The organism is Streptomyces smaragdinus (assembly GCF_009604385.1).
In the GTDB taxonomy this organism is placed as follows: domain Bacteria; phylum Actinomycetota; class Actinomycetes; order Streptomycetales; family Streptomycetaceae; genus Streptomyces; species Streptomyces smaragdinus.
In genome coordinates this window covers 55,821-506,398 of the sequence record NZ_WEGJ01000001.1, presented here as the reverse complement: position 1 = coordinate 506,398, position 450,578 = coordinate 55,821, and the positions used below count along the sequence as shown (strand labels likewise).

General features: G+C 71.5%; 430 protein-coding genes, 3 tRNA genes and 15 pseudogenes (2 of these 448 cut by a window edge). 213 read left to right on the top strand and 235 right to left on the bottom strand.

Features of this window, described 5'->3' with window-relative positions:
* Positions 1-6,689, bottom strand: partial view of a non-ribosomal peptide synthetase gene (locus SRB5_RS02460; RefSeq protein ID WP_153449675.1) — the 5' portion only. The gene continues 2,098 nt to the left of window position 1, outside the view; only the first 6,689 of its 8,787 coding nucleotides appear in the window; its start codon is at positions 6,687-6,689; its stop codon lies beyond the left edge, outside the window.
* A gap of 309 nt (positions 6,690-6,998) precedes the next feature.
* On the opposite strand from SRB5_RS02460, the gene SRB5_RS02455 reads away from it, so the two are divergent.
* Both SRB5_RS02455 and SRB5_RS02450 read left to right on the top strand, forming a co-directional pair.
* Positions 6,999-8,270 carry a KamA family radical SAM protein gene (locus SRB5_RS02455; RefSeq protein WP_323376851.1) on the top strand — a complete coding sequence of 424 codons (1,272 nt, stop codon included), beginning with the start codon at positions 6,999-7,001 and terminating at the stop codon, positions 8,268-8,270.
* Between the two features lie 35 nt (positions 8,271-8,305).
* On the top strand, positions 8,306-9,763 hold the full coding sequence (locus SRB5_RS02450; RefSeq protein ID WP_153449673.1) for an AMP-binding protein: 1,458 nt from the start codon (positions 8,306-8,308) through the stop codon (positions 9,761-9,763).
* Here SRB5_RS02450 and SRB5_RS02445 read toward each other — a convergent pair.
* The 4 genes from SRB5_RS02445 to SRB5_RS02430 form a co-directional block, all read right to left on the bottom strand.
* Positions 9,760-11,007 carry a serpin family protein gene (locus SRB5_RS02445; RefSeq protein WP_153449672.1) on the bottom strand — a complete coding sequence of 416 codons (1,248 nt, stop codon included), beginning with the start codon at positions 11,005-11,007 and terminating at the stop codon, positions 9,760-9,762. The genes SRB5_RS02450 and SRB5_RS02445 overlap by 4 nt on opposite strands.
* Positions 11,008-11,066: 59 nt before the next feature.
* Positions 11,067-13,112, bottom strand: a complete 2,046-nt coding sequence (locus tag SRB5_RS02440) for an ATP-binding SpoIIE family protein phosphatase (RefSeq protein ID WP_153449671.1) — start codon at positions 13,110-13,112, stop codon at positions 11,067-11,069.
* 72 nt (positions 13,113-13,184) lie between these two features.
* Positions 13,185-13,727, bottom strand: a complete 543-nt coding sequence (locus SRB5_RS02435) for a hypothetical protein (RefSeq protein ID WP_323376848.1) — start codon at positions 13,725-13,727, stop codon at positions 13,185-13,187.
* Positions 13,728-13,795: 68 nt separating this feature from the next.
* Positions 13,796-15,079 (bottom strand): hypothetical protein, encoded by a 1,284-nt coding sequence (locus SRB5_RS02430; protein ID WP_323376846.1) that lies wholly within the window; start codon positions 15,077-15,079, stop codon positions 13,796-13,798.
* 158 nt (positions 15,080-15,237) lie between these two features.
* On the opposite strand from SRB5_RS02430, the gene SRB5_RS02425 reads away from it, so the two are divergent.
* Entirely contained in the window at positions 15,238-16,224 is a 987-nt protein-coding gene (locus SRB5_RS02425; protein ID WP_153449669.1) for an aldo/keto reductase, read from the top strand.
* A gap of 9 nt (positions 16,225-16,233) precedes the next feature.
* Here the strand turns inward: SRB5_RS02425 and SRB5_RS02420 are convergent, their stop codons facing one another.
* The 6 genes from SRB5_RS02420 to SRB5_RS02395 form a co-directional block, all read right to left on the bottom strand.
* On the bottom strand, positions 16,234-17,400 hold the full coding sequence (locus SRB5_RS02420; protein WP_153449668.1) for a hypothetical protein: 1,167 nt from the start codon (positions 17,398-17,400) through the stop codon (positions 16,234-16,236).
* Positions 17,397-18,176 carry a PP2C family serine/threonine-protein phosphatase gene (locus SRB5_RS02415; RefSeq protein ID WP_323376843.1) on the bottom strand — a complete coding sequence of 260 codons (780 nt, stop codon included), beginning with the start codon at positions 18,174-18,176 and terminating at the stop codon, positions 17,397-17,399. Before SRB5_RS02415 ends, SRB5_RS02420 begins: the two co-directional genes overlap by 4 nt.
* Complete coding sequence (locus SRB5_RS02410; RefSeq protein ID WP_153449667.1) at positions 18,164-18,925, bottom strand: vWA domain-containing protein; 762 nt, start codon at positions 18,923-18,925, stop codon at positions 18,164-18,166. Before SRB5_RS02410 ends, SRB5_RS02415 begins: the two co-directional genes overlap by 13 nt.
* A gap of 34 nt (positions 18,926-18,959) precedes the next feature.
* Entirely contained in the window at positions 18,960-19,859 is a 900-nt protein-coding gene (locus SRB5_RS02405) for a hypothetical protein (RefSeq protein WP_153449666.1), read from the bottom strand.
* A 98-nt stretch (positions 19,860-19,957) separates the two neighbouring features.
* Positions 19,958-20,392: a hypothetical protein gene (locus SRB5_RS02400; protein WP_323376840.1), complete on the bottom strand. Its 435-nt coding sequence runs from the start codon at positions 20,390-20,392 to the stop codon at positions 19,958-19,960.
* Entirely contained in the window at positions 20,376-21,362 is a 987-nt protein-coding gene (locus SRB5_RS02395; RefSeq protein ID WP_153449665.1) for a serine/threonine-protein kinase, read from the bottom strand. The genes SRB5_RS02400 and SRB5_RS02395 overlap by 17 nt, the downstream gene beginning before the upstream one ends.
* Positions 21,363-21,461: 99 nt before the next feature.
* On the opposite strand from SRB5_RS02395, the gene SRB5_RS02390 reads away from it, so the two are divergent.
* Positions 21,462-21,998 (top strand): NUDIX hydrolase family protein, encoded by a 537-nt coding sequence (locus SRB5_RS02390; protein ID WP_153449664.1) that lies wholly within the window; start codon positions 21,462-21,464, stop codon positions 21,996-21,998.
* A 108-nt stretch (positions 21,999-22,106) separates the two neighbouring features.
* Positions 22,107-24,326, top strand: coding sequence for an NADP-dependent isocitrate dehydrogenase (locus SRB5_RS02385; RefSeq protein WP_323376839.1), 2,220 nt, complete (start codon positions 22,107-22,109; stop codon positions 24,324-24,326).
* 48 nt (positions 24,327-24,374) lie between these two features.
* Here the strand turns inward: SRB5_RS02385 and SRB5_RS02380 are convergent, their stop codons facing one another.
* The gene (locus SRB5_RS02380; protein WP_194292808.1) at positions 24,375-29,039 is read right to left on the bottom strand and encodes a HAMP domain-containing protein; all 4,665 of its coding nucleotides are present in this window, start codon (positions 29,037-29,039) and stop codon (positions 24,375-24,377) included.
* A gap of 195 nt (positions 29,040-29,234) precedes the next feature.
* On the opposite strand from SRB5_RS02380, the gene SRB5_RS02375 reads away from it, so the two are divergent.
* The 6 genes from SRB5_RS02375 to SRB5_RS02350 all read left to right on the top strand — a co-directional run bounded on the left by SRB5_RS02375 (position 29,235) and on the right by SRB5_RS02350 (position 34,960).
* Positions 29,235-31,751, top strand: coding sequence for a SpoIIE family protein phosphatase (locus SRB5_RS02375; RefSeq protein ID WP_153449663.1), 2,517 nt, complete (start codon positions 29,235-29,237; stop codon positions 31,749-31,751).
* Positions 31,748-32,311, top strand: a complete 564-nt coding sequence (locus tag SRB5_RS02370; RefSeq protein ID WP_153449662.1) for a GNAT family N-acetyltransferase — start codon at positions 31,748-31,750, stop codon at positions 32,309-32,311. Before SRB5_RS02375 ends, SRB5_RS02370 begins: the two co-directional genes overlap by 4 nt.
* A gap of 50 nt (positions 32,312-32,361) precedes the next feature.
* Positions 32,362-32,436 (top strand) — tRNA-Trp (locus SRB5_RS02365).
* Positions 32,437-32,716: 280 nt separating this feature from the next.
* Complete coding sequence (locus SRB5_RS02360) at positions 32,717-33,073, top strand: hypothetical protein (RefSeq protein WP_153449661.1); 357 nt, start codon at positions 32,717-32,719, stop codon at positions 33,071-33,073.
* Entirely contained in the window at positions 33,070-33,321 is a 252-nt protein-coding gene (locus SRB5_RS02355) for a hypothetical protein (protein WP_323376838.1), read from the top strand. The genes SRB5_RS02360 and SRB5_RS02355 overlap by 4 nt, the downstream gene beginning before the upstream one ends.
* A 379-nt stretch (positions 33,322-33,700) precedes the next feature.
* Positions 33,701-34,960: a hypothetical protein gene (locus tag SRB5_RS02350; protein WP_153449660.1), complete on the top strand. Its 1,260-nt coding sequence runs from the start codon at positions 33,701-33,703 to the stop codon at positions 34,958-34,960.
* Positions 34,961-35,020: 60 nt separating this feature from the next.
* Here the strand turns inward: SRB5_RS02350 and SRB5_RS02345 are convergent, their stop codons facing one another.
* Positions 35,021-35,623 carry a TetR/AcrR family transcriptional regulator gene (locus tag SRB5_RS02345; protein WP_323376836.1) on the bottom strand — a complete coding sequence of 201 codons (603 nt, stop codon included), beginning with the start codon at positions 35,621-35,623 and terminating at the stop codon, positions 35,021-35,023.
* 80 nt (positions 35,624-35,703) lie between these two features.
* On the opposite strand from SRB5_RS02345, the gene SRB5_RS02340 reads away from it, so the two are divergent.
* Positions 35,704-36,549, top strand: a complete 846-nt coding sequence (locus SRB5_RS02340) for an SDR family oxidoreductase (RefSeq protein ID WP_153449658.1) — start codon at positions 35,704-35,706, stop codon at positions 36,547-36,549.
* Between the two features lie 187 nt (positions 36,550-36,736).
* Positions 36,737-37,567 carry a hypothetical protein gene (locus tag SRB5_RS02335; protein WP_153449657.1) on the top strand — a complete coding sequence of 277 codons (831 nt, stop codon included), beginning with the start codon at positions 36,737-36,739 and terminating at the stop codon, positions 37,565-37,567.
* Between the two features lie 120 nt (positions 37,568-37,687).
* On the opposite strand, the gene SRB5_RS02330 is transcribed toward SRB5_RS02335, so the two are convergent.
* A complete protein-coding gene (locus SRB5_RS02330; protein WP_153449656.1) occupies positions 37,688-38,053 on the bottom strand; it encodes a hypothetical protein in 366 nt (121 codons plus the stop codon).
* Positions 38,050-38,334: a hypothetical protein gene (locus SRB5_RS02325; RefSeq protein ID WP_153449655.1), complete on the bottom strand. Its 285-nt coding sequence runs from the start codon at positions 38,332-38,334 to the stop codon at positions 38,050-38,052. Before SRB5_RS02325 ends, SRB5_RS02330 begins: the two co-directional genes overlap by 4 nt.
* A 17-nt stretch (positions 38,335-38,351) precedes the next feature.
* Between SRB5_RS02325 and SRB5_RS02320 the strand changes: the two genes are divergently transcribed.
* Positions 38,352-38,567: a GntR family transcriptional regulator gene (locus tag SRB5_RS02320; RefSeq protein ID WP_228389686.1), complete on the top strand. Its 216-nt coding sequence runs from the start codon at positions 38,352-38,354 to the stop codon at positions 38,565-38,567.
* Positions 38,568-38,703: 136 nt separating this feature from the next.
* Here SRB5_RS02320 and SRB5_RS02315 read toward each other — a convergent pair whose 3' ends face one another.
* From SRB5_RS02315 to SRB5_RS02300, 4 genes are read right to left on the bottom strand one after another with little or no spacing between them, the layout of a single operon-like run.
* Positions 38,704-40,065 (bottom strand): GH1 family beta-glucosidase, encoded by a 1,362-nt coding sequence (locus SRB5_RS02315; protein WP_323376832.1) that lies wholly within the window; start codon positions 40,063-40,065, stop codon positions 38,704-38,706.
* A gap of 32 nt (positions 40,066-40,097) precedes the next feature.
* A complete protein-coding gene (locus SRB5_RS02310) occupies positions 40,098-40,937 on the bottom strand; it encodes a carbohydrate ABC transporter permease (RefSeq protein ID WP_153449654.1) in 840 nt (279 codons plus the stop codon).
* Positions 40,938-40,950: 13 nt separating this feature from the next.
* Positions 40,951-41,946, bottom strand: coding sequence for a carbohydrate ABC transporter permease (locus SRB5_RS02305; RefSeq protein WP_153449653.1), 996 nt, complete (start codon positions 41,944-41,946; stop codon positions 40,951-40,953).
* A 5-nt stretch (positions 41,947-41,951) separates the two neighbouring features.
* Complete coding sequence (locus SRB5_RS02300; protein ID WP_153449652.1) at positions 41,952-43,271, bottom strand: ABC transporter substrate-binding protein; 1,320 nt, start codon at positions 43,269-43,271, stop codon at positions 41,952-41,954.
* A gap of 165 nt (positions 43,272-43,436) precedes the next feature.
* Between SRB5_RS02300 and SRB5_RS02295 the strand changes: the two genes are divergently transcribed.
* On the top strand, positions 43,437-44,753 hold the full coding sequence (locus SRB5_RS02295; protein WP_323376826.1) for an ROK family transcriptional regulator: 1,317 nt from the start codon (positions 43,437-43,439) through the stop codon (positions 44,751-44,753).
* A gap of 6 nt (positions 44,754-44,759) precedes the next feature.
* On the opposite strand, the gene SRB5_RS02290 is transcribed toward SRB5_RS02295, so the two are convergent.
* Positions 44,760-46,148 (bottom strand): NADP-dependent succinic semialdehyde dehydrogenase, encoded by a 1,389-nt coding sequence (locus SRB5_RS02290; RefSeq protein WP_153449651.1) that lies wholly within the window; start codon positions 46,146-46,148, stop codon positions 44,760-44,762.
* Positions 46,149-46,340: 192 nt separating this feature from the next.
* On the opposite strand from SRB5_RS02290, the gene SRB5_RS02285 reads away from it, so the two are divergent.
* Both SRB5_RS02285 and SRB5_RS02280 read left to right on the top strand, forming a co-directional pair.
* Positions 46,341-48,719 carry a penicillin acylase family protein gene (locus tag SRB5_RS02285; RefSeq protein WP_153449650.1) on the top strand — a complete coding sequence of 793 codons (2,379 nt, stop codon included), beginning with the start codon at positions 46,341-46,343 and terminating at the stop codon, positions 48,717-48,719.
* Positions 48,720-48,917: 198 nt separating this feature from the next.
* Entirely contained in the window at positions 48,918-50,294 is a 1,377-nt protein-coding gene (locus SRB5_RS02280; protein WP_153449649.1) for a uracil-xanthine permease family protein, read from the top strand.
* 79 nt (positions 50,295-50,373) lie between these two features.
* Here SRB5_RS02280 and SRB5_RS02275 read toward each other — a convergent pair whose 3' ends face one another.
* The 3 genes from SRB5_RS02275 to SRB5_RS02265 form a co-directional block, all read right to left on the bottom strand.
* The gene (locus tag SRB5_RS02275) at positions 50,374-53,151 is read right to left on the bottom strand and encodes a DUF7825 domain-containing protein (protein WP_153449648.1); all 2,778 of its coding nucleotides are present in this window, start codon (positions 53,149-53,151) and stop codon (positions 50,374-50,376) included.
* The gene (locus SRB5_RS02270; protein WP_153449647.1) at positions 53,148-54,536 is read right to left on the bottom strand and encodes an SWIM zinc finger family protein; all 1,389 of its coding nucleotides are present in this window, start codon (positions 54,534-54,536) and stop codon (positions 53,148-53,150) included. Before SRB5_RS02270 ends, SRB5_RS02275 begins: the two co-directional genes overlap by 4 nt.
* Positions 54,537-54,672: 136 nt before the next feature.
* Positions 54,673-55,299 carry a hypothetical protein gene (locus SRB5_RS02265; protein ID WP_153449646.1) on the bottom strand — a complete coding sequence of 209 codons (627 nt, stop codon included), beginning with the start codon at positions 55,297-55,299 and terminating at the stop codon, positions 54,673-54,675.
* Positions 55,300-55,425: 126 nt separating this feature from the next.
* On the opposite strand from SRB5_RS02265, the gene SRB5_RS02260 reads away from it, so the two are divergent.
* On the top strand, positions 55,426-56,103 hold the full coding sequence (locus tag SRB5_RS02260; RefSeq protein WP_323376821.1) for a class I SAM-dependent methyltransferase: 678 nt from the start codon (positions 55,426-55,428) through the stop codon (positions 56,101-56,103).
* Here the strand turns inward: SRB5_RS02260 and SRB5_RS02255 are convergent.
* Positions 56,088-56,786 carry a DUF5984 family protein gene (locus tag SRB5_RS02255; protein ID WP_153449645.1) on the bottom strand — a complete coding sequence of 233 codons (699 nt, stop codon included), beginning with the start codon at positions 56,784-56,786 and terminating at the stop codon, positions 56,088-56,090. The two genes, SRB5_RS02260 and SRB5_RS02255, sit on opposite strands and share 16 nt — an antisense overlap.
* A complete protein-coding gene (locus SRB5_RS02250; protein WP_323376819.1) occupies positions 56,783-57,811 on the bottom strand; it encodes a LacI family DNA-binding transcriptional regulator in 1,029 nt (342 codons plus the stop codon). The genes SRB5_RS02255 and SRB5_RS02250 overlap by 4 nt, the downstream gene beginning before the upstream one ends.
* Positions 57,812-58,060: 249 nt before the next feature.
* Here SRB5_RS02250 and SRB5_RS02245 point away from each other — a divergent pair, with 249 nt between their 5' ends.
* On the top strand, positions 58,061-59,458 hold the full coding sequence (locus tag SRB5_RS02245; RefSeq protein ID WP_153449644.1) for a glycoside hydrolase family 16 protein: 1,398 nt from the start codon (positions 58,061-58,063) through the stop codon (positions 59,456-59,458).
* 92 nt (positions 59,459-59,550) lie between these two features.
* On the opposite strand, the gene SRB5_RS02240 is transcribed toward SRB5_RS02245, so the two are convergent.
* From SRB5_RS02240 to SRB5_RS02230, 3 genes are all read right to left on the bottom strand, one after another.
* A complete protein-coding gene (locus tag SRB5_RS02240) occupies positions 59,551-61,383 on the bottom strand; it encodes a chitinase (protein ID WP_323376817.1) in 1,833 nt (610 codons plus the stop codon).
* Positions 61,384-61,497: 114 nt separating this feature from the next.
* A complete protein-coding gene (locus tag SRB5_RS02235; protein ID WP_153449643.1) occupies positions 61,498-62,964 on the bottom strand; it encodes a M28 family metallopeptidase in 1,467 nt (488 codons plus the stop codon).
* Between the two features lie 89 nt (positions 62,965-63,053).
* Positions 63,054-65,066: a glycosyl hydrolase family 28-related protein gene (locus SRB5_RS02230; RefSeq protein WP_153449642.1), complete on the bottom strand. Its 2,013-nt coding sequence runs from the start codon at positions 65,064-65,066 to the stop codon at positions 63,054-63,056.
* A 488-nt stretch (positions 65,067-65,554) separates the two neighbouring features.
* Between SRB5_RS02230 and fusA the strand changes: the two genes are divergently transcribed.
* Positions 65,555-67,561, top strand: coding sequence for an elongation factor G (gene fusA / locus SRB5_RS02225; RefSeq protein WP_323376814.1), 2,007 nt, complete (start codon positions 65,555-65,557; stop codon positions 67,559-67,561).
* 58 nt (positions 67,562-67,619) lie between these two features.
* Here fusA and SRB5_RS36200 read toward each other — a convergent pair whose 3' ends face one another.
* The gene (locus SRB5_RS36200) at positions 67,620-68,267 is read right to left on the bottom strand and encodes a DUF4232 domain-containing protein (RefSeq protein ID WP_153449640.1); all 648 of its coding nucleotides are present in this window, start codon (positions 68,265-68,267) and stop codon (positions 67,620-67,622) included.
* Positions 68,268-68,569: 302 nt separating this feature from the next.
* Between SRB5_RS36200 and SRB5_RS02215 the strand changes: the two genes are divergently transcribed.
* From SRB5_RS02215 to SRB5_RS02165, 11 genes are all read left to right on the top strand, one after another.
* A complete protein-coding gene (locus SRB5_RS02215; protein ID WP_323376812.1) occupies positions 68,570-69,118 on the top strand; it encodes a SigE family RNA polymerase sigma factor in 549 nt (182 codons plus the stop codon).
* Complete coding sequence (locus SRB5_RS02210) at positions 69,118-69,870, top strand: hypothetical protein (protein WP_153449639.1); 753 nt, start codon at positions 69,118-69,120, stop codon at positions 69,868-69,870. Before SRB5_RS02215 ends, SRB5_RS02210 begins: the two co-directional genes overlap by 1 nt.
* A 292-nt stretch (positions 69,871-70,162) precedes the next feature.
* On the top strand, positions 70,163-70,813 hold the full coding sequence (locus SRB5_RS02205; protein WP_153449638.1) for a GntR family transcriptional regulator: 651 nt from the start codon (positions 70,163-70,165) through the stop codon (positions 70,811-70,813).
* The gene (locus tag SRB5_RS02200) at positions 70,810-71,715 is read left to right on the top strand and encodes a dihydrodipicolinate synthase family protein (RefSeq protein ID WP_323376810.1); all 906 of its coding nucleotides are present in this window, start codon (positions 70,810-70,812) and stop codon (positions 71,713-71,715) included. The genes SRB5_RS02205 and SRB5_RS02200 overlap by 4 nt, the downstream gene beginning before the upstream one ends.
* Positions 71,712-73,445, top strand: a complete 1,734-nt coding sequence (gene araD / locus SRB5_RS02195; protein WP_153449637.1) for an L-arabinonate dehydratase — start codon at positions 71,712-71,714, stop codon at positions 73,443-73,445. The genes SRB5_RS02200 and araD overlap by 4 nt, the downstream gene beginning before the upstream one ends.
* Positions 73,446-73,530: 85 nt before the next feature.
* Complete coding sequence (locus tag SRB5_RS02190) at positions 73,531-74,469, top strand: carbohydrate ABC transporter permease (RefSeq protein ID WP_153449636.1); 939 nt, start codon at positions 73,531-73,533, stop codon at positions 74,467-74,469.
* A gap of 20 nt (positions 74,470-74,489) precedes the next feature.
* Entirely contained in the window at positions 74,490-75,359 is an 870-nt protein-coding gene (locus tag SRB5_RS02185; protein WP_323376958.1) for a carbohydrate ABC transporter permease, read from the top strand.
* Positions 75,356-76,504: a Gfo/Idh/MocA family protein gene (locus SRB5_RS02180; protein ID WP_153449635.1), complete on the top strand. Its 1,149-nt coding sequence runs from the start codon at positions 75,356-75,358 to the stop codon at positions 76,502-76,504. The genes SRB5_RS02185 and SRB5_RS02180 overlap by 4 nt, the downstream gene beginning before the upstream one ends.
* The gene (locus SRB5_RS02175) at positions 76,501-77,316 is read left to right on the top strand and encodes a DUF6807 domain-containing protein (protein ID WP_407703860.1); all 816 of its coding nucleotides are present in this window, start codon (positions 76,501-76,503) and stop codon (positions 77,314-77,316) included. Before SRB5_RS02180 ends, SRB5_RS02175 begins: the two co-directional genes overlap by 4 nt.
* 48 nt (positions 77,317-77,364) lie before the next feature.
* Positions 77,365-78,690, top strand: coding sequence for an ABC transporter substrate-binding protein (locus tag SRB5_RS02170; RefSeq protein WP_153449634.1), 1,326 nt, complete (start codon positions 77,365-77,367; stop codon positions 78,688-78,690).
* 109 nt (positions 78,691-78,799) lie between these two features.
* Positions 78,800-80,092 (top strand): pectate lyase family protein, encoded by a 1,293-nt coding sequence (locus tag SRB5_RS02165; protein WP_407703859.1) that lies wholly within the window; start codon positions 78,800-78,802, stop codon positions 80,090-80,092.
* 61 nt (positions 80,093-80,153) lie between these two features.
* On the opposite strand, the gene SRB5_RS02160 is transcribed toward SRB5_RS02165, so the two are convergent.
* A complete protein-coding gene (locus SRB5_RS02160) occupies positions 80,154-81,545 on the bottom strand; it encodes an MFS transporter (protein WP_153449893.1) in 1,392 nt (463 codons plus the stop codon).
* A gap of 219 nt (positions 81,546-81,764) precedes the next feature.
* Between SRB5_RS02160 and SRB5_RS02155 the strand changes: the two genes are divergently transcribed.
* On the top strand, positions 81,765-82,262 hold the full coding sequence (locus SRB5_RS02155; protein ID WP_153449633.1) for a MarR family winged helix-turn-helix transcriptional regulator: 498 nt from the start codon (positions 81,765-81,767) through the stop codon (positions 82,260-82,262).
* A gap of 1 nt (position 82,263) precedes the next feature.
* Here the strand turns inward: SRB5_RS02155 and SRB5_RS02150 are convergent, their stop codons facing one another.
* Positions 82,264-83,259, bottom strand: coding sequence for a Ppx/GppA phosphatase family protein (locus SRB5_RS02150; protein WP_153449632.1), 996 nt, complete (start codon positions 83,257-83,259; stop codon positions 82,264-82,266).
* A gap of 84 nt (positions 83,260-83,343) precedes the next feature.
* The gene (locus SRB5_RS02145; protein WP_323376808.1) at positions 83,344-83,754 is read right to left on the bottom strand and encodes an arsenate reductase ArsC; all 411 of its coding nucleotides are present in this window, start codon (positions 83,752-83,754) and stop codon (positions 83,344-83,346) included.
* Positions 83,755-83,818: 64 nt separating this feature from the next.
* On the opposite strand from SRB5_RS02145, the gene SRB5_RS02140 reads away from it, so the two are divergent.
* Positions 83,819-84,133, top strand: a complete 315-nt coding sequence (locus SRB5_RS02140) for an ArsR/SmtB family transcription factor (protein ID WP_153449631.1) — start codon at positions 83,819-83,821, stop codon at positions 84,131-84,133.
* On the top strand, positions 84,130-85,224 hold the full coding sequence (arsB, locus tag SRB5_RS02135) for an ACR3 family arsenite efflux transporter (RefSeq protein ID WP_407703858.1): 1,095 nt from the start codon (positions 84,130-84,132) through the stop codon (positions 85,222-85,224). The genes SRB5_RS02140 and arsB overlap by 4 nt, the downstream gene beginning before the upstream one ends.
* 5 nt (positions 85,225-85,229) lie before the next feature.
* Here arsB and SRB5_RS02130 read toward each other — a convergent pair whose 3' ends face one another.
* Positions 85,230-85,589: an ArsR/SmtB family transcription factor gene (locus SRB5_RS02130; protein WP_153449630.1), complete on the bottom strand. Its 360-nt coding sequence runs from the start codon at positions 85,587-85,589 to the stop codon at positions 85,230-85,232.
* Between the two features lie 107 nt (positions 85,590-85,696).
* Between SRB5_RS02130 and SRB5_RS02125 the strand changes: the two are divergent.
* The 7 genes and pseudogenes from SRB5_RS02125 to SRB5_RS02095 form a co-directional block, all read left to right on the top strand.
* A pseudogene (locus SRB5_RS02125) lies at positions 85,697-85,914 on the top strand (peptide-methionine (R)-S-oxide reductase); the annotation flags it as partial.
* Positions 85,915-86,003: 89 nt separating this feature from the next.
* Entirely contained in the window at positions 86,004-86,399 is a 396-nt protein-coding gene (locus tag SRB5_RS02120) for a type II toxin-antitoxin system RelE/ParE family toxin (RefSeq protein ID WP_153449629.1), read from the top strand.
* Positions 86,396-86,728, top strand: coding sequence for a helix-turn-helix domain-containing protein (locus tag SRB5_RS02115; RefSeq protein ID WP_323376807.1), 333 nt, complete (start codon positions 86,396-86,398; stop codon positions 86,726-86,728). Before SRB5_RS02120 ends, SRB5_RS02115 begins: the two co-directional genes overlap by 4 nt.
* Positions 86,729-86,835: 107 nt before the next feature.
* Positions 86,836-86,979: a hypothetical protein gene (locus SRB5_RS02110; protein WP_153449627.1), complete on the top strand. Its 144-nt coding sequence runs from the start codon at positions 86,836-86,838 to the stop codon at positions 86,977-86,979.
* A gap of 228 nt (positions 86,980-87,207) precedes the next feature.
* On the top strand, positions 87,208-88,575 hold the full coding sequence (locus SRB5_RS02105; protein WP_153449626.1) for an NAD(P)-binding domain-containing protein: 1,368 nt from the start codon (positions 87,208-87,210) through the stop codon (positions 88,573-88,575).
* Between the two features lie 168 nt (positions 88,576-88,743).
* Positions 88,744-89,523, top strand: a complete 780-nt coding sequence (locus tag SRB5_RS02100; RefSeq protein ID WP_153449625.1) for an IclR family transcriptional regulator — start codon at positions 88,744-88,746, stop codon at positions 89,521-89,523.
* Positions 89,520-90,359 carry an SMP-30/gluconolactonase/LRE family protein gene (locus SRB5_RS02095; RefSeq protein WP_323376806.1) on the top strand — a complete coding sequence of 280 codons (840 nt, stop codon included), beginning with the start codon at positions 89,520-89,522 and terminating at the stop codon, positions 90,357-90,359. The genes SRB5_RS02100 and SRB5_RS02095 overlap by 4 nt, the downstream gene beginning before the upstream one ends.
* A gap of 90 nt (positions 90,360-90,449) precedes the next feature.
* Here the strand turns inward: SRB5_RS02095 and SRB5_RS02090 are convergent, their stop codons facing one another.
* The 9 genes from SRB5_RS02090 to SRB5_RS02050 all read right to left on the bottom strand — a co-directional run bounded on the left by SRB5_RS02090 (position 90,450) and on the right by SRB5_RS02050 (position 100,715).
* On the bottom strand, positions 90,450-91,595 hold the full coding sequence (locus tag SRB5_RS02090) for an aldose epimerase family protein (protein ID WP_153449624.1): 1,146 nt from the start codon (positions 91,593-91,595) through the stop codon (positions 90,450-90,452).
* Positions 91,596-91,654: 59 nt separating this feature from the next.
* Positions 91,655-92,890: a multiple monosaccharide ABC transporter permease gene (gene mmsB / locus SRB5_RS02085; RefSeq protein ID WP_153449623.1), complete on the bottom strand. Its 1,236-nt coding sequence runs from the start codon at positions 92,888-92,890 to the stop codon at positions 91,655-91,657.
* Positions 92,887-94,428: a multiple monosaccharide ABC transporter ATP-binding protein gene (gene mmsA, locus SRB5_RS02080; protein WP_323376804.1), complete on the bottom strand. Its 1,542-nt coding sequence runs from the start codon at positions 94,426-94,428 to the stop codon at positions 92,887-92,889. Before mmsA ends, mmsB begins: the two co-directional genes overlap by 4 nt.
* Complete coding sequence (chvE, locus tag SRB5_RS02075; RefSeq protein WP_153449622.1) at positions 94,425-95,546, bottom strand: multiple monosaccharide ABC transporter substrate-binding protein; 1,122 nt, start codon at positions 95,544-95,546, stop codon at positions 94,425-94,427. The genes mmsA and chvE overlap by 4 nt, the downstream gene beginning before the upstream one ends.
* 4 nt (positions 95,547-95,550) lie before the next feature.
* A complete protein-coding gene (locus SRB5_RS02070; RefSeq protein WP_323376802.1) occupies positions 95,551-96,519 on the bottom strand; it encodes a hypothetical protein in 969 nt (322 codons plus the stop codon).
* A 64-nt stretch (positions 96,520-96,583) separates the two neighbouring features.
* Positions 96,584-97,603: a zinc-dependent alcohol dehydrogenase gene (locus tag SRB5_RS02065; protein WP_323376800.1), complete on the bottom strand. Its 1,020-nt coding sequence runs from the start codon at positions 97,601-97,603 to the stop codon at positions 96,584-96,586.
* Positions 97,600-98,763 carry a mandelate racemase/muconate lactonizing enzyme family protein gene (locus SRB5_RS02060; protein ID WP_323376798.1) on the bottom strand — a complete coding sequence of 388 codons (1,164 nt, stop codon included), beginning with the start codon at positions 98,761-98,763 and terminating at the stop codon, positions 97,600-97,602. The genes SRB5_RS02065 and SRB5_RS02060 overlap by 4 nt, the downstream gene beginning before the upstream one ends.
* 165 nt (positions 98,764-98,928) lie before the next feature.
* On the bottom strand, positions 98,929-99,993 hold the full coding sequence (locus SRB5_RS02055) for an ABC transporter permease (RefSeq protein WP_153449620.1): 1,065 nt from the start codon (positions 99,991-99,993) through the stop codon (positions 98,929-98,931).
* Positions 99,990-100,715 (bottom strand): ABC transporter ATP-binding protein, encoded by a 726-nt coding sequence (locus SRB5_RS02050; protein ID WP_323376796.1) that lies wholly within the window; start codon positions 100,713-100,715, stop codon positions 99,990-99,992. The genes SRB5_RS02055 and SRB5_RS02050 overlap by 4 nt, the downstream gene beginning before the upstream one ends.
* Positions 100,716-100,904: 189 nt before the next feature.
* Here SRB5_RS02050 and SRB5_RS02045 point away from each other — a divergent pair, with 189 nt between their 5' ends.
* Complete coding sequence (locus SRB5_RS02045) at positions 100,905-102,053, top strand: hypothetical protein (protein ID WP_194292806.1); 1,149 nt, start codon at positions 100,905-100,907, stop codon at positions 102,051-102,053.
* A 43-nt stretch (positions 102,054-102,096) separates the two neighbouring features.
* Here SRB5_RS02045 and dnaK read toward each other — a convergent pair whose 3' ends face one another.
* Positions 102,097-103,992 carry a molecular chaperone DnaK gene (gene dnaK, locus SRB5_RS02040; protein ID WP_153449618.1) on the bottom strand — a complete coding sequence of 632 codons (1,896 nt, stop codon included), beginning with the start codon at positions 103,990-103,992 and terminating at the stop codon, positions 102,097-102,099.
* Between the two features lie 358 nt (positions 103,993-104,350).
* On the opposite strand from dnaK, the gene SRB5_RS02035 reads away from it, so the two are divergent.
* Positions 104,351-104,764, top strand: coding sequence for a hypothetical protein (locus SRB5_RS02035; RefSeq protein ID WP_153449617.1), 414 nt, complete (start codon positions 104,351-104,353; stop codon positions 104,762-104,764).
* 9 nt (positions 104,765-104,773) lie between these two features.
* On the opposite strand, the gene SRB5_RS02030 is transcribed toward SRB5_RS02035, so the two are convergent.
* The 3 genes from SRB5_RS02030 to SRB5_RS37370 form a co-directional block, all read right to left on the bottom strand.
* A complete protein-coding gene (locus tag SRB5_RS02030) occupies positions 104,774-105,001 on the bottom strand; it encodes a hypothetical protein (protein WP_153449616.1) in 228 nt (75 codons plus the stop codon).
* Between the two features lie 63 nt (positions 105,002-105,064).
* On the bottom strand, positions 105,065-106,306 hold the full coding sequence (locus SRB5_RS02025) for an extracellular catalytic domain type 1 short-chain-length polyhydroxyalkanoate depolymerase (protein WP_153449615.1): 1,242 nt from the start codon (positions 106,304-106,306) through the stop codon (positions 105,065-105,067).
* Between the two features lie 272 nt (positions 106,307-106,578).
* Positions 106,579-107,526, bottom strand: coding sequence for a LysR family transcriptional regulator (locus SRB5_RS37370; protein ID WP_153449614.1), 948 nt, complete (start codon positions 107,524-107,526; stop codon positions 106,579-106,581).
* A gap of 146 nt (positions 107,527-107,672) precedes the next feature.
* On the opposite strand from SRB5_RS37370, the gene SRB5_RS02015 reads away from it, so the two are divergent.
* Positions 107,673-108,608, top strand: coding sequence for an NAD-dependent epimerase/dehydratase family protein (locus tag SRB5_RS02015; RefSeq protein ID WP_153449613.1), 936 nt, complete (start codon positions 107,673-107,675; stop codon positions 108,606-108,608).
* A 4-nt stretch (positions 108,609-108,612) separates the two neighbouring features.
* Here the strand turns inward: SRB5_RS02015 and SRB5_RS02010 are convergent, their stop codons facing one another.
* Positions 108,613-109,968: a tannase/feruloyl esterase family alpha/beta hydrolase gene (locus SRB5_RS02010; RefSeq protein ID WP_153449612.1), complete on the bottom strand. Its 1,356-nt coding sequence runs from the start codon at positions 109,966-109,968 to the stop codon at positions 108,613-108,615.
* 354 nt (positions 109,969-110,322) lie between these two features.
* Between SRB5_RS02010 and SRB5_RS02005 the strand changes: the two genes are divergently transcribed.
* From SRB5_RS02005 to SRB5_RS01980, 6 genes are read left to right on the top strand one after another with little or no spacing between them, the layout of a single operon-like run.
* Entirely contained in the window at positions 110,323-111,081 is a 759-nt protein-coding gene (locus SRB5_RS02005) for an ABC transporter ATP-binding protein (RefSeq protein ID WP_153449611.1), read from the top strand.
* Entirely contained in the window at positions 111,074-111,772 is a 699-nt protein-coding gene (locus tag SRB5_RS02000) for an ABC transporter ATP-binding protein (RefSeq protein WP_194292805.1), read from the top strand. Before SRB5_RS02005 ends, SRB5_RS02000 begins: the two co-directional genes overlap by 8 nt.
* Positions 111,773-111,821: 49 nt before the next feature.
* A complete protein-coding gene (locus SRB5_RS01995; protein WP_153449610.1) occupies positions 111,822-113,069 on the top strand; it encodes an ABC transporter substrate-binding protein in 1,248 nt (415 codons plus the stop codon).
* Positions 113,070-113,083: 14 nt separating this feature from the next.
* Positions 113,084-113,950 (top strand): branched-chain amino acid ABC transporter permease, encoded by an 867-nt coding sequence (locus tag SRB5_RS01990; RefSeq protein ID WP_153449609.1) that lies wholly within the window; start codon positions 113,084-113,086, stop codon positions 113,948-113,950.
* Positions 113,947-114,993 (top strand): branched-chain amino acid ABC transporter permease, encoded by a 1,047-nt coding sequence (locus tag SRB5_RS01985; RefSeq protein ID WP_153449608.1) that lies wholly within the window; start codon positions 113,947-113,949, stop codon positions 114,991-114,993. Before SRB5_RS01990 ends, SRB5_RS01985 begins: the two co-directional genes overlap by 4 nt.
* A gap of 26 nt (positions 114,994-115,019) precedes the next feature.
* Positions 115,020-116,948: a helix-turn-helix domain-containing protein gene (locus tag SRB5_RS01980; protein ID WP_323376787.1), complete on the top strand. Its 1,929-nt coding sequence runs from the start codon at positions 115,020-115,022 to the stop codon at positions 116,946-116,948.
* Here SRB5_RS01980 and SRB5_RS01975 read toward each other — a convergent pair.
* Positions 116,854-118,326: an MFS transporter gene (locus SRB5_RS01975; protein ID WP_153449885.1), complete on the bottom strand. Its 1,473-nt coding sequence runs from the start codon at positions 118,324-118,326 to the stop codon at positions 116,854-116,856. The genes SRB5_RS01980 and SRB5_RS01975 overlap by 95 nt on opposite strands.
* Before the next feature lie 188 nt (positions 118,327-118,514).
* On the opposite strand from SRB5_RS01975, the gene SRB5_RS01970 reads away from it, so the two are divergent.
* A complete protein-coding gene (locus tag SRB5_RS01970; protein WP_153449607.1) occupies positions 118,515-119,135 on the top strand; it encodes an L-threonylcarbamoyladenylate synthase in 621 nt (206 codons plus the stop codon).
* A gap of 9 nt (positions 119,136-119,144) precedes the next feature.
* On the opposite strand, the gene SRB5_RS01965 is transcribed toward SRB5_RS01970, so the two are convergent.
* The gene (locus tag SRB5_RS01965) at positions 119,145-119,699 is read right to left on the bottom strand and encodes an ATP-binding protein (RefSeq protein WP_153449606.1); all 555 of its coding nucleotides are present in this window, start codon (positions 119,697-119,699) and stop codon (positions 119,145-119,147) included.
* 168 nt (positions 119,700-119,867) lie between these two features.
* Between SRB5_RS01965 and SRB5_RS01960 the strand changes: the two genes are divergently transcribed.
* The gene (locus tag SRB5_RS01960) at positions 119,868-120,104 is read left to right on the top strand and encodes a DUF397 domain-containing protein (RefSeq protein WP_153449605.1); all 237 of its coding nucleotides are present in this window, start codon (positions 119,868-119,870) and stop codon (positions 120,102-120,104) included.
* 203 nt (positions 120,105-120,307) lie between these two features.
* A complete protein-coding gene (locus SRB5_RS01955; protein WP_228389741.1) occupies positions 120,308-121,168 on the top strand; it encodes a helix-turn-helix domain-containing protein in 861 nt (286 codons plus the stop codon).
* Positions 121,169-121,178: 10 nt separating this feature from the next.
* On the opposite strand, the gene SRB5_RS36185 is transcribed toward SRB5_RS01955, so the two are convergent.
* The 5 genes from SRB5_RS36185 to SRB5_RS01930 form a co-directional block, all read right to left on the bottom strand.
* Positions 121,179-122,009 (bottom strand): ABC transporter permease, encoded by an 831-nt coding sequence (locus SRB5_RS36185; protein ID WP_323376783.1) that lies wholly within the window; start codon positions 122,007-122,009, stop codon positions 121,179-121,181.
* Positions 121,982-122,668, bottom strand: a complete 687-nt coding sequence (locus SRB5_RS01945; RefSeq protein ID WP_194292804.1) for a class I SAM-dependent methyltransferase — start codon at positions 122,666-122,668, stop codon at positions 121,982-121,984. Before SRB5_RS01945 ends, SRB5_RS36185 begins: the two co-directional genes overlap by 28 nt.
* A 107-nt stretch (positions 122,669-122,775) precedes the next feature.
* Entirely contained in the window at positions 122,776-123,588 is an 813-nt protein-coding gene (locus SRB5_RS01940; protein ID WP_323376781.1) for an SAM-dependent methyltransferase, read from the bottom strand.
* A 9-nt stretch (positions 123,589-123,597) separates the two neighbouring features.
* Entirely contained in the window at positions 123,598-124,791 is a 1,194-nt protein-coding gene (locus SRB5_RS01935) for a hypothetical protein (RefSeq protein ID WP_323376779.1), read from the bottom strand.
* Positions 124,792-124,822: 31 nt separating this feature from the next.
* Entirely contained in the window at positions 124,823-125,602 is a 780-nt protein-coding gene (locus SRB5_RS01930) for an ABC transporter ATP-binding protein (protein ID WP_153449602.1), read from the bottom strand.
* Positions 125,603-125,759: 157 nt separating this feature from the next.
* Here SRB5_RS01930 and SRB5_RS01925 point away from each other — a divergent pair, with 157 nt between their 5' ends.
* On the top strand, positions 125,760-126,152 hold the full coding sequence (locus SRB5_RS01925) for a nuclear transport factor 2 family protein (protein ID WP_323376778.1): 393 nt from the start codon (positions 125,760-125,762) through the stop codon (positions 126,150-126,152).
* 220 nt (positions 126,153-126,372) lie between these two features.
* Here the strand turns inward: SRB5_RS01925 and SRB5_RS01920 are convergent, their stop codons facing one another.
* Positions 126,373-126,615 carry a hypothetical protein gene (locus tag SRB5_RS01920; RefSeq protein WP_153449601.1) on the bottom strand — a complete coding sequence of 81 codons (243 nt, stop codon included), beginning with the start codon at positions 126,613-126,615 and terminating at the stop codon, positions 126,373-126,375.
* A 476-nt stretch (positions 126,616-127,091) separates the two neighbouring features.
* On the opposite strand from SRB5_RS01920, the gene SRB5_RS01915 reads away from it, so the two are divergent.
* The 3 genes and pseudogenes from SRB5_RS01915 (at position 127,092) to SRB5_RS01905 (ending at position 129,884) form a co-directional block, all read left to right on the top strand.
* Positions 127,092-127,886 (top strand): hypothetical protein, encoded by a 795-nt coding sequence (locus SRB5_RS01915; RefSeq protein ID WP_153449600.1) that lies wholly within the window; start codon positions 127,092-127,094, stop codon positions 127,884-127,886.
* Positions 127,887-128,035: 149 nt separating this feature from the next.
* Positions 128,036-128,564, top strand: a pseudogene (locus tag SRB5_RS01910) (DUF6879 family protein).
* A gap of 288 nt (positions 128,565-128,852) precedes the next feature.
* On the top strand, positions 128,853-129,884 hold the full coding sequence (locus SRB5_RS01905) for a WD40 repeat domain-containing protein (protein ID WP_194292803.1): 1,032 nt from the start codon (positions 128,853-128,855) through the stop codon (positions 129,882-129,884).
* A 154-nt stretch (positions 129,885-130,038) separates the two neighbouring features.
* On the opposite strand, the pseudogene SRB5_RS01900 reads toward SRB5_RS01905, so the two are convergent.
* The 3 genes and pseudogenes from SRB5_RS01900 to SRB5_RS37005 form a co-directional block, all read right to left on the bottom strand.
* A pseudogene (locus SRB5_RS01900) lies at positions 130,039-130,497 on the bottom strand (Tn3 family transposase); the annotation flags it as partial.
* A gap of 49 nt (positions 130,498-130,546) precedes the next feature.
* Complete coding sequence (locus SRB5_RS01895; RefSeq protein ID WP_153449879.1) at positions 130,547-131,584, bottom strand: hypothetical protein; 1,038 nt, start codon at positions 131,582-131,584, stop codon at positions 130,547-130,549.
* A gap of 209 nt (positions 131,585-131,793) precedes the next feature.
* Complete coding sequence (locus SRB5_RS37005) at positions 131,794-131,922, bottom strand: hypothetical protein (protein WP_267132563.1); 129 nt, start codon at positions 131,920-131,922, stop codon at positions 131,794-131,796.
* 262 nt (positions 131,923-132,184) lie between these two features.
* Here SRB5_RS37005 and SRB5_RS01890 point away from each other — a divergent pair, with 262 nt between their 5' ends.
* Both SRB5_RS01890 and SRB5_RS01885 read left to right on the top strand, forming a co-directional pair.
* Positions 132,185-132,484: a hypothetical protein gene (locus SRB5_RS01890; RefSeq protein WP_153449598.1), complete on the top strand. Its 300-nt coding sequence runs from the start codon at positions 132,185-132,187 to the stop codon at positions 132,482-132,484.
* A gap of 42 nt (positions 132,485-132,526) precedes the next feature.
* Entirely contained in the window at positions 132,527-133,507 is a 981-nt protein-coding gene (locus tag SRB5_RS01885; protein ID WP_153449597.1) for a radical SAM/SPASM domain-containing protein, read from the top strand.
* A 98-nt stretch (positions 133,508-133,605) separates the two neighbouring features.
* Here the strand turns inward: SRB5_RS01885 and SRB5_RS01880 are convergent, their stop codons facing one another.
* From SRB5_RS01880 to SRB5_RS01860, 5 genes are all read right to left on the bottom strand, one after another.
* Positions 133,606-134,133 carry a hypothetical protein gene (locus SRB5_RS01880; RefSeq protein ID WP_153449596.1) on the bottom strand — a complete coding sequence of 176 codons (528 nt, stop codon included), beginning with the start codon at positions 134,131-134,133 and terminating at the stop codon, positions 133,606-133,608.
* Positions 134,134-134,392: 259 nt separating this feature from the next.
* Positions 134,393-135,481, bottom strand: coding sequence for a HEAT repeat domain-containing protein (locus SRB5_RS01875; RefSeq protein WP_323376777.1), 1,089 nt, complete (start codon positions 135,479-135,481; stop codon positions 134,393-134,395).
* Between the two features lie 88 nt (positions 135,482-135,569).
* Positions 135,570-135,815 (bottom strand): hypothetical protein, encoded by a 246-nt coding sequence (locus tag SRB5_RS01870; protein WP_153449878.1) that lies wholly within the window; start codon positions 135,813-135,815, stop codon positions 135,570-135,572.
* A 19-nt stretch (positions 135,816-135,834) separates the two neighbouring features.
* Positions 135,835-136,101 carry a hypothetical protein gene (locus tag SRB5_RS01865; RefSeq protein WP_153449594.1) on the bottom strand — a complete coding sequence of 89 codons (267 nt, stop codon included), beginning with the start codon at positions 136,099-136,101 and terminating at the stop codon, positions 135,835-135,837.
* Entirely contained in the window at positions 136,098-136,388 is a 291-nt protein-coding gene (locus SRB5_RS01860; RefSeq protein ID WP_323376776.1) for a hypothetical protein, read from the bottom strand. The genes SRB5_RS01865 and SRB5_RS01860 overlap by 4 nt, the downstream gene beginning before the upstream one ends.
* A gap of 199 nt (positions 136,389-136,587) precedes the next feature.
* On the opposite strand from SRB5_RS01860, the gene SRB5_RS01855 reads away from it, so the two are divergent.
* Positions 136,588-137,106, top strand: a complete 519-nt coding sequence (locus SRB5_RS01855; protein ID WP_153449593.1) for a DUF1877 family protein — start codon at positions 136,588-136,590, stop codon at positions 137,104-137,106.
* A 35-nt stretch (positions 137,107-137,141) separates the two neighbouring features.
* The gene (locus tag SRB5_RS01850; RefSeq protein ID WP_153449592.1) at positions 137,142-137,618 is read left to right on the top strand and encodes a hypothetical protein; all 477 of its coding nucleotides are present in this window, start codon (positions 137,142-137,144) and stop codon (positions 137,616-137,618) included.
* Positions 137,619-137,873: 255 nt separating this feature from the next.
* Here the strand turns inward: SRB5_RS01850 and SRB5_RS37700 are convergent, their stop codons facing one another.
* Positions 137,874-138,365, bottom strand: coding sequence for an RICIN domain-containing protein (locus tag SRB5_RS37700; RefSeq protein WP_407703869.1), 492 nt, complete (start codon positions 138,363-138,365; stop codon positions 137,874-137,876).
* A 628-nt stretch (positions 138,366-138,993) separates the two neighbouring features.
* On the opposite strand from SRB5_RS37700, the gene SRB5_RS01840 reads away from it, so the two are divergent.
* Positions 138,994-140,127 (top strand): tyrosine-type recombinase/integrase, encoded by a 1,134-nt coding sequence (locus tag SRB5_RS01840; protein ID WP_323376774.1) that lies wholly within the window; start codon positions 138,994-138,996, stop codon positions 140,125-140,127.
* Between the two features lie 237 nt (positions 140,128-140,364).
* Here SRB5_RS01840 and SRB5_RS01835 read toward each other — a convergent pair whose 3' ends face one another.
* Together SRB5_RS01835 and SRB5_RS01830 are read right to left on the bottom strand one after the other, a co-directional pair.
* Complete coding sequence (locus tag SRB5_RS01835) at positions 140,365-140,808, bottom strand: hypothetical protein (protein ID WP_153449590.1); 444 nt, start codon at positions 140,806-140,808, stop codon at positions 140,365-140,367.
* A 315-nt stretch (positions 140,809-141,123) separates the two neighbouring features.
* Entirely contained in the window at positions 141,124-141,537 is a 414-nt protein-coding gene (locus tag SRB5_RS01830) for an SMI1/KNR4 family protein (RefSeq protein WP_228389685.1), read from the bottom strand.
* 1,065 nt (positions 141,538-142,602) lie between these two features.
* On the opposite strand from SRB5_RS01830, the pseudogene SRB5_RS37835 reads away from it, so the two are divergent.
* Positions 142,603-142,725, top strand: a pseudogene (locus tag SRB5_RS37835) (L,D-transpeptidase family protein); the annotation flags it as partial.
* A 218-nt stretch (positions 142,726-142,943) separates the two neighbouring features.
* Here the strand turns inward: SRB5_RS37835 and SRB5_RS01825 are convergent.
* From SRB5_RS01825 to SRB5_RS01815, 3 genes are all read right to left on the bottom strand, one after another.
* A complete protein-coding gene (locus tag SRB5_RS01825) occupies positions 142,944-143,408 on the bottom strand; it encodes a hypothetical protein (RefSeq protein ID WP_153449588.1) in 465 nt (154 codons plus the stop codon).
* Between the two features lie 137 nt (positions 143,409-143,545).
* On the bottom strand, positions 143,546-144,433 hold the full coding sequence (locus tag SRB5_RS01820; RefSeq protein ID WP_153449587.1) for a DUF6891 domain-containing protein: 888 nt from the start codon (positions 144,431-144,433) through the stop codon (positions 143,546-143,548).
* A 370-nt stretch (positions 144,434-144,803) separates the two neighbouring features.
* On the bottom strand, positions 144,804-145,652 hold the full coding sequence (locus SRB5_RS01815; RefSeq protein WP_153449586.1) for a helix-turn-helix transcriptional regulator: 849 nt from the start codon (positions 145,650-145,652) through the stop codon (positions 144,804-144,806).
* 140 nt (positions 145,653-145,792) lie between these two features.
* On the opposite strand from SRB5_RS01815, the gene SRB5_RS01810 reads away from it, so the two are divergent.
* The 4 genes from SRB5_RS01810 (at position 145,793) to SRB5_RS01795 (ending at position 148,508) form a co-directional block, all read left to right on the top strand.
* Positions 145,793-146,572, top strand: a complete 780-nt coding sequence (locus SRB5_RS01810) for an NAD(P)H-dependent oxidoreductase (protein WP_323376772.1) — start codon at positions 145,793-145,795, stop codon at positions 146,570-146,572.
* 248 nt (positions 146,573-146,820) lie between these two features.
* Entirely contained in the window at positions 146,821-147,171 is a 351-nt protein-coding gene (locus SRB5_RS01805) for a hypothetical protein (protein ID WP_228389684.1), read from the top strand.
* A gap of 245 nt (positions 147,172-147,416) precedes the next feature.
* Positions 147,417-147,554: a hypothetical protein gene (locus SRB5_RS01800; protein WP_153449584.1), complete on the top strand. Its 138-nt coding sequence runs from the start codon at positions 147,417-147,419 to the stop codon at positions 147,552-147,554.
* Positions 147,555-148,004: 450 nt separating this feature from the next.
* Entirely contained in the window at positions 148,005-148,508 is a 504-nt protein-coding gene (locus tag SRB5_RS01795; protein ID WP_228389683.1) for a GNAT family N-acetyltransferase, read from the top strand.
* Between the two features lie 234 nt (positions 148,509-148,742).
* Here SRB5_RS01795 and SRB5_RS01790 read toward each other — a convergent pair whose 3' ends face one another.
* From SRB5_RS01790 to SRB5_RS01760, 7 genes are all read right to left on the bottom strand, one after another.
* Complete coding sequence (locus SRB5_RS01790; RefSeq protein ID WP_153449582.1) at positions 148,743-149,552, bottom strand: DUF4253 domain-containing protein; 810 nt, start codon at positions 149,550-149,552, stop codon at positions 148,743-148,745.
* A 332-nt stretch (positions 149,553-149,884) separates the two neighbouring features.
* The gene (locus SRB5_RS01785) at positions 149,885-150,751 is read right to left on the bottom strand and encodes a hypothetical protein (RefSeq protein ID WP_323376770.1); all 867 of its coding nucleotides are present in this window, start codon (positions 150,749-150,751) and stop codon (positions 149,885-149,887) included.
* Positions 150,752-150,966: 215 nt separating this feature from the next.
* A complete protein-coding gene (locus SRB5_RS01780) occupies positions 150,967-151,314 on the bottom strand; it encodes a MauE/DoxX family redox-associated membrane protein (protein WP_153449581.1) in 348 nt (115 codons plus the stop codon).
* Positions 151,311-151,805, bottom strand: a complete 495-nt coding sequence (locus SRB5_RS01775; RefSeq protein ID WP_153449580.1) for a hypothetical protein — start codon at positions 151,803-151,805, stop codon at positions 151,311-151,313. Before SRB5_RS01775 ends, SRB5_RS01780 begins: the two co-directional genes overlap by 4 nt.
* A 145-nt stretch (positions 151,806-151,950) precedes the next feature.
* Positions 151,951-152,364, bottom strand: a complete 414-nt coding sequence (locus SRB5_RS01770; RefSeq protein WP_323376768.1) for a VOC family protein — start codon at positions 152,362-152,364, stop codon at positions 151,951-151,953.
* On the bottom strand, positions 152,361-152,948 hold the full coding sequence (locus SRB5_RS01765) for a dihydrofolate reductase family protein (RefSeq protein ID WP_153449579.1): 588 nt from the start codon (positions 152,946-152,948) through the stop codon (positions 152,361-152,363). The genes SRB5_RS01770 and SRB5_RS01765 overlap by 4 nt, the downstream gene beginning before the upstream one ends.
* Positions 152,949-153,252: 304 nt before the next feature.
* Positions 153,253-153,660, bottom strand: a complete 408-nt coding sequence (locus tag SRB5_RS01760) for an SgcJ/EcaC family oxidoreductase (RefSeq protein ID WP_153449578.1) — start codon at positions 153,658-153,660, stop codon at positions 153,253-153,255.
* Between the two features lie 183 nt (positions 153,661-153,843).
* On the opposite strand from SRB5_RS01760, the gene SRB5_RS01755 reads away from it, so the two are divergent.
* On the top strand, positions 153,844-154,839 hold the full coding sequence (locus tag SRB5_RS01755; RefSeq protein WP_194292802.1) for a DUF4240 domain-containing protein: 996 nt from the start codon (positions 153,844-153,846) through the stop codon (positions 154,837-154,839).
* Here the strand turns inward: SRB5_RS01755 and SRB5_RS36180 are convergent.
* From SRB5_RS36180 to SRB5_RS37365, 3 genes are all read right to left on the bottom strand, one after another.
* A complete protein-coding gene (locus SRB5_RS36180) occupies positions 154,823-155,320 on the bottom strand; it encodes a ParB/RepB/Spo0J family partition protein (RefSeq protein WP_228389682.1) in 498 nt (165 codons plus the stop codon). The genes SRB5_RS01755 and SRB5_RS36180 overlap by 17 nt on opposite strands.
* Positions 155,321-155,329: 9 nt before the next feature.
* Positions 155,330-155,665: a ParB N-terminal domain-containing protein gene (locus SRB5_RS36175; RefSeq protein ID WP_323376766.1), complete on the bottom strand. Its 336-nt coding sequence runs from the start codon at positions 155,663-155,665 to the stop codon at positions 155,330-155,332.
* A gap of 406 nt (positions 155,666-156,071) precedes the next feature.
* Positions 156,072-158,864, bottom strand: a complete 2,793-nt coding sequence (locus SRB5_RS37365) for a CHAT domain-containing protein (protein ID WP_153449576.1) — start codon at positions 158,862-158,864, stop codon at positions 156,072-156,074.
* Positions 158,865-158,934: 70 nt separating this feature from the next.
* Here SRB5_RS37365 and SRB5_RS01740 point away from each other — a divergent pair, with 70 nt between their 5' ends.
* The 4 genes from SRB5_RS01740 (at position 158,935) to SRB5_RS01725 (ending at position 161,628) form a co-directional block, all read left to right on the top strand.
* Complete coding sequence (locus SRB5_RS01740; protein WP_153449575.1) at positions 158,935-159,336, top strand: hypothetical protein; 402 nt, start codon at positions 158,935-158,937, stop codon at positions 159,334-159,336.
* Positions 159,333-160,235 carry a hypothetical protein gene (locus SRB5_RS01735; RefSeq protein ID WP_153449574.1) on the top strand — a complete coding sequence of 301 codons (903 nt, stop codon included), beginning with the start codon at positions 159,333-159,335 and terminating at the stop codon, positions 160,233-160,235. The genes SRB5_RS01740 and SRB5_RS01735 overlap by 4 nt, the downstream gene beginning before the upstream one ends.
* 81 nt (positions 160,236-160,316) lie before the next feature.
* Complete coding sequence (locus SRB5_RS01730; protein WP_153449573.1) at positions 160,317-161,006, top strand: SMI1/KNR4 family protein; 690 nt, start codon at positions 160,317-160,319, stop codon at positions 161,004-161,006.
* Positions 161,007-161,196: 190 nt separating this feature from the next.
* Positions 161,197-161,628 (top strand): DUF5958 family protein, encoded by a 432-nt coding sequence (locus tag SRB5_RS01725; protein WP_153449572.1) that lies wholly within the window; start codon positions 161,197-161,199, stop codon positions 161,626-161,628.
* 304 nt (positions 161,629-161,932) lie between these two features.
* Here SRB5_RS01725 and SRB5_RS01720 read toward each other — a convergent pair whose 3' ends face one another.
* Complete coding sequence (locus SRB5_RS01720) at positions 161,933-163,099, bottom strand: ATP-binding protein (RefSeq protein WP_153449571.1); 1,167 nt, start codon at positions 163,097-163,099, stop codon at positions 161,933-161,935.
* A 485-nt stretch (positions 163,100-163,584) separates the two neighbouring features.
* Positions 163,585-164,118 carry a type IV secretory system conjugative DNA transfer family protein gene (locus SRB5_RS01715; protein ID WP_153449570.1) on the bottom strand — a complete coding sequence of 178 codons (534 nt, stop codon included), beginning with the start codon at positions 164,116-164,118 and terminating at the stop codon, positions 163,585-163,587.
* A gap of 227 nt (positions 164,119-164,345) precedes the next feature.
* On the opposite strand from SRB5_RS01715, the gene SRB5_RS01710 reads away from it, so the two are divergent.
* Positions 164,346-166,841: an ATP-binding protein gene (locus SRB5_RS01710; RefSeq protein WP_153449569.1), complete on the top strand. Its 2,496-nt coding sequence runs from the start codon at positions 164,346-164,348 to the stop codon at positions 166,839-166,841.
* 261 nt (positions 166,842-167,102) lie between these two features.
* On the opposite strand, the gene SRB5_RS01705 is transcribed toward SRB5_RS01710, so the two are convergent.
* On the bottom strand, positions 167,103-167,702 hold the full coding sequence (locus tag SRB5_RS01705) for an NADPH-dependent F420 reductase (protein WP_153449568.1): 600 nt from the start codon (positions 167,700-167,702) through the stop codon (positions 167,103-167,105).
* 100 nt (positions 167,703-167,802) lie between these two features.
* Here SRB5_RS01705 and SRB5_RS01700 point away from each other — a divergent pair, with 100 nt between their 5' ends.
* Positions 167,803-168,189 carry a winged helix-turn-helix transcriptional regulator gene (locus SRB5_RS01700; RefSeq protein WP_323376763.1) on the top strand — a complete coding sequence of 129 codons (387 nt, stop codon included), beginning with the start codon at positions 167,803-167,805 and terminating at the stop codon, positions 168,187-168,189.
* 287 nt (positions 168,190-168,476) lie between these two features.
* Here the strand turns inward: SRB5_RS01700 and SRB5_RS37360 are convergent, their stop codons facing one another.
* Positions 168,477-171,173, bottom strand: coding sequence for an ATP-binding protein (locus SRB5_RS37360; protein WP_153449566.1), 2,697 nt, complete (start codon positions 171,171-171,173; stop codon positions 168,477-168,479).
* Between the two features lie 104 nt (positions 171,174-171,277).
* On the opposite strand from SRB5_RS37360, the gene SRB5_RS01690 reads away from it, so the two are divergent.
* Both SRB5_RS01690 and SRB5_RS01685 read left to right on the top strand, forming a co-directional pair.
* Complete coding sequence (locus SRB5_RS01690) at positions 171,278-171,727, top strand: SAM-dependent methyltransferase (RefSeq protein ID WP_153449565.1); 450 nt, start codon at positions 171,278-171,280, stop codon at positions 171,725-171,727.
* Positions 171,728-171,800: 73 nt separating this feature from the next.
* Positions 171,801-173,273, top strand: a complete 1,473-nt coding sequence (locus SRB5_RS01685) for an MFS transporter (protein WP_323376761.1) — start codon at positions 171,801-171,803, stop codon at positions 173,271-173,273.
* Between the two features lie 8 nt (positions 173,274-173,281).
* On the opposite strand, the gene SRB5_RS01680 is transcribed toward SRB5_RS01685, so the two are convergent.
* Positions 173,282-173,857: a GNAT family N-acetyltransferase gene (locus SRB5_RS01680; RefSeq protein ID WP_153449563.1), complete on the bottom strand. Its 576-nt coding sequence runs from the start codon at positions 173,855-173,857 to the stop codon at positions 173,282-173,284.
* A 103-nt stretch (positions 173,858-173,960) separates the two neighbouring features.
* Here SRB5_RS01680 and SRB5_RS01675 point away from each other — a divergent pair.
* From SRB5_RS01675 to SRB5_RS01665, 3 genes and pseudogenes are all read left to right on the top strand, one after another.
* Positions 173,961-174,377 (top strand): annotated as a pseudogene (locus SRB5_RS01675) (IS200/IS605 family accessory protein TnpB-related protein); the annotation flags it as partial.
* A 172-nt stretch (positions 174,378-174,549) separates the two neighbouring features.
* A complete protein-coding gene (locus tag SRB5_RS01670) occupies positions 174,550-174,960 on the top strand; it encodes a VOC family protein (RefSeq protein ID WP_153449562.1) in 411 nt (136 codons plus the stop codon).
* Between the two features lie 163 nt (positions 174,961-175,123).
* Positions 175,124-175,906, top strand: coding sequence for a class I SAM-dependent methyltransferase (locus SRB5_RS01665; RefSeq protein ID WP_153449561.1), 783 nt, complete (start codon positions 175,124-175,126; stop codon positions 175,904-175,906).
* Between the two features lie 414 nt (positions 175,907-176,320).
* On the opposite strand, the gene SRB5_RS01660 is transcribed toward SRB5_RS01665, so the two are convergent.
* Both SRB5_RS01660 and SRB5_RS01655 read right to left on the bottom strand, forming a co-directional pair.
* A complete protein-coding gene (locus SRB5_RS01660) occupies positions 176,321-177,763 on the bottom strand; it encodes an MFS transporter (protein WP_153449560.1) in 1,443 nt (480 codons plus the stop codon).
* Between the two features lie 111 nt (positions 177,764-177,874).
* Positions 177,875-178,420, bottom strand: a complete 546-nt coding sequence (locus SRB5_RS01655; protein WP_153449559.1) for a TetR/AcrR family transcriptional regulator — start codon at positions 178,418-178,420, stop codon at positions 177,875-177,877.
* A gap of 346 nt (positions 178,421-178,766) precedes the next feature.
* On the opposite strand from SRB5_RS01655, the pseudogene SRB5_RS36160 reads away from it, so the two are divergent.
* The 10 genes and pseudogenes from SRB5_RS36160 to SRB5_RS01615 all read left to right on the top strand — a co-directional run.
* Positions 178,767-179,153 (top strand): annotated as a pseudogene (locus SRB5_RS36160) (HAD family hydrolase); the annotation flags it as partial.
* A gap of 315 nt (positions 179,154-179,468) precedes the next feature.
* A complete protein-coding gene (locus SRB5_RS01650) occupies positions 179,469-180,473 on the top strand; it encodes a DUF4241 domain-containing protein (protein ID WP_153449558.1) in 1,005 nt (334 codons plus the stop codon).
* Positions 180,474-180,514: 41 nt separating this feature from the next.
* Positions 180,515-181,468 (top strand): DUF6891 domain-containing protein, encoded by a 954-nt coding sequence (locus SRB5_RS01645; RefSeq protein WP_153449557.1) that lies wholly within the window; start codon positions 180,515-180,517, stop codon positions 181,466-181,468.
* 288 nt (positions 181,469-181,756) lie between these two features.
* A pseudogene (locus tag SRB5_RS37355) lies at positions 181,757-181,879 on the top strand (HAD family hydrolase); the annotation flags it as partial.
* 103 nt (positions 181,880-181,982) lie between these two features.
* On the top strand, positions 181,983-182,072 hold the full coding sequence (locus SRB5_RS36155) for a hypothetical protein (RefSeq protein ID WP_323376758.1): 90 nt from the start codon (positions 181,983-181,985) through the stop codon (positions 182,070-182,072).
* Positions 182,073-182,157: 85 nt separating this feature from the next.
* Positions 182,158-182,589 (top strand): MvdC/MvdD family ATP grasp protein, encoded by a 432-nt coding sequence (locus SRB5_RS36150; RefSeq protein WP_228389681.1) that lies wholly within the window; start codon positions 182,158-182,160, stop codon positions 182,587-182,589.
* A gap of 511 nt (positions 182,590-183,100) precedes the next feature.
* A complete protein-coding gene (locus SRB5_RS01630; RefSeq protein ID WP_323376756.1) occupies positions 183,101-184,687 on the top strand; it encodes a methyltransferase domain-containing protein in 1,587 nt (528 codons plus the stop codon).
* Between the two features lie 47 nt (positions 184,688-184,734).
* The gene (locus tag SRB5_RS01625; RefSeq protein ID WP_323376754.1) at positions 184,735-187,026 is read left to right on the top strand and encodes an ATP-binding protein; all 2,292 of its coding nucleotides are present in this window, start codon (positions 184,735-184,737) and stop codon (positions 187,024-187,026) included.
* A gap of 21 nt (positions 187,027-187,047) precedes the next feature.
* Positions 187,048-187,206 (top strand): annotated as a pseudogene (locus SRB5_RS01620) (sulfatase-like hydrolase/transferase); the annotation flags it as partial.
* Positions 187,207-187,258: 52 nt separating this feature from the next.
* Complete coding sequence (locus tag SRB5_RS01615; RefSeq protein ID WP_153449556.1) at positions 187,259-187,696, top strand: NUDIX hydrolase; 438 nt, start codon at positions 187,259-187,261, stop codon at positions 187,694-187,696.
* Between the two features lie 113 nt (positions 187,697-187,809).
* Here the strand turns inward: SRB5_RS01615 and SRB5_RS01610 are convergent, their stop codons facing one another.
* From SRB5_RS01610 to SRB5_RS01600, 3 genes are all read right to left on the bottom strand, one after another.
* Positions 187,810-188,310: a nucleoside deaminase gene (locus SRB5_RS01610; RefSeq protein WP_153449555.1), complete on the bottom strand. Its 501-nt coding sequence runs from the start codon at positions 188,308-188,310 to the stop codon at positions 187,810-187,812.
* Between the two features lie 351 nt (positions 188,311-188,661).
* The gene (locus SRB5_RS01605) at positions 188,662-188,862 is read right to left on the bottom strand and encodes a hypothetical protein (RefSeq protein ID WP_153449554.1); all 201 of its coding nucleotides are present in this window, start codon (positions 188,860-188,862) and stop codon (positions 188,662-188,664) included.
* On the bottom strand, positions 188,859-189,071 hold the full coding sequence (locus SRB5_RS01600; RefSeq protein ID WP_153449553.1) for a type II toxin-antitoxin system CcdA family antitoxin: 213 nt from the start codon (positions 189,069-189,071) through the stop codon (positions 188,859-188,861). The genes SRB5_RS01605 and SRB5_RS01600 overlap by 4 nt, the downstream gene beginning before the upstream one ends.
* A 333-nt stretch (positions 189,072-189,404) precedes the next feature.
* On the opposite strand from SRB5_RS01600, the gene SRB5_RS01595 reads away from it, so the two are divergent.
* Positions 189,405-191,015, top strand: coding sequence for an RCC1 domain-containing protein (locus tag SRB5_RS01595; protein ID WP_153449552.1), 1,611 nt, complete (start codon positions 189,405-189,407; stop codon positions 191,013-191,015).
* Positions 191,016-191,333: 318 nt separating this feature from the next.
* On the opposite strand, the gene SRB5_RS01585 is transcribed toward SRB5_RS01595, so the two are convergent.
* Positions 191,334-191,942: a hypothetical protein gene (locus SRB5_RS01585; RefSeq protein WP_153449550.1), complete on the bottom strand. Its 609-nt coding sequence runs from the start codon at positions 191,940-191,942 to the stop codon at positions 191,334-191,336.
* Positions 191,943-192,653: 711 nt separating this feature from the next.
* On the opposite strand from SRB5_RS01585, the gene SRB5_RS01580 reads away from it, so the two are divergent.
* Both SRB5_RS01580 and SRB5_RS01575 read left to right on the top strand, forming a co-directional pair.
* Entirely contained in the window at positions 192,654-193,505 is an 852-nt protein-coding gene (locus SRB5_RS01580; RefSeq protein WP_153449549.1) for an arylamine N-acetyltransferase family protein, read from the top strand.
* 178 nt (positions 193,506-193,683) lie between these two features.
* Positions 193,684-194,280 (top strand): hypothetical protein, encoded by a 597-nt coding sequence (locus SRB5_RS01575; protein ID WP_228389680.1) that lies wholly within the window; start codon positions 193,684-193,686, stop codon positions 194,278-194,280.
* Between the two features lie 246 nt (positions 194,281-194,526).
* Here SRB5_RS01575 and SRB5_RS01570 read toward each other — a convergent pair whose 3' ends face one another.
* Complete coding sequence (locus SRB5_RS01570) at positions 194,527-195,177, bottom strand: TetR family transcriptional regulator (protein WP_153449548.1); 651 nt, start codon at positions 195,175-195,177, stop codon at positions 194,527-194,529.
* Positions 195,178-195,309: 132 nt separating this feature from the next.
* Here SRB5_RS01570 and SRB5_RS01565 point away from each other — a divergent pair, with 132 nt between their 5' ends.
* The 3 genes from SRB5_RS01565 to SRB5_RS35790 all read left to right on the top strand — a co-directional run bounded on the left by SRB5_RS01565 (position 195,310) and on the right by SRB5_RS35790 (position 196,851).
* Complete coding sequence (locus SRB5_RS01565; RefSeq protein WP_153449547.1) at positions 195,310-196,173, top strand: oxidoreductase; 864 nt, start codon at positions 195,310-195,312, stop codon at positions 196,171-196,173.
* Positions 196,174-196,255: 82 nt separating this feature from the next.
* Positions 196,256-196,528, top strand: a complete 273-nt coding sequence (locus SRB5_RS01560; protein ID WP_194292801.1) for a hypothetical protein — start codon at positions 196,256-196,258, stop codon at positions 196,526-196,528.
* Positions 196,525-196,851, top strand: a complete 327-nt coding sequence (locus SRB5_RS35790) for a hypothetical protein (protein WP_194292800.1) — start codon at positions 196,525-196,527, stop codon at positions 196,849-196,851. Before SRB5_RS01560 ends, SRB5_RS35790 begins: the two co-directional genes overlap by 4 nt.
* 561 nt (positions 196,852-197,412) lie before the next feature.
* Here the strand turns inward: SRB5_RS35790 and SRB5_RS01555 are convergent.
* From SRB5_RS01555 to SRB5_RS01545, 3 genes are all read right to left on the bottom strand, one after another.
* On the bottom strand, positions 197,413-198,912 hold the full coding sequence (locus SRB5_RS01555) for a S1 RNA-binding domain-containing protein (RefSeq protein ID WP_323376750.1): 1,500 nt from the start codon (positions 198,910-198,912) through the stop codon (positions 197,413-197,415).
* Between the two features lies 1 nt (position 198,913).
* On the bottom strand, positions 198,914-199,084 hold the full coding sequence (locus SRB5_RS01550) for a hypothetical protein (RefSeq protein ID WP_153449546.1): 171 nt from the start codon (positions 199,082-199,084) through the stop codon (positions 198,914-198,916).
* 274 nt (positions 199,085-199,358) lie between these two features.
* Positions 199,359-199,931 (bottom strand): hypothetical protein, encoded by a 573-nt coding sequence (locus SRB5_RS01545; protein ID WP_153449545.1) that lies wholly within the window; start codon positions 199,929-199,931, stop codon positions 199,359-199,361.
* A 378-nt stretch (positions 199,932-200,309) separates the two neighbouring features.
* Between SRB5_RS01545 and SRB5_RS01540 the strand changes: the two genes are divergently transcribed.
* Complete coding sequence (locus SRB5_RS01540) at positions 200,310-201,716, top strand: WXG100 family type VII secretion target (protein WP_153449544.1); 1,407 nt, start codon at positions 200,310-200,312, stop codon at positions 201,714-201,716.
* 19 nt (positions 201,717-201,735) lie between these two features.
* On the opposite strand, the gene SRB5_RS01535 is transcribed toward SRB5_RS01540, so the two are convergent.
* Complete coding sequence (locus SRB5_RS01535; protein WP_153449543.1) at positions 201,736-202,629, bottom strand: RNA polymerase sigma-70 factor; 894 nt, start codon at positions 202,627-202,629, stop codon at positions 201,736-201,738.
* Positions 202,630-202,814: 185 nt separating this feature from the next.
* On the opposite strand from SRB5_RS01535, the gene SRB5_RS01530 reads away from it, so the two are divergent.
* Positions 202,815-203,300 (top strand): carboxymuconolactone decarboxylase family protein, encoded by a 486-nt coding sequence (locus tag SRB5_RS01530; protein WP_153449542.1) that lies wholly within the window; start codon positions 202,815-202,817, stop codon positions 203,298-203,300.
* A 241-nt stretch (positions 203,301-203,541) separates the two neighbouring features.
* On the opposite strand, the gene SRB5_RS01525 is transcribed toward SRB5_RS01530, so the two are convergent.
* The 3 genes from SRB5_RS01525 to SRB5_RS01510 all read right to left on the bottom strand — a co-directional run bounded on the left by SRB5_RS01525 (position 203,542) and on the right by SRB5_RS01510 (position 205,499).
* The gene (locus SRB5_RS01525; protein WP_153449541.1) at positions 203,542-203,880 is read right to left on the bottom strand and encodes a hypothetical protein; all 339 of its coding nucleotides are present in this window, start codon (positions 203,878-203,880) and stop codon (positions 203,542-203,544) included.
* Positions 203,881-203,945: 65 nt separating this feature from the next.
* The gene (locus SRB5_RS01520) at positions 203,946-204,506 is read right to left on the bottom strand and encodes a hypothetical protein (RefSeq protein WP_153449540.1); all 561 of its coding nucleotides are present in this window, start codon (positions 204,504-204,506) and stop codon (positions 203,946-203,948) included.
* A gap of 624 nt (positions 204,507-205,130) precedes the next feature.
* Positions 205,131-205,499, bottom strand: a complete 369-nt coding sequence (locus SRB5_RS01510; RefSeq protein ID WP_153449538.1) for a MerR family transcriptional regulator — start codon at positions 205,497-205,499, stop codon at positions 205,131-205,133.
* An 80-nt stretch (positions 205,500-205,579) separates the two neighbouring features.
* Here SRB5_RS01510 and SRB5_RS01505 point away from each other — a divergent pair, with 80 nt between their 5' ends.
* From SRB5_RS01505 to SRB5_RS01490, 4 genes are all read left to right on the top strand, one after another.
* On the top strand, positions 205,580-206,389 hold the full coding sequence (locus SRB5_RS01505; RefSeq protein WP_153449537.1) for an alpha/beta fold hydrolase: 810 nt from the start codon (positions 205,580-205,582) through the stop codon (positions 206,387-206,389).
* A gap of 458 nt (positions 206,390-206,847) precedes the next feature.
* The gene (locus tag SRB5_RS01500) at positions 206,848-207,555 is read left to right on the top strand and encodes a HEAT repeat domain-containing protein (protein ID WP_153449536.1); all 708 of its coding nucleotides are present in this window, start codon (positions 206,848-206,850) and stop codon (positions 207,553-207,555) included.
* Positions 207,545-208,156: a hypothetical protein gene (locus SRB5_RS01495; RefSeq protein WP_153449535.1), complete on the top strand. Its 612-nt coding sequence runs from the start codon at positions 207,545-207,547 to the stop codon at positions 208,154-208,156. Before SRB5_RS01500 ends, SRB5_RS01495 begins: the two co-directional genes overlap by 11 nt.
* A 178-nt stretch (positions 208,157-208,334) precedes the next feature.
* A complete protein-coding gene (locus SRB5_RS01490) occupies positions 208,335-209,468 on the top strand; it encodes an FAD-dependent monooxygenase (RefSeq protein ID WP_153449534.1) in 1,134 nt (377 codons plus the stop codon).
* A 29-nt stretch (positions 209,469-209,497) separates the two neighbouring features.
* Here the strand turns inward: SRB5_RS01490 and SRB5_RS01485 are convergent, their stop codons facing one another.
* The gene (locus SRB5_RS01485) at positions 209,498-209,869 is read right to left on the bottom strand and encodes a winged helix-turn-helix transcriptional regulator (RefSeq protein ID WP_153449533.1); all 372 of its coding nucleotides are present in this window, start codon (positions 209,867-209,869) and stop codon (positions 209,498-209,500) included.
* 84 nt (positions 209,870-209,953) lie between these two features.
* On the opposite strand from SRB5_RS01485, the gene SRB5_RS01480 reads away from it, so the two are divergent.
* On the top strand, positions 209,954-210,868 hold the full coding sequence (locus tag SRB5_RS01480; protein ID WP_323376956.1) for an NAD(P)-dependent oxidoreductase: 915 nt from the start codon (positions 209,954-209,956) through the stop codon (positions 210,866-210,868).
* Between the two features lie 116 nt (positions 210,869-210,984).
* On the opposite strand, the gene SRB5_RS01475 is transcribed toward SRB5_RS01480, so the two are convergent.
* Positions 210,985-211,434, bottom strand: a complete 450-nt coding sequence (locus SRB5_RS01475; RefSeq protein WP_323376746.1) for a large conductance mechanosensitive channel protein MscL — start codon at positions 211,432-211,434, stop codon at positions 210,985-210,987.
* A gap of 405 nt (positions 211,435-211,839) precedes the next feature.
* On the opposite strand from SRB5_RS01475, the gene SRB5_RS01470 reads away from it, so the two are divergent.
* Entirely contained in the window at positions 211,840-212,511 is a 672-nt protein-coding gene (locus SRB5_RS01470; RefSeq protein ID WP_153449532.1) for a maleylpyruvate isomerase family mycothiol-dependent enzyme, read from the top strand.
* A 383-nt stretch (positions 212,512-212,894) separates the two neighbouring features.
* On the opposite strand, the gene SRB5_RS01465 is transcribed toward SRB5_RS01470, so the two are convergent.
* Both SRB5_RS01465 and SRB5_RS01460 read right to left on the bottom strand, forming a co-directional pair.
* Entirely contained in the window at positions 212,895-213,413 is a 519-nt protein-coding gene (locus SRB5_RS01465; protein WP_153449531.1) for a pyridoxamine 5'-phosphate oxidase family protein, read from the bottom strand.
* 445 nt (positions 213,414-213,858) lie between these two features.
* Complete coding sequence (locus tag SRB5_RS01460) at positions 213,859-215,460, bottom strand: hypothetical protein (protein ID WP_153449530.1); 1,602 nt, start codon at positions 215,458-215,460, stop codon at positions 213,859-213,861.
* A gap of 680 nt (positions 215,461-216,140) precedes the next feature.
* On the opposite strand from SRB5_RS01460, the gene SRB5_RS01455 reads away from it, so the two are divergent.
* Both SRB5_RS01455 and SRB5_RS01450 read left to right on the top strand, forming a co-directional pair.
* Complete coding sequence (locus tag SRB5_RS01455) at positions 216,141-216,362, top strand: hypothetical protein (protein ID WP_153449529.1); 222 nt, start codon at positions 216,141-216,143, stop codon at positions 216,360-216,362.
* A 163-nt stretch (positions 216,363-216,525) separates the two neighbouring features.
* Positions 216,526-216,849: a hypothetical protein gene (locus SRB5_RS01450; protein ID WP_228389679.1), complete on the top strand. Its 324-nt coding sequence runs from the start codon at positions 216,526-216,528 to the stop codon at positions 216,847-216,849.
* A gap of 75 nt (positions 216,850-216,924) precedes the next feature.
* Here SRB5_RS01450 and SRB5_RS01445 read toward each other — a convergent pair whose 3' ends face one another.
* The 3 genes from SRB5_RS01445 to SRB5_RS01435 form a co-directional block, all read right to left on the bottom strand.
* Complete coding sequence (locus tag SRB5_RS01445; RefSeq protein ID WP_153449527.1) at positions 216,925-218,427, bottom strand: DUF4246 domain-containing protein; 1,503 nt, start codon at positions 218,425-218,427, stop codon at positions 216,925-216,927.
* Between the two features lie 73 nt (positions 218,428-218,500).
* Complete coding sequence (locus SRB5_RS01440) at positions 218,501-219,694, bottom strand: DUF4241 domain-containing protein (RefSeq protein WP_228389678.1); 1,194 nt, start codon at positions 219,692-219,694, stop codon at positions 218,501-218,503.
* A gap of 131 nt (positions 219,695-219,825) precedes the next feature.
* Positions 219,826-220,632, bottom strand: a complete 807-nt coding sequence (locus SRB5_RS01435) for a M23 family metallopeptidase (RefSeq protein ID WP_153449525.1) — start codon at positions 220,630-220,632, stop codon at positions 219,826-219,828.
* A 169-nt stretch (positions 220,633-220,801) separates the two neighbouring features.
* On the opposite strand from SRB5_RS01435, the gene SRB5_RS01430 reads away from it, so the two are divergent.
* Together SRB5_RS01430 and SRB5_RS01425 are read left to right on the top strand one after the other, a co-directional pair.
* Complete coding sequence (locus SRB5_RS01430; RefSeq protein WP_153449524.1) at positions 220,802-221,701, top strand: aminoglycoside phosphotransferase family protein; 900 nt, start codon at positions 220,802-220,804, stop codon at positions 221,699-221,701.
* 339 nt (positions 221,702-222,040) lie between these two features.
* Positions 222,041-222,544, top strand: a complete 504-nt coding sequence (locus SRB5_RS01425; RefSeq protein WP_153449523.1) for a hypothetical protein — start codon at positions 222,041-222,043, stop codon at positions 222,542-222,544.
* Between the two features lie 108 nt (positions 222,545-222,652).
* On the opposite strand, the gene SRB5_RS01420 is transcribed toward SRB5_RS01425, so the two are convergent.
* A complete protein-coding gene (locus SRB5_RS01420) occupies positions 222,653-222,808 on the bottom strand; it encodes a hypothetical protein (protein ID WP_153449522.1) in 156 nt (51 codons plus the stop codon).
* A gap of 123 nt (positions 222,809-222,931) precedes the next feature.
* Here SRB5_RS01420 and SRB5_RS01415 point away from each other — a divergent pair, with 123 nt between their 5' ends.
* The 4 genes from SRB5_RS01415 (at position 222,932) to SRB5_RS01400 (ending at position 228,286) form a co-directional block, all read left to right on the top strand.
* Positions 222,932-223,705, top strand: coding sequence for a cyclase family protein (locus SRB5_RS01415; protein ID WP_153449521.1), 774 nt, complete (start codon positions 222,932-222,934; stop codon positions 223,703-223,705).
* A complete protein-coding gene (locus SRB5_RS01410) occupies positions 223,702-225,363 on the top strand; it encodes a thiamine pyrophosphate-binding protein (protein ID WP_323376745.1) in 1,662 nt (553 codons plus the stop codon). The genes SRB5_RS01415 and SRB5_RS01410 overlap by 4 nt, the downstream gene beginning before the upstream one ends.
* 182 nt (positions 225,364-225,545) lie before the next feature.
* The gene (locus tag SRB5_RS01405) at positions 225,546-227,792 is read left to right on the top strand and encodes a tetratricopeptide repeat protein (RefSeq protein ID WP_323376744.1); all 2,247 of its coding nucleotides are present in this window, start codon (positions 225,546-225,548) and stop codon (positions 227,790-227,792) included.
* Positions 227,793-227,980: 188 nt separating this feature from the next.
* Positions 227,981-228,286: a hypothetical protein gene (locus tag SRB5_RS01400; RefSeq protein ID WP_153449520.1), complete on the top strand. Its 306-nt coding sequence runs from the start codon at positions 227,981-227,983 to the stop codon at positions 228,284-228,286.
* Here SRB5_RS01400 and SRB5_RS01395 read toward each other — a convergent pair.
* Positions 228,265-229,710: a glyceraldehyde-3-phosphate dehydrogenase gene (locus tag SRB5_RS01395; protein WP_323376743.1), complete on the bottom strand. Its 1,446-nt coding sequence runs from the start codon at positions 229,708-229,710 to the stop codon at positions 228,265-228,267. The genes SRB5_RS01400 and SRB5_RS01395 overlap by 22 nt on opposite strands.
* 173 nt (positions 229,711-229,883) lie before the next feature.
* Between SRB5_RS01395 and SRB5_RS01390 the strand changes: the two genes are divergently transcribed.
* Positions 229,884-231,080, top strand: a complete 1,197-nt coding sequence (locus tag SRB5_RS01390; protein ID WP_323376742.1) for a cysteine desulfurase-like protein — start codon at positions 229,884-229,886, stop codon at positions 231,078-231,080.
* Here SRB5_RS01390 and SRB5_RS37350 read toward each other — a convergent pair.
* The 4 genes from SRB5_RS37350 to SRB5_RS01370 form a co-directional block, all read right to left on the bottom strand.
* Positions 231,077-232,204 (bottom strand): vWA domain-containing protein, encoded by a 1,128-nt coding sequence (locus SRB5_RS37350; protein ID WP_323376741.1) that lies wholly within the window; start codon positions 232,202-232,204, stop codon positions 231,077-231,079. The two genes, SRB5_RS01390 and SRB5_RS37350, sit on opposite strands and share 4 nt — an antisense overlap.
* A 12-nt stretch (positions 232,205-232,216) precedes the next feature.
* Positions 232,217-233,098 carry an AAA family ATPase gene (locus tag SRB5_RS01380; RefSeq protein WP_153449518.1) on the bottom strand — a complete coding sequence of 294 codons (882 nt, stop codon included), beginning with the start codon at positions 233,096-233,098 and terminating at the stop codon, positions 232,217-232,219.
* A gap of 133 nt (positions 233,099-233,231) precedes the next feature.
* Complete coding sequence (locus tag SRB5_RS01375; protein WP_153449517.1) at positions 233,232-233,534, bottom strand: transcriptional regulator; 303 nt, start codon at positions 233,532-233,534, stop codon at positions 233,232-233,234.
* Positions 233,531-233,998 carry a hypothetical protein gene (locus SRB5_RS01370; protein WP_153449516.1) on the bottom strand — a complete coding sequence of 156 codons (468 nt, stop codon included), beginning with the start codon at positions 233,996-233,998 and terminating at the stop codon, positions 233,531-233,533. Before SRB5_RS01370 ends, SRB5_RS01375 begins: the two co-directional genes overlap by 4 nt.
* A 267-nt stretch (positions 233,999-234,265) precedes the next feature.
* On the opposite strand from SRB5_RS01370, the gene SRB5_RS01365 reads away from it, so the two are divergent.
* The 3 genes from SRB5_RS01365 (at position 234,266) to SRB5_RS01355 (ending at position 238,299) form a co-directional block, all read left to right on the top strand.
* Positions 234,266-234,793 carry a DUF1062 domain-containing protein gene (locus SRB5_RS01365; protein WP_407703868.1) on the top strand — a complete coding sequence of 176 codons (528 nt, stop codon included), beginning with the start codon at positions 234,266-234,268 and terminating at the stop codon, positions 234,791-234,793.
* Positions 234,794-234,904: 111 nt separating this feature from the next.
* Positions 234,905-236,494 carry a GMC family oxidoreductase gene (locus SRB5_RS01360; RefSeq protein ID WP_153449515.1) on the top strand — a complete coding sequence of 530 codons (1,590 nt, stop codon included), beginning with the start codon at positions 234,905-234,907 and terminating at the stop codon, positions 236,492-236,494.
* 92 nt (positions 236,495-236,586) lie between these two features.
* Entirely contained in the window at positions 236,587-238,299 is a 1,713-nt protein-coding gene (locus tag SRB5_RS01355; protein ID WP_153449514.1) for a GAF domain-containing sensor histidine kinase, read from the top strand.
* A 4-nt stretch (positions 238,300-238,303) separates the two neighbouring features.
* On the opposite strand, the gene SRB5_RS01350 is transcribed toward SRB5_RS01355, so the two are convergent.
* The 4 genes from SRB5_RS01350 to SRB5_RS01335 form a co-directional block, all read right to left on the bottom strand.
* On the bottom strand, positions 238,304-239,281 hold the full coding sequence (locus SRB5_RS01350; protein ID WP_153449513.1) for an Acg family FMN-binding oxidoreductase: 978 nt from the start codon (positions 239,279-239,281) through the stop codon (positions 238,304-238,306).
* Between the two features lie 92 nt (positions 239,282-239,373).
* The gene (locus tag SRB5_RS01345) at positions 239,374-240,072 is read right to left on the bottom strand and encodes a response regulator (protein ID WP_153449512.1); all 699 of its coding nucleotides are present in this window, start codon (positions 240,070-240,072) and stop codon (positions 239,374-239,376) included.
* 145 nt (positions 240,073-240,217) lie between these two features.
* Positions 240,218-241,039 (bottom strand): polyphosphate kinase 2, encoded by an 822-nt coding sequence (gene ppk2 / locus SRB5_RS01340; RefSeq protein ID WP_153449511.1) that lies wholly within the window; start codon positions 241,037-241,039, stop codon positions 240,218-240,220.
* Positions 241,040-241,137: 98 nt separating this feature from the next.
* Complete coding sequence (locus SRB5_RS01335) at positions 241,138-242,874, bottom strand: discoidin domain-containing protein (RefSeq protein WP_407703856.1); 1,737 nt, start codon at positions 242,872-242,874, stop codon at positions 241,138-241,140.
* Positions 242,875-243,072: 198 nt separating this feature from the next.
* On the opposite strand from SRB5_RS01335, the gene SRB5_RS01330 reads away from it, so the two are divergent.
* Entirely contained in the window at positions 243,073-244,065 is a 993-nt protein-coding gene (locus SRB5_RS01330) for a LacI family DNA-binding transcriptional regulator (RefSeq protein ID WP_153449510.1), read from the top strand.
* Positions 244,066-244,108: 43 nt separating this feature from the next.
* Positions 244,109-244,264 (top strand): annotated as a pseudogene (locus SRB5_RS37695) (sortase); the annotation flags it as partial.
* A gap of 124 nt (positions 244,265-244,388) precedes the next feature.
* Here the strand turns inward: SRB5_RS37695 and SRB5_RS01320 are convergent.
* Positions 244,389-245,375 (bottom strand): phosphotransferase family protein, encoded by a 987-nt coding sequence (locus SRB5_RS01320; protein ID WP_323376739.1) that lies wholly within the window; start codon positions 245,373-245,375, stop codon positions 244,389-244,391.
* A 74-nt stretch (positions 245,376-245,449) separates the two neighbouring features.
* Between SRB5_RS01320 and SRB5_RS01315 the strand changes: the two genes are divergently transcribed.
* The 11 genes from SRB5_RS01315 to SRB5_RS01265 all read left to right on the top strand — a co-directional run bounded on the left by SRB5_RS01315 (position 245,450) and on the right by SRB5_RS01265 (position 256,695).
* Positions 245,450-246,019 (top strand): LLM class oxidoreductase, encoded by a 570-nt coding sequence (locus tag SRB5_RS01315; RefSeq protein WP_153449509.1) that lies wholly within the window; start codon positions 245,450-245,452, stop codon positions 246,017-246,019.
* 128 nt (positions 246,020-246,147) lie between these two features.
* On the top strand, positions 246,148-246,729 hold the full coding sequence (locus tag SRB5_RS01310; RefSeq protein WP_194292799.1) for a hypothetical protein: 582 nt from the start codon (positions 246,148-246,150) through the stop codon (positions 246,727-246,729).
* A gap of 12 nt (positions 246,730-246,741) precedes the next feature.
* Positions 246,742-249,171: a formate dehydrogenase-N subunit alpha gene (gene fdnG, locus SRB5_RS01305; protein WP_323376736.1), complete on the top strand. Its 2,430-nt coding sequence runs from the start codon at positions 246,742-246,744 to the stop codon at positions 249,169-249,171.
* Entirely contained in the window at positions 249,168-249,971 is an 804-nt protein-coding gene (locus SRB5_RS01300; protein ID WP_194292798.1) for a formate dehydrogenase accessory protein FdhE domain-containing protein, read from the top strand. The genes fdnG and SRB5_RS01300 overlap by 4 nt, the downstream gene beginning before the upstream one ends.
* Before the next feature lie 2 nt (positions 249,972-249,973).
* Positions 249,974-250,801 (top strand): 4Fe-4S dicluster domain-containing protein, encoded by an 828-nt coding sequence (locus SRB5_RS01295; protein WP_153449506.1) that lies wholly within the window; start codon positions 249,974-249,976, stop codon positions 250,799-250,801.
* Complete coding sequence (nrfD, locus tag SRB5_RS01290; RefSeq protein ID WP_153449505.1) at positions 250,798-251,736, top strand: NrfD/PsrC family molybdoenzyme membrane anchor subunit; 939 nt, start codon at positions 250,798-250,800, stop codon at positions 251,734-251,736. Before SRB5_RS01295 ends, nrfD begins: the two co-directional genes overlap by 4 nt.
* Positions 251,737-251,880: 144 nt before the next feature.
* Positions 251,881-251,976, top strand: a tRNA-Sec gene (locus tag SRB5_RS01285).
* 112 nt (positions 251,977-252,088) lie between these two features.
* Positions 252,089-253,405 (top strand): L-seryl-tRNA(Sec) selenium transferase, encoded by a 1,317-nt coding sequence (selA, locus tag SRB5_RS01280; protein WP_323376733.1) that lies wholly within the window; start codon positions 252,089-252,091, stop codon positions 253,403-253,405.
* Position 253,406: 1 nt separating this feature from the next.
* Positions 253,407-255,173, top strand: coding sequence for a selenocysteine-specific translation elongation factor (gene selB, locus SRB5_RS01275; RefSeq protein WP_153449504.1), 1,767 nt, complete (start codon positions 253,407-253,409; stop codon positions 255,171-255,173).
* The gene (gene selD / locus SRB5_RS01270; protein ID WP_153449503.1) at positions 255,170-256,177 is read left to right on the top strand and encodes a selenide, water dikinase SelD; all 1,008 of its coding nucleotides are present in this window, start codon (positions 255,170-255,172) and stop codon (positions 256,175-256,177) included. The genes selB and selD overlap by 4 nt, the downstream gene beginning before the upstream one ends.
* Positions 256,174-256,695 (top strand): GNAT family N-acetyltransferase, encoded by a 522-nt coding sequence (locus SRB5_RS01265; RefSeq protein ID WP_153449502.1) that lies wholly within the window; start codon positions 256,174-256,176, stop codon positions 256,693-256,695. The genes selD and SRB5_RS01265 overlap by 4 nt, the downstream gene beginning before the upstream one ends.
* Here SRB5_RS01265 and SRB5_RS01260 read toward each other — a convergent pair.
* Entirely contained in the window at positions 256,624-257,112 is a 489-nt protein-coding gene (locus SRB5_RS01260) for an ATP-binding protein (protein ID WP_153449860.1), read from the bottom strand. The genes SRB5_RS01265 and SRB5_RS01260 overlap by 72 nt on opposite strands.
* A gap of 324 nt (positions 257,113-257,436) precedes the next feature.
* Between SRB5_RS01260 and hypF the strand changes: the two genes are divergently transcribed.
* A complete protein-coding gene (gene hypF, locus SRB5_RS01255) occupies positions 257,437-259,725 on the top strand; it encodes a carbamoyltransferase HypF (protein WP_153449501.1) in 2,289 nt (762 codons plus the stop codon).
* Positions 259,726-259,733: 8 nt separating this feature from the next.
* On the opposite strand, the gene hypE is transcribed toward hypF, so the two are convergent.
* From hypE to SRB5_RS01155, 20 genes are all read right to left on the bottom strand, one after another.
* The gene (hypE, locus tag SRB5_RS01250) at positions 259,734-260,816 is read right to left on the bottom strand and encodes a hydrogenase expression/formation protein HypE (protein ID WP_323376731.1); all 1,083 of its coding nucleotides are present in this window, start codon (positions 260,814-260,816) and stop codon (positions 259,734-259,736) included.
* Complete coding sequence (gene hypD, locus SRB5_RS01245; protein ID WP_153449500.1) at positions 260,813-261,940, bottom strand: hydrogenase formation protein HypD; 1,128 nt, start codon at positions 261,938-261,940, stop codon at positions 260,813-260,815. The genes hypE and hypD overlap by 4 nt, the downstream gene beginning before the upstream one ends.
* Complete coding sequence (locus tag SRB5_RS01240; RefSeq protein ID WP_153449499.1) at positions 261,940-262,212, bottom strand: HypC/HybG/HupF family hydrogenase formation chaperone; 273 nt, start codon at positions 262,210-262,212, stop codon at positions 261,940-261,942. The genes hypD and SRB5_RS01240 overlap by 1 nt, the downstream gene beginning before the upstream one ends.
* On the bottom strand, positions 262,190-262,462 hold the full coding sequence (locus tag SRB5_RS01235; RefSeq protein WP_153449498.1) for a hydrogenase/urease maturation nickel metallochaperone HypA: 273 nt from the start codon (positions 262,460-262,462) through the stop codon (positions 262,190-262,192). The genes SRB5_RS01240 and SRB5_RS01235 overlap by 23 nt, the downstream gene beginning before the upstream one ends.
* On the bottom strand, positions 262,455-262,937 hold the full coding sequence (locus tag SRB5_RS01230; protein WP_323376728.1) for a hydrogenase maturation protease: 483 nt from the start codon (positions 262,935-262,937) through the stop codon (positions 262,455-262,457). Before SRB5_RS01230 ends, SRB5_RS01235 begins: the two co-directional genes overlap by 8 nt.
* Positions 262,934-264,064 (bottom strand): hypothetical protein, encoded by a 1,131-nt coding sequence (locus SRB5_RS01225; protein WP_323376726.1) that lies wholly within the window; start codon positions 264,062-264,064, stop codon positions 262,934-262,936. The genes SRB5_RS01230 and SRB5_RS01225 overlap by 4 nt, the downstream gene beginning before the upstream one ends.
* The gene (locus tag SRB5_RS01220; protein ID WP_323376724.1) at positions 264,061-264,663 is read right to left on the bottom strand and encodes a DUF5947 family protein; all 603 of its coding nucleotides are present in this window, start codon (positions 264,661-264,663) and stop codon (positions 264,061-264,063) included. Before SRB5_RS01220 ends, SRB5_RS01225 begins: the two co-directional genes overlap by 4 nt.
* Positions 264,660-265,151 carry a NifU family protein gene (locus SRB5_RS01215; RefSeq protein WP_153449497.1) on the bottom strand — a complete coding sequence of 164 codons (492 nt, stop codon included), beginning with the start codon at positions 265,149-265,151 and terminating at the stop codon, positions 264,660-264,662. The genes SRB5_RS01220 and SRB5_RS01215 overlap by 4 nt, the downstream gene beginning before the upstream one ends.
* A gap of 3 nt (positions 265,152-265,154) precedes the next feature.
* Positions 265,155-266,927: a nickel-dependent hydrogenase large subunit gene (locus SRB5_RS01210; RefSeq protein ID WP_153449496.1), complete on the bottom strand. Its 1,773-nt coding sequence runs from the start codon at positions 266,925-266,927 to the stop codon at positions 265,155-265,157.
* Positions 266,920-267,969 (bottom strand): NADH-quinone oxidoreductase subunit B family protein, encoded by a 1,050-nt coding sequence (locus SRB5_RS01205; protein ID WP_153449495.1) that lies wholly within the window; start codon positions 267,967-267,969, stop codon positions 266,920-266,922. The genes SRB5_RS01210 and SRB5_RS01205 overlap by 8 nt, the downstream gene beginning before the upstream one ends.
* The gene (locus SRB5_RS01200; protein ID WP_228389677.1) at positions 267,966-268,634 is read right to left on the bottom strand and encodes a D-sedoheptulose-7-phosphate isomerase; all 669 of its coding nucleotides are present in this window, start codon (positions 268,632-268,634) and stop codon (positions 267,966-267,968) included. The genes SRB5_RS01205 and SRB5_RS01200 overlap by 4 nt, the downstream gene beginning before the upstream one ends.
* The gene (locus tag SRB5_RS01195; RefSeq protein WP_153449494.1) at positions 268,627-268,854 is read right to left on the bottom strand and encodes a HypC/HybG/HupF family hydrogenase formation chaperone; all 228 of its coding nucleotides are present in this window, start codon (positions 268,852-268,854) and stop codon (positions 268,627-268,629) included. The genes SRB5_RS01200 and SRB5_RS01195 overlap by 8 nt, the downstream gene beginning before the upstream one ends.
* Complete coding sequence (locus SRB5_RS01190) at positions 268,851-269,444, bottom strand: D-sedoheptulose-7-phosphate isomerase (protein WP_153449493.1); 594 nt, start codon at positions 269,442-269,444, stop codon at positions 268,851-268,853. Before SRB5_RS01190 ends, SRB5_RS01195 begins: the two co-directional genes overlap by 4 nt.
* 4 nt (positions 269,445-269,448) lie before the next feature.
* Complete coding sequence (locus SRB5_RS01185; protein ID WP_153449492.1) at positions 269,449-271,359, bottom strand: PP2C family protein-serine/threonine phosphatase; 1,911 nt, start codon at positions 271,357-271,359, stop codon at positions 269,449-269,451.
* Between the two features lie 545 nt (positions 271,360-271,904).
* Positions 271,905-271,978: transfer RNA gene (locus tag SRB5_RS01180), tRNA-Pro, on the bottom strand.
* A gap of 148 nt (positions 271,979-272,126) precedes the next feature.
* Positions 272,127-273,251 (bottom strand): serine hydrolase domain-containing protein, encoded by a 1,125-nt coding sequence (locus SRB5_RS01175; RefSeq protein ID WP_228389676.1) that lies wholly within the window; start codon positions 273,249-273,251, stop codon positions 272,127-272,129.
* Positions 273,252-273,303: 52 nt separating this feature from the next.
* Positions 273,304-276,315: an alpha-mannosidase gene (locus tag SRB5_RS01170; protein ID WP_153449491.1), complete on the bottom strand. Its 3,012-nt coding sequence runs from the start codon at positions 276,313-276,315 to the stop codon at positions 273,304-273,306.
* 214 nt (positions 276,316-276,529) lie between these two features.
* Complete coding sequence (locus SRB5_RS01165) at positions 276,530-277,381, bottom strand: alpha/beta hydrolase family protein (RefSeq protein WP_407703855.1); 852 nt, start codon at positions 277,379-277,381, stop codon at positions 276,530-276,532.
* Positions 277,382-277,517: 136 nt separating this feature from the next.
* Entirely contained in the window at positions 277,518-278,729 is a 1,212-nt protein-coding gene (locus SRB5_RS01160; protein ID WP_153449490.1) for a cytochrome P450, read from the bottom strand.
* Between the two features lie 83 nt (positions 278,730-278,812).
* Entirely contained in the window at positions 278,813-281,260 is a 2,448-nt protein-coding gene (locus SRB5_RS01155; RefSeq protein WP_153449489.1) for a beta-glucosidase family protein, read from the bottom strand.
* A gap of 344 nt (positions 281,261-281,604) precedes the next feature.
* Here SRB5_RS01155 and SRB5_RS01150 point away from each other — a divergent pair, with 344 nt between their 5' ends.
* The 4 genes from SRB5_RS01150 to SRB5_RS01135 all read left to right on the top strand — a co-directional run bounded on the left by SRB5_RS01150 (position 281,605) and on the right by SRB5_RS01135 (position 284,289).
* Positions 281,605-282,609 (top strand): LacI family DNA-binding transcriptional regulator, encoded by a 1,005-nt coding sequence (locus SRB5_RS01150; protein ID WP_153449488.1) that lies wholly within the window; start codon positions 281,605-281,607, stop codon positions 282,607-282,609.
* Positions 282,610-282,668: 59 nt separating this feature from the next.
* Complete coding sequence (locus SRB5_RS01145) at positions 282,669-282,959, top strand: YiaA/YiaB family inner membrane protein (RefSeq protein WP_153449487.1); 291 nt, start codon at positions 282,669-282,671, stop codon at positions 282,957-282,959.
* Between the two features lie 99 nt (positions 282,960-283,058).
* Complete coding sequence (locus SRB5_RS01140; RefSeq protein WP_153449486.1) at positions 283,059-283,817, top strand: ankyrin repeat domain-containing protein; 759 nt, start codon at positions 283,059-283,061, stop codon at positions 283,815-283,817.
* 298 nt (positions 283,818-284,115) lie between these two features.
* A complete protein-coding gene (locus tag SRB5_RS01135; RefSeq protein ID WP_153449485.1) occupies positions 284,116-284,289 on the top strand; it encodes a hypothetical protein in 174 nt (57 codons plus the stop codon).
* 58 nt (positions 284,290-284,347) lie between these two features.
* Here the strand turns inward: SRB5_RS01135 and SRB5_RS01130 are convergent, their stop codons facing one another.
* From SRB5_RS01130 to SRB5_RS01120, 3 genes are read right to left on the bottom strand one after another with little or no spacing between them, the layout of a single operon-like run.
* A complete protein-coding gene (locus tag SRB5_RS01130) occupies positions 284,348-285,760 on the bottom strand; it encodes an NAD(P)(+) transhydrogenase (Re/Si-specific) subunit beta (RefSeq protein WP_153449484.1) in 1,413 nt (470 codons plus the stop codon).
* A complete protein-coding gene (locus SRB5_RS01125; protein ID WP_323376721.1) occupies positions 285,757-286,068 on the bottom strand; it encodes an NAD(P) transhydrogenase subunit alpha in 312 nt (103 codons plus the stop codon). The genes SRB5_RS01130 and SRB5_RS01125 overlap by 4 nt, the downstream gene beginning before the upstream one ends.
* Complete coding sequence (locus SRB5_RS01120) at positions 286,065-287,204, bottom strand: Re/Si-specific NAD(P)(+) transhydrogenase subunit alpha (RefSeq protein WP_153449483.1); 1,140 nt, start codon at positions 287,202-287,204, stop codon at positions 286,065-286,067. Before SRB5_RS01120 ends, SRB5_RS01125 begins: the two co-directional genes overlap by 4 nt.
* 218 nt (positions 287,205-287,422) lie before the next feature.
* On the opposite strand from SRB5_RS01120, the gene SRB5_RS01115 reads away from it, so the two are divergent.
* The gene (locus SRB5_RS01115) at positions 287,423-287,818 is read left to right on the top strand and encodes a VOC family protein (protein WP_153449482.1); all 396 of its coding nucleotides are present in this window, start codon (positions 287,423-287,425) and stop codon (positions 287,816-287,818) included.
* On the opposite strand, the gene SRB5_RS01110 is transcribed toward SRB5_RS01115, so the two are convergent.
* Positions 287,797-288,516 carry a helix-turn-helix domain-containing protein gene (locus SRB5_RS01110; protein ID WP_153449481.1) on the bottom strand — a complete coding sequence of 240 codons (720 nt, stop codon included), beginning with the start codon at positions 288,514-288,516 and terminating at the stop codon, positions 287,797-287,799. The genes SRB5_RS01115 and SRB5_RS01110 overlap by 22 nt on opposite strands.
* Before the next feature lie 41 nt (positions 288,517-288,557).
* Between SRB5_RS01110 and SRB5_RS01105 the strand changes: the two genes are divergently transcribed.
* Positions 288,558-289,421 carry an Fpg/Nei family DNA glycosylase gene (locus tag SRB5_RS01105; protein WP_153449480.1) on the top strand — a complete coding sequence of 288 codons (864 nt, stop codon included), beginning with the start codon at positions 288,558-288,560 and terminating at the stop codon, positions 289,419-289,421.
* 6 nt (positions 289,422-289,427) lie between these two features.
* Here SRB5_RS01105 and SRB5_RS01100 read toward each other — a convergent pair whose 3' ends face one another.
* The 8 genes from SRB5_RS01100 to SRB5_RS01065 all read right to left on the bottom strand — a co-directional run bounded on the left by SRB5_RS01100 (position 289,428) and on the right by SRB5_RS01065 (position 296,685).
* Positions 289,428-290,306, bottom strand: coding sequence for an ABC transporter permease (locus SRB5_RS01100; protein ID WP_153449479.1), 879 nt, complete (start codon positions 290,304-290,306; stop codon positions 289,428-289,430).
* Positions 290,306-291,205, bottom strand: a complete 900-nt coding sequence (locus SRB5_RS01095) for an ABC transporter permease (protein WP_323376718.1) — start codon at positions 291,203-291,205, stop codon at positions 290,306-290,308. The genes SRB5_RS01100 and SRB5_RS01095 overlap by 1 nt, the downstream gene beginning before the upstream one ends.
* Positions 291,202-292,263 carry an ABC transporter ATP-binding protein gene (locus SRB5_RS01090; RefSeq protein ID WP_153449478.1) on the bottom strand — a complete coding sequence of 354 codons (1,062 nt, stop codon included), beginning with the start codon at positions 292,261-292,263 and terminating at the stop codon, positions 291,202-291,204. The genes SRB5_RS01095 and SRB5_RS01090 overlap by 4 nt, the downstream gene beginning before the upstream one ends.
* Positions 292,264-292,267: 4 nt before the next feature.
* Positions 292,268-293,491, bottom strand: coding sequence for an ABC transporter substrate-binding protein (locus tag SRB5_RS01085; protein WP_153449477.1), 1,224 nt, complete (start codon positions 293,489-293,491; stop codon positions 292,268-292,270).
* Between the two features lie 154 nt (positions 293,492-293,645).
* A complete protein-coding gene (locus SRB5_RS01080; RefSeq protein WP_153449476.1) occupies positions 293,646-293,864 on the bottom strand; it encodes a dodecin in 219 nt (72 codons plus the stop codon).
* Positions 293,865-293,913: 49 nt separating this feature from the next.
* Entirely contained in the window at positions 293,914-294,375 is a 462-nt protein-coding gene (locus tag SRB5_RS01075) for a universal stress protein (protein WP_323376716.1), read from the bottom strand.
* Between the two features lie 64 nt (positions 294,376-294,439).
* Positions 294,440-295,978, bottom strand: coding sequence for an aldehyde dehydrogenase family protein (locus SRB5_RS01070; RefSeq protein ID WP_153449474.1), 1,539 nt, complete (start codon positions 295,976-295,978; stop codon positions 294,440-294,442).
* Positions 295,979-296,289: 311 nt separating this feature from the next.
* The gene (locus tag SRB5_RS01065; protein WP_153449473.1) at positions 296,290-296,685 is read right to left on the bottom strand and encodes a GNAT family N-acetyltransferase; all 396 of its coding nucleotides are present in this window, start codon (positions 296,683-296,685) and stop codon (positions 296,290-296,292) included.
* A gap of 42 nt (positions 296,686-296,727) precedes the next feature.
* Here SRB5_RS01065 and SRB5_RS01060 point away from each other — a divergent pair, with 42 nt between their 5' ends.
* Positions 296,728-297,897: an alpha/beta fold hydrolase gene (locus SRB5_RS01060; protein WP_153449472.1), complete on the top strand. Its 1,170-nt coding sequence runs from the start codon at positions 296,728-296,730 to the stop codon at positions 297,895-297,897.
* A gap of 117 nt (positions 297,898-298,014) precedes the next feature.
* The gene (locus tag SRB5_RS01055) at positions 298,015-298,359 is read left to right on the top strand and encodes a VOC family protein (protein WP_153449471.1); all 345 of its coding nucleotides are present in this window, start codon (positions 298,015-298,017) and stop codon (positions 298,357-298,359) included.
* A 41-nt stretch (positions 298,360-298,400) separates the two neighbouring features.
* Here the strand turns inward: SRB5_RS01055 and SRB5_RS01050 are convergent, their stop codons facing one another.
* From SRB5_RS01050 to SRB5_RS01040, 3 genes are all read right to left on the bottom strand, one after another.
* Positions 298,401-299,243, bottom strand: coding sequence for a pentapeptide repeat-containing protein (locus SRB5_RS01050; RefSeq protein ID WP_153449470.1), 843 nt, complete (start codon positions 299,241-299,243; stop codon positions 298,401-298,403).
* Positions 299,244-299,270: 27 nt separating this feature from the next.
* A complete protein-coding gene (locus SRB5_RS01045; protein ID WP_153449469.1) occupies positions 299,271-299,420 on the bottom strand; it encodes a DUF1214 domain-containing protein in 150 nt (49 codons plus the stop codon).
* Positions 299,421-299,484: 64 nt separating this feature from the next.
* The gene (locus SRB5_RS01040; RefSeq protein ID WP_153449468.1) at positions 299,485-300,420 is read right to left on the bottom strand and encodes a GNAT family N-acetyltransferase; all 936 of its coding nucleotides are present in this window, start codon (positions 300,418-300,420) and stop codon (positions 299,485-299,487) included.
* A gap of 178 nt (positions 300,421-300,598) precedes the next feature.
* On the opposite strand from SRB5_RS01040, the gene SRB5_RS01035 reads away from it, so the two are divergent.
* Both SRB5_RS01035 and SRB5_RS01030 read left to right on the top strand, forming a co-directional pair.
* Positions 300,599-301,915, top strand: a complete 1,317-nt coding sequence (locus tag SRB5_RS01035; protein WP_153449467.1) for a DUF6777 domain-containing protein — start codon at positions 300,599-300,601, stop codon at positions 301,913-301,915.
* Between the two features lie 181 nt (positions 301,916-302,096).
* Complete coding sequence (locus tag SRB5_RS01030; RefSeq protein ID WP_153449466.1) at positions 302,097-302,645, top strand: tellurite resistance TerB family protein; 549 nt, start codon at positions 302,097-302,099, stop codon at positions 302,643-302,645.
* A 6-nt stretch (positions 302,646-302,651) separates the two neighbouring features.
* Here the strand turns inward: SRB5_RS01030 and SRB5_RS01025 are convergent, their stop codons facing one another.
* Both SRB5_RS01025 and SRB5_RS01020 read right to left on the bottom strand, forming a co-directional pair.
* Positions 302,652-303,038 carry a GatB/YqeY domain-containing protein gene (locus tag SRB5_RS01025; protein ID WP_153449465.1) on the bottom strand — a complete coding sequence of 129 codons (387 nt, stop codon included), beginning with the start codon at positions 303,036-303,038 and terminating at the stop codon, positions 302,652-302,654.
* 63 nt (positions 303,039-303,101) lie between these two features.
* Complete coding sequence (locus tag SRB5_RS01020) at positions 303,102-304,379, bottom strand: TerD family protein (protein WP_228389675.1); 1,278 nt, start codon at positions 304,377-304,379, stop codon at positions 303,102-303,104.
* Between the two features lie 223 nt (positions 304,380-304,602).
* Here SRB5_RS01020 and argG point away from each other — a divergent pair, with 223 nt between their 5' ends.
* On the top strand, positions 304,603-306,051 hold the full coding sequence (argG, locus tag SRB5_RS01015) for an argininosuccinate synthase (protein ID WP_153449464.1): 1,449 nt from the start codon (positions 304,603-304,605) through the stop codon (positions 306,049-306,051).
* A gap of 57 nt (positions 306,052-306,108) precedes the next feature.
* Here the strand turns inward: argG and SRB5_RS01010 are convergent.
* From SRB5_RS01010 to SRB5_RS00995, 4 genes and pseudogenes are all read right to left on the bottom strand, one after another.
* Positions 306,109-307,402: pseudogene (locus SRB5_RS01010) on the bottom strand (aspartate aminotransferase family protein).
* Between the two features lie 73 nt (positions 307,403-307,475).
* On the bottom strand, positions 307,476-308,081 hold the full coding sequence (locus SRB5_RS01005; RefSeq protein ID WP_153449463.1) for a TOPRIM nucleotidyl transferase/hydrolase domain-containing protein: 606 nt from the start codon (positions 308,079-308,081) through the stop codon (positions 307,476-307,478).
* Between the two features lie 56 nt (positions 308,082-308,137).
* Entirely contained in the window at positions 308,138-309,232 is a 1,095-nt protein-coding gene (locus SRB5_RS01000) for a baeRF3 domain-containing protein (RefSeq protein WP_153449462.1), read from the bottom strand.
* Positions 309,233-309,326: 94 nt separating this feature from the next.
* Positions 309,327-309,890 (bottom strand): TetR/AcrR family transcriptional regulator, encoded by a 564-nt coding sequence (locus SRB5_RS00995; protein WP_153449461.1) that lies wholly within the window; start codon positions 309,888-309,890, stop codon positions 309,327-309,329.
* 140 nt (positions 309,891-310,030) lie between these two features.
* Between SRB5_RS00995 and SRB5_RS00990 the strand changes: the two genes are divergently transcribed.
* Positions 310,031-311,308 (top strand): oxygenase MpaB family protein, encoded by a 1,278-nt coding sequence (locus SRB5_RS00990; protein ID WP_153449460.1) that lies wholly within the window; start codon positions 310,031-310,033, stop codon positions 311,306-311,308.
* Positions 311,309-311,331: 23 nt separating this feature from the next.
* Here the strand turns inward: SRB5_RS00990 and SRB5_RS00985 are convergent, their stop codons facing one another.
* Positions 311,332-312,504 (bottom strand): acyl-CoA dehydrogenase family protein, encoded by a 1,173-nt coding sequence (locus SRB5_RS00985; protein WP_153449459.1) that lies wholly within the window; start codon positions 312,502-312,504, stop codon positions 311,332-311,334.
* 146 nt (positions 312,505-312,650) lie between these two features.
* Here SRB5_RS00985 and SRB5_RS00980 point away from each other — a divergent pair, with 146 nt between their 5' ends.
* Both SRB5_RS00980 and SRB5_RS00975 read left to right on the top strand, forming a co-directional pair.
* Complete coding sequence (locus SRB5_RS00980; protein WP_153449458.1) at positions 312,651-313,841, top strand: CaiB/BaiF CoA transferase family protein; 1,191 nt, start codon at positions 312,651-312,653, stop codon at positions 313,839-313,841.
* Between the two features lie 101 nt (positions 313,842-313,942).
* Positions 313,943-314,599, top strand: a complete 657-nt coding sequence (locus SRB5_RS00975; protein ID WP_153449457.1) for a GntR family transcriptional regulator — start codon at positions 313,943-313,945, stop codon at positions 314,597-314,599.
* Between the two features lie 5 nt (positions 314,600-314,604).
* Here the strand turns inward: SRB5_RS00975 and SRB5_RS00970 are convergent, their stop codons facing one another.
* Positions 314,605-316,068 (bottom strand): PucR family transcriptional regulator ligand-binding domain-containing protein, encoded by a 1,464-nt coding sequence (locus tag SRB5_RS00970; protein ID WP_194292797.1) that lies wholly within the window; start codon positions 316,066-316,068, stop codon positions 314,605-314,607.
* 194 nt (positions 316,069-316,262) lie between these two features.
* On the opposite strand from SRB5_RS00970, the gene SRB5_RS00965 reads away from it, so the two are divergent.
* Positions 316,263-317,756, top strand: coding sequence for an aldehyde dehydrogenase family protein (locus SRB5_RS00965; RefSeq protein ID WP_153449455.1), 1,494 nt, complete (start codon positions 316,263-316,265; stop codon positions 317,754-317,756).
* Positions 317,757-317,952: 196 nt separating this feature from the next.
* Here SRB5_RS00965 and SRB5_RS00960 read toward each other — a convergent pair whose 3' ends face one another.
* Entirely contained in the window at positions 317,953-318,423 is a 471-nt protein-coding gene (locus SRB5_RS00960; RefSeq protein WP_323376709.1) for a hypothetical protein, read from the bottom strand.
* Between the two features lie 34 nt (positions 318,424-318,457).
* A complete protein-coding gene (locus tag SRB5_RS00955) occupies positions 318,458-319,213 on the bottom strand; it encodes an aminoglycoside adenylyltransferase family protein (protein ID WP_323376707.1) in 756 nt (251 codons plus the stop codon).
* 119 nt (positions 319,214-319,332) lie between these two features.
* On the opposite strand from SRB5_RS00955, the gene SRB5_RS00950 reads away from it, so the two are divergent.
* Positions 319,333-320,178, top strand: a complete 846-nt coding sequence (locus SRB5_RS00950; protein WP_153449453.1) for a hypothetical protein — start codon at positions 319,333-319,335, stop codon at positions 320,176-320,178.
* A gap of 45 nt (positions 320,179-320,223) precedes the next feature.
* Positions 320,224-320,799 carry a restriction endonuclease gene (locus SRB5_RS00945; RefSeq protein WP_153449452.1) on the top strand — a complete coding sequence of 192 codons (576 nt, stop codon included), beginning with the start codon at positions 320,224-320,226 and terminating at the stop codon, positions 320,797-320,799.
* 104 nt (positions 320,800-320,903) lie between these two features.
* On the opposite strand, the pseudogene SRB5_RS00940 reads toward SRB5_RS00945, so the two are convergent.
* The 6 genes and pseudogenes from SRB5_RS00940 to bagL all read right to left on the bottom strand — a co-directional run.
* Positions 320,904-322,373 (bottom strand): annotated as a pseudogene (locus SRB5_RS00940) (carboxylesterase/lipase family protein); the annotation flags it as partial.
* Between the two features lie 81 nt (positions 322,374-322,454).
* Positions 322,455-323,504, bottom strand: coding sequence for a prephenate dehydrogenase (locus SRB5_RS00935; protein WP_407703867.1), 1,050 nt, complete (start codon positions 323,502-323,504; stop codon positions 322,455-322,457).
* Positions 323,505-323,564: 60 nt separating this feature from the next.
* Positions 323,565-323,909, bottom strand: a pseudogene (locus tag SRB5_RS37690) (IS110 family transposase); the annotation flags it as partial.
* A gap of 102 nt (positions 323,910-324,011) precedes the next feature.
* Positions 324,012-325,370: a bagremycin/ferroverdin transporter BagJ/FevB gene (bagJ, locus tag SRB5_RS00930; protein ID WP_153449450.1), complete on the bottom strand. Its 1,359-nt coding sequence runs from the start codon at positions 325,368-325,370 to the stop codon at positions 324,012-324,014.
* A 66-nt stretch (positions 325,371-325,436) separates the two neighbouring features.
* Complete coding sequence (gene bagK, locus SRB5_RS00925) at positions 325,437-326,801, bottom strand: bagremycin/ferroverdin biosynthesis FAD-dependent oxygenase BagK/FevA1 (protein WP_153449449.1); 1,365 nt, start codon at positions 326,799-326,801, stop codon at positions 325,437-325,439.
* A 94-nt stretch (positions 326,802-326,895) separates the two neighbouring features.
* On the bottom strand, positions 326,896-327,354 hold the full coding sequence (gene bagL, locus SRB5_RS00920) for a MarR family transcriptional regulator BagL/FevM (protein ID WP_153449448.1): 459 nt from the start codon (positions 327,352-327,354) through the stop codon (positions 326,896-326,898).
* A 53-nt stretch (positions 327,355-327,407) separates the two neighbouring features.
* On the opposite strand from bagL, the gene SRB5_RS00915 reads away from it, so the two are divergent.
* Positions 327,408-328,010: a non-oxidative hydroxyarylic acid decarboxylases subunit B gene (locus SRB5_RS00915; RefSeq protein WP_153449447.1), complete on the top strand. Its 603-nt coding sequence runs from the start codon at positions 327,408-327,410 to the stop codon at positions 328,008-328,010.
* Positions 328,007-329,476 (top strand): bagremycin/ferroverdin biosynthesis UbiD family decarboxylase BagN/FevL, encoded by a 1,470-nt coding sequence (gene bagN, locus SRB5_RS00910; protein WP_153449446.1) that lies wholly within the window; start codon positions 328,007-328,009, stop codon positions 329,474-329,476. Before SRB5_RS00915 ends, bagN begins: the two co-directional genes overlap by 4 nt.
* A gap of 83 nt (positions 329,477-329,559) precedes the next feature.
* Here bagN and bagI read toward each other — a convergent pair whose 3' ends face one another.
* The 6 genes from bagI to bagA all read right to left on the bottom strand — a co-directional run bounded on the left by bagI (position 329,560) and on the right by bagA (position 336,567).
* Entirely contained in the window at positions 329,560-330,546 is a 987-nt protein-coding gene (gene bagI, locus SRB5_RS00905) for an AfsR/SARP family transcriptional regulator BagI/FevR (protein ID WP_153449445.1), read from the bottom strand.
* A gap of 161 nt (positions 330,547-330,707) precedes the next feature.
* On the bottom strand, positions 330,708-331,625 hold the full coding sequence (bagH, locus tag SRB5_RS00900) for a bagremycin/ferroverdin biosynthesis o-aminophenol oxidase BagH/FevF (RefSeq protein ID WP_323376704.1): 918 nt from the start codon (positions 331,623-331,625) through the stop codon (positions 330,708-330,710).
* 28 nt (positions 331,626-331,653) lie between these two features.
* Positions 331,654-332,016, bottom strand: coding sequence for a bagremycin/ferroverdin biosynthesis copper chaperon BagZ/FevE (gene bagZ, locus SRB5_RS00895; protein ID WP_153449443.1), 363 nt, complete (start codon positions 332,014-332,016; stop codon positions 331,654-331,656).
* 163 nt (positions 332,017-332,179) lie between these two features.
* Positions 332,180-333,553, bottom strand: a complete 1,374-nt coding sequence (gene bagG / locus SRB5_RS00890; RefSeq protein WP_153449442.1) for a bagremycin/ferroverdin biosynthesis FAD-dependent oxygenase BagG/FevA2 — start codon at positions 333,551-333,553, stop codon at positions 332,180-332,182.
* A gap of 141 nt (positions 333,554-333,694) precedes the next feature.
* On the bottom strand, positions 333,695-334,987 hold the full coding sequence (bagE, locus tag SRB5_RS00885; protein ID WP_153449441.1) for a bagremycin/ferroverdin synthetase BagE/FevW: 1,293 nt from the start codon (positions 334,985-334,987) through the stop codon (positions 333,695-333,697).
* A complete protein-coding gene (gene bagA, locus SRB5_RS00880) occupies positions 334,984-336,567 on the bottom strand; it encodes a bagremycin/ferroverdin biosynthesis tyrosine ammonia-lyase BagA/FevW (RefSeq protein ID WP_323376702.1) in 1,584 nt (527 codons plus the stop codon). The genes bagE and bagA overlap by 4 nt, the downstream gene beginning before the upstream one ends.
* A 159-nt stretch (positions 336,568-336,726) precedes the next feature.
* Between bagA and bagB the strand changes: the two genes are divergently transcribed.
* From bagB to bagY, 4 genes are all read left to right on the top strand, one after another.
* Positions 336,727-337,500: a bagremycin/ferroverdin biosynthesis DhnA-type aldolase BagB/FevI gene (gene bagB, locus SRB5_RS00875; RefSeq protein ID WP_153449440.1), complete on the top strand. Its 774-nt coding sequence runs from the start codon at positions 336,727-336,729 to the stop codon at positions 337,498-337,500.
* Between the two features lie 59 nt (positions 337,501-337,559).
* On the top strand, positions 337,560-338,666 hold the full coding sequence (gene bagC / locus SRB5_RS00870; protein WP_153449439.1) for a bagremycin/ferroverdin biosynthesis 3,4-AHBA synthase BagC/FevH: 1,107 nt from the start codon (positions 337,560-337,562) through the stop codon (positions 338,664-338,666).
* Positions 338,666-338,977 carry an SAV_915 family protein gene (locus tag SRB5_RS00865; RefSeq protein ID WP_153449438.1) on the top strand — a complete coding sequence of 104 codons (312 nt, stop codon included), beginning with the start codon at positions 338,666-338,668 and terminating at the stop codon, positions 338,975-338,977. Before bagC ends, SRB5_RS00865 begins: the two co-directional genes overlap by 1 nt.
* A 98-nt stretch (positions 338,978-339,075) precedes the next feature.
* Complete coding sequence (gene bagY, locus SRB5_RS00860) at positions 339,076-340,170, top strand: LuxR family transcriptional regulator BagY/FevT (RefSeq protein WP_153449437.1); 1,095 nt, start codon at positions 339,076-339,078, stop codon at positions 340,168-340,170.
* Between the two features lie 269 nt (positions 340,171-340,439).
* On the opposite strand, the gene SRB5_RS00855 is transcribed toward bagY, so the two are convergent.
* The 6 genes from SRB5_RS00855 to SRB5_RS00830 all read right to left on the bottom strand — a co-directional run bounded on the left by SRB5_RS00855 (position 340,440) and on the right by SRB5_RS00830 (position 344,757).
* The gene (locus SRB5_RS00855; RefSeq protein WP_323376698.1) at positions 340,440-340,826 is read right to left on the bottom strand and encodes a hypothetical protein; all 387 of its coding nucleotides are present in this window, start codon (positions 340,824-340,826) and stop codon (positions 340,440-340,442) included.
* A gap of 24 nt (positions 340,827-340,850) precedes the next feature.
* Positions 340,851-341,297 (bottom strand): protease inhibitor I42 family protein, encoded by a 447-nt coding sequence (locus SRB5_RS36135; protein ID WP_228389674.1) that lies wholly within the window; start codon positions 341,295-341,297, stop codon positions 340,851-340,853.
* Positions 341,269-342,849: a peptidoglycan-binding protein gene (locus SRB5_RS00845; protein WP_228389673.1), complete on the bottom strand. Its 1,581-nt coding sequence runs from the start codon at positions 342,847-342,849 to the stop codon at positions 341,269-341,271. The genes SRB5_RS36135 and SRB5_RS00845 overlap by 29 nt, the downstream gene beginning before the upstream one ends.
* 11 nt (positions 342,850-342,860) lie before the next feature.
* Positions 342,861-343,241 (bottom strand): hypothetical protein, encoded by a 381-nt coding sequence (locus tag SRB5_RS00840; protein WP_194292796.1) that lies wholly within the window; start codon positions 343,239-343,241, stop codon positions 342,861-342,863.
* A 122-nt stretch (positions 343,242-343,363) separates the two neighbouring features.
* Complete coding sequence (locus SRB5_RS00835) at positions 343,364-343,768, bottom strand: cytidine/deoxycytidylate deaminase family protein (protein WP_153449436.1); 405 nt, start codon at positions 343,766-343,768, stop codon at positions 343,364-343,366.
* The gene (locus SRB5_RS00830; RefSeq protein WP_153449435.1) at positions 343,765-344,757 is read right to left on the bottom strand and encodes a GlxA family transcriptional regulator; all 993 of its coding nucleotides are present in this window, start codon (positions 344,755-344,757) and stop codon (positions 343,765-343,767) included. The genes SRB5_RS00835 and SRB5_RS00830 overlap by 4 nt, the downstream gene beginning before the upstream one ends.
* 94 nt (positions 344,758-344,851) lie before the next feature.
* On the opposite strand from SRB5_RS00830, the gene SRB5_RS00825 reads away from it, so the two are divergent.
* A complete protein-coding gene (locus tag SRB5_RS00825; protein WP_153449434.1) occupies positions 344,852-345,490 on the top strand; it encodes an HD domain-containing protein in 639 nt (212 codons plus the stop codon).
* A 9-nt stretch (positions 345,491-345,499) separates the two neighbouring features.
* On the opposite strand, the gene SRB5_RS00820 is transcribed toward SRB5_RS00825, so the two are convergent.
* From SRB5_RS00820 to SRB5_RS00810, 3 genes are all read right to left on the bottom strand, one after another.
* On the bottom strand, positions 345,500-346,756 hold the full coding sequence (locus SRB5_RS00820) for an MFS transporter (RefSeq protein ID WP_153449433.1): 1,257 nt from the start codon (positions 346,754-346,756) through the stop codon (positions 345,500-345,502).
* Positions 346,756-347,940: a radical SAM protein gene (locus SRB5_RS00815; RefSeq protein ID WP_153449432.1), complete on the bottom strand. Its 1,185-nt coding sequence runs from the start codon at positions 347,938-347,940 to the stop codon at positions 346,756-346,758. Before SRB5_RS00815 ends, SRB5_RS00820 begins: the two co-directional genes overlap by 1 nt.
* A gap of 268 nt (positions 347,941-348,208) precedes the next feature.
* Positions 348,209-348,646: a VOC family protein gene (locus SRB5_RS00810; RefSeq protein WP_153449431.1), complete on the bottom strand. Its 438-nt coding sequence runs from the start codon at positions 348,644-348,646 to the stop codon at positions 348,209-348,211.
* Positions 348,647-348,817: 171 nt separating this feature from the next.
* On the opposite strand from SRB5_RS00810, the gene SRB5_RS00805 reads away from it, so the two are divergent.
* A complete protein-coding gene (locus SRB5_RS00805; protein WP_153449430.1) occupies positions 348,818-349,552 on the top strand; it encodes a phosphotransferase family protein in 735 nt (244 codons plus the stop codon).
* A gap of 271 nt (positions 349,553-349,823) precedes the next feature.
* Here SRB5_RS00805 and SRB5_RS00800 read toward each other — a convergent pair whose 3' ends face one another.
* On the bottom strand, positions 349,824-350,273 hold the full coding sequence (locus tag SRB5_RS00800) for a hypothetical protein (RefSeq protein ID WP_153449429.1): 450 nt from the start codon (positions 350,271-350,273) through the stop codon (positions 349,824-349,826).
* A gap of 169 nt (positions 350,274-350,442) precedes the next feature.
* On the opposite strand from SRB5_RS00800, the gene SRB5_RS00795 reads away from it, so the two are divergent.
* The 4 genes from SRB5_RS00795 to SRB5_RS00780 are packed head-to-tail and all read left to right on the top strand — an operon-like array spanning position 350,443 to position 352,554.
* On the top strand, positions 350,443-350,889 hold the full coding sequence (locus SRB5_RS00795; RefSeq protein WP_153449428.1) for a hypothetical protein: 447 nt from the start codon (positions 350,443-350,445) through the stop codon (positions 350,887-350,889).
* 21 nt (positions 350,890-350,910) lie between these two features.
* Positions 350,911-351,474, top strand: a complete 564-nt coding sequence (locus SRB5_RS00790) for a hypothetical protein (RefSeq protein WP_153449427.1) — start codon at positions 350,911-350,913, stop codon at positions 351,472-351,474.
* A 58-nt stretch (positions 351,475-351,532) separates the two neighbouring features.
* Positions 351,533-352,039, top strand: coding sequence for a GNAT family N-acetyltransferase (locus tag SRB5_RS00785; protein WP_153449426.1), 507 nt, complete (start codon positions 351,533-351,535; stop codon positions 352,037-352,039).
* Between the two features lie 56 nt (positions 352,040-352,095).
* Entirely contained in the window at positions 352,096-352,554 is a 459-nt protein-coding gene (locus tag SRB5_RS00780) for a hypothetical protein (protein ID WP_228389672.1), read from the top strand.
* A gap of 58 nt (positions 352,555-352,612) precedes the next feature.
* Here the strand turns inward: SRB5_RS00780 and SRB5_RS00775 are convergent, their stop codons facing one another.
* The gene (locus tag SRB5_RS00775) at positions 352,613-353,278 is read right to left on the bottom strand and encodes a DUF981 family protein (protein WP_153449846.1); all 666 of its coding nucleotides are present in this window, start codon (positions 353,276-353,278) and stop codon (positions 352,613-352,615) included.
* Positions 353,279-353,708: 430 nt separating this feature from the next.
* Between SRB5_RS00775 and SRB5_RS00770 the strand changes: the two genes are divergently transcribed.
* Complete coding sequence (locus tag SRB5_RS00770; RefSeq protein WP_153449425.1) at positions 353,709-354,941, top strand: M48 family metalloprotease; 1,233 nt, start codon at positions 353,709-353,711, stop codon at positions 354,939-354,941.
* A 3-nt stretch (positions 354,942-354,944) separates the two neighbouring features.
* On the opposite strand, the gene SRB5_RS00765 is transcribed toward SRB5_RS00770, so the two are convergent.
* Both SRB5_RS00765 and SRB5_RS00760 read right to left on the bottom strand, forming a co-directional pair.
* Entirely contained in the window at positions 354,945-356,165 is a 1,221-nt protein-coding gene (locus tag SRB5_RS00765) for a cytochrome P450 family protein (protein WP_323376696.1), read from the bottom strand.
* Between the two features lie 138 nt (positions 356,166-356,303).
* Entirely contained in the window at positions 356,304-356,831 is a 528-nt protein-coding gene (locus SRB5_RS00760; RefSeq protein WP_323376693.1) for an orotate phosphoribosyltransferase, read from the bottom strand.
* A 228-nt stretch (positions 356,832-357,059) separates the two neighbouring features.
* Here SRB5_RS00760 and SRB5_RS00755 point away from each other — a divergent pair, with 228 nt between their 5' ends.
* Together SRB5_RS00755 and SRB5_RS00750 are read left to right on the top strand one after the other, a co-directional pair.
* On the top strand, positions 357,060-357,782 hold the full coding sequence (locus SRB5_RS00755; RefSeq protein WP_153449423.1) for a dienelactone hydrolase family protein: 723 nt from the start codon (positions 357,060-357,062) through the stop codon (positions 357,780-357,782).
* 90 nt (positions 357,783-357,872) lie between these two features.
* Positions 357,873-359,135 (top strand): hypothetical protein, encoded by a 1,263-nt coding sequence (locus tag SRB5_RS00750; protein ID WP_153449422.1) that lies wholly within the window; start codon positions 357,873-357,875, stop codon positions 359,133-359,135.
* Between the two features lie 6 nt (positions 359,136-359,141).
* Here the strand turns inward: SRB5_RS00750 and SRB5_RS00745 are convergent, their stop codons facing one another.
* The gene (locus tag SRB5_RS00745) at positions 359,142-359,759 is read right to left on the bottom strand and encodes a hypothetical protein (protein ID WP_153449421.1); all 618 of its coding nucleotides are present in this window, start codon (positions 359,757-359,759) and stop codon (positions 359,142-359,144) included.
* Between the two features lie 248 nt (positions 359,760-360,007).
* Here SRB5_RS00745 and SRB5_RS00740 point away from each other — a divergent pair, with 248 nt between their 5' ends.
* Positions 360,008-360,547, top strand: a complete 540-nt coding sequence (locus SRB5_RS00740) for a hypothetical protein (protein ID WP_153449420.1) — start codon at positions 360,008-360,010, stop codon at positions 360,545-360,547.
* Between the two features lie 18 nt (positions 360,548-360,565).
* Here the strand turns inward: SRB5_RS00740 and SRB5_RS00735 are convergent, their stop codons facing one another.
* Both SRB5_RS00735 and SRB5_RS00730 read right to left on the bottom strand, forming a co-directional pair.
* Positions 360,566-362,077, bottom strand: a complete 1,512-nt coding sequence (locus SRB5_RS00735) for an MDR family MFS transporter (protein WP_153449419.1) — start codon at positions 362,075-362,077, stop codon at positions 360,566-360,568.
* A gap of 84 nt (positions 362,078-362,161) precedes the next feature.
* Positions 362,162-362,653 (bottom strand): MarR family winged helix-turn-helix transcriptional regulator, encoded by a 492-nt coding sequence (locus SRB5_RS00730; protein ID WP_153449418.1) that lies wholly within the window; start codon positions 362,651-362,653, stop codon positions 362,162-362,164.
* A 272-nt stretch (positions 362,654-362,925) separates the two neighbouring features.
* Here SRB5_RS00730 and SRB5_RS00725 point away from each other — a divergent pair, with 272 nt between their 5' ends.
* Positions 362,926-363,657 (top strand): alpha/beta fold hydrolase, encoded by a 732-nt coding sequence (locus SRB5_RS00725; RefSeq protein ID WP_323376691.1) that lies wholly within the window; start codon positions 362,926-362,928, stop codon positions 363,655-363,657.
* A gap of 116 nt (positions 363,658-363,773) precedes the next feature.
* Here SRB5_RS00725 and SRB5_RS00720 read toward each other — a convergent pair whose 3' ends face one another.
* Together SRB5_RS00720 and SRB5_RS00715 are read right to left on the bottom strand one after the other, a co-directional pair.
* Positions 363,774-364,181 carry an SsgA family sporulation/cell division regulator gene (locus SRB5_RS00720; RefSeq protein ID WP_153449416.1) on the bottom strand — a complete coding sequence of 136 codons (408 nt, stop codon included), beginning with the start codon at positions 364,179-364,181 and terminating at the stop codon, positions 363,774-363,776.
* Positions 364,182-364,404: 223 nt separating this feature from the next.
* Positions 364,405-364,908 (bottom strand): TetR family transcriptional regulator, encoded by a 504-nt coding sequence (locus tag SRB5_RS00715; protein WP_228389671.1) that lies wholly within the window; start codon positions 364,906-364,908, stop codon positions 364,405-364,407.
* Between the two features lie 195 nt (positions 364,909-365,103).
* Here SRB5_RS00715 and SRB5_RS00710 point away from each other — a divergent pair, with 195 nt between their 5' ends.
* Positions 365,104-365,943, top strand: a complete 840-nt coding sequence (locus tag SRB5_RS00710; RefSeq protein ID WP_323376953.1) for an alpha/beta hydrolase — start codon at positions 365,104-365,106, stop codon at positions 365,941-365,943.
* A 7-nt stretch (positions 365,944-365,950) separates the two neighbouring features.
* On the opposite strand, the gene SRB5_RS00705 is transcribed toward SRB5_RS00710, so the two are convergent.
* From SRB5_RS00705 to SRB5_RS00690, 4 genes are all read right to left on the bottom strand, one after another.
* Positions 365,951-368,683, bottom strand: coding sequence for a helix-turn-helix transcriptional regulator (locus SRB5_RS00705; RefSeq protein ID WP_407703853.1), 2,733 nt, complete (start codon positions 368,681-368,683; stop codon positions 365,951-365,953).
* A gap of 84 nt (positions 368,684-368,767) precedes the next feature.
* Complete coding sequence (locus tag SRB5_RS00700; RefSeq protein WP_153449414.1) at positions 368,768-369,382, bottom strand: TetR/AcrR family transcriptional regulator; 615 nt, start codon at positions 369,380-369,382, stop codon at positions 368,768-368,770.
* Positions 369,382-370,230 (bottom strand): oxidoreductase, encoded by an 849-nt coding sequence (locus tag SRB5_RS00695; RefSeq protein ID WP_323376689.1) that lies wholly within the window; start codon positions 370,228-370,230, stop codon positions 369,382-369,384. The genes SRB5_RS00700 and SRB5_RS00695 overlap by 1 nt, the downstream gene beginning before the upstream one ends.
* 240 nt (positions 370,231-370,470) lie before the next feature.
* The gene (locus SRB5_RS00690; RefSeq protein ID WP_323376687.1) at positions 370,471-371,319 is read right to left on the bottom strand and encodes a helix-turn-helix domain-containing protein; all 849 of its coding nucleotides are present in this window, start codon (positions 371,317-371,319) and stop codon (positions 370,471-370,473) included.
* Between the two features lie 130 nt (positions 371,320-371,449).
* Here SRB5_RS00690 and SRB5_RS00685 point away from each other — a divergent pair, with 130 nt between their 5' ends.
* From SRB5_RS00685 to SRB5_RS00670, 4 genes are all read left to right on the top strand, one after another.
* Positions 371,450-372,229, top strand: a complete 780-nt coding sequence (locus SRB5_RS00685; protein WP_153449413.1) for an SDR family NAD(P)-dependent oxidoreductase — start codon at positions 371,450-371,452, stop codon at positions 372,227-372,229.
* A gap of 291 nt (positions 372,230-372,520) precedes the next feature.
* Positions 372,521-372,934 (top strand): organic hydroperoxide resistance protein, encoded by a 414-nt coding sequence (locus tag SRB5_RS00680; protein WP_153449412.1) that lies wholly within the window; start codon positions 372,521-372,523, stop codon positions 372,932-372,934.
* 137 nt (positions 372,935-373,071) lie between these two features.
* On the top strand, positions 373,072-373,797 hold the full coding sequence (locus SRB5_RS00675) for a molybdopterin-dependent oxidoreductase (RefSeq protein ID WP_153449411.1): 726 nt from the start codon (positions 373,072-373,074) through the stop codon (positions 373,795-373,797).
* Positions 373,781-374,410 carry a cytochrome b/b6 domain-containing protein gene (locus SRB5_RS00670; RefSeq protein ID WP_153449410.1) on the top strand — a complete coding sequence of 210 codons (630 nt, stop codon included), beginning with the start codon at positions 373,781-373,783 and terminating at the stop codon, positions 374,408-374,410. Before SRB5_RS00675 ends, SRB5_RS00670 begins: the two co-directional genes overlap by 17 nt.
* Before the next feature lie 19 nt (positions 374,411-374,429).
* On the opposite strand, the gene SRB5_RS00665 is transcribed toward SRB5_RS00670, so the two are convergent.
* Positions 374,430-375,026, bottom strand: coding sequence for a TetR/AcrR family transcriptional regulator (locus SRB5_RS00665; RefSeq protein ID WP_153449409.1), 597 nt, complete (start codon positions 375,024-375,026; stop codon positions 374,430-374,432).
* Positions 375,027-375,201: 175 nt separating this feature from the next.
* Between SRB5_RS00665 and SRB5_RS00660 the strand changes: the two genes are divergently transcribed.
* The 6 genes from SRB5_RS00660 (at position 375,202) to SRB5_RS00635 (ending at position 381,167) form a co-directional block, all read left to right on the top strand.
* A complete protein-coding gene (locus SRB5_RS00660; RefSeq protein WP_323376685.1) occupies positions 375,202-375,762 on the top strand; it encodes a hypothetical protein in 561 nt (186 codons plus the stop codon).
* Position 375,763: 1 nt separating this feature from the next.
* Positions 375,764-377,188, top strand: coding sequence for a dihydrolipoyl dehydrogenase family protein (locus tag SRB5_RS00655; protein ID WP_153449408.1), 1,425 nt, complete (start codon positions 375,764-375,766; stop codon positions 377,186-377,188).
* Positions 377,189-377,274: 86 nt separating this feature from the next.
* Positions 377,275-378,234 carry a LysR family transcriptional regulator gene (locus tag SRB5_RS00650; RefSeq protein WP_153449407.1) on the top strand — a complete coding sequence of 320 codons (960 nt, stop codon included), beginning with the start codon at positions 377,275-377,277 and terminating at the stop codon, positions 378,232-378,234.
* A gap of 139 nt (positions 378,235-378,373) precedes the next feature.
* Positions 378,374-379,018, top strand: coding sequence for a hypothetical protein (locus SRB5_RS00645; RefSeq protein WP_228389670.1), 645 nt, complete (start codon positions 378,374-378,376; stop codon positions 379,016-379,018).
* A 283-nt stretch (positions 379,019-379,301) separates the two neighbouring features.
* Positions 379,302-380,153, top strand: a complete 852-nt coding sequence (locus tag SRB5_RS00640) for an alpha/beta fold hydrolase (protein ID WP_153449405.1) — start codon at positions 379,302-379,304, stop codon at positions 380,151-380,153.
* A 291-nt stretch (positions 380,154-380,444) separates the two neighbouring features.
* The gene (locus SRB5_RS00635; protein WP_153449404.1) at positions 380,445-381,167 is read left to right on the top strand and encodes an SDR family NAD(P)-dependent oxidoreductase; all 723 of its coding nucleotides are present in this window, start codon (positions 380,445-380,447) and stop codon (positions 381,165-381,167) included.
* A 78-nt stretch (positions 381,168-381,245) separates the two neighbouring features.
* Here SRB5_RS00635 and SRB5_RS00630 read toward each other — a convergent pair whose 3' ends face one another.
* The 4 genes from SRB5_RS00630 to SRB5_RS00615 form a co-directional block, all read right to left on the bottom strand.
* The gene (locus SRB5_RS00630) at positions 381,246-381,785 is read right to left on the bottom strand and encodes a GNAT family N-acetyltransferase (protein WP_153449403.1); all 540 of its coding nucleotides are present in this window, start codon (positions 381,783-381,785) and stop codon (positions 381,246-381,248) included.
* Positions 381,786-381,885: 100 nt separating this feature from the next.
* A complete protein-coding gene (locus SRB5_RS00625) occupies positions 381,886-382,317 on the bottom strand; it encodes a DUF6069 family protein (RefSeq protein WP_153449402.1) in 432 nt (143 codons plus the stop codon).
* Between the two features lie 33 nt (positions 382,318-382,350).
* The gene (locus SRB5_RS00620; protein ID WP_194292794.1) at positions 382,351-382,803 is read right to left on the bottom strand and encodes an SRPBCC domain-containing protein; all 453 of its coding nucleotides are present in this window, start codon (positions 382,801-382,803) and stop codon (positions 382,351-382,353) included.
* Positions 382,800-383,105, bottom strand: a complete 306-nt coding sequence (locus SRB5_RS00615) for an ArsR/SmtB family transcription factor (RefSeq protein WP_228389669.1) — start codon at positions 383,103-383,105, stop codon at positions 382,800-382,802. The genes SRB5_RS00620 and SRB5_RS00615 overlap by 4 nt, the downstream gene beginning before the upstream one ends.
* A 441-nt stretch (positions 383,106-383,546) precedes the next feature.
* Between SRB5_RS00615 and SRB5_RS00610 the strand changes: the two genes are divergently transcribed.
* Positions 383,547-385,034, top strand: coding sequence for a sialidase family protein (locus SRB5_RS00610; protein WP_153449399.1), 1,488 nt, complete (start codon positions 383,547-383,549; stop codon positions 385,032-385,034).
* Between the two features lie 53 nt (positions 385,035-385,087).
* On the opposite strand, the gene SRB5_RS00605 is transcribed toward SRB5_RS00610, so the two are convergent.
* Both SRB5_RS00605 and SRB5_RS00600 read right to left on the bottom strand, forming a co-directional pair.
* Positions 385,088-386,908, bottom strand: a complete 1,821-nt coding sequence (locus SRB5_RS00605; RefSeq protein WP_228389713.1) for an RCC1 domain-containing protein — start codon at positions 386,906-386,908, stop codon at positions 385,088-385,090.
* Between the two features lie 131 nt (positions 386,909-387,039).
* On the bottom strand, positions 387,040-387,759 hold the full coding sequence (locus tag SRB5_RS00600) for an ArsR/SmtB family transcription factor (protein ID WP_153449397.1): 720 nt from the start codon (positions 387,757-387,759) through the stop codon (positions 387,040-387,042).
* 65 nt (positions 387,760-387,824) lie between these two features.
* On the opposite strand from SRB5_RS00600, the gene SRB5_RS00595 reads away from it, so the two are divergent.
* From SRB5_RS00595 to SRB5_RS00585, 4 genes are all read left to right on the top strand, one after another.
* Entirely contained in the window at positions 387,825-388,508 is a 684-nt protein-coding gene (locus tag SRB5_RS00595) for a flavin reductase family protein (protein WP_153449396.1), read from the top strand.
* Entirely contained in the window at positions 388,505-388,999 is a 495-nt protein-coding gene (locus tag SRB5_RS00590; protein ID WP_228389712.1) for an MmyB family transcriptional regulator, read from the top strand. The genes SRB5_RS00595 and SRB5_RS00590 overlap by 4 nt, the downstream gene beginning before the upstream one ends.
* Before the next feature lie 61 nt (positions 389,000-389,060).
* On the top strand, positions 389,061-389,351 hold the full coding sequence (locus tag SRB5_RS36130; RefSeq protein ID WP_228389771.1) for a hypothetical protein: 291 nt from the start codon (positions 389,061-389,063) through the stop codon (positions 389,349-389,351).
* Positions 389,279-389,935, top strand: coding sequence for a phosphotransferase family protein (locus SRB5_RS00585; RefSeq protein ID WP_228389711.1), 657 nt, complete (start codon positions 389,279-389,281; stop codon positions 389,933-389,935). The genes SRB5_RS36130 and SRB5_RS00585 overlap by 73 nt, the downstream gene beginning before the upstream one ends.
* A gap of 595 nt (positions 389,936-390,530) precedes the next feature.
* Here the strand turns inward: SRB5_RS00585 and SRB5_RS00580 are convergent.
* The 3 genes from SRB5_RS00580 to SRB5_RS00570 form a co-directional block, all read right to left on the bottom strand.
* The gene (locus SRB5_RS00580) at positions 390,531-391,181 is read right to left on the bottom strand and encodes a maleylpyruvate isomerase N-terminal domain-containing protein (RefSeq protein ID WP_153449395.1); all 651 of its coding nucleotides are present in this window, start codon (positions 391,179-391,181) and stop codon (positions 390,531-390,533) included.
* A 271-nt stretch (positions 391,182-391,452) separates the two neighbouring features.
* A complete protein-coding gene (locus SRB5_RS00575; RefSeq protein WP_153449394.1) occupies positions 391,453-391,962 on the bottom strand; it encodes a hypothetical protein in 510 nt (169 codons plus the stop codon).
* A 424-nt stretch (positions 391,963-392,386) separates the two neighbouring features.
* Positions 392,387-392,665: an aldo/keto reductase gene (locus tag SRB5_RS00570; protein ID WP_323376683.1), complete on the bottom strand. Its 279-nt coding sequence runs from the start codon at positions 392,663-392,665 to the stop codon at positions 392,387-392,389.
* A gap of 185 nt (positions 392,666-392,850) precedes the next feature.
* Between SRB5_RS00570 and SRB5_RS00565 the strand changes: the two genes are divergently transcribed.
* From SRB5_RS00565 to SRB5_RS00550, 4 genes and pseudogenes are all read left to right on the top strand, one after another.
* Positions 392,851-393,252, top strand: a complete 402-nt coding sequence (locus SRB5_RS00565; RefSeq protein WP_228389668.1) for an SbtR family transcriptional regulator — start codon at positions 392,851-392,853, stop codon at positions 393,250-393,252.
* 38 nt (positions 393,253-393,290) lie between these two features.
* The gene (locus SRB5_RS00560; RefSeq protein WP_323376681.1) at positions 393,291-393,680 is read left to right on the top strand and encodes a hypothetical protein; all 390 of its coding nucleotides are present in this window, start codon (positions 393,291-393,293) and stop codon (positions 393,678-393,680) included.
* 57 nt (positions 393,681-393,737) lie between these two features.
* A pseudogene (locus tag SRB5_RS00555) lies at positions 393,738-394,325 on the top strand (YdcF family protein); the annotation flags it as partial.
* Positions 394,326-394,452: 127 nt separating this feature from the next.
* A complete protein-coding gene (locus tag SRB5_RS00550) occupies positions 394,453-395,274 on the top strand; it encodes a phosphotransferase family protein (RefSeq protein ID WP_194292791.1) in 822 nt (273 codons plus the stop codon).
* A gap of 49 nt (positions 395,275-395,323) precedes the next feature.
* On the opposite strand, the gene SRB5_RS00545 is transcribed toward SRB5_RS00550, so the two are convergent.
* Positions 395,324-396,493, bottom strand: coding sequence for a serine hydrolase domain-containing protein (locus SRB5_RS00545; protein WP_228389667.1), 1,170 nt, complete (start codon positions 396,491-396,493; stop codon positions 395,324-395,326).
* A 271-nt stretch (positions 396,494-396,764) separates the two neighbouring features.
* Between SRB5_RS00545 and atpE the strand changes: the two genes are divergently transcribed.
* The gene (gene atpE / locus SRB5_RS00540) at positions 396,765-397,019 is read left to right on the top strand and encodes an ATP synthase F0 subunit C (protein ID WP_153449390.1); all 255 of its coding nucleotides are present in this window, start codon (positions 396,765-396,767) and stop codon (positions 397,017-397,019) included.
* An 87-nt stretch (positions 397,020-397,106) separates the two neighbouring features.
* On the opposite strand, the gene SRB5_RS00535 is transcribed toward atpE, so the two are convergent.
* Positions 397,107-397,694 carry a M15 family metallopeptidase gene (locus SRB5_RS00535; RefSeq protein WP_323376679.1) on the bottom strand — a complete coding sequence of 196 codons (588 nt, stop codon included), beginning with the start codon at positions 397,692-397,694 and terminating at the stop codon, positions 397,107-397,109.
* Positions 397,695-398,095: 401 nt separating this feature from the next.
* Here SRB5_RS00535 and SRB5_RS00530 point away from each other — a divergent pair, with 401 nt between their 5' ends.
* A complete protein-coding gene (locus SRB5_RS00530; protein WP_153449389.1) occupies positions 398,096-398,248 on the top strand; it encodes a hypothetical protein in 153 nt (50 codons plus the stop codon).
* Between the two features lie 302 nt (positions 398,249-398,550).
* The gene (locus SRB5_RS00525; RefSeq protein ID WP_153449388.1) at positions 398,551-398,898 is read left to right on the top strand and encodes a hypothetical protein; all 348 of its coding nucleotides are present in this window, start codon (positions 398,551-398,553) and stop codon (positions 398,896-398,898) included.
* Positions 398,899-398,980: 82 nt separating this feature from the next.
* Here the strand turns inward: SRB5_RS00525 and SRB5_RS00520 are convergent, their stop codons facing one another.
* Entirely contained in the window at positions 398,981-399,619 is a 639-nt protein-coding gene (locus SRB5_RS00520; RefSeq protein ID WP_153449387.1) for a TetR/AcrR family transcriptional regulator, read from the bottom strand.
* Positions 399,620-399,679: 60 nt separating this feature from the next.
* Here SRB5_RS00520 and SRB5_RS00515 point away from each other — a divergent pair, with 60 nt between their 5' ends.
* The 3 genes from SRB5_RS00515 to SRB5_RS00505 all read left to right on the top strand — a co-directional run bounded on the left by SRB5_RS00515 (position 399,680) and on the right by SRB5_RS00505 (position 401,728).
* Positions 399,680-400,342 carry a class I SAM-dependent methyltransferase gene (locus tag SRB5_RS00515; RefSeq protein WP_153449386.1) on the top strand — a complete coding sequence of 221 codons (663 nt, stop codon included), beginning with the start codon at positions 399,680-399,682 and terminating at the stop codon, positions 400,340-400,342.
* 183 nt (positions 400,343-400,525) lie between these two features.
* Entirely contained in the window at positions 400,526-400,816 is a 291-nt protein-coding gene (locus tag SRB5_RS00510) for a DUF1876 domain-containing protein (RefSeq protein WP_153449385.1), read from the top strand.
* A 195-nt stretch (positions 400,817-401,011) separates the two neighbouring features.
* Positions 401,012-401,728 carry a hypothetical protein gene (locus SRB5_RS00505; RefSeq protein WP_153449384.1) on the top strand — a complete coding sequence of 239 codons (717 nt, stop codon included), beginning with the start codon at positions 401,012-401,014 and terminating at the stop codon, positions 401,726-401,728.
* Positions 401,729-401,870: 142 nt separating this feature from the next.
* Here SRB5_RS00505 and SRB5_RS00500 read toward each other — a convergent pair whose 3' ends face one another.
* The 5 genes from SRB5_RS00500 to SRB5_RS00480 all read right to left on the bottom strand — a co-directional run bounded on the left by SRB5_RS00500 (position 401,871) and on the right by SRB5_RS00480 (position 408,390).
* Positions 401,871-403,481, bottom strand: coding sequence for an IS200/IS605 family accessory protein TnpB-related protein (locus SRB5_RS00500; RefSeq protein WP_407703866.1), 1,611 nt, complete (start codon positions 403,479-403,481; stop codon positions 401,871-401,873).
* A 235-nt stretch (positions 403,482-403,716) separates the two neighbouring features.
* Entirely contained in the window at positions 403,717-404,910 is a 1,194-nt protein-coding gene (locus SRB5_RS00495) for an alpha/beta hydrolase family protein (protein ID WP_153449383.1), read from the bottom strand.
* A 38-nt stretch (positions 404,911-404,948) separates the two neighbouring features.
* Positions 404,949-407,186 (bottom strand): FtsX-like permease family protein, encoded by a 2,238-nt coding sequence (locus SRB5_RS36985; protein WP_267132562.1) that lies wholly within the window; start codon positions 407,184-407,186, stop codon positions 404,949-404,951.
* Positions 407,183-407,869, bottom strand: a complete 687-nt coding sequence (locus SRB5_RS00485) for an ABC transporter ATP-binding protein (RefSeq protein ID WP_323376677.1) — start codon at positions 407,867-407,869, stop codon at positions 407,183-407,185. Before SRB5_RS00485 ends, SRB5_RS36985 begins: the two co-directional genes overlap by 4 nt.
* On the bottom strand, positions 407,866-408,390 hold the full coding sequence (locus SRB5_RS00480; protein ID WP_153449382.1) for a PadR family transcriptional regulator: 525 nt from the start codon (positions 408,388-408,390) through the stop codon (positions 407,866-407,868). The genes SRB5_RS00485 and SRB5_RS00480 overlap by 4 nt, the downstream gene beginning before the upstream one ends.
* A 280-nt stretch (positions 408,391-408,670) precedes the next feature.
* On the opposite strand from SRB5_RS00480, the pseudogene SRB5_RS37345 reads away from it, so the two are divergent.
* Positions 408,671-408,757: pseudogene (locus SRB5_RS37345) on the top strand (dihydrofolate reductase); the annotation flags it as partial.
* Positions 408,758-408,834: 77 nt separating this feature from the next.
* Positions 408,835-409,572 carry a VOC family protein gene (locus SRB5_RS00470; protein WP_153449381.1) on the top strand — a complete coding sequence of 246 codons (738 nt, stop codon included), beginning with the start codon at positions 408,835-408,837 and terminating at the stop codon, positions 409,570-409,572.
* A gap of 21 nt (positions 409,573-409,593) precedes the next feature.
* On the opposite strand, the gene SRB5_RS00465 is transcribed toward SRB5_RS00470, so the two are convergent.
* Positions 409,594-410,214 carry a GNAT family N-acetyltransferase gene (locus tag SRB5_RS00465; protein ID WP_323376676.1) on the bottom strand — a complete coding sequence of 207 codons (621 nt, stop codon included), beginning with the start codon at positions 410,212-410,214 and terminating at the stop codon, positions 409,594-409,596.
* Between the two features lie 400 nt (positions 410,215-410,614).
* On the opposite strand from SRB5_RS00465, the gene SRB5_RS00460 reads away from it, so the two are divergent.
* Entirely contained in the window at positions 410,615-413,161 is a 2,547-nt protein-coding gene (locus SRB5_RS00460; protein ID WP_153449380.1) for a discoidin domain-containing protein, read from the top strand.
* Positions 413,162-413,199: 38 nt separating this feature from the next.
* On the opposite strand, the gene SRB5_RS00455 is transcribed toward SRB5_RS00460, so the two are convergent.
* From SRB5_RS00455 to SRB5_RS37340, 6 genes are all read right to left on the bottom strand, one after another.
* Positions 413,200-413,724 (bottom strand): GNAT family N-acetyltransferase, encoded by a 525-nt coding sequence (locus SRB5_RS00455; RefSeq protein WP_153449379.1) that lies wholly within the window; start codon positions 413,722-413,724, stop codon positions 413,200-413,202.
* On the bottom strand, positions 413,721-414,227 hold the full coding sequence (locus SRB5_RS00450) for a phage tail protein (protein ID WP_323376674.1): 507 nt from the start codon (positions 414,225-414,227) through the stop codon (positions 413,721-413,723). Before SRB5_RS00450 ends, SRB5_RS00455 begins: the two co-directional genes overlap by 4 nt.
* Positions 414,208-414,666, bottom strand: coding sequence for a DUF6916 family protein (locus SRB5_RS00445; RefSeq protein WP_153449378.1), 459 nt, complete (start codon positions 414,664-414,666; stop codon positions 414,208-414,210). The genes SRB5_RS00450 and SRB5_RS00445 overlap by 20 nt, the downstream gene beginning before the upstream one ends.
* Before the next feature lies 1 nt (position 414,667).
* Positions 414,668-415,564: an SH3 domain-containing protein gene (locus SRB5_RS36980; RefSeq protein WP_323376673.1), complete on the bottom strand. Its 897-nt coding sequence runs from the start codon at positions 415,562-415,564 to the stop codon at positions 414,668-414,670.
* 193 nt (positions 415,565-415,757) lie between these two features.
* On the bottom strand, positions 415,758-416,768 hold the full coding sequence (locus SRB5_RS00435) for a GDSL-type esterase/lipase family protein (protein ID WP_153449832.1): 1,011 nt from the start codon (positions 416,766-416,768) through the stop codon (positions 415,758-415,760).
* Positions 416,714-417,676, bottom strand: a complete 963-nt coding sequence (locus SRB5_RS37340) for an ArsR/SmtB family transcription factor (RefSeq protein WP_153449376.1) — start codon at positions 417,674-417,676, stop codon at positions 416,714-416,716. The genes SRB5_RS00435 and SRB5_RS37340 overlap by 55 nt, the downstream gene beginning before the upstream one ends.
* A gap of 432 nt (positions 417,677-418,108) precedes the next feature.
* On the opposite strand from SRB5_RS37340, the gene SRB5_RS00425 reads away from it, so the two are divergent.
* Genes SRB5_RS00425 through SRB5_RS00395 form a run of 7 tightly spaced genes read left to right on the top strand, consistent with a single transcriptional unit; the run spans position 418,109 to position 426,268 of the window.
* Complete coding sequence (locus SRB5_RS00425; protein WP_153449375.1) at positions 418,109-419,536, top strand: aspartate aminotransferase family protein; 1,428 nt, start codon at positions 418,109-418,111, stop codon at positions 419,534-419,536.
* Entirely contained in the window at positions 419,530-420,603 is a 1,074-nt protein-coding gene (locus SRB5_RS00420; protein ID WP_153449374.1) for an NAD-dependent epimerase/dehydratase family protein, read from the top strand. The genes SRB5_RS00425 and SRB5_RS00420 overlap by 7 nt, the downstream gene beginning before the upstream one ends.
* Positions 420,603-421,775: an endonuclease/exonuclease/phosphatase family protein gene (locus SRB5_RS00415; protein WP_153449373.1), complete on the top strand. Its 1,173-nt coding sequence runs from the start codon at positions 420,603-420,605 to the stop codon at positions 421,773-421,775. Before SRB5_RS00420 ends, SRB5_RS00415 begins: the two co-directional genes overlap by 1 nt.
* A gap of 49 nt (positions 421,776-421,824) precedes the next feature.
* Positions 421,825-422,961, top strand: a complete 1,137-nt coding sequence (locus tag SRB5_RS00410) for a glycosyltransferase family 4 protein (protein ID WP_323376671.1) — start codon at positions 421,825-421,827, stop codon at positions 422,959-422,961.
* The gene (locus SRB5_RS00405; RefSeq protein ID WP_153449372.1) at positions 422,958-423,926 is read left to right on the top strand and encodes a UbiA prenyltransferase family protein; all 969 of its coding nucleotides are present in this window, start codon (positions 422,958-422,960) and stop codon (positions 423,924-423,926) included. The genes SRB5_RS00410 and SRB5_RS00405 overlap by 4 nt, the downstream gene beginning before the upstream one ends.
* 55 nt (positions 423,927-423,981) lie before the next feature.
* Entirely contained in the window at positions 423,982-425,313 is a 1,332-nt protein-coding gene (locus SRB5_RS00400; protein WP_194292789.1) for a glycosyltransferase family 4 protein, read from the top strand.
* On the top strand, positions 425,306-426,268 hold the full coding sequence (locus SRB5_RS00395; protein WP_153449370.1) for a lysylphosphatidylglycerol synthase domain-containing protein: 963 nt from the start codon (positions 425,306-425,308) through the stop codon (positions 426,266-426,268). Before SRB5_RS00400 ends, SRB5_RS00395 begins: the two co-directional genes overlap by 8 nt.
* A 329-nt stretch (positions 426,269-426,597) precedes the next feature.
* Here SRB5_RS00395 and SRB5_RS00390 read toward each other — a convergent pair whose 3' ends face one another.
* The 3 genes from SRB5_RS00390 to SRB5_RS00385 all read right to left on the bottom strand — a co-directional run bounded on the left by SRB5_RS00390 (position 426,598) and on the right by SRB5_RS00385 (position 427,657).
* Positions 426,598-427,023, bottom strand: coding sequence for a contact-dependent growth inhibition system immunity protein (locus tag SRB5_RS00390; protein WP_153449369.1), 426 nt, complete (start codon positions 427,021-427,023; stop codon positions 426,598-426,600).
* Positions 427,024-427,049: 26 nt separating this feature from the next.
* Positions 427,050-427,184, bottom strand: a complete 135-nt coding sequence (locus SRB5_RS36975) for a hypothetical protein (protein WP_267132561.1) — start codon at positions 427,182-427,184, stop codon at positions 427,050-427,052.
* An 80-nt stretch (positions 427,185-427,264) separates the two neighbouring features.
* Complete coding sequence (locus SRB5_RS00385; RefSeq protein ID WP_194292788.1) at positions 427,265-427,657, bottom strand: VOC family protein; 393 nt, start codon at positions 427,655-427,657, stop codon at positions 427,265-427,267.
* Positions 427,658-427,771: 114 nt separating this feature from the next.
* On the opposite strand from SRB5_RS00385, the gene SRB5_RS00380 reads away from it, so the two are divergent.
* Positions 427,772-428,500, top strand: coding sequence for a cytidylate kinase family protein (locus SRB5_RS00380; RefSeq protein WP_323376669.1), 729 nt, complete (start codon positions 427,772-427,774; stop codon positions 428,498-428,500).
* Positions 428,501-428,616: 116 nt separating this feature from the next.
* Here SRB5_RS00380 and SRB5_RS00375 read toward each other — a convergent pair whose 3' ends face one another.
* Positions 428,617-429,252 (bottom strand): helix-turn-helix domain-containing protein, encoded by a 636-nt coding sequence (locus SRB5_RS00375; RefSeq protein ID WP_153449366.1) that lies wholly within the window; start codon positions 429,250-429,252, stop codon positions 428,617-428,619.
* A gap of 59 nt (positions 429,253-429,311) precedes the next feature.
* Here SRB5_RS00375 and SRB5_RS00370 point away from each other — a divergent pair, with 59 nt between their 5' ends.
* Positions 429,312-430,295 (top strand): alpha/beta hydrolase family protein, encoded by a 984-nt coding sequence (locus SRB5_RS00370; protein ID WP_153449365.1) that lies wholly within the window; start codon positions 429,312-429,314, stop codon positions 430,293-430,295.
* 254 nt (positions 430,296-430,549) lie between these two features.
* Here SRB5_RS00370 and SRB5_RS00365 read toward each other — a convergent pair whose 3' ends face one another.
* The gene (locus tag SRB5_RS00365) at positions 430,550-431,161 is read right to left on the bottom strand and encodes a TetR/AcrR family transcriptional regulator (RefSeq protein WP_153449364.1); all 612 of its coding nucleotides are present in this window, start codon (positions 431,159-431,161) and stop codon (positions 430,550-430,552) included.
* 137 nt (positions 431,162-431,298) lie between these two features.
* Between SRB5_RS00365 and SRB5_RS00360 the strand changes: the two genes are divergently transcribed.
* The 3 genes from SRB5_RS00360 (at position 431,299) to SRB5_RS00350 (ending at position 433,532) form a co-directional block, all read left to right on the top strand.
* The gene (locus SRB5_RS00360) at positions 431,299-432,222 is read left to right on the top strand and encodes an SDR family oxidoreductase (protein ID WP_153449363.1); all 924 of its coding nucleotides are present in this window, start codon (positions 431,299-431,301) and stop codon (positions 432,220-432,222) included.
* Between the two features lie 66 nt (positions 432,223-432,288).
* Entirely contained in the window at positions 432,289-433,272 is a 984-nt protein-coding gene (locus SRB5_RS00355; protein WP_153449362.1) for an alpha/beta hydrolase fold domain-containing protein, read from the top strand.
* A gap of 74 nt (positions 433,273-433,346) precedes the next feature.
* A complete protein-coding gene (locus tag SRB5_RS00350; protein ID WP_153449361.1) occupies positions 433,347-433,532 on the top strand; it encodes a hypothetical protein in 186 nt (61 codons plus the stop codon).
* Positions 433,533-433,737: 205 nt separating this feature from the next.
* On the opposite strand, the gene SRB5_RS00345 is transcribed toward SRB5_RS00350, so the two are convergent.
* The 9 genes and pseudogenes from SRB5_RS00345 to SRB5_RS00305 all read right to left on the bottom strand — a co-directional run bounded on the left by SRB5_RS00345 (position 433,738) and on the right by SRB5_RS00305 (position 442,624).
* Positions 433,738-434,883 carry an LLM class flavin-dependent oxidoreductase gene (locus SRB5_RS00345; RefSeq protein WP_323376667.1) on the bottom strand — a complete coding sequence of 382 codons (1,146 nt, stop codon included), beginning with the start codon at positions 434,881-434,883 and terminating at the stop codon, positions 433,738-433,740.
* A gap of 67 nt (positions 434,884-434,950) precedes the next feature.
* A pseudogene (locus tag SRB5_RS00340) lies at positions 434,951-435,215 on the bottom strand (ATP-binding cassette domain-containing protein); the annotation flags it as partial.
* A gap of 57 nt (positions 435,216-435,272) precedes the next feature.
* Positions 435,273-436,382: an aliphatic sulfonate ABC transporter substrate-binding protein gene (locus SRB5_RS00335; RefSeq protein ID WP_323376665.1), complete on the bottom strand. Its 1,110-nt coding sequence runs from the start codon at positions 436,380-436,382 to the stop codon at positions 435,273-435,275.
* Between the two features lie 425 nt (positions 436,383-436,807).
* Positions 436,808-437,266, bottom strand: a complete 459-nt coding sequence (locus SRB5_RS00330) for an RrF2 family transcriptional regulator (RefSeq protein WP_153449360.1) — start codon at positions 437,264-437,266, stop codon at positions 436,808-436,810.
* 42 nt (positions 437,267-437,308) lie between these two features.
* Positions 437,309-438,508: an acyl-CoA dehydrogenase family protein gene (locus SRB5_RS00325; RefSeq protein WP_153449359.1), complete on the bottom strand. Its 1,200-nt coding sequence runs from the start codon at positions 438,506-438,508 to the stop codon at positions 437,309-437,311.
* A 13-nt stretch (positions 438,509-438,521) separates the two neighbouring features.
* Positions 438,522-439,079 carry a winged helix-turn-helix domain-containing protein gene (locus tag SRB5_RS00320; protein ID WP_153449358.1) on the bottom strand — a complete coding sequence of 186 codons (558 nt, stop codon included), beginning with the start codon at positions 439,077-439,079 and terminating at the stop codon, positions 438,522-438,524.
* 322 nt (positions 439,080-439,401) lie between these two features.
* On the bottom strand, positions 439,402-440,643 hold the full coding sequence (locus SRB5_RS00315; RefSeq protein ID WP_153449357.1) for a YncE family protein: 1,242 nt from the start codon (positions 440,641-440,643) through the stop codon (positions 439,402-439,404).
* A 192-nt stretch (positions 440,644-440,835) separates the two neighbouring features.
* A complete protein-coding gene (locus SRB5_RS00310; protein ID WP_194292787.1) occupies positions 440,836-441,270 on the bottom strand; it encodes a MarR family winged helix-turn-helix transcriptional regulator in 435 nt (144 codons plus the stop codon).
* A gap of 10 nt (positions 441,271-441,280) precedes the next feature.
* The gene (locus tag SRB5_RS00305; protein ID WP_153449355.1) at positions 441,281-442,624 is read right to left on the bottom strand and encodes a D-arabinono-1,4-lactone oxidase; all 1,344 of its coding nucleotides are present in this window, start codon (positions 442,622-442,624) and stop codon (positions 441,281-441,283) included.
* A 92-nt stretch (positions 442,625-442,716) separates the two neighbouring features.
* Here SRB5_RS00305 and SRB5_RS00300 point away from each other — a divergent pair, with 92 nt between their 5' ends.
* The 9 genes from SRB5_RS00300 to SRB5_RS00260 all read left to right on the top strand — a co-directional run.
* Complete coding sequence (locus tag SRB5_RS00300) at positions 442,717-443,265, top strand: UGSC family (seleno)protein (protein ID WP_153449354.1); 549 nt, start codon at positions 442,717-442,719, stop codon at positions 443,263-443,265.
* Positions 443,262-444,413 carry a hypothetical protein gene (locus tag SRB5_RS37335; protein ID WP_194292786.1) on the top strand — a complete coding sequence of 384 codons (1,152 nt, stop codon included), beginning with the start codon at positions 443,262-443,264 and terminating at the stop codon, positions 444,411-444,413. Before SRB5_RS00300 ends, SRB5_RS37335 begins: the two co-directional genes overlap by 4 nt.
* Before the next feature lie 7 nt (positions 444,414-444,420).
* Positions 444,421-445,401 (top strand): NAD(P)/FAD-dependent oxidoreductase, encoded by a 981-nt coding sequence (locus SRB5_RS00290; protein ID WP_153449353.1) that lies wholly within the window; start codon positions 444,421-444,423, stop codon positions 445,399-445,401.
* Complete coding sequence (locus SRB5_RS00285) at positions 445,394-446,560, top strand: CaiB/BaiF CoA transferase family protein (RefSeq protein ID WP_153449352.1); 1,167 nt, start codon at positions 445,394-445,396, stop codon at positions 446,558-446,560. Before SRB5_RS00290 ends, SRB5_RS00285 begins: the two co-directional genes overlap by 8 nt.
* On the top strand, positions 446,557-447,681 hold the full coding sequence (locus tag SRB5_RS00280) for an acyl-CoA dehydrogenase family protein (RefSeq protein ID WP_153449351.1): 1,125 nt from the start codon (positions 446,557-446,559) through the stop codon (positions 447,679-447,681). Before SRB5_RS00285 ends, SRB5_RS00280 begins: the two co-directional genes overlap by 4 nt.
* Positions 447,678-448,697 carry an acyl-CoA dehydrogenase family protein gene (locus SRB5_RS00275; protein ID WP_194292785.1) on the top strand — a complete coding sequence of 340 codons (1,020 nt, stop codon included), beginning with the start codon at positions 447,678-447,680 and terminating at the stop codon, positions 448,695-448,697. Before SRB5_RS00280 ends, SRB5_RS00275 begins: the two co-directional genes overlap by 4 nt.
* Complete coding sequence (locus SRB5_RS00270) at positions 448,694-449,455, top strand: enoyl-CoA hydratase/isomerase family protein (RefSeq protein WP_153449349.1); 762 nt, start codon at positions 448,694-448,696, stop codon at positions 449,453-449,455. Before SRB5_RS00275 ends, SRB5_RS00270 begins: the two co-directional genes overlap by 4 nt.
* A 19-nt stretch (positions 449,456-449,474) precedes the next feature.
* On the top strand, positions 449,475-450,308 hold the full coding sequence (locus tag SRB5_RS00265; RefSeq protein WP_153449348.1) for an SDR family NAD(P)-dependent oxidoreductase: 834 nt from the start codon (positions 449,475-449,477) through the stop codon (positions 450,306-450,308).
* Between the two features lie 79 nt (positions 450,309-450,387).
* A protein-coding gene (locus SRB5_RS00260; protein ID WP_153449347.1) for a peptidase associated/transthyretin-like domain-containing protein crosses the window boundary here: on the top strand, positions 450,388-450,578 show its 5' portion. It continues 544 nt past the right edge of the window; 191 of the gene's 735 nt are visible here — the first part of the coding sequence; the start codon lies at positions 450,388-450,390; the stop codon falls past the right edge of the window.

Sequence of the window (450,578 nt, the reverse complement as noted above, 5' to 3'; positions counted from 1 at the left end):
GGGTCGAGGTACGGCGACGGGTCCTCGTCCGGCATCCGCGCGAGCTCCCGTACCACCCCGGGGTCGTCGAGGAGCACCGTCGGCCCGGGGGCGCCGGCCGCCCGTACGGCGACGTCCGAGGTGGTGAGCAGCAGCGACGGTCCGGCGTCGCGGAGCATGAACGCGACGCGCTCGGCCGGGTATCCGGGATCCACCGGCAGGTAGGCGGCGCCCGCCTTGAGTACGGCGAGCAGCGCCACCACCAGGTCCGCGGACCGCGGCAGCGACACCGCGACCAGGCGTTCGGGTCCGGCGCCGCGGGCGCACAGCAGCCGGGCGAGCCGGTTGGCCCGGGCGTCGAGCTCGCGGTAGCTGATCGTCACGCCGCCGTGGGTGAGGGCCGGCGCGTCCGGGGTGCGCGCGGCCTGGGCTCCGAAGAGCGCGGGGACGGTCGTGGGCGGCGCCGACGGGCCGGTGCCGGAGTCCGGGGGGAGGACGCGGCGGCGTTCGTCGGCGTCGAGGATGTCGATGTGGTGCAGCGGTGCCTCGGGACGGGTGACGGCCTCGGCGATGAACCGCTCCAGGCGGCGGGCGAGCGCCTCGGCGGTCGACGGGTCGTACAGGTCCAGCGCGTACTCGAGCGAACCGAAGGCGCCCGCCGGGGAGCCGTCCGCGTCGAAGGTCTCGCGGATGTCCACCAGCAGATCGAACTTCGCGGTGTCGGTGCCGGCTCCCTCGACCTCCACCCGCAGTCCGGGCAGCCGGGCCGCGGTCGCGAAGTCGTTCTGCAGCGCCAGCATCACCTGGAACAGCGGATGCCTGCCCGGCGACCGCTCCGGGTTCAGCGCCTCGACCAGCCGGTCGAACGGCAGGTCCTGGTTCGCGTACGCGGCGAGGTCGGTGTTGCGGACCCGCCGCAGCAGCTCGGCGAACGTCGGCGCCCCCGACACATCGGTGCGCAGGACCAGCGTGTTGACGAAGAAGCCGACGAGATCGTCCAGCGCCACGTCCGTACGCCCCGCGACCGGCGTGCCGACGGGGATGTCGTCCCCTGCCCCGAGGCGCGCCAGCAGCCCGGCGACGGCGGCGTGCAGCACCATGAAGGCGCTGGCGCCCGACCGCTGCGCGAGCTCGTGGATCCGGCGGTGGACGGCGGCGTCGATACGGAACGGGGTCGCCGCACCGCGATGGGAGGCGACGGCGGGCCGCGGCCGGTCGCCCGGCAGGGTGACCTCCGGCGCCAGCCCGGCCAGCGTCTCGCGCCAGTACGCGAGCTGACGCGCGCCCCGGCCGTGCGGATCGTCCGGGTCCCCGAGGAGATCCCGCAGCCACAGGGTGTAGTCGGCGTACTGCGCCGGCAGCGGTTCCCGGTCCAGGGGCACGCCCGCGGTCCGGGCGGCGAAGGCGCGCTCCAGGTCCTTCAGGAACGGCGCGTACGACCATCCGTCACCGGCGATGTGATGCACCACGACCAGCAGCACGTGTTCGGTCGGCGACAGGACGAACAGCTCCGCCCGTACGGGCAGTTCCTCCGCGAGCTCGAAGCAGTGGTCCGCCGCCGCGGTCAGCAGCCCGCCCACCGACTCCGCGTCGGTGTGGGTCACCGGGAAGGAGAACCCGCACTCCCCGGCCGGCAGGATCAGCTGATGCGGCTCCCCGTCGTGGTCGGGGAACACCGTCCGCAGACTCTCGTGCTGGGCGACCACGTCGTTCAGCGCCCGCTCCAGCGCCGCCCGGTCGAGTGCGCCGCCGATCCGCAGCGCCATCGGCATGTTGTACGCGGTGCTCCCGCCGTCCAGCCGCTGGATGAACCACAGCCGTCGCTGCCCGGGGGAGAGGGGGATCCGTTCGGGCCGTTGCCGGGCCACGACCCGGTCCCGGGTGTCGGCCGAAGGGGCGGATATCAGGGGTGCCAGTCCGGCGACGGTGGGGTTCAGGAAGAGCGTACGGATGGTGAGTTCGGCGCCCAGGCGGGCCCGGACGCGGGCGGTGAACCGCATCCCGCGCAGCGAATGGCCGCCCAGGTCGAAGAAGTTGTCGTCGATGCCGACCTCCCCGACCTCCAGCACCTCGGCGAACAGCTCGCACAGCACCCGCTCGACCTCGGTGCGCGGCGCCTGCCCGGCCCGCCGCGGCCGCTGGTCCGGCGCCGGGAGCGCGTCGCGGTCCAGCTTCCCGCTGGGCAGCAGCGGCATCGCGTCGAGGACCACGCAGGCCGCCGGCACCAGATGGGCCGGCAGGCTCTGCGCCGCGTACTCGAGCAGCCGGGCGGACAGGGTGTCCCGGTCCGAGGCGGCCACCGGGACTGCGTACGCGACCAGCTGCCGCTCGCCCGGCCTGTCCTCCCGCGCCAGCACCACCACGCGGTCGGCGGCCGGATGGCCGGACAGGGCGGCGGCGACCTCGCCCGGCTCGATCCGGAAGCCCCGGATCTGCACCTGGTCGTCGGTCCGCCCCAGGAACTCCAGATCCCCCGACCGCCGCCAGCGCGCCAGGTCACCGGTGCGGTACATCCGGCTGCCCGGCTCGCCGTACGGGTCGGCCGTGAACCGCCCCGCCGTCAGCCCCGGCCGGCCCAGATACCCCTGCGCCACACCCGGGCCCGCGAGGTACATCTCGCCGGGGACGCCGGGCGGCACCGGGCGCAGCCGTGCGTCCAGCACGTACACGCGGGCGCCGGGCAGGGGGCGGCCGATGGGCGGCACGCCGTCGGTGGTGGGGGAGTCCGGGACGCTGGTCGTGGCGGTGACGGTCGTCTCGGTCGGGCCGTAGACGTTCACCAGCCGGCGCCCGTTCGCCCAGCGGGAGACGATCTCGGGCGGCAGGGACTCGCCGCCGAGGCCGAGGGTGAGGTCGGCGGGGAGGTCCGTGTCGGAGAGGACGGCGAGCACGCTCGGCACCAGCAGCATGTGGGTGAGGCGCCGTTCGCGGACCAGGTCGGCCAGGGCGGGTCCGGGGGTGAGGCGATCGGCGGGGGCGAGGACCAGGGTCGCGCCGGTGAGCAGGCACATCGTGATCTCGCCGACCGCGGCGTCGAACGACGGGGAGAAGAACTGCAGCAGCCGGCCGCCCGGGCCCAGCCCGCACCGGTCGGCCAGTCCCCGGGCCATCGGGCCGATGCCGGAGTGCGGCACGAGCACGCCCTTGGGGCGGCCGGTGGACCCCGACGTGTAGATCACGTACGCGGTGTCGCGCGGCGTCGGCGCGCACAGGACGACGCCGTCGGCGGCCGGCTCCCGGAGTTCGTCGAGGGCCAGCACGGGCGCGGTGTGGTGGCCGGGCACCACGGCCCGCAGCGCGGATGTGGTCAGCACCAGCGCCGGGTCCGCGTCGTCGAAGAGGTACGCCACGCGGTCCGCCGGATAGGCCGGGTCCACGGGCACGTAGGCCCCGCCCGCCCGTACCGTGGCCAGCAGGGCGACCACCAGGTCGATCGACCGGGGCAGCACCAGCGCGACCCGCTGCCCGGGGCCGACGCCGTGTCCGGCGAGCTCGAGGGCCAGCGCGTGCGAGCGCCGCTCCAGCTCGGCGTAGGTGACGCGCTCCTGCTCGTACTCGAGCGCCGTCGCGTCCGGGGTGCGGGCGGCCTGGGCCGTGAAGAGGGCGGGGAAGGTGGACGGGCGGGGCGGGAGCCCGGTGCGGCTCCACTCGTGCAGGACGAGGCGGCGCTCGTCGTCGTCGAGGATGCCGATGTCACTGACGGGCAGGTCCGGGTCGGTGACGGCGGCGGTGACGAAGCGCTCCAGCCGGCGGGCCAGCGCGGCGGCGGAGGGCTCGTCGAACAGGTCGAGTGCGTAGCCGACGGTGCCGGTCAGGCCGGCCGGGGTGCCGTCGGGGGCGAAGGACTCGGCGAGTTCGATGCCCAGATCGAACCGGGCGGTCCCCGACGTGACGGTCTCGAACCGCACGTCCAGGTCCGGCAGCCGGAAGCCGGCGCCGATGTCCTCGTGCAGCGCGAACATCACCTGGAACAGCGGGTGCCGGCCCGCCGAACGCTCCGGGTTGACCGCCTCCACCAGCTGGTCGAACGGCAGATCCTGGTGCGCGAACGCGGCCAGGTCGAAGTCCCGGACGCGGCGCAGCAGTTCGCCGAACGTCGGGTTCCCCGACACGTCCGCGCGCAGGACCAGCGTGTTGACGAAGAACCCGACCAGGTTGTCGAGCGCCTCGTCCGTCCGCCCGGCGACGGGCGTGCCGAGGGGAATGTCCTGGCCCGCCCCGAGCCGGGACAGCAGCCCCGACAGGGCGGCCTGTACGACCATGAAGGCGCTGGTGCCGGTCTCCCGGGCCAGCCCGACGATCCGGCGGTGCGTGGCGGCGTCGATACGCAGCGGCGTGGTGTCCCCGCGGTGGCTCGCGACGGCGGGCCGGGGCCGGTCGGCGGGCAGGTTCAGCTCCGGGGGGATCCCGTCGAGCGCGCGCCTCCAGTACGCCAGCTGTTGGTGGGCGAGGCTGGCGGGGTCGGCCGCGTCGCCGAGGAGGGCGCGCTGCCACAGCGTGTAGTCGGCGTACTGGACGGGCAGCGTCTCCCACTCGGGCGCGGTGCCCGCGGCCCGGGCCGTGAACGCCCGCTGCAGGTCGGCGGCCAGCGGGGCGGCGGACCAGCCGTCGGTGGCGATGTGATGGACGACGAGCAGCAGCACGTGCTCGGTGTCGGACAGCCGCAGCAGATGGGCCCGCACCGGCAGTTCCGCCGAGAGGTCGATGCCCTCGGCCGCCGCCCGGGCCAGCGCCTCGGCGAGGCCGTCCTCGGTGGTCACCGACCGGAGGAGCACGGGCCGGGCGCCGGCGGCGGGGCGTATCTCCTGGCGCGGTTCACCCCGGTCGTCCGGATATACCGTGCGCAGGCTCTCGTGGCGGGCGACCACGTCGGCCAGGGCCTGGGCCAGGACCGTCTCGTCGAGGGCGCCGTCGATGCGTACCGCCGTCGGCTGGTTGTACGTGGCGGGGCCGGCGTCGTCGCGGGTGAGGAACCACAGGCGGCGCTGGGCGGGCGACAGCGGCACCACGTCGGGGCGGGTGCCGGCCCGCAGGGGTGTACGGGCCCGGTCGGCGTCGCGTATCAGCGCCGTCAGGGCGCCGATGTCCGCGGCCTCGAACACGGCCTGGATGCCGAGTTCGACGCCGAACTCCGTGCGGACCCGGCTGATCAGGCGCATGGCGAGCAGGGAGTGGCCGCCGAGGTCGAAGAAGTTGTCCCCGGCGGTGACGTGTTCGCGGCCGAGCAGCTTCTCGCACAGGCCGCACAGGATCTGCTCCTCGGGTCCGCGCGCCGGGCGGCGTGCGGACCTGGGCGCGGGGGAGTGGGCCGGTTCGGGCGTTGTGACGGTCTGCGGGGCCGCCGGCTCCGGGGTGGCCTCGGGCGCGGTCAGCAGGGTCCAGTCCCGCTCGTCGGCGCCGGTCAGCCGGGGGCTGCTCAGCGGGGCGTCCGGGCCGAGTCCGGGCGCCGACTCCAGCCAGGCCACGAACGCCTCGCGGACGGCCGTGACGTCGTTCGGCCCGTACCGGTCGGGACTGGCGTTGAAGTCGATCCGGGTCACCAGGCCGCCGGACCCGTACACCATGATGTCGAAGCCGTCGATCGGACCGTTGGTCAGGTTGTGCACGGTGGACGGCAGACCGCCGAACACCGGGCCCGCGTCGAACATCATGATGTTGATCGACGGGCCGGTGAGCCGGCCGTCGCGCCCGGTCAGCCCGAGGTCGTGGCGGATCTCCTCGTAGCGGTACCGCTGGTGGCGCAGCGCCTGACGCACCTCCGCCGCGACCTGACGCACCAGCTCCCGCTGCGTCGTCGACGCGTCGGCCGTCAGCCGCAGCGGCAGCACGTTGGACGTCATGCCGGGGACGGCCCGTGTCGCCTTGCTGGTGCGGCCGGTGACCGGGAGGGCCAGGGTCAGGTCGGTGGCTCCCGTCACCCGGTGCAGCACGCCCGCCAGCGAGGCGATGAGCAGCCCGGAGACGCTGGTGACGCACGCCGTGGCGAGCTCCTTGAGCCGCCGGGCCGGTCCCTCCGCCACCGCGACGCTCTGCCGGATGAACCCGTCACCGCCGGAGCCGGTGCCCGGGAAGTCGACGGCGCTCGTCCGGCCGGCCAGCCGCTCGCTCCAGTACCGCCGGTCGTCGGCGTGGCTCCGCGACGCGCGGTACTCGGCGTCCTCGTCCAGCAGCACCCGCAGCGAGCCGAAGGCCCCCTCGACGCCGGATTCGCCCTCGTCCAGCGCGGTGTACACGGCGGCGACCCGGGCGGCGAGCATCGTCCCGGCGAAGCCGTCCATCGCGATGTGATGACAGCGCTGGTACCACAGGAACCGCTCGGCGCCGGTCCGCAGCAGGGCCATCGCGAACACCGGCCCGTGCTCCAGGTCCACCGTGCGCCGCAGGTCCGCCCGCATCCAGTCCTCGGCCGCCGCCTGCGGATCGCTCTCCGCACGCAGGTCCAGCACCGGGAACGGCCAGAACTCCAGCGGCTCCACCAGCTGCGCGAGCCCCCTCTCCTCGTCCGCGACGAAACGGACGTTCAGGGCCTGCGTCTCGCGCACTCCCTTGCGGACCGCGACCTCGAACAGCATCGGGTCGAGCGCACCGCGGATCTCGACGTAGTGCGCGATGGAGAAAGCCGGGCTCTGGGGGGCGAGCTGCTGCGCGAACCAGATTCCCGTCTGCGCGGCCGAGGCGGACCACAACCCACCGGATTCCATCACAGCCATGTCCGCCACCCCTGAAGCAATTCCGGCAATTAATTGATTCCCCACGGCCGGCGACGCTACCACCGCCTCCGAGGCGTCCGGCAGACCCGAAGAGCCGATTCCACTGACCGCTTGTTGTCAGTGACAGCAAGCTGCCCCGGGACATTCGGAAGACGCATGGACCATACGCCGGGTCTGCGGATACGTTCGATAAGTCCCCCGCACCGGGGCGACCGGGCAGGGGGGATGGACATGCCGTATCAGCCTTATTCCTATACGCGCGGGGAACTAGTCGAGCCGGACTGGAAAAGGCTCCCGGGCTGGCGGGACGTGACCGTCGAGCAGTGGCGCGACGCGCGCTGGCAGCGGGCCCACTGCGTGCAGAACACCCGGCAGCTGCACGCCGTGTACGAGACCCTGCTGCCGGACTCGTTCTACCGCGACATCGACCGTGACCAGGCCGAACTCGCCACGATGTCCCTGCTGTTACCGCCGTACGTGCTGAACACGATGGTGCCGGCGGCCCGCCCGGACGCGGCCGCGATGTACGCCGACCCAGTCCGCCGCCATATGCTCCCCGCCTTCTCCGACCGCGACCCCGAGTGGCCCTCGCATCCGCACGCCTCCCGCGATTCGCTCCACGAGGCGGAGATGTGGGCGGTCGAAGGACTCACCCACCGCTATCCGACGAAGGTACTCGCGGAACTCCTCGCCACCTGCCCCCAGTACTGCGGTCACTGCACCCGAATGGACCTGGTGGGGAATTCCACCGCCCAGGTGCGGAAGCTGAAATTCAGCGTACGCAGACCGGACCGGTTGAATGCGATGCTCCGCTATATCGCCGAAACGCCGGGCGTACGCGATGTGGTGGTTTCCGGCGGCGACATCGCGAACGTTCCGTGGCCGCGGCTCGAGGAATTCGTCCTCGCCCTGCTCGACATCGATCATGTACGGGACATCCGGCTGGCGTCCAAGGCCCTGATCGACCTGCCGCAGCACTGGCTCACCCCCGAGGCCCGCAACTGCGTCGAACGCCTCGCCAAGACCGCCCGCGACCGTGCCGTGGCCCTCGCGATCCACACCCACGTCAACGCCGCCCAGCAGCTCACCCCGCTCGGCGCGCAGGCCGCCCGCACGATGCTCGACCTCGGGGTCCGCGACGTACGCAACCAGGGCGTGCTGCTGCGGGGCGTCAACGACTCCGCGGAGCAGCTCCTCGACCTGTGCTTCGCGCTGCTCGACGGCGCGGGCGTCCTCCCGTACTACTTCTACCTCTGCGACATGATCCCCAATGCCGAGCACTGGCGGCTCGCGCTCCACGAGGCGCAGGACCTGCAGCAGGCGATCATGGGCTATCTGCCGGGCTTCGCCACGCCGCGCGTCGTGTGCGACGTGCCCTTCGTCGGCAAACGCTGGGTGCACCAGGCCGAGTCGTACGACCGCGAACGCGGCGTCTCCACCTGGACGAAGAACTACCGCACGGCGCTGGACCGGGACGACCCGCACGCGCTCGGGCGCCGCCACCACTACTACGACCCGGTGCGGACCCTCGGCGAACAAGGGCGGCTGTGGTGGCGGCAGCAGGAACGCGTCGCCGCGTGAGTACGAACCCCAACCCCGACAGAGAGGCATCAGCCATGTCCGTCGCGCCCCCCGTCCTCGCCGCCCCCGACGTCGTCGAGGGCTTCCGGCGAACCGCCCGCCTCCACCCCGCCCGCCCCGCGCTCGTCCACAACGGCACCGTCGTCGACTACCGCACCCTCGAGGCCCTGGTGGCCGGCGTCGCCGACCGACTCGGCCCCCGCCCCGGCACGGTCGCGGTGGCCGCCCGGCGGACCCCCCACACCGTCGTCGCGCTGCTCGGCGTGCTCGCCGCGTACGGCACGTACTGCCCCGTCGACCCCGCCTGCCCGCCCGCCAGACGCGACGCCCTGCTGCGCGCCGCCGGAGCCCGCGCCCTCGTCGACGGCACGGAGGTGAGCACCCTCGACCTGGACCCGCCGGTCACCCTCGACCCGGAGGAGCCCGCGTACATCCTCTTCACCTCCGGCTCCACCGGCGCGGCCAAGCCCGTCCGCACCCCCCGCCGGGCCATCGCCGCCGCCGTCCGCTCGCTCGGCGCACTCCTCGGCCTCACCGCGGACGACCGCGTCCTGCAGTTCGCGTCGCTCAACTGGGACACCTGCTTCGAGGAAATCCTCCCCGCGCTCACCACCGGCGCCGCCCTCGTCATCGACGACGCGGCCCACACCGGCTCCTACCACCGCTTCCTGGAAACCGTCGAACGGCAGGCGATCACCCTCCTCGACCTGCCCACCGCCTACTGGCACGAACTCGTCCACCACCTCGTACGGGAGAACCGCCCGCTGCCGCCCTCGCTGCGGACCGTCGTCATCGGCGGCGAGGCCGCGCACCCGGCCAGGCTCGCCGACTGGTGCGCGCTGGACACCGCGTCGGTGCGGCTGGTCAACACCTACGGCTGTACGGAGACGACCCTGGTCACCCACGCCGTCGACCTGCACGGCCCGTTCGCCGGCGGGTCCGGCGCGTACGCGGAGGGGCCGGTGCCGATCGGGCGGGCGCTGCCGCACGTCGTCGAGCGTGTGGCCCGGGACGGCGAGCTGCTGATCGGCGGGGACTGTGTCGCGCTCGGCTACCGCGGGCTGCCCGCCGCCACCGCCGAGAAGTTCCCCGTGCTCGGTACGGAACGGGGCGCCGTGCGCTTCTTCCGCACCGGTGACCTGGTGCGCCGGCTGGACACCGGCGTCCTCGTCCACGCGGGCCGCGTCGACCACCAGGTGAAGGTCTCCGGCATCCGCGTCGACCCCGGCGAGGCCGAGGCCCAGCTGTGCGCCCACCCCGGCGTCGCCGCGGCCGCCGTCACCGGCCGCGTCCGGGACGGCCTGACCAGCCTCGCCGCCTACGTGGTGGCCGCGCCGGGGGCGGGCGACCCGGGACTGCCCGCCGACGTCCTGGCGTTCCTGCGCCCGCGCAGCCCCCGTCATCTGGTGCCGGCGGAGGTCGTCGTCGTACCGGAGCTGCCGCTCACCCCCAGCGGCAAGGTCGACCGCGGCGCACTCGCGGCGCTGGCCTAACCCCGGGGATCGTTCACCGCGCCGAGGAACAGGACCGTCCCGGTCTCGCGGTCGGAGACCGTGAACGCGAACGGGCGGTCCACCTCGAACACCAGCGGATCGGCGGGCAGCGCCGTGGTCATCGCACCCCCGGTCACGGCCGCCGCCTCCGTGCCCTTCTCGTCGACCCGGATGTACGTCTTGTGCACCACGGCGTTCAGCGCCGCACCGCCGTCGACCATCCGCGAGAAGTCCGCCCCGCCGCCGAATGCCTCACCCATGCCCAGCTTCGTCAGAGCGTCGCCCAGCCCCAGCGACCAGCTCAGCTCGAACCGCGGCAGCGCCGTCCGGAACACCTCCTGCTCCTCCAGCGCCCCGACCGCCACCCGCCACTCGGCCGCGTCCAGCCGGCCGAGGAACGCCTCGAGCCCGTCCGCCCCCTGGTCGGGGAGGAACACCTCCATGCCGTAGCGCTTGCTCTTCCCGTACGGCAGCCGCAGCACGGCGTACCCGTCGCGCTGCGCGTGGCCGAACCGCTTCTCGCTCAGGGACATCATCGGCACGTCCGCCGGCGTCCCGCCGGGCACCGCGAAGGGCCGGTCCTCGGTACGGTCCGGGTCGAACTGCGTCGTCCAGGTCCCCAGGAAGTACACGGCGTTCAGCAGCACCAGGACCGCGTCCTCCGACGGCAGCCCGAGATCCTCCGCGATGGAGTCGATACGCCCGTGCGTCCGCTCCTTCACCCATCCGTCGATCTCCCGGGCGGCGTCCGCCCCCGCCAGATCGGCCTCCTTCGCGGTGGCCCCCAGCTTCCCGGTGACGAAGTCCCGGTAGTCGGCGTGCATCCGCAGCTCCGGCGCGCTCCACAGGGCGTCGGAGACGTCGAGCGTGACGTCCTTCGTGTCGGCGAGCTCTTGCAGCAGCGCCCCCACGCGCACGTCGCGGCTGTCCTTCAGATGCAGCGTCCGGGCCATCGCCTTCGCGGTGTCACCGCCCGCGCCCGCGAGCACCATCGCCAGCAGCGTGGCCACCGACAGCGGCGAGATCACGGTGTTGGGCCGCGCGCCGGCCGTCTCGCGCAGCAGGTCGAACCCGAACGCGTTCACCGACCGGGCGACGGCCTGCGCGTCCCCGGGTTTCAGCGCCGACACCAGACCCGCGTCGATCCGCCCGGCGTCACCCGGCGGTCCGTCCTTCCCGTCGTCCCCGCACCCGGCCGCCAGCAGGGCCAGTCCCGCCGCGAGCACCATCCGCCGTGACACCATCCAGGGCCACCTCCTCGCCCCTCGGACGTGCGCGGCCGAAGATCGGTTCCCCGGTGCGGTCAGTCGTCGTCCCCCTCGCGGAACTCGCACCAGATCGCCTTGCCCTGCCCCCGCGGCTCCACCCCCCAGGTCCCGGTGAGCAGGTCGAGCAGCAGCACCCCGCGCCCCGACGACGCCAGTTCACCCGGATGGCGGCGGTGCGGCAGCCCCTGACCGGAGTCCTCGACGGTCACCCGCAGCGTGCGCCGCCCCGGCGGCCCGGCCACCTCCGCGCCGACCACGGCCGCGCCGCCCGTGTGCGTCACGGCGTTGGCGACGAGCTCCGAGAGGGCCAGCACCGCGGCGTCGATCTGGTCGGCGGGCTCCCAGTCGTACAGCATCCCGCGCAGCTGGTGGCGGACGTCGGCGATCCGGTGCTGCTCCGTCCGGGGGACGATCACCCGCAGCCGCCGTACGGCCGTGCGGCGCGCGTGGCCGGGCGGCGTGTCGCTGCGCAGCAGGAGGAGGGCGATGTCGTCGTCGCGGCGGTCGGTGTGCGGGCCCGGGGTGCGGTACGACTCGGGGCCGGTGACCGCGTCGACGAGGGCGTCCGCGACCTTCTCCAGGTTCTGGCCGAGGGTGTCCCTGAAGGCCTGCTGGAGCCGGGCCTGCCCCGAGTAGAGGTCGTGGCCGCCGTTCTCCACCAGGCCGTCCGTGCACAGCAGCCAGGTCTCGCCGGGCGCCACGACGTGCTCGGTGACCTCGTAGTCGGGATCCGGGAGGATGCCCAGCGGGAGACCGCCTGCCGTGGGGTGGACGAGCATGGTGCCGTCCGCCAGTGCCACCGCGGGGTCGAGGTGGCCGGCCCGGGCCGCGTACACGGTGCCGGTGGCCGGTTCGGTGTCCAGGTACAGGCAGGTGGCGAACCGTTCCTCCGTCTCGCCCGCGTTGAGCCGGCTGAGGAAGCGGGACGCGCGGCGCAGCACCCCGTCCGCCTCGTGCCCCTCGGAGGCGTACGCGCGGATCGCGATCCGCAGCTGGCTCATCACCCGGGACGCACGTACGTCGTGCCCCTGCACGTCGCCGATGACGATCGCGACCCGGCCGGTGGGCAGGGCGATCACGTCGTACCAGTCGCCGCCGATCCGCAGCCCCTTGCTGGTGGGCACGTAGCGGGCCGCGAGGGACAGCCCGGGGACGTCGGGGATCTCGCCGGGCATCATGGTGCGCTGCAGGTCGGCGGCCAGCGCCCGCTCGAGGTCGTGGGCGTACGCCCGGGACAGGGCCTGGGCCAGCATCCGGGCGATGGTCCCCAGCACCCCCCGCTCCTCGGGGGAGAAGGACGTGGGCGTGCGGAACGCCGGCATCCAGACGCCGATGACCTCGCCGTTCTTGACCAGCGGCAGATACGCCCAGGAGGTCATCCCCTGGGGCTCGGCCATGTGCCAGGTCGGGGCAAACCGCCGGCGGAACTCGTCCGGGCTGCTCAGGTACACCGGTTCACCCGTACGGGCCACCTCGCACGCCGGGGAGTCGGTGCTGAGCGGCAGCTCGTCGAACGGCACCCCGCCCGTCCAGTAGCCGTGGTGGCCGATCACCCGCAGCCGGTCGTTCTCGATGCCGAAGACGGCCTGCCCGGCGGGCGTGAACCCCGGCATGGCCAGGGCGGCGGCCACCCGCAGCACCGCGTCGGTGGACGTGGCCTCGGCGAGGGACCGGCCGGCGTCGAGGAGGAAGGCCTCCCGGGAGAGGCTGCGGTCGCTCGGCGGGGTGCCCGTGGCCGGGCGTACGACCTCCTGCACGGTGCCGTCGGCGGCGAGCGCGCCGTCCTCGCCGGAGACCGACATCCGTACCCGCACCCAGCGCAGGACCGCCCCGTCGGAGTCCACGATCCGCACGACCGCCTCGGCGAGGGTGCCCTCGGTCATGGCCAGGTTCGCGATGCCGGAGAGCTGCACGTAGTCCAGCCCGTGCAGCCGGGACCGCGCCGCGGCGGCCGACACCTCGGTGACGTCCTCGGGCATCTCCAGCAGCCGCGCGGCGGCGGCGTCCAGCGTGATCCTGCCGCCGATCGACCAGCGCCAGACGCCGGTGCCGAGGGCGGAGAGGACCTCAACGGGGTGCATTGCCCCATTTTATGGTGTTTTGTCGATTTACGGATCAACCGCTGTGCGCCGTGAGGGTCCCGCAGCGGTGGATCAGTCCTCGAAGTGGGCGTCCATGAGCTTGTCGAGGCCCGTCGTCCACTGCTCCAGGGTGGCCTTGTCCGGGGCGGTGAGGTCCGTCTCGTACAGCCGGCGGCCGCGCAGATGCACCGTCACCGTGAGACGGCGGCCCCAGCGGCTCGTGGCGTACTCGACGGCGCCGATCTCGTCCCAGTCGAACTCCGCCTCGGTGTCGTCCAGGGTGAACCGCACCCCGGACTCGTCCGCGACGACGGAGCCGCGCCGGTCGGATGCCTCGAACTCGGGCTCGGCGTCGGATTCGCCGGCCTCGTCGCCGGCCTTGTCCTCGGCGGCCTCCCCGTCCCCGGCCTCCCCGGCCGCCTCGTCGTCCTCGGAGGACTCGGCCTCCGTCTCCTCCGGCTCGTCCGGGGCCTCGGGCGCCTCCGCCGCCGCCGTCTCCGGCTCCTCGGCGTCCTTGGCTTCCCGGGGCGCCGGAACGATCAGGCCGGGCAGGGCGGCCGGATCGGTGGCGGCTGCGTTGACGGGCGTCACGTTCTGACCTCGTTTCTGGTCCACAGCGCGCAAGTATGGCCGATCCCGGGCCCGCCCGTGGCCCTGCCCCCCGAACCGGGGCGCAACTGTCCTCAGGGTTTACGCGACATGCGGTAACGGAGTACCAGAAACGGGATACCGAACACGGAGAACGCGTGATCGGCCCGGAGCTCGCCGTCCCGCGTGTACACGTCCAGCTCCTCGCCGAACCCGTGGACGCCGACCGTGGTCAGCTCCTCGGTCTCCGCGTCGACGTACGTCAGATAGTGCCCCGGCTGCGTGCTGCCGTCCGCCGCCCGGCTGCTGAGCGCCAGCCCGCCGCCGGGCCGTCCGCTCGGCTGCAGCGTCGCCGTGAAACTGGACCCGGGCAGCGGGAAGCCGACGCTGACGTAGCCCTGGCCCTCGTGCCGGTACGTCGTGTAGATGCCGACGTAGATCGGATCATCGGTGTCGGCGTACGAACGGATCCACCCGCGCACGGACACCTCGCCGCCGCCGGCCGGGGTGATCGTGTCGATCCGGCTGCGCATCCCGCGCTGCGTCTCGCGCTGGTTCATCGGCACGTTGGCCTGCCCCAGCGGGCGCGCCACGAAGTTCCGGTACAGCAGATAGCCGGGCCGCACCCACAGCCGCCATTCGGGCGTGATGTCGAGGGTGAACCGCGAGGTGTGCTCGTAGAACTCCCGCACCAGCGGATCGACCCCCGCCGGATCGAACCGGGGCCCCGCCAGCGCGTCCAGCGACGCCACGATCCCCACGTCCGGCGCCGCGGCGGTATAACTCCCGCCCAGCGTCGCCGCCAGCTCGCGCACGTACCCCGTCCCGACGTACCGCGAGCGCGCCGCCAGCGGCACCACGAACGGCAGCCGCTCCGCCGGCGCCGCCTCCGCGACCAGGCTGACCTGCGGCTCCCGGAACACCAGCGCCGACAGCACGCGGAACGACACCACGGACGCCGCCGCCACCGCCGCGGCCGGCGCCTCCCGCCCGTACCGGCGCGCGTACGCCCCGCCCACGGCGGCGCCCACCACCGGCCCCAGCGCCACCTTCTGAGGCCGCACACCCAGCGCCCCGGCCGCCGCCCCGGCGACCGTGCCCACGGCGACCGGCCCGGCGCCGGTGAGCTTCCCGGCCGCCCAGCCCAGCGGCGCCGTCAGCGCCCCGCTCACCGCGATCCGCTGGGGCAGCGCCGGGATCTCCCCGGGCCGCTGCCGGACCCGCGCCACCACCTCTCCCGCGGCCAGCCCCAGAGCCCCCACGGCCGCCGCGCCGAGCCCCGCCCGTACCCCCCGGTGACCGCGCAGCGCGGCGCCGGCCAGCGCGCCGACGGCTCCCGCGATCCCCACCGAACCGATCAGTTGTTTGTCGTTCGCCACGCCCGCAACCTACTGCCTGTCCCGGTGCCACCCGGAAATGGGGCTTGCGTTCGAGTGCGCTCCAGCGCCCAGACTGCCGTAAGGGCCCGCAACTCCGGGCCGCACCATGGGGCTTGCCCGGGGATTTCTCCCCGCGGCCGACAGGGAGGGATGCCCGTATGAAGTACCGCACGATCGGCAGCGACCCGGCGACCCGGCTCGAGGTGAGCGTGCTGGCGCTCGGCGGGATGCTCTTCGGCACGCAGACCGACGAGGAGACGGCGTTCGCCGTGCTGGACCGGTACGCCGAGGCCGGCGGCAATTTCGTCGACACGTCCGACAACTACGCCTTCTGGCACGACGACAGCCTGGGCGGCCAGAGCGAGGCGGTGATCGGCCGCTGGCGCCGCAGCCGCGGCATCGGCGACGAGATCGTCGTCGCGACCAAGCTCGGCGCCCGCCCCCTCGCCCCCGGCACCGGCTACGTCGACAACCCGGAGGGGCTGTCCGCCAAGGTGATCCGCGAGGCGGCGGAGCGCAGCCGCGAGACGCTCGGGGTGGAGAAGATCGGCCTGCTGTACGCGCACATCGAGGACCGCACGGTGCCGTTGGGGGAGACCGTGGAGGGCTTCGCCGCCCTGGTCGAGGAGGGCACGGTCGGTCTGCTGGGCGTCAGCAACCACGCCGTGTGGCGGGTCGAGCGGGCCCGCGCGATCGCCGCGGCGGCGGGGCTGCCCGGGTACGAGGTGCTGCAGTACCAGCACAGCCTGCTGCGCCCGCGCTTCGACGTCCCGCAGCCGCTGTTCCGGGACGGCAATCTGGGCAGCGCCGGCCCCGAACACCTGACCTATCTGCGGGAGGAGCCGGGGCTCACCCTCGTGGCGTACTCGCCGCTGCTGGCCGGGGCGTACACCCGCGCGGACAAGCAGCTCTGGGAGGACTACGAGCACCCGGGCAACGAACGCCGCCTCACCGCGCTGCGCGAGGTGGCGAAGGAGTGCGGCGCCACCCCCAACCAGGTAGTGCTGGCCTGGCAGATCGGCCACGAGCTGCCGATCCTCCCGCTGGCCGGCGCCTCGTCGGTGGCCCAGCTGAACGAGAACCTCGCCGCCGTCGACCTGGAGCTCACCGCCGAGCAGCGCGCCCGGCTGGACGGGGCCCACTGACGCCCCGGGTCACGCGGCGGCGATCACCACCAGCAGCACCAGCACCGCCACGACGATCACCGCGACCAGCGCCACCGGGACCGGCTGCCCGGCCCCGGTGGCACCCGGCGCCGCGGCGGGGACGGGGGCGGCGGGCGCGGCGGCCGGCGGGTTGAACGCGTCCTGTCCCGTGGCCCGCGCCCGCGCGCACCACGGACAGGCGCCCAGATGCCCGCCGTAACTGTGCCGCGGCCGGTCCCCGCACTGCCGCACCCGCCCGCGCTCCCCGTCCAGCGCCCGCAGCCAGTCCGCCGCCGAGGGCCGCGCGGACACGTCCAGCACCCCGGGGCCGAAGGCGGTCCGGGCCAGCTCGAGCAGCGCCGGCGGCAGCACCGACGGGTCGACCACCCCGCGCGGCACCACGATGTCCTCGGGCCGTACGACGTACGAGGCGCTGGACGCGATGTTGTCCTTCACCGTCGACTGCGAGTCGCTGTCACGCGGCACCCCGCCGAACGGGTGGTTCCCCGCGGTCAGCAGCTGGTACGCCAGCACGGCCAGCGCGAAGTCGTCGCTGGCGGCCGTCGCCGGACCGCCCTCCTGGCGCTCCGGCGCGGAGTAGTCGGGCGTCTGCATCGTGCACGGAAAGTGCTCGCCGGTCGCGGCGTCGGTGAAGGCGATAGAGTCGCAGTCGAGGAACGTGACGAAGCCGTTGGCGTCGACGACCACGTTGCTGGCGGAGAAGTCCCCGACGAACAAACCCTCGTGATGCATGCGCACCGTCATGAACGCCAGGTTCCACGCGACGCCCAGCAGGAACCGCCAGTCCGTCCGCGGCGGGAACAGCCGCAGCCGCTGTGCCCGGGTGAACAGCCCCACCAGCTGTACGTGCCCGGGCTCGCCGAAGCTGCGCATGGCGTACCCCAGGAACTCGCCCCGCGGGCCGCGGGCCAGCGCCGTGGGCCAGGCCAGCTCCGGCGGCTGCGCGGCCTCCACGGGGCGCCCGCCGAGCGGCGCCATCGCCAGCATCCGCTCCAGCCGCCGCTCCTGATCGGGCCCCGGCGGATCGCGGTACAGCTTGACCACGGTGTGACCGGCCCCGAGCACCGGGAACACGGCCGCCTGACCGCCGCTTTTGAGCGGCTCCGCCGCCAGCCGGGTCTCCTCCTGCCCGAGCAGGACGATCCGTCCGGTCATGTGCGCACCGCCCGCAGCAGCGTCTTGTCGTCGGCATTCAGCGCCGTCAGCCGGTCCGAGGTCAGCAGGTCCGTCAGCGCCTCGGTGTCCCGGACCGGGTCGGGGCCGGGCTCGTCGAGGGAGCGGAGCACGGCGGAGACGAACGACGTGTTCGGTCCCGGCGGACGGGTGGACAGCGCGGCCTGCGCCAGCCCGTCGGTGGAGAGCAGCACCCCGGAAATCCCCCGGTCCTGCACACAGTCGGTGTGCACCCACTCCTCCGCGCCCGGGGAGGTCACGAACACCGTCTCGTTGCCGTACTCGCCCGGCGCCGCGGGCCGGGGCAGCGCATGGAACTGCGGCTCGCCCTCCTCCGACGTACCGGCCCGCAGCACCACGAAGCCGTCACCGACCGACAGATGCCCCAGCCACTCAGGCGTGAGCACCACGACCGTCAGCGTCGTCGCGAAGTCCCCGGGCGTGTCCCCGACCTGCTTCAGGAACGCCGCGCGCAGCTCCCGGAACGTGATCTGCAGCTCCATCCGCACCGTCCGCGCCGCCGCCGGTGCCCCGGCGTTCGCCCACGTCCACCGGCTGAAGTGCTCCGTCGCCAGCTCGACGGCCAGCCGCGCGCCCTCGTCGGACCGCGGCCGGCTGCCGGCGCCGTCGGCCACGGCCAGCACCTGCGCGCTGCCCGACTGCCGGTGCGCCCACGCGTCCTGGCAGGGGACGCCGTCGCGGCGGTGCCGGTAGCCCGGCACGCTCAGTCCGTGCACCCGCCACATCAGCTCTCCCACGCCGGGCGCTGCGTACGGAACTGACTGAAGATCTTCTCGAACACCTCGTCGCCCGCGCCCTTCTGCTCGGCGGACGCGCTGGCGGACATCATCTGCAGCAGCTCCTTGAACGGGAAGCCCTGCAGCCGGGCGTTGAACTTCGGCGCCAGCTCCCGCAGCACGGCCTCGCCCTGGTCGGTGATGCCGCCCACCCCGATCGCGTACAGCCGGAAGCGGCGCGCCAGCTGCTCGTCGCCCAGGACGGGCACCACCCGGCGCCAGGACTCGGTGTAGTGCCCGGTGCCGTCCGTGGGCAGGCCGTCGGTGACCAGGCAGATCTGCGGCCGGTAGTACTGGAGTCCGGCGGCGCGCAGCTCCGTCTTGCGGGCGGCGACGATCTGCATGGCCAGCTCCAGGGCCTCCGTCAGGAGCGTCACCCCGGAGGCCGTGAAGCGCGGTGCGCGGAAGGCGTGGGCGGGGACGAACGGGCTGACGCGGGTGTCCGGTTGCAGCGGGTTGGGGCCCTGCCAGGCGCGGACGCCGTGGCCGCCGAAGGTGATGACGGCGACCTCGACGCTGTAGCTGAGGCCGACGTCGTGCTGCAGCTCGTGCGTCCAGGAGTCCAGGGCCTCGTTGAGGGTGTCGATCGGGCGGCCGTTCATGGAGCTCGAGGTGTCCAGGCACAGGACGAGGGGCAGCCGCTGGGCGTTGTTCTCGAACTCGATGTCGGAGTACTGGACCGGAAGCGTCCGGGGGTGCTGTTCGTGCATGAGGGCTCCTCGCGGTGGATCGGACGCGATCTGGTCAGGAGGTGGGCGGGACGGCGGTCAGCCGCTCTCTGCCCGGGTGGCCCACGACGTCCACGGGCTCGCCGGGCTCCGGCGCGAGGCTGCCGGGATCCGCCCAGACGGCGCGGAAGAGGCCGTGCTCGATCTCGACGTAGCCCTGCGGGCGCAGCGCGGTACGGACGGTGGCGGTACGGCGCGGTCCGCTCGGCACCTGCGGGGCGGGCCGGGCGGTTCGGGCGGCGCCGCCCGCGCGGCGCCGCGGCGGGTGCGGGGGCTGTGCGGGCGTGGTCGGCGCGCCGGGCGCCGGTCCGGCGGCGGGGACGGGGTGGCGGGGGCGGGTCAGGGCGATCAGCAGCAGGCCGCCCAGCACGAGGACGGCCAGCACACCGCCGAGGATCGGGCCGAGCGGGGATCCGCCCCCGCCGGGCGCGGCGCGGAACGCGGCCGCCTCCGTCGCCCGCCGGGCGGCGATCAGCTTCGCCCCGGTGACACCGTCGTCGGCGAGCTGGTCGCACAGGGCGGCCGCCTTCGCGGTGTCGCAGGCCTCGGCCTGATCGAGCCGTTGGCGCAGGGCGTCGGTCAGCGGCGTGACCGTGGAGTCGCGGGCGATGAGCCGTTCGTCGGCCAGCGCCAGCAGCGTCGTCCCGCCGGCGCCGGTGGCGGTCCCCTCCGGGACGACCACGGTGAGGCGGCCGTCGTGCAGCCGGCTGAGCTGCAGCCGGGTGACGCCGTCGCCGAACGCGCCGAGGGCGTCGTCGAGCGTGACGACGACGAGCTGTCCGGCGGCGGCGCGGTCCGCCCAGCAGGCGACCGTCGCGTCCCGGCAGCCGGCGTCGGCGGACGCGGGAGCGGGCAGCGCGAAGAGAAGTGATATTCCGAGCGGAAAGGCCGCGGAAAAGATCCGTCGACGACCCATGGAACCCCCCTGCGGGCCGAGAGCACGACGATTGTATGAGGGGAAAGGCTTTTCCGGACGGGAATTGACGCCATCGCGGGAATTCCCTTGCGGAACTCCTACAACTGGAACACCTGATAGCACCTGAGAAACATCTGTCGCGCCTGTGCCAGCCATTCATCGGCCACCTGCGCGAATTCCTCCTCCGTCAGCCGGCAGCTGAGCGGCAGCGAACACACGCCCGCCAGACACGGCCCCGGTCCCCGGACGTCCCAGACGGCCAGCATCGGCAGGAGCTGCTCGGTGTTCCAGGCGTTCGCGGCAGCGGCGGCGGTGGCCAGCTGACCGTGGTCCAGCACCTGCCCGTCGGTCATGAAGGCGACCAGCAGACCGCGGGCGGTCGTCAGCCGTACGGTGAGCTGCCGGCGGGACTCCGCGAGCTCCCACGTCAGACACAGCGCCGTCCCGTCGTCGTGCGCCCGGCGGCCGTTTCCCGCACCCCAGGCGACGGCGAGCCGGCGCCAGTGGGTGCCCAGGTCACCGGCTTCGGCCACGGTCCACCGCCTGTCGTACGAGGGTGCCGGTCAGCCCGGCGTCCAGCAGGGTCCGCGCGTGCAGCAGCAGCGCCGGCGCCATCGACACCCCGGCCGCTCCCGCCGAGCGCCGGCGCGCCAGGTCCTCGCCGCGCTCACGGATCCGGTCGGTGACCGGGGCCGGCCACGACGGCAGGGTGCCGGGCGGGGCCAGGGCACCCAGCAGGGCGGCCGTCCCGGGACGGCGCCGGGGGTCCTTGTCCAGGCACCGGGCGACCGTCTCCCGTACGCCCGGGGGCACGGCGGACAGGTCGGGGGCCTCGTGCGCCACGCGGTACATCACCCCGCTGCCGTCGCCGAACGGCGCCCGGCCCGTCGCCGCGTACGCCAGCACGCCGCCGAGCGCGAAGATGTCGCAGGGCGGCCCCACCCCGGCGCCCGTCAGCTGCTCGGGGGCCATGTACGCCGGCGTGCCCAGCACCGACCCCGCCCGCGTCAGCCGTCCGGTGCCGTCCAGCAGCGACACCCCGAAGTCGATCACCCGGGGCCGGTCCGCCGCGAGCAGCACGTTGGACGGCTTGAGGTCCCGGTGCACCACCCCGGCCGCGTGGATCGCCCGCAGCGCCTCCACCAGCCCCGCCCCCAGCCGCCGCAGCTCCGGCTCCGGCAGCGGCCCCGACGCCGCGACCGCCTCCGCCAGCGACGGCGCCGCCACGTACTCCGTCGCCAGCCACGGGGGAGAGGCCAGCGGATCGGCGTCCACCACGGCCGCCGTGTACTCCCCGGCCACCGCCCGCGCCGCGGCGACCTCCCGCGCGAACCGCCGCCGGAACCCGTCGTCCGCCGCCAGCTCCGCGCGTACGACCTTCACCGCCACGGCCTCGCCCGCCGGCGACCGTGCCAGATACACCCACCCCATCCCGCCGGACCCGAGCCGGCCGACGACGGCGTACGGCCCGATCCGCTGCGGGTCGCTCACCGGCGTCCGCATACCGCGAGTGTGCCCGCAACGGACACTCCACGTCAGCCCGTTGGAGTCCCTTCGGGGGGTCTGCCGGTATCCGGCCGCACCCCGTCGTACGATGCGCGAATGGCTGATCTGACGGAAACCTCGCCCGGCTGGCTCGCCCCCGACGACCTCGAGTCCGCGCGGGCCCGGATGCCCATCCTCTACGTCGACGCCGTCCCGGTCCGCGTCGACGACGCGGGCGAGGTCACCCATGTGGGGCTGCTGCTGCGCATCGGTGCCGACGGATCGATCAGCAGGGCCCTGGTCTCCGGCCGGGTGCTCCACCACGAACGGGTCCGCGACGCGCTGCTGCGGCATCTGGAGAAGGACCTCGGCCCCGTCGCGCTGCCCCGGGTGCCCACCTCGCTGCAGCCGTTCACCATCGCCGAGTACTTCCCCACCCAGGGCGTCAGCCCGTACTACGACCCCCGCCAGCACGCCGTCTCGCTCGCCTACGTGGTGCCCGTGACGGGCGACTGCGCGCCCCGCCAGGACGCGATCGACCTGGAGTGGTTCACCCCGCAGGAGGCCGCCTCCGAGCTGGTCCAGCAGGAGATGCCCGGCGGCCAGGGCCATCTGCTGAAGCAGGCCCTCGCCCATGTGGGGTACGTGGCATAGCTCATCCCCCGGCGCCCCTCGCATGGCGGGGGGCGTCGAGTCCTGCCCGGGGACGAGATATCTTGATGTCAAGCAAATGACGCAGACGATGTGAGCGGAGCGCACCCGGTGACTGACTCGACCATCATCTATACCCACACCGACGAGGCCCCGGCCCTGGCGACGTACTCCTTCCTGCCGGTGGTCCAGGCGTACGCCTCGACGGCCGGGGTGGCGGTGGAGACCCGTGACATCTCCCTCGCGGGCCGGATCCTCGCGGTCTTCCCCGAGTACCTCGAGGAGGGCCAGCGCGTGAGCGACGCCCTCGCCGAGCTCGGTGACCTGGCGAAGAAGCCCGAGGCGAACATCATCAAGCTGCCGAACGTCTCGGCCTCCATCCCCCAGCTCAAGGCCGCCGTCGCCGAGCTGCAGGCCCAGGGCTACGCCCTGCCGGCCTACCCGGACGACCCGAAGACCGACGAGGAGCGCGAGGTCCGCGCCCGCTACGACAAGATCAAGGGCTCCGCCGTGAACCCGGTTCTGCGTGAGGGCAACTCCGACCGCCGCGCCCCCGCCTCGGTGAAGAACTACGCCAAGGCCCACCCGCACCGCATGGGCGTCTGGACGGCCGACTCCAAGACCAACGTCGCCACCATGGGCGCCGACGACTTCGCCACCACGGAGAAGTCCGTCACCCTCGCCGAGGCCGGCTCCCTGCGCATCGAGCTCGTCGGCGACGACGGCACCACCACCGTGCTGCGCGAGTCCGTACCCGTGCTGAAGGACGAGGTCGTCGACGCCGCCGTGCTGCGCGCGAGCGCGCTGAACACCTTCCTCGCCGCGCAGATCGCCCGCGCCAAGGCCGAGGGCGTGCTGTTCTCCGTGCACCTGAAGGCCACGATGATGAAGGTCTCCGACCCGGTCATCTTCGGCCACGTGGTCCGCGCCTTCTTCCCGAAGACCTTCGAGCGCTACGGCGCCGTCCTGGCCGCCGCGGGCCTCTCCGCGAACGACGGTCTGGGCACCATCCTCAAGGGCCTCGAGGCCCTCCCCGAGGGCGCCGGGATCAAGGCCTCCTTCGACGCCGAGATCGCCGACGGCCCCGCGCTGGCCATGGTCGACTCCGACAAGGGCATCACCAACCTGCACGTCCCCAGCGACGTCATCGTCGACGCCTCCATGCCCGCGATGATCCGCACCTCCGGCCACATGTGGGGCCCGGACGGCAAGGAGGCCGACACCCTCGCCGTCCTGCCGGACTCCAGCTACGCCGGTGTCTACCAGGTCGTGATCGACGACTGCCGCGCCAACGGCGCCTTCGACCCGTCGACCATGGGCTCCGTGCCGAACGTCGGTCTGATGGCGCAGAAGGCCGAGGAGTACGGCAGCCACGACAAGACGTTCGAGATCGCCGCCCCGGGCACCGTCCGCCTCGTGCACACCAACGGCGACGTGGTGCTGGAGCAGAAGGTCGCCCCCGGCGACATCTTCCGCGCCTGCCAGGCCAAGGACGCCCCGATCCGCGACTGGGTGAAGCTGGCCGTGACCCGCGCCCGCGCCACCGGCGACCCGGCGGTGTTCTGGCTGGACGAGGCCCGCGGCCACGACCGTGAGCTGATCAAGAAGGTCGAGCAGTACCTGCCCGAGCACGACACCGAGGGCCTGGACATCCGCATCCTGTCCCCGGTCGAGGCCACCAAGTTCTCCCTCGAGCGCATCCGCCGCGGCGAGAACACCATCTCGGTCACCGGCAACGTGCTGCGTGACTACCTGACCGACCTGTTCCCGATCCTGGAGCTGGGCACCAGCGCCAAGATGCTGTCGGTCGTCCCGCTGATGGCCGGCGGCGGTCTGTTCGAGACGGGCGCGGGCGGCTCCGCCCCCAAGCACGTCCAGCAGCTGGTCAAGGAGAACTATCTGCGCTGGGACAGCCTCGGCGAGTTCTTCGCCCTGGCCGCCAGCTTCGAGCACCTGGCCACCACCACGGACAACGCCCGCGCCCAGATCCTCGCGGACACCCTGGACCGGGCCACGGCCACGTTCCTCGAGCAGGACAAGTCCCCGACCCGTCGCGTCGGCGGCATCGACAACCGCGGCAGCCACTTCTACCTCGCCCTGTACTGGGCGCAGGAGCTGGCCGGGCAGACCGACGACGCCGCGCTCGCCGAGGCCTTCGCCCCGCTGGCGAAGACCCTCGCCGAGCAGGAGCAGACGATCGTCGACCAGCTGATCGCCGTCCAGGGCTCGCCGGCCGACATCGGCGGCTACTACCAGCCCGACCCGGCGAAGGCGGCGGCCGTGATGCGTCCGTCGGCGGTCTTCAACGAGGCCCTCGCGACGCTGGCCTGACGCCCGTACCGACAGCCCCCCGCCCGGATGCCGGGCGGGGGGCTGTCGTCATCCTGCCGGGGCGTCCTGGCGGCCGCCGGGCAGCTGTCCGGGCATCAGCGGGCCGTCCTCGCCCTGGTCCGGGTCCAGCAGCGTGCACACCACCGTCAGCAGCCGGTCCAGGTCGACGGGCTTGGGCACGTAGTCGTTCGCGCCGCTCGCGATGGACTTCTCCCGGTCGCCGGGCATGGCCTTCGCCGTCAGCGCGACGATCGGCAGATTCGCCCGGCGCGGCGTGGAGCGGATCGCCTCGATCGTCTCGTAGCCGTCCATCTCCGGCATCATGATGTCCATCAGGATCAGCTGGATGTCGTCGTTCGCCTCCAGCGTCTCGATGCCCTCGCGGCCGTTCTCCGCGTACAGCACGGGCATCCCGACCCGCCCCAGCACATGGGTGAGCGCGATGACGTTGCGGATGTCGTCGTCGACGATCAGCACCCGCCGGCCCGGCAGCACCTGGCCGGGGCGGCCCGACTTCCACTCCTCCAGCTTGGTCGTCGACGGCCAGTCGCTGTCGAACTCCGCCCGCGGCGCGGGCTCCGCGGCGGCCTCGAGCTGCGGCGACACCGCCGGGGCGGTCTCGGCGCCCAGATGACCGGGGCTGACCGCCGGGACGAACAGGGTGAACGTGCTGCCGCGGCCCGGCTCGCTCTGCGCGACGATCTTGCCGCCGAGCAGTCCCGCGATCTCCCGGCTGATCGACAGACCCAGGCCCGTACCGCCGTACTTGCGGCTCGTCGTGCCGTCCGCCTGCTGGAACGCCTCAAAGATCACCGACAGTTTCTCCGGCGCGATCCCGATGCCGGTGTCCGTGACGGAGAACGCCACCAGATCGCCGTCGCCCTCCTTGTCCTCCGGCGCCTCGGCCGGCGCGACGTTCAGCGTCACGCCGCCGGAGGCGGTGAACTTCACCGCGTTGGACAGCAGGTTGCGCAGGATCTGCTGGAGGCGCTGCTCGTCGGAGAACATCTCCCGCGGCACGCCCTCGCTCACGTTCACCGTGAACGACAGGCCCCGGTCCAGGGTGATCGGGCGGAAGGTCGCGTCGACGTAGTCCAGCAGCTTCGTCAGCGGCAGCTTCTTGGGCCGTACGTCCATCCGGCCGGCCTCGATCTTCGACAGGTCGAGGATGTCGTTGATCAGCGTGAGCAGATCGGTCCCGGAGCGGTTGATGGTCTCGGCGAACTGGACCTCCTGGGCGCTGAGGTTGCCGTCCGGGTTGTCGGCGAGCAGCCGGGCCATGATGAGCAGGGAGTTCAGCGGGGTGCGCAGCTCGTGCGACATGTTCGCCAGGAACTCCGACTTGTACTGCGAGGACGTCGCCAGCAGCGCCGCCTTCTCCTCGAGCTCCGCGTTCGAGCGCTGCAGCTTCGCCTGCTGGCGCTGCAGTTCGTCCGACCGCTCCTGCAGCTGGACCGCCAGGCGCTGCGACTCGCCCAGCAGGGACTCCGTGCGGGAGTTGGCGATGATGGTGTTGATCGCGACGCCGATGGTGTTCACGAACTGGTCGAAGAACGCCAGGTGGACGTCCGAGAAGCGGGAGAACGACGCCAGCTCGATGATGCCCAGCAGCTTGTCCTCGAAGAGGATCGGGATGATCACGACGCTGGCCGGGGCGGCCTCACCGAGCCCGGAGTTGATCTTGATGTAGTCGGGCGGCGCCTCCTCCATCAGGATCCGCTTCTTCTCCAGCGCCGCCTGCCGTACGAGACCGTGCCCGGGCATGCCGCCGGTGTCCACGGTGGAGCTCTGCGCGGAGCCGTAACCGGCGATGAACGCCAGGCCCTTGGTCGCGGCCGGGGGATCGGAGAGGCTCCCGTCGCCGTCCGGGTCGGCCAGGAAGAACGCGCCGTACTGGGCGTTCACCAGCGGCGTGAGCTCTCGCAGGATGAGGTCCGCGACCTCCATCAGGTCGCGGTGGCCCTGCATCAGGCCGGCCAGGCGGGCCAGGTTCGTCTCCAGCCAGTCCTTGGCGCGGGTGGTCTCGCGGAGGTTGGCCACCATCAGGTTGATGTTGTCCTTCAGGTCGGCGACCTCGCCCCGGGTCTCCACCGTGATGGAGCGGGTCAGGTCACCGGCGGCCACCGCGGAGGCGACCTCGGCGATGGCGCGTACCTGGGTGGTGAGGTTGGACGCCAGCTCGTTCACGTTCGTGGTGAGGCGCTTCCAGGTGCCGAACACGCCCTCCACCCGGGCCTGTCCGCCCAGCTGGCCCTCGGAGCCGACCTCGCGGGCGACACGGGTGACCTCGGAGGAGAAGGAGGACAGGGTGTCGACCATCGTGTTGATGGTCGTCTTGAGCTCGAGGATCTCGCCGCGGGCGTCGACGTCGATCTTCTTCGACAGGTCGCCCTGGGCCACGGCCGTCGCGACCTGGGCGATGTTGCGGACCTGGGAGGTCAGGTTGTCGGCCATGTAGTTCACATTGTCGGTGAGGTCCTTCCAGACCCCGGACACCCCGCGCACCTGAGCCCGGCCGCCCAGCTGGCCCTCCGTACCCACCTCGCGGGCCACGCGGGTCACCTCGTCGGCGAACGCGCGCAGCTGCTGGACCATCGTGTTGATGGTGTCCTTCAGCTCGAGGATCTCGCCGCGGGCATCGACGTCGATCTTCTTCGACAGGTCGCCCTTGGCGACGGCGGTGGTGACCTGGGCGATGCTGCGGACCTGGGAGGTCAGGTTCGACGCCATGAAGTTGACGTTGTCGGTGAGGTCTTTCCAGACGCCGGAGACGCCGCGTACCTGGGCCTGTCCGCCGAGGTTTCCCTCGGTGCCGACCTCGCGGGCGACGCGGGTGACCTCGTCGGCGAACGCGGAGAGCTGGTCCACCATCGTGTTGATGGTGTCCTTCAGCTCCTGGATCTCGCCCTTCGCCGCCACCGTGATCTTCTTGCCCAGATCGCCCTGTGCCACCGCCGTGGACACCAGGGCGATGTTGCGGACCTGGGAGGTCAGGTTGTCGGCCATGAAGTTGACGTTGTCGGTGAGGTCCTTCCACACCCCGGACACCCCGCGCACCTCGGCCCGGCCGCCCAGCTGGCCTTCCGTGCCGACTTCGCGGGCGACGCGGGTGACTTCGTCGGCGAAGGCGGAGAGTTGGTCGACCATGGTGTTGATGGTGGATTTGAGTTCGAGGATTTCGCCGCGGGCGTCGACTTCGATTTTCTTGGAGAGGTCGCCGTTGGCGACGGCGGTGGTGACCTGGGCGATGCTGCGGACTTGGCTGGTGAGGTTGGAGGCCATGAAGTTGACGTTGTCGGTGAGGTCTTTCCAGACGCCGGAGACGCCGCGTACCTGGGCCTGTCCGCCGAGGTTTCCTTCCGTGCCGACTTCGCGGGCGACGCGGGTGACTTCGTCGGCGAAGGCGGAGAGTTGGTCGACCATGGTGTTGATGGTGGATTTGAGTTCGAGGATTTCGCCGCGGGCGTCGACTTCGATTTTCTTGGAGAGGTCGCCGTTGGCGACGGCCGTGGTCACCAGCGCGATGTTCCGCACCTGGCTGGTGAGGTTGGAGGCCATGAAGTTGACGTTGTCGGTGAGGTCTTTCCAGACCCCCGACACGCCGCGTACCTGGGCCTGTCCGCCGAGGTTTCCCTCCGTACCCACCTCGCGGGCGACGCGGGTGACCTCGTCGGCGAACGCGGACAGCTGATCCACCATCGTGTTGATCGTCGACTTCAGCTGCAGGATCTCGCCCTGCGCGTCCACCGTGATCTTCTGACTCAGATCGCCGTTGGCGACGGCCGTCGTGACCTGGGCGATGTTACGGACTTGGCTGGTGAGGTTGGAGGCCATGAAGTTGACGTTGTCGGTGAGGTCCTTCCATACCCCGGACACCCCCCGCACCTGCGCCCGGCCGCCCAGCTGACCGCCCGTACCCACCTCACGCGCCACCCGGGTGACCTCGTCGGCGAACGCGGAGAGCTGCGCCACCATCGTGTTCACCGTGAGCTTCAGCTCCAGCAGCTCACCCGTGGCCTCGACCGTCACCGTCCGGGTCAGGTCACCGCTCGCCACCGCCGTCGTCACCACCGCGATGTCCCGGACCTGCGCGGTGAGCCGGGCGGCCATCATGTTCACCGCCTCGGTGACCTGACGCCAGCTGCCCGACAAGCCCTGCACCTTCGCCCGGCCGCCGAGGCGGCCCTCCGTACCCACCTCGCGGGCCACCCGGGTGACCTCGCCGGTGAACAGGGACAGCTGGTCGACCATCTTGTTCACCGCCGTCCCCAGCCGGCGCAGGTCCCCGTGCAGCTGACGGGTGCCGTCGTGCAGGTCGACGCGCTGCGTCAGATCGCCGCCCGCCACCGCGTCCAGCACCCGGGTCGCGTTCGCCGCCGGCCCGACCAGGGCGTCCAGCAGCGTATTGGTGTGCGAGACCTCCGTCGCCCACGATCCCTGACCGGGACTTGCCGCGACCCGTTCGTCCAGCCGTCCCTGACGCAGTACGCTGCCCCGCACCCGGGCCAGTTCGTCGCCGAAATGGGCCTTGCGGTCGGCGATCTGGTTGAACACCGAGGCGAGCTCCCCGACGGTGCCGCCGCGGTCCTCGGGCAGCCTGATCCGGAAGTTCCCGTCACGCATCGCCCGCATGGCGGCGAGCAGGGCACGCAGCTCGCCGTCGCCGGTCGCGGGGTTCGGGATGACGGTGGTGGTGTCGCGTTCATCCTGCATTCGGACCCACTTTCGTCACATGTCGTGCATGGGCGGGGACAGTGTCTCAGTGCGACGGCCCGGCGGGAGGCCGAAGCCGGGAACTGACCCGGGCCCGGCGGCCGGGGTGCGGCCGGCGCCGCCCACTCGGCGCAATCCGGCTACCGGCCCCGGGAGCCAGGGGCCAGACTTCAGGCAAGGAGGCAGGCAGCCACGATGTCGCGACCCACCGCGCCGAAGGGCGCCCGCACCGTGGCGGGCCAGGTCTTCCTGCTGCAGATCGCGATCATCGTGCCGCTCGTCGCCGCCGCCGCGGCCGCCCTGCTGCTGCAGGCCCGCACCGCCAGCGAACGCGAGGCGCGCAACCGTTCCGTGGCCGTCGCCGAGACCTTCGCCCAGGCACCCGGGGTGGAGAGGGCGCTGCACGGCCCCGACCCCACCGCCGTCCTCCAGCCGCGGGCGGAGGCCGTCCGCATCGCCGCGGAGGTCGACTTCGTCGTCGTACTGAACCGAGCGGGCATCCGCTACACCCACCCCAAGCCCGACCGCATCGGCAAGAAGTTCGTCGGCGAGCTCGGCCCCGTCCGCCGGGGCGAGACCGTCACCGAGCAGATCGTCGGCACCATCGGCCCGCTCGTCCAGGCGACCGTCCCCGTCAAGGACTCCGACGGCGATGTCGTGGGCATGGTCTCCGCCGGCGTCACCCTGGAACACGTTGCCGCGCCCGTACGCAACGAACTGCCCCTCCTGCTCGGCGCGGCCGGTGTCGCCCTGCTGCTGGCCACCGCGGGCGCCGCGGCCGTCGGCCGCAGACTGCGCCGCATGACCCACGGCCTCGGCCCCACCGAGATGGCACGTATGTACGAACATCATGACGCCGTCCTGCACGCCGTCCGCGAGGGCGTCGTCATCGCCTCCGGCAGCGGCCGCGTCCTCCTCGCCAACGACGAGGCCCGCCGGCTCCTCGACCTGCCCCCCGACGCCGAGGGCACCCCCGTCAGCGACCTCCCCGTCGCCTCCCCGCTGTCCACCCTGCTGACGTCCGGCTCCGCCGCCACCGACGAGGTGTACGAGGTCGGCGGCCGGCTGGTGGCCGTCAGCCAGCGCCCCACCGACCGCGAGGGCGGCCCGCCCGGCACGGTCACCACCCTGCGCGACACCACCGAGCTGAAGGCCGAGACCGGCCGCGCCGAGGTCGCCCGGGGCCGGCTGCGCCTGCTGCACGACGCCGGGTCGGAGGTCGGCACCTCCCTCGACGTGGCACGCACCTGCCGGGAGCTGGCGGACTTCGCGGCGGCCCGGTTCGCCGACCACGCCACCGTCGACCTGCGCCCGGCCGTCCTGCGCGGCGAGGAGCCCACGGCGGCGGACGGGGACGTACCGATGGAGCGGGTCGCGGAGAGCGGGCGTGCGGAGGGGGGCGGGGCGCAGATCACCGTGCCCCTGCAGGCGCGCGGCGTGATCCTCGGCGAGGCGGTGTTCCGCCGCTCCGGGCACCCCGCGTCGTTCGAGGAGGAGGACCTGTCGATCGCGGAGGAGCTCGTCACCCGTGCGGCGGTCAGCATCGACAACGCCCGCCGCTACACCCGCGAGCACGCCATGGCGGTCACCCTCCAGGAGAGCCTGCTCCCGCACAGCCTTCCCGAGCAGGACGCCGTGGAGGTCGCCTGGCGCTATCTGCCCGCGATGGCCGGACGGGGCGGGGGAGGGGTGGGCGGCGACTGGTTCGACATCATCCCGCTGCCGGGCGCCCGGGTCGCCCTCGTCGTCGGCGACGTCGTCGGCCACGGACTGCACGCGGCGGCGACCATGGGCCGGCTGCGTACGGCCGTGCACAACTTCGCCAGCCTCGACCTGCCCCCGGACGAGCTGATGTGGTACCTGGACGAGCTGGTCGCCCGGATCGACCAGGACGAGCCCGCCGACAGCCCCGACGCCGGCGTCATCGGCGCCACCTGCGTGTACGCCGTCTACGACCCGATGTCCGGGGTGTGCTCCCTGGCCCGCGCCGGACATCTGCACCCGGTGGTGGTCCGCCCCGACGGCGTCGCCGAGTTCGTCGAGGTGCCCGGCGGGCCGCCGCTGGGGCTGGGCGGCATGCCGTTCGAAACGCTGGACGTGGTGCTGGAGGAGGGGAGCCGGCTGGTGCTCTACACCGACGGACTCGTCGAGGACCGCCAGCGCGACATCGACGTCGGCCTGTCGCTGCTGCTGGCGACGCTCTCCGGCGATCCGTGCCGTACGTCCGAGGAACTCTGCGACGACGTACTGGCCGACATGCTGCCCGAGCACCCGGCGGACGACGTGGCGATCCTGGTGAGCCGCATGCGACGGCTGGCGCCGGACCAGGTCGCCGAGTGGGACGTACCGCCCGAACCGTCCGCCGTGGCCCGGGTACGGGCGGCGGTCGCCGCCAGGCTCACGGAATGGGGGCTGGCGGACGAGGCCTTCAGCACGGAGCTGATCCTCAGCGAACTCGTCACCAACGCCATGCTCTACACCAGCGGCCAGATCAAGGTCCGCATCATCCGCGCCCGCGCCCTGATCTGCGAGGTCTCCGACGACAGCCTCACCTCACCCCATCTGCGCCAGGCAGCGAGCACGGACGAGGGCGGCCGCGGCCTCTTCCTGGTGGCCCAGGTGGCCGACCGCTGGGGCACCCGCTACACCCCGACGGGCAAGGTCATCTGGGCCGAACAGCCGCTGCCGCAGCCGACTAGGCTGCCGGAATGACCTTGCCCTCGACCCAGCTGCCCACCGGCGTCCTGATGCGCCTAGCCACCCCCGACGACGCCGCCCCCCTGGCCGACGCCCTGCGCGAGAACCGCTCCCACCTCGCCCCCTGGGAACCGGCCTGGCCGGAGACCCACTTCACGGAAGAGGGCCAGGCCACGCGCCTGGGCGGCCTCCTCATGGACCACAACACGGGCCGCGCGGCCCCCTGGCTCCTGACGGACGGCGCCCGAATCGTCGGCGGCATCACGCTGACGGGCATCGCCCGGGGCCCGTTCTGCAGCTCGTACCTCGGCTACTGGGTGGCGGCGAGCCACGAGGGCAAGGGCCTCGTCTCGACGGGCGTCGCCCACGCGGCGAAGGTCGCCCGCGACCACCTGGGCCTGCACCGCATCGAGGCCACAACCCTCCTCACGAACACCCGCTCCCAGGCAGTCCTGACCCGCTGCGGCTTCGACCGCATCGGCACGGCGCCGAACTACCTCCACATCAACGGCGCGTGGCGAGACCACGCGATATTCCAGCAGATCCTGCACGACGAGACCCCTCCGGGCCTCTAGATATTGGCTGGCCCCTCCCCTCACCCCCATGCCACCCTGAGGACCACCGAAGGGGCGTAGCTCAGCCCGGCCAGAGCAGCGGACTCCAAACCCGCACGCCGCAGGTTCGAATCCTGCCGCCCCTGCCCTTCACTGACCGGCAGAGCCTTGGGACCAGGCCGTTCCAAGGCTCTGCGCTTCATCCCATGGCTCTGCCGGTCAGTCAAAGACCGCTGGCTCGCCCGAGATGTACGAGGGGCGCGGTTGCCCCGGCTGTCGGGGTTGTCCGGCGCCCAGGAAGCACAGGCCGAGCAGAGGCTTCAGGCCGACGCAGACGAGGCCAATGTCCCTCTCGGCTCCTCCGGTGTCGCTATCCGTTGTGTCACCCCGGCTGGCTATGGTGGCCGGGTACCCAGGGAGGACGCCGTGAGCACACGGCCAGACCACGGCGCTGAGCTGCTGGCCCGTCCCGAATACACTCCCGCCGCCATCTGCCTGGCGCTCGTCCGCATCGCCCCGCACCGTCTGGACGAACTGGAGAAGCACAAGGAAGAAGTGCTCGCCGCCGCCATCCGGACCGGCAAGATCGGACACCTCCAGCACTGGCTGGCGCACTGGGCCGCGCAGGTGGAGATCGAGCGCCGACCTGATCTCTCCGCCCGCCGCAGCCACGCCCTGGCCACGATCCACGGAACGGCCGACAGGAACGACCCGGCGTTCCGCTCCGCCATGGACGAACTGCAGGCCGTCGAGCACACGGCGGCGCGGGCGGTGTCCGCGTGAAGTGGAGCTGGGAATACGACCCCAGTGAGCAGTACGCCATCGGCGGAACCCCGCCGGCCTTCGTCGCCGAGGTCGAGAAGAAGGCCGACGAACTGGTCCGCGCCGCCGAAGCGTTCCACCTCGACGGCACCCAGTACGAGGGCCCGAGCCCGAAGGGCGACGTCGCACATGTCGACAGCGGATTCTTCGTCTACCTCGTGGTTCCGCGCCATGAGCGCGTGTACATCCGCCAGGTGACCTGGCTCTGAGATCAGAGCTGTCAGCTTCCTCGTCCCGCAGCACCTCCGCCCGGGTCTGGCAGCCGTCACGGTCGGCATCGATCGAGTGCCTCCGCAAGGATCGGCCGTACCCGGTACGGGACTCATCCGTGACGGGGAGGCTGGTGATCAGGCTTGGAGGGGGTTGTCACAGGCACCGCGTCCGGCACGGCCGTGTCCGCCGGCGAGGCCCGTCAGTATCGGACCCGAGGAACACGGCAGCGAAGAGGGCGGCGGCCCCGGCCCGAAAGTTCGTCACGCATCACGTGTAGCAGGGCGTCGAACGCCTGTGCCAAGCGGGACGCTCGGGGGGAGGCGGGTGACCGGCCCCCGGCGTCGACCTGGGCGGGGTACCTGCCACGATCTCCCCGTGGACTCGATGAGCAGATTGCTGACGGAGACCGACTGGTCGGAGCTCGATCACGCCTATGGGCCAGCCTCAGATGCTCCCTTCCACCTTCTGGCCCTGCTTGGCGCTGACATCACGAACCGCAGTGCCGCGGTCGCTTATCTCGACAGCGCGGTCCTGCACCAAGGCAGCATCTACTCGGCCACCGGTCCGATCGCTCGTGTTGTCGCTTCGGTGCTGCGGGACCCCCGAACCGCGGAGCTGGTGGAGAACGTCCTGCCTCGGGACGTCGAACCTCGACCGCTGCGCCTGGATCTGGTCGACTTCCTCGCCCGCGTCGCCGAGTCGTGTGCGTTCGATGTCGTGGACGAGCCCATGCTGCTTGCCGAGGCACATCCCGCCCGCTACGACGAGGCCGAACTGGAGGGGATGCGAGCCGAGGTAAAGGCCTGGCGTCGTGACATGACCGGTGACGACACCACCCAGAGTTCGGACAGATTGCCGGCTGCAGTTCTGGACGACGAGTTCGCACGGGCAATGAGCGCACGAGACATGCTGGCCTGTAGAGCCTTCGCACCCGAACTTCTCAACGGGCTCACAGCGGTCTTCGACGACCCCGACGGCCGCGTCAAGACCAAAGCATTGGAAGCCGCAGTCCACCTGTCCGGCCACCAGAACCTGGTCATGAACCGACCCGAGATCGAGCACCGCCTTACGGAAGCCGCTGTGAGCTGTTCGGAACCCGGAGTACGGGCGGCCGCGGCGCGGCTTCTCGGCATCCTCGGAGCACATCCGGAGGCGCTACTGCACGACGCACATCCCGGAGTCCGAGCCTGTGCCGCACTCGCACCCTCGCTGGCCGGTGACCCGTTCGCGAACCGGGCAATCCTCGACGCTCTTCTCACTCCACATGAGGCGGACCACTGGTTCGAGGGACATCTCCCCGGGCAGGACGGATGGCTGCGATTTGATCTGATCCGGGCCGCCGCCCTGGGTGTTGACGACTTCGAGGACTTGCTGCCTGCCGCCCTCGCCGTACTCGCCCTGGCCAGCGTCCACACGCTCGACGAGGACCTGTGCCCGTTCGTGACCGCAGCGTTCCCGCGCCTCCATCGCGCGGGCGACGTGCTCCCGCCTGCTCAGCGTGCATACCTGTCTGCTCTACTCGATCGCGAGGAATTGTGGCGCGCCGCCAGTGTCCAGCCCTGGTTTCGAAGGACCGGACTGCCTCAGGACCTTGGCGCGTGCCGCACCCTCGTTGAGATTTCCGAGGGAGCCTGAGGCCGGGCCCAACTGGCGTCGCCGACGGGCGGGTAAGCCTGCCGACGGCCACGCGATGGGCTAGTGATGTCCATCGGAAACTTGGAGGGAGTCGAGCCAGTGTAGGAGGCGGGTGCCTTCGCGGGTCATGATGTCCGGGTCGCGCAGGGCGTTGGCCAGGAGTGACATGCCCTGGTAGCCGGAGATGAGGGTGAGGGCCAGGTCGGCCGGCTTGGGCAGGTCCAGCTCCCGGAATTGGCGTTCGGTCCAGTTCAGCAGCCGCCGGATGACCGCCCCGGCCTCGGCGTCGAGGATGCCGTCGGCGCGCTTGTCGAGCTCGACCGCCAGGGTGCCGGTGGGGCAGCCGTAGCGGGCGGCGACGTCACGCCGGTCGATCCACGCTTCGATCAGCGCCTTGAGGCGGTCGCGGGGGTCGGCCAGCTGCTCCAGCTGGCCGGTGAGTTCGTCCAGGTGCGCGCTGTGCTCGGACAGGGCCGCCTGGACCAGCTCGTCCTTGGTCTTGAAGTAGTAGTACACGTTCCCCACGGGGACATCCGCCTCGCGTGCGATGTCGCTGAGGGTGGTGCGTTCGACCCCCTGCTCGTGCAGAACCCGGGCCGCCGCCGCGGTCAGCCGTTGACGCTTCTGCGACGCCCGTACCCGCCGATTCACTGAGTTGGTCACCCAACTAACTATAGACAGCCGCTGGGAGAGGTGTGCTACGTTCGTGCAAGTTAGCCAACTAACTCACTTCTGGAGTCGTGATGATCGCAGTGACGGGTGCTACGGGGAACATCGGACGGACACTGGTGGAGCTGCTGACGGGGGCGGGCGAAGAGATCGTGGCAGTGTCGCGGCGACCTCAGCCCGCCGGACTGGAGGGCGGCGTCCGCTGGGCCCAGGCCGACATCGGGACCGCTGCGGGCCTGCGACCCGCCCTCGAAGGAGCCGGAGCCCTGTTTCTCCTGCTGGGCGGCGAACTCAACAGCCAGGGCGAGAGCCCGACCACCCTGCTCGACATGGCAGCGGAGGCCGGGGTCGAGCGGATCGTCCTGCTCTCGTCGCAGGTCAGCGCCACCCGCCCCGAGGCGGCGTCGCATGCCCGCCTGCGGGAGTTCGAGTCGGCCGTACGGGCGTCCGGGCGCGACTTCACCATCCTGCGCCCCGGCGGGTTCGCCTCCAACACCTTCGCCTGGGCCGAGACGGTCCGCACCCGGCGTACGGTCTTCGCCCCGTTCGGCGACGTGGCCCTGCCCGTCATCGACCCGGCGGACATCGCCGCGGTCGCCGCAGCCGCACTGCGCGAGGACGGCCACGCGGGCCACGTATACGAGTTGACCGGTCCCGAGCCGATCAGCCCGCGCCGGCAGGCGGCGGCCCTTTCGGAGGCCTTGGGCGAGGAAGTGACCTTCGTGGAGCTGTCCCGCGAGGACGCCCACGCCCACATGGCCCAGTTCATGCCGGAGCAGGTCATCGCCGGCACGCTCGACGTACTCGGTGTTCCGCTCCCGGAAGAGCAGAAGGTCAGCCCTGATGTGGAGACCGTCCTCCACCGTCCGGCCAGCCCTTATGCCGCGTGGGCGTCACGCAACCTGCCGGCGTTCCGGTAAGCCTGCCCCGCGCCGGGCGCACACAAGACCGTGCGTCCGGCTCGCGGTGTCGGACGGCGCGCAGGCTTCTGGCCTTCCACGGCTGCTCGCGAGTGCGATCATTCCGTGGCCCTGGACCCGGGCGTCGCGTCACACACGCACGTCAAATTGCTGGCGGCCCCCTTGTGGATTTGGCCATTCTGGGGCGATGGGTAACCGCGCGAACTTCGTCGTTGTCCGCGAGAGCGGTGAGTACGAGTTGTACTACTCCCGGTCCGGTGCGTTGGGGCTTGACCTCGACCTGCTGGCAGGGCCGGCGGAGGCGCTCTCGATGGTTCGGCGCCAGGGGATGGACGACCGGTGGCTGGACGACGTGTTCTGCGAGGGAGCGGCGCTGATCGACCTCGGTCGGAAGGTGCTGATGTTGTTCGCCTGGGAGGGGCCGAGCACCGTGATGCGGTACCGGGCCGCGACCCTGGAGTTGCTGCGGGAGGCTTGGGCGGGGTGGGACGTGCGGTGGACGTACGACGGGCTCGCAGAGTTGCGAACGTACCTGGGGCTGGACCCGGAGCTCGTTCGTGACCGCGATATCGGTCCCTCCTTCGGAGGGCTGCTGGAAACGGACGACGAGGGGCTGAGGGAACCAGCGCCGATGGCCGCGGTCGTGACGGTTGGGGCGAACCGCTGCTACGTGGTGGCGAATGTGGCCGACCATCCGGTCCGGAAAGGGCCCGCGCTGCTGAACCGACTGGCGGGCGGTCCGGAGCACGGTGTATGCCGGGTGCCCGCCGACGCCGGGATCCATGTTGATTCCTTGCGGCATCAGGTGGGCTGGTGGGTGCTGGCGTCGTCGGCGCAGGCGTATGAGGTGCCGCAGCGATGGCCCGGCTGGACGGTGGAGTTCTGGGAGGACCGTTGGGAGGAGCACGTCCGAGCGAGCGCCGGACAGTTCCAGCCACCGCCCGTCGACCATGAGCGCGCGTTGGCGGAGGTCCGGACGAAGGCCGAACGGCGGCGGTCGCTTGGCCCAGCTCGCTGACTACCCTTCTGCCGCTGTCCGGCCAAGATCTGTCCGGCCGGCTGTCCGTACGATGAAGGGCCCCTGACCGCTCCTGTCCGGGAGGGGCCGGGGCCCTTCTGTCGTTGAGTCCGCTGTCCGTCAGCGGCCCCCGTCGTCCGCCGCCGGCTTCTCCAGGATGACCGGTCCGATGATGTCCGGGTTGTCCGCCACGGTGAGGACCCCTGGCCGCGCGGAGGCTGGGGCAGCCAGGCGCTCACCGCGCATCGTGGCCACGTCCACGGCGTCCCGCAGGGCATGGGCCAGGTACGTCACTGCGATCCGGAGTTCAGCCTTCGAGGTGTCGGCGAGGCGGGCCAGGTCCTCCGCGCGTTCGGCGTCCCGGGACGCACCCACCAAGATTTCCAGTTCGTAGACGTCGGCCATGGTGTTCACGATGCCGTCGCCCATGGTCGCGTACGCGGTTCGGCCGTCGTCCTTCCAGGGAAGCCGCCGGAGTTCGCTCACCGGGCCACCTGGCCCATCGTGGCCAGTACGGCCGCGCGTCGCCGCTCACGCTGGAGGCGCGCCTCCAGCTGCCGCACGGTCAGGGGCGGTGTTCGGTGCGCACCCGTGGATGGCAGCAACAGTTCGAGTAGACGGCAGATAGCATGCACCACGTCGGTCACTCCTTCGGTGATCCGGCCACGCTCCGGGGTGTTGACGCACTGCCGGAGCACTTTCATGCGCAGCTTATAGCCCTTCTTGCAGAAGTGGTACTTATTCTGCGGATGCGACTTGTGCCTCAACGGGTGACGCTTGCCCCATGACTGCGCCCCTGCCCCCATACCTGGCAATCGCTGCGGCCCTACGCACGGAGATCGAGTCCGGGGCCCTGGCGAAGGGTGACCGACTGCCGTCCGCCAACGAACTGGCGAACCGCTTCGAGACGACGAACGCGACGGCGTACAAGGCCGTGAAGGTGCTTCAGGCCGAGGGGCTGGTGGTCAGCGTGCGTGGGTGGGCCACGTTCGTAGCTTGACCCTGTGTACCAGACCGTGCGCGGGCGGAAGCCCTGACATCCTCCGCCCGCGCACGGCTTCGGGCCCGCAGACCGGTCATCGGTCGGTGGTGCAGTTACCGTCGGACGACGGGCCCTCTTCGGTGAAGCAGCTGGTTCAGTCCGTCACCGAGCTCTCCTTGTGTGCCCGGATGATGTCCGCGTACCGATGCCCGCTCGTCTTGATCGTGCGGCGTTGCGTCGGGAAATCCACGTGGACCAGGCCGAAGCGCTTGTCGTAGCCGTAGGCCCATTCGAAGTTGTCCAGAAGGGACCAGGCGTAGTAGCCCGCCAGGGGGGCTCCCTTGCGGATGGCGCTGGCGCAGGCCGCGAGGTGTTGTTCCAGGTACGTGGCTCGGTCCGGGTCGTTGATCGTGCCGTCGGGGGCCACCGTGTCGGGGAAGGCCGAGCCGTTTTCCGTTACGTACAGGCGGCGGACTCCGTAGTCGTCCGTCAGGCGCAGGAGCAGGGATTCGAGGCCGTACGCGCCCACCTGCCAGTCCATGCCCGTGCGGGGGACGTTCGGGAGGCGGACCTCTTGGACGTGCGGGACCGGTTCCGAGGGGGCGTCCGAGACCGTGACCGGGAAGTAGTAGTTCAGGCCGTGCCAGTCCAGGGGGGCCGCGATCGTCGTATCGTCGCCGGGGCGTTCCGGGAGGTCCACGCCGTACAGCTCGCGCATGTCGGCGGGGAAGCCGCGGCCGTAGACCGGGTCCAGCCACCAGCGGTTGGTGTGGCCGTCCATGCGGACCGCCGCCGCCAGGTCCTCGGGGCGGCTGGTCGCCGGTTCGACGGGGGAGTGGTTCGTCACCAGGCCGATCTGCGCGCCCGGTGCCGTCGCGCGCAGGGCCTGCGTGGCCAGGCCGTGGCCCAGCAGGAGGTGGTACGAGGCCCGTACCGCCGCCTCCAGGTCCGTGCGGCCGGGGGCCATCTTGCCCTCGAGGTAGCCGATCCAGGCCGAGCACAGGGGCTCGTTCAGGGTGGCCCACTGGGTGACCCTGTCGCCCAGGCGGCCGGCCACCGCGGCGGTGTACGTCGCCAGGTGTTCGGCGGTGTCGCGGACCGTCCAGCCGCCGCGGTCCTCCAGTGTCTGCGGGAGGTCCCAGTGGTAGAGGGTCACGCTCGGGGTGATGCCGGCGGCGAGGAGGCCGTCCACCAGGCGGTCGTAGAAGTCCAGGCCCGCCGTGTTGACCGGGCCGTCGCCGCCGGGGACGACGCGGGGCCAGGCGATCGACAGGCGGTACGTGCCGACGCCCAGCGCCCGCATCAGGGCGATGTCCTCCGGCCAGCGGTGGTAGTGGTCGCACGCCGTGTCGCCGTGGTCGCCGTTGTCGACGGTGCCGGGAGTGTGGGAGAAGGTGTCCCAGATCGAGGGGGAGCGTCCGTCCTCCGTGACCGCTCCCTCGATCTGGTAGGCGGAGGTGGCGGTACCCCAGGCGAAGTCGGGAGGGAAGGCGGCGAGATCCGTCGGATTGAGCACAGAGAGCCTCTCGGAGGGTGCGAGGGGTGGGGCTACTTGACCGCGCCGGCCGTGAGACCGGCGACGAGGTAGCGCTGCAGGAGCAGGAAGCCGGCGACCACGGGGACGCTGACGACGAGGGAGGCGGCCATGATCTGGTTCCAGTACACGTCGTTGAGGGTGGAGTAGCCCTGCAGACCGACGGCGAGGGTGCGGGTGGTCTCGTTGGTCATGACGGAGGCGAAGAGCACTTCGCCCCAGGCGGTCATGAAGGCGTACACGGCGACGGCGACGATGCCGGGGATCGCCGCCGGCACGATGACCCGGAACAGGGCGCCGAGCGGTCCGCAGCCGTCGACCAGCGCCGCCTCGTCGAGATCCTTGGGCACCGAGTCGAAGTACCCGATGAGCATCCAGATCGAGAACGGCAGCGAGAAGGTCAGATAGGTGAGGATCAGCCCGCCGCGCGAGCCGAAGAGGGCGATGCCGGTGGAGTTGCCGATGCTGACGTAGATGAGGAACAGGGGGAGCAGGAAGAGGATGCCGGGGAACATCTGCGTCGACAGCACCGTCACCGTGAAGACCCGCTTGCCGCGGAAGGTGTAGCGGCTCACCGCGTACGCCGCGAAGACCGCGATCACCACCGAGCACACCGTGGCCGCGCCCGCGACGATCAGCGAGTTCACGAAGTAGTCGGCGAGCGGGACGGTGGACCAGATGTCTATGTACGGGCGTATCGTCAGCTCGCTCGGCAGCCAGCGGAAGCTCTGGGTGACGTCCGCGAGGGGTTTGAGGGAGCTGGTGAGCATGACGTACACCGGCAGCAGGACGAAGCCGGTGAGTACGGTGAGGAAGATCCGCCGGGACCACAGGAACGAGCGTGGCGCGGCCATGGGGGACGCGGGTTTACGCGGCATGAGAGGCCTTCCGTCCGCGTGAGGTGACGGCCAGGTACACGCCCGTCACGACCAGCAGGAACAGCAGCAGCAGGACCGACATCGCCGCCCCCGTGCCGAAGTTCCAGGTGACGAAGGACGCCTGGTAGATATGGACGGATATGAGGTCCGCGGCTTCCGGGGCGGACTTGCCGAACAGGACGTAGGGCGTGTTGAAGTCGTTGAACGTCCACAGGAAGAGGACCAGGATCAGTACCTGGTTGACCGGGCGCAGCGACGGCAGGGTGATGCGGCGCAGCTGCTGCCACATTCCGGCGCCGTCGAGGGCGGCCGCCTCGTACAGGTCGTTCGGGATGTTCTGCAGTCCCGCCATCACGATGAGGAAGGCGAACGGCCAGCCCTTCCACACCGACACCGTGAGCAGGGCATAGAAGCTGTTGTCGCCGATGAGCCAGAACGACGGCTTGTCGGTGAGGTGCAGCTGGTCGTACAGGACGTGGTTCACCAGGCCGTTGTCGTGCTGGAACATGAACACCCAGGTGATGACGGCCGCGTACACCGGCAGGGCGTACGGCACCAGGAACAGCGCCCGCAGCAGGCCGCGGCCGCGGAAGGCGTCCTGCATGAAGACCGCGGCGGTGGTGCCGATCAGCCAGCACAGGCCGACGGACAGCAGGGTGAAGCCGACGGTGACGAAGAACGAGTGCAGCAGCGCCTCGCCCACCGGGGCGTCGATGTCCACCGACACCTTGTAGTTGTCCAGACCGGCCCAGGGGGCGGCCCCCCAGTCGCGGATGTAGAACTGCGTGAGCTCCTTGAAGCTCATCACGATGCCGATGATCATCGGCACCAGATGGACGAGGAGTTCGAAGAACAGGGCGGGCAGGAGCAGCAGATACGGCAGGCCGATACGGCGGAGCCGCCCGGGACGGCGGCGGCTGCTCCCGCTCGCCGTCCCGGAGGGCTCCTGGTGCCCGGCCACCTTGACGGTGGTCGTGGTGGTCATCGCGCTCACTTCGCCGGCATCTGCTGCTGCGCCTTCTCCAGCGCCGCCTTCACGGAGTCGTCGGTCACCGGACGTCCGGCCGCCGCGTCGGCGAACAGCTCCTTGACCGCTGTGCCGACCACGGTCTCGTACTGCGATTCGGCGGCGACCTGCGGAAGCGCCGCGGCGCTGGTGGCCAGGGTGTTCTTCAGGACGGCGTTGGCCGGCGTGTTGAACGCGGCGTCCTCCTGCGCGGCCTTGACCGGCGGGATGGAGCTGTAGGCGGTGTTGAGGATCTTCTGTTCCTCGTCGCTGGTCATGAACTTCACGAACTGCGTCGCGCCGTCGAGGTTATCGGTGTTCTTGAAGACGGCCATGTTGATGCCGGCGACCATCGAGTTGGTCTGGGTGTCGGTGCCGGGCGTGCCGGACTGCACCGGGACGGGGGCGATGCCGTAGTCGGACTCGGCCATGCCCTGGGACTTCAGGTTCGCCGAGGCGGACTGCCACAGCAGCATGGCCGTCTTGCCGGTGGCGAAGTCGCTGACGGACTGGTTCTGCGCGTACTCGGCGTTGCCCTGCGGGATGACCTTGTCCTTGGCCATCAGGTCCACGTACTGCTTCACCGCCGCGACCGCGTTGTCGGAGGTGAAGTCGGGCTTGCCGTCGGGCGTGAAGAAGGCGGCGCCGTGCTGCTTGCCGAAGACGAAGACGTGGTGGATGTTCTCCGACACGTTGGCGCCCTCGGCGCCCAGGACCTGCTTGCCCTTGGCCTGGATCTTCTTGCCGTCGGCCACCAGCTCGTCCCAGGTGGCCGGGGGCTTCGCGATCCCGGCGTCGGCGAAGATCTTCTTGTTGTAGTAGAGCGCGTACGCCATCGAGTACAGCGGTACGGCCGCGGGGTCCTGGCCCTGGACGCCGGTGGAGCCGAGGGCGGACTCGACGAAGCGGTCCTTGCCGCCGATCTTGCCGAATTGCTTGTCGTCCCACGCCAGCAGCCCGCCCGTGGCCTGCAGCGACGCCGACCAGGTGTTGCCGATGTTGAGGACGTCGGGGCCCTGGCCGGAGGTGGTGGCGGTGAGGATCCGGTTGAGCAGATCCGACCAGGGGACCACCTCGACCTTGACCTTGATGCCGGTCTGCTTCTCGAACTTGTCGAGCTCCGGCTGCAGGACCTTCTTGTCGATCGCGATGCTCGCGCCCTGGTTGGAGGCCCAGTACGTGAGGGTCTTCGGCGACTTGTTGGAGCCGCCGTCGTCCCCAGTGGAGCCGCCCCCACAGGCGGCCGCCGTGAGAGCGAGGGTGAGGGCGGCGACACCGGCGGTCACGGCTCTGATTGTCTGCATGGCTCCAGGGCCCTTCGACGGGGGAGCGCCATGTGGTGGACAGGGCGGCCGGCCCTGAGCCCCATGGCTTAATTTATACCGTGACTTAAGCGGTGGTCGAAGGTCCCGTCAAGGGGTCATGCAGATGTATGTTTGACAACAAATATTTCAAGGTGAGGGGGCAGCGTGGCTGCGCGAGTCAGTCGTACGGTGCGTGACCTGCGGCGGGAGAACCGCACCACGGTGCTGGAGCGGTTGTACGTCGACGGTCCCCTCAGCCGCTACGCGCTGGGCCCCGCCACCGGACTGAGCTCCGGCTCCATCAGCAACGTCGTCGCCGAGCTGATCGCCGAGGGGCTCGTGGAGGAGGCCGGCAGCGTGGACTCCGCCGGCGGGCGGCCGCGCACCCTGCTGCGTATCAGCCCGCACAGCGGCTATCTGATCGGCGTGGACATCGGCGAGACCCGGATCCGCATCGAGCTCTTCGACCTGGCCCTCACCGAGTTCGGCCGGGTGGAGCGCCCGCTGGCCGCCGAGGGACCCGGCCGCTACGAGATCGACGTGGTCGTCGGCCATGTGCGCGAGGGCATCGCCGAGGTCATGGACCGCACCGGCATCCCGACGGAGGCGCTGCTCGGCGTGGGCATCGGCGTGCCCGGCATCGTCGTCCGGACGCCCCAGGAGGGCGCCGTGGTACACGGGCAGACCATCGGCTGGGACGCCGTACGCCTCGAGCGGCTGCTGCGCGACTCCTGGCACCTGCCCGCGTCGGTGCCCTGCTTCATCGACAACGGCGCCAAGACCCTCGGCCAGGCGGAGATGTGGTTCGGCGCGGGCCGCGGCGCCCGTACGGCCATCGTGGTGCTGCTGGGCTCCGGCTCCGGCGCCTGCGTCGTGGACGACACCCGGCGCGGGCGGGGCCTGGAGTGGGGGCATCTGACGGTACGGGTACGGGGACGCCGGTGCCGCTGCGGCGCCCGCGGCTGTCTGGAGGCGTACGCGGGGGCCGGGGCCCTCGTCGAACGCTGGGCGGAGGCCGGTGGCCGGGCGCCCGCCGCCGGTGACGAGGAGAGCGCGCTGACCGCGATGCTGGCCGCCGCCCACCCCGTCCCGGGCGCGGACGGGACGACGCCGGACCCCGACCCGGTGGCCCTGGCGGTGCTGGAGGAGACCGCGGAGTACGTCGGGGCGGGCTTCTCCGACCTCATCAACCTCTTCCAGCCCGAGCGCATCCTCGTCGGGGGCTGGGCCGGACTGCTCCTCGGCGACCGCTTCCTGGACGCCGTACGGAAGTACGCCACCGCCTACTCCCTGGTGTATCCCGCCGGCCACGTCCAGCTCAGCCTGGGCACGCTGGGCCCCGACGCCGTCACGGTCGGCGCCGCGCTCCTGCCGCTCGCCGACTTCTTCGCCCGCGGCGGCCGCCGGGAGCAGCTCGCCCCCGAGGAGGCGACGCCCGCTCCCGTATGGCAGTCGACACTGGCGGAGCGGGCGGCGCGGTGAGGCTTCTTACGCCTGCCAGACCGTGGTCGGGTTGCAGAACTCACGGATGCCGTGGCCCGACAGCTCCCGCCCGTAGCCCGAACGCCTGACGCCGCCGAACGGCAGGGCCGGGTGGGAGGCCGTCATGCCGTTGAAGAAGACACCGCCCGCCCGGATGTCCCGTACACAGGTCTCGATCTCGGCGTCGTCCCGCGTCCAGACGTTCGAACTCAGGCCGAACGGGGTGTCGTTGGCCAGCTCGATGCCCTCGTCGAGGTTCGCGACCCGGTACAGGGTGGCGACCGGGCCGAACGCCTCCTCCCGGTGGATCCGCATCCCCGGAGTGATCCCGGCGAGCACCGTCGGCTCGTAGAACCAGCCCTGCGGCCGGCCCGCGGGCCGGCCGCCGCCGCACAGCACCGCCGCGCCGTGCTCCACCGCGTCGTCGACCAGCTCCTCCAGGTCCGTGCGGCCCTGCTCGCTGGAGAGCGGGCCGACCTGCGTGGACTCCTCCATCGGGTCGCCCACCGTCAGCGCCGTCATTCCGGCGACGAAGGCGTCGCGGAACGCCTCGTAGACGTCCGTGTGCACGATGAAACGCTTGGCGGCGATGCACGACTGCCCGTTGTTCTGCGTCCGCGCCGTCACCGCGGTCTTCGCCGCCGCCTCGATGTCCGCGCTGGGCAGCACGAGGTACGGGTCGCTGCCGCCCAGCTCCAGCACCGTCTTCTTGACCTCGTCGCCGGCGATCGAGGCGACCGAGCGCCCGGCCGGTTCGCTGCCGGTCAGCGTGGCGGCGGCCACCCGGTCGTCGCGCAGGATGCCCTCCACCGCGCCGGAGCCGACGAGCAGCGTCTGGAAGCAGCCCTGCGGGTAGCCGGCGCGGGTGAACAGCTCCTCGAGGTACAGGGCCGTCTGCGGTACGTTCGACGCGTGCTTGAGCAGGCCCACGTTGCCGGCCATCAGCGCGGGGGCGGCGAAGCGTACGACCTGCCAGAGGGGGAAGTTCCACGGCATCACGGCCAGCACCGGGCCCAGCGGCCGGTAGCGGACGTACGCCCGCGAGGCCCCGGCGTCGGTCACGTCGGACCGGTCCGGATGCTCGTCGGCGAGGAGTTCCTCGGCGTGGGCGGCGTACCAGCGCATGGCCTTCGCGCACTTCGCCGCCTCCGCGTTCGCGGCCGCGATCGGCTTGCCCATCTCCGTGGTCATCGTCCGGGCGATGTCCTTCCGGTCCGCCTCGAGCAGATCCGCCGCCGCGTTCAGCAGCCGCGCCCGCTCGGCGAACGCGGTGGTGCGCCAGCCCCGGAACGCGGCGTCCGCGAGGGCCAGGCGCCGCTCGATCCCCGCCGCGTCCAGCGGATCGAAGGTGCGCAGTGTCTCCCCGGTGGCGGGATTGACGGTGGCGATGGGCATGAACGTCCTCCTCGGCTCGCACGTCGCCCTCGGGCGTCCGACGGCAGCCGGGCGCCGCGTACGCGTCCAGCCTCCCTCATGTACCGCGCGGGCGCAGCACGGCGTACCTCTGCGCGAACCATTGACGGGCCCGGCCGCATCTGCTGATCTTCACCGTCGACACCCGCACCCAACGGTCCGGTCGGAGGCCCGATGAGACGCCGCACACGACGGCTCCTCCCGCTCGCACTCGCCCTGCTCACCGCCGTCTTCGGCCTCCCGCCCGCGGCGGCCGCCCCCTCGGCGCACCCGAGCCACGGCCGGTACTCGGCCGTCATCCGCTACACCGAGTACGGCATCCCGCACATCACCGCCCGCGACTGGGCCGACCTGGGGTTCGGCAACGGCTGGGCGCAGGCCGCCGACCAGATCTGCAACCTCGCCGACACCTTCGTCACCCTGCGCGGGGAGCGCTCCCGGTACTTCGGGCCGGACGGACCGCCGGACAGCGCGCTGTCGTCGGCGTCCACCAATCTGGCCGGTGACCTGTACTTCCGCGGCATACGCGAGGCGGGGACCCCGCAGCGGCTGTACGAGCAGAAGGCTCCGGCGGGGCCGAGCCGCGAGGTGCGGGAGATGACGCGGGGCTGGGCGGCCGGCTACAACGCCTGGCTGGCGCAGAACACGGTCACCGATCCCGCGTGCGCGGGGGCTCCCTGGGTGCGGCCGGTGACGGAGACGGATGTGGTGACGCGGGCCTACGCGCTCGCCGTCCTCGGCGGGCAGGGGGCGAACGTGGACGGGATCACGGCGGCCCGGCCCGCCGCTGTCGGTACCGCGCCCGCCCCTTCCGCCCTCGCCTCGGCTGCTCGAGGCCTGCTCGACCCGGACATGGGCTCCAACGCCGTCGCGTTCAGCGGCGCCACCACCGCCGACGGCCGCGGACTGCTCCTCGGCAACCCGCACTATCCCTGGCAGGGCGGGCGCCGCTTCTGGCAGTCGCAGCAGACCATCCCCGGCAAGCTCGACGCCGCCGGCGGCTCCCTCCTCGGCTCCGTCAGCATCTCCATCGGCCACAACGCCGACATCGCCTGGAGCCACACCGTCGCCACCGGCGTCCCGGCCAACCTCCACCAGCTGACCCTCGACCCCGCCGACCCCACCGTCTACCTCGTCGACGGCAAGCCCGAACGGATGACCGAACGCACGGTGACCGTCGAGGTCAAGGACGGCCCGCCCGTCACCCGCAGCCAGTGGTGGACCCGGTACGGCCCCGTCGTCACCGCCTTCGGCCGCCAGCTCCCGCTGCCCTGGACGGCCACGACCGCGTACGCCCTCAACGACCCCAACGCCGTCAACCTCCGCGCCTCCGACACCGGCCTCGGCTTCAGCCGCGCCCGCAGCGTCGCCGGGATGCGCGACGTGCTGCGCCGCACGCAGGGGCTGCCGTGGGTGAACACGATCGCCGCGGACCGGTACGGGCACACGCTCTTCACCCAGTCCCAGGTGCTGCCCCGGATCACCGACGACCTCGTCGCGCGCTGCTCCACCCCGCTCGGGCGCGCGGTGTACCCCACCTCGGGGCTGGCGGTTCTCGACGGCGCCCGCTCCGACTGCGGTCTGGGCAGCGATCCGGACGCTGTGCAGCCGGGGATCCTCGGGCCGTCGCGGATGCCTTCGCTGACGGATGCGCCGTACGCGGTCAATTCGAATGACAGTGCTTGGCTGGCCAACGCCGAGCGGCCGCTCTCCGGGTACGGGCGGGTCTTCGGTGACTACGGGACGGCGCGGTCGCTGCGCACCCGCGGTGGGCTGGAGGACGTGGCGGCGATGGCTTCCGGGGGCGGGCTGCGGGTCGCTGATCTGCAGCGTCAGCAGTTCGTGACCGGTAATCGGGTGCCGGCGGGTGCTCTCGTCGCCGGTGACCTGGCCTTGGCGTGCGCTGCGCTGCCCGGAGGGACGGCGACCACGGGCGACGGGCGTTCGGTCGACGTGTCGCGGGCGTGTCCGGTGCTCGCGGCGTGGGATCGCACCGCGCTGCCGGGGAGTCGGGGGGCGCTGCTCTTCGACCGGTTCTGGCGGCGGGCGGTGGGGCTGGGCGCCTCGCTGTGGACGGTGCCGTTCGATGCCGCCGATCCGGTCCGTACGCCGCGTGGGCTCAACGCCGCGGCGCCGGGGGTGGCGCGGGCGCTCGCCGAGGCCGTCGCGGAGCTCGACGGGGCCGGGATCGCGCTCGACGCGCCGCTGGGGGAGCACCAGTTCGTCGTACGGGACGGGCGGCGGATTCCCGTGCCGGGCGGGACCGAGGGGCTCGGGGTGTGGAACAAGACGGAGGGCAGCTGGACGCCGGGGGAGGGCGGCTACACGGAGGTGACGACGGGCTCGAGCTACATCCAGGCGGTGGGCTGGGACAGCACGCGCTGCCCCGTCGCCCGCACGCTGCTGACGTACTCGCAGTCGTCGAACCCGGCGTCCGCGCACGTCAGCGACCAGACCCAGCTGTACTCGGCGGGCCGCTGGGTCACCTCCCGCTTCTGCGAGAAGGACATCCGGCGCTCACCCGGGCTGCGGGTGGTCCGCGTGCACAGCTGAGCCGTCCGTGATGCGGGCGCGGCGGTGGGCCGGCCGCCGCGCCTCGTATCATTGCGGACGCGCAACCCGGTGGGCCCGAGGTGAACGGGCCAGGTCAGGTGGATGGCGGTCCGGGTGGTCCGGTGCCGGGGCGGTGCGTGGAACCGACCGCTGATCTTGTACTTTCCGTTCGGCAAGTACACGAACGGAGAGTGTTTTATGTCAGGTTTTGGGTGGAAGCTGCACGGAGATGGCCGGCAGCTGAGACCGGGGGAGGTCGTCAAGCCCGACGAGCGGCTCAGCTGGCCCCGCACGATCGGGCTCGGCGCGCAGCACGTCGTCTCGATGATCGGTGCCTGCTTCGTCGCCCCGGTGCTGATGGGGCTCGATCCGAGTCTGGGCCTCATGGCCTCCGGTGTCGCGACCCTGCTGTTCCTGGTCATCACCCGCGGCCGGATCCCCAGCTATCTGGGGTCGTCGCTCTCCTTCGTCGGTGTCGCGGCGGTCATCGGCAGCCAGGGCGGCGGGCCGGCGCAGCTCACCGGCGCGCTGTTCGTGGTGGGCCTGGCGCTGGCCGTGGTCGGTGTCGTGGTCCAGCGGCTGGGCGCGAAGGTCATCCACGCGGTGCTGCCGCCGGCGGTCACGGGCGCCGTCGTCATGCTGATCGGCTTCAACCTCGCCCCGGTCGCCGCCGGGACGTACTGGCCGCAGGACCAGTGGGTGGCGCTCGCCACGATGCTCTTCACCGGCCTCGCGCTCGTCGTCCTGCGCGGGTTCTGGTCGCGTATCGCGATCTTCCTGGGCCTGGTCTTCGGTTACGTGCTCTCCTGGGTCCTCGACCTCTCCCTCGGGAAGATCCACTCGGCGGACGGCAGCGGAAAGGTCGTCGACCACTGGCGGCTCGACCTGACGCCGGTCAAGAACGCCGACTGGATCGGCTTCCCCGACATGCACGCGCCCTCCTTCAGCGCGTCGGCGATCGTCGTCGCCCTCCCCGTCCTGATCGCCCTGGTCGCCGAGAACACCGGTCACATCAAGGCGGTCGGCGAGATGACCGGCGAGTCCCTCGACGACAAGCTGGGCACGGCCATCGCCGCGGACGGCGCCGCCACCATGATCTCCACCGTCGCCGGCGGCCCGGCCACCACCACGTACGCCGAGAACATCGGCGTCATGGCGGCGACCCGGGTCTACTCGACCGCCGCCTACACCTGTGCCGCGCTCTTCGCGCTCCTCTTCGGCCTCTGCCCGAAGTTCGGCGCCTTCGTCGTCGCCATCCCGGGCGGCGTGCTCGGCGGCATCACCGTCATCCTCTACGGCATGATCGGCCTGCTCGGCGCCCAGATCTGGGTCCGCAACAAGGTCGACTTCAGCCAGCCGCTCAACCTGATCCCGGCCGCCGCCGGCGTCATCGTCGGCATCGGCGGCGTGACGCTGAAGATCAGCGACAACTTCGAGCTCAGCGGCATCGCCCTCGGCACCCTCCTGGTGCTCACCGGCTTCCACTCCCTGCGGTGGCTCTCGAAGGCCTCGGGCACGTCGCAGGAGCCCCTGCTGGACGCCGGCACGACGCGGTACGACGACCCGGCGGCGTAACGGCGTCAACGCCTGACGGCACGCGCTCGCAGGAGCCCTGCGCCCGGATCCCTCCCGCGGATCCGGGCGCAGGCTCGTCTCAGCCGCCGGTGACCGCCAGCGCCGTGCGCAGCCGCCTGGCCTGACGGACGAGCCCGCTGCTCCCGCCCCGGTCCGCGTACGCGTCCAGCCCGGCCAGCGCCGCACCACCTGGGCGGCAGCGCTCCGCGCAGTCGGCGGCCACGGCGAGCAGACCCCCGAGCCCGTTCACCGGCTTCTCCGCCGCCAGCACCGGCGGCAGCAGGGCCGCGAGCACCGACCAGACCGCGCCCGGAACCCCGGTGGCCGCCGCCTGCGTGAGGGCGTCCGTCAGACGGGTGACCTTGACGGCGCCGTGGCGTATGAGCTCGCCCAGATCCGCCCCGAGCTGCGTCGGGTCGAGGGCCTGTCGTGCGGCGAGCACCAGCAGGGCGTCGACGGCCGCCAGCCGGTCCTCGGCCTGACGGGCACCCAGCCCGAAGGCGACGGCCAGATGCACGACCGGACCCGGCAGGCCGGGCGCCGCGGCGAGGTCCGCCAGACCCTGCACCGCGCCCTTCTGGTCGACCTCGGCGCACTGAGCCACGGACAGCAGGCGCCAGGCCGCCACGACCTCGGGGTGGTGCGGCAGCACGGCGGACGCCGCGTCCATCCTTTCGGTGTGCCAGTCGGAGGTGCTGGCGAGGCCGTCGTAGGGGCGCCCGAGCCGGGCGATCGCCGGCGGGAAGTCCTGCTGGAGGGCGAGCGATTCCCCGAGCGAACAGCGCATCGTGAGCTCCGGGGCGTCCTGGTACCAGCCGTACGTGACTTTCCCCGTCCGCAACTCGAGCGACCTCTCCGGCAGGCCGCCGGAGACGAGCCACTCCGCGAGCCGGGTTCCCTCGGCACTACCCAGTGCCCGGGCCGCGGTGATGTCGTCCGGCGCGGCACCGGCCACCCGCACCCGCAGCAGCGCCTGACCGAAGTCGATCGGCAGCGGCGTCACACCGGCCCCGGCGTATGCGTGCAGCCGCGCGATCAGCGTTGCCGGCTCCAGCGAACCGTCCCGGGTCTGCGGGGTGGCCAGCAGGAAGGGGATCCGGTGGTTGTGGACGATCGCATGCGCGACCTCGAACAGGCGCGCCCGGTACACCGTGTCCAGCGTCGCGTGTGAACTCTCCGATGTTACCCGGTGGGCCCTCTCCGTGGTCAGGGACGACGGGGTGAACACACCGGTGACGGCCCAGACGGCGATGCCGATGCCTTCCGCATAGCGGATCATCACCTCCGGATCGTTCGACCACCACTGCCTGCGCAGCAGTGGGTCCAGCGCTGTGCTCATCGCCGCCCGGTCCCGGTGGGTTGCCCGTACCAGGGCGTCCAGCGCCTGCTCGAGGTCCGCGACCGGTGGTTTCATTGACGACATCACCGCGCCCACCTCCGCCGCGACCTCCGCGGGCTCGACCGCAGCCGCGCCCAGCGGCTCCGCGACCGGCGGCGCCGGCAACAGGTCCTCCTCCGCCCCCGCGTCCGGCGCGGAGGCGTCCAGCCCGAGCGGCCCGGCGAGCAGCGCCCGCAGCTCGGGACGCAGCACCTCCGCGTACGAGACCAGTTCCTCCCGGGCCGCTTCGTCGGCGTGCTTCAGCTCCCGCACCACCAGCTTCACCGCACGCTCGGCCAGCGCCGTGTCGTCGTGCGAGAACGCCGTGCCGAGGGACGGCAGCAGGACCCCCGCATCGGTGTGCGCGCGGCGCAGGGCCTTGTCCAGCATGCTCAGCTGGCCCCGCACCAGCTTCTTCTCCGGGCGGCACAACACCGCCGCCGACACGTCCGCCAGCCGGGCCGCGTCGAGCTCGCCCGCGAGGGCCAGCTCCCCCAGCCGCTCCTGGGCGAACCCGGCCACCGGCGACGGGGCGTCAGCCACGAGGGCCGCCCACGCGGCCACATGCTCCCGGTACTCCGAGGGCGTGGGCTCCAGCAGCCGGACCAGGGCCAGCGTCGGCCGCAGCTCCTGCGGCCGGCCGCCCCTGACCAGCGCGGCGACCGCAGCGCCCAGCAACTCCCCGCGATCCACCACCCCTTCGTCCGTGAGCGCGCGGATGGCCGCGCCCCACGGGCGGAAGTCACCCTGGTCCAGCGCCCACACGGCAGCGGCGTCGGGCACCGACACCGCGCGGACCAGGAACCGCGGTGTCAGCGGGTCCTCCCGCAGCTTCCGCAGCAGCGAGTCCGCCGGCCGCCAGTCGCCCCTGGCCACGGTCCGCAGCCAGCCGAGGACCAGAGCCTCCGAATCGGGCAGCTCCCCGCCCGACCGCGCGAGCAGCCCGTGGATCAGTACGAAGTTGTCGTCCGCGTCGGTCCGCGCGGCCAGCCGCCGCGCCACGTCGGCCTGCCAGACGGGATCCCGGTGCTCGACGGCGTCCAGCAGCAGGTCCGGCTCGACCCGGCCCCAGGTCCGCAGATCCCGGGAAGACAGCCAGCCCACCGCGGCCGCCGCACCCGTCAGGCACCCGAACCCGGCGATCCGCAGCGCCCGCCGCGCGGTCTGCGCGTCATGGGTCCACAAACGCTCCCCACCGCGCATCCTGTCCCGCAGCTCCTTCAGCTCCGGCACACAGGCCTTGCGCCCCGCGTCGTCCAGCCGCCGCAGCTGAGCCACGACATCCGCCGGCGCCCCCGCCCGCACCGCCCGCAGCAGCCGCTTGCGGAAGAACTCCCGCGCCGTCGGCGTACTGGCCGTCCGCCCCGGCCCGACGTCCTCCGCCCTGAGCCCCGTCACGACCGCCTCCACGAACACCCTCCCCAGATCCGCCACCGCCTCCACCAGCCCCCGCCCGCCCCCGGGCGCGATCACGCTCACCGCACAGCCTCCCCGACCGCCGCGACCTCACCCCGGCGCACCAGCCGCACCGCCAGCGCGTGCTTGCACGGCCCGCGCCCGCCCCGGTACTTCGCCCACCACGGGCACGTGCAGCCCAGCTCCCCGTCCCGCTCGTGCACCTGGTACGTGACCTCACCCGAGCGGACCAGCCCCGTCGCCCCGTCCAGCCGCACCGCGCCCTCGGCCACCAGCGCCCGCGCGTCCCGCAGCCGCGGGTTGGCGCGCTCCACGCGGCTCGTGTCGAACGGCAGCTCCCGGTGGTAGTACGCCGCCTCCGCCACGTCGTACCCGATCCGCCCCGACGTCCCCAGATGCGTCAGACCGGCCCGAACCCGGGCGGTGTCCAGCCCCGCCCGCGCGGCGAGGTCGGCGATGTCCACGCGCGGCTCCCACGCCAGCAGCACGCTCAGCAGATCGGCGTCCTCCGCCGCGGACTCGGCCGCCAGGGACTCCAGCACCGCCCCCTCGCCGGAGAAACCGCGGGACACGGCGGGGGAGAGCGTGAGCGTCAGCCGCATCCCCGGCAGGGTGATCTCCCAGGCGGAGGCGACCGGTTCACTGCCGGCCCGCACCCCCGGCCCGTACACCCGCAGCCCCGTCGCGTGCCGCAGCACCCGGCGCAGCGTCCCCAGCCGCTCCGGTCCGGCGAGGCAGACCGCGCCGGGGACGGCCCGGGACGTGGCCCGCAGCACGCCGCCCGGCGCCGGGACGAGCCAGCGCACGGGGGCCGAGGCGCGGGACGTGCCGGTGGACAGCGAGCGCAGGAAGCGCGCCGTCTGGGCGGCGTTCAGCTCCGCCCGCAGGTCGAAGGCGGACGCCAGCACCTGCGTCTCGCCGAAGCCGCGCACCCAGCGGTCGGGCAGCGGCACCTTCTTCTCGACGACCGGACCGTCGAGCGTCGTCACGGCCATCTCGTCGGGCCCGACCCGCAGATGCAGCGGATCGTCCGGGCCCAGCAGCGACAGCGCCTCCCGCAGCGGGTTGTTGACGTCGACGTTCGTCGTGCCGTGCTCCGTCGTGCCGCCGTCCAGGCCCTCCTGGAGCACGTCGAGCCGAGCGTGCACCCCGCAGCAGGCGGAGAACGACTCGAACCGCAGCCGGTCCCCGTTGCCCGTCACCACCGGGTCGAGGAAACCCCGGCGCTCCGGCTGGTAGTACCGCGTCGCCGCCACGTCGGCCACCGCGAGCAGGCCGGCCGCCGCTATCCGGGGCCGGGTGAGGAAGCCGGCGAAGAACCGCGGGTTGCTCGTCGCGCCGCGCGGTCCGGAGCCGCCCGAGGTCTCGAGCCCCAACAGCCGTCCGTCCGGGCCGGATCCGAGCGCGGACGCGCGCCGGTACGCCAAGGTCATCGCCGAAGTCGTCATACCAGGAAGGTAGAGCAGGGCACTGACATCGACGGTTTCCGCAGGTGGGACACGGTGCCGGAGGCCCGGGCCCAGGCGATCCGGAAGGCGCCGGGACCGGAAGGGCGCGGCGACGACCCGCCACCGCGCCCGGGGTTCAGCCCTCGTACGCCGCCGAGAGCTCCGCCAGCCTCCGCCGCCCGGCCGCCCGCAGCTCCGCCGCACCGGCCCGCGCCAAATCCAGCAGCGACACCCCCTTGCGGAACGCCGTGAAGCCCAGCGCCGTCCAGTCGCCCACCCCGTCGTCGGTGACCGCCACCGCGCAGCAGCCCCGGCCGAGCACGGCGATGGCCTCCGCCGCGAGGACAGCCTCCAGACCCGCGCCCTTCCACAGCGGATCCAGCTCGACACCGCCCACCAGCAGCAGATCGCCGTCCGCCGAGGAGACCGCGGAGCGGAAGGCCGCGCTGTACCGACCGCTCGCCGCGTCGAAGACGACGGCCGCGATCCGGGCCGCGGCGTCACCGAAGTCGTCCGCCGCCCGCGCCGGGCTGTGCCCGCCGCCCTGGCACAGCCGCACCAGCTCCAGCCGGCCGATCCCGCCCGCGTCCTCGTCGTCCTCGTCGCTGCCCGGGTGGACCACGGTGACCGTCCACGCCTCCAGCGCGTCGTCGTCCGCCTCCCCCAGGGCGACCCGCTCCAGTTCGTACTCCAGCACCAGCAGTCCCGGATCGGCGGGCAACTGGTCGACCGCGGCCGTGGCCGCGCGTGCTCGTGCGCTCATGCCCGGCTCAACGATCATCACGTGCGCAGGGTGTGCCGGCGGCGGACTGATCACCTCTTCAGCCCAGTTCGGCTCTGCGTCACGGGTGGCGCTGCCCGGACGGGCGCACGGGTGACAATCGACGGCGTGACAGATACCCCCGTCCGCCGGCTGCTCACCCCCACCGAACTCGAGTCCCGCGCGGTCGTCGCCAACAACACCATGAACCGCGGACGCGGGCTGACCGGCGTCAACAGCTACGCCCGCGAGCTGGGCCTCGACCCAGCGGCGACGTTGGCCGCCAAGCCCGACCCCGCCTGGCTGGACCTGTGCAGCGGCGACGGCCGCGCCCTGCGGGAGGCGGCGGCTCGCCTTCCGGCCACGGCCGTCTTCACCGGCGTGGACCTGGTCGGCCCGCTCGCGCCCGTGCCCGTGCCGCCGTCCGTGGAACTGCTCACCGCCTCGGTCGCACACTGGCGTCCGGTGCGGACGTACGACCTGATCACGTGCGTGCACGGGCTGCACTACCTCGCCGACCCGTTGGGCGTCCTGACCCGCGCCGCCGCCTGGCTCAGCCCCGGCGGCCTGCTCACCGCCCACTTCGACCCGGCGTCCGTCCGCTTCCCCGACGACCGCCCCGCCGCCCGCCCCGTCCTCGCGGCCCTCCGCTCCGCGGGCTTCGCCTACACGGCCCGCCACCACCGACTGACCCTGGACGGCCCCCGCACGGTCACCCTGCCCTTCCGCGCCCTGGGCGCGGACCCCACCACGGGCCCGAACTACACCGGCCAGCCGGCGGTCACCGCGTACTACGCCCGCCTCTGACGCAACTCCCGTACCCCGGCCCGCACCAGCTCCCAGTCGGTACGAGCGGACCGCTCCGGTACGGGTGCCACTCGCGTCCGGTGTTCCCGCCGCAGCCGGTCGAGGTCGATCTCCACCCCGGGGACACCACCCGCCGCCACCACCTCGCGGACCCGCTCCGCCATCGCCGCCAGGAACGCGTCGTCGAACTCCCGGACGGCCGCCCGGAAGTCCTCCGTGGGGACGGCGATACGTGCCGTGGCCGGGCCGGTGAATCCGGGAGAGCGCCGCCAGTCCAGCGTCACCGTGTCGCCGTCGTCCGTCGTACGCCAGAAACGCAGCCGCGGGGCGGAGCTCAGATAGCCCAGGTTGAGCCAGTGTTCCCCGTGCCACGAGTACGCCGCCAGCACGGCGTCGGTGATCTCGTCGTCCCCCCACGGAGGGACATCGTCGGCGATGAAGGTCACCAGATCCGCCGGGACCGGCTCCAGCACCGTCGGGAGGATCTCGCGGAGGTCCTCCCAGAGGCGTGCGACGTAGTAGTCCACGTACGGCGGATCGTCCGGCCCCGTGTACCGGAGCAGCTCGTGGCTGCCGGCCTCCAGCCAGTACCAGCCGTCGCTCAGCCCGAACCAGTGCAGCTTCGGCGTCTCGTCACCCCACGGCTCGATCCGGTCCAGCGGACGGAGCCTGAAGCGGATCACGCCGACGCCCTTCGTACGAAACGCGTACGGGTGATGACCGAGGCCGCGGCCGGGACGCCCGGTGCAGAGGCACGGGGGCGGTCCAGGAGGAGGCGGACCATCAGGCGGCCCATCTCCTCGATGTCCTGGCGGACCGTCGTCAGCGGAGGGTCGCAGGATTCGGCGACCTCCACCATGTCGTCGAACCCCACCACCGCCACGTCCTCCGGCACCCGCCGGCCCGCCGCCCGCAGGGCGCGCAGGGCGCCGGAGGCCATGAGGTCCGACGCGGCGAACACCGCGTCCAGATCGGGGGCCCGGTCCAGCAGGCGGGTCATGGCCCGTTCGCCGCCCGCCGCGCTGAAGTCGCCCTCGGCGATCAGCGCGGGGTCGGCGTCGAACAGGACGTCGCGGTAGCCGTCGAGCCGGTCGAGAGCCGCCGTCTGGTCCATGGGGCCCGAGATGTGCGCGATCCGGCGCCGGCCGAGGCCCCGCAGATGCCGTACGGCCTCGCGGGCGCCGCCGCGGTTGTCGCAGTCGACGTACCGCACCTGGCGGTCGCCCTTCGCGCCCGCCCAGCCGGGACGGCCGCCGAACACCGTGGGGACGCCGAGCCGGCGGGTCATCTGCGGCAGCGGGTCGGCGTCGTGCAGGGAGAACACCAGCGCGCCGTCGGTGTGGCCGCCGGCCAGATAGCGGCCCACCCGCTCGTAGTCGCGGGTGTCCTCGACCAGCAGCAGCACCAGCTGCGCGTCGTGCACGGAGAGCTCCTTGCTGATGCCCCGCAGCTGCTTGGCGAAGAACGGGTCGTTGAACACCCGGGTCTCCGGCTCCGCGATCACCACGGCGACCGCGTCGTGGCGCCGGGTGACCAGGGAGCGGGCCGCCTGGTTGGGGACGTAGCCGAGCTCGGACACCGACGCCCGTACCCGCGCGGCCAGCTCGTCCCGTACGCCGACCGCGCCGTTGACCACCCGGGACACCGTGGCGCGGGAGACACCGGCGTGGGCGGCCACGGCCTCCAGGGTGGGGCGGGGGACTGACACGGCGGGGGGTCCTTCCGGCCGGGAGCGGGCTTCGGGGCCAGCGTAGCCACAGACCCGTGAGAGCGCTCTCACCTGTTTGGCATCAACTTCGGTTATCCGTTCAGATGTTGAAGGGGCGAAGACCGTTTGAAGAGGTTCGTGCACACCTCTTGCCGTCATGCTCATGACGGAGCACAGTATCCGCGCACCCTTTGATTGAGAGCGCTCTCAGAAACCCCCACCGGCAACCCGCCCGAAGAGAGGACTCCCTTGAGTGCCCGACGCACCAGATTCCGCGCCGCCCTCGCGGGGCTGACCGCCCTGCTGACCGGCCTCACCGCCGCCGCCCTGCTGAGCCCGACCGCGCAGGGCGCCGCCCCGCCGGACCCGTCCGGCTGGACCCGGCTCTTCCTCGACGACTTCAACGGCGCCGCGGGCAGCGGCGTGAACACCGCCGACTGGCGCTACACCACCGGCACCAGCTATCCCGGCGGCCCCGCCAACTTCGGCACCGGCGAGATCGAGACGATGACGAACAGCACCAGCAACGTCTCCCTCGACGGTTCCGGCAACCTCCGTATCACCCCCCGGCGCGACGCCTCCGGCCACTGGACCTCCGGCCGGATCGAGACCAACCGCGGCGACTTCCGGCCCCCCGCGGGCGGCACGCTGCGCGTCGAGTCCCGCATCCAGCTCCCCAACGTCACCGGCGCCGCCGCGCGCGGCTACTGGCCGGCGTTCTGGATGCTCGGCACCCCCTACCGGGGCAACTGGTGGAACTGGCCGGGCATCGGCGAGCTCGACATCCTCGAGAACGTCCAGGGCCTGAACAACACCTGGGCCACCATGCACTGCGGCACCACCCCCGGCGGCCCCTGCAACGAGACCTCCGGCATCGGCGGCCAGCGCCCCTGCTCGCCGACGACCTGCCAGGCGGCCTTCCACACGTACCGGATGGAGTGGGACCGCTCGACCTCCGTCGAGGAGATCCGCTTCCTGCTGGACGGCGTGGTCTTCCACACCGTGCGGGCCAACCAGGTCGACGCCACGACCTGGACCAACGCCACCAACCACGGCTACTTCATCATCCTGAACGTGGCCATGGGCGGCGGCTTCGTCGACGCCTTCGGTGGCGGCCCGGACGGGGCCACCGTGCCCGGCCACTCGATGGTCGTCGACTACGTCGGCGTCTGGCAGACGGGCGGCGGCGGCTCCACCGAACCGCCGCCCACCACCCCGCCGCCCACCGGCGGCGGCTGGGACGCCTACGGCACCATCCAGGCCGAGTCGTACGACAGCCAGTCCGGCCTCGCCACCGAGGCGACGACCGACACCGGCGGCGGTCAGGACGTCGGCTGGATCGCCAACGGCGACTGGGCGCTGTACCGGGGCGTCGACTTCGGTACGAATCCGGCGAGACAGTTCTCCGCCCGGGTGGCGAGCGGAGCACCCGGCGGGGTCAGCGGCCTGGTGGAGGTCCGCCTCGACAACCGGAGCAGCGCACCGATCGGCAGCTTCGCGGTCGGCAACACCGGCGGCTGGCAGAGCTGGCGGACCGTCCCGGCGAACATCGCGGCGGTGACGGGCAAGCACGACGTGTATCTCACCTTCACCAGCGGTCAGCCGGCGGACTATCTGAACCTGAACTGGTTCACCTTCGGCCACTGAGACGGCACCCGGACAAGCAGCGGCCGGGACGGGGCCACCCGTCCCGGCCGCGCGGGGAGGCCGTCACCGACGGAGGTGACGTCCGGGATCTCCTACGGGAAGTAGGAGTCGAAGTTGTGCTGGAAGGCGTAGCCGCTGTAGCGGTCCCAGTTGATCGACCACGTCATCAGCCCCCGCAGCGCGGGCCATCTGCCGTGCGTCGCGTACGAACCGCAGTTGGAGCCCTTCGTCAGACAGTCCAGCACCTTGGTCACATCCGCCGGGGACGTGTAGCCGTTGCCCGCGTTCTGGCTGGCCGGCAGGCCGAACGCGACCTGCTCGGGGCGCAGCGCCGGGAACATCCGCGAGGTGTTGCCCGCGACCGGGAAGCCGGTGAGCAGCATGTCCGTCATCGCGATGTGGAAGTCCGAGCTGCCCATGGTGTGGTACTGGTTGTCGAGCCCCATGATCGGACCCGAGTTGTAGTCCTGTACGTGCAGCAGCGTCAGATCGTCGCGCATCGCGTAGATGACCGGGAGGTACGCCCCGCAGCGCGGGTCCTGCCCGCCCCACTGGCCGGAGCCGTAGAACTGGTAGCCCATCTGCACGAAGAAGGTCTCCGGGGCCATCGTCAGCACGAACTTCGAGCCGTACTTGGCCTTCAGGGACTTCAGGGCGGAGATCAGGTTGACGATGACGGGCGTCGTCGGGTTGCGGAAGTCGGTGTCGCCGGTGTTGAGGGACAGCGAGTGGCCCTCGAAGTCGATGTCGACCCCGTCGAGTCCGTAGGTGTCGATGATCGAACTCACCGAGCTGACGAACGCGTCCCGGGCGGCGGTGCTGGTCAGCTGCACCTGCCCGTTCTGTCCGCCGATGGACAGCAGGACCTTCTTGCCGGCGGCCCGCTTGGCGGCGATCGCCGCCTTGAACTCGGCGAGGGACTCGACGCCCGGGCACTCCGTCTGGGGGCAGAGGGAGAAGCGGATGTCGCCGGAGGTGACGGACGTCGGTTCGCCGAAGGCGAGGTTGATGATGTCCCAGCTGTCGGGCACGTCCGCCATCCGCGTGTAGCCGGAGCCGTTGGCGAAGGACGCGTGCAGATAGCCGACCAGGGCGTGCGCTGGGAGGTCGCCGCCGGGCGGGTTGCCGCCGCCGTCGCTGGTCGTCGACGCCGTGACGGCCGCCGACTTCGCGGACTCACCGGCGCTGTTCACGGCGGTGACCTGGAAGCTGTACGCCGTGGACGCGGCCAGGCCCGTCACCGTGGTGGAGGGCGAGGTCACGGACTTGATCCTCGCGCCGTCCTGGTAGACGTTGTAGCTGCTCGCGCCGCTCACCGCGGACCACGACAGCGCGATGCTGCTCGCCGTCGCCGAGCCGGCGCCGAGGCCGGTGGGGGCGGTCGGGGGCTGCGGGTTACCCGGGCCGCCGCCGGGGCCGAACAGGCTGACGTCGTCGGCGGTGTAGGCGGGCACGCCGTACCAGCCGTGCGTGTAGATCGTCACGGTGGAGGCGGTGGCGTTGGTGGTGAAGGACAGGCTGAGCTTCTGCCAGCTGGTCGCGGAGGGTGTCCAGACGTACGAGGCGGTGGTGCCGGTGCCCTCGACGCCGAGGTAGACGTAGCTGCCCTGGACCCACGCGCCGAGCGTGTACGTGGAGTTGGGCTGGACGTTCACCGTCTGGCCGCACTTGGCGTTGTCGCCGGCGGTGGGGGTGGCCTTGAGGGCCGCGCTGCCGCCGTGTACGGGGCTGCCGACGGTCGTGCCCGTGCTGCCGGAGCAGTTCCAGCCGCTCAGGCCGGACTCGAAGCCGCCGTTGACGGCGAGTTCGCCGTCGGCGGCCGAGGCGGGGCCGGCGGCGGAGAGCAGGGCGCCCGAGAGGAGCGCGGCGGACAGTATTGCAATGAGCCTGACAATGCGGGTTCTGAAGGGTCTGGTGCGGTCCACGGGGCGCCTCCGGGATTGGGGGGTTGACCGAACCTTGGTCCAGACCAATTCCGTTGTCAAGACCTCCGGCGTACGCGACGCCCCGGTGGGCCGTGACCCACCGGGGCGTCCGGGTCAGGACCTCGGCACGGGGAACGCCACCGGGCCGGCGTGGCCGGCGTGGTTGCGGGCGCGGACGCCGAAGAAGACGTTGTCCTTGGAGAGGTCGACCTCGACGGTCGTCACGTCACCGACGTCGATGACGTGCGTCCACTCCGCCGCGGTGGTCTCGCGCCACACGACGTCGTAGCCCTCGAGGTCCGGCTCCGTGCCCCGGTCCCAGACCAGCTCGGTCGCGTTGGTCAGATTGCTGGTGCGAATGCGCACGTTGCGCGGCGTGCCCGGCGCCTGGGCGAGGGTCCACAGCGCGGCGGCGTTCACCCGGGCCACCCGGGCGATGTACGGGAAGTCGCAGAACTCCGGCAGGTCGCCGTACTGCAGACCGTCCTCCACCCGGATGTCCTGGTGCTGGTGGGCGAAGTTCTCCGCCGGTTCGGTGAAGCGGGCCGCCGGGAAGCCCTGCTCGAGGAAGGGGATCTGGTCGCCGCCGCGCAGATAGCGGTCGCGGCGGTAGATCACCCGTACGCGCATCTCCGTCGCGTCGTTGTCCGCGGTGTCCCTCACGAAGCGCGCGAGCTGGCGGGCGGGCGAGTCGTTCTCGCCGCCCACCGACATCCGGGTCGACGCCTGCGCCGGGGTCTCCGAGGTGGGCACGCCCTCGGCGAAGAGCCGGACGGTGTACGGGTCGCGCTCGCCGTCGTCGGCGGTGGGGCTGCCCACGATGTCGCAGGTGAACATCCCCTGGACGTCCGTTCCGGCGGCCTTGAACTCGCGGGCCATGTGGCCGGATCCGTACAGCCCCTGCTCCTCGCCCGCGACCGCCGCGAACACGATCGTCGAGGCGGGGCGGCGCTTGGCCATCACCCGGGCCAGCTCCATCGCGACGGCGACACCGGAGGCGTCGTCGTTGGCGCCCGGCGCATCTGCTGTTGCGTTCATGACATCCGTGACGCGGGAGTCGTAGTGCCCCGAGACGACGTAGACCCGCTCGGGGGTGACCGAGCCGCGCAGGGTCGCGACGATGTTCGTGATGCGGGTCGCGACCGGGATCCGGCTCGCGGGCTCCTGGACGTAACTCTGCAGGTCGGCGGTCATTCGCCCGCCGCTGCCGGCCGCGTACGAGCGCATCTCGGCCAGGATCCAGTCCCGGGCGGCGCCGATGCCCCGTACCGGGTCGTCCTGGACGGAGAGGGTGTGGCGGGTGCCGAAGGTGACGAGCTTGCGGATCGTCGCCTCGATCCGGCGGGGGTCGATCTCCTTCAGGAGGGCGCGCAGTTCCCGGTCCGGCTGCTGTGCGGTCGCCGGGCGGCCGTCGCCGGACGGGCGGTCGTCCGCCGCGGCGGTGCCGGTGGTCAGGGGGAGGGTGGTGGCTGCGAGGGGGAGCCCGAGAGCGGCGGCCGAGAGGACCGAGCGGCGGGCGGTGCCGCGGTGGCGGCTTGTGCCGTGTGTGCTTCCGGGGTTCTCAGGGATCTCGTTCGACATGCCGCCCATGGTCATTGCAGCTTCAACGACTGGCAACGGGGTGCGTCGGGGCGGCCGTCCGATTCCGGCCACCCCGACGCGCCCGCGCCTCACCAGGGGGCGGGCGCCGGCGGCTGGACGACCGGGGGACGGTCGTCGCAGGTGATCGTGTTGGGCAGCAGCCACGGCGCGAGCCAGGCGCCCGCCGTGCCACCCCCGTCGTTCCCGCCAAGATCCGTGAGGGCGAACTCGGAGCCGGTGGCCGGGAAGTTGAAGGCGCCGCAGTTGTTCACGCCCACCGCCCCGACGTGCCGGGCGTCGACGTTCTCGAACGAGGCGGAGCCCTTCGTACGGGCGCTCAGCACCGAGGTGCCCGTGCCGTCCACCCGTACGTCCTTGAAGCGGACGCCGTCGATCGAGTAGAGGTCCTTCACGCCGAATTCGCTCACCAGCATGATCGCGTTGTAGGTGTTGTCCAGATAGTGATCCCCCTCCACCAGCACGTCCGCGTCGATGCTCCGCTCCAGCGCGTAGATCCAGAGCGCGCCCGTCCCGATCCGCCAGTTCAGCTCCTCCCCGCCGGCCCGCACCGTGGTGTTGTCCCGGAATCGCAGCCTGCCGGTGAACGGCTCCGCCCCGAACCGGGTGCCCGCGTGCAGCGCGCTGCCCTCGCGGACCGGGTCGGCGACCAGGTTGGCCGAGACGGTGTTGTCCGTGCCGCCGTAGACGGCGATGCCGTTGGCGAGGACGGGGGACTGGACGGTGTTGCGGGTGATGGTGTTGCGGGCGTCGGCCGTCTTGTCGGACCACATCGCCAGTCCGTCGTCGCCGGTGTTGCGGACGAAGTTCCCCGACACCGTCGAGTCGGTGACGCCGGTGTGGAAGTTGAGCGCGTCGGCGATCTGGTCGGCGATCACGTTGTCCGCCACCCGTACGTTGCTCATCGGGCCGTCGAACCACAGGCCGACCTTGGTGTGGTGGATGTACAGCCCCTCGATCACCGAGTCGCTCATCGCCCCGCCGACACCGTTGACCTGGTCGGTGTCGATGCGCTCGCGGACGTCGCCCTCGATCGCGAAGTCGGACAGCCGTACGTGGCTGCTGCCGCCGTCCCTGCCGTAGAAACCGACGCCGGTGTGCAGCGACCCGTCCGGCGCGGGCTCGTCGAGGGTGACCTCGCGGCCCTTGAACACCGTGTGCCAGCTGCCCGCGCCCTCGATCGTCACGTCGTCGACCACGATGTGCCGGTCGACCCGGTACGTGCCGGGCGGGACGAACACCGGGTGGCCCGTGCGCCGGGCCTGCGCGATCGCCCGGTCCAGCGCGCCGGCGGAGTCGCGCCGGCCCGTCGGGTCGGCGCCGAAGCGCAGCACGTCCACGGCGCCCGGGGGCCGGGTGCGCGGCGGGGCGACGCGCTCGGTGTCGAGCAGGTCGATCACCGTCCACGACGCGTTGCTCGACGCGGGCATGGTCAGCCGGACGCGGTCCCCGGCGCGGTAGGTGCGGTCGAGGAGGCGGCGCTGCTCGTCGTAGAAGTGGAACGGCCGGAACGGGGTGTCGATCACCGGCGGCGGTTCGGTGGCGGCCGGTACGCACTGGCACTCCGTGATCCACCAGTCGGGGTGCAGCAGTCCGGCGCCCGGGTCGTTGGTGAACGGGTACTGGTTGTACAGCCACGAGTACTGCGAGGTCAGCGTCATCCGTGCGGCGCCGCGGCCGTTGACCGACACGTCCAGCGGGGCCGTGATCCCGCCGCCGTCCGGGGCGTCGGGGAGGCTGTAGCGGACGGTGAGGGCGTTGGCGGCGGACGGCAGGGTGAACTCGACGTACTGGCCCGGCTCCAGCCTCACCGCCGCGCGGCCGGAGGCCTCGGACGGCAGGGTGTACGCGGTGCGGTCGGGGCCGATGACGGTGCCGGTGGTCGGCGCGTTCTCCGCCTCCTGCTCGGCGAACGGCACCTCGGCGCCGCGGCCCGCGACCAGCGCGGGATCCAGGCCGGCGCGGGTCACGACGGGCCCCGGTGCCGCGTCGGCCCCGGCGGCGGGGGCGCCGAGGAGCAGACCGAGGGCGAGGGCGCAGGACGTCGCCGCCGCCAGTGCGGCGGCGGTGATGCTCCGGGTCATCCAGGACTCGATTCTCTGGGCGGAGTTGAGGTGAGAGCGAGCCGACAGTAGGGCGGCCGGACCCCGCCCACAAGAGGAGCTGCCAATGATTTTCTTCGGGATGCCGAAATCTTGCGTAAGTCGCGCGCGTTGTTGCGGGCCGTCGGCAACTGCCGTAAATCGCTTGCCCGATGACCCCGACCCCTGGCTACACTCGGCTCGCACGCAGCGGACGACCGCCGCGTGCCTTTTCGACGAGTGAGGGGAGACCGGCCGTGCGTGACCGTACCGCCGTCGTCGCCGTCCCCCGCACCCGGTTCGACGTGATCCTGATTTCTCCGTCCTCCCGGTGACGGCCGCGCGGCCGCCGCTGGACGCTGTGACGACCTTCTGACGCGCCCTTCCGCTCTCGTCGGAGATTCCTGACGCCCGCGATGCCCGCGGGCGGTGCCTCGTCACGTAATCGCGCCCGCCCCTGTGTTCCCGCAGCTCACGAAAGGCCCCGGGCCGTGCGTACCACGAACCTCAGCCTCGTCCGCAACATCGGCATCCTCGCCCACGTCGACGCCGGCAAGACCACCGTCACCGAGCGGTTCCTGTATCTGACCGGCGCCACCCACAAGCGCGGCGAGGTCCACGAGGGCACGACCGTCACCGACTTCGACTCCCAGGAGCGCGACCGCGGCATCACCATCTTCGCCGCCGCCGTCAGCTGCGTCTGGGACGAGCACCGTATCAACCTGATCGACACACCCGGCCACGTCGACTTCGCCGACGAGGTCGAACGCTCCCTGCGCGTCCTCGACGGCGCGGTCGCCGTGTTCGACGCGGTGGCCGGCGTGGAGCCGCAGAGTGAGTCGGTGTGGCGGCAGGCGGACCGGCACGGCGTGCCGCGCATCGCGTTCGTCAACAAGATGGACCGCGCGGGCGCCGACCTCGACACCGCGGTCGACTCCATCCGCAACCGGCTGCATCCGGCGCCCCTGGTCGTACAGCTGCCGATCGGACGCGAGGACGGCTTCACCGGCGTCGTGGACCTGCTCGACCTGCGCGCCCGTACGTGGCAGGGCGACCGGATGACGGACGGTCCCGTACCGGACGACCTGGCCGCCGAGGCGGTCCGCAGACGCAGGCTGCTCGAGGAGGCCGTGGCCGAACTGCACGCCGGCGCGCTGGAGGAGTTCTGTGCCGAGGGCACGATCGGCGGTGCGACGCTCGCCGCCGCGCTGCGTGAGCTGACGCTCGGCGGGGAGGGCCTCGTCGTGCTGTGCGGGTCGGCCTACCGGGACCGGGGCGTCGAGCCGCTGCTGGACGCGGTGGTCTCCTACCTCCCCTCCCCGCTGGACGTACCGGCGGTCGAGGGGCGGACGGCCGCCGATCCGGCGGAGCCGTTCGCGGGCCTGGTGTTCAAGGTCAACTCGACCTCCACCGGGCGGCTGACGAGCCTGCGCGTCTACGCCGGGACCATCCGGCGCGGCGACACCGTGCTCGACACGGGCGCCGGCCGCACCGAGCGCGTCGGACGGATCCTGCGGCTGCAGGCCGACCGGTACGCGGAGGTGGACCGGGCGGTGGCAGGCGACATCGTCGCCGTGGTCGGGCTGAAGAAGGCCCGCGCCGGGGCGACCCTGAGCGACCCCGCCGCGCCGCTGACGCTGGAACCGCCCACCACGGCGGAGCCGGTCGTCTCGGTGGCCGTCGAGGCCCGCCGCAGCCTCGACACCGACCGGCTGGCCACCGCGCTGGCCCGGATGGTGGAGGAGGACCCGTCCCTGACGGTCCGGACCGATCCGGAGACCGGGCAGACGCTGCTGTCCGGCATGGGTGAGCTGCATCTGGAGGTGGCGGTGGAGAAGGTACGCCGCGACCACGGCATCGAGGCCACGGTCGGACGGCCGCAGGTCTCGTACCGCGAGACCGTCGTCCGCGGGGTGACCGGGCTGGTCTACCGGCACGTCAAGCAGGACGGAGGCGCGGGGCAGTTCGCGCACGTGGTCATCGACGTGGAGGCACACGACGACGGCTTCGTGTTCGAGTCGGCCGTCACGGGCGGCCGGGTGCCGCAGGAGTACGTGCGCGCGGTCGAGGCCGGCTGCCGGGACGCGCTGGCCGAGGGTCCCCTCGGCGGCCATCCGGTGACCGGGCTGCGGGTCAGGCTGACCGACGGCCAGACACACGTGAAGGACTCCTCGGAGCTCGCCTTCCGTACGGCGGCGCGCTTCGCGCTCCAGCAGGCGCTGCGCACGGCGGACATGGCGCTGCTGGAGCCGGTCGTCGAACTGGTCGCCACGGTGCCCGAGGACGCCGTCGGCGGCGTGCTCGGCGATCTCGCGGCGCGGCGCGGGCGGGTCACCGACTCGACGGCGCGCGGCGGGACGGGCGTCCTCACGGCCACCGTGCCGCTGGCGGAGCTCTTCGGCTACGCCTCACGGCTGCGCAGCCGCACGCAGGGCCGGGGCACGTTCACCACCCGCCCGCTGGGGTACGCCCCGGCGCCGGTGGGCGTGGCGGGCTGAGGCCATGAGAACGGCGGGGGTGCCCTTTGCGGGGCACCCCCGCCGGAGTCCGGTCGTGTCAGAGGTTCTTCAGGGGGTCCAGCGCGGAACCCGTCGCGCCGGTCCAGTACGTGACGCGGGCGCCGTCGTCGAACGGCGTCGTGTCCGGCATGGAAACCCCGGCCGGCTCACCGAGCGGCTTGCTCTCGGTCTCGCCGCCGTACTCGCTCATGAAGTCGACCGGGATGCCGTTGGTGTCCATGGTGTCCATGCCGCCGCCCATGGACTGCAGCCCGGCGTACGCCTGTCCGCCGGGGGCGAGGTCGACGGGGTCCCCGGAGGTCTCGTCGATCACCGCGATCGGCCGGCGCGCGCCGTCGAACTTGATGTACGGGTAGCTCCAGACCGTGCACGTGGCGTCGCCGTTGTTGCGTACCGTGACGAGGAAGTGCCGCTCGGCGTCCAGGCCCGGGAGGTCCGGCTTCGTGACGGTGACCTTGAGCGAGGCCGGCGCACAGGTCTGGATCTCGCCGCTGTCGCCGGCGGTGCTGTCGTCCGCCGGGTCCTGCCCGGCCGGCTTGTCCGCCGCCGGGGCACTCGACTCGGCGGCGGCGCCGTCGTTCCCGGACGTTTCGCAGGCCGACGTCGCGAGCACCGCGGTGACCGCGGCGGCGGCGAGGAGGGCGGAGGTGACGCCGCGGCGGGGCGGGCGGGCAGGAGCGTTCACGGAATCCCCCGTTGTGTGCCGGTCGCGGCCCGCTGCGGGCACGCGATCACGCGTTGGATTGTGTGGTCCGCGCCGCCGCCCGCGCACCCCTTACTGACGATCTGTTACGGAGCACGGACGTGAAGGGGGCGATTCCGTGTCCACCGGCCACCGACGAGTGGCCGACGCGGGTCTCCTGCCAGGGCAGATCGATTGCTATGCTCACCGCCCCGCCGTCAACCCGGCACGGCCGGTGGAGCATTGAGCGGAATCCGTCGCGGGGTGAGACTGGTGGAGCGTAGAGCGTGGAAGGAGGCCTGCCCGTGGGCACAGCCGCCGGTGATTCTGCCGCGGAGTTCCATGCGTTCTTCGAGGCGCACCACGTCGAGCTCGCCCGGTTCGCGCACATGCTCACCGGTGAACGCGAGGCCGCCGACGATCTCGCCGCCGACGCGCTGCTCGCCGTCTGGGACCGCTGGGACCGGGTGCGTTCCGCCGAGCATCCGCTGGCGTACGCGCGCGGCGTGGTGGCGAACATGGCGCGCGGCCGGATCCGCGGCGCCGTACGCGAACGCCGCCGGATCGCGCTGTACTCCGCCCGTGAGCCCGCGGAGACGGCCGGGCCGGACGTCGCCGCGGTCCTCGACGTCCGCCGGGCGCTGCGTATGCTGCCTTTCCGCAAGCGGGCGTGCGTGGTGCTGCGGCACGGCCTGGACCTGTCGGAGCGGGACACCGCGCTGGCCCTGGGGATCTCGGTGGGTACGGTGAAGAGCCAGACGTCCAAGGGCATGGCCGAACTGCAGCGGCTGCTCGGGCAGGGCCGGACGGGGCCGGGTGTGCTGCGGGCGGCGGCGACGGAGGGCGGCAACTGATGGACGAGTTGCGCCGAGCCGTGCGCGGGGCCGCCGACGCGCACCGGCCGGACACCGTACGGATGCGTGAGCGCGTCGAACGCGGCATGGAGCGGCGGGCGGCGGGCGGATCGCCGTTCCCGCACAGCTGGCCGCGCGTCGCCGCCGCCGCGGCCGCCGTCGCGTCGGTCGTGGCCGTCACCGGCGTCGCGGTGGCCGTCGCCCTGCGCGACGACGCCCCCGCCCGGCCGCCCGTCGCGACCTCCGCCCCGCCCCCGGCCACGACGGCCTCCCCGCCCGCCGACGGGCGGACACCCGACGCGTCGCCGTCCACCCCGAAGTCCGGGCACTCCCCGTCCAGGGCTCCTGTCACCGGCGCGAGTGACGCACCGGTGACGGCGGCCGGCTCCCTGAACCAGAACAGCAACGACTACTGGGCCCAGCACGACGTCACCCTCGAGGTGACCCGCCGGCTGACCGCGCTCACCGTCGAGCTGCGGGTGGCCCGCACCGCCGGCGTCGCGTCCAACGGCGCCTGGAACACGCTGAACAAGGAGGACTTCACGGCCGACGTGCATGAGGCCGGGGAGTTCCTCGTCTACCGCTGGACGCTGAAGGAAGGCCGTACGGTGCCCGCCGGACGCCACGTCTTCGCCGGCCAGTTCAACCACGCGCCGGGCGGCCGCACCGCTGCCGGCGACCGCTACACCGTCACCGGACGGGCGCAGGACGCGCCGTTCACCCTGTCGGGCGGCTTCACGCCCGCCTCGTAGCGCCCCTCCCGCGAGCTCCGGACCGGGGATTTCCCCGGCCCCGGCAACCGCACGCGCCCCGGCGGCAACTCCCGCACGTCACCACCCCCTGAAAGCACCCCCCACCCCGCCCCCCGTCGCGACGTCCGCGCGCCGGGGGGCGGGTCATGTCCGCCCGGCCAGGCGCCGAACTCCCGTACCGGCGGACCTTTTTCTGCGCGAAGCATTGACGTCCGACGTCCCGCGACCTACTTTCGCCACGTCATATTTCGTACGTCATATATGAGACGCGATACGCGAGAGCCGAGACTCCATGACCTTCGCAGCACCGAGCCCGATCCCCTCCCGCACGGAATACGTGCTGGAGGCGATCAAGCGCGGGATCCTCACCGGCGGACTCGTCCCGGGCCAGGCCCTCGTCGAGACCGAACTCGCCGCCCGGTTCGGGGTGTCGAAGACGCCCGTGCGGGAGGCCCTGAAGACCCTCGCCGGCACCGGTCTCGTCGTGATGAGCCAGTACAAGGGCGTCACCGTCCGTACGGTCGACGCGGCGATGGCACACGAGGTCTACGACGTACGACTGCTGCTCGAGCCCGAGGCCCTGCGCCGCTCCATCGCCCGCCGGGCCGCCTTCACCGAGGCGGCCGAGGCCCTGGAGCGGGCCGCCACGGCCGACGACAACGCCGAACGCAGCCTCGCCAACCGCGAGTTCCACCGCGCCCTGTACCTGCCGTGCGGCAACCCGCTGCTCGGCCGGATGCTCGACGAGGTCCGCGACCAGGCGGCCCTGGTCTCCGCCGTGGCCTGGGCCGTCCAGCCCTCCTGGGAGAAGGAGGCCGCCGAGCACGAGGAGATCCTGCGCCTGGCCAGGGCCGGCGACGCGGACGGCGCCGCCGCCGCACTGCACACGCACATCGCGGACTTCGTCCGCCGCGCCTATCCCGAGCAGGAGGCCGACGCGTGACCGGATTCGAGGCCCAGCGGGCCGCGCTCGCCCAGGTGGTGGCGATCCCCGTCACCCCCTTCACCGCCGGCGGCGGCATCGACGCCCCCGCCCACCGCACCCTGCTGCGCCGCCTGCTCGACGGCGGCGTACGCACCCTCACCCCCAACGGCAACACCGGCGAGTTCTACGCCCTCACCGAGGCCGAGCGGCGCACCGTGGCGGAGCTGACCGCCGACGAGACCGGCGACGTGGCCGTGCTCCTGGCCGGCGTCGGCCTCGACGTGCCGGCGGCCGTGGACGCCGCCCGGCACGCGCGGTCCGTGGGCGCCCGGATGGTGATGGTCCACCAGCCCGTGCACCCGTACATCTCCCAGGACGGCTGGGTCGACTACCACCGGCGCATCGCCGACGCCGTCCCCGACCTCGGCGTCGTCCCGTACATCCGCAGCCCCCGCCTGCCCGGCGAGCGGCTGGCGGAGCTGGGGGAGGCCTGCCCGAACGTCATCGGCGTCAAGTACGCCGTCCCCGACGCCCGGCGCTTCGCGGCGTTCGCCCGCGACGCGGGCCTGGACCGCTTCGTGTGGGTCGCCGGACTCGCCGAGCCGTACGCCCCCTCCTACTTCTCCGCCGGCGCCCGCGGGTTCACCTCGGGGCTGGTGAACGTCGCCCCCGCCGTCTCGCTGACGATGCTGGAGGCGCTGCGGGACGGGGACTATCCGGCGGCCATGAAGGTGTGGGAGCAGATCCGGCGCTTCGAGGAGCTGCGCGCCGCCGACGGCTCCGCGCACAACGTGACCGTCGTCAAGGAGGCCCTGGCGTCCCTCGGCCTGTGCCGCCGGGACGTCCGCCCGCCGAGCAGCCCGCTGCCCGAGGGGGCGCGGGCGGAGATCGCCGCGATCGCCGCGGGGTGGGTGATATGAGCGAGGCCGTCCCACCGCAGCGCGAACTCCGCAGCCACCAGTGGTACGGCACCGACGGCCTGCGCTCCTTCAGCCACCGCGCCCGCACCCGCCAGCTCGGCTATCTCCCCGAGGAGCATCTGGGCAAGCCGGTCGTCGCCGTCCTCAACACCTGGTCCGACATCAACCCCTGCCACTCCCATCTGCGGGAACGCGCGCAGGCCGTCAAGCGCGGCGTGTGGCAGGCGGGCGGCTTCCCGCTGGAGTTCCCCGTCTCGACCCTGTCGGAGACGTTCCAGAAGCCCACCCCCATGCTCTACCGCAACCTGCTGGCCATGGAGACGGAGGAGCTGCTGCGCTCCTACCCCGTGGACGGCGCCGTGCTGCTCGGCGGCTGCGACAAGACGACGCCCGCCCTGCTGATGGGCGCCACCTCCGCGGACGTGCCCGCCGTGTTCGTACCGGCGGGGCCGATGCTGCCCGGGCACTGGCGGGGGGAGACGCTGGGCTCGGGCACCGACATGTGGAAGTACTGGGACGACCACCGCGCCGGCCTCATCGGCGACTGCGAGCTCGGGGAGCTGGAGGCGGGGCTGGCCCGCTCGCCCGGCCACTGCATGACGATGGGCACGGCGTCCACGCTGACGGCCGCGGCCGAGGCGCTGGGCGTGACGATGCCGGGCGCCTCGTCGATCCCGGCGGTCGACTCCGGGCACGAGCGGATGGCGGCGGCGGCCGGGCTGCGGATCGTCGGGCTGATCCGCGAGGGCCGCACCCTGGCGGACATCCTCACCCGGGAGGCCTTCGAGGACGCCGTCACGACGGTGCTGGGGCTCGGCGGCTCGACCAACGCCGTCATCCACCTCATCGCCATGGCCGGGCGGGCCGGCGTACCGCTCGCCCTCGACGACTTCGACCGGCTGGCCCGCGACGTACCGGTGCTCGCCAACGTCCGGCCCTCGGGCGGCCCGTACCTGATGGAGGACTTCCACTTCGCCGGCGGCCTGCCCGGCTTCCTCTCCCGGATCCCCGACCTGCTCCACCTGGACCGTCCCACCGTCGCCCACGACACCCTGCGCGAACAGCTCGCAGGCGCCCTCGTGCACCACGACGACGTCATCCGCCCGCGTACGAAACCGGTCGCCGCGGAGGGCGGCGTGGCGGTACTGCGCGGCAACCTGTGCCCCGACGGCGCCGTCATCAAGCACATCGCCGCCGAACCCCGGCTGCTCCGGCACACCGGACCGGCGGTCGTCTTCGACGACTACCGCACCCTGCAGCGCACCATCAACGACCCGGCCCTGGGCATCACCCCGGACCATGTCCTGGTGCTCCGCGGCTCCGGCCCCAGGGGCGGCCCCGGCATGCCCGAGTACGGCATGCTGCCGCTGCCCGACTACCTGCTCAAGCAGGGGGTGCGCGACATGGTCCGCATCTCCGACGCCCGGATGAGCGGCACCTCGTACGGCGCGTGCGTCCTGCACGTCGCCCCCGAATCGCACGTCGGCGGCCCCCTGGCACTGGTCCGCACCGGCGACCCCATCACCCTCGACGTCCCCGCCCGGACGCTCACCCTCGGCGTCGACCCCGGGGAGCTCGAGCGCCGCCGCGTGGCGTGGACGCCGCCGCCGGAACGCTACGAGCGCGGCTACGGCGCCCTGTACGCCGAGCACATCACGCAGGCCGACACCGGCTGCGACTTCGCCTTCCTGGCCAAGAAGGGGAACGTGCCGGACCCGTACGCCGGCTGAACCCCACCCGAGACACGGACGACCGAGCGCTTTCGCACGCACCTCGTGCAAGCGCTTACGACGCAACCGAAACGGAGACCAAGGCATGGCCCGACCCGCAGCCGTGGCGAAACCGCCCCCGCGGCCCCGCAGCACGCGGGCGCGCTCGGCCACCCCCCGCCGGCTCCCGTATCTCCTGATCGCCCCGGCGGGGCTGCTGATGCTGGGCTTCATCGCCTACCCGGTGGGCAGCGTCTTCTACTACAGCCTGCAGCACTACAACCCCACGAAACCCTGGCGCAACGGCTTCGCGGGTCTGGACAACTTCGACGAGATCTTCACCTCGGACCCGCTGTTCTGGGACACGCTGGTCTTCAGCGCCAAATGGGTCGTGGTCGAGGTCGGGCTGCAGCTGCTGCTCGGCCTGGCGCTGGCGCTGATCGTCAACCAGACCTTCGCCGGCCGCGCCCTGGGCCGCGCGCTGGTCTTCTCGCCGTGGGCCGTGTCCGGGGTGCTGACCTCCGTCATCTGGGTGCTGCTCTACAACTCCCAGACCGGCGTCACCCGTTATCTCGCGGACCTGGGCATCGGCGAGTACGGCACGTCCTGGCTGTCGGACACCTCCACCGTCTTCTCCGCCGCGATTGTCGCCGACCTGTGGCGCGGGGTGCCGTTCTTCGCGATCCTCATCCTCGCCGACCTGCAGTCCGTGTCGAAGGACCTGTACGAGGCCGCGGAGGTCGACGGGGCGGGCCGGCTGCGGCAGTTCTTCCACATCACGCTGCCGCACCTGAAGGACGCCATCGTGCTGTCTACGCTGCTGCGCGCGGTGTGGGAGTTCAACAACGTCGACCTGCTCTACACCCTGACCGGCGGCGGACCGGCCGGGATGACCACGACCCTGCCGCTGTACGTGGCCAACACCAGCGTCGACGCACACGACTTCGGTTACGCGTCCGCGCTGACCACCGTCGCGTTCGTGATCCTGCTCTTCTTCTCCTTCGCGTATCTGCGCCTGAGCAAGTTCGGGAGGAACGAGTCGTGATCACCGACTACCAGCCGTCCGTGGCCCCCGAGGTGAAGCACACCCGGTCCGGCCGTTCGCGCGGGCGCCGCCACCGGGCCTGGGACGAGGCGCCGCGCTGGCAGATCTATCTGCCGCTGGGCATCTATCTGCTCTTCACCCTCATCCCCTTCTACTGGATCTTCCTCTTCGCCGTCCGCCCCGCCGGCTCCACCTCGCTGGTGCCGTGGCCGATGACGGGGGAGCACTTCGCGAAGGTGTGGACGGAACGCAGCTTCGCCACGTACTTCCAGAACAGCGTCGTCACGGGCGTCGCCACCCTGCTGATGACCACCGTCGTCGCCCTCGTCGGCGGCTACGCGCTGGCCCGCTTCGACTTCCGCGGCAAGCGCCCCTTCATGCTGGTGCTGCTGTGCTCGCAGTTCGTGCCGGGGGCGCTGCTGCTGGTGCCGCTGTTCCGGATCTTCGCCGAGCTGCAGCTGATCAACTCCCTGGCCAGCGTGGTCGTCGCGGAGACCGTCTTCCAGCTGCCGCTGTCGATGATCCTCATCAGCGGCTTCATCAGGAACGTGCCGTACTCCCTGGAGGAGGCCGCCTGGGTCGACGGCTGCAACCGCTTCCACGGCTTCCGGGTCGTGGTGCTGCCGCTGCTGCGGCCCGGGCTGATCGCGGTCGGGTCGTTCGCCTTCGTCCACGCGTGGAACCACTTCCTGTTCGCGTTGATGTTCCTCAGCCGGCAGGACAAGCAGACGATCCCCGTCGGCCTCAACACCCTGATGAGCGCGGACAGCGTCGACCTCGGCGCGCTCGCGGCGGGCGGCATCATCGCCGCCGTGCCCGTGGTGATCGTCTTCGCCTTCATCCAGAAGTGGCTCATCACGGGCTTCAGCTCCGGGGCGGTGAAGGGATGACCGCGATACCCGTCGTCCTCGCCGGCGCCCGCGGGCACGGGCGGTGGCATCTGCGCAACATCCGGCGGCTCGAACAGGCCGGTACGGTCCGGCTCGCGGGCGTCTGCGAGCTGACGCCGCTCACGGCGGACGAAGGGGTGGGCCCCGGCGTCGCGCAGTCCGCCGACCTCGGCGCCCTGCTGGACACCACCGGTGCGCGGATCGCCGTCGTCTGCACGCCGATCCCCACCCACGAGGCCCTGGCCCGCACCGTCGCGCGGCGGGGCGTCCATCTGTTGCTGGAGAAGCCGCCCGCCCCGTCCACGGCCGGGTTCCGGCGGATCGAGGAGGCCGTGACGGCGGCGGGTATCGCCTGTCAGGTCGGGTTCCAGTCGCTCGGCTCGCATGCCGTGCCCGCGATCCGGGCGCTGGTCGAGGCGGGGGAGATCGGCGAGGTCACGGCCGTCGGCGGGGCCGGCGCCTGGGTCCGGGACGAGGCGTACTACCGGCGCGCGCCGTGGGCCGGCCGGCGGCGCCTGGACGGGGCCGACGTGGTCGACGGCGTGCTGACCAACCCCCTCGCCCACGCGGTGGCCACCGCCCTGGACCTGGCCGGCGTCACCCGCGCCGAGGACGTCGCCGGGATCGAGACGGAGCTCTTCCGCGCCCACGACATCGAGGCCGACGACACCTCCTGCATCCGCGTCACCCCCGCCCGCGGCCCCCGCGTCACCGTCGCGGCCACCCTCTGCGCCGAGCGGCCGGGCGAGCCGTACGTGATGGTGCACGGCGACCGCGGCCGCATCACCTTCTGGTACAAGGAGGACCGCGTGCTGCTGCAACGCGCCGGACACGGCCCCGAGGAGCGGGAGTACGGCCGCACCGACCTCCTCGAGAACCTCGCCGCCCACCTCACCGACGGTACGGACCTCCTCGTACCCCCCGCCCGCACCGCCGCCTTCATGCGCACCGTCGAGGCGATCCGCCGCGCCCCCGACCCGCACCCCCTCCCGCCCTCCGCCTGGCACACCGCACCCGGCGACAACGCCCCCCGCCGGGTGATCCCCGGCATCGACGCCACGGTCGCCGCGGCGGCGGAGACCGGCAGCCTCTTCGCGGAGCTCGGCGCCCCCTGGGCCCGCCCGGCGGAGGTGGGCACCGCGTGATCACCCTCACCTGCCGCGGCCGCACGGTCGCCCGCTACCTGACGGCCCCCGGACTCCCGCGCCCCTACTTCCACCCCGTGACCACCCTCGCCGGCGTCCCCGTCACCGAGGAACGCCCCGCCGACCACGTCCACCACCTAGGCGCCGGGATCGCCGTGCCCGACGTCGACGGCCACAACTTCTGGGGCGGACGCACCTACGTACGCGGCCGGGGCCCCACCGAACTCGACAACCACGGCACCCAGCACCACGTGGGCTGCACGGAACACCGCCCCGACGGCTTCACCGCCGACCTCAGCTGGACGGCCGACGGACACGAACTGCTGCGCGAGCGGCGCACCGTCCGCGCGACCGGCCTCGACGACACCGCCTGGGCCCTGGACCTGACCTTCGCGCTCACCAACACCACCCCCGCCCCCCTGTCGTTCGGCAGCCCCCAGACCAACGGCCGCCCCGGCGCCGCGTACGGCGGATTCTTCTGGCGCGCCCCCAAGGAACCCCGCCCCCCGCACGTCTTCACCCCGGCCGCCGACGGCGAGGAGGCCGTGCACGGCTCCACCGCCGGCTGGCTGGCCCTGGCCGGCGACGGCTGGACCCTCGTCCACGCCGGCGGCGACGACACCACCCGCCGCGACCCGTGGTTCGTGCGCACCGCCGACTACCCGGGCACCGGCTCCTCCCTGGCCTTCGCCGGCCGCGTCCCCCTGCACCCCGGCGAAACCCTGCGGCGGCGCGTGGTCACCGTCGTCGCCGACGGCACCCTCGACCGCAATGCCGCGGCGGTCCTCGCCACCCGGGCGGTGGGGCCGTGACGCACCCACAGACGTACACCCTCATCCACGCAGAGAAGAGAGCCGACCATGTCCAGTAACCCAAGACGCCGCCGCCTCGCCGCGGCCCTCGCGCTCACCACCGCCCTGGCCCTGACCGCCGCAGCCTGCGGTGACGACGGCACCTCCGGCGACAAGGGCAAGGAGGGCTCCGGCAAGGGCGAGATCACCTTCTGGGACAACAACGGCGGTGTCCGTACCGAGGTCTGGAAGGAGATCATCGCCGACTTCGAGAAGAAGAACCCCGACATCAAGGTCAACTACGTCGGCATCCCCGCCGAGAGCGTCCAGTCCAAGTACGACACCGCCATCCAGGGCGGCGGCCTCCCCGACGTCGGCGGCGTAGGCGCGGCCATGCTCGCGGCGATCGCCGCGCAGAACGCGCTGGAGCCCCTGGACGACAGGCTCGCCAAGAGCCCGCTGAAGGACAAGCTCAGCACCGCCATGGTGGACAGCGTCCGGGCGGCCGGCGGCGGCGAGCAGATGTTCACCCTGCCGACCTCCGCGAACAACGGCACGCTCTGGTACCGCACCGACCTGTTCGAGGCGGCCGGCCTGGACGAGCCGAGCACCTGGACGAAGTTCTACGCGGCGGCGGAGAAGCTCACCGACAAGGGCAAGAACCACTTCGGCTACACCATCCGCGGCGGCGAGGGCTCCATCGCGCAGGCGCTGGACGCGGCGTACGGGCAGTCGGGCATCACGGAGTTCTGGAACGGCGACAAGACCACCGTCAACGACCCGAAGAACGTCGCGGCGCTGGAGAAGTACGTCGGCCTCTTCAAGAAGGTCACGCCGTCGGCCGACCTGAACAACGACTTCAAGAAGATGGTCGCCCAGTGGGACAGCGGCGAGATCGGCATGCTGAGCCACAACCTGGGCTCCTACCAGGACCATCTGAAGGCTCTCGAGGGCAAGTTCCGCGGCATCCCGAACCCCACGCTGGACGACGGCACCCGGGTGCAGGTGTCCAACCCGGTGGACGGCATCGGGATCTTCAAGAGCAGCAAGAACAAGACGGCGGCGTGGAAGTTCGTCGAGTTCGCGCTCTCCCACGAGTCCAACAGCAAGTGGAACGAGGCGGCCGGCGCCATCCCGTCCAACCTCGAGGCGGCCGGTGACGGATGGGTACAGAGCGCGGAGGCCACCAAGCTCGCGGCCGCGGCGCTGAACGACGGCACGATCAAGATCGTGCAGCTGCCGTACTACCTGCCCGACTGGAACTCCCTCAGCAAGGCGGACAACGAGCCGAACTTCCAGAAGGTGCTCCTCGGCAAGATGTCCGCGAAGGACTTCCTGGACACCCTGGCCGGGCAGCTCGACGAGGCCCAGGCGGAGTGGAAGAAGCAGCAGTAACGCGTATGTCCCCACCGGGCCGGCGGCAGAGTGCCGCCGGCCCGCACCACCGGGACCGACCCCGGACGACGTCCGCGAGCCTGCCCCGCTCGCGGGAAGGAGCCGCACCGTGTTTCTTGAATGTCATGATCGCGTCACTCTTGTGCTGGCCGGCTGTGCCGCCCTCGCGCTGTCCGTCGCCGCCCCCGCCCAGGCCCGCGGCGGCGACATCGCCCGCCAGGTCCTCCCCGCGCACGACGGCTGGGCCTCCGAGGGGCCCGGAACCACCGGCGGTTCGGCGGCCGGGAAGGACCGCGTCTACACCGTCACCACCTGGGAGGAGTTCCGCCGCGTCCTCGACGAGGCCGGCGACGCCCCGAAGATCATCAGGGTCAAGGGCACGATCGACGCCGTCTCCGCCGGCTGCGACGCCCTCGCGGCCGAGGGCTACGACCTCGACCAGTACCTCGCCGACTACGACCCCGCCGTCTGGGGCCTCGACACCCCCGTCAGCGGCCCCCAGGAGGATCTGCGGGCGATCTCCGCCGCCAACCAGGACCGCGCCATCAAGGCGCTCGTCCCAGCCAACACCACCATCGTCGGCGTCGGCCGCGACGCGACGATCCTCGGCGGCAGCCTGCAGATCAAGAACGTCGACAACGTCATCGTCCGCAACCTCACCGTGGAGAGCCCGCTCGACTGCTTCCCCCAGTGGGACCCCACGGACACCGCGACGGGCGCCTGGAACTCCGAGTACGACGCCGTGGTCGTCTACGGCTCCACGCACGTGTGGATCGACCACAACACCCTGACCGACGGCCGCTACCCGGACAGCACGCTGCCCACCTACTACGGCCAGACGTACCAGCAGCACGACGGCCTGCTCGACATCGTGCGCGGCGCCAACTACGTCACCGTGTCGTGGAACTCGCTGGAGAACCACGACAAGACCATGCTCATCGGCAACAGCGACGGGGCGGGCGCCGACGACAGCGGCAAGCTCAAGGCCACCTTGCACCACAACCGCTTCACCGGCGTCGGCGAGCGCGGGCCGCGCGTGCGGTTCGGCCAGGTCGACACGTACAACAACCACTACACGGTGCTGCCTGGCCAGAAGTACGGCTACTCACTCGGCGTCGGCTTCAACTCGGCGCTGTACGCGGAGAAGAACGCCTTCACCCTGGGCGCCGGGGTCACACCGGGGAAGATCCTCAAGAAGTGGTCCGAGGCGCCGGTCACCGCGCTCACGAACTACGTGAACGGCGCGCCGGTCGATCTGATCGCCGTCCACAACGCGGAGATCCCGGCGGAGTTCCTGCGGTCCGGCGCCGGGTGGACGCCCGAGCTGCGCACCCACGTGGACGACCCGCGGGCCCTGCCGGGGCTGCTCGCCCGGCGCGCGGGCGCGGGGAGGATCGGCTGACGGAGGTCCCGGAAGGGGAGAGGCCGGGGGGACGATTCGGGGCGTCCCCCGGCCGTCCGCGTCACGCCCGCGCGGCGGCGGGCTCCTTCTCCAGGTCCACGGCCGTCTGAGCGGCGGCGTCCTTCGTGGGGATGAACGCGGCGATCACCGCGGCCACCAGGGCGACCCCGGAGCCGATCAGCAGGCCCGTACGGAAACCGTCCTCCGACGGCAGCACGTGCCCGCCCAGGTTCACCGTCATCTGCGCCAGCACCACACTGGTCACGGCGGCCGACACCGACGTGCCGATGGAACGCATCAGGGTGTTGAAGCTGTTCGCGGACGCCGTCTCCGACCGGGGCACCGCGCCCATGATCAGCGCCGGCATCGACCCGTACGCCAGACCCACGCCCGCGGCGCAGATCAGCGTGATGACCAGCAGACCCCAGGTGGAGCCCAGCAGCACCACCGAGGAGCCGTAGCCGAGCGCGATGACGAGGCTGCCGACGACCAGCGTGGTCTTCGGGCCGCGGGCCGCGCTCAGCTTGCCGCCGATCGGGGAGACCAGCATCATCATCAGACCCGACGGCGCCATCCACAGACCCATCGAGAGCATCGACTGACCGAGGCCGTAGCCGGTGGCCTTCGGCAGCTGCATCAGCTGCGGGATGATCAGCGCCTGCGCGTACATCGCGAACCCGACCACGACCGACGCGGCGTTGGTCAGCAGCACCTGGCCGCGCGCGGTCACCCGCAGGTCGACCAGCGGGTCACGGGTGCGCAGCTCCCACCAGCCCCACGTCAGCAGGACGAGCGCGGCGGCGGCGAACAGCCCCAGCGTCGTCGTGCTCGACCAGCCCCAGTCACCGCCCTTGGACACGGCCAGCAGCAGACAGATCAGACCCGCGCCGAGCCCGAGCGCGCCGGGGAAGTCGAAGCGCCCGCGGGTCTCGGGCCGGGCCGCGTCCGGGACGAACAGCAGGATCGCCACGCCCACCAGGGCGCTCAGCACGGCCGCGCCCCAGAACAGCGCCCGCCAGCTGGAGTTCTCCGCCACCGCGGCGGCGATCGGCAGGCCGAGGGCGCCGCCGATGCCCATGGACGCGCTGATCAGCGCGATGGACGTGGTCAGCTTCGCGGGCGGGACCACATCGCGCAGCAGGCTGATGCCCAGCGGGATCACGCCCATGCCCAGGCCCTGCATACCGCGGCCGACGATCATCGGGACGACGGAGGAGGACAGGGCGCAGATCGCCGAGCCCAGCACCAGCGGGACGACGGAGATCAGCAGCATCGGCCGCTTGCCGAACAGGTCGCCGAGCCGGCCGGCGACGGGGGTGGAGACCGCCGCGGCCAGCAGGGTCGCCGTGATCACCCAGGCCGCGTTCGACGGGGAGGTGTCGAGGATCTGCGGCAGCTCGCCGATGAGGGGGACGACGAGTGTCTGCATCACCGCCGCCGTGATTCCGGCCATGGCGAGTACGCCGACCAGGGGGCCGGATCGGGCTTCGGGCTGTTGCACGGGGGTTCTCCTCGGAATCGTGCCGGGGGGACATGAGAGCACCACGGGACGACCCCGCAGTAGTTGCCTAAGTCAAGCAAAAGGGTCTTACTTAAGTCAAGCAACTAATTGACCTGCGAAAAGTCCGCCCAACCCTCTGGTGTGACCGGTGCAAGAGACTAGGGTGGAGTCATGCAGACCCGCTCGAAGCGCCCCGCGTCCCCCCCTGTGCCCCCCGTACCGGCGGAAGTGATCGAGATCGAGCGCGCGCTCAGCCGGATCACGCATCTGTCCGGCCGGTTCCGTCAGCACGAGAAGCTGATGGCGACCGCCGGCGTCCCGCTGGACCGGGCGTCGGTGTCCGTGCTGCGCCGCCTCGCGGACAACGAGCCGCTGCGCCCCGGCGAGCTGGCGGCCCGCCTCGCCGTCGAGGCCTCGCACGTGACGCGGCAGGTGCAGCGGCTGGAGCACGCCGGATACGTGGTCCGGGTGCCGGACCCCGACGACGGACGCGCCCAGCGCATCGGGCTGACGGACGCCGGCCGCGACGCCGTGGAGCGGATCCGCGAGGTCAGCCGGCGGGGGATGCAGGAGGCGCTGGCCGACTGGTCGGCGGAGGACCTGAACCGGCTGGCGGCGCTCTTCAACCGGATGGTGGACGACTTCGTGACGAAGGCCGCGGAGGGCTGAGCTACGTCCGGTGCAGCGGCCGTACGACTGTCGGTACGGCCCGCGCGGTGTCGGGGGCGCTCTCCGGCCACCACCCCGTGTCCCCCTCGAGGTGACGCAGCAGGATCCCCTCGCGGATCGCCCACGGGCAGACGATCGCCTCGTCGGTGCCGGTGAGCTTCATCGCCGTGTGCGCGACCAGCGCGCCGGCCAGCGCCTGGCGGGCCCGGGCGGAGGAGATGCCGGGGAGCCGGGCGCGCTCCGCGGCGGGCAGCTGCGCGAGGCCGCGCAGCGCGTGCCGCAGGTCGCGGCGGACCAGCGGACGCGGGACGAACGGGCCCTCACGCCCGGGCGCGGCGCCGCACAGCCGGGCGAGCTGCTGGAACGTACGGGACGTGGCCACCGCCGTACGGGGCGCCTCCCAGCGGATCCGCGCGGCGACGTCACGCAGCTGATGGCGCACGTGACGGCGCAGCTCCTTCAGCGCCGCGGCGCCCGGCGGATCCTCGCCGTCCAGATGCTCGCGGGTCAGCCGGCCCGCGCCCAGGGGCAGCGAGACGGCGAAGTCGGGCAGCCGGCCCCGGCCGAAGGCCACCTCGAACGACCCCCCGCCGATGTCCAGCACCACCATGGGCCCCGCCTGCCACCCCGTCCACCGCCGCGCGGCCAGGAACGTCAGCTCCGCCTCCACCGCCCCCGGCAGCGTCCGCACCGCCAGCCCCGTCCGCTCGTGCACCGCCCGTAACACCTCACCCCGGTTCGGCGCGTCACGCACCACGGCGGTCGCGAACACGAACGGCACCCCGGCGCCCCACTCCTCGCTCGCCTCCCGCGCCGCCGTCACGGCCTCGGACAGCCGCTCCACCGCCTGCGGCCCCAACCGCCCGTCCGCCCCGGCCTGCTGCGCCAGCCGCAGCCGCCACTTGCGGGTGTGGACCGGCAGCGGCGCCCCCACCTCGGTGTCCGCGATGACCAGCCGTGCCGTGTTGGAGCCGATGTCGACCACGCCCATCCTCATTCCGGCACAGCTACCCGCCCCCTGCCCGCGCACACGCGCACCGCGCGGCGCCAAGTCGCCGCCGCGGCGGGTGTATCCCGTCGCTCACGCCCCGGTCTTCGGGGCGATCTCGGCGATCAGGCCCTCGATCAGGGCGCGAATCTCGTCGCGGATCGGGCGGACCGCCTCGAGGCCCTGGCCGGCCGGGTCGTCGAGCTGCCAGTCGAGGTAGCGCTTGCCGGGGAAGACGGGGCAGGCGTCGCCGCAGCCCATGGTGACGCACACGTCGGAGGCCCGGACCGTGTCGACGGTGAGGAGCTTGGGGGCTTCGGCGGTGATGTCGATGCCGACCTCGGCCATGGCGGCGACGGCGGCCGGGTTGACCCGGTCGGCCGGTACGGAGCCGGCGGAGCGGACCTCCACACGGTCTCCGGCGAGGTGGGACAGCCAGGCGGCGGCCATCTGGGAGCGGCCGGCGTTGTGGACGCAGACGAACAGCACGGAGGGCTTGGTCACGGCGGCGGGCTCTTCCGGTCGGGGGATGTCACATCATCATGCGCTGATGTGAAAGTATCAGCACATGCTGACGTCAGCCACCACTGACCTGATCAGGGTCCTCGCCGATCCGCTGCGGATGCGGATCGTGCAGCTCCTCGCTCGGGAGACGCTGTGTACCACCCATCTCGTGGAGGAGACGGGCGCCCGGCAGACGAACCTGTCGAACCATCTGCGGGTGCTGCGCGAGGCGGGCGTGGTGGACACCGAGCCGTGCGGCCGCTTCACGTACTACCGGCTCAGGCCCGAGGTCATCGAGACCCTGGCCGGCTCCTTCGCGGAGCTCGCGGAGGCCGCCCGCCGCACCACCGAGACCAGCCGGAAGAGGTCCTGCCCGTGACGAGTCCGCACCTCGCCGATCCGAGCGCGCCGTCCGATCCGGGCGGCGCGACGGTTGTCGCCGGCCTCTCCACGCTGGACCGATTTCTGGCGGTGTGGATCCTGCTCGCCATGGCCGCCGGGCTCGGGCTCGGGCGGCTCGTGCCCGGGATGGACGACGTTCTGGCGAAGGTGGAGATCGGTGGGCTCTCGCTGCCGATCGCCCTGGGCCTGCTGGTCATGATGTATCCGGTGCTGGCGAAGGTCCGCTACGACAAGCTCGACGCGGTCACCGGCGACCGGAAGCTGATGGTCTCCTCGCTGGTGATCAACTGGCTCGTCGGCCCGGCGGTGATGTTCGCCCTGGCCTGGATCTTCCTGCCGGACCTGCCCGAGTACCGCACCGGTCTGATCATCGTGGGTCTGGCCCGCTGCATCGCCATGGTCATCATCTGGAACGACCTGGCCTGCGGCGACCGCGAGGCCGCCGCCGTACTCGTCGCCCTGAACTCCGTCTTCCAGGTCCTGGCGTTCGGCCTGCTCGGCTGGTTCTACCTCGACCTGCTGCCGGGCCGGCTCGGCCTGGGCGAGGGCGAGCAACTCGATGTCTCCGCCTGGAAGATCGCCGCGAACGTCGTCGTCTTCCTCGGCGTCCCGCTGCTCGCCGGTTTCCTCACCCGCCGGATCGGGGAACGGAAGCTGGGCCGCGAGCGGTACGAGAGCAACTTCCTGCCGAGGATCGGCCCCTGGGCGCTGTACGGGCTGCTGTTCACGATCGTCATCCTGTTCGCCCTGCAGGGCGAGACCATCACCAGCCAGCCCGGCGACGTGGCCCGTATCGCGCTGCCGCTGCTGGCGTACTTCGCCGTGATGTGGTTCGGCACCTTCGCCCTGGGCAAGGCCATAGGTCTCGCGTACGACCGCACGGCCACCCTGGCGTTCACCGCCGCCGGCAACAACTTCGAGCTGGCCATCGCGGTGGCGATCGCCACCTTCGGAGTCACGTCCGGCCAGGCCCTGTCGGGTGTCGTCGGCCCGCTGATCGAGGTCCCGGTGCTGGTGGGTCTGGTGTACGTGTCCTTGGCCTGGCGCAAGCGGTTCGCGAATCGGTGACGGGATCAGGCCGAAGGGCTCAGCACCTTCCCCATCGCGGCGAGCACGGAGGGCTCGACCCGGTAGTACACCCACGTCCCGCGCCGCTCCGAGGTGAGCAGGCCGGCCTCCTTCAGCTTCTTCAGGTGATGGGAGACGGTCGGCTGCGAGACCCCGACGTCGGAGATGTCGCACACGCATGCCTCGCCGCCCTCGTGCGACGCGACGGCCGAGAACAGCCGCAGCCGCACCGGGTCGCCGAGCGCCTTGAACATGGCCGCGGCCGGCCCGGCCTCCTCGGCGGTCAGCGGGCGCTCGGTGAGCGGCGGGCAGCAGGGGGCGACGGCCTCGGGCTTCAGCACCGGCAGCAGGGTGACGTTCGACATGCATCTATTTTGACACAGGTCGAATCAGTCCGGGTGTGAGATGTGCCGCCGTCCTGCGAGCGGCCCGCTCCGCGTCGCGGCCGACGCCGCGCAGCGAGTTCGAGGACGGGCCCCGCTGGCCAAGCTTCTACGATGCACGCAACTCGGACGCCGTAGAACTTCTGTCACCCGACACTTCACGCGGAATGGTGCGCACGGAGGTGCGGTGTGCCAAGTGCGGCTCGCATCTGGGTCACGTCTTCGAGGTGAGGGTTACGACACCCCCACGGACCAGAGGTACTGCATCAACAGCATCTCGCTGCGGCTGGTGCCGGACGAGGGCTGATCGCGATCCGTCAGCCAGCGAGGTCCAGTTTCACTCGTTGAGCTGGTGATATAAGGATTCCCTTTTTGGGCTCGGCGTCGTAGGCTGAGATGCGGAGCGTGAACTGGGAGATCAATCTCCATCCGGCGGTGGAGCTGTGGCTGCTGAAGCTTGCGGATGAGGATCCGGCGAGCGCCGATCTGGTCGAAGCGGCGATCGACGTCCTGGCCGAGAGCGGCCCGACGCTCGGGCGGCCTCTTGTGGACTGTATCCACGGGAGCCGGATCCACAACCTCAAGGAGTTGCGGCCAGCGAGCGCAGGTCATACGGAGGTGCGCATTCTGTTTGTGTTCGATCCTGAGCGGGAGGCGATCCTTCTTGTGGCAGGAGACAAGGCCGGTCGTTGGAGCCAGTGGTACGTCGATGCCATCCCGCTGGCGCAGGCCCGCTACGGCGAGTATCTGGCGGGTGTGCGAAGCGCAGGAGAGGACGGCGATGCGCGGTGAGCAGTCACAGCAGTTGGGCTGAGGTGAAGCGGCGCGTACGCGAAGCGCATCCCGAGGTGTCCGACGAGGAGTGGGCGGCGCGTAGGCGGGCGGCGCGCATTGCGACCGAGAGGCATGTGCTCGGGTATCACCTGCGCGAGATCCGCGAGGAGCAAGGCCTCACCCAGGCGCAGGTCGCGGCGTCGGCCGGTATCTCCCAGGCCCGGGTGTCCCAGATCGAGCGGGGTGACGTCCACAACCTGGAGACGATGCGCACCTATGCTGCCGCGCTGGGTGCCCGGATCACGGTGGCGATCGAGTACGGCGATCGGCCCATGGGTGCTGCGTAGGAGCTGATTCACGCCGATGCGGGTGCGTCGGGACCGCGCCGCCATCCACTGGCCGCGTCCCGACCGGTTCCTTCGCGGGCGGCAACGAGCCTGCGCCGTACGGACGCATGTCCACCACGCACGCCTCCGCTCCCGATGCCGAGATCCATGACGCCTGGGCTCGGGGTGTCGCCGGCAGCTGGGACGGACGGATCCGCTCCATGAACGGCCACTCGACGGTGATCGTCTGTACTTCACTGCCCACCGGGTGATGGCCGTCCCGGATGGAGGACACGTCGCGGTGGCTGCGGCTGCTGGTATGGCGGAGTGTGATGGCTGGGCTGCCGGTCCAGGCGCATGGGCGCCCTATTCGACAGATGTCTATGTTGACGCTCATCGAAACAGGTGGCAGGCTGGCCGCGCAAGACATCGACGGATCTCGAATCAGAGTGTCCGGGGGAAACCGTGCCCGCCCGTATCACCTCCGAGGAGCCCGACTCATGACCACCGCCCCCTTTGCCGAACTCCCCGTCGTCGTCATCGGCGGCGGACCGACCGGCCTGGCAGCCGCCGCCCACCTGACCGGACGCGGCCTCACCCCCCTGGTCCTCGAAGCGGGTCCGGCGGCCGGCGCCGCGGTGCGGGAGTGGTCGCACGTACGGCTCTTCTCCACCTGGAGCGAGCTGGTCGACCCGGCCGCCGAGAAGCTCCTGGCCCCCACCGGGTGGACCCGCCCAGACCCGGCCACCTACCCCTCCGGCGGCGACTGGGCCGGGCAGTACCTGCAGCCCCTCGCCGACGCCCTCGGCGACAACGTCCGCACCGGTGCCACCGTCACCGGCGTCTCCCGGTCCGGCCGCGACCGCATCGTCGACGCGGGCCGCGAGGGCCAGCCGTTCGTCGTCCACGTCACCCACGCCGACGGCCGCGAGGAGCGGATCCACGCCCGCGCCGTGATCGACGCCTCCGGAACCTGGACCACCCCCTCTCCCGCCGGCGCCAACGGCCTCCCCGCGCTTGGCGAGAAGGCTGCCGCCGCGAACATCACCTACCGCATCCCGGACCTCGAGGACCCGGTGGTACGGGCCCGTTACGCCGGAAAGCGCACCGCCGTGATCGGCTCCGGCGCCTCCGCGTTCACCGCCCTCGCCTACCTCGCCGACCTCGCCGAGTCCGGCGACGGCACCGGGACGAAGGCGGTGTGGATCCTGCGCCGCGGCATCTCCGGCTCCACCTTCGGCGGCGGCACCGCCGACCAGCTCCCCGCCCGCGGTGCGCTGGGCCTGGCCGCCAAGGCCGCCGTCGACAACGGCCACGCCGACGCCGTCACCGGCTTCCGCACCGAGGCCGTCGAGCGCGACGCCGACGGCGGCCTGGTGCTCGTCGGCGAGGACGGCCGCCGCCTGGAGCCGGTGGACGAGGTGATCGTGCTGACGGGTCTGCGCCCCGACCTGTCGTTCCTCTCCGAGATCCGCCTCAACCTGGACGACCGCCTCCAGGCCCCGGTCGAACTCGCCCCGCTGATCGACCCCAACCAGCATTCCTGCGGCTCCGTCTACCCGCACGGCCACCGCGAACTCTCCCACCCCGAACAGGGCATCTACCTCGTCGGCATGAAGTCCTACGGCCGCGCCCCCACGTTCCTGGCGATGACCGGTTACGAGCAGGTCCGCTCCGTCGTCGCTGCCGTCGCCGGCGACCTGGAATCCGCCGACACGGTCGAACTCACCCTCCCGGAGACCGGAGTCTGCGGCGGCGCGGGCCTGTTCGATGCCCCGGGCGAGGCCTCCGCCGGCTGTTGCGGCACCCCCGCCGCACCCCAGCTGGTGCAACTCGGTGCACCCAGCACCGGCGGTTGCTGCAGCTGACCGCGCCTGTGACCAACGGCTTCCCGGCGGAAGTCACCACTCCGGCGCAGATGGTGCGGAGGGCCCGGGAGGGGGCGGGCCCGACGTGCTTCCCAATCGTCCGCCGGGGAAGCTAGGCTGCGTTCGTGGTTTCGATCAGTGATCGGTATTTCGAATGAGGGGGGAATTATGGGCCGCCTCGTGCCCGCCGTGACCCGGGCGATGGACATACTGGAGCTGTTCCTCGGGACGGACGACAGCCTCTCCGCCCCCGAGATCACCCGCCGTCTGGGTCTGCCCCGCACCACCGTCCACGAGCTGGTCACCACCCTGACCGCCCGCAACTACCTGGGCTCCGTACCGGGTCAGCCCGGACGTTACCGGCTCGGGGTGCGTACGTACCAACTGGGCAGCGCCTTCGGTGAGCGGCTCGATCTCGCCGCCGAGGGGCGGGAGGTGGCCCGCGGGGTTGCCGAGACGTGCGACGAGACGGTGCACGTCGCGATCCTCGAGGACACCGACGTCATCTACATCGCCAAGGTCGACTCCACCCACGCGGTCCGGATGGTGTCCGCCGCCGGCCGCCGGCTCCCCGCCCACTGCACCGCCGTCGGCAAGATGCTTCTGGCCTGCCTCCCGGACGCCGTGCTGGAGGCCCGGCTCGGCGGCGACCGGCCGCTGGCCGCGATGACCGACCGGAGCATCACCTCCCCGCCGGCGCTGCGCCGCCATCTGGCCGGGATCCGCGAGCGCGGCGTCGCCGTCGAGGAGCGGGAGTCCAACCCCGACGTGTCGTGCGTCGCGGCGCCGGTGCGGGACTCGGCCGGGCAGGTCGTGGCCGCGATGAGTGTGTCCGTGCCGATGATCCGCTGGAGCGACACCCGGCAGCGGGAGCTGACCGACCTCGCGGTGAAGGGCGCGCAGGACCTGTCCGCGCGGCTGGGGTACCGCGGCGGCGGCCCGGCGTGAGCGGCGTCGAGGTCGCGCTGCGGGCGCGGGCGACGCTGGGGGAGGGCCCCGTGTGGGATGCGGCGGCGCGGCGGCTGCTGTGGGTGGACATCCTCGGGTCCCGCGTCCACACCTTCGACCCGGCGACCGGACGCCGGTCGGTGCGGGTCACCGAGCAGCACGTGGGCGCCGCCCTGCCGCGCGCCGGCGGTGGTGTGGCGGTCAACCTCCGGGACGGGGTGGGGCTGTACGAGCCGGACGGCGCCTTTCGCTGGCTGTATCACGACCCCGTCCCGGGGCGGCGTGGTAACGACGCCGCCGTCGCCCCCGACGGCGCCCTGTGGGCCGGGACGATGCGCTACGACGAGGCGCCGGGCGGCGGCACGCTCACCCGGATCACCGGCGACGGCGCGGCGGACACCGTGCTGGACGACGTGGCGGTCAGCAACGGCACCGGATGGAGCCCGGACGGCACGCTGATGTACTACGCCGATTCGCCCACCGGCCGCGTCGACGTGTTCGACGTCGACGGCCCGCGCGTCGTGAACCGCCGCCCCTTCGCCCGGATCGAGGACGGCGCCGGCTTCCCCGACGGCCTGTGCGTGGACGCCGAGGGCTGCGTCTGGGTGGCCCTGTGGAACGGCGGCGCGGTCCGCCGCTACACCCCCGACGGGCGGCTGGAGCGCTTCGTCGCGATGCCCGTGAGCCGCCCCACGTCCTGCGCCTTCGGCGGCCCGGACCTGACCGACCTGTACGTCACCACGGCCGCGACGGGCGACCCCCGCCCGCTCGCCGGCTCCCTCCTCGTCCTGCCGGACGCCGGACACGGCTTCGTACAGCCGCCCTTCGCGGGCTGAGCGGGGACACGGAAGAGCCCCGCCCCGTGGACTGTCAGGTACCCGCGGGGCGGAGCAGGGCTCAGCACACCGTCCGTCGGACGACGGCGATCAGCCGAACGAGTGCACTGTAGTCGTCCGATACGTGTCACCCGGCCGCAATACGGTGGACGGGAACGACGGATGGTTCGGCGAGTCCGGGAAATGCTGTGTTTCCAGACAGAATCCGTCGCCCTGCCGGTACACCCGGTCCGACGTCCCGGCGAAGGACCCGTCGAGGAAGTTGCCGCTGTAGAACTGCAGCCCCGGCTCGGTGGTGGCGATGCTCATCGACCGTCCCGAGCGCGGCTCACGCACCGTCGCCACCCGCTCCGGCAGCCGGGTGCTGCCCTTGTCCAGGACGAAGTTGTGGTCGATGCCCTGGCCGTACAGCAGCTGCTGATGGCTGTCGCGGATGTCCGCGCCGATCGCCTTCCCGCGCCGGAAGTCGAACGGCGTGCCCGCCACCGGGGCGAGCTCGCCGGTCGGGATGAGCGTGGCGTCGACGGGCGTGTAGCGGGCGGCGTCGAGGGTCAGCTCGTGGTCGTACACGCCGCCGCTGCCCTCCCCGGCCAGGTTGTAGTAGACGTGGCTGGTCAGATTGACGACGGTGGCCTTCGTGGTGGTGGCCGTGTAGTCGATCCGCCAGTCCCCGTCCCGGGTCAGGGTGTAGTCCACGCGTACGGACAGCGCGCCGGGGTAGCCCATCTCCCCGTCCCCGCTGACGTACCGCAGCGTCAGTCCGACGTCGGAGCCCGCGGTGAACGGCTCGACGTCCCACACCCGCTTGTCGAAGCCCTGGGTGCCGCCGTGCAGGGTGTTCGGCCCGTCGTTCAGCGGCAGCTGGTACGACTGCCCGTCCAGGGTGAACCGGCCGGCCGCGATGCGGTTGCCGTACCGGCCGATCAGCGCGCCGAAGTACGGGCTGGACGCCACGTACTCCTCCAGCGTGCCGAAGCCCAGCGACACGTTGGCGTACCGGCCGCGGCGGTCGGGCAGCTCCAGCGACTGCACGATCCCGCCGTACGACAGGACGGCCATCCGGGTGCCGCCGTTGGCGAGCGTCCAGCGGTCGACGCGGGTCCCGTCGGCCAGCCGGCCGAAGAACTCCCGCGCCGGGCGTCCCCCGGCCGCGTGCGCCGGGGCGGCGGTGGCCATGCCGGCGGCGGCGAGGCCCCCGGCGGTGGCGGCGAGTAAGGTGCGACGGCTCGTACTCATGACAGCGCCTCCTGGTTACCTGGGCCCGGGGCGGGCGTGCCCCGGGCCGAAGGGCCGGGTCACGACCCGGCCTTGCGCTTGTTCCACACGTCGAAGCCGACCGCGGCGAGCAGCACCAGGCCCTTGATGACCTGCTGGTAGTCCGTGCCGATGCCGACCAGCGACATGCCGTTGTTGAGGACGCCCAGCACCAGGCCGCCGATGACCGCGCCCAGCACCGTGCCCACCCCGCCGCTCATCGACGCGCCGCCGATGAACGCGGCCGCGATGGCCTCGAGCTCGAAGTTGATACCGGCCTGCGGCGTCCCGGCGTTCAGCCGCGCCGCGTACACACAGCCGGCGAGGGCGGCGAGCACGCCCATGGTGACGAACACCAGGAACGTGACCCGCTTGTCCTTCACCCCCGACAGCTTCGCCGCCGCCTTGTTGCCGCCCAGCGCGTACACATGCCGGCCGACGACCGCGTTGCGCATCACGAAACCCAGCGCGATCAGCAGCCCGCACATGATCAGCAGGACCACCGGAACACCCCGGTAGCTGGCCAGCAGCATGGTGAACACCACGATCGCCGCGAGGATCGCCACGCACTTGAGCAGCCACAGCCGCAGCGGCAGCACGTCCAGCTCGTACGCCAGCTGCCGGCGCCGGTCGCGCCACTCCTGCCACAGCACCACCGCGGTGATCGCGAAGCCGATCAGCAGGGTGAGGTTGTGGTAGTTGGTGGCCGGCCCGACCTCGGGCAGGAAGCCCTGGCTGATGTCCTGGAAGCCGCGCGGGAACGGCGAGATCGACTGCCCCTCCAGGACGATCTGTGTGGCCCCGCGGAACAGCAGCATCCCGGCCAGCGTGACGATGAACGACGGTATGCCCACATACGCGATCCAGAACCCCTGCCAGGCCCCGGCCACCGCGCCGATCAGCAGCGACGCCCCCAGCGCCACCGGCCAGGCGAAGTCCTGCTCCACCATCATCACCGCGGCGATCGCCCCGACGAACGCGGCGAGGGAGCCCACCGACAGATCGATGTGCCCGGCGATGATGACGATCATCATGCCCATCGCCAGGATCAGGATGTAGCTGTTCTGCTGGACGATGTTGGAGACGTTGCGCGGCATCAGCAGCGTGCCGTCCGTCCAGATCTGGAACAGCACGACGATCAGCCCGAGGGCGACGAGCATCCCGTACTGGCGCATGTTGCCGCGCATCGCGTCCAGCAGGGCGCCGGCCAGCCCGCCCGCGCGGTCCTTCGCCGCCTTCGCGGGGGCGGGCGCCTTGTCGGTGGTCACGGGGCTCATGACGCTTCCCTCACGTTCTTGGTCATATGGCGCATGAGGACTTCCTGGGTGGCCTCGGCCCGCGTCACCTCGCCGGTGAGGCGGCCCGCGGCCATGGTGTAGATGCGGTCGCACATCCCCAGCAGCTCGGGCAGCTCGGACGAGATGAACACGACCGCCTTGCCGCGCGCCGCGAGCGCGTCGATCACGGTGTAGATCTCGTACTTGGCGCCCACGTCGATCCCGCGGGTCGGCTCGTCGAGGATCAGCACCTCGGGGTCGGCGTGGATCCACTTGCTGAGGACGACCTTCTGCTGGTTGCCGCCGCTCAGCCGGCCCACCGTCTCGAACACGGTGGGGGTCTTGATGTTCATCGAGCGGCGGTAGGACTCGGCGACCCGCCGTTCCGCGTGCTCGTCGACGACGCCGCGCCGGGCCAGGCCGGTCAGCGAGGCCAGGGAGATGTTGCGGTTGATGTCGTCGATCAGGTTCAGCCCGTACGTCTTGCGGTCCTCGGTGACGTACGCGATGCCGTGCCCGACGGCCTCCGGCACGGTACGGGTGGACACCTCCCGGCCGTCGACCCGTACCGTGCCGCCGTCGTACACCCCGTACGAGCGGCCGAAGACGCTCATCGCCAGCTCGGTGCGCCCGGCGCCCATCAGCCCCGCGATGCCGACGATCTCACCGCGCCGCACCTCGATCGACACGCCGTCGACGACCTTGCGCTCGTGGTCGATGGGATGGCGCACCGTCCACCCCTCGACGGCCAGGGCGACCGCGTGCGTGCCCGGGTAGCGCGAGCGTTCCGGGAAGCGGTGGTCCAGGTCGCGGCCGACCATGCCGCGGATGATGCGGTCCTCCGTGGCCTCGGCGGCGTCGAGGGTCTCGATGGTGCGGCCGTCGCGCAGGACGGTGACCCGGTCGGCGACGCGGCGCACCTCGTTCAGCTTGTGCGAGATGAGGATGCAGGCGATGCCGTGCGACTTGAACTCCAGGATGAGGTCGAGGAGCTTGCGGCTGTCCTGGTCGTTGAGGGCGGCCGTCGGCTCGTCGAGGATCAGCAGCTTCACCTTCTTGGAGAGCGCCTTGGCGATCTCCACCAGCTGCTGCTTGCCCACCCCGATGTCCGCGATCCGCGTCTGCGGCTTCTCCCCGCCGAGACCGACCCGTTTCAGCAGCGCGGAGGCGTGCCGCAGGGTCTCGTTCCAGGAGATGATGCCGCGTCTGGCGTGCTCGTTGCCGAGGAAGATGTTCTCCGCGATCGACAGGTACGGCACCAGGGCCAGCTCCTGATGGATGATCACGATGCCGCGCTGCTCACTGGCCCGGATGTCCCGGAACGCGCACGGCTCGCCCTCGAAGAGGATGTCCCCCTCGTACGTGCCGGCGCGGTGGACCCCGCTCAGGACCTTCATCAGCGTCGACTTGCCGGCGCCGTTCTCGCCGACCACGGCGTGGATCTCACCGGGGGCGACCGTGAGGTCGACCCCGGTGAGCGCGCGGACGCCCGGGAAGGTCTTGGTGATGCCGCGCATCTGCAGGACGGGCTCGGTCACTTGAGCTGCCCGGCGTCGTAGTAGCCCTCGTCGATCAGCGTCTGGTAGTTGCTCTTGTCGATGCTCACCGGCTCCAGCAGGAACGACGGGACGACCTTCACGCCGTTGTCGTACGACGTGGTGTCGTTGGTCTCCGGCTTGCCGCCCGTCAGCACCGCGTCCGTCATCTGCGCCGCCTGCTTGGCGAGCTTGCGGGTGTCCTTGTACACCGTCTGCGTCTGCTCACCCGCGATGATGGACTTCACCGACGCCAGCTCCGCGTCCTGACCGGTGACGACCGGCAGGTCCTTGCCGCCGCTGCCGTAGCCGGCGCTCTTCAGGGCGGAGAGGATGCCGATGGAGATGCCGTCGTACGGGGAGAGGACCGCGTCGACCTCGTCGGAGGTGTAGTTCTTCGACAGCAGGTCGTCCATCCGCTTCTGGGCGGTGCCGCCGTCCCAGCGCAGGGTGGAGACCTGGTTGAGCTTGGTCTGGCCGGACTTCACGACGAGCTGGCCCTTGTCCAGGTACGGCTTGAACGTGTCCATCGCGCCGTTGAAGAAGAAGCCGGTGTTGTTGTCGTCGGGGGAGCCGGCGAACAGCTCGACGTTGAACTTCTTGTCCGGGTTGTCGTCCAGTTTCAGGGCGTCCACGATGTACTGCGCCTGCAGCTCGCCGACCTTGTGGTTGTCGAACGTGGCGTAGTAGTCGACGTTCTCCGTGCCGCGGATGAGCCGGTCGTAGGAGATGACGGCGATGCCCTGCTCCTTGGCGCGGGCCAGGACATCCGTCAGGGAGGAGCCGTCGATGGCGGCGATTACCAGCGCCTTGTGACCCTTGGAGATCATGTTCTCGATCTGCGCGACCTGGTTCTCGACCTTGTCGTCGCCGTACTGGAGGTCGGTCTTGTAGCCCTTGGCCTCGAACTCCTTGACCATGTTGTTGCCGTCGGCGATCCAGCGTTCCGACGACTTGGTCGGCATCGCGATGCCGATGGTGCCGCCCTTGGCGTCGCCGGTGTCCTGGTTCTTGCTGCCGCCCTCGCTGTCCTGCCCGCACGCGGTCAGGGCGCCGAGCGCCAGGACGGCGGTGCACAGGATCGCGGTGGTACGGCGGCGTGCGGCTCGGTGGGTACGCATGCGGTCAGTTCCCTTCGGGGGTGGGGACGTGCGGGAGGGGGAAGCGGTGCAGGGTGCCGGGGAGGCGGGAGCCGAGGGGGGACATGCCTGCGTCGGCGCCGAGGCGGGCCAGCAGGTCGAGCACCAGCCGGCCCCGCCGGACCCGCTCCCGCGCGGTGGCCAGCACCAGGTCGCGCATGTGGGCGCCGTACGGGTAGATGCCCGGGGCCTTGCTGAGGCCGAACTTCAGGTACACCGGTGAGGCGCGGCGGATCAGCTCCGCCGCGTCGTACATCCGGACGTAGCCGCCGAGGTCGTCGGGCGCCTCGACGTACAGGTCCATGGGGGCGGCGCTGACCCGGCGGATCTCGGTGAAGTGCTGCAGGGTGAGGTCCGAGGGCACGTTGAGGGAGTCGGCGCCGAGGCGTTCCCAGACGCTGTACGCGGCCGGGTTCACCGGGCCGACCAGGGCGGAGACCTTGATCGTGGTGTCCGCGGGCAGCTCACCGGCCGCGCGCATCCGGTGCAGCAGCCACAGCACGCCCTCGTCGGCCACCAGCAGACACTTCACGCCCAGGGAGGCGGCCCGCAGCGCGTCCTCCACACAGCCGGCGACCTGGTCGTGACCGCGGGCGCGCAGTCCGGCGCCGCCGGACAGGGTGCGGGTCGCGGCGCCGGTGTCCCAGGTGCCGCGGGGGCCGGTGAACAGGCAGAGCTCGACGCCGTGGTCCGCGCACAGCCCGACCATCTCGGTGATCTCCGCGTCGGTGAGCATCCATACGCCGCTGCCCTGGCTGATCCGGTGCACGGGAACGCCGAGGTGCTCGCTCTCCTTCAGTACGACGGCCAGGGCCTCGGGCCCCTCGACGGACGGGATCTCGGTGCGCCAGCGGCCGCCGTCCGGGAAGGCGTGGGGGGAGGCGTCGGCGGCACGCGGCTCGGCGGTGGGGAAGCCGAGGCGGCCGAGGGCCGGTTCTCCGGGGGAGTGGGGCACGGGAGTCCTTTCACGTGTTCGAGATCTCGGTCGACGTTCGGGACGGGTGGCAGGGGTACGCGGGTCAGGGACGGAGCAGGACCTTGCCCACCGTGGGGTCGCCGCCGCCGACGAGGTGCACCGCCTTGTCGTAGTCCTCCAGGGGCAGTTCGTGGGTGATCAGCGGTGCAGGGGCGAGCAGGCCGGCGCCGAAGGCCCGGACCGCGTACGACCAGGCGGCGGACGGGGCGCCGAAGACGCCGTGCAGGGTGAGCTGGCGCAGCGCCAGGTCCACGGGGTCGACGCCGTGTGCCCCGGGCTTCGGGATGCCGGTGAGGACCACCCGGCCGCCGCGCCGGGCGAGGGTCACGGCCCGGGCGGCGGAGCCGGGGGCGCCGGCCGTCTCGAGGACCAGGTCGTGAGCGCCGGTGTACGCGTCCGCCTCGGCCGGTGTCGCTGTCGCCGTGGCGCCGAACCCGCGGGCCTGCCGGGCGCGTTCGCCCCGCGGCTCGACCAGCAGCAGCGCGGCGGGGGAGTGGGCGGCGAGCAGCTGGACGGCCAGCAGGCCCAGGGTGCCGCCCCCCACCACCGCGATCCGCTCCGCCGGCCGGGGGCGGGCGGTGAGCACGGCCGCGGCGATCACGGCGGCGGGCTCCAGCAGGGCGGCGGCGCGGGGGTCGGCGTCGTCGGGGAGGACGTGCAGCAGCCGGGCGGGGACGTACACGTACTCGGCGAAGGCGCCGGGCCGGGTGAAGCCCGTCTCGTCGTACGGGGCGGTGCACAGGCTCGTCTCCCCGGCCCGGCACCGCTCGCACGTCCGGCAGGACACGAACCCCTCGGCGACGACCGTCCGCCCGGCGAGCCCGGGGTCGACGCCGGCGCCGGTCGCGTCCACCGTCCCGGCCCACTCGTGGCCCGGGGTGACGGGATAGCGCACGTACGGGGCCGGCCGCGTCCCGTCGTACACCTCGCGGTCGCTGCCGCAGATCCCCGCGGCCCGCACCCGTACCCGCACCTCGCCGGGGCCGGGCGCCGCAAGGGGGACCTCGGCGATCCGCGCCGCGCCCGGGGCGTCCAGCACGACCGCCCGGTACGCCGGGGTCACGGCCGCTCCTCGGCCGCGGGGTCGCGCTTCTCCCAGCCCTCGGCCCACAGATCGAACCGGGCGCGCTGCTGCGGGAACTCCGCGGCCGCGTCGACGTCCAGCTCCACCCCCAGGCCCGGGGCCCGCGGCAGCCGGAAGTATCCGTCCACCACCTCCGGCGCGCCCTTGACCACCTTCTTGATCTCCGCGTCGGCGAAGTCGTTGAAGTGCTCGAGGACCTTGAAGTTCGGGGTGCAGCCCGCCAGTTGCAGCGAGGCCGCCGTCAGCACCGGCCCGCCGACGTTGTGCGGGGCGACCATCACGTAGTGGGTCTCGGCGGTGGCGGCCAGCTTGCGCGCCTCCAGGATGCCGCCGATGTGGCCGACGTCCGGCTGGATGATGTCGGCGGCCTGCGACTCGAACAGCTCGCGGAACTCGATCCGGTCGTGGATGCGTTCACCCGTCGCCACGGGCAGGTCCGTCCGCGCGGCGACCTTGGCGAGGGCCTTGAGGTTCTCCGGCGGCACCGGTTCCTCCAGCCATGCCGGGCGGTACGGCTCCAGCTCGTGCGCGAGCCGGATCGCGGTCGAGGGGCTGAAGCGGCCGTGCATCTCGAGCATCAGCTCCGTCTCCGGCCCGATGGCGTCCCGTACCGCTTCCACCAGGGCGATCGACCGCAGCGACTCGGCGTGGTCCAGCTCGAGGTGCCCGGTCCCGAACGGGTCGAGCTTCAGCGCCCGGTAACCCCGCTCGACGACCCGGCGGGCGGCGGCGTGGAAGGCCTCCGGGGTGCGCTCGACGGTGTACCAGCCGTTCGCGTACGCCTTGACCCGGTCCGTGACCTCGCCGCCCAGCAGCTGCCAGACGGGCACGCCCAGCGCCTTGCCCTTGATGTCCCAGCACGCCATCTCGACGACGGCGATGCCCGACATCACGATCTCCCCGGCCCGCCCGAAGTCGCCGTACTTCATCCGGCGTACGAGATCCTCGACCGCGAACGGGTCGGACCCGGCGACATGGTTGGCCTCCGCCTCCCGCAGATAGCCGACCAGCGCGTCCGTGTGCCCGAGCATCCGGGTCTCGCCGACGCCGGTCAGGCCCTCGTCCGTGTGCACCTGGACGTAGGTGAGATTGCGCCACGGGGTACCGACGACATGGGTAGTGATACCGGTGATACGCACGGCGGTTGCCCTCCACCTCGTTTCGGGACGTTCGATATTTCGACACACGTTCGAGATGCTGGCGTGACAGTAGCGGACCGCTCCAGCCCCGGCAATGGTGCGGACACGACGGCGCCCCGCCGATGTCGGCGGGGCGCCGTTCGTATCAGTACGTGCCGTCAGGCGTCAGGCGGCGTCCCAGCGGAACAGCTTCCCCGCGAGCGCCGTGAACACCGCCGCGAAGGCCAGCATCCAGCCCATCGCCGGCAGCGCCTCGCCCCAGCCGCCGCCGCGGCTCAGCACGTCCTCCATCGCGGTGACCAGATGCCGCAGCGGCATCACGGAGGACACCTTCTCCACCCAGCCCGGCGCCCCCTCCAGCGGGAAGAACGCACCGGACAGGAACGCCATCGGCAGGATGATGATCTGCGCGATCCCGTTCGCCGCCTCCTCCGACTTGGCCAGCGCGCCGATCAGCAGCCCGATCGACAGGAACGCCAGCGTCCCGCACGCCACCAGCGGCAGCACGAGCCACCAGTCGCCGGTCAGCTTCAGCCCGTAGTACGGCAGTGTGGCCACCAGAATGAAGATCGCCGTCTGTGCGAACGCCAGCAGCAGGCTCACCCCGATCCGCGCCGACACCACCGGCACCGGGGAGACGGGCGACAGCCACAGCCGCCGCAGGATGCGCTTCTTGCGCCAGTTGACGAGCCCGATGGCCGAGCCGACCACACCGCCCATCGCCACCGCCCAGCCGAGCAGACCGGGGGTGAAGAACTGGATCGCCTGCAGCGACTTGTCCTCCACCCGGTCCAGCGCCAGCCGGAACGCCGGCGGCTGCCCGGTGGCCGCCACATTGGCCTTGTCGACCACCGACCCCAGCACCTGGGTGATGGTGCCCGAGGCGACCGCGTCCGTCGCGGAGTAGCGGACCTCGACGGTGTCGCCGTTCTGCCAGACGGCCGCGTCCACGTCGCCCTTGCGCACGTCCTCCAGTGCCTGCTCGCGGTCCTTGGACTTCTCGATCTTCAGGACGTCCGACAGTGCCTTGCGGGCGTCGGCCGGCAGCTCGTCGAGCACCTGGACCCGCCCGATCTGCACCACCGTGCCCTGCGCCGGACCCGCGTCCTTGAACAGCGCCCCGAACAGCAGCAGGAACATCAGCGGGAAGAGCAGGGTGAAGAACACCGCCGCCTTGTCCCGCAGCAGGCCCAGGGCCATCGCCTTCGACAGGCTGAGAAACGTGCTCATTCGCGGTACTCCCGTCCGGTCAGCCGCAGGAACACGTCCTCCAGCGACTCCACCCCCAACTCCGCGATCAGCTCCCGCGGCGGACCGACCTTCAGCACCTTGCCCGCGTCCATCACGGCCACGCGGTCGCAGAGCGTCTCGGCCTCGTCCATGTAATGCGTCGTCAGCACCACCGTGCGGCCCGCGTCGTTGATCTCCCTCAGCAGGTCCCACAGATTGCGCCGCGCCTGCGGGTCCAGCCCCGTCGTCGGCTCGTCCAGGAACACCAGCTCCGGATCGTGGACCAGCGCGCAGGCGATGGACAGCCGTTGCGCCTGCCCGCCCGAGAGCTTGTCCTCCCGGGTACCCGCCTTGTCCGTCAGACCGACGGTCGCCAGCATCTCGTCCGCCCGCTCCGGCGACACCCCGTACAGCGAGCCGAAGGTGTGGATCTGCTCCCGCGCCGTCAGCTTCTCGAAGAACGCCGACGCCTGCAGCTGGACACCGATCCGCCGCAGCAGCCCCCTGTCGCGCGGCCAGGACTTCACGCCGAGCAGTTCGGCGCTCCCCTCATCCGGCTCGCGCAGCCCCTCGATCATCTCCATCGTCGTCGTCTTGCCGGCCCCGTTCGGCCCGAGGATGCCGAAGAACTCGCCCTCGGCAACCTCCAGATCCACCCCGTCGACCGCCTGCACATCCCCGTACCGCTTGCGCAGCCCCTGCGCATTGATAGCAATCGTCACGGGCGTGACTCTAGCCGTGCGCCTCTTGCCGTATGTCGGGGCCCTGTCAGTCGGCGTATGTGGGACCGCGCGCCCTGGCCTGCGGCGCGGCGCGGGCGTAGGAACGAGGGGGGCGCGCACGGGGAATTGCGGCGCGCCCTGTTGATCCGGGTCCGTGGGGGGTCCGGTTTCTTGTGGGGGGATTCATCGATGAGGGCATTGCGCTTACGTGCCTGCGCCGCCGCGCTCGCGTGCGTGGCCGGGCTGTTCGCGGCCGCGGGGGAGGCGTCGGCGGCGCCGGCGTACACCGTGGTCGACCTGGGGACGCTGGGCGGGAAGACCAGCACCGCGACGGGGATCGACGGCCGTACCGTCGTGGGGGATTCACTGACGGCGGGCGATGCCGCGACGCACGCCTTCGCGTACGACCTGCGCCGGGGCCGGATGACCGACCTCGGCACGCTCGGCGGTAACGACAGCCGGGCGGTGGCCGTGGACCGGCCGTACGTCGTCGGGGTGTCCGAGCTGCCGGAGGCGGGGGTGGAGCACGCGTTCGCGTACGACCTGCGGAAGGGGAGGCTGCGGGACCTCGGGACGCTGGGCGGGAGCACGAGCGTGGTGACGGCGGTCCAGGGGCATACGGTGGTGGGCCGGTCGACGCTGGCGGGGGACACCGTGACCCATGCGTTCGCGTACGACCTGCGGAGCGGGGTGATGACGGACCTGGGAAGTCTGGCGGGGGCGTCGGGGTCCAGTGACGCCACGGCGGTCGACGGTTCGGTGGTGGTGGGTGACTCCGACGTGCCGGGTCAGTCCGAGCGGCACGCGTTCGCGTACGACTCGAGGACCGGTGCCATGACGGACATCGGGACGATCGAGGGGCGGGCCAGCCGGGCCACCGACGTGGACGGCCGTACCGTCGTCGGTTCGTCCGCGTCCAACGCGTTCGCCTACGACCTGCGGACCGGACGTCTCACCGACCTCGACTGGTGGATGATGGTCCGGCCGGTCGTCGACCGGCACACCGTGGGAGGCAGCACCTCCTCGCAGGCGTTCACGTACGACTTGCGCACCGGGGCGCTGGTCGAGGTCCCGACGCACAGAGGAGTCACGGAGATCGAGCAGGTTCGCGGCGATCTGGTGATCGGCAACGTCTTCGCGCCGAACTCCTTCGCGTACACCTTCCGCATCGACACCGGTGAGCTCGTCCAGCTGTCCTCCCTCGGAGGCCTGAACTTCCAGGCGGTCGAGGCCAACCGCAACGGCGTCGTCGCCGGCCGGGCCGCACTGCCGCCGGCGTACGAATGGGACGCGAACGGCCCGTTCCACGCCTGCGTCTGGCTGCCGGCGACGGCCTGACCGCCGGGCCCGCGGCTCCGGACCGGAGCCGCGGGCCGTACCGTCACGCGGCGCCGCGCGGCGAGTCGTCGTCCACGATCTCCGCGTCCACGACCTCCTCCTGCTCCCGCCCGGACGCGCCGGACCCGGCGGACGTCCCGTCCGGCGCCCCGTCCCCGGCCTCGCTCCCGCCGCTCTGCTGCCGGGCGTTCGCGTACAGCGCCGCGCCGATCCGCTGCGCCGCCCCGGCCGCCTTGTCGATCGCCTGCCGCAGCGCCGGGGTGCTGTCGGTCGAGGTGTCCTCGAGCTGCGTCCTCAGCTCCGCCAGCGCCTCCTCCGCCGCCGTGCGGTCCCCGGCGGCGATGCGCTCCGCGTTCTCCCGGATCAGCTGCTCCGTCTGGTAGATCAGCTGCTCCGCCTGGTTGCGCGTTTCCGCCGCCTCGCGCCGCCCGCGGTCCTCCTCCGCGTACCGCTCGGCGTCGCGCACCATCCGGTCGATGTCCTGTTTGGGCAGCGCGGACCCGCCCGTCACCGTCATCTTCTGCTCCCGGCCCGTGCCCAGGTCCTTCGCCGTGACGTGCATGATGCCGTTCGCGTCGATGTCGAAGGACACCTCGATCTGCGGCACGTTGCGCGGTGCCGGCGGCAGCCCCGTCAGCTCGAACATGCCGAGCTTCTTGTTGTACGCCGCGATCTCCCGCTCGCCCTGGAAGACCTGCACGTTGACGGACGGCTGGTTGTCCTGGGCGGTGGTGAAGATCTCCGAACGGCGGGTCGGGATCGTGGTGTTGCGCTCGATCAGCTTCGTCATGATGCCGCCCTTGGTCTCGATGCCCAGGGACAGCGGGGTGACGTCGAGCAGCAGGACGTCCTTGACCTCGCCCCTCATCACCCCGGCCTGCAGTGCGGCGCCGACCGCCACCACCTCGTCCGGGTTGACGCCCTTGTGCGGCTCCTTGCCGGTGAGCCGCTTGACCAGCTCGGTCACCGCCGGCATCCGGGTCGAGCCGCCCACCAGGATCACGTGGTCGACGGCCGAGACCTTGATCCCGGCGTCCTTGACGGCCTGCTGGAACGGGATCTTGCAGCGTTCCAGCAGATCCTGGGTGAGCTGCTCGAACTGGGCCCGGGTGAGCTTCTCCTCCAGATGCAGGGGACCGGCGGCGGAGGCGGTGATGTACGGGAGGTTCACCGTCGTCTCGCTGGACGACGACAGCTCGACCTTGGCCTTCTCGGCGGCCTCCCGGAGGCGCTGCACGGCCATCTTGTCCCGGGAGAGGTCCACCCCGTGGCCGTTGCGGAACCGGGTGACCAGATGATCCACGATCCGCTGGTCCCAGTCGTCGCCGCCCAGCCGGGTGTCGCCGGACGTCGACTTGACCTCGACGACGCCGTCGCCGATCTCCAGCAGCGACACGTCGAACGTGCCGCCGCCGAGGTCGAAGACCAGCACCGTGTGGTCGTCCTCCTTGTCCAGCCCGTACGCGAGGGCGGCGGCCGTCGGCTCGTTGATGATCCGCAGCACCTTCAGCCCGGCGATCTCCCCGGCCTCCTTGGTCGCCTGGCGCTGGGAGTCATTGAAGTACGCCGGCACGGTGATCACCGCGTCGGCGACCGTGTCACCGAGATATGACTCGGCGTCGCGCTTCAGCTTCTGCAGCACCCGGGCGGAGATCTCCTGCGCCGTGAACCGCTTCCCGTCGACGGACCCGCTCTCCGGGAACCTCCAGTCGCCCTCGCCGACGTGCCGCTTCACGGAGCGCACCGTACGGTCCACGTTCGACACGGCCTGACGCTTGGCTATCTCGCCGACCAGCACCTCGCCGGTCTTGGCGAACGCCACGACGGACGGGGTGGTACGCGACCCCTCCGCGCTGGTGATGACGGCGGGCTCACCACCCTCCAGCACGCTGACCACCGAGTTCGTCGTGCCCAGATCGATCCCCACCACGCGAGTCATTCCCGGTCTCCTCCCTGACGGCGGGCTCCCCATATCCTGCATAAAACTTGAGTCCAGTCATGTCAAGGTATGCGGCGGCAGGAGTGCCGGAAACTCGGGTGGACGAGGGTATGGACGATGCTCTCGGAGTCGGTTGTCGTTCAATTAATTGAGCCCACTCATGGCAATGTTGTCGGAAGATCGTCGGCGACGGAATGTTTCCGCAGGTCAGAGGGGTTTCGTTGATCAACAAGCCCGCGTGCGGGGCCGTTTCGGGGATGCGCTTCCCGGCGTCTCGGGGACAGCGGTTACTGTGTCTGCCTCGGGGGGCACCCGGCTCGGTTCCGGAGCCGGCGGGAGAGAACCGAAAGTAGCGCAGATGATCACGACCGAATCCTCTGACTGCCCCGCCCTCGGCAGCCTGCTCGGCCGCGCGCAGGCGACGGCCGTCCAGGACCGGCTCAGCGCGGAGCTCGTCGCCTCCGACCTGCTGGCGCCGGACCGGGCGCGGAGTCTGGTGTGCGCCCGCGCGTGTGCCGGTGATCCGCTGCTGCTGGCGGCCCCGGGGCAGATCTGGGTGCTGGACGAGGACATCGACATCGACGACGCCCCCGCGCTGCGGCTGGCGGTGCACGCCCGGCTGTCCGCCCCGCCGCGCGTCATCGTCTCCGACGCGGACGAGCCGGGGCCGGGCGGGGCGCTCGACGAGCTCCTGCTGGAGGTCCTGGAGTTCTACCGTCTGGAGTCCTGGCAGCCGGACCTGCTCCCGGCCACCCCCGGCACACCCAACTGAGGCGTCCCGCTACCGCCGCCCGCTGTTGCGCGGATGATTGCGGGCGGTGCGTTCGTTGCCCCGGCGGTAGTTGCCGGTCCAGCGGGCCATGACCTCCTGGGCGTCGCCCGCGGTCACCTCGCGGAGGAAGCGGGCGGCCCGGTCGCCGCGCAGGATTGTCGCCGGACGGCCGTGGTGCCGGATCTCCACCGACCCGTCACCACGTGCCGCGTACTCGAATCCCCGCGGTCCCGGCATTCGCCCGCCCCCTCCTGCGTCCGTGTTTCCATCGTGGGGTGAGTCCGTGCGGAGCGCGAGCGATTATTGCGGCGGGCACCCCGCGTCGGCGAGCTCGAAGTATCCCGGGGCGGTCTCCGCCAGGGTGTGCGTGGTGAAGATGTTGTACAGCCCCATGGCCTGGTTCGAGCCGTTCGCGTACACGAACCCGAGCGACTGGTGCGCCCGGCCCGCGGCCACCTGGGCGTAGTTCGTCGCCGTGAAGCACGCGGGCGTCGGCTCGGGATCGGGGTCCGGGTCGGGATCCGGACCGGGGTCGGTGGTGCCGGCGAGACCCCAGAACGCGGCGATCCGCCGCGACGCGCACAGGTTCACGTCGGGGAAGTACTGCCCGGCGATCCCGCACTGGTCGGCGCCCGTCCCCGGGTCGACGGCCTGGCCGTGCGGCATCCCGGTGAGGGAGTACGTCTCCACGACGTCCCGCCCCGCCGCGTCCCGGTACACCCGGTGCGGATGGCCCGCCACCGTGTCGCTGACCTCCGGCGTCGCGTCCGTGCCGTGGACGTCCGTCCACTGCTCGACCAGCTCCGTCATATTGGCGGGCGCCACCGTGGTGTCGGCGCTGCCGTGCCACACCGACACCACGGGCCGGGGCCCGGTGTAGCCCGGGTCGGCGGCGCGGACCTTGTCGCCCCACTGGGCGGCGCTCAGATTCCGGCCGGGGTTCATGCAGGTGTACGCGTCCAGCAGGGAGGTCGCGCAGCCGGCCGGGATGCCCGCCACGACCGCGGCGCCGGCGAAGACGTCCGGGTAGGCGGCGGCCAGCGCGGAGGTCATGGCGCCACCGGCGGACAGGCCGGTGACGTACACCCGGGCGGTGTCGCTCCCGTAGTCGGCGGTCATCCGGTCCACCATCTGCTTCACCGACAGCGCCTCGCCCTGGCCGCGGGCGGTGTCACCGGACTGGAACCAGTTGAAGCAGGAGGTGGCGTTGTTCGCGGACCGCTGCTGGGGGAGCAGGAGCGCGAAGCCGTACCGGTCGGCCCAGCTGTTCCAGCCCGTGTCGTCGTAGAAGCCGGCCGCGGACTGCGTGCAGCCGTGCAGCGCGACGACCAGCGGCCGGCCGGCGGGGAGCCCGTCGGGCACGTACCGGAACATCTGCAGGTTGCCGGGGTTGGAGCCGAAGCCCGTGACCTCGGTGAGCGTGGCGGCCCGGGCCGGTGTCGCGCCCGGTCCCAGCAGCGCGGTGAGCACCGCCAGGACGAGGGCGACGAGCGCTGCGGGCAGGGGGAGGGGATGGTGTCGGTCCGGGAATGGGCGGGGCATGGGGGGCCTCCTGACCGGTTCCGTCGAGCCCGGGTCATTGTCATGACCCCGGCGTTTCCTGGACGGTACGGTGAGGAGGGCGCCACCGGTATGGCGATGTGCTCCACCGTGCGCCGCGCGGACTGTGGCTCCCGTCCGTCGGACAGCCGCATGGGGCGCTGTTCCTCAAGAGCGTCCGCGAACTCGTGCGGCCAGTCCGGCACCGTCCGGCCGCATCGGCTCGTGCAGCCGGTCGGCCGCCCGGATCGCCGTAAGTGGGCTCTGGTGGACGCCTACAGCGCCTCCCGGTCCGCCGCCGGCACCCAGTCCTTCTCCGGGTCGAGGCGGACCTCCCCGCACGCCTCCGACAGCTCGTGCAGGAAGCGGGCCAGCACCGGGTCGCGGTCGTCGCGGCGCCAGATCGCCGACCACGGCAGATGCGGGACCGGCCCGGCGAGCGGGACCATCCGCAGGGGTTCCGGCAGGTCGGGCAGGCCGGCGGGGTGCAGGGCCACCAGGTCGGGCTCGCGTTCGGCCCGGGCGACGTACGACTGGGGGAAGCCCAGCAGCGCGTCGCTCCGGTCGAGGGTGATCCCGAAGTCGGCGGCGAACGCCTCGTACCAGCCCACCATCTCCGGCGCCGTCGACGGGGCGAGGGAGACCAGCTCGCACTCCGTCAGCTCCCCGGGGCGCACCTCGGCCGCCGACGCCAGCCGGTGGTCGCGGGTGACCAGCAGGGCGATCGGCTCCAGCCAGGCGATGCGGTGGCGCAGCTCCTGCGGCCAGGGCCGGTCGAGGTCGTGGACCCGGCCGAACGCCACGTCGACCTCGCCGCGCAGCAGCGCCTCCATCGCGGCCCAGGTGCTGCGCCGCATGCTGGGCTCCACGGGCAGCGGCGGGCGCAGCGCGGCGAGCTGTTCGACGAAGCGGTACGGGACGAACCGCTGGATGCCCCAGACGTCCACCCGCAGCGGCTTCCCGGCGGGCGCCAGCACGGACGTCGCGGCGTCGGCCACGGCCAGCAGCTGCCGGGCGTGCGGCAGGAACCGCTCGCCGGCCGCGGTGAGCTGGACGCCGGCGCTGTCGCGTACGAACAGCTGGGCGCCCAGCAGCTGCTCCAGCCGCTGTACCCGGCGGGACAGCGCCTGCTGCGTGAGATGGAGACCGGCGGCCGCGCGGCCGAAGTGCCGCTGCTCGACGACGGCCACGAAGGCCCGTACCTGGGCGAGATCGAAGTCCACGGAACGCGACCGTAGCGGCCCCCGCCAGCGCTCACAACTATCGCTTGTCGAGGCGGCGCAACATTCGTTGGACCCCCGCCGACCTGCGCGGTTGACTCGAAGACAGAGAGCGACGGAGCAACGAACACCCGAAGGGAATGACTGAGATGCGAGTTCTCATCGCCGGAGCGTCCGGGGTCCTCGGCAGGCACATGGCGTGGGAGATCACCGCCGCCGGCCACCAGGTGATCGCGCTGGGCCGTACGCCGGACGGCTCGGGCGCGCTGAAGGACATGGGCGCCGAGTTCGTCCGCGCCGACCTCCTGGACCGCGAGGGGCTGCTGCGGGCGCTGGACGGTCAGCACGCCGACGCCGTGATCCACGCGGCGACCGCGCTGAGCAGTACCCCGCTGCGGCACTCGCAGATGGCGGGCACCGACCGGCTGCGTACGACCGGCACGGCCAACCTGGTGGACGCCGCCCGCGAGATCGGCGCCAAGCGCCTGGTCTCGGAGTCGATGCACGTCGGCTACGGCTACCGCGACTTCGGCGACACGCCGGTCACCGAGGACACCCCGTTCGCCCCGCAGGGCCAGGGCGCGGCCGTCGAGCCGCATCTGGCCGGCTTCCGGGAGAAGGAGCGGCTGACGTTCCACTCCGACGGCATCGAGGGCGTGTCCCTGCGGTTCGGCGCCCTGTACGGGCCGGGGTTCGGCGTCGGCGGCACCGACACGATCGTCGAGCTGCTGCGGGCCCGCAAGCTGCCCGTCGCCGACGGCGGCGGCGTGCTCAACTGGACGGACCTGCGCGACGCCGGCCGCGCCACGCTCCTGGCGCTGGAGCGGGGCGAGGCGGGCCGGGCGTACAACATCGTCGACGACACGGCGGTCAGCCTCACCGACCATATCCGCCGCGCCGCCGAGGTGTTCGGCACGCCGCGGCCGCGGACGGTGCCGATGTGGCTGCTGAGGTTCGCGGCGCCCTACGTGCACACGATGATGAAGACGTCGATGCACGTGTCCAACGCCAGGGCGCGCCGCGAGCTGGGCTGGGAGCCGACCACCGCCTCCAGCCTCGAGGGGCTGCGGAAGCTGGCCGGCTGAGGGATCAGGACAGCGTGCAGGAATTGACCACATCGCCCGCGGCAGGCCTGGCCACCAGGCCGCTCGCGGGCGGTGGCGTGCGGTCCTCGACCCACGCCGTCATCGCGTCGAACGCGGTGAGGAAGCAGGGCAGGATCGGGCGCAGCCGGTCCGGGTACGTGTCGTAGAGGCTGTCGACGTGGGTGCCGTCCTGGACGGTGTAGTACCGGTGCAGCGCTCCCCGGTGCTGGTCCTCGATCAGCCCCGCGTACACGTCGGAGTCCGTGCGGATGGGCAGCAGCGAGTCGTTCGTCCCGTGCAGGGTGAGCATCGGCTTCCCGATCCGGCCGGTGAGCGACACCCGCTCCACCGCCCGGTGCACCGCCGCGGGCCGCGCGGCGTAGTCGTACGCGGCGTCCGAGGCGCAGGGCGCCAGGATCTCCGGCAGCGTGGTGCCCGCCGAGGCGCCGGGGCAGGCCGGGTCGTACGTGGGGTCGAACTCCGCCCGGTAGCTCTTCTGCGTCAGGCCCCAGTACGCCGACCGGTGGTACGGCCACAGGAACTCCGAGCCCGGTGCGAACCCGGCCGCGTACATCGCCTCGTCGGGGACCTGGCCGAGCTGGTTGGCCACGGCGGTCGGCAGCGAGGTGAGCAGGCTGGGGCCGTCGGGGCGCCACAGGGTGCCCTCCCAGTCGACGCCGCCGTCGTACAGCTCCGGCCGGTTCTCCAGCTGCCAGCGGGTGAGGTAGCCGCCGTTGGAGACGCCCGTCATGTACGTGCGCCGCGCCGGGCGCCCGTAGGCCTGCTTCACCACGGCCTTCGCGGCCAGCGTCAGCTCGGTCGTACGACGGTTCCACTCGACGACCGCGTCGCCGGGGCGGTCGCCGTCGGTGTAGAAGTCGGGGCCGTTGTTGCCCTTGTCGGTGGAGGCGTACGCGTAGCCCTGTGCCAGGACGAAGTCGGAGATGACCCCGTCCAGCGAGTACTGCTTGCGGGTCCCGGGCGCGCCGGTGACGACGAGCTTGCCGTTCCAGTGCTCGGGCAGGCGGACGACGAACTGTGCGTCGTGGGCCCAGCCGTGGGTGGCGTTCAGGTGCGAGCCGTCGGGGAAGTAGCCGTCGACCTGGATGCCGGGGACGCCCGACGGGCGGACGGTGTCCCGCGCCGCCAGGGACGCCCAGTCGGCGGCGTCGGTGTACGTGGTGCCGGCCAGGCCGGTGGTCGTCAGGTCGGGCAGACAGGCCGTGGTCTGCAGCTCGGCGCCCGGTACGTCGATCCGGTGCTCCCCGGCGCACCGCGCCGGGGCGCCGGAGGCCGGGGCCTGCAGGGTGAAGGCGAACATGGCGGCGCTCAGCAGCGCCACGCCGGTTCTGGGACGCATGGGTTCCTCTCGGGTGCGGATACGGGTACGGGTGCCGGGGCGCGCGTCGCGGCGCCCGCGTGATGGCCGTGGCGCACATGGTGGGCGGCCCCCGTACCCGGGGGCCACGGAGAAGAGCCACAGTCCCGTACCCGCCGCGCTGGAGCACACGTCCACCGCACGGCGTGGAGCCCGATCGGCCGGGGTGGAGGAGAGCCACACCGGTGCCGAGTGGCTTGTGGAGTTTCCCTCCGTAGCCGCCGCCGTCCCCCGTCTCTACCGTCATCGACACGTCGGCAGCCGCCGGCCACCGCTTCCCACCGCGCCGGTACCCCCGCCGGTCCGCGTTCCCCCGCCGGTCCACCCGAGGCCACCATGACACTGCGCCATGCCGTCCTGCGTACGCACCAACTGGGCAAGGAGTTCAACGGATTCCACGCCGTGTCCGGTGTGGACCTCGCCGTACTCCAGGGCACCGTCCACGCCCTCGTCGGCCCCAACGGGGCCGGCAAGACCACCCTGTTCAACCTGCTCACCGGATTCCTCCCGGCCACCTCCGGCCGTATCGAACTCGACGGCAGGGACATCACCGGCGCCCCGCCCGAGCGCATCGCCCGGCTCGGCGTCGCCCGGTCCTTCCAGGTCACCAGCCTCTTCCCGCAGATGACGGCCCGCGAGCACGTCGAGCTGGCGCTGCAGGCCGGCACCGGGCTGGGCCGGCGCCTGTGGGTGTCGGAGAAGCGCATGAGCCGCTTCACCGCCCGGGCCCGCGAACTCCTCGCCGAGGTCGGCCTGGAGAAGGTCGCCGAGCGGGCGGCGGGAGCCCTGCCGTACGGGCAGAAACGCTCCCTGGAGCTGGCCCTCGCACTCGCCCTGGACCCCAAGGTCCTGCTGCTCGACGAGCCCACCGCCGGGATGGGCCTGGAGGACGTCGAGCGGACCGTCGAACTGGTCGGCCGGATCCGCGCCGGACGCACCGTCGTCATGGTCGAACACAACATGAGCGTCGTCGGCACCCTCGCCGACACCGTCACGGTCCTGCAGCGCGGGGAAATCCTCGCCGAGGGCCCGTACGAGCAGGTGAAGACCGATCCCCGTGTCGTCGAGGCCTATCTGGGAGCCGAGGTTGCTTGAGATCAAGGGCATGGGCGCCCGCTACGGAGAAGCCGAGGTCCTGCACGACGTCGATCTGACGATCGGCGCCGGCGAAGTCGTCACCCTCGTGGGCCGCAACGGCGCCGGCAAGACCACCCTGCTGCGCTGCCTGATGGGCCTGCACCCGCGGCCCACCGGCACCGTCCACCTCGACGGCCGCGACATCACCCGACTGCCCGCGCACCGCCGCGCCCGCCTGGGCCTGGGCTACGTACCCGACGACCGCGGCATGTACGCGACGCTGACCGTCCACGAGAACCTCACCCTGCCCGCCCTCACCACCGACGGCCCCGCGCCGTGGCCCCTGGAGCGGATCTACGACACCTTCCCCGTGCTCGCCGCCCGCCGCCGCTCCCCGGGCACCAAGCTCTCCGGCGGCGAACAGCAGATGCTCGCCCTGGCCCGCGTGCTGCGCACCGGCGCCCGGCTGCTGCTGTGCGACGAACCCACCGAGGGCCTCGCCCCGGTGATCGTCCAGCGCATCGGGGAGATCCTCCGCGAGGCGAAGGAACACGGCGTCGCCGTCCTCCTCGTCGAGCAGAACCTCCGCTTCGCCGCCACCGTCGCCGACCGCCACTACCTCCTCTCCCAGGGCCGGATCGCCCTGGAGCTGGACAACGCGGGCGTCAGCAGCCGCGAGGACGAACTCCTTGCCCACCTCGGACTGTGACCCCCTCCCACCCGCACCCCCCTTGTTCCTTGACCTGGAGGCTCCACCCATGAAGCGCAGACTCGTATCCACCTTCGCCGCCGTCGCGGCCGGCACCCTGCTCGCGGGCTGCGGCGGGGGCGGCCCCAGCTCCGGCGGCGGGAAGATCAGCGACGACAAGATCGTGCTGGGCGTGCTCACCGACCTGTCCGGCGTCTACGCCGACCTCGCCGGCGCCAACTCCGTCGCCGCGGTGGAGATGGCCGTCGCCGACTTCAGGAAGAAGTACGGCGACAAGGCCGTCACCGACGACATCGAGGTCATCAAGGCCGACCACCAGAACAAGCCGGAGATCGCCAACACCCAGGCCAAGGAGATGTACGAACGCCGCAAGGCCGACGCCCTCTTCGACGTGCCGACCTCCTCCGCCGCCCTCGCCGTGCAGACCGTCGCCGGCCAGGTCAAGAAGCTGTACTTCAACACCGGCGCCGCGACCACCGAACTCGCCGGCAAGACCTGTAACCCGTACACCTACGCCTACGCCTACGACGCCTACATGCTCGCCCAGGGCACCGGCGCCGCGGTCGCGAAGCAGGGCGGGAAGAACTGGTACACCATCTACCCGGACTACGCGTTCGGGCAGGACATGCAGAAGAAGTTCTCCGCCGCCGTCACCGGCGCCGGCGGGAAGATCGTCGCCGGCGACCCGACCCCGTTCCCCGCCGACAACTACTCCACCTTCCTGCTCAAGGCCAAGGCGATGAAGCCCAAGCCCGACATCCTCGGCGCCCTGCAGGCCGGCGGCGACCTGGCCAACGTCGTCAAGCAGTACGAGCAGTTCAAGCTGAAGGACGCCGGGATCGGGCTGGCCATCGGCCTGCTCTTCGACTCCGACATCAAGGCCATCGGCGCCGACAAGCTCGCCGGCACCAGCTTCACCACCGCCTGGTACTGGAGCCTGGACGACGAGGCCAAGGCCTGGGCCGACCGCTTCAAGGACAAGACCGGGGTCCGCCCCACGTTCGTCCAGGCCGCCGACTACTCCGCCGCCACCCGCTACCTCGAGGCCGTGCAGCAGGCAGGCACCGACAAGGCGGAGGACGTGTCCAAGAAGCTCGACGGGGCCGAGTTCAACGACTTCTTCGCCCGCAACGCCACCATCCGCGCCGAGGACCACCGCGTGGTGCACGACGCGTACCTGGTGAAGGTCAAGGACCCGGCGAAGGCCACCGAGGCCGAGGACTACACCGAGCCCGTCAAGACCATCCCCGCCGCCGAGGCCTTCGACGCGCCCTCGCCCGACTGCTCGATGAGCTGAGTGGACCCCCGGCCATGACCTCCTTCCTGCAACAGGCCTTCAACGGCCTGGTCAGCGGCAGCTTCTACGCCCTGCTGGCCCTCGGCCTCGCCGTGATCTTCGGCATGCTGCGCGTGGTGAACTTCGCGCACGGCGCCGTCTACACCCTGGGCGCCTTCGGCGCGGTGGTCCTGGCCGACAAAGCCGGACTCGGCTTCTGGTGGGCACTGCTGATCGTCCCGGTGGTGCTCGCCGCCGGCGGCATGGTGGTGGAGCGTGCGTTCGTCCACCGGCTGACCGCCCTCGACCCGCTCTACAACTTCCTGCTCACCTTCGGCATCGCCCTGGTGGCGCAGGACCTGCTGAGCATGACGTACGGCTCCCACTCCCAGCCGTACGACCACGCGCCCTTCCCGGGCTCCGTGGACCTGGGCCTGTTCGACTTCCCCAAGTACCAGGTCTTCGCGCTCGCCGTCTCGCTCGCCGTCTGCACCGGCGTCTGGCTGCTCCTCACCCGCACCCGGATCGGCACCGTGGTGCGGGCGTCGACCGAACGGCCCGAGACGACCCGCGCGTTCGGCATCAACACCGGACGGTGGATCACCCCCGTCTTCGGTTTCGGCGTGGCCCTCGCGGGCCTCGCCGGGGTGCTGGCGACACCGATGCGCGCGGTGAACCCCGCGATGGGCTCCGACCTGATCATCGTGGTCTTCGCGGTCGTCGTCATCGGCGGCCTCGGCTCGGTGTTCGGGTCGGTGCTCGCCGGCTTCGCCATCGGCATGCTCCAGGCCCTCGGCAACCTCTACGTCCCCGTCCTCTCCCAGACCTCGGTCTTCCTCCTGATGGCCGTGGTGCTGCTGGTCCGTCCCGCCGGCCTGTTCGGCAAGGAGGAGCACGCATGATCGTCGCGCTGTCGCGCCGGCTGCACGCCCGGCCCCTGTGGGTGCGCGCCGCCCTGCTCGCCGCCGGACTGGTCGCGGTGTTCGGGCTGCCGTGGGTGCTGTACCCGCCGGTGGCCGCGGACATCCTGTGCTGGGGGCTCTTCGCCGTGGCCTTCGACCTGCTGCTGGGCCACGCGGGCCTGCTGTCCTTCGGGCACGCCGCGTTCTGGGGCAGCTCCGCGTACGCCACCGGGCTCATCGCCATCCACAGCGGGCTGCCGTTCTACGTGGCCGTGCTGGGCGGCGCGGTGGCCGCGGCGGTGATCGCGCTGCCCATCGGCTGGCTGGCGGTGCGCCGCAGCGGCATCTACTTCGCCATGGTCACCCTGGCCTTCGCCCAGCTGATCTACTTCACCGCCAACCAGTGGGGCTCGGTCACCGGCGGCGAGAACGGGCTCCAGAACATCCCCCGCGACCTGCCCGGCGTGGACCTCACCGACTCCTTCGTCTACTACTACTACGCGCTGCCGGTGGTGCTGCTCGGCCTCCTCGCCGCCTGGCGGATCGTGCACTCCCCGTTCGGCCGGGTCGCCGCCGGCATCCGCGACAACCCGGCGCGGGTCCGGGCGCTGGGCTACTCCGCGGACCGCTACAAGGTGGTCGTGTTCGTCGCCTCCGCGTTCCTGTCGGGGCTGGCGGGCGGGCTGTACGCGATGAACCACGGGTTCGCCTCGCTGCAGGAGGTGTACTGGACGACGTCCGGGAAGGTCGTCGTGATGACCGTCCTGGGCGGCATCGGCACCCTGTGGGGGAGCCTGGTGGGCGCGGCGGCCGTGGTGCGGCTGGAGGACTGGCTGTCGACGTCCGGTTTCGAGCAGACACAGCTGGTCACCGGCGGGATCTTCATCGCCGTCGTCCTCCTCTTCCGGCGCGGCGTGTGGGGTACGGTCAGCCATCTGCTCCGGCGGCGGGACGACCCCGCCGGCGAGGACCCGGAGCCGGGCCTCGTACACGACCACGAGGAGGAGACCGCGACCGAGCCGGTGTCGGCGTCGGCGCCGTAGGACCGACCGGAGGGAGAGGAGCTGCCGTGGAGCACACCACCGTTCCCGCGCGGGCCGGCGCCGGCCCCGCCGGCGAACTCCTGCGCCTGCTGCGCGAGGACGCGCCCGCCGAGGTCTACCACGCGCTGCTCGACCGGGCGCCCGCCGGGGACCGCGAGTGGCTGGCGCCGCTGGTGGACGACGCGCTGCGGGTACGGGCCCGGCTGGAGGAGCAGAGCCGGCACGAGAGCGAACTCGCCGCGCTCTACGAGACGGCCGGCGACCTGTCGTCGCTGCGCGACCTGGAGGCCGTCCTCCAGGCGATCGTCCGCCGGGCGAGGGCGCTGCTGGGCACGGACGTGGCGTATCTGATGCTCAACGACGCCCGGCGCGGCGACACCTACATGCGGGTCACCGACGGCATCCGCACCGACGCGTTCAAACAGACCCGTCTGCCGCTCGGCGCCGGGCTCGGCGGGCTGGTCGCCAAGGACGCCGTGCCGTACGCCACGGCCGACTACATCGCCGACGCCCGCTTCGACCACATCATCGACGACATCGTGGACGGCGAGGGGATCGTCTCCATCCAGGGCGTCCCCCTCGCCCTCGGCGACCGGGTCATCGGCGTGCTGATGTCCGCCAACCGCTACAGCCGCCCGTTCTCCGACCACGAGGTGGCGCTGCTGGTGTCGCTGGCCAACCACGCGGCCATCGCCATCGAGAACGCCACCCTCTTCCAGGACGTCCGCCGGGCCGTCGAGGAGCTGACCGAGGCCAACACCCTCATCCAGGCCCACAGCGAGTCCATCGAACAGGCCGCCGCCCTGCACGAACGGCTGATCGGCATCGTCCTGGACGGCGCCGGCCTGCCCGACGTCGCCGCCACCCTCGCCGACGTCCTCGGCGGCAGCATCCTGGTCCTCGACGCCCAGCGCCGCACCCTGGCCGCCGCCGGCGACGACCCCCTCGTCGAGGCGGCCCGCGCGAGCGGCGCCCTGCCCGAGGACTCACCCGCCGCCCAGGCCGTACGGGAGGCCGGCGTCCTGTCCGCAGAGGCCCGCCGCACCCGCAAGACCGGCGCCGCGTGCGCCACCCCCATCGTGGCCGGCGGCGAGGCCCTGGGCGTCCTGCTCCTCGTCCGGGCCACCCCCGACAGCAGCGACATCCGGTCCCTGGAACGCGCCGCGCTCGTCACCGCCCTGATGCTGCTCAGCGAACGCGCCGTCACCGAGGCCGAGCACCGCCTCCACGGCGAACTCCTCGAGGACCTCCTCGGCAACCCGCACCGCGACCCCGAGGGCCTGCGCCGCCGCGCCACCCTCATGGGCGTGGCCCTGGGCCGCCCGCACACGGTGTTCGCCGCCCGCGCCCGCGACGGCCGCCACCGCCGCCGCATCGCCGACGCCGCCGCCCCCTACGCCGTGCGCGCCGGGGGGCTGGCGGGGGAGTACCGGGGCGACGTCGTGGTCCTCCTCCCCGGCGACGCCGACCCCGGCGCCCTGGCCCGCCACCTCAGCGACGCCGTCGAGGTCCCGGTGACCGTCGGCGCCGCCCCGGCCGCCCCCGGCACGGAGGCCGTGGCGGAGGCCCACCGCGACGCGACCCGCTGCCTGGACGTCCTGCTGGCCCTGGACCGCGACGGCGAGGGCGCCACCGCCGGCGAACTCGGCGTGTACGGGCTGCTGTTCCACGCCACCGGCCGCGACGAACTGCGCCGCTTCGTGCACCGGGTGCTGGGCCCGGTCCTGGAGTACGACGCCCAGCGCGGCGGCGAACTGGCCCGCACCCTCCTCACGTACTACGCCAACGACGCCAACCTCACCCGCACCGCCGCCGCCCTCTACATCCACATCAACACGCTCTACCAGCGCATGGACCGGGTCACAGCCCTGCTGGGTCCGCACTGGAAGCATGCCGACCAGGCGCTCCAGGTCCATCTGGCGCTGAAGGTCCACGCGGTCCTGACCGCACGCTGACCGACCCGCGCGGCGTACGCAGCCCGACGGCGGACACCGCGGCGCCCACCACCGTCATCGCCACCGGTACGAGGAGCGCCGTCCGGTACGCCGCCAGCACCTCCCCGGGCGAGCCGTCGCTCCCGGCGACGGCCAGCCCGTACACCGCGGTCACCGCGGAGATGCCGACCGCGGCGCCGAACTGGGTGAAGGTGTAGAGCAGCCCGCCGGCCAGCCCCTGCTCCCGCGGCCCCACGTCCTCGGTCGCGGCGATGGTCAGCGGCCCGTAGGCCAGGGCGAACGCCACACCCGACAGGGCCAGCGTCGGGAACATCGCCGCGTACGACCGGTCCATCCCCATGGGAAGGAACAGCCCGTACCCCACGACCGCCAGCACGAACCCGGCGAGGATCACCCGGCCGTTGCCCCACCGGCGTACCAGACGCGGCGTGAGCAGCGGCGCCAGCACCGCGTCGCAGCCCATCACGATCAGCGCGAGGGCCGTCCGCAGCGACGACCAGCCTCGCAGCTCCTGCAGATAGAGGGTGACGACGAACTGGAAACCGAAGAACGAGCCCAGGAACAGCATCGCGGCGACATCGGCCCGCACCATCGAGGCATTACGGAAGATCCCCAGCCGCACCAGAGGCGTCCGCGCCCGCCGCTCGACCACCAGGAACGCCGCCAGCAGGACCAGCCCCGCCCCGAACGCCCCGGCGGTGAGCCAGAGTCCGCTGCGGCCGTGCTCGAGCCGTACGATGCCGCAGGCGAGCAGCAGCATCGCCCCGGCGGCGCTGGCCGCACCGGCCAGGTCGAACCCCCGCCGCACCGGCTCCGGCCGCTCCTCGGCCGGCACCAGCCGCCGCGCCGCGAGGAGCACCGCCCCGGCCAGGAACACCGGCGCGAAGAAGACCCAGCGCCAGCCGAGCCCCGTCAGCAGCCCGCCGACGATCAGCCCCAGGGAGAAGCCGCCCCCGCCGACGCCCCCGAAGACGATCAGCGCGCGCTCGCGCTGCGGGCCCGCCGGATAGGACGTCGTGATGATCGACATGGCGGCGGGCGTCATGAACGCCGCCGAGACACCGGTGACGAACCGCGCCACCACCAGCATCCAGCCCTCGGTCGCGAAGCCGCCCAGCGCGGAGAACACCACGAAGACGCCCAGCCAGCCCAGCAGCATCCGCCGCCGGCCCAGCAGATCGGCCGCGCGCCCGCCGAGCAGCGTGAACCCGGCGTAGCCCAGCACGTAGCCGCTCATCACCCAGGCCGCGGTCCCGGTACTCAGGCCCAGATCGGCCCGGACGGTCGGGATCGCGACGGCGAGCATCGCGACATCGATGCCCTCCAGGAAGATCGTCCCGCACAGGACGAGCAGCAGGGCCCAGGCCCGCCCGCCCATCCGCGCGGCGGCACCGTCGCCCACCGTCACACCCCTCGAACTCCGCCGGATTCACCGGATCGTGTCATCGGGGCGCGTGGGGCCGCCACCCATATATAGGGGACAGGCCACGGAGTCGTACGGGCCGTCCCGTCACCGCGCACCGGTCCGGTCACCGGGCTCCCGCCCGTACCCCTAGACTCGGCCGAATGGCGAAATACTTCGACGTGCACCCCGACAATCCCCAGCGGCGCACCATCACCGGTGTGGCCGACGAGATCCGCTCCGGGTCCCTCGTCGCGTACCCGACGGACTCCTGCTACGCCCTGGGGTGCCGGCTCGGCAACCGCGAGGGCATCGAGCGGATCCGGCAGATCCGCGACCTGGACGACCGGCACCACTTCACCCTGGTGTGCCGCGACTTCGCGCAGCTGGGCCAGTTCGTGTACGTCGACAACGACGTCTTCCGCGCGATCAGGGCGGCGACGCCCGGCCAGTACACCTTCATCCTCACCGCGACGAAGGAGGTGCCGCGCCAGCTCCAGCACCCGAAGAAGAAGACCGTCGGCGTGCGGATCCCCGAGCACGCCGTCACCCAGGCGCTGCTGGAGGAGCTGGGCGAGCCGATCGTGTCCAGCACCCTGCTGCTGCCCGACGAGGAGGAGCCGCTGACCCAGGGCTGGGAGATCAAGGAACGGCTGGACCACGTCGTGGACATCGTCCTGGACTCGGGCGACTGCGGTACGGAGCCGACGACCGTCATCGACTTCTCCGGCGGCGACGTGGAGATCGTCCGCCGGGGCGCCGGGGACACGTCCCGCTTCGAGTAGGACGGGACGTCAGCCGCACAGCTTCCAGTTGTGCCCGTGGATCTCCGGCGGACAGCAGTCGCACACCTCGCGTGCGCGGTCGTGCTGTCCGTCGATCCGCGGACTCACCGCGGCCACCGGATCGGCGTCGGCGGCCGCGGAGAATATGGCCCAGACCGCTTTGCCCGAGGGCCCGGGCTTGCTCCAGCCCCAGACGTCGCTGACCGACGCGATGATGTGCAGCCCGCGCCCCGACTCCGCCAGCGGATCGGGCTCGGACAGCCGCGGCACCCCGGTCCCCGGGTCGAACACCGCGCAGACGACCGCGCTGCCCCGGCGCATCAGGCCCAGCATGAGCGGCTTGGCGTCCGCCGCGACGGCCTCGCGCACACCATGCCGTAAAGCGTTGGTGACCAGCTCCGACGTGGCCGACACCACGTTGTCGACGAGATCGCCGCGTCCCCACTCGCCGAGTACCGACCGGACCACGCTGCGCGCGACGGCGATCGACCTGGGGTCGGCGGACAGCTCGCACGTGGCCGATCCAGGTGCCCTCAGCCATTCCTGCAGCGGTGCCGACAGCATGCCAACTCCCTGTCCCAGTAGACGCGGTGACGATTCGCCTGTGTCACAACAGCATCGTGGTCCAAACCAGTTACGACTGCAAGTGCATCTGAAATTTCATCTGAACTTTCATCCGCAAGCACAGATGCACGTACAGTGTGCTGCCAACGATCACGGAAGGATGAGAAGATGCGGATCGGCAATGGTGTCCCCGCCGGCGAACTGACCGGTGTCACCTGGCGCAAGAGCCAGCGGAGCAACGCGAACGGCGACTGTGTCGAGGTGGCCGGCCTGCCCGGCGGCGGCGCGGCGATACGCAACTCGCGCGACCCCGAGGGAGCGGCTCTGGTGTACACAGAGTCCGAGATCAGCGCCTTCCTTCTCGGGGTGAAGGACGGAGACTTCGACGACCTGGTGAGACGCTGAACGCGCGTCAACTTGGTTGAAGACTGGACTGGTTGACGAGTTCTCCGCATAAGATGAGGCACGAGCGACGTCTGTAGAGAATCGGTGGGGCAGTGATGGGCGTGCCGTCGGTAACGTCGAACAGCGAGCACGGTGACTGGCCTTCGCACACCCCGGCGGAGGCCGCCGGAAGCCGGCCGGACACGGTCGTCCGGCCCAGTCCGCTGGAGGAGCCGCGCGGCGGCCCGACGGTACTGCGCATCCTGCTCGGCACCCAGCTGCGCCGGCTGCGCGAGGCCCGGGGCGTCTCCCGGGACGCCGCGGCCGACGTCATCCGCGGCTCACAGGCCAAGATCAGCCGGCTCGAGCTGGGCCGCGTCGGCTACAAGGAGCGCGACGTCACGGATCTGCTGACGCTCTACGGCGTCGTGGACCCCGTCGAGCGCGAGGAGTGGCTGGGCCTGGCCCGCCAGGCCAACTCGCCCGGCTGGTGGCACCAGTACAGCGATCTGCTGCCCTCCTGGTTCGAGCCGCTGCTCGGGCTGGAGGAGGCCGCGGCGATCATCCGTACCTACCAGGTGCAGTTCGTCCCCGGACTGCTGCAGACCGCCGAGTACGCCCGCGCGGTGACCGCTCTGGACCGCTCGGACGCGGCACCGGACGAGCTCCAGCGCCGGGTCGACCTGCGGATGCGGCGCCAGGAGCTGATCACCCGGACCGACGGGCCGAAGCTGTGGGCCGTTCTGGACGAGGGGATACTGCGCCGTCCGCTGGGCGGGGCGCCGGTGATGCGGGCGCAGATCGACCATCTGCTGGAGATCTCCGAGCTGCCCGGTGTCACGCTGCAGATCTCGCCGTTCTCGGCGGGCGGCACGGCCGCGGCCGGCTGCCCCATCACGCTGATGCGCTTCACCGAGCCCGACCTGCCGGACGTGGTGTATCTGGAGCAGGTCGCCAGCGCGCTCTACCTCGACAAGCGCGAGGACGTGGACCGCTACCAGCTGGTGATGGACCGGCTGAGCACCATGGCCAAGCCCCGCACCGGGAGCCGGGACTTCCTCAAGCGGATCCGCGACGAGCTCTGATCCCGCCCGCTCACCACGCCCCGGGCTCGCGCGCCGACTCGTGCCAGCCGCCCACCACCCGGCGCGCCAGCGCGCCGAAGAACCAGAACACCGCCAGCCCGAACAGGGACGACAGGATCACCGCCGCCAGCAGCTGCTCCGACTGCAGCCGTGACTGGTAGCGGTCGATCAGCACGCCGATCCCCGGCTCGCCCTGCCGGAAGAAGAAGTCGCTCACGATCGCCCCGACGACCGACAGCCCCGCCGAGATCCGCAGCCCGGTGAAGACGCTCGGCAAGGCCGCCGGCAGCTGAAGCTTCCACAGCCGCACCACCCGCCCCGCCCCGTGCAGCGTGAACAGGTCGTGCTGGGCCGCGGCCACCGACCGCAGCCCGAACAGCGTGCCCGCCACCACCGGGAACAGCGCGATCAGCGCGCACACCAGCACCCGGGTGCCGAACCCGAAGCCGAACCAGAACCCGAACAGCGGCACCAGCGCCAGCACCGGCGTCGTCTGCAGCACCACCAGATACGGGAACAGCGACCGCTCCACCCACCGCGCCTGACTCATCGCCACCGCCAGCAGCACCCCCGCGCCCACCGCCACCGCCAGCCCCAGCGACGCCACCTCCGCCGACCGGCGCAGCCCCTCCAGCAGCTCCGCCCGGTTGTCCCCGTCCAGGAACCCGACGCGCACCACGGCGTGCGGCGGCGGGAACAGGAACCGCCGGTCCGGGTCGAGGACCAGGAGGCTCACCGCGTACCAGACGCCGACGGCGCACACCAGGACCGCCAGCGGCGGCAGCCACCGCGCCGCGCGCCGCCCGCGGGCGGTCAGGAGTTCACCCAGTGCACGGCGCACACGGCGTGATGGATGTCGTCGGCGAACTCGGCCCCCGGGAAGGCCGCCCCGTACACCCGGTGGAACTCCTCCCGGGTCAGCACCGTCTGCGTCTCGTTCAGCCGCATCCACACCGGGTGCAGCCGCAGCCGCAGGATGTCCGCGGCCATGTCGGCGTCGCGGGAGCGGTGCAGATACGAGTCCCGGGCATCCCGGAATGCCTCCTCGACCAGCCACTCGTGGGACTTGGCGCCCCGGTCCACGATGTCCATCAGCACCGCGTGTCCGCCGGGCGCCAGCAACTCCCGGATCCGGGGCAGGACGACCGCGTAGTCCTCGCGGTGATGCAGCGTGTTCACCGAGAACACCAGGTCGAACGTGCCGTCGGCGGCAGCCGTGACCTCCTCGAAGCCGCACACCCGGAAGTCGACGTTCGGATACGGATGGGCGGCACGGGCCATCGCGATCTCCCGCTCCGCGACGTCCACCGCCAGCACGCTGCCGTAGCGCTCGGCGAGCATGCCCGTGAACCGGCCGGAACCACACCCGAGATCGACCGCGCGCCCGCCCCGCTCCGGCACCCGCGACCGCAGCCACGGGCGGTACAGGATGTCGGTGTCCGCCGCGAACCGGCGGTACAGCTCGGCCAGTTCGTCGAAGTGAACCGTCTGGTCAGACACGCTGTCGCTGTCCTCTCTGGGGTACGGGAGCAGCGGCGGCACCCGGCCGCGGTCCCGTAGCCTACGGGTTCGCGGCCGCCCGGAGAACGGCCGCGTCATGGTTGTTCTCACCGGATCCGACCCACCGCGCCGTAGGCGTTGCCGGTCGTGTACACCTCGCCGTCGGGACGCCACTCGTGGATCGGCACCAGGCCCGGCTCCAGCAGCTCGAGCCCGTCCAGGATCCGCTCCACCTCCGCCCGCCCGCGGCTCACCATGGGCGTGGCACCCCGGGCCCAGATCCGTACGACCTCCTCCACCGCCGGATCGAGGTCCGCGGACACATGCGTCACCACCAGATGACTCCCGGCCGCCAGCCCCGCCCGCAGCCGGGCCACGATCCCCGCCGCGTCCTCGTCGAGGCGCAGGCACTGCAGCACGGACACCAGCAGCACCCCCACCGGCTGCTTCAGGTCGAGCACGGCCTCGGCCACCGGGTGGCGCAGCAGGGCCTCGGGGGCGCGCAGATCGCCCGGGAAGGCGACCGTGCGCACCTCGTCCGCGTGCAGCGCCTGCATGTGCGCGACGGCGACCGGGTTGTTGTCCACGTACACGGTCCGGGTCTCCGGCGCGTGCCGGCGGGCGATCTCGTGCACGTTCTCCAGCAGCGGCATCGGCAGCCCGCAGCCGATGTCCAGCAGCTGCCGGATCCCCGCCTCCCGGACCAGGGTGCGCACGGCGCGGGTCAGGAACAGCCGCTGCGCGCGCACCCGCACCCGGGCGTCGGGAGTGACCGCCAGGTTCTCCTCCATCAGCCGGCGGTCCGCGGCCAGGTTGTCCTTGCCGCCCAGGAGGTAGTCGTACGTACGCGAGGAATGCGGCACCCGCTCGTCGGGCACGGGCGGGCCGTCCTGCGGGCGCTCCCCGGGTTCCTGGGTCACGGCCGGTCCTCAGCTTCCGCCCGGGAAGCCGATCTCCGGATCGATGAACTCGTCGGTCACCAGGTCCGACGGCTTCAGACCGGGCTTGACGGGCTTCTTCTGCGCCGCGAAGACCGGCTCCGTGAGCTCGATCATCTTCTGGACCCGCGCCTCGTCGAAGTTCCCGGTGGTGGAGTCCTTGCCCTCGGCGTCGTTGGCGGCGATGCCGAGCTTCTTCAGCTGGGCGGCGCTGTACTCGCCGATCTCCTTCGTGAAGATGTCGTCACTGGCGTACGCCTCACTGATCTTCACCGTGGCGTCGATCGTCGGCCCCGGGTTCGCCAGGAAGTCGAGCTGCGCCTGCTGCACCACGGGGATCAGCTTCTTCAGGCAGGGCGCGAGCTTCTCCCGGTCGTCGGGCCGGATGGACAGCGGGGGGCCGTAGTTCGGGTAGCCGGCGTCGTACAGCAGCTGGAAACGGACCGGCTTGCCCCACTCGTCGACCTCCTTCTCGTACGTGTACGGGTCCTCGACCGCGTACCCCCCGGAGGCGATCTTGCCGCGCTCGGTGACGAACCGGGCGGGCGAGCCGTCGTTGGAGCCGTCGACCTGGCTCTTCTTCAGGACGCCGGCGCCCACGAGGTAGTCCATGTAGGTGTCGCCGTCGAAGTAGAGCACCGTGGTGTCGGTCTTGCCGATGTCGGCGATCGAGGTGAATTCGGGGTGTGTCTTCGGATCCCAGAAGATCATCTGGGGGTCCTTCTCCAGCATCGCCAGGACCGCGAGGGTCGGCTGGGTCTTCGAGAGCTGGATCGCCTCGTCGAACCCGCCCAGGATACCGAGCGTGATCGACTTGTCGGTGTACATCTGCGCGGACACCTGCTGGAAGCCGATCGCCGGGCCGCCCGCGCGGATCTCCAGATCCACGCCGGTGTCCTTGCCCCCGGCCGTCAGCGGTGCGGTCACGCGGTCCTTGTCGGCGTCGATCGACGGGTTCGGACCCAGCAGGCTGTACATCGGCCCCTCGGAGGAGGTGTTGGGCAGCCACTGCCCCTGCACCACGATCTTCTCCGGGCAGACACCGCTCAGATCGACGGCCCCCGCCGACGCGGCGGCGGAACGGGTGGCCTTCGGCTCGTCCCCGCCGCCGTCGTCACCGCAGGCGGTGAGCAGGGCGAGTAAGGCGGCGGCCGCCGCGGCGGCGACCGGACGGTTCACGGACACGTGGATTCCTCACGGGGAGCGGGCGGACGGGTCATGGGGCGGCGGCGCCCCGCATACACGCGGACACCAGCGCGGCCAGCCGGGCGGCCTCGGGATCGAAGCGCAGCCCCGCCGGGCGCGGATAGTCGAACGGTACGTCGAACTCGCCGACCACACGGCCCGGTCCGGGCGAGAGGACGACGACGCGGGAGGAGAGGTACACGGCCTCGAGGACCGAGTGGGTGACGAACAGGGCGGCGAAACGCCGGGCGGCGAACAGCGCGAGCAGATCGTCGTCCAGCCGCTCGCGGGTGATCTCGTCCAGCGTGCCGAACGGCTCGTCGAGCAGGAACAGGCCGGGGCGCAGGGTGAGGGACCGCGCCAGGGACACCCGCATCCGCATCCCGCCGGAGAGCGTGCGCGGCCGGTGCCCGGCGACGTCGGCGAGCCCCACGAGGTCCAGCGCCTCGGCGGCGCGCTTGCGGCGCTCCTCGCGGCCGAGGCCGCGCAGCTCGCCGAAGAGCTCGACGTTCGCCCGTACGCTGCGCCAGGGGAGCAGCGTGGCGTCCTGGAAGACGTAGCCCACGGACTCCCCGCGGCCGGTCACGGTGCCGGCGGTCGGCGCCTGCAGCCCGGCGGCGATCCGCAGCAGGGAGGACTTCCCGCAGCCGGACGGCCCCACGACGGAGACGAACTCCCCGGGGGCGACACTCAGGTCGATGCCATCGAGGGCCCGCGTCCCCCCGGGGTAGCGCAGGCCGACACCGGCGAACGTGAGCGCGGCGGTGCGCGGATCCGCGGCCACGCCGCGCCCCCCGTCCGCCGCAGTCATCCCACGACCACCCTTCGTCACCGTGGGATCGTATCCGACTGCCTTGTGCCGCAACGGAGTTGGGGGCAAGAGGCCGTCGGCGCGCACGTGTCGGCCTCGCCGCCGGCTGCCGCGTCATCTACGCTCACCTGCAGCAACCGACTCAGGGAGGACCCCCGTGCATCCGTTCCGCAAGGCAGTCGAGAGCGGCGACCACGCCGCGATGGAGGCCCTCCTGGCCGACGACGTCGTGTTCACCAGCCCCGTCGCTTTCCGCCCCTACCCGGGCAAGCCGATCACCGCCGCGATCCTGCGCGGCGTCACCCGGGTCTTCACCGACTTCCGCTACGTCCGCGAGATCACCTCCGCCGACGGCCGCGACCACGCCCTCGTCTTCACCGCGAAGGTCGGCGACAAGGAGATCAACGGCTGCGACTTCCTCCACCACGACGAGGAGGGCAGGATCGACGACTTCATGGTCATGGTCCGCCCCCTCTCGGCCGCCCAGGCCCTCGCGGCAGCGATGGGCGCGGAATTCGACCGCATCGCCCGGGAGGCGGCGGAGGGCTGAGTTCCTTCAACCTGTTGCTTCTGAACGTGTGCGACGGCCAATGGATCCAAGACAGCTGGCAAGGTCACCCGTCAGCCCCTGCTGTCGACGCAGTGACCGATCCTTTCCTGACGCCGTCAACAAGTCCGGAGGTCCGACAAGATGAACCTCACGGACGCCAAGAGCCCGGCGCTGTTCTAACGTCCGGAGACTCTTGTCATCCGGCTCTTGGCAGCTCCTCCTACTGGTTCAGCTCGTCGGCCCATACGGGGCGGCCGTTCCCGTCGACTTCCATGCGCCTGACGAGCTCGTTGATGAGACCCGCGAACGACAGGCCGGCGCGCTCGGCCGCAGTGATGGCCTTGACGGCCTGCTGCTCCCGCACCACCACACCGGTACGCCACGGGCCAGTTGACGGGTCGTAAGACGTGCGGCGGTGTGCCTGCGGCTTGCCGCGCTCTCGTCCGTGTCGTCCTCCAGCCATGAGGGTGATCCTGCCGCAAACGCAACCCGAATCACTACAAAGTGGCGGCGTGTCTGCCATTTTCCGCCCGATCGGGTGATCTTGAGTTGCGAGGTGGACGGAAAAGCATCAGGCCGGGGTGGTGGGGGCGAGGATCCGCGTCGCCACCACCCCGAAGTGGGCTCCGCAGTCGAGTCACCCGGGCGGGTGGTTGTGCCGTCGCCGCCGGGTGATCTCCGGCGTAGCACTGGCCCCGCCGGCCAGCTCCCCGAGTCCCGCCTCCACTCGATCGACTCAGAAACCGACGAGACCCTCCTTCCGGCCGAACTCGCTGATTAGCCCCAAATCCACAGCGGTGGTGGTCGAGGAAGATGCGGGCGCGCTCGTCGAGCTCGGTCGCGATCCGTACGCCGGTCCCGGAGTTCTGTCTCGGACACCAGGGAGCAAGTGACCCGTCGGTAGCTTCCAGGGTCGATTCGACGTGAGGGGAACCATCGATGACCGACGAGAATTTACCGGAGTTCAGCAACGGCCGGTCATACCTCGACAAGGCGATCAGTCGCGTGCAACGGGGAGCCCACGCTCGTACACAAGTGGGAGTCGCAGCTCCGGACGGGATCACGACGCCCGAGCAGCTACAACCCTGGCTCGACAGGGCGCAGGAACTGCGGCCGCGCTCCGACCGTGGCGCGGAACGTGTCTTCGCCGCCCCCTTGAAGCAGCTTGCCGACGTTCTTCTCTCCCTCGCCACCGAGACGGGCGATCCGTGGAACAAGCTGCTGTCCCATCCCGTGTTCACATCACCCGTGATCACAGTGCATCCGGTGTCCCCCGAGCAAAGCATCTCCGTCAGAGACGACGGCAGGGCTGTCGTCGCGGCCGGCGGCGACGCTTCTGTGGTCCTCCACTTCGGGGCGGTCATGGCGGCGGTCGGGCTCGTCCCGTTCATTCAGTCGATTGCCACGCAGGCCGCGCAGCGCACCTTCGAGGCCGCCCGCGCCATGATTCGGGCTCGGGCGGAGCGCGGCGATGGCCGTGCTTCCGGACCTCTTCTGGCGATCGAGGAACGGGATGGCCGTATGGACTTCCGTGTGCCGAGCGATATCCCCGACGCCGCACTGGAAGCACTCGTCGCCCTCGGCGAACGCGGCCTGGAGGAACTCGCTGAACCCGACCCGAAGGGCCGAGCCGTCACCGTTTCCTGGGACGCCGACGGACAGTGCTGGGAGCGGACTACCCACCGCAGACCCCGAAGCCGGACCGGCAACGAGAACACCTCGCGGGCGGAGTGAATTCAACGGGAAGGGACCGCTACCCACGACCTGATCTGCGGCTGGCGTCCGAGCCAGGACACCGGGGCCGAGGAGGACCGGGCTCCCCGGGATAAGGCAGGGCGGGTCGGTCCCCGCCAGCATGGTGCACATGATCAGGGAGGCGTGCGATGTCGTCGAGCGAACCGACGATCGCTGACCTGATCACCGGCAGCACCCGTACCGCCGTACACCTCGAGATGCGCGACCACTACGGCGTCACCGCCGAGGCCGACGACTTCCGCGCCTGGCTGGAGACCGGCCGCCTCGACACCGACCCCGCCTCGCCCGACTGGGCACCCTGGGTCAACCTCGTCCGGCAGGCTGTTGCCGGCGGCGTCACGGTCCGTCGGGCCCGCATCGTGTCCGAGCTGGTCACCGACTACATCCGCTACGAGCACGCCTCCCCGGCCGTCAACCTGCACGCCGGCGAAGAGGTGCGCTGGCTGCCCCGCCGCCACGCCTCGGACATCGCCGCTGCCCGGAAACGACTTCTGGCTCTTCGACGGACACCTGGCGCGGTGGGGCCACTTCTCCGGCGACGGGGCCCTCACCGGACACGAGATATCCGACGACCCAGCGGGCGCCAAACTGTGCGGCCAGGCATTCGACGCCGTATGGGCCCGCGCCACGCCCCACGCCCAGTACGTAATCCACTGACCCGAGAGCACCGGCAGCCACAATCCTCGACCCTGTGGAGAGCACGTCCGCTGCTCCGGCCGGGACTGTCGGTGCAGTGCACTATCGTCCCCCGCCGTGGACACGGATGAGATCACCCTGGTGCACCCGGGCTTCGCGAAGCCCAAAAATGTACGGCTGTGGGTGGACGGCGGGTGGCTGCGGCGGGAGAGCTGGGCCGGGACGGCTGGCACGCCCCGGCAGACCAGCAAGGACCACGGTTCAGCAGAGGCGGCCCGGTACGCCTTGGCGAAGGAGGGAAGGAAGCGGATGCACGACGGGTTCGTGCTGCTCCGTGACTTGGCCAAGGTGGCCTTCGGCGAACCGGTTTTGGTCTGCGCCGCGCCAAACCGCTGCTCCTCCAAGGCCCTCGACCTGCACCCCGAGGGTCACACCGTCGTGGTCGGCACGACGCTCAAGGAGGCCAATGGCGCCGAGATCCACCTGATCGACGTCAGGACGGGGATCCGGCAGCTGGTGCATACGGAACCGCCTGACACACAGCAGACGTTTCTCCACACCGTCCGCTTCGACGCCGACGGGCAAGGCGTGGTCTATGCGCTCAATGGGCACACCCGGCACCTGGACCTCGACACCAGGACGTCGCGCACCCTCGCCTCCTACGAGCAGTATCAGACCGCGAACTTCAATCCGTTCTGCGCACAGCCCTCATGGGACCGGGCCCGGCGCCGGCTGCTGGTCTTCGACACGGGGAACCGGGTCCGCGTGCTCGACGGCGCCGGGAAACCCCTTCTGGATCTCGACGTCACACAGCGCCCCGAATGCCGAGCCAGCGCCCTATCCCCGTCCGGGCGCCTGCTGGCCCTCGCCTTCGGTATGCGCGACATTGAGGTCTGGGACGTCGACTCCGGCCTGCAGGTGCACCGCCACCGCTTCCCGTTCCCGTTCGACCGCAGTTCGGCCGGGTGCGGAGTGGACTCGATCGGCTTCGACCCGACGGAACAGTCCCTGATCGCAAACGGGGGCTTCGCCGAGGGACCCTGCTCGATGGCACTGGACACGGGGAAGCTCGAATGGGCCGTACCGGATCCACATCGAACGGACCGGTGGGAGACATGCTACGGATGGGGTTTCTCCCCCGACGGCTCCCAGCTCGCGGTCGGCGACCGCGGCACGGTCTGCCTGCGTGACGCCGCCACCGGCGCCAAGGCCCCCGTCCAGCCATTCCATACGGGAACAGGGCGCACCTACCGCGTGGTGTTCTCGGACACCGGGGACTTCTTCGTGTGCGGGGGCGACAACGGCAGCATTGTCGTGCTCCGAGCGGGCGACGGCACCTAGAGTCCTCATCCCCGGCGGCCGGGTTGCGCTTCGCGGAACTGCACAAACTCGCCCAAGACCGGTGAGGAATCCCGCTGGGGTGATCGAACCGTGGGCCTCGGCGCCACCCTCCCTCCGTGGGGCGGGGCCGAGGCCGACTTGGTTATCGGGGCTGTCACTCGTCGCTGCCGTCGTCGTCATCGTCGAGGTCGGGCGCGTCCGGGTCGCGCAGAGGCCGCAGCCCGTCGACCGGCTGGGAGGCGTTGATGCTGTAGCGCCCCAGGCAGTTCAAGTTCCGGTGTTTGAGCGGGGACAGCCGCGCAACGTCCTCGTCCTTGATGTCGTGCCCCTCGGCAGGGAGCTGGGCGACGACGGCGCCGATGTAGCGTGTCGTCCACAGGACAACTGCGTTCAAAACCAGGCCAAGTTGCCCTAGTTTGTCGTCCATCCCGTCCCGGTGTGCCTGGTGGATGGTGCCCTTCTTGCCGAGGCAGATGTCGCGGGCGAGCTTGTGCCGGGACTCCTGGACGGTGAGCTGCTTGTGCATCTGCCGGCGGTAGGTGTCGTCGACGGGATCGACCACACGCAGCAGGTGCAAGGTCTTGGCGATCCGCCCGTACTCCGCGAAGGCCGCAGCCGCGGCGGGGTGGTGGTGAAGCTTCTGCCGACTCCTGGCGCGCCGGTCACTGGATCAGTCCGATGTGGGGATGGTCCGGGGACACCGGGCAGGCGTGGAGTTGGAGGTCGTGTCCGCCGCGGATGTCGATGAGAGTGAATTCGCCGGGGCCCGGAGCGGGTGGGGCCGGATACGCACGTTCCTCCTCGGGGATCCAGCTATCGGTGTTGGACTGCCACTCCGCGGACGCGATGGTGAGGAGCGGGACCTCCTCGGTGCCGCACTCGGGGCACCGACGGGGTTCGGGATCGGTGCGGCCCCAACGGGACCAGCCACCGGTCTTCCAGCCCGGGGCATGGGCGAGCCTGTTGCCGTAGAACTCGTCCGGGGCGACCGTGTACCGCCTGTCCCAGGCGTCGCCGGCCGTCTGCCACCGGCTCACATCACCCAGCTGATCCCGCAGCTCCTTGTCGAGCTCCAGAGGGTTGGGGTACTCGGTGACCGGCTCGGGTGCGAGGAGGCACGGCTCCGGCAGATACCACTCGGACTGGACGATCGGCGGCTCGGGCGGCGCGTCGAGGACGTCGGTGACGGTGGCGGAAGAGCGCCGGTAGAGGGCGGTTCGGGGGTGGGCGTTTTCCGCGTGGTCGAAGGGGCACCACAGGACCTGGAGGAGATCCGCGTCGGGCGGGCGGGGGAAGGGGACGTCGCGGGCGTAGAGCTGGGCGACGGGCAGGAGCGGGATCGGACCGTCGAACCACGGGCGGCCCGCTCTGAGCCGCTCCGCGGTCTCCAACTCCTCGGGGGTCCACGCGGGCGCCTCGGGGTCAAGGCGCAGCCGCTCGGCCACAGCGGCGCCGACGCGGCGCAGACGCCGGATGTCGTCCGGGGAGAGGATTTCCAGCGGCGCCCGCCTGTCGTGCGGCTCGTCGCAGTACGGCCACGGCTCGTCGGCGGGCCACAGCAGCGGCGCGCCGACGGAGCTGTCGTGCACCGTCGGCGCCCCCGGCCGCGGGTGCAGCCGGGTCGCCGTCCGCGCCAGCGGGGCCAGGTCAGGGAAGAGCGCGGTGACGTCGAGCGGCCGCGGCGGGGTGGTACGGATCATGTTCATCGCGGGGATGCTGCCAGCAGGGTCTGACAACGGGTGTACCGACCCTCTTGGAGGCGCCACGGAGGACCACTACCCGCCTCACCCCACACGACCCAGCCACCGGTGCCCAGGGCCCTCCTCACCCGGCTGCCTCAGCACGGCGTCGTCCTCGGGCACGACGCCGAGGCGTACGGGCATGCGGGGCCCGGGAGGCGGGGGCGCCGTCACAGGGCGTTGGCACACAGCTCCGTACACGCACACACCGGCCTGATCGGGCGGGGGCTGCGCTGCGTCCGGATGTTGAGGGCGGTGGACAGGGCGAGCAGGAGGGACTGGATCTGCGGCGGGCTCATCACGTGAATTCCCCGTGGTGGTGACGGCCCGGGGCGGGCCGTGCGGGATGCGTTCGACGCCGGCTGTCCAGGGGGCCGTCCCACAGGAGTCCCAGCCCGCACCGAGGCAAACCAGCACGCCCAGGTCCGGGAGCTGCTGGACGGGTCTTGACACGCGCTCCGTTGCAGGAGCTCAAATGCGGTCACCTTTTGAGCGGGGACGGTATTTTCGGGTGAGCGGGCGGGGTCACGGCTCAGACAGCTGACGGGACAGGACGGCGTGATGACCGACAGCGACATGCAGGAACTGTTCCGGACTCGAGCCCAAGCTGTCCGTGACCAGGACATCGGCCTCTTCCTGTCTACCCAGATCTCCGAGCTGGAGTTCGCGTCGAGTGACGGCTACCTGGCGCTGCGTGATCTGCAACTCGACATCCTGTACGTCCACGAAGAGTCGGACATCGAGCGGGTGGTCCTGGTCAAGGAGACGTACACGCGTCCCGAGAAGGGTGATCGTTCCTCGATCGTTCTGTACTTCCTGACGCGCACCACACGTGGTTGGCGGATCTACCGTGTCCGGTGAGTAGGCCGAACCGAGCGAATCCCGACTGAACGAAGGTGGCCCATGACCTCCCCCTCCCTCGACGTCGCGCCCGCACCGGAAACGCAACCGGTCCCCCCGGGTGACGGCGAGCTGGAGTTCCTGTGGCTTGAGCTGACCAACCGCTGCAACCTGCGCTGCGTGCACTGCTACTCGGACTCGGACCCTTCGAGCGGGCACCGTGATTTGCTCACCACGGCTGACTATGAGGACGTCCTTCGCCAGGCCGCCGGCCTGGGGTGCCGCAGGGTGCAGTTCATCGGGGGCGAGCCGCAGCTCCACCGTGACTTCCTGGCCTTGGTCGACCGAGCGCGGGAGCTCGAGTTCGAGTTCATCGAGGTCTTCAGCAACCTCACCTTCCTCTCCGAGGACACGCTGCGGTACGCGGCGGATCACGGCATCCGCTTCGCCACGTCCGTTTACTCGGACGAGCCCTCGGAGCACGATGCGATCACGACCGTGAGCTCGAGTCATGCGCGGACAGCCAGGAATCTCGAGAGGCTGGTCTCGCACGGGGTCGAGACCCGCGCCGGCCTGATCGTCATCGATCAGGATCGGGCAACCGTCGAACGCACAGGGCGGTGGCTGTATCGGCTGGGCGTGCGGAACGTGCGGATCTCGGAGGTCCGCGAGTTCGGTCGGGGCGAGGATCTCCTGGGCAGGGACGCGCAGATGTCAGGTCTTTGCGGGCATTGCTGGCAGGGAAAGCTGTGCGTCATCCCGGACGGGTCGGCCCTGGCGTGCGTAATGTCGAGGGAATGGCCCGTCGGCAATGTCCTCGACACCTCTCTGGCGGAGATCATCGGCAGCGCCGAGCTCCACGATGTGCGGCGGACCGTCTACGAGTCCGTCTGGCTCCCGCGTGTCGCTCCGACCGCGTGTGGGCCGCACCACTGTCCGCAGTGCTGCGAGCCCGATTACCAGGTCTGCATTCCCGACGACACCGGTTGCCCGCAGAGCTGTTCACCGCCGATCATCGCCCGGTGCGAGCCCGACCCCACATAGTTGACCCCGGCGGCGCTGCCGGGGTCAACTACGCCGGCGTCATGCAGACCCCACGCCACCGGCCAGGACAAGCGGTGCCGTCTGCACACCGGGGCAACTCAGTGGCTGTCGCCCGCCTTCTTCGCGACGAGGTACGCGACGATCGCGCTGTTGACGAGGAAGAAGTACGACATCCCGCCGATGTCGGCCTGCCATGACTCGCTGACGAGGCCGAAATGGTGGCCGTACATGTCGAGGACCGGCACCTTCAGCACGTCGGCGCCGATCAGCGCTTCCCCGAAGAACTGGCCGCTCACAGCAGAGGCCAGGGTGAGCAGGGCGCTCAGGAAGGGAAGCGCCGGGTTGTCGTTGCCGAGTCTGCCGACGGCGGAGCCGACGAGCAGGGCGATGGCGAACGCCACGTAGGGGACCTCGTGCTCCGTGACCTTGATGATGTAGCCGTACGCGAATGCGGCCACGAACGCGGCCAGCACCCCGACACCGAACCCGAGCAAGGCGTTCCCGCTACGGGTCGCCGGCGGATAGCCGTCGAAGGGCCAGAGGGGGCCGCTCACATCCGGGGAAGCCGCGGGAGGCGGGTCCGACTCGGAGCTGTCGGCGGTGGGTTGGGGCTGATTGCTGCTCATGGGTGATCCCCTTGGGGACGTGAAGCGGAGCGGAGGCACATGGGGACGCAGCGAACGCGTGTGCGAGCCGCGGGGAATGGGAGTTGACGCTAGCACTTGTGGCGTACGCGCCAAGGACCTTTCCGCCGTTTTCCTGGCCCCGACCCGCCGTACGGCCGAACAGCAGACCGCGCTCCTGCTGACTACCCCCGGGACGCCCACTTGCCGGCCCAATACCGCCCGCGGGCGTATGCGCTGCTGCTTGTGCTGCCACGGTTCGTCAGATGCTGTACGCGCCTGCCGGCACCCCGTGGGCGCTGCCGTACTCGGTGAGGGCCAGTACCCCCGTTCCGCGCATTGAGGTGTCGGAGCCGATCGTCAGGGGGCTGAAGCCGATGGCTCGGGCCAGGTCCGGAGCCATGTCGAATGCCGCCCACTTCCATTCGTCTTCCTCGTTCTCCGAGACCTGGGCCGCGTCCCAGTCGGGAGCCAGTCCGAGTTCGACGCGGCGGTCACGCTCGTACTGCAGGGGGCTTCCGATCGTCAGCAGGCAGTCATCACCGTCACCGGTCTCGCTGTAGCGACGAATAATGACACCGTTCTCGGCGACGACCCAGGCGGATCCGTCCCCCTGGGCGCCGTAGTAGTACGCCTGCGCTCGGCCGTACCGGGCGCTGAGTCTCTCGCAGGCCAGGAGCACTTCGTCCGCGCGTTCGTCGGCGATCGGGTCGAACCAGCGACCGGCCACGAAGGTCCAGCCGTCCAGTTCCGGGCTGACGAACACCCGGGCGAAGCACTCGGGGCGGCCATGGTGGCTGTCGGCATCGAGGACATCGTTGGCCAGCACGAAGGTGACCGGTCGCGGCTGGGTCAGGCCGAGGAGATCCAGGATCCCCTGCTGGTCTCCGGTCGGGACCGCGATCCAGTGGATCCAGCAGCCCGACAGTGGCTTGGGGCGGTCGCCGGGAAGCTGGATACGGATCAGACGTTCTACGGCTGCCCGGTCTCGGGCGGGCAGGCCGTCCTCGCCGGCGATCTGCGCGAGGGCGGTCAGGGCCACAGCTCGCAACCGTCCTGGTCCCGCGCGGCGGATCTCCTGCAGCAGCGGCACGGTGGACGGGCCCCAGGAGGTCAGGACGTGCCAAGCCAGGCTCCGGGTCATGGGATCCGGGTCATGGAGGAGGGGAAGCAGGGCGGTCACACATCGGGGATCTCCTCCTCCGTGCGACTTGATGCCGTCCACGGCCGCCCTGCGAACGGTTGCGTCGGGATGGGACAACGAGGCCAGGCGCAGAGACAGGTCGTCCGGCTCGGCACCGGTCCTGGACTCCTGGCCAATGCGCGGGTGGGCACTCGTTTCGTCAGGCACGGCGATCTCCCTCATCGGACTGAAAGGCCTGATGGATGATATGAGCCCTCTCGTCGGCGGCCGCCAAAGCGTCGTGCCTGGAGCCGGGCTACCGCGATGGCATCGGCTGCCCGACCGGACGGACATCGACGACGTCGAAGCCATCCTCGTGACGGACCATCCCGTCGAACCGCTGCGTCTCCGGATCGCCGGCGAAAGCCTCCCAGGCATCGCCCCATGACTCCCAGTCGGCCGACATCAGCTCCGCCGGCCTGTCACCCTGCCCCAGCAGCCACCTCAGCTCCAGGAGCACCGGCTCGGGCAGGTCCGGCGGCAGATCCACCGCCAGGAACAACTCGTAATGGCCACTCACCTCAGGGGCCGGCGATGAGCCAGAGCACCAGGACCGCGTCCATGTACCTGCTGTACCGATAGGCCACCGAGATCCCCCGCCCGCCGGTCTGCTCCGGCAGCAGCTCGACGACGCACGACACCGAGTGCGGATCCGCGTCCGGCAGTCCCCGCCCCTGCTCCGGTTCCTCCTCCAGCGACCGGCGCACCGTCTCGACGGCGGCCTGCTCCGTCGCGGTGAGCTCGGTACGGATCTTCTCGGCGGCGTCGCTGTAGAACGCGAAGGTCACCGCCCGGCCTCGGCCATCTTGCGGCGCAGCTCCGCGGTGACGTCGTCGGTGCTGCGCGCGAGCGCGGCCATGGCCTGCGGGTCGTACCGTACGAGCACGCGATGCCGGTACGCCTGCGTGATCTCCCGTACCCGGACCAGGTCGTCGAGGTCCGCGGCCGCCAGCTCCTCCTCGAACTGCGCGAGGTCACCGGGAAAACCCCACGTGCCCAGCGCGGCTCGAAGCTCGCCGAGGGTCCGCATGGGCGGGACGAACGGAACGCCGGCGCGGTCGGGTTGAGCGGTCACGGGGGCCTCCTGGGTGTCGCTGCCCTCGACGCTACCGGGCCGAGGGGCTGGGCGTCACCTGTGCCGATGGTTCCCTGTCGTACTTCTGTTCGTTCACGGGCCGCGGGAGAGTCGGCGCGCCGGGCGCTGTCGGTCGGCGGCTCTACGCTGCCGCTGTCCTGATGTCCGGCTGCGGTCGACAAACCAACGGAGTGAGAACGTGAGCGTGTCCTTCTTCTGGCGGCGCACTTCGGCCGACACGATCTCGTCGCTGTCCCCGCAGGAGCTGCTGGCACTCGTCCCTTACTGGCAGGAGCAGCAGGACGTGTGGGATGCCGGCCTCGTCATGGGCGTGACGTTCCATTGCTCCGTGCTGGATCGTGTGCTTGGCGCAGCCTGCGCCGACCAGTCGGCGGCGGAGCTCGCGGTCTACGGCGGTGAGCCGCGCAGGGACCTGTGGACCAGCCCCGACGGGGAGGTCAAGGAGTACACCGTCGTCACGGTGCTCACGCCGGAATCGGTTGCCGCCGTAGCCGAGGCCCTGAGCGAAGCACCGTACGAACCCTGGAGTCTCGCCGACCCGAGGCGCGTTGCCGAGGTCGTGAGCGAGCTGGGGTTCTCCACGGAATGGGACGACGAGTGGGCCCGGTCGGTGATCGACGACCTGCACCGCCTCAGGGCCTTCTACGGGACCGCGGCGAAAGCCGGCGACGCCATGGTCAAGTACCTGAGCTATTGAACCGCAACTCTGGTCCTCAAGATCGACAGCATGGGATGCTAACCGCTGTGTCCGGTCAGGTCTGGGTGTCTCTCATATCCGTGGGCGGCGTTGTCCTCGGCGGCATGCTGTCCTACCTCGTCCAGCACAGGACTCAGCAGTCCGCGGAACGTGCCGAACAGCACCGGCAGCAGATCGCACTCTCGGAGAGCCGGCGCGCGGAGCGGCTCGCGCTGCTGGAGCGGTTCATCGAGGTCGGGGCCGAGGCCGAACGCGCCGCGTTCAGCCGGCCGGCCGAGTTCGACGACACCCACCCCTGGTTGCCCACGGCCCAGGACGTGATGAACAGGTTGTGGGTCGCGGAGCGGCTCATCCGCGTCCAGTTCCCCCTGCCCGTCCATGACGCCGCGCGCGCGTACTTCCTCGACCTCAACCGGACCGTGTGGGAAGGGCTGCCTGACGGCGAGAGCGTGCGGGACTACCTGGAGGACAACCGGCTGGCGTTTCTCGACGCGGCCCGGGCGGTCATGTGACAGGTCGCTGCGGACGCGTGAAGGTCCTTTGCGGGGCGGCCCATAGCGGAAGTACGGGCTGGCCCGTACAACACGGTTGGTCGCTGTCGTACGCGGCCGGGGAGATCGGCACCGCCGTCGTCCCTCAGAGCTCCTGCTCAGCGCTGACCTGCGTGGATACGCCGCCCAGCCCACTCCGGCCCAGGACGGACGTGCCGAGCAGAAACGCCCTCGGCCCTCCAGGGAGGCGGAGCCGAGGGCGGGCAGCCGCTTCGATCAGAAGCGGAATTCCCATCGCTGGGTAGAGTCCCGGCTGGGGTTGTTCAGCACGGCATACCTGGTCCCCGTTGGCCTGTACGGCTCAATGGCCTGCCGCGTCGCAACGTTCACGATCTGAGTTCCGTCCCTGCTGTCCCGAAGCTCCCATTGCTGCGTTGTGTCGTCCCGCGAACACGTCCACTGGACCACCGTGGGCGTCTTCCCGTGTACGCCGGCCCTCAGGCACATTCGGCTATCGGCGTTGCGAATACGGACCGTGTCCCTTGACAGCCTCTCCCACTGCCAATCACTCCCCTTGGCTGCCTTGACAAACGCCCAGACACGCACGTTGTCAGTGTGGGAGAGTCCGTGTCCAACCGGGATCAGATACTGATTGGTGGATTCGTTTCGGATCTTGAACTCACCACTCCACGTGGAGGGTTCCGGCTGCGCCACAGCGTTCGGCGCCTGCCATGCTGTCAGCGCCACCAGGCACGATGCCGCCGCCATCGGCAATTTCTTGAACAACGGGGATGCCACCTTCTTCTTCGTCTCTGTCCGGTCCGGGCCATCCCCGGACCTTCTACTTTCATGGTGCACATTCCCCGCGGAGAGCAGAAGACTGACGAGGCAGAACGACCCGAAAGAAGGATTTCCTGTGACAATACCCATTTAACTTGCTGCCGCTTTTTGGACGATTTAAGCAGCCAATGCAAAGCTCGAATATGGCCGAATTTCGACCCACCCCCCGCACCATCTATGCCGCAGACGAGCCCGGCCGGAGGCTGCACCCCTCCGAATGCCCAGCCCCTGCTCGAAGCACTCGGCACCCAGAAGGCCGTCGCCCGGGCCACGACCGACGACCTCTACACGCGGATCGCCGAACTCCCGGGCCAGCCCCGGGAGTCAGGGTCCGACCGACCGCCCGTCGGCACTCCGAACCCCGCCGTCGCGTTGGCCGGCCGAACCCTCGGCCGACAGACCGAGGACGGGAGCCGGAGGTGGCGCGGCCGAACCGACATCCCGCGGGAATCGGATCTATCCGATGATCCACTCATCTCCGGGAGCGTTGTTGCTCCCCGTTGGGAGCAACTTCTCGACCAGAGCACCCACGAACTTTTACGGTTATCCTGTGCCTGTGAGTGAGCGGGAAGATTCCACTCCCGAACCGGACGACACACCGGGCGTGGTCCTTGACAGCGCTACGGGAAGCGAACTCGCGCTCCCGAGTGCCGATCCGCGGCAGCACTGGCCGCTGCACGCCCGCCGGTTGTACGACAAACTCATCGCGATCTACGGCGAGGGCGACGCGCTGCCCACCGTGGCGGCGTCCTGGATCGCCCGGCAGCGCTCGGCGAACACACAGAAGACCTACGCGCGCGGCTTCACCGTCTTCGAGGTATACATCCGCGAACACGGCGTCCATCCGTTCGCAGTGACGTTCATGCTCGCGGACACCTTCCGCCTGTACCTCGAGACCGCCCCCACCCTCATCCGCGTCAAGGGCGGCGCGAAGGACGAGTTGGCCGCGGCCGGCCCACCGCTCTCAGACGCCTCCCGGGTCAACGTCCTTTCCGCGGCAAGCTCGTTCTACGACAACACACTCCGCCTCGACGGCCTGCCGGTAGCGAAGAACCCGTTCGCCGCGGTGCTGCGCCCGGTCATCGACCCGGACTACTCGGCCACCGAGGGCCTGACCGAACAGCAGACCGCGCTCCTGCTGACCACCGCCCGCGACACCCCTTTGCCGGCCAAGTACCGCCCGCGGGCGTGTGCGTTGATGCTCCTGCTGTACGGACTCTGCCTGCGCGTGGACTCCCTGCTCGCCGCCCGGGTCGAGGACCTCGGCTACGACCGCGGCCACCACACCCTGGACGTACGGCTGAAGGGCGGGTCACGGAAGAAGAAGCCCGTCCCCCTGTACGTATACGACGCCCTGATGACCCATCTCAACGGCCGCACCTCGGGCCACCTCTTCTGCACCGCCTCCGGAAAGCCCCTCGACGAACCGGCCGTCTGGCGACTAATCCGCTCCCTCGCAAAAAAGAGTCGGACTCCCGCAGGCCACCTCCATCCACCCCCACGTTATGAAGCACAACGCCATCACCCACGCCCTCGCCCGCCCCGGCGCCCGCATCGACAAAATCCAGTCCTGGGCCGACCACCAGGACACCCGCACCACCCAGCGCTACAACCGCCGCAAAGAACTCCTCGACGACAGCCCCAGCTACGGACTCGCCGCCAACCTCGCTCAGGCGCTCGCAACGGATGAATGATTTTTTGCTCCCGGTAGTCTTGAAGTTGAGGATCAGACGAACGGTGGTACCGACGACGACATCACCCAACGCACAGATCGCCTACCAGAACTCCACCGCCGGACGCGCGGCCACCGTCATCCACAGCATCAGCCGTGAGATCACGGGGGAACTTCGACCGAACGCCACCCCCAGTTCAACGAACTACCGGGACCAGGAGAGGGATCCACCGAAACCCAATCCCTATCGCTCCGTCAGTTCACTCGATGATAGCGAATTCCTTCGCCATCTTCATGGCGAAGATATATCTCCGATCGATTTCCTTCTCCGGCGAATAGTGCCCAAATTTTGCAGCTTTCAGAAGAGGTGCCTTCCGGCTTAAACGTAATCAGTATTCCTGGATTTTCGTCCCGCGGTTGATCCATTTTCCAGGAGCCCGCGCCTGACGTTAGCTCGAGTTTGCTGCCGGCGGCCCGTTTCGATTGACATATCTCACCACTTAAGGTTACACCCCTTGCGAAGAATGTCCCATCTTCGTCAAATTCTAATTCGCCACCCATTTCATTTCGCCAAACCCCTACCGCATCGTCTCTATCTGCACCCATAAGAGGCGAGCATTGACTGAAAAGTAAGTAGCTGAAGAACAGAATGGCCGACGTGAGCGCCGCCGGAAGGATGGCGACCTGCATTCTTTTCATTGGATCCTTGACTCCTTAATACGCTTTAATAACGGGTTCCATGATTGCGGAATTTATATCGAAAGAATTGTCGAAGAAATTCCGATGAAAGAAATTTAACATGCTTTCAATCAACTTCGTGGGGTGCGGTCGCAAAATTTCCGAAAGCGACCGCAACCGCTGGCCCGCCGTCTTCCCGGCCGCGGCGCCGGAATCTTCCTCCACATCAACGGCACCGGCGCCACCGCCGGCTGCGTCGACTACGAGATCCCCTCGTGAAAGTGGGGCTGCCATACATCGGAAAAACCGCACATGGCAGAACGCAGCTTCCAACTGTTACCGACGTGTATAGAACGGCAAGGCCGGCCTCATGTCGCGACAGACAGTCACGTCCTCGCCCCGAAGATAGGCGAGTAGCCAGTCGGTGAAAGTCATGTCGTACTCAACGTACTCTGCACAATCCGACTGGTAGACGCCGACCCTCCAACGCTCCGAACTGCTTACCGGCACATGGAGAAAGACCGACTCTCCGGTTATTGCCCCAGATATCGGAAGAAGTTCTCCGGGCGCAGTGCCCACAGTGGGGAGATCCTCCTCGTCGAGGTCTTTCCACAGGGCGATGTCTCCTTCGATTTTCTCTCCCAGACTCCCTTCGGAATTTCCGGATGGATGCAGCAGATACAGGTGCTCATTGATTGTGATTGCCCCATATGCATCGCTGAGCTCCCGGAAATCCCCCGGAAAGGTCAACCCAAGTTGACCCTCCAATCGCAGCCATGGGCTCGGGTCGGTCCAGTTACACAGTGGCTCACCGAGTAGTTCCTCGATTTGTCTTAGTGCCGCCATTCCAGGTTACCCCCTAGCACTTCGCGCCAGCTCCACTCTCGGTGTTGACTACGGTGCATTAGCATTGCTCCGGCAGCGTCTGGGGAGGTCCGTAAAACATGATATCCATCTGGATCGTATCCGGAGCACCAGATCGCGCGTTTCCGTAGAGCGGCTTGATGAATATCTGGGCCATCGTACTCTTATTCAGCGCCAACTGTGCCTTCCTTTCGACTCGTGAATCCATCACCGCTCGAACATTGGGACCAAGTTTCGGTAATTTTCACCCGTACCGCCAAGCGCGTAGCCGATAATCGCGGCTCGGGGATGGGGAATTCCACAAACACCTCCTGCCGCCGCCCACCTGGCGCATCCTGAGCCCTCTGTTCGTTCTCGATGTACCGCTTCAGGTCGATTACGCCTTGGCGGATATCGGTGCCGCCAACCATTCCCCTTGGGAGGACTTAGTGAGGGCTACTGGCTTCGAAGATTCGGAACTCCAAGAGCCGCAATAAGATCGGTAAACACTTCCTCGACAAAGGGGTCGGGTTGCACTTGAAAGACCTCGGAAAGTTTCTCAGCCGACGCCCGAAGACCCGCTTCGCCAGCCCAAGTCCGTGAGACCTGGACGGACTCTGAAGGACTCAGGAACCAAGAATCGACATCCGTTTCACTCTCCTCCATGTAGGCAGACATTGCATCACGCCCCAAGCAAGTCCTCCAGAATCCGGACTCACTTCCCAATCCCTCAATAACAGCGCAGTCGCTATCCATGATGTACCCAGTAAGAACTGGCGCCGCGGCCCGCGAGGAAAGTACTGCCAACTCTTCATCGCTAATCGGATCTTCACGCTTGACGGTCCACGCCCCCCATGCCGAAGAAGCGGAAACCGCGAAAGGCGTCACGAAAGCCGAATCTACAAAATCAAGCAAACTACTTATTGGCTCGCTTGATCTCAACACAACAACGGATCCCCAAAAACCCAATTAATTCATCTCCACATCACCGGCTCCGGCGCCACCGCCGGCTGCGTCTCCGTCCCCCGCGCCACCATGAACCAGATCATGGGCTGGATCCAGCCCGGCGCCCATCCCCGTATCGTCATCGGCTGAGACCTGCACAAGCTGTAGCCCATCCGGGCTTCGCCATCCCTTTCGCAACTATCAGAGCCTGGTCTGACCAGGCTTTAATGGAGGCTGATGACTGCATCACGATACGCCAGCCTAAGAGGCTCTGATTCAGCGTAGAGCAAGGCAACCAGTGACGGTCTAGTTTCTCCACCCGATGCCATGGATCGAACAACCCGAGCATCGTGTAATTGCCTTTCAATCTATCGCTCCGAGAGGCTTGCGAAATATCCGTCACGGAGAGTGGGGGGCATGTCATCCAGCATGCCCGCGAAGGAATCAAGCGCACTCAAGGCCTCGCCACACCACTCGAGGTTCTCTTCCAAGCCATGCCAGGCGGCGATGACATAGTCTGCGATATCTACCGCATCGAATAGCCATGCTGCAGGTCCGTCTGGCTCTTCCATGGGTTCATCGTCCTCGAATGTCAACACTCTATGTCGATTGCGCAGATAGGTAAGAATCCATTCCTCTACCTCTTCTCCTTTCACCAGGGAAATGCTAGTCGTGACAGACTGCGTGAAATGCTCTTCAATGCCAGGAAACGCCGCCGAGAACCGCGCCCCTCTGGGGAACTTGTCCAGCCTCGACAGAGCCAAGGTGGCCACGACTGCTCTCTCAGTGGGCGTCAGCCGGGACAAACGGCCCAGCGCCTCCTCGTCGCTCACGTTCAACTCCCACCAGGCGAATTCTCCGGCTCCCGGCAGAGCTGGCTGGCCGCTTCCCTGCGCACATCGGCGGTCCTGGTCCGGGCGTTCATGGGCTCGCTGCACAACCGCTGCGGCAACTATCCCGCCCCGTCCGATCACCCGACCAACCGGCGACACCAGTCCAGCGGCGTCACGCGGATGACCTGGCTCGGATCGTGGTCCCACTCGGTACGCAGGCCTGCGTCCTCAAGAGCAGCGACAACTTCGCGGCCGACGGCCGTGCTGGTGTCCGCGGAGCCGTCGAAGCCGCCGTACCGGAGCGAGAGTCCACACCCCGCTGCGGCGGCGTCCGTGGCGTGGTGGTCGAAGTAGACGAAGCCCCGGGCATCGGGTGCGGACTCGCCGCCGATCTCCGCCTGGCCGCAGTCGTGACAGCAGGCGAAGTTCTCGCGGGCGGTGATGCCCGCCGCTTCCAGCGCCGTGAACGCGCGGGTCAGCCGCTCAGGGTCGGTCTCCCCCTTCCAGCGGGCCTGCTCCGCGACGCGTTCCAGCCACAGCCGGTCGGCCAGCGCCTCCGCCTGTACGCGGGAGACGCGCCCGCCCTCGGCGTTCTCCGCAAGCTCGGCGCGGGTCGTGTAACCCCCGACGAGAATCTCGCGGAGATGATGCTCCAGGCCCACACGCACGTCATCGGGGAGGGGCGGTGCCTCCGGTACGGGGCCCATCTCCAGCAGCGACCACTCCGGGCCGACGTCCCACCCGGGCACTTCGCGGGCCCAACCCTCCAGCACGGCGATCACGGTGTCCGCGTCGTCGACGGTCGCCGCGAAGTGGCGGTCGGCGGCGCCGGCGCGGTACTCCAGGGTGTAACCGCCGGGACCGCTCAGGACCTGCGCGAAGACGTCGGGCAGATCCGGTACCCGCTGGAGCACCAGGAACGCGTCCCCAGCCCCGCCGATCCGCCGGACCAGCCCAGCCAGCTCCCCGGCGGACACCCGGACACGCCGCTCGCCGTTCTCTGTCGTCACCGTGACCTGAAGCATGCGCCGACTCTCGCACGGAGCAGTGACATCGTCACCCGTCCGGAACTCACCGCTCGGGCCGGCAAAACGAAGCGAAGTGGCCGGCCTCGTCGATGAGCGCGAAATCCTAGACGGGTCCGCTCACGTCGTAGAGGAAGCTCGGGCGGTGTGGGGGGCATCGTGTGCGCCCTGGAAGAGGAAGGCCAGGAGGCGGCAGCGGGCGCCCTCGGCGCGTACAGCCGCTGCCGCTCACAACTCAAGACCTCGGTCCACCAGCCAGAGTCACCGACATCGGATTGCGTGCATGCAGCGACACCGGCCTGCGAGTCGGCAATCTCGGCTGCGGACCTGTCGACCGGATTCCCTGAGGCGCGCCGCCAAGAATGTCGGCCTACCCGGCAACTCGACCCTCCACCGCAGGACGCGCGTCACCACTGTCCGCGTCCAGCCCCGCGAGCAGCCGCAGGCCGTCCTCGGCCGGGCTGCCGGGGGCCGCGGACAGCACCAGCAGTTCCATGCCGGACTCGTCCGGCAGCGCGAAGTTCTCCTGGTGCAGTTCGAGCAGTCCGACCAGCGGGTGCCGGTAGATCTTGCGGCCGTGGGTACGGGCGCGTACGTCGGCGCGGGCCCACAGGCGGCGGAAGCGTTCGCTGCCCATCGCCAGTTCGCCGATGAGGGAGGCCAGGCGGGGGTCCTCGGGGTGTTTGCCGGCGGCCAGGCGCAGGTGGCCGACCACGTCGAGGGTGCATTCCTCCCACTGCGCGTACAGGCCGCGTTCGGCCTCCTCGAGGAAGATGTGGCGGGCGATGCTCAACCCCGGCATCGGCCGGCCGAAGAGGAGCCGGGCGAGGCGGTTGCCGGCGAGGACGTCCAGGCGGTGGTTCATGATCAGGGCGGGGGCGTCGGGGATCAGGGCGAGGACGCGCAGCAGTTCCGGCCGGATCCGCCCGCCCGGTGCCTTCGCGCGGCGGCGGCGCTGGCGGGCGAGGCGGTCGAGGTGTCCGCGTTCGGTCTCGTCCAGGCCGAGGACGCGGGCGAGCGCGTCGAGGACCTGCTCGGAGGGCTGGGTCGCGCGGCCCTGTTCGAGGCGTACGTAGTAGTCGACGCTGACGCCGGACAGGTGCGCGACCTCTTCGCGGCGCAGCCCCTCGACCCGGCGGCGGCTGTCGACGGGGATGCCGGCGGAGGCCGGGTCGACCCGGGAACGTCGGGTCCGCAGGAAGCCCGCGAGATCGTCCATGCGCCCCAGTATGGCTGCGGCCGCGCCGGGCGTGGGTGGCCCTGCCGTTACCAGGAAGTCCCGTCCGACGGACGAAGCGCCCCTGAACACCGGGCTCGGCGGCGCCCAGGATCGAAGGCATCCGATCCGAAGGAGTTCCTGTGAAAACGCTGATCGTCTACGCCCACCCGGAGCCGAAGTCCCTCAACGGCTCGCTGAAGGATCTCGCGGTGTCCACGCTGGAGGGCGCCGGGCACGAGGTGCGGGTGAGCGATCTGTACGCGATGAACTGGAAGGCGGTCGTGGACGCCGCGGACTACGGCCCCAGCGCATCGAGTCCGCTGCGGGTCGCCGCGGACTCCGGCCGGGCCTTCGACGCCGGGACGCTCACCCCGGACGTCCGTACCGAGCAGGAGAAGCTGCTGTGGGCCGACACGATCGTCTTCCAGTTCCCGCTGTGGTGGTACACCATGCCGGCGATCCTGAAGGGCTGGGTGGAGCGGGTGTTCACGTACCACTTTGGGTACGGCGTCGGCGAGCACAGCGACACGAAGTACGGCGAGCGCTTCGGTGAAGGCACCCTCGCGGGCAGGAAGGCCCTGCTGTCGGTGACCGCCGGCGGCCCCCAGTCGCACTACGCGGCGCGCGGGATCAACGGCCCCATCGACGATCTGCTGTTCCCGATCCAGCACGGCATCCTCTACTACCCGGGCATCGAGGTGCTGCCGCCGTTCGTGCTGTACGGCACCGACCGGATGAGCGACGCGGACTACCCGGACGTCGCCAAGGCCTGGGAGCAGCGCCTGCTCACCCTGGAGTCGACCGAGCCGATCGCGTACCGGCGGCAGAACTTCGGCGACTACGAGATCCCCTCGCTGCATCTGAGGGAGGGACTGGAGCCCGCGGGCCGTACGGGGTTCGGGCTGCACGTGCGGGGCTAGCCGGCGGCGACGGGCCGGGGCGCGGGACCGCTGCTCGTGCCCCGGCCCGTCCGCACCGAGGATCTTGTGCGCCGTCGGGGCAAGGCCTCCGTCCTGGCGAGGGGCGGGAACGGTTCCGGGTTCTGAACCCGGGTGTCGGGGTTGGTGCCCCGGCGGCCGGAGATGCCGTTCGTCTCTCCCGCCGGAGCTGGTGCCGCAAGGTAACGTTCGCCCTGTGCGTCGCGTGTATGGGGGTGAAAGATGGCCTCGTGGGCTTCGATCTTGCGGTTCTTGCGATGGACGAATCGGCCGACGCTGCGGCGGCGCGCGCGATGTTCGAGCGGTGCACCTCTGGCCGTCACGGCGAGGGTGAGCTGGATGAGCGGGTGGTCGGGTTCTACGAACGGCTGCGTGAGCGGTTCTCGGACCGCCCGCCTCACTCCGCGGAGTCGCCCTGGACATCGACACCGTTGGCGATCGGGATCGATCACGTGGTCATGAACCTGAGCTTCTCCTCGCGCAGTGACGCGGCACTCAAGGCGATTGAGGAGCTCGCATCGGAGTTCCACCTGGTCATCTGGGATCCTCAGTCCCAGAACGCCTACCTTCCAGGAACGTGAGCCGGCAGTCGCTCCGCTGGGTTCAGGTGAGATTGGCGCGGGCGACGATCCGCCGGAAGCGCTCGTCGGCGGCGTGCTTGTTCCGCGTGTATCAGGCGAAGGAGAAGTACGCGGCGGCTTCGGAGGGCGTGGCCCATCCTGCCGGGTGCCGCGGCGGCCCGCGTGATCATTGGCCGTGGAGGGTGGGCGACCGGCAGGCGCAGCGGTGGCGGTGACGATCGATTCGTGGGTCCGCGTACGGCTTGATGCGGATGGTGGCCTCGGCGAAGTCCGAGGTGCGGGCGGTGCTGCGGGCCCGGATCGTTCTCACGGCGGCGGCCGGACTCGTCAATGGCGCGATCGCCAGGGAACTGGAGGTCGGCGTGAAGACGGTGCGCGAGTGACGCGGGCGGTTCGTAGCCCTGGGTCCGGACGGCTTACGGGATGCCGAACGGTCGGGGCGGCCGAAGATCTACGGGTCCGAGGTCCGCGTAACGATCGTGGCCACAGCAACCAAGTCATACGTCATCGGGCACAACGAGACCGCCAAACCCTACCGATGGACCTACGAAGGCACCCCGCTCAAGACCGCCTGATCAACACCCCTTCACGAGCTCTCGCCGGAGCAGCATTAGGGCGCGTATTGGATTGTGATCATGGGGTTGTCCTGGTGAGGTCTTTGATCCAGATCATCGAGGCGCGGAGGTGGAGGCGCCGCACCCAACTGCTCGCGTACAAGCCCCGCGTACTCGAGCACCCACCGCTCGGCACCCCTGCGTGACATCGCCCCAGCCAGCCGGCCCCGGGCCCGTTCAGCTCAGACGTGCTGAGACACTCCACCCATGGAGGACGGGATGACAGGCACGCAATCGGGCACGGCAGCGCCCGCACACACCACGCCGTCGCACGCCGCGAGCTGGATGCTCCGTGCCGCGACGGCAGCGGACATCGAGGTGATCGCAGAGCTGCGGGCCACGGTCATGCGCGCGGACCTGGAGCGCCTGGGGCGCTACGACGAGCACCGGGTACGCCAGCGCCTGCGGGACTCCTTCTCCCCGCAGCACACGTCGATCATCATGCTCGACCGTGAACTCGCGGGATGCGTCACGGTCCGCCCCGCCGACGACAGGCAGTGGCTGGAGCACTTCTACCTCGCCCCGCACTGCCAGGGCCGAGGGCTCGGATCGTCGGTGTTGCGTACGGTGCTGGAGCGAACGGACGCGCAGGGCATGACCGTCGGCCTGAACGTCCTGCAGGGCAGCGATGCCCGCCGTCTCTACGAGCGCCACGGCTTCGTCGTGGAGGCCCAGGACCCGATCGACGTCTTCATGGTGCGCCCACCGGAGGTGACGGCCTGAACAGCAGCAGCGCTCGGGCGGCCCGGCCTGGGAGCGGAGCGGACCGTTCACGGCGTTAATACCTCGGCGCTGGATGAGACAGGGCACCTGGCTCGCGACCAGGTCGGTGTCCGCCCGATCAGCGTCGCCGAGGCGGGGACTGGGAGGCCGACGGCGCCCTCGAGGTATTAACGGCGTCAACGGTTCCACCGCCGGGCAACGTCGCCCGCTTGTCCGCGGCGCCGGTGACGTGGATCAGTCCCACCAGAAGTGCCAGTCACGGCAGCCGACAATCCGGTCGGCGTACGCGGCCAGGGTGTACGGGCGGTGGCCTTGCCAGACGTTGTCGGGGCAGAACGCGAAGTGTTCGGCGGCCACGAGGAGGGCGTCCTCTGTCGTCGTCGGGGGTGAGGCGATGCTCAGGTGGAGGGCTGCGGGGCCGACCACGACGACGCGTGCGGCGAAGCGTCGTTCCCAGTCGGCCACGACGGCGGAGAACTTGGCCGTGTCGTTGTCGTAGTTGGTCGGCCCGTCCCAGCCGACGGCCGTGAGCGCGTGGGCGCCCGAGCCGGCGGCGACGAGTCCCAGCCGCGAGTGCGGCTGGCCGGCGACGAAGCGCTGCGCCAAGTCGGCGGCCGTCGCCTCCGGGTCCGCGGCCGGCGGGGGAGACGGGGTGAACCCCGGCCAGAGCTGTCCGAAGGGCGCGGTGACGGCCAGGCGGTCGTCCGGCGACAACATGTCGTCCTCGTCGACGGCGGTGTAGTCCTTCCACCAGTGCTCAAGGAGCTCGGCAGGGCTGTGGGCGTCCGGGGAGGACATGCGTTCAGGGAAGAACTCACCGGTTCCCCACGGCCCGAACTTGTCGTCGTGAGGGTCGCTGGGGTCGAGGAGCAGGGGCCACAGGCCGGTGTGGGTGTGCTCGACGTGCAGCCGCACCCAGAGATCGGCGGTGGTCGGCCCGTCGCTCAACCAGAGGATGTGGGCCTCCCCATCGCCTTCGTCCGACGTGATCAGCCGGCCGGACGGGAGCGCGGTCCTGACGTCAGACAGGAGCTCAGGGGTCATGGGCGGGGATGGTAGGCCCAGGCTCTGACATTCGTCTCCGGCGACGATCCTTCCTTCTCGGCGGAGGTAACCGTTAACGGCGTTAATACCTCGGCGCCGCCCCGAGTGATCCAGGGGGCTTGAGATCGCTGGTACGTACGCGTCGTGGCTGTACCTGACATCGGTCAGCTGCACGACCCGAGGTGTCCGAGCAAGCGCGGCGTTCCGAGGCCAACAGCCGGATGTCATCGGTCGCCGACGGTGGGGGAGTGGCAGCGTCCCAGAGGTATTAACGGCGTTAACGGTTCCGGCCCGACGGAGACGCCGAGCGCAAGCTGGGCCGGTGCTGGGCATCAGCCGCTGAGGTCGAACACGCCCCACGCGGTGAATGGCTCGGCCTGGACGTAGATCCTGCTTCCCCGGCCGACGACCCGCCGGCGGCGGGGAGCAGAGCCGTCGGGCAGGGTGAGCAGGCCGACCTCCGTTGGCTCGACAGATTCTTCGGTGAGCTCTCCGTGGGCGAGTCGGTCCATCTCCTTGCCGTGGCCGCCGTAGAAGGCGACTCGCTCGCCGTGGACAGCCACCGCTTCGGCCCCCCGTACGCGGTTCGACCACACCCTTACGGGCTTGTCGGTGCGGTCGGGGCGTATCTCGACGAGCGGGAAGTCCGTGTAGGGGCACGCCCACGCGACGGTGCCCGACACGTTCAGCGCGTAGCAGTCGAAGAGACCGGGGATGCGGGCACAGTACGACGTCCAGGCGAGCTCGCCCGTGGCGCTCCAGCGGCGGATCCCGATGGGGTTCTCGTCGAAGTGGCCGACCCAGATATGGCCGGCCTCGTCGACGAGCAGGTGCTCGATGGCGTCCCCGACGGAGAAGGTCGAGGTCTCACGCCCGAGCGGGTCGAAGATCTGTACCTGGTTCGCGTCTCCGTCCCGGAGGGTGCGCGCCGCGGCGACGACGAACCCGCCGTCCGGCAGGCGGTCCAGCTGTGGCCAGCGGACTCGTACGGCGTTCAGCTCGGTGAGTTCGACGCTGCCGTCCGGATGGACGGAGACGACCAGCGCGTCGAAGGGCGGGACATCGGCGCCGGGCTGCGGGGCGCGCTCGGCAAGCAGCCAGTGGGCGGTGCCGAAGACGTCGACGGTGCTGGTCAGGATGTGGCGGTTGTGGTGTGCTCCGGGGAGGTGGGCGTAGGGGACGAGGGCGGTCTTCTGCACGGGCGGGCTCTCCTTGGCGGGCGGTCACGGTCGTCGGTCGCTGCGGTGAGCGGCGGCCGGCGGCGCGCGGGCGGGGGAGAGCGGGGCTGGGTGCCTAGACGGCATGACCCTTTCTGGTCGTCATGAGCGGATCATTGTCGGCATCCAGCTTCATCGCAAATCCTTTCGGTACAGCCTTCATTGGGTGGCGGAGGAGAGCGGCCCGGCCCGAGGGCTCAGGGAAGCATGACACCCCGGTTCACGCAGGTGTACGAGCCGTCGTCGTTACGCCCCGTGCTGTCGTACGACCAGCAGTGCAGCGCGGGTGCGAGCGTCCACATCCGCAGCGTCATGAGCGCAACGAGGCAGACGACGGCGGCCCACCCGCCGTAGGACCGCCAGGTGGTGAGGGCCAGTCCACCGGCGGCCACCAAGGCCGCGAAGACCAGCAGGTACACGGCGATCGGCGCGCGGTTCTCCCGTAGCCCGGGGAACGTTTCCATCTCGGTGGTCCCCGCGAAGCTCGCGAGCACCACGAGCGCGGCGAAGACGAAGGCGGCCGAGCACCCGCGGCCGGCGCTCATACGCGGGTGAGGTGCCGGTCGAGTATCGCGCGCAGGAGGTCCACGTCGGCGGGGTGCCCCGCACCACGCTTGGCGAGCACCATGGCGCAGCGCCCGCCCCGGTCCGGGCTGCGCAGGACGAACGCCCGGGGCGTCTCCACGTAGCTGCCGTAGTTGCCCCAGCCTGTCTGCGTCCGGGCGTGGGCGCCCTCCAGTTGGAGTCCCTGGTCGTCGGCGGTCAGCCGCAGCCGGCCCTGGTGCTCGTTGGCCTTGAGTGACGCCTTGGCGGCCCAGTGCGGCCAAAGGGGCAGCAGTACCGCGTACAGGGGGAGGATCAGCGCGGGAACGCTCACGTCGCCGTCGGCGAGTTCCAGCGCCAGCACCAGCACGGACAGCGCCCCGAACAGCGTCAGAAACGCCGGCTGGTAGAGGAACCCGAACCGGCGCTTGCGCAGAACGACCTTGATCGCCTCCACGAAGTACTCGCGTTGGAACTCGAACTCGAGCGTCACCTCGCCCCGTTCGACGTCTGCTCCTCGACCACGGTGCCTCCTCCGACTTGTGGGCGGGCCGCGATCGTAGCGGCAGGAGCCGAGGCGGGCGGGAGCCGGGCCTACGGCTGCTCCTTGGGGCGTCAGCCCGCAGTCCCCGGCGGCCTCAGGAGAATTCGGCCGGGGTGAGGCCGTCGGTGTGTCCGGGCGGCCACTCCACCAGCTCGATGCGGTAGCCGTCCGGGTCCGTGAGCCACGACGTCTTCGGGCCCTCGGGGCCGCCCGGGTACTCGAGCGGTCCGGGGTTCAGGCCGGCCTCGGACAGGGTCTCCATGGTGGTGGCGAGCTTGTCCACCTGGATTGCGAGGTGGTCGAAGCCGCTGCCCACATCGACCGGTTTGTCGCCGGGGCGGTGGACCAGTTCGAGCGAGGCCGCCGGTTCCTCGGGGAACTTGAGGATGACGAGGCGAGCCCCGTCGCCGATGTCGACCCTGCCCAGCTCGGCGTAACCCAGGGCGGTGTAGAAGCCGAGCGAGCGGTCCAGGTCGGTGACGCGGTACGAGACGAAGAGCGTCTTCACTCGGCCGCCTCCCCGGACCGGCGCACGCGGTAGCGCAGATGCGTGACGTCCCGGTCCTCGAGCCGCCGCACGAGGTCGAGCTCGATGTGCTCGCCGCCCAAGTGGTCGAACAGCCGTCGGCCGTCCCCGAGGAGGACCGGGATCAGGTGGATCTCCATCTCGTCCATCTGCCCGGCGCGGAGAAGGGCTTGGGCCGCTCCGGCCCCGTGGACCATGACAGGCCGGTCGCCCGCGGCTGCGCGGGCCCGGCGGGCACAGTCCTCGACGTCGGTGACGAAGCGTGCGTGTCCGGGTGGCTCGTCGCCGTCGTCCGCCCGGTGGGTGAGCACGAGGATCGGTACGCCGTCGTGGTGGTCGCCCTGCCAGCGCCCGGCGAGCTCGAAGGTCCGGCGGCCAGAGATCACCGCACCGGTCGCCAGCGCCTCGCGGTAGACCTGACCGCTGGGACCGTCGGACTCCCGGTCGTCGAGCCAGTTGAAGAGCCGGCCGCCGTCGCGTCCGAGCTCCTGGCCCGGGCGGTCGTCCGGGCCGGCGATGTAGCCGTCGAGCGACATCGACATGTACAGCCGAATCGGACCGTTCATCTGGGCCTCCCTCTCTCCTCAGTGGCACCCGGGCTCCGGCGTCGTGATCCGCTGGGGTGGGCTTGTCACAAGGGGAGACTCCGGGAAACCGACAATCTCATCGGCCGTGCGCCCAGTCGCGTGGCCTACGGACCGCTCGGCTACGGGATGTCCGGCCGATCACGCTAGTCGTCAGGGTTCTGGCGTGTCGAAGACCAGGGTGAGCAACCAGACCGAGAGCGTGCTCTGCTCGTGGGCGGAGCCTTGGGGTCGGGGCGGGTCCGCCTGGCAGATGCGGGCGGACCCGGGCTGGTCAGGCCTTCGTTCAGCCGGCGGACTGGGTGGGGCTGTTGTGGTAGGCGGCGATCAGCCAGGCCTCGTCGCGCTTCTCCAGCACCCAGGTCGCGTACACGAGCCGGTCGGCGGGCACCTCGGACTCGCCGGGGAAGAGGATGCCGGCCTCGCTCACGACGATGGCGGCGTCGCTGCCCAGGAACCGGATGCTCAGCTGACGGTTGGTCGTCGTGGTGTCCTTCAGGAAGGAGGCGAATCCCGCTGCCATGCCCTGGTGGACCTCCTCGCGGGAGGCACGGTAGGAGCCGGGCATGATCGCGGTGGCGTCCTGCGTGTAGTCGGCGACGAAGGCGTCGGCGTCGCCCGCCTCCCAGGCCTTGTAGAGGTTCTCGAGGACGGCGGTGATCGCGGCCGTGTCGTTCGCGCGGTTGTCGGACATTGTTCTCTCCAGTGATTGCACGTGGTCGGGACCGATGGGACCCGTGAGTACGTACTGGCGTCCCTTTCGGAACTCATCGCGCAAGCCTCAAGATTCTTTTGTGCCGCAGCCGAACCCGGTCTTGGTCCACGGGGGCTCATCTGCACGGCCGTGATGTCAGACCGGCAGGTCATGATGTCTGGCATGGACACAGTCGCCTTCTGGGATCTCATCGACACCTGCGGGCCTGCGGGAGACGACTACGGTGCCCGTCTTGCGCGGAAGCTGATCAGCCACCTCTCGCAGGGGCCGGTGGAGGACATCGTCGCCTTCGCCGAGCAACTGTCCGAGGTGATGGCGAACCTGGGTCGTGCCCCGCTGCGTCACGATCTCGACGGCGGCGATTTCCTCTTCCAGCGTGCGGCAGTGGTGGCCGCCGGCCGCGTGGAGTACGAACGGGTCATTGAGGATCCCGCACGATTGGCCGACTTCAAGGAGCGTATGTCCGGGCACCTGCTGCTGGTGCCCGATCGCGCCTACCAGCAGTTCACCGGCCACGAATGGCGGCGTGGGCACCGCTACAGCTACGAGTATTACTACTGCGAGGCGGGGGACCTGCCCCCGGAGGCGTCCGACGACGACATCATTGCCGCGGTGCGCGAGCGGGTTGCCGGCCGGGACCTGCCGCCGCCGGCATCCGAGGCCGATGTCGCAGCCTTCGAGCGCCGCGTCGGACATCCCATGCCCACTCTCCTGCGACGCCTCTATCTGGAGGTGGCCAACGGCGGCTTCGGCATATGGGAATGCGTCTCACTCACCTCCGTCGACGACAGATGGTTCAGCGACGTCGAGGACCTCACCGTGGCCTACGAAGCCTTCCAGACGCTCTCGGACGACCCGGACCACGAGCCGGTGCCGAAGGGAGCGGTGCCGCTCATGGACCGGGGCTGCAACATGTGGACCGTCCTCGACTTCGGCACACCGCAGGGCCGCATCTGGGACTGGGACCCCCACGACTGCTGCGCGTTCACCCCGACCACCCTGGCCTTTGCCGACTGGATCAGGGGATGGCTGGAGGGCTGGATCGTTCCCGGCTCCTACCGGGAACTGCGCGTACATCCCGCGAGCTGCCCGAAGGCCGGTCAGGCCATGTCACCGGAGGAGTATCGAGAGCGTGAGGTCTTCAGGTACGAACCCTGAACGTGGGACTGACGGGCCTCCTGTGCAGCCGCACGGGGCGGCCTGCATTCGCAGCCACGCCTGACCCGGCACGCACTGTGGGCTCCTGCCGCGCGACGGACGCGGCAGGAGCCCACAGAACGTTGAGGTCAAGCAGCCGCTCCTGCGCGCTCAGCTCCCGCATCAGCGTCCCGTACTGCTCCGGATACTCCTCCGCCTCCGCCGCCTGCTGCTCCTTCGGCATTCGGCATGCGCCCGATGCGGCGGCCGGCTCCACCTTCAGCGTGCCCGTCTCCACCTGCTCCTGCAGCTCCGGCGTCAGCTCCAGCAGCGCCAGGCGCTGCGAGACCCACGCCGGGGTCTTCCCGAGGCGCTTGGCCACCTTCCCCTGCGAGACGTGGACCCGGACCAGCTCGCGGAGCGCCGTCGCCTGTTCCAGCGGGGCCACGTCCACCCGGTGGACGTTGGCGATCATCGCGGACTCCAGGATGTCCGCGGCCATGGACGACAGCTAGTCGTTGACGAAGATATGCATCTCCGGGAGATCCGCCAGCGCCGCCGCCAGCCGGCGGTTGCCGTCGATGACGACGTGCAACGCCGGGCCGAGGGCCTCCTCCTGACCCGGATGCGCCTTGAGGAACGCCTGGCGGGACACGACCGCCAGCGGCTGCAGCTGGCCCTTCTCCAGCAGGGACGCCGCCGTCTCCTCGAGCTCGGTGAGCGTCTCGCGGACGTTGAACGGGTTGTGCGCCAGCTGCGAGCGCTTGACCGTACGGGCGGCTCGACGCCCTCGGTCGGGACTCGGCGAGTAGGTTTTCGTACTGACGGACGGTGGGACCGCCGACACGGCAAGGGGCGCGGGCAGTGGGCGGATGGTTCAGGCGGTGGGAACCCGCTACCGGGATTCATTCGCAGTGCATCGGGGTTTACGGCGAGCAGTTGGACGGCTTCGGGGCGTCTGTGGACTCCGGCCAGTGCTCTGGCCAGGGAGTGGCGGGCGTGCAGGTGTATGTCGTCGGTGGCGGCGAGGACGCGTGCGGCGTCTTTCACCAGCGCCTGCGCGTCGTGCAGCGCCTCCGCGGCGCGGCCGGAGCCGAGCAGGATGACCAGGGGGCTGGTGGGGCTCAGGGTCCTGGTCATCTCGTTGATGACGGACCGCATGGCGCGTTCGGCTTCGTTGCGAGCGGACACACGGACCGAACCACCCCCGCACCGAGCGCGCCCGCAAAGTGGTCCGAAAGCTCCGCTGACCGTCAACCACCGCTGTGGATGTACGCGGCCCACAGCGACGGCGTACGGGGATAACGGTCCCGGAGCCCCCGTACAGCCGCATGGAGCGCACGGGCCGGCGCGTCCGCCGAAAGGCCCGAGCCGTAGAAGGCGGTCGTCAGCTCGAGTGAGGCCGCGTCGTCGATCTCCCACAGGGTGCCGACGACGTTCCGGAACCCGGCGAGCTGGAAGGCGCCCGTGAGGTGCAGCGATTCGTCGGCCAGAGCGGCCGGCGCCAGGGACGTCGCGCAGGCCGACAGGAAGACCAGCTCCGCGTCCAGGTCGAGCTCCGTCACGTCGGCGACCGTCAGCGGCGCCCGCTGATGGTCGTACACCAGCAGCCGCCCCCGCGCCGGATCCTGCGGATCGGCCACCGCATGGCACGCGAAGTGCGCGTACACCGACCCCGCCAGCCGCTCCAGCACCTCCTGCCGCGTGGCCGCCTCGTCCATCCCGACCCACGCCCCGGGCAGCGCCCCCGCCGCCACCGCCGCCTCCCGCTCGGCGGCGGGCAGCGCCCCCGACCCGTCCGCCGTACGACGCATCGCCACGACACACGAGCGCGAGTCGGCCCCGACCGCCCGCGGTTCACCGCGGAGGCGGGCGAGTGCGGTCACGGTCGGCGTGTACGAGGAGACCACCCGGTCCAGCGCCGACTCCCCGGGGCCGGCCTGGGCGGCGTGCAGCGGGAAGAAGGCCGTCGGGCCGACCGGGCACCACCACACCCGCGGCAGCGGGCCGTCGCCGCCGTGGGCCCCGAGGCGGTCCAGGACCGGGCCCACCAGCGTGCGCCACAGCCAGCCGAGCACCTCGGTCAAGTACGACTGGGCCCGCATACGGGCGCGCGCGTTCACGTTCGGGTCGTGCGCCGCGGCGGTCGCCTCCTGCAGCAGCCGCAGCTGCTCCGCCGCGTCGTCCTGCGTCAGACCGTCGAGCTCCAGCACCTCCGCGCGCTGGTCGCGCAGGATGAGCGCGTCGCAGCGCAGCTCGCTCAGGACCGGGATCACCACCGTCTCGGTCACCTGGTCGAGTAGCCGGCGCGCGTCGGGCGGGCGCAGGAAGTCTCCGAGGCCGGGCAGCGCTCGGATCGTGTCGAGCAGCGTGTCCCACTCCGTCTCCCGGTCCCGGCCGAAGGTCGTGGGCCTGGGCACGTCGGGCGCCGGGGCCTCGAAGTCCCTGCGCATCCGCTGGAACTCGAGCGCCAGCCCCTCGTCGGCACGGCGCAGCGCGGCCAGCTCACCGCCGGGCGTGAGCCGCTGGTTCAGCAGCACGCCGCGGGCGCGCTCCAGCAGCTCCAGGGCGCGCTCGGGCTGACCGGCGCTCACCGCGCAGGAGGCGGCGGCCGCCGACAGTGCCGGTGAGGTGCCGAGGCCGGCGTACTGGTCGTGGCGGGTGCGGCCCCGGGAGGCGATACGCGGGAGCAGCGCGATGCCTTCGGCGAAGGCGTCGGTCGCGGCGGGCCGGCGGCCGAGGGAGGCGAGTGCGTGGGCGGCCTTCTCGTACGCCTCGATCCGCGTCGGTACGGCGCCGGACTCGACGCGGCCGGCGGTCAGGGCCCGCTCCGCGGCCTCGGTGAGGCAGGCCCGGTCGCCGGTACGCAGGTACAGCGCGCGCAGCGCCTGGGTGAGCGACAGTCCGGTGGCGACGCGTTGGGGATCGCGTTCGGCGAGGGCGCCGTCGGCCCGGCGGAAGAGGGCGATGGCCTCCTCCAGGGGGGCGGGCTCCTGCGTGGCGTCGTAGAGCTTGCGGAGGCTGTAGCCCAGGCCGTCCATGAGCCGGGCGTGATTGGCCTCGCCCCGTACGGACAGCGCGAGGGCCCGGCGCTGGAGGCCGATCGCGGTCTCGAGGGGGGCGAGGTCGCCGGTCAGGCGATGGGCGCTCAGGGCGACCGTCGAGAGGTTGCCGAGGGCCGCCCGATGGTGGGGATGCTGCTCCGGGAGGGAGACCAGGACCGAGTGGAAGGACTCCCAGGCCTGCGCCAGCAGTTCGGACCGCCCGGTGCGGTCGAACAGGGTGACGATGGCCTGCCCGGCCATGAAACGTATCGCGTCGGACTGCGGTACGTGCCCGCGCAGCAGCGCGACGGCCCGCTCGGCGTCGGCGGTGTGGGCGGTCCTGCCCGCCCGGGCGAGGAGGCACTGCGCCATCATGATGACGTTCTGGTCCTGGTTGGGACCGGTGGTCGTCACCGCCTCCAGGAGCTCCATCGCCTCGTCGACGTACTCCTCGACACCAGTCAGCCGGTACGCCTTGAGCAGGGCCTGCGCATGGACACCGTGCAGAGCGGGCCGGTGCCGGTCGCTGACCCAGCGCGCGGCCATCCGCGCGTGGGCGATGCCCCGGTAGAGCGTGTCCACCGAACCGTCGAACTCGTGCCTCGCCTGGTAGACCTGACAGGTCTTGAGCATCAGCACCGCGTTGTTCTCGTGGTCCGTGGACACGTCCTCCGCGAACTGGAGGAAGCGCTCGGCGACGTCGAGATCCTCCGGACCACCGCGCACCTGGGCCCTGGCCATCAGCGCGTCGGCGAAGGCGATCACGGCGTCGACGCCTTCCGGTGTGTTCAGGTCCCGGGCCAGCGGGGAGCCGGCCATGGCGCGGATCGCGGTGTGCAGCACGGTGACGGACTCGACGAGATCCTCCTGGGCCTGGCCCGCCTGGTAACGCCGTAGCAGCGCCGCACCCAGATCCGCCTGAGCCGCGGCCAGCTCCCCGGAGCCGGGCGGACAGCCGGCCACGACGCGGCGCCAGTGGGCGACAGCCGAGCTTTGATTCACCGGTGCACCTCCCGTGACTACTCTTGTCAGACTGCCAGTTACGCCCCCACCGCCGGGAGATGATCGCCGCATGAGCCAGCCGAGCCCGGCACCGGACAGACGACTCGACAGCGACCGCGCGGCGCGCCTGTCACGGATCTGCGAGGACATCGCCGAGGTCGCCGACCTGCTCGGACCGGACCCCGCACAGCTGCTGGCGCGACTGCGGGAGGGGGCCCTGCCCGACGAGGACGTGGACACCGTGCTCTCCGAGGTGAGCGAACTGATGCGCGCCGCGGGCCTGGTCAGCAGCGACACGGTCCTGCGCGGCCCGCGCTACCTCCCGCTGCCCGGCATCCAGGGACGTCGCCCCGAAGTGGTCCACGTCTGCCCCGGGGGCCTGTGCGACCGGGTGGAGATACCGCGCCCCGGCACGTCGCCGTCCTGCGCGGTGTGGGACTGCCCGCTGCCCACGTTCCGGATGGACCGATGAACGCCCTGATCACCTCGCTGGGCGGCAAGCTGGCGGAACGCTGGCTGGCCGGGCTCGTCCTGCCGGGCGTGGTGTTCGTGGCCGTGACGATCGCGGCGGTACGCCTCGGCCACGGGCACTGGGCGGACCTGCCTCTGCTCGGGCGTGAGCTGAACCGGTTCGCCACGGGACCTGCGGCCCGGGACAACGGATCCGCGCTGCTTGTCGCGGTGGGGGTGGTGCTGGCCGCGGTGATCGCGGCGGCCGTCGCGCAGCATCTGGAGCGGGTGGTCGTCGCGGTGTGGACGCATGACGGCGGCCGGCTCGGCGACGTGCTGACCCGGCGCCGGCGCCGGCGGTGGGCTGCGGCGATGGACCGGTACGAGGCTGCGCTGCTGGCCAAGGCCCGGATGCTGCGGTTTCCCGAGGCTCGGCAGGGGCCGGTGCCGGACGTCCAGGGGCTGGCTCGGGCCTGCGACCGGATCGCGCTGACGGAGCCGTCCCGGCCGACGTGGATTGGGGATCAAATGCTGGTGGCGGGGGTGCGGGTGCAGTCTTCGTACGGCCTCGACCTGGCGGCTGCCTGGCCCCGGCTTTGGCTGCTGCTGCCGGAGGAGACGCGGGGGCCGGTCGTCCTCGCGCAGAGCGATTTTGCCGGTGCTGCTCGGCGGGTGGGGTGGGGGGTGCTTTATCTGGCGGTGGGGGTCGTGTGGTGGCCTGCGGTGGTGGTCGGGATCGTTTTGGGCGTGGAGGGGTGGTGGCAGGGGCGGGGGGCGGTTGCGGCGCTGGCCGATCTGGTCGAGTCGGTCGTGGATCTGAACGTGGGGGCTCTGGGGGCGGCGCTGGGGCACGTTACGGAGGGGGCCTTCAGCCGTGAGGACGGGGATGCGGTCAGTCGGTTGCTGCGTAAAGAGATGTGAGTGCGCGTGCCTTTGAGGGCCAGCCTGCGGTTCTTCGCAGCCCACCCGCTCGGCCACGATCGTCGCGCATAGGCTCGGCCCATGGATGACTCGATATGGGTGGGAGTACGGGAGCGGGTGCACGCTCTCACCGCCGCGCCGGCCGGCGACCGCGTCTTCGGCGCGATGGGGCACAGGTTCCTCCTCGAGGACCCGCTGACCCAGGCAGAGCTGGCCGACCTCGAACGCCAGACGGGTGTGTTGCTGCCCGAGGAGTACCGCGACTTCCTCCTCCACGTCGGCGCCGGAGGCGCCGGGCCCTCATACGGGGTGTACCCGGTACGACTCGTCCAGGGCCGCTGGCGGTGGGAGGGCGACGGAGCCGGGCTTGCCGATCTGTCCCGGCTGGCCGAGCCGTTTCCACGTGAAGGTGCCGATCCCGAAGCCGTCCGGCTGCTGCTGTCCGAGCACCCGGAAGAGGAGGACTTCGACGAGATCGAGGACTTCGACGACGCCATTGAGGCATGGGAAGAGCGCTGGGAGCCCGTCATGTGGTCTGCCGACCGCACCGTCGGCGCGGTCGTGATCTCGACGCTGGGCTGCGCCGCCCGTGAATGGCTGATCATCAGCGGCCCGGAGCGCGGGCGAATCTGGTCCGACAACAGGGTGGACGACGAGGACCTGAAGCCGCTCCTCGACGACAACGGCGTGCCGATGACCTTCACGCGCTGGTATCTGACGTGGCTCGAGAAGGCTGAACATCAGCTGGCGTCGGCCCCGGTGACAGGCTGAGCCGACGGCTCGGTGGGGCTCGTGCTGGACTTCCTTGTCCAGTTGTCGGTGCGGGGACCTTCGAAACCCTTGGCACCCTCGGGGCCACCCGGTGCGAATCACGTTGTCCCCGGTGGTCTCCCAAGGCATCGTGTGACACCCGTCCACCAGATCACAGAGCCCGGGCCTGCCGGACAGGGAGCACCAAGCGATGACCGAACCGACCAGCGACAACCGCCACACCCGCCGGCGCACGACCGAGCTGGTCGTCAACGAGGTCGCCCAGGGGCTCCGCTCGCTGGACGACGGTGTGGCCTGGTTCTCCGGCCTCGCTCCGGAACAGCGGCGGGAGGCACTGCAGGAAGTCGCCGGCTATGCGATGCAGGCACACATCACAGCTGCGGACGGCCGCGCCGGGGTGGCGCGGGCCGCTGTGAAGCCGACGGTCAACCCCGCGGTTATGATCTGCATGGACCCGCCCCGCTACGGGTTCGCGAATCTCCCTGCCGCGGAACACGTCAGGGCGTTCCGCGTCCTCGTCTCCGTGTTCACCGTCGCCGACACCCGCCGCCGCGAGACGTACTGCAAAGGCACCTGCACTCACTCGTGGCACAACCTGTCGGCGGCGACCGAGAATTCGTAGGACCGGTCATCCCCGCTCTTGCAGGGCCGATGCGTCCAGGCCCCAAGTACGGCCGCCACTGCCTTGACCTCGACGAGCTGGTTCTCGTAGCCCACCTGCCCGGCCGTCCCGGGCCCCTCCTGAACCTCGACCGCGCGCCTGGCGTAAGGAGTGCTGGGCCTTGGTGAGCGCTGTAGGTGGTCCGCAGGGTAGTTGTCGCGTCGACCGGACGGGCGACGCGAATGGCTGGCCGCCGGATGCACTCCACCCCGACCACCCCTGCCGGCTCCCTTTCCGGGAACCGGCAGGGGTGGTTTGCGGCTGCCTAGTCCTGGTGGGCGCCCTGGATGATCCGGCCGACGATGGCCGCGGCTTGCTCTGGGTGCCTCTCCAGCCATGTGCCGAGGCATTCCCGTACGGCCTTGGCGACGCTGGTGCGAACTGCGGCGCCACCCAGCATGCCGTGCGTGGAGCCCGAGAACTCGGGCCGGTCCAGCTTCACCGACACGACAGCCGTCAGACCGTCGCCGATCTGGTCGACGCTGAGATCGGGGGCTGCCTCCGCCAGGAGCCGCCGCTCCCGCATGTGCGCGTTGACCGCGGCCGCCACCCCGTCGCGGAACCCTGTCATGTGCGTGCCGCCGTAGGGTGTGGGCTCGCTGTTGGCGTAGCTCTGGATCCGCTCCTCGTGGGAGCCACGCCACCGCAGGGCCACCTCGACCGTCCCGGCGATCCGCGGGTCTTCCAGCTCGAAGTCGATGACGTCCGGGTGGACGGACGTTTCTCCCTGCCCGTCGAGGAAGGCGACGAAGTCCCGAGTCCCGCCCGGGAACCGGCACCGCACCGATCGGGACTCGCCCGGGGGGCGTTCGTCGGTCAGTGAGATGTTCAGGCCCCGGTTGAGGAAGGCCAGTTCCCTGAAGCGCTCTGCCAGCACCGCGAACGAGCAGTCCGCCGTCTCGAAGATGTCGGTATCGGGCCAGAAGGCGATGGCGGTCCCGCTGCTGGTCGTCGGTCCTGCACTGATGGGTGGGGTGAGCGCGACGCCGCGCGCGTACTCCTGGACCCAGCGGACCCCCTTGCGTCGTACCTCGGCTGTCAGACGGCTCGACAGGGCGTTGGTCACGCGGGGCCCGACGCCGAAGAGGCTCGTGGCCACAGCGTGGCGGCCGCCTGGCTCCGCCCCGGGGTGCATTTGGGTCAGTAGGGCTTCGAGGCCGGGACCGCCTGTGTCCCCTGCGGCCTCAACGGGGACACCCGGCCCGTCGTCGGCGACACGTACGCCGCCGTCGGGCGTGAGGGTGACGTCGACGGCGCTGGCACGGCCGGCCAGGACTTCATTCACCGCCCGGCCGACGACATCGAACACCATCTGGTGCAGGCCGCGCTGGCTGGTCGAGCCAACGTACATCCCGGGCCGCTTCCGAACGGCTTCCCACCCCTCCAGTACCTGGATCTGGCTGGCGTCGTACGGGTTGTCGGCGTCACTCATCAAGTCCCCCCAACGGAGTCTCCAGCGGAGTCTCCAGCCTAGGCGGATCCATAGAAAATGCCAGGTCAGGCCTTATCGGTCGAGGGCGTGGACGGGCGGGTGGGCGCCTGTTCGGATGAGGTCGGCCCCAGGATCGCGCGCTGCTGTCGGAGGGCAGTCGGGGGCCTGCGGAGGCCGCGCCAGACCCCATCTCCGGCGACCCCGAGGTCCCCGATTCCGATGCGTCACACACCTACCCGGAGCACAGCGTCTGGTCGCTTCATCGTCGGATGGCCTGCGCGCGGTGCGACTTCTACGAAGGGGCAACTGCTGGAGGCGGATACTGGCCAAAATCCCGCTCACCGACGACGAGCGCGCGGTGGCGACGACGGCCAAACCGCCCTTGACCGACTTCTCCTTAACCCTGCGTCCTGCATGGTCGTCGGCGCCGCCAGCTTCGCGGTCGAGGGGCTTCAGCAGGAGAAGCTCCGGTACGCCGGCGTGCGCTATGACGTCCGTGTGGCGGGGCTTTTGGTTGGCATCTTCGACCAGGCGGCTACGTCGAGGAGGGAGAGGCCTTCCATGTCCGCGGCCCAGAGGAAGGACTTGAGGACCTTGCAGGAGGCCGACTGCCAGAAGTCGTCCTCCTTCAGGCCCTTGGTCGCGGGGGAGCCCCACAGGAGGAAGCGGGTGCGGCGCAGCGCGACCTCCGGGTCTCGGCAGCCGATCACCGGGTCCCAGGCCAGGGTGCTGGGGACGTCGCCGCCCAGGCCCTGGGGGTTGAAGACCAGGACGCGGCCGGCTTCCGCGCGCAGGTGGGCGGTCCGTTCGTACAGGTCGAGCTTGCTGCTCGCGTCGAGGACCGGGCCGTGGGCGTCGAGGATCATGCCGCACATGAGGGCGGTCTTGCCGCCGCCGGGTGGGGAGATGATGCCGTTGGAGTTCTCGATGGGGGAGAAGACTTCTACGCCGGTATTCTTGTCCCTCCCGAGGGGGATGCCGACCTCGGTGGTGGGGAACGTCGTCTTGCCGGATACCACTACGGCGGTCGAGATCCCGGTGAAGCCGTGTGACCAGGAGCATCCCTGCAAGGAGCAGCAGGCGGGTGCGGCGACTCGGATCCGGCGGAAGCGTGTGCTGATCGGGGTGTGAGCGGGAGCCGCCCGGCGGTTGTCACAAACCGGGCGCTTGTATTGTCTCCGCGGCGCACGAATTTTGTCTCCTGAGCGCATACGGTCCGGAGATGCCGAACGGATGAGGTGGGTTTGTGAGTACGGCTGAGGCGCCGGCGCGGGTGGGGGAGCTGCTGCGGGGGCTGCGGCGGGAGGCCGGGCTGACGCAGGAGGAGCTGGCTGATGCGGCGGGGCTGAGCGTGCGCGCCGTACGGGACGTGGAGCGGGGGGCGGTGGCCACGCCGCAGAAGGAGACCGTGCGGCGGCTGGCGGACGCGCTGGGGCTGGTGGGTCCGGTACGGGACGGGTTCGAGGAGACGGCGCGGGGGCGTGGGGTGGCGGTGGCGACGCGGACGTTGCCGCGGGACATCGTGTCGTTCACCGGGCGGCAGACGGAGTTCGAGAAGCTGGTGGAGGCTGCGGCGGGGGCCGGTGGGGTGATCGGCATCCATGCCATCGACGGGATGGCGGGGGTGGGGAAGACGGCGTTCGCGGTGCATGTGGCGCACCGTCTGGCGGATCAGTTCCCGGACGGTCAGATCTTCCTGCCGCTGCACGGGCACACCCCGGGCCAGGAGTCGGTGGATCCGGAGGACGCGCTGGCCAGTCTACTGCTGACGGTGGGGGTTGCTGCCGGGCAGGTGCCGCCGGGGCTTCAGGATCGGATGGCGCTGTGGCGGGATCGGCTGGCCGGGCAGCGGATGCTGCTGATCCTGGATGACGCGGTGAGTAGCGAGCAGGTGCTCCCGCTGCTGCCCGGCACCGGGGCCAGCCTGGTGCTGGTGACCAGTCGGCGGCATCTGTCGGCGCTGGACGAGGCGACCGCTGTCAGCCTGGACACGTTGCCGGCCGGGGAGGCTGCCGGGCTGCTGATCGCTCTGGCGGGCCGCCGGGATCTGCGGGCGGATGATCTAGGGGTGGCGGAGATCATCCGGCTGTGCGGGTATCTGCCGCTGGCGATCGGGATGGTGGCCCGGCAGCTGCGCCACCATCCGGCCTGGACTGCGGCCGGGCGGGCCGCGGACCTGGCGGCGGCGGTGGACCGGCTGGAGCTGATGGCGACCGAGAACCTGTCGGTCGCGGCGGCATTCAACCTGTCGTACGAGGACGTTGATGAAGGCCAGCAGCGGCTGTTCCGGCGGCTGGGCCTGCACCCGGGCCCCGAGGCCGACGCCTACACGGCCGCTGCCCTGGACGCCACCACGCCGGCCGAGGCGCGCCGGGGCCTGGAGGCGTTGTACGACCAGAACCTGCTGACCGAGATCGCCCCGGGGCGGTACCGGATGCACGACCTGATCCGTGAGCACGCCCGCGCCCTGGCCGTACGCGACGATTCGGCCGAAGACCGGGAGCGGGCCGTCGACGGGCTGCTGGATTACTACCAGCACACCGCCGCCCGAGCCGAGGCCCTCATCGCCCGCGAGCCCCGTCCCGGCTCGGCCGTCGCGCCGGGTGCGATTCCCGCCGGGGTTCCTGCTCTGTCCGGCCGTGAGCAGGCACTGGCCTGGGCCCGTGCCGAACGGGCCGGCCTTCTCGCCTGCCTGGACCACGCCGCCGGGACCGGCCGGCATGCCCGGGTCGTCGCCCTGACCGCCGGCCTGGCCGAGCTGCTGCGGCGCGATGGCCCCTGGGCCGAGGCTCTCATCCGCCACCAAGCCGCGGTCGAAGCCGCACACCGGCTCGGCGACCGGCTCGGCGAGGCCAATATGCTTCACGACCTGGGGACCGTGTGGCGACTGACGGATCAGTGCGAGGCCGCGGCCCGGGCCCAGGAGCAGGCCCTGGCCATATACCGCGACCTCGGCGACCGGCTCGGCGAGGCCAACACCCTCCACGAGCTCGGGGACGTGCGGCGGATGACGGGTTGGTACCCGGCCGCAGCCCAGAACCTGGAACAGGCCCTGGGCATCTACCGAGACCACGGCGACCGGCTCGGCCAGGCCAACACCCTCCACGACCTGGGGAACGTGCGGCGGCTGACAGGTGAGTACCCGGCCGCGGCCCAGCACCTGGAACAGGCCCTGGGCATCTACCGAGACCACGGCGACCGGCTCGGCCAGGCCAACGCCCTCATTCCCCTGGGGGACGTGCGGCGGCTGACGGGCGACTATCCGGCCGCGGACCAGGCCATGGAGCAGGCCCTGGGCATTTACCGCGAGCTCGGTGACCGGCTCGGCCAGGCCAACGCCCTCCTCTTCCTGGGGGTCGTGCGGCGGGTGACGGGTGAGTACCCGGCCGCGGCCAAGGCCCTGGAACAGGCGCTGGACGTCCACCGTGACCTCGACAACCGATACGGCCTGGCCAACACGCTCAACGAGACCGGGCACCTGTACCGGGCCACCAGTGACCTCGCGCAGGCTGAGGGGTGTTACCGGCAGGCCCTGGGGCTGGCCCGCGTTCTCGCCGGCGCGTATGTCGAGGCGGAGGCTCTGGCCGGCCTGGGCCGCTGCGCCCTGGCCGCCGGCAACGCCCCGCAGGCCGCAACCCTCCTGCGGCAGGCCCTGGAGATCTTCCAGCGGATCGGCGCCGCCGAGGCCGACGACGTCTCCCGCGATCTGGCCGCTCTCGGTGAGCCGGGACCACCGGCGTGACCTGGCACCGACGCCGGACGCGGGCACCGAGGCGCCGATGGGGGTCGGTGAGCTGACGCAGGAGCTTCACTCCAAGGCTCCTCCATTCGGTTGTACGCCCCTTGGCGGACAAACGCGCGGATCTCACCGCACGGGGCGTGCCGCACGGCCGGTCCGGGCTACCCGGTGAGAAGCCGCCGGTGTGGAGACTGCGGCCGAGGGCGCCGCTGTTCAGGCCCACCCGGTCTGCAGCGACGGTGCCTCTGCCCGTGCGATACGGGCCTACGCGTCTTTGCCGCCGATCAGGTCCTGCATGTCCCCAGGCAGGTACATGTTCGGGAACAGCGGACCGCCGGGGTCGAGGACGGACGACTGGTCGAGGCCTCCCACGGACACCGGCACGTACCGGGCCGAGCGCACCAGTTCGCCCGCGATCGCAAGGGCATCGGCGTCGTCGGCCGCCACAGCGACGGCCCACGTGTCCGGCTGGCGCGTCGCACGGCTTACCAGCAGCTCGGCCTGGACGTGCGTGAACGCGCGGGCCACCCGCACCTGCGGCAGGAGGCTCGCCAGCCACCGCCCGTGCGGTTCGTCCAGGGCCGATCGAAGCCGTCCGTCTTCGACACGGACTTCATTGGCCAGGTCGATGACCACAGTGCCGGGGGCGAGGGTGCGCAGCAACGCGATGTTGGGCTCGATCGCGATGTGCGGAAGGGCGACAAGGACGACTTCGCTCCGTGCGATGACCTCTCCCAGCGACAGGGCCGGAAACGGGGTGTCACCAGGAGTCCGGGATCCGAGCATGACTTCGTGGCCTGACCTGCGCAGGAGGTCACCAAGCCCCTGCCCCATTCGACCCGTGCCGAGAATGCCTACCTTCACCGCGCCACCTCTCGTGGTTACTGTTGATTACCAAGGCGAAAGTAGTAACCACGCTTCCTCGAGACCAGAAGGCACTTCGATGGCCGATAGGCACACGGATGTGACCGCGTCAGCGCGGTTCGACGCCGAGAACTGCTCCCTCAAGGACATCCTCGAGAGAGTCGGGGACAAATGGTCGATCCTGGTAGTCGCCGCGCTGGCGCGGGAGCCCTACCGGTTCCGGGCCCTGCAACGAGCGATCGAGGGCATCTCCCAGCGCATGCTGACGCTCACCCTTCAGCGACTCGAGCGCGACGGACTGATCACCCGCACGGTCCTCGACCTCCGCCCTCCCCGAGTCGAGTACGCACTCACCGCCACCGGCCGGTCCCTGACCATTCCGCTTCGCTCCCTCGCCGACTGGGCCGAGGAGCACCGAGGTGCCATCTCGGCCAGCCGGGCTCGCTGGGACGCAAAGCAACCGCCACCCGGATCCTCGGCTAGCTGAGACGGTCGAGCCTTGCGGGAACGGTGTCGTCCGGGATGGGGGACCGGAGGCGCACCTTCAGCTGACCGACTGCGACGAGAGCCCAGGGCGGCCCCCCAGCCGCCATCGGCAGCTCACGGTCGATAAACCCCGGATCCCCGAACGCCGCCCCAACCATCCCGAGCCCCCCGGCCCCGGAAACAGCCCTGGCCAGAGCACCCCCGCCGGAACCCCCCATTGGGGCAAGGACGATGGGGTGCTCGACCCCCGACAACGAGGCGAAAGCCGTAGTCAACGCCATACGAACATCATCCCCCCGAAGCCCGCCGGCACAAAAAGCGAGACAATTCCGTACGCGAACTGATACCCAACTTCGGAAACGCGTTGTACAAGTGATACCCAACCGTCCGATGACTCAGAAACAGCTGAGCCGCAATATCCCGATTACTGGCCCCGGCCGCCGCCAGCAGCACAACCTGCCGCTCCTGAGCGGTAAGCACGGCGAGTTCATCCACCACCCGATCCGCCCCCGCACCCCGAGGCGCGGCCCCGATCGCCGTAAGCTCCCCCACCGCCCGGTCCCGCCACGGCACCGCCCCCAGATCCCGGAACATCCTCGCGGCCTCCCGCAACTGCACGGCCGCATCGCTCCGCCGCCGCGCCCGCCGAAGCCACTCCCCGTACAGAAGCAACGTACGAGCATGCTCGAACGGCCGAGTCGCCCCCGAATGGAGCCCGAGCGCCTCCCGGTAAAGCGCCTCCGAAGGCCCCAGCAACGCCCGGCACCGCACAGCGACCGCCAGCGCCCAGGGCCGTCCGCTCCACTGCGCCCAGCTCTCGAAGCGCGTGAACGGTTCCCGGGCCCGCTCCGGCTCCCCGAGCCGTACCAACGCCTCGACCAGCGACGGCATCGCGAACCGCACGATGAACGTATGCCCCACCGGCCCCGCGAGCAGCTCCAGCAGCCGATCCGCCGCCCTGCGGTAATCCCCCAGCCCCAGCGCGAGCAGCCCCACCGCATACCCACCCCAGGACGCCCCCGGCGCCAGGCCCCCGTCGATTCCGCTGCGGGCCAGCTCCAGGCACCGGTCGGAATCGCCCCGGACAGCCGCCGAGAGCGACAGAACCCCCGAGATGTTACGAGCCCGCCACGCATGCCCGATGGCATCCGCGATACGCAGCCCCTCAGCCCCGTCCGTCTCCGCCTCCGGCAGCCGCCCCAGAAACGTCAGGGCCTGCGCCCGAAGTTGCAGTGCGTGCGTCAGATCACTGATCCGCCCCTGCGCCCGGCACAACCGGGCCAGCTCATCGGCCGCCGCAAGCGTCTCCGTATCCCCGCCGGACCGCAGCCCCCCGTACACGGAGTACGTAGCCGCAAGAGCGTCCTCCGCGGCGGCCGGCGTCGCCCGCAGAAGCTTCAGCCCCGCCACGTGATCACCCGCCAGCAACAACGCCGTCCCCCGCACAACCGCCGGAATCGCACTCCCGCTGTCCCGCTGAGCCCCCTCCAGCAACGCGGCCGCCCGCCGCAACACGTCCGCATCGCCGGCGAACCACGCGTAGTCCGCCGCCGCCCCGAGCAGGGCCACCGCCTGCTCCGGCGCCATCTCAGCAGCCTCAAGAGCAATCCGCCCGGCTACCCCGGCGTTCCCCCGCTCAAACTCCAACGCCGCCGAAACAGCAGCCAACCGGGCAACCGTCCCCGGACGAGTGGTGAGCCGGGTACCGCGCGCCGCAAGCCGCCCCGCCCGGTCGGGCTGCCCTGCCGCCGCCGCTGATTCCGCGGCGGCGGCGAGCCGCCGGGCACGGGGTTCACGGTCGTCGGTGAGCTGCGCGGCACGCTCGTACAGCGAGGCGGCGGCGGCAGGGGCACCGCGCTCCAGCGCACGGTCGGCGGCCCCTTCGACCAGATCGCCGAGAGGTTCGTCCACCCCCGTGGTGGCCGCCGCGAGGTGATAAGCCCGGCGGTCCTCCCCCGACTCACCCGCGAGCGCCCGGTGCGCCGCCTGGCGGACCGACAGGGGCGCCCCGCGGTAGGCGGCAGCCTTCACCAGGGGATGACGGAACGTAAAAACGGCCGGTCCGATGCGGATCAGCCCCGCGCGTTCCGCCGGCCCCAGGTCCGCCGTGCCGACGGCGAGACGGTCCGCCGCCCGGAGGATCCGGTCGAGGGTGCCGGTGCCGTCGGCGGCGGCCAGGGCGAGGATCGTACGGGTGGGCTCGGGGAGGGCGGCGACGCGGTCGCGGTATGCCGTCTCGACGCGGCCGGCGGGGGTCGCGGCCTCGGTGTAGAGGGTGAGGGCGGGGAGCCGGCCGGCGCGTTCCTCGGGGCCGAGCATGCCGGCGAGTTCGATGAGGGCGAGCGGGTTGCCCTCGGCCTCGGCTGTCACCCGGTCGCGGGCGGCGGGGGCCAGGCCGGGGTGGTGTTCGGTGAGGAGGGCCGCCGCGTCGTCGGGTGTGAGGCCGGCCGGTGTCAGGTCGTCGATGCCGGTGGCGGGGAACGGGCGGTCGCCGGTTCGGACGCCGAAGACGACGGTGATCCGTTCGGCGTTCAGGCGGCGGACGGCGAAGAGCAGGGCGTCGGCGGATGCCTGGTCGAGCCACTGGGCGTCGTCCACGAGGCAGAGGAGGGGGTCGTCCTCGCTCAGGTCGGTGAGGAGGGTGAGGACGGCGAGGCCCGTCATGAAACGGTCGCCGCCGCGTATCGGAGCCCCCTGTCCGAACGCGGCACGCAGGGCGTCCCGCTGGGGCCTCGGCAGCGTGTCGATCCGGTGCCGGACCGGGTGCAGCAGGGCGTGCAGGGCGGCGAAGGGGAGGTCGCTCTCCGTCTCGGTGCCGGTGACCCGCAGCACGGGGCGTCCGCCGTGCAGCCCGGCCACGTACTCCAGCAGCGCGGACTTGCCGATACCGGGGTCGCCGCGGACGACCACGGCCTGCCGGCGGCCCGCCTCCGCGGCGGTGAGCATGCCCGCCAGATGTGCCTTCTCCGCGTCCCTCCCGTGCACCCTGTCAACCTACGGGGTCAATCCCGGTACCGGTGACAGATCCGCGTACCGGGGTGCGCTCCCTACCGTCGGCTGTACCGCAGCCGGTGGTGGAGGAGGAGCGCATGGAACTGGAACCCGTGGGGCTGGTCGTCGGGGGGCGGCCTGATCCGTACGACGACGACTGGGGTGTGGAGCGTGCCGTCATCCGGCTGACCGGCTACGGGCCGGAAGCGCTGGCGGGGCTGGACGAGTTCTCGCATCTGGAGGTGGTGTTCGCGTTCCATCTGGTGGACCCGGACGACATCCACACCGGCGCCCGCCGGCCCCGGGGCAACCCCGACTGGCCGGCCGTCGGAATCTTCGCCCAGCGCGGCAAGAACCGGCCCAACAGGCTCGGGGTCTCGCGCTGCCGGCTGCTGGGGGTCGACGGGGTGGAGGTGCACGTGGCGGGCCTCGACGCGATCGACGGGACGCCGGTGCTGGACATCAAGCCGTATATGGCCGAGTTCGGGGTGCTGGACGAGGTCCGGCAGCCGAAGTGGGCCACGGAGCTCATGCGCGGTTACTACTGATTGTTCGTTTCGTCCGGAGGTTGTGATGAGTTCCGTACGTACTACCGCCCCATCCCGTTTCATACTCCCGGTCGTGCTGGTCGCCCTCGCCGTCGTGGTGTCCGCCGTGCCGTCGCTGAACGTCGCGCTGCCGGGGCTGGCCCGGGACACGGGGGCCGATCAGACGCAGCTGCAGTGGATCGTCGACGCGTACGCCCTGGTCTTCGCGGGGCTGCTGCTGCCGGCGGGGGCGATCGGCGACCGGTTCGGGCGTAAGCCGGTGCTGGTGGTGGGGCTGGCGGTGTTCGCGCTGGGTGCTTTCTGCGCGGCGGCCGTCGATTCGCCGGAGGCCGTCATCGCGTGCCGTGGGGTGTCGGGGGTGGGGGCGGCGCTGGTGATGCCGACGACACTGTCGATCATCACCAGTTCGTTTTCCGCCGCCGAGCGGGGGAAGGCGGTCGGCGCGTGGATCGGGGTGGCGGGCGCGGGGGCGGTGTTCGGGCTGCTGACGTCCGGGCTGCTGCTGGAGTGGTTCGCGTGGCCGTCCGTCTTCGTCTTCGGCGGGCTGCTGGCTGCGCTGACGCTGGCGGCGGCCGTGTTTGTCATCCCCGACTCGCGGGAAGCCGGTGCTCCGCGGATCGACTCCGTCGGCGGGCTGTTGTCGTCGCTGGCGCTGGCGGGGATCGTCTACGCGACGATCGAGGGGCCGCATCGGGGGTGGACGGATCCGGTCACCCTGGGCGGGTACGGCCTCGGGCTGGTGTGCGCGGTGCTGTGGCTGGCGTGGAGTCTGCGGGCGGCGGAGCCGATGCTCGATCCGCGGCTGCTGCGGGTACGGGGCTTCGCCGCCGGGGTGCTGTCGATCACCGTGCAGTTCTTCGTGTTCTTCGGGATGGTCTTCATCGTGCTGCAGTATCTGCAGCTGGTCCTGGGCTATACGGCGCTCGAGGCGGGGCTGGCCATGACGCCGATGGGGCTGGTCCTGGGCGGGGTGTCGCGCCGGGCGCCGCATCTGGTGGCCCGGGTCGGCGGGCGGATTCCGGCGGTCGTGGGGCTGCTGCTGATCGCCGCCGGGGTGCTGGTGCTGGCGGGGCTGGACGCCGGGAGCTCGTACTGGCTGGTGCTGGCCGGGCTGCTGCCGGTCGGCGCGGGGATGGCGCTGGCCACGGCGCCGGCGACGACGTCGATCGTGGCGGCGCTGCCGGGGCGCAAGCAGGGCGTGGCGTCCGCGGTGAACGACGCCGCGCGGGAGGTCGGCGGCACGCTGGGGATCGCGGTGCTGGGAAGCGTACTCAACGACGGGTACCGGCAGGGGGTTGCGGACCACGCGCCGCCCCAGCTGCCCGACGGGGCGGTGCACGCGGCGCAGGAGTCCCTGGCCGTGGCGCTGCGGCTGGGAGAAGGGCAGCTGGGGCGGGTGGCCGTGGAGGCGTTCGTGGATGGGTACGGGATGGCGTATCTGACGTCGGCGGGGGTGCTCGCGGTGACGGCGGTCGCGATCTCGGCGCTGGGGCCAAAGCGTGCCGCGGAGACGGAGGCGGAGGCCGCGGAGAGCACGGTCAGTTGACAGCTCCGTCAGTTGACGGCGACGGAGAGCGGGAGATGCCACAGCCCCCGCTCTCCGGGGAGCGGCTCGTCGCGCAGCGCCATCGGGGTGATGACGGCCTGCTCCCGCAGACCGTGCGCGACAGCCCACCGGACGAGGTGCGGCCGTTCGCTGTGCGCCTCGAGCCGGAAGCTGCCGCGGACTGACGCCGCGAGGTCGTCGAGGAGGGCGAGGGCGTCGTCGGTCCGCTCGGCAATGAGGGGGCCGACGATCACCTTGTCGGAGCCGCGCCAGGCACCGCCGTAGGCGACGACGCGGTCGGCACGCTCCACGACGTACAGCCGCTCGGTGTAGTCGAAGAGCCGTACCAGCAGCGCCGCCCGGTCGACGCCCATGGCCCGCTGGTCCAGCTCGAGGATGCCGGGGAGGTCACCGGTCGTGGCGGCCCTCGACCGCCCGTCCGGGGTCACGCTGGTGGGGTGCCCCACGTACATGGTGTTGGTGGCGGTGGCGCCGAACCCGAGTTTCTCGTACAGCGGCCGCCCGGCCTTGGTGGCGACCAGCGTCACCTGCGCGCGCCCCGCCCGCTCGAGCAGCCGCTCCATGACGCGCCGGGACAGCCCCCGTGCGGCGTCTGCAGGTTTGTCCGATGGGGTGACTATTGCGGGCCCGGGTCGTTGATCACGGCAGAGGGCCGGGTTGGTCTGGGTGGGGGGTGGTGTGGTGCGGGTGTTGGCGGAGTCGTTCGTGGTGGCGGGTCCGTCCGGGGTGTCGGTGCGTACCCGTCTGAAGCACCTCACGCCCGGGGACGTGGAGGTGTTGCGGCAGGTGGGCGCGCATCTGGGCTCGCTGGTGTTGGCGGATCTGAAGCGGCGTTGTGCGGACGGGGCGGCGTATTCGGCCGAGTCGTGGGCGGTGCGTAAGCGGGCGTTGACGCCGTTGTCGTCGTCGCGGTGGGCGGGGTCGATCACGAAGGCTTCGCATGATCAGTGGGGGCTGGCCCGGCGCGGGCAGCACGCACACATCCAGAACCTTCAGGCCGGTGTCGCGACGATCGAGCAACGCCTGTCGCTGCCGATCGGCGCGAAGGGCAGCAAGCGGACACCCGGCGGCTACGGCTCCAAGAGGACCGTGCCGTCTCGGCGGGGGTGCAGGCCAGGGGCATTCACCTGCGACAACTGGGACTAGGACCAGCGCCCGATGGCACATGGCCCCTTGATCTCTAAGCTCACTGCTGTCCATGCCCAGGGGCACAGCCACTGATTCATGCTGGGCCCGCCCTGATCGCGAGGTAGAAATGTCGGCCGACGCCACAGCTCACATCCGCATCGCCCGACCCTCACGCAACCTTCGAACGGTTGAACGATTCTGGGTTTCCGGTCTCGGCCTCGACGTCCTGTACCGGCATGAGGCGGACGGCACCCCGGGCCAGAGTTCGCTCCTGATGGTCGGCTGGCCGGGGGCCCACTGGCATCTGGAACTCGTTCACGATCCTGCCGCTCCTCTGGAACCTCGGCCGACCGTTGAAGACCTGCTGGTCATCTACCTCGGCGAACCCGTACCCGACTCCCTCGTGGAGCAGCTCGAGCGGCACGGCGGCAAGCGAGTGCCCGCCCACAATCCGTACTGGGACACCTGGGGCGTGACTCTTCGGGACCCCGACGGCTATCTGCTGGTGCTGTCCACTCGCGCCTGGTCCAACTCGTAGATACTCACGGACTCTGACCTGGGCGTCTTCGTCCGGTCCCTTCATTGGTGCTGAGCCCCGTCGGAGACATGGGGTGTCGTGGCGGCGGTCTTCTGTTCTGCTGGTAGCTATCGGCGTGCTGGGGAGCTGTCCTCATCAGCCCGGTCTTGTCAGGCTGAGGGGTATGGCTCTGGGTTTCAGTGGTGAGGTCGCCGAGTACTACGCGAAGTACCGCCGCGGCTATCCGCCCGCGGTCATCGAGGCTCTGCGGGCAGCGTTCGCGCTGGATGCCGAGGACATCGTGCTGGACCTGGGGTGTGGCACCGGCCAGCTCGCTCTCCCGCTCTCTGCCCGGGTTCGTTCCGTCATCGGGATGGACCCGGAACCGGACATGCTCCGGCTGGCTGCGGAAACGGCCGCGGGGCAGGGCGTGCGCAATGTGACATGGGTGCTGGGCGCCGACAGTGACGTTCCCGCGGTGGGGGCGCTGGTGGGACAGAGGTCCCTGGCGATGACGGTGATCGGGCAGGCACTGCATTGGATGGGGTACGAGGAGCTGTTCCGCAGGCTGGTGCCGCTGTCTCGCCCGGGAGGGGGTGTTGCCGTGGTGGCCAACGGCACACCGTTGTGGCTGCAGGACTGTGCCTGGTCGCGCGCTCTGCGGGGCTGTCTGGAGGATCACTTCGGCACGAGGCTGGAGGCGACCTGCGGGACCAGCGCGCGCGACCGGCGTCGGTATGCGGACGCGCTCCGGGCCGCAGGGTTCACGGATGTGCGGGAGACGCTGATCGACTACAGCGATGAGCTCAGCTTCGACGAGCTCCTCGGCGGCGTCTACTCCGCGATCCCCGCAGACGAACTGCCGGACGATCGGCCGGCGCTTGCCGAACGGATGCGCTGGTCACTCCCGTCCGGCCCGTACCTCGAAAGGGTCCAGGTCTCCGTGCTCGTGGGCCGGGTGACGTGATCGGTCCCGTGTCTCGCCCGGCGACCTTGCGCAAGGGGGCGACGTGGACAGGACGGGGCACCCCCGGCATCGGCTGGTCGCGGTCGCGGACGACGATGTCGGGCCACCCCACGGCTCCAGAAGGGAACGGTCCCCTTCGGGACCGAGTCGGCTCCGGCCAACACCGTAGGCTGCCTCGGTGATTACCTGCGTGGCGCTCGACATCGGGGAGACCCTCACCTGCGATGACCGGTACTGCTGGGGCTACCCACATATTGGCTACGGACGGTGACAGCGCCGACTGGCCGTACTCGGGGAATTCCTGGGGCGCTGTCACCGATACCGATACCGTCGATCGTCCCCGCCTGGCGGGCGGGGACGATCGATGCGGCTCGAGTCCGGATCAGATTCGCTTCAGGAACGGTTCACGGACGTTCAAGCGGCGATGTCGGACCGCGTTCGCTGCTCTGTGCTGGTCGTGGCGTGTGCCGGGGTGGAGGTGGGGTGGCGCAAGGTCAGGGCGATTCCGATGCCGAGGAGGGTGAGGGCGGCGGCGGTGAATCCCGCGGTGCGTAGACCGGGGACGAGGTCCGGGCCGGTGGTGGTGTGGACGCCGGCGTTGGCGATCGCGACCAGGACTGCCAGGCCGACGGCGGAGCCGATCTGCTGGGTGGTGGAGGCCATGGCGGACGCGATGCCCTGGTTGCGGGCGTCGACGCCGCTGGTGGCGGCGACGAACATCGCGGTCCAGTTGATGCCCTGGCCCAGGCTGAGCAAGATCACGCCGGGCAGCAGGATCGGGTAACCGCCGGTGGGGGACATGGCCGAGGCCAGCACAGCCATACCGGCGGCGCCGACGAGCAGGCCGATGACGATCGTGGTGCGGGGGCCGACCTTGCCGAGCAGCGCCTCACTCAGCTTGGTCCCAACCATGCCGACCAGGGCGGAGGGGATGAAGGCGAGGCCGGTGGCCAGGGCGCCGTAGCCGCGGACGTTCTGCAAGTAGACGGTGAAGAAGTAGTACTGGGCACCGAACGTGCCCATGAAGACGAAGGTGATACCCATCGCGGCGACCAGGCTGCGGTTGCGGAACAGGCGCGGCGGCATCAGCGGGTGGGCGGTGCGGGCCTCGACGAGAAGGAACAGCCCGATGAACAGCGCGCCGCCGAAGAGGGCGATGAGGGTTTCGGCGGAGCCCCAGCCCGCGTCGGGGCCCTGGACGACGCCGAACACGAGGGCGGTGAAGCCGATCGTGGCGGTCAGCGCGCCGGTGATGTCGAAGCTGCGGCCGCGCTCGCGGGGGGCGTCGGCGGGGATGATGGCAACGGCTGCGGCCGCGGCGCACAGGGCTAGCGGGACATTGACGTAGAAGACGGCTTCCCAGCCGAGGTAGTTGGTCAGGATGCCGCCCAGCAGGGAGCCGAGCGCGAGACCGACCGCTCCGGCACCACCCCAGACGGCGAGGGCCCGGGTGCGCTGGGCGCCTTCGGCGAAGGTGGTGGCGATCAGGGAGAGCGTGGCGGGCAGCAGGAACGCGCCGCCCAGGCCCTGGACAGCACGGGCGGCCACCAGCAGGCCGGGGCTGCCGGCGAGCCCTCCGGCCAGGGAGGCCAGCCCGTACAGGGAGAGGGCGGTGATGAACATGCGACGCTGGCCGAGGAGGTCGGCGGCCCGGCCCCCCAGCAGCAGGAAGCCGCCGTAGGCGACCGCGTAGCCGCTGACGACCCACTGGAGGTTCTGCGGGTCGAAGCCGACCTCGCGACCGATCTCCGGAAGGGCGACGTAGACGATGTTGTAGTCGATGGCGCTGATGAACTGTGCGAACGCCAGCAGGGCCAGCAGCAGCCCGGGGCCGCGCCGTATGGACGGTGAGGACATGGAGAGACGACCTCTCTGAGATCTGAGTGCCTTCTAAGTATGCGGTTGACCGCTTACATAATGGTCGAAAAAAATGGGCCGCTCGGCAGCGGCCCGCGGGGCGGTGCCCGCTCAGGCGCGCAGGGTGCGCGCCCAGGGAGCGTCGACGGAGGCGGCGCCGATCGCCATCATGACGTTGCCGAGGAGGCCGTCGGCGAAGTACCGGCGGATCTGCTCGTCCGAGGCGCCGGAGACGGCACGGACATACTCGACCTGCTTGGCGTAACAGGTGCGGACCGCCTCACCGATGACCGGCTCGCTCGCGCTGCACTCCGCGTGCTTGAGGATCATCAATACCTCGCGGTCGGCGATGACCTCGGCGTACGAGGCCGTCAGCGCCGCGAGCACCACTTCGGGGTCGGTACTCCGCACCGATGCGACAGCCGCCGCGGCGCTCGCCCGCAGCAGGTCCGAGCAGTGATCGACCAAGGCGGCGAACAGCGTCTCCTTGTCCTTGAAGAGCCGGTACAGATAGCCCTGCGAGATGCCGGCCGCCTTGGCCACGTCCATCGTCGAGGTCCCGTAGTACCCGCGCTCGGCGAACGTCCCGATCGCCGTACGCATGACCGTCGCCCGGCGCTCGTCGGCGGTGGAACGCTGCCTCGTCTTCGTCTCCATATAAGTAATTAACCACTCACATCCGACCGGCGTCAACTTCGGACGCCGTCCTCGACGGCGAGATCGGTTTGCGCCGGCGCGGACGGGCGACCGGACCCGCCGATGCTCGTGCCAAGCCGGCCCTGATCGATCACCGCACGGGCCACGCAACGGCTTCGTCCCGTTCGTGCATGACGCTCATCGCGGAACCGCAGAGAATCACCGAGGAACCGGAGTCCTCGAACATACATTCCCCTTCCTTGTCGCCATCGCGCCGCCCGGAGCGCCGAGATGCTCCAGTGACACATACGAATTCGGTACGAATCGGCTCCGGCCGACGCCGTACGCTGCCCCGGTGATTATCTGCGTGGCGCTCGACGTCGGGGAGACCCTCACCTGCGATGACCGGTACTGGGGTGATTGGGCGGACTGGCTCGACATCCCCGCGTCCACTCTCACCGCGCTGGTCGGGGCGGTCAGGGCCGGGACAACGCGGACGCTCTGCGGCTGCTGCCCGGCATCGACGTCGCTGCCGAGTACAAGGCCCGGGAGCAGGCCGGCCGCGGCGAGCGGCCGGGCGAGCAGGACCTCTACGGGGACGTGCGCCCGGCCCCGGAGGCCCTACGGGACCTCGGTCCGGGTGGTGGTGGCCGGGAACCAGACCGCCCGCGCCGACCGGCTGCTGCGCACGCTCGGATTCCCCGCGGACGTGGTCGCGACCTCGGGCGAATGGGGTGTGGCCAAGCCCGACCCGGCGTCCTCCCACCACCCGCCCGAGAACCCGAACACCCCCTGCGCCAGACGGCCCGGCGCCGACGCCACCAAGCCGTCGCACAAGCCTGCCACCAGCGCAGACACGCTCTCCAGGACCAGCCGTGATCAGAGCTGCAGCTGCCGTGACTGCCCTCGCCGGACTCGGTTCTCCCTCGGGCGGACTCGCACACCGGCGCGTACTTCGTGTGTCAGACCCCGGTGCAATACTCGAGCAACTGGTGTCCGGGAGGGGGCGGCTGTGATCTTCGATGGCCTTGAGGTGTCGTACGGGGAGCGTTGGGAGGGATACCACGGGGTGACCCATCCGGACCCGATAGCGGGCGCGGTCGCGGCGGGCAGGCACGCTGCGGGGTGGGGGTATGCGGTGCTGCTTTCCGCGCGTGAGCGCCCGCTGGCGCTGATCGAGCGATGGCCGCGTGGGATGTGGGGGGTCTATCTGTACGACGACAGCGGCCGGCGGGAGCTGCCGATCGAGCTCAAGCCGTCCGAGGACGGAGGGACGCCGGCCCTCATCGCGCACCAGCGAGCCGGGACGCCCGAGGACGCCGCCGTGCGGCGGCTCGCGGAGTTCCGTTGTCCCGAACCGGAATTCGGGGAATGGCAGGTGTTCTTGCCGCTTCTCGCCCTGCAGGGTCATGAGCCTGCCACGACCCCGGTGGTCCTGACGGACGTGTCGGTGGAGGGAGGATCCCCGCTGCGCCCCATCGGGATCGAGCAGCTCTTCAGCCCGGGCCCGCGCGACACCCCGGATGGACCGGCCACGGTCGAGGTCATCGACGCCGGCCTGCTGGGGATCCCGTCCGGGCAGTTGGCGGTCGCGGACCCCGGCGTGGTCGATTCCACCGCGCGCTCCGTCCCCGTGCCCCCGGGGGGCTACCCGGTCACGCTGGCGCTCCTGCACAAGCGGCACGGGCCCAAGGTCGCCGCGGCGCGGGTGACCATTCTGGACATCTCGCCGGCCGTGTGGTCCATGGCCCTCCGGCCGAACGAGGATCCGGGCCTGCTCGGCAGGGACAGGTTCTACGGTATCGGTGTGGACAGCGGCTCAGCGGCCTTCATGGACGCGACGAGGAGAGTCCCGGATCCGGAAATCGACGAGACGGTGTTCATCCCCCAGAGCAGAGAACTCGCGATGGAATTCCTCGCCACGGACGACACATCGAACCTCATAGCCTTCTACTCCGGCGAGGGCGACGGCTCCTACCCCGTCTGGACCGGCCACACCGCTGACGGCGAGGTCGCATGCGTCGTCATCGACTTCATGCTCCTGCGGCCCCGGCGGAGGCGGTCTCAGCTTTGACTGCGACGGCAGATACGGAAGCACGATCGAACGGGGACATCATGCTGGACATCTGGATCGATACCGAGTCCGGAATGCAGGCCCATCGTCCGACGGAGGAAAAGCTGCAGGAGTTCGCCGCGGCGGTCGGCGGCGCCGGCGGGCTGTTCCTGAGAATGATCCGCCTCGGTTTCGCCAAGGAGAAGTACGAGTTCTTCCTGCACGCCGACGACGCCGGTTTCCACCTGTCCCACCACGACGGGATCAGCGAGCGGGCCTCGGGCAAGGCGCCCGTCGACCTGGAGACCGTGGTCCGGGTCATGGTGGGCTGGGCCCGGCAGAACCCCGGCTGGGACCAGGGCGTCGACTGGGTGCAGCGCCGCTCCGCCCCCGCGAGCGAGCCGGTTCCGGAGCTCCCGGCGTACATCCGGGAGCAGGTCGAGGGCCATGTCCGGGAGATACTGCGGACAGGGTTCGTGGCCCGGAGTGACGTGGCCAAGCACGCGGAAGACCATGTGCCCGGCGCAGTATCGGCAGCCCAGGCACAGGAGATCGCGACCCGGCTGTGGCACGAGCGCCTCGCCGAGCAGGCGAGCTGGGAGGGCGTGACCGACGCGGAGCGGATCCGGAACCTCTTCGTGTTCCACTTCAAAGACCAAGGCGGCATCGTCGCCCGCGAGAACTTCTCCTGCTGCCGCGAGTGCGGGATCTCCAAGATCCGCAACATGACCAGTCCGACCTCGCGCGGGTGGGTGTTCTTCCACACCCAGGCGACGAAGCAGGTCGTGGACACCGGCCGGCTACCCCTGTACTTCGGCAGTCTCGACAGCTACGGCACCTTGGACCACCAAGGCGGCTGGGAGGTCGTCGACGGCACCGACGAGGCCACTACGGCGATCGGCCACGAAATCACCGCGGCGATACGCGCGGCGGGACTCACGGCCGAGTGGAACGGCTCGCTGGATGAGGCGATCGTCGTAAAGAACCTGGACTGGCGCAAGCGGCTGCCTTTCTGAGGCCGGTTCAGGGGTGGAGCCGTTCCGTCCGGATGCCGTGCAGCCGGACGAGAGCGAGGCCGTCGATCCGGAGCGGCCGATATCCCTGCCGCAGGCCGGACATCCGCTCACGATGCGGTGCCGAGCGGGCGCCGCCCGGGGCCGGGCGTGGAACTCGTGGTCCGGGTGGTGCCGTTGACACCTGTCGCCGCGTCTCTGGGATGCACCACGTCCGACACGACGCACGGTCTCCTTCGGGACCGAGTCGGCTCCGGCCGACGCCGTACGCTGCCCCGGTGACTATCTGACGTGGCGCTCGACATCGGGGAGACCCTCACCTGCGATGACCGATACTGGGGTGATTGGGCGGACTGGCTCGACATCCCCGCGTCCACTCTCACCGCGCTGGTCGGGGCGGTCGTCAGGCCAGGCCCGTGAGGCATTCCCACTCACCCCGCCGGGAGGACGCACACCGGACAGCGCGCAACCGTCGTCGGGACCGGATACGCGGCCGTGGGCGCTGCGGTTCGCCCGAGTGCCCCACTCCACCGGCGCGGTCCGCGTCCCTACCCACGTCTACGACACCGGCCGACAGGTCAACGTCTGTGAGGGCGGGTCCTGGTGACGTGCGCGGCGAACACGCACTCGCCGACGGTGCCGGACGGCTCGCACAAGAACCCGCCGCCGCTCGACGAGGGGCCGAAGGACTGATGGGCGCGCCTGTCCTGATCATCGCCGCGGCCGACGACTGGCCCACGGACCGGATCCTCGTGGAGCTGCAGACCCGCGATGTGGAGGTGTTCCGCATGGACACCGCCGACTTCCCGCAGCAGCTCAACGTGGCCGCACGGATCGACCGGGCAGGTGGCTGGGCGGGCGACCTCACCACCGGGGAACGGACGGTGGAGCTGTCCCAAATCGGCGCGGTGTACTACCGCGCCCCCGGGGCGTTCCGCTTCCCGGCCGGCATGTCCGACCCGGAGGAACGATTCGCCGAGGCCCAGGCCCGTGCCGGACTCGGCGGCGTCCTGGGCGCGCTGGACTGCCGGTGGGTGAACCATCCGGCAGCCGCGGCCCGCGCCGAGTACAAGCCCGTGCAGTTGGCCGCCGCGCGGGCGGGCTGGACATCCCGCCCACCCTGATCACGAACCGGCCCGAGGCTGTACGGGGCTTCGCCGCTGGCGGGCCGATCGTGTGCAAGCCCGTCGCCTCGCCCGTACTCGTCGAGGACGGCCGGCTGAAGTCGGTGTACACCAGACGTCTGGCTCCCGGTGACCTCGAGGACCTGGCAGGGATCGGCGTCACCGCGCATCTCTTCCAGGCCTGGGTGCCGAAGGACCACGAGCTCCGGCTGACGGTCGTGGGAGACCGGATTCTGGCCGCCGCCATCCGTTCGGGCAGCAGGGCCGGACATGAGGACTGGCGAAGTGACTACGCGTCCCTGACGTACACCACCACGATGGTGCCGGTACCGGTGGCGGCAGGAGTACGGCGGCTGCGCCTGAGCTACGGTGCCGCCGACTTCGTCGTGGGCCCGACGGGCGGTGGACGTTCCTGGAGATCAACCCCTGCGGTCAGTGGGACTGGATCCAGCACGCGACTGACCTCCCGATCTGCGGGACGATCGCCGACGAACTGCAAGGAGCATCCTGAATGGACTGGAACCGGCACGCCACCACCCTCGCAGACGAGGTAGCGCATCCGGGATCGGACTGGTGGGCCCCGGTCAGCCAAACACCCCGGCACCATCTCGTGCCGCGCTGGTTCACCCCCGGGGCCGACGGCTGGTGGGTCGTGGACGGCCCGGCCGACGCGGAACGCTGGGTGGCCGCCGCGTACTCGGACACCACGCTGGTGACGCGAGTGGGGTCGGTGCACGCGGACCGGGCCGAGCCGGGCCGGCCGGTTACGGGGCATCCCACGTCTTCGTCGACGCTGCCCGGCCTCGTAGTGACGATGCTCAGCCACGGCCGGCTCACCCCCGGTGTGCGGCTGCTGGACGTGGCGACCGGCTCCGGCTACAGCGCCGCCCTGGCCTGCCGCCGGCTCGGTGACGACCTGGTGACGACGGTGGACGTCGACCCGCACCTCACGAGGGTGGCCGACGACCGTCTCGGCCTCATGGGCCACAACCCGACCGTGGTCACCGCCGACGCCGCCGGCGAACTGCCCGGCACCTACGACCGGATCGTGTCGATGGTGTCGATGCCCCGTATCCCCGCCTCGTGGCTGACGGCCCTCGCGCCCGGCGGCCGGCTGGTCACCACCCTCACCGGGACCGGACTGATCGTCACCGCGGACAAGACGGAGGACGGCGGCGCGGAGGGGCGCGTGTCCTGGGACCGCGGTTCGTTCATGACGGCGCGTACCGGCGACGACTACCCGCCCGCGTTGAACGAGGTGTACGCGAAGACCGCCGGCCAGGACGGGGAGGAGGTCTCCGTCTCGCCGTTCCCGGTCCTGGACGTGATGCAGGCCTGGGAGGTGTGCTCGATGCTGTCCCTCACCGTGCCCGGGATCGAGCACCGCACGGGAACGGCGGACGACGGCGCCCGCATGACGTGGATGCTGCACCCGGACGGCTCCTGGGCACGGGCCCACACCGCGCCCGGGGAACGGACCGCGATCGTGCACCAGGGCGGGCCGCGACGACTGTACGGGGAGCTGGACCGGATCCGGTGGCTGGAGCGGGGGAGCTGCCGGTTTACGGGGTCTACGTCAACATCGCCCCGGACGGGGCCCTCACCCTCGCGCGCGGGCCTCGTCGACCAGCCGCTCGTGGACAGGCGGGTCGGGTGGTCTACCGGTATGCGCCGGGGTGTGCTGCGGGTGTGCTCGCGGTTTCCCGCCCGGCAGTGCATTCGAGCGCGGACGGGCTCGGTGATGGTATCCGGCCACGTGTCGTTTCAGGTCAGGTCCAGGGTGACGCGCAGGGCGGCGGAGATCCGGTCCATGGTGAGTTCGCCGACGGTGCCGAGGAACTCTCCGGCCTGCATTCGCTTGTCGGTCAGGGCGGTCAGGTCGACCGCGACAGCGGCGCCGCGTACCGGGTGGGTCATGGGGATGGTCACGACGGTCGCGGTCGGTTCCAGAGGATCGCGTTCCGGGGTCTGCCGACAGCTCGTGCTGCCGACCCGGGTGCCGGCGGCGGTTCGGGCAGTGACGGAAGCGGGGGCGGGGCGCCGTCGGTGCTGCGAAGTGGTATCCACCGGGGCGAAACGTTCTTTAGGATTCAATTAGTGATCACATTCCCGCGGGGGCGGAAGGGTGACGTCGAGGGGGAGCGCGTGACGGGTGAACAGGTGTCCTTCGGCGTCTTGCTGCGCGAGCTGCGGCTGGCGGCGTCGCTGACCCTGGAGGGCCTCGCCGAGACCTCCGGCGTCAGCGTGCGCGGTATCGGGGACCTGGAGCGAGGGCGACGGGCGGCGCCGCAGCGGCGGACCGTGGCGGCGCTGGCGGACGGCCTGGCGCTGGGCGAGGCGGAACGGGACCGGCTGCTGGCAGCGGCCCGGACCAGGCGGGATCCGGGTGGTTACGCCCCGGCCGGGGTGCGCTCCTTCCCGCGCGGTATCGACGACTTCATCGGCCGGGAGCAGGAGGTCAAGGAACTCACCGGCTTGGCGCAACAGGCCGCCGCAGGTGGGGATGAGTCGGCCCGGCCGACTGTCGTGGTGGTCTGCGGGCCACCCGGTGCGGGCAAGACCACCCTCGCGCTGCAGGCGGCGCAGGAGCTGGCCGGCTTGTTCCCCGACGGGCAGCTGATGGTGGACCTGCGGGGGATGGACGACGCGCCGCCCGACCCGCCCCAGCTCATGCTCGGCGTTCTCAAGGCCCTGCAGGTGGCCGACCGTGACCTGGCGAGGGTCGGCCCGCAGGGCCACCCGGAGCTCTACCGACAGCTGCTGGCCGACCACCGCCACCTGTTGGTCCTCGACAACGCCCGCGACGAAGCCCAGGTGCGCCCACTGCTCCCGAGCGCGGGGGCGGGCATGGTGCTGGTCACCAGCCGGCGCATGCTCACCGGGCTCGACAACGTACGCCGCCTCCCCCTCGGCGAACTCGAGCCGCAGGAAGCCACCGCCCTGCTGACCGGCCTGGTCGGCACCGGCCGCGCCGACGCCGACCCCGCGGCCGTCGCCGAGGTCGTCCAGCGCTGCGGGCATCTGCCGCTGGCCTTGCGGGTGGCCGGGAACTGGCTGGCCACCCGCACCGGCTGGTCCGTACGCCGGCTCGCCGACCGCCTCGCCCGCGAGGACCGGCGCCTGGGCGCTCTGGCGGCCGGGGACGTACATGTGTCGGCCGCCTTCGAGCTGTCGTACCAGCAGCTCACTCCCACCGCTGCCCGCCTCTTCAGACGCCTCGCGCTGGTTCCCGGGCCCGACACCGGCCCGGAGGTGGCCGCGCAGCTGGCCGGACAAGACCTCTTCGACACCGAGGACACCCTGGAAGAGCTGGTCGAGGCGGGGCTGCTGGGCACCAACGGCTTCCGCTACCGCCTGCACGACCTGCTGCGCCTGTACGCCCGCACCCGACTGGCGACCGAGGAGAGCGCGGCAGAGGCCGAAGCCGCCGGACAGGCCCTGCACGACTGGCTGCTGGACACCGCGGTCGTGGCCGGGCGCTGGTACGAGCCGGGCCACGGCGCCCCGCCGCCCGACTGGCGCGGTACCGTCGACCTGTCCAGCGCCGACAAGGCCCTGGACTGGCTGAAGGCCGAAGGCCTCAACTGGCTGGCCGCCTACCGTGCCGCCGCCCTGTCCGGCGACCACGCCGCCGTCGTCGAAGTCGCCGAAGCCCTGCACTGGTTCTCCGACCAGTGGATCTTCTGGGGCCACTGGCCCGAAATCTTCGACACCGCCGCACGCAGCGCCCAGGCCCTGGGCGACCCACTCATCGAAGCCACCCAGCTCAACTACCACGCCTGGGCTTTGTCCCTCTGCGAGGGCCGCCACCACAACAGCCTCGACGCTGCGGCAAGGGCCCTCGCGGCGGCGGAACGCGCCGGCGACCTCAGCCAGCAGGCCTGGGCCCACCAATATCGGTCCGCCGTATTCCGACGGCTCGAAGACTGGGACCAGTCCATGGCGAGCTTCCGCTTGGCGGCCGAGTTGTTCGACGCCGCCGGCGACCTTCATGGCGCCCTGCAGGCCCGGCATGGTGTGGGCCAGATGCTGACCAAGTCCGGCAGCGCCGAGGAAGCCCTCGCGTCCCTCGCGGAGACGATTGCCTTCCTGGTCGACGCCGGCGATCGCATCGAACCGCACATCGCCCGCTTCACCCGCATCCAGATACACTCGGCCATCAGCAATGCCCACGAACGCCTGGGCGACTGGGAGGCGGCCGCAGGGCATCTGCGTACGGCGCTCGAGCTGAGCCACGGCAACACGGGGATGACAAGCCGCACGCTCAATCATCTCGGTCGTGTTCTGCTGTCCGCCGGCCGCACCGCGGAGGCCCGGGAGGCATTCACCTCCTGCATCGCCCAGGGCCCCGACGCGGATCCGTCGAAGGTCGCCGACTCCCGCGAGCAACTCGCCCTCCTCGACGCAGCACCCGGGCTCCAGCACCCCCCGCCGTAGCCCCGCCCCCGGCAATCGCGGGCGGCTGCCCTCGCCTACGCGGACGAACACCTCGGACGGCTCCTGAGCGAACTGACCGAGAAGCAACACTGGCTCGTCATCACATGCGCCGACCACGGCGACACCTTCGGCGAGGGCGGCTACTGGGGACGCGGCATCGCTCACCCTGTTGCGTGTTGAACGGTGCCGTTCGCCGCGATGCTCATGGAATCCGGGGCTACGCTCCCGGAGCATGACCAACGACCACGGCCGTAACCTGACTCCCGACGCCTCCGTGATCGTCGCCCGCGACGATCACGGGAAGGTAGCCGTCCTGACCGCGGATTTCACCGAGCACGGCGGCGAGTACCTGTTCCTTCCTGGTGGCAAGGAAGAACCCGGCGAGAGCCCGCAGGAGTGCGCGCGGCGTGAACTCCTCGAGGAAGCCGGCGTCACCGCCGAGCAGTGGCGGCACCTCGGCTCGTACGCCATGACCTTGAAGTCCACGGCCAAGGTGCACCTCTTCGAAGCCACACAGCTCACCTGCGGACCCCAGCAGCTCATGCCGGGGGAAGAAGACTTCAAGCTCATGTGGTGGTCGCTGGAGGATGCCCTGAAAGCCGTCGGCGAAGGCCGGTTCCTGTTGCAGGGCGGCCCCCTGGCGCTATTCCTCGCCAAGGGCGAGGGGTAGCGAGCGCCGGCCCTGACCAGCAAAATCCCGGCTCGCCAAGAGCCTCCGGCAAGCCCCCAGGGCACGAGTACTGGTCCAGCCCCCTGTCCGCCGTGGGCGGGACGGGCCACCCGCTATCGCTGCGGCTCTGCCCGGCGGGCCGTACGGTGCAGGCGGTGGTGGAGTGCGCGTACGTCATCGACGAGCTCGGGCACCGGTCCCTCCACCACTGCGTCGGGCACCACGGCGGTGACCGGCAGGGCGGCGACCGGTGCGGCGGGCACGCCCCACTCGGTGAGCCAGCCCTCCAGTTGCGCGGCGGAGGCCACGTACACGATGCGGCCGAGACCCACCCAGCCGTGCGCGGCCGCGCACATCGGGCAGTGCTCGCCGGAGGTGTAGACGGTCGCCGTCGCCCGCTCCGCCGGAGTCAGGTGCTGGGCGGCCCAGCGGGCCAGGGCGAATTCCGGGTGCTGGGTGTGGTCACCGGAGGCGACATGGTTGTGGTCTTCGCCCAGGACGGTTCCATCGCCTGCGACGAGGACCGATCCGAACGGTTCATCACCCGCTTCCAGGGACTGGGCCGCCAGTTCCACGCAGCGGCGCAGATGTCCAAGATCCACATCAGTGATCATCGGCCCACCCTAACCGCACGAAGGAACCTCGATGAAGAGGTTATTGAGGAGGGGACTACGGAGCTTCAGGCACGCCACCGCCCTCGTACCTCATCGAGGGGCAGAAGGCCCGGGATCACGAACGAGCTGACCGACCTCGGATGGCCAAGAGGGGCGGACGCGTCCCACAAAGTCCGCGAAGTCGCTCCGCAGATACCGAGAGTCGGCCGGCTTCAGCCGGATCTGCTGACGGCTGTCGGCCCACCAGATCTCGAAATCTGCAACCGTGCCTGCCGTCGCCCCGCCCGGCGGCGCATTCGACCTGGTCAGGGCGCAGCCGGGCTCGGTGACGGTACCCGGTCAGGTGTCCTTTCAGGTCAGGTCCAGGGTGACGCCCAGGGCGGCGGAGATCCGGTCCATGGTGAGCTCGTCGACGGTGCCGAGGAACTCTCCGGCCTGCAGTCGCTTGTCGGTCAGGGCGGTCAGGGCGTCGTCCGATTCCACGATGACGACTGCCCGGGTCTTGGCGGCCAGCTGAACGCGCCAGACCTGGCCGCGGGCGGGTGGCCTCACGCGACGTCCTCGCCGAAGAGATCGGCGAGCTCTTCGGTGTCCTGCGCGGCCTGCTCGCGCCAGGCGCGTACGGCGGGGGTCGCGTCGCGCAGCTGCTGGGCCCGTAGTGCCTGCTCGATGTAGGCCGACAGGTTCCCGCCGGAGGCGGCGCGGGCGTGGGCGAGCAGGTCGGCCGGCAGGCTGACCGTGGTCCGGGTGCGGGTTGTCATACGCTGGAGCATGCCAATGTATGACGTGGTGATGCGCATGGTCGGCGGGGTGCCTCCCGGCTCGGTCGCCATCGGTGAGGCGACGCCTTCGCGACGCCGCTGGTGCCCCGGGCCGGAGGTGGATTAACGGGCTGGCCGGCTGGCGTGGCGTCCTTCCCCCGCCGTTTCTTGACGCCGGTTGGCGCATCGTGTGGTCGTTCATTCGGCGGAGGTGTGGAGCGCCGGTACGGCCGGGAAGTTGAAAGACGTATAAGACCGCGGACATGAGATCTGCAACGAGACCGGGACCGGCACGTCCGGTCGCACCGTTACGAACCGCCCTGCCGGCCCTGGTTGCGGGGCTGGTGGCTGCTCTCGGCCTGGTCGGGCGCCGCCGCCCAGGAATCCGCCCCAGCCGCCCTGTCCTGGGGCATGAACTACCAGGGCCAGCTCGGGGACGGCACCAACGACGACCGCGCTCTGCCCGGCGACGTGGCTCTGCCCGAGGACGTCACCCTCACCAGCATCGCCGCCGGTCATGCGCACGGTCTGGCGGTCGCTTCCGACGGCCGCCTCTTCGCCTGGGGCTCGAACTGGGCCGGGCAGCTGGGTGTCGGCGACACCGACAACCGGATGACCCCGGTCGAAGTGACCCTGCCCGGTAACGTCACCGACATCGCCGCCGGCTCCGGACACAGTCTGGCGGTCGCTTCCGACGGCCGCCTCTTCGCCTGGGGCTCGAACTGGGCCGGGCAGCTGGGTGTCGGCGACACCAACGATCGACTCACCCCGGTCGAGTTGACCCTGCCCGGCGACGTCACCGTCACCACCATCGCCGCCGGAGCCGAGCACAGTCTGGCGGTCGCTTCCGACGGCCGCCTCTTCGCCTGGGGCTCGAACTGGACCGGGCAGCTGGGTGTCGGCGACGAAACCAGCCGGGACACCCCGGTCGAGGTGCCCCTGCCCGGCGACGTCACCGTCGCCGGCATCGCCGCCGGCGACAGGCACAGTCTGGCGGTCGCTTCCGACGGCCGCCTCTTCGCCTGGGGCTCTAACGCGTTCGGGCAGCTGGGCGTGGGCGACCGGGACTACCGGATCACCCCGGTCGAAGTGACCCTGCCCGGTAACGTCACCGTCACCGACATCGCCGCCGGCCTCGGACACAGTCTGGCAATCGCTTCCGACGGCCGCCTCTTCGCCTGGGGCTTGAACATTGCCGGGCAGCTGGGCGTGGGTGACGCCGACTACCGGATCACCCCGGTCGAAGTGGCCCTGCCCGGTAACGTCACCGTCACCGACATCGCCGCCGGCGCCGAGCAGAGTCTGGCGGTTGTCCGGAGAGCAACCTCCGCCACCGCCCTGATCGCCGACCCGGCCCAGGCCCAGACCGGGGAACCGGTCGCCCTGACCGTGAACGTCACCTGCACCACCGGCGCCCCCACCGGCGAGGTCACCTTCACGGACGGCGAAAGGGACCTCGGCACCGTGAACCTGACCGCGGCCGGCACCGCCACCCTCACCGTGAGCGACCTCCCCGAAGGCGAACACACCATCACGGCCCGCTACGCAGGCGACGGCACCTGCCCCGCGTCGGAGTCCGACCCCGTGACGGTCACGATCCGGGCGGCGAACGGATCGATCACCGTGAAGAAGACGGACACCGAAACCGGCGAAGCGATCACGGGCGCGGTGTTCCAGCTCTGGCTCGAGTCCAACGGCACACCGGGCCTCCAGCGCACCGACACCAAAATCGACCCGGGCTGCGCCACCGACGACCTCGGCCGCTGCACCTTCACGGACCTGCCCGACGGCACGTACTACCTCCGGGAGACGGCCGTCCCTGACAGCTACGCAAAGCCCGAACGCCCCGTGACGACCGTCGAACTGACCGACGGCGCCACCCTCACCGAGCAGATCGGAAACACCCCGTCGACCTGCCGAAAGGGCGACAAGAACTGCGCCTAGTGCCGCATCGGAGAACCTTTGCCCCAGCGTGATGACGCGCCGTTCGGATGCTGGCGTGGACAGCCTGGTGTCGCCGGGCGGTCCGGGTGGCAGAACGAGTACGCGTCCGCGAGATCGATGACGACGAGGGGCAGCGTCTGTTGCGGATCATCCGTAGGCGTCGGCGTACACCCGGACGTGGCCAGTGAGGTACAGCGCGATAGGTCCCCGCCCTGGAGGTGGTCGTGTGCCGGGCGGGGAGTCGGGCCACCCGGCTTCTCGGGGTGCGGGACACGACGCTTCCCTCCGGCCCGCGTTACGCGGGCCGGAGGGCTCCGGTCAGCCGCAGATGGGATTGACGGCGAGGTCGTCGACGTTCACCGCGTACCCGTCACAGCCACCGCGGATGTTGGAGAAGTGGTACTGGAGATGCGGCTGGGCCACGAGGGGCTTGACCAGCGCGACGTACTGGTAGGCGTCTCCGTGTCCGGCGTCCTGGAGGATGGTGTACGCCTCCTCGGGCGTCAGACCGACTTCGGCGGTGATCGGGAGGACACCTCCCCAGGGCGACGTGTGGTAGATCGGCTGGTCGATCTCGCCCTCGAGCGTGGCGTGGAGCTCGAGCGACTTGATGCGGGAAGTGGAGTCGTTGGTGTTGTAGACGAGCCGCCAGTCCGTCACCTGCGACATGTCCTGGGTCTTGCCACTGGGCGAGCTGCCGTCGGCCACCATGAGCGTGGCGTTCGGGAACGTATCGCGGACCTCGTCCGCAACCACATCGAGGAGCTGTTGCAGGGACAGCTGGTCGGCGGTCTTCGCCTCGTGTCTGACCGACACGGTGGGGGCCGCGGCCGGCGAGACCGCCTGTGCGGCTCCGGCTCCCGCGATACCCGTGGCCGCGAGTCCGCACGCGATGATCACGGCCGCGACACTGTTTCTGAGCTTCATTGCCTCTTCACTCCGCTCTTTCCTGGGCGCCGGGACGGCCCCCGTGTTCCGTTCGGTAGAGCGTCCCCGTAAGATAAATCGGTCGAAACCATCCCTTCTGGGGGCGCTCGGAACACGCGGGTCGAACGCTGTGCGAAACGCGCCCGTCCATCTGGGCTATCTCGGGCCGCGGGAAGAGGTCCCGGCCGCCGTCACCCGCGCCGTCGAGGTATGCCGAGCCTTCGTCGGCCATGTCGGCGGCGGGAAGGCGCTTTGGGGAACGCCTGCTCGTCGCGGGTCCCGATCAACGGACCCCGGGCGAAAGCGGGCGACCAGGACATCCAACACCGTTCGGGATGTCCGCAGCGAACAGGAATGGATCCAACACTCACTCTTGCTCGCCGAATAGGAACGGTTCCATGGCAGCCTCCGGTGCCCGTCCGGCGAGGGGGCCGCGCCGCGCCCCACCGCCCCGACCACGCCGGGACCGGCGGCCGTACGACCGGCCCCGCCCCTCGGAGGAAGGGCCCGCCGGAGGCATCTGCTCTTTGCACCGGGTCCGCACCGGGTGCGCCCCGGCACGAGTCCGGGTTCTGCGAGTGGCCGCCTGGAGCGATGTGGCGGCGACGAGGATGCGCAACCGGCTCTCTTGACCGACCGTCGGTGCGAGCCCCTGACTCCCTGCAGGGACCCCGCCTATAGTGATCATTCGTTCGAACGGTGAGGGGGAGCATGATCGACGTAGACGGGTATCTGGCCGTGCTGGGGGTGGCTCGGCCGACGGTTCCGACCGCCGAGGCGCTGTGGGCGCTGCACCGTGCGCAGGTGGAACGAGTCGCCTACGAGACCCTCGACAACCAGCTCGAACGCCCGACGGGTATCAGCGCCGAGGAGTCCGTGGCCCGGATCCTGCGGGGGCGCGGCGGCTACTGCTTCCACCTCAATGGGGCCTTCGCCGCGCTGCTGACAGCCCTCGGCTACGACGTGACCCTGCACCGGGCCGGCGTGCAGGACGAGGTCGAGGACCCCGCGGGCCCGGGTGGTGACCATCTCGCGCTCACCGTGGGGCTCGACGGCGAGCGGTGGCTGGTCGACACGGGGCTCGCCGGCGGCATGTACGAGCCGCTGCCGCTGCGCGAGGGTACGTACACCCAGGGGCCGTTCACCTATGCCATGGCCCCGTCGGCGGTGGTTCCCGGCGGCTGGCGGTTCACCCACGATCCGCGGGGCGCCTTCACGGCGATGGTCTTCGCGCCCGAGCCCGTGGGCCTGTCCTCCTTCGCCGCGGAGCACCACCGGCTGTCTTCTTCCCCGGAGTCCGGATTCGTCAGGGTTCTCCAGGCCCAGCTCCGCGATGCCAGGGGCGTGGACATGCTGCGCGGCTGCGTGCTGCGCCGGATCGACGCCGAGGGCACGCGTGAGCGGATCATCGACGAGGTCGCCGAGTGGTATGGCGTACTGGCCGATGTGTTCCGTCTGGACCTGGCCGATGTCGACGCCTCCGCGCGGGCGCGGCTGTGGCAGCGCGTCCGGGCCGAGCACCGGGAGTGGGAGGCTGCGAGGCAGCGTGTGACCGCGCTCTGACCGTGGGTCCGGGACTCGCGACGGTTGGCGAACCGGCCGGGGCGAGGGCATCAACCACGGTGTATTCGCGTGGACTTGGATCCTTCTCGTGACGCCGACGCTACCTGTCCCGGCAGGACTGCCGGGACAGCCTAAGGGGGCTGATCTGATCTGCGTGTTCTCCGGGGACTCGCATAGGATGCGGTTTCTCGTATCTGATGCGAGTCACGGAGGGTGGTGGGCGACGATCGACGAGGCGGCTGCGACCGCGTGGTGGGAGGGCCTGCCGGCCGGGCTCCGTGACGAGGTCGACGGGTACGTCCTGCAGGACTCCGTCCTCCAGGCGATACGAACCCTTCGGGAGATCGGCCGCAAGGACGGGATCGGGCTGAACGACGCCCAGGACATCGTCTCCGACCGCTGTCGCCACTACGAGGATCGGATCGCCCGCACCCCGGACAGCCCTCTCGACCTGGAGTCCTTGGCCCGCCGGGCCGCCGGTTGCCCAGGTCGTGTCGTGGCGATCGAGGCGGTCTGGGACGGCGATACCGTCCACGACTGGTTCGTATGCCTTGTGGCGCTCACCGTGGACCCCGAGGGCGAACGCACGCTGGCCACCGTCTACCGGTCCGGGGCCCAGCGGTACCTGGGCGAGGACGAGGCGGCCGGCCGGTGGCACCCGTCGGGCGCGGCCGCCGAGCGGGCGGGGAAGGCTCTGGCCGACCACCTGTCGGTCCCCTTTCATTTCGCCGGCCCGGACACTCCGGACGATGAGGCTCCCCGCTGGCGGCCGTGACCGGCGAGGCGCTGCCCGGTGCTCGGTCTCGGCCGGGATCCGGGGGACCACTCCATACGCCACTGCGGAGAGCGAGCCCAGGACAGGTCTATAGGCAACGTGGTACTTCGCTGGACCATCCCGCCCTGCGTTCCCGCCCTGTGAGCCGCACTCGGTGGCTGTGACGGTGTCTACCGGCCCCACCCGGACGGGACGGTTCCCGTGAACAAAGCCAGGTTGGTGAAGCCACTGTGCAGGCGACCGGCGCTACGTCCGGGCCGGGGCGAGGCCGGTGGCGGTGGCCTGGAGCAGGCGGGTCAGGCGTGGTTCGAAGTCGAGGGCTGCGTGTCCCCAGCGGGGGTGCCGGGCGTAGAGCTCGGCAAGGGTGGGCGTGGGATGGGATATCTGCCAGAGGTTGGCGGTCAGCCCCAGCGCCACGGTGATGAGGTCCCGCGCTTGTGCGCTGGTCAGTGTGCCTGCGGTGGTCAGCGCTTCGACGATGGCGTCGTACGCGGCGAACGAGTTGGTCTTGAAGCGGCGGGCGCGTTCGATGCCGACGTCGCCTTCGAGGCTGAGCGGGACGTGGGTGAGCAGGTCGCAGAACAGCGGTTGTGTGGCGAGTGTGGCGGCCACGACGGCGGCGGTCTGTTCCGGGGTGAGGCCGCGGGTGTCGGCAAGGCGGGTGGTGAGGATGTCGCGCCACTGCCGCCAGCCGCGTTCGGCCAGTTCGAGGAGGAGTTCTTCCCTGCTGGCGAAGTAGCGGCGGACGGCGGAGGCATGCAGACCGGCGGCCTCGGTGACGGCCGCCAAAGTGATGTGGCGGACGCCGCCCCGGGCGGCGGCCAGGCTTCGGGCGGCGTCGAGCAGGTCTTCGGCCCGTTGGAGCTTGGCCTCGGGTGAACGGGCTCGGCGCTGCATGACCGCCACGATAACGCACGCGTGCCGCGTAAAGCGGAGCCGTCGTGTTAGCGTGAAATAACGCAACCAGATTGCGTTAGATCGCGGAGATCCCCGAAGACCTCCCGAAGACGGAGAGACGGAGTTCGTTCCATGTCGAAGGTTTTCCTGGTCACCGGCTCCTCCCGGGGCTTGGGCCGCGAGATCGTCACCGCCGCCCTCGCGGCCGGGCACCGCGTGATGGCCACCGCCCGCGACCCCCGCAGCCTGGAGGATCTGGTCGCCGCCCACGGCGACCGGATCCGCACCGCCCGGCTCGACGTGACCGATGCTGACGCCGCCGAACGTGTCGTCGCCGAGACCGTCGAGGCCTTCGGGCGGCTCGACGTCGTGGTCAACAACGCCGGCCAGGGCGATCGCGCCTCCCTGGAGGACACCACGCTCGAAGCGTTCCGCCGGCAGATCGACACCAACTTCTACGGCACCGTCTACGTCAGCCGCGCCGCCGTGCCCGTGCTGCGCCGCCAGGGCGGCGGCCGCATCATCCAGATCTCCTCCATCGGCGGCCGTATCGCCAACCCCGGGATGACCGCCTACCAGTCCGCCAAGTGGGCCGTGGGCGGGTTCTCCGAGGTCCTCGCCACCGAGGTGGCCCCCATGAACATCAAGGTCACCGTCCTGGAACCGGGCGGCATGCGCACCGACTGGGCAGGGGCTTCCATGCACACCCCTCCGGTCAGCGAGCCGTACCGGGCCACGGTGGGCGCCGCCGCGCAGGCGATGAAGAACTTCGCCCAGGAGGCCGCCGGCGACCCGGCCAAGGTCGCCCAGGTCGTCCTCACCGTCGCCGACCTCGACGAACCCCCCTTGCGCCTGCTCCTGGGCTCGGATGCCTACACGTACGGGCGCGCGGCCTGGGCCAAGCGTCTGGAGGAGGACGAGAAGTGGCGGCACCTCAGCGTCTCCACCGACCACGACGAGGCCGAGGACGACGGTTCCCGGTGGCTTGACCGCTAGGCGGTTTCGTTGTCCGTCCGTCCGTCCGTCCGACCGACCGCGCCGGCGGGCCGACGTCGAGCGCGTCGCCGACGCTGTCGCGGTGTTCTTCTGCCAGAACGATCCCGGGATGTGCGACGACTGGGACGCCGCGGCCGGCGCCAACCGCGCCTGCCTGTTCTCCGGTGAGCTCACCCCGGCCGCTGTCCCGGCCGACGGCGAGACGTTCTTGGGTGCGGTCACCTCTCTGCGCTTCCATCCCGCTGACGAACCCACGGAGGAGCCGGTCCTCGGACGGGTGGGCGGGGAGCCTGACTGGATCCAGGGTGACGAGACTCCCGGCTGTCCCTCGTGCGCCGACACGCCGCCCACATGAGGTTCACTGCCGAGCTGGAGGAGGGCAACGACTTCGCCACCTCCGCGAACTTCGGCGGCGGAGGCCGCGGCTATCTCTTCAACTGTCTGTCGACCCTGCCGTCAGGCCGCATTCCTCTGGCAGCGCTGAGAGCCATCCCAAGAACCGTGCACGGTGCGTGGTCCAGAAAAGCCTGCATCCGCCGTCCGATGCTGAGCGTCAACCCGAAGATGCTGCCCCGTCCGAACGAGCTGGAGAAGGCCTCCTCGCCCGCCGCGAACGCGCCGGCGCCGAGGACATGGCCTCTGGCCAACATCACAACCGGAAAGCATGACTCCTTTTGAAGGGTGGGAAGGAGGCTTCGGCCGGGATCCTCCGGCAGTCCGCCTTGTCAACCCGCGCGAAGTTCGGTCGTCCCGTCTCCCGAACCCCGAGTTCCGCAGCGAGACTGGGCATGTCCACGACCAAAGGGGGGTCCGGGAATGCTGGCATGCCCGCAGTGCAAGGGCACGGATCAGGTGGTCAAGCTCGAGCCGTACTGGCGATCGCTCGGCCAGGACGCGGAGGGGAAGAGGGACCTGGCATGTCCACCGGACTTCAAGGCCCAGTGGCAGTGGCCGGCGGGCTGTCTCGTCGGCGCCGTCCTGTTGCTCTCCGCCTCCGAGATCTTGTGGGGTCTGGCCCTCCTCGTGGTCGCTGCTGTGACGACTGTCGTGATCAGGTACCGCTCAACCCAGGCCCAGGAAGCGCGGGCACGTTGGCATACTTCGATGTACTGCCGCCACTGCGACCGGCCTTTTACCCCCGCTGAAGGGCTGGCTTCCTGACGGGCCAGGTGCAACCTCCGGTGTTCCGGTAAGGCCCTGTACTTCCGAGGCTGCCGAAATCAGGCGCCCGTCTCGCCGTCAGGCGTGCGGATGCCCCTGTGTACTGGCGTCAGAGGCTTGGACATGTGACAGGGCAATGCGACGTCGTGCGAGATCGACATCGATGATCTTCACGGTGAGGGCGTCGCCGACCTTGATGACGTCCGATGCATCCAGCTCGCTGGTGTGCACCATGCCCTGGAAGCCGTCCTCTCGTTCTTCGATGCGGACGAAGACGCCGAACGGGACGATCTTGGTGACCGTTCCGGTGACCACCTGTCCGATCCGCTGCGCCACCTGCGGCCACGGGTCTTCCTGCATTGCTCGGAGCGACAGCGGTACCCGTTCCCAGACCATGTCCACGTCGAGGACCTCGGCCGTGATCTCTTGGCCGACGCTGACGACGTCGGACGGGTGGTCGAACGGGCGCCAGGACAGCTCGGGAATGTTGATCATGGCGGTGAAGCCGCCGATGTCCACGAAGGTGACGCCGAAGCCGGCGATGGACGTCACGGTGCCGGTGACGACCTGGCCGCGCCGCAGGGTCTTGAGGAACGCCCAGTCCCGGTCGCTGGGCGTCGGCTCGGTCTGCCAGCGGGCACGGAGAACACCGTCGCTGTCGGGCAGCACCGCGGTGAACAGTGGGAGATCTTCACCGGCAAGCATGGATACGACGCCGGCAGAAGACGCGCCGGCGAGTTGGGAGGTCACTGCCTCGAACTGGGTCTCGTCCACAACCGTGCTGGTGATCCGCCCGTCGGCGTCCTCCCAGACGATTTCCACCAGGCCCTCGTCGGGCAGAGCGGCCAAGGCCGTATCGACGTCGGTGAGCAGGTCCGGCCAGACCGCCAACTGGGAGCGTGGGGTCAGTTGGGAGCGCACGGTCTCGATGTTGTGGCGGGTGAGACGGTGCCACCGGGAGGCACCGAGGGCGAAGACCTCCTCCAGGAAGGTGGCGCGGTGGGCGTTGACGGTCCAGTTCAGGCGGGCCCAGAAGTCGGCGTCGGCCGGACGCTGCACATACCCGGGGTCGTCGGGGGCGAAGTCGTACGGCGATGCGTTCAGGCGTTCCGGAAACAGCCCGAGCGCGCGGGTGCGATTCAGTGCTGCTTCGCAGGGTCGGCTGCTGCCCACGTAGAGGTACTGGTCCCAGCCGACGTGCACGGTGAATTCTCCGTCCACCTCCAGCCGGCACCAGGCGCCGTTGTCGCGCAGCATGGCCCGGACGAGTTCCAGGCCGACGGCGATCGGCACCAGCGCACCGTCGTGGAATCCGGCGAGGCCGGCTGGGAACAGGCCGGCCAGGCCATGGCCGTCGACCGGTGGCTCCAGGCCGAAGTGGATGAAGCCGCCGATCTGCGGCTCGCGGATGGCCAGCCGGTCGACACCGCTCTCTTCGGCGAAGGCGGCGACGGCCTGCAGGTAGGCGGCTTCGACCGGTCCGTGGTCGCTGGTCGCGGGCTCGGTGCCGGCGGAGTGGCCGTGCTCATCGCGGTCGGCAGGGTCGTACTTGGTGACCTGGTGGACGTAGGGCAGCACGTCAATGCCCGCCGGAGGTCGAAGGCGCTGCTGCTGGGGGTTGGTTCCGGTTCAGTCCGTGGTCGAGGTAGATCCGGTCCTCCGGGACGTCCGGACCGAGCAGGATCTCGCGCTGGGCGGTGAGGTTCTGCTTGTGCGGACTGCATTTCGCGTGGCCGACGCGTTCGCTCATGCCCGGAGCGTACGGTAAGCCCCCGCTCAGCGAACCGATCACCGGACGCCCTAAATGAGATGCCGTCAGCGCAGGTCAATCACTCCGACCTAGCAAGATCCCGTTTGTTCGTCGAGGATTCCCCTGACGGACACAATCGACGGCCTCGATCAGTGCCCTGACGCGGTAACAACCGACGCCACCTTGAAGAGAGCCGCGAGCGGCACCGTTGACCTGCCTCTGCTCCCGCTGACGGATCGTTGCCGCGGAATTGCGCCTCATGAGTCACCTCACGTCAGGCGTGAAACTGGCCGTTGCGGTACTCCTCGTACGGTAGCGAGTCCCATTCGGTATTCGCGCCGTCGCGCGTCACCATGAACAAGGGACGCGATCGGAGGACTTGCCCGACGAGTTGCGCGCGTATTATGACCCCGGGATCATCGGGTCCTGCGTAGCCCTCGGGCGTGTAGCGAAAGTGCACGTCCGCTGCCTCGGCATACGCGATCGCGTCGCGCTCCAGCTCCGACAGATCTCTTCCGACCAGCGTGAGTCTGTCGTACGCGACCTGGGGACCGTGCACGGCGTCGGCAGCAACGCAGAACAGCCCCACAGCCTGACTCGCATAGGCCGTGACGGCAGGCGGAGAAGGAGCTACGCCGTGACGGCGAACCTCGATCTTCCACGTCGGCGAGAAGAGCTCGTGGCGCTGCGCCAACTCGCTGACGCTCGACTGGCCGAGCATCTCAGCCGCCTCGACAACTTCGTCGACGGTCATACCGAACCGGAGCGGTCCGACTCCGACAGCCGGCGAATAGGACCACTCGTCCCGTTCCGCGACTCCGGCATCGGCTTCGGTCTTGAACGGCATAGTCGCCTCTCTGGAGACAGCTGAGACTTGCGCTGATTGAACAGGCACGGAACGAACGGATCAAGGTGCCGTCGCGCCCGAGGCCGGGGTGGAGTGGTCCTGCGGGGTGCGCTGCTGTGGAATGAGCGGGCCGAGGTGCAGGTGGCGGTTCATGTCCAGCCCGAACCTGCCGTAGTGGTTCACGTGTGTCCAGAAGAGCGGGGCGGGGGAGGGCGGCTCCGGTTACGCGCGACGCGGTCGTAGACGCGGCGTCGACTCGCCCGTGCAACAGTCGCATTGGGCGCGTCCCGTGCATTGCGGCGCCCCCCGCGCGCCGCGATACTGCGGGCTCATTGGCAGGTCCCGTACAAGATGCCCACTGCTCGGGGAAGGGCCGGCATGTCGGAGGAATTCCGGGCGGAGCTCGCCGCGCTGGTCGAGGAGATCAAGGCCGTCGCCTACGAGGAGCACATGGCGCAGGCGGAGGGCACGTCGAACGAGGCCTTCGTCGACCCGGAACGGCTGCGCTACTACCTCGACATACGGCTCACCGAGCACGGACTCGGCCGCTTCGAGCTCTACACCCACGGCGACCCCGCGGCGCTGGACGAGATGATCCAGCACCTCAACGACGGCTACACCGGCATGCGCGGCGAGCTGGAGACCGGCCGCGACGAGGACGTCGCCACCATCATCGCCAACGTCTCCGGCTGGAGCGGCACCGCGGCCGACTCCTTCCACAACAGCTACACCACCCGGCTCGAATCGACGGTCAACAACCTGCTGCAGTTCGTCGAGGAGCTGGCCCGCGTTCTCGCCGCATACCACGCGATCGTCGTCCACATGCGCACCGACATCAAGGACATCGGCCGGACCACGATCGACGCCTTCCGTGTCATGGACCAGGGCAGCGCGACGGGCGTGCTGAAGGTGATCGGCGTGGTGGCGTCGATCGTGGCCACCGGCTACTTCGGCGTCGCCCCGGCGGTCGCGCAGGCGGCGGGCGCGATAAGCCTGGCCGCCGGGATGGCCGACGCGGCCGCCTCGTCCGGCGGCGAGAGCCAGGTCCCGTACTCGGTGCAGGGAAACATGTTCATCGAGGTGCTGGACTCGATGACGGAACGCATCGGCGAACTGGACCGGCTGATCTGGTACGAGGAGGACGTGATCAGCCGCGGGCTCGACGCGGACCTGGCGTTCTTCGACGACGCCGGACACCTGCGCGAGATCCTGCCCGACCGCCCCGGCAGCGGCGACCTCGCGACGCTCCCGGACGTCGGGGACTTCCGCACCGACAACATCGAGGACGTCCTCCGCGACCGGCCGGAGGTCGCCGACCTGCCCGGTTCGTGGCAGCCGGGAGACCGCCCGGACGACTTCGAACCGCCGGCGGGCCGCGACCTGGTCGTGTCGATCGCGGAGCTCTACGTCGCCGGCGAGTTCATGTCCGCCCTCGCCTACCGGTTCCAGCGGGCGGCGGTCATCGCCACCCTGGTCACGGCCCTCGAGGACCGCGCCCTCGGTACGGGCGCGCTGTTCGGCCTCACCCGGCACAAGTGGGAGCTGGCCCGGGACCTGCTCCGGTTCGTTCTGGTGCGCTCGAAGGACAACCTCATCGACGCGGCGGACGCCCTGCGCCGGATCGCCACCTCGTACGCCGCCACCGAGGGTCTCAACGCGCAGGTGATGGCGGAGGTCGGCCGGCAGCTCACCGACTTCGACCGGCCGACGATCGAGAACCCCGGACACCGGGACTCCGTCCCGCCCCGCCCGCACCGCGACCCGGACGCGCCGCTCGGCGGCTGAACCGGAGGCTTTACCGGCGTCAGCGGCCCATCGCCGTCTCGCGGTTCATGCGTGACAGCTTCTCGGGATTGCGGACGGCGTACAGGCCGGTGATGAGGCCGGCGTCCAGACGGAAGGCCACGATCGTGTCGATCCGGCCGTCGCGGCGGATGATCAGGGCCGGGTGGCCGTTGACCAGGGTCGGTTGCAGCAGGGCGCCGCTGAGCCTGGCCAGGACCTCGGTCACGTCGGCCACGCCCACCACCGGTTCCACGGCGGCCCGGACGACTCCGCCGCCATCCGTCAGGAGGACGACGTCCGGGGCGATCATGTTGAGGAGTTCCGTCAAGTCGCCTGTTTCAACCGCTTGTTGGAACGCGGCGAGGGCGTCGCGGGTCTGGGACGGGGAGACCGTCTCGCGGGGGCGGCGCGCGGCGACGTGGGCGCGGGCGCGGTGCGCGATCTGGCGGACGGCGGGCGGGGTCTTGTCGACGGCCTGCGCGATCTCGTCGTAGTCCAGGCCGAAGACGTCCCGCAGCACGAACACGGCACGCTCGGTCGGCGTGAGGGTCTCCAGTACGAGGAGCATCGCCATGGAGATGCTGTCCGCGAGCTCGACGTCCTCGGCCACGTCGGGCGCGATGAGCAGCGGCTCGGGCAGCCAGGGGCCGACGTAGGACTCCTTGCGGCGGCTAAGTGTGCGAAGGCGGGTCAGGGACTGGCGGGTGGTGATGCGGACCAGGAAGGCGCGCGGGTCGCGGACTGTCGCGTGATCGACGCCCGACCAGCGCAGCCACGTCTCCTGGAGGACGTCCTCGGCGTCGGCCGCCGAGCCCAGCATCTCGTAGGCCACCGTGAACAACAGATTGCGGTGGGAAATGAAGCTGTCCGTGGCCGTGCTTGTCCCCGCGTCGATACCGGCATCCCTGTCCATGCTCGTCAGTTCCTGGCTTCCGTCTCGCTACGTGTGGTGCGTGTCGTACACAGGACGCCGCCGGCCTTGGTTCCGTGACGGCCACACCCCATGATCCACATCACCTCTGCCTCGTGTCACAGGAGCGCGGCGAGCGGCGCCCTTATGGGCATCAGCCACACGATTCCGTGAGTGAGGAAGCCCCGATGGAAACCCGTATGAACCTGTTCGGCACCGAGCTCGGCACGAAGATCGGCAAGCGGATCTACGCCGTCAGTCAGGTCATCCAGGAGTCGCCGCTGCCCAAATCCACCCAGGAGCTGGTGCAGCTGCGAGCCAGCCAGATCAACGGCTGCGGCTTCTGCGTCGACATCCACAGCAAGGATGCCGCCGCGGCCGGCGAGGACTCGGCCCGGCTCAGCCTCGTCGCCGCCTGGCGGCATTCCACCGTGTTCACCGACGCCGAGCGAGCCGCGCTGGCCCTCACCGAGGAAGGCACCCGCATCATCGACGGATATGCAGGGATCACTGACGAGACCTGGGCCCGGGTGTGCAAGCACTACGACGAGGTGCAGGCTATCGCTCTCGTCTCCCTCGTTGCCATGATTAACGCGACCAACCGGCTCGGCGTGATCCTCAACAATCAGGGTGGATCCTACGTACCCGGCAACCTGACCACCGTCGCCGGTTGACGCACCGAGACCGGCCCCGGTCGAAGGACAGGGGCTGGTCTCGGTCGTGCGGGAGCGGTCGGGAACTGGTCCAGCCCGCCCCCGTCGTCCTCGTCCGGCTCCTGCGTATCCGGGGTTGCGTAACGGGCGTAGGGCGGGTGTCCGACGACCCCTCAGCTCGGGCTCGATGTGGCCCGGGTGGGCAGCGGAGTGTGCCGGCGCTCCCGCCCGACCCGGGCTGCATGTCACGTGGATGACGGGGCTAGATCCCCCCCTCCTCCACGTGGCAGTTGAATCCGGTGACCTGGTCCGGGAGCTCGGCAATGCCCGAGAACGGCCTGATCACCTCACAGGTGACCGTCTCCCCGAACCAGCCCTGAATGCGGAACTCACCGAAGATCGGGCCCTGTTCGGGGGCGCCAACCGCCTGGCAGTCGTACCCGGTGGCCCGAGGCAGATCCTGGAGGTCCACAACCTCGCAGCGGTAGGTGGGCAGCTCCTCCTGCGCGCTGGCCGTCGGCGCGGCCGCCATGCCGATGATGCCCATACCCGCTGCCATGGCAACGGCGGTGACCGTCGCCGCCAGCTTCGTCTTGATCATTCGATTCGACCTTCCTGTAGCGCTGCCAACCTGGCAGCGATCACTCAGAACACTACCCTCCGCAATCATTCAGATACGCTCCGTATCGTCCGATAGGCGGGCGCATCGGGGGCCAGCATGCGATCCGGATCCCACCCGGCGCGCGCCCCCCGCCGACCGTCCTCGACGGGATTGCCGCCCGCATCGACCCGTAGCCAATGATCGTGACGCGGCAAAGGCCCCGTCTGCTCATTGGCCTGGCCGCTCATCAGCACCCTGGCCACGGTCCAGAAGGAGACCGGGCGAACTGCTCGGCCGGGTGGCGGTCGGCCACCACGAACACGCTGGTATTCACACCGACCGGGCTCGCCCTCCTCGCGAGCACAGCCCTGGTGGCCACCCTGTACTACAGGGTTCAACTCCTCGCGGCCGGTGTGCTCCGCCTGACGACGGCCGTGCTGCTCGCGGTCACCGGCCGTCCCCGCGCCGTACCGTCCGCCGGGCCGAGCGCGGATCACCGGCCTCGCGGCATCCTCGATCTCGGGGGCGATCTCCCTGTACTCGTTGAGGGCCTCGGTCCCGGGACAGTTCTTCAGGTCGTTCAGGACGTCGATCCAGGTCTGCTCGTAAGGAGTCAGATTGATCACGGGCGAGATAGGAGGCCGCCCGTCGCCCTGCAGGAGCATCCGCCCGAGACCGTACGCTTGACCGTACGACCACAGCTCACAGGACCGGCTGGCGTCGCTGTCGACGGGTGCTCCGAGCGGCATCTGACTGCGGCTCTGGTCTTGGTGATCAGGTCGTGAAATGCTCGTCCGGTCGCTTCAACAGGCGCAGCCGGGGCGCCCGAGGCCCGAGGGCCGAATCAGTGGGAGTAAGAGGCGGTGCAGGCGGCAGCCGTATGCGTGGCTCACGATCGGAGTCCTGAATAGACCCCACTGGAGCCCGGCATCTCGCTCACGCCGGCGGACGGTTGATTGCTCCTTCGACCGGGCCTGAGTTCCAGTCGGTGGTCAGTCCGGCGGTCACCGCGTCAAGGTCACCATGCAGGCCGGCGGCGAAGCTGCTGACGAGCGCCGGGCAGCGACCATGAGGCCGAAGGCCAGGGCGTGGCCGACGAGGTGCGAGCCGCCGCGGACAGTCTTGGCGGTGACGCCAGGGAAGTTCTGGTCGAGCATCAACCCGTACGACGCCTTCCGCCTGGCAACGGCAAGCGGCTCGATCAGGGGCTTCCTGTCAGCTTGCCTCGGCAGCGGCAGGTTGAGGCGGCCTCAGTGTCCCCGCGCCCCTGAGGGCGCGGCGGTGATGATGGTGTTGAGGATCGCGCGCGACGCCTGTAGATCTTTGATGGCGTGGGTGATTCGCTCGCCTTCTCGGCGCAGTTGGGCGAGAAGGTCCGGACAGGTGGGCACAAGGTGTTCGTCGTCTGCCCGGATGCACGGCAGAACCTGGGCGATCAGAGCGGTCGGAAGCCCGGCCGCCAGCAGACAGCGAATGCGGCGCACTGTCTCGACGTCCGACTCGCCGTAGATGCGGTAGCCGCTGGGCAGCCTGTCGGGCGTCAGGAGTCCTTGCTGTTCGTAGTAGCGCAGCAGCCGCTCATGGACCCCGGTACGCCGCACCATCTCCTTCATGCGCATGCCGCTCGCCTCATTCCTGTTCCCCTAGCCCACGCCGCGACTTGACTCTGACACTGATGTCGGAGTTTAGCGTCGGCGCCATGACCACTGATCACGTGCTTCCCACTTCTCACCTCGACGTTCTCGTGCAGGGGCGCGGCCCCGCACTTCTGCTCGCGCACGGCGCCGGCGGCGGCATCGAGGGAAACTTCGGCCTCGTCCTCGACGACCTCGCCCAGGACCACACCCTCGTCGGCCCGCACTACCCCGGGGCCGGTGGCTCTGACGTAGCCATCGAACCCCTGGACCTGGACGACCTCGCCGACCGCCTGGTTGCGGCCGCCGTTGCGGTCGGCCAGGACTCGTTCGCCGTCCTCGGGGAGTCCCTCGGCAGCGCCGTGGCCGTCCGGATCGCCACACGATACCCCCACCGTGTCCGGGCCCTCGTCCTCACCGCCGGCTTCGCTGCAGCCGACCCTGTCCTGGCGCTCGCCGCCCAGCTGATCAAGTCCCTGGCTGCTGCTGGTCAGTGGGAAGACGTGGCACGGCTCGCCCTCCTGTCCTGCATGTCCCCGGTGGACCTGGCGGACCTCGAACCGGCCGCCCTCGACAAACCAGTCGCCCAGACCCTGACCGCGATGCCGCCGGGCACGCTGGACCACTTCGACCTGGTGTCGCGTGTGGACGTCCGGGCCGACCTGGCTAAGGTGTCCGCCCCCACCCTGGTGGTGGTGCCGACCGGCGACCGACTGGTGCTGCCCGAGAGCTCGTACCGTCTGGCGGCTGGCATCCCGGGCGCCCGGCTGGTCGAACTGCCCGGTGCCGCCCACGTCCTGAACCCGGCAGACCGGGCGACCTGGCTCCGCCACGTACGCGAATTCCTCGCCGCACTTCCCACCACGTCGGCGTGAGCACACCATTCCTCACGGGCCAGGCCGGTCCGCCCGGACGTCACCGGCCCGGCGCCGGGCCGGCCTGCTCGTTCTCGCCACCACGACCTTCGTCGTCGTCACCACAGAGCTGCTGCCGGTCGGGCTACTGACGCCGATCAGCGACGATCTGGGAGTCGCGCGATCACGGGAACGCCCGGGCGCGTGACTCAACGGCCTCAGCGGCCAGCAGTCAGCAGCCTCGCATCACTCACCGCGCGATCACCCCGTGGTCCCGGGCACAGCGCAAGGCCCGCCGCGAATACAAGAACCGCGTCAAGGCCCTCGCCACTGACACCTGCCGCTGACCCCGTCAGGCGTTCAAGATCATCCCGCTGCCCCGTTTGGACTTACCTTGGCTGGACCCCTTTCTGGTCGTTCGCGTCGCCCCAGCGAACGGCCCGGGCAGGCCGGAGTCCCGGAGCTGTAGCCTTCGCGCCATGACGCTCGGGACTCGGACGACACACAGCTTCTTGGCGCGCAAGTTGCTCGCAGGCGCGGGTGTGGATCCGAACGATCTGCGGCTGGACGTGTACGAGCACGTGGACCGCGGGGTCGCGCTTGCCCTGAGCGGGTTCGATTCCGAGCGTGCCGAACTGGTCGAGGGCGCTGTCTCGATCGCCTCGGACATTCTGCGGCTATGGCGTACGCCCCGTCCGGAGTTGGTGGCCGGCCTGGTGCGATGCCTGGAGTCCCGTCATCCCTTTGCCAGAGGCGACGCGGCGATGGTGCTGGCACGGCTCGTTTCGCCGGACTCCACGCAGGACATTACGTCGGCCGTTCCCGCACTGATCGTGGCCGCCAACGATTCCTACGACCGGGTTGCCGGGCCGGCGGCGCTGGCTCTTGCCCGTCTCGATCATCCGGAAGTTCTGGCCCCAGTGCATCGGTGGTTGGCGTCAAGCAGCCGACTCCCGTTCTTCCAGGTGACTTCACTCGGGCAGGTTCTGCGGCCCCTGGTGGGATGTGCCGACGAGTTGCTCCCCGGGATCCGTCGCATGCTCGTCGACTCGGCCCGACAGCGAGGGACTGCGTTCGGTCCTCACCACACTGGCCGCCTGGGGCCCCGCCGCGAGCGCGGCGGTTCCAGAACTGGTGCCGGCACTCGCCACCCGCAACGTGCGATGGGTCTGCGACGTGCTCGGTAGTATCGGCGCGGCGGCGGCGCCTGCGGCGAATACTCTCGACAGCTTCGTCCGTGGCGTCAGGCAGCCACCGCGCCACGACGGCAGCACCCTGGTGCCGAGCGGCAAACGAAGATGGCACGGCGCCCAGAACGCGGCGTGGGCCCATTGGCGGATTACCGGTGAATCAGAGATCTTCCTGGCTTTCCTGGAGGACGACGCACCCCGGGGCTTGAGATACACCGACCTCGGCCGGTTGGCGGAGCTGGGGCCGCAGGCGACGCGATGCGCCACCGCGGTCCGACCGCTGCTGGAATCACTGGGCCCGTGGACCTGTGTCCAGGCCGCCTACGCCTGGTGGCGAATCACCGGCGACATGGACGCCGCCGTCCCGGTACTGCTGGCGGCCCTGGAACCTCTGAGGTCGGGTGATGCCGACGAACCCTGCCGCGCCGCGGTCCGATATATCGCCCAGATCGGCGCCCCGGCCTCTGCCGCGGCGCCTCTACTCGCAGCGACGCTGTCGTCCGACCGGCGCTTCCCCGCGGACGTCTACCCTGCGGCCCGCGCGGCGCTGGCGGCCTTCGGTGACGGCCTCCGCCTCCAGGGTCGTGCTCTCGTATAGCTGCCGCCATCCGACGCAAGACCCCCAACTCCGCATCCGAGCAGCCCTCGTAGTTACCAGCGGGTTACTTACTTCTGGTGTACGAGCCAGGACTCCAGGGCCTACGTACGGAGTACCGCCGGAGCGGGCATCGGCGAATAGATTTGAACCGTCACACAGTTGAGGAGAGAAACACTTCATGCCCGATTCGCAGCCCCGCCGCGTCCTGATCGTCGGTGGCGGCATCACCGGCGGCGTGCTCGCCTTGGCCCTGAGGAAACAAGGCGTCGCGGTCGTTCTCGTCGACCTGCGCAACGACCTCGGCGGTGTCGGTCACGGCATCACCTTGCAGGGCAACGCGCTCAAGGCGTTCAAGGCGGTAGGCATCTACGATCGTCTCGCCGAGCACGCCTACGCCTTCGACAAGGTTCGGCTCCGCCGGGCGGACGGCAGCCTCATGGCCGAGATCGACACTCCGCCGATGGGCGGCGCCGACCTCCCGCCCACGATGGGCGCGCTGCGCGGCGACCTCGCGGACATCATCGCGGCCGACCTGCCGAAGGCGGGCGTCGACGTGCGACTGGGCGCCACCGTCACGGCATTCGAGGACAAGGGCACCTCGGTCACGGTCCAGCTGTCCGACGGCACGCAGGAGACCGTCGACCTGTTGGTGGGCGCCGACGGCATCAGGTCCAAGGTCCGCGGGATGTGCGGCATCACCGACGAGCCGACGCCGGTCGGGATGGGCATCTGGCGCACCGTCGCCCGGCGCCCGGAGGCGATGGACTGCTCGGAGCTCTACTACGGCGGGCCCAAGTACAAGGCCGGCTACACCCCGATATCCGACGAGCTCTGCTACGCCTTCCTGATCGAGGGCAACCTTGACCGGTCGTTCATCGGTGAAGGCCCCAGGGGCGCCGTCCTGAAGGAACGCGGCCAGGGCTACGGCGGCATCTGGGGTCAGGTGCGCGACAGCATCGCCGACGACGCGATCGTGAACTACCAGTGGATCGAGGCGATGAGGGTCGACGCCCCGTGGTACCGCGGCCGTACGATCATCATCGGCGACGCGGCCCACGCGTGCCCGCCGCTCATCGCCCAGGGGGCCGCGATGTGTGCCGAGGACGCCGTTGTTCTGGCCGAGATGCTCACCTGCGGCGACGAGATCGACGACGTGTTGCCCGCCTTCATGGCCCGCCGGTTCCCGCGGGTGCGAATGGTGCTCGACAACAGCCTCCGGCTCGCCGAGTGGGAGATCCACCCCGAGACCCCGGGCGCCGACCCGGGCTGGGTCATGGGCGAGACCCTCCACGCCGTGACGCGGGAGGCGTGACCATCACCTCGCTCGCGGCCTCGGAGCGCTTACCCGTGTGAGATCTCGGCCACGTCAACCGCTTCGGAGCCCTCGCGGCGCATCCGCTCGGCCCCCCAGGCGCCGAGCGGCCCGAGCGCTTGGTTGAGCGTGCGCCCGTGCTCGGTCAGGGAGTACTCCACCCGCGGCGGCACCTCGGCATAGACCTCCCGGTGTACGAGACCGTCCTCCTCCATCTCACGCAGGTGCTGCGTCAGCATCTTCTCGCTCACCCCCGGCAGACCGCGGCGAAGCTCGGCGAAGCGGCGTACACGACGGGCGTCGAGTTCCCAGAGGATCAGTCCCTTCCACTTACCGCTCACCACGTCGAGCGCGGCATCGATGCCGCAGATGTAAGGCCCGTTTCTCGGCGCCTTGGCCATCACCGATCTCCCTTACGAAAAGGTAAGTACCGCAGAAAATAGTAGGTACTTCCGAGAGTAGTGACGCCCTCCGAACATAGAGGGGTGAACGAACAACAGAACCGCACCACCAGGCAAAACAGCGCAGTCACCGTGATCGGGCTCGGCCCGATGGGCCAGGCGATGACCCGCGCCCTCCTCACCGCCGGCCACCCGGTCACCGTCTGGAACCGCACCGCCGGCCGGGCCGACGGCGTCGTCGCCGACGGAGCAACGCTCGCGGCGACACCCGGCGAAGCGGTCGAAGCGAGTGACCTCGTGATCCTCAGCCTCACCGACTACCGGGCGATGTACGACATCCTCGACGGCGCCACCGCATCGCTCGCCGGCCGCACGCTGGTCAACCTGAGCTCCGACACCCCCGACCGCTCCCGGGAGGCGGCAGCCTGGGCGGCGGGCCACGACGCCGCCTTCCTCACCGGAGGTGTCATGGTCCCCGCGCCGATGGTCGGCACGGCTGCGGCGTACGTCTACTACAGCGGCCGCGGCCACGTGATGGAGAGCCACCTGGCGGCGTTGACATCGTTGGGAACCCCGAAGCATCTGGGTGAAGATCCAGGCCTCGCCCAGATGATGTATCAAGCCCAGCTCGCCGTGTTCCTCACCACCTTGTCCGGACTGATGCACGCCACCGCGATGCTGGGTACCGCGGGAATGAGGGCCGGGGAAGCGCTGCCGGAGCTGCTCTCCGCCGCCGACTCGATCGGCGACATCCTGAGGGCCGGCGAAGAGAGCCCCGGCACCGCGCTCGACGCCGGAGAACATCCCGGCGACCTCAGCACGGTCACCATGATGGGTGCGACGTCCGACCACATCGTCGAGACCAGCACGTCACTCGGCCTCGACCTCGCGCTCCCCCTGGCCGTACAGGTCCACTACCGGCGCGCGATCGAGAACGGACACGGCAGCGACAACTGGACCCGCATCATCGACAGCATCCGGGGACCGATGACCGCGTAGGTCCTGGAGTCCTGGCTCGGACACCCGCCGCAGACCAGCCGGACGATCACGTGCTTGCCGCTGCGGCAGCCTGTTCGTCGTGCTCGCGCAGCATCGTCGGATTCCGCCCGGCCTGGCTAGGCCGGGCGGGTCCCGACACCGGTGGTCGGGGGCTGCTCGGTGGCGCAGTGCAGGCACCTGCTCGCGGCCTCGGGCAGGTCCTCGGAGAGGCAGGCCGGGCAGGTCTTGACGGGGCCGGGTTCGGCGAATGCCTTGACGCCGCGGCGGGCCTGGTAGTGCTTGTAGGGCACGACGATCGCGAAGTAGATGACCGCCATGAAGATGATGAAGTAGATCAGGGCGGAGACGAACTGTCCGATGTCGAGGTAGGTCGCCTTGTTTCCCTCGTCGCCGAGCTGCCACCCGAGCCCCGCGGATTTGCCGCCCTGGAGGCGGCTGACGATCGGGTTGATCACGAAGTCGGTGAACGCCTTGATCAGCGTCGAGAAGGCCAGCGCGATGACCAGCCCGAGGGCGATGGTGATGAGGTCACCGCGCATGAGGAAGTTCTTGAAGCCTCTGAGCACTGTCCGTTTCCTTTCCTGGGTGCCCGCACGCCCGGCACGTGGGCACAGCGGGAGCTGTGCTCAGCAGCTAATCGCAGGCCCCGAGGCAGGTAGCGGAGCCACGGCCCCATGACGCACGGACGGCCCAGTCCGGCCTTCCCACCGCCCGCCGGGCTCGGCTCCGATGGACGCCGAATATGTCGATGAGAACTGGCAACGCTGAGAATCCGCTGCAGAACCTGTCTGTCGGCGACCTCGGGACCGAGGCCCGTGCGATCCCGGGTTCGGGTGCTGGAGGAAAGGTCACTCACGGGCGATGACTTTGCTCCGGAGCAGGAGTCTTCCTCATGAACGCCCGTGCCGGACGCCGACCTGCTCCGGCCCGGGAAGATGGAGACCACGATCCGTGACAGGAGACCTGCCCGTATGACTGATCCGAAGCTGATAGCTGACCGCAGCCGTGGAACCGGGGTCTGGCCCTTGATCCGCACTGAGCGGGCGGCGCTGGCGGCCGATGCCGGAGATCTGACGGCTGATCAGTGGACGACGCCTTCGTTGTGCTCCGATTTGACGGTACGTGAGGTGCTGGCGCATCTCACCGCGGGCGCGAGCCTGAACACCGTGCGCTGGCTGGCGGGAGTGATCCGCTGCCGGTTCGACTTCGACAAGCAGGTGGCCATGCGGCTGGCCGAGCAGCTGGGCACGACTCCGGCTGAGACTCTTGAGCGGTTCCGGCGTATCGTCCCGAGCGAGACCAAGCCTCCCTTGCCTGCCATCGCCATGCTGGGCGAGACGATCGTGCACGGAGAAGACATCCGGCGCCCGCTGGGCATACGTCGTGACTATCCGATCGAGGTCGTCACGCGGGTGGCCGATTATTACCAGGGCTCGGATCTCGTGGTTGTTGCCAAGGGACGTATCGGTGGACTGGAACTCGTCGCGGATGACGGTCCGTTCACGACCGGTTCCGGACAGCGGGTGTCCGGCCCCACCTTGGCATTGGTGATGGCCATGACCGGACGCGAGACGTACTGCGACGACCTCGACGGCGACGGTGTGGAACTGCTGCGCAGTCGCTGCGGGCCCGGCGCGAGCTGATGTCGTGGGCGTCCTGCCGGGCTCCCCGGGCCAGTGGCCGAGGCGGTGCCGGGTCGACCTGCCGTGGATGGCCCGCTGCCAATCCCTCGCCGGGCGCCGCGCTCCTCCGTCGACGACAGTGGCGTCGGCCACGACATCCTGCGCTCTGGAACGCCCGCTGCACCAGAGACCTCCGTGGCTGGCTCACACCCGGGTCCGGAGTATCCGGCCCGGCCAGTACGACGAACTTGGGGGCGGGGCAGCCTCGGGTCGCTGCGGCACTGGTGGGTGCTGAGCGAGGCCGTCGCTGACAGCCACGGCGCTGGCGGTACGCGACGGCGCGCCGTCGGCCGGCTCCGCACCCACGTACGCGCCGGTGCAGGTCCTCGTCGATGGGCCCGGCGTCACGTGCCGGTGAGCTTGTCGAGGTCGGGGGCGTAGACGGTCATCCAGTGCGGGTTCAGCCGGTAGTAGACGACCTCGTGGTTCCAGTCGAAGGCGTCGTCGCCGTAGAAGTCCGTCAAGTAGGCGAGGAGTTCCTGCCAGTCGGCCGTCGCCTCGGCGTCCTCGGGATTCAGCTCCTCCACCGTGCCGTGGGTGAACACGCCGAGGTCCTCGCCGCGCATGTGTGCGACGCTGGCGGCCGGACGGGCTGCGAGATGACGGGCCTTGGCGGCGTTGCGCGCCGTGCCGAAGTGCCACCGGCCGTGCAGGAAGTGCCCGTCGACGCCGCTGATCCGCGGTTCGCCCTTTGCGGTCACCGTGGAGAGGGCCAGCGTGCACATGCTGGTGAGGACCCCGGTGAGCTGCCCGGCCGTGATGGTGCGGCCCTCGACGATCGAGCGGAGGTGTGCGGTCGAGCCGGAGAGGGAGGAGTCGAGGAGGGACTGGAGCTTGTTGAGTTCTTCTGGGGTTTCGCGCATACGTTCATCGTCGGCCGTAAGCCCGACACCCCCTGTCGTCATTGATGAAGCAGCGGGTGAGGTTGCTCCGCGCGGGTGGTACTCGCCGACCGCCCTGTGGTCCGTCCGTCCTCCGTGCAGGCGTCTTCGGACATTGACATTACGCGCCGGAGTGTCGGCAGATGATCATCTGCCGACACTGGCGGTGTTCAGCGACAGTGCACTGGGCTGGGCGCGCTGCCGCACCCAGCCCGCCGGAGACCGTCCCGCGGGCAGGCGCGGTTGGATGGCGCTGTGGGGGATCTCTTCGGCGCGATCATGTCGCGTGCAGACGCCGGCGACATCGGGTCCCCGTAGTATCGGCCGAATTTCCAACGGATATGCAAGTCAAGGACGTTGCAAGAGATCAGGGCCCGAGTTCTGAGCTGAGCTCATGACCAGCGTTACCGTTGTTCCGCAGCCGTTGCTACCGGGACCCCGCCGCGGCATCCCGGACCGCGTGGTCCGGGCCCGTCTCCGCCAGCTCGTCCAGCACCTCCAGCGCCTCAGCGGTGCCGATCCGGGCGATGGCGTCGACCGCCTTGACCGCACGGGCCCTGGTGCCCCGCGCTACCCAGCCAGGGATCAGGGCGGCCAGGTCGCGGGCCGTCCGGCCGTCGCCGAGCCATCCCAGCGCGGGCAGCGCCCAGGCGTCGCCGTGCAGGAACAGCGCCCAGCCCAGGTCGGCCAGTGAGCGCCGGTCGCAGGCGTCGCGGACTGCGTCCAGCCGCTCGTCCGGCTTCCTGGCCAGCGCGACGAGCCTCCTGGTCGCGCTGGCGGGCAGGGCACGGCCGCCGCCCTTGAGCAGCACCTGCGGCAGGACATCAGGCTCGGCGTACGCGGGCAGCCGGGGCGCCCGGCCCGGCGCGGTGAGCACCGCCGGGAGATCCTCGCCGGGCGCGTCCGGGACCCGCAGCGCCGGGTCCGGCCCGGGCAGCTCGGGATGCGCCTTGAGGTGCATGCGGAGCAGCCCGGCGGCGAGGAGCGCCGACGTCGAGTCACTCGCGGCCACCGTGGACAGCACCCGGACCGCCCGTACGGGAAAGCGCTCCATCGCTGCAAGCAGGTACTCACGCGCGAACTCCCGCTCGTACCGCTCCAGCAGCAGCTCGAACGCCTCGTCGCTCGGAAGCAGGGAGATCAGCTCGACGAACCGCTCCCGCCACGGCTTGTAGATCCTGATCCGGTCCCAGGCGTCGGCCAGGACCGGGGCGACCGCCGGGCCCACGCCGTCGGCCATCGTGGCGCGCACCCCGAATGTGAACGCGTCAAAGTCAGACTCCGCCAGCCGCCAGCCGAGCAGTTCGAGGTGCCGCGGCGTGCCCACCGACGCCCAGAGCCGTTCGCGGTAGAAGGCGTTCGAGCCCCACTCGGTGGACGGCGGGTCGGTGCAGCACTCGTCCACCCAGTCGTGCCGGGTGGGCACCAGGTAGGAGACAACGAGCCGCCGGGAGCGGGTGCCGCGGTGCGCGGCCAGCCGTTCCACTGCCCGCTGGTACTCCTCCTCGGGGCAGAAGGCCAGCAGGCCCCGGACCCGGCGCAGGCTCACCGAGTCGACTTGCCGAAGGGAGTCCAGCGGGCGCAGGTTTTCCGTCGAGGAGGCGATGCCGCTCAGTTCGGCAAGCGCGCAGGCGGCGAAGGCGAGCCCGCGGGAGGCGATCCAGCCGTCGGTGAAGGTTCGCTGCGTCTCGTTTCCGTTCTGCGCGCGGTCGACGATCGACGCGATTGCCGCCGCCCCGGTGGGGTCGTCAGCGCCGCTGAGACAGGCCCGCGCGTGCGCGACCAGGGCCGGGTCGCTCACCGTCGCCGACAGCACCGCCTCGATGTGGCCGCGGTGCTCCTCAACCAGCTTCGCCGCCACGTCCGCAGCACCGGGGTCGACGGTGTCGCTGGGCGCGACCTCGCCCAGCGCCCGGTTCATGACGCTTGGTTCCGTGGGGAGCGCTCCGCCCCGCCGGGGGTGCAGATCTTGGCGCAGGGACTCGGAGAGGACTAGGACGTCCTCGGCCGGGGGGAAGTGATCATCCATGGCAGATCACTGTAGGGAGACCCACTGACACTCACCGCGCGTCCGGCAGTTGTCGCAGGTCGCGCTCCACGGTCAAGAGCAACACCACTGTTGCAGGCGTTGACCGTCATGCCAGCTCTCTCACCAGGAACGGATCCTAGTAGTATCGGCCGAATTTCCAACGGATGTGCAGGTCAAGGACGTCGCAGGAAGCGTTTTACGTGCTCGGTCAGGTACGGCGAGATGCTCCTCTCGGCGGTCCAGTCGGGCAGCTCCGTCGGGACCGCTCACGGTCGGCGCGGGCTCCTCTCGAAAATAACAAGCCCCGCGAGGGTCCGGTGCCGAAGATCGTCGGGGAAACACGCGGGCTACGCCCAAAATGCCGACGCGCCCAGCCAGACGCCCGTAGCTCCCGAGGGCCTTCGCGGCCGCGAGCAGAGAGCTCTGCCGGGGCCGGTAGCGCGGAGTGCCGGCCCGCCTGATGGTCAACTCACCGCGGGCAGCGTGCTGGTCGGCCCCTGTGGGTGGCGTTACGCCGTCCGTACGCGAAGGCGTCCGCCTGGCCTGCGGAAAGCCGTGCCTGGAGGCGCGAGACCAGGGCGTCCCGGTGCTCCTGGGTGGGGGAGGGTTTCCGTGTGTCCCACCCTGTGCAACGGGGGCATAGCCGGGGTGATCGGGAGCAGTTCGTACGTACCAGCATCGTGGAGCGGCGCCGCGACTGCGTGCCGCTGGATGCCGCGGCCCGTGCAGCGACGCTGGTCGAGGTGACCGATACCTACCGGCTCGCGATGCGGAAAATCGACCGGTTGACCGTTGAGCGGCGGGGGCGGCCCGGCTTCCTGTCGAGGAATACGAGGAACGGGCTGATTGGCAAGCTTGACAGGCTCCATTCATCGGCCAAAGCCGCGCTGGGGCTCGACTGACGCGCCGGAACTCTGCCGCCGGCTGTGCCCGGATGGTCCGATCTCCACCGTTATGCTCCGGAGCGTCAGCCGGCGCATGCCCGGACAATTACCTTCCCGCTCTATTCGGCTCCGGCGTGTCCGGAGCACGCGGTTGCTCGCAGCGCCCGGATACGCTCGGCTTGTGGGAGATCGCGAGCAGTACGTGAGGTATCAGCAGGACCGGGAGGTGCTGGCCGTGATCGGAGCTCTCCTCGATCCTCAGGTCGGCCGGATCGCTGTGAGGCTGCCCCGGAACGTCGGTGAGTCGGCTGTCGCCGCCTGGGAGCGGGATGAACCGGGTGAGGCGGGTGAGGAGAGCCGTGCGGAGCGCGAGCTGCGCGGTGATGCCGCGGAGCTGGCCCTGATCGGCCTGGCCGTCACGTCGCGCGGTGTGTGGGAGGGCGATGAGGTCGTCGTCGACCTGGAGGTCGGTCAGATCGCGGCGGCCTTGCGGACCGCGGAGTAGCCGGGAGGCGGCGGCCCGGCACCCCGAGCGCTGCGGAGGTGCCGGTTCGCTCGTCGGCGGGAGGCAGGACGGGAGTCAGTGCTCGCAGAGCGAGAACTCGCGTTCGTAGAGCTCCTCGTTGTGCTCCTTCGTGAAGAACTTCCGCTCCTTCATCAGCTCCTCCCGGTGCCCCTTCGCCTCGTCGAGGGTCATCGTCGAGGTGGCGGCCCAGGGCTGCTGGGGCGGGACGTCGGCGGTGGACGTGATGCGGGTCGACGGGTCTATCAGGAAGAACGCGAGGATCTTGCGGTGGCCCGGGCGGGTGGGGTCGGTGAGGCGGAAGGGGGAGACGCGGTGCTGGAGGATGTTGGGGAAGGCGAGGCAGCGGCCGGCGGGGGTGGGGGTTGAGCCGAGGTCGGCGTTGAGGGGCTCCTCGTCCTCCAGGCCGTAGACCTCGCGGACGCCTGTGTCGTCGTTCTGCTGGTAGTCCGGGTCGTCGAGCACCGCGCGGAAGGCGAGGCTGCTGTCCGTGATGTTGTCGCTGTCCCAGTAGTAGATGCCGGTGGAGACGATGCGCTCGTTGAGCATGCCCTCGACGTGCCAGGAGCCCCCGGCGTACTCGGGGCTCTCGGGAGTGAGGTGGATGTCGGCGAGCTTCACGATGACCTGCAGATCGCGCCCCCGGAGGCTGACACGCTCGGCGGGCGGCTCCGGGGGAGTGAACGCCGGGGCGTCGGGGACGGCCGGAGTGCGGGTCTCGTACCAGGTGTCGAGGGCCCTGTACCACTCGGCCTTGGCGTCCCGGAACGCCTCGGCGCTGTCGAAGTCCGCTTCCCTCGGGCCCGTCGGCCGCTGTGAGTACCAGCCCCACGGGTCGTAGTCGATCCGCAGCGGACGCGGATGGCGCAGGTCGGTCAGGACCCGCTCCCAGAGCGGGACCATGCGCGAGAAGAGGTCCGGGAGCACGGCGGCCAGGTCGGCGTGCTCCTGCGGGTGGACGTTGTTGACGTACGAGGTGAAGGCCGCGCTTCCGTCGGCGTCGACCGTGACGTCGGCCGGGAGCCACTGGAACTTCGACGAGAACTCGTACCGCGCATAGGGCCTCGCCGGGCTCACCCAGGTCTCCGGGGGCGCCGGGCTCACGCCGTTGACCAGGCAGAACAGCGAGGGATGGACGAGGTCCAGCACCTGCTCGTCCGATCCCGGGTGCCAGTCCTTCGCCTCCTCCGGCACGTCCTCCAGTACGCGTACGGCGTCCCGGAGGCGGTCGCGCAGGACGTCGGGTATCAGGCTGTCGGAGTGCCAGACGCCGTCGGTGCACGACACCTCGATGCCACTGTCCGCGTCCCGCAGACCGGCGTAGTGCTCCAGCTCGGCGAGGACGTACTCGATCTGAGCCCGCGTCAGCCCCTGCGCGAGGGCCTCACTCGTCCACCGGCCCCGGATCTCCGGGTCACGGAGCTTGTCGAACCACTCCGGCTTGGCCCGCACGGCCGCACTGCACTCGGTCATCCGGCGCTCCCGCAGGCTGCGCACCGGCGCGAGGGGGCCGTTCTGCGCGGAGTCGAAGGGCAGCGGGAAAGGCGTCTGCTCGGTCAATTCTCTGTTCCCTCGTGGTGTTTTACGGTGACGGGAATGACGGTACGGGACCGGTCCGACATCGCCGGGGGCTTCAGTGGGCGGGCGCCGGTGTCGGGGGCAGGGCGGGCCACCGGCCGATGACCACGACGGCGACGGAGACGAGTTCGCCGGTGGCGGAACGGCCGAGCCAGACGGGCCAGCCGCCGTCGCCGTCGGTGAGGAAGGAGACGAGGCCGGCGCCGGTCGCCGGGTCGGTCGCGTGGAGGACGTCGTCGCCGAGGTGGTCGCAGGCGGTCTCGTCGTCGTCCTCCCAGAAACGGCGGACCTTCTCGGAGAGGGAGTCCCAGGCCGCGGCGTCGGCGAAGCTGCCGGTCGCGCCGTCCGTGCCGAAGCAGTGGGCCTCGCCGTCGAGGAGGAGGCGCGGGTCGTCGCCCTCGCTCCGGGCCATGTCCCAGGAGACGGCGGGTTCGTCACGCAGCCGCAGCCGTACGGCGGGCTCGGAGCGGCGGTTCCCCCGGACGAGGACGGCGGCCTCCATGAGGTACGAGCCCGGGGGGACGGGCTCGCTCAGGACCCAGGGCTCGCCGAAGCCGGGCTCGGCGACGCAGAGGCGGCCGGAGGGAATGCCGACGGTGGCGATGTGGCGGGGCGCGGCGGTCTGCATGTCCCCGTGGCGCGGATCGACGAAGGTGTGGCCCGGGCGGAAGAGGTCCTCGAGGGGCAGCGTCATGCTCATGGGGGTCGGCGGTGTCCACAGCGATGTGGGGTCGTCGGTCGTGGCGACGCCCGGCTCGTCCGAGATCTCGGACTCATCGATTGCCCGCACGCCGTACATCGCGCGATCGGACCAGAGCTCTTCCGGCGGTACAGGGGAGATGGTCGTGAAGGCTCCGCCGTCCTCGCCGCGTTCCTGAGTCGTCTCCCATCCTTTGCCGCTGGTGTCGAATTCGGTCTCGCACAGCCAGGCGTCCGGGGCGCGGTCCGCCTGCGCGGGTGAGGAATAGCGGCGTTCCACCGTGCCGAGCACGAACATCCGGTCGTCGTCCAGGAGCCGGAGGTCTGTCTCGCGGGTGCGTCGTCCGTTGTCGTCGTACGCCCACATCCCGACGAAGCCGCGCCGCCAGGCGATCAGGTGGACCTGGGCCGGCGTCGACAAATCCGCGGACGGATACAACACCACGTACGGCTCACCGATCCGATCCCGCTCCAGGGCCTCGTCACGGCTGATCGGCCGGAAGGCGCGGCAGGTCGCGCTGTCCCACCCCTCGGCGAAGGAAACGCTCATGGTCCCGATCTCCCTCTCGACACCCGGCGTCTCCATCTGTCCGCCGGAACGGGGGAAGTCTTGCAGCCGGGTATGACAGGCGGGGCGGGCGGCAGCCGCCCGCCGCGTTCGGACGGGCGGCAGCCGTGACGTCAGCAGTTCGGGATCGTGGTGCCGTTGTTGTCGCGGGCCTCGTCGTTGCCCCAGCGGGACAGGTAGTACGCCGAGACGTACTGGTTGGCCGGGCCGACGTCCAGGTCGGTGCGCAGCCACCAGTGGTTGAAGTTGCCGGAGGCGTCGCGGATCTCGCGGCCCCAGACCTTGCAGAAGACGTAGTTCGTTCCGGCGTACAGCGTGCCGGTCTGCGCGGTGCTGGTCGCGGAGGCGTAGCCCGGGGCGTTCGCGAAGGTGTCGACCCAGTACTTGGCGGTTCCGCCGCCGCAGCCGTTGTCGCTGGCCAGGTACTTCTGGTTGTACGAGCCGGGATACGGCGCCAGCGACGTGCCGTTGATGACGATCGTCTGGCCGGAGCCGTTGTACAGCTGCTCGTAGTGGATGTGGGCGCCGGTGCTGTTGCCCGTGGACCCGGTGGCGCCGATGGTCTGACCCTGCGAGACGTAGCTTCCGTTGGCCACGGCGTACGAGGCGAGGTGGAAGTAGTACGTCTTCCAGCCGCCCCCGTGGTCGATCGCGATGTAGTTCCCGGCGCCCCCGGCCTCGTAGTAGCGGTACGCGGTCCCGGCCGCGGACGCCAGCACCGGTGTGCCGGCGGTGGCGCCGCCGTCGGAGCGCACGAAGTCCAGCGCGAGGCGCACCTCGGCGGAGTGATGGCTGTACGTCCAGGTCTGGCCGCAAGGGAACGGCGCCTTGAAGAGCGGTGCCGCGTGGGCGGGCGGGGCGGTGACCAGGCCGGCGAGGATCGCGGCCAGGCCCAGCAGGGTTATGCGCAGACGGCGCATCGGACCTCCGGGGGAGTGAGGGTGACGCGAGCGGGCACCCGGGAAACGAGGTGCTGGTGTTGTCGTGTGCTCGTCATGCCCCTTCGGGGGTGGTCGTACGCCGGGAGGCGGCCGGGATTCGGCGCATCGCGGGAATTCGCGCAGCGTGCGCCGGGTAAGGTGGCTCGGCATGATCGAATCCGAGATCGAGGTCAGTGAGGATCTGGTCCGGGACCTCCTGCGGGACCAGCACCCGGATCTTGCCGCGCTGCCCCTCCGCGAGGTGGCGGGTGGCTGGGGCAACCAGATGTGGCGCCTCGGGGACGAGCTGGCGGTCCGGATACAGCGGATGGACACCAACCCGGATCCGCAGCTCAAGGAACGCCGCTGGCTGTCGGCCCTGGCCCGCCGCCTGCCACTGCCGATCCCGGTTCCCGTCCGGGAGGGTGCGCCGTCCGAGCGGTTCCCCAAGCTCTGGACCGTCATGACATGGGTTGACGGCACGCCGCTGGACCACGGCGCGATCACCCGTAACGACCATGCGGCCGACACCCTGGCGGCCTTCCTCACGGCACTGCACGTGGCAGCGCCCGCCGAAGCGCCGGATGCCACGGACCGCGGCGGTCACCCCAAGGAGTGCGCGGAGGGCTTCGACCGCTTCATGAGGTCCGTGGACCTCGGCCACTTCGCCGGGGACGCCATCCGGGCCGTATGGGACGAGGCGACCGCGGCTCCCGGATGGGAGGGCCCGCGCGTGTGGGTCCACGGCGACCTGCATCCCGCGAACGTCGTCGTCGCGGAGGGAACGCTGGCGGGTGTCGTCGACTTCGGCGACATCTTCGCCGGCGACCCGGCCTGGGACCTCGCGGCGGCCTGGGTACTGCTCCCCGCGGGCGGCGCCGAGCGGTTCTTCGCTGGCTACGCGCAGGCGGACGAGGCGGCGATCCGCCGGGCGCGGGGCCTGGCGGCGATGAAGAGCCTGTTCCTGATGCTGATGGGCCAGAACGGCGACCACGGCCTGCCCGGCGGAAAGCCGCACTGGGGGCCGGCGGGGCGGTCGGCGCTCGAGCGGGTCCTGAAGGGCTTTTGACGCGGCTCCCCGGAAGTGTTCCCGCCCTTTGGCGGATTCGGCCCCTGGGCTGCCCGAGCCTTTCCAGGCTGAAAGCCACTGTGACCCAACTCGTCAAGTACTACGGGATCGCGCCGCTGACTACACCGTCCACAGGAAACCCGAACGTCAAAAGGACCTGAGGCAGCTCCGTGATCTTCCGGCGTCCGCATGGTTTGCGCTCTGGTCGAAGTATCCGGGGCGTCCGTCTTCCTGCCCCACGATGGAGTCGTGCAGCCGGGGGGCTGCGCACTGCCGACCGGGGGGTCGGCGGAACAACGACACGGACGGCCGTTGTGCCGTCCGGGACGGGGGAGAAACATGCGACTGATTCGCAGGGCCGCGACGAGTGCGGCAGGGATCGCACTGGCGACCGGGGCCGTGATCGGTGCGGCGGGGACGGCGCAGGCCGCGGGGATGAGCATGGGTACTCCGGCCATGCAGCCCACCGTGGACTGCCCCTGCACGTGGTCGGACACCATCGACGGCACGTACTTCGAATATGACGCGGGAGGCAGGGGCGGCCGCGCCTTCCTCTACAAGAACGGCGCGCTGACGGGCAAGGTGGAGTTCCACCCGTACGGCGAGAAGATCTGGCTGTACGACATCAAGTCCGACGGTGACACGTTCTACGTCAAGGCCACCTGGTACGTCAACGTCGGCGACGACGTCTACAAGCCGCGCTCGACACCCCTGTACGGGCCGGAGAACGGTGGCGGACCGACCATCGACGCCTCCTGGGACGAGGGTACGGCCGTCACGGTGTCCGTCTACGACAACTCCGACGGCACCGGCCTGATCGGCTCGTTCACCGGCGTCGCCTGAGGCTATGACCGGTCCTCCCCGCGCCCGCCGGGGAGGGCCTGACGCTGTGCTCGTCACGCCCCGTCGGAGACGGTCGTACGCTGGGACGGTCCGGAAGAGACCGAGACCTCAGGCAGCCCCGCCTGCCCCCGCCTCGTCCAACTCCTCGCCGCAGTTCTCGCACTGCGACGTCGTACGGTCCTCGCGCACGCGCCCGCACGCGGGACAGATCAGCCCGAGCCAGCAGGCCGGGTCGCCGCCTTCGGAATGGTGTCCGCTCTCCACGCCCCCGAGCGTAACCGACGCGGCTTTGCCCTGGTGAGAGCTTGCCTCCGGAGGTCTGCCGGTGCGCGCCCGCCGGTGCTAGGTTCGGGGCGGCCAACCGCGCGAACGCCCCAGGGAGGGCTCATGTCGCTGCTCGGACAACTCGCCTCCGCACTCGCCGACGGTTCGGTCGAGGTCGTGGACCTCACCGCCCCGCTGGCGGAGTCGACGCCGATCCTGATGCTGCCGGAGCCCTTCGCCAACACCACCCACTTCACCCTCCACGAGCTCAGCCGTTACGACGACCGCGGCCCCGCCTGGTACTGGAACGACTTCACCACCGGTGAGCACACCGGCACCCACTTCGACGCCCCCGTGCACTGGGTGACCGGCCGCGACGGCGAAGACGTCTCCCAGGTCCCCGCCCGCCGGCTGATCGGCCCCGCCGTGGTGCTCGACGCCTCGGAACAGGCCGCCGCCGACCCCGACTTCCTGCTGGAGATCGACCACGTACGGGAGTGGACCAAGACCCACGGCCCGCTGCCCGACGGCGGCTGGCTCCTCTACCGCACCGGCTGGGACACCCGCTCCGCCGACCAGGCGGAGTTCCTCAACGCCGACGAGACCGGCCCCCACACCCCGGGCATCTCCGTCGCCTGCGCGAAGTGGCTGGCGGAGGAGACCCCGCTGATCGGGCTCGGCGTGGAGACCGTCGGCACGGACGCGGGCGCGGCGCACGGGTTCGACCCGCCGTTCCCGTGCCACTCGTCCCTGCTGGGCGCCGGTAAGTACGGGCTGACGCAGCTGCGCAACCTGGACCGGCTGCCGGCCCGTGGCGCGCTGCTCGTCGCCTCGCCGCTGCCCATCGTCGGCGGTTCCGGCAGCCCGACCCGGGTGCTGGCCCTGGTCGAGCGGTGAGCCGTCCGCCCCGGACGGTCGCCGAGGCGGTGGGCGCGGCGCTGTGCGGGCTCGGCGTGCGGACGGTGTTCGGGGTCGTCGGCAGCGGCAACTTCCATGTGACGAACGCGCTGGTGGCGGGCGGCGCCCGATTCGTGCCCGCCCGGCACGAGGGCGGCGCGGCCGTGATGGCGGACGCGTACGCCCGGGTCTCGGGCGAGGTCGGGGTCCTCTCCGTCCACCAGGGCCCGGGGCTGACGAACGCGCTCACCGGAATCACCGAGGCCGCCAAGAGCCGTACCCCGCTGCTGATCCTGGCCGGTGAGGCCGCCGCCTCGGCCGTACGCTCCAACTTCCGCGTCGACCAGCCGGCCCTGGCCACCGCCGTCGGCGCCGTCCCGGAGCGCGTGCACTCCGCCGGGACCGCCGCCGCCGACATCGCACGCGCCTGGCGCACGGCCGCCGTCGAGCGCCGCACGGTGCTGCTCAACCTCCCCCTCGACGTCCAGGCCGCCCCCGCGCCCGCGCAGGAGATCCCCCGCATCGCCCGGCTCCGGCCACCGGTGGCCGCACCGCAGGACGTCACCGCCCTCGCGGACGCCCTGACGGCCGCCAGGCGCCCGGTGTTCGTCGCCGGCCGCGGAGCCAGGCTCTCCGGCGCGGGGGAGGAGCTCCGCGCCCTCGCCGCCCGTACCGGGGCCCTCCTCGCCACGTCCGCCGTCGCCCGCGGCCTCTTCCTCGGCGACCCCTACGACCTCGACGTGAGCGGCGGCTTCGCCACCCCCGTCGCCGCCGAACTCGTCGCCGGCGCCGACCTGATCGTCGGCTGGGGCTGCGGCCTCACCATGTGGACCCTGCGCCACGGCACCCTGATCGCCCCCGGCGCCACGCTCGCCCAGGTGGACGTCGACCCCGCGGCACTCGGCGCCCACCGCCCCGTCGGCCTCGCCGTCCACGGCGACGCCGCCGGCACCGCCACCGCCGTCGAGGCGGAACTGACCCGCCGCGGCCACCACGCCCCCGGCTACCGCACCCCCGGCCTCGCCGCCCGCCTCACCCGCGAACGCCGCTGGCGGGACGTGCCGTACGAGGACACCTCGACCGGGGAGCGCATCGACCCGCGCACCCTGTCCGTACTGCTCGACGACGCCCTCCCGGCCGAACGCACCGTCGCCGTGGACTCCGGGAACTTCATGGGCTACCCGGCCATGTATCTGGCCGTCCCCGACGCAGACGGCCTCGTCTTCACCCAGGCGTTCCAGTCCATCGGCCTCGGCCTGGCCACCGCGATCGGCGCCGCGCTGGCCCGCCCGGACCGGCTGACGGTCGCGGCCCTCGGCGACGGCGGCGCGCTGATGGGCGTCGCCGAACTCGAGACGGCCGTACGCCTGGGACTGGGGCTGCTGATCGTCGTGTACGACGACGAGGCGTACGGCGCCGAGGTCCACCACTTCGGCCCCGCCGGCCACCCCCTCGACACGGTGACGTTCCCGCCGGCGGACCTCGCCGCGATCGCCCGGGGCTTCGGCTGCGCGGCCGCCACGGTCCGTACGCCCGCCGACCTCGAGCCCGTACGGGACTGGCTGACCGGCCCCCGCGACCGGCCGCTGCTCGTCGCCGCGAAGGTCACCGCCGACCGGCCGTCGTGGTGGCTGGAGGAGGCGTTCCGGGGGCACTGAGCAGGGCTTGGTCACCTCTGGGCCTGCCGGGCGGGAGAGGCGGACGAGGCGGTAGTGGACGGCGTCACGCCCGAGAGGTGGGCAGCCGTACGGGACGGGGCCGGGTGGTGCTGTCGGTGCGTGCGGCTGTCCCGGAGCGGCGCGTCGTATTCTTCGGTTGATCCGGGGAATGGGGAAGGACTGTGTCCGAGGAGAAGTCGTTCGGTGTGTTGCTGCGTGAGCTGCGTCTGCGACGCCGGCTGACGCTGGAGGGGCTGGCCGAGTCGTCGGGGGTGAGTGTACGGGCGATCGGTGACATGGAGCGGGGGCACAGCCGGGTTCCGCAGCAGCGAACGGTGGACGCTCTCGTGGAGGGGCTGGGGCTCGAGGACAGCGAGCGGGAGAGTCTGCTCGGTGCGGTGCGGATGGTGCAGGCGACGCGCTTGACACGGACGGCGATACCGCGATCGGTGCGGGACTTCACGGGGCGTGCCCGGGAGCTGGCACTGCTGCGGGAGGCCGCGGAGCGGGTCACCCTCGGCGGGGCGTCGGTGTCGGTGGTCTCCGGTCCGCCGGGGTGCGGGAAGACGACGCTGGTACTGCAGACGGCGGTGGACCTGGCCGGAGAGTTTCCCGACGGGTGCTTCGTGGTGGACCTGCACGGGGTGGAGAGTCCGGTGGATCCGGGCGAAGCGCTGCTGAAGCTGCTGAAGGCCCTGGGGGTGCCGGACCGCCGGCTGCGCCGGGAGGACGCGGCTGGTCACGCGAGGCTGCTGCGGGCGCTGCTGGGGGAGCGCCGGTGCCTGGTGGTGCTGGACAACGCGCGTGACGAGGCGCAGGTCCGTCCGTTGCTGCCCCCGGACGGACGGAGCCTGGTGCTGATCACCAGCCGGCGCCCGCTGACCGGCCTGGAGAACGTCGAACGCCTCGCACTGTCGGAGATGGGGCAGGACGAGGCGGTAGAGCTGCTGCGCCAGATCCTCGGCGAGTCGCGCGCGGACGCGGAGGCGGCGGCGGTGGCGCAGGTGGCGGAGTTCTGCGGACGGCTGCCGCTGGCGTTGCGGGTGGCGGGGAACTGGCTGGCGGTGCGGGCCGGGTGGAGCGTGGAGCAGCTGGTGCGGCGGCTGGCCGACGAGGAACGCCGGCTGGGGGCACTGGCGGCCGGGGATGTCCGGGTGGAGGCCGCGTTCGAGCTGTCCTACCGGCAGCTGGCGCCGCCGGCCGCGCGGATGCTGCGGCTGCTGAGTCTGTCCCCGGGGCCGGACTTCACCGCCGCCCACGGCGCCGCGCTGACCGCCACCGGTGTCTTCGACGCCGAGGACGTGTTGGAGGAACTGGTCGAGGCGGGGCTGTTGCAACCCACCTTCACCGGCCGGTACCAGCTGCACGATCTGCTGCGGCTGTTCGCCCGCACCCGCCTGATGCGCGAGGAGGGGGCCGCCGGGCGGGACGCGGCCGAGGAACAACTGCACACCTGGCTGCTGGAGACGGCCACCGTCGCCGGCCGGTGGTACAAGCCCGACTACGGGGCGCCGCCGGCCGGCTGGCGGGGCCTGGACCCGCTGGAGACGAAAGAGCAGGCCCGGGCCTGGCTGGAGAGCGAGGCGCCCTCCTGGCTCGCCGCGCTGCGCCGCGCCGCCGCCCGGGGCGAGCACGCCCGGGTCGTGGAAACCGCCGGAGCCATGGAGTGGTTCTGCGACCTGTGGATCTTTTGGGGACACTGGTCCGAGGTCTTCCGTCTGTCCAGCCGGGCCGCTGCCGCGCTCGACGACCCGTACGCCCGGGCCTTCCACCTCAACTGCTGGGCCTGGGCCCTGAGCAGCTGCGAGCGAAAGTTCCGCGAGGCCCTGGAACTGTCCGGCGAAGCGCTGGAACACGCCCGTCGGGCCCAGGACGTTCACCAGCAGGCCTCCGCGCTCGGGGGTGCCGCATGGGCGCACCGGGAGCTCGGCGAGGTCGAGGTGGCCGCCGACCTGTCTCTCGCCGCCGTCGAGATCTCGGAAGGCGCCGGCGTTCCCGAGGTCTGGCTGAACGCCGTGGAGTCGTACGGAGCCGCCCTGCGCGCGCTCGGCCGCGGCGAGGAAGCCATGCATCAGTGCAAGCGCGTCATCGCCTTCCTCGACGCGCCCGACTGCCCGGTCAGCGAACACATCGCCGATCTCGTCCGCGTCCACACGACGGAATCACTCGGCCGCGACTACGCCGCCATGGGTCGCCTGCGCGAGGCCGCCGACCATTATCGCTCCGCCGTGGACCATTCCCACCGCATCGGCCTGGTGGACAGAGCGGGTTCCTCGCTGGTGCGACTGGGGCGGACACTGATCGAGTTGGGAGAGACCGAGGAGGCCCGCTCATGCCTCCGTCAGGTCCTGGCCCTGGGCGACGACTCGGCGGACCCCGATGTTCTGAAAGACGCGCAGCAGCTCCTGGCATCGCTCCCCGCCGAGTGAGCAACGCGATCCGCCGCGACCGGTGAATGCCCGTCCTTCGGCGCCGGGGCATGCTGACCCTCTTTACATCACATCACCCCCTGTGTATGACTCATGACACGTTGTTGAATCATTGACCGAGCGCGGTCAGCCGGGTGATCGCGTGAGGGATGAGGAGACCCGTGGTCTCCTCGGCGAAGGAGTGTGCTGTGCGTTACGTACCCGGCCCTGCCCCCGTGTCCTCCCCGGCCGCCGCCGACATGGCGGAACTCGCGGACTTACTCAGGCTCTACCGGTGGTTCAAGGACTTCGAGGAGCACGTCGAGGACCTGGCCGGGCGCGGGATGCGCCCCTCGGAGGGGGAGATGCGCCAGTACCACCGGCTGCGCGCCGAGTTCCTGCACCGCGTCGAACTCGTGGCCAGAGGCCGGAGAAACGCGACGCCCCCGGCGCCGGGGGCGTCGGGGGCGCGGCGGGCCGTGGCCGGGCGGGATCAGACCGCCGGCGCCGGGTAGGTCGGGTACTCGACGCCGGAGACGTGCTGGACGACCCGGATGACCTGGCAGGAGTAGCCGAACTCGTTGTCGTACCAGAGGTAGAGGATCGCGTTGTCGCCGTCGACCTTCAGCGCGCCGGCGTCGACGATCGAGGCGTGGCGCGAGCCGATGAAGTCGCTGGAGACGGCGTCGGGTGCGCTGATGAAGTCGATCTGCCGCTTCAGCGGGGAGGTGAGGGAGACCTCGCGGAGGTAGTCGTGGACGTCCTCGCGGGTGGTCTCGCGGCCCAGCTGCAGGTTGAGGATCGCGATCGAGACGTCCGGCACGGGGACGCGGATCGAGCTGCCGGAGATCTTCGCCTTCAGCTCCGGCAGCGCCTTGGCGACGGCGGAGGCGGCACCGGTCTCGGTGATCACCATGTTGAGCGGGGCGGAACGGCCGCGCCGGTCGGACTTGTGGTAGTTGTCCAGCAGGTTCTGGTCGTTGGTGAAGGAGTGGACCGTCTCCACGTGGCCGCGCAGCACGCCGTACTCGTCGTCCATCGCCTTCAGTGGCGGGACGATCGCGTTGGTGGTGCAGGAGGCGCAGGACAGGATCCGCTCGTCGGGCTTGAGCGTGTCGTGGTTCACGCCGTGCACGATGTTCGGCACGTCGCCCTTGCCGGGCGCGGTGAGGACGACCGTCGCGATGCCCGGGCGCAGGTGCGTGGACAGGCCCTCGCGGTCCCGCCAGCGGCCGGTGTTGTCGATCAGGATCGCGTCCTTGATCCCGTACTCGGTGTAGTCCACGTGGGCCGGGTCGTCGGCGTAGATCACCTTGATCGCGTTGCCGTTGGCGACGATCGTGCTCTCGGCCTCGTCGACCGTGATCGTGCCCTGGAACTGGCCGTGGATCGAGTCGCGGCGCAGCAGCGAGGCGCGCTTGACGATGTCCTGGTCGCCGCCGCGGCGCACCACGATGGCGCGCAGCCGCAGTCCGTGGCCGGAGCCGGCCTTCTCGATGAGCAGCCGGGCGACGAGCCGGCCGATGCGGCCGAAGCCGTACAGCACGACGTCGCGGCCGTCGCCGAGGGTGACCTTGTTGGCGCCGGTGGCGCCGACGACGGCCTCGGCGGTGAAGTCCTCGACGCTCAGACCGCGGTCGTCGGCGCGGTACTGCGCGGCGAGCATGCCGATGTCGATCTGGGACGGGCCGAGGTCGAGGCCGGCGAGGGCCTGCAGGATCGGCATGGTCTCGGTGACGGAGAGCTCCGCGCCGGAGATCTGGCGGGCGAAGCGGTGGGTCTTCAGCAGGCTGACCACCGACTTGTTCACCAAGGAGCGGCTGTGGACCAGGACCGTCACGTCCCGTTCCCGGTGCAGCTTCCCGATGATCGGGATCATCGATTCCGCGATCTCCTCGCGGATCTTCCAGTTGGTGAACGAGTCGTCGTTGACAGTCACGGCGTTTCACTTTCGAGCTAGAGGGCGCTCACATGGTAACCGGGTCCGGTTTCGATCATGACACCGGCAGGCCGGTGGCAGGGCTCCGACCTGCGGAGGTACGGGGAGGGGGGTGACGCGATCGTCATCCGGCCCCCTTGAAACCGGGCGCGCGGTGGGTGACTGTGGCGGGCGTGACCCTGGACATAGCCGCGCTCCGTGACCGTATCCCCGCCCTCAAGAGCGGGACCGCCTTCTTCGACGGTCCCGGAGGCACGCAGACCCCCGCCCCCGTCATCGACGCCATCGCCGGCGCCCTCGCCGGTCCGCTGTCCAACCGGGGCACCATCACCCCCGGCGAGCGCAGCGCCGGGGAGATCGTGGCCGGCGCGCGGGCCGCCGTGGCCGACCTGCTGGGCGTGGTGCCCCGCGGGGTGGTCTTCGGCCGCAGCGCCACCCAGCTCACCTACGACGTGGCGCGGACGCTCGCCAAGGGCTGGGGCGCCGGTGACGAGGTCGTCGTCAGCCGCCTCGACCACGACGCGAACATCCGCCCCTGGGTGCAGGCCGCCGAGGCCGCCGGCGCCACCGTCCGCTGGGCCGACTTCGACCCCGCCACCGGCGAGCTGGACCCGGCCGCCGTCGCGGCGGTGCTCTCCGGACGCACGCGCCTGGTCGCGGTGACGGCCGCGTCGAACCTCATCGGCACCCGCCCCGACCTCCCCGCCGTCGCGCGCCTCGTCCACGACGCCGGGGCGCTGCTGCACGTCGACGGGGTGCACTACACCGCTCACGCGCACGTCGACGTCGAGGCGCTGGGGGCGGACCTCTTCACCTGCTCCCCGTACAAGTTCCTCGGCCCGCACCCGGGCGTCCTCGCCGCCCGGCCCGAACTGCTCGGCACGATGACCCCCGACAAGCTGCTGCCGTCCACCGACGAGGTCCCCGAGCGGTTCGAGTACGGGACGCTGCCGTACGAGCTGCTCGCCGGCGTGACGGCCGCCGTCGACCTCCTGGCCGGGCTGGACGAGGGGGCGTCCGGTGACCGCCGGGCGCGGCTGGCCGCCTCGTTCGCGGCGGTGGAGGAGCACGAGGACCGGCTGCGGCGGCGGGTCGAGGAGGGGCTCGCGGCGGACGCCCGGTTCGTCTGCCACTCCCGGGCGGCGCACCGCACGCCGACGCTGCTCTACACGATCGAGGGCCGCGACACCGCCGACGCGTACCGGATGCTGGCGGAGCGCGGGGTGAGCGCCCCGTCGAGCTCGTTCTACGCCCTGGAGGCGTCCCGCAGGCTGGGACTGGGCGACGGCGGCGGGCTGCGGATCGGGATGGCGCCGTACACGAACGACGATGACGTGGACCGGCTGCTCGAGGGACTGCTCGCGTTCTAGGGCCGGCCCGCCAGCGCCGCCGTCAGCTCACCGAGCGCGGCGAGGCTGTGCGCGCTGACCACCGCGTCGCAGTACGGCCACGCCGCGGCCATCCCGCCCGTCAGGGGGCGGAAGCCGGGGGTGGCCGTGCGCGGGTTGACCCAGACGATCCGGTGCGTGACCCGTGACAGGCGGGCCATCTGTCTGCCCAGGTCCGCGGGGTCGCCGGTGTCCCAGCCGTCGGAGACGATCAGCACGACGGCGCCGCGGGCCAGGCCGGCGCGCCCGAAGCGGGTGTTGAACTCCGCCAGGCTGTCCGCGATGCGGGTGCCGCCCGACCAGTCCTTCGCCGCCTTCCCGGCCCGGCTCAGCGCGGCGGACGGCCGGGCGCCGCGCAGGACGGGCGTGAGCCGGGTCAGCCGGGTGGCGAACGTGAACACCTCGGCCCGCCGTCCGCCCGCCGCGCAGTACAGCAGCTGCAGCATCGCGCGGGCGTACGGCTCCATCGACCCCGAGATGTCGCACAGCACCACCAGCCTGCGCGGCCGGGGGCGCGGGGCGGAGCGGCGCAGGCGCAGCGGGTGGCCGCCGGTGCGGCGGGCGGCGGCGAGCGTGGCGCGCAGGTCGATCCCGCCGCCGTGCGGGGAGGGGCGCCGGCGGCGGGAGAGGCGGGCCGGGGTGCTCAGCACGATGGTGCGCATCACGGTCGCGAGCTCGGCGAGCTCCCGCGGGGTGAGGCCGGCGAAGTCCCGGGTGGCGAGCCGGTCGGTGGCGCTGGCGACGGCCCGTACCGGCAGCTCCCGCGTCCCCTCCCCGGCACCGCGCGCCGCACCGTCCGCGGCCGTCCGCGCGGCGGTGGCGCCGAAGACGGGCGCCGGCCGCGACGCCCGGGGATCGGCAGCGGAGCCGGCGAACACCCGCCGCAGCACCGCGTCCAGCACGTCGATCTCCCCGGGCCCGCACACCAGCGTGGCCAGCGCGCAGTTCCGCAGCTCCGCCCGCGTCCCGGGCGCCAGCAGCGCCACCGCCCCCGCGAAACGCTCCGCCTGCCCGGGGCTCACCGCGAGCCCCGCCCGGCGCAGCTCCCCGGCGAATCCCGCGGCGAGGCCGGCCAGGTCGCCCGGAGGCACCCCCGGATCACTCACGCCGGACCCGCCCTACGCATCCGCCTCGACCAGCCCCGCCAGCCCCCGCTCCCGGACCGCGTCCAGATCCTCCGCGTACTTCAGCACCGTCCCCAGCGTCACGTCCGCCCCCTCCACGTCCAGCGCGGACAGGCCCAGCGTCCGCAGCGCGCCCACCCAGTCGATCGCCTCGGCGACCCCCGGCGGCTTCGTCAGCCCCCGGGTACGCAGCCACCCCACCGCCCGCGCCACCTGCCCGGCGAGGTCCCCCGACCCGGGAACCCGGCGCCGGATGATCGCCGCCACCCGGTCCGCGTCCGGATAGGCGATCCAGTGGTAGAGGCAGCGGCGCTTGAGGGCGTCGTGCAGATCCCGCGTCCGGTTCGACGTGAGCACCGCCACCGGCGGCACCGCCGCCCGGCGCGTGCCCAGCTCCGGCACCGTCACCGCCGCGTCGGCGAGGAGCTCCAGCAGGAACGCCTCGAACTCGTCCTCCGCCCGGTCCACTTCGTCGACCAGGAGCACCGCCGGCCGCGGCCCCGGATGGGAGATCGCGGCGAGCAGCGGCCGGGCCAGCAGATACTCCTCGCCGAACAGATCGGCGTCCCGCAGCTGTTCACCGCGGGACTCGGCGAGCCGGATCGCGAGCAGCTGCCGGGGATAGTTCCACTCGTACAGCGCCTCCGCCGACGACAGCCCCTCGTAGCACTGCAGCCGGATCAGCGGGGTGTCCAGGACGGAGGCCAGCGCGCGGGCCGCCTCCGTCTTGCCGACGCCGGGCTCGCCCTCGAGCAGGATCGGCCGGCGCATGCGTACGGCCAGCACCAGGGCGGTGGTGAGGGCGTCGTCGGCGAGATAGCCGGCCGCGTCGAGCCGGGAGCGGAGGGTGGGCACGTCAGGGGCGTCGGTCGTCATCCGCACCACCGCGAGGTCGTCGGAGAGGGCCCGACGGCCGCCGGGCCCACGGAAGGAGACGGTACCCGCGTCGCGCCCGAGCGGAAGAGGGCCTTGCGCCGACGACCGCCGGGTACACGCAACGCCACGGTGCTCACTCCGCGGGGCCGGCCTCCGCCACGATCGCCCGCAGGGCGGCCACATGGCCGTCGAAGGCCTCGCGGCCGGCCGGGGTCAGCCGGGCCCGGACCTTGCGCCGGGTGCCGGCCGGCCGGCGTTCGGTGGTCACGTATCCGGCCTCCTCGAGCGTGGCGAGCTGCTTGGACAGGGCCGAGTCGGAGAGCCGCAGCCGCTCCTTGAGGAAGGCGAACTCCGCCCAGTCGGCGGCGGCGAGGGTCGCGACCAGGGTGAGCCGGGTGCTCGGGTGGATCAGCTCGTCGAACCGCGCCCGCGTCATGCGTGGGCCCACCGGCGCAGCACCCGCAGGATCTCCGGCCCGCCGAACCCGATGACGAGCGCGGCCATGACCGCGGCCCAGACTGAGGGGTGACCGGTGCCGTCCGCGTCGAGCCCGAGCGCCGCGGCGATGGTGAGCGCGACGAGCGCGAGCAGCATGCCGATCACGATCAGGGGCGTACGCCGCCCGGCGACGTCGGCGCTGACGCGCAGCCCGCCGGTGCGCCGCCGGCCGCTCAGCAGCCGGGTCGCGAAGACGGAGTGCCCGGCGCCGAAGGCCAGGGTCGCCACCGAGGCGAGCCAGACCGGTCCGACGTCCCCGAGCACGCCCAGGACGAGCCAGCCGGCGGCCATCGCCCACCAGTAGCCCCGGGGCAGGCCCACCTCCTCGCCCACCGCGCGGCGGGCGCCCTCGACCGCGTCGAGGGCGGACCGGGCCTGTTCGGGAGCGATGTCGTCACTCATGGTGAAACCTCACTTTCCTGTCGGGAAAGTAAGCGTCTCACTTTCCCGCCGGGAAAGTCAAGCGGGGAAAATCGGTGGTGCCGGACCGCGGCGTCTCCGTATCGTGCTGCCGTCCGTGATCACCGAGGCAAGGACGGGCCGTTGTACACCGTGTGAGACACCCCGAGCGCTGAACCGTCGCGCGTGCGCCCTGTGCGCCGCGCTCCTTCTTGCTGCGTTCCCTCTCACTGAAACCGGTGTACATCCGTGTCACTCGACTGGTTCGTCGTGCCCACACGCCTGCCCGAAATCCTCCGCCGCTGTCCGGGCTGCGCGTCCGAACGGCTGCGGCCCAACGGCAAGTTCCGGGTCAACGCCCACCACAAGCTCCTCGACGTCTGGCTCCTCGCGCTGTGCGCGGGCTGCGGGACGACCGCCCGCCTGACCGTCATGGAGCGGACCCCCGTCCGGGCCATCGCGCCGGACACCCTCGACCGCCTGCACGCCAACGACGCCGGCCTCGCGGCCGAGTTGCTCCAGGACCCGGCGATGCTGCACCGCAACCGCATCGCCCTGGACTGGACCGGCGCCTGGCGGCTCGACGCGGGTCCCGTACCGCCGCCCGACCAGGACACCATCGACGTCCGGGTCCGGTTCGCGGCACGTATCCCCGTCCGGCCCGTACGGCTCGTCGCCGAGGGATTCGGTCTGGCGCGCGCGGAGGTCGAACGGCTCGTGGAGTCGGGCAGCCTGGTGTCCGCCGTACGCCTGAACGCCAGGCTCACCGGCGACTTCACCTTCACGCTCAAGCGCTGACGGGCGGGCCCGCCCGGGACCGGAATCCCGGGCGGGCCCGGTTCCGCCGGACGGAAACCCTCAGTAACTTGGGGGACCGATCGTCCGACGGCTGCGCTGGAGGTTCGTGCGATGTACGACTACGTGATCGTGGGCGCCGGGTCCGCCGGCTGCGTGCTGGCCGAGCGGCTGTCGGCCGACGGACGCACACGCGTCGCGCTGCTCGAGGCGGGCGGCCCCGACGACCGGCGGGAGATGCACATTCCCGCCGCGTTCCCCAAGCTCTTCAAGACCGACGCCGACTGGGACTTCGACACCGTCGCCCAGAGTGCCCTCGCCGGCCGCCGGCTGTACTGGCCGCGCGGCCGGGTCCTCGGCGGCTCCTCCACCCTCAACGCCATGATGTGGGTCCGCGGCCACCGCCAGGGCTACGACGCCTGGCTCAAGGCCGGCTGCCCCGGCTGGGGCTACGACGACGTCCTGCCGTACTTCCACCGCATCGAGAACCGGATCGGCGCCAACCCCGCCGCCGGCCCCGGCGCCAGGGTCTACGGCGAGGGCGGCCCGCTGTACGTCGAGGACCTGCGCAGCCCCAATGTCACCACCGCCGCCTTCCTCGACGCCTGCGAGCACACCGGCCTGCCCCGCCTCCCCGACGCCAACGTCGCCGACAACGAGGGCTGCGCCCAGACCACCGTCAGCCAGCACCGCGGCCGCCGCTGGTCCGCCGCCGACGCCTGGCTGAAGCCGGCGCTGCGCCGCCCCAACCTCGACGTGCGCACCGGCGCGCACGCCACCCGGCTGCTGTTCGACGGCCGGCGCGCCACCGGCGTGGAGTACCGCGACGAGCACGGCGAGACGCGCAGTGTCACCGTCCGCGGCGAGATCCTCCTGGCCGCCGGCGCCGTCGGCTCCCCGCACCTCCTCCTGCGCTCCGGCATCGGCGACCCCGGCCACCTGGCCGAGCACGGCGTCGACGTCGTCGCGGACGCCCCCGAGGTCGGCCGCAACCTCCAGGACCACCTCTCCGTCGGCGTCAGCCGCCACTGCCCCCGCCCGGTGACCCTGGTCGGCGCCGACGCGGACGTGCGCCAGCTCGCGCGCTACTTCCTCGCCCGCCGCGGCCCGCTGACCTCGACCGTCGCCGAGGCCGTCGCGTTCTGGCGCTCCGACCCGGCGCTGCCCGCCCCCGACGTCGAGTTCGTCTACGGCCCGGCCCCCTTCATCGACCACGGCCTCGAGCCCCCCGCCGGCCACGGCATCACCATCGGCGCCGTCCTGCTCTCCCCGGCGTCCCGCGGCACCGTACGCCTGGCGTCGGCCGACCCCCTCGCCCCGCCGGACATCGACCCCGGCTACCTCACCGACCCCGCCGACCTCGCCGTCCTGGCCGCCGGCGTCCGCCGCGCCCAGCAGCTGTACACCGCCCCGTCCCTGGCCCCGTACGCGGGCGACCCGATCGAGCCGGCCGCCGTGGAGCTCACGGACGACGAGCTGACGGCGTTCGTCCGCGAACAGGCGGAGACCCTCTACCACCCGGTGGGCACCTGCCGGATGGGAGACGACTCCGGCGCCGTGGTGGACCCGGCGCTGCGGGTGCGCGGGGTGACCGGACTGCGGGTCGCCGACGCCTCCGTGATGCCGCTGATCCCGCACGGTCACACCAACGCGCCCACGATGATGATCGCGGAGCGGGCGGCGGAGCTGATCCCTCAGGGGTGACCTCCCGCCGGTACGCGCCGACGGGATACCGTAGGGCCGAAAGTTCGATCGCGTCCGCGGTGGCCGGGTGCGGTGACCGCCTGGGGGTGGACATGGGGACGTCGGACGGCGCGGCCCGACTGCACCAGCTGCAGCTCGACCAGCTGCTGTCGGAGCTGCAGGGCCGCATCGAGGATGTCCGGGGCACCCGGGACCGGATCCACAACCTGCTCGAGGCCGTGCTGGCCGTCGGACAGGGCCTCGAGCTGAACCAGGTGCTGCGGCGCATCGTCGAGGCCGCCGTGGTGCTCGTGGACGCCGAGTACGGGGCGCTGGGCGTCATCGGCGACGACGCACGCCTCGCACAGTTCCACCCGGTGGGCATCGGCGACGAGGAGGTCGCCTCCATCGGCCCCCTGCCGTCCGGGCACGGCATCCTGGGCGAGCTGATCCGCCACCCCAAGGCGCTGCGGCTCAAGGAGCTCTCCGAGCACCCCGCCTCGTACGGCTTCCCGGCGAACCATCCGCCGATGCACTCCTTCCTCGGCGTCCCGATCCGGGTCCGCGACTCGGTGTTCGGCAACCTCTACCTGACCGAGAAGCGCGACGGCAAGGAGTTCGACGCCGACGACGAGACGGTGCTCTCCACCCTCGCCGTCGCCGCGGGCATCGCCATCGAGAACGCCCGCGTCTTCGAGGAGTCCCGCTACCGCCAGCGCTGGCTCGAGGCCAACGCCGAGGTCGTCGCCACGCTGCTGTCCGGCGCCGACCAGAGCGCCGTCCTCGGCCTGATGGTGGAGCGCGCGCTCGGCGTCCTCGCCGCCGACGTGGGCGTCCTGCTGCTCCCCGGATCCGCCCCCGACCGGCTGCGCGTGGAGCTGGCGGCCGGCGCCGGCAGCGAGGCGCTGCGCGGCCAGGACCTGCCGTACGAGGGCTCCCTGGCGGGGGAGGCGTTCCGCTCCGGTGAACCGGCGGTGACCTCCAGCCTCGCCGGCGACACCCGCTACCCGGCGCACGAGGGCTTCTGGTCCGACCTCGGCCCCGCCACGGCCGTGCCGATGGTCTCCTCCGAGGGCGCCCGCGGCGTCCTGCTACTGGCGCGCGCCGCCGGTTCGCCCGGGTTCACCCAGCTGGAGACCGACCCGCTGCTCGGCTACGCGGGACAGGCCGCCCTGGCCATGGAGCTCGCCGAGCGGCGCGACGCCGCCCAGCAGATGGCGATCCTGGAGGACCACGAGCGCATCGCGCGCGATCTGCACGACCTCGCCATCCAGCGGCTGTTCGCGGCCGGTATGACGCTGCAGAGCACCCAGCGCTTCGTCACCCAGCCGCACGCCAGCGAACGGCTCCAGCGGGTGGTGCGGGATCTGGACGAGACCATCAAGATCATCCGGTCGACGATCTTCGGCCTGCGACCGCCCGAGGGTGCCGCGGCCAAGACCCTGCGGGCCCGGGCGCTGGCCGCCGTGGAGGAGGCCGCGCAGCCGCTGGGCTTCGCCCCGGCGCTGCGGATGGAGGGCTTCCTCGACACCGACGTGCCCCAGCACGTGGCGGAGAACGCCCTCGCGGTGCTCGCCGAGGCGCTGTCCAACGTCGCCCGGCACGCCGGCGCCCGCTCGGCCGACGTCTCCCTGGTCGCCGCGCGCGGCACGCTGACGCTCACCGTCACGGACGACGGCTGCGGCCTCCCGGAGGGCGGCCGGCGCAGCGGCCTGCGGAACATGGAGGAGCGGGCGCGGGGCCTCGCCGGCTCGATGACCGCGGGCGCCCGGCCGGAGGGCGGCGGCACCTGCCTGGTGTGGACGGTGCCCACGGCCGACGCCTGAGGCCTCACCCGGCACCGTTGTCCAGCACCTCCGACACCGGCCGGCGCGGCGTCCCCGGCCCCAGCGGACCGTAACCGAGGCGGATCAGCATCTGCGTGAACCCGGGGCGCGCCGTCTCCGGCAGCAGCTCGGCCCGCAGGTCCGGCCACTCGACGGCCTGGTGGAACAGCGACGTCTGCACGGTGTGCCGGGCCGCGCGCAGCAGCACGTTCTGCAGCGCCTGCCCCGCGCCCAGCCAGTCGGCCCGCTCGTCGTGCGCGGTGACGAGCACGGCGACGAGCGGATCGCTCTCGTACGCGGCGGCGGGCAGCGCCGTGCCCCGGCCGGCCGTGTGGTCGCGGACCGGGACCCGGCCCGCGGCGTCCCGTACACCCAGCGCCGCGCCCGACAGGCCGTCCCCGGAGCCCTCGCGGATCCAGCGCCGGCTCTCCTCCCGGCGCTCGGGGTCCTTGTTGTTGCGCCGCTCGGCCTCGGCGGTCAGCCGCATCAGCCCGGCCGCCTGCCCGGCGTCCGCGAGTACCAGCGTGGCGCCCTCGTCCTGCGCCGCCTCCCGGAGCTCCGTCAGCACCGCCCGCGGCGGGCGGGCGTCGGAGAACGGGAACCGGCTCGAGTGCCGGCTGCCGATCGCCCCGTACAGCCCGGCCCGGATACGGCTGCCCGCCGGCACCGGACCGGTGAGCCGGACCGCGGCGAGCAGATCCGTCTGCCGCGGGTCCGGCAGCAGCCGTACGGACGGCTCCCAGCCGTGGTGGGAGGCCGCCACCCGCAGGTTGTACACGGCGGCGCCGACGGACAGGTGCAGGGCCCGTCCGGACGGGTCGAGGTGGCGCAGCTGACGCCCGGGGACGGCGCGTACCTCGAGCTCACCGGAGTGGGTGTCCAGGCGGAAGCGCCACGGCTGCGTGTTGAAGACCGACGGCGCCGCCACGGCGGCACCGATCAGCTCCTCCAGCAGCCGGGCGTCGAAGGGAACGGGTGTCATGGTGCCTCCTCCCGGTCACCTGTCAGTCGTGCGGTCGAGAGGCTGTCGCCGGACCCCGAGCGCGCACGGGGTCCGGCGACAGCCGACGAGCCTCATCCGTGGTGCCGGTCCGGTGTCTGCGGGGTCTGGTTGGCGAGCATCGCGGCCTGGATACGCCGCTCCACGCCGAGCTTGGCGAGCATCCGCGAGATATGGTTCTTCACCGTCTTCTCGGAGAGGTAGAGCCGCTCGCCGATCTGGCGGTTGGTCAGCCCGTCCCCGACGAGCCCGAGGATGTCCCGCTCGCGCTCGGTGAGCTCGGCCACCGCCTCGGCCTGCGGGTCGCGCTCCGGGGCCGTCTCGCCCCGCAGCCGGCTCATCAGCCGGGTCGTGGTCGCCGGGTCGAGCATCGACTGCCCGTCGGCCAGCGTGCGCACCGCGCTGATCAGGTCGGTGCCCTGGATCTGCTTGAGCACGAACCCGGAGGCGCCCGCCATGATGGCGTCCAGCAGCGCCTCCTCGTCGTCGAAGGACGTGAGCATCAGGCACGCCAGCTCGGGCATCTTGGAGCGCAGGTCGCGGCAGACGGAGATGCCGTCGCCGTCCGGCAGCCGGACGTCCAGCACCGCGACGTGAGGGCGCAGCGCCGGGCCGCGGGCGAGCGCCTGCGCCATGGTGGAGGCGGTACCAACCACCGATATGTCGGGTTCGTCCTCGAGGAGATCCTGTACGCCCCGCCGGACGACCTCATGGTCGTCGAGGAGGAACACGCGGATCGGGTTCTGCGCCGAGAACGGCTCGGGGGTTGCCATGGAAGCTCCAGGTCGGGTCGGGCGTGTGCGCGACAGTGGGATCCTGGCCCGGCCGGCGGTCGTGCAGAAGGGCCGAACGGCCCCTGGACACCGGCCTGGGCGGTCCCTGCCGGGGTGCCGGCGGGGACTTGTCGGTGCGGGAGGGTCAGGGCGCCGACAGGGACGCCGCGTGGTCGGGGACGTAGGTCTGCAGGGTGCGCGGGGGGCGTTCGTAGCCGGTCCGGGGCGGGCGCGGCGGGAACTCGATGACCGGCGGGTCCACCTCGTAGTACGGGATCGTGGACAGCAGGTGGGCGATCATGTTGAGCCGGGCGCGGCGCTTGTCGTCGCTCTCCACGACGTACCAGGGCGCCTCCGGGATGTCGGTGTGCACGAACATCTCGTCCTTGGCCCGGGAGTAGTCCTCCCACCGCGTCAGCGACTCCAGGTCCATGGGGGAGAGCTTCCAGCGCCGCGTGGGGTCCTCGAGCCGGCTGCGGAACCGCTCCTCCTGCACCGCGTCGCTCACCGAGAACCAGTACTTGCGCAGCATCACCCCCTCCTCCACCAGCAGCCGCTCGAAGATCGGGCACTGGTGCAGGAACCGCGCGTGCTCCTCCTTGGTGCAAAAGCCCATCACGTGCTCCACCCCGGCCCGGTTGTACCAGCTGCGGTCGAACAGCACGATCTCCCCGGCGGCGGGCAGATGGGCGGCGTAGCGCTGGAAGTACCACTGGGTGCGCTCGCGCTCGGTCGGGGCGGGCAGCGCCGCGATCCGGGCCACGCGCGGGTTGAGGTGCTCGGCGACGCGCTTGATCGTGCCGCCCTTCCCCGCCGCGTCACGGCCCTCGAAGACGACGACGAGTCGCGCGCCCTCGGCCCGTACCCACTCCTGGAGCTTCACCAGCTCGGTCTGCAGGCGCAGCAGCTCGCGCTCGTAGGCCTTCCTGGGCACCCGCTCACCGCTGCCGACCTTGCTACCAGCCATGAAGCCTCCCGTGCGACAAGTGACGCCGTCCACGTTAGCCGGGCCCGCGGGCGGACATGGCGAGGGGCGCCCCGTGATCACGGGGCGCCCCGGGCGGGTCACTGATAGACGCGCACGTAGTCCACGAGCATCCGGGACGGGAACGGCGTCGAGGCGTCGGTCGGCCCCGGCCAGTCACCGCCCACGGCGAGGTTCAGGATCAGGTAGAAGGGGTGGTCGAAGACCCACGGTCCGCGGGTCTGTTCCACCTGGTCCTTGCTGAGGGTGAAGACCACCCGGCCGTCCAGGCTGTACGTGATGCCCCGGCTGTCCCAGTCGGCGGTGAAGGTGTGGAAGCCGTCGGAGAAGTCCGCGTCCCCCGGCAGCCGGTACGGCGAGCCGATCCCGTTGCCGCCGTTGTAGGCGGGGGCGTGCACCGTGGAGTACGCGGTCTTCACGTCCTTGCCGAGGATCTCCATGATGTCGACCTCGCCGTTGTACGGCCACGGGCGTCCGGTCAGGAAGTCACCGCCCATCATCCAGAACGCCGGCCAGAACCCGTTGCCCTTCGGCACCCGGATCCGCGCCTCGACCGTGCCGTACGTGAACTGGAAGGTGCGGCCGGTGTTCATCCGCGCCGACGTGTACTGGCAGGTCGTGCTGCCCGACACCGGATCGCGCGGGCACGCCGAGCCCGGCGTGACCTGCTTGCGGGCCTCCATCACCAGCGAGCCGTTGCCGTCCGTGGCGGCGTTGGCGTTGTCGGTGTAGTACTCCAGCTCGTTGTTCGGGCCCGTGCCGGGGTCGGCGGTCCACTTCGCCGGGTCCGGCCGGGTGCCGGCCGGGCCGTTGAACTCGTCGCTCCACACCAGCTGCGGCGGATCCGCCGGGTCACGCGGCAGCGGCGGCGGCGTCACCGGGGCGCCCCCGGTGCCGTACACCTGGAACTCCCAGAGGGAGTAGCCGTACGCGGTGGCGCGCTGGGTGCCGTACATGCGGACGTGGCGGCCGGTGCCGGAGACCGTCAGGGTCTGTTTGAAGCCGGTGCCGGTGGTGGTGCTGTAGATCGTCCGCCAGGTGGTGCCGTCGTCGGAGACCTCGATCCGGTAGGACCGGGCGTACGCCGGGTCCCACTGGAGGACGACCTTGGAGATCTGCGCCTGTGCGCCCAGGTCGACGGCGATCCAGCCGGGGTCGGTCCAGCCCGTGGTGGCGCTGGTCGCCCAGCGGGAGGCCGGGTCGCGGTCGAAGGCGCGGGCCGGGGAGCACTCCCAGCAGGCCCCGTCGTTCTGGGAGCTGGAGGCCGAGCCGGTCTTCCCGTACGACAGCAGCGTCTCGGTCGGGGACGGGCCGCCGCCACCGGTGGTGCCGTACACCTGGAACTCCCAGAGGGAGTAGCCGTACGGGGTGGCGCGCTGGGTGCCGTACATCCGGACGAAGCGGCCGGTGCCGGAGACGGCGAGGTTCTGGACGCCGCCGGTGCTCGTGGTGGTCTGGTGGACGGTCGTCCAGGTGGTGCCGTCGGCGGAGGTCTCGATCCGGAAGGCGCGGCCGTACGCGGCCTCCCAGTTGAGGGTGACCTGGCTGATGGTGGCCGTGGTGCCGAGGTCGACCTGGATCCACTGGGGGTCGGAGAACCCGCTGGACCAGCGGGTGCCCGGGTTTCCGTCCACGGCGCTGGTGGCCGGGAACACGGCGTTCTCGACGGAGGACGCGGTGGCCGGCTTGCCCTGGGAGAGCAGTGGGTCGGCGGCGGCCGCGGTGGGCGCCGGGAGGGTGACGAGGGCGAGTACGACGGCCGCGACGACGGCTGTCCAGCCGTGCAGGCGGCGACTGCGGCGTAAGAACTGTTTCACGGCGGCTCCTCGGGGGTGGGGGAAAGCGAGAGAGCGCTCTCTGAACCGGAGCGTGCTGGCACTACGGGGACATGTCAAGTCGTCAATCCAGGTTCGGGAACTGGCAGTTCGCTTGACCGGCGGCCACAGGGGCGGCAGCCTCGGAGCCGGAGAGCGCTCCACCGGCGGGGCGCGACGGGGGAACGGAGCAGGTCGGGAATGAAACGGCCCACGCTGGAAGTGGTCGCCGCCCGCGCGGGCGTGTCCCGGGCGAGCGTCTCGCGCGTCGTCAACGGCGAGACGACCGTCGCCCCCGAAATCCGCGAGGCCGTGCTGCGGGCCGTCCGCGAACTCGGCTACGTGCCGAACGCCGCCGCCCGCCATCTCGTCACCCGCCGCACCGACGCCGTCGCCCTGGTCGTCTCCGACCCGCCGCAGGGCGTGGTCTCCGACGACCCCCTCTTCGCCACCGTGGTCCGCACCGTCAGCCGTGAGCTGGAGGCCGCCGGCAAGAAGGTCGTGCTCATGCTCGCCGAGTCCGACGGGAGCCGGGCCCGGGTGATCGAGCAGCTGGCGGCGGGGCACGTGGACGGCGTGGTGCTGGTGGCGCTGCACGGCGCCGACCCGCTCCCCGGGGCGCTGGTCCGGACGGGGTTACCGGTGGCGGCCTTCGGCCGGCCGCGGGTACCGGACGTGCCGTACGTCGAGCTGGACAACACCGGCGGTGCCGCGCTGGCCGTACGGCATCTGCTGGCGCGCGGACGGCGCCGGATCGCCACCATCACGGGGCCGCTGGACCTCTGGGAGGGCCGGGAGCGGCTCGCGGGGTACCGGGCGGCGCTGCGGGCCGAGGGGTGCCGGCCGCTGGTCGCCCTCGGTGACTTCTCCCGCGTCTCCGGGGCGGAGGCGATGGCGGAACTGCTGGCGGACGAGCCGGCGCTGGACGCGGTGTTCGCCGCCAACGACCTGATGGCGGTCGGTGCCCTGCGCGCCCTGCGGGAGGCGGGCCGGCGGGTGCCCGAGGACGTGGCGGTGGTCGGCTTCGACGACACCGAGGCCGCCGCCTACACCGCCCCGCCGCTCACCACCGTCCGCAGTCCCATGGCGGACCAGGCCCTGGAGACCGTACGGCTGCTGCTGCGGCTGCTGGAGGGCGGCCCGGGGGATCCGGTGGTGATGCCGAACGAGCTGGTGGTACGGGAATCCACGTGAGCGTCCGGGGAACAGCCGGGGCGCTCCGGGAGCCTCCCCGGACCCGGAGATCGGTCTCGACGAGCTGCGGATAGTCCCGTACGACGGCACCACCGACGACGTGCCCGGCACCCGGACACAGAACGACGGCGTCGGCCCCGGCGAGACCGGCAACTACCTGGTGACCGCCCACCGCCTCTCCGCCGGCGCACCCCTGCGATGATCACGATCTCCACCCGCGCCACACCCGAGGGCAACGCGGCGCGACGCCCAGGACAACCCCGAGCACCGTATCGACAAGACAGGCGTCCTGACCTCGGTCCACTGAGCGCCCGGTGCGCCGATCAGCCCTTCAGCGCCGCCAGGTCCCCGGCCAGCAGCGGGCCGAGGAAGTCCCGCAGCTTCGCCGACTGCTCCTCCGTGTAGCCCCGGACACTGCCCTCCGTGAGCATGATCAGGTAGAGGTAGACGCGGTACAGGGCGATCCGCCGCCGGTTCCCGGCCGTGAACGCCACGCTCCCGCCCGCCGCCCGGTACCCCTCCAGGAAGGCGGCGTCGTCCTCGATGTCGCCGAACAGCGCGAGCGAGGCGAAGTCCGCGTACGGGTCGCCCCAGAAGGCGCGTTCACCGTCGATGACGCCGCTGACCCGGGAGCCCTCGACCAGCACGTTCCCGTCCCACAGGTCGAAGTGCACCAGCACCGGCACGGTCACCCCCTCCAGCAGCCCCAGCGCGCCCGTCACGGCCGCCCGGATCTCCGCCGCCGGGCGCGTGAGGTCCGCCCCGAGCCGCTCCGCGTCCGCCAGGATCACCTCGGCCATACCGCCGAACGCCTCCGCCCACGACCCGGCGGAGGCGGCCTGCGGATACCCGAAGGTGTCCCCGCGTACGGTGTGCAGCCGCGCGACGACACCGCCGAGATCCCGGCGCACCGCGGCGAGCTCCTCCGGCGCCAGCGAGGCGTGCAGCGCGCTCAGCGACCGCCCCGGCACCTCCGTCATGAAGACGAAGTCCCCGGGGACCAGGCTGCGTTCGAACCCGGTGCTCAGCAGCCGAGGCGTCGGCACACCGTCGAGCCCGGCGGCCCGGTCGAAGAACAGCGCCTCGGTGCGCAGGATGTCCCGCTCGTACGACAGCTGCGGCGCGTCCGGCGCCGGCGCGACCTTCAGCATCGCGGTGCGGCCGTCGGCCAGGGCGACGCGGACGATCGTGTTGTACGTCCCGTCGGTGATCGGCCTGCTCCGCACCGGCAGCGCGCCGGGGCCGAAGGCGGCGGTGACGAGGGCGTCGACGGTGGCCCGGTCGACGCTCGGCTTCGTGATGCTCTGCACGGGACCTCCGGAGATCGCGTTACGACACGCCGGGCGCCAGGGTACGTGACGCCGCGCCTGGGTACCCTCCCCGCATGAACGACCCCGGACCGTCCGCGGTGAAGGTGGCCGTGCGCGTCGCCCGTGAGCCCGACGGCCTCGGCGAATGGCTCGCGGACGCCACGTCGTTCGACGCCGCGGGCGCCGACGCCCTGTGGGTCGACGCCGGACCGGAGCCGCGGTTCGACGTCCTGGCCCTCACCGCCGCGCTCGCGGTGAGCACCTTCCGGACCCTGCTGGTCGTGACGCCGCCGCGCACCTCCGCGTCCCCGGCCGAACTCGCCCGCACCCTCGAGACGATCCGGGTGCTGAGCCACGGCCGGCTCGCCTTCCTGGCCGGCCCCGAGGACCGGATACCCGCGCTCCGGGTGCCGGTGCTGCGGCCCGTACCGGACGGGCCCGGGGACTTCGAGGCGCCGGGGGAGGAGCGCTGGAGCACCGTCCCGGCGCCGCGGGGCCGGGCCGCGTGGCGGGGGACGTGCGCGGACGCGGCCGGGCGGGGAGCGCACGGCGTGGTGGTCCCGGCGGACCCGGTGCTGCTCGACATCCTGCGCAATCCCGACGAGCCGGAAGGGCGCCGGGACCTCCTTCTCGCACAGGGCTGACAGCGGTTGTTGAAGGGTTGACGACTGTCGTCCGCGGTGCAACGAATGGTTACAGCGGCAGACGAACGCGCACGGGTCGACCGATGCGCGCACCGCACCGACGACGGTGCGGGAAAGGAAGGCCGGCGATGGAGGACACCACACGGCGCGAGTTCATGGGCATCGGCGCGGCCGCCACGGGCGCGCTCGGCGTGTCCGCGCTGGGCTTCGACCTCGGACCCGCCCACACCGTGCGACAGCGCCTGCGTATCGAGGGCGCGACCGTCTCCCGGTCCGTCTGCCCGTACTGCGCGGTGGGCTGCTCCCTCCTGGCGTACACCCGCAGGACCGGCCGCAAGACGGAACTCCTGCAGATCGAGGGCGACCCCGACAGCCCCGTCAACGAGGGCACCCTGTGCCCGAAGGGCGCCTCCTCCCTGGAGCTAGCCGTCTCCCGCCGCCGCGTGCCGAGCCCCCTCTACCGGGCGCCGGGCGCCACCGAGTTCAAGCGCGTGTCCTGGGAGTTCACCCTCGACAAGCTGGCCCGCAACATCAAGGCCTCCCGCGACCGCACCCTCGTCACCAAGGACGCCGACGGCAACACCGTCAACCGCTGCGAGGGCATCGCCTTCGCCGGCGGCGCCGCGTTCAGCTCCGAGGAGGGCTATCTCGCCACCAAGGTGATGCGCGGCCTGGGCGTGGTCCATCTGGAGCAACAGGCCCGCGTTTGACACGGTCCCACGGTGGTCAGTTTGGCCGCCACGTTCGGCCGGGGGGCCATGACCAACCACTGGCGTGACATCCGGCACGCCGACGTGATCCTGGTCAACGGGGCCAACCCCGCCGAAGCCCACCCCGTCGGCTTCCGCTGGCTGATGCGCGCCAAGACCGACCGCGGCGCGAAGATCATCCACGCCGACCCGCGCTTCACCCGCACCTCCGCCGTCGCCGACACCCATCTGCGGATCCGTACCGGCAGCGACGTCGCGTACTTCGGCGGACTGATCAACTACGTCCTCGGGAACGACCTCCACCACCGGGAGTACGTGGAGTTCGCGACGAACGCGGGCCTGGTGGTGAAGGACTCGTACTCCTTCGACGAGGGCCTGTTCAACGGCTTCGACGAGGCCACCGGCGCCTACGACCCCACGGCCTGGGCGTACGAGACGGACGCCGACGGCAACGCCCGCGTCGACATCGACCACCCCCGGTCCGTCCTCAACCTGCTGCGCGCCCACTACAGCCGCTACACCCCGGAGATGGTCGAACGCATCACCGGCATCCCGCGCGAGCAGTTCCTCGAGGTCGCCCGCCTGGTCGGCACCACCGGCCGCCCCGACAAGGTCATGACCATCGTCTACGCGGTCGGCCTCACCCACCACACCACCGGCGTCCAGCTCATCCGCTCCGGCGCGATCCTCCAGCTCCTCCTGGGCAACATGGGCCGCCCCGGCGGCGGCATGAACGCCGAACGCGGCCACGCCAACATCCAGGGCAACACCGACCACGCCATCTCCTGGGACATCCTCCCCGGCTATCTGAAGGTCCCCGCGCCCGGCCAGCGGAACCTCGACGACTACGTGGCCCAGAGCGCGAGCAAGAAGCTCCGACCCAACGCGGTCAACTTCTTCGGCGAGAACTACCGCCGGTTCATGGTCAGCCTGCTGAAGACCTGGTACGGCGACACCGCCACGGCCGACAACGAGTTCGCCTTCGACCTGCTGCCCAAACCCGCCGCGAACTCCTCCTGGATCTCCATCTTCGACCAGGCGCTGCGCGGCCGCATGGAGGGCCTGATCCTCTCCGGCATGACCGCCACCAGCATCGGACCCGACTCCAACCAGGTGCTCCAGGCCCTGTCGAAGCTCAAGTGGCTGTGCGTCATGGACCCCTTCCGCACCACCAGCTCCGAGTTCTGGAACGCCCCCGGTATGAACCCGGCGGACGTGCGCACCGAGGTGTTCATGCTCCCGGCCACCCACTGGATCGAGAAGGACGGCTCGTTCACCAACAGCGGCCGCTGGGCCCAGTGGAAGGAACAGGTCCTGCCTCCCGAGGGCGAGTCCCGCCACGACCACTGGATCCTCGCCGACCTGTTCCTGCGCGTCCGCGCCCTGTACGAGGCCCAGGGCGGCCGGTTCCCCGACCCCGTCCGCCGGCTCACCATGGACTACCGCGACCCGCGCAGGCCCGAACTCGACGAGATCGCCCGCGAGATCAACGGCCGCGACCTCGGCACCGGCGAACGTCTGACGACCTTCGCCGACCTCGCCGACGACGGCACCACGACCGCCGGCGACTGGATCTACACCGGCCACTACCCGCCGGAGGGCAACCTCACCAAACGGCGCGACGGCGTCCAGGACCCGGAGAAGAACGACCCCACCGGCATGGGCTTCTACCCCAACTGGGCGTGGAGCTGGCCCGTCAACCGCCGTGTCCTGTACAACCGCGCCTCCGCCGACCCGAGCGGCCGCCCCTGGGACCCCGACCGCCCCGGCATCGTCTGGGACCCCGCCACCCGCACCTGGACCGGCGACGTCCCCGACTACCCGCCCACCGCCGCTCCCGGACCCGACGCGCCCCTGCCGTTCATCATGACCGGCGAGGGCACGGGGCGGATCTTCAGCAACGGCGTGGCCGACGGACCGTTCCCCGAGCACTACGAACCGGTCGAGTCCCCGGTGGACAACCCCCTGCACCCCGGGCAGTCCACCACCCCGGCCGTCTACCGCTACGACGAACGCGCCGGCCGCCCCAACCGCTTCGGCACGGTCGCCGACTACCCGTACATCGCCACCTCCTACCGCCTCACCGAGCACGAGCACTACGTCACCCAGAACGTCGAACAGCTGGTACGTCTGCAGCCGGAGGCGTTCGTCGAGGTGCCCGCCGAACTCGCCCGCGAGAAGGGCATCGAGACCGGCGACCGGGTACGCGTCTCGTCCAAACGCGGCAAGCTCGAGGTCCGCGCCGTCGTCACCGGACGGCTCGGCCCGCTCATGATCGACGGCCGGAAGGTGTACCAGATCGGCATCCCCATCCACTGGGGCTTCGTCGGCATCAACACCGGCCAGCACTGGCTCGCCAACGCCCTCACCCCCTTCGTCGGCGACGCCAGCTCGCGCACCCCGGAGTTCAAGGCGTTCCTCGTGAACCTCGAGAAGATGTGACCGCCGTGCACCCCGCCGACTGGGCGACCGCCCGCCGCCGCGCCGAGACACTGCGCACCCGCCACCCCCACGCGGCGGACGTCCTCACCCTCTACCTGGCGCTCCTGGACGTCTGGGAGGAATCGGCCGCCGCCGCCCGCGACACCCGCCCCGACTCCCTCGCCGCCTGGTCCGCCCGGCACGTCCTGCCCCGTGTGGTCGCCGCCACCGCCTACGGCCCCGAACCCCTGGCGGCCCGCGCCGCCGGGGTCGGCGAGCCCGCCCTGCGCGCCTGGCTCGCCGGCGACGAGACCCTCGGCCCCGTCGAGCGGTACGTCGCCCGCGCCGCCACCCGCGGCCCGCTCACCGCCGTCGACGCCGGCGCCGCCTGCGCGGCCGACCCCGCACCGCGCGGCGGCCGCCGCTGCCCGGACTGCGGCGGCCCGCCCCAGCTCAGCTACCGCACCGACGCCGGCGACCGGCTCGTCAGCGGCCGCCGGATGCTGCAGTGCGCCCGCTGCGCGGCGAGCTGGGCCTGCGCCGCCCACACCTGCGCCGGCTGCGGCGAGACGTCCCGGCGCACCGTCTACGCCGAACACCGCGAGGGCACCGCGGTCGGCCGCCGCGACGCCGACGGGTCGGAGTTCGGGCATCTGCGCGTGGAGGCCTGCACCGGCTGCTCGCGCTATCTCGTCGACGTCGACCTGGGCCGCGACCCCCGCGCCGTCCCCGAGGCCGACGAACTGACCGCCCTGCCGCTCGGCCTGTACGCCGGCGAGCAGGGCTTCACCAAACTCACACCCAACGTGATGGGGCTGTAGCGATGGCGGAGATCACGCCGGGCAGGGCCTACGGATTCTTCACCGACACCAGCGTGTGCATCGGCTGCAAGGCCTGCGAAGTGGCCTGCAAGGAGTGGAACCAGCTCCCCGGCAACGCACCGGCGTTCGGCGACGGCTACGACAACACCGGCGCCCTGGACGCCCAGAACTGGCGGCACGTGCAGTTCCTCGACCAGGTGCCCGACCGGACGGAGAACAGCGGCCGGGGCAAGGCCTGGCTGATGATGTCGGACGTCTGCAAACACTGCAAGGACGCCAGCTGCCTCGAGGTCTGCCCGACCGACGCCATCATCCGCACCGAGTTCGACACCGTCTACATCCAGCCCGACGTGTGCAACGGCTGCCGCGACTGCGTCGCCGCCTGCCCGTACGACGTGATCGAGATGGACGAGCACACGGGCGTCGCCCAGAAGTGCACCCTGTGCTACGACCGCCTCCAGGGCGGCATGCAACCGGCCTGCGCGCAGGCCTGCCCCACCGACTCGATCCAGTTCGGCCCGCTCGACGAACTGCGCGCCGCCGCCCGCCGACGCGTCGGCGACCTGCACGACCAGGGCGTGCCGGAGGCCCGGCTGTACGGCGAGGACGACGCGGTGTACGGCGGGCTGAACGCGTTCTTCCTCCTCATGGCCGAGCCGGAGGCGTACAAGCTGCCGAACGAGAAGAACGCGGTGCTGCCCAGCCGCAACAACGCCGGCGGCTACCTCGCCGCGTTCGGCACCGCCGTCCTCGCGGTCCTCGGGGGACTGCTGGCCTTCCGCAAGCGCCGGGATCCCGAGCCCGAGCCGGAAGGCGGCGAGGAGGGATGACGCTCGCCCAGGAGGTCCAGCACTTCGTCCGCGCACCCGACTGGACCTGGTACATCCTCGTCTACTTCTTCTTCGCCGGCCTGTCCGGCGGCTCGTACGTCCTGGCCACCCTGCTGCGGCTGCGCGGCGAACCCGCCGACGAACCGGCCGCCCGGCTCGGCTACTACGCGGCGTTCGCGGCGCTGCCCGTCTGCCCCGTCATGCTGGTCCTCGACCTCGGCCGGCCCCTGCGCTTCTGGCACATGATGTGGAACACCACCCCCGGCGACGGGGGTCCGGTCCTCAAGTACTGGTCCCCGATGTCGCTCGGCGCCTGGGGCCTGCTCGCCTTCGGCGTCTTCGCCACCGTGTCGTTCGCCGACACGCTCGTACGCGACGGACACCTCACGTTCCTGCGCCGGATCCTCGCCCCGCTCACCGGCGCCGTGTTCACCGCCGCCGGCTCCGTCCTCGGCCTCTTCGTCGCCGGCTACACCGGTGTCCTGCTGTCCGTCTCCAACCAGCCGGTGTGGAGCGACAGCTGGGCGCTGGGCGGCCTGTTCCTGGCCTCCGCCACCGCCGGCTCCGCCGCGCTGCTGCACGTCCTGCTGCGCCTGCGCCCCGCGGCCCGGGCCAGCAGGGGCAAACTGACGGTCGCCGAACGGCTCTTCGCGCCCCTCGAGCTCGCCCTGATCGTCGTCTTCCTGCTCACGCTGATCCCCGCCGGCGCGGTGGGCACCGCCTTCGGCATGCCGTGGACGCTGCTGTGGCTGCTCGCCCTCGCCGGGATCGCGCCGGGTCTCGGGGGACTGCTCACTTCCCGGCTCGCCGTCACCGGTGAGGGCGTGACGGTGCCGGTGGCACAGGCGTCCGCCGTACGGGCACTCGTATGGCCGCTGTTGACCCTGGCCGGGGTGCTGGCGCTGCGGGCCGCCGTCCTCTTTCCCGTGCAGTGACCGCGTACCGGCTCGAACGGATGATCGTTTGCCGGTGACAACCGGACGACAGGCCTACCACGTTCAGGGGGGACATCGGGGACGTTAACGCCTTTCTCCGCCGGCGTGGTTGACACCACCGGAAGATCGGCGAAGGTAGTGGGCGGAGGCGTCAGGGCGGCTGGTGCCCCTCCCGGTCTTCAAAACCGGTGTGGTCCGGAATCCGGGCCAGGCGGGTTCGATTCCCGTCCGCCTCCGCCAGACTTCCGGCACGAAGGGTACGGACAGCACGGACAGTGTCAACGCACGGACAGCACGGCATCCCGATGGTGCCGACGCGGCACGGGCACGGCCCGAGGGACTCGGTGGTGGCGTGAGCGGGGAGCAGACCCGGGACCGGCGCCGCCGGGTGCCGCGTACCGACGCCGTGCTGGCCGACCCCAGGCTGACGGCCGCCGTCGCCGCGCTCGGCCGCCGGGCCGTCAAGGACGCCGTCGTACAGGCGCAGCAGCGCGCCCGCCGCGGCGAGATCCCGCCGGACGCCGTCGCCGACGCGGCCGTCGCCGCGCTGCCCCGGCACGCCACCTCGCTGCGCCCCGTCCTCAACGCCACGGGCGTCGTCCTGCACACGAACCTCGGCCGGGCCCCGCTGTCCGACGCCGCGCGTGACGCGCTGCACGCGGCGGCCGGGACCACGGACATCGAGTTCGACCTGGCCACCGGCCAGCGCGCCCGCCGCGGCCGGGGCGCGCTGGACGCCCTGGCCAGGGCCGTGCCCGGCGCCGGCGCGGTGCACGTGGTCAACAACGGCGCCGCGGCCCTCGCCCTCGCCGCCACCGCGCTCGCGGCCGGCCGCGACATCGTCGTCAGCCGCGGCGAACTCATCGAGATCGGCGACGGGTTCCGGCTGCCCGACCTCCTGGCGGCCACCGGCGCCCGGCTCCGCGAGGTCGGCACCACCAACCGCACGTCCGTACGCGACTACGAGGAGGCGATCGGCCCCGACACCGGGTTCGTCCTCAAGGTCCACCCGTCGAACTTCGTCGTACGGGGCTTCACGTCCGCCGCCCCCACCCGCGAACTCGCCGGCCTCGGCGTGCCCGTGGTCGTCGATATCGGCTCCGGCCTCCTCACCCGCGAACCCCTGCTGCGCGACGAGCCGGACGCCGCCACGGCCCTCGCCGACGGCGCCGCCCTCGTCACCGCGAGCGGCGACAAACTCCTCGGCGGCCCCCAGGCCGGCCTGATCCTCGGCGACGCCGACCTCGTCGAGCGCCTGCGCCGCCACCCCCTGGCCCGCGCCCTGCGCGTCGGCAAGCTCACCCTCGCCGCCCTCGAGGCCACCCTGCGCGGCCCCGAGCCCCCCACCCGCGAGGCCCTGCACCGCACCCCGGCCGAACTGCGCGCCCGCGCCGGGGAACTGGCCGCCCTCCTCACCGCGCACGGCGCCGACGCCGAGGCCGTCGAGACGACCAGCGTCGTCGGCGGCGGCGGCGCACCCGACGTCACGCTGCCGTCCTGGTCCGTCGCCCTCGCCCCCCGGCTGGCCGAACCGCTGCGCACCGGCGACCCGCCCGTGGTGGGCCGCGTGGAGCACGGCCGCCTTCTGCTCGACCTGCGCTGCGTACCCCCCGCCCAGGATCCCGTGCTCGCCGAAGCCGTGCTGGCCGCCGCCGGGGACCGGGACTGACATGCACGTCGTCGCCACGGCGGGCCACGTCGACCACGGCAAGTCCACCCTCGTCCACGCCCTGACCGGGATGCAGCCCGACCGGTGGGCCGAGGAGCAACGCCGCGGGCTCACCATCGACCTCGGCTTCGCCTGGACGGAGCTGGCCCCCGGGCGGACCGTCGCCTTCGTGGACGTCCCCGGGCACGAACGCTTCGTCCCCAACATGCTCGCCGGCGTCGGACCCGTGCCCGCCGCCCTGTTCGTCGTCGCCGCCGACGAGGGCTGGATGCCGCAGTCGGCGGAACACCTCGCCGCCCTGCACGCCCTCGGCGTACGGCACGGGCTGCTCGCCGTCACCCGCAGCGACCTCGCCGACCCCGCCCCGGCCACCGAACAGGCCCTGGCCGAGCTCCGCCCGAGCTCCCTCGGCACCGTCGAGGCCGTCGCCGTCAGCGCCCCGGCCGGCGACGGGCTGCCCGAACTGCGCGCGGCCCTCGGCCGGATGCTCGCCGCGCTGCCGGAGCCCGACCTCGGGGCGCCGGTACGGCTGTGGATCGACCGGGCCTTCACGGTCCGCGGCAGCGGTACGGTCGTCACCGGGACGCTGGCCGCCGGCTGTCTGCGGGCCGGCGACGAGGTGGAGATCGCCCCCGGCGGACGCACGGCCCGCGTCCGGGGGCTGCAGGCCCTGGGCCGGCCGCTGGCCGAGGCCCCCGCGACGGCCCGGGTGGCGGTGAACCTGCGCGGTGTGGACGCCGGGGAGCTGCGGCGCGGTGACGCGCTCCTCACCCCGCGCCGCTTCCGGCTCACCGGCGTGGTCGACGCCCGCCTCGACGGCGACGACGTGGCGTCCCTCCCGCGCGGCGGGATGCTGCACATCGGGTCGGCCGCCGTCCCGGTCACCGTCCGCCCCCTGGGCCCCGACACCGCCCGGCTCACCCTCGCCCGGCAACTGCCCCTGCGCATCGGCGACCGGGGGCTGCTGCGCGACCCCGGGACGCATCACGTCAGCGGCGGGCTCACCGTGCTGGACGTGGCACCGCCGGCGTTCCGGCGACGGGGAGCGGCCGCCGTGCGCGCCGAGGTCCTCGCCGGCCTCGACGGGCGGCCCGACGAACGCGCGGAGCTGCGCCGGCGCGGCATCGTCCGCGCCCCCGACCTCGAGCGCATGGGCGTGACCGTGACGCTGCGGCCCGCGGCCGGGGACTGGCTCGTCGACGAACGCCTGCGCGCCGACCTCCGCCAGGCGCTGCCCCGGATGGTCACCGGCTGGACCCGCCGCCACCCCCTGGAGGCCGGCCCGCCGCTGGACGTCGTACGGCGGGCGCTGCGCCTGCCCGACCTCGCCCTGGTGCACGCGCTCCTCACCCCCGGACTGGCCGTACGCGCCGGCCGCGTCGTCCCCGCCGACGGACCCGCCGCCCTGCCCGCCCCCGTCCAGCAGGCCGTCGACCGTGTCCGCGCCGACCTGCGCACCGCCCCCTTCGCCGCCCCCCAGCTCACCCGCCTCGCCGAACTGGGCCTGGGCCGCCGCGAACTGGCCGCCGCCGTCCGCACCGGCGCCCTGGTCCAGCTGGCCGAGGGCGTCGTCCTGCTCCCCTCCGCCCTCCCCGCCGCCGCCCGCGCCCTTGGCGCCCTGCCCCAGCCCTTCACGGTCAGCCAGGCCCGCGCGGCCCTCGGCACCACCCGCCGCGTCGCCGTCCCCCTGCTGGAGCTTCTCGACCGCCGGGGCGTCACCCGGCGGCTGCCCGACGACACCCGGCGCATGGCGGAGGGACCCACATGACGGTGACGGACAGCATCAGGCTCACCCAGTACGCGCACGGCGGCGGCTGCGCCTGCAAGATCCCGCCGGGCGAGCTGGAGCAGATGGTCCGCGGACTCACCGGCTCCGTCCCCGTGCGCGAGCCGCGCGGCGAGCTGCTGGTGGGCCTCGACACGGGCGACGACGCGGCCGTCGTACGCACGGCGGACGGCCGGGCGCTGGTGGCGACGACGGACTTCTTCACCCCGGTCGTCGACGACCCGTACGACTGGGGGCGGATTGCCGCCGCCAACGCCCTTTCCGACGTGTACGCGATGGGAGGCGAACCGCTCGTCGCCCTCAACCTGCTGGGCTGGCCCCGCGAGGTCCTCCCGTACGATCTCGCCGCCGAAGTCCTGCGCGGCGGGCTGTCGGTGACCGCCTCGGCGGGCTGCCACCTCGCGGGCGGCCACAGCGTCGACGACCCGGAGCCCAAGTACGGGCTGGCGGTGACCGGCCTGGTCGACCCGGACGCCCTCCTGCGCAACGACGCCGGCCACCCCGGCGTCCCGCTCACGCTGACGAAGCCCCTCGGCATCGGCGTCCTCAACAGCCGCCACAAGGCGACGGGCGAGGTCTTCCCCCAGGCGATCGAGTCGATGACCACCCTGAACCGCGACGCCGCCCGCGCCGCCACGACGGCCGGCATCCGCTGCGCGACGGACATCACGGGCTTCGGCCTCCTGGGCCACCTCTGCAAACTGGCCACGGCGAGCGGCGTGACCGCGATCGTCGACGCCTCATCCGTCCCGTACCTCGACGGCGCCCGCGAGGCCCTCCGCGACGGCTACGTCAGCGGCGGCACCCGCCGCAACCTCGCCTGGGTGGCCCCGCACACGGACCTCACGGCGATCCCCGAATCCGAGGCCCTGCTCCTCGCGGACGCCCAGACCTCGGGCGGCCTGCTCCTCGCGGGGGAGATCCCGGGATCACCGGTGATCGGCGAACTGGTCCCGCGCGGGGAGCACGCGGTGATCGTCCGATGACGGCCCGGGGCACGGCGGACCCGGCGGACCTGGCCCGGGCCTGGGTCAGCGGCTGGGTGATCTCCCGCCACGTCCCGGCACCGGTGCCGGAACCCTGGGGCCTACGGATCGACGTGGGCCTGCCGAAGCAGGTGGCCCGCCACGTGCTCTTCGACGCCGACGAGACGACCGCACGCAAGGCGGCCGAATCGATCACCACCCCCCACACCTGGATCAAGACGTTCGTCCCCCCGGAGACGATCACCCCCTGGCTCACCCCCGACTGGACCCAGGACGCCCCCGGCTTCCTGATGTCCACGGACCTCCGCCCCGAAGCCCCCCTCGTCCCCGCCGGCTACACCCTGACCTCCGAAACCCGCGGCGGCGTCATCCACGTCCGCGTCCTCGCGACCGACGGCTCCGAGGCCCCCCACGGCCAGATCGCCCCCACGGGCGCACTGTACGAGTCACTGGGCTGGCGTGTGCACGCGCGTGTTACCGGCTTCGTCTACCGGGCCGATCCGAACACCTCCGGGTGAGGACGGCCACGAAAGAACCACCCGGACCGTCTTGCCGCCCGCCTCGGTCGGGAGGACCGTGAGGCGGCCGGCGTGGGCCGTGGTCAGGGAGCGGACGATGTCCATGCCGCGGCCGTTGTCCTCCGCCTCGGCCGGGGAGGGGTGGCGGGGGAAGCGCGGGTGGCTGTCGGTGACGCCGACGATCAGGGTCTTGCCGGGGTTCACGTGTACGCACACGGTGAACGTGGGGGACTGGCCGCAGGTGTGCAGGACGGCGTTGGTCGCGAGTTCCGAGACGATCAGGCGCACGGTGTGGACCGTCTCCGAGTCCTCGGGCAGGCCCCAGTCGGTCAGCACCCGCACGGCGAACCCGCGTGCCTCGCGGACGGAGGCGGCGGTGCTGGGCAGGGCGAGGGAGACCGACTTGTCGGCGACCATCACGGTGGTGCTCCATTCCCCGGGGCTTCCGACGCCGGTGCTCGACCGGGGGGAACGTCGGAAAGATGCGGTTCTGTGCCGAGCGTGGCAGATGCCAGAGGCGGTTTCCGGTGCGGGGCGGAATCTGCCCGGAAGTGTTCCGGAGGGTGGCGAAAGGTGCGGAGTCGGTCACACCGATGCACGATCATGCAAGTTTCCCGGTCGAACGCGCAAGGACCCGTCACCGGGGCGGGTTCGGTCCGAACCGCGCACGGTGTGTACGGGAAGGGGCCAGATGCGTGCATCGGCCGCCCGGGACGCTCTCCGGCGACCATCATGGCCGGGATGAACTCCCCGCTCGTACACGTCCGTCTCCGGGTCGAAGGGATCGTGCAGGGCGTCGGCTTCCGCCCCTTCGTGCACACGATCGCCGTCCGGCACGGCCTTCGCGGACAGGTCGCCAACGACCCCGACGGAGTCCTCATCGACGTGACGGGCCCCGCGGACGCCGTGGCGGGCTTTCGGCGGACCCTGGAGGGCGAGGCCCCGCCCCTGGCCGTGATCGAGCGGATCAGCGTGCGCAGGCGCGAGGCGGCGCCTCCCGGCGAAACCGGCTTCACCATCGCGGCCGGCCCCGACGACGCGCCGAACGGACCCGCCCGCGCCCTGATCCCGCCCGACATCGCCACCTGCGCGGACTGCCTGGGCGAGCTCTTCGACCCGGCCGACCGCCGCCACCGGCACCCCTTCATCAACTGCACGAACTGCGGCCCCCGTTACACGGTCGTCCGCTCCGTCCCGTACGACCGCTCCCGCACCACCATGGCCGGCTTCCCGATGTGCGCCGCCTGCGCCCGCGAGTACCACGACCCCACCGACCGCCGCTTCCACGCCCAGCCCCTGTGCTGCCCCGACTGCGGCCCCGCCCTGCGCCTGACCGACGCCCGCACGGGCACCCCCATCGACGGCGACCCCGTCGCCGGGGCCGCCGCCCTGCTGCGCGCCGGCCGCATCGTGGCCGTGAAGGGCCTCGGCGGCTACCACCTGGCGGCCGACGCCTTCAACGAACGGGCGGTGCACGCCCTCCGCTCCCGCAAGCACCGCGAGGAGAAGCCCTTCGCCGTCCTGGTCCCCGACCCGGCGACCGCCGACCGCCTCTGCGAGGTGGACGACACGGCGCGCGCCCTGCTGACCTCCCCCCGCGCCCCCATCGTCCTGCTGCCCCGCCGCGAGGACGCCGGGGTGGCACCCTCGGTCGCCCCCGGCCGCCGCGAGCTGGGGCTGCTGCTCCCGTACACCCCCGTGCACCACCTGCTGTGTGCCCAGCTGCCCCACCCGTACGTCCTCACCAGCGGCAACCTCTCCGACGAGCCCATCGCCCACCACGACGACGAAGCCCGCCGCCGGCTCGCCGGGATCGCCGACGCCTTCCTGACCCACGACCGCACGATCCACACCCGCGCCGACGACTCGGTGGTACGCACCACCCCGGCCGGCCCCGTCCCCGTCCGCCGCGCCCGCGGCCACGCCCCCGAGCCGCTGCCGCTCCCCGTTCCCGCCCGACGCCCCGTACTGGCCTGCGGCGCCGAACTCAAGAGCACCTTCTGCCTGGCCACCGGCCACCGCGCCGTCGTCTCACCCCACCTCGGCGACCTCGAACACCCCGAGACCCTGCGCTCCTTCACCGAAGGCATCGCCCACCTGAGGCGCCTGACCGGAACCGACCCGGAGCTGATCGCCCACGACCTCCACCCGGAGTACCTGTCCACGAAATACGCCCACGACCTCGCCGACTCGACCGGCGCACACCTCATGGGCGTCCAGCACCACCACGCCCACATCGCCTCCTGCCTCGCCGACAACGCGGAACACGGCCCCGTCATCGGCGTGGCCTTCGACGGCCTGGGCTACGGCACCGACGGCACCCTGTGGGGCGGCGAGTTCCTGCTCGCCGACCTGACGGACTTCCACCGCGCCGCCCACTTCACCCCCGTCCCCCTCCCCGGCGGACCGGCGGCGATCCGCGAACCCTGGCGGATGGCCGCCGCATACCTCGACGCCTGCGGCGAGGACCCGGACGACCTCCCCGTATACCGCCGCAACAGGGCCCGCTGGGACCAGGTCCGCGCCCTCGCCCGCGGCGGTACGCACGCCCCGCCGACCTCCAGCGTCGGCCGCCTCTTCGACGCGGTCGCCGCCCTGCTCGACCTGCGCGACACGGTCTCGTACGAGGGCCAGGCCGCCGTCGATCTGGAACAGTGCGCCGACCCGTCGATCACCGACGCCTACGAGGCCCAGGTGACCGCCGACGGCCGCATCCACGGCACTGACCTGATCCGCGAGGTGCTGACCGACGTTCGCGCGGGCACGCCCCCCGAAACCGTGGCGGCCCGCTTCCACAACGCCCTGGCCCGCACGACCGCCGCCGTCTGCCACACCCTGCGCGAGACCACGCACCTCACCCGGGTAGCCCTCTCAGGAGGCGTGTTCCAGAACGCCTACCTCCTGGACCGCACCACAGCGGCCCTGCGCCGACACGACTTCCACGTCCTCACCCACCGCCGAATCCCCCCGAACGACGCCGGAATCAGCCTCGGCCAGGCCGCCGTCACAGCCGCCCGGACACCCGCGTAGGACCGTACTCAACAGATCCGCGGCAACGGATCCCCCACCAGCACATCCACGATCCGCGTCCCCCCGAACTCCGTCCGGCACACCACCAACGGCGCCGGATCCGCCACCACCCGCCCGATCACCGCCGCCCCCCGCCCCAGCGGATCACCCCGCAGCGCGGCCAGCGCCGCATCCGCGCGCCCGGCCTCCACGACGGCCACCATCCGCCCCTCGCACGCGATGTACAGCGGATCGATCCCCAGGATCTCCGCCGCCCCCCGCACCTGCGGCCGTACCGGCACCGCACCCTCGTCGAGGACTACCCCGACCCCGGAGTCCCGCGCGACCTCGTTGAGCACCGTGGCCACCCCACCCCGCGTGGCGTCGCGCAGACACCGCACCCCCGCCCCGCACGCGTCGAGCAGCCCCGACACCAGCCCGGCCAGCGGAGCCGTGTCCGACTCCACGTCGCCCTCGATCCCCAGCTCCCCCCGGGCCAGCAGTACCGTCGTCCCGTGATCCCCGATCGGCCCCGACACCAGCACCACATCTCCCGGGCGGGCCCGCGAAGCACCCAGCTCAAACGAGTGCTCCACCACCCCCACCCCCGCCGTGGTGACGTAGCAGCCGTCCGCCTTCCCCCGCTCCACGACCTTCGTGTCACCCGTGACGATCCGCACCCCCGCCCCGGCGGCGGCCCGCGCCATCGACCCGACGATCCGCGTCAGATCCGCGACGGGGAAGCCCTCCTCCAGGATGAAGCCCGCCGAGAGGTACAGCGGCCGGGCCCCGGACATCGCCAGATCGTTCACCGTCCCGTTGACCGCGAGATCCCCGATGTCCCCGCCGGGAAAGAACAGCGGCGAAACCACGTACGAGTCCGTCGTGAACGCCAGCCGCGCCCCGCCCGCCTCGCACACCGCCTGGTCCTCCAGCGGGGCCAGCAGCGGATTGTGGAACGCCGCGAGGAACACCGCCTCGACCAGCGTCCGCGAAGCCTTCCCGCCGGCCCCGTGGGCCAGCGTGATCCGCTCGTCACGCAGCCGCGCCGGACGCCCCCGCGCCCGTTCGATGCGCCGCAGGACCTCCTGCTCCCGCTGATCCGTCGTCACGTCCGCGTCGCCTCCCGTACCTCGATGCGGCTGAACCTGCCGAAGTTGTAGTACGCGGCACAGGCCCCCTCGGAGGAGACCATGCACGTGCCGATCGGCGTCTCCGGTGTGCACGCGGTGCCGAAGACCTTGCACTGCCAGGGCTTGAGCACCCCCTTCAGGACCTCCCCGCACTGGCACGCCTTCGGGTCGGCCACCCGCACCCCCGGCACGTCGAAGATCCGCTCCGCGTCGTACGCCGCGTACGCGTCCCGCAGCCGCAGCGCCGAGTGGGAGATGAACCCCAGCCCCCGCCACTCGAAATGGGGCCGCAGCTCCATCACCCGGCCCAGCGCCCCGAGCGCCTTGGGGTTGCCGTCCCAGGGGACGACCCTCGCGTACTGGTTCTCCACCACCGAGCGTCCCTCGGCGAGCTGCCGCAGCAGCATGTGCACCGACTGCAGGATGTCCAGCGGCTCGAATCCGGCGACGACCAGCGGCTTGCCGTGGACGGAGGCGATGAACTCGTACGGCCGGCAGCCGATGACCGTCGACACGTGCCCGGGGCCGAGGAATCCGTCCAGTCGCTGGTCGGGGGAGTCCAGGATGGCCTTGACGGCCGGGATGATCGTGACGTGGTTGCAGAACACCGAGAAGTTCTCCAGCCCCTCGGCGGCTGCCCGCAGCACGGTGACGGCGGTCGACGGGGCGGTCGTCTCGAAGCCGATGGCCATGAACACCACCCGCTTGTCCGGGTTGGCGCGGGCGATCCGCAGCGCGTCGAGCGGCGAGTACACCATCCGGATGTCCGCCCCGGCGGCCTTGGCGTCGAGGAACGACGAACTGCCGCCGGGCACCCGCATCATGTCCCCGAACGTCGTCATGACGACGTCCGGCCGCATCGCGATGTGGATCGCGTCGTCGACCCGCCCCATCGGGATCACGCACACGGGACACCCCGGCCCGTGCACCAGGTGCACGTTGTCCGGCAGATGGTCCTCGATGCCGTGCTTGTAGATGGTGTGCGTGTGCCCGCCGCACACCTCCATGAACGTGTACGTACGGTCCGGCTCGGCCAGCGCGGCGATCGACGCCGCCAGCGCCCGCGCCTTTCCGGCGTCCCGGTACTCGTCGACGTACCGCATCAGTCGCCTCCCGATTCCCGCAGCGCGGCCATCTCGTCCTCGTAGGCCTCTCCCAGCCCCTCGAGGAACGCCATGGTCGCCCGTGCCTCGCTCTCGTCGATCCGCGACAGCGCGAACCCGACATGGATGAGCACCCAGTCGCCCGGCGCCACGCCCTCCTCGGCGATCAGCGCGATGTTCACGGCCCGGCGCACCCCGCTGACGTCGACCAGCGCCAGATCGGGCTGGTCGGTGCGGAGTTCGACCACCTCACCCGGGATGCCCAGGCACATCGCCCGCCCCCTCCGCCGCCGCGAGCCGGATGGACTCCAGGACGAACGTGTCGCCGTCCACCGCGACCAGGTCGATGTCCGCGCCGTCCGCGACGCTGCCGGCCGACACCAGCGCGAACGACTGGGCCAGCGCGGGCTCCGACACCGCGTGCAGCTCCCCGATCCGCACGGTCACCCCGGTGACCCTGCGCCCCTGGGCCCGGCGCTCCACGGCCTGCAGAATCGCCTCGCACAGTCCGGTCTCATGCATGATCCTTCGCCTCCTTCGATACGGGTCTGTCGTCGAGCAGCCGCCGTACGAGCCGTACGGCCTCGTCCACCGCCCCGGCGACGGCGGGGCTGAGCCCCATCCCCTCGTCCAGGTCGGCCGGTTCGCAGCCGACCACGCGCACCCAGGGCAGCGACACGTTCAGCTGCCGCAGCAGCGCGAGGACCGCCTCGGGCCCCATGTCGTGCGCGTCGACCGGGGGTCCGGGGCCGGCCGGGAGCTCCGGGTCCAGGACGCACAGGGTGCCCGGGGGCTCCCCGCAGCGCAGCGCGTCGACGAGGACCAGGCCCTCGTAGCCGTCCATCAGCTCGTACGCGAGATGCACCCCGCGAATCCCGAAGTCGGCGACCCGGATCCCGTCGGGCGGCGGGTTTGCGGCGAGGCGTCGTACGACCTCCACGCCGAACCCGTCGTCCCGCAGGAACACGTTGCCCACGCCGGCGACCAGCGTCCTCACAGCAGCTCCACCTCGTCGGGTGCGAAGTACCAGTGGCGGCCCATCGCGGCGTGCAGCTCGGCCACCGGGTCGTCGTCGAAGGTCACGGCCAGATGCGTCGCGCCGTCGAAGTCGTGCAGGACGGCGGCGACGCGGGCGGTGCGGCCGTCCAGGAACATGTCCTGCGCGTCGGCCCGCCGGCTGCCGGGGCACAGCCGCACCCGGGTGCCGGGGACGGCCCGTCCGCCGGGCACCGCCACGCCCCCGTCGTCCTCGGGGGTGCGCCGCAGGGCGCCGTGCAGGCGCTCCAGCTCGGGGCCCGTCAGGGACTCGGCGCGGTCCACGACGGCCGCCGCGCGGGCGTCGGTGGCCCGGGCCTCGCGCTTCTCGTCGTCGGTGAGGGTGAGCGTGCGGAGCATCAGCAGCTCGTCGATCTCGGTGGCGTCGTACAGGTCGGCGGGGCTCTCGGGGGAGACGCGCGGGCGGTCCTCGAGGATGATCGGGCTGGCGAGGGCCGTCGTGTCGTCGAGGAGGACGGGCCAGGTGTGCCGGTTGTCGCAGCCGGCCGCGGCTTCGGCGGCCCAGTCCGGGGGGTCGGCCAGCGACAGGAGACGGGCCCGGTCGGCGGCGATCAGGGTGTGGGTGCCGATGAGGGAGCCGAGGAGCATCTCCGAACGGGGCGCCACAGGGCCCGGGGTGAGGTTCTCGACCTGTAACCGGACCTTGAGCAACTGGTCCGTGCCCGAGACGTCGATCCGCAGGACCCCCGAGAGCCGCTCGCCGTCCGTCCGGAAGGGGACGGTGAGCGCGGCGCCGTCGACGAGAGACGTGCGTGCGTCGATCTCGCGTACCACGCCCTCGTCCCACGGCGGTTGGCCCGAGCCGTCGTCGGGACGCCGCTCGGCCTGCAGGAACCTGACCCTGACCGCGAGGGCCGGGGCGGCGCCGCACGGCACGGCGAGCAGCTCGGTCCGGTTCGCCGAGGTCTCCGAGGAGTCCGCGCCGGGCGGTGCCAGCACCCCGAACTGCCAGCGCAGCCGGTTCTTGGGCGCGCTGGCCCGATACGGGTAGAGGACGTACCCCTCAAAGAGGACCGCGTCCGCCACCGCCCGGGCGCGCGCGAAGCCCGCCGGCTCTCCGCCCGTCACCGGGCGCCGCCTCCCTCACGTACCTCCAGATCCGCGAAGAACGCGTCCGTCTCCGCCCGCACCCGCTCGCCCCCGTCGAACCCCTCCCAGTGCGTCCGCACCCGCGCGACCAGCCGATAGCAGGCGTCCACGGGCACCAGATGCCGTTCGACCAGATCCCCCCGACGGCGCACCAGCAGCGCCTCGACGTCATCGGCCACGTCACCGGCCGCCACCGACCGTTCCCACGCCGCGGCCGGCACGGTCGCCTCCGTGGCGCCCGCCGGGCTCGGATACAGCGCCACGTACTCCCCGAGCCGCGAGTTGCGGAAGACGAAGCAGAACCGGACGGGGATGCCCAGCTCCTCCCACTGACCGGCGGTCAGCGTGAGATCCGGGAGCCGGCGGTGGCGCTCGGGCACCGCCCGGTACCGGCCCCGGGCCGCCGCGCCCCGGCCGGCGAGCAGCAGCCGGCACGCCGTACAGACGCACAGCAGCCCACGGGCGTCCAGATCCACCGCGTGCGTGTGGCCGGAGCCGAGCGGGGCGGCGCACAGCTCGCAGCGCGGCTCGTCCGGCGGGGCGTCGAGGAACCGGCGCAGACCGGCCAGGGCGCTCACCGCCGCCCCCGGGGCAGGATCTGCAGCAACTGGGGCTCGCGCACGGGCTGCTCCACCCGTACCTCCGTCACCTCGGGGGCCGCCGCCGCGACGGCCTGCTCGACGACCCGGCGGACACTCGCCCCGGCGGACGGGCAGGAGCCGACGGCCGCGTCCACCCGCACCCGGGCCACCCCGCCGTCCACGCCGAGCAGCACGAGGCCGGCGCCCAGCCGCGCCCCCGCCGACCGCAGCGCCTCCTCGACCCGTGCGGCCGTGGGGCGCGGATGCAGGTCGTGCAGGATGAACAGGCTCCCCACCAGGTCGTCCGCGGCCAGCCGGGCCACGTCCTCGGGTGCCAGCAGCGCGGTGACCCGGGCCAGCCCGGCCCCGTACAGGCGCATCAGCAGCCGTATGAGCTCCTCGGCCTGCCCGCCCACCTGGGGGGAGGCGGAGAGCAGGGTGACGAGCTCGGCCACCCGGGTCTCGACGGCGCGCAGTTCGTCCACGGCTCAGCTCCCGCCCGCGTAGGCGGTGGGGGAGTGGAGCTTCTTCAGCACCTTCCCCTTCCCGAGATACAGATGGACGCCGCACGGCATGCACGGGTCGAAGCTGCGTACCGCCCGCATGATGTCGATGCCCTTGAACCTGTCCGGCGGGTTCTCCTCGAAGATCGGGGTGCCCGCCACCGCGTCCTCGAAGGGCCCGGGGGTGCCGAACGCGTCGCGGCCGCTGGCGTTCCACGGGGTCGGGGGATAGGGGTGGTAGTTCGCGATCCGGCCGTCCCTGATCACCATGTGGTGGGACAGGGCGCCGCGGACGGCCTCGCTGAACCCGCAGCCGATCGCGTTGTCGGGCACCTCGAACGGGGCCCAGGTCTCGGTGCGTCCGGCGCGGACCTCGCCGAGGGCCTGCTCCGCGAAGTGCAGGGCCATGGCGGCGGCGTACGCCTGGAAGTAGGTACGGGCCCGGTTGCGTTCGATCGCGTTGCTCAGGGGCTCGCCGTTGTGCTCCGGGATCCGCCATTCGAAGGTGGTCTCGGGCTTGTTGGCGGTGCGCGGCAGATGGATCCGCACGCTGTGTCCGGTGGCCTTGATGTAGCCGATGTCGACGAGCCCCGACAGCGCGGTGGACCACAGCCGGGCCAGCGGGCCGCCGCCGGAGTCGAGGGCGAGGTGGTCCTTGCCGTCGAACCAGCGCGGGGACATGACCCAGGTGTACTTGTCGTTGAAGTCGCGCTTCTGGGGCCGGGGGACGGTGTGCTGGTTCCACGGATGGCGCCGGTCCACCGGGTTGCCGAGGGGGTCGTGGGTGACGAAGGGCTCGCGGTTGTCCCAGTCGTCGTAGAAAGAACTGCCCAGCAGGATGCGGATGCCGAGGTTGATGTCCACGAGGTCGTTGGTGACCAGCTTGCCGTCCACGATGACACCGGGGGTGACGAACATCCGGCGTCCCCAGTCGCCCATCGTCTCGTAGCGGAAGTCGCAGTGCGCCGGGTCGTTCATGGCGCCCCAGCAGGCGAGCAGCGCCCGGCGGCGGCCGACCTCCTCGTACCCGGGCAGCGCCTGGTAGATGAAGTCGAACAGGTCGTCGTGCATGGGCACGACCTTCTTCATGAACTCGACGTACCGCATCAGCCGGCTGAGGTAGTCGGTGAACAACTGCACCGAGGCGGTGGTGCCGACGCCGCCCGGATACACGGTGGAGGGATGCGCGTGGCGGCCCTCCATCAGGCAGAACATCTCCCGCGTGGACCGGCTGACCTGCAGCGCCTCCCGGTAGAACTCGCCCTCCATCGGGTTGAGGGAGCGCATGATCGCGGCGATCGTCCGGTAGCCGTGCTCGGCGGCGTGCGGGGCCTCGGTGCGTTCGGCGAGGTCCAGCACGCCGGGGTTGGTCTCGCGGACCATGCGTTCGCAGTAGTCGACGCCGACCAGGTTCTCCTGGAAGAGATTGTGGTCGAACATGTACTCGGCGGATTCGCCGAGGTTGAGGATCCACTCCGCGAGTGCCGGGGGCCGGATCCCGTACGCCATGTGCTGGGTGTAGACCGAGCAGGTGGCGTGGTTGTCGCCGCAGATGCCGCAGATGCGGCTGCTGATGAAGTGCGCGTCGCGGGGGTCCTTGCCCTGCATGAAGACGCTGTAGCCGCGGAAGATCGACGAGGTGCTGTGGCACTCGGAGACCACCCCCCGGCCGAAGTCGATCTTCGTGTGGATGCCGAGGCTGCCCACGATGCGGGTGATCGGGTCCCACGCCATCTCGACCAGACCGTCGTCACCCATGCTGGTCAACTCCTCCCCAGGGGGCCGTATAGCCCGTGGTGAGCGCGTCGCCGCGGCGGCGCCACTCCGGTTCCTTCTCGGCCTCGTGCAGGACGACGCTCTGCAGCGTGCGTACGAGCGTCGCGTACAGGCCCTCCGTGGCCGGCGCGACCGTCAGCCCGGGTTCGTCCATGAACGGCATGAACTGGTCGGGGAAGCCGGGCATGGTGCACGCGACGCAGACGCCCCCGACGCTGGGACAGCCGCCCACCCCGTTGATCCAGCCGCGCCGGGGCACGGGGCACTTGACGGCCGGTCCCCAGCAGCCGACCTTCACCAGGCATTCGTCGCGGCCGTAGCCGGTGGCGAGGCGGCCCAGTTCGTAGTAGCCGGCGAGATTGCAGCTCTCGTGCACGCTGCGGCCGAACAGCCATGCGGGGCGGAGGTTGTCGTCCAGCTCGATCATCGGGGCCCGGCCGGCGATCTGGTGCAGCAGGTGGACGAGGGTCTCCGCGAAGCTGTCGGGGTGGACCGGGCAGCCCGGTACGCAGACGATCGGGATGCCGGCCGTGGAGCGCCAGTCCCAGCCGAGGTAGTCGGGCACTCCCATGGCCCCGGTCGGGTTGCCGGCCATGGCGTGGACTCCGCCGTACGCGGCGCAGGTGCCCGCGCCGACGACAGCGGTGGCGTGCGGGGTGAGCCGGTCGAGCCAGGTGCAGACGGTGATGGGCTGGCCCGTCGCCGGGTCGCTGCCGAAGCCCGTCCAGTACCCCTCCTGCTTGACGTCCTCGTTGGGGACCGAGCCCTCGACGACAAGGACGAACGGGTCGAGTTCGCCCCGGGCCGCCCGGTGGAACCAGGCGACGAAGTCGTCGGCGCCGCCCTGCGGTCCGCACTCGTAGTCCAGCAGGGGCCAGTGGAGCTCCACCGGGGGCAGCCCCGGCAGCGCGCTCGTCGCGATCTCCTCGATGCTCGGCTGGGTGGCCGCGGTCAGGGCGACCGAGTCGCCGTCGCAGCTCAGCCCGGCGTTGAGCCACAGGACATGCACCGTCGGCTCCGTCATCGGCCCTCACCCAGGACCCGCTGGACGCACTCCCACAGCACGTGGCGAACCGTCGTCTGCGCCTCCTGGATTCGGTGGACGGACGCCGAGGGGATGACGAACAGGTGGTCGAGTACGTCGAGTCCGGCCAGCCGGCCGCCGCCGTGGCCGGCCAGCGCGACGGTCAGCAGCCCGCGCCGCGCCGCCTCCCCGAGCGCCCGTACGACGTTCGCCGAACCGCCGCTGGTCGTCAGCCCGACCGCGATGTCGCCGGGCCGCCCGACGGCCGCCAGCTGGCGGGTGAACACGGACTCGAAGCCCACGTCGTTGGCGAGCGCGGTGACCACCGCCGAGTCGCGGGTCAGCGACTGCGCGGGCAGCACGCGGGCGCCCGGCGGCGGATGCAGGAACGTGGCGGCCAGGGCATCGGCGTCCGTACTGCTCCCGCCGTTGCCGAACGCGAACAGCCGCCCGCCGGCGGCGAACCGCTCCGCCATGGCCGCGGCACACGCGGCGATCCCGGCCGCGTGCCCGGCCACGACGGCGCGCCGCAGCTCGGTGATCCCGGCCGCCTTCTCCCGCGCGGCACGCGTCACCTCGGCCAGGACGTCGCCGGGGTCCGTGGGCTGCCGGTAGAGGAACGGATACAGGTCCGCCACCTCCGTCATCCGTGGTACGTCACTCATGCGTCACTCCAGCGATCCGGGCGATGGCCTCACCCGCGTGTACGAGGACGGTGTCGCCCACGGCGGCCGACACCAGCGCCACGCTGATCTCCTGCCGCGCCCCGGGCCCGTCCGCCAGCGCCAGTTCGCCGGGCAGCAGCGATACGAGCCGCATCGGGACCGCCTCGTCCGCGCAGGTCGTACAGACCTCCCCGGCACAGCTCCCGTCCGGTGAACTCATCCGATCCGCTCCGTCCCGTACTGCTCGAGGAACACCTGCGTCAGCTCCCACAGCAGGTGATAGAAGGTCATATGGGCCTCCGCGACGATCAGCGGGTCGTCGGACGCCGCGCACAGCAGATGATCGGCGGCCGGGGCGTCCGCTGCGTCGCCGCCGCTCAGCACGACCGTGAGCAGGCCGCCTTCCCGGGCGGTGGCGATGGCCCGGTGCAGGTTGCGGCAGCGGCCGTCCGGCGTGAGGCCCAGCGCGATGTCGTCCGGCCCGGCGAGCGCCCGCAGCTGGTGCGCGAAGACCTCCGCGAACCCCTCCCGCGTCCCGATCCCGCTGAGCGTCGCCGTGTCGTTGCCCAGGGCCACGGCCGGCAGGGCGGGCTTGCCCACGACGGCCGGGTGCATGAACTCGACGGCGAGATGGCTCGCGTCCGCGGCCGAGGCGCCGTTGCCGAAGGTGATCAGCCGGCCGCCGCGCCGGAACCGGGCCGCCATGTCCCGGCAGGCCACGCCCAGCCGTCCGGCCTGGTCCGCGACGCCGTTCAGCGCCGGCTCCCGGGCGGCGAAGGCGTGGTGGACGGCCGCTTCCGTCGGGGTCATGGGGTCAGTCCTCCACGTGCAGGAGGATGACGCAGGTGTCGTCCTCCGGGTTGGTGTCCAGGGCGGACAGCAGGGTGTCCAGATGCTCCTCGGGGTCGCCCGCCGCGCCCCGCCGTGCGGCGTCGCGGAGCAGGGCCATGCGCCGGCTCCAGGGGGCGTCGCGCCGCTCGACCAGGCCGTCGGTGTAGAGGATCACGCGGTCGCCGGGGCGCAGCCGGGTCGTCACCACGCGGTACCCGGCCTCCGTGACGGCGCCCAGCGAGGTGCCCTCGGCGTTGCGCAGCTCGCGGGCGCGGCCGTCGCGTACGAGCACGGGGGGCGGATGGCCGCCCCGGGCCCAGGCCAGGGTGCGGTTCCCGGGGTCGAAGTGGCCGACCACGGAGGTCGCCATCACGGCGGACTCCTGGCTGTTGAGGGTGACGAGGTTGAGGCAGTCGAGGATTCCGGCGGCGTCCGCGCCGGTGTGGGCGATGCCCAGCAGTGCGTTGCGCAGCCGCGCCATGGAGGCCGCCGCGCGCAGGCCGTGGCCGCTGACGTCGCCGATGGCGATGAGGATCCGTCCGTCCGGCAGCGGGGCCGCCTCGAACCAGTCGCCGCCCACCCGCGCGCAGTCCTCCGCAGGGCGGTAGCGCACCGCGATCCGCAGCCCGGGCAGCCGGCCGCCCGGCTTGGGCAGCAGGGCCAGCTGCAGCTCCTCGGCCCGGTGCTGGCGCTGGCGTTCGGCCTCCTGCCGGGAGGCCTCGAGCGCGGCCTCGATCCGGCGGGTGGCGGAGACGTCCTGGACGACGCCGTGGACGGCGATCATGTTGCCGAGGCTGTCGCGGACCAGTTCGGCGGTGATCCGGGCGTGCCGGATCCGGGCGGCGGGCACGGTCCGTACCTCGAACGTGACGGTCTCGGTCCCCGCCGCCAGGGTCCGGGTGGCCTCGGCGGCGGCGGGGCGGTCGTCCTCGTGGACGTAGCGGGGGAGTGCGTCCAGGGGCAGCGGGTCCGACTCCGGGTCGACGGAGAGGATGTCGTACACGCCGCGCGACCAGGTGGTTTCGCCGGTGACCAGATTCCACTCGGCCCAGCCGAGGCCCACCAGGCGCTCGGCGTCGTCGATCCGGCCGGCCATCCGGGCCTGCTCGTCGTGGAACTGCCAGCTGACCAGGAGCCCGCCGCCCACGCGCTGGGCCCGCAGGCTCATCACGGCGGGGTAGCGGACGCCGCTCATGGGCTCCTCGTAGGCGAAGGGGCCCTGCTCGAAGGGGACTCCGGTCTCCAGGACCCCGACGAACGCGCCGAAGATCCCGGCCGCGGCGAGACCTGGGAACGCCGTGAGGAGTCCGCGGCCGGTGATGTGGTCGGGGGCCCGGCCCAGTACGTCCGTGGCGTGGGTGTTGCAGCGTTCGATGCGCAACTCCACGACCTGGAGCCGCTTGTCCCGGACGGGGAAGACCAGCGCCGCGGGGATGGGGATGGCGTTCAGTACGGCGGCCAGCCACGGCGCCGCGAACTCGTCCCCCGGCAGCGCCAGCTCGGCCAGACCGCACAGCGCGCGCCCGGTGTCACCGGCCAGCTCCGCCGCCCGGCCGGCGACCGCGGGCTCCAGGGCGGGCCCCTTCGGCCAGGTCACGGTGACCACGCAGACCAGCGTGTCGTCGACGGGGGCGGAGGTGTGCCACGTCGTGACCCAGATCAGGATCCGGTCCCCGCTGTCGTCGTCCAGCCACAGCAGACGCTCCTTCGGCGCCAGCCGGGTGAGCGGGAACAGACAGCGCAGCGGGATCCTCGACCAGTCGCTGACCGCCTGGGTCGGGGCACCGGCGACACCGCTCATCCGAAGCCCGCCCTCACCGTCGATGATCGCCAGCAGCACCGTCGTGGCACCCCACGGCCCGACGCGGTCGTACAACAGCTGTGCCAGGCGCACGGGACTGTGCGCGGTGTCCGTCCGCGCCGGGGTGGGGCCGAAGGAGCCCGCAGCCCGGTCGCACGCAGCACCGACGAGCCTGTTCCGCACCCCGTTCTGCCTGTTCCTGGAACATGACGGCGAGTTGACGGTCCTGCCGCGGTCATGATCCATGTCATTTCGTCATCTCCTCCGCCGTCACGGTGGACGGCGGTCGTTCCTCAGCTGCGGAGATGCGCTCCGGCCAGGACACCGGCAGCTTTGTTGGTCGGAAAGAGTTCTATCAGTGCCCGGACGATCACCGTCCGCAGTGACAGGTATTGAACGGTGAAGTCACACTTGCGCTCCATACGGGACATTCGATGACGGATCGGTGACCGTGATCGACTTGTGCGTGTCATGGCCCTGAGTGCGACATGGGGCGCCGTCGGAGCCGGCGGACCGGGCACCGGCCGGTGGCCGCGGGGGAGTTCGCGGTGGTGTGGACCACCCCCGGGCGGCGGAGTCGTCCCGGAAACGACGGAAGGGCCCTCACAGGTGATGACCTGCGAAGACCCTTCGAACTGTCGGGACGGCGGGATTTGAACCCACGACCCCTTGACCCCCAGTCAAGTGCGCTACCAAACTGCGCCACGTCCCGGTGCTTGTCCGACCTGGGGTTTCCCCCGTGCCGGTCGCGCACGAGAACAATACCGCACACCAGGGGGTGGTTCGCAAAGCCGATTGGGGACCGTGTTGCGCGAGTGGCGACGGTTACGGATTGCGTGGGGACGTGATACGCCGTGCTATCAACCCATGATCAGCTCCGAGATCCGTGTCACGCTCGCGAAGTCCATCCCCACCCGGTTCTTCGTCACGCCGAAGGTCACGCCCGTCGCCGTGTCCGCGCACGCGAACGTGCCGCCCGCGCCGCCGATGCCGATCACCGACCCGTGGGTGTTCGCCACGCCGCCGATCCCGTAGCCCAGGCCCCAGGCGGACTCCATGCCGAACAGCTCGTCCGGGCCGGACGCCGAGACCGCGGACACCTCCGCCAGCCGCTCCGGTGTCAGCAGGCGCACCCCGTCCACCGGGCCCAGCAGCGCCGCGTACATCCGGGCGATCGCCCGGGCCGAGGTCTTGCCGCCGGCCGGGATGTCCGCCGCGAGGACGTCGGGGCGGTTGCCGAGCTCCGCCGAGGGATGGGTGGCCGGTGGGGCCGACCTCGCGAGGGGGGAGTCCGCGGGGAAGAAGTCCGCCATGTCGGCGGCGCCCGGCGCGTCCTCCAGGACGGCGAGCCGGTGGTGCTCCGACGCCGGCATGCCGAAGTAGAGCTCGTCCGCGATGCCCAGCGGCTCACCGATCTCGTCCACCAGCACCCGCGCGAGGGGCTTGCCCGTGACCCGGCGGATCACCTCGCCGAGGATGTAGCCGAAGGTGTACGCGTGATAGCCGATCCTCGTCCCCGGCTCCCACCACAGCGTGGCGTCCGCCGCCGCGGCCGTCATCCGGTCCCAGTCGCACAGATCGGCGACGGTGGTGTCGAGCGGGATGCCCGGGACGCCCGCCGTGTGGTTCAGCACCTGGCGTACGGTCACCGCCCCCTTGCCGTGGGCGGCGAACTCCGGCCACACCTCGGCGACCGGCGTGTCGTACCCGATCAGTCCCCGTTCGGCCAGGATGTGGACCAGCGTCGAGGTGGCGGCCTTGAGCATGGAGTAGTTGTGGAACACCGTCCCCGAGGTCACCCTCCGGGCGGTCGCCGGGTCGGCGACGCCGGCGACCACGTCGACGATCTGCTCGCCGTCGCGGTACACGGCGACCTGGATGCCGCGCTCCTCGCCCCTCGCGACGAGCTCGTCGACGGTTTCCTGGATCCGCTGCTGCAGGTCGGTCATGGCGGGTGTTCCTCCGGTGCGCGTCTCGTCGGTCATGCTGCTCCGCCCGTACTGACCGCGCATCCGGAGGAAACTCATCGCTCCCGCGTCAGCCGCGTGCGAACCGCAGCGTCACCAGCTCGAACGGCCGCAGCTCCAGCCGTACCGCCGACCCGTCCGCCACGGTGACCGGCTCCAGGGCGCGCTCCAGCAGATCGCACCGGACGGCGGACGCCGCCGCGAAGCCGGTGGTCAGCGACGCCCGTACCCGGCCGCCCCGCGATTCGTACACCCGCACGACGACATCGCCCGACCCGTCGTCCGCCAGCTTCACCGCGCTGACGGTCACGGCCTCGTCGGAGACGGTCACCAGCGGCTCCACACCGTCCGAGCCCCGTACCGTCCGCTCCGGCAGGTTGATCGCGTAGCCCTCGCGCACCGCGTCGCCGACCGAGGCGCCCGGCAGCAGCGCGTGCCGGAAGCGGTGCAGGCCCTGGTCCGTCTCCGGGTCGGGGAAGCGCGGCGCGCGCAGCAGCGAGGCGCGCACCGTGATCGTCGTACCGCCGTCCTCCGGACGCACCGCGCGGGTCACGTCGTGGCCGTACGTGGAGTCGTTGACCAGGCCGACGCCCCAGCCGGGCTCCTCCACGTGCACGAAGCGGTGGTTGCAGGCCTCGAACTTGGCGGCCTCCCACGAGGTGTTGCTGTGCGTGGGCCGGTAGAAGTGCCCGAACTGGGTCTCCGAGGCGTAGCGCTCGGCGTGCAGGTCCAGGGGGAACGCCAGCTTCAGGAACTTCTCCGTCTCGTGCCAGTCGACCTCCGTCGCGATGTCCACCCGGCGGGCGTCCGCCGGCAGCGACAGCCGCTGTACGACGCGCGAGTCGCCGAAGGTCCGTACGATCCGCAGCACCCCGCCGTCCTCGGCCGTCAGCGAATCGGCGTCCGTCAGATCGCGGACCCCGTTGCGGTAGAACTTGTCGACGTCCCACGCGTCCCACATGTTCGGGAAGTCGGGGTGTAGCTGCAGCAGGTTTGCCGGCCGCCCGGGGGCCAGGGTCTCGCGCTCCGCCGCGAGGTCGTACACCGAGTCGATCAGGCCCTGCTCCGTCACGGACACCCGCAGCAGCCCGTTGTCCAGGACGTAACCGCCGTCCGCCCGCTCGTGCACCACCGTCTTGCCCGCCGCCGAGGCCGCGACGTCCGCGCCGCCCGCCGGCACCCCGTGCAGGGCGTACGGCGCGGCGTTGAACAGCAGCTCCCGCGTGCCCGTCCCGGCCAGCGCGGAGTGCGCCCCGGCGATGATCTCCTCCAGCTCCGCCGCCGCCCGCGCGTACGTCGCCCGTGCCTCCCGGTGGACCCAGGCGATCGACGAACCGGGCAGGATGTCGTGGAACTGGTGCAGCAGTACCGTCTTCCAGAGCCGGTCCAGGTCCTCGTACGGATACGCGAACCCGGCCCGTACCGCGGCCGTCGCCGCCCACAGCTCGGCCTCCCGCAGCAGGTGCTCGCTGCGCCGGTTGCCCTGTTTGGTCTGCGCCTGGCTGGTCAGCGTCGCCCGGTGCAGCTCCAGATACAGCTCGCCCGCCCACACGGGGGGCTGCTCGTACTCCGCCTCCGCGCGGGCGAAGAAGTCCGCCGGCTTCTCCCACGTGACGACGGGCGAGCCCTCCAGCGACTTCATCCGCGCCGCTCGGCCGACCATCTCCCGGGTCGTACCGCCGCCCCCGTCGCCGTACCCGGTGGGGGCGAGCGAGTGGCGGGCGGCGCCCTTGTCCTTGAAGTTGCGGGCCGCGTGTGCGATCTCCGCGCCGTTCATCGTGCAGTTGTATGTGTCGATCGGGGGGAAGTGCGTGAAGATCTGCGTGCCGTCGATGCCCTCCCAGCGGAAGGTGTGGTGCGGGAAGCTGTTGGTTTTGCTCCAGGAGATCTTCTGGGTGAGCAGCCACTTGGAGCCGGCGGCCTTGATGATCTGCGGCAGCCCGGCGGCGAAGCCGAAGGTGTCGGGCAGCCACACCTCGTCGTTGTCGATGCCGAACTCGTCGATGAAGAACCGTTTGCCGTGCACGAACTGCCGCGCCATCGCCTCCGACCCCGGCATGTTGGTGTCGGACTCGACCCACATGCCGCCCGTCGGGACGAACTGTCCGGCGGCGACGGCGGCGCGCACCCGCTCGTACACCTCGGGGCGGTGCTCCTTGATCCAGGCCAGCTGCTGGGCCTGCGACATGGCGAAGACGAACTCCGGCGCGTCCTCCATCAGGTTCGTCATGTTCGCCGCGGTACGGGCCACCTTGCGCACCGTCTCGCGCAGCGGCCACAGCCACGCCGAGTCGATGTGGGCGTGCCCGACGGCGCTGATCCGGTGGGCGGAGGCGTTCGCGGGGGAGGACAGCGCGCCGGCCAGGCGCCCGCGGGCGGCCGGTGCGGTGGCGGCCACGTCCTGGAGGTCGATGACGTCGAGCGCGTCGGAGATCGCCCGCAACAGCTCGGGGCGGCGGGCCGAGTCCCGGGGCAGCTCGCGCATCAGCTCGCCGAGGACCTCGAGGTCCAGGACGAGGTTCCACACCTCGCGGTCCAGGACGGCCAGCTCCATCCGTCCCAGCCGGTACAGGGGCTCGGAGCCGGCCGTCTCCTTGTCGCCCAGTCGGGTGGGCCGGAAGGGGTGGTAGTCCAGCAGTACGGGGTTCGAGGCGGCCTCGACGTGCAGGACGACGTGCTCGCCGCCGGCCGCGGGGGCACCGATCCGCACCCACTGGTTGTTCGGGTTGAGGCCCTTCACGGGGCTGCCGTCCGGGCGGTAGACCAGGCCCTCGCACTGGAAGCCGTCCATCCGGGTGTCGAACCCGAGGTCCAGCAGCGCCTCCACCTCCCGCCCGGCCCACTCCTCGGGCACCCGGCCCTCGACCCGGAACCATGTCGTGCCCCACGGCGGCCCCCACGGGTCACCGGGCGCGATCGGCACGGTGGCCGCCGCCAGGCCCTCGGCGACCGGGACGGGCTCACCGGGCGCCTGCCAGCAGGTGATCTCCAGCGGGACGCGGTCGGAATAGACGGCGGGGCGGATGCGCTCGTCGAGGACGCGCGACAGGCGGCCCTCCAGCAGGGCGCGGTCGTCATGCATGAGTGGAGCTCCTCAGGACCTGGTCTCGGGTGGTGGGCCGCGGACGTCGGGGCGGGCGGGGTCGAGTGCGCGGGTGGGGCATGCGGAGCGGGCTCCGGCAGGTCGCGAGGCGCGCGTTACCGATGTTCGTTCAGGCGCGCGGGGGACGTCAACATGGCAGGAAACGACACGCGAGAGCGGCCGCCCCCGCGCGGGGGCGGCCGCTCTCCGGCCGTCAGAACGGGCAGGTGCTGCGGTACTCGTCCACCGTCAGGCTCGGGCCGGGGCCCGGGCACAGGGTGGAGTTGTAGCTCGTGTCACCGTCCAGGAAGCGCTTCAGCCAGGCGATGGAGTACGTCGCGATGGTGCTGTTGGACGTGTTGGGGGTGAAGTGGGTGGCGTTGTTCAGCTCGAGGTACGCCTTGTCCAGGGTGCCCGGCAGCGAGGTGTAGAAGGGCTGCGAGTGGGTGAGGACCGGCGCGATGCTGTCGCCGTCCGCGCCGATGACCAGGGTGGGCGTGCTTATCTCGGGCCAGGTCTTGTCGGTGTTCCACCCCGTCAGCGGGATCGCCGCCTTGAGGGAGGGACGTTCCTTCGCGGCCTCCAGCGTGCCGCCGCCGCCCATGGAGTGACCCATCACGCCCAGCCGCGAGGCGTCCACGCGGCCGCGCACGGAGCTGCGCTGGGTCAGGTAGTCCAGGGCGGCCAGGAGCTGGTCGCCCCGGCTCGCCGGCTGGTCGTAGATGGTGTTGGTGTCGATGGTGAACACCACGAAGCCCTGCTCGGCCAGTCGCGGCCCGAGCCAGGCGATGCTCGACTCGGTCGCGGTGAACCCGGGCGAGATCGCTACGGCGCCGAACGGCCCCGAGGCGTCCGGGTAGTAGATGGTGCCACCGCCGAAGCCGGAGACGAGGAGGCGGGAGACGGACGTCTGTTCCACGCCGTATGCGGCGGCGGCCGTGGGTGCGGCGGAGGCGATGCCGGGTGTCGTCACCGCGGCCAGCGCGGCCACGGACACCACGGCGGCGAGCAGTCCGCGGACGCGACGCCGGCCCGGGCGGGCCTTGCGGTCTGAGGATTCGTGCACGGTCTTCAACTCCCTCACGACGGGCGGCTCGAGGGACGTGGGGGTTGTCCGCTCGCCGCCGGATGGAAATCTGACATGTGCACGCTGGCATACGTACCGACCGGTCGGAATCGGCGAAATCGCCGGTGTCCGGGAGTCACCACACCAGATTGAGCTCCGCCGGCGACCGGTGGATCAGCGTGGGCAGCATCCGTACCTCATGCCCCGGGGCGAGCCGCAGCCCCGGGAAGCGGGCGCACAGGGCCTCGAGCGTCAGCCGCAGCTGCTCGCGGGCCAGTTGATGGCCGGGGCAGCCGTGCGGGCCGTGGCCGAACGCCAGCCGGCGGCCGGGCTCGCGCGTGATGTCGAAGACCTCGGGACGGTCCACGGCCTCCTCGTCCCGGTTCGCCGAGCCGAACGCCGCGAACACCGCCGCGCCGGCCGGCAGCTCGGTGCCCGCCAGGGTCACCGGGCCGGTCGTGAGCCGGCGGAAGCCCTGCACCACCGAGTCGTACCGGGCGGCCTCCTCGATCGCCGCCGGGATGAGCTCCGGGCGTTCGCACAGCAGGTGCCACTGGTCGTGGCGCAGCAGCTGTAGGACCGTCGTGCCGATCAGGGCGCTGGTGGTGAGGTGCCCGGCGATCAGCAGGTTCTGCAGCTGCGAGACGATCTCGTTGCGCTGCTCCGGCGTCAGCTCGCCGGTGCCGGGCGCCAGGCCCGACACCATCTCGCCGATCATGTCGTCGCGCGGGTGGCGGCGCCGCGCCCGGGCGTACGAGTCCAGCAGATGCTGCATCGCGACGACGTCCTCCGCCGCGCCGATCTGCTCCTCGGGGCTCATCGGCCGGAACAGCAGCGCCTCCGCCCGGTAGCTGCCGTGCACCGCCGTCGGCACGTCGGCCGGGTGCAGGCCGAGCAGATGTCCGACGACCCGGCCGGGCAGCAGCCGCGCGCAGGCGCCGACCAGCTCGACCCGACCGTCCCCGGCGAAGCCGTCGACCAGCTCGGCCACCCGCGCCCCGATGTACGGGACCACCGCCTCCACCCGGGCCGGCGTCAGCCCCCGGTTGACCGGCGCGCGCAGCCGGCGGTGCGGGTCGCCGTCGACGGCGACCACCGACGGGTAGCCGCCGAACCCCGTCGTCAGCACGCCCAGCGCCCCCGGCCCCGGCATCACGTCGGGCCGCAGCGAGTTGGCGGACGAGAACTCCCGCGGCCGGCGCAGCACCTCGCGTACGTCCTCGTCCCGCGCGACGAGCCAGGCGTCGAGCTCCGGCACGAACGTCAGGCCCGGCGTCTCGCGGGCCCGCCGGTAGTGCGGGTACGGGTCCAGCTGCCAGGCGTCGAGTGCCGCCAGTGACTCGTCCATCGTCTCTCCCCCTCCGGGCCGCCCCGGTGGGGGCGGTCCTCGTGAACGCGCTCACTGAACCTGCCCGGCGGCGCAACGCGTACTCACAGGGGCGGGGCCACCAGCAGCTCGGCCGTCAGCGGCAGGTCGGCCACGTTCCGGCCGGCCCGCAGCGCACGCACCCCGCCGCGCGTCACCCAGGCCTGCGACGCGGGGTCCCACGTCTGCACGGCCCGCAGTGCCACCGCGACGTGCGCCGCCACCGTCTCCCCCGGATCCGCCTCCACCACCGCGAACCCCGCGAGCGTCAGATCCGGCCGCCCGTCCGCCCCCTCCGGCGCGGACACGTACACCTGCACCGTCTCCCGCCCCCTGCGCGCCCCCGTGTTGCGCACGCGCACGGTGACCTCGGCGACATCGGCGTACGGATCACGCCCGCCGGGGGAGTGGGCGACGACGTCCATCCCCTCGTACGCCCACGAGGTGTAGCCCTGCCCGGCGCCGAACCAGTACGCCGGCCGCCCGCCGCCCCGCCGCCACGCCCGGTACCCGGTGAACAGCCCCTCGTCGTACGCCAGGACACCGTCCGCGTCCGCCTCCACCCGCCACACCGGCGCGTCGGCGTCCGCCGCCGGCCACGTGGTGGGCAGCCGCCCGGTGGGCTCCGCCGCCCCCGTGAGCACCTCCGCCAGCGCGGCGCCGCCCTCCTGCCCCGGCAGCCAGGCCAGCAGCACCGCGGCCACCTCCGTGCGCCACGGCATCAGCACCGGCGCCCCGGCGTTGACGACCACGACGGTGCGCGGGTTCACCGCGGCCACCCGTGACACCAGCTCGTCCTGCGCACCGGGCAGCGCGAGGGTGTCCCGGTCGGCGCCCTCGGACTCCGACTCCTCCGTCGTCCCCACGAACACGACGGCCACCTCCGCCCCGGCAGCCGCCTCGACCGCCTCCGCGATCTCCGCCTCCACCGGCCGCCCGGGCTCGCGGTGCCCCAGCTCGAACGCCACGGGCCCGTGCGGGACGAACGTGAGCGACACACCGACGGGGCCGGTGACCGCCACCCGTACGACCTCCTGCGGCGGATCGAAGAGCGCCGCCGCCGGATCGCCGCCCGCGGGCACCAGCTCACCGTCGAACACGGGAACCCCGTCCACCGCCAGCCGGAACCGCCCCGCCCCCCGCACGGCCAGCTCGTGCGTACCGGCCGCCTCCGGCGTCAGCACCCCGCTGACCTCCACCGATGCCAGCGCCGCCCGCTCCACCCCGCCGGGCAGCGCGTCGAGCCACGCCACCCGCCCGCCCGGCACCCCCGCCTCGTGCAGCGCCGCGCCCCCGGACCCGTACAGCACCGCCCGCAGCGGGAACGCGGCCGGCGCGACCCTCGCGAGCGGATCGGGCCCCGGCACGTACCCGACCTCCCCGCCGACCGCCTCACGCAGCGCGGCCAGCGGTGTCGTCACCCGCGCCGGGAACACCTGCGCGCTCCCGCCGCCCCCGATCCGCGGCGCGGCGGCCGCCCGGCCGATCACCGCGATCCGGCGCACCCCGCCCGCCAGCGGCAGCAGCCCGCCCTCGTTGCGCAGCAGCACGCACGACCGCGCCGCGAGCTCCCGGACGAGCGCCTCCCCGTCCACCGGCTCCGCCGTCGCCTCCGCGGCCGGGGCGCCCGCCAGCCGCCCCGCCTTCGCGGCCAGCGTCAGCACCCGCCGGGCGAGGGTGTCGACCGTCGCCCCGGGAAGCGTCCCCTCCCGTACCGCGCGGGCCAGGCGCTCCCCGTACACGGTGTCGGGTCCGGGCATCGCGATGTCGGTGCCGCCGCGCGCCGCGGCGACGGTGTCGCGGGCGGCGGTCCAGTCGGAGACCAGGAACCCGCGAAAGCCCCACTCCCCGCGCAGCACCCGGTTGTTGAGCTCGTCGTGCTCGGTCATCGTCACGCCGCCGACGCCGTTGTACGCGGTCATCAGACCCCACGGCCGCGCCGTGCGCACGATCCGCTCGAACGGCTCGAGATACAGCTCGCGCAGCGTCGTCCCGTCCATCCGTACGTCGACGGTGAAGCGGCCGGTCTCCGAGTCGTTGGCGACGAAGTGCTTGGGCACCGCGCCCACGCCGCCGTCCTGCACGCCCCGTACGAGGGCGGCGCCGATCACGCCGGTGAGCAGCGGATCCTCCGAGTACGCCTCGAAGTGCCGGCCGCCGCGCGGGGTGCGGTGCAGGTTCACCGTCGGGGCGAGCACCGCGTGCACCCCCTTGCGGCGCGCCTCCTGCGCCAGCAGCAGGCCCGCGCGGCGCACCAGGTCCGGGTCCCAGGAGGCGGCCAGCGCGGTGGGGCAGGGCAGGGCGAGCGACGGGTCGTCCGCCGACCAGCGTTCGCCCCGTACGCCCGCCGGGCCGTCCGACATCACCACCCGCCCGAGGCCCACGTCCTCCCGCGCCGCCAGGGACCACATGTCCGCGCCGGCCGGCAGCGCGCACCGGGCGTCGAGGTCGAGCGCGCCCAGGGCCCGCTCCACCGCCGCCGCGCGCTCCGTGTCGTCGTGCGTCCGCCGCATCGTCGCCCCCTTCAGAGCCGGCCGTCGGAGGAGGCCGGGGACGCCGCGCGGGGCGGGCGGGCGGTGCGGGCGTGGAGCGGAGCGGCGGCGTCGTGGCCGGAGGAGTTCAGCGTCATGCTGCCGATGGTGCCTTCCCGGAAGGTACGGACCAACGGGCCGGGGATTCGTTTCGGCGCCGGAACAAGCACTTGCCGACGGCATTGTCGGGCGGGGAAGTTCACGCGAACGGCGCACCGGACGGCCCGGGTTACACGTGTCACTCGCACGTGTGACCCTGTGGTACCCGGAGCAGGCCGGCGGAACACCCCGCCCGGCCGCGCCCGCCGTGCCAGGATGCGAGGGCGATGACCGACCAGCCCACCCGGGCAGCCCCCACCAGCGCGGACGTGGCCCGCCGCGCCGGGGTCTCACGCGCCACGGTCAGCTATGTGCTGAACGACAGCGGCACGGCCCGGATCAGCGACGCCACCCGCGCCCGCGTGCTCGCCGCCGCCGCGGACCTGGGCTACGTCCCGCACGCCGCGGCCCGCAGCCTGCGCTCCGGCCGCACCCGCATGGTGCTGCTGCCCTACCCCTCGACCCCGATGGGCCCCCTCGTCTACGGCTTCTTCGCCGCGCTGCGCCACAGCCTCGCCGAACGCGGCTACGCGGTCGCCTCGTTCGGCGGCCCCCACGCGCCCGGCGGCCTCGACACCGCCCGCGGCTGGGCCGAACTGCGGCCCGCCGCCCTGCTCGTGGCGGACGGCGCCGCCCTCACGCCCGAGGGCGTCGACCTGCTGCGCCGCTCCGGCGTGGGCGCGCTGGTGGCCTTCGCGCCGCGCCCGGTCCCCGGCGTGCACACGGTGCTCGCCGACCAGTGCCGGGTCGGGGCGGCGGCCGCCGGGCGGCTGCTGGCCCGCGGCTGCCGCCGGCTGGGCGTGGTCGTACCGGAGACGGCCGCCGCGCAGGGGCTCGGCCTGTCGCGCCTGCGCGGCGCCGAGGAGGCCGCCGGCGCCCGGGTGGAACGGCTCGATCTGGCTTGTACGGAGGAGTCCGCGGCGCGGCTCGCCGCCCGCTGGCCGGCGCTGGGGCTGGACGGGGTGTTCGCGTACAACGACGAGTACGCGATGCTGCTGATGCGCGCCCTGCAGGACGCCGGCGTCGACGTCCCCGGCCGTACGGCCGTCGTCGGTGCGGGCGACCTGCTGCTGGGCCGGCTGCTGCGGCCCCGGCTGACCAGCGTGCGCATCGGCCTGCCCGACGCGTCGCGGCTCGCCGCGCTGATCGACGAACTCGTGGCGGATCCGGGGGCGGTGCCCACGGTGGTGGGGGAGCTGAAGATCGAGGTCGTGGCGCGGGAGTCGGCCTGAGCGCGTACTTGAGTACGGGTACTCATGCCGCCCGTGCCGCGCGGCGCGACCCTGTGCGTATGACTCCACCGATCCAGCGACAGCCCACCACCGCGTATGTGGTGCAGGCCGCGGTCTCGTTCGCGATCGCCCTGCTCGCCACCGCGTACGGCATCGCCAACCTCCCGATGGACGCGGCCGAGCGGGGCTTCCTGGCCCTCGGCCTGGTCTTCGTCACGTCCTCCGCGTTCACGCTCGCCAAGACGATCCGGGACCGGCAGGACATACAGCAGGTGACCACCCGGGTCGACCAGGCCCGGCTGGACAAGCTCATCTCGGAGCACGACCCGTTCGACGTCAAGAACCTCTGAGGCGTCTCCCGCGGATCCCCGGGCGGCACGGCGCCCGGGGATCCGTCGTATCCGCGCGGCGGGACCGCCGCGGGGCCGGACGGATTCGATACTTGCCCCATGGACCGCGCCGCCGAGCTCCTCGAAGCCGTCTACGACGGTGACCTCCGCGTGCTGGCCGGGCTGCTCGGGCAGCGGCCGGACGACCCCGCCGTGCTGCGGGCGCCGCTGTACGAGGCGGCCGTCGAAGGGCGGTCCGACCTCGTACGCGCCCTGCTCGAGCACGGCGCCGACCCCGACACCCCCGGCCCCGCGCCCGGCGACGGACTGCCCCTGTGCGCCGCCGCGTGCTGGGGGCACACGGCCGCGGCCGCCGAGCTGCTGAACGCCGGCGCCGGGGTCGACCGACGCGAGTGGGACGGCAGTACGCCGCTGCTGTGGGCGGCGGCCAACGGCCACACCGCGACCGTGCGCCTGCTCCTGGGCCACGGCGCCTCCACCGCCCTCGCCGACGGGGCCGGGCGCACCCCGCTGCACCGCGCGGCCGAGCGCGGTTCGCTGCAGTCGGCCGAGGCGCTGCTGCAGGCGGGCGCGGACACCGCCGCCCGGGACGACCGGGGGCACACCGCCCGGGAGCTCGCGCTGCCGTGGGTGGGCGCGGACCTGCGGGCGGAGGTGCGCCGCCGCGCCCGGTTCATCGCCGGGGCGCAGCCCGGGGACCGGGTCGTGGTGCGCGAGGAGTCCGCGGAGGACGACTCCACGGTGCTGGTCGCCGAGGTGTTCCGGGGCGACGAACCGCGGGCGTGGACCGACGTCCAGACCGGCCACGCGGCGATCGCCGATCTCCTCGCGGGACACCCGCCCGTGCCCCCCAGTTGATCTACAGTTCGCAAAATGTGCCGGACAAAACCCCTGATATAGGTTGTGGTATCGCTCACCCGTAGACTTATGGCGCGCGAATGAGCGCGTGGGTCGCTAGTCTGATGGAGACGGAAAGCCTCTCACCGGGGAGCACCGACAACCTCGGCCCGTCCCGGAGCACGACCTGCACAAGGGCCGTGCGCCGGACCCCGCAACCCGGCGCCACCGCGTCCGAACTGCTCGACTACCACGCCCCTGGTGCCGACTCCCCGGCGACAACAGGAGCGATCCAGTTCTCTGCAGCAAGGAGCGCACGGTGTCAGATATCCAGGAACGCAGCCAGAGAGAAACCGAAGCGGGCTCCCGGCGAGGGGCCCGCACCTCCGACGAACTGACCAGCCTCGAGGTCTGGGCGCGTTCCGCCCCGATCCGGCTGGCGGGCTACGAGGAGGATCTCGCCGAGCCGCACATCCTGCAGGGCATCGACTGAGCACCGTCACTCCCGGCCGGCTCCATGGAGCCGGCCGGGAGTGACGCGCGTGCGGGGGTCAGCCGACGAACACCCGTACGGCCGCCTTCAGGTCCGCCACGCCCTGCTTGGCGTCGGAGAAGAACATCCCCGTGCGCGGACCGGTGTACAGCTCGTTGTCGATGCCCGCGTAGCCGTGGCCCATCGACCGTTTGATCACCACGATGCTCTTGGCCTTGTCGACGTCCAGGATCGGCATCCCGGAGATCGCGTTGCCCTGGCGCCGCGCGGCCGGATTGGTCACGTCGTTCGCCCCGATCACCAGCGCCACATCGGCCTGCGCGAACTCGGGGTTGATCTCCTCCATCTCCTTGAGCTGCGGATACGGCACGTTCGCCTCCGCCAGCAGCACGTTCATGTGCCCCGGCATGCGCCCCGCGACCGGATGGATCGCGTAGCTCACGTCGACCCCGTGCTCGCTCAGCAGCGCGGCCAGGTCGCCGAGCTCGTGCTGCGCCTGGGCGGCGGCCAGCCCGTAGCCCGGCACGATGATGACCTTGCTCGCGTACGCCAGCTGGATCGCCACGTCGTCCGCCGACACCGAACGCACGTGCGTATCGCCGCCCGCGCCCTGGTCGGTGCCGGTGTCGCCGGTGCCGAAGCCGCCGACGATGATCGCGGGGATCGACCGGTTCATGGCGTCGGCCATCAGCTTCGTCAAGATGCCGCCGGACGCGCCGACCAGGGCGCCCGCGATGATCAGCGCCGGCTCGCTGAGGACGAAGCCCGCCATGCCGACCGCCGTGCCCGTGAACGCGTTGAGCAGGGAGATCACCACCGGCATGTCGGCCCCGCCGATCGGCAGCACCATCGTCACCCCGAACGCCAGCCCGGCCAGCGTCAGCAGCACCAGGGCCGTCGTACTCGCCGGATCCGCCACCAGCCACACCGCCGACCCGGTGAACGCCAGCGCCAGCAGCACGTTCAGCGGCCGCGCCCCGGGGAAGACGATCGGCTGCCCGGGGATCAGCCCCTGCAGCTTGCCGGCCGCGATCAGCGACCCGGAGAAGGTCACCGCGCCGATCAGGATGTCCAGCCCGCCCGGCACCGTCGTCCGCGCGCCCAGCGACGACACGTGCTCGTGCTGCATCAGCTCCCCGATGGCCAGCAGCGCCGCGGCCCCGCCGCCCACCGCGTTGAAGAGGCTGACCAGCTGCGGCATCGCGGTCATCTGCACCGTCCGCGCCGCCCACAGCCCCGCCGCCGAGCCGACCAGCACCCCGCACAGCAGGACGATCCAGCCGGTCGTGGTGATCTCGCTGTCCTCGGCCAGCAGCACCCCGGTCGCCAGGATCGCGACGGTCATCGCCCCGGCGGACAGCGTGTTGCCGCGGCGCGCGGTGGCCGGGGAGTTCATCATGTGCAGGCCCAGTACGAAGCACGCCGCCGCGGCGAGCAGGATGTACCGGATGGTGGTCTCCAGGTCGCTCATGCGTCGTCCCCCCGCTTTCCGGCCGCCGGCCGGGCCTTGAACATCTCCAGCATCCGGTCGGTCACCGCGTACCCGCCGACGACGTTCATTGCGCCGAAGGCGACCGCGACGAACGCCAGCACGTACTCGAGCGCGGAGTCCGCGGCAGCGGTGATGATCATGGCGCCGATCAGCACGATGCCGTGGATGGAGTTGGCTCCGGACATCAGCGGGGTGTGCAGCGTCGCCGGCACCTTGCTGATGACCTCGAAGCCGACCAGCACGGCGAGCACGAAGATCGTGACGGCGGTGAGCAGATCGAGGCTCACTTCACTCCTCCTACGGCGGGGTTGACGACGGAGCCACCGTGGGCGACGACCACACCGGCCTGGATCTCGTCGTCGGTGTCGATGTGCAGCTGCCCGTCCCGCAGCAGATGCGTCAGCAGGGCGCTGATGTTGCGCGCGTACGCGGTGGAGGCGGCCGTCGCCATCACGGACGGCAGATTGGCGGCGCCGATCAGGGTCACCCCGTTGTCGAGCACCGTCGTCTTGTCGGGCTCCGACAGCTCCACGTTGCCGCCCAGTTCGCTGGCCGCCATGTCGACGACCACCGACCCCGGCCGCATCCGCTCCAGCGCCGCCGCCGTCACCAGCAGCGGCGGACGACGGCCCGGCACACGTGCGGTGGTGATGACGACGTCGGAGCGGGCGATGTGGTCCTCCAGCGCCCGCAGCAGCGCCTGCGTCTCGTCCTCGGTGAGCTGCCGGGCGTACCCGCCCTCGCCCGCCGCCGTGCCGATCCCCTCCATCTTCAGATAGCGGGCACCCAGCGACTCGATCTCCCCCTGCGCGGCGGGCCGCACGTCGTACCCGGAGACGATCGCGCCCAGCCGGCGGGCGGTGGCGATCGCCTGCAGACCGGCGACACCGGCGCCCAGAACCAGCAGGGCGGCTGGTTTGGACGTACCGGCGGCGGTGGTCAGCATGGGGAAGTAGCGGTCGTACGAATCGGCGGCCAGCAGCACCGCCTTGTACCCGGCGACGTTCGCCTGGGACGTCAGCGCGTCCATCGACTGAGCCCGGCTCAGCGTGCGCGGCAGCAGGTCGAGGCTCACCACGGTGACGCCGCGCCCGGCCAGCTCGCCGACCAGCGCCGGATGCTGCAGCGGGTCCAGCAGACCGATCAGGGTCTGCCCCTCCCGCAGCGGCGCGGCCTCCTCGGCCTCCGGCGGCCCGACGCACAGGACCACGTCGGCGCGCCGGAACAGCTCCTCCGCACCGACGACTTCGGCCCCGGCCGCGGTGTAGTCGGCGTCGGTGAACCACGCGGCCGCGCCGGCGCCGGCCTCCACCACGACGTCGACCCCGGCCGATTTCAGCCGGGTGACGGATTCGGGGATCAGGGCCACGCGCCGCTCTCCGGGCGCACGCTCCCTGAGGACCCCCGCGATCAGACTTGCCATTCGCTGCTCTCCCTCGACGCTCGACGTGAGAAGGGTGCGGTCATTCCAAGTCGCCTGGGTGGTGCCCGCCGCACGCTAGCGGAAACCGGGTACGGGGAGGGAGGTGCCGGACGGCCTCGATCCGATCACCGGTGCGCGTGGGAACGGGTCGCCCGACCGGCGGACACTGTCCGATTCCTGCAAGACCTGCCGGGACCGGTCCGCCTACCGTGGCCTGCATGACCGCACGATTCAACGCCATCGGAATGGTCGTCTCCGACCTGACGGCCACCCTCGGCTTCTACCGCCGCCTCGGCCTGGACTTCCCCCCGAACGCGGAGAGGGAACCGCACGTCGAGGCCGAACTGCCCGGCGGGCTGCGCCTGATGTGGGACACCGAGGAGACGATCCGCTCCTTCGACCCGCAGTGGCAGCCTCCCGCCGCTCCCGGCCGGCTGAGCCTGGCCTTCGCCTGCGACAGCCCCGCCGACGTCGACCGGATCTACGCCGAGCTGACGGCCGCCGGCCACGACGGGCACAAGGAACCCTGGGACGCCGTCTGGGGCCAGCGCTACGCAGTCGTCCGCGACCCCGACGGCAACCACGTCGACCTCTACGCGCCTCTGTCCTCCTGACCCCCGGCCCCCACCCCCGGCAGCCGGCTCAGCGGCACGCCGGCCAGCGCCCGGACGTCACGCGACAGATGGGCCTGGTCGGCGTACCCCGCCCGCGCCGCCACCTCCGCGAACGGCCGGCCCGCCCGGGCCAGGGCCAGCGCCCGGTTCATCCGCAGCACCCTGGCGAGCGTCTTCGGCCCGTACCCGAACACCGCGAGGGACCGCCGGTGCAGCGTCCGCGTCCCCACGCCCGTCGCCGCGCTCACCTCGGCCACCGACCGCCCGGCGCGCAGGCCCCGGACCACCGCCGGCAGATACGGCTCCGGCGGCCGCGCCCGCTCCAGCAGCCGTCCGGCGGCCCGCTCCAGCACCGCCTTGCGATCGGCCGCCGCACCGATCCGCTCGGCCAGCCGCCGCGCCCGCGCGCTGGGCCACAGCGCGTCCAGCGGCACCCGGGTGTCGCGCAGCTCCACCGCCGCGACGCCCAGCAGCACGGCGCCCTGTCCGGGGGCGAAGCGCAGCGCGGCGTACTCGGTGCCGGGGGCGCCCTGCCCCAGGTGGGCCCGCGTGTCGGGGCCGGCGACCAGCAGCGTGCCGCCGCTCCAGATCAGGTCCATGCAGCCGTCGGGGAGCACCCGGTACGGCTCGCCCGCCGTGTCGGTACGGCTCCACACCACCGCGCCCGGCACCCCGCCGGCCGCCCGTTCCACGTACATGCCTCCCAGCATGCCCTGCCGCCCTGGGCGAGACTGGACCCATGCCCGAACTGCCCGAGGTCGAAGCTCTCGCCGACTTCCTCACCGAGCACCTGGTGGGCCGCACGATCACCCGCGTGCTGCCGCTGACGATCAACGTGCTCAAGACGTACGACCCGCCCGTCCAGGCCCTCGAGGGCACCGCGGTCACCGGGATCCGCAGGCACGGCAAGTTCCTCGCCCTCACCGCCGGCGACCTGCACCTGATCACCCATCTGGCCCGCGCCGGCTGGCTGCAGTGGAAGGACTCCTTCCCCGCGCGCCCGCCCCGCCCCGGCGGCAGGAGTCCCCTCGCCCTGCGCGTGGAGCTGGACGGGGGCGGCGGCTTCGACCTGACGGAGGCGGGCACGCAGAAGAAGCTCGCCGTGTACGTCGTGGGCGACCCGCAGACCGTCCCCGGCATCGCCCGCCTGGGCCCCGAGCCGCTGGCCCCCGCCTTCACCCCGGACGTCCTCACCGCGCTGCTGGACGGCGAGCGCCGCCGGCTCAAGGGCTTCCTGCGCGACCAGAGCACGATCGCCGGCATCGGCAACGCCTACTCCGATGAGATCCTGCACGCGGCGAAGCTCTCCCCGTTCAAACCGGCCGGCAACCTCACTCCCGAGGAGACGGCCACCCTGTACGAGGCGATCGGCACCACCCTGCGCGACGCCGTCGACCGCTCCCGGGGCCTTGCCGCGGGCAAGCTGAAGGCGGAGAAGAAGAGCGGCCTGCGCGTCCACGGCCGCAGGGGCGAGCCGTGCCCGGTGTGCGGGGACACCATCCTGGAGGTGTCGTTCAGCGACTCGGCGCTGCAGTACTGCCCCACCTGCCAGACGGGCGGCAAGCCCCTCGCGGACCGCAGGATGTCGCGGCTGCTCAAATAGCCGGCGTCAGGTGTCCTCCCGGGATCTGGTCACCAGTTGGGCCGGGTTCACGAACCGCATCGCGATGACCAGCAGCACCAGCATCGACAGGGTGTACAGCACCGCCATCGCGTCGATCGACTGCTGGGTGCGGATCCCGGCCGAGAACGCCGCGTAGTACAGCGCCACCACCAGCGTCTGGCTGTCCGGTCCCGCCGTCAGGAACGTCAGCTCGAACATCCCCACCGTGCGGACGAGCACCAGCACCGACGCCGCCAGGATCCCCGGCAGCAGCAGCGGCCCCAGGATGCGCAGGAATACCGCGTGCGTGCGGGCCCCGCACATCCGGGCCGCCGCCTCGATCTTCGGGTCGATCTGCTCGATGAACGGTGTCATCGTCAGCACGACGAACGGCACCGACGGCACGAGGTTCGCCAGCACCACCCCGCTCGTCGATCCGGCCAGCTGGAACTTGTACAGCACGGTGGCCAGGGGGATCCCGTAGGTGATGGGCGGGACCAGGATCGGCAGCAGGAACAGCAGCATGACCAGACGCTTGAAGGGGAACTCCCGCCGTGCCAGCGCGTACGCGGCGGGCACCCCGATCAGCACCGACAGCCCCACCACCAGCACCGACACGACAAGCGTGACGGAGAAGACCTGACCGAGCTCGAACTCCTCCCAGGCGTCCCCGTACCAGTGCGTGGTGAAGCCCTCGGGCAGCCAGGTGGTGAACCAGCGCTCCCCGAAGGAGTCGACGAGCGGGACGCCGATCACCCCGGCCAGATTGACGAAGAAGAACGCGAACACGCCCCACGCGATCCAGGTGGCGGGCCGCGCCACCAGCCGCCGCCTCTCGCCGGGCCCGGCCGGCGACGTCTTGGTGGGTGCCGTATCGAGCGCCATCAGCCCTTGCCTCCCGTCGCCCCGCGGTAGAACGTCGACCGCCACACCAGCACCAGCGCGACGACCGCGAGCATCACCAGCGCCATGATCATCGCGATGGCGGAGCCCAGCGAGTAGTCGAACTGCTTGAACGCCGCGTCGTACGCCTCGATCGAGATCACGTGCGTGCTGCCCCGCGGATCACCCACCAGCTGCGCGGAGGGGAAGACGGAGTACGCCAGCACGAACGTCAGACAGAACGTGATCGCCAGGCCCGGCGTCAGCAGCGGCAGCGTGATCGTGCGGAACCGCTGCCACCAGCCCGCGCCCAGGGTGGCCGCGGCCTGTTCCAGGCTCGGGTCGATCCCGGTGAGATAGGACAGCGTCAGCAGATACGCGAAGGGGAAGCCGGTGATCAGCAGTGAGGCCAGCACACCCCAGTAGTTGTGCACCAGCTCCAGCGGCTGGTCGATGAGCCCGATCTCCAGCAGCGCCTTGTTGAACCACCCCGCGGGCCCCAGATACCCCAGCAGCCCCTCCGCCGTCAGCACCGTGCCGAGCGTTACCGGGATCACCAGCAGCGTGGTGACGGTCCGCCGCCCCCGGAAGCGCCCCCGGGTGCGGAAGGCGACCGGCACCGACGCCAGCACGTTGATCAGGGCGGCCGGGACGGCCAGGCGCAGGGTGATCCAGACGGTCTCGCGCAGATACGGGTCGGAGAAGAACGTCCGGTAGTTGGCGAACGGCCCGCCGCCCTCCTTCGGCTGGAACGACAGCCCCAGCCCGTACGCGAACGGGTAGCAGAACAGCACCACGAGGAAGGCCACCCCGGGCAGCAGTAGCCACAGCGTCCGGTCGATGCCGCGCTCCGCGAGCCGGTGGCGCAGCGCGACGTCCTTTCGTCCGCCGCCGGCCGTCACGAGGGCCCCTCCGCGAACACCAGCACCCGGTGCTCCGGGGCGGTGAGCCGCACGTCGTCCCCGGGCGCCAGCCGCTCCGGCGTGGTGAAGTGCACCTCCTGGCCGTCTTTGAGCCGTCCCTGTACGACCATCTCCCGCCCGTGGTACTCCACGACCTCGACGGCCGCCCGCAGCCCGCCGGGCGCGGTCGTCACGGTGATGTCCTCCGGCCGCAGCGCCGCCGTCGCCCGCTGTCCGGCCCCGACGGAGCCCCGGTTGCGGCCTGTCAGCCGTTCGCCGCCGACGGCCAGCACCGCCTGTTCGCGGTCGGCGTCCAGGACGGGGAGGGTGAGCATGTTGCGGTAGCCCATGAAGGACGCCACATAGCGGTTCGCGGGATGCAGGTAGACGTCCTCGCCGGTGCCCGTCTGCTGGACGCGGCCGTCCTTCAGCAGCACCAGCCGGTCGGCGAGGGACAGCGCCTCCTCCTGGTCGTGCGTGACGTACACCGTGGTCAGCCCCAGGCTCTGGTGCAGCCGGCGGATCTCGGTGCGCATCTCCAGGCGCAGCTTGGCGTCGAGGTTGGACAGCGGTTCGTCCATCAGCACCAGCCGCGGCTCCAGTACGACGGCACGGGCGATCGCGACCCGCTGCTGCTGGCCGCCCGAGAGCTGCCCGGGCCGTTTGCGTGCCTGGTCCGTCAGGTGGACGAGGTCCAGTGCCCGCTCCACCCGCGTCGCGGCGTCCGCCTTCGGCACCCCGGCCATCTTGAGGCCGAAGCCGATGTTGGCGCGTACCGTCAGATGGGGGAAGAGGGCGTAGTTCTGGAACACCATGCCGAAGCCCCGCCGCTCGGGCGGCAGATGGTCGATCCGGTGCCCGTCCAGGCGTATCGATCCGGACGTCAGCGGCAGCAGTCCGGCGAGACAGTTGAGCGCGGTGGACTTGCCGCAGCCGGACGGGCCGAGGAGCGCGATGAACTCGCCGCCGGCGATCTCCAGGTTCAGGTCGCTCAGGGCGGCGTGCGCGCCGAACCGCCGCGTCACGCCGTCCAGGGCGAGGGAATCGATCCGGGCCATCGCCTCAGCCCGCCGACTTCTTGCCGCCGCCGATCTCCCGGTTCCACTTCTCGAAGGCCAGCACCTGCTTCTCGGCCGGCAGCGACGGCTCCTTGGGGAACTTCTCGATCCAGGTGTCGAAGTCCGGCACGCCGTACTCCTCCACCACGTCCTGCGACTTCTGCGGCGCCATGTCCAGGGTGACGCCCTCGACGGCCGGGCCGGGGTAGAAGTAGCCGTCGTCGTACGCCTTGGCCTGCTGCTCCGGGGTGAGCATCCACGTGATGAGCTCGAGCAGCGCGGCCATGGTGTCGTTGTCGACGCCCTTGGGGATCACGGCGTACTGCGCGTCGGTCACCCAGGTCATGTCGTCGAACGCGCCGACGGCCATCTCCTTCGGTACGGTCTGCAGGGCGCGCGGGTTGATGTACCACCCGGTGGTCGTGGTGATCATGTCGACGGCGCCGGTCGCGAGGTTCTTCATGGTCTCCGCGGTGCCGGAGGCGTAGACGCCGACGTACTTGTCGAGCTCCTTCAGATATGCCCAGGTCTTGTCCCAGCCGTTCTCCGGGTCCTTGGGGTCGGAGTCGCCCAGCAGGTACGGCAGGCCCATCAGGAAGGTGCGGCCGGGGCCGGAGTTGGCGGGGTCGGCGTACTGGAAGCGCTTGGGATGGGCCTTGGCCCAGTCGAGCAGCGCCTGCGGGGAGGCGGGGGCGGCGTCGAGTTTCTCCGGGTTGTACTCGGTGAGCGGGCCGGAGGGGTAGTAGACCAGGGCCGTGCCCTGGCCCTGGGCGAGTTCGGCCATGGCGGCGGCTGGGGGGAGGTAGGGGATCTTGCCGAGCCGGTCGTCGAAGTCCGGGGACATCCGGGTCCACAGGCCCTGGTCGATGCCGGCGGCGAGGCCGTCGGTGCCGGTGAGGACCAGATGGATCTGGACCTTGCCGGCCTGCTGCTGGGCCTTGATCTTGCCGGCGAGGTCGGGGGCGGGGGCCTTGTCGTAGTCGACGCTCCTGATGACGTCGGGGTGCTCCTGGACGAACTCGTCGATCATGCCCTGGGTGAGCTGTAAGTTGCCCGCGACGTCCAGGATGTTGACGGAGACCGGCTTGCCGGGCTTGGCCGGTACCTCGGAGGAGTCGGTGGTCTTGCCGTCGGACGATCCGTCGTCGGGGGCGCTGCAGCCGAAGGCGGCGGCGAGCAGGGCCGCGGCGGCCAGTGAGCGCAGGATCCGTACAGTTGTCGAGGCCATGGGGCCACGTCCCCTTCCGGAGGTGCGGGTAGGCGCGTTGTGGCTTGATCTGAACTCGTCAGAGTCCTTACCCGGGTGGGAGCGTTCCCATCCGCCCGGCGCCGTCGCTCACGCACCATCCGCCGCCCGGCGGATCGTGGCCCCGTGCCGTCCGTCAGTCGTCTGACTCCTCGAGCCGGAAGCCCACCTTCAGCCCCACCTGCCAGTGCTCCACCGCCCCGCCGTCCAGCTGGCCGCGGATCTGGGTCACCTCGAACCAGTCCAGATTGCGCAGGGTCTGCCCGGCGCGGGCGACACCGTTCCTGATGGCGTCGTCGATGCTCTCGGGCGACGAGCCGACGATTTCCGTGACGCGATACGTGTGGTTGCTCATGCCACCACCGTGCCGCACCCTGTCGCCTTCCGCGAGGCGGAGTACGGGGCTACGGGACCACCGTGACGGGCCAGCGTCCGGCCTTCACCAGCCGGACGGCCACCGAGCCGACGATCCGGTGCCCCGCCTGCTCCGAGGCCCCGACCACCACGGCGTCCGCCTTGAGCTCGTCGGCCGCCTGGACCAGCCCCAGATAGGGGTCGCCGTGCAGGGTGTGGAACTCCCAGCGGACCTCGAAGACGCCGCGCAGCTTCTCGGCCGTGTCGCGGATCTCGTCCGCGAGCTCCTGGGCGACCTCCCGGGTCAGCTCGCCGACCGGTGCCCCGAACGCGGCGGCGCCGGCCAGCGGCGGCTGCACGTACACCACGGCGAGCAGGGCCTTCTGCCGCCGCGCCAGGCCCGCGGCGTAGGCCACCGCCCGCCAGGAGGACTCCGAGCCGTCGACGCCGGTGAGGATCACCTTGGGGCCGTCGGTGCCCCGTTCGAATTCTGTGTACACGCCATCCGTCACGACGTGCAACCTACCCGATGACCTGCCGGTCCCGGTCCGGAGCACCCCGGACCGGGACGGCGGATCAGTCGGGCATCAGCTGGTAGTCGGGGAAGTTCCCGGGTAGCCGCTCCCCGTTCGGCCCCCGGGTGACCGACCGCACCAGCAGCTCGCCGCCCACGAACGCGCCCCGCCACGACGCGCCGAAGCCGCCGAACAGCTCCGCCCGGTCCCCGCGCGAGCGCGGCTTGCCGTGACCCACCTTGAACGCCCGGATCTGCGGCGCCAGCCGCCGGTACGTGGCCTCGTCGTCGGTGGACACCGACGCCACCAGCGCGCCGTTGCTGGCGTTCATCGCGGCCAGCAGCTCCGCCTCGGTGTCGACCAGCACGATCGAGTCGACCGGCCCGAACGGCTCCGCGTGATGCAGCGGCGACGCCGCCGGCGGGCTGAGCAGCGACACCGGCGCCAGATACGCCGACGCGTCCTGCCCGGGCAGCAGCCGCGCGTCCGCCGGCCGCCCCCGGTGCAGCGGCACCGCGCCCCGGTCCACGGCCTCGGTGACCAGATCGCCCAGCTCCTTGGCCTTCGCCGCGTTGATCAGCGGCCCGAAGTCCAGCTCGGGCAGCGGATCGTCCGCGTGCTCCACGGCCAGCGGATGACCGAACCGCAGCGAGCGCAGGACCGGCAGATAGCTGCCCAGGAAGTCGGCGAACGCCGAGCGCTGGACGACGAACCGGGGATAGGCCGTGCACCGCTGCTTGGCGTAGTCGTACGTCTTGCGCAGCTGACCGGCCAGCGTCGGCCAGTCGGTGTACTCCCACACGCCCCAGCAGTTCAGCCCCTCCTGCTCCAGGACGTGCCGCTTGCCCAGGTCCGCGACCGCGGAGGCCACCCGGCCGCCCGCGTCCCGGCCGCCGACGAACGACACGCAGCCGATCTCCGGCGCCCGCACCAGCGCGTCGGACAGCTCGCCGCCGCTGCCGCTGACCAGGGTGAGCGGCAGGTTCTCCCGTACTGCCAGCGCGCACGCCAGCGTCAGACAGGCGACGCCGCCGTCGGTGGGCGTCTTGGCGATGACCGCGTTGCCGGCCAGCGCCTGGACGAGCATGGCGTGCATCAGCACGCTCATCGGGTAGTTCCAGCTGGCGATGTTCGACACCGGGCCGTCCAGGGGGACCCGGCCGGCGATCATCGAGTCGATCTCCGTGAGATACCAGCGCACCCCGTCGATGGCGCGGTCGACGTCGGCCTGCGCGGTCTTCCAGGGCTTGCCTATCTCCCACACGAGCAGCAGCGCGAGCAGCTCACGGTGCTCGGCCAGCGCGTCCAGCGCCGCCGACACCCGCGCCTTGCGCTCCTCGAGGGGCACGCTGCGCCACTGCCGGTGCTGGGTCAGCGCCGCCCGCACCGCCTCGTGGGCGGCGGCCGGGTCCAGCCGCGGCAGACCGGCGATGGGCGTGCCGTCGACGGGGGAGACGGCGGGCAGCATCCGGCCGTCACGGTGCCAGGAGCCGCCCCAGAGGTTGAGGACACGGTCGTCGTGGAACGCCTCGGGCGCCGTGGCGAGGCAGCGCCGCCAGGCGTCCTCCCACGCGGTACCGGGCTTGAGGAAGAGGGTCATGTGTTCTCCGCTCGATCGGGGCGGATCGCGCGCAGCGCACCACTGCGCGTGTACGGGAAGCCGCGGACCACGCCGTGGTGGGGCGGTGCGGTGCTGTCGTGCGGCGGTGCGGGGCACGTGGGGCAGCGGCACGATGCCACGGGCGCCTCGCAGTTGACTCGGTCGGAGCGGGCGGGGGACGCCGCGGGCGGCGCACCCGCCCGCGGGGTGGGCGAAGTGGGCGTCGCCCGGCCCGCGTTCGGGCCGGACGCCACGCAAGCGACGATATGCACGCCGGTTGCGGGGCGCTTGGACCGGCGACGCGGCCGTGCTCACAGGGCGATCAGACCCGCCGCCGTGGGCCGGAAACCGCAGGCGTCGAGGTAGTAGGGGCGCAGCTCCTCCTCGAAGTCGACGTGCAGCCACCGGCATCCGGCGTCCCGCGTCTCCCGTACCGCCACCGCGACGAGTTCGGCGCCGATGCCCAGGCCCTGGCAGGGGCGGGACACGACGGTGTCGAGGAGGAAGGCGTGCGTGCCGCCGTCCCAGGCGACGTTGACGAACCCGACCAGGGCGCCCTCCTCGTGGGCGCACACCCAGCCCAGGCTGTGGCGTCTGAGTCGGCCGGCCCAGTCCAGGGTGCCGGGTGGGCCGCCGAACCCCTCGGCGTGCAGGGCGTTGAGCGCGGCGTTGTCGACGGGTCCCCGCCAGTCGTATGTGATCACCATGGGCTGATCGTAGGAGCCGGAGCGCTGCGTAGGATCGGTCGTATGGCAACCGCGCATGTGAACGGCATCACTGTCGGCTACGACGACGAAGGCACCGGCGCCCCGCTGCTCCTCGTCCACGGCCATCCCTTCGACCGCACCATGTGGGCCCCGCAGACCTCCGCGTTCGCCGCCCGGGGCTACCGCGTCATCGCACCCGATCTGCGCGGCTTCGGCGACACCACCGGCGCCGACGGGGCGACGGACTTCTCCGACTTCGCCCGCGACCTCGCCGCCCTGCTCGACTTCCTGGGGGTGGAGAAGGCCGTCGTGGGCGGGCTGTCGATGGGCGGGCAGATCGTGATGGACTTCTGCCGCCTGTACCCGGAACGGCTGCTCGGCGTGGTGCTCGCCGATACCTTCCCCGGCGCCGAGACCCCGCGCAGCAGGGCCGACCGCCTGGCGACGGCCGACCGCCTCGAGCGCGAGGGCATGGGGCCGTGGGCGGAGGAGGCGCTGGACAAGATGGTCGCCCCGTACAACGTCAAGGACCTCCCCGACGTCGCCGACCACGTCCGGCGCATGATGCACGGCGCCCCTGTCACCGGAGCCGTCCTCGCCCACCGCGCCCGCGCCGAACGCCCGGACTACCGCGACACCCTGCGCGCGCTCGCCGTGCCGGCGCTCGTCGTCACCGGGGTGGACGACCCGTACACGCCGGTCGCCGACGGGGAGCTGATGCGGGACCTGATCCCGGACGCGGAGCTGTGCCTGGTCGAGGGCGCCGCCCATATGCCGAACCTGGAGCGTACGGGGGAGTTCGACGCCGCCCTGCGCCGCTTCCTCGCCCGCGTCACCCTGCCGCCCGTGAACGGCTACCGGCACGCGGTGCGGGCCCGGGGGGAGCACGTCGTGGTGTCCGGGCAGATCGCCCTGGACCACGCCGGGCGGGTCGTCGGGGAGGGCGACGCGGACGCCCAGGCGCGCCAGGTGTTCCGCAATCTGGACAAGGCGCTCACGGCGCAGGGCGCGACGTTCGCGGACGTCGTGAAGCTGAACATCTTCGTCACCGACATGGCGGTGATGCCGGCCGTGCGCCGGGCCCGCGACGAGTGGATCGACACCGCGAACCCGCCGGCCAGCTCGGCGGTCCGGGTGTCCGGCTTCATCCGTCCGGAGTTGCTGGTGGAGATCGACGCCCAGGCGGTGGTCGCGCCCACCGGTCAGGAATGAAGAAGCCCGCCCCGGGGCGGCGACCCTAGGGTGAGGACACAGGCGGAGCCAATCCGCCTTATGGTGGCAGAAGGTATGAACGCCGCCATCCATGACGAACCCGGAAGAGTGCGCATCATGTCCAAGGGCATCCAGACGATCATGTACCCCGTCACCGATCTCGAGGCCGCCAAGGCCATCTACTCCGGGCTCGCGGGCGTCGAGCCGTACGCGGACGAGCCCTACTACGTGGGCTACAAGGTGGCGGGCCAGGACTTCGGCCTGGACCCCAACGGCCACAAGAAGGGCATGACCGGGCCGGTGCCGTACTGGCACGTGGACGACATCAAGGCCGCCCTGGCGGCGGCCACCGCCGCCGGCGCCGAGACCGTGGCCGACATCAACGACGTCGGCGGCGGCCGCCTCATCGCCATGCTCAAGGACACCGACGGCAACCAGTTCGGCCTGCTCCAGGACGCCTGACGCCCTCCGGCGCGGTCACCCCGACGGCCGCGCCGGCCCCGTCACGCCCAGTGCGCCGGCCGCCGCACCCCTCGCGGCAGCCGGGTCGCCCCGTCCCCGCGCGCGGCGTTGACCTGCGCCTGCGTCAGGAACAGCGCCCCCGTCAGATCCGCCCCCGCCAGCCGGGCATCGCGCATGTCCGCCCCCGTCACATCCGCCGACCGCAGATCCGCGCCCCGCAGATCCGCCGCCACCAGCAGCGCCCCGCGCAGACTCGCCCCCCGCAGATCGGCGCCGCGCAGGGCCCGTCCCATCAGATCGGCGCCCCGGTGGTCCTTGCGCCGCCCCGGCACCGCGGCCGCCCGCGCCAGCTCACTGGCCCGCAGCAGCAGGGGGCCGGCCCCGCCGCGTACCGCCGCGACGTCCACCGCCGCCACCACGTCCGCCGGCCCGAGCGTCAGCTCCTCGACGGAGGCGAGCGCCGCACGCAGCTCCGCGTGCACGGGGCGTGCCGCGGCCAGCGTGAGGGCCTCCCGTACGTACCACATCAGCTCGTGCAGCTGCCGCATCACCGGGAACACTGCGTTCATCGCCGGGGCCGTCTCCGGCGCCTCCCGCCAGCTGCGCCCCGCGAACGTCACCTGCGACACCTTCTGCCCCGCCCCGAAGCAGTCGAAGACCGTGCACCCCGGATACCCCTCGTCCCGCAGCCGGGCGTGGATCCCGCACGAGAAGTCCTCCCGCAGATTCCCGCACGCCTCGCCGGCGGCCTTGTCCGCCGCGAAGTCGCGGGAGGCGGCGAAGGGCAGGGCCACACAGCACAGCCCGAAGCAGCTGCCGCAGTCGGCCCGCAGGTCTTCTCGCACGTCGTGGATCTCCTCGTACACCGAACCGGATGATCCCATTCTCCCGCATCCGGCCCGCGACGAAGATCAGCCCCCGCTTACCGCCGCCGGGAGCCAGTTCCCGGCCCCGTTCTGCGGTCGCTCGTGCTGGAGGAGCAGCTCGAGCGAGCCGTCGTCGGCGTACCCGAGGCCGGGGGTGCGGTCGCCGACGGAGTTTTCGAACAGATGGGGGTCCATTTCCCGGGCGCCGGGATGCGCACGGGAACTCCCGCATGCGCGGGAGCACGAACGTGCCTGCGACTCACACCGCCGGGACCGGAATCGTCACCTCCCAGGTGTCCACCGCGAAGTGCAGCCCCATGCCGTGCCGTTCGTACAGCCCCAGCGCCCCGCTCGCGTTGCGCGTGTCCACGCCGAGCCCCACCGAGTCGCGGCCGCGCCCGGCGAAGGCCGCGAAGGCCCGCCGCAGCAGATGGCCGCCGAGGCCCTTGCCGCGGGCCTCCTCCAGCACCGCCAGGGTGGACACCCAGCCCATGGCCTCGCGGTCGTTGCGTCCGAGCAGGATGCCCGCGTCCGTGCCGTCGACGGAGGCGATCCAGCACAGCGACCAGTCCAGGGACGCGACGCCGGGGTCCTCGGCCCACTTCTCGTACGTCTGGGGCTGGAAGTCGAAGTGGTGGGCCATCGCCCGCTGGCGCAGCTCGTGCAGCCGCCGCCGGTCCTCCGGCGCGGCGCAGTCCCGCACGGTGACGCCGGGCGGGGCGTCGGGCGGCGGGTCGCCGGCGGGGGAGACGGGCTTCGTCAGTACGTGGTAGCGCCGTACGGTCTGCCAGCCGCGGGCCTCGATCAGCGCGGTGTCGAGGGTGGGCCGGGTGTTGAGCTGCATATGGACCACGGCCCGGTCGGCGCCGTTGGCCGCCGCGACGCGCGTGGCCCGGGCCTCCATCAGGTTGAACAGCAGCACGGCCGTCTCGTCGCGGCCGGGCAGCACGTAGTGGTCGATGTCGATGCGCTCGCCCTTGGAGTCGTCCCAGAGCAGCCCGTACGCCACGAGCCGGTCGTCCTCGAAGGCGAGCCAGGAGTTGTGCGGCAGGTCGGCGTCGGGGTGCTCGAGGCCGGTCGTCACATAGGGGAGGTCGGTTTCCGCCCGGCCTATCTCGGCCAGGTCGATCTCGTTGAGGAGATCGCAGATCAGCTGGGCGTCCCGCAGCGTCGCGGGGCGCACGTCGGTACTCATGCGCACACTGTCGTGTCCACGCGGCCCGCGGCGCAACGGATTTCCCGGCGGCGGCCACTCCGACGGCCCTGTCCGGCTTGCGGAACCCATCCTTCCCGTTCGGACAATTGACGCGTAATGCCCATTTCCTTTCCGGGGAGGTTGTCCCGTGGCCCGACGGCGCTCGTCCCGTTCACCCGTGCACATATCCCGAGCCATGGCGCTCGCCCTCACGGTCAGTCTCGCCGCGGGGGCCTGTGGTGTGAGTTCGGCCGATCCGCGGTCGGAGGGCGCGGGGGAGTTGTGGCTGCAGCCCGTCGACGACGCCGGCCCCGACCCGTGGACCGGCTCGACCGCGATCCCGCCGGCGGGCGGGTCGCAGCCGCCGGAGGCCACCGCGGAGCCGCCCTCGAGCGTGCCGCAGCCCCGTACCGTGGTCGGCTCGACCGGTGGGCTGTACGGGGGGACGCAGGACGTCGCCAGCTGTGACGTCGGCAAGCAGATCCGGTTCTTCGAGGCCAACCACGACAAGCGCGACGCCTTCGCCGAGGTCGTCGGCGTGCAGCCGCAGCACGTCCGCCCGTTCCTGCGCTCGCTGACCACCGTGGTGCTGCGCGCCGACACCCGGGTGACCAACCACGGCTTCACCGACGGCAGGGCGACCAGCTTCCAGTCCGTGCTCCAGGCGGGCACCGCCGTGCTGATCGACCGCCACGGGGTGCCGCGCGTGCGCTGCGCCTGCGGGAACCCGCTCACCGCCCCCGGCAAGGTCCGTACGGACGCCGGCTACCGGGGCGGTGCCTGGAGCTCGTTCCACCCCAATCAGGTGATCATCGTCAAGCCGGCGCCGACCGTCATCAAGAACATCGTGATCGTGGACGTCGTCACCAACGTCTGGATCCAGCGCCCGACGTTCTCCGCCGAACCCGAGGACGACCGGGCCCTGTCCCGCCCCACGAACCCCGACCCGGTCTCCCCGAGCCCGGAGGCGAACTCCCCGTCGCCGTCCCCGACGCAGCCCCCCGACCCGCCCACGGGCCTGGAGGGCGAACCGAGCGGTGCGGACGGCATCCGGCTGAGCTGGGACGCCCCCGAGGACGCCGGGGGAATCGAGGGGTACGACGTCTACCAGCGGGGCGAGCCCAACCCCGTGCAGTCGACGAGCGGTACGACGACCAGCGCGACGGTCACCGGCCTGCGACCGGGCGAGGACTACACGTTCAGGGTCCGCGCCCTGGACGCCGAGGGCCGCTCCTCGCGACCGTCCGCCCCGGTCACGGTAACGCTCCCGGGCCCCACCCAGGAGCCGGCACCGACGGAGGAACCCACGACGGAGGAACCCACGACGGAACCCACCGAGGAACCGACGGAACCCCCGCAGGAGGACCGGACGGAGGAACCCGGCACGGTGGAACCGCAGTCGGCCCCGGACGTACCGGCCCTTCGCAAGGCCCCGCCGCCCGAACCGGCCACCCCGGACGTGCGGTCCGACGCCGGTCGGAACCCGCCCGAGTAGACGGGACGTGACGCCGCCCCCGGCCGCAACCGGCCGGGGGCGGCGTCATCTGTCCGGTGGCCAGGCACTTCCGGCACTTTGCGGAACCTTTACCCACCGTCAGCCGTTGACGCAGTGGCCCCGCCCGGCGGTGGGAGCCGGACGAGCGTGATTCGAACGCAGACCGAGGTGACGCGGCGACATGGCAGTGTGGAAGCAGCTCAAGGACCAGGCCCGAGCCCTGCAGCAGCAGGCGCAGGGCGGGCGTGGGCCCGTCGGGGGGCAGCGGCACGGGGGGTCCGGGGGTGGGTCGAAGGCGCAGCTGATCGGGGCGCTCAAGTCGCAGCTCGGGTCGCTCAAGGCCGAGTTGAAGAGCGGCGCCTTCCGGGACGCCAGTATGGCGATGTGCGCCCTGGTCGCCGCGGCGGACGGGCATGTGGACGCGGCCGAGCGGCAGCACGTCGAATCGACGATCCTGGGGAACGAGGTGCTGGCCAACTTCCCACCCGAGCAGCTGCGCCAGCGGTTCAACGCCCATGTCGACCGGCTCACCCGGGACTTCGCGCAGGGCAAGGCCGAGGCGATGCGGGACATCGCCAAGGCCGCCAAGAAGCCCACCGAGGCGCGGGCCGTCATCCAGACCGGCATCGTCGTGGCGGCGGCCGACGGCGACTTCTCCCAGCCCGAGCAGACGGTGATCCGTGAGGTGTGCGCGGCGCTGGGTGTGCCGGCCGCCGAGTTCCAGCTCTGACGCCCGTCAGGACAGGTAGGCCCGCAGTACGTCGGCCTCACGCCGCAGCAGCTGCGCCGCGTTGGCCTGGCCGTGGGTGACGTAGCCGGCGGCCTCCGAGTCGTACTCCGCGATCCGGTCGCGCAGCAGGGCCCGTACATCGTCGGCGTCCAGGGTCCGGCGCTCCGCCTCGGCGGCGCCGACCCCGAGCCGGGCGCCGGCGATGTGCTCACCCGTCGCGGCGACCGCCTCGTCGGACACCGGGACGGCCTCCGCGTTGTCGATGGCGGCGATCGCCGAGCGCAGCGCCCGTACGGTGTCGGGCCGGCGCGCCTTCATCGCGGCGACGAGGTCCGCGCGCATCGCGGCGCGCAGGCGCCCGGCTTCGTCGGCCGGTGCGTGATCACGGGTCATGGGCCCACCCTCGCATCTGCCGGGATCGGCCGGAAGCGATATCCGGCCGATTCCCGGGGGCGGTCAGTCCTTGCCCGCCGCGTGCCAGCTCATGCCCCAGCCGTACTCCAGGTCGACGGCCTGCTGCTTGAAGATGCCGGGCGGGACCAGGATGTACTTGGCCTCCCGGCGCACGACCAGCTCGCCGTTCACGTTCTCGATGAGGGCGATGGCGGCGACGGGGGAGGGGACGGTGCACTCGTCCAGGTGCATCTCGATCGGCGGGCCCACCGGCGGGTACAGCGTGGCCACGCCGTCGAGGCCGGCGAAGCTTTCGGCGCCCTGGTAGATGTTCACGAACACCAGGAGGCGCTTGATCTCGGCCGAGTGGTCGAGGTTGACCGTGAGGTTCTCGCCCTCGTCGCTGCCGCCGGTCCGGTCGTCCTGGTCGAGGCGGACGTAGGGCGGCTGGTCGTAGGAGCCGTACTGGTTCCCGATGGGGTGCACGATGCCGGTGCTGCCGTTCTGCAGCTCCCACATGCACGACAGGTCGAGGTCCAGGTTCTCGAGCCGGACGGCGCCCTTGCCCTTGCCCATCCAGCCGCGCGGCGCCTTGCGGGGGCTCCAGCGGAGATTGACCCGCAGCGCGCCCGACGTCGCGCCCTGCTTGGTGAGGGACACGGCCGGGGCGGCCTTCGTCAGCGTGATCTTCGACAGCGACACCGCGGGGGCCGGAGGCGGCGGGGGAGGCGTCGGCGGGAGCTGCGTGACCGGCGGCATCGGCATGACGGGCGGGGCGGCGGGAGCCTGCTGCGGTGCGGGGGCCGGGGCCGCGGGCTCGTCGACGCTGATGCCGAAGTCGGTGGCGAGCCCGGCCAGCCCGGTCGCGTAGCCCTGGCCGACCGCGCGGAACTTCCACTGGTCGTTGCGCCGGTAGAGCTCGCCCAGCACGAACGCCGTCTCGTTCGACGCCCCGGTGCTGTCGAAGCGCGCCAGCTCGGCGCCGTTCGCCGCGTCGAGCACCCGGATGTACAGCCCGTGGAACTGCCCGAACGTGCCGCCGTCGGCGGAGGCCGCCAGTACCACGGTCCCGATCGCCGCCTCCACGGACGTCAGGTCCACCCCGAGGGTGTCGCGTACCTGACCGCCGCCGCGCTGCTTGCCCTCGTGCCGTACGGCCCCGCCGGGGTGGGAGGGCTGGTTGTAGAACACGAAGTCGGTGTCGGAGCGGACCTTGCCCGCCCCGGTGAGCAGCAGGGCCGAGGCGTCGGCGTCGGGGCTGCCGGGCACGTCCTGCCAGCCCAGCTCCACCCGAACCCTGGCCGCCGGCACCACGACGTTGGTGCCCTTTTGCATTGACATGCTGGAATTCCCCCCGGAAGCAGGTTTCCCCGGAGCCTACTGGAGCGGCCGCGCGCCGGTGGGAGGACAGGGCAACAAGCGTTCCGCCGGGCTTTCGGGTGTTGTGATTCGCGTCACCGGCCCCGGTCCGCACCCCGCCGCAAGCCCCCGGCGTGCACCGGAGCCGCGCGAGGTGCCGAACAGCAGCCTTGCATGATGATGCAGTCCGATGCATAATCTTGCCATGTCCAAGGTCCTCACCTCCCTCCCCACCGGCGAGCGCGTCGGTATCGCCTTCTCCGGCGGACTCGACACCTCCGTCGCCGTCGCGTGGATGCGCGACAAGGGCGCCGTGCCCTGCACGTACACCGCCGACATCGGCCAGTACGACGAGCCCGACATCGACTCGGTCCCCGGCCGCGCCTTCGCCTACGGCGCCGAGGTGGCCCGGCTCGTCGACTGCCGGGCGGCGCTGGTCGAGGAGGGGCTGGCGGCGCTGGCCTGCGGCGCGTTCCACATCAAGTCCGGCGGGCGCCCGTACTTCAACACCACCCCGCTGGGCCGCGCCGTGACCGGCACCCTGCTGGTCCGCGCCATGCTCGAGGACGGCGTGCAGATCTGGGGCGACGGCTCCACCTTCAAGGGCAACGACATCGAGCGGTTCTACCGCTACGGTCTCCTCGCCAACCCCCACCTGCGGATCTACAAGCCCTGGCTCGACGCCGACTTCGTCACCGAGCTCGGCGGCCGCAAGGAGATGTCGGAGTGGCTCGTCGCGCACGGCCTGCCCTACCGCGACTCCACGGAGAAGGCGTACTCCACCGACGCCAACATCTGGGGCGCCACCCACGAGGCCAAGACGCTGGAGCACCTGGACACCGGCATCGAGACCGTCGACCCGATCATGGGCGTACGGTTCTGGGACCCGGCGGTGGAGATCGTCCCCGAGGAGGTGACGATCGGCTTCGACCAGGGCCGCCCGGTCTCGGTCAACGGCAAGGAGTTCGGTTCCGCCGTCGACCTCGTCATGGAGGCCAACGCGATCGGCGGCCGGCACGGCCTGGGCATGTCCGACCAGATCGAGAACCGCGTCATCGAGGCGAAGAGCCGCGGCATCTACGAGGCGCCCGGCATGGCGCTGCTGCACATCGCGTACGAGCGCCTCGTCAACGCCATCCACAACGAGGACACGGTGGCCGCGTACCACAACGAGGGCCGCCGGCTCGGCCGGCTGCTCTACGAGGGCCGCTGGCTGGACCCGCAGGCGCTGATGGTGCGTGAGTCGCTGCAGCGCTGGGTCGGCGCCGCGATCACCGGCGAGGTCACGCTGCGGCTGCGGCGCGGCGAGGACTACACGATCCTCGACACCCGCGGTCCGGCGCTCAGCTACCACCCGGACAAGCTGTCCATGGAGCGCACCGAGGACTCGGCGTTCGGCCCGGTGGACCGGATCGGCCAGCTCACCATGCGCAACCTGGACATCGCCGACTCCCGCGCCCGGCTCGAGCAGTACGCGGGCCTCGGCCTGGTGGGCCCCGCCCATCCGGCCCTGATCGGCGCGGCCCAGGCGGCCTCGACGGGCCTGATCGGCGCGATGGCCGAGGGCGGCGCCGAGGTGATCGCCTCCCGGGGCGAGGCCCCGGACGAGGAGGTCATGCTGGACCGCGCGGCGATGGAGTCCGGTACGGACTGATCGCGACAGGCGCACGGCCCGCGGCACGGGAGTGCCGCGGGCCGCTGTCGTACGCGCTCAGGCCAGTGCCGCCTTCAGCGCCGCCTCCAGGATGTCGACGCCGTCGTGGAGTTCGGTCTCGCCGACCGTCAGCGGCGGGGCTATCCGGAAGATGCCGCCCATCCCCGGCAGCTGGACGATGTTGAGGTGCAGGCCCCGCTCGAGGCAGGCCGCCGTCACCGCCTGGCCCAGGTCGTCGGCGGGGGTCTTGGTCGCCTTGTCGTGGACCAGTTCCAGGCCCTGCAGCAGTCCCCGGCCGCGGACGTCGCCGACGACCTCGTACGAGTCCCGAAGCGCCTCGAGCCGGGCGGTGAGCTGAGCGCCCATCGCGGCGGCCCGGGCGACCAGGCCGTCGCGGGCGATGACGTCCAGGACGGTCAGGCCGACGCTCGCCGCCAGGGGGTCGGAGACGTGGGTGGTGAAGAAGAGGAAACCGCGGTCGCGGCAGGTCTCCTCGAGCTCCGTGCTCGTCACCACCGCCGCGACCGGCGCCCAGGGTCTTGGAGAGTGTGAGGATGTCGGGCGTGACGCCGTCGCGTTCAAAGGCGTACATGTGGCCCGTGCGGCCCAGTCCGGTCTGTGCCTCGTCGAGGATCAGGAGCATGCCGCGGGCGGTGCACAGGTCCTTGAGGCGGGCCAGATAGCCGGGCGGCAGTTCGATGATGCCGCCGGACGACAGGACCGGTTCGATCAGGCAGGCGGCGAGTGAGCCGGTCGACTGGCGGTCGACCAGGCCGAAGCCGTAGTCGAGTTCGGCCTCCCAGTCGTACGAGCCGTCGGACCGGCGGAACGGGGAGCGGTAGCCGTTGGGGGTGGGCAGTGTGAGGTTGCCGGGGAGTGCAGGGCCGTAGCCGTGGCGGCCGGCGGAGTAGGTGGCGGAGGCGGCGCCCGACGTCATGCCGTGCCAGGAGCGGTCGAAGGAGACGACTTCGTAGCGGCCGGTGGCCAGTTTGGCCATCTTGACGGCGGCCTCGTTGGACTCCGCGCCGGTCGTCAGCAGCAGTGTCTTGTCCAGGCCCGGCGGCAGTGTGCCGGCCAGGCGCTTGGCCAGGTCGACGACGGGGCGGCTCAGCATCCCGCTGAAGAGATGGTCCAGGGTCGCCACCGACCGGGACACGGTGCGCACGATGTCCGGGTGCGCGTGTCCCAGGACGGCGCTCATCTGCCCGGACGTGAAGTCCAGGATCGCGGTCCCGGCGCTGTCGTAGACGTACGATCCGGCGGCCCGCTCGATGACGCGCGGGGTGAACGCGGCGCCGTAGCGCACCAGATGCTGATCGACGTCGTCCCAGAAGGTGTCGCTCACGGGCACTCCAGTCTCCGGCGGGTCCTCCTGCTGCGATCGATCATGAATCCCGCCGTCGTCCGCACACAAGGGGACGGCCTCACAGGTGAGCGAAGAGGTCCTCCAGCGGCGCGGGCACCGCGTCCGGGTCGAGGCCCTCGACGAGCAGCCGGCCGTAGCGGATCTTGCGGCCCTTCTTCGTCCCGAGGAAGCGCCGCAGCTGCTGGTCCCGGGGGCGGCCGTGCTGGTCGGGCTGGCGTACGAGGGTCTGCCAGGCCCGCAGTTCGCCCGCCCGCTCGACGACCTCCTCGGCCCGCTCGGTGCCCATGGCGCGGATGAACTCCTCCTCGAGGTCCGAGACGCAGACGAAGACGTTCCCGTCGTCCAGCGCCCGGTCGAAGAACCGCTGCTCGCGCTCGTCGCACAGGCCGACCAGACGCAGGCCCAGCCCGTCGGGCCCCAGCAGCCGGGCGAAGCGGCCCACGTTCGTCGCCCCGCCCATCGGCAGGGCGCACACCCCCTCGGCGGCCAGATCACGGCCCCGGCGGGCGGCGAGGGTGTCGACGGCCGCGAGGTCGCTCAGCCCCTCCAGCAGCACCACGGTGCGCAGTCCGAGCGCCGTCGCCAGCTCGCGTGCGGGCGCGCCGGGGGCGCCCCGGGCCGCCCGGTCGGTGACCTCGTCGCGGAACGCCCGTATGTCGACCATGGGGCGAGTCTGCTCCCCGTACCGGCGTCGTCGCACGCCAATATCGGGCCGTGCGGTCAGTAGCGCAGGACCGCCGCGATGTGGCCGGCCTCGGTCAGCGTGCCGTCGGGGACGAACACGACCTGTGCGCCGGTCTCCAGGGAGGACTCGATGATCTCGTCGATGATGTCGTGGACGGCCTCCGGGTCGCCGGCGTCGGCGGGCTCGAGGTGTCCGTCGCCGACGTGGACGCTGGTGCGGTAGTCCTCCTCCACGACGAGTTCGTGGACGCGGCCGTCGAGGGCCTTCGACCAGACCTCGTCCACCCCCGCCGCGTACGTGTGGCCGCCGCGGGCGCGCTCCAGCGCCGCGTTGGCCTCGGCGACCTCGATCCGCGCGGAGGCGGCGCGGGCCGGTTCGACGGCCCGGGCGACGGCCTCGGCGCCGGCGTGGGCCAGGCCGCCCACGGTCACCTGGGCGGCGTCCTTCGCGGCGCCGCCGACCTCGGTGAACAGGGCCAGCGCCGGGGGCTCCGCGGCGAGATACAGCGGGCGGGGGTCGGTGGCGAGGACGGCGGCCAGGGCGGTGTCGGCGTCGCGGAAGAACTGGCGGGTCTGCTCGTCGCTGTAGGTGCTGGGCACGTCGCCGATGCGCTGCTTGCGCTCGACGTCGGGGTCCTCCAGGCTGCGCGTGAGCGGGAAGCCGCGTCCGGTGATCTCGGTGACGTGGTCGCCGTGCCCCTCGAAGAGGGACACCCGGTCGGCGGCCGGTGTGACCACCCAGTACGGGCTGTGGGCGGCGTCGGCGGCGACCAGGTTGCGGGTGAGGAAGGTCTGCGACAGTACGACGCGCTCGGGCACCTCGCGGTCGATCGCCCACACCTGGTGCTCCCCGGGCGCCGCGAAGATGACGAGGCCGTCCTTGACCTGTGCGGGGTCCACCTCGCCGACGGCCTGTTCGAGCTGGGCGGTCACGTCCCGGCGCTGTTCGGTGCCGACGGCGCCGTCGGCCTCCAGGCGGCGGGTCGCCTCGGCGACGAGGTTGCGCAGCCGTACCTGGTCCTGGGCGTTCTCCGCCCGCCGCGGGTGGGTGGGCATCACCAGGGAGACGGCCGGGTAGGTCCGCGGCCGGCGCAGCTCCTGGAGAGCGGTCGAGGTCAACGAGGAAAGCATGGCGGGATCCCCTTCTGTCACGCGACCTCTCCATAGTGCACGTACCGGTACAAATCGACATTTCGGCGTCCGGCGATCGGGTGGCCCGGGGGAGTCAGTCGCCGGCCCGCAGATAGCTCAGCGACAGATGGGTGAGCTCCGCCAGGAACCGCTCGCGGGGGATGGGCGGCTCGTCCAGCAGATAGCGCACGCTGACGTGCTCGACGGTCCGCACCAGCGTCCACACGGCGGCGTCCAGGGGGAGGCCGGCGCGCAGTGCGGGGCGCTGCGTCGTCAGATACGCGTGGACCAGCTCGCCGATCCGCTCCTCGAACGCCCGCAGGGTGCGGCCGCCGTCGAGCCGCGGTCCGTCCTCGACGGCGGCGCGCAGCAACGGCCGCTCCACGTCGAGCCCGTCGAGCAGGGTCTCCAGCGTGGCGTGGACGATGACGGGCGCGGGCTGCTCGAACTCGTCGGTCATCCGGGCGGTGACGCGGGAGACGAGGCTGTTGCTGAACCGGTCGAGCACCGACAGGACGATGGCGTCCTTGTTGGGGAAGTACTGGTAGAGGGAGCCGGGGCTGATGTCGGCCGCGGTGGCGATACGACCGGTCGAGGCGCCCTCGTACCCGTACTCGGCCAGCACCTGCCGCCCCGCGTCGAGGATGCGCGCCACCATCGCCCGCGACCGTTCCTGACGCGGCGTCCGGCGCGGCGAAACGCGACTGGTCTGCGGGGGCCCGGGGGTGCGGCGGGGCGATGACATGGGCGTCAGAAGGCGAATTGAACGCGAGTGGAAAACAGCGTCAGCATCGACTCATGGTCGCACACGAGCTGTCACCGAGAGATGCCTCCGGCGGGCCAAGTACCGTACAGCCGCCGCCGGTTGCCCGCCCGAAGCGCTTCCGGGAGACCGAGGACCTCAACCGCCGCACCGGACGGATGCTGCGTCTCCTGCTGACCGGCCGCGGCGGGGTCGACGAGCATCTGCTGTCCGTGATCGGCGAGCGGCTGACCGCCCGGGACGAGGCGGGGGCCGCGCTGGCGACCGCCCTGCGCGCCACGGACCGCGACGGTCCGGACCGGGTGACGATGCGCCAGTTCCGCCGCGCCCTCGCCGACGGCATCGACGCGGTGCCCGACGCGCCGGGCCCGCTGCGGGACTTCTTCGCCGTCGTCGACCCGGTGCCGGACTGGGTCGACTTCGACCTGATCGAGGAGGGCGGCCGGGTGGCCCGCCGCTTCGGCCGCAACGCCGCCGACGTGATGCTGCAGCTCGCGCTCATCGGCTCGTACCGCTTCGACGGACCGCCGCGCCTGCTGGTCGAGACGGGCGGGCTGCTGGGGGAGTCGGCGCTGCGGCGGATAGCGGAGACCCAGCAGTGGGCGACGATGGTCGCCCGGCCCCGGGCGATGCGCCGCGGCGGCCCCGGCTTCCGGCTCACCGTCCACGTCCGCCTCATGCACGCCCTGGTCAGCCACCGGACGGAGGCCGGCGGACAGTGGGACATCGACAGCTGGGGCCTCCCCGTCAACCGCTCGGACCTCGCCTCCACCCTGGGCCTGTTCAACGCCGTCCAGCTGCTGGGCGTGCGGATGCTCGGCGTACGGGTCACGCGGGCCGAGTCGCGGGCGTTCATGCATCTGTGGAAGTACGTCGGCCATCTCCTCGGCGTGGACCAGGACTGGCTGTGTGACCGCGAGATCGACCAGCACCGGCTCAACTACCACCTGCTGCTGGCCCAGAGCTACGGCGGCCCGGCCGGCCCCCCGCTGGCCAACGCCCTGGTCGACGCCCAGGGCGCCCTGCACTTCGACAGCTTCGCCCGTCTCCGCCGGGCCTGGGCCCGGGCGCGGCTGCTGAGCATGCTGAGCTTCTTCGTCGGCCGCCGCGGCATGCGCGACCTCGAACTGCCCCTGTCCTGGCCCTGGGCGGTGCCCCCGGTGGTGATCGGCAACGTCGTGCGCCACCAGATCCTCGGCCGCACCCCGGCGGGCCGCGCCCGTCTGGTGCGCGCCGGCGACCGGTTCGTCCGCCGGCATCTGGGCCGGCACTTCGGCGAACAGCCCCCGGGCGTGGCGGCGCTGGAGAACTGACCCGGGGGCGTGCGCCGGATCCGTCAGCGGAAGGCGGCCTCGCCCGTCAGCGCCCGGCCGATGGCCAGGGTGTGGACCTCGCTGGTGCCCTCGTAGGTGAGGACGGACTCGAGGTTGTTGGCGTGGCGCAGCACCGGGTACTCCAGCGTGATGCCGTTCGCGCCCAGCAGGGTGCGGCACTGGCGGGCGATGTCCAGGGCCTCGCGGACGTTGTTCAGCTTGCCCACGCTGATCTGCTCGGGCGTGATGCGGCCCTCGTCCTTGAGGCGGCCCAGGCGCAGCGCCAGCAGGATGCCCTTGTCCAGCTCGACCGTCATGTCGGCGAGCTTCTGCTGGGTGAGCTGGTACGAGGCCAGCGACCGGCCGAAGACGGTACGGTCCGCGACGTACGACAGGGCCGTCTCCAGACAGTCGCGGGCCGCGCCCAGCGCGCCGAAGACGATGCCGTAACGCGCCTCGTTGAGGCAGCCGAGCGGGCCGGACAGACCGCGGGCGTGGGGGAGCATCGCGTCGGCGGGCAGTCGGACCTCGTCCAGCACCAGCTCGCTGGTGACGGACGCGCGCAGGGACAGCTTGCGGGTGATCTCGGGGGCGGAGAAGCCGGGCGTGCCGGCCGGGACGACGAAGCCGCGCACCCCGTCCTCGGCACGGGCCCACACCACGGCGACGTCGGCGACCGACCCGTTGGTGATCCACATCTTGGTGCCGTTCAGCACCCAGTCGTCGCCGTCGCGCCGCGCGTTCGTACGCATCGAGCCCGGGTCCGAGCCCGCGTCCGGCTCGGTGAGGCCGAAGCAGCCGATCTTCTCGCCGGCCGCCATACCGGGCAGCCACTGCTGCTTGTGCTCCTCCGTGCCGTACTTCCAGATCGCGTACATCGCGAGGGAGCCCTGTACGGAGACCAGGCTGCGCAGACCGGAGTCGACGGCCTCGAGCTCGAGGCAGGCCAGACCGTACGAGACGGCGTTGGTGCCGGCGCAGCCGTAGCCCTCCAGATGCATGCCCAGCACGCCGAGCTCGCCGAGGTTGCGGGCCACCTCGCGGGCGGGCAGGCCGTGCTCGAACCACTCGGCGATGTGCGGGCGCAGCTCCTTGTCGCCCATGGCCCGCACGGTCTTCTGGATCTCGCGCTCCTCCTCCGAGAGCAGGCCGTCGAGGCCGATGAGATCGAAGGGGTGGACGGGCGTGGTGGTCATGGGCCGGCCTTTCGTGGGTTCTTCGAGGGCTACGGGCAGTGTCCCGCGCCCCCAGTAAACCCCAGACCGGATTTTGGATCCAGTATTGATTATCCGTCGCCCGGTGGTTAGGTTCGCTGCGGACGCCGATCTAGGAGGACAGCCGCATGCCGTCGAGTCAGCCGGCCCCGCGAACAACGACCGCACCGCCGCGCGAGGGAGCGCTGTCGGGGATCGTCGTGGCGGACTTCGGACGGGTGCTGGCCGCGCCGTACATGACCATGCTGCTCGCCGACCTCGGCGCGGACGTGATCAAGATCGAACGGCCCGGGGCGGGGGACGACACCCGCGCCTGGGGCCCGCCGTTCGCCGGCGGGGAGACCACGTACTTCCTGGGAGTCAACCGCAACAAGCGCTCCGTCGCCCTGGACCTCGCCACCGAACAGGGCTGCGAGGCCGCGCGGGCGGTCGTCGCCCGCGCCGACGTACTGGTGGAGAACTTCCGGCCCGGCACCATGGAGCGCCTGGGCCTGGGCTACGAGGAGATGCGGGCGCTCAACCCCCGCCTCGTCTACTGCTCGGTGACCGGCTTCGGCTCCGGCCCCGGCGCGGCGCTGCCCGGCTACGACCTCCTCGTGCAGGCCATGGGCGGGCTGATGAGCGTCACCGGGGAGCCGGGCGGACAGGGCACGAAGACCGGCGTGGCGCTGGTGGACGTCATCACCGGCCTGCACGCCGGCTTCGGCGTCCTGGCGGCACTGCGCGAGCGCGAGCACAGCGGGCTGGGGCAGCGGGTCGAGGTGTCCCTGCTGTCCTCGCTGCTGTCGGCGCTCACCAACCAGGCGTCCGCCTACGTGGCCGGCGGCGTCGTACCGGGCGCGATGGGCAACCGGCACCCGAGCATCACCCCGTACGAGGTGTTCACCGCCAAGGACCGCCCCCTGGTGCTGGCCGTGGGCACCGACCGCCAGTTCCGCACCCTGTGCGACCACCTCGGCCTCCCCGCCCTCGCGGACGACGAACGCTTCGCCGGCAACGCCGCCCGCGTCGCCCACCGCGACGCGCTGCTCGCCGAACTCGCCGGACCGCTCGCCGCACGCACCGCCCAGGAATGGTTCGAGGAACTCACCGCGGCCGGCATCCCCTGCGGGCCCATCAACGACCTCGCCGCCGCGTTCGGCCTCGCCGAGGACCTCGGCCTGCACACCCGGGTACGCATCGACGACCCGCGCCGCCCCGACCCGGTGGAGCAGGTCGCCAACCCCGTACGGCTGGACGCCACCCCCGCGGCCTACCGCACCGCCCCGCCGCGTCTGGGGGAGGATACCGAGGCGCTGCTGGCGGAGCTGGGGCTGTAGCCGCCCACCGGGCGGGGCGCGTCCGGCCCCCACCCGGGCGGTGTTAGAAGATGGGGGCCGGCCGGGACGCGGCCGGCGGGTGAGGGAGAGGTGTCGGGTTGATGGAAGGCGCTGTGGAGCGGCGGAGGCCGCCGACCGCCCAGCAGTTCGTGCTGGCGGAGGTGCGCAGTGCCATCACCAGCGGCCGGCTCAAGCCCGGCGCGCCGATCCGCCAGGACGCCCTGGCCGCCCGGCTGGACGTCAGCCGGGTGCCGCTGCGCGAGGCGCTGAAGACCCTCGAGGGCGAGGGCCTGGTCGAGCACAAGGTGCACCGCGGCTACTTCGTCACCGAGCTGTCCCTCACCGACCTGCGGGAGATCTACCGCATCCGCGAACTCCTCGAGGAGGAGGCCGTCCGCCGCGCCGCCCCCCACGTGGACCTCACCGTGCTCGAGGACATCCAGACCGAGGTCGAACGGACCGAGGCCGCCGGAGACCTGACGGCCATGACGGCCGCCAACCGCCGCTTCCACTTCACCCTCTTCGAGGCCTCGGGCATGCCCCGCCTGACCCGCCTGATCTCCACCCTTTGGGACTCCACCGACGCCTACCGCTCCCTCTACTACACCCAGACCCCCAACCGCGAACGCGTCCTGCACGAACACCGCGCGGTCCTCACCGCCCTGCGGGCCGGCGACATCGACGCCGCCGTGCGATGGCTCGACGAGCACCGCGCGCACGCGGTCACGGCGCTGGAGGGGGTGCTGGACGGCGGATGAAGGGTTCAGGCCAGCCCGCGCCCGCGCAGGTCCAGCCAGAGCCGGGCGGCGGTGTCGGGATCGTCGACATCCACGTCCAGCGCGGCAGCCGCCCGCCCGACCCGGTAGCGCAGCGTGTTGCGGTGGACCTCCAGGTCACGGGCGGCGTGCTCCCACTGCCCGCGCCGGCGCAGATAGGCCACCAGCGCCTGGACGACGGGCGGCTTCTGCCCGGTCAGGAACACGTCCAGCCGCGCGGCCAGCTCCCCCTCCGGCCCGCCGTCCGGGGCGTCCGCCAGCTCCGTACGCCCGTCGGGCAGCCGCCGCAGCCGGTCCTCGAGGCGGGCGCGGACGGCGGGGGCGTCCTCCAGCCGCACCCGCGGTGAGACCAGCGCGGCGGCGGACGCGTCGTGCGCCGTCAGCCGCCCCGCCAGCGACACGAGGTCGGGGTGGCGCGAGGGCAGCAGGAACCACGCCTCCGTCGCCCCGGTCCGCACCCCGCAGGCGTCCGGGCACCACGCGTACACCACCCGGGCGCTCTCCTGGACGTCCCGCCCGCGTACGGCCAGCACCCGCCCCTCGACCCCCGGCACCGGCAGCCCACCCGCCGCCGCCAGCTCCCGCGCGGCCGCCGCATGCCCGAGGTCGACCAGCAGCGCCACACAGCGCGCCCCGGCCTCGCGGGCGGAGGCCCGGCCCAGGCGCTGCAGGGTGTCGATGCTCAGCAGCGCCACGGCCGTCGTCACGACATGCCGCTGACCGGCCGTGAGCTGCCGCGGCGTCCCCACCGCCAGATACCCCACGACCCGCGACTCCACGGACAGCGGCGACAGCGCGACGAAACGCCCGCCCGCCACGAACGAGGCCGCCGAGTGCGCCCCGGCGACCCGCAGCCGCGCGACCGCGTCCTGCAGCGCCTCCGCCTCGTCGATCAGCCCCGACGGATGGATCCGGGCCACCTCGCCGGCGGCGGTCAGGGTCGCCGCCCAGCCGCCCAGGATCCGTGCCAGCCGGCGCAGCACCTCCGACCCGGGGTCGGGGGCGACGGCGGCGTTCGTCAGCGTCCGGTGGGCGGCCACCGTGTCGTGCAGATGCTGCTCGGAGGCCTTGGCGCGGGCGGAGTAGTAGGCCTCGGTGACGGTCAGGAACGGCGTCGGATCGGGCACCATCAGCAGCACCAGGCCCGCCTCGCGGCAGGCGTCGGCCAGCGGCTCGGGGACGCTGTCGTGCACCGGGCCCAGGCCCAGGCCCAGCGCGGCGATGCCGATCGCGCGCAGGCGGGCGGCGTACGCCCCGCAGCCGGCGCGGTCGGCGGGGAGGGTCAGGCCGGTGGTGAGGAGCAGCTCGCCGCCGGTGACGTACGCGGTGGGGTCGGCGAGCTCGGAGACGTGCACCGCGGTGACGGGGATCGGGGGTGCGCCGAAGCCCGCCGCGGGGGTGAGGTCGTCGCCCAGCGTGCGGCAGAGGCTGCTGATGGTCGGCAGGGACACCTCAGATCCTGCCGTCCGGTCGTATCCGGCCCATCCGCGCGCTCCCGGTATCCGTCGTTCCGGCCAAGGTTTCCGAAGTATTCGACGAATCGCACAAAGCGTCAAGAGCTGTCTGTTTGTACGGTGAGGTGATCCACCTCTGCGATTCGGCTGCCGCCGGCCGACATCCTCGAACCCGCGATAGGAGCACACGCTTGAGCATCACCTCGTACGACCCGACGACCGGCCTCCCGGGCGGCACGATCGAGGAGACCCCCCCGGACGAGGTGACCGCCGCCGTGGCCCGCTCCGCCGCCGCGGCCCCTTGGGTCGCCGGGGCCGCCCCCGCCGAACGGCGCGGCTGGCTGTACGCCGTGGCCGCCGCGCTCGAGGAGCACCGGGGCGAACTGGCCGCCCTGGCCCAGTCCGAGACCGCCCTGGGCCTGCCGCGCCTCGAAGGGGAGGTGCTCCGCGCGGCCGGACAGCTGCGCTTCTACGCGGACGTCGCCGTCGAGGGCTCGTACCTCGCGGCGACCCTGGACGAGGCGACCGCGACCGCACCCGCGCTGGCCCGCGTCAACCAGCCCCTCGGCCCCGTCGCCGTCTTCGGCGCGAGCAACTTCCCCTTCGCCTTCGGCCTCCTGGGCAACGACTTCGCCTCCGCCCTGGCCGCCGGCTGCCCCGTCGTCGCAAAGGCCCACCCCGCCCACCCCCTGCTCAGCGCCCGCCTCGCCGCCCTCGCGGCCGACGCGCTGGAGCGCGCCGGCGCCCCCCTCGGCACGCTGTCGACGGTCACCGGGATGCAGGCGGGCATCGACCTCGTACGCGCCGACGAGATCACGGCCGTCGCGTTCACCGGCTCCCAGGGCGGCGGCATGGCCCTGTGGCGGGCGGCCGGCGAACGGGAGCGCGTGATCCCCGTGTACGCGGAGATGGGCACCGTCAACCCCGTCGTCGTCACCCCCGCCGCGGTGTCCCGGACGGCGGAGGTCGCCGCCGGGCTGGCGGGCTCGTTCACCCTGGGCAACGGCCAGTTCTGCACCAAGCCCGGCCTCGCCCTGGCCCCCGCCGGCTCGGGCTTCGCCGCCGCCGTCGCCCAGGCGCTGCGCGCGGTGGCCCCGGACCCGGTGATGCTCACCTCGCCGATCGCCGCGGCGGTACGGGCCGGCCTGGGTGAACTCACCGCCGCCGGGGGGCGGCCGGTGGAGACGGCCGGCGGCGAGGGCGACGGCTGGCGCGCCCCCGCGGCGGTGCTCGAGGCCGACGCGGCGGCGCTGGTGCCGGGGAGCCGGCTGCTGGCGGAGTGCTTCGGCCCCGTGGTGATCGTCGCCGAATACCGCGACCAGACGGAACTCGCGTCGATCCTCGACCGCCTGCAGGGCGCCCTGGCCGCCTCCGTGATCACCGCGGGCGCCGACGACCCGCACGCGCCCGCCCTGGTCCGTACCCTGTCCGCGAAGGTGGGCCGGGTCATGGTCGACGACTGGCCCACCGGCGTCGCCTACACCTGGGCCCAGCAGCACGGCGGCCCCTGGCCCTCGACGACGGACCCGCGCACCACGTCGGTCGGCGCGGCGGCCCTGGACCGCTTCGTCCGCCCGGTGACGTACCAGTCCATCCCGGACGCGTGGCTCCCGCCGGCCCTGCAGCCGGCGAACCCCTGGCACCTGCCGCGCCGCATCAACGGCACCGTCCACCTGGCCGGCTGACGCCCTTTCGGCGCCCCGGCCTCCGACGGGCCGGGGCGCTCAAGGCAGCCCGATGATCCCCACGGCCGCCCGGACAAGCTCAGCGTTACTCCCGGCCGCCAGCCCGTCGGCGGCGATCAGCGCGGCCCCCGGCTCGGTGTCGGTGACCTCGACTCCCCGGCCCAGAAGTGCCTCGGCGGCCAGAGCTGGTCGGGCCTCAGATGCGAGCCCATATCTGCCGCACCGGATGCCCGAGCACGTCGGCGACCGCCGCCAGCTCCTTGTCGCTGAACGAGGCACGCCCGGGGTTCCACACAGCGACCTCGAAACTGGCGAAACCGCAGGGCCAGTCGTAGTCCAGCGCATCCAAGGTCGTCGACCCACCACAACAAGGAACCTCGACAACAAGCGTGGCGAAACCGTCGTCGCAGCGGGTGTCCATGAGATCGCGCCACCATTCGGTGTCGATGGCCTCCCGGCACAGAGGACAACCGATCCGCTCGAGGTTCGCCCCGCAGTCGACAAGGGTCACCCCGTCGTGCCACGTAGTCTCGATCTCCACGTCCACATCGCCGTCGGGGGCTCCGGGAGCCAGCGTCTCGACGAGCGCGACGGTGGACTCAGCCGCCTCGTGGTCCGGCTGCCACCGCGGATCGCTCGGAATAATCGACAGAACGTCGTCGCTCACGGTTTCCCCAACTCGTCTTGCCATCAGTGCACGTTCAGGGGCGCAGCCGATCGATCTCGGCGAGTACGTGAGTGACGTGCGGACGCACCTGGGAGCGCAAGATATCGCTCCACCTCTCCTCGGTGTAACGGCAGGTCAGGTACAGCTCGCGGGCGTGCTCGAGTACGGGACGATGCCCGGCCGGGAGCCGGGCGAGAGCCCAGTCGGCGGCAGCGTCCTTCGGCAGGATCCGGCCGGTGGCCAGCGTCGCCCAGATCCGGGCGAACGTGAGCACGACGTTGCGGGTGTCACCGTCCAGGCCGTCGAGCAGCCCGGGGATCCCCGCCACGCTCGCCCGGACCAGGTCCGCGTGCGGAACGGGGTCGAGGACCTGCGCCGGGGGCGGGCCGCAGAGGGGGTGATCACCGCTGAGCACCATGGTGATCAGCAGGGCCAGGTCAGGCATCGGCTCCGGCTGGGGGACCGTCCCCGCCTCGTACGCGTCGCGCAGCCACTCCCCGTACAGGAAGTCCCCGCTCGGCGGGAACCGCCACGGCCGGACCTCGGACCGGACGACGACGGTGAGCTCGACCGGGCGGGCCTTGTTCCGGGATCCGGAGACGCGGAGCAGCCCGTCGCGGAGTGCCCGGCGCTCCCGCTCCTCCATGCTCCGGCGCGAGACCACCAGGACGTCCACGTCACTCGCGGGACGGAGCCCGCCGAGCACCGAGGAGCCGTGGAGGTAGCCGCCGATGACATCGCGGCCCAGCACCTTGTCGACCAGTCCCATGATGTGCGCGACCTGATTCACGCGGCCAGCGTCTCGTGTCGGCGTTGGGACGGCACGGCATTATCGGCGGTCCAGCCCTGGCAGACTTACGCCACGGTGTGAACCTCGCGAGCCGGCGAGTACACGGAGGGGGCGCGGCGGTGATCGACGGCGGAGCCTTCGGCGTGGACCGGCAGCCGTTCCCGTTGAGCTTCACCGTCCGGGAGACCGGCGGATCGTGGCAGGTCAGAGGTGCGGCGGCGCAGGCAAGTGAGCTTGTCGACATGCTCTTCCGGTCGGCGAACGACACCGTTCTGGTCGTGGATCTGGCGACGACGAGCTTTCTGCACGAGGACTACAGCTCGTGGCAGCCCTCGCTGATCGCAGCGGAGCAGGGCGTCGACGTCACCGTCCACTCCGTCGGCGCATGGGTCTGCCACAGCCCGGAATTCGGTGCGGAGATCCTGCAGATGCACCGCGACAGCCTGCCGCGGTTCCTGGACGACACCTGGTCACCGTATGAGTTGTCGCTGCTCGACGTACCGGGTACGCCCACCCCCGCCCAGCTCGATGAGATCGCCCTGATCCTCCGGACGGCCGGCGCGGGCGAGGCCGTCCTGCCCGCTCTGCCGGGCTCGCGTGTGTGGTACTCGGGGCATGACGACTGCTATCTCAGCGTCGAGTCGACCGATCCGGCCCTGCCCGCCGCGATCCTGAGCCGCCTGCTGACGCGGCAGGCCGCCTCCGCGCTCGCCGACACCGGCGCGGTCATTCCCGTCCCCGAGCCGGACACCGCGATGGCGGAGCGGCTGATCCGCGAGAATCCCCACTGGATCGGCGTCGTCGGATCCGCCGTGGCGAACTCGGTGACGCTTCACCTGTCCGCCGTCCCACAGCCGTGGCGACTCGATCACGCCCTGCCCGACCACGCCGACTACACGGCGACACTCGACACGGTCCACGGCACCTGGCAACTCGCCCCAGTTGAGGACGCCCCGCCCGGATAGGACTCCCTCCCGCCGGGGAGGACTCCACGGGGAAGGGGGGAGCGCATGGAGACAGTACTGCTCGGGGTGCTGGCCGTCCTCGTCGCCGGAGGCGTGACCGTGGGTCTGGTCCGTTCCGGGCGGCGGGAGGCGCGGGCGGAGAAGGTTCGGCTCGAGGAGGAGGCGCGGCGGCAGGCGCGGCGGTCGCTGGACGCGGTGTGGCGGATGACGGACCGGGAGTTCGAGGAGTACGTCGCCGAGCTGTGCCGTAGGGACGGGTGCACCGACGTCCGGCGGGTCGGTGGCGCCGGGGATCTGGGGGCCGACGTGATCGGGTTTCTGCCGGACGGCAGGAAGCTCGTCGTGCAGTGCAAGCGGTACGCCAGGCACCGTTCCGTCGGCAGCCGGGATCTGCAGACCTTCAACGGCACCGCCCGTGCCGAACACGGCGCCGACGTTCCCGTCTTCGTCGCCTCGTGTGTCTTTACCGCCCCGGCCCGCAGTTTCGCCGCTCGTCAGGAGCTGGTGCTGATCGACATCAACCTGCTCGGCTTCTGGAACAGCGGTACGCCGCTCGGTTCGTTCCTCGAGCTGGACATCGGCCGTTCCGGCACCAACCGCAAACTGGCCTCGGACGACTGAACGTGCCGCCCCCAGAACCCGAGGCGATGCTCGGCCGCGTAATCGACGGACGCGATCGCGTCGGGCGCCAGGGACTGCGTGTGCGGTGGCGAGGCGGAGGGGGCGAACGCCGGCCAGGACGGGAGGCCGCGCCGTGAGGGTGTGCCGGTTGTGGCGAAGGCCGCCCAGTAGTCGGTGATCGTGTCGGCCAGCCTTGCCTGCGGCGGCGTGAAGCGGACCTCCTTCTCCTCGAAGACGTACGGCGTGTCCGAGGCGTGGTAGGCGCCGAAGTCGAAGCCCTCCACAGGCAGCGGGAGATACATGGGCGCGTGGGGATCGGCGAACTCGTACGCGAAGGTCGGCACATGCCGCCCCAGCGCCGTGTGCTGCGCGTACATCCCCCGCGCCCACATGCGGTCGGTGATTACGGTGGCCCAGGCCAGGGCGGGGGTGGGGAAGCCGGCGGCCGGGTATTCGGCGAGTACGGCCGGCGCGTGGGCCGTGCCGAACGCCGTCGTGACCAGCGCGGTGTAGTCCCGCTCCGTCATCCGCTTGCCCGCCGCGTCGTACAGCAGCCCGGCGAAGAGCCGGTGCTCGTCCCGGGTCGCGCCGGACAGCACGGGGACGCGGTGGAAGCGGCCCTCGCGCAGGGCCTTCTCCGGCAGTTCGGGCAGGATGCCCTCCCCGAAGGCGAACGCCTGGAACATGTTCATGACCTGCGGCACGTCCAGGATGCGCTTCACCGGCAGCGCGCGCAGGCAGCGCAGGGCGGCCGGGGGACCGAGCCCGCCGCAGCCGAGGCCGGCCGCCACGTCCCGGCCGGTGGCCCGCATCTCCGGCAGCGTGCGCCAGGTGTACCAGCGGTACGCCGGCACCTGCGGGCCCATCGCCCCCGCGGGCATGTCCATCATCCCCTCGCCGCTGGACAGCACCGCCCGGTGGAACAGGCCGCGGGCCGACGGCGAGGTGAGGTGGGCGGTGACGGAGCCCGCGCCGAAGGACGAGCCGGCCAGGGTGACGTTGCCGGGGTCGCCGCCGAACGCCGCGGCGTTGCGGGCCACCCAGCGCAGGGCCGCCTGCTGGTCCTGCAGGCCGAAGGTGCCGGAGCCCGGCAGGCCGGGGTGGGCGAAGCCGCCGAAGACGCCGAGCCGGTAGTTGAGGGTGACGACCACGAGGCCGCGGTCGGCGAGGCGGCGGGCGTCGAAAAAGCTGCCGCCGCCGATGGTGCCGTCGCCGTGGATCCAGACGAACACCGGCGCCCTGCCGCTCCGGGCGGGGGTGGTGACGTTGAGGACCAGGCAGTCCTCGTCGAGGCTCGCGGAGTCGCCGTACGCGGCGGGGACCTGCGGGCACAGCGGCCCGGGCCGGGTCGCGTCCCGTACGCCCGGCCAGGGCCGTACGGGCCGGGGCGCCGCCCAGCGGTGGGCGCCGGTGGGCGGCGCGGCGTAGGGGATGCCGGAGAAGACCTGGTGGCCGCCCGCCACCGTGCCGCGCACCGCGCCGCTGTCCGTGCGTACCACCGGCCGCTGCTCGCCGGGCGCCGAAGAGGCAGCCACCGTGAGCAGGGCGGCCAGGGCCACGAAAGCTCGCCTCATCGTCCACCGACTCCCGGCCGAAGATCGCCCCTGGTCAGCAGTATGGGCACAGCGGGCCGGGCCCACGAGTCGAGGGCGGCGTCAGCTGTACCGCCAGCCGTACGCCGTCAGCGTCCGCAGCAGCCGGGCGGTGGACGGCGCGGCGACCTGGAGCTCCGCGACGCCTGCCGCGGTGGCCGTGTGGTCGATCGTCAGATCCTCGATGTTGATGCCCGTGGCGTGCGCTGCCGCCAGCAGCCGGGCGAGTTCGCCGGGGCGGTCGCCGACGTGGACGCGGATGACGTCGTACGGGGCGGGGGTGCCGCCGTGCTTGCCGGGGATGCGGGCGTGGCCGGCGTGGCCGTGGGCGAGGAGGCCGTGGACGCGGTCGGGGTCCCGGGCGCGCAGGGCGGCGATCATCTCGCCCAGGTCGGCGGCCACGTCCTGCAGGACGTCGGCGACCCGGGGCGCGTTGGCGGCGAGGATCTCCCGCCACAGCGCCGGGTCGCCGCCCGCCACCCGGGTGGTGTCGCGCAGGCCCTGACCGGTGAGGGCGAGTGCGCCGGGGTCGGCGTGCTCGAGGCGGGCGGCCGTCATCGCGGCGATCACGTGGGGGGCGTGGGAGACGAGGGCGACCGCCCGGTCGTGGTTGCCGGGGGTCATCTCCACCGGGACGGCCCCGCACAGGGCGATGAGCTCGCGTACGGCCGCGAGGGTGGCGGGGTGGGTGTCGGGGCGGGGGGTGAGGACCCAGGGGCGGCCCTCGAAGAGGTCGGCGCGGGCGGCGTAGGGGCCGGAGCGTTCGCGGCCGGCCATGGGGTGGCCGCCGAGGTAGCGGCCGGTGTCCAGGCCGGCGTCGGTGACGGCCTGCCAGGGGCCGGACTTGACGCTGGCCACGTCGGTGTAGGAACGGGCGACGTCCAGGCGCTGGCAGTCGGCGAGGACCGGCGCGACGTGGTCCGGGGGGACGGCGATGACGGCGAGGTCGACGGGGCCGGCGGCGGGTTCGGTGCGGCCGGCGCCGAGGGCCTGGGCGGCGGCGGCCTGGGCGGGGTCGCGGTCGGTGAGGTGGACCGTGACGCCCTGGGCGGTGAGGGCGAGGGCGACGGAGGTGCCGATGAGGCCGGTGCCGATGACGGTGGCGGTGGCCAGGGTGCGCGGGGCCTCGGTGCGGGGCGGGGGCGGGGCGGTGCCGGCGGCGGGGAGGAGGCGGCTGCGGTCGGTGCGGACCATGTGGGCCAGGGTGCGGGCGCGGCCCGTACGGCCGGTGGTGTCGCGCAGTTCGCTGAAGCGGGCGACCTCGCCGGGGCTGATCGCGTACACCCGGTAGCCGGTGGCGAGGAGCGCCTGGACCCAGGGGCCGCGGTCGCTCCGGGTGCCGACGAGGACGTCGGCGACGTCGAGGTCGGCGCCGCCGTGCCGTACGACGAGCTCGCGCAGGCGGGCTACGCCGTCGGTGCCCTGCGGGATGCGGGCGGTGGCCAGGGTGCGGCCGGCTTCGTCGTGGACCTCGACGTCGTGGTGGTTGTCCGCCGGGTCATCGCCGATGAGCAGCAACGGTTCTCTCCAGCTCGGGCACGCCGGTCGGCGTGGCGGTACGGGTACGAAGGGGCCCCGCGGCGGCGGGCGGGGGAGGGCCCGCCGCCGCGGGGCGCCCGGTCAGGCGTCCGCCTGGGGCCGGGCGGGAGGGAGGAGCGGTGCGCACAGCGCCGCCAGGAGGGGCAGCGCCGCGACGACGGCGAGGGCGCGGGTGATCGCCATGTGCTCGGAGAGGGCCCCGGCGGTGGCGGAGCCGACGCCGCCGCCGACGAAGAACAGGAGGTTCAGTACGCCCATCGCGCCGCCGCGCTGCGCGGGTTCGAGGCGGCTGGACAGGACGGCGGTGGTGACGACCTGGGTGACGGCGAACGTGGCCATGCCCATGGACGTGCCGATCAGCATGACGACGATGCCGCCCTCGGCCAGCCCCACGATGCCGAGGAACACCGCGCAGCTGAGCGCGGCGCCGGCCAGCAGCAGGGAGCCGCCGCGGCTGAGGGTGAGCTTGCTGGCGACGCGGGAGCACACGGCGCCGACGACCGCGCCGGGCAGCAGCCAGGCGCCGATCTTGAAGACGCCCCAGCCGTACTGCACGGTGAGGATCTGCGGTACGGCGTACATCGCGGCGAACAGCCCGGCGTAGCCCCCGAATCCGACGACGGCGGCGACCAGGAACGTCCGGTCGGTGGCCAGCCATTTGGGGACGAAGCCGTCGGCGCGGCGCGACACCTGCACCGCCAGCCCCGCCACGGAGACGGCGAGCACGGCGGCCAGTGCGATGACCAGCGGGGTGTCCAGGTCGAGGGAGGACGCCTGGATGAGGAGCAGCAGCGAGGTGGCCGCCGCGCCGAGCAGGGTGCCGCCCAGCGGGTCGACGGGCTTGCCGTAACCGGGGCGGGCGGCGGCGAGCTTGAGGCACAAGGGGACGATCAGCAGCGACAGCGCGGGCAGGATCAGCGTGAGCCGCCAGTCCAGCCAGTCGGTGACCATGCCGCCGGCGAGGGTGGCGCTGGAGGAGCACAGGGCCATCGTGGCGCCGAAGATGGCGAGGATCTTGGGGCGTTGCCGGGCGTCGGAGGACGCGGCGAGCGTCAGGGCGCTGGAGGTGACGGCGCCCGAGCCCGCCGCCTGGACGAGGCGTCCGGCGACCAGCGCGCCGAAGGCGTCGGCGACCAGGCACAGCGCCGCGCCCACGGCGAGCAGCAGCGACCCCACGATCAGGGTGGTGCGTACGCCCCACTTCTCGGAGAGCCGGCCGAAGAACGCGGTGCCCACGCCCAGGGCCAGGGCGTGCGCGGTGAGCACCCAGCCGGCGACGGCCGGGCGGACCTCCATGGCCACGGCGACGTCGGGCAGCGCCACGCCCGCGGCGGTCACCCCGAAGATCACCGGGCCGAACAGGGCGCCCAGCCTGAGTCCGGTCGCCCCGGCCCCGGGCGGGGCCTGTGTCTGTGCGCGGACCGCGCTGTCGGTCGTCATCGCGACTGCTTCCTTCCATTGGTTCGGGCACGCCAGGAACAGGCGGGACCCGGGGGGAGCGGTTCCTCAGCGCCGCGGGGCGCGAGGGGGGATGTTGTGGTTGAAGCGCAGGAGGTTCTCGGGGTCGTAGCGGTCCTTGATCTCCGTGAGCCGTGTGTACGTGGCGGAGTCGTAGCCCTGCGACGCCCGCTGGGCGGTCTGCGGTCCGGTGAGGAAGTTGAGGTACCGCAGGCCCGTGCCCCGGTGGGCCATCCCCTCGACGACGGTGTCGGGTTCGCCGCCGGGCGGGGTGAGGGTGGTCAGGCAGTACGCGGCGTCGCGGTGCCCCACGGCGTTCGGGACCGCCGGCGGCCGGCCGAGGGCGCCCTGCAGATGGCGGAGCTCGACGAGGATGTCGCCGCAGGCGCTGTCGGGGCCGGCCAGGGCGAGCAGTTCGCCGGTGGCGGGGCCGTCGAACTCCCGCAGCATGAGGGTGCGTTCGTGGTATGGGACGGGGGAGGCGGGGTCGTGGTGGATCGCGGCGCAGCGGGCGTACGGCATCTCGCCCAGGGTGTCGGCGATCGGGGGCACGGTCTGGCGCAGCGGCTTGAGGAGGCGCTCCGCCTCGTCCGCGGGGCCCAGATGGCTGACGCGGACGTGGACGACGAGGCGCGAGCGCAGGAACTCCGGGATCGCGGGCAGGTCGGGCATGCGCAGCAGGGCCAGTGAGGAGGACGTCTCCTCGGGCAGCGCGGCGGTCCACGAGCGCCAGGTGTGCAGTACCTCGGCGGCGTGCTCGCCGGGGAAGTACAGCCCGCCGCCGTAGAAGTGGGGCGCGGGGAAGAGGGAGAACTCCAGCGCGGTGACGACGGCGAAGTTGCCCTTGCCGCCGCGCATCGCCCAGAACAGGTCCGTGTCGCGCTCGGCGGTGGCGACGCCGGGGCGGCCGTCGGCGCCGACGTACTCGATCGCGGTGACGTGGTCGGCGGCGTAGCCGTGGGCGCGCGACAGCAGTCCCAGGCCGCCGCCGAGGGTGTAGCCGACCACGCCGACGAGCGGCGAGGAGCCGTTGAGCGGGGCGAGGCCGAACGCGGCGGCGGCGTCGATGACCTCGTGCCACTGGGTCCCGGCGGCCACGCGGGCGGTACGGGCGTCCGGGTCGACGGTGACGCCCGTCATCCGGCGGGTGGAGATCAGCAGGCCGTCGCCGTGGGCGGTGGCGGTGGGGCCGTGTCCGGTCGCCTGGACGGCCACGGGGATCCGGGCGGCGGCGGCCCAGCCGACGGCCTCGCGTATCTCCGCCGCGTCCCGCACCGCGGCCACGGCGGCCGGGCGGTGCTCCACCACGCGGTTGAACCCGGCGACTTCGGCGGCGTAACCGTCGTCGCCGGGCAGCAGCACCGGGCCGGACAGGCGTCCGGCCAGTTCGCGTACCGCTGCGGTTGTGATCATGTGTCGGCCCTCCAAGGCGGACCCGTTCGGGTCGCCGATCACATTTCCAGCGGCACCGGGCGCGACCAATCCCTTCTTTGGGGGGATCTGGGCCCTAGCTCGCCGAGTGGCCCGACAGATCCCCCAGCTCCCGCAGCATGCCGATCAGCTCCGCCAGCCGGCGCTCGCCCAGGGCCTCCTCGGCCCGGGCGTGCAGCCGCCCCGCCTCCCTGCCCGCGTCCGCCAGCCGGGTGCGGCCCGCGTCGGTGAGCGCGATGATGCGCCGCCGGCGGTTGGCCGGGTCGGTCTCCTTGACCACCAGCCCGCGCCCCTCCAGCCGGTCCAGCAGCGGGGTCAGCGTGGAGCGGTCGATGGCCGCGCGGGCGCCCAGCGCCGACTGGTCCATGGCGCCGTGGTCGTCCAGCACCAGCAGCACCGCGAACTGAGGACTCGTCAGATCCGGCAGGGCCTGCTGCCACAGCGCCGTCCAGGACTGCACGGCCCGGCGCAGCTGATGGGGCAGCGCCTGCTCCAACTCCGGGCGCCGGCGGGGGGAGGGGCTTGCGTTCGTCATGCCCCGCAGTATATTCAGTGTACGGACATTCCGTGTACGGAAGGTGGTGGGGGATGCGTCTCGTCGTGGGAATGACCGGGGCCACCGGTGCGGTGCTGGGCGTGCGATTACTCCGTGAACTGCGGGCCCTGCGCGTGGAGACGCACCTGGTGCTGACCCGCTGGGCCCGCGCGACGATCGAGCTGGAGACCGGGCTCACGGCCCGGGACGTGGCCGCGCTCGCCGATCACGCCTACTCCCCGGACGATCAGGGGGCGCCCGTCTCGTCCGGCTCCTTCCGCACGGACGGCATGGTCGTCGTCCCGTGCAGCATGAAGACCCTCGCCGGCATCCGCACCGGCTACGCGGACGGGCTGGTGGCCCGCGCCGCCGACGTCACGCTCAAGGAGCGCCGCCCGCTGGTGCTGGTGCCGCGCGAGACGCCGCTCGGCGAGATCCATCTGGAGAACATGCTCGCCCTGGCCCGCGCCGGCGCCGCGATCGTGCCCCCGATGCCCGCCTTCTACAACCGGCCCGAGACCGTCGACGACCTGGTCGGCCACATCGTCACCCGGATCCTCGACCAGTTCGGCCTCGACACCCCGGGCGCCCGCCGCTGGGACGGCTTCCCGGCCCCCTCCGGCCGCAACGGCCACAGCCGAAGGAGTCCGACATGACCCGCATCACCGACCTGCGCGGCTACCTCGACGCCCTGGAGTCCCTCGGCGACCTCCACCGCGTCCGCCGCCCCGTGAGCGCCGACCTGGAGGCCGCCGCCCTGACCCGCCTGACCTGCGAACGCCGCGCCCCGGCCCCCCTGTTCGAGAACGTCGAGGGAGCCGCCCCCGGCTTCCGCCTGCTCGGCGCCCCCGCCGCCCTCAGCTCCGCCCCCGGCCGCGAACTCGCCCGGGTGGCCCTGTCCGTCGGACTGCCCCCCGACGCCACCGCCGCCGACCTGGTGGAGCACCTCGTACGCGCCCGGCACCTGCCGCCCGTACCCCCCAAGACCGTCGACCGCGCCGACGCCCCCTGCAAGCAGCACGTGCTCCTCGGCGCCGACGCCACCCTCGACCGCTTCCCCGTCCCCCGCATCCACGCCCAGGACGGCGGACGCTACCCCAACACCTGGGGCGTCATCGTCGCCCGGACCCCCGACGGCCGCTGGACGAACTGGTCCATCGCCCGCGTCATGCAACTCGACGGCCGCCGCATGACCGGCCTGGTGATCCCCGCACAGCACATCGGCATGATCTGGCAGGAGTGGGTGGAGCGCGGCGAGCCCATGCCGTACGCCCTGGTCCAGGGCGGCGACCCGGCGATCCCGTTCGCCGGCGGCATCCCGCTGCCGCCCGGCGTCGACGAGGCCGGCTACATCGGCGCGCTGTACGGCGAGGCGCTGGAGACCGTCCCGTGCGAGACGGTCGACCTGCGGGTGCCGGCGAGCGCCGAGATCGTGATCGAGGGACATCTGTCGCTCGAGCGCGACGCCCGCGAGGGGCCGTTCGGCGAGTTCGCCGGCTACGCCTCCCAGGAGACGTCGATGCAGCCGGTGTACACGATCGAGGCGATCACCCACCGGGACGACCCGATCTGGCCGCTGGTGGCCGAGGGCCGCCCGGTGGACGAGTTCCACACCGTGACCGGCGTCGGCCAGGCCGCCGAGGTGCTGGCGGAGCTGCGCGACGCCGGACTCCCCGTCACCACCGCCTGGTCACCGCTGCGGGCCGCCGCCCACTGGATGGTCGTCACCGTCCCGCAGAACTGGCGCGAGCGACTGCCGGGCGTGGACTCCGCGGAGTTCACCCACCGGATCGGGGAGGTGCTCTCCGACTCCCACTCGGGCCGGGCCACCGCCGCCACGTTCGTACTGGACGACGACGTCGACCCGGCCGACGACACGGACCTGCTGTGGGCCCTGGCCACCCGGATCCATCCGCTGGAGCGCTCGGAGGCCTGGTACGGCTTCGTCCACCCGCTGCTCAACTGCTACACCGCGCGCGAGCGGGAGGAGGCCAGCGGCCCCATCGTCTTCCACGACGGCCTGCTGCCGGCCCCGGGCGAGGGCCGGATGCCGCACGCCTCGTTCGCCCAGGCCTACCCGGAGGACGTCCGCCGCCGGGTCCTGGAGCACTGGACCGACTGACGCCCGCAGACACCGAACGCCCGCACCACAGCAGCGTGGTGCGGGCGTCCGCGGGCGGGAGGTCGGCGTTCCCGCCCGCCAGTTCAGGCCCCCGGCTCCTCCGGCCGGGCGGTCAGCCACAGCGACATCACCTGCCGCAGCGCGTCGCGTTCGGTGCGCAGCACGTCGTTCTCCCGGCGCAGCCGCTCCAGCGGATCCGTCTCCCGGTGCGCCCGGTGCACGGGGTCCTTGACCAGGGTGAGCCGGGCCGACCGCGACCGCCGGCCGCGCCCCGGCGGGGGGCACGGTACGGTCACGGCGCCCGCCGGTGCCGGGGTGAGGTCGCCGGCGAGGATCGACTGGTGCAGGGTGTGCAGCTCGGCGGCCGGTTCGATGCCGAGGTCCTCGGCGAAGCGCCGGCGCACCGCGCGGAACGTCTCCAGGGCCTCGGCGGTGCGGCCCAGCCGGAACAGGGCCAGCATGAGCTGGGCGATGGCCCGTTCCCGGAACGGGTTCTCGACGACGAAGCCGGCCAGATCGCCCATGATCTGGTGGTGCCGGCCCAGTCTCAGGGCCACGTCGAAGTACTCCTCGCTCACCGTCAGCCGGTTGTCGTTGTGCTTGACGGCCAGGGCCTCGAGCGTGCGCGAGTCCAGATCGGCGGCGACGGGCCCACGCCAGAGCCCGAGCGCGGACTTCAGCACCTGCTCGGCGCGCTCCAGCCGGTCGTCGCGCAGCAGCGCGCGGCCCTCGGCGACGAGGTCCTCGAAGGTGAACAGGTCCAGCGCGTCGTCGTCCCGCGGCTGGATCCGGTAGCTGGACGGATGGGTCTCGATCAGGCTGTGCCGCTCCCGGGTCCGCAGCAGCCGGCGCAGCCCCGACACGCAGATGCGCACCTGCCCGTGCGCCGAGCTGGGCGGTTCGTCGTCCCAGATGGCGTCGGTGAGCCGGTCCAGGCTGACCAGCCGCCCGGACTGCAGCAGGAGTGTCGCCAGTAACTTCCTCCGGCGTATCCCGCTTATCTCTATGTGTTGGTCGCTGTTCGTCACAAGCAGCGGTCCGAGTATTCGGAATTCGTAGGCGTCACTCATTCTGATAACCCCCGGTTAATGACGTGTACGGGTTGTTGAACGGACGAACAGACCCCCGATCAGCACAGTTGCCCATTGGCAGTCGAGCGCCAATGAGCAACTGTGGCGATGCTAACGGTCCGGCCACCGGCGGTGGACAGGTGCCGGCCGGGCCGCGGCGCTTATGCGTAGCGGTAGAAACGGGTGTGGTCCAGGAGGTCGGCGGGAGTCATGGTGTACCAGGGCGCGAGCTTCGTGTGCAGCGACGGCACGTCCGGGTGCTCCTCCACCGGGAGGTAGTGCGGCACGTCCGGGTGGGCCTGCTGCCACACCGACCAGATCTTGTCGATGAAGCAGTGGTGCAGGAAGAACACCGGGTCGTTGGGCGACCCGATGTAGAGCATGTGCCCGCCGACCCAGGTGTGCCCGGCGCCGTGCAGCTTGCCGAGATTCGCCTCCCAGGGGAACTTCGCGTAGCCCTCCAGATGGTTGCGCAGCGGCTGCGGGTCGCCGCTGTAGCCGGAGGTGTAGTTGTACGGCGGGGTGTCGTACGTGGTGAGCGCGAGGGCGTCCTCCAGCTCCCGCACGGTGGGCAGGTTGGGGTTGGTGGTGCCGAAGTCGCGGACCAGGTAGTCGCGGTCGTCCGCGGTGTAGTGGCCGTTGAACGCGGGGTGCTCGTCGCCGACCGGCACCACGCTGGTGTTCAGCCGCCAGCCGTTGCAGCGGGCGAAGGGGCCGGTCATGACCTGGCGGTCGCCGGGCCGGCCGTTGCCGCCCAGGAAGTCGTCGCCCCACAGCGGCGAGTCCTCGCCCTGGTCCGTGGTCCAGTCCCAGTAGGGGATGGTCACCCGCGGGTCGACGCGCTGCAGGGCCCGCTCCAGGATCAGCAGGTACTGGCGGTGCCACGGGAACAGCCCGGGGCTCATGTGCCCCCAGCGCTTCCCGCCGTCCTTGTCCAGGTAGTCCCCGGAGTTGATCTCTATGTGGATGCGCACCAGCTCGTCGTAGATCCCGAGGGTCTTGATCCTGCGCACGGCGCGGACGAAGCGCTGCTTCTCCTCGGCGGTCATGTCGAGGTGGTTCTTGCGTACGGGTACCACCGGACGCCCTCCTCTCCTCGTCGTCGGGTCAGGCATGGTGGGTGCCGGTGGCCAGCAGGTCGGCTCCGCGCAGTTCGTCGACGGCGTGCCGGCCGGCGGCCAGTGGGCTGGGGGCGAGCTTGTAGTGGCACAGGGCGCTCAGATAGGCGCCGTCGCCGAGCTTCATCACGTGCAGCGGGCGGCCGTCGATGGTGACCGCGCCGTCGGCGTGGGAGACGGTGATCGTACGGCCGCGGTAGGTCTCGGTGTGGTGGTCGTGTTCGGTGGCGGACGGGTCGGTGGCCGCCTTGTCGTGGGCGTCGGCCCAGGTGGTGCCGGCGTGGACGGCGGCGATGGGGAGGGTCACGGCGGCGACGCCGGCCATGCCCCTCATCACGTCGCGTCGTTTCATCGGGATACTCCTGTCGTGGCGGATGCGCGGCGTGGTGCTGCGACTTGGCCCCAGCTTGCGTTCGCGGCGTATCGGCGGTGTATCGCCGTTCACCGGTGTCCGCGGAAGACCCAGCTCACGGCGGGGGGTTCCGAAAAGCGGTGTGACGTTCGCCTCGAATCGGTCAAGTCGCCGGGGCCGGAGGGATGTTGTGGTTGAAACGGAACAGGTTGTCGGGGTCGACGCGGGCCTTGACCGCGCGCAGCCGCGCCCAGGTGTCCGGGGCGTAGCCGCTGCGGGCCAGTCCGGCGGTGTCGGGGCTGGCCAGGAAGTTGAGGAAGCGCAGGCCCGTGCCCCAGGGGGCCATGGCGTCGACCACCAGGGGCGGGCGGCCGTCGGGCAGCGAGACGGTCGACAGGGCGAACGCCGCGTCCCGGTGGTCGACGGCGCTGGGGACGGCGGGCGGGCGTCCGGTGGCGCCGCCGAGGTGGCGCAGCTCGACGACCATGTCGATGCAGTCGGCGCCCGGCCCGGCCAGCTTCAGCAGCATGTCCGCGCCGGCGTCGTCGAGTTCGCGCAGCATCATCGAGCGCTCGTTGTAGGGGATGGGCTCGCACGGGTCGTTGTGGATCTCCCCGCACCGGGTGTACGGCATCTCGCCCACGGTGTCGACGATCAGCGGCGCCGCCTCACGCAGCGGGGCGATCAGCCGGTCCCCGGACTCCGCCGGCCCCAGATAGGCGATCCGCAGATGAGCGGTGAGCCGGCCGCGCAGGAAGCCGGGGACCGTCTCGACGTCCGGCAGCCGCAGCAGCGCCAGCGACGACGTCATCTCGTCCGGCACCCCCTCCGTCCACGCCCGCCACGCGTGCAGCACCTCCCCGGCCGACTCCCCGGGGAAGAACAGCCCGCCGCCGAACAGCCGCCCCACCGGCACCAGGTCGAACTCCAGCGCGGTCACCACGCCGAAGTTGCCCTTGCCCCCGCGCAGCGCCCAGAACAGCTCCGCGTCCCGGTCCGCGGTGACGCGCCGGAACTGCCCGTCGGCCGTCACCACCTCCAGCGCGGTCACCAGGTCCGCGGCGTACCCGTACCGCCGCGCCATCAGCCCGAGCCCGCCGCCGAGGGTGTACCCGGCGACGCCGACGAGCGGGGAGGAGCCGCTGAGCGGGGCCAGGCCGAACTCGGCGGCGGCGTGGATCACCTCGTACCACCGGGTGCCCGCCTCGACCCGCGCGGTGCGGGCCGCGGGGTGGACCATCACCCCCCGCAGCCGGCGCGTGCTGACCAGCAGCCCCCCGGACGCGGCGGTCGACGGACCGTGCCCGGTGGCCTGGACGGCGACGGGGAACCCGTGGTCGGCGGCGAAGGCCACGGCGTGGCGTACGTCGGCGGCGTCGTCGACCACGGCGATCAGCTGCGGGTCGTGCTCGGTGATGAGGTTGAACCCGTCGAGCTCCAGGGCGAAGTCGTCGTTGCCCGGCCGCAGCACCTGTCCGCTCAGGCACGCGGAGAGCGCCGTCGCCGCCGGGTCCGCGAGATGGTTGCCTGTCGTCATTCTGAGTCCTTCCCCTCCAGTCGTCCGCTGGACGAAAAGGACCCTGCCAGCGCCGGGGGCGCCGTCCCATCCCTCATTTGAGGGCGGATGCCCGGGGGCCCGCGACGGACGAACCGTCGCGGGCCCCCGGGGAGCGGGCGGTCAGGCTCGGACCACGGCGTGGTCCCAGTCCTCGGCCGGACCGAACAGCTTGCGCGGCTTCATCGCGTCCAGCTTCCGCGCCAGCAGCTCCGCGGGGACAAGCGTGCCCGGCGGCACCGCGCCGACCTCGCACCGTACGTCCAGCTCCGTCCGGACGGACTCGGCCAGCTGCGCGCACGCCTCCGCCACGCCCTCACCCGGCACCTCCAGCTGGACGACGAGCCGGTCCGGCTCCGCGCGGGCCCGCCAGAACAGCACGCCGTATGCGGCCGGCAGCCGGTACACCAGCTCCTCCACCTGCACCTGCCCCAGCCGCCGCCCGCCCACCGGATACCCCTGGCCGAGGCGGCCGAGCACCCGTACGGTCGGCAGTTGCCAGCCGCAGGGGCAGTCCTCGTACCGCAGCTCCACCAGGTCCTCGATGTTGTACCGCACCAGCGGCATCGCCTCCCGGAACAGCGGCGTGATCACCAGCTGCCCGGTGCCCTGCGGAGCGACCGCGCCGGTCCGCGGGTCGAGGATCTCCGGCAGCACCCGGTCCGCCCAGAAGTGCATCCGCCCGTGCGGGCAGTCACCGGCCAGCGGACCGACCTCCGTGCAGCCGTACTCCTCGACCACCGGCGCCCCGAAGATCTCCTCGATCCGCCGCCGGCGCGCCGCGCTCATCGGCTCGCCCGCCACGTACAGCGCCCGCAGCGACGCGAACGCGTCCGCGCCGTATCCGGCGGCCCGGGCCGCCGCCACCCACAGCAGGCTCTCGCTGGGCGTCGACCACGTCAGCGTGACCGGCAGATCCCGCAGCAGCCGCACCACCCGCGCGTACGGCACCGCCAGCGACCGGCAGTCGCCCGGCACCACCAGCGCGCCGTCGCGCATCGCCGCCCAGTGCGCCATGTGCCCGGCCAGCACCAGCCCGTACGGGATCCGCACGAGCAGCGTGTCCGCCGGGCCCGGCGGCACCGTCTTGCGCACGAAACGGTCCGCCAGATCCGACCACTCCGCCTCCGTGAAATAGGCGGGCGTCGGATTGCCGGTGGAGCCGCTGGACTCGTGATACGTGGCGACCCGCTCCCGCGGCACGGCCAGCATGCCGAACGGATAGCTGTCGCCCAGATCGGTCTTACGGGTCAGGCCCACCGACGCCAGGTTCTGCCCCGGCTCCAGCCGCCGCGCGTAGAACGGCGAGTTCAGCGCATGGCGCAGCGTCGCGCCGACGCGCTCGGCCTGCAGGGCCCGCAGCCCGTCGAAGTCCTTCCAGTCACCGAGCGCGGGCAGCGCGGGCGCGAGGGTCATACGGCGGCCTCCGTCAGCGCGCCCGACGTGATCAGACCGACGACCGCCGCGATGTCCACGTCCATCTGCCGGTCCCGGTCGGCGAACGCCACGACCTCCCGGACCCGCGCGTGCGCCGCCCTGGTCCGCGGGCTCATCGCCGCCACCCCGCGCAGCTCCACCGCCTGGCAGGCGGCGATCAGATGGATGGCCGCGACCTCACGGGTCAGCTCGATGATGTTCCGCGCGTCCCGGGCCGCGATCGGCGCCATGCTGACCTTGTCCTGGTTGTGCGCCTCGGTGGAGCGGGAGAACGTGCTCACCGGCCCGGCGTTCTTCAGCGCCTCCGCGGTCAGCGCCGAGCACGCGATCTGCATGCCCTTGAACCCGTGCTGCAGACCCGCCTCGGAGTCCTCGTCGCTCACCCTCGCGATCAGGTTCGGGGTGAGGCCGTTGTTGAACTTCTCGTCCACCAGCAGCGCCAGCTGCCGGTCCAGCAGGTCCGCGATGCCCGCGACGGCCGTCTTCAGCGCGTCCATCGCCGTGACGATGTGCCCGCCGTAGAAGTTGCCGCCGCTGTACACGGCGCCCGTCGCCGGCTCGAACAGCGGGTTGTCGCTCGAGGAGTTGATCTCCACGGTGACCCAGGTGCGCACCCAGTCGAGCATGTCGCGCAGCACACCCGTGACATGCGGCGCGCAGCGCAGCGAGTAGCGGTCCTGGATGCTGCGGGTGAGCTTCTGGTAGTGCCGCCCGTCCAGCGGGTCGTTGAGGTCGACGACCTGGTCGTGGGTGAGGGCCAGCGCGGAGCCGTCCAGCAGCTCGTGGATGCGGGCGGCGCTGGCGCGCTGGCCGGTGTGGGGCTTCTCGTCGTGGATGAACGGGGCGTAGTGGCCGCGGTTGCCCAGCATGCCCTCGCTGGCCAGGGCCGTGCACAGGTCCGCCACCTCGGCCAGCTGGGCGGCCGCCTCGGTGTTCAGCGCGGCGAACGCGGCGCTGAAGGACGTGCCGTTGATCAGCGCCAGCCCGTCCTTGGCCTCCAGCTGTACGGGCTCCAGCCCCAGCTCCGCCAGCACCTCGCCGGCCGGCCGGTCCCGGCCGCCGTGGCGCACCCGGCCCTCGCCGGTCAGCGCGTATGCCAGATAGCACAGGGGGACCAGGTCGCCGCTGGCGCCGACCGAGCCGCGCTCGGGGATCGCCGGCAGCACGTCGTACCGCAGGAAGTCCAGCAGCCGCTCCACGACCGGCAGGCTGACGCCGGAGTTGCCGCGGGCCAGGCAGTTGGCGCGGATCAGCAGCGTGGCGCGGACGATCTCGTCGCGCGCCAGCGGGCCGGTCCCGTTCAGGTGGTAGCGGATCAGTTCGCTCTGCAGCCGGGCCGTCTTCTCGGCGGAGATCTGCCGGTTGACGCTGTCGCCGAATCCCGTCGTCACCCCGTAGATGGGCTTTCCGGTCCGCAGGATGTCGAGCTTCAGGTTCCGCGACTCGTCCATCGCCTTCAGGGCGTCGTCGGAGACGGAGAACTCGGAACCCTCGCGGGAAGCGGCGGTCATGACCTGGCCGATGGTCAGGTCGCGCCCGTCGATGGTCGTGATGGTCACTGGTGGACACCTTTCTCACCGGGTGGTCCACGAGTCTTCTCCGGGCATGTTTTGCGCCCGTATCGCCGTGTTCGCGGGCCCCGATACGCGGGTGAGACGCGGGGGATATGCCGGCTCCACAGGATGGGAGCAGAACCGGCAAGGAGGGAGCCGACCACCATGATCCCCAACGGCGCGTTCGGCAGGCGGCTGCGGCTGCGGCGTCTGTACCGGCACCACCGGCAGCGGCTGCTCGTCGTACCGCTGGACCACGCGGTGACGCAGGGGCCCATCACCGGCGGCGAGGGCATCGACACCCTGGTCGGGCGGCTGGCCGCCAACCGGGTCGACGCGGTCGTCCTGCACAAGGGCAGCCTGCGGTACGTCGACCCGGCGTGGTTCGCCCGCACGTCCCTGATCGTCCACCTCAGTGCGTCCACCGTGCACGCCCCCGACCCCGACGCCAAGTACCTCGTCGCCGGCGTGGAGGAGAGCCTGCGCCTGGGCGCCGACGCGGTGAGCGTGCACGTCAACCTCGGCTCGGACGGCGAACAGCGCCAGATCGCCGACCTGGCCGCCGTCGCGGACGCCTGCGACCGGTGGAACGTACCGCTGCTCGCGATGATGTACCCGCGCGGCCCGAAGATCACCGACCCCCGCGACCCCGCGCTCGTCGCCCACGCCGTGACGCTCGCCGCGGACCTCGGGGCGGACCTCGTGAAGACCCCCTACGTGGGCTCGCCCGCGCAGATGAAGGAGATCACGTCCGCCGCCCCCGTCCCGGTGATCACCGTCGGCGGCCCCCGCGTCACCGACGAGTCGCGGCTGCTGGCCCAGGTCGCCGAGGCCCTGGAGGGCGGCGCCGCCGGAGTGGCGATGGGCCGCAACATCTTCCAGGCCCCCGACCCGGGCACGCTCGCCGGCCGGCTCGCGGACCTGATCCACGGCGGGTGACCACGTACCACCCGCGTACCAGACCCCCGTCGTCGCACCTCGACTAGGAGCCCACAGGAATGAAGCTCAGCTGGCTGGACATCACCAACCTCGACGAGGCGAAGGCCGCGATCGTCCAGGAAGCCCTCCACCACCGCCTGGACGCCGTCGTCGCCGCCGACCCCGCCGACCTCGCGGGGCTGCCGCCCACCGTCGGCAAGGTCCTCTTCCCTCGCGGCCGGCCCCTGCCCGACGACTTCGGCGAGGCCACCGTCGTCATCGTCGACCCCGCCTTCCACCGCGTGACCCCCGCGGAGCTCGCCCTCGCCCACCCGGAGCGGGAGTTCGGCCGGTTCGTCGAGATCATCGACGCCCCGACCCTCGAGGACGCCTGCGAGGCGGCCCGTACCGAACGCTGGAGCCTGCTCCTCTTCCGCGACCCCACCAAGATCCCCCTGGAGATCGTCATCGCCGCGTCCACCGGCTCCCCGGGCAGCCTGATCACCGTCGCGCAGGACGTGGAGGAGGCGAGCATCATCTTCGGTGTACTCGAACTGGGCTCTGACGGCGTGATGATGGCGCCCCGCAAGGTCGGCGACGCCGCCGCGCTGCGCGCCGTCGTCGAGACCGAGACCCCCGACCTGGGCCTGGTCGAGCTCGAGGTCGTGAGCACCGAGCACGTCGGCATGGGGGAGCGGGCCTGCGTCGACACCTGCACGTACTTCCGCAAGGACGAGGGCATCCTCGTCGGCTCGCACTCCAAGGGCATGGTGCTGTGCGTCAGCGAGACCCACCCGCTGCCGTACATGCCGACCCGCCCCTTCCGGGTCAACGCCGGCGCCATCCACTCGTACACCCTCGCCAAGGACGGCCGCACCAACTACCTCAGCGAGCTCAGGGCAGGCAGCAAGATCATCGCCGCGGACGTCGAGGGCCGCACCCGCCTCGTCACCGTCGGCCGCGTGAAGATCGAGACCCGGCCGCTGATCTCCGTCAACGCCGTCGCCCCCGACGGCCGCGAGGCCAACCTGATCCTCCAGGACGACTGGCACGTCCGCGTCCTCGGCCCCGGCGGCGCGGTGCTCAACAGCACCGAACTCAAGCCCGGCGACAAGGTCCTGGGCTATCTGCCCACCGAGGACCGGCACGTCGGCTACCCGCTCGACGAGTTCTGCCTCGAGTCGTAGTGGAACAGCCCCTGTTCGTCCCCGTGCGGGTGACCGCCGCCGGCACCCACGCCGTGCACACCGCCCGCACGCGGGACGACCGCCGCCGCGTCGGTCTCGCGTTCACCACCGCGGACCGGCTGCACGCGGCGCTCGGCGCGGACCGGCGCTGGACGCGGCTGTCCTGGCCCGCGCTGCGGGCACTGCTGCGGCCGCTGGGCATCGGGGAGGTCGTGCTCGACCCGCTGTACGTCGGCCCCGACCTCCCCGACGCGGGGCCGGTCCTGGCCGGGGTGCGCCAGACCCAGTGGGTGCCGGACGAGGTGTGGTGACGGTCACAGGGGGCGCAGGCGGGATGACGTACGGTGGGACGTGCGCCACGTACGTGTCCGAACTGCCGTACCACCGTGCCGAATTGGAGCACCGCCGCATGCCCCCTGTGATCGGCCGCGACGAACTCATCCGCCGGGTCGGCCGCGCCGGCACACCGGACGCCATGTTCTCCACCCTCGCCGCCCAGCTGCGCCGCGTCGTCCCGTACGACGCGGCCGTCTGGCGTGCGACGGACCCCGAGACCGGCATGATGACCTCGCCGATCCTCGCGGAGAACATAGAGGAACGCTCCTGTGCCGTGTACTGGCGCTACGAGCTGTTCGCCGAACGCATCAACCTCTTCCGCGACCTCGTCCAGGCCCCCGACCCGGTGGCCGGCCTGTGGGAGAGCACCGACGGCCACCCCGACCGCAGCCCCCTCTACACCGGCTTCCTCGCCCCCCGCGGGGTGCACGACGAACTCCGCGCCGTCCTGCGCGTCGACGGCCGCCCCCACGGCTACGTCAGCCTCTTCCGCCTCAACGGCAGGAACGCCTTCGGGACGGGCGAACGCCGCTTCGTCCAGGACCTCGCCACCCCCGTCGCCCGCACCCTGCGCTCCTACGCGAAACAGGGCCCCGAACCCACCACCGGCGGCGGCCCCCTCGGCACCGGCCTCCTCCTCTTCGACGCCGACGGCTCCCTGATCTCCGTCAACGACGACGCCCGCCACTACCTCGACGAGATGCCCGACGGCCCCACCATCCCCACCGCCCTCGGCATCCCCGTCCCCCTGTGGGTCCACGGCACCGCGATGCGCGCCCGGGCCATCGCCGAGGAACGCGAGAGCGGCACCGCCCGCATCCGGCTGCGCAGCCGCACCGGCCGCTGGCTCGTCTGCCACGCCACCTGCCTGCGCGGCGCCGACGGCTCCCTGGGCCCGGCCGCGGTCGTCGTCGAACGGGCCCCGGTCTCCGAGGTCACCCCGCTGATCGTCCAGGCGTACGAACTCTCCCGCCGCGAACTGGAGGTCACCCGCTGCGTGGCCCGCGGCCTGTCCACGGGCCGGATCGCCGAGGAACTCCATCTGTCGCCGCACACGGTCCGCGACCACATCAAGGCGGTGTTCGAGAAGCTCGGGGTCTCGAGCCGGGGGGAGCTGGTGGGGAAGCTGTTCACGGAGTACCACGACTCCCTCGGGGCCGCGGGCTGAGTGCGCCCGGCACGAGGAGACCGTCCGGTCGGCGATCGCCGACGAGATCGCCGCGGGCCGGCGTCGCTGCCGAGGGTGGACAGGTTCTGGGGGCCGGCTCTGGTACGTGCCCGGCGGCGGAAGGAAAGGCGCAATGATCGCCGTGACAGATACGGCAAGGTCACGTGGCGCCGAGCCGTTGGCTGTCCGCCGTTCTTTCCGAACCCCAACCGGCTGACGGCCCATGCCCGTGGCCTCGCGCACGGTGCAAACGTGACCGGCGCCCCCGCTCAACGGCGCCGCGCCAGCTGTCTCACCTCCACGATCGTCGCCACCGCCCGGAGCCACGTGGCCGCTGTCTCGTCCGCGGCGGGGCCGGCGTCGAGTTCGGCGGCGGTGCGCAGCCACTGGCGGACGATGTCGGCGGCGTCGGGGGCCGGGAGGGGTTCCGGCAGGGTGGTGGCGAAGGGCAGGCCGCCGGCGCGGAGCGTGTCGGCGAGGAAGGCGATCGAGCGGGGGTGGGTGCCGAGCCGGCCGAGGACGACTGCCGCGGCGGCGGCGCCGTCGCCGAAGAGGGCGGTGCGGTGCGGGCCGGGCGCGGCGGTGAGGCCGTGCCGCAGCAGGCCGGCGATGTCGAGGTGGGCCAGTTCGTCTTCGGTGCGGTCCGGGGTGTGCACGGTGGTCTCGTTTCGTCCTGCGGGTCAGCCGACGGTGACGGTGTAGGTGATGCGTTCGGCGTCGGGTGCCTCGGGAGGATGATCCTTGGCATGCGGCGGGCACGTGGTGAACGTGCAGTGCAGGAGCGTGAACCGGGTGACTCCCTCGCCCTCCGCCTCGAAGGTGAAGGTGAGATCCTGCGGAGCGCCGTCCCAGTCCTCCTTGCCCTCCTGCGGCTCGGACGCGTGTCCCCGTTCGGTCAGTACGGCGCGGTCCGGCGCGGGATCGACGAGGTACCAGTACTCGCGGGTGGAGGCGTTCTCGCTGACGGTGAGGGTGAAGCGTTCGCCCGGTTCGGCGGCGATGGAGGTGTCCTCCACGGGGTGGCTCGTCGGGCCGCCGTCCGGGCCACCGCAGCCCACGACGAGCGTGAGCAGGACAACGGCCAGGGCCAGCGCGCCGCTACCGGGGGAGGAGGACAAGATTCGCATCGGGAAACCGTTCGTCGGAGGCCTTGGACATCCGCCCGTTCACGAAGTCGTCCTCGCTGATCCAGGTGGTGGTGCCCCAGGGGTTGAAGACCTGCAGCTTGTCGCCCTCCTGGGCGATGATGGTCATCGCGTGACCGTCGCCGCCGACCGGGACGGGCTTCCCCTCGGCGACCGACTTCTCGATCTCGGTGAGGACGGCCCGGCGCTCGGCGGTGCTGTCGAGCTCCCGGCGTTCGTAGTCGTCGCCGGTGGCGCTGCCCACGGTGGAGTCGGTGATCTCTTCCCGCCCCTCCGCGTCCATGCCGTTCCAGTTGTCTCCGCCGCCACCCTCTTCGTGCAGCCGGTGCTGCTCGCTCACCAGGCGCTCACGGAACGCGTCGGGGTCGTTCTCCTGCCCGGTGGGGCCGCCGGTGAGTTCGAGCGCGTAGACCGGGTCGACCGTCGCGCGGGCCATGACGGTGGACGAGGCCACGCAGGTGCCCTCGGAGCCGTCGCCTCCCTGGGCCCAGTCCTGGCCGTCGAACCGCACCGGGGTCTTGTTGATGTTCGACCCGTTGGGTGCCTGTCCCTTGTCCTTCATGCCCGCGCGGTCGGACACCACCGGGCTCAGGTGCTCGCGCAGCCAGTCGGGGGACTTGCCGTGGATCTTCTTCCGGAACTCGCGGATCTCGGCGACGGTGTGTCCGGCGGCCAGCGTCTTCATCAGATAGGCCCGCTCCTGCGGGGACGAGGACTGGGCCAGCATCCGCTCCATCTCCGCCCTGTCCCCGGGCTTCAGCCGGTCCATGTGTGCCGACGCCCGGGTCAGGTCGTCGGCCGAGAGGACCTCGTTCAGCTCGGTCTCGACGCCGCCGACGCCCGTGTCGGCGAGCACGAGCTTGTCGACCGGCGTCAACTGGCCGGTCTCCAGCTTTCCGGCACGCGCTTCGGCGGTCCACTTGTTCAGCTCGCGGGCGGCGACCCGGCTCGCCTCGGCGACTTCCGCGGCGGCGTCACTCATCAGACCGATGGCCTGCGAGGAGACGTCGGCGGCGGCCTTGCGCTCCGCCTCCTCCCCGTCGTTCTCGTGCAGGTTGTCGAAGAAGCCGTCCCGCCCGCCGAGGGCGTGCTTCTGCTCCGCCAGCCGGCTGCGGCCCCGCCGGTCCTTGACCTGCGCGTCGTCGATCGCGTCGGCCAGCGTCAGCAGGGTGACGACGCAGCCCTGGAACGCCTCTCCGAGCTGGGCCGCGGAGCGCCCGGCGGCGGCCACGGCGGCGGACGCCAGGACGCTCGTATCGCCTACCCACACCTCGGGGAGCCCTTTGCGGGACACCTGGTCGACCTGCTCGAAGACGCCGGCGACGTAGCCGGTCTGACTGCGGTAGAGGCGGGCGAGGCTCTCCAGCGCGCCGGGATCGCCGTCCGGCGGGGGAACCCGGAGGGCTCCGTCGATGAAGTCGAGTACGTCGTTCTTGCTGCCCGCGCCGCGGACGTCCTCGGCGAGGCCACCGAGCCATACCGCGCGATCGGCAGCGGACTCGGGCGGATCGAAGAGCGAGTCGAAGACAGACACCACGATCCCCCTCAGAGATCCGACAGGGCGGAGGCGGGGTGGGCGGACGCGGCCTCGACGCCGACCCTCTCCACCTGATGCTTCACTCCGCCGTCGGTACGGCGGTAGGAGTTCCGGGCGAGCTGGACCTTGCCGCCCAGTTCGTGCAGCGCCGCCGCAAGCGTCTTGGTCTCGGCCTCCCACGCCTCGGTGAACGCGTTCAGCGCCGCCGCGGCGTCCTTGCTGCCCGTCTGCTTGTACGAGTACTTCGTACGAGCCTCAACGGCGGAGCCGACGTTGTCCATGTCCGTCCCGGCGCCGTCCAGTGTCTGAGCCTGGCCGGTCATCCCTGCCGTGACCCGATATCCGTCGCTGCCCACCGTGGCCTCCCCCGTGTCGGTTGGGTGAGACATGACACTAACAGCGGGGCGGGGCGAGCGTATTGGTGTCCCGGCACCACCACGTCCACCTCTCCGAACAGAGCCGACGACCCTTGTTCACCGGCCTGCTACGGCACCATGCCGGCATTCCACCGCTAGTCGGAGTCGAGCTGGTGATCCGCCCAGACGTAGCTCTCGGGCAGCAGCTCGGCGACGGGAACGGCGCGCAGCCGGTCGCCGGAACCGACGATGACCCGCAGGCCGGGGAAGTAGTCGAGGAGCACCTGCCGGCACCGCCCGCACGGGGGGACGACGCCCCGGTCGCGGTCGCCCACGGCGACGATCGTGTCGAGTTCGTACGCGCCCTGTGCGGCGGCCGTCCCGACGAGGACCAGCTCGGCGCAGGGACCGCCGGTGAAGTGGTACGCGTTCACGGCGGTGATGATCCGCCCGTCCCGGGCCCGGCCCGCGGCCGCCATGGTGTGGTTGTCGCCCCGGCAGCGGGTGCGGGCGACGTGCGCGGCGGCCCGGATGAGGTCGTGGTCGACGGGAACGGTCATCTGCTCGGCTTTCGTCGGACGTCGGTCGGGTACTCGCCCCGACCGTACGTGCTGGCGAAGCGCCTGCGGTACTCGGTGGGCGTGAGGCCCAGATGGCGGGCGAAGGCGCGGCGCAGTGTCTCATCGCTGCCGAGGCCGCTGCGGCGGGCGGCGGAGGTGATGCTGTGTCCGTCCAGGAGGAGCTGCTGGGCGCGGTCGAGACGGACGCTCTCGACCCAGCGGGCGGGCGTGGTGTGCAGCTCGGCCTGGAACAGCCGGGTCAGATGCCGGGTGCTGACGGCCGCCGAGGCCGCCATGGCGGGCAGGCCGTGGTCGGCGGCCGGGTCGGCGAGTACGGAGTCGGTGAGCGACCGCAGCAGGTCACTGCGGGCGGGCGGGCCGGTCAGTGCCGTGGAGAACTGTGACTGGCCCCCGGGACGCTGCATGAAGACGACCAGCTCGCGGGCGATGTCGCGGGCGGTGTCGGGGCCGTGGTCGTGTTCGACGAGCGCCAGCATCAGGTCGATGCCCGCGGTGATGCCCGCCGAGGTGACGTAGCGGCCGTCGTGCACGTGCAGGGAGTCCGGCTCGACCCGCACCCGCGGGTAGCGGTGGGCGAGGGTGGCGGCGTGGCGCCAGTGGGTGGTGGCCCGGCGGCCGTCGAGCAGCCCGAGCGCGGCCAGGACGAACGCGCCCGTACAGACCGAGGCCACCCGCTCCGCCCGCCCCGCGAGCAGGCCGGCCGCGGCCAGCAGCTCCTCCCGCGGACCCTCGGCGAGATGATCGGCCCCGGCGACCACGAGGGTGCCGGCGGGCCCGGCGTCCGCCGCGGCGACGGTGCTGCCCAGCACCGGCCCGCTGGACGTGACGACGTCACCGCCCCGGGGCGAGACCAGAGTGCAGGTGTAGGGGTGTCCGTGCAGGCCGGCCTGGTGCAGCACCTCGAGCGGACCGCTGACGTCGAGCAGGGTCACGCCGTCGAAGACGAGGAACGCGATCCGATGCGTCATGTCTCGATCTGTGGTTCATGCGTCCGTACAGACATGGCCCCAGCGTACGCCACAGGGCGAAGGTGGAGGAATCCACCGATGAGAGGAAACCCCGATGAGCGAGACGATCGCGGACGTACGCATCCCCGACAGCGCCCTGGCCCGCGAGGCGACCGAGCTGGTACGCGAGGTCGGCCCGCCCCTGCTGTTCGACCACTCCCGCCGGGTCTTCGTGTTCGGCTCACTGCGCGGCGCCCGGCAGGGCCTGGCCTTCGACCCCGAGCTCCTCTACGTCGGAGCCATGTTCCACGACCTCGGCCTGACGGAACGCTTCCGCCGCACCGACCAGCGCTTCGAGATCGACGGCGCCGACGAGGCCCGCCGCTTCCTGCACTCCCACGGCATCACCGGCGACCCGGCCGACCGGGTGTGGACGGCGATCGCCCTGCACACCACCCCGGAGATCCCGCTGCACATGGCACCCGAGATCGCCCTGGTCACCCGCGGCGTGGAGCTGGACGTCCTGGGCATCGGCTACGACACCCTCACCGACGACCAGCGCGCCGCCGTGACCGCCGCCCACCCCCGCCCCGATTTCAAGAACCGCATCCTCGCCGCCTTCACCGACGGCATCAAGGACCGCCCCGACACCACCTTCGGCAACGTCAAGGCCGACGTCCTCGCCCACTTCGTCCCCGGCTTCCACCGCGGCGACTTCGTCGAGGTCATCAAGAACTCCGACTGGGTCGAATAACACGAGCCCTCACCCGGCGCGCGGCGGCGCATCGACCGCCGCGAGCCCGGGCGCGACCGGTACGTCCCCGTCCACCGGCTCGGCGGGCAGCGCCCGGGCCGACGGGGCGAACAGGAACAAGGACGCCCCCAGCGTGCCCGCCACCCCCAGCCACAACAGCAGCGCGGGACCCGACCGCTCGATCACCAGCCCGGACAGTACGAGTCCCAGCGGCATCCCGACCAGAGCGCTGAAGCTGCCCAGCGACGCCACCCTCCCGATGACGTCCGCCGGGACGTGATGCGTCACGACCGTCTGCCACAGCACGTTCAGGACGGTCTGCGTCACACCCAGCACGACGAACGCCGCACAGGTGACCGCGAACGGCGCACCCGCCACCAGCGCGACGAACGGAACCGACGCGACCACGACGAACGGACACATCACCCGCAGCGGAAACCGCGGCCGAAGACGCGACGCGAGCAGACCCCCCGCCACCCCACCGCACCCCAGCGCGACCTGCCACCCGGAGAACGCCCACCGCGCATCCCCGAACCGGGGCGCCAGCACCGGCAGCGCGACCTGCAGCACCCCACCCCCGACCATCCCGATGACCGTCACACACGCCATCCCCGCCACCAGCCACCGCCGCCCCACCACCTCGGCCAGCCCCCGCCGCGCCTCCCGCACCAGCCCCACCCGCGACGCCCAACCCCGTACAGCCGGCGCCGCGCCCGCACGCAACGAGGACAGCAGCGCCGCACTCACCGCGAAACTCACCGCGTCCGCCACCACCGCTCCCGTCGGCCCGGCCAGCCCCACCAGCAGCGCCCCGGCGACCGGCCCGCACACAAGCGCCCCCGACGCCCCCGACGCGACCCCCGCACTGACCGCCTTCACCTGCCCCGCGGGGATCCCGGTCTTCAGGAACTTGCCCGCGGCAGGGTTGAACTGCGAGGCCATGGCCCCGTTCACGAACACGCACCCGGCGATCACAGCCACCCGCGACCCGCCCGCGAAGAGATAGCCCGCCAGAGAACACTGCACCACCACACGCACCACATCCGCCCCGACCATCGTGCGCAGCGCGGACGTCCGGTCGGCGAGCAGCCCACCCGGCAGCACGAACAGCGCGTTACCGAGGATCTGCGCGGTGAGCACCACGCTCACCGCGCCGGCCCCCCGGCCGAGATCGTGCACCAGCAGATAGGCCATCGCCACGGGAATCGTGAGACTGCCCACCGAGGAAAGGGTCCGCGCGGTGATATAGCGGCCGGAACGACCCATCAACCGAACAACTCCGGTGCGCTCGACGCCTTGTGCAGCGTCCCCTCACGGTAGAGGGCATCCAGCAGCGCACCGTCCAGCACATTGCCGAACTCGCGCACCGACGTGAAATCGACGTCGTCCCCGGAGGAATACCCGCACCGCACCCACCGGCTTCCCAATTCACCGGCCCCGGTGAATCCCGAGCCGATGTCCCCGACCTCCCACCCGGGTTTCCCGGCCGATTCCCAGCAGCTGTACAGCGTCCCGTCCGCATTGACGACCGCACCCCCCGAACCACCCACCTCACCGCAGGTACGGCAGTTCGGCTCGCCCGGAATCGCCACCTCGAACCCGTGCCGGGCGAGCGAGACATAACCGGCCACGACCCGCTTGGCGAGCTCCCGCTCCCGGGCGACCAGATCGGTGAAGCCGATGCCCGGATCACGGACCAGGGCGAGAGCCACGCGCACCCCGTCCGGCTCCAGCCGCCCGGCCAGATCCGCCACCAGCGCCGGCAGCCGCGCCTCCGCCGCCCCCGACAGGTTCACCCGGAGGAACACCCGGATCCCGGTCAGCTTCCGTACGGCGGCGACGTTGTCGAGGATGGTGTCGTACGTCGGCCGGTTGCCCCGCGTATGCCGGATCCCGTCGTGCGACTCGCGGTCGCCGTCCAGCGTCACCTGGACCGCGGACAGCCCGGCCGCCTCGAGCTTCCCGGCCAGTTCACCCGTGAGCAGCACACCGTTGGAGATCATCGAAGCCTGCGTACGCCCCAGGCCGGCGGTGCGCTCGAGCAGACTCAGACACGCCTGGGGCGCCAGCAGCGGCTCCCCGCCGAACAGCATGAGCCGTAACGCGCTCTTGCCGTACCGGGCCATCTGCCCGGCGACGAACTCCACGACCCGCCCGATGGTCTCCTCCGTCAGCGTGGACCGGGCGATCCGCACCGGCAGCTGTCCTTCCGCCGGCGTCGCCTCGTTCTGGAAGCAGTAACGGCAGGCGAGATTGCAGTCCGTCGACGTCAGGACGGTCACGTCGTACGCGGCGGACTTCACGGGCCGCTGCGGCATCCCGTCGCGCAACTGCCGCATGATCCCGTCGGGAAGCGCGGGCACGTCCAGCGGCGCGATCTCCGGTGGAATGCGGGCGACGGTTCCACCGGCCAACGCCCACCAGGCTCGTTCGGATTTGATGATACGCACGGCAGTCCTTCCGTATGGTCCCCCGAACGGGAGGGGCGGAATCCGGCCTGCCCGCCCCTCCCACTCATCCGGTCAGCTCACGCGTTGAACCAGCAGAAGTCGTCGTCCATGGCGCAGAAGAATTCGATCTTCATGGTTGTCACCCCCGTTCGAGACGCGAAATCCACGTCTGGATTCTCCGGTCTCCGACGAGGCTAACCCCGCCCTCGAGGCGTGCACGAACCATTGCACGGTGCCGCAATCGGAAGCACCGCGATATCCCTGACCCTCAGCCCTTCTTCAGCTCCTCGGCCAGCATCACCAGAATGCCGCTGGGGCCGCGCAGATACGTCAGCTTGTAGATGTCCCGATAGTTCGCCACACCGCGCAGCGGACGGCACCCGTGCTTCGCGGCGGCCGCGAGGGCTACGTCGATGTCGTCGACGGCGAAGGCGACGCGATGCATCCCGATCTCGTTGGGCAGGGTGGGCTCCGTCTCGATCGCCTCCGGATGGATGTACTCGAAGAGCTCGAGACGCCCCCGACCGTCCGGTGTCTGGAGCATCGCGATCCTGGCGTGATTGCCGTCGAGGCCGACGGCGGTGTCGGTCCACTCCCCGCTGACCGTGTCGCGGCCGATGACCGTGAGGCCGAGGTCGGTGAAGAACGAGATCGCCGCTTCGAGATCGCGAACGGCGATCCCCACATTCTCTAGTCTGATGGCCATGTGCCGCATGCTATCGAGCCGGACCAATCGGCCCTTTCGGTCGCAAATCCACGAGTGATCCGCCACTCTGTCGAGCAACGCGTCCCCGAGGGGCGTCCGCCGGTAAAAACCCTGATCCCCGCGCGAAACGCCGACGTGTACTTCCACCCCGTACGGGAAGGACCTTCACCCATGCCCCAGGAACAGGAACTCCACGGCGGCCACATCAACGCCCCCGTCCTCGTCGACGGCACGGTCCGCCGCACCCCCACCCCCCGCTCCCCGTACATCCGCCGACTGCTCGACCACTACGCCGCCCATCGCTGGCCCGGCGCCCCACGCCACCTCGGCACCGACGCCCGGGGACGGGAGACGCTCACCTTCATACGAGGCCTGGTGCCGTGGGAGTACGACGAACGCGTGGCCGCCGACGACAGCCTGACGGCCCTGACCCGCCTCGTCCGCACCGCCCACGACCTCACCGCGGGCCACGAACTGGCCGGATCCGGCGAAGTGGTGTGCCACAACGACCTCACGTACCGCAACACCGTCTACCACGACCGATCGGGCCAACTCCTCCCGACAGCCCTGATCGACTGGGACCTGGCCGCACCCGGCCGCCGAATCCACGACATAGCCCACCTCTGCTGGCAGTTCCTGCACCTGGGCCCCACCTGCGACCCGCACTGGGCCGCCCACCGGATACGCCACGTGGCAGACGCCTACGGCCTGCCACGCGAAGACCGCGCCGACCTGGTCCCGACAGTCCTGTGGTGGCAGAACCGCTCCCGAGAGGGCATCGAACAGGGCGCGGCATCCGGCAACCCGGCCCTGACCGACCTCTGCCGCCGGGGCGTCCCCCAGCACATCCGGGCAGCCCAGGAGTGGACGACCACCCACAGCGAGGAGCTGAGCGCCCTCCTGTGACACGAGGGCGACGGGGTCGGATTGTGCCCACGGGTGCGGACTGCGATCCTGCGGTCATGGCACCCGATTCCCTGACGGCCGCGGACTACGAATCGGTACTCGAAGCCGGCCGAGCACTCGCCGGCCGCCATTTCTCCGGCACCACGACGCTCAACGGGGCCTTGGAGATGTGGGTGGTGGCACCGTCGCAGACCCCGCGCCATCGACGGACAGCTCGCGAACCTCCCGTCGCAGTGGCAGACAACGGCGACGTCATCCCCGGGGCGGCCGCTCACGCCACCTCAGCGCTGACGGCCTCCGCCAGGACCCGTACCGACTCGTCGTACTGACGCCGCTCGAACCGGAAGGGTCCGAATCCCGAGTAGTCGCGCTCCCTGCGGTAGGGCTGCTCGAAGGAATGCCACGTCACATGACCGGGCGTCACCGTGATGTCGACCATCAGCGGCCAGCACCCCACCTCGCCGCACTCACACCCGAGCACCGGCGTCTTCGGCCCCAGCGAGTTGGTCGACCGCCCGTGGAAGTGCTCCTCCATCGGGCCGTACCGGAAGAACGCGGGAATGAGCCCCCCGTACGCGTCCCCGGCCGGCTCCATCCCGGCGCCCGTCTCGAAGTGGTCGATCATGGTCGTGAGCGGCACTCCGTCGATGTACGGGACGACCACGAGCACGTCGCGAGCAGCGTGTTGCCGGCAGTCGAGCCGTATCTCCTGACTGGTCATCGGCCGATTCTCGCAGTCCTTCCGAAAGGAGGCGACGCGGGCTCGCCCGGTCGCTGTCGCGCGCCCACACGAGGTCGATCACGCACGGTGCAACCGATCCGAACGAAGGCTGCGTATCTCACACAGAGACGCGCAAGGCGCCGATCGTCGACGTAACGGGGAGGAAACCATGGGAGACCTACGAGAAGGAGCACGTATCGGGACCTGGGCCGTCGCCGGAGTCATCGGGCTGGCCGTCCTCTACCTGATCGGCGTGTTCGCCTTCGGCGGCGCGGCGTGGATCACCGCACCGTTCCGGGGCGAGACCGAGGAGCGGGAGAACACCGTCGGGTCGGGGGCGTTCCGGCAGAGCACGTACGAGGAGTTCTTCGACCTGTGCGAGGCCGTGCAGAACGCCGAGGGAACGATCCGGGTGCTACAGGACGAGCGCAAGTCGGCGACGGAGACCCGTAGGTCCCAGATCGACCAGTCGATCACCGCGCTGAAGGCGACCCGCATCGAGTCCGTCAACGAGTACAACGCGAAGGCCGCCCAGGAGCACCGCAAACCGTTCCAGGACAAGCACCTGCCGTACCGGCTCGACGCCGGCGCGGACAAGACCACCTGCGAGAACTGACCCCGGGAAGGGACACCGACCATGCACACGATCACGCGCGTCATCCTGGCCGTCGCCGCGGCGCTCGCGCTGGCCCTCGGACTGACGGGCTGCACCTCCGACTCCAGTCAGGACAAGGAGAACGAAGCCAAGCAGGAGAGCTACGACCACCTGGTGGCCCAGCAGCCCGCGGGCCGGATGGACTACTCGCCGACCCGCGAGGCGATCAACCAGTGGGTCGACACCTGGGGCAAGCGGGGCAAGCTCTCGTACGTCTACATCCAGAACGCCAAGGGCGAGTACGGCTACTTCATCATGAAGGGCCTCCCCGTCCCGCGCTGCAAGATGCTCACGCCGACCGAGCGAGTGGTCTCCTCGTCCAACGGCACCGCGGTCGTCGCCCAGCCCGGCATGGACGGCGTGTACTCCTCGGGCTCCACCTGCAACGCGTACTACGGCTTCGACGCGACGACGGGCGCGTACATGGAGTTCACGGTCGGGACGAACCAGTCGTTCTTCCTCTTCGACCAGCCGATGTCGATGCCGGAGTACGCCGACGCCAAGCAGCTGGGCCCGAGCTCGGTGAAGGACGTGGGAAAGCCCTGACGGCGGCGCGCCGAAAGTGGTTTGCCGCCCCGGAAACCGCTGGGTAGCGTCATGATCCATGACCCCGACCCTGCACACCGAACGCCTGCTCCTGGAGCCGTACGAGCCCGAGGACGAGAACGACTTCGTCGCCCTCTTCCAGGACACCCGGGTGTCGCGATGGATGGACGTGGGTACCGCCACCGAGGCCTCGTACCGGGCGCTGTTCGGACGGATCTTCACGAAGGTCTACGCCCAGGACCTGTTCGACATCTGGGCCGTCCGCCGCGACGGCCGCCTGATCGGCCACGCCGAGATCAAGCCGCTGGAGGACGTCGGAGGCCACGAGATCGTCTACGCCCTGACCCCGACGTCCTGGGGCTCCGGCCTGGGCACCGAAATCGCCCGGGCGGTCATCGCCCACGGCTTCGACACCCTCGCCCTGACCGAGGTGTACGCCACGGTGGCCGCGGAGAACGAGGGCTCACGAAGGCTGCTGGGCAATATCGGCTTCACGTACGTCCGGGACATCGAGGAGGACGACGGCGGCATCACGCAGGTGTTCGTGTGTCGGCGGGCCGATTGATCCGAGCCACAGATGCGGTTCAGCCGGCTCGGGCGGTTGTGCGGGAGAATTCCGCCATGAGCGACGCGGGCGGGACTCCGGTGGCGATGTGGCGAATAGGCGGGACGATCCGGACCGGCGTCTGCCTCGTCGCGGGAATCGTCGGCGTGCGGGCGACGGTTGCCTGGGGTGCCTGGGCGGCGTTACCGGCTTGGTCGAGCGCGCAGTCCGCGGCCGTGTGGACCGCCGTGTCCGTCGCAGTGTGGCTCATCGCTTGGTTCGCCTTCCTCCGGGTGCGGCTGGAGGTGCGGAGCGACGCAATCGTCATCGTCAATCCGTGGGGGCGATTCCGTCTCGAACGGAGTGACGTGGCGTCCGTCAGCCTCGGGAACTGGGGCGCGGAGTTCCACCATCCGGACGGCTTCAGGACGACTGCGTATGCGCTCAGCGACTTGGCCGCGTCCGGCAGACGCCAGGACCAGCGGTTCGCGCAGGTGAAGTCCGTCGTCGATGTCTGGCTGACCCGGACGGCATAGCCCCGAGGACGAGCCGCCGTGGTGCCGGGTCCGGGGACCCGGCACCACGGCCGGGTTCTCACATGGTGTTGACGATCAGCCCGATGTGCGTGAAGTAGTTGAGCGCCCCGAAGAGCAGGAAGGCCAGGCCCGCGATCGTCCAGCACGCCCCGACCACCCAGGCCAGCGCTCCGCCCCGCTGACGCAGGACGAAGGGGAAGAGGATGGCGCCGACGCCGGTCAGGACGTACAGCGAGGACATGAAGCTGGCCTCGAGCATCGGCTGGTCCGCGAACTCGCCGGAGATCGGCTCCTGGGGCGGCGCGGCGAACAGGGTGTATTTCCACCCGGCCGCCGCGATCGCCAGGCACGCCAGGCCGAGTCCGAACACCAGCAGGGACACCGGTGTGGCGAGCGCGGCGACGCTGCCTCTGCGGTCCGCGTCCGTCTCCAGGGCGGCGCCGCGTTTCCAGAGGTAGAAGGCGGCGAACAGCAGCAGGACCCCGAAGCCGAGGGCCGGTTCGCCGAAGATGATGTTGTCGAAGGGGAAGCCCTGACCGGCCAGCGGCCAGGCGAGCGTCATGTGCAGACCCGTCGCGAAGAGGATCAGCCCCAGAGCACCGAACCCCATGGCCCAGGCGTCGGGGACGATGGGCCGGCCGGTAAGCAGCAGCCGGCCGAGCACGACGACCAGGAGTAATGCCACTCCCGCGCACAGCGACATGATGGTGTTGTACGTGGGCATCTTGGCCCAGTCGATCTTCAGGCCGCCCTCGGCGGCCAGCCTCAGCGTGTACACGGCGCGACAGTAGGATGCCGCTCGTCCCCACCCGAAACACCGGCCCGGTGCGCCCACTGCATGGCCCCCCGATCAGCCCAACCTGCGTCATCCACGGCTTGACGGAGCGTTTCCCACGTGCCGCTCCCGTCTCGGACAGACTCGAAACCGGCTGTGGGATCGGGCCGGCCGGGGTCGACTTCAGAGGGTCCGCCCAGCCTTCGAGGGACGGAGTATTCCCGCACGGTGGAACCACCGCTCATTTCCCCTTCCTCATCGGACACTTGTACGTTTACGATCTCCTCCGCGAATCATCGGAGGGGACCACGTGATCAAGGGTGGGGGCGCCGCCGTCACGGCAGGCGCTGATCAGACATGTCCGGACTGCGGCGCCGCGATGCCGCGCGACCCGCGGTTCGTCGTATGGTGCGACGCCTGCGGCTGGAACCTCGACCCGGGCGGGAAGGACCCCGCCGGCGGACGGCTGGAAGCCCTCGAGCGCGCCCTTTCCACCCGCTACGGGCAGCAGCTCTACGCCGAACTGTCGGCCGGCGGCGACACCCGCCCGCCCCGCCGAAGCGCGGTGTCCCTGGCGGCGTTCGCCCTGGCCTGCCTGGTGCATGCCCTGACGGTCGCCCTTCTCGTCGCCGGACTGCTGCTGATCGTCCTCGGCTGGGAGACCGGAATCCAGCCCGCGGTCGGAGCCGTACTCGTCGTCCTCGCCGTCGCCCTGCGCCCGCGTCCCGGCCGGCTCGGCGAGGACGCGCTGCTGCTGCCCCGGGAACAGGCCCCGCACCTGTACGGACTCCTGGACCGCGTCGCAGACGAGCACGGCACCCGTCGCGTCGACGTCGTCGTGGTGAGCGAGGAGTTCAACGCCTGCGTCTTCGAGTACGGCTACCGGCGCCGCCGCTGCCTCACGATCGGACTCGCCCTGTGGACGGTCCTGACACCGCAGCAGCGCGTGGCCCTCCTCGGGCACGAGTTCGGACACTACGTCAACGGCGATCCACGCTCCGGCCTGGTGATCGGCACCGCCCTCGACTCGCTGCACCACTGGGTCTACTTCCTCACGCCCCACCGGCCCGTCGGCCCGATCGAGACCGCCGCGGCCGCCCTGATGTACGTACCGCGCACCCTGGCCGTCGCGATGACCGTGCTGCTGGTCCGCCTCACCGGCCGGGCGAGCCAGCGTGCCGAGTACCACGCCGACGACCTGGCCGCCCGTACCGGATCCAGCGAGGCCGCCGCCGCCCTCTTCGACCGTCTCGCGCTGGACGACACCGTCGAGTCGTCCCTGCGCCGCCAGTCGGCCCTGGCCGCCACCCGGCGGGCGGGCGTCGACGCCAAGGCCATCGAGGAACGCCTCTGGACGCAGATCGCCCAGGACGTGGCCGCGGTCCCGGCGCGCGAACGCGAGCGGCTGCGCCGCGTGGGCGAGGCGCGTGGCCACGCCGAGGACTGCACGCACCCGCCCAGCCATCTGCGGGCCCGGCGCATGCGCGAGGGTGAGCAGCTTCCCGCCCGCATCACCCTCGACACCCCGGCGGCGGAGGCGATCGACGCCGAACTCGCCCCCGCGGCCCGGCGGCTGGCGCACACGGTGGTGCGCGAGCTGGCCCACCAGTAGCGCTCAGTCCGCGCGATCGGGCGGGGCGAGGAGAAGGGGCAGCGTACGGAAGTCGTTGCCGATGAACGACGACTGGTTGACCGGCGCGGTCCCGGCCGGCAGCCGCAGGTCCGGGAACGCGTCGAACAGCGCGGGCAGTGCGACGCGGGCCTCCAGGCGCGCGAGCGGGGCGCCGAGGCAGTAGTGGATGCCGTGGCCGAACGCCAGGTGCTGGCGGTCGGCGCGGTCGATGTCGAAGTCGTCGGGGGCGGGGTTGACGACGGGATCGCGACCGTGGGCGCCGAAGCCGATGAGGATGAGGTCGCCCGGACGGATGGTGACGCCCTCACCGAGGTCGATGGTGCCGGTCGCGTACCGCAGCGGCAGATGCATGACCGGCGGGTGCTTGCGCAGGGTCTCCTCGATGACGTCGTCCCACCGCGCCGGGTTCGAGCGGGCGGCGGCGAGCTGACCGGGATGGGCCAGCATCTCGACGACCGCGTGGTCGATCAGGGCCACCGCGGTCTCCGAGCCCGCGCCGATCATCAGGATGAGGGTGCTGACCAGCTCCTCCTGGCTCAGCCGGTCCCCGTCCTCCGCGTGGGCGGCGAGCAGCAGACTGGTCATGTCGTCGCCGGGCTCGGCGTCCTTGGCGGTGATCAGTGCCTGCATCGCCGCGAACATGCCGCCGCTGACCTCGGCCGACCGGGCGTCGTCGGCGCTGGTGTCCAGCACCGAGTCGATGATCCGCAGCATCGCCGGCCGCTGTGACTGCGGGACCCCGAAGAGATCGCAGATCACACGCGTGGGCACCGGGTACGAGAACGCGGCCCGCAGATCGACGGCCTGCCCCGGCGGCAGCTCGCGCATCCCCGCGACGAGGTCGTCGACGATCGCCTGTACGGCGGGGCGCATCGCCTCGATCCGGCGGGGGCCGAAGGCGCGGCCGACGAGGTCCTTGAGCCGTTTGTGGTCGGCGCCGTCGGAGGTGAACATCGATATGACGTCGACCCAGGCGGTCAGCCACGGGATGGCGAACGGCTGGTAACCGGGCCAGCTGGCACGGGCGTTCTTCGACACCCGGGGATCCGTCAGCAGCATCTTGGCGACGTCGCCGCGGGTGACGGACCAGGCGGTCAGGTCGCTGGGCATGGTCACGCGGACGGCCGGTCCCGCGGCCCGTAACAGGTCGGCCTGCTCGTATATCCGCTGTCCGGAGCTGTCGAGGGTGATCGGGATGCGCACGCGATACCTCCTGGGATGTGGGGGGCAGGAGCGGACAACCCGTGACGGTGGGCAACCGTACGCGCGTTCTCGAACCGGCGCGCCCGACACGGGGCGACGATCAGGTTTTCCCCCGTACCGGGCGGTTCGAACGTCCCGTCAGGCCGCGACGGCCCGCAGATCGGCGGCCGTCAGCAGCGACAGCAGCCCGATGCCCTCGGCCGCGAGGGCACCGGCGCCGCCCTGCTCGCGGTCGATCACGCACAGCGCCTCGTGCACCTGGGCCCCCAGACCGCGCAGGTCCGCGGTCGACAGCACGATCTGCCCGCCGCTGGTGACCACGTCCTCGACGACCAGCACCCGGCGGCCCGCGATGTCGGCGCCCTCGGCGAGGCGGCAGGTGCCGTACGGCTTGGCCTGCTTGCGTACGAACGCGCAGGGCAGGCCCGTGTGCCGGCCGAGCGCCGTCACCACGGGGATGCCGCCCATCTCCAGACCGGCGAGCACCTCCGTGCCGGGCGGCACCAGGGGCGCCATCCGTGCGGCGATCTCGTCCAGCAGGACGGGATCGCCCTCGAACCGGTACTTGTCGAAGTACTCCGTGGCGGTCTGCCCGGACCTCAGGGTGAACCGGCCGGTGAGATGAGAGGCCGCCCGGATACGGCGGGCGAGATCGGAATGAGTCACAGGTGAGCAGTGTCGCAGACGTCACGGACAGCCGGGGCGCCGGCTCCCGTCCGCGAAAACCGCTGGCGGACGCGAGTGGCCGTTGTTAGCCTCCGGTGAGCCGTGCGAGAGATCGAGGAGGTGGTACCCGTGAACACAGTATCGACATGGGTGCTCCCCTCCGGGGTCACGGTCGGGCGATAGGTCGTCCGGGAGCGCCGTCAACGCGCATTCCCGAAAGGCACGACCTTGCGATTCCTCTCTGAACGACGCCTCGACGACGGCATCCTCGAGCGCGAATTCACCCTCGGCGACATCCCCGGCATCCTGTGGACGCCCGGGACCACCCCGGCCCCGCTCGTCCTGATGTCCCACAACAACGGCCTGCCCATGGCCGACCCCCGGCTGCAGGCCCGGGCCCGGTACACCGCGGCCCAGGGCTACGCGGTGGCCACCATCGACGCCGCCGGCTGCGGTGACCGTCCCCGGTCCGCCGCCGACGAGCAGGCCCGTACCGAACTGCGGCGGGCGATGCGGGCCGGTGAGCCGGCCGACGAGATCCTCGAGTCCGTCGTCGGCCCGATGGTCGAGAACGCGGCCCCGGACTGGCGGACCACCCTGGACGCCCTCCTCGAGCTGCCCGAGACCGCCGGCCCCGTCGGCTACTCCGGCGGCTGGACGGCCCTCGGCATCCGCCTCGCGGTGACCGAGCCGCGCATCACGGCGGCGGGCTTCTTCGCCGGCGGGTACGTGCCCCGCGCCCAGCGCGAGGAGGCCCGGCAGGTCACGATCCCGCTGCTGTACCTGCTGCAGTGGGACGACCGCGGCAACCCGCGGCAACGCGCCCTGGACCTGTTCGACGCCTTCGGCAGCAAGGAGAAGACCCTGCACGCCAACCTGGGGGGCCACACCGGCACCCCCTGGTTCGAGCTCGAGGACGGGTGCCGGTTCCTGGACCGCCATCTGAAGTGAGACCGGTCCGGCCGTCGGCGGGTCGAGCCCGCCGGCGGCCGGTTCACTACGATGGTGCGGATCGCCCACGGACCGGAAGGAGGGCGAGTGGTGCTGTCCTCGCTGATCAGACGCCCGGGTGACGATCGCCCGCTGGTGTGCTGCCCCGTCTGCGACCACCACCCCGTCCTGCCCAGCCGTGACGAAGCGCTCGACTTCCGCAAGTGTGTGCGCTGCCAGGGCGAGAACCGCTGGCTGGCCCTGCCGCACCCGGACGACCACCTGTGCGCGGTCTGCCGGCGAGAGTGTCCCGACTGCCGGGCCACGACCGACCACGAGGGACGGCTGTGCCGGTCCTGCCGGGGCGACTGCCGCACCTGCGGCGAGCCGATGACCGACCGGGACCTCGAGGGCCTCCCGGACGAGGTGCTCCGCGTCCCGGCGGAAAGCCGCAGGGACCAGCTCCGGCGCTTCGACAAGATCTACTTCCCGATCCCCGCCGGCCGCACCCGCTGCGCCCGCTGCCGCACCGCGCTCGACTCCACCGACCCTGTACGGCAGGTCCTGGCCGCGCTCCCGCAGAAGGTGGTCCTCGCCTGCGGCGGAAACCTCCCGCCCACCACGATCGCCGCCATCCGCCGCGAGCTGACCACCCGTACCCCGCTCCAGCTCATCCAGCGCATCGAACGCCGCTGGTGGGGAGGCTGGGCCGACCGCCCGCTGCGCCACCGGCCCGCGGACGACTACGACGAGGACGCCTACGGCCCCGACGACGTCGCCCTGTGGCTGCTGGCCGCCACCGCCTGCACCAACCGCTGCGAGGACGGCTGGCTCTACGCCACCCACCCCGCCGCCCAGGACACCCCCTGCCCCGCCTGCCGCGCCGGACGGGACCTGCCGCACCGCCGCCGCCGGCGCGAGGAGGCCGGCGACGACACCGACGGCGCACCCGCCGCCCGCTCCCTGCAGGCCGCGGTGGACTGGCGCCCGCCCATCGCCGAGTGCCCCGGCCGCGACGGCGCCTGCGGCAGCCCCGTAGCCGACGGCTACACCCAGTGCCCCGAATGCCTGGACTGGCCCCCCTGCCCCGCCTGCGCCCGCCGCCGCGTCCCCCCGACACACTCCGGCCCCTGCCGCGCCTGCGAACGCCTCGCCGCGGAGATGACCCCGCCGCCCCCTCGCGAACCCCGCCCGGACACCGACGAGGACTTCGTCCCCGAGGACACTTCACCCGCCGCCCGTACGGTGACACAGGCGGTGCACTGGCGGCCACCGCAGTACGAATGCCCGGGCATGGACGGCATCTGCGGCCGACCGGTCACCACCGAGAACGCCCTCTGCGACACCTGCCTGACCACCGGAGACGACGCATAGCGGCACTCAGCCGCCGACGCCCACTCCGTTGTCCGGCGCCCCGTCACCCTCCGCAGGCAGGTCACCGCGCTCCACGGGCCCGCCGCCGTCCCGGCGCTGCGGCAGGACCTCGTCCAACTCCGCATCGCTCGCGGGGTGGGCGGCCCGGGCCGCCTCGCGCAGGGTGTCACGGTCCACGGCCCCGAGATCGGCGTTGACCCGTACGACCCGGCCGTCCACGCCGGTGGCGTACTCGTGCTGCGCGGCGTCCACCCGATACCAACTGCCGTCGTCCTCGGCGCACTCGACGGCCCCCGGCCGGCCTCCGGTTCCCACGCCGACCGGCAGGTCCGGGCAGGTCGACTTGTCGATGGATCTCCGGTCCACCCCGAGGCGTATCTGCGCCCCCGTCCCCTCCCGCACGTAGATCGCCGACCAGCCGTCCGCGCCGAGGACGCCCACGGACTGCTCCGCCAGATCGAAGTCCGCGACCTCGGTGACGTAGACGTTCTCGATCGCCACCTGCGCGTCCCGGGCACGGGCCTCCAACTCCGACCGGTCGACGTTCCCGCTCGAAGCGCTCTTGGTGCCGCACCCGGCCAGGGCCAGCGCCCCGACAACCAGCACTACGCAATGGATCTTCATCCGCCCATCATCCCGTACGGACGAACGCCTGCCGGGCACAGGGCGGATCCCGAACTCCGTTGGTCGGCCGTCGTGTTCATTCCACCCGCCTTTACGACACCGTGCATCGATGGCCCCGATGTGCCGCATGGGATCAGGCAGATCCCCGTTGGTGTGCTTCGTGTCGGGTTCACCTGATTCCGGTTGTGCCGTCGGTCTACCGTAAGCGCGCACCACGCGCTGCCCATGGCGCGTGGAGGAGGAGAACCATGTCAACGTCGTGTGATCCCCAGTTCGCTCCGGCCGGCGCGGTCGGTGCCGCGCTCATGATCGTCGATTCCCGGCTGAAGGAGATTCATGACGGCGCCGCGGGCGAGGCCGACCCGACGCGGCGGGCGCTGATCGAGCAGTACGTGGCATCCGTCGGCCCGGAGGACCTGGAGGATCTGCTGGACGGCGCGTGCACCCTGATCTACATGTTCATGCAGTGGCTGCGGGCGGCGCACGAGGACCACGACAAGGACGTCATCGAGTACGTCGTGCCCACCCTGGTCGCCACCATGCGGATGATGCCCCGCAGCGTCAGCCCCGAGGCCATCCCCACCATGGCGGGCCTGGTCATCGCCGCGGGCACCGGCCTCAGCCCCAGCCTGTGGCGCAGGCAGTACGGGGACTGGACCGACGAGGAGATGAACCCCCTGGAGGCGACCGCGTTCCTCCTCGCCGAGCACATCGACCGCGTCACCGACAAACCCGGCTTCGCCGTCCGTATGATCAGCGACTCCCTGTCCCGCGCGGGCGAGGCCTGACACAGGCCGCGGCCCGTGTCAGGGCGTACGGCTGGGGCCGCGCAGCGGGACCTCCTTGATGAACAGGGTGACCAGGAAGGCGATCAGGGCGGCCGGGGCGACGTACAGGAAGATGTCGCCGATGCCGTGGCCGTACGCGCTCTCCAGCCAGGTGCGGACGGGGGCGGACAGCAGTGCGGGGTCGGGCAGTTGGCCGCCGCCGGACGCCTGTGCGGCGGCGGCCCGGTCCTGCGGGTCGAGGCGGGTGATCGTCTCGAGGGCGTGGTGGCCGATCCGGGTGGTGAGGACCGAGCCGAGGACCGACACGCCCACCGCGCCGCCGAGCGAGCGGAAGAAGGTCACGGCGGAGGACGCGGCACCGAGGTCGGTGGGGGACACCTGGTTCTGCGTGCACAGCACGAGGTTCTGCAGGGTCATGCCGACGCCGAGCCCGATCAGTGCCATGTAGCCGGCTATCTGGAGGTACGGGGTGTCGTAGCGGAGCGAGCCGAGGAGCGCCAGGCCCGCCGTGAGCAGGATTCCGCCCGTCAGCAGCCAGCCCTTCCACTTGCCGGTGCGGGTGATGATCCGGCCGGAGACGGTCGAGGAGACGAACAGGCCGCCGATCAGCGGGATCGTCATGACGCCCGACATGGTGGGGGACTCGCCGCGCGCCACCTGGAAGTACTGGCTGAAGAAGACGGTGCCGGCGAACAGGGCGATGCCGACGAACAGGGAGGCGACGGAGGCGAGGGCGACGGTCGGGTTGCGGAACAGCCGCAGCGGGATGATCGGCTCGCTCGCCTTCGACTCGACGAGCAGGAAGGCCAGGGTCAGCAGGAGTGAGACGCCGACCAGGGTGTACGTCTGCCAGGACAGCCAGTCGTACTTGTTGTCGGCGAAGGTGACCCAGATCAGCAGGGTGCAGACCGCGGCGGTGACGAAGAAGGCGCCTGCCCAGTCGACCTTGACCCGGCGTTTGACCACCGGCAGGTTCAGCGTCCGCTGCAGCACGATCAGCGCTACGACGGCGAAGGGCACGCCGACGAACAGACACCAGCGCCAGCCGAGCCAGCTGATGTCGGTGATGACACCGCCGAGCAGCGGGCCGCCGACGGTGGCCACCGCGAAGACGGCGCCCAGATATCCGGAATACCGGCCGCGTTCACGGGGAGAGATCATCGCGGCCAGCACGACCTGTCCCAGGGCGGACAGACCGCCCCCGCCCAGACCCTGGATGACGCGGGCGGTGATCAGCGTGGCGGGGTTCTGCGCGAAGCCGGCCACCACGGAGCCGAGGACGAAAATCACCAGCGCCGACTGGACGAGGATCTTCTTGCTGAACAGGTCGGCGAGCTTGCCCCACAGGGGGGTCGAGGCGGTCACCGCGAGGAGCGACGAGGTGACGACCCAGGTGTAGGCGCTCTGGCCGCCGCCGAGGTCGCCGATGATCCGGGGCAGTGCGTTGGTGACGACGGTCGAGGAGAGGATGGCGCAGAACAGGCCGAGCAGCAGTCCCGACAGGGCGCGCATGATCTGCGCATGCGTCATCGTGCCGTCGGCACTTCCTTCCTCTGGGAGGGCGGGTGCCTGTGCACCTGTGCTGGGGGTGGTTGTCACGGGGGTGCGGTTCCTTTACTTGGTACGGTCGGACGTTGTACGGCGGGCGCCGCGGGGCGGCCCGGTGTGCGGACCGTCGAAGTCGGCGCGGAGCCGGGACAGCAGCCCGGCGAGCCGGCGGACGTCCGCCTCGCTCCAGTCGCTCAGCCGTGCGGCGAGTTCCCGGGAGCGCCGGTCGGACATTTCGGCGTACCGGGTGCGGCCCTTGGGGGTCAGGCGGACGATGCGCGAGCGCCGGTCGGCCGGGTCGAGGCTGCGGTCGACCCAGCCCAGGGTGGCCAGCTGGGCGACGTAGCGGCTCGTGACCGACACGTTGATTCCGAGCAGTTCCGTGAGCCTGCCGATGCTGACGGTGCCGTGGCGGCCGAGCAGGCTCAGCACCGTGGCGCAGCCCGCGGAGCAGCCGGCCGGAACGATCCGGCCCAGCTCCCGGCGTACGGGTCCGATGGTGCCCAGCTGGTCCAGCAGCTCCTCGTAGAGGGCGTTCCCGGCCACATTCGTCTCCAAGATCCTTGCTTCTGATGCGGATGTCTTTTGCCGGCGGCCGGCGCGGGGTGCGACGGGGCGCGTTCGCGGAGGCCGGCCGGGCTCAGTGCGCCAGGCTAACAGAGGAAGAGATAGAACGTTCGGTCTTGACAATCGACCCGTCGGGCGTTTCTAATGATGAGACCGAACGTTCTACCCCCTTTGGAAGGTTTGACATGCGTATCCGCATTCCGCGCCGCGTTTCCCTTGCTGTCGGCGCCTTCGTCCTGCTCGGTGCGACCACCGCACCGGCCGTGGCACTGGCTGCAGACAAGGGGCATCCCTCCGCGCCTGATCCCGTGAAGCCGACGGTCGTGCTCGTGCACGGTGCGTGGGCGGATTCGTCGAGTTGGTCGCCGGTGATCGAGCGGCTGCGCAAGGACGGTTATCCCGTACGTGCCATCGCGAACCCGCTGCAGGGCCTCACCAGCGACTCCGACTACGTGTCCAGCTACCTGGCCGCCATCGACGGCCCCGTCATCCTGGTCGGGCACTCCTACGGCGGCGCGGTGATCACGAATGCCGCTGCCACGGACCCCGACGTCAGGGCCCTGGTCTACGTCGCCGGGTTCATCCCCGCGAAGGGCGAGACCGTCGGCAACCTGGCCGAGCAGACCACACCGTCGATCCCCCTGGTGACCACCCCTGTTCCGGGCGGGGCGGAGGTGTCCATCGACCCGGCCCACTTCCGGGACGTGTTCGCCGGCGACGTCGACCCGACGACCGCAGCCGACATGGCCGTGACCCAGCGGCCCGCGAACACCAGGGCCGTCACCGACGCCAGCGTTCAGGAGGCGTACACCAGCATCCCGTCCTGGGACCTGATCACCCGCCGGGACCACGCGATCGCCCCTGATGTCCAGCGGTCCATGGCCGAGCGAGCCGGCGCCCACATCCGGGAAGTCGACGCCTCCCACGCCGTGATGGTCAGCCGCCCCGACGCGGTCACCCACATCATCGAGGACGCCGCCCGCGCCACCCGCTGAACACACCCCCGCAACCGCCTGGGCGGCCTCACCCGCCCAGGCGGTCCGCTCTTCACGGGACCTGTACCGAGGTCCCGTGAAGAGCGGACGGGCGTATGAGCGCTGCTCACGGGCGCCTACGCTCTTCCTGGCTCTCCTCGCCGGCAGTCTGGGGCCACGTCGAGGACCTCGGCGACGAACGCCTCCCAGCCGAGCCCGTCCGTCTCCGTACCGGCCGGCACGACCTGGTACGTACGCTCCAGCCACCTCTCCAGCGGCAGGATCCGAAGCTCGAACAGAGCGGCCGTGCTCCGCGAGGTGAGCTGCAGGAACGCCGTCTCCCGGCGCTCGAGGTCCGTGGGCCAGACCTGGACGTCCTCCAGGCCGCTCAGCGAGAACAGACCCTGGTACAGCAGATCCCGGCCTATCCGCCAGACGACACACGGTCCGTCTTCGACAACGAACTCCACGGTCACGATCAGGGGCGTGACCGGGTCGTAGCGGAAGTGCGCCATCACGGGCCGCCAGGCGTACACGTCAGGCATTCGCCGAAGAGGCATGGACAGCACCGGAAGGACTTCGGTCGTCTGCTGGGGCCAGGGAGTGCGGCTGTTGTCGATCACGAGGATTGTTCCGTTCCGTCGGGTGTGGCTGGTGCCCTCTCACTCTTGAACGCGGCGTTCGACGCGACAACAGTCACTTGACGGTCAAGAACGGCGACACCTCGACTGAAGACACCGCAGTACAGAGGGGTGCGTGCAGGGCGGCTCAGAAGCTCACCAGCTCCCCGGTGAGGAGCCCTTCCACCCCGAGCAGGAAGTCGTCGCACACGGCCTCCGGGCCGAAGAGGCGGCCGGCCGTCATCGCGCCGTCGCACATCATCACGAAGTGGCGGGCGGCGGGTTCGGCGGGAAGCTCCGGGATCCCGCCCAGCAGTCCGGTGGCCGTGTCGAGGAACCACCGGCGGTGGGCGAGGACGGCCCGGTGCACCGGATGGCCGGGGTCGGAGTACTCGGCGATGGCGTCGAGGAAGACGCTTCCGTGGAACCCGGGGGACCGGATGCCCCGGACGATGGACGTACTGATGGTCCGGATGGCGTCGGCCGCCGGGAGCCCGGCGGCGACGGCCGCGTCGACACGGTCACGTATGGCGCGATCGGCCTCGTACAGGTGGGCGACGACGAGGGCTTCCCCGCCGGGCTCCACCGACGGAACCGGCACGTCCCGTGCCGCTGTGCACTGCGCCTGCGCGCCTTGGTTGTCGCCGCTCATGAGGCTGTTCCTTCCGTCCGGGGCCGGTGACTTTTCTCCACCCTCGACCCGGATGCGGGCAGGCATGTCAGTCGGTTGACGCCGAGGGGTGACGCAATTCGCGGCGGAGGGGGCTGCCGCGATTCTTGAGTCATTCGACTGTTCCGGCGGGCGGCGCTCGCCACGATGCTGGAGGGGTCCGCGCCCCGAATCCCGGTGCGAGGCATTCGCCAGGTGCTTGGAGGCCCAGTCGTGATCCGTACTCCCGTAGTTTTCATCCATGGGGCCTGGCTTCATGCGGTGTCGTGGGAGTCATGGGCCGAGCGGTTCACCGCGCAGGGCTTCGACGTGCGGACGCCCGGCTGGCCGGGGGAGCCCGGGACGGTACGTGACGCACGACAGCGGCCCGAGGCGCTGCGGGGGCTGGGACTCGGAGCCGTCATCGACCACTACGAACGCCTCGTCCGGGAGTTCGACACGCCGCCCGTGCTGATCGGCCACGGTGTGGGCGGACTCGTCGCCCAGTGCCTCATCGGGGAGGGCCTGGGACGGGCCGCGGTGGCCCTCGCGCCGACCCCGGTCAACGACGTTCCGCTGCCGGCCTCGCAGGCCCGTTCGTGGTGCCTCGCCGACGGTGACGCGGGCGACGACGAGCCCGTGTTCCTGTCGGCCGAGCAGTTCCGGTATGGCATCGCCAACACCGTGGGGGTCGAGGAATCCTTCAGGCTCTACGAGCGGTACGCCGTACCGGCACCGCGCCGGCTGCTCGTCGATCTCGGGTGCGGGACCGACACGCGCCATGCGCGGGCCCGCGCGGACACGGGCAACACCGGGCGTGGGCCCCTGCTGGTCGTCTCCGGGCAGGAGGACCGCCTCGTACCCGACTCCGTGACCCGGGCCGTGTACAGGCTGTACGGCGACTCCACCGCCGTGAGCGAGCTGAAGCAGTTCGCCGACCGCGGTCACTCCCTGGTCGTCGACAGCGGCTGGCGCACGGTCGCCGATCACGTACTGGCCTGGCTGGCTGTCCAGGGCGTCGGCGCCTTTGCGAACTGATCAGGAGTCAGGCGTCCTGGCCCTCGGTCTTTCCCAGGGCGTCGCGCAGCGCGGCGCGGGAGGTGATGTCCAGTTTGGGGAACACCCGGTAGAGGTGGGAGCCGACGGTGCGGGGGGAGAGATGCATCCGTTCGCCGATCTCCTTGTTGGTCAGCCCGCCGGCGGCCAGTTCCGCGATCCGGCGCTCCTGCCAGGTCAGGGTGCCCAGCTGCGAGGACGACGCGCGTACGGGCACGCCCGCGGCCCGCAGTTCCGTGCGGGCGCGCTCGGCCCACGGCGCGGCGCCCAGGCGCTCGAACGTCTCGGCGGCCGGGGTCAGGAACTGCCGGGCGGGCCTGGGGCCCTGGGTGTGCCTGGCGCGGATGCCGTGGGCGAGGTGTATCCGGGCCAGTTCGAAGGGGAAGCTCGCGCCGGCCGGATGTGACTCGGCGCGTGCGTACATCTCGGCGGCCTCCTTCTCGTCGGGGGCCGTCATCGCCAGCGCCCCGTAGGTGATCAGTGCCAGCCGGGGGGAGAGGTCCGGCAGGCCCGCGTCCCGTGCCGCGAGCGCGTGCCGGCGGGCCTGTGCCGTGCGTCCGGTGTGCAGGGCCGCCTCGACGAGGTCGAGCAGCATACGGGGGGCCTGGTGCGCGTACGGTTCGAACGATCCGGGCGGCGTGATGCCGATGGCGTGCAGGTAGGCGGCCTCGTAGTCGCCCTCGCTGAGGGCCGCCGCCGTACCGGCCGCGTCCGTGATCTGCGTCAGGAAGCCCAGGCCGCGGGGGCGGGCCCAGGAGTCGGCCGCGGCCTGCAGCTCCCGGGCGCGTTCCAGCCGGCCGCGCATCGCGGCGAGCAGGGCCAGGCATGCCCGGCTGTGACAGGCGAAGAGCGCGTACCCGCGGGACGTGGCCAGGTCGAGGCTGCGCTGCCCGGTGCGTTCGGCCTCGTCCCAGTCGCCCGCGGTCAGCTGGTCGAGCATGATCAGGTGAAGCATGTTCATGCCGGTCGCGACGGCTCCCGTCTCCACCTCACGCTCGGCGCCGCGCTCCAGCAGGGGACGGTACGGGCTCGACGCGTCGACGTAGAACGCGGCGCCGAAGAGCATCATGACCTCCCAGGGCTCGAGGTCCGCGACCTCGCCGAAGGCACGCTGCACCCGCTCGCGCACGCCCGCGCCGTGGAGTACCAGGTCGCTCCAGACGTCGCCGTAGATCAGCGAGAGCGGGAGGGCCCGGTCTCCCAGGGAGTGCACGACCTCGCGCGAGCGCTCCCACAGGGCGCGGTCGCCGGCGTAGCTGCTGACGGCGAACAGCAGGTTCACCAGCCGGGTGAGCAGTTCGCCGGGTTCCCGCGGCCCGCTGTCCCGCAGGGTCCCGATCGCCGCGACGAGCTGCCGGTGCGCGGACCGCACGTCCCCGTCCTCGGTCAGCGTGACGAAGGCGGAGGTGAGTACGGAAGCGGGCGGAACGTTTTTGCCGGGGACCGTGTCGGAGAGGACCAGGCGCTGTGCCTGGTCCAGGAGTCCGGCGTGTCCGGCGACGAACGCCGCGTCGCCGAGGCGTCTGGACCGGCCCTCGTGGTTCTCGCTCAGCTCCGCGGCGCGGGTCAGCCAGGCCACGGCGGCCACCGAACCCCCGCGCCGGGTCACGGACTCCGCCGCCTCCTCCAGAGCGGCGGCGACCTGCTCGTCGGGGTTGACCGTCGCGGCCGCCAGATGGGTGGCGCGTCGCTCCACGTCCTCGTGATGCACCTGCGCCAGGACCGCGTGGGCCGCGCGCCGCTGGTTCGGCGTCGCCATCTGCACGACGGTCGAACGGATCAGCGGGTGCCGGAAGACGAAGTCGCCGCTGACCGGATCGACCTCGAGAAGATCGCACGTCGCGGCCTCCTCGACATCGCGCATGCGGTAGCGCGTACCGCGGGTGAACCCCGTACCTGCCCCGACGCCGTCCAGGGCGCCCCGGAGCAGTTCCCGGCGCACGGCATCGTCCAGGTGCTCGATACGTGCGCCGTAGACGTGCTGGAGCCGGCGGGGCAGCGGGATCCCGTGGAGCCGGAAGGTTGCGTCGCTCACCTGGGGCGGGAGGTCCAGGAGGGCGAGCGGGTTGCCCCGGGCCTGGTCCAGGACCAGGCGGCGGACCGACGGGGCGAGTTCGGGGTGGCGCAGGTCGAGGAGTTGCTCCGACGCCTCGTGCGAGAGGGGCGCGACCGCGAGCTCCGCGAACGCGGCCGTGTCGAAACGCGACCGGACCTCGGTCCGCAGGGCGATCACCAGCTGCACCGAACTGCCCGTCAGCCGGCGTCCCACGAAGCCGAGCACCTCGGCGCTGGGGCCGTCCAGCCACTGACCGTCGTCCAGGATCAGGAGCAGCGGCTGCTTGGACGCGGCCAGGGACAGCAGGTCGAGTACGGCGATGCCGAGCGACATGACGGAGGGCGCACTGCCGTCACGGCCCCCGAAGACGGCATCGAACGCGGCCCGGTGCCCGTCGTCCAGCCCCTCCATGTGGTGGAGCAGGGGATAGAGGAACTGGTGCAGACCGGAGTACGGGAGGCCGGACTCGGCCTCGACCCCGGCGGCTCTCATGACCTCGTGTCCGCCGCGGGCCGCCTGCTCCGCGAGATGGTCGAGCAGCGTGCTCTTCCCCACGCCCGCCTCGCCCCGCAGGATGAGGGCCTGCCCCCCGGCGGCGGTCACCAAGGCGGTCAGCCGCTCCTGCTCGCTGCCTCTGCCGACCATGGTCGTGACGGGCGGTTCCACCTTGCCTCATCCCCTTGCGTTCATGTCCTGGTCCATGGACGGTGCCGGTCCCGCCGTGCGTGCACGGCGGGACCGGCGGCTGCCTCAGCCGGTCAGTCCGGCGCTGGTCAGCCAGATGTGTTCGCACGTCGCCGACGTTTCCTCGAGCGTCGCGCGGGAGTCCTGCGAGGCGTGGTAGAAGCTCCGCTCGATCATCCAGCACAGGGCACGTGCCATCGCCGGGGCCTGGTCCGGTGCGGGACCGGACCGGACGCCCGCGCGTTCCAGGACGGACGTGATGGCCGCGATGAACAGGTCGGCCGTACGGTCCCACAGCGCGCCGATCTCCGGCACCGTCAGCGACAGGTCGATCGCCGTGCGCAGGACCGGGCCGTGCTCGTTCCACAGCTCCACCGTGCGCCGCATGGCCACCGTGACGGCCTGGCGCGGTTCCTCCGCCTCCATGGTGGCCCGGGACCGTTCCCACAGGTGCCCGACGGTCCGGGCCACGAGCGCCGTGAGCACTTCCTGCTTGGAGCCGAAGTAGAAGTACAGGGCGCCGCGCGTGATGCCCGCGCCCCGGGCGATGTCGCCGACGGTCACGGCGTCGAAGCCCTTGTCCTCCAGCAGGGCTTCGCAGGTGTCGAGGATGGCCCGCTCCCGGAGGTCCCCCTTGCGCTCGGTGGTGCGGCGGCCGTGCGCGGAAGGGCCGGTGGACATCAGAGCTGCGCACCGTCGGTGAAGTCGGTCGTACGGGAGAGGTCCTCCCAGGTACGGATGTCCTGGTCCACGGCCGTGCGGGCGGTGGTGACCAGCCGCAGCGCGTCCGAGCCCAGCACGAGGTGGGCCGGCGGGTGCTCGAGCGACGCGATGTGCACGACCGCTTCGCCGGCCTTGGCCGGATTGCCCAGCTGATTGCCGCTGGCCTTCTGCCGTGCCTCGCGGATGGGGGCGAACAGCTCGTCGTAGTCGTCGACGGTCCGCTCGGCGCGTGTCATGGACCGTCCGGCCCAGTCGGTGCGGAAGGAGCCGGGCTCGATCGCCGTCACGTGGATCCCGAACTGCGCGACCTCCTTGCCCAGCGCCTCCATGACGCCTTCCAGGGCGAACTTGCTGCCGCAGTACGCGGACATGCCGGGCACGGCCATGAGCCCGCCCATGGAGGTGACGGCCATCAGGTGTCCGCCGCGGCGCCGGCGCATGTGGGGGAGCGCCGCCTGCAGGGTGGCCATCGCCCCGAACACGTTCACCTCGAACTGCCGCCGGACCTCGGCCAGCGGGGTTTCCTCGAAGGTGCCCTCCAGGCCGTAGCCGGCGTTGGCGACGACGACGTCCAGCGGGCCGACGTTCTGCTCCACCTCGGTGACCAGGGCGGGGACGGCGGCGTCGTCCGTCACGTCCAGGATGCGGCCGTGGGCGCTGCCGGGCCGCAGTTCCCCGAAGGCCCGCAGGTCCTTCTCGGAGCGGACGGTGCCGACGACGGTGTGACCGGCGGCCAGGGCCGCTTCGGCGAAGGCGCGTCCGAGGCCCGTGCTGACGCCGGTGATGAGCCAGTTCTGCTTTTGCACTGTTCCTCCAGAGGGCTTGCGAGGAGGAGCCGGGCGGCTCCCCTCGACAAAAGTCTACACGCTGTCGATTTTAACCGTCGTCTCGTCGATTCCGGCAGGGAAATGCGGCGTGACCTGGGAGAAGGTGCGGAACCCGACCACCGGTACAGCGTCGCGCCTGTCGTATGACGACAGGCGCGACGGGCGAGCAGGGCCAGGCGCACGGCGCCCTCGGCCGGAAGCCGTCCTGACCCGCCGGGGCTACGCTTCGGCCCGCAGGTCCTGGGTGCCCACCACGGCCAGCAGCTCCAGCTTCTCCGCCGTGTCCGTGCCGGCCACCGGGGTGAACCAGGTGAGGCGCTGACGGCCGTCCTCGCTCAGCAGGTTGAGGCAGTTCAGGTGCAGGATCCCCAGCGAGGGGTGCAGGACGCGCTTGCGGTCGGTGCGCCTGACCGCCACGTCGCGTTCCGCCCACAGGCGGGCGAATTCCTCGCTGCGGAGTTCCAGCTCGCCGATCAGCTGGGCGGACTCCCGGTCACGGCGACCGCGCCGGCCGACGGCGGCGCGCAGGTCGGCGACGAAGGTCCGCGAGTGGTGCTCGTGATCCTCCTCCGGGTACAGGGAGCGGGCCCTCGGGTCGCCGGTGAACCACTGGTGGATGAAGCTTGCCCCCGGGCCCGTGGCGGGGACGATCGGGCCGAAGAGGGCGTCGGCGAGACGGTTCTGCACCAGCATGACCTGCAGGTCCGTACAGACGAAGGCGGGTGTGCCGGCGAGCCGCTCCAGCAGGTCGAACATGGCCGGATGGAGATGGGCCGACGAACCTCCCGGGGAAGGCAGCGGCCGGCCCGCGAGGCGGTAGAGGTGATCACGCTCGTCGGCCGTGAGCCGCAGGGCGCGGGCCAGCGAGGCGAGCATCTGCTCCGACGGCTGGGCCCCGCCGCGCTCGATCTCGATGTAGTAGTCCGTCGAGGCCCCGGCCAGCATGGCGACCTCGTCGCGCCGCAGCCCCGGCACCCGGCGCCGGGGCCCGGCGACCAGACCGACGTCCGCGGGCCGGACGCGATCGCGTCGGGACCGGACGAATTCTCCCAGCTCGGTCAGATTCACCCTTTCAGTATCCGCGACCGGTTCCACCGCATCCAGGGGGTCCCGCCCCCTGGGTAAACGGCCACTGGTTACCGTCGTCCGGTGGTCGCACCGTGGAGGAGTCAGCAAGACCCACGGAAGAAGGAACACCATGTCCACCAGCACGATCGCACTGGTCACCGGCGGCAACCGCGGCATCGGCCGCTCCATCGTCGAGGCGCTCGCCGCCGACGGCAGGGACGTCGTCTTCACCTACAACTCCCACGAGGCCGAGGCCAAGGAGGTCGTCGACGCCGTGGCCGCCCGGGGCCGGGTCGCCGAGGCGATCCGGCTCGACGTCACGCGGCCGGCGGAGTTTCCCGGGTTCGCCGACACCGTACGGCGGACGCTGCGTACCCGCTGGGACCGCGAGTCCTTCGACATCCTGGTCAACAACGCCGGGTTCGCCCTGCACACCCCGCTGGGCGGCACCGACGAGGAGACCCTGGACCGGCTCTTCGCCGTCCACGTCAAGGGCGTCTTCCTCCTCACCCAGGCCCTCGCGACGGCCCCCGAGGGCGCCTCGCCCCTGCTCGCCGACGGCGGCCGGATCATCAACTCCTCCTCCGGCCTCACCCGGTTCGTCACCGCCCCGTACGCGGCGTACGGGGCGGTCAAGGGGGCGGTGGAGGTCCTGACCCGGTACTGGGCGGTGGAGCTCGGCGGGCGGGGCATCAGCGTCAACACCATCGCGCCCGGGCCGGTGAACACCGACTTCGACGGCGGTTACCTTCGTGACGAGAACCTCCAGCAGATCTTCGGCGGACTGACCGCCCTGGGCCGGGTCGCGCACGCGGACGACATCGGCCCGGCCGTGGCGGCCCTGACCCGTGAGGGCACCGGCTGGATCACGGGGCAGCGCATCGAGGCGAGCGGCGGGTTCCGTATCTGACCGGCGGGTGCCCGCGGCGGTCATGAGGCACATCACCAATTCGGGTAGAACGTTCGGTCTTGACGATCGATGCCGAAGCTGCAAAAGTTGGCCAAGGCAGAACGTTCATTCCTCTTAGAGGTCGGGATCTCCCATGGCGCGCAGAACTCGTGTCCGTACAGGACCGGCGTACGCGCCGAACGTCCGTATCATCCGTCCGCCGAAGGGACCGCAGCCGACGCGGCCCCCATCGGGCCCCCCACGTCACGGCGGCGACGCCGACCGTCGACACACCGAAGAAGGATGCATGTCATGAACAGCCTCTACACCGCCGTAGCGACCGCGACCCACGGCCGTGACGGTCGTGCCGTCCTCTCCGACGGCTCCCTGGACCTCAAGCTCGCGGTGCCGAAGGAGATGGGCGGCAGCGGCGAGGGGAACAACCCCGAGCAGCTCTTCGCCGCCGGCTACGCGGCGTGCTTCTCCAGCGCGCTCGGCATCACGGGCCGGCGGGCCGGCGTGGACCTTTCCAAGGCCTCCGTGACCGGGGAGGTCTCGATCGGCATGCAGGGCGAGGGCTTCGCCCTCGCGGTCGTCCTGCGCATCACGCTGCCCGGCGACATCGACGCCGAGACCGGCGGGCAACTCGTCGCGCAGGCGCATCAGGTCTGCCCGTACTCCAACGCGATCCGCGGCAATGTCCCGGTCGAGCTCGTCGTCGGGTAACTCCGCGGCATTCTCGGCCGATACTTCTTTCGAGGCCCCGCACGAGCGCCCGGTACGGCTGCCCCCGTCGCATACGACGCGGGGGCGCCGTACCGGCATCGGCGCGGCGGTTCGGTGAACGCACAGGAGATGGGCGTATGAACTCTGAACAACCCGAGAAGCGGGGCACTCCCGTGGGCCGGCGCGTATTCCTCGGCACCCTGGGACTCGGCGCGCTGGGCGTCGTGGCGGCGCCCCACCTGCAGCGCGGCATGGAATCGTTCCTGGGCGGCGCCGGCGAGCTGGACCCCACCGGCCTGACCGATCTGCTCCCCAACGGCGGGGGCTTTCGCTACTACTCGGTGACCTCGTCCGTTCCGCACAAGGACGCCGGGAACTACCGGCTCGCGGTCGACGGCCTCGTCGACCGCCCCGCGACGTACACCCTGGGCGACCTGCGGGCGATGCCGCAGACCCGGATGGTGCGCGACATCCAGTGCGTCACCGGCTGGCGTGTCCCGGCCACTCCGCTCGAAGGAGTACGCCTGTCCGAGCTGCTGGACGCCGCGGGAGTGCACCCCTCGGCCAGAGCCGTCCGCTTCACCTGCTTCGACGGCGCGTACACCGAGAGCCTCACCCTGGAACAGGCGCGCCGCGACGACGTCCTGGTCGCCCTGCGCATGCAGGACAAGGACATCGGCCACTCCCACGGCGGCCCCGTCCGTCTCTACGTGGCGCCCATGTACTTCTACAAATCCGCGAAATGGCTCTCCGGCATCACCGTCACGGACGAGGTGCGGCCGGGCTACTGGGAAGAGCGGGGCTACGACATAGATGCCTGGGTGGGCCGCTCGAACGGACGGGACGATGAGCCGACGACCTGAGGCCGGACGACTGCCCCGGTTCAGCCCGGCCGAGCGCTGGGCCCACCGCACGACGGCCCTGCTCATGGGCGTGTGCGTCCTGACCGCGGCTTCCCTCTACCTCCCGATGCTCGCCGAACTGGTCGGCCGCCGCGCCCTGGTGGTCACCGTGCACAAGTGGTCGGGGGTCCTGCTTCCGGTCCCGGTGCTCGTCGGCCTGGGCTCCCGGGCGCTGCGCGCCGATCTGGGCCTGCTGAACCGCTTCGGCCCGTACGACACCCAGTGGCTGCGAGCGGCACTCAGGCGCGACAGGCGGCCGGGGTCGCGTCCGGCGCACAAGTTCAACGCCGGGCAGAAGCTCTACGCGTCCTGGACCGCCGGGGCCGTGCTGGTCATGCTCGGTACCGGCCTGATGATGTGGTTCACCCATCTCACGCCGTTGCGGTGGCGCACCGGTGCCACGTTCATCCACGACTGGCTGGCGCTCACCCTCGGCATCGTCCTGGTGGGCCACATCACGATGGCCATGGGTGATCCCGAGGCCCGCCGGGGGCTGCGGACCGGATCGGTCAGCCGGACGTGGGCGGAACGGGAGCACCCGTTGTGGCGGCCGCGGGAGAAGTCGCCGCGCTGAGCGCGTCCTGACGCCGGACTCAGGCGTCGGCCGGCTTGGCGTGGGCCTTGACGAGCCCTTCGACCCCGGCCAGGAACGTGGCGCTGACCAGCTCGGGGTCGAAGAGGCAGCCCTCGGCCATGGCGCCGTCGCGCATCATCACGAAGTGGCGGGCGGCGGCGTCCGCGCCCTGCTCGCGGACCTGGGCCAGCAGCCCGGTGATGGTGTCGAGGAACCACTGGCGGTGCACGAGGACGGTCTGATGCACCGGGTGATCGGAGTCGGGGTACTCGGCGACGGCGTTGAGGAACGCGCATCCACGGAAGCCGGGGGAGCGGATGCCCTGGGCGATGCCCTGGGCGATGGCCCGCAGGGCATCGGCGGCCGGACGTCCGGCCGCGACGGCTGCCTCGGCCTGGCCGCGGATGGCCAGGTCGGCCTCGGTCAGGTAGGCGACGATGAGGCTGTCCTTGCTGGGGAAGTGGCGGTAGAAGGTGGCCCGTGTCACCTGCGCCTCCGCGATGATGCGGTCGACGCCGACGGAGTGGATTCCCTCCGCGTAGAACACCTGGCTGGCCGTCTTGAGCAGCCGATCCCGCGCTTCGGACGGCCGGCTTTCGGATTCGCTGCGCACCATACGCCCCACTGTAGCAGGTAGAACGTTCGGTCTTGACAAAGTCGCCCCGGTCTTGCCAAGCTACGGGTAGAACGTTCGGTCTTGCGGATCGGATGTCCGGCGGCCCGTCGTATCCGGGCCGCGGCCCAGGGCGTCACCGCCTCGGACCTTCTTCGTATCCACCGAAAGGATCATCGTGACCACCGTTGCTGCACCGTCCCGCACCTCCGGGACGGCCTCTGCCCTGAGGCAGCTGTACTTCGTGCGGTTCGCGTTCGCCATCGTCTGGGCCCTCGTGATGTTCACGATGACCTCGGAGATCACTCCGTTCGCGGCCGTGCTGCTGGTGCTGTACCCGCTCTTCGACGTCGGCGCGGCCGTCTTCGACGCACGGGCGTCGAGCACCCTCCAGTCGCCGGCGCTGCTCTACGTGAACATGGCCGTCAGCGCTGCCGCCGCCATCGGCCTCGGCATCGCCTCCGCGTCCGGCATCCCCGCGGTCCTGGGCGTGTGGGGAGCCTGGGCGATCGTGTCCGGGCTGGTCCAGCTGATCGTCGCCGTCCCCCGTCGCTCGATGGGCGGCCAGTGGCCGATGATCCTCAGCGGTGCCATCTCGGTCCTGGCCGGCGGCTCGTTCGTCGCCATGGCCGGAGCGGACGACCCCGCCCTCACCACCGCGGTCGGATACGCCGTCCCCGGCGGCATCTTCTTCCTCATCTCCGCCCTGCGGCTCGGCCGCGCCGCCAAGGAGGCCTGACATGGACAACCACACGTACGACGTCATCGTGATCGGCGCCGGCCCCGTCGGCGAGAACGTCGCCGACCGCGCCGCACAGGGCGGACTGACCGCCGCCGTCGTCGAGCGCGAACTGGTCGGGGGCGAGTGCTCCTACTGGGCCTGCATGCCGACCAAGGCACTGCTGCGGAGCGCGTCGGCCCTCCGGGCCGCCCGACGGGTCCCGGGATCACGTGAGGCGGTGACCGGCGACCTGGACGTCGCGGCCGTGCTCCGCCGGCGGGACGAATTCGCCTCGCACTGGAAGGACGACGGGCAGGTGTCCTGGCTCGAATCCGCCGGGATCACCCTGTACCGCGGCCAGGGACGCATCAGCTCCGAACGCATCGTGCAGGTCACCGACGAGGCCGGTGCCACCACCTCCCTCACCGCGCGCCACGCCGTCGTGATCGCGACAGGCAGCGCCGCACTGCTGCCGGACATCCCCGGCCTGCGCGAGGCGGAGCCGTGGGGCAACCGGGAAGCGGCCGCCGCCCGCGCGGTCCCGCGCCGGCTCGCCGTCATCGGCGGCGGCGTCGTGGCGTCGGAGATGGCGACGGCGTACGCCGCCCTGGGATCGTCCGTGACCGTACTCGCCCGTGACGGCGTCCTGCCGCTCATGGAGCCGTTCGCCGGCGTACGGGTCACCAAGTCGCTGCGCGACGCCGGTGTCTCGGTACGCCTCGGCGCGGAGGCCGGAGCCGTGAAGCGCGACGGCGATGGCACGGTGCACATCACCCTCACCACCGGCGAGGAGATCGAGGCCGACGAGGTCCTCGTCGCGATCGGCCGTACACCGAACACCCAGGACATCGGCCTCGACACCATCGGCCTGACCCCCGGTGACTGGCTCCCGGTGGACGACACGATGCGCGTGGCCGGAGCCGACGGCGGCTGGCTGTACGCCGCCGGCGACGTCAACCGGCGGGCGCTGCTCACCCATCAGGGCAAGTACCAGGCCCGCGCCGTGGGCGACGTCATCGTGGCGCGCGCCAAGGGCGAGGCGGTCGACGACACCCCGTGGGGCCGCCACGCGGCCACCGCCGACGAGCGCGCGGTGCCCCAGGTGGTCTTCACCGAACCGGAGATCGCGTCCGTCGGACTGACCGCCGCCGCGGCCGAGGCCGCCGGGCTGCGGATCCGCGTCGTCGACTACGCCCTGGGCGCCGTCGCGGGATCGGCCCTGCACTCCGACGGATACCAGGGGCACGCCCGCATGGTCGTCGACGAGGACCGCAAGGTGATCGTCGGCTTCACCCTCGTCGGCCCCGACGTCGCGGAACTGCTGCACGCCGCGACGATCGCGATCGTCGGCGAGATCCCGCTGGACCGGCTGTGGCACGCGGTTCCGGCGTATCCCACGGTCAGCGAGGTGTGGCTGCGGCTCCTCGAGGCGTACGGCCGCTGATCGCCTCGGCCGCCCTTCTCGTCCCGACGCGGCTGCGAAGGGACGAGAGGGCGGTCCGCGCGCCGCCCAACAACGTACGGAGGGCCATGGAGATCAAGCAGCTGACGGCGATCGTCACGGTGGCCGAGGCCGGCAGCGTCACGCGGGCCGCTGAGATCCTGCACCTGGTGCAGCCGGCCGTGACCCGCCGGATCCACGCCCTCGAGCACGAACTCGGCGTTCACCTCTTCGAACGCACCCGGCACGGCATGCGTCCCACCGAAGCCGGAACCATCATGGTGGAACGCGCCCGGCGCGCACTGGCCGAACTCGAGCGAGCACGCGCCGAGGTACGGCCCGTCCCGGGGGAGGCGACCGGCACCGTCACAGTCGGCCTGCTGGAGAGCAGCGTCGATGTCCTCGCAGGGCCGCTGGTGTCGGCGGTGCCGCGGCATCACCCGGGCATACAACTGCGGCTGATGACCGGCTGCTCCGGCCACCTGCAGCGCTGGCTCGACGACGGCGACCTCGACCTGTCCCTGCTCTGCACCCCGGACACCGCCCCGCCGCTCAACGCCCGCCCGCTGCTGCGCGAGCGCCTGTGGGCCATCGCTCCGGCGTCGGCCGGCCTGCGGGCCGATCGTCCCGTGCCGTTCGCGGAAGCGGCCCGGCACCCGCTCGTGATGCCCGTACGCCTGTCGGGTCCCGCTCTGCGCGACCTGATCGACGCGGCAGCCGTCCGGACGGGAGCCGAACTGGACGTCGTCGTGCAGACGAACTCCGTCCGCCTGCAGAAGCAACTCGTCCTCGCGGGACGCGGATGGACGGTGGGGCCCCGCGTGGGCGTCGCCGAAGAAGTGGCACAGGGCACGATCAGCGCGGCACCTCTGAGCGAACCCGAGGTGTGGCGCTCGATCGTCCTGGGCACGCCCCGGTCCGGCCGTACGACACCTGCCGTGGAGGTCGTTGCCAGGGAACTCGTACGGCAGGTCAACTCGGCCGTAGCACAGGGGAGATGGCCCTCGGCCCAGGTCCCGGGATCCGGCGAAGCCGTCGAGAACGCCTGATGCCCCAGCCCTCCTCGCACCCGCCCCGCCAGGGGCCCTCGGGCGCGCGTGACCGGCCCCGGTCACGCTTGTCAGCTGCGTGAATGTCCGCGCCCCGGAAAGGTTCAGACCTTTCATAAATCATGCTAGCCTCCCGGGCATGTCAAATAGGTCAACGCACAATCGTCGCGGAACACTTGCCTTCCCGAGGACGCTCACGGCCGTCGCGGCCGCGCTGTTGGTCTCCCTCGCAGGCCCGGGAACGGTCGCCAGCGGAGCGCAGAATCATGCGCCGGGTCACGAGTGCGCGACCCCCTCGATCGACCGGCTCCAGCAGTGGATCGCCAGCGGCGAGGGCACCACCGTGCCGGCGACCGGCAGCCTCCTCGTACCCGAACGCCACGGGTATTCGGCCAAGGTGACGTTCCTCAACGACGAATGGCACGTTGCGGTGGTCTGGCTCGGTAACCAGTTCGAGTCCCAGGCCGATCTCTCCCGCTCGCGCGGCTTCTGGATGACCTACAGCGCGACCGACGACCTCTACGTCCAGCTCCGGCCGGCGTCGCACTGGAACGGCGGCGACAAGTGGCTCACGCTCGTACCGTCGACGGGCGGTAAGACGGTGAAGCGGTTCTTCAGCTTCGCCGACGACAACTGGACGACGCTGCCCGAACTGGGCGCGCCGACGTACTCGTTCGCTTCGGCGCTGACCGAGGCGCGGGGCCTGGTCTTCGTCGGCAAGACCGCGAACACGATCGACTTCCGCGGGCTGCGCATTCACGGCTACCGGCCGCCGTGCCTGTGACTCACTGAGAGAATCCGTCGGAAATCTCGAGGCCCGGGGGCGCATGCCTTGCCCCGTTATAGGGCCCTGCCAGGGCCGCACCGGTGTCCATGCCCGGTGCGGCCCTGGCGTTTTGGCCGTCTCCTCGAACTTGCCTCCGGTCGGTAGAGCTCCAGGTCCTCTCCGTCCTCGCTCGGCAGGCGTTTGGCACCCGAGGGCGAGATAGAACGTTCGGTCTTGACAAAGGGTTGCAGGGCGACTCTAATGATGAGACCGAACGTTCTACCTCCTGAGGGAGTCTGTCATGCATATCCGTATCCCGCGTCGCGTCTCGCTCGCTGTCGGCGCCTTCGTCCTGCTCGGTGCGACCACCGCACCGGCCGTGGCACTCGCAACCGACAACAGCCATTCCTCCGCGAATCCGACCATCGCCTTCGTCCACAAGGGTCATTCGCCCGCGCCTGATCCCGTGAAGCCGACGGTCGTGCTCGTGCACGGTGCGTGGGCGGATTCGTCGAGTTGGTCGCCGGTGATCGAGCGGCTGCGCAAGGACGGTTATCCCGTACGTGCCATCGCGAACCCGCTGCAGGGCCTCACCAGCGACTCCGACTACGTGTCCAGCTACCTGGCCGCCATCGACGGCCCCGTCATCCTCGTCGGGCACTCCTACGGCGGCGCGGTGATCACCAACGCCGCTGCCACGGACCCCGACGTCAGGGCCCTGGTCTACGTCGCCGGGTTCATCCCCGCGAAGGGCGAGACCGTCGGCAACCTGGCCGAGCAGACCACACCGTCGATCCCGCTGATCACGACCCCTGTCCCGGGCGGGGCGGAGGTGTCCATCGACCCGGCCCACTTCCGGGACGTGTTCGCCGGCGACGTCGACCCGACGACCGCAGCCGACATGGCCGTGACCCAGCGACCCGCGAACACCAGGGCCGTCACCGACGCCAGCGTTCAGGAGGCGTACACCAGCATCCCGTCCTGGGACCTGATCACCCGCCGGGACCACGCGATCGCCCCCGACGTCCAGCGGTCCATGGCCGAGCGAGCCGGCGCCCACACCCAGGAAATCGACGCCTCCCACGCCGTGATGGTCAGCCACCCCAATGCGGTCACCCGCATCATCGAGGACGCCGCCCGCGCCACCCGCTGAAGCCGGCCGCTCACAGGCTTCCGCAGAGACCGGACTACGACGCCGGCCGGACCATCTGGAACGGCGCCGTGTCCACCCGCCCCGGCGCCACGATCCGGCCGATGCCCGCGCGGCCGTACTACCCGACCGGAACACGGGATCCCCCTGCCGGACGCGTCGTAGAACTCGGGTCCTGTCATACCCGCAGGACATGCAGGCATCACACCTTTCTATTGGCCAAGCCAACCAACCAGTACGCATGATGAATCTGCCGACTGATGTGAAGCAGAACAGAGACAAAGAGGTAGCGAGTTGAGCACCATCGCGATCGTGGGCGCAGGCCCGCAGCTGGGCCGGGCCATCGGCCGGCGGTTCGCGGCCGAGGGGTACGACGTGGCGCTGATCGCCCGTAACCGCACGGCACTGCAGGCCGTGGCCGACGACCTGTCCGGGACGGGCGCCCGTGTCGAGGCGTTCCCCGCCGACGTCACCGACCGCCCCACCCTGCGCGCGGCCCTGGCCGCCGCCGAGGAGCGGCTGGGACCGATCGACGTACTCGAGTACTCACCCGCGCCCGCCCCGGCCGACCTGCGCCGGGCGCCGATCGTCGGGGCCACGCAGGTCACCGTCGACTCCGTCCTCGCCCAGCTGGATCTCTACCTGCTCGGCGGCGTCGCGGCGGTACAACACGTCCTGCCCGGCATGCTGGAGCGCGGCACCGGAACGGTCCTGGTCACCAGCGGCGCGGGATCCGGGCCCATGATCGCCCCGCATGTGGCGAACGTTCAGATCGCTACCGGCGGAATGCGCAACTGGATACTCAACCTGCACGCCGCGCTCTCCGGCACCGGCGTCTACGCGGCGCACGTGGCGATCGCCGCCTTCATCGGCCAGGGCGGTCCCGACTCCCAGCCCGAGACGATGGCCGACGCGTACTGGCGGCTGCACACCGAGCGAACAGACTCCGAACTCGTCATCCAGGACCTCCCGGACGACTACCTGGAGCAGGGCCTGGCCGACAAGTTCAAGTCCTGACCCGTCAACAGCGCACAGGGCTTCTCACCTGACCAGCACGACCACGTCGCCTTGTGATCCGGGGATCGGGCGCCCGGCTCAGCGGGACCGGACGCCCGGGGGGCGCAGGCCGAGCCACTGCTCCGCGTCCCAGGCGTGGAACCGTTCCACCTCGGTGAACCCCAGCTTCGCGGCGAGGCGCAGGGAGCGGACGTTCGCGGTCTGGGTGGCGAGTACCACCGGCTCGCCGGGCAGGGCGTCGTCGAGCCAGCCGAGTGCCGCCGCGCAGGCCTCGGCGGCGTAACCGAATCCCCACGCACGCGGCAGGAGGAGGTAACCGAGATCGATCTTTCCCGCGGCGGCCGGGCGGCGGTCTTGCGACGCTCTCCTGAGCAGGATCTGGCCGATCATCGCCCCGTCGAGGTCGACGACGAAACTCCCGGGCCACTGTTCGGGCACCTCGGGCAAGCCGCGGTCGAGATCGTCACGCGGCCGGGGACCGCCGAGGTAGGTGTGCACCTCCGGGGAAGCGAGCAGTTCGACGAACGTGGCGCGGTCGCGTGCCTCGGGTGCGCGGAGTGCGAGCCTTTCGGTCTTGATCGGGGCGGGCGGCCAGGCGACAGGTCCGAGTGCGGTCATGCCGACCAGCCAACCAGCCGGCGTTTCGGTGATCAAGACATCCGCACTCCTGACCCGTCGCCCCGTGCCGGTGCGGGCAGTTCGCCCCGGTGAGCGATTGTCAGCGGGTGCGCAGAGCTCGTACCAGAGCGGGAATCATGACCGCCGCGGCGACGAGATGGAGCCCGAGGAGGGCGACGACGGTGGCGGTGTCCGCCCCGGCCAGGAGCGGCGGGACCAGCGAGACCGCCGTCAGTGATATCGCCGTCCACATGAATCGCTCGGCGGGGCGGGCGCTCCACCGAAGCAATACGGCGGCGATGACGACGCCCACGGCGCAGAAGAGGCCGGTCACCACGGCGAACCCGGGCAGCGGGATCGCGTCGCCGCCGTCGGGGACCTCGAAGGCGACGCCTGCGGCTTGGGCGAGGGCGGCGGCCAGAGTGGTCGCGGTCATCGCCGCGAGCGCGGCGATCAGGCCGGTGCCGGTAAGCCCGCGGGGGCAGCGGGTGCGGCTGGTCCGGTCAGGTAATGGGGTCTCGGTGTCGGTCATGGTGGGTTCCTCGAGGTGGATTGAGTACGGCGGTCAGACCGCGGCGTCGAGCTGTGCGGCGATGCCCTCCAGGCACCACGTCCAGCCCACCCGCATGTTCTCGACGGCCTGCGCGTCGGACAGGCCCTCGACGGTGAGCTCCAGCCGGGTCCCGTCCCCGACGGGGAGGAACAGCACCGTGCAGTGGGAGTGCTCGGCCATGTCCTCGCCTTCGGTGAGTACGTCGAGCACAAGCCGTTCGACGGGTTCGAAGACGGCGTACGTGGCTGTCTCGCGGTACGTGTCGCCCGCCGGACGCGGGCCGAACAGCAGCCGGTAGCCCCCGCCCTCGCGGGCGTCGATCTCGCAGCTCGACACGAGCCACTCGGGGTCGGGGCAGGCCCAGCGCCGCAGCATTTCGGGGCGGGTCCAGGCAGCCCAGACGCGTTCGGGCGGTGCGGGGTAGGTGCGGTCGAGGTCGAACGACAGGAGCGGGGTGGCGGTCATGTTTCCTCCAGGAGAGTTCCGAGGGCGTCCAGCCGGGCCGACCAGAGCGCCTGCTGGTGTGCGGTCCAGGCGGCGACGGCGACGAGGGCGTCGTCGCGGAGCCGGCATTCGCGTATGCGGCCGCGTTTGACGGTCGTCACCAGGCCCGCGTCCTCGAGCACGCGGACGTGCTTGAGGACGGCCGGCAGCGAGAGAGCCGTCGGCGCCGCGAGCTCGCCGACGGATGTCGGCCCGCGGGCGAGCCGCTCGACGAAGGCCAGCCGGGTCGGGTCGCCCAGGGCCGCGAACTGATGGTGAACCATATGGTTAACTATTGCGCCGCGGGGTGCCCGTGTCAACCGGAAACGCGAACGGGCCCTTCCGCCGGGACTTGCCCGAGCGGAGGACCCGTCGTGTTGCCTCGCCGAAGAGGTCAGCGCCCGTCCCTGTCCCGCCGGGAACCTCCGACGAATGCGGAAATGATCCATGCCGCCAGCACGACCAGGAAGAACACGACAATGATCGTCGGGAGTGCAGACACAGCGACTCAGCCCCTCGGGTTCGATCCGGATATTCGCGCCCGGGGGCACCGTGTCGGACATGAACCGTGGAGAAGGAGAAACGTCCAACTGCCCCCGTGCGGGGGGAGGGTAGCAGTACGCGGCAGGTGCATCAGGAGGACCAGTACCTCGATCAACTACTCCCGGGGACGTACGGGCAGCGTCGCCCCGTGCGGGACGACAACGCCGGCGGTGCTTCGGACGATGGATTCCATCGTCGAGAAGGAGCCCGCCATGCGCCACACCCTGCGCAATTCCCTGACCGTACTCGCCGCCGTCACCTTCCCCTTACTCGTCCTGCCCCCCGAAGCGTCCGCCACCCACACACCCCACCCCCGGCAACTGTCCGGCCCGACCCCCTTCCCGCACTGCGCCCCCGCGGCCGGCGACGACACGATGGCCGCCGGCGCCATCGAGCCGCATCTCGCCGCCGACCCGGACAACCCCCGCCGACTGGCCGCCGTCTGGCCGCAGGACCGCCAGCGCGGCGCCGTCCTCGCCGTCAGCGACAACGGCGGCCGCACCTGGACCCGGACCGTCGTCCCGCGTCTGACGAGGTGCTCGGGCGGCGCGTACGACTACGTGGACGGCCCGGCCGTGACCTTCACCGGCGACGGCGGACTCGTGGTGACCGGCGGCCTCTCCATGGCCGACTGGTCGACCAGCGCGGTCGTGTCCACCCGCTCCGACGACGACGGCCGCACCTGGACCCGCCCCGCGGTGATCATCCAGAAGACCGACCCCGCCCAGGGCGGCTTCGGCGGCGGCCCGGCGGTCACGGATCCCAGGGATCCCGAGGTGCTGTACGTGGTCACGCCGAGGTTCCCGGCCACGCCGCGGACCCGCAACGACGGCTGGATCAGCCGCAGCACCGACGGCGGACGCACCTGGCAGCCGCCGGCCCCGGTCGTCGACGCGGGGGAGGGGCACATGGTTTCGGGACACCGCCTGACGGTGCTCGACGACGGCACCCTGGTGGACGTCCACTCCCGCATCCGTTTCGGCGACGGCCCGGCCGCCGACCGGCTCACGCTGCAGGCCGTACGGTCAACGGACGGCGGCCGCACCTGGTCCGCGCCCGTGAAGGTGGCCGACCAGCGCACCGTGTGGCTGTTCGAGGACCCCGAATCGGGGGAGCCGGTGTCCCACACCACCAGCCTGCTCGCGGACACCGCGATCGACCGCCGCACCGGCCGGATCTACGCCGCCTGGCAGGACGCCGGGTTCAACGGCGGCGCCGACGCCGTCGCCCTGACCTCCTCCGACGACGGCGGCCGCACCTGGTCGCAGCCGGTACGGGTGAACCGGACGCCCACCGGTATCCCCGTACCGAACCAGCAGGCGTTCACCGTCACCCTGGCCATGAGCCAGGACGGCACCCTCGGCGTCTCGTACTCCGACTTCCGCCACAACGACGCCGCGGCCCCCCTGCTCACCGACCGCTGGCTGGCCCGCTGCCGCCCCCGGCCCGACGACTGCGCCTCACCCGGGGCGACCTGGCACGAGACCCGGCTGACGCCGGAGCCCTTCGACATGCGCCGGGCACCGCGGATCCCCGACGCGGCGAGCCCCCGCGGTTACTTCCTGGGCGAGCAGATGGGCCTGGCCGCCCGGAGCGGCGGGTTCACCGCGGTCTGGGCCGCGCCGGACGCGCCGGGCAGCGCGGCTGTTCATACGGTGACGGTTCGCTGATTTCCGGTGGCCTGTCCCTCCCCGTGAAGAGACAGGCCACCGGTGTACGGGGGTTACTTCTTTCCGGGTTCCTCGCGGGGGTTGGCGATCTCGGCCGTCACACCGGCGTTGTCCGCGGTGAGGGTGTAGGGCCCGGAGACCGGGGGCCGGGGCAGTCGGTAGCCCTCGGGGACGGCGGTCTCCTGGAGGTAGTACGTGCCGAGGTCCAGCTCGTCGAAGGTGCAGATGCCCTCGCCGTCGGTGGCGCAGGCGCTGCCGATCGGGGTGTCCGGGCCCTCGCCCGTGCGCTGGAGGCCGTTGATGCCGTTGGTCTCGCGCCAGAGCTGGAAGACCGCGCCGGGCAGCGGCTCCCCGTTGGCCTCGTCGGTCTTCTCGACGGTGATACGGCCGCGTGCTTCCGTGACGGTGACCGTGACCGTTTCGGAGTCCGACGGCGGGCAGTTGCCGTTGCCGCTGTAGTGTGCGGTGATGGTGTGTTCCCCGGCCGGGAGGGAGTCGACCGTCAGGACGGCGGTGCCGTTCCCGTCGAGGGCGACGGTGCCGAGGTCGGTCTCGCCGTCGGTGAAGGTGACGTCACCGGTCGGGGTGCCGCTGCCGCAGACGACCGACGCCGTCAGCGTCACCGGCTCGCCCTGCCCCGCCTGCTCCGGGTCGGCGGTGAGGCTGGTGGCGGAGGTGATCCGCTGGGTGAGCGCGAGGCTGTGGCCGCCGCCGGCGGTGACGTGGGTGAGGGTGAAGCCGGCGGGTACGGCCACCTCGCCGGGGGTGTGGCGGTCGGTGGTGGTGCCGTTGCCGAGCTGGCCGTAGCGGTTGTCGCCCCAGGACAGGACGCGACCGTCGGAGAGGGGAACCAGGTTGTAGTAGAAGCCGGCGGAGATGTGGGTGGGAACGGCCCCTTCGGGGAGCGGCACCTCGATGGGCGTGTGGCGGTTGATCGTGGTGCCGTCGCCCAGCTGGCCGTAGCGGTTGTTCCCCCAGGCCAGGAGGTGATGGTCGGAGGTCAGAACCAGACTGTGCTGGTAACCGGAGGAGATCGCGGCGGCGGTGGCGTTCCCCGGCAGTGTCACCCAGACCGGAACGTAGTGGACCGGTTCGTTGCTGCCGTCACCCACCTCTCCGTTCTCGTTGCGTCCCCAGGCCAGGATGCGGCCGTCGGAGGTCAGCGCCAGGCTGTGCATCTCGCCGCCGTCGATGTCGGTGAGGGTGACACCCTGGGGGAGGACGACCCTGACGGGAGTGCGCTGGTCGTAGCCGGTGTCGTCGCCCAACTGCCCGTACCAGTTCATGCCCCAGACCAGGGCTCCGCCGTCCGAGGTCAGTGCCATGGCGTGCCAGGCGCCGGCGTCGATGTGGGTGACGGTGACGTCCGCCGGTACGTGTACCTCGACCGGGGTGTGGCGGTTGATGTACGTGCCGTCGCCCAGCTGGCCGTGCCCGTTCCAGCCCCAGGCCAGGACACGGTGATCGGAGGTCAGCGCCAGGCTGAATTCCTGGCCGGCGGCGACCTCGGTGATGGTGGCACCCTGCATGTCCACCTCGACCGGGGTACTGCGGTTGATGGTGGTGTCGTCGCCCACCTGCCCGTAGTAGTTCCAGCCCCAGGCCAGAACACGGCCGTCGGTGGTCAGCGCCAGGCTGTGGGAGTCACCGGAGGCGAACTGCGTGATCGTCACACCCGGCGGTAAATCCACATTGCCCGGTAGGCTGCGCTGATCGGTTGTGCCGTCCCCCAGCGATCCCGACCTGTTGTATCCCCACGACACGGCGGGTCCAACGGGCTCCTGCGCGGCGGCCGACGACGCGCTCGCCCCGGCGAGGCCGCACACGGCCGCCAGGGTGAGCAGGAGGGTACGTACGAGTGCGGCCGGACGCATGGTTCCTGGCCTGATCACAGATCTCATGACCCGGTTCTATGCATCTTTCAACCACCCGAAGCGGCGGCGCTCCGCGACCTCCGCCGAACAGGCGACCACGACGTCCACCAACCGCGCCTGACCGGAACTGCTTATTTCCGCGAAAGGACCTCATCGGACAACCCGAGATGACGGCGGAGCGCCTCCCGGCCGACGGGCGTGACCACGACCGCGCGCGTCGTACCGACGGGAGTGATCCAGCCCGCGTCGAACGCGTGCCGGCACAGGGCGGCACCGACAGCGCCGGCCAGATGGGGGCGCCGCTCCGTCCAGTCCAGGCACGACCGTACCGACGGGCGGCGCGTGCCGGTCGGCACGGTGACGCCGAGCTCCCCGAGCCAGGCCGCTCCCGTGCCGGTGAGTCCGATGCCGTGCTCCAGGTCCAGCAGCTTTCGCTCGAGCATGGCGTCGGTGACGGCGACCCCGACGGTCCCGGCGAGGTGGTCGTAGCAGGTACGGGCATGGGCGAGGGCCTGTCGGCGGCCGGACGCCGACAGGGAACGGGGTGCCGGGGTGCGCTGGGGTGCTATCGCGGCGAGGCTCTCGATCAGCTCGGCCACGTGCGGGCCGGCCAGGCGTACGTAGCGGTGGCGGCCCTGGCGTTCCTCGGCCAGCAGGTGTCCGCCGACGAGCGCGTGCAGGTGTTCGGTCGCGGTCGAGGGCGCCACCCCCGCATGACGTGCCAGTTCCGTCGCCGTCCAGGCCCGGCCGTCGAGGAGGGCCAGACAGAAGCCCGCCCGTGTGCCGTCGGCCAGAAGCTTCGCCACCGAGGCCAGGTCCGGACCGGCGACATGCGTGCGCTGCGTCTTCATGGGGTCCATCTTCCCGCGTAACACTTCGGCCGTCGCCGAAGTGACCGGACTCTAGTCTGCCGACCATGAACACCGCACCTCCCGGCACGCTGCCCGCACAGACAGTCACCACCCACCTGGAGATCGAACCGAGCATCCTGTACTTCGGGACGCCGGTGGTTCTCCTGTCGACGGAAAATCAGGACGGCTCGTACAACCTTGCCCCCATATCTTCCGCATGGGCCCTCGGCCGTACGGTCGTGATCGGGCTGGGCCGTGAGGGGCAGACCGCGTACAACCTCGGCAGCCGCCCCGACCTGGTGCTGAGCCTGCCGGCCCCCGCCCAGTGGCCGGCGGTGGAGCGGCTGGCGCCGCTGACCGGGCGCAATCCGGTGCCCTCCGGCAAGGCCGAGGGCTGCCGCTTCGAGCCGGACAAGTTCGCCGCCGCGGGCATGACCGGCGAGTCCTCCGATCTGGTCCGGCCGCCTCGCGTGTCCGGCTGCCCGATCCAATTGGAGGCCCGCGCCGAGCGTGTGCAGCCAGACGTCCGCGGAGACTTCGTCATCGTCGAGGCCGTCGTGTGCAAGGTGCACGCCGACTCCCGGATCGTCGTCCCGGGCACCGACCACATCGACCCCGCCGCCTGGAGCCCCCTCATCTACAACTTCCGCCACTACTTCGGACTCGGCCCGGAACTCGGCCACTCCTACCGCACCCAGACCCCCCGCAACTCCGGGGAGTCCGCGCTCACCGACCTGGCGCCCGACTGAGGCCCGGAACCCCGGACCTGCACCAGCTGCTCGACGGCTGGGCCGGCACCCCGGCGTACGTACGCAACCGGCGGTTCGACGTACTGGCCGCGAACAAGTGGGCCCGGGCACTCGCCCCGCTGTACGAGCCCGGACACAACCTGGCCCGGGACATGTTCCTGGACCCCGCGACCCGCGGCCTGTTCCCGGACTGGCCCCGGATCGCCGCCCAGACCACCGCGGCCCTGCGCGCCGAGGCCGACCCGCACGACCCCCGAACCGCACGGCTCGTCGCGGAACTGGAGGCGAACGACGACTTCCGCACCCTATGGGCCCGCCACGACGCCCGCCCCTCCCGCGACGGACTCAAACGGTTCGCGCATCCGGTCGTCGGAGAACTCGCCCTGCGACGCCAGGCACTCACGGTCGGAGGGGCTGAGCAGCAAGTGATCACCGTCTATCAGGCGGCACCGGGTAGTCCTTCCGCGGACGCCCTCGCCAGACTGGTCTGACGCCGTCGGGGGGACACAAACCTATGGCCCCGTAGGCCCACGAGCGTGCAGACTCACCCCCGTGATCAACCCCCGACCGCCCGCCGCCGCCCTCACCTGGGCGGCCGCGATCGCCGGCCCCCACGCCTCCGCGCGCACCGTACGGCGACTGGCCGGCGGTACGCACGCCGCCACCCACCTGCTGGAAACCGCCGACCCGGCGGGGGAGATGGTCCTGCGCCGTTACCCGCCCGGCGACCGCGCCGCCGCGCGGGAAGCCCGCGTACTGACGTCGACGGGCTGGACGGCTGGGCACCGCGGCTCCTGGACGCCGACCCCGACGCGGAACGCTTCGGCGAACCGGCGACCCTGATCACCCGGCTCCCCGGCCGCGCGGACATCACGCCGGCGTCCCCCGAGACGGCAGCCGCCCAGCTGGGCCGCGCCCTGGCCCGTATCCACGCGGTCCCGCTCACCGGACTGCGCGACGGCATGGAAGCCGCAACCCGCTCCGATACCGACGCCCCCGCCGCGGCGATCATGGCCACCCACGGCCCCCTGCTCGCCGAAGAACCGCGCGTCCTGACCCACTACGACTTCTGGTCCGGAAACGTCCTGTGGCAGGACGACCAACTCACCGGAATCGTCGACTGGTCAGGAGCATCACTGGCCCCACGCGGCTTCGATGTGAGCTGGTGCCGTCTCGACCTGGTCCTGCTGCACGGTCCTTTCGCGGCCGAGGCCTTCCTGTCCGCGTACGAGGAAGCCTCCGGCATGCCGGTGCCCTCCATGGCCCTGTGGGACCTGTTCGCCCTGACCAACTCACACCGCTCCGTGGAGACCTGGCTCCCCAACTACCACGACCTCGGCCGCACCGACCTGACCACGGCCGAGCTCCGCCGCCGCCACACCGCGTGGACGGACGACTGCCTCGCGAGCTACCGCGAACGGACCTGAGAACACGCTGGCGGACCGGTGACCCCAATGACAGGATGAGCCCCATGACGACGACCAGAAAGGCCCGTGCCGCGTAAGCGTCCGAGCGCGATCCGCGCCGCACGGGAACAGCGCCCCTCCGACTGGGCTCGCGAAATGCCCCCGATAGACCGTCTGTCACGCGGGGCGAGCGCCGCCGTCCACATCGTGGAACTGAAACACGATCACGGATTCCACGAAGTCCGACCCGGATGCACCGCGCAATGGCTCCACAGCTACCGACAATTCCTCCGGCAGCCCGCCCCGAACCTCATGCTGACGGCCTCGGAGTGCCCGTCCTGCCCCGGATGCCAGTACGACGACATCGCAGTGGTCCGGGACGCACTGGAGTACCTCACGGGACTCCTCCCGCCCCCGGCACGCACCGAATTCCGGCGCCTGCTCACCGGCCTGGACACACAATTCCGCCGCAGAACGCTCCCCGACCCCGACCCGAGCCACTGGCACGACTGGAGCGGAAGCCCGTATCCATGGTGGCACCGGCGGCTCTACTCGGGCATATGACGGCGAGGGGCCCGATGACCGCAGAACCGACCAGCGCGGCAGCCCGGCACCACTACGACCGCGGCGCGCTGACCCAGCGCCACGCGGTGAGCCGAGGGTGCCCCGGCAGCTCGGCTCGGCCGGTGGCCCACAGCAGGGTCCGCCAGGGATCCGCGTCGCCCGGGGCCTCCGGGAACAGGCGGTCGAGTGCCCGCGAGCAGAGAGCGGAGGGCGGGGTCCAGCCGAGCCCGAAGCCTTCGGCCACGTCGTTGATGTGTACGAGCGTCTCGACCACCCCCATCGCCGCGAAGCCCTCGGGGTCCGATACCCCGGAGCCGTGGTGGGCGCGGACCTGGGGCGGGGTCGTACGCACCATGGCGACCAGCAGAGCGCCGCACGCCTCCAGCACCTGCACCAGACCGGCCGGCCCCGCGTCACGCTCCGCGAGGGCGAAGTACGCGGGGCCCTCCGGCCGCCTCTGCTGCAGTGCGAACGGCACGTGGGTGTCCAGCGGCGGGCTCTGCGGCCCGAGCTGCACCGCGTAGTACAGCAGGTCGTTGGCGAGGTGCTCGACGGTCTCCCAGCAGTCCCACTCCAGCGAACCGGCCTTACCGTCCCACCCGTCCGGGGGCGCGTCCCGAAGGACATCCACGGCGAGCCGCACGGCAAGGGCGACGTCGTCCGCGGTGACGGGGGACGGGGTGGATCCGGCTTCGACAGACATGGCAGCACCGTATCGCGGGGACAGTCGGCAGCCTCGCGGCCAGCGCATTCGGCGCCGAAGGCCGGCCGGGCGCTCGCGCGGCGAGTGTCGTCGCGGCACTCGCCGGGGAGCCGGGGATGCCGCCATTTGCCGGCGAGCCGAGACCGGCGCCGTCGAGCAGCCCAGCTCCCCGCTCGCTGAGCAGGACGGCCGCATCCGGGGTGTCGGGCCGACACCCCGCGATCCGATCCCGCTCGGCGCCGGGGACAGCACATCCGTCCCCGGCGGGTTCTCAGCAGCCGCAGGAGTAGTACGTGGCGTCCCAGTGGTTGCCCTCGTCGGCGTAGAGGTTGCCGGAGGCGGCCTGCCACTGGGGGTAGCCGTCCCCGCGCAGGCCGATGTAGGTGAAGGCGTTGTGGACGTAGTTGTTGACGCAGGTGTTCTTGCTGTAGTCGAGCTTGTACCCGTTCCAGTGCGAGTACGTGCCGCTCGCGTGCCCGGTCTCGGTGCCGCCGGTGATGTTGAGGGCGCAGCCGCTGGCCGACTTGAGGGTGACGGCGCCCTGGGCGGTGGCCTGGTTGAGTCCGTCGAACGACGTGCACGTCGAGACGTTGCGGTTGGAACAGCCTCCGGAGGAGGACCAGGTGATGCCCGCGGCGCGGAACATCGCGGTGGCCTGGGCGTGGGTGAGTTTGGTGACCGCGAAGGCGTCGGTGGAGGCTGTCAGGCCGACGCCGGGGGCGAAGAGCGTGGTGGCGGCGAGGGTGAGTGTGCTGAGGGCGGCACGGGCACGCAGTCGCATGGATGTCCTCCTGCTGGACCTGCTGGTGGGGGTGGTCGCGCAGCAGGAGTATGCACGAGATCTACGCGCGTCGCCAGACGTCCGGTGGCCAACGCCCACGGGGTGCGGCGGCCGTTGGATTGCGGTGCCGCACCCCGTGGTTGGTGGTCTGTCAGTCGAAGAGGCCCTCGATGACGTCCTCGACGATGTCTTCGGCGACCTCGCCGCCGATCTCCTCGGCCGTCTCTTCCACGATCTCCTCGATGAACTCCCCGAAGATGCCGTCCATACGCCGAATCCCTTCCGTGCCGGTGTGCCCGACCGGCGGCGCTCGTGGAGCGGCCGCCGGCCCGTGGCTCTCGTTCGATTTGCTGTTCCTGGATATCAGTTCCCGGAGGATCTTCCTTGCGGTCGTCCAAAGTCCTTCGGGGGACGGGTGCCGGCCTCAGCGGAGTTGGGCGGAGACGGCGTCGAGTCGCTCTGCCGCGTCGGAGGGAAGGTCCAGGTCGACGCCCGCCAGGTTCTCGGTGAGCTGGTCGAGGGTGCGGGGGCCGAGGATCACCGAGGTGACGCCGGGCCGCCGCAGCACCCAGGCGATCGCCACGGCGGTCGCGGTCGAGCCCAGGAGTGCCGCGATCTCGGCGACCTCGCTGGCGATGTCCAGGTTGCGCTCGGTGCGCAGTTCATTGCCCCAGGCCCGGGCGAGGTGTGACGGGGAATTCACCAGTCGTCCGATTCGCGACGACCGGTCAGGGGCGGCGTTTGCGCGCGTATCGCCCGGTCAGGACACCGGTCAGGGGAAGCCATGACCGAGGAGGCCAAGCCGCTGCGTGCGGATGCCCGGCGCAACCGGGTACGCGTGCTGGAGGCGGCCTCGGCACGATCTACCGGCACTTCCCCACCAGGGAGGTGCTCTACGAGGCGATCCTCGTCGACCGGATGGAGCGCCTGGCCGAACGCTCGGTGGCCCTGCTCGAGACGGAGGACGCAGGTGCCGCGTTCTTCGGTTTCTTCGCCGAAATCGTCGACAACGCAAGCCGGATGAAGGCCATGGCCGATGTCCTCGCCGACGCCGGAGTCGACGTCAAGGCGGGTATGTCCGAGGCCGGCGCCGCCGTGCGGTCGGCCGTCGAGGCGCTTCTGATCCGCGCTCAGCAAGCCGGTGCGGTACGAGAGGACCTGCGTCTGCCCGAGTTGCTGGCCCTGCTGGGAGCGGCGTGTCTGGCGGCGGAGCGCAACCAGTGGGAACCGGGATTGCGGGACCGGACGCTGGGGGTCGTGTTCGACGGCTGTCGTCCGCAGCAGCGCTGACGCAGGCGCCTTTTCGATCGCACGGCCAGGAGGAATCAGTGTCATACCCGCAACAGCTCACCCCCGAGGAAAAGCTTGCCGACGTGAAGAAGCTGTTGAGCCTCCCGCGAATCATCGTGATATGCGGCTCCACCCGCTTCATGGCCGAGATGAACGAGGCCGATCTGCGGGAGACCAAAGACGGAAAGATCGTCGTCAAACCGGGCTGTGACATGAAGTCACCGCACGAGCTCTGGTCCAACCCCGCGGAGGCCGAGGCGCTGAAGGCCCGACTCGACGATCTGCACCGGGCGAAGATCCGACTCGCCGATGAGGTGCTCATGGTCGGTGACTACATCGGAGACAGCACCCGAGCCGAAATCGCCTACGCCCGCTCGTTGGGCAAGCCCCTGCGGTTCACGCACCCCGAAGTGGACCCCGACGCCTGACCGCCCACCTCCACCTTCCGCAGGCATTCCTCGGAATTAATCATTTAGAGTTACCGAATGCGGCGATTGACGGGACTGGTGACAGCTGGGGCTGCGATTCTGGCCTGGGGCGAGTGGCTGAACTGGCGATGGTCTCGAGCTCTCGTGGGACACCGCGAGGGCGGGTCGGAAGCCGTGGTCGTACTGGGATATCGGAACCCGCAATCGACGGCGAACTTCATCAACCGCTGGCGCGTCCGTGCCGGAATCCGCTCCGCCGCCGCAGCCGGTCCGCGAGGCACTCTCGTGATCTTCAGCGGTGGTGCGGCCGGCGGCCGCGTAACGGAAGCCCGGCTGATGGCCGACTACGCGAAGTCGGTGCCGGGTTTCGAGGGCCCGGTGCTTCTCGAGGACCGGAGCACGACGACGTGGGAGAACGTCAGGAACGTGATCCCGCTGCTCGAGGATGCCGACCGCATCAAGTTCGTCTCCCAGCCCGCTCACGCGCTCAAGGCCCGCGCGTATCTGTGGAGGCAGCGTCCGGATCTTGCTGAGAGGCTCGTGCGAGCGGATGACTACCGTCCCGGCGAGTGGGCGGTCGGTAAACCGCTGCTGGCTCTGTACGGGCTTTGGGCACTTCGCGGTCTCGGAGCTGAAGAGCGGAAATCTCGCACAGGACGCGCTGCCCGGACAAGGGGGATGCACCGTGACAGAACTCGCCCTGCCACCAGCCTTACTGGCGTGGGTTGCCCGGACGACGGGGGAGCGTGTTGAACGTTGCGCCGTACACCCCATGTCCGGCGGCACGGTCTCCGACCTGGTGGAGCTGATCACATTGCACCTGGCCGGTGGCCGGGACGTCCAGGTGGTGCGTAAACGCGCCTCCCCGCACGAGGCCGTCGGGCTGGCGGCAGCGCAGGCGATCCGGCCTGCGGCAACCGCTGTCCCGGAGCTGATCGCCTGCGGTGAGGGCGCGGAGGGGACATGGATCATCACCCTCTTTCTGCCCGGTGCACCGCCGAACCGGGGTGCCCTGTTGCCGGCGAACCTCTTCGACTCGCTGGCCCGCCTGCACGCACGCTTCCACGGTGCGGCGGACGTGCCGGAAGGCATACCGCGCGTGGATCTGCAATGGTGGCGCCGGCTGTGCCTCGGCTGGGTCCTGCCGCAGATCGACGGTCGACGAGGTGACCACTCCGTGGGCACCGTCACGTGGGCGAGTTCGCTGATCAGCCGGGTTGCCGATCACCCTGCCGTGAGACGCACCCTCTCCCGCCTGATCCCCACGCTGCTGCACGGTGACGTCCACCCCGGCAACGTACTCGTCGAAGGCCGACACGCCCGGCTGATCGACTGGGGCAGCTGCCGGGTCGGCCCCGCCATGCTTGACCTGGCCAACCTTGTGCCCCGGGACTCCGACGGATTCGCCGTATACCGCCGGAGCTGGGAAGAGGCTGCCGGACGCTCCCTGGATACCGACGCGGCCGAGCTCGGTTATCGATGGGCCGCCCTGCAGATCCCGGTTCAGTACCTCCCCTGGACCATCGAGAACCAGCTGACCGCAGACGTCGAGGCGTCGCTCGACCGTGCCGAAAGGGCCCTCGCCGAGCTGTGAACCCGCACTGCCAGGCCACGCACACAGCGCTGCCGGAGCCGATCCCACGTCACGACCGCGGGCAGAACTCCGCGTCCGTCACCTCCCGGGCCGACGCACCCTCGGGCGCCAAGTGGTCGGTGTTGAAGTAGACGGTCATCCGGTGGCGGGCGTCGCGGGTGGAGATCGTGAGGGCCTCGAACCCGTAGCCGCCCCCGCGCTGTCCCCACAGCTCGATCCCGCAGGACGTGGTCATACGGGAGAGGCCCAGCCCGTGATTGTCGGTGCCGGCGGAGACGGTCCTGGTCATCTCCCGCAGTTGTGCCCGGGGCAGCAGCCGACCGGCGAGCAAGGCGCCGTAGAAGCGGTTGAGGTCGTCGGCCGTGCTGATGAGTTCGCCGCTTGCGCGCAGAGGCGAGGCATCGAACTCCGTGACGTCGACCCCGGGGAGGGGCGCCTGGATCTGGGCGGTGGAATAGGCCCGTCCGGACGGCTGGGGCAGCAGTTCGCGGGTGCCCGGGGCGCTGGTCTCGCGCAGCCGGAGCGGGGCGATGATGCGCCGGTGCAGCTCGTGTTCGTAGGAGTTGCCGGTGATTCTCTCCACGATCAGTGCGGCCAGCAGGTAGTTGGTGTTGGAGTACACGAACCTGGCGCCGGGGGCGGCGGCGGGCGGCTTCGACATCGCGACGGCCAGGAGTTCTCCGGGTGTCCAGGTCTCGTGGAGATGCTGGAGCCAGACGGGGCCGATCTGGTGCAGGGCGGGGTCGTTGAGGTAGTTGTATACGCCGCTGGTGTGATTGAGCAGCTGCCGTACGGTGATGCGGCGGCCGTCATGTCCGTTGCCGCGGACCAGGCCCGGGAGCCAGGTCTCCACCGTGTCGTCGATGCTGAGCCGCCCCTCCGCCTCGAGCTGCAGCACGAGGGTCGCGGTGAACGTCTTGGTGATGCTGCCCACCCGGAAGTGATCGGCGCTACGGGGCGGGCGCTTCGTATCCCGGTCCGCGACGCCGGCCGTTCCCGTCCACCGGTTTTTGCCGTCGACCACGGTGACGAGGACCCCGGGCGCACCATCGCGCACCGCCCGCTCCATCGCGGCCCGCGTCCGTGCATGCCCCGGCCGGTCGTCCACCCCGGCCGGCGCGGCTGCGGCCGGTGCGGACACCGGGATCGGCAGGAGCGCGGTCGCGAGCGCAGCGGCCACGTGGGCCAGAGCCCGGATTCTTCCGGTCATCATGAGCATGGGGCGTACTCCTTCCCGGGGCGAAGATCATCTGTCCTCAGCCAAGCAGAGGCACCAGCACCGCGCACACCGGCGATCAGTCGTGCCCGCCCCGCCTCTGGGGCGAAGACGCAGGTCACCGACTTGGCAACGCGGCAGACGGGTGGATCCCGGGTGGGTCGGCCGTCCGCGCCAGTGGGAATTCCGCGAAACGGACCGGCGGCGTCCTGTCGGCGAGCCCTCGCGACCGCGCACCACCTGACTTCGTGGATCCGGAGACAAGGGGTACGGCATGGCAGCAGGGGCGTTGAACGCAGCTGGGAACGTCTTGGGCAACCTCATCGCCCTCGGCGGACCCATCGGATACGGGCTGGCATCCGTCGGTCCCGGCGTCGGCATCGGCATAATATTCGGCAACGGCGTCCAGGCCATGGCCCGGCAGCCCGAAGTCATCGGAATCATTCGCCAGAACGTGATCCTCGGCTTCGCCTTCTGTGAGGCGCCGGCCCTTATCGGCATCGTCATGCCCTTCCTTTTCCGGGGCTGATGCCTCGAGTTGTTCGGCAGGTCGTGTCCCGCACGGAGGTGACAGGACCCACGTTGTGCGGCCGTATGTGCAGTGCTTCTCGGAGAATTATTGAGACCCCGGGAACGGCACCGAAGGGAATCCGGTGTCGAAGTGCTGATAGTCAGGCGTCTTGATGTCCTGCCAGATCCAGCCCTCGGCCCGGAAGGCCCGCCAGACGGCGTCGCCTTCAAGGATCTTCCCCGGTCCCGGGGTGCGCGCCTGCTGGGAACTGCTCGGCTGCCAGCAGGAGCACCGCAGATCCTTCCATGGGTTTTCCATCGGGTTGAGGTCGACGGCCCGCCCGTTGGCGTGCGGGGACTGCGCGGAGGGTGCGTTGGCCTGGCCCGGTCGGCGGCAGTTGAAGGCAGAGGAGTTGTCCGCGCGCATGCTGGCGTCGTCGTTCCCGCCATACTCCTCGATCGGCTTCATACGCCGGATCGGGAAGCGCTCGGCCAGGAGCCGGGCGAAGATCCGCGTCACGCTGTCCGCGACGTCCGCGTTGACGACGAGGGTGCCACGGTGTGGCTTGCCGTCGAATCCCCAGTGGGTGAGCGTCACACGGCGCAACTCGTCCCGACCGGCGGGGCAGCCGTCGTGCCATGCTCCTTCGGCCAGCATCCGCTGCCATTGCGCGGGTGTGATCGTGGAGATCACCGGGTTCAGGGAGGATGCCGGCGTACGTGTTGGAGTGGGCCGCTCGCCGGGCGACGGCGGAGCGGACGCTGCGGCCGGCGACGGGGAAGCTGCCCGAGGCGATGACTCCGGCTCGTGGCTTTGGCTCGTGCCGCACGCTGTGCTGAGCAGCACCACGGCGGCCAGTACGGCCGTTGCGCGGGCGACAGCCCAGGAACCGGGGAACCGGAACGACGTCTGTGGATGGGTCAAGTCGGTCCTTCGAAGCGTGATTGCAGATCAGCCCCTACTGTGCCGTACCAGGCCGGGACCTTACCGACCTCGCCCACCACACAGCCGCCGTGCTGGGCCGGCCCCAGGCCCTGAACCTGACAGCCAGTCTGAAGCGAACGGGACAAGGACCGCCGCAGCGCATCGACCTCATGCTCGCCACCCCTGACCAGGCTCCCGTCCTGCGCGGCTTCGACGTGATCACCGACGCGGACGTCCGTACGGCGTCCGATCATGGCCTCCTGGCTGCCCGGTTCAGCCTCCCAGGACTGCGCAGTGTCCTCACCGATCAGTCGCCCGGATGAGCGCGGCGGTCGCCCCTGGAGGCAACCGACGCCCGTGCCTCGGGGCAAGGTCCACGCCGGGGAATGTCGTCCGAAATTCGCCCTGCGCATGACGCATCCGGCTGGTTCTGGTGACCGAACCAGCAACGGAAGCGATCCTCCGTTTCCCTCGTACCCGTGGGCGGCCGGTTCGGGCCGGCGCTCCTTGGAGAGGTGGTTCTGTGGACATCGTGAGAGGTCGGCTCGGTCGTATCGGTCTTGGAACAGCGTTGATCGCGGCCGCGATCGTCGTGCCGGCAACACCCGCCGCCCCGGCGGCCCCCGTGAGTTTCGATGAGATCTGCACTCTGAACGTCGAACTCCCGCGGATCAATCCCGGCACGAGGCGGATCGAGGGACCGGCGACGGTCACGTGCAAGCAGGTGGCCCTGCTGATCGAGCTCCAGGTGTTCGTCAACCGCAAGGGCGACTCCACGGCCACCAGGATCAACGACAAGACCCGCGACAACAAGGTGTTCACCCTGGTGGCGGAAACGGCGTCGTGCCGCAGCGGCGAGTGGAAGACCTCGGCGGTCGCCCGGGTCACCTTCTCGAACCCGGCCGGATATGTGGAGACCAAGGGCGGCTACAACCCGCCGGACCCCGCGCCCGGGCTGCAGCTCAACTGCTGACCCTGGTTTATGCCTTGGCGTCAGGCGCCCCCTGCCGCGTACCCGCGGCAGGGGCGTGGTGTTGCGGGTGGGCCCGGGAGGTCTAGCCGGGGTCGGTGCAGAGCTGGGAGGTCAAGGTGGTGCGGGCCCACTCCTCCCACGTGTCCGGTGACCAGTCGCGGTCGCGGACGAAGAGCAGATAGAGCTCTGGGCTGAGCAGGCCGAACAGCAGGTCGGCGGCTGTCTCGACGGTGAGGCCGGGGCGGGTGTCGGGTTTGCGGACCAGGGCTTCGGCCGCCGCGTGCTGCACGGTGTAGCGGGGGTCGGGGTCGTCCGGCCACTGTGCGGCGATCTCGGGGTCGGTGGCCGCGGCGGCGGCGATCAGCGGCATGATCGGGGCGACCCGGCCCAGGATCTCGCGGGTGCCGTGGACGTGTGCGCGCAGTTGGCCGGCCGCGGTGGGCTCGGCGCACGCGGTGCGGAACCACTCGCGGTCCATGGTGGCGACCGGCTCGGTGTCCCCGGCGATGGATGTGTCGACGACGTCCTTGAACAGCGTGCGTTTGTTGCGGAAGACGAAGTACACCGTCTGGACGGCCACGCCCGCCCGGTCCGCGACCTCCTGCAGGCTCGTCGCCCCGTAACCCTGCGCGACGAACAGCTCGCGGGCCGCCTCGACGACCTTCTCGCGGGTGCGGCGCGAGCGCTCCGCTCGTTTGTCCGGCCGCTTGACCTTGTCCATGCGGCGACTATATCTCTAGAGTCAGACACTAGAGTTCAACTCTAGAAACTGGAGGAGATCATGGAACAGCCAGCCACCGCCCAGAAACCGCAGCCGGATCCGGCCTCGGAGCAGCGCGAGGAGGAGTCCGTCCACCGCGCGCTGGAGCGCTACTACCGCAGCGGCAAGCCGCCGTGGGACACCGGCGTGACGCCGCCCGAGCTGGTGGCCCTGGTGGAGGGTCCCGGCGCGCTGTCCCCCGGCCGCGCCCTCGAACTCGGCTGCGGTACGGGGACCAACGCCGTCTACCTCGGACAGCGCGGCTGGGAGGTGGAGGCCGTCGACCTGGTCGACGGTGCGGTCGATCTGGCCAGGCAGAAGGCCGCGGAGGCGGGAGTGGCGGTACGGGTGCTGCACGGCGACGCCACCCGCCTCGACGAGCTGGACGTGCCGGGTCCCTTCGACCTGTTCTTCGACCTGAGCTGCTTCTGCGGGATCCCGCTCCACCGCCGCGACGCCTACGCCGCCGGGCTCACCGAACGCGCCGCTCCCGGAGCGCGGTTGCTGATGTTCGGGTACGGTCCGGAGCCGGTCGGCAACCCGGTTCCCGAGGTCGCGTCGTGGGCGGCGGGCGTTACGGCCGACGAGCTCCGCGCCCGCTTCACCGGCTGGGAGCTGCTCGACGTCACACCGGGCACCAACCCGGTGCCGACCTTCTGGTTCACGCTGCGTCGCGGGGCCTAGCGGTCGCGGGTTTCTGCAGGTGCGTACGTTTCGCGCCGCCCGGGCAGGGCTCGGGCGGCGTGTTACCGCTTCATCCGTGGACCGCCGGGCCCGTCGCTGCCCGAGCGCTCCGTGAGACCTGCGCACGGGTGCTGATCAGGAGGGAGAATGGAGGTGCCGGGGGATTGCGGGAAGGAGGCCGTGATGGATGCCAAGCGATGGACCGTGCAGATCTACATCACGGAGGAAGGCGACGAGACCCGCGCGCGTGCCGTGCTCAGCACCCAGGACACCTCGGACGTGGCGGGCAAGGGTGTGGCACGGCGCAATCCGGTCGACCGGCCGGTGCCGGAGATCGGCGACGAGCTGGCCGCGAGCCGCGCACTGGGGGAGCTGTCGACCCGCCTCCACGACATTGCGAGCGACGACATCGTTGACCTCGCGGGTCCTGCCGAGGGTCAGGAGAAACGGATCGGATGGGCCATTCCCGGCTGAATCCGGGATCGGCGATCCGGGCCCGGTGCCGAGGTGATGGCGGTCGCGGCGACGGGAGCACGGTCACCGGACGCTCGACCTCCTCACCAAGGACGCACGCCGACCTCCGGAAGCCTGGCCCATCCGGCCCCATGCCCGCGCCGCGTGTGACTGGGAGACTCGGCCGGGACGTGACAACGCGGGGGGTAACAACGCATGACAACAGGCGCTTTCGACGGACCGGTCCCGGAAGAGGACCCTTCCGGCAATCGTGTCCTCGACCTGCTGGACAGGGCAATCAACGCCCAAACCCCACTGGTGCGCAAGAACATTACCCGAGCCAGGCAGCGCAAGGCGGAGGCGACACCGGCGCAGGTCATCCGCAACCTGGAGCGGGTGTACGTCAGCACGCTGACCGGCACGGGTGCCGCGGTCGGAGGAACGGCAGCCGCACCCGGCGTCGGTACCGGCGTCGCGCTGGCGCTGTCGGCCGGCGAGACCCTCTCCTCCCTTGAGCTGAGCGCCCTGTTCGCGCTCTCGATCGCCGAGGTCCACGCAGTCCCCATCGACGAGATCGAGCGCCGCCGGACGATCGTGATGGGGATCATGCTCGGCGGGAGCGGATCCGCCACCATCACCAAGGTCGCCGAGCGCACGGGACAGCACTGGGGACGCCAGATAGTCGCCAAGGTGCCGGTCGCGACACTGCGTCAGATCAACAGCGTCCTGGGAAGGAACTTCGTCACGAAGTACGGGACCAAGCAGGGAATCATCGTTCTCGGCCGAATCGCGCCCTTCGGCATCGGCGCTGTGATCGGCGGCGGCGCCAACGCCGCCATGGCCGCGATGGCGGTGAAGGCCGCCCGCCGGGCATTCGGCCCACCGCCGGAGTCGTGGCCACCGGAGGACGACAGCGCGCCGCTGTCGTCCTGAGCCGACACAGGGAACGCTCGGTGCGCGGTCGGCGCTGGCAGGTCATCCGCTGGCCATCGACGAAGCCCGGTCGTCGGTTGGGTCCGGACCGCCCCCAGACAGGCCGGGGATGCAACCATTCCTTGCAGAGCTGGAACCGTTCCTATTCAGTGAGCAGGAGTGGGTGTTGGATCCATTCCTGTTCGCTGCGGACATCCCGAACGGTGTTGGGTGTCCTGGTCGCCCGCTTTCGCCCGGGGTCCGGGCCGGCGGATCGTGTCCGTGGTCCGGGGGTCCGGGGGCGGGTTTCCTCACACCCTGGGGTGCCGTGTCCGGCCTGGGCGGTCCGATGCCCCGCACGATCGCTCCGGTCGTGCGGGGGCGGTGCCGTCCGTCGCCGGATACGGTGCCCGAGGGCGCGTCGTCCGATCGCCACCGCAGCAGCATCGTGACGAGTCGGTGTACGTCTGCTGGTGGTGAGGGGCTTCTGCCAGTGCCGGGCGCCCCACCGTGAGGTGTAGGCGGGGTCGACCGCGACGACGGGGATGCCGAGTTCGGCGGCCATGGACACCAGCCGCGCCCGCAACTTGGCGACCGGCATCCCCGCGATCAGATGCCGGAAGCGTTTACGGCGTCCGTGTTTCTCCCGGGTGGTTTCGGCGGTGAAGTCCAGGTCCTCGACCGCGATCGCCAGGTGGTGCCGGGCGGCCCAGTGCAGGAGCCGGGTGAGGGCGTGACGGACTTGTGCGTCGCGGTGTGTGGCCGGGCCGGTGAGGTCGTAGGCGAAGCGGCGGGGTTCGCCGACGGGGTTGCCGTGCGGGTCGAGGCGCCAGGCGGCAAGGTGGTCGGCGTTGGTGTCCACCCCCACCACACCCCCAGCCACCGCCGCCGCCAGCGGCACCGTCTGCACGGGCGGAGTGGTCCAGGCGGCGGTCAGGTACCAGCGTCCGCGTTCCGGGTCGAAGGTGATGCGGTAGGCGACGGCCCGGTCCGATGTGACGCGGTCGGCCCACTCGTCGCCCCGGTGCGCGAAGGCGACCGGGCCGGTGAGGGTGTAGCGGCCGTGCGGACTGTTGGCCAGATGGGCCAGCGGTGCGGGCAGTTTGATGCTGACGTCGCCGCCCGGTGTGACGCGGATGGTCTCGTTCCCGAACCGCTTCCCACTCTCACCGTCCGCGGACAGGAACCAGCGCGCCGCCTCCCACCCCTGGCGCCACTGCTCCTGGGTCAGTTCCGCCTCGGACAGGTGGTGGCGGTTGCGGGCGCGTCCCTTGCCGCCGCGCACCGCCCGTACCCGCCCCGCCTCGTAATCGGCACGCTGCGCGTCGAGTCGGTCCTGCAGGACCCGCAGGCGGCGTGACTTGGCGAACCACTCCCGCTGGGAGCCGTAGCCGCCCGGTGCCCGTTTGCTGCCCTTCGCGCCGATCGGCAGCGACAGCCGCTGCGAGATCATCGCGATACCGGCCTGAAGGTTCTGGATGTGTGCGTGCTGCCCGCGCCGGGCCAGCCCCCACTGATCGTGCGACGCCTTCGTGATCGACCCCGCCCACCGCGATGACGACTTCCCGGTCAGCGCCCGCTTATGCACCGCCCACGACTCGGCCGAATGTGCCGTCCCGTCCGCACAACGCTGCTTCAGGTCCGCCGATGCCAGCGAGCCCAGATGCGCGCCGACTTGCCGTAGCACTTCCTCGTCCCCGGGCGTGAGGTGCTTCAGACGGGTACGGACCGACACCCCGGCCGGACCCGCCACCACGATCGACTCCGCCAACACCCGCACCACACCCACCCCCAACCAGATCAACCCGGCCCAGTCCCGTGATCAACGACCCTGGCCCACAAAAGTCACCCCATCAGACAAACCCGCAGACGCCGCACACTCACTAAGACACACTCACGCTCACCCATACACACTCATCAGCCAACAGCTCCAACCCCCGGAAGCCGACCGCGCGCATGCGACCCTAGTCCCGGGCACTGACAACCGTTGAGTGCCGCGGCTTACGGCCTTACGGGAGGAACCTCACCTCCGGGAAGGCCGTGCTCGGACCCTCGAGAAGCCGTCCTCGGCGGTGCCGCAGATGCAGGTCGAAGAAGGCGAGTGGATAGGCCTGTTGGATTCGGACCGACCGGACCGGGTCGAGGGTGCCGATGTAGTCCTGGATCTGCTGGTCGGACATGCCGAGGATCTTGCCTGCCTGCGGTATCAGCGTCGCGTTGTCGCCGTAGGAGCCGTGGATGGCGCCCTCGGCGCGGACGTCGAGCCTCCAGTCGCGAAGGTGCGTCCAGAACTCGGCGACGTCCGGCTCGGCGGCCCGGGTGAAGTCGGCGGTCAGCATCATGAACGGGCGGTCCAGGTCAGTCGTGATCGTCGGCTGCATCGGGCCGTCGATGCCGAGTCCGGCCCGTACGCGCCGGTCGGCGAGCATGGTGAGCGCGGTGGCGGTGCCGCCCTTCGACCAGCCGAACGCGCCGGTGCGCTGCGGGTCGAGGGCGCCGAGCAGCCCGTGGGGCAGCGGCTTGCCGTCGGCGTCGGGGTTGCGGCCGGCGGCGAGTGCCTCCACGCAGTCGAGCAGGAACCGGAGGTCCGCGGCGAAGTCCCCCGGGTACATGGGGACGTCGTCCGGGGTGACCACCCGGCCGTCGGGGAACTCGGCGAAGGTGTCGTGGGTGTGGCCGACGGTGATCACCACGAAGCCGTGGGCGGCGAGTTCCTGGACCATGATCGTGTGATCGCTGCGGTGGCTGCCGGAGCCGTGCGAGTACAGGACGACGGGCAGGCGGTGGCCCGTGCGGTGTACGGGGGCACCCATGTGCCCGGCGGTGAGGGGGCCGAGGGCGGGGGCGAGGGGGAAGCCGGCGTCCGTGAGGAACACCCGTAATGCGCCTTCCGTCATCCAGGGCGCGCGCGGCAGGCCCTTCGTCCTGCGGGCGGGGTACCAGACGTCGGCCATCAGCTCGCGGCGATGTCCCGGGCCGGCCACGGGGTCCGGACGTGAGGTGTCGACGAGGCGGAGCGACACCACGCCGACCTGGTGCGGGCCGGTGGGCGGCGGCAGGGTGAGTCGCGCCGGGCCGGGGGCGGTCGGAGCCGCCCACGCGCGGGACAGCGGCACGGCGGTCCCGAGCCCGGCGGTCAGCATCGCCCCCAGCAGGTGACGGCGCGTCATCGGATTTCGGCTGTCGGAAGCCGTGGCGGTCATGGATCCTCCTGAGTCCGGATTTCCTGGGAGTCGGTGGGTTAGCCGTTACGGGCGGACTCCGGTCCGGTGATGCGCCTGAGCAGGGGGAGGGTCGAGGCGATGATGCCCAGCGAGGCGACGAGGCCGAGGGCGACGAACGCGTAGTACGACGTGCTCGGTGACACCAGGTCGTACTGGAGCTGCGACTTCAGGAACAGGGCCGAGGCCGCGAAGCCCGTGCCGGTCGAGATCGCGGCCACCGCCAGCAGCGGCAGCGCGCTCTCCAGGCCGATCACCCGCTGCAGCAGCCGCAGCGGTGCGCCGGTGAGCCGCAGCAGCGCGAACGGGCGGCGGCGGTCCGACAGACCCGCGACCACGCTGACCGCCAGGCTGCAGCCCGCGATGGGCAGGGTGGTCATCAGCACCACGTCGGCCAGCTTCCGCCAGCCGGCCAGCGATCGCTGCTGGTCGCTGGCCTGGTCGTCCACCGTGCGGATCTGGTGGCGCGGGTAGGCGGTGGCGAGGCGTGTCCGTACGCGTTCCATGGCGGTCGTCGATCCGTCGGTGGCCACGTAGAGCACTTGTACGGGCAGTTCGGCGACGGCCGCGGGGCTGATGGGGGCGGCGGGCCACTGCTGGTCCGGGTGCGACTGCATGCCGGCGAAGGCGTAGGGGTCGACGGCGGTGACGGTGGCGCCGGCCGGGCAGTGGCCCACCATGGGCGTCTGCGTGAGGTCGGAGCAGGTCACCAGGGCCGGCGGGTCCTGGTGGGGTCCTGGATGCGCCGGCGCGCCGACCCCGTCGGGGTTGGCGTGGGCGACGGCCGCGCCCCGTACGCCCGGTATCGCGCGTATGTCGGCGAGCAATCGGGTCGGGACGGCGTCGGCCAGGGGTGCCCGGTCGCCGCTGCCGGCCTCCACCACGGTGCGGGTCTGCGGGTCGCCGTCCAGCGTGGCGCGATTCTCGTTGATGGTGCCGATGATGCTGACGGTGGCGGTGGTCACGAACAGGGCCAGGACGAGGCCGCTGACCGCGCGGAAGCCGGCTCTCGGGTCGTCGGCGAGCCGCCGTACCGCGATGAGAGTGGCCGGGCGCCGGGTGCGGTGGGCGACCGCCCGGGCGACGACCATGGTCAGCCACGGTCCAGCGATCACCAGGCCCAGCATCACCACCAGGAAGCCGGGGAGATAGGCCGCGGTCTGGCCGTTCCCGGTCTCGGGGCGGCTGTCGGTCAGGACGAAGTACGCCAGTTCGCCCAGGCCCGCCAGCAGCGGGATCAGCCGCCAGGCGCGCGGCGGGCGCGGCGTCACCCGGCGGCTCACGCCGAGCGGGGAGACGGTGACCCGGCGCAGGGCGAGGCGCGCCGCGATCGCGGCCGCCAGCGGTACGGCGACGACGACGGCGAGGATCTGCGGGGCGTCGAGCGTCAGGTCCGAGAGGAAGAACCGCTGCTGCCCGGTCATCGGAATGGTGGCGACCAGCGGGCGCAGCGCGGCGTAGACGCCGAAGCCGGCCATCGTTCCGGCGGCCGCCGCCAGCGCGGACTCCACCGACGAGATCACCGACACCTGCCGGGGAGTGGCGCCGACCAGCCGCATCGCCGCGTAGCGCTGTTCCCGTGCGGCGGCGGACAGCCGGGTGGCGGTGGCGATGAAGATCAGCACCGGGAAGATCAGGGCCCCGGCCACCACCGAGTAGATGAGCGTGAGCGCGTCTCCGCGTACCTCGTTGCCCCAGCACGCGTGGTCGCAGCGGGCCGGCCGGGTGTCGGCGATGGTGGTGACCGCTCGTGCTTCGGGCGCGTCCTTGATCTCGGCGGGGGTACGGCCGTTGACGGCGATCAGTGAGTCCGGGGAGGCCAGGGCGGCGTTGCCGATGGTGCCGGCGAGTCGTCCGGGGAAGCGGTCGCCCAGCTCGTCGGCGGGGGTGTCGCGGATGAGTTCGGCCAGGGCGGGTGAGGCGTAGTACTCGCCCGGTGCCGGCAGGCGCGTCAGGCCCGGTGGTACGGGCGAGGTGGGGCCGGTCGCGGCGACGTCGATCTCGGTGACGGGGTTGCCGTCGTAGTAGTCGCCGTGCCCCCACCACCACAGCGGGTCCGCCGACGACTGTTCGGTGCGGCTCGCGGCGCCGGTGTCGAGCCACACCTGCCGCTCGTTCGTCCGCTCGACGGCGTTCATGCTCGCCAGGGTGGACAGCAGCAGGCCGACTCCGATGGCGACGGCGGCGGTGATCATGGCAAGCCGGGCGAGGGCCTCGCGGCCGCCGCTGAGGGCGAGTCGGAGTGCGAAGGCGATCACGAGGCGATCCGTTCGGCCGTGAGGAGGGTGGCCCTGCCGTCGCGGACGATGGCCTCCCGGTCGGCGTGCGCGGCGACCCGGGGCTCGTGGGTCACCAGGACGATGGAGGTGCCCTCCTCGTGGGCCGCGTCCACCATCAGGTCCATCACCTGTTCGCCGGTGAGCGAGTCCAGCGCTCCGGTGGGCTCGTCGGCGAAGAGCACCCTGGGCCGGGCCACCAGCCCCCGGGCCAGCGCCACCCGCTGCGCCTGCCCGCCCGACAACTCGCCGGAGCGGCGCCGCTCCAGACCGTCCAGGCCCAGCCGGGCGAACCAGGGCCGGGCCTCGGCGAGCGCCGCCGCCCGGCGTTTGCCGGAGAACAGCAGCGGCAGGGCGACGTTCTCCTCGGCGGTCAGCTCGGGGACGAGCTGGCCGAACTGGAAGACGAAGCCGAAGGCGTCGCGGCGCAGGGCGCTGCGGTCGGCCTCGTTCAGGGTGTCGATGCGGCGTCCGTCGAAGTACACCTCGCCGGTGTCGGGGATGAGGATGCCGGCCAGGCAGTGCAGCAGGGTGGACTTGCCGGAGCCGCTCGGGCCCATCACGGCGAACACCTCGCCGGCCCCGACGGCCAGGGAGGCGCCGCGCAGGGCGGGCGTCTCGCCGAAGGACAGGGCGACGTCACGGGCCTCGATCAGGGCGGTCACGGGCGCACCGCCTCGGCGAGGGTGTCCATCCGGGCCGCGGTCAGGTCGATCCACCGCAGGTCGGCCTCGAGGTGGAAGAGGCCGTGGTCGGCGAGGAGGGCGTCGACGATGGGGCCGGTGCGGCGCAGTTTCGTGAGCTCGTTCATGCGCCGCAGGTGGGCGGCGCGCTGGGTGTCGAGGTACTGCTGGGCGTCGCGGCCGAGCATGAGGGCCAGCACGACCTTGGTGAACAGGACGGTCTGCAGGTTGGGTTCGGGGGCCACCGGTTCGGTGAGCCAGGTCTCGAGCTCCGTCGCGCCCGCGTCGGTGATCACGTAACGCTTGCGTTCGGGGCCGACTCCGGGCTCCGCCTCGCCGGCGATGACCTTTCCGTCCCGGGCCAGGCGGCCGAGCGTTGTGTAGACCTGCCCGTACGGCAGCGGTTTGCCGCGGTTGAAGAAGGCGTCGTAGTCGCGCTTGAGGTCGTAGCCGTGGCTCGGCTCCCGCTCCAGGAGCCCCAACAGGGTGAGAGGAACACTCATGGGAGGACCATACACCGTAGATATACTCCGAGTGTATATCTGCTGAGAGTTGATCCCTGGGCCTCGCAAAGGGGCCGTCCTCAGCAGCCGTTGTGCGGCAGGACCGTCAAGGCCCACACGATGTGTCCGTGGCGTCGGCAATGCTGTGGGCATGGAGTACGTGTCCAGAGTGCCGCGACCGCCGCTGGACGGGCTGATCGACGACCTCTACTACCCGGCCCGCCGTTGCCGAGCTGCGGGACCGGCTGGCCGCGGTGGACGGACCCCACGCGATGCTCCGGTCCGGGCGCAGCCTCTGCTGGAGGATCCTGACGTGGTGATCCAGGACAACCGGGTGCTTCACCTGCGCTACCAGGTCCGCCGTTGAGTCCGAATCCGACGGTATCCGGTCGGGCGTGTGCTTGATCGGGGGTCCGGGCCGTCGGGGCTTCTAGGATCTGCGGTATGGCGACGCGACTCGTGCAGATCAACATGAAAGCCCGGGACGACTCCGAACTCGGCCGGTTCTGGGCGGAGGTACTGGGCTGGGGCATCGACAGCGAGGAGCCGGGCGTAACCAACCTCGAGCCCCTGGGGTTCGCATATCCCGATCCGGTGGCCGTGGTCATCGACATCGCCGCGAGCCGGGAACCCAAGACGGTCAAGAACCGCGTGCATCTGGATCTGGCCACGACCTCGAAGGCCCACCAGGCCGAACTGGTCGAGCGGTTGAAGGGACTCGGTGCGACGCTCGCCGACGTGGGGCAGGGCGACGTCCCCTGGACGGTCATGGCCGATCCCGAGGGCAACGAGTTCTGCGTACTGGAGCCCCGCCCGGTCTACCGGGACACCGGACGGATCGCCGCCGTGGTGGTCGACTGCGCCGACCCGCGAAGGATGGCCCGGTTCTGGGACGAGGCGATGGACTGGACGCTGCACGAGGTCACCGACGATTACGCGACCATGCGCTCCGCCAAAGGCGTCGGACCCTACCTGGAATTCGTCCGCACCTCCGACACCAAGAGCGTGTGGAACCGCGTCCACCTCGACATCCGCCCGTACCCGGGTGACGACCCGGACGCGGAGGCGGCCCGACTGCGCGCCCTGGGCGCCACCGACCCGGACATCGATCAGTCCGCGATCCCCTGGACGGTTCTGGTCGACCCGGAGGGCAACGAATTCTGCCTCCTGACGCCTCGCTGACCGCCGGCGGCGATGCCGGCCTCATCGCCGGTCGGCTGGAGGACGGCCGTGGTGTCGTTCCCAGTCGGGCGCGAGGACCGACATGATGATGTCGTCGACCCATGCACCGTCGTACAGCAGCGCGTCGCGCCGGATGCCCTCGACGACGAACCCCACGTTCTCGTAGGCACGCCGGGCACGCGGGTTGAAGGCGAACACATTCAGCGAGATCCGGTGCAGACCGAGGCTCTCGAAGCCGTAACCGACGATCAGCCGGACCGCTTCGGTCCCGAGCCCGCGGTCCTGACCGGCCGGGGCCAGGGCGATCCGGAAGTTGCAGCTGCGGTTGGCGCCGTCGAACTCGTTGAGTACCGCCTCACCCGCACAGGTGCCGGTCGCCCGTTCGACGACGGCGAGGTCCAGCCGGTCCGTCTGCGCGTGCCGGGTGCCGTACCAGGCGCGCATGGCCTCCTCGGCGGCCTCGTCCCAGGGATCGCTCTCCGCCGGTCCGTGGGTGCTGCCGGTCAGCCGGCCCACCTCCGGATCCTGGAGCAGCGAACGGAGTACGGGAGCGTCCTGGTCCAGCAGGAACGGGCGCAGGAGCACCTTCTCGCCGACGAGGGTGGGCTTGACGCTGAAGTCCGCCTGCGAATGATCTTTCACGGCGCGATTCTGGACGCATCCGGGCTTCTCGGCAATCGAGTTCCCCGGTCCCGGGCACCCGGTGCGAACCGGATCCCTCCGTCACCGTACGACTACTCCAATTCCTGACGGCACGGCTGGCGTTGGCCGCGGCCGGTGGCGGCATCGGTGCAGGTCGGCGGACGAAGCACGGCGTTCTCGGTGATCGATTCGTTCAGGTCCTGAAAATTAGATCGCTCCCGGGGGCTTGTCGAACGGTGGGTTCGACCCTTAAATCAAATCTTGAACTAAGCCGTTTCATATGACTGCTCACCCCTCCGCCCGCAGGAGGGACTTGATCCACGGCGCCCGCCGATCCAGACGTGCGCCCAGGTGACGGTCCTCTCCGGGGCCTCGACCTACCTCCCACGGAGTGACACGCATGAGACTCAGTTCCTTGGGGATCGCCCTCGCCACCGCGGCGGCGCTGCTGGCTATCCCCGCCCAGACCTCACCGGCGGCCGCCGCGGACACGCCGCTCTCCCAGGGCAAACCGGCCACGGCGTCCTCCACCGAGAACGCCGGGACCCCCGCGTCGTACGCCGTCGACGGCAACAACGGCACCCGCTGGTCGTCCGCCGCCAGTGACAGCCAGTGGCTCCAGGTCGACCTCGGCCAGTCGCAGGCCCTCAGCCAGGTCGTCCTGAACTGGGAGACCGCCTACGCGAGGGACTACAAGATCCAGGTCTCCGACAACGCGAGCACCTGGTCCGACCTCAAGTCCGTCACCGCCTCCGACGGCGGTACCGACACGCTCGACGTCTCCGGTACGGGCCGCTACGTGCGCATGCTGGGCATCACCCGGGCCACCCAATGGGGTTACTCCCTCTGGGAGTTCCAGGTGTTCGGCGGCTCCGGCACCCCGCCCACCGACACCTGCTCGACCGCGAACGCCGCCACGGGCCGCCCCGCGACCGCCTCCTCCACGGAGAACGCCGGTACCCCGGCCTCCGCCGCGTTCGACGGAAACAACGGCACCCGCTGGTCCAGCGCCGCCTCCGACCCCCAGTGGGTCCAGGTCGACCTCGGTGCCACGCAGACCATCTGCAAGGTGGACCTCAACTGGGAAGCCGCGTACGCCAGGGACTTCAGCATCCAGGCCTCCGTCGACGGCCAGAACTGGACGACCCTCAAGAGCGTTACGGGCGCCACGGGCGGCCAGACCTCGTACGCAGTCAACGGATCGGGCCGCTACCTGCGCATTTACGGGACTTCCCGCGCCACTGTCTACGGGTACTCCCTGTGGGAGGTCGCCGTGCACACCGGGTCCGGCGGCACCACCCCGCCCGTCGAAGGCGGCGGCGACCTCGGCCCCAACGTCATCGTCGTCGACCCGGGTACGGCGAACCTGCAGGGCAGGTTCGACCAGGTCTTCGCGCAGCAGGAGGCGAACCAGTTCGGGACGCAGCGCTACCAGTTCCTGCTGAAGCCGGGCACGTACAACAACATCAACGCGCAGATCGGCTTCTACACCTCGATCTCCGGTCTCGGTCTCAACCCCGACGACGTGCGGATCAACGGTGACGTGACGGTCGACGCCGGCTGGTTCAACGGCAACGCCACCCAGAACTTCTGGCGCTCCGCCGAGAACCTCTCCGTCAACCCGGTGAACGGCACCGACCGCTGGGCCGTGGCCCAGGCCGCCCCGTTCCGCCGTATCCACGTCACCGGGGGCCTCAACCTCGCACCCAACGGCTACGGCTGGGCCTCCGGCGGGTACATCGCCGACTCCAAGATCGACGGGACCGTCGGCCCGTACTCGCAGCAGCAGTGGTACACCCGCGACAGCTCGGTGGGCGGCTGGACCAACGGCGTGTGGAACATGACGTTCACCGGTGTGCAGGGTGCCCCGGCGACCAACTTCGACACCGGCCCGTACACGACGCTCGACAACACGCCCGTCTCGCGCGAGAAGCCCTTCCTGTATCTGGACGGCAACGAGTACAAGGTGTTCGTCCCCGCGAAGCGCACCAACGCGCGCGGCGTCTCCTGGCCCGCCAATGCGGGTTCCTCGCTCCCGCTGAGCCAGTTCTACGTCGTCAAGCCGGGCGCGACGGCCGCCACCATCAACCAGGCACTGTCCCAGGGCCTGAACCTGCTCTTCACACCCGGCGTCTACCACCTCAACCAGACGATCAACGTCAACCGCGCCAACACGGTCGTCCTCGGCCTGGGACTCGCCACGATCATTCCCGACAACGGCATCGACGCCATGCACGTCGGCGACGTCGACGGCGTGAAGCTCGCCGGGTTCCTGATCGACGCCGGGCCGGGGCGGTCGGACACGCTGCTGCAGATCGGTGCGGCCGGCGCGAGCGCCGACCACGCCGCGAATCCGACCACCGTGCAGGACGTGTTCATCCGCGTGGGCGGTGCGGGCCCCGGTCTCGCCACCAACTCCGTGGTCGTCAACAGTGACGACGTGATCGTCGACCACACCTGGATCTGGCGCGCCGACCACGGCAGCGGTGTGGGCTGGGAGACGAACCGGGCCGACTACGGACTCGTCGTGAACGGTGACGACGTCCTGGCCACCGGTCTGTTCGTGGAGCACTTCAACAAGTACGACGTGCTGTGGAACGGCGAGCGCGGCCGTACGATCTTCTTCCAGAACGAGAAGGCCTACGACGTGCCCAACGCCGCCGCCATCACGCACGACGGCATCGTCGGATACGCGGCCTACAAGGTCGCCGACAGCGTGAACACGCACGAGGCATGGGGGCTCGGCAGCTACTGCAACTTCACCGCCGACCCGAGCATCGTGCAGCAGCACGGCTTCCAGGTCCCGGTGAAGTCGGGCATCAAGCTGCACGACATCCAGGTCATCTCGCTGGGCGGCATGGGTCAGTACGCCCACGTCGTGAACAACACCGGTGCCCCGACCTCGGGTACCAGCACCATTCCGTCGAAGATCACGTCGTTCCCGTGATCCTCAGGTAGTGAGCCGCAGTTCGCGGGGCGGTCCGGTCACGGACCGCCCCGCTGGTTCCGCAACGGCGCCGTCGTGGCCACGTCGTGTGTTATTGATCTCCAGTCAGCCTGCCGGTGGAGGAAGAGATCCAGCTCGTCGCCGCCCCGGGGCCGGAATCCCAGGCGGGTGTAGAGGCGCTGGGCCGGCAGGTTGGTCCGGGCGACGTTCAGGGAGAGCGGGCCGGTGCAGCGGGTCAGGGCCCGGGTCGCGAGCCCGCGTTGCCGGTGTTCCGGGGCGATGGCGAGGTCGATGACGCGGCGGGTGCCGTCCGTGTCCGGGCGCGAGAGCCGCAGGCGGCCCGCCGGGGCGCCGTCGACCTCGATGATCTCCAGGCGTCCCGGCGGACAGCGCTGTGCCCAGTCGCGTTCACGGGCCTCGTACTGCATGCCCACCACGAACGCGCGCTCGCGCTCCGGCCAGGCGTGGAGACCGAGCGAGGACTCCAGCCCCGCGGCGAAGAGCCGTTGCAGGAAGCCGGTGTCCCCGGGCTCCTGCTCCCGGAACGTGACGGCCGGGGTCACGGCCGCGAGGGGAAGATGCCCGAGAGCGCGATGATGAAGTTCACGCAGAGGTAGGGCTGGACGTTCGGGTGCGGCTGACCGCCCCCGGTGGGCTGGACGGCTCCCGGGTGCATGGCGGCGGTCGGGGCCTCGGTGCTGTAGTAGCCGCCGTTGGCCGGCGCTGCTCCCGGGACCCGGTTGGTGTCCTGGCGGGAGTTCACGCCGGTCAGGGCATGGGTGTGCGGGGGGAGCTCGCCGGTGGTCAGCGTGACGGTCTCCGTGCCGCCGGCCTCGCCGAGGTCGTGGGAGGAGAGGCCGGGGCCCTGGCCCGGGTGCATCGGGACGCGGCCGCGCAGGTCGGGGAGGGCGAAGTCGGTCGTTCCGTTGCCTCCGTAGGTGGTGCCGAGGAGGCTGAACAGTGCGGTGTTCTGGTTGATCGACAGCAACTGGCCGTTGCACAGCGCCCAGCCGACGGGGGCGAAGTTGAAGCCGGCCATGCGGATCTCACCGAGGAACGGGTCCACCGTCCACCGCCTTTCCGCTGCCCTTGGTGGGCAGCCATGTGTTGACCAGGGCCAGATAGTCCGGTTTCGGTCCCGTAGGGCTCAGGAAGAGGCCGAGCGGGCCGAGGCCCGGTGCGTTCAGGGTGTGGATGCCCTCGTCCAGGGGCGGGCCGGAGTGCCCGGTGAAGCGGATCGTGAAGACGTCGCCCCGGCCCGGCATACGGTTCCTGCGGGTGCTGTGCGCGCGGTCCCGGACCGCGGCGACCCTGAGGGCGGAGCCGGGTTGGCCGGCGACGTCCATCCGGGTCCCGACGAGCGTCCGCCAGGTGGTGAGCGCGTAGAGGGGGACGCGGCGGCCGGTCGCCTGCGCCCGGTGGGCGCCGACCACTTCCGACGGTACGGCGAGGGCGGCGCCGAGGGCGGCCGCGCGGCGCAGGGCGGCGCGTCTGGTGACGGTCATCTCAGGGCTCCAGCACGGTGGACCAGCGGACGTCGCGCAGGTCGCCGGTGAGGTGCTCGACCTCCGCGGCGACGGTGTCGCCCGCCGCGAAGGCGATGGGGACGCCCACGGTCGCGGTGCACGTGCCGGTGGCGTCGGTGGTGCAGGTGAGGGCTGTGGGCGTGCCGTTGCGGACGACGGTGACGGTGATGCCCTGCGCCGATTCCCCGGCCTCGACGCGCAGGGTGCGGATGTGGCCGGCGGCCGGCAGCGGTGTGGCGACCTCATCGGCCGAGGCGCCGAGGTTGGCCTGCCCGGACGCGCCGACGAAGCCGTCGGTCTCCCCGGTGTCGACGAAGCTCACCAGCCCCGTGAGAACGGCCGAGTTGCCCGGTGCTCCGGTGGGACCGGCCGGCCCCTGCGATCCCGTGGGTCCCTGGGGGCCCTGAGGACCGGTGGGTCCCTGGGGTCCCTGCGCGCCGGTCTCGCCCTGCGGGCCGGCCGGGCCGGTGGCACCCGGTGGGCCCTGCGGACCGGGGACGCCCGGCTCGTAGCACAGCGGTACGGGGCCCGAGGCTTTGACGTAGCGGGCGGTCACCCAGCCCGTGCGGTTCGCGAGCTTGTACCAGGTGGTGTTCTTGTCGATGCTCTCGCCGGATGCCTTGCACCACAGATCGATCCGGGTGCCGTGGGCGTAACTGCCCAGGACCGGCGAACTGGTTTCCGGCAGGGCGCGGATGTTCAGGCTCTTCTTCGCCGTGACGATCCCGTCGACCGCCGCCCGCGACACGTTCCGCTGCGCCTGCGTGGCAGCGGCATCCGGCGGCCCTTGACCCGCTGCCGCGGGTCCGCCCAGCCCACACGCCAGCCCGAGGCCCACCGCCCCCGTAACCAGCGACGACACCACAGTCCCGCGCACCAGACCCACCACGCCTTCCACCGAGCATCTGCCAAGTCAAGGAGACGCTCAGAGGTAACCGCATGTACGTACGGAAAGGCGCTGCGACACGAACAAATCCGAACAGAATGTACGCGGGACTGCCCGTTCGGCCGAGCGCCCGCCCATGCCGCGGGAGGCAGCCGTCCTGCGCTCACGGCCGGCGCCGCGCCCGTCAGCCGGCGAAGGGGCCGTCGCCGGCGAACACGAGCCGGGCGAAGTTCTCGCCGATACGGCGGTGTCCTTCGGGGCTGGGATGGATCGCGTCCGGCAGCGGGAACTCGTCGTGGTCGCTCTCCCCGTACAGGTCGCGTCCGTCGAGGTAGTGGAGGTTCGGGTCCTCGGCGGCCCGCTGCCCGACGATGTCGGCGAGTACGTCGCGGACGATCGTGAGCGTCAGCCGTCCGGCGGCGGTTTCCGCCGGATCACCGGTGGCCCTGAACCGCAGTGTCCCGCCCACGAGGTCCGGCACGAGAGGGCCGGGGGTGTCCTCCTGGACCGGGCACAGGATCGGCGACACGACCAGCAGGGGCGTTGTCGGGTGGCCGTCGCGGATGGTGTCGAGGAAGCCGTGGACGGCGGGGGCGAAGGCGCGCAGGCGCATGGTGTCGGCGTTGACGACGTTGATGCCGAGTTTGACGCTGATCAGGTCCGCGGGGGTGTCCCGCATCGCGCGTGCGGTGAACGGGTCCACCAGGGCGCCGCCGCCGAAGCCGAGGTTGATCAGCTCCACGCTGCCGGCGGCCGCGGCCAGGGCGGGCCAGATGGTGCTCGGGCGCACGGCGTTCGAGCCGTGGCTGATCGAGCTGCCGTGGTGCAGCCACACCCGGCGCCCGCCGGCCGGGGCCGGCTCGACGGGGGCGTCGGTGCGCAGGGCGATCACCTCGGTGACCTCCGTGTGCGGAAGCCAGATCTCGACGTCCTTCTCGCTCCCGGGGAGACCGGTGAAGCGGGCGGTGCCCGGCTGTCCCGCGGTGAACTCCTCGGCCTGGGTGACCATGTCGGTGATCGTGCGGAGGTTCCCGCCCTCCACGGTGGCCCGGGCCGTGAGCCGGCCGTCGACCAGCAGGTCGTACACGCCGCCCGGCGGGGACGGGAAACCCCGGTACGCGCGTACGACCGCTCGGAACGCTAGGCAGGTGCTCCGGCGATGAGTTCGAGGCCGAGTGGTGTGCAGGTGTGCCAGACCGCCTGGCCCACGCGCTTGCTGACGATCAGGCGGGCGTGCCGCAGTGCCTTGGTGTGTTCGGAGACGGACGACTTGCTGATGTCGAGTTCGCGTGCCACGTCCGTGGCGGTGTGCTGCTGGATGAGCATGGCCAGGATGGCGGTACGAGTGCGCCCGAGGAGGGCGGCCACCGGATCGGCTTTCGACGACTCCTCCAGCAGGGGCAGCGGAGTCACGGCAGGATAGACGAACACCGCGGGCCCCTGAGGGTAGGCGCCGATCACCTGGCGGTCCGCCCAGAATGCCGAGGGCAGGAGGGTGAGTCCGCGCCCCGCCAGGTGGATGTCGCGGTCCTCCCGGGAGTCGATCTCCAGGACTGCTTCCCGCCAGCGGACTCCGTGGGTGACGCCGGCCAGCATCGAGTGGATTCCGTGCCGGGCGAGGGTGTGGCTGCGCCACGCCCGCTCGGCGTGGTAGGCGGAGGTGATTCTCTCCCAGACCGGGGCCAGCAGACCGTTGTACCCGGTGCGTACGGCGTTCTGAAGGGTCTTCCACGCATCGCGGTCCTTCCGGGCGAGGCGGCTGATCCACGGGGTCTGCGGGCGGCCGGTGCGGCACACGCGTTGCAGTTCGGCGCGTACGAAGGCGGCAGGGCTCGATCGGATCTGGTCCATGCCGTCCTCCAGTCCCCGGCTCAGGGGGGCGAGGAACAAAGGACCCTTGCCGGTCGGTGGGACGAGTTCCAGCAGGGGACGGGCGGCGCGGGGGAAGGTGCGCAGCGCGCGCTGCTGCCACCGGGAGAAGACCGGGTCGATGCCTGGTTGCTGCAGCATGGCTGTGGCCAGGACAAGTTCCATCAGTGGCGCTGGTGCCGGCGCCAAGGTGACCTTGAGAAGGTCCTCCAGCGTGAAGTGCACACGAAGCACCGATTCCTCCTTGTATTCGGTTCCGGACCGCGTTGAAGCTGCACTATTCGGACGACGCCGAACCTCTTGCGGTGTTCCAGGTCGACCGCCCACCCTATAGCTACGTGAGCATGTCAAGTCTCACCGTTGTTCCCGGGACAAGGAAGAGTGCAAACCGGACAGGTCTGTGCCGAAGTGTTCGGCCGGCCCCGATGGGAAGGAAAGACCGCCGAATGCGCGAACTCACCCCACGCAGGTATCCGTCGATTCATTCTGCATGCGCTGCTCGACGTCCGGGCGCCTGTCTGTCGAATGTGAAGTTGCAACTTCCTCGAGTCGCCACGGAGATGCGGCGGCGATCCCACGGACAAGGCGCGGTGGGGGCGGCCGGGAAAGGGCACGACTCTTCGCCGTAGATGTCGGGGCGCCCGAAAACGTCGATCGGAAGGACCCATGGCAGACCTCATAAGCCTGGAAGAGGCCGAGAAGCTGGACGTCAGGGACGTGCACGAACTCCACCGCAGGTACATCAACAAGAGCCAGGTCAGACTGATGACCTCCTTCGGCTTCGGCCGGGAGCTCGTCGATCATGCCGAGGGCGCATACATCTACACCCGTGACGGCCGCAAGATCATGGATTTCACCGGCGGAGTCGGCGTGCTCAACCACGGGCACAATCATCCGCGCATTCTCGCTGCCCGCCGGCGCTTCCAGGAACAGCGGCGCATGGAGGTGCACAAAACCTACTTCTCGCCGTACCTGGCGGCCCTGGGTCACAACCTGGCGGTGGTCCTGCCCGGTGACCTGAACCGTTCGTTCCTGCCGAATTCCGGGGCCGAGGCGATCGAAGGCGCGGTCAAACTGGCGTACAAATACCACGGCGGCAGGCGGAAGCGGATCCTGCGCGCGGACTGCGGCTTCCACGGGAAGCTCCTCGGCTCCGGCGGGCTCACCGGCGGAGCGCAGAATAAATTTGAATTCCCAACCATTCCTGGCATCGGCACCTTCGAGTACGGCGACATCGGCTCGGTCCGGCGGGCTCTCGCGGACAACCGGGACGCGCGCGGCGGCAGCGACGTGTACGCACTTCTCGTCGAGCCGTTCAGCGCGTCGACCATGCGCTGGTGCTCCGAGGAATTCCTGCGCGAACTGCGCGACTTGTGCACGGCCGAGGACATCGTGCTGATCTTCGACGAGATCTACACCGGCTGGGGCAAGACCGGCAGCATGTTCTACTTCACCCGGTACGAGGGCCTGGTGCCCGACGTGGTGACGACATCGAAGTCGTTCGGCGGCGGCAAGTCCTCCGTCTCCGCCTACGTGGCGCGTGAGCCGGTCTTCCGCAAGGCGTACGACAACATGGCCGACGCCATGACGCAGAGCACGAGCACCACGTACTACGGCTTCGGCGAGGAGACCGCGACGGCCCTCGAGGCCGTCGCCGTAGCCGTCGAGGACGACTATCCGGGCCGGGCCCGCGCCCTGGAAGCCGTACTGCAGCCGGGACTGGAGCGCATCCGCAAGACCTACCCCGACCTGATCGCCGAGGTACGCGGCGCCGGCGCCCTCCACGGGGTGTTCCTGTCCGGCGGGCCCAGGATCCTGGACCTCATCGGCAAGCTGCCCGCCGGAGAACTGGCCAAGGACCCCCTGATCCGCACGAAGATCATCACCGCGGCGGTCATCGACACTCTGTACCGCAAGCACGACATCTACACCTACAACACACTCAACGGACGCAGCCCGCTGGTCGTGAGCCCCCCACTGGTCGCCGGCCCCGAAGAGGCCGAACGCTTCCTCGGCGCCCTGGAGGCCACCCTCGCCGAGGGTATGAACAGGCTCCTCGGCCGCTTCGTACGAGAGCGGGTGAGCTCATGGTGACCGGGCCCCGATCCGCCCTCCCGGGCCGCATCGCCGTCACCGGCGCCGCCGGCGTACTCGGTACCCACCTCGTGAAACGCCTCCTGACGGCGGACACCGAGGTCCACGCCTTCGATCTGAAGCCGGTGCCCACGACACCCGGGATCAAGCCGTTCACCGGGGACATCCGCGACGCGAACGCCCTTGCCGCGGCCTTCGAGGGCGTCGAGGCCGTGGTGCACTGCGCCTCCGCACTGCCCAGCTACCCCGCCGCCGACATCCGGTCGATCATCGTCGCAGGCACCACCACCGTGCTGGAAGCGGCCCGCGCCGCGGCCGTGCCCCGCGTGCTGCACATCTCCTCGACCGCCGTCTACGGCCTGCCCCGGCTGGTCCCCACGCCCGAGGACCACGCACTCGAGCCGGTGGATGCCTACAGTTCCGCGAAGGCGGAAGCGGAGCAGGCCGTCCTGCGGTTCCGGGAGCAGGGCATGTGCGTGCCGGTGTTGCGGCCCAAAACCTTCCTGGGGCCCGGCAGGATGGGGCTGTTCGACATGCTCTTCCAATGGGCCGAGGAGGGCAGGAACTTCCCCGTGCTCGGAAAGGGCGACGTGCGCATCCAGATGCTGGGGCTGGACGACCTCGTGGACGCGGTGCTCGAGGTGCTGCGCGCCCCGGACGCGGTGGCCTGCGACACGTACAACATCGGCGCCGCCGAATTCGGCACCCTGCGCCAGGACTTCCAGCGCGTGCTGGACACGGCGGGGCACGGCAAGCGCGTGGTGTCGGTGCCCGCCGGACCCGCGGTGGCGACGCTGCGCTTTCTGGAGCGGACGAAGCTGTCCCCCGTGTACGGCAGGCTGGTGTTCAAGCTGCTGGCCGATTCCTACGTCAGCGTCGACAAGGCCCGGGAGAAGCTCGGCTTCCGCCCCCGGTTGTCCAATCAGGACGCCATTCTCCGTACGTACGACTGGTGGCGCGAGCAGCGTGCGGCCAGGGCAGACGTCCCGGCGGGCAGGGGCGGTGGCCGGACCAGCAGGGACCCGTGGCGGCAGGGGGCGCTCGGACTCGCGAAGGTGTTCTTCTGATGGACGCCACGGTCACGCCCGCGCCTCGTGCCGACGAGGACGTTACGGCACAGGAACCGGACGCGCCGCAAGAGGCTGCCCCCGGATGGTGCTGGGGAACACGACTGCTGGTGGCGGGTACGGCGCTGTGGTCGGTCTTCCTCGCCCTGCACGTCCTGCTCGTCGGCCGCTGGTGGCCCTGGCACGTCTTCGAGATCGTTCCGCCCCTGGCCCTGATGGCGGTGCCCCTGCTGCTGCTCGGCCTCGCGCCGTTCGCCGGGCCGGTGCGCCGGTGGCTGTCCGCGGTCCTGGTGCTCCTGCTGCTGGCCGGGGCGGACGCGGCCGGCGTCGGATGGCCGAGCAGCGGCGCGGGCAGCACTCGGGGCACACAGGTCAAGGTCTTCGCGTGGTCCACGGACTACTGGCAGATGGCGGCCGGCGACAAGGAGGCCTTCTACGCCTTCCTCCGCCGCCAGGACGCCGACGTGTATCTCCTGCACGAATACCTCAACTGGAACTACACCAACCCGGACGAGCAGAAGATCTGCACCAGCCCCGTCCTCATCGACGACTCGGCCCGGTTGCACGCGGAGTTCCCCGGATACCGCCTCCTCGTACAGGGCGAGCTGCTCACCCTGACCCGGCTGCCCGTCGTCGCGGCACCCCGCCAGCGTGTGCCCGCCACGGGCGACGACTGGTACTGGAAGGGATCGAAGTCCCAGCGCACCGACATCCGGGTCGGCCGGCGCACCGTCTCCTTCTACAACGTGCACCTGCCCATTCGTTTCCGGCCCTGCGACATCCGCTACGGATGGGGGAGTTTCTACCGGGCCAGCCACGACCAGGCCAACTGGTGGCTGCGGGAACACCGCAGGCTGCGCGCGGATCTGGCCGGCAACTCCCATCCGGTCGTCGTGGCCGGCGACTTCAACAACGCCTGGATGAACCGCTACGGACTCGGAGCCGGCACCCGGACGCAGGACCCGACCGGTTCCCTGTTCCCCGCCCTCTCCTGGCCCGCCTGCGAAGGCTCCTGCTCACTCCCCGAGAGCTGGCGCCTGCTGCCCCGGATGTGGCGCTTCGACTGGCTGTTCACCTCCCAGGACCTGGCCGTCCCGAGCTACCGCCTCGGCGGTGGCGAGGACCTCTCCGACCACTCGGCCCAGAAGATCCGCCTGATCGTCCCGGACTAGATCCCTTTCCCCGACCGGACACCGATCTCGCCCCAGAAAGGGACACTTCGTGCTGCAACCAGACACATTCGATGTCACGGTGATGCTCGACTACTACAGCCCGTACGTCAGTGGCCTGACAGAAGCCGCGCGGCTGACCGCCGAGGGGCTCGCGGGCCGGGGCTGGAAGGTCGCGGTGGTCTGCGCCCAGCACGATCCCGCGCTCGCCCGTCACGAGATCGTCAACGGTGTCCACATCTTCAGGGCACCGGTACTCGCCCGGATCAGCAGGGGTTTCGTCAGCCCTCAGCTGCCTCTGCTCGCCGGACGTCTGGCGGCCCGCTCACGCATCGTCCACGTGCATCTCCCCAACCCCGAGGCCGCGTTCGTCGCCGCCCTCAGGCACAGCGCGAGGCTGGTGGTCACGTACCACATCGACGTCTTCCTGCCCGACAGCCCCGTCAACCGTTTCGGGATGTGGGCCGTCGACCAGTCGTGCAAGGCCGCCGTACGCCGGGCGGACCTGGTCATCACCAACAGCGAGGACCAGGCACGCGGGTCCCGTATCTGGCCCACCATCAGACGCCGGCGACTGCAGCCCATCTCCTCGCCGTGCGTGGACCGCAACGGCGGCGAACCCCGGCTGCGCGACGGGGACGGGCTGCACATCGGTTTCATGGGCCGCATCACCGTGGACAAGGGCATCGAATACCTCGTACGGGCCTTCCGCACCCTGGACGACCCCCGGGCACGACTTCTGATCGCGGGGGACCACGAGACGGTGGCGGGCGGCAGCAACATCGCCCACCTCCGGCGGGAGGCCGGCAACGACCGGCGGATCCGCTTCACGGGGCTGCTGCGCGGTGACGCCGTGCGTGACTTCTACGCCTCGATCGACGTATTCGCGCTGCCCTCGATCTCGGAGTCCTTCGGCATCGTCCAGGTCGAGGCGATGATGGCGGGCATTCCTCCCGTGAGCACGGATCTGCCCGGTTCGCGCTATCCCATCGCGGCCACAGGCTTCGGACGGCTCGTACCGCCCAGGGATCCGGAGGCGTTGCGGGCGGCCATTTCGGAGATGGCCGAACTTCCCGCCGAGGACAGGGAGTCAGGTCGCGAGGTGGCGACGAAGCTATTCGGCGGGGAGGCGTTCCTCGACGCGCACGAAGAGGCGTTCCGTGACCTTCTGAGCGGGAGCCGACCGTGAAGGGGCCGGCCGGCGAGGACACGGTGGTCGACCAGGACGCCCCGCCCGCGCCCCCGACCCGGCAAGGGGTGGTAGGAACCACGCGCCGGCGCTCCCGATTACCGGCATGGCCGGCGCTGCTGCGCCCCCGCCAGTGGGTGAAGAACCTCTTCGTCCTCGTCATCCCGTTGGCCGTGCACCCCGCGGCGCTCCTGCACCACATCACCCCGGCACTCGCCACGCTGGTCACGTTCACGGCCGCCTCCGCCACGGTCTACGTCGTCAACGACTGGCTCGACCGCGAACAGGACCGGCTGCACCCGGTCAAACGCCATCGGCCTCTGGCGAGCGGCCGAGTGGGCCCGTTCGGCGCGTTGCTCCTGGGCACCGGCTGTCTGACGGTCCTCGTGGTCCTCGGGGCGCGGCTCCCGCCGGCGGTACAGGCCGTCACAGCCGCCTACCTGATGCTCAACGTGGCCTATTGCCTGGCGCTGAAGAACTACCCGCTGGTCGACGTCAGCGTGATAGCGATCGGCTTCGCCCTCCGGGCGCTGGCAGGCTGCCTCGCCGTGTCGGCACCCTTCAACCCGCCACTGATCATCTCCGTGTACTGCGCCTGCCTGCTGATGGCGCTCGGCAAACGCCGCCACGAACTGGTCGCCGCCGAGCTCCGGGAACAGGCGGCCGCGCAGCGACCCGCCCTCACGGGATACTCGGTGCCGCTGCTCGACCAGTTGATGGTCCTGCTGCTGGCCGCCTCGCTGATCAGTTACGAACTGTTCGTCCTTGCCGCGCCACATCCACACGCCGCTGTGACGGCCGTCGTCACCATGCCCCTCGCGATCTTCGCCCTGTGCCGCTATCTGCAGCTGATCGCCATGCGCCGTGTCAGTGAGGAGCCGGGCCGTGACGTACTCACGGACATACCACTCGTGATCAACGCCGTCCTGTGGCTGACCGCTCTGACCGTCGGCCGGATTCTCTGAGCCGCACCTGGTCGGCCCTCACAGGGATGAGGGCCGCGGAGAGAGGATGATCCACGTGAGTCGCCCGAGCCCGGCCGACCGCACCGCCCCACCACGCCCCCCGCTGCGGCAGGTGATCGTGGTCTGCCACCAGTACCCGCCCTGGACCCCGGGTGGCCTCGCGGAGTACGCACGGCGGTTCGTCCAGTGCGTACGACAGGAGCGTGCCGACGTACCCCTGATCCTGTACACCCTGAACTGCCCGGCGAACGTCCCCCGCCGGGAGCGGCACGGCTCGGTGACGATCCGCCGGCCCTGGCTGCCGGGCTGGCTCAAGCGGCGTGTCGCGGCGCCGAAGAACCGTCTGGCGCCCAGCGGCCGGGCCCTGTTCGCGCTGTCCCTGATCGCGTTCAACCTGGCCGTGCTGCCCGCGCTCGTACGAGCCCGCCGATCGGGCACGGTGGTGGCCGTGCACGACTGGCAGAGCGCCCCGGCCGGGATCCTCGCGGCCGCCGTGCTGCGGCTGCCCGTGATCTATCACGTGCACAACACCGAGGCGACCATGACCGAGCAGCCCGACGTGACGGACTCCTTCCGGCTGGTCGACACCGTTCAGCGGCTGCTCGCCCGGGTCGCGGCCCTGATCGTCGTGCCCACTCCGGAGCTGGGGCGGCTGGCCGTCGCGCACGGCTGGCGGGCGGACCGCATGAGTGTCGTCCCTCACGGCTGCGAGACCGGTGCCGTCGTCCCGGCCGCGGATCTCGACGACGAGCGGGAGCGGTCGCGAAGAGAGCTCCGCGCGGAACTCCAACTGCCCGCGGACACCCCGCTGCTGGTCTTCGCCGGCCGGCTCAGCCCGGTCAAGGGGGTGACCACGCTGCTGCACGCGCTGCCCGCTGTCGCCCGCAGCCACCCCGGCGTTCACCTGGTGATGCTCGGCGTCGGCCTCGAAGGCACGGACCAGGACGCGGCGGTGGACCGGCTGGTCACCGAACTCGGCATCGCAGACCGGACGCACGTCTACCACCGCTATCTGCCCCAGGAAGACGTACGACGCCACTATCTCGCCGCCGACGCCTGCGTCTTCCCCTCCCGCTACGAGCCGTTCGGGCTGGTGTCCGTCGAGGCGATGGCCCTGGCGGCGCCGGTAGTACTCGGACCCGGCTTCTCCACGCTGATATCCGACGACCAGGCCAGCGGCGGGCCCGCCGCGCTGCGGATGCGCGGCGACACCCCCGACGAACTCGCCGCCCTCCTCTGCCGACTGCTGGACGATCCCGCCGCCGCCACCCGCCTGGCCGCCCGGGGCCAGGCCCACGCCCGCCGCAACTTCCGCTGGCCGGCCACCATCACCCGTACCCTCGGCCTGTACGAGAGCCTGACGCACCGGCAGCCCGCCCGTGGATGACACCTACCGCCGCCGAAAGCCCCGCCGGCGAACGCTGACCGGCTGGGCACTGGCCTGCCTCATCGTGACCGGACTCGCCCTGGCCCTCCGCGAACAGGACTGGTCGGCCACCCGCTCCATGCTGACCCCGGGGGCGCTTCCCCTCCTGCTGCTCTCCTGCGTGATCAACGTGGCGGCCCTGCTCTGCGCCATGATGTCCTGGCGCAGCATCCTTGCCGATCTGGGACATCTCCTGCCCCGCCGCACCGCCGCCGGCATCTACTTCGTCGGCATGAGCGCCAAGTACGCACCCGGCGCGATCTGGGTGGCACTCACCCAGGCCCGGCTCGCCCGGACGGTGGGCGTCGGAACGCTGGTCACCGTCGCCGTCTCGCTGCTCAACATTCCCGTCGTGCTCCTGACCGGGATGGTCGTAGGCAGCCTGGCCGCGCCCCTGCTGTTCGGCGCCTGGAGCTGGCTGCTGCTGCTCCCGGCCGCGGCACTGGCCTTCGTACTCGCGCGCCCGTCGCTGGTCGGACGCGCCGCGCAGGCGGCCGCCCGGCTGCTTCGCCGCGAACTGACCGCATCCGGCACGGGACACCGGATCCGCGCGGCCATCGGCTGGCAACTCGCCTGCCGCCTGATCTCCGGCCTCCACCTGTGGCTGCTCACGCTCCTCATGGGCGCGCCCATCGCCGAGTCCCTGGTGATCAGCATCGGAGCATTCGCGCTGGCCACGGGAATCAGCTCGGTCGTCGTGGTCCTGCCTGACGGCGCCCTCATCCGCGAAACGGTCCTGATCGGAACCCTCTCCCAGGTGCTCCCCATCCCCGAGGCCACGGCCGTCGCAGTGGCCAGCCGCGCAGTCTGCCTCTTCACGGACCTCCTGACCGGAGCCGTGTGCGCCCCGGCCATGGCATCGCGCCTCCGGCGTCGGGAGACCATGACGGAACACGACAGGTCGGCCGCATTCTGACTTCCTCGCAGGGACGATGGGCTTCTTGCCGGATGAGGACAGGGAGGCCGGCTCCCGGCCGTGAGTGCCGAACAGGACGATGATCGGGCAGGTCTCCACCAGGACGTTGGAGCGGAACCTCTGGTACTGGGACAGCGCCACCCTGAGGCTCCGTCCACTGGTAGCTCCGCACCGGCTCACGGAACGGCACATGGACCACTCCGGCGTCGTACACGTGCGTGGGTCCGGAGCCGGTGCCGCGCAGTACCTACGCGATCCAGCGCCTGGTCCGCCGTCGCAACAGCCGCTCGGGCTTCCAGGAATTCCGTCTGTCGTTCGATGACACCCAGTCAGCGATGCTGTTCGGGTTCGGCCAGATAGCGAGCGAGTTCTTCGGCCGCGCCCTGGGGCAGGTCGACTACCGCCTCGTGCGCCAGGGACGAGATCCTGGTGCGCAACCGGATCCTGAGGTCCGGGAAGGGGGCCCAGGCGGAGGCGGGGAGATTCACTGTGGCGAGCAGGAGGTCGCCCTCGTAGAAGTAGGCGTCGAGCAATGGGTCCTTGAGCAGCGAGCGCACCGCGAGTGGAAGGACGTAGGGCAGTGCCACCTGTTGGGACACCAGGGTGCGCACGTCTGCCGGACCGAGTTCGCCCAGCGGAATCTGCCGCAGCTCATGCACCTTGCGCACCAGACGGGTCGCGTCAGGGGCGGGAGGAGCCCAGCGAGGCGGATCCAGTTCATCCAGCGTGCGCTCGAGGTGCAGCAGACGGTCCATGGGGATCATTGTCGTCGGAGTGGAGCTCAGGTCACTCGGTACTGTGCGAGGTACGACGGATGGTTGCTGCGGTGGTTGCTCATCTCGTCCAGCGCGAGAACAGCCACATCTCGCTGGTGGTGCCGGCACTTCGGCACCACCAGGGAGCCGGGCTCAGCCACTGCCCCTGCCGCGGCTGTCGACCCCAGGGACCGCGACGGCAACGGCCCCCGCAGTGGCGCAGGGCCATCTGTTTCGGGAGCTACGAGGACCGCGGCGGCAGTGAGGCTCGTTCGGATTCGGCCAGGAGTACGCAGAACTCATTGCCCTCCGGGTCGGCGAGCACGACCCACCCCCAGCCGTCGGGCCTTCGGTGGTCGGCTACCAGGGAGGCGCCCAGCGTCAGCAGCCGTTCGACCTCGGCGTCCCGCGAAGTGTCGGGACGCAGGCACAGGTGGAGCCGGTTCTTGCCCACCTTCGGTTCCGGCACCTCGTTGAAGTGCAGGGTCAGGCCGCCCGGCAGCATGACCTCCGTCTCGTCGTCTCCGGGTCGGTCCCCGGGATGGAGCGGACGCCCGGTCACCTCACTCCAGAACCGGGCCAGTCCGTATGCGTCGGTACAGTCCACCGCCATGTTTGCCACTGTCGAAAACATGCGGGTGATCCTCTACGAGCGAACCGGCGGACGCCATCGGATTTGCCGAAGTGGCGTGACGTCCCGGACCGGTTCGCGGACTTCGCGGGACAGCGACGGCCAGGGTGGGTGGCCGTGGCCGGGCATTCGGTACTGAACAGGGAACATGCGGGAGGGACGGCTGTGGAGCAAGGTACTCGCGGTGAGCTGATCGCTCGGCTGGTGGAGGCTGTCGGGTCCGTCACGGTCCCACATCCGCTGCGGGTCGCGATCGACGGGCCGCCGGCGTCCGGGAAGACTACCCTGGCCGACGAGCTTGCCGCGGTCCTGCGGGCACGGGACCGGCATGTCATCCGCGCATGCGTCGATTACTTCCTTCTCCCTCGTGAGCGGCGTTACCGTCGTGGCCGGTACTCGGCCGAGGGCTGCTATTCGGACGCCCACGATCGTGCCGCGCTGTGCCGGGTCCTGTTGGATCCGCTGGGCCCGGGCGGAGACCGGAGGTTCCGGCACGCGGTTTTCGACGGCGGCACCGACACCCCGTTGTCCCTGCCGGTCGCGACCGCTCCCGAGGACGCCGTGCTGCTCTTCGACGGTGTCTTCCTCCTGCGTCCGGAGCTTGTCGACCGGTGGGACCTGCGTATCTTCGTGTCGGTGCCCTTCGAGCGGACGGTGGATCGTGCCCGGGAGCGGGGCGCGGCTGCGTCCACCGCCGAGGTCGCCGAAATCGAACGGTCCTGGCGCGATCGCTATATCCCCGCCCAGCGGCTCTACTTCGCCACGGCCCGTCCGACCGACCACGCCGACATCGTCGTGCACAACGATCAACTCCAACGGCCGTCCTGGGAAGTACGGGCCAGTTAGATCCGGTGTGGACGGGGAGAAGCCGGCTGTACGAGGTCGGCCTCGTGGACCGGGCCTCAGAGACCCTTGCCCGGGCTGGGCCCGCGGGGGAGCGGATCCAAGGGTTCGAGATCGAATTACGGGCGGTCGGGGCGTTCCGGTTGCGTGGGGGAGCCGTCGGATCCGTTGCCGGACGTCGGCGCAGGAGCACTCGCCGCGGGACGGTCGCCGCCGGTGTCGGCGGGGGCTGCTTCGAGGGGGAAGAGGATGGGGCTGATGAGGTATTGCGTGCGGTCGGGGGACGGCTCGTTGGCCAGTTGAGGGGCAATCGCCTCCCGCATGCCGACGATCATCCCGCGCAGCTCCCCGGGGCTGAGCCAGACGGCGTGCTGCCGGTAGCCGACCAGATCGGCCACCGGGTCGGCCGTATCGCGGTCGAGGTACGCGGTGAACTCGGCGGCCAGGGCCGTCAGGGCGGTGGCGAAGGCGCGGCGGTGGTCGTCGGGGGAGAGGGATCCGGCCGTCTCCGGGTCGATGCCCGCATGGTCGCGGCGCAGTCGGTAGTGACGCTCGACCGCGCCGCGTACGCGCTGCTCGCGGGCGACTTCCAGGACCCCGCCGGCGGCCAGCGCGTCGACATGTCGGTAGACCGTGGCCTTGGAGACGTCCCGGATGCGGTCGCACAGTTCGGCGGTCGTGAGCTCCCTCCCGCCGCGCATTGCGTGAATCACCCGCAGTCGTACCGGGTGTGCCAGGAGTTCGAAAGGGTCCATCCTGCAACGATCTCACATCGTGCTACCTTTCGCATTCGTTGAGAAAGGTTGTGACGAGGATGCCTGACACGCCACAAGAGGGTTCGACCGCCCCCGCTCCTGCCTGGGAGCCGCCGCCCTATGCCGATGCCGGGCGCTTCAGCGAGCACGAGGTGACGGTCGGCACCGGCCGGTTCGCCGTACCGGGCACGGTGAGCGTGCCCCGGGGCCGGACTCCCGGCCCCGGCGTGGTGCTGCTCGCCGGCGGCGGGCCGTTCGACCGTGACGAGACCAGCGGGCCGAACAAGCTGCTGAAGGACCTGGCCTGGGGACTCGCCGCCCGCGGGGCGACGGTGCTGCGCTTCGACAAGGCGACGTACGTCCACCCCGAGGTCGCCACGGCCCCGGACCTGACCATGACGCAGGAATACGTGCCGTACGCGGTCGACGCGATCGACCTGCTCCGGCGCCGGCCGTCGGTGGATTCCGGGCGGGTGTTCGTCCTCGGCCACAGCATGGGCGGCAAGATCGCACCGGCCGTCGCCGCCGCGGCCCCGGCGGTCGCGGGCGTGGTGATCATGGCGGGCGACGCGCAGCCGATGCACCATGCCGCCGTCCGCGTCATCAGCCACCTCGCCACCGTGATGCCCGACCAGGTCCCGGCCACGGTCGTCGACGGTTTCCGCCGGCAGGCCGACCTCGTCGACGGATCGGAGCTGACGCTCACGACTCCGGCGTCGGACCTGCCGTTCGGCCTGCCTGCGTCGTACTGGCTCGAACTACGCGACTACGACCCGGTCGCGATCGCCGCCGGACTCGCCAAGCCGCTGCTCATCCTCCAGGGCGGGCGCGACTACCAGGTCACCGTCGCCGACGATCTGGCCCGCTGGCGGGCGGGCCTGACCAACCACGCGAAGGCCGACATCCGCGTCTACGGCGCCGACAACCACCTGTTCTTCCCCGGCACCGGACCATCCACCCCGGCCGAATACGGCGCCCCGCAGCATGTCGACCCCGTGGTCGTCGCCGACATTGCCGATTGGCTGAGCCGCTGCACAAAGTGAGCACCGGCAGCGGCTGCTGCGATCCTCCCGCCGGGACGACGGTTGCGGCCGAAATGCCTCGCGACGTCTGCCGCCCGTATCGCACGGCGGATCACACACGAACGCCGGTCTGCTCCGCATGCCGTGAGGCTTTTTTCCGTGCCGGTGGTTCCGGGCCCCGGCTGCGGTGGCGGAACCCGACCCTGGCGTTCCGAAGCTGCCCGGGCCCACAGCGCGAAGGACTGCGGGCCCCTTGCCCGGGGTGCCTGCCGCATTCAGGCCACGTTCTCCTGGTCCTGGAAGCTCGCGTCGGTCGCGGCGGCGTGTTCGGCCGGTGCGGTGAGGTGCCTGGTGGCGTCCAGGGTTTCCCGAATGTGCTGGGCGAGATTGCGCTGGTCGGGGTCGTCGATCCAGCGTTCGAAGGCGACCTTGAAGGCGGCGATCCCGATTGCGGCCGCCAGTGCCGCGGTGGTGGCATCCAGGCCGCGTTCCCGGAGCGCGCGGTCGAGGGTGGAGACGAGTGAGGCCTGTTTGGTCAGTTCGCGTTCCTGCAGTTCGGGGTTGGCGGCGATGACGGCTTGGCGCTGCCGTACCAGCTCCGCGCGTTCTTCGAAGACGGGAGCGGCTTCGGTCAGGGCATGGGTGATCACCTCCAGTGGCGCCGGGGTGTCGGCGGCGGCCGTGGCGTGTGCGAGGACGTCGGCCAGGGCGTTGGGCTGGAAGAGGACTTCCCGTTTGTCGACGAAGTGCCGGTAGAAGGTGCGTTCGGTGACCTCGGCCCGGGCGGCGATCTCCGCCACGGTGGTGGCGTCGAAGCCCTGGTGGTTGAAGAGCTCCAGCGCCGCCTTCTCCAGGCGGCCTCGTGCGTCGGGTTTCCATCGGCTCATGCCCCGATCCTACCCCGCGATGACAGAATCTGACATCAGAGTGATGACAGGGACTGACGTCGGGTGTACTGTGATGTCACGAACTGACATCACGGCTCTTCGCCCCTGGTGGAGAGCCCGTAGCAAAGGGCAACACCATGCGCGTATTCGTCACCGGAGCCTCCGGACATCTCGGCTCCGCCGTCGTCCCCGAGCTCCTCGAAGCGGGACACCAGGTCGTCGGGCTGGCTCGCTCGGACACGTCCGCCGCCGCGCTGACGGCTGCTGGCGCCGAGGTGCACCGAGGGGACCTCGATGAGCTCGACGGCCTCACCGCGGCCGCCGCCGCGGCCGACGGCGTCATCCACCTGGCCTTCAAGCACGACGCCATGTTCGCCGGCGACTTCGACGGCGCGGTCGCGGCCGATCTGCGCGCCGTCGACGCGCTCGGGAACGCGCTCGCCGGCACCGGCAAGCCGTTGGTGGGCACGTCGGGAACCGCGCTGTACGCCTTCGCGGGGCTGAAGGGCTCTCTCACCGAGGCCGACGTACTCGACGCAGGACCACGGATCGAGGCCGAGAACGCGGTGATCGCACTCGCCGAGCGCGGCATCCGCTCGTCCGTCGTCCGGCTCACTCCGACCGTGCACAGCCCGCTCGACCACAACGGCTTCATCCCGACCTTCATCTCCATCGCCCGCTCCAAGGGCTTCTCGGCCTACGTCGGCGACGGCGACAACCGCTGGCCCGCCGTGCACACGCTCGACGCGGCCCGCCTGTACCGGCTGGCGCTGGAATCCGCCCCGGCCGGGTCACGGCTGCACGCCGTCCACGACGAAGGGATCACCTTCCGCCGGATCGCCGAGTGCATCGGCCGCGGCCTGAACCTGCCCGTCGCCGGCATCGCGCCGACCGAGGCCGAGGCCCACTTCGGCTTCCTGAGCGCTCACGCCCAGGCCGACAACCCGTCCTCCAGCACGCTGACCCGCGACCTCCTGGGCTGGACGCCCGTCCGCCCCGGCCTCATCGCCGACCTCGGCCAGGGCCACTACTTCGCTGCCCCCGCCACCACCGCGGGCTGAGCCCCCACACGACCCACCATCCCCCTGCACGACCGGCTGCTGCGCAGCCGGGAGGAAACGAGCAACATGAACACCAAGAACGCACACGAGCGCCTCGACCCGGAACTCGCCGAGGTCCTGAAGGCGGTGCCGATGACCGAGGCCGGCGTGTTCGACCTCAGCGACCTGGACGGCACACGCGCCGGCGTCCGCGCCTTCGCCGAGGCGATCGCGGCCCGGATACCGGACGAGCCGTCCGTGTCGGTCGAAGAGGTCCAGGTGCCCCGCCCGGACGGATCCACCCTCGCCATCCGGCTGCTGCGGCCCACCGGGGCGGCCGGGCCGCTGCCGGTGCTGGTCTGGTTCCACGGCGGCGGGCAGGTCCTCGGATACGCGGCCCAGGACGATCCCACCCTCAAGCACCTGGTCCTGGAGGTCGGCTGCGCCGTCGCCTCCGTCGACTACCGGCTCGCACCGGAGGCTCCCGCCCCGGCCGCCGCCGAGGACGGCCTGCTCGCCCACCGCTGGCTTCGCAGCCAGGCAGCCGCGCTCGGTATCGACGAGGGCCGCGTTGCCCTGGCCGGGCAGAGCGGCGGCGGTGGTATCGCCGCGGCCACCGCGCTCATGATCCGCGACCAGGACGAGCCGGCGCCGCTGTTCCAGGCGCTGAGCTACCCGATGCTCGACGACCGCAACACCACCGCGTCCAGCCACGAGGTCACCGACATCGGCATCTGGGACCGGACGACCAACACCCTGGCCTGGAACCTGATCCTCGGGGACCGCGCCGGCACCGACGACGTGCCGCCGTACAGCGCACCCGCGCGCGCCACGAACCTGGCCGGCCTGCCGCCCACCTTCATCGCAGCCGCCGAACTCGACGTCTTCCGCGACGAGGACCTGACTTACGCGACACGGCTCCAGGCCGACGGCGTGCCCGTCGAACTGCACCTGTATCCCGGTGCCTACCACGCCTTTGACCTCTTCGCCCCCGAAACCGCGGTCAGCGCCGCGTACCTCCACGCCTGGTACGGTTACCTGCGCCGCCAGTTCAGCGCCCGTCAGCCCTGAGCATCCGCGCGATCGCCGGAGCCCGCCGCCAGGAAAACGGACTCGCCTCCGGCCTGTTCATCGCCTCCGCCCAGGTGGGCAGCGGAGTCGTCCTCGGCGTTGTGGCCACCGTCTTCGGACACGCCGTCCATGCCGACGTCGCCGACTACCGCGCCGGGCTCGCCGCCGCAGTCCTGGCCACCGCGGCCTGCCTGACCGGACTGCGCCGGGGCACCGCCACGAACCAGGCGTCCCAGGCGCCCGGCACACTCGACGCCTGACGACGGTGCACCGGCCGGCTCCGGCAACACCCGGACAGTTCGATTCAGGCGCGCTGCGGCCCACCTGCACGACGGAGCGCGAGAACATCCGGGATCCGACGCGGGAAGGGCTCGACACCGCGGCCCGCAGACGACGGCGGAGTCGGGGTCTGCGGGGGAGAGGCCGGTGATGGTGTCGGCAGGTCGCCCGGGTGTGGGCCGGTGTTCAGGAGGCTGTGAACGGGACGGCCGGGGCCTCGGCCCGTTGCGTACCGGCCGGGTGCCGCCACAGGCCGCGGGCGGCGAGCTGGGGGAGGACGCCTTCGCCGAACCAGTAGGCCTCCTCCAGGTGTGGGTAGCCGGAGAGTACGAACTCGTCGATGCCCAGGGCGTGGTACTCGGTGATCCGGTCGGCGACTTCGGTGTGGCTGCCGACCAGCGCGGTGCCCGCGCCGCCGCGTACCAGGCCGACTCCGGCCCAGAGGTTGGGGTGGATCTCGAGGTCGGCGGTGGTGCCGCCGTGCAGTTCGAGCATCCGGCGCTGGCCGACGGACTCGCTGCGCGCGAGGCCTGCCTGGACCTGGGCGATGGTGTCAGGGGCGATGCCGGAGAGCAGACGTCCGGCTTCGGCCCAGGCCTGTTCGGACGTGTCGCGCGTGATGACGTGCAGCCGGATGCCGAACCGGACCCGGCGCCCTTCGCCGGCGGCGAGCTTGCGGATCCAGGCGATCTTCTCGGCGACCTGCGCGGGAGGCTCGCCCCAGGTGAGGTAGACGTCCGAGTGTCGGGCGGCGACGGGGCCGGCCGCGGCGGAGGAGCCGCCGAAGTAGATCTCGGGGGCGGGTTCGGGCAGCCGGTGCAGCCGGGCCTCCTCGACCCGCAGATGGGCGCCCTCGTGGGTGACGGTCTCACCCCGCCACAGGGCCCGTACGATGCCGAGGAACTCGTCGGCGCGGGCGTAGCGGGCGTCCTTGTCCAGGAAGTCGCCGTAGGCGCGCTGCTCGTGGGACTCCCCGCCGGTGACCACGTTGAGCAGCAGCCGCCCGTGGGACTGGCGCTGGAAGGTCGACGCCATCTGGGCGGAGAGCGTGGGGGAGATCTGGCCGGGCCGGAAGGCCACCAGGAACTTCAGCCGCTCGGTGACCTCGACGAGCATGGCGGTGGTCAGCCAGGCGTCCTCGCACCAGGCGCCGGTGGGGGTGAGTGCCCCGGCGAAGCCCAGTTGTTCGGCGCTGCGGGCGATCTGGCCCAGGTAGGCGATGGACGGCGGGCGGTCGCCCCCGGCCGTACCGGCGGGCAGGCCGTGGCCGCCGCCGACGATGGCGCGGCTGTCGCCGTTGGTGGGCAGGAACCAGTGGAAGGTGAGTGACACGGTGAGTCCTTCTTGTCGACGCGGGGGCGCGGCGGGGCGGTGAGGTACGTCGGACCGCGAACGGCTAGTCCATCAGCAGCAGCCGGCTGTCCTGGGCCAGGGCCCGTGCCAGTGCGACGCGCTGGTACGGGCCGCCGGACAGTTCGTGCACCCGTTTGCCGTGCGCGCCCTGCAGCCGTACGAGTTCGAGGAGCCGTTCCGTCTCGGTCCCGCGACGAGGTCGAGCATGTGGACTTGCCGGAGCCCGAGGTTCCCAGGAGGGTGACGAACTCGCCCGGCGCGACGTCGGGTGTGATGTCGTCCGGTACGAGCCGGGGGCCGCCCGGGACGCTCCGGGTGTCGCCGCCATGGTCGTCACCTCCTGGGAACTCGTCGGGGTCCGGATGCCGTTACTCGGCGCCGAGTCCGGCGTCGTCGACCGTGTCCTTGCCCGCGGCCCCCAGGACCTTGTTGAGCAGCGTGAGGTCGTAGATGCCGGTCAGGTCGGGCTTCTCCAGCAGGCCGGCCTTCACCGCGTGCTCCGCCTCGGTGTCGAGGGTCGAGGCCAGCGGGTCGTCGAGGAAGGCGACGGACTTCCAGGCCGGGTCGATGATGTCGGCGGGCAGCGCCTTGCCCGACAGCTTCTCGAGCGCCGTGTTGGCGGATGCCTTCGCCTTGTCCGGGTTGGCGTTGATCCACTCGTTGGTCTTCACCGAGCCGCGCAGGACGGCCTCGACGACGTCGGGGTGCTCCGCGAGGAACTTCTGCGACACGATGATGTTCGTGATCACGAACTTCTTGCCGGGCCACAGGTCGGCTTCGTCGAGGAGTACTTCGGCTCCCTCGGAGACCAGCTTGGACGCGGTCGGTTCCGGTACCCAGGCGCCGTCGATGGAGCCCGACTTGTAGGCGTCCGGGGTGACCTTGTTGTCGGTGCGTACGACGGAGACGTCGCCCTTGCCGCTGTCGGCGTCGACCGTCCAGCCCTGGTCCGCGATCCAGTTGAGGAACGCCACGTCCTGGGTGTTGCCGAGCTGCGGGGTGGCGATCTTCTTGCCCTTGACGTCCTTCAGGGACTTGATCTTCTCCGGGTTGACGACGAGCTTCACGCCGCCGGAGGCGGAGCCGCCGACGATGCGCAGGTTCTCGCCGTGCGACTTGGTGTAGCCGTTGATCGCGGGGGAGGGGCCGATCCAGCCGATGTCGATGGATCCGGCGTTCAGGGCCTCGATCTCGGAGGGGCCGGCGTTGAAGGTCGAGGCCTTGATCGTGGTGCCGCCGAGTTCCTTCTGGAACAGGCCCTCCTGGACGCCCACCAGCGCGGTGGCGTGGGTGAGGTTGGGGAAGTAGCCGATCTTCACTTCGTCGGCGGAGAGCTTCTCGGCGCCTGCCGCGGCGGCCGGGGCCGGCTTGTCGTCGTCGGTCGAATCGGAACCGTAGCCGCACGCGGTGAGCAGGAGCGGCAGCGCGGTTATGACGGCGAGGGTGCGCAGGGCGGTGATCGGTCTGACGGCAGGCACAGAGGTGTCCTCTCGGGAGGGAAGGATGATCGGGGGATGCCGCGAACGCGGGGCGCGATGCGCATGGGCAGGCGCCCGCGTTCCGTTCCCCGGACCGGTACGGCGTCGGGGAACGGGGCGGAGACATGCGGGAACGGAGGCGGGCGCGGGAGGCGCCGCCGGCCGGAAGGCGTTGCGCCTACGGCCTCAGACGGTGCGACAGATGGCGCTGGAGGTCAGGCCGAGGTCGATGTGGCGACGCGAGGTCAGCAGGGGGAACGAAAGGTCCGCGCGATCGAGCGTACTCATGACCACCCCTCAGATCCCTAGTTTTCCTACCTGACTTATAGGGATCCTGGCAGAAGCCGGCGCCCGGCCCAAGAGGGTGTTCACAGGATGGACGCGGCCGTCTCATTTTTCGGGATGCGAGGCCGGCGTCCGGCGCGTCAGGGGTTTATCCAGGCCTTCGGGGCGTCGGTCAGTGCGGCCACCCCGGCGGGCAGCCTGCCCGACGCGACGTCCGCGAGCGACACGCCCTCGAGGATCTCGCGCACGTTGGACCGCAGTGCGATCCACAGGGGGAGCAGCGACTCGGCCGGACCGGTGTAGGACAGCTCGGGCGGGCGGACTCCGCGCACCGAGACCAGGGGTCCCTCCACGACGCGGATGACGTCGGCGATGCTGATCGACCCGGCGTCCCTGGCCAGCCGGTAGCCGCCGTTGACACCGCGCTGGCTGAGCACCAGGCCGCCCCGGCGCATGTCGTTCAGGATGCTTTCCAGGAACTTGTGGGGGATGTCCTGGGCCTCGGCGATGGCCTCGGCCTTCAGCGGCCCGCCGTCCTGTGACGCGGCGAGCTGCAGCGCGGCACGTACCGCATAGTCCGCCCTGGCTGAGATCCGCATGTGGTCATTATCGCGTACGGGTCCGGCGGGCATCCGCCCCGGTCAGGCGGGCAGGACGAACGGAGGGTGGGCGCCGTTGAGGAAGTAGTCCCCGACCTCGCGGAGCCGGTGGGCGACGGGCTCGTGCAGGGTGTGGGTGCGGGCGTTGCGCCAGAAGCGGTCGAAGCCCAGCCGCGCGGAGGCGGCGGGGGCGCCGATGATGTCGAGGGCGCCGGTGGCGCAATCCTGGGCGGCTCTGGAGGCGGCGGCCCCGGCCATGGCGACGAGGGCGGAGAGGTCGGCGTACGCGTCGTAGGTGAGGTTCTCGCCGAGGGCCAGCGCGCGCCGCACGGCCTTCGTCGTCTCGTCGGCGAGCGCGGACGCGGAGCGGGTGAGGACGGTGAGTTCCCCGTAGGCGGTGAGCACCTGGGGGTCGTGGGCGGCGCCGGGGTATCCGCAGTGCTCGCGGGCTTCGGCGAGCGCCCCCTCGGCCAGGCCGAGCAGGAGCTGGACGGATACGAGACGCCCGACCGGTGAGGCCAGGGCCGCCCGCGGCGAGCGGAAGTCCTCGTCCGCGGACAGGGAGCCGAGTACGTCGTCGGCGGCGACCGGCACGTCGTCGAACTCCACGCTGCCGCCGGCCGCGAGCCGCTGCCCGAACGTGCCGGCGTCGCCGTCGACGCGCACGCCGCGACCGGCCGGATCCACCACGACCACGAACGGCTCGCCCGTGTCCTGCCGCACCGCCCGTACGGCGATCCGGTCGGCGACCAGGACCCCGGTGGTGAAGCTCTGCCGGCCGGCGAGCACCAGACCCCGCGAGGCCCGGGTCAGTGCCAGCGGCGGCTCCTGGCGGGCGAAGCCGCCGCCCCAGCACCACGCCCCGGCCGCCGACCGCTCCTCGATCCGCGCGGCGAGAGCGGCCGGGGCGAAGAACCGGGCGCTCCACGAGACGAAGTAGTGGCAGCCGAGCAGCTGACCGATCGCCCCGTCGGCCGCGGCGATCTCCCGGACGACGGCACAGGCCGTGGGCCAGTCACCGCCGCCTCCCCCGGCCCCGGCCGGCACCAGGAGCGTCAGCAGCCCCGCCTCGCGCAGCCGGGACACCTCGTCGGCCGGGACCTTGCCCGCCTGTTCCCTGGCCACGGTGTCCGTGGCCAGGTCGTCCGCCGCCTCGCGGGCCACGCGCAGCCAGTGCGCCCGGCCGGGCCCGGTCCGGTCGGGTCGCGGGGCGCAGCGCGGCGGCGCGGGGGCGGGGCCCATGGAAGCGGTCTCCTCAGGGTCGGCCGCAGGCCGCGGCATCGGGGCTCTCCTGCGGGTCGGGCACGTACTTGTAGCCCATGCGCCGCACGGTGACGATCCGGTTCCGGTGGGCGCCCAGCTTGCGGCGCAGACGGGCCACGTGGACGTCCACGGTGCGGCCGTCGCCCACATGGTCGTATCCCCAGACGGCGGTCACCAGCCGGTCGCGGGAGTGCACGCGGTGGGGACGCCGGACGAGATACGCCAGCAGTTCGAACTCCAGGTACGTGAGCTCGAGTTCGCGTCCGTCCACCTCGACGACATGCCGTGCCGCGTCGATGCGTACGACGCTGTCCCCGGTCCGCTGGGCCGGGACCAGAGCCGGGTCCCCGGTGACGGCGGGCCGGATGTCGGGCAGCGGTCCGTCCTGGGCGAAGAGGCCGGCGGGATCGGTGCCCTCGGGAACGAACACGAGATAGCCGACGAGCGGTTCGGTGGTCCGCTCCCCGGGGTCGCTCTGCTCCGTGGTGCCCACGAGGCGCAGACGGCGTGTGTCGGAGAGCGGCAGGTGGTGCGGGAGTGCCGTGGTCATGGCGGATGTCCCTCGGAAGTGTTGTCCGGCTGTCGGCCGGCAGGGGGTGAAGTCGCCCGGCCGTCCCGGGAAGGGGCGCGGGCGGATGTGCGGACCGCGGGTGTTTACGCGTGACAGCAGGCGGCGCTGACGACGTGACCAAAGTCGACATGCCGACGACGAACGAGTCGTAGCTGTGTGCGGGACATGAACATCATGCTGCGCATCCGCACGGTGCCCCGTCAAGCCTTTCCCAGTAATTCGATAGGAAACATAGGGAAGTTCTCACGCTGCGAGATGTAGCCGACGGTGTGACCTCTTCGTCCGGCCACCGGCCCCAGTATCAGCCGATGCCCGTCCAGCCCGCCGGGATGTTCCCCGGCCGGACCCGCTGCGGGTGGTCGCCCACCGTCGTGGACGCGATCTTCTGCCCGGTCGTGAACGAGATCGACGTGACCCGGTCCGCGCCCGACTCCGAGATCACGCACGCCGTCCCGTCGCCGGTCACGGTCGACCAGTACGGCTTGGACGCCGGAATCAGCGGGCCCTGCGCGAGGGAGCTGCGGTTGACGACCGTCGCGTAGTCGTCCATGGTTCCCGCCACGCACAGGTTCTCGCCGTTCGGCTGCATGGCGAGGCCGTGGTGCCGTGAGTCGTTGACCATGGACGTCCGGTCGTCCGACGTGCCCGGGTTCTTCGGGAGGATCTTCGTCCGGGTGATCCGGTCGGTGGTCACGTCGTACTCGAAGAAGCCGTGGAAGAACGAGACCTGGAAGTACAGCTTGGACTCGTCCGGGCTGAACGCCGCGGGCCGCACCGCGTCCGAGTAATCGCCGAGCCCGGCCGCGTCGAGCCGGTCACGCATGTCGATGGTGCGGATGGGCTGGAGCGTGTCGGCGTTCACCACGGTGATCTTGCGGTCGCCCTTGAGGAAGTCCATCCACGGCTCGTCGAGATCGTTGTTGACCTCCCCGATGGACATGTTCCACAGCTGCCCGTTCGAGGTGAAGACGTTCTCGTGCGGCTTGTCACCGGTGGCGAAGTTGCCGATCTCCCGGCCGGTGCGGATGTCCAGCACATGCACCTTGTTGCCCGTGGACGCGGACACCGCGACCCGCGTGCCGTCGGGGGAGAGGGCCATGTGGTCGGACCGGAAACCGTCCACCCGGAAACGCCAGTTCAGGCGGCCCGTCGACAGCGAGATCGACGCCACGTCACCGAAACTCGGCCGCGAGACCACCACCGCCGAGCCGTCCGGTGTCGTATACATGTCGTCCACGAACTGGTCGTGCCCCTCACCGGCGGTCTCCCGGATCACCAGGAACGCCGCCAGCCGGACCGGATTGAGGTAGATCTCCGCCAGCCGCAGATCCTTGTCCGGGATCACGTTGATCCGGCCGATCGGCGTGAGACTCGCGTCCGGCGACACCACACTCGCCGTCCCGTCCCAGTTGTTCCCGACGAGCAGCACCTCCCGCAGCTGCTGCGCATCCGCCGCCTGAGCCGGAACCGCCCCCGTCCCGAGCAGCGCCGCCACCGACGCCAACGCCGCGAGCCCACGTCCGTACCCGACACTGCGCCTCATGCCGCACTCCTGTCTCGCGGAGGAACCCCGAAGGCTGTTACCGGGGGTAAGGTAACGGCCTTACGCGTGGGTAACCAGAGGGCGCGCAGCGCCGGCCCACATCCGGCCGAAACCCGTGGGGTGCGCCGGAGGGTCGCGTCACCCGTCTCGGGCGGTGGAGTCTCCACGACTGCCGCCCCCGGCGAGCCGGCGTTATCCCGCGGCCCCGTCACCCAACCCCGCCAGCGCGCCGAGGACATGGGCGCGGGACGTCGCGTCGAGGGGGAGCAGGGCGTCGTCGATGAGGTGGCGGTAGAAGTCCTTCTCCGCGGCGAAGGCGCGTTCGCCCATGGAGGTCAGGGCGAGTACGACGGTGCGGCGGTTGGTGGGGTGACGGCGGCGTTCGAGGTAGCCGTCACGTTCCAGGCGGTCCGCGAGGCTGGTCAGGGTGGACGGGCTGAGCCGCAGGCTGCGGCGTACGGACAGGATGGGGGTCGCGCCGTTCAGTCCCAGTTCCTGGATGAGCATCCGGGCGCGCAGGTCGAGCGTCGACGTCGGGCGGGCGCGGTGCCTCGCTTCGATCACGTGGACCAGGCGCATCAGCGCTTCGATCTCGTTGTCGGACGCACCGGGCTCCTGCTGGGACATGGGGGCCATCCTACTGAGCGCGGCCGAGCAGCCGGTCGATGGCCGGGCTGCCGAACAGCCCGCCCGGATCGAGCTTCGTACGCAGCGCCGTGAACTCGTCCCACCGCGGATACAGCCCGCCCAGCTCCGCCGCCGTCAGGGTGTGCCACTTGCCCCAGTGCGGCCGGCCGCCCTTCGCCACGCACGCCCGCTGCGCCTCCTCCCACGCGCCGTCGACGTCGATGCCGGGCGACTGGATCGCGGCGCCCACCCAGGTCGTCGTCCTGCCGTACTGGGGGTGCAGCCACGCCGACTCGGCCGGCGCGACACGTGTCTCGCAGGGGAAGGCGGCGGGCACCCGCGCGTCCTCGACGGCCGCCATGAGGGTTCGTACGCAACCCGGCCCCTCGGCCTGCTCCACGGCGAACTCGAACGCGTCGTGCCGGACGAACAGCGGACGCAGGAAGACCTTGTCGTACGTGTCGACCGTCGTCTCGGGCCGGATCCCCCGGGCGAACGCGCGGCTGAGCGCGGGCACCAACCGGGGTGCCCGCCGCGCCACCGCCCCCATCGCCCGGAGCCCGTGGTTGACCTTGACCACGTCGCGGAACCATTCGCCGAGCGCGGACGGCTTGTCGACCGGGTCGGTGGTCCGCTCGGCCGTCCACATGAGGACCTGGTCGATGTACGGCATGAAGTAGAAGCCGATGTGCCCGTTTTGCGGCGGGTCCTCGAGCAGGGCGAGCGCCTGGTCGCGGGTGATGACGCTGTCCGTCCGGCGCAGGTGGTACGCCGGTACGGCCCGCAGGGTGACGGCGACGATGACGCCCAGCGCGCCGAGGCTCACCCGGGCTGCGTCGAAGAGGGCGGGGTCGGGGTCCTCGGCGGAGCATCGTACGAGGCTGCCGTCCGCGAGCATCAGCTCCATCGCGACGACCTGGGAGGCGAACGCCGGGGCGGTCAGCCCGGTGCCGTGGGTGCCGGTCGACAGGGCGCCGGCGATCGACTGGTGGTCGATGTCGCCCATGTTGTCGAACGCGAGGCCGTGCCGGGCGAGTTCGGTGCGTATCTCCCGCAGGGACGCCCCGCCCTCGACGGTCACGTGTCCGCTTCCGGGGTCGACGTGGCGGATGCGGTTGAGGCGGCGCAGCGAGACCTGGGTGTCGGGGGCGGTGGCCACGTCGTTGTACGAGTGGCCGCTGCCGACGACGCGTACCCGTGAACCCTCGGCGGTGGCTTCCCGCAGCACCCGGCGCAGGTCGTCGAGGTCGTGCGGTACGGCGAAGCGCTGCGGGCGCACGCTGTGCCGGCGGGAGAAGTTCGTCCAGGTGCCGTCCGCGGATACGTCCGCACCGGCGGGACGGCGTGAGCCCATAGAAACATTCCTTGTCTCGTAACGTCTCTTGCACGTAACTTCCGTGGCGCATATGGTCCGCGTCACGGCATGCGGCGTCAAGGGAGGACGCGATGGGTATCTCGATCGTCAACCCGACCAGTCACGAGGCGGCGCCTCGGTCGGTCCCCCGCCACACGGTCCCCGCACTCGACGGGCTGACCGTGGGCTTTTTGTGCAACAGCAAGACGAACGCCGACCAGGTCCTGGAGGGCGTGGCGACCGCCCTGGTCGAGCGGTACGGCGTGACGCCCCGGCTCTACGCCAAGCGTGTCCCGTCGATCGCCGCCTCCGACGACGTCCTGGACGAGATCGCGGCCGACTGCGCCGCCGTCGTGGTCGCGATGCTCGACTGCGGCTCCTGCGCCTCGTGGGCGGTCGCGGACATGGCCGCCCTCGCCGGACGCGGGCTGCCGGTGTGCGGGGTGGCGTCCACCCAGTTCGAGGGCTTCTCCCGGCAGGTCCTCGCGATCCAGGGCGCCGACGCGCTCGGTCTGTCCGTCCTCGCCCACCCCATCGGCGGCATCCCGCCGCGCGAGGCGTTCGACCGGGTCACGCCCGCCGCGGTGGACGCCGTCGTCGCCGCCCTGACCACCGAGCCCGGCAAGGAGCACGCCGCGTGAGCACCACCGACCTCCTCGACCTCGCCGACGCTCACGACGAGGAGTCCGCCGCCGAGCAGCTGCACCGCTGGGGCTGGACCGACGGACTCCCCGTCGTCGTCCCCACCCCCGAACGCGTCGAGCGCTTCCTCGCCGCCGCGACCCGCGACGCCGACGCCGTGCTCGGCCCCGTCGCCCCGCGCGGCGCCGAACTGACGCTGCGCCGGCTGGCGGCCAACGCGGTGATGGCCGGCTGCCTCCCGGAGTACATGCCGGTGCTCGAGGCGGCCGTCGTCGCGATGCAGCAGAACGACTTCAACCTCTACGGCATGCAGATGACGACCCACCCGTGCGCCCTGATGGTCATGGTCCAGGGCCCCCTCACCGGCGAACTCGCCGTCGCGGCCGGCGCCGGCTGCATGGGCGCGGGCTTCCGCGCCAACGGCACGATCGGCCGCGCCGTACGGCTCGTCGCCATGAACATCGGCGGCGCCCGCCCCGGCGAGGGCGAGGTCGCCGGCGACATCGACCGCGCCACCCAGGGCTCACCGGCCAAGTGGTCGTTCTGCTTCGCCGAGAACCACGCCGACAGCCCCTGGCCCGCGTTCGCCTCCGGCTTCGCCTGGCCGGACGGCTGGGACCCGGCCGACAACCTCGTCACCGTCGCCGCCGTCGAAGGCCCGCACAACATCAACGACCACCAGTCGTCCACCGGCGAGAACCTCCTCAAGACCATCGCCGCCACCATGTCCACCCCGGGCGCCAACACGGCGTACCGCGGCGGCGACCAGTACCTCGCGCTCGGCCCCGAACACGCCCGCGTCCTCGCCGACTCCGGCCTGGGCCGCCGCGACGTGCAGGAGTACCTCCATGAACACGCCCGCGTCGACGCGACCCGCGTCGGGCCCGAGAAGCTGGAGGAGGCGAGCCTCTGGGGCGGCTACCGGCTGCGGCTGGAGGAATGGGGGCACCGCGTACCGATCTCGCGCGCGCCCGAGGACATCCGGATCGTCGTCGCCGGCGGTACGGGGAAGCACTCCGCCTGGATGCCCACCTTCGGCGCCACCTGGAGCCAGACCGTACGGCTGCCGCGCACACCCGGCGGCGACTTCACCCTCGCGCCGCTCAACGAGACGGCGAGCTGGCCCAACGACCTCGAGGCGGAGTGAGGAGCCGGTGAGCATCTGGGCCAACGTCGCCCCGCCGCCCGAGCTGCCCGACGCCGTGGACGCGGTCGTCGTCGGCGGCGGCCCGGCTGGCTGCACCGCCGGGCTCTACCTCGCGCGGGCGTGCGCCGACACCCTCGTACTCGCCGGAACGGCGCCGGGCGGACAGCTCGTGGACACCGGCGCGGTGGAGAACTACCCCGGCTTCCCCGACGGCATCGACGGCCCCGACCTGATGGCACGGATGCGCGAGCAGACCGAACGGGCCGGGGCGCGCGTCCTGACCGAGGACGCCGAAGCGATCCGGTACGCGACCGACGGCGGCCCCCACGAGATCGTCACCGCCCGCGGCACGGTCCGCACCCGCGCCGTCGTCCTGGCGACCGGCTCCGAGCCGCGCCGCCTCGGGCTGCCCGGCGAACAGGAGCTGGGCGCCGGGGGCGGCGTCGCGTACTGCGCGGTGTGCGAGGCACCCCTGTTCAAGGGCCGGGACGTCGCGGTCGTCGGCGGCGGCGACAGCGCCATGGAGGAGGTCCTCGCCCTCACCGGGCACGCCCGCCGGGTGCACCTCGTCCACCGCGGCGACCGCTTCCGGGCGACACCGGTGCTGCTGGAGCGCGTACGGGCGCTCACCGACGTCAGCGTCCGCACCGCACACGTCGTACGGGAACTGCGGCGCGGCCCCGACGGCAGGCTGTCCGGCCTGACCCTCGAGAACACCGCGACCGGCGACACCGCCCCACTCGCGGTCCAGGGCCTGTTCGTCGCGATCGGCCACACCCCGCGGACCCGGCTGGCCGGCGGCGTACTGCCGCTCGCCCCCACCGGCCACCTGCACACCACCGGCCCCGGCGGGACCACCGGCCTGCCCGGGGTGTTCGTCGCGGGCGACGTGACGGACGCCCGCTACCGGCAGGCCGTCACCGCGGCGGCGGCCGGATGCGCCGCCGCCCTCGAGACCACGCGCTATCTGGAGGGCGTCCATGCATGAGCAGCCGACCGGACCGCTGAGCGGCATCCGGGTCCTGGACCTGACACGGGTGGTGATGGGCCCGTTCGCCACCCAGATCCTCGCCGACCAGGGCGCCGACGTCGTCATGATCGAGGCGGCGACCGGGGACACCAACCGCGTGATGGGCCCCGGCCCCGCACCGCAGTTCTCCGGCGTCTCCCTCAACCTGCTGCGCAACAAACGCTCCCTCGCCCTCGACCTCAAGGACCCCGGGCAGTCGGCGCTCGTGCGCGGCCTCGTCGAGGACGCCGATGTCGTCGTCGCCACCATGCTGCCCGGCACCCTGCGCCGCCTCGGCCTCGACTACACCGCCGTCCGCGAGATCAACCCCGGCGTCGTCTACTGCCAGGCCCAGGGCTGGCCGCTCGGCTCCGGGGCCGAGGACTTCCCCGCGTACGACGACATCATCCAGTCCGCCACCGGCGTCGGCGACATGATGGACCGCGTCGCGGGCGAGCCGGCGCTGCTGCCCACGATCCTCGCCGACAAGGTATGCGCCCTCGCCCTCGCCCAGGCCGTGACCGCCGCCCTCTTCCACCGCGCCCGCACCGGCGAGGGGCAGCACGTCGAGGTGCCGATGGTGCAGGCGATGACCGCGTTCATGCTCGCCGAGCACGGCGCCGGCGCGATCCCCGAACCGCCCACCCCGCAGGGCGACCTGCCGCCCACCGGCTACCCGCGCGTGATGACGCCCGAGCGCCGCCCGCAGCGCACCGCCGACGGCTGGATCCAGATCCTGCCCTACCACCCGCAGCACTTCTTCGCGATCTTCACGGACGCGGGGGAGACCCAGCTCCTCGAAGACCCCCGCTTCGCCGACCTCGCCTCGACCATCAGGAACGCCGCCCAGCTCTACCCCCTGATGCGGGACATCGTGAAGCGGCGCACGACGGGGGAGTGGCTGGACTTCTGCCGGAGCGCCGGCATCCCCGCCGTGCGGATGGCGACCCTCCAGGACCTCGTCGACGACCTCCCGCTGGCCGAACACCCGGTCGCGGGCAGCTACCGCGTCCTGCCGCCCACCGCCAACTTCTCCGCCACCCCCGCGAACGTACGCCGCCCCGCTCCGAACGTCGGCGAGCACACCGCACAGGCCCTCGACGGAGGTCCGGTCTGGGACGAGAGGAGCCCCGTATGAGACTGACCGCCACCGAACTCACGCCTGCCGAGCGGGAGCTGCAGCAGGAGGTACGGGCCTGGCTCGCCGAGCGGCTGCCGGAGGGGAGCTACCCCGTCGGCCTCGGCATGGTCGGCGCCTTCGACCCGGAGTTCTCCCGCGACCTCGGCGCCCGCGGCTGGCTCGGGATGACACTGCCGAAGGAGTACGGGGGCGGCGGGCGCACCGCCGTCGAACGGCTGGTGGTCGTGGAGGAACTGCTGGCCCGCGGGGCACCGGTGGGCTTCCACTGGGTCGCCGACCGGCAGTCCGGGCCGGCCATCGCCCAGCACGGCACGGACGAGCAGAAGCGGGAGTTCCTGCCCCGTATCGCCGCCGGGGAGATCTCCTTCGCGATCGGCATGTCCGAACCGGACTCCGGCTCCGACCTGGCCTCCATCCAGGCGAAGGCCGAACCCGCCGACGGCGGCTGGGTCATCAACGGCAGCAAGATCTGGACCTCCGGCGCACACCTCGTCGACTACATCCTCGGACTGTTCCGCACGGGGGAGGGCAAGCACGCGGGCCTGACACAGTTCATCGTCGAACGGCCCACCGAGGGGCTGACGATCTCCCCGATCCCGTTCATCGACGGGGAGGACCACTTCTGCCTGCTCACCTTCGAGGACGTGTTCGTCCCCGACAGCCGCCGGCTCGGCGAGACCGGCTTCGGCTGGATCCAGAACCAGGGCGAACTCGTCCTCGAACGCGGCGGCGTGGACCGCTGGATGTCCGCGATCCCCCTCCTCGAACGCTGGGTGCGGCGCTGGGATACAGACTCGCCCCGGCTGCGCGAGGACCTCGCCCACATCGCCACCCGCTGCTGGGCCTTCCACGGCATGTCCCTCGCCGTCGCCCGCATGGTCGACGCCGGTGAACTCCCGAAGACGGAGGCCGCCCTCGTCAAGGACATGGCCACCCGCTTCGAACAGGACTGCGTGGACATCGTCGTACGACACCTCGGCCGCATGCCCGACCCCACCTCCACCGACCCCTTCGAGGCCCTCCTCGCCACCGCCGTCCTGGACAGCCCCTCATGGACGCTCCGGGGCGGCACCACCGAGATCCTGCACAACCTGATCGCGAAGGAAATGAACCGATGAGCGCGGGCAACGACCTCCAGGAGCTCGCCGACCGGCTCTTCACCGACAAGGCCGGCCACGACGCCGTCCTCGCCGCCGAACAGTCACCGCTGCTGCAGGAACTGTGGCACACCGTCGCCGCACTCGGCCTGCCCGCCATCGGCATCGACGAGACGGCGGGCGGCTCCGGCGGCACCCTCACCGACACCGTCACCTGGCTCACTGCCGCCGGACGCCACGCCGTACCGTTGCCCCTGCTGGAACACCACCTGGCGCTCTGGCTGCTCACCGCCTCGGGCGGCCGCGCCGAGGGGAACGCCCCCTGGACGATCGCACCGCCCGGCCAGACACTCACCCTCGACGGCAACACCGCCACCGGCACCCTGCACGACGTCGCCTGGGGCGGCGGCAGCGAGTGCGTCGTCGTCCACACCGGTACGAACCTGCTGGTCCTGGACACCGGCGACGCCACCGTCACCCCCGGCCGCGACCTCGCCGGCCAGCCCCGCGACACCCTCACCTTCGAACGGGCCGGTGCCGAAGTGCGGCCCTGCCCCGTCCCGGCCGACCACCTCGCCCGGCGCGGAGCCGTCCTGCGCGCCGCGCAGATGGCCGGCGCCATGGCCGCCGTCAACGAGCTGTCGCGCCGCTACACCGCCGAGCGCCGGCAGTTCGGCCGCCCGATCGGCACCTTCCAGGCCGTCCGCCGCCACCTCGTCTTCCTCGCCCAGATGGCGGTGACGACCCAGCTGGCCGTCGACCGCGCCGCCCTGGCCCTCGACGCGTCGTTCGCCGCCTTCGCCGCCAAACTCCTCGCCGACGACAACGCCGCCGTCACCGTCCGCTCCGGCCACCAGGTCCACGGCGCGATCGGCATGACCCGCGAATACCCCCTCCAGGACTTCACCCGCCGCCTCAACGCCTGGCGCGGCGACTGGGGCACCCAAAGCGCCCTCGGCGAACGGATCGGGACCGCCGTCGCCGGCGCCCGGCGGATCGCATCGGTCGCCACGGACGAAGGGTCGCTGCCGGTATGAACGACGTCACCCTCGACACCGACGGCCACGTCGCCGTCATCGAGATGCACGCCCCGCCCGCGAACTTCTTCTCCCGAGACACCCTGGCCGCGATCGCCGACGCCGGCGAACGCGCCACCACCGACGGGGCACGGGCGATCGTCCTGTGCTCCGAGGGCCGCCACTTCTGCGCCGGCGCCCGGCTCGCCGACGACACCGGCACCCTCGACCCCCGTACCGCCGCCGCGGCGGTCTACGAACAGGCCACCCGCATCCTCCGCCTCGAGATCCCCGTCGTCGCCGCAGTCCAGGGCGCGGCCGTCGGCGGCGGACTCGGCCTGGCCTGCGCCGCGGACTTCCGCGTCTCCGGCCCGAGAGCACGCTTCGAGGCCAACTTCTCCCGCCTCGGCTTCCACTGCGGCTTCGCACTCAGCCTCACCTTGCCGCGCATCACCGGACAGACCCGCGCCGAGCAGATGCTGTACACCGGCCGCGCGCTGCGAGGACAGGAGGCGTACGACGCCGGCCTCGCGGACCGGTACACGGAGGAGGGACAGGAGCGGACGGAAGCCCTCGCGCTCGCCCACGAGATCGCCGCGGCCGCCCCCATGGCCGTCCGGTCGATGCGCACCACGATGCGCGCCGCACTGCTCGACGCCCTCGCCCCGGCCCTCACCCGCGAACTCGACGAACAAGCACGCCTCTGGCGGACCGAGGACGCCGCGACCGGCATCGCCGCGTCCCTGGAACGCCGCGAACCCGTCTTCCGCAACCGCTGATTCCGTAACGGAGATACGCATGACCCAGCACGTAGTGATCAGCGGCCTCGCCGACGGCATGGGCCGGCGCACCGCCCTGCTGCTCGCCGACCGGGGCGTCTCGATCGCCGGCTTCGACGTAGACGAGACGGGCCTGGACTCGCTGAAGCAGGAACTCGACGCCAAGGGCGTCGACCACCACCTCGTCCCCCTCGACATCCGCGACCGGCCCGCCGTACGCGCGTTCCGCGACTCCGTCCTGGAGAAATGGGGACACGTCGACACCGTGATGTCCAACGTCGGCGTCCCGTTCTTCGGCCCGTTCGAGGAAGTGGACCTCGACGCCGCGCTGCGCGCCTTCGAGATCAACGTGATCGGCGCCGCGGCCCTTTTCCAGTCCTTCCTCCCCGGCATGCGCGAGCGCCGCAGCGGCAAACTCGTCGCGGTCGCCTCGCTGGTGGGCCGCATCCCCTTCCCGTTCGAATCGGTGTACTCCTCCACGAAGTTCGCCGTGGAGGGACTCGTGCAGTCCCTGCGGTACGAGGTCGAGCCGTACGGGATCAAGGTCGCCCTCATCGAACCGGCACAGGTCTCCACCGGATTCGCCCAGAAGGCGCTGAAGCTGCCGGACGAGAAGTCCCCGTACCACGAGCGCGCGATGCGCTTCATCGAACGCGACAACGAACTCGTCAGCCGGGCCACCACCCCCGAACAGGCGGCGGCGCGGATCGCCGCCGTCGTCCTCGCCGGGAAGCCGAAGCTGTTCAACCAGGTCGACCGGATGAGCTCGCTCTTCTTCTTCCTCAACCAGCACCTCCCGACCCGGGTCCGCGACGCGATCCTGCTGCACCACATGCGCATCCGGGACAAGTGACCCGGCGCCGGGACCTCCCCGCACGACGCCCCGAACAACCGGCCGGGACGGCGGGTCAACCGATGCAGAAGGGACACGCATGCGCCACAGCAGATACGCCCTCGCCCTCGCGAGCACCCTCGCACTCGTCGCGGGAGCGACCACCACCGCCACCCCCGCGGCAGCCGCCGACACCGTCACCCTCAGCGGCGTCGCGTACAACATGGTCAACGGCGGTCGCATCCCCCTCGCCAGGATCACGATCCCGGAGACCGGCGCGAGCGTCACCGC

Excerpts from the sequence above, each read along its gene's own strand:
- SRB5_RS02450 (WP_153449673.1), top strand. The coding sequence starts at position 8,306 with ATGTCCGTCGCGCCCCCCGTCCTCGCCGCCCCCGACGTCGTCGAGGGC.
- SRB5_RS02445 (WP_153449672.1), bottom strand. The coding sequence starts at position 11,007 with ATGGTGTCACGGCGGATGGTGCTCGCGGCGGGACTGGCCCTGCTGGCG.
- SRB5_RS02440 (WP_153449671.1), bottom strand. The coding sequence starts at position 13,112 with ATGCACCCCGTTGAGGTCCTCTCCGCCCTCGGCACCGGCGTCTGGCGC.
- SRB5_RS02425 (WP_153449669.1), top strand. The coding sequence starts at position 15,238 with ATGAAGTACCGCACGATCGGCAGCGACCCGGCGACCCGGCTCGAGGTG.
- SRB5_RS02420 (WP_153449668.1), bottom strand. The coding sequence starts at position 17,400 with ATGACCGGACGGATCGTCCTGCTCGGGCAGGAGGAGACCCGGCTGGCG.
- SRB5_RS02410 (WP_153449667.1), bottom strand. The coding sequence starts at position 18,925 with ATGCACGAACAGCACCCCCGGACGCTTCCGGTCCAGTACTCCGACATC.
- SRB5_RS02405 (WP_153449666.1), bottom strand. The coding sequence starts at position 19,859 with ATGGGTCGTCGACGGATCTTTTCCGCGGCCTTTCCGCTCGGAATATCA.
- SRB5_RS02395 (WP_153449665.1), bottom strand. The coding sequence starts at position 21,362 with ATGCGGACGCCGGTGAGCGACCCGCAGCGGATCGGGCCGTACGCCGTC.
- SRB5_RS02390 (WP_153449664.1), top strand. The coding sequence starts at position 21,462 with ATGGCTGATCTGACGGAAACCTCGCCCGGCTGGCTCGCCCCCGACGAC.
- SRB5_RS02380 (WP_194292808.1), bottom strand. The coding sequence starts at position 29,039 with ATGCAGGATGAACGCGACACCACCACCGTCATCCCGAACCCCGCGACC.
- SRB5_RS02375 (WP_153449663.1), top strand. The coding sequence starts at position 29,235 with ATGTCGCGACCCACCGCGCCGAAGGGCGCCCGCACCGTGGCGGGCCAG.
- SRB5_RS02370 (WP_153449662.1), top strand. The coding sequence starts at position 31,748 with ATGACCTTGCCCTCGACCCAGCTGCCCACCGGCGTCCTGATGCGCCTA.
- SRB5_RS02340 (WP_153449658.1), top strand. The coding sequence starts at position 35,704 with ATGATCGCAGTGACGGGTGCTACGGGGAACATCGGACGGACACTGGTG.
- SRB5_RS02335 (WP_153449657.1), top strand. The coding sequence starts at position 36,737 with ATGGGTAACCGCGCGAACTTCGTCGTTGTCCGCGAGAGCGGTGAGTAC.
- SRB5_RS02320 (WP_228389686.1), top strand. The coding sequence starts at position 38,352 with ATGACTGCGCCCCTGCCCCCATACCTGGCAATCGCTGCGGCCCTACGC.
- SRB5_RS02310 (WP_153449654.1), bottom strand. The coding sequence starts at position 40,937 with ATGGCCGCGCCACGCTCGTTCCTGTGGTCCCGGCGGATCTTCCTCACC.
- SRB5_RS02305 (WP_153449653.1), bottom strand. The coding sequence starts at position 41,946 with ATGACCACCACGACCACCGTCAAGGTGGCCGGGCACCAGGAGCCCTCC.
- SRB5_RS02300 (WP_153449652.1), bottom strand. The coding sequence starts at position 43,271 with ATGCAGACAATCAGAGCCGTGACCGCCGGTGTCGCCGCCCTCACCCTC.
- SRB5_RS02290 (WP_153449651.1), bottom strand. The coding sequence starts at position 46,148 with ATGCCCATCGCCACCGTCAATCCCGCCACCGGGGAGACACTGCGCACC.
- SRB5_RS02285 (WP_153449650.1), top strand. The coding sequence starts at position 46,341 with ATGAGACGCCGCACACGACGGCTCCTCCCGCTCGCACTCGCCCTGCTC.
- SRB5_RS02280 (WP_153449649.1), top strand. The coding sequence starts at position 48,918 with ATGTCAGGTTTTGGGTGGAAGCTGCACGGAGATGGCCGGCAGCTGAGA.
- SRB5_RS02270 (WP_153449647.1), bottom strand. The coding sequence starts at position 54,536 with ATGACGACTTCGGCGATGACCTTGGCGTACCGGCGCGCGTCCGCGCTC.
- SRB5_RS02265 (WP_153449646.1), bottom strand. The coding sequence starts at position 55,299 with ATGAGCGCACGAGCACGCGCGGCCACGGCCGCGGTCGACCAGTTGCCC.
- SRB5_RS02235 (WP_153449643.1), bottom strand. The coding sequence starts at position 62,964 with ATGTCGAACGAGATCCCTGAGAACCCCGGAAGCACACACGGCACAAGC.
- SRB5_RS02230 (WP_153449642.1), bottom strand. The coding sequence starts at position 65,066 with ATGACCCGGAGCATCACCGCCGCCGCACTGGCGGCGGCGACGTCCTGC.
- SRB5_RS02210 (WP_153449639.1), top strand. The coding sequence starts at position 69,118 with ATGGACGAGTTGCGCCGAGCCGTGCGCGGGGCCGCCGACGCGCACCGG.
- SRB5_RS02205 (WP_153449638.1), top strand. The coding sequence starts at position 70,163 with ATGACCTTCGCAGCACCGAGCCCGATCCCCTCCCGCACGGAATACGTG.
- araD (WP_153449637.1), top strand. The coding sequence starts at position 71,712 with ATGAGCGAGGCCGTCCCACCGCAGCGCGAACTCCGCAGCCACCAGTGG.
- SRB5_RS02190 (WP_153449636.1), top strand. The coding sequence starts at position 73,531 with ATGGCCCGACCCGCAGCCGTGGCGAAACCGCCCCCGCGGCCCCGCAGC.
- SRB5_RS02180 (WP_153449635.1), top strand. The coding sequence starts at position 75,356 with ATGACCGCGATACCCGTCGTCCTCGCCGGCGCCCGCGGGCACGGGCGG.
- SRB5_RS02170 (WP_153449634.1), top strand. The coding sequence starts at position 77,365 with ATGTCCAGTAACCCAAGACGCCGCCGCCTCGCCGCGGCCCTCGCGCTC.
- SRB5_RS02160 (WP_153449893.1), bottom strand. The coding sequence starts at position 81,545 with ATGGCCGGAATCACGGCGGCGGTGATGCAGACACTCGTCGTCCCCCTC.
- SRB5_RS02155 (WP_153449633.1), top strand. The coding sequence starts at position 81,765 with ATGCAGACCCGCTCGAAGCGCCCCGCGTCCCCCCCTGTGCCCCCCGTA.
- SRB5_RS02150 (WP_153449632.1), bottom strand. The coding sequence starts at position 83,259 with ATGAGGATGGGCGTGGTCGACATCGGCTCCAACACGGCACGGCTGGTC.
- SRB5_RS02140 (WP_153449631.1), top strand. The coding sequence starts at position 83,819 with ATGCTGACGTCAGCCACCACTGACCTGATCAGGGTCCTCGCCGATCCG.
- SRB5_RS02130 (WP_153449630.1), bottom strand. The coding sequence starts at position 85,589 with ATGTCGAACGTCACCCTGCTGCCGGTGCTGAAGCCCGAGGCCGTCGCC.
- SRB5_RS02120 (WP_153449629.1), top strand. The coding sequence starts at position 86,004 with ATGCGGAGCGTGAACTGGGAGATCAATCTCCATCCGGCGGTGGAGCTG.
- SRB5_RS02110 (WP_153449627.1), top strand. The coding sequence starts at position 86,836 with ATGTCCACCACGCACGCCTCCGCTCCCGATGCCGAGATCCATGACGCC.
- SRB5_RS02105 (WP_153449626.1), top strand. The coding sequence starts at position 87,208 with ATGACCACCGCCCCCTTTGCCGAACTCCCCGTCGTCGTCATCGGCGGC.
- SRB5_RS02100 (WP_153449625.1), top strand. The coding sequence starts at position 88,744 with ATGGGCCGCCTCGTGCCCGCCGTGACCCGGGCGATGGACATACTGGAG.
- SRB5_RS02090 (WP_153449624.1), bottom strand. The coding sequence starts at position 91,595 with ATGAGTACGAGCCGTCGCACCTTACTCGCCGCCACCGCCGGGGGCCTC.
- mmsB (WP_153449623.1), bottom strand. The coding sequence starts at position 92,890 with ATGAGCCCCGTGACCACCGACAAGGCGCCCGCCCCCGCGAAGGCGGCG.
- chvE (WP_153449622.1), bottom strand. The coding sequence starts at position 95,546 with ATGCGTACCCACCGAGCCGCACGCCGCCGTACCACCGCGATCCTGTGC.
- SRB5_RS02055 (WP_153449620.1), bottom strand. The coding sequence starts at position 99,993 with ATGAGCACGTTTCTCAGCCTGTCGAAGGCGATGGCCCTGGGCCTGCTG.
- SRB5_RS02045 (WP_194292806.1), top strand. The coding sequence starts at position 100,905 with ATGAGGGCATTGCGCTTACGTGCCTGCGCCGCCGCGCTCGCGTGCGTG.
- dnaK (WP_153449618.1), bottom strand. The coding sequence starts at position 103,992 with ATGACTCGCGTGGTGGGGATCGATCTGGGCACGACGAACTCGGTGGTC.
- SRB5_RS02035 (WP_153449617.1), top strand. The coding sequence starts at position 104,351 with ATGATCACGACCGAATCCTCTGACTGCCCCGCCCTCGGCAGCCTGCTC.
- SRB5_RS02030 (WP_153449616.1), bottom strand. The coding sequence starts at position 105,001 with ATGCCGGGACCGCGGGGATTCGAGTACGCGGCACGTGGTGACGGGTCG.
- SRB5_RS02025 (WP_153449615.1), bottom strand. The coding sequence starts at position 106,306 with ATGCCCCGCCCATTCCCGGACCGACACCATCCCCTCCCCCTGCCCGCA.
- SRB5_RS02015 (WP_153449613.1), top strand. The coding sequence starts at position 107,673 with ATGCGAGTTCTCATCGCCGGAGCGTCCGGGGTCCTCGGCAGGCACATG.
- SRB5_RS02010 (WP_153449612.1), bottom strand. The coding sequence starts at position 109,968 with ATGCGTCCCAGAACCGGCGTGGCGCTGCTGAGCGCCGCCATGTTCGCC.
- SRB5_RS02005 (WP_153449611.1), top strand. The coding sequence starts at position 110,323 with ATGACACTGCGCCATGCCGTCCTGCGTACGCACCAACTGGGCAAGGAG.
- SRB5_RS01995 (WP_153449610.1), top strand. The coding sequence starts at position 111,822 with ATGAAGCGCAGACTCGTATCCACCTTCGCCGCCGTCGCGGCCGGCACC.
- SRB5_RS01990 (WP_153449609.1), top strand. The coding sequence starts at position 113,084 with ATGACCTCCTTCCTGCAACAGGCCTTCAACGGCCTGGTCAGCGGCAGC.
- SRB5_RS01985 (WP_153449608.1), top strand. The coding sequence starts at position 113,947 with ATGATCGTCGCGCTGTCGCGCCGGCTGCACGCCCGGCCCCTGTGGGTG.
- SRB5_RS01975 (WP_153449885.1), bottom strand. The coding sequence starts at position 118,326 with ATGGGCGGGCGGGCCTGGGCCCTGCTGCTCGTCCTGTGCGGGACGATC.
- SRB5_RS01970 (WP_153449607.1), top strand. The coding sequence starts at position 118,515 with ATGGCGAAATACTTCGACGTGCACCCCGACAATCCCCAGCGGCGCACC.
- SRB5_RS01965 (WP_153449606.1), bottom strand. The coding sequence starts at position 119,699 with ATGCTGTCGGCACCGCTGCAGGAATGGCTGAGGGCACCTGGATCGGCC.
- SRB5_RS01960 (WP_153449605.1), top strand. The coding sequence starts at position 119,868 with ATGCGGATCGGCAATGGTGTCCCCGCCGGCGAACTGACCGGTGTCACC.
- SRB5_RS01930 (WP_153449602.1), bottom strand. The coding sequence starts at position 125,602 with ATGACTGCGGCGGACGGGGGGCGCGGCGTGGCCGCGGATCCGCGCACC.
- SRB5_RS01920 (WP_153449601.1), bottom strand. The coding sequence starts at position 126,615 with ATGGCTGGAGGACGACACGGACGAGAGCGCGGCAAGCCGCAGGCACAC.
- SRB5_RS01915 (WP_153449600.1), top strand. The coding sequence starts at position 127,092 with ATGACCGACGAGAATTTACCGGAGTTCAGCAACGGCCGGTCATACCTC.
- SRB5_RS01905 (WP_194292803.1), top strand. The coding sequence starts at position 128,853 with ATGCACGACGGGTTCGTGCTGCTCCGTGACTTGGCCAAGGTGGCCTTC.
- SRB5_RS01895 (WP_153449879.1), bottom strand. The coding sequence starts at position 131,584 with ATGATCCGTACCACCCCGCCGCGGCCGCTCGACGTCACCGCGCTCTTC.
- SRB5_RS37005 (WP_267132563.1), bottom strand. The coding sequence starts at position 131,922 with ATGAGCCCGCCGCAGATCCAGTCCCTCCTGCTCGCCCTGTCCACCGCC.
- SRB5_RS01890 (WP_153449598.1), top strand. The coding sequence starts at position 132,185 with ATGACCGACAGCGACATGCAGGAACTGTTCCGGACTCGAGCCCAAGCT.
- SRB5_RS01885 (WP_153449597.1), top strand. The coding sequence starts at position 132,527 with ATGACCTCCCCCTCCCTCGACGTCGCGCCCGCACCGGAAACGCAACCG.
- SRB5_RS01880 (WP_153449596.1), bottom strand. The coding sequence starts at position 134,133 with ATGAGCAGCAATCAGCCCCAACCCACCGCCGACAGCTCCGAGTCGGAC.
- SRB5_RS01850 (WP_153449592.1), top strand. The coding sequence starts at position 137,142 with ATGCTAACCGCTGTGTCCGGTCAGGTCTGGGTGTCTCTCATATCCGTG.
- SRB5_RS37700 (WP_407703869.1), bottom strand. The coding sequence starts at position 138,365 with ATGGCGGCGGCATCGTGCCTGGTGGCGCTGACAGCATGGCAGGCGCCG.
- SRB5_RS01835 (WP_153449590.1), bottom strand. The coding sequence starts at position 140,808 with ATGAAAAGAATGCAGGTCGCCATCCTTCCGGCGGCGCTCACGTCGGCC.
- SRB5_RS01820 (WP_153449587.1), bottom strand. The coding sequence starts at position 144,433 with ATGCTTCAGGTCACGGTGACGACAGAGAACGGCGAGCGGCGTGTCCGG.
- SRB5_RS01815 (WP_153449586.1), bottom strand. The coding sequence starts at position 145,652 with ATGGACGATCTCGCGGGCTTCCTGCGGACCCGACGTTCCCGGGTCGAC.
- SRB5_RS01800 (WP_153449584.1), top strand. The coding sequence starts at position 147,417 with ATGCGGATGGTGGCCTCGGCGAAGTCCGAGGTGCGGGCGGTGCTGCGG.
- SRB5_RS01795 (WP_228389683.1), top strand. The coding sequence starts at position 148,005 with ATGACAGGCACGCAATCGGGCACGGCAGCGCCCGCACACACCACGCCG.
- SRB5_RS01790 (WP_153449582.1), bottom strand. The coding sequence starts at position 149,552 with ATGACCCCTGAGCTCCTGTCTGACGTCAGGACCGCGCTCCCGTCCGGC.
- SRB5_RS01780 (WP_153449581.1), bottom strand. The coding sequence starts at position 151,314 with ATGAGCGCCGGCCGCGGGTGCTCGGCCGCCTTCGTCTTCGCCGCGCTC.
- SRB5_RS01765 (WP_153449579.1), bottom strand. The coding sequence starts at position 152,948 with ATGAACGGTCCGATTCGGCTGTACATGTCGATGTCGCTCGACGGCTAC.
- SRB5_RS01760 (WP_153449578.1), bottom strand. The coding sequence starts at position 153,660 with ATGTCCGACAACCGCGCGAACGACACGGCCGCGATCACCGCCGTCCTC.
- SRB5_RS01755 (WP_194292802.1), top strand. The coding sequence starts at position 153,844 with ATGGACACAGTCGCCTTCTGGGATCTCATCGACACCTGCGGGCCTGCG.
- SRB5_RS36180 (WP_228389682.1), bottom strand. The coding sequence starts at position 155,320 with ATGGCCGCGGACATCCTGGAGTCCGCGATGATCGCCAACGTCCACCGG.
- SRB5_RS01740 (WP_153449575.1), top strand. The coding sequence starts at position 158,935 with ATGAGCCAGCCGAGCCCGGCACCGGACAGACGACTCGACAGCGACCGC.
- SRB5_RS01735 (WP_153449574.1), top strand. The coding sequence starts at position 159,333 with ATGAACGCCCTGATCACCTCGCTGGGCGGCAAGCTGGCGGAACGCTGG.
- SRB5_RS01730 (WP_153449573.1), top strand. The coding sequence starts at position 160,317 with ATGGATGACTCGATATGGGTGGGAGTACGGGAGCGGGTGCACGCTCTC.
- SRB5_RS01725 (WP_153449572.1), top strand. The coding sequence starts at position 161,197 with ATGACCGAACCGACCAGCGACAACCGCCACACCCGCCGGCGCACGACC.
- SRB5_RS01720 (WP_153449571.1), bottom strand. The coding sequence starts at position 163,099 with ATGAGTGACGCCGACAACCCGTACGACGCCAGCCAGATCCAGGTACTG.
- SRB5_RS01690 (WP_153449565.1), top strand. The coding sequence starts at position 171,278 with ATGGAACTGGAACCCGTGGGGCTGGTCGTCGGGGGGCGGCCTGATCCG.
- SRB5_RS01680 (WP_153449563.1), bottom strand. The coding sequence starts at position 173,857 with ATGGAGCGGCTGCTCGAGCGGGCGGGGCGCGCGCAGGTGACGCTGGTC.
- SRB5_RS01670 (WP_153449562.1), top strand. The coding sequence starts at position 174,550 with ATGTCGGCCGACGCCACAGCTCACATCCGCATCGCCCGACCCTCACGC.
- SRB5_RS01665 (WP_153449561.1), top strand. The coding sequence starts at position 175,124 with ATGGCTCTGGGTTTCAGTGGTGAGGTCGCCGAGTACTACGCGAAGTAC.
- SRB5_RS01660 (WP_153449560.1), bottom strand. The coding sequence starts at position 177,763 with ATGTCCTCACCGTCCATACGGCGCGGCCCCGGGCTGCTGCTGGCCCTG.
- SRB5_RS01655 (WP_153449559.1), bottom strand. The coding sequence starts at position 178,420 with ATGGAGACGAAGACGAGGCAGCGTTCCACCGCCGACGAGCGCCGGGCG.
- SRB5_RS01645 (WP_153449557.1), top strand. The coding sequence starts at position 180,515 with ATGCTGGACATCTGGATCGATACCGAGTCCGGAATGCAGGCCCATCGT.
- SRB5_RS36150 (WP_228389681.1), top strand. The coding sequence starts at position 182,158 with ATGGGCGCGCCTGTCCTGATCATCGCCGCGGCCGACGACTGGCCCACG.
- SRB5_RS01630 (WP_323376756.1), top strand. The coding sequence starts at position 183,101 with ATGGACTGGAACCGGCACGCCACCACCCTCGCAGACGAGGTAGCGCAT.
- SRB5_RS01615 (WP_153449556.1), top strand. The coding sequence starts at position 187,259 with ATGACCAACGACCACGGCCGTAACCTGACTCCCGACGCCTCCGTGATC.
- SRB5_RS01610 (WP_153449555.1), bottom strand. The coding sequence starts at position 188,310 with ATGATCACTGATGTGGATCTTGGACATCTGCGCCGCTGCGTGGAACTG.
- SRB5_RS01600 (WP_153449553.1), bottom strand. The coding sequence starts at position 189,071 with ATGACAACCCGCACCCGGACCACGGTCAGCCTGCCGGCCGACCTGCTC.
- SRB5_RS01585 (WP_153449550.1), bottom strand. The coding sequence starts at position 191,942 with ATGAAGCTCAGAAACAGTGTCGCGGCCGTGATCATCGCGTGCGGACTC.
- SRB5_RS01580 (WP_153449549.1), top strand. The coding sequence starts at position 192,654 with ATGATCGACGTAGACGGGTATCTGGCCGTGCTGGGGGTGGCTCGGCCG.
- SRB5_RS01575 (WP_228389680.1), top strand. The coding sequence starts at position 193,684 with ATGCGGTTTCTCGTATCTGATGCGAGTCACGGAGGGTGGTGGGCGACG.
- SRB5_RS01570 (WP_153449548.1), bottom strand. The coding sequence starts at position 195,177 with ATGCAGCGCCGAGCCCGTTCACCCGAGGCCAAGCTCCAACGGGCCGAA.
- SRB5_RS01565 (WP_153449547.1), top strand. The coding sequence starts at position 195,310 with ATGTCGAAGGTTTTCCTGGTCACCGGCTCCTCCCGGGGCTTGGGCCGC.
- SRB5_RS35790 (WP_194292800.1), top strand. The coding sequence starts at position 196,525 with ATGAGGTTCACTGCCGAGCTGGAGGAGGGCAACGACTTCGCCACCTCC.
- SRB5_RS01550 (WP_153449546.1), bottom strand. The coding sequence starts at position 199,084 with ATGAGCGAACGCGTCGGCCACGCGAAATGCAGTCCGCACAAGCAGAAC.
- SRB5_RS01545 (WP_153449545.1), bottom strand. The coding sequence starts at position 199,931 with ATGCCGTTCAAGACCGAAGCCGATGCCGGAGTCGCGGAACGGGACGAG.
- SRB5_RS01540 (WP_153449544.1), top strand. The coding sequence starts at position 200,310 with ATGTCGGAGGAATTCCGGGCGGAGCTCGCCGCGCTGGTCGAGGAGATC.
- SRB5_RS01535 (WP_153449543.1), bottom strand. The coding sequence starts at position 202,629 with ATGGACAGGGATGCCGGTATCGACGCGGGGACAAGCACGGCCACGGAC.
- SRB5_RS01530 (WP_153449542.1), top strand. The coding sequence starts at position 202,815 with ATGGAAACCCGTATGAACCTGTTCGGCACCGAGCTCGGCACGAAGATC.
- SRB5_RS01525 (WP_153449541.1), bottom strand. The coding sequence starts at position 203,880 with ATGATCAAGACGAAGCTGGCGGCGACGGTCACCGCCGTTGCCATGGCA.
- SRB5_RS01510 (WP_153449538.1), bottom strand. The coding sequence starts at position 205,499 with ATGCGCATGAAGGAGATGGTGCGGCGTACCGGGGTCCATGAGCGGCTG.
- SRB5_RS01505 (WP_153449537.1), top strand. The coding sequence starts at position 205,580 with ATGACCACTGATCACGTGCTTCCCACTTCTCACCTCGACGTTCTCGTG.
- SRB5_RS01500 (WP_153449536.1), top strand. The coding sequence starts at position 206,848 with ATGACGCTCGGGACTCGGACGACACACAGCTTCTTGGCGCGCAAGTTG.
- SRB5_RS01490 (WP_153449534.1), top strand. The coding sequence starts at position 208,335 with ATGCCCGATTCGCAGCCCCGCCGCGTCCTGATCGTCGGTGGCGGCATC.
- SRB5_RS01485 (WP_153449533.1), bottom strand. The coding sequence starts at position 209,869 with ATGGCCAAGGCGCCGAGAAACGGGCCTTACATCTGCGGCATCGATGCC.
- SRB5_RS01470 (WP_153449532.1), top strand. The coding sequence starts at position 211,840 with ATGACTGATCCGAAGCTGATAGCTGACCGCAGCCGTGGAACCGGGGTC.
- SRB5_RS01465 (WP_153449531.1), bottom strand. The coding sequence starts at position 213,413 with ATGCGCGAAACCCCAGAAGAACTCAACAAGCTCCAGTCCCTCCTCGAC.
- SRB5_RS01460 (WP_153449530.1), bottom strand. The coding sequence starts at position 215,460 with ATGGATGATCACTTCCCCCCGGCCGAGGACGTCCTAGTCCTCTCCGAG.
- SRB5_RS01440 (WP_228389678.1), bottom strand. The coding sequence starts at position 219,694 with ATGAGCGTTTCCTTCGCCGAGGGGTGGGACAGCGCGACCTGCCGCGCC.
- SRB5_RS01435 (WP_153449525.1), bottom strand. The coding sequence starts at position 220,632 with ATGCGCCGTCTGCGCATAACCCTGCTGGGCCTGGCCGCGATCCTCGCC.
- SRB5_RS01430 (WP_153449524.1), top strand. The coding sequence starts at position 220,802 with ATGATCGAATCCGAGATCGAGGTCAGTGAGGATCTGGTCCGGGACCTC.
- SRB5_RS01425 (WP_153449523.1), top strand. The coding sequence starts at position 222,041 with ATGCGACTGATTCGCAGGGCCGCGACGAGTGCGGCAGGGATCGCACTG.
- SRB5_RS01415 (WP_153449521.1), top strand. The coding sequence starts at position 222,932 with ATGTCGCTGCTCGGACAACTCGCCTCCGCACTCGCCGACGGTTCGGTC.
- SRB5_RS01380 (WP_153449518.1), bottom strand. The coding sequence starts at position 233,098 with ATGACGACCGACGCCCCTGACGTGCCCACCCTCCGCTCCCGGCTCGAC.
- SRB5_RS01375 (WP_153449517.1), bottom strand. The coding sequence starts at position 233,534 with ATGACGCGGGCGCGGTTCGACGAGCTGATCCACCCGAGCACCCGGCTC.
- SRB5_RS01370 (WP_153449516.1), bottom strand. The coding sequence starts at position 233,998 with ATGAGTGACGACATCGCTCCCGAACAGGCCCGGTCCGCCCTCGACGCG.
- SRB5_RS01360 (WP_153449515.1), top strand. The coding sequence starts at position 234,905 with ATGTACGACTACGTGATCGTGGGCGCCGGGTCCGCCGGCTGCGTGCTG.
- SRB5_RS01355 (WP_153449514.1), top strand. The coding sequence starts at position 236,587 with ATGGGGACGTCGGACGGCGCGGCCCGACTGCACCAGCTGCAGCTCGAC.
- SRB5_RS01350 (WP_153449513.1), bottom strand. The coding sequence starts at position 239,281 with ATGACACCCGTTCCCTTCGACGCCCGGCTGCTGGAGGAGCTGATCGGT.
- SRB5_RS01345 (WP_153449512.1), bottom strand. The coding sequence starts at position 240,072 with ATGGCAACCCCCGAGCCGTTCTCGGCGCAGAACCCGATCCGCGTGTTC.
- ppk2 (WP_153449511.1), bottom strand. The coding sequence starts at position 241,039 with ATGGCTGGTAGCAAGGTCGGCAGCGGTGAGCGGGTGCCCAGGAAGGCC.
- SRB5_RS01330 (WP_153449510.1), top strand. The coding sequence starts at position 243,073 with ATGAAACGGCCCACGCTGGAAGTGGTCGCCGCCCGCGCGGGCGTGTCC.
- SRB5_RS01315 (WP_153449509.1), top strand. The coding sequence starts at position 245,450 with ATGAACGACCCCGGACCGTCCGCGGTGAAGGTGGCCGTGCGCGTCGCC.
- SRB5_RS01310 (WP_194292799.1), top strand. The coding sequence starts at position 246,148 with ATGGAGGACACCACACGGCGCGAGTTCATGGGCATCGGCGCGGCCGCC.
- SRB5_RS01295 (WP_153449506.1), top strand. The coding sequence starts at position 249,974 with ATGGCGGAGATCACGCCGGGCAGGGCCTACGGATTCTTCACCGACACC.
- nrfD (WP_153449505.1), top strand. The coding sequence starts at position 250,798 with ATGACGCTCGCCCAGGAGGTCCAGCACTTCGTCCGCGCACCCGACTGG.
- selB (WP_153449504.1), top strand. The coding sequence starts at position 253,407 with ATGCACGTCGTCGCCACGGCGGGCCACGTCGACCACGGCAAGTCCACC.
- selD (WP_153449503.1), top strand. The coding sequence starts at position 255,170 with ATGACGGTGACGGACAGCATCAGGCTCACCCAGTACGCGCACGGCGGC.
- SRB5_RS01265 (WP_153449502.1), top strand. The coding sequence starts at position 256,174 with ATGACGGCCCGGGGCACGGCGGACCCGGCGGACCTGGCCCGGGCCTGG.
- SRB5_RS01260 (WP_153449860.1), bottom strand. The coding sequence starts at position 257,112 with ATGGTCGCCGACAAGTCGGTCTCCCTCGCCCTGCCCAGCACCGCCGCC.
- hypF (WP_153449501.1), top strand. The coding sequence starts at position 257,437 with ATGAACTCCCCGCTCGTACACGTCCGTCTCCGGGTCGAAGGGATCGTG.
- hypD (WP_153449500.1), bottom strand. The coding sequence starts at position 261,940 with ATGCGGTACGTCGACGAGTACCGGGACGCCGGAAAGGCGCGGGCGCTG.
- SRB5_RS01240 (WP_153449499.1), bottom strand. The coding sequence starts at position 262,212 with ATGTGCCTGGGCATCCCGGGTGAGGTGGTCGAACTCCGCACCGACCAG.
- SRB5_RS01235 (WP_153449498.1), bottom strand. The coding sequence starts at position 262,462 with ATGCATGAGACCGGACTGTGCGAGGCGATTCTGCAGGCCGTGGAGCGC.
- SRB5_RS01210 (WP_153449496.1), bottom strand. The coding sequence starts at position 266,927 with ATGGGTGACGACGGTCTGGTCGAGATGGCGTGGGACCCGATCACCCGC.
- SRB5_RS01205 (WP_153449495.1), bottom strand. The coding sequence starts at position 267,969 with ATGACGGAGCCGACGGTGCATGTCCTGTGGCTCAACGCCGGGCTGAGC.
- SRB5_RS01200 (WP_228389677.1), bottom strand. The coding sequence starts at position 268,634 with ATGAGTGACGTACCACGGATGACGGAGGTGGCGGACCTGTATCCGTTC.
- SRB5_RS01195 (WP_153449494.1), bottom strand. The coding sequence starts at position 268,854 with ATGAGTTCACCGGACGGGAGCTGTGCCGGGGAGGTCTGTACGACCTGC.
- SRB5_RS01190 (WP_153449493.1), bottom strand. The coding sequence starts at position 269,444 with ATGACCCCGACGGAAGCGGCCGTCCACCACGCCTTCGCCGCCCGGGAG.
- SRB5_RS01175 (WP_228389676.1), bottom strand. The coding sequence starts at position 273,251 with ATGACCGACGAGACGCGCACCGGAGGAACACCCGCCATGACCGACCTG.
- SRB5_RS01170 (WP_153449491.1), bottom strand. The coding sequence starts at position 276,315 with ATGCATGACGACCGCGCCCTGCTGGAGGGCCGCCTGTCGCGCGTCCTC.
- SRB5_RS01160 (WP_153449490.1), bottom strand. The coding sequence starts at position 278,729 with ATGGACGAGTCACTGGCGGCACTCGACGCCTGGCAGCTGGACCCGTAC.
- SRB5_RS01155 (WP_153449489.1), bottom strand. The coding sequence starts at position 281,260 with ATGCGGCGGACGCACGACGACACGGAGCGCGCGGCGGCGGTGGAGCGG.
- SRB5_RS01150 (WP_153449488.1), top strand. The coding sequence starts at position 281,605 with ATGACCGACCAGCCCACCCGGGCAGCCCCCACCAGCGCGGACGTGGCC.
- SRB5_RS01145 (WP_153449487.1), top strand. The coding sequence starts at position 282,669 with ATGACTCCACCGATCCAGCGACAGCCCACCACCGCGTATGTGGTGCAG.
- SRB5_RS01140 (WP_153449486.1), top strand. The coding sequence starts at position 283,059 with ATGGACCGCGCCGCCGAGCTCCTCGAAGCCGTCTACGACGGTGACCTC.
- SRB5_RS01130 (WP_153449484.1), bottom strand. The coding sequence starts at position 285,760 with ATGAGCGACCTGGAGACCACCATCCGGTACATCCTGCTCGCCGCGGCG.
- SRB5_RS01120 (WP_153449483.1), bottom strand. The coding sequence starts at position 287,204 with ATGGCAAGTCTGATCGCGGGGGTCCTCAGGGAGCGTGCGCCCGGAGAG.
- SRB5_RS01115 (WP_153449482.1), top strand. The coding sequence starts at position 287,423 with ATGACCGCACGATTCAACGCCATCGGAATGGTCGTCTCCGACCTGACG.
- SRB5_RS01110 (WP_153449481.1), bottom strand. The coding sequence starts at position 288,516 with ATGTACGTGGAACGGGCGGCCGGCGGGGTGCCGGGCGCGGTGGTGTGG.
- SRB5_RS01105 (WP_153449480.1), top strand. The coding sequence starts at position 288,558 with ATGCCCGAACTGCCCGAGGTCGAAGCTCTCGCCGACTTCCTCACCGAG.
- SRB5_RS01100 (WP_153449479.1), bottom strand. The coding sequence starts at position 290,306 with ATGGCGCTCGATACGGCACCCACCAAGACGTCGCCGGCCGGGCCCGGC.
- SRB5_RS01090 (WP_153449478.1), bottom strand. The coding sequence starts at position 292,263 with ATGGCCCGGATCGATTCCCTCGCCCTGGACGGCGTGACGCGGCGGTTC.
- SRB5_RS01085 (WP_153449477.1), bottom strand. The coding sequence starts at position 293,491 with ATGGCCTCGACAACTGTACGGATCCTGCGCTCACTGGCCGCCGCGGCC.
- SRB5_RS01080 (WP_153449476.1), bottom strand. The coding sequence starts at position 293,864 with ATGAGCAACCACACGTATCGCGTCACGGAAATCGTCGGCTCGTCGCCC.
- SRB5_RS01070 (WP_153449474.1), bottom strand. The coding sequence starts at position 295,978 with ATGACCCTCTTCCTCAAGCCCGGTACCGCGTGGGAGGACGCCTGGCGG.
- SRB5_RS01065 (WP_153449473.1), bottom strand. The coding sequence starts at position 296,685 with ATGGTGATCACATACGACTGGCGGGGACCCGTCGACAACGCCGCGCTC.
- SRB5_RS01060 (WP_153449472.1), top strand. The coding sequence starts at position 296,728 with ATGGCAACCGCGCATGTGAACGGCATCACTGTCGGCTACGACGACGAA.
- SRB5_RS01055 (WP_153449471.1), top strand. The coding sequence starts at position 298,015 with ATGTCCAAGGGCATCCAGACGATCATGTACCCCGTCACCGATCTCGAG.
- SRB5_RS01050 (WP_153449470.1), bottom strand. The coding sequence starts at position 299,243 with ATGGGATCATCCGGTTCGGTGTACGAGGAGATCCACGACGTGCGAGAA.
- SRB5_RS01045 (WP_153449469.1), bottom strand. The coding sequence starts at position 299,420 with ATGGACCCCCATCTGTTCGAAAACTCCGTCGGCGACCGCACCCCCGGC.
- SRB5_RS01040 (WP_153449468.1), bottom strand. The coding sequence starts at position 300,420 with ATGAGTACCGACGTGCGCCCCGCGACGCTGCGGGACGCCCAGCTGATC.
- SRB5_RS01030 (WP_153449466.1), top strand. The coding sequence starts at position 302,097 with ATGGCAGTGTGGAAGCAGCTCAAGGACCAGGCCCGAGCCCTGCAGCAG.
- SRB5_RS01025 (WP_153449465.1), bottom strand. The coding sequence starts at position 303,038 with ATGACCCGTGATCACGCACCGGCCGACGAAGCCGGGCGCCTGCGCGCC.
- SRB5_RS01020 (WP_228389675.1), bottom strand. The coding sequence starts at position 304,379 with ATGTCAATGCAAAAGGGCACCAACGTCGTGGTGCCGGCGGCCAGGGTT.
- argG (WP_153449464.1), top strand. The coding sequence starts at position 304,603 with ATGTCCAAGGTCCTCACCTCCCTCCCCACCGGCGAGCGCGTCGGTATC.
- SRB5_RS01005 (WP_153449463.1), bottom strand. The coding sequence starts at position 308,081 with ATGGTCGACATACGGGCGTTCCGCGACGAGGTCACCGACCGGGCGGCC.
- SRB5_RS01000 (WP_153449462.1), bottom strand. The coding sequence starts at position 309,232 with ATGCTTTCCTCGTTGACCTCGACCGCTCTCCAGGAGCTGCGCCGGCCG.
- SRB5_RS00995 (WP_153449461.1), bottom strand. The coding sequence starts at position 309,890 with ATGGTGGCGCGCATCCTCGACGCGGGGCGGCAGGTGCTGGCCGAGTAC.
- SRB5_RS00990 (WP_153449460.1), top strand. The coding sequence starts at position 310,031 with ATGGTCGCACACGAGCTGTCACCGAGAGATGCCTCCGGCGGGCCAAGT.
- SRB5_RS00985 (WP_153449459.1), bottom strand. The coding sequence starts at position 312,504 with ATGACCACCACGCCCGTCCACCCCTTCGATCTCATCGGCCTCGACGGC.
- SRB5_RS00980 (WP_153449458.1), top strand. The coding sequence starts at position 312,651 with ATGCCGTCGAGTCAGCCGGCCCCGCGAACAACGACCGCACCGCCGCGC.
- SRB5_RS00975 (WP_153449457.1), top strand. The coding sequence starts at position 313,943 with ATGGAAGGCGCTGTGGAGCGGCGGAGGCCGCCGACCGCCCAGCAGTTC.
- SRB5_RS00945 (WP_153449452.1), top strand. The coding sequence starts at position 320,224 with ATGGAGACAGTACTGCTCGGGGTGCTGGCCGTCCTCGTCGCCGGAGGC.
- bagJ (WP_153449450.1), bottom strand. The coding sequence starts at position 325,370 with ATGACGACCGACAGCGCGGTCCGCGCACAGACACAGGCCCCGCCCGGG.
- bagK (WP_153449449.1), bottom strand. The coding sequence starts at position 326,801 with ATGATCACAACCGCAGCGGTACGCGAACTGGCCGGACGCCTGTCCGGC.
- bagL (WP_153449448.1), bottom strand. The coding sequence starts at position 327,354 with ATGACGAACGCAAGCCCCTCCCCCCGCCGGCGCCCGGAGTTGGAGCAG.
- SRB5_RS00915 (WP_153449447.1), top strand. The coding sequence starts at position 327,408 with ATGCGTCTCGTCGTGGGAATGACCGGGGCCACCGGTGCGGTGCTGGGC.
- bagN (WP_153449446.1), top strand. The coding sequence starts at position 328,007 with ATGACCCGCATCACCGACCTGCGCGGCTACCTCGACGCCCTGGAGTCC.
- bagI (WP_153449445.1), bottom strand. The coding sequence starts at position 330,546 with ATGAGTGACGCCTACGAATTCCGAATACTCGGACCGCTGCTTGTGACG.
- bagZ (WP_153449443.1), bottom strand. The coding sequence starts at position 332,016 with ATGAAACGACGCGACGTGATGAGGGGCATGGCCGGCGTCGCCGCCGTG.
- bagG (WP_153449442.1), bottom strand. The coding sequence starts at position 333,553 with ATGACGACAGGCAACCATCTCGCGGACCCGGCGGCGACGGCGCTCTCC.
- bagE (WP_153449441.1), bottom strand. The coding sequence starts at position 334,987 with ATGACCCTCGCGCCCGCGCTGCCCGCGCTCGGTGACTGGAAGGACTTC.
- bagB (WP_153449440.1), top strand. The coding sequence starts at position 336,727 with ATGATCCCCAACGGCGCGTTCGGCAGGCGGCTGCGGCTGCGGCGTCTG.
- bagC (WP_153449439.1), top strand. The coding sequence starts at position 337,560 with ATGAAGCTCAGCTGGCTGGACATCACCAACCTCGACGAGGCGAAGGCC.
- bagY (WP_153449437.1), top strand. The coding sequence starts at position 339,076 with ATGCCCCCTGTGATCGGCCGCGACGAACTCATCCGCCGGGTCGGCCGC.
- SRB5_RS36135 (WP_228389674.1), bottom strand. The coding sequence starts at position 341,297 with ATGCGAATCTTGTCCTCCTCCCCCGGTAGCGGCGCGCTGGCCCTGGCC.
- SRB5_RS00840 (WP_194292796.1), bottom strand. The coding sequence starts at position 343,241 with ATGTCTCACCCAACCGACACGGGGGAGGCCACGGTGGGCAGCGACGGA.
- SRB5_RS00835 (WP_153449436.1), bottom strand. The coding sequence starts at position 343,768 with ATGACCGTTCCCGTCGACCACGACCTCATCCGGGCCGCCGCGCACGTC.
- SRB5_RS00830 (WP_153449435.1), bottom strand. The coding sequence starts at position 344,757 with ATGACGCATCGGATCGCGTTCCTCGTCTTCGACGGCGTGACCCTGCTC.
- SRB5_RS00825 (WP_153449434.1), top strand. The coding sequence starts at position 344,852 with ATGAGCGAGACGATCGCGGACGTACGCATCCCCGACAGCGCCCTGGCC.
- SRB5_RS00820 (WP_153449433.1), bottom strand. The coding sequence starts at position 346,756 with ATGGGTCGTTCCGGCCGCTATATCACCGCGCGGACCCTTTCCTCGGTG.
- SRB5_RS00810 (WP_153449431.1), bottom strand. The coding sequence starts at position 348,646 with ATGGCCATCAGACTAGAGAATGTGGGGATCGCCGTTCGCGATCTCGAA.
- SRB5_RS00805 (WP_153449430.1), top strand. The coding sequence starts at position 348,818 with ATGCCCCAGGAACAGGAACTCCACGGCGGCCACATCAACGCCCCCGTC.
- SRB5_RS00800 (WP_153449429.1), bottom strand. The coding sequence starts at position 350,273 with ATGACCAGTCAGGAGATACGGCTCGACTGCCGGCAACACGCTGCTCGC.
- SRB5_RS00795 (WP_153449428.1), top strand. The coding sequence starts at position 350,443 with ATGGGAGACCTACGAGAAGGAGCACGTATCGGGACCTGGGCCGTCGCC.
- SRB5_RS00790 (WP_153449427.1), top strand. The coding sequence starts at position 350,911 with ATGCACACGATCACGCGCGTCATCCTGGCCGTCGCCGCGGCGCTCGCG.
- SRB5_RS00785 (WP_153449426.1), top strand. The coding sequence starts at position 351,533 with ATGACCCCGACCCTGCACACCGAACGCCTGCTCCTGGAGCCGTACGAG.
- SRB5_RS00780 (WP_228389672.1), top strand. The coding sequence starts at position 352,096 with ATGAGCGACGCGGGCGGGACTCCGGTGGCGATGTGGCGAATAGGCGGG.
- SRB5_RS00775 (WP_153449846.1), bottom strand. The coding sequence starts at position 353,278 with ATGCCCACGTACAACACCATCATGTCGCTGTGCGCGGGAGTGGCATTA.
- SRB5_RS00770 (WP_153449425.1), top strand. The coding sequence starts at position 353,709 with ATGCCGCGCGACCCGCGGTTCGTCGTATGGTGCGACGCCTGCGGCTGG.
- SRB5_RS00745 (WP_153449421.1), bottom strand. The coding sequence starts at position 359,759 with ATGAAGATCCATTGCGTAGTGCTGGTTGTCGGGGCGCTGGCCCTGGCC.
- SRB5_RS00740 (WP_153449420.1), top strand. The coding sequence starts at position 360,008 with ATGTCAACGTCGTGTGATCCCCAGTTCGCTCCGGCCGGCGCGGTCGGT.
- SRB5_RS00735 (WP_153449419.1), bottom strand. The coding sequence starts at position 362,077 with ATGACGCATGCGCAGATCATGCGCGCCCTGTCGGGACTGCTGCTCGGC.
- SRB5_RS00720 (WP_153449416.1), bottom strand. The coding sequence starts at position 364,181 with ATGCCTGACGTGTACGCCTGGCGGCCCGTGATGGCGCACTTCCGCTAC.
- SRB5_RS00715 (WP_228389671.1), bottom strand. The coding sequence starts at position 364,908 with ATGAGCGGCGACAACCAAGGCGCGCAGGCGCAGTGCACAGCGGCACGG.
- SRB5_RS00700 (WP_153449414.1), bottom strand. The coding sequence starts at position 369,382 with ATGTCCACCGGCCCTTCCGCGCACGGCCGCCGCACCACCGAGCGCAAG.
- SRB5_RS00685 (WP_153449413.1), top strand. The coding sequence starts at position 371,450 with ATGTCCACCAGCACGATCGCACTGGTCACCGGCGGCAACCGCGGCATC.
- SRB5_RS00680 (WP_153449412.1), top strand. The coding sequence starts at position 372,521 with ATGAACAGCCTCTACACCGCCGTAGCGACCGCGACCCACGGCCGTGAC.
- SRB5_RS00675 (WP_153449411.1), top strand. The coding sequence starts at position 373,072 with ATGAACTCTGAACAACCCGAGAAGCGGGGCACTCCCGTGGGCCGGCGC.
- SRB5_RS00670 (WP_153449410.1), top strand. The coding sequence starts at position 373,781 with ATGAGCCGACGACCTGAGGCCGGACGACTGCCCCGGTTCAGCCCGGCC.
- SRB5_RS00665 (WP_153449409.1), bottom strand. The coding sequence starts at position 375,026 with ATGGTGCGCAGCGAATCCGAAAGCCGGCCGTCCGAAGCGCGGGATCGG.
- SRB5_RS00655 (WP_153449408.1), top strand. The coding sequence starts at position 375,764 with ATGGACAACCACACGTACGACGTCATCGTGATCGGCGCCGGCCCCGTC.
- SRB5_RS00650 (WP_153449407.1), top strand. The coding sequence starts at position 377,275 with ATGGAGATCAAGCAGCTGACGGCGATCGTCACGGTGGCCGAGGCCGGC.
- SRB5_RS00645 (WP_228389670.1), top strand. The coding sequence starts at position 378,374 with ATGTCAAATAGGTCAACGCACAATCGTCGCGGAACACTTGCCTTCCCG.
- SRB5_RS00640 (WP_153449405.1), top strand. The coding sequence starts at position 379,302 with ATGCATATCCGTATCCCGCGTCGCGTCTCGCTCGCTGTCGGCGCCTTC.
- SRB5_RS00630 (WP_153449403.1), bottom strand. The coding sequence starts at position 381,785 with ATGACCGCACTCGGACCTGTCGCCTGGCCGCCCGCCCCGATCAAGACC.
- SRB5_RS00625 (WP_153449402.1), bottom strand. The coding sequence starts at position 382,317 with ATGACCGACACCGAGACCCCATTACCTGACCGGACCAGCCGCACCCGC.
- SRB5_RS00620 (WP_194292794.1), bottom strand. The coding sequence starts at position 382,803 with ATGACCGCCACCCCGCTCCTGTCGTTCGACCTCGACCGCACCTACCCC.
- SRB5_RS00615 (WP_228389669.1), bottom strand. The coding sequence starts at position 383,105 with ATGGTTCACCATCAGTTCGCGGCCCTGGGCGACCCGACCCGGCTGGCC.
- SRB5_RS00610 (WP_153449399.1), top strand. The coding sequence starts at position 383,547 with ATGGATTCCATCGTCGAGAAGGAGCCCGCCATGCGCCACACCCTGCGC.
- SRB5_RS00605 (WP_228389713.1), bottom strand. The coding sequence starts at position 386,908 with ATGCGTCCGGCCGCACTCGTACGTACCCTCCTGCTCACCCTGGCGGCC.
- SRB5_RS00600 (WP_153449397.1), bottom strand. The coding sequence starts at position 387,759 with ATGAAGACGCAGCGCACGCATGTCGCCGGTCCGGACCTGGCCTCGGTG.
- SRB5_RS00595 (WP_153449396.1), top strand. The coding sequence starts at position 387,825 with ATGAACACCGCACCTCCCGGCACGCTGCCCGCACAGACAGTCACCACC.
- SRB5_RS00580 (WP_153449395.1), bottom strand. The coding sequence starts at position 391,181 with ATGTCTGTCGAAGCCGGATCCACCCCGTCCCCCGTCACCGCGGACGAC.
- SRB5_RS00575 (WP_153449394.1), bottom strand. The coding sequence starts at position 391,962 with ATGCGACTGCGTGCCCGTGCCGCCCTCAGCACACTCACCCTCGCCGCC.
- SRB5_RS00550 (WP_194292791.1), top strand. The coding sequence starts at position 394,453 with ATGTCCGGCGGCACGGTCTCCGACCTGGTGGAGCTGATCACATTGCAC.
- SRB5_RS00545 (WP_228389667.1), bottom strand. The coding sequence starts at position 396,493 with ATGCTCATGATGACCGGAAGAATCCGGGCTCTGGCCCACGTGGCCGCT.
- atpE (WP_153449390.1), top strand. The coding sequence starts at position 396,765 with ATGGCAGCAGGGGCGTTGAACGCAGCTGGGAACGTCTTGGGCAACCTC.
- SRB5_RS00530 (WP_153449389.1), top strand. The coding sequence starts at position 398,096 with ATGCTCGCCACCCCTGACCAGGCTCCCGTCCTGCGCGGCTTCGACGTG.
- SRB5_RS00520 (WP_153449387.1), bottom strand. The coding sequence starts at position 399,619 with ATGGACAAGGTCAAGCGGCCGGACAAACGAGCGGAGCGCTCGCGCCGC.
- SRB5_RS00515 (WP_153449386.1), top strand. The coding sequence starts at position 399,680 with ATGGAACAGCCAGCCACCGCCCAGAAACCGCAGCCGGATCCGGCCTCG.
- SRB5_RS00510 (WP_153449385.1), top strand. The coding sequence starts at position 400,526 with ATGGATGCCAAGCGATGGACCGTGCAGATCTACATCACGGAGGAAGGC.
- SRB5_RS00505 (WP_153449384.1), top strand. The coding sequence starts at position 401,012 with ATGACAACAGGCGCTTTCGACGGACCGGTCCCGGAAGAGGACCCTTCC.
- SRB5_RS00495 (WP_153449383.1), bottom strand. The coding sequence starts at position 404,910 with ATGACCGCCACGGCTTCCGACAGCCGAAATCCGATGACGCGCCGTCAC.
- SRB5_RS00480 (WP_153449382.1), bottom strand. The coding sequence starts at position 408,390 with ATGAGTGTTCCTCTCACCCTGTTGGGGCTCCTGGAGCGGGAGCCGAGC.
- SRB5_RS00470 (WP_153449381.1), top strand. The coding sequence starts at position 408,835 with ATGGCGACGCGACTCGTGCAGATCAACATGAAAGCCCGGGACGACTCC.
- SRB5_RS00460 (WP_153449380.1), top strand. The coding sequence starts at position 410,615 with ATGAGACTCAGTTCCTTGGGGATCGCCCTCGCCACCGCGGCGGCGCTG.
- SRB5_RS00445 (WP_153449378.1), bottom strand. The coding sequence starts at position 414,666 with ATGACCGTCACCAGACGCGCCGCCCTGCGCCGCGCGGCCGCCCTCGGC.
- SRB5_RS00425 (WP_153449375.1), top strand. The coding sequence starts at position 418,109 with ATGGCAGACCTCATAAGCCTGGAAGAGGCCGAGAAGCTGGACGTCAGG.
- SRB5_RS00420 (WP_153449374.1), top strand. The coding sequence starts at position 419,530 with ATGGTGACCGGGCCCCGATCCGCCCTCCCGGGCCGCATCGCCGTCACC.
- SRB5_RS00415 (WP_153449373.1), top strand. The coding sequence starts at position 420,603 with ATGGACGCCACGGTCACGCCCGCGCCTCGTGCCGACGAGGACGTTACG.
- SRB5_RS00390 (WP_153449369.1), bottom strand. The coding sequence starts at position 427,023 with ATGGACCGTCTGCTGCACCTCGAGCGCACGCTGGATGAACTGGATCCG.
- SRB5_RS00385 (WP_194292788.1), bottom strand. The coding sequence starts at position 427,657 with ATGTTTTCGACAGTGGCAAACATGGCGGTGGACTGTACCGACGCATAC.
- SRB5_RS00375 (WP_153449366.1), bottom strand. The coding sequence starts at position 429,252 with ATGGACCCTTTCGAACTCCTGGCACACCCGGTACGACTGCGGGTGATT.
- SRB5_RS00370 (WP_153449365.1), top strand. The coding sequence starts at position 429,312 with ATGCCTGACACGCCACAAGAGGGTTCGACCGCCCCCGCTCCTGCCTGG.
- SRB5_RS00365 (WP_153449364.1), bottom strand. The coding sequence starts at position 431,161 with ATGAGCCGATGGAAACCCGACGCACGAGGCCGCCTGGAGAAGGCGGCG.
- SRB5_RS00360 (WP_153449363.1), top strand. The coding sequence starts at position 431,299 with ATGCGCGTATTCGTCACCGGAGCCTCCGGACATCTCGGCTCCGCCGTC.
- SRB5_RS00355 (WP_153449362.1), top strand. The coding sequence starts at position 432,289 with ATGAACACCAAGAACGCACACGAGCGCCTCGACCCGGAACTCGCCGAG.
- SRB5_RS00330 (WP_153449360.1), bottom strand. The coding sequence starts at position 437,266 with ATGCGGATCTCAGCCAGGGCGGACTATGCGGTACGTGCCGCGCTGCAG.
- SRB5_RS00325 (WP_153449359.1), bottom strand. The coding sequence starts at position 438,508 with ATGGGCCCCGCCCCCGCGCCGCCGCGCTGCGCCCCGCGACCCGACCGG.
- SRB5_RS00320 (WP_153449358.1), bottom strand. The coding sequence starts at position 439,079 with ATGACCACGGCACTCCCGCACCACCTGCCGCTCTCCGACACACGCCGT.
- SRB5_RS00315 (WP_153449357.1), bottom strand. The coding sequence starts at position 440,643 with ATGAGGCGCAGTGTCGGGTACGGACGTGGGCTCGCGGCGTTGGCGTCG.
- SRB5_RS00310 (WP_194292787.1), bottom strand. The coding sequence starts at position 441,270 with ATGTCCCAGCAGGAGCCCGGTGCGTCCGACAACGAGATCGAAGCGCTG.
- SRB5_RS00305 (WP_153449355.1), bottom strand. The coding sequence starts at position 442,624 with ATGGGCTCACGCCGTCCCGCCGGTGCGGACGTATCCGCGGACGGCACC.
- SRB5_RS00300 (WP_153449354.1), top strand. The coding sequence starts at position 442,717 with ATGGGTATCTCGATCGTCAACCCGACCAGTCACGAGGCGGCGCCTCGG.
- SRB5_RS00285 (WP_153449352.1), top strand. The coding sequence starts at position 445,394 with ATGCATGAGCAGCCGACCGGACCGCTGAGCGGCATCCGGGTCCTGGAC.
- SRB5_RS00280 (WP_153449351.1), top strand. The coding sequence starts at position 446,557 with ATGAGACTGACCGCCACCGAACTCACGCCTGCCGAGCGGGAGCTGCAG.
- SRB5_RS00275 (WP_194292785.1), top strand. The coding sequence starts at position 447,678 with ATGAGCGCGGGCAACGACCTCCAGGAGCTCGCCGACCGGCTCTTCACC.
- SRB5_RS00270 (WP_153449349.1), top strand. The coding sequence starts at position 448,694 with ATGAACGACGTCACCCTCGACACCGACGGCCACGTCGCCGTCATCGAG.
- SRB5_RS00265 (WP_153449348.1), top strand. The coding sequence starts at position 449,475 with ATGACCCAGCACGTAGTGATCAGCGGCCTCGCCGACGGCATGGGCCGG.